Raw genomic sequence first — 454358 nt, forward strand, 5'->3', positions numbered from 1 at the left:
TCGGCTTCGCGGGAACGGCCGTGATGCTCTATATCTTCCGCGGTCTCGGCCCGCAGCCGCTCGCGTTGTTCGGCGTCCTGTTCGTCGCGTCGTTCTTCACGCTCGGGCTGGTGTCGCTGCTGTCCGGCCCGGTCGCGACCGAGGCTGCGCCCGTCGGTCTCGTGTCGACGTCGATCGGCGTGGTGGTCGGCGTCGGCGAGATCTTCGGCGGCGGCATCGCGCCGGCGATGGGCGGCTACGTCGCTGCACACTTCGGCATCCAGAACATTCTGTGGTTGCCGATGTGCGCGGTCATGCTGGGCATCGTGGTCAGCATGCTGTTGAAGGAAACCGCGCCCGCCGTGCTGCAGCGTCGCGTGATCGTTCAACCGGAGCTGGCGGCCGGAAAGCAGCCGAGGTAATGCCTGAGCGGGTGCACCGACGAACGCCGGTGGCGGTGCGCTCCGCTCCGCGATTGACATCGATTCGGCGACACAGTGACGCTTTTCGCATGACACAGCCCGTTGCCCGGCGCGGGTAGACTGCCGGTTTCGCTGTCGAAAAAAGGGCGCGGTATGGACCGGTTCCTGAGCATCGAGGCATTCGTAAGAGTCGCGGAGGCGAGCAGCTTCGCCGAGGCGGCGCGGCAGCTTGGTGTGACGAGTTCGGTCGTGACGAACCGCATCCAGCAACTGGAGAAGTTCGTCAATGCGCCGCTGTTCCATCGCAGCACGCGCCACGTGCGCCTGTCCGAAGTGGGCGAGGCGTTCTATCGCGAGTGCGCGGAGGTGGTGGGGCGCGTCAACGAGTTGACGGACCAGATGCGCGAGCTTCGCGCCACGCCGACCGGGCGGCTGCGCATCCAGATGCTGCCCGGTTTCGCGCTCGATCACTTCGGCGCGCCGCTGGTCGAATTCAATCGGCGCTACCCGGGCATCCAGCTCGACGTCATCGTCAATGATCGCGTCGTCGACCCCGTCGAAGAAGGGTTCGACATCGCGTTCCAGATCTTTCCGCCGATTTCCGAATCGCTGATCGAGCGGCGGCTGTTCACGGTCAGGCGTCTCTTTTGCGCGTCGCCCGCTTACCTCGAAGCGCATGGTGCGCCACAACATCCGCGCGATTTGCTGCAGCACACCACCGCGCTGTATTCGGGTTATCCGTCGCGCAATCGCTGGACGATGACGCGCGACGACGAGGTCGTCGAAATGGAGCTGCCGGGCATGATTCGCTCGAACTCCGTTCACCTGCTGCGCGAGTGCGCGCTGACAGGCGGCGGCGTCGTTTGCCTGCCGACGCTCGTGGCAAGCGACGCGCTCGTCGCGGGGCGGCTGGTGCCGATCCTGACCGACTACCAGCTCGCGCCGCTGAGCTTTGCCGCCGTCTATCCCGCAACGCAGCGACAGGCGTTGAAGGTGAAGGCGCTGGTCGAATTCCTCGCCGAATACATCGGCGACGAGCCCCCGTGGGATCTTCCGCTTCTGGAGCGTGGCTGGGTGCGGTGACCCGCGCGATTATTCGCGAAACGCAAATGCCGTAATCGCCATCCGTTGCCTTGTTGCCGCTGTCTCTTGCCCCTAGAGTTGAATCCAACAAGCAGTTCAACTCAGGAGACAGCAATGACCGACGCGGCATTCCACACCGTCTTTGGCTCGCTCGACAGCTACAGGAAGGGCGAGATCGAAATCACCAGCGGCAGCGCCCAGCACTATGCCTTCTCGAACGTCTTCGAGGTGGCATCGAAGTCGGCCCCTTACGAAAAGGTCGTCGCCGGCAAGAATCTCGAATACGTGATCGAAGTGTTGAGGACCGAGGGCCAGTCGCCCTGGTTCGCGTGCGCCCATGACGAGTTCACGATCCAGATGGACGGCGAAGTCCGGATCGAATTCATCAAGCTCGACACGCCGCCGACTTCGGGCCGCGGCACCGTCAGCGCCGGTGCACAGCCGGCCGGCCGCAAGATGGGGTACGTCGTCCTGCGCAAGGGACATCAAGCGCTGCTGCCGGCCGGCTGTGCGTATCGCTTCGTTGCCGGCAAGCCGGGCGTCGCGCTCGTACAGACCGTGCTCGGCGAGCTGTCCGTCGAGAAGTGGGCCGATATCTGCCTGCACTGACCGTTGCGACCGCACACATTCGACTATTCCAGGAGACACGTTATGGCCACCCTCGAGATCCTCGATCCCTCCGCCGGTTTTGCCGCCGATCTGGTGCGAGCCACGGAAGCCGATGCCGTTACCGGCTACCGCTGCTTCCAGCTCGGCGAGTTCGCGTTTCAGCGCGATGAGTATTTCGTGAAGATCAGCTGGCCCGCGAAAGGCCAGACGCGCACGCATGCGATGCCGGCCGACGCGTTCCTGCGCGCGATGATGCGCGACGTGGCGTGGGGCTTCTTCTACGGCTGGGTGAATTTCGATCACGTGTTCGGCACGCGCAATCACTACGGCAAGGTGGACATGTATGCGGGCACCTTCAACGGCATCCTGAAAGACGCCGGGGTCGACTACACCGAGACCTTCGAAACGCCGACGATCATGGCGACCTTCAAGGCGATGCTGCACGACTGGACGAACGAAGGATTCGACCCGTTCGCGGCGCCCGAGGAAACGGGCACGGCATTCGGGCGCAAGCACGGCGACAACGGCTCGGCAATCGAGCGCACGCGTATCGCGACGCGCCGCATGCCGGGCCTCGAAGGCGATTCGCCGCTGCGCGACGAGCTGCCGGTCAACCGCGCGTTTCTCGACGTCGCGCAGGACGAGCCGGAAGTGCATGTCGAGCCGGGCTTCGAAGGCGAGCTGCACGCGTTCAACCTGTTCAAGTACCTGTCGCGCTCGGACGTGACGTGGAATCCGTCGGTCACGTCGGTGTGCGGGCGCAGCCTGTTTTGCCCGACCACCGAGGAATTCATCCTGCCGGTCTTCCACGGCAACGACCGCGTCGAATGGTTCCTGCAACTATCCGACGAAATCGTGTGGGACATCGGCGACAAGAACACCGGCGCACCGCGGGCACGCGTCACGATGCGCGCAGGCGACATTTGCGCGATGCCCGCCGACATCCGGCACCAGGGCTACTCGACGAAGCGTTCGATGCTGCTGGTCTGGGAAAACGCGACGCCGGACCTGCCGCAACGCTACGAGAGCGGCGAGCTCGCGCCGTATCCGATCGCGTTCTGAGCGGCGCTTCAGATTTCGCTTCAGCAATACACCGAGGACGATTCATGCAAACCCAACTCTTCATCGACGGGCGCTTCGTTGACGCCGTCGACCGCGGCACGATCGACGTGCTGAATCCTCACGACGGCTCCGTCATCACGAAGATCGCCGCGGCCACCGCGGCGGACGTGGACCTGGCCGTCGAAGCGGCGACCCGCGCGTTCCCGAAATGGTCGGCCATGCCGGCAGCCGAACGCGGCCGGCTGCTGCTGCGCCTCGCCGATGCGATCGAGGCCCATGCGGAGGAGCTGGCGCAGCTCGAATCGCTGGACACCGGCCACCCGATTCGCGATTCGCGCGCGCTCGACGTGCCGCGCACGGCGGCGTGCTTCCGCTACTTCGGCGGCATGGCCGACAAGCTGCAGGGTTCGGTGATTCCCGTCGAAACCGGCTTCCTGAACTATGTGCAGCGCGCGCCGATCGGCGTCGTCGGCCAGATCGTGCCGTGGAATTTCCCGCTGATGTTCACGAGCTGGAAGATGGGCCCGGCGCTGGCCGTCGGCAACACGGTGGTGCTCAAGCCGTCCGAAATCACGCCGCTGTCGACGTTGCGCATCGTCGAACTGATGGCCGAGGTCGGGTTCCCCGCTGGCGTCGTCAATATCGTTCCCGGCTACGGGCATACGGCCGGCCAGCGTCTTGCCGAACACCCGGGCGTCGGCAAGATCGCGTTCACGGGTTCGACGGCAACCGGCCGCCGGATCGTCGACGCGTCGCAGGGCAACCTGAAGCGCGTTCAACTGGAGCTGGGCGGCAAGGGCGCCAACATCGTCTTCGACGATGCCGACCTCGACGCGGCCATCAACGGCGCCGCCTGGGCGATCTTTCACAACCAGGGGCAAGCGTGTATCGCGGGTTCGCGTCTCGTGCTGCACGAACGCATCGCGGACGCGTTCCTCGAGCGATTCGTTGCGCTCGCATCGTCGATCCGGATCGGCAACCCGCTGGACGCCGATACCGAGATGGGCCCGCTGACGTCGAAGCAGCACCTCGAGCGCGTGCTGTCGTTCGTCGACGTCGCGCGCGAGCAAGGCGGCCGCGTGCTCGCCGGCGGCAGCGCGCCGCAAGATCCGGCGCTCGCCGGCGGCTACTATGTGCGCCCGACGGTCATCGAAGCGAAGAGCGCGACCGACCGCATCGCGCAGGAGGAAGTGTTCGGCCCGTTCGTCACCGTGCTGCGCTTCGGCAGCGACGACGAAGCGCTTGCCATCGCCAACGCGACGGAATACGGGCTGGGCAGCGGCCTCTGGACCCAGAACCTTTCGCGCGCCCACAAGATGGCGTCGCAGATCAATGCGGGCATGTGCTGGATCAACTGCTACAAGCGGGTCAACCCGGGCAGCCCGTTCGGTGGCGTGGGCAAGTCGGGCTATGGCCGCGAGATGGGCTTCGAGGCCATGCACGACTACACTGAAGCTCGGTCAGTTTGGGTCAATGTCGACGGCAACGTGCCGCCGCACTTCAAGCGCTGAGGCTTTCATGGAACGTTTCGTCTATCAAGGCACGCCTTCCCGCGTGGTGTTCGAATGGGGCGCGCTCGCCAGGCTGCCGGATGAGCTGTCGGCGCTCGGCGCGCAGCGCGCGCTCATCCTGTCCACGCCCGAGCAGCGGCCGCTCGCCGACCGCGTGAAGGCGGTACTGGGCGAGCGTGCGGCCGGCGTGTGCGCACAGGCGGTGATGCACGTTCCAGTCGAAGTCGCGCGTGCCGCGCGCGAGATGGCTGCCGAACTGGGCGCGGACTGTTGCATCGCGATCGGCGGCGGCTCGACGATCGGGCTGGGCAAGGCCATTGCGCTCGAATCGTCGCTGCCGATCCTGGCCGTGCCGACGACTTACGCCGGCTCGGAGATGACGCCGATCTACGGGCTCACCGAAGGCCGGCTGAAGCGCACCGGGCGCGACGCACGCGTGCTGCCGCGTACCGTGCTCTACGACCCGTCGTTGACGTTGTCGCTGCCGCCGGGCATTTCGGCGGCGTCGGGTATCAATGCGATGGCGCACGCCGTCGAGGCGCTCTATGCGGAAGACGCGAACCCGGTGATCAGTTTGATGGCCGAAGAATCGATTCGCGCGCTCGGCGAAGCGTTGCCTGTCGTGGTGCGTGATCCGGAAGACCGGGAGATGCGCAGCCGCGCGTTGTATGGCGCGTGGCTCGCGGGAACCTGCCTGGGCGCGGTCGGCATGGCGTTGCACCACAAGCTTTGTCATACGCTCGGCGGCACCTTCAACCTGCCGCACGCGCAGACGCATGCGGCCATGTTGCCGCATACCGCGCACTACAACCATGCCGCCGCGCCCGACGCGCTGCGCCGCGTCGCGCGAGCGCTGGGCGGGAACGATGCGGCCGAAGCCGGCCCGCTGCTGTTCGGGCTGAATGAGCAGCTCGGCATCGCGCCGGCGCTCGCCGACATCGGGATGCCGCAGGAAGGCCTCGACGAAGCGGCCGACCTCGCATGCCGGAATCCGTATGCGAATCCGCGGCCGATCGAACGCGCGGCGATTCGTGCACTGCTTCAGGACGCGTGGGAAGGGCGCGCGCCGCATTGAACGGCTGGAAGCAAAAAGGGAGGCAGACATGACGAATGACCACCATGACAGCGACACGAGGCTGACCGAGCAGGTCGTCGCCAGCTTCGACGGCACGCCGAACCCGCGCTTGCGCGTGCTGATGCAGAGCCTCGTGCGGCATCTTCATGCGTTCGTGTGCGAGACGGAACTGACGGAAGCCGAGTGGATGGCGGCGATCCGCTTCCTGACCGAGACGGGGCAGATGTGCGACGACGTGGTGCGCCAGGAGTTCATCCTGTTGTCGGACACGCTCGGCGTCTCGATGCTCGTCGATGCGATCAACCATCGCTTCGCAACCGGCGCAACGGAGACGACGGTATTCGGCCCGTTCTACATCAAGGGGATGCCCGAGCGTGCGCATGGCGAGAACATGGCGCTCACGCCGGGCGCACCGGTCGTCGTGCATGGGCGCGTGCTGACCACCGACGGTGTTCCGGTGAAGGACGCCGTGCTCGACGTGTGGCAGACCGCGGAAAACGGCATGTATTCCGGGCAGGACACGGCGCAGCCGCACGGCAACCTGCGCGGCCGCTACCGGACCGATGCCGAAGGCCGTTACGCGATCACGACGATTCTGCCGGTCAGCTATCCCATTCCGACCGACGGCCCGGTCGGGAAGATGCTCGACGCCACCGGCCGCCATCCGTGGCGACCCGCGCATCTGCACTTCATGATCGACGCGCCGGGCTTCCGTACGCTCGTCACGCATCTTTTCGACGAGGATGACCCGTACCTGAAGTCGGATGCCGTCTTCGGCGTGAAGCCGTCGCTGATGGTCGCGTATCGCCCGCGCGCCGCGGATGACGAGCTCGCCCGTCAGTTCGGACTGAACGGCCCCTACCGCGAAGCGACGTACGACTTCGTCCTTGACCGGAGCTGATCGAATGGCTCGATTTTTCGCGGTGTTTGCGACGGACCAGCCCGGTATGCGCGACGTGCGCGACCGCGTGCGGCCCAGTCATCGGAGCTACCTGCGCGCGGCTTCGCAGCACGGCGTGTATGTGCGGCTCGGCGGCCCGACGCTGGACCCGCAGGGGGACGCGATGAACGGAACGCTGCTCGTCGTGGAGGCCGACGACATCCATGCGGTGATGCAGTTCGTCGGAAACGATCCGTACGTGAAGGAGGGGTTGTTCTCGCGCGTGGAAGTGCGTCCGTGGGACTGGAGCCTCGGAAACCCCGAGCAGAGAGTGTGAGCCATGGACGCAACGCAACTGTGCCGCTTTTCCGATGTGCCTGACGGCGGCGCGCGGGTCGTCGACGAAGCTTGCATCGGACGCCCCGTGATCGTCGTGCGACGCGGCGAGCAAGTGTGGGCGTATGTGAATCGGTGCCCGCATTTCTCGGTGCCGCTCGATTTTGTGCCGGGCAATGTTTCCTGCTACCGGTCGCAGGTGTTGATGTGTGCCCATCACAGTGCGCTGTTCCGGTTCGATGACGGTGTCTGTATCGACGGACCGTGTTCTGGCTCGGCGCTGGAAGCCGTGGCTGTCGAGGTGGATTCTGCCGCATGGGTTATCTGGCGAGGCGCTTGATTCGAGTGTTCTGATCGGTGTGGGTGGGGCAATCCATTTTTCATACAGCGATCTTCGAATTTATAAATCAGTAAAGCTAATCATATTGTCGGCGTCGTTATATCTGCCGGGATCAAGGCATTGTTGTGCGAAGTATTGAGCGAGAACCCGCCACGTAGCGGGTGGCAGGCTCGCATTTCCATAAAAAGACGGAGACGTGATGAAACTCGGGTTTGGAGCAGTGGCGATTCTTGCCGTAGCGCAGGGCGCATGGGCGCAGAGCAGCGTGACGATGTTCGGTCTTATCGACAGCGGCATCACGTATGTCAGCAACGAGGGTGGCGGAAAGAACGTCAAATTCGACGACGGGATATTCGCACCCAACCTCTTCGGCCTCCGCGGCACCGAAGACCTCGGCGGCGGATATCGCGCCACGTTCGCGCTCGTGAACCAGTTCTCGATGGCGAACGGCGCGATCATCGGGTCCGGAATTTTCGGGCGTAACGCTTACGTGGGCCTCGAGAGCGACCGGTTCGGCAGCATCACGCTGGGTAATCAGTACGACTTCATGGTGGATTCCCTCTTTTCCAAGGGGAATGCGATTGCGAGGGACATCTCGGGGCTGTACGGTTTCAGGAATGGTCCGTTCCAGCGTCTTGCGCTGCCGGGTAATCCGACCGGTGCGTTCGATTGGGATCGCACGGCAGGCAGCAAGCCGATCGCGAATTCGGTCAAATACAGATCGCCGGCGGTCGCGGGTTTGTCCGGCGGCGTGATGTATGCGTTCGGCGGGATGGCCGGTTCGATCGGCGCGGACAATGCGGTCAGCGCCGGGTTGAACTATGAAGTGGGCGCGTTTGGCGTGGGCGCGGCTTATACGAACGAGAAGTACGGTCCGGCGCCGGGCGTGCCGTCGACCAGCGTGCGCAACTGGGGCATCGGGATGCACTACGACTTTGGTGTCGTTACCGCGAGTGCGCTGGTGACTACCGTGCGGAATTCGTTCAACGATGCCGGAGTGTGGATGGCCGAAGGCGGCGGGGTGTGGCACGTCAGGTCGGACGTCGTGCTGGGTGCGAAATACATGTACATGAAGGGTAATGAAGCGGTGAACAACAACCATGCTCATCAGCTCAGCGTGGCGCTTCAATACTTGTTGTCGAAACGGACGATGGTTTATGTTTCGGCCGACTACCAGCGCGCGAACAGCGGCGCGAATGCGCAGGTCAATGGCGTGCTGGATCCCAATGGGGCTTCAAGTTCGGCGAGCCAGACGGTGGCGCGGGTGGGGTTGCATACGGTGTTTTGATGGGGGGCGGCGGGCGGAACTTGCGTCAAGGTCCGCCCGGCACCGGACTGGTCGCGCGGCGACATGCCGACATGTGCGCCGCCGCTCGCTTCCGGTCGGTTGTTGTCGCCCGGGCAACACGGCAGTGTGCCCGTTGACCTGCTGCCGGGCCGACAATGAGCTTACGATGAGATGAGCCGACCATCGGTGAATTCAAGCAGTGGATGCGTTGCCGATCATTCCACTCTATAGTGCTCGTCGTTGACCGCTCTGCGAGAAAATCAGGAGTTCGCCGTGTTTCACCGGAAATCCAAGTTGGGTCGTTCGAACTTCGTGTGCGTTGTCGCGTTGACGATGATGCTGGCGCCAGTCGCGGCGCATGCAGAGGCGGAGGCTGTCGACGGCACGACGCACATCGCGCCCGCTGTCAATCACGACACGTCACCCGCACGACCGATTGTCGGCGACGACCCGGTTGCAATTCGGGATGCGCTGAAGAAGCAGCACATCAGCACCATCCCACCTTCGTTGAGCAACCGGGTTCGCGGCCTGGTCCCCGGCGCTGCCGGCCGGCATGTCCCGAATCCCGACCTGGCGGCCGTCGATCTGGATCGTGACGTGACGTTCGTGGTGCCGGTGCGGTACGGGCTGAGGTACCAGTCACAGCGGCACCTATTGACGCTGGATGTCGATCTGTTCGACGTAGAGCGAGACGACCGGACGGACATCCTGCTCAGAAAGGTCACGACGGGGCCACGAGGGCGAGGGCTGGTGATTGCACCCGAAGCGAAGGCAAAAGGGTACATCCAGCAGATCGACATCATCGAACTCGAGTCCGGGAAAGGAAAAATGACCACGGTTCGTAGCCGCATGCGGCTTTCGCCCGCCGTGTACGCCCAAACGCATGGCGACTTCGCACTCGTTTTTTCCGGGCGCCTGGTTCGGCCTTACCTGACCGAACAAATCGAGCATGTCGATCCGAGCATTGACGAGCCGACGGACATTACGACCAGAATCTCCAGGTTGCACATGGATATCCATGCCATCTGGCTGGTGAGCCCGTCGAGCGGTGTCGTGCTGTCGAAGAAGCTGCGTCTGTCGAAGTAGCGTTTTTCTTTATGCTGAGGTACATTAATTCTGGTTACGCGCCACCGCTGGTTTCGGTTACGCCCGGAACTCTCTCGGCAAATCAATGACTTGAGTGACCGCCCCGATATCGTCGAATCCGACGGATGTTTGCGTGTCCATCATCAACATCCAAACACTCGCTTTTCCAACAGTTTCGGTTACGTACGTTGCCAGTGGGACCCGCACTGGCGCTTCCCTTACTGATGTGCAGGTGGAACGCTGTGCGCGTCTGATTTCTGAGTTATTGCTTCGGTTTCCGCTTTTGCGTTATCGCAGAGTGACGACTGGGAAGTCCGCTATCACTAACCCTGAAGCAATCTTCATGCGACGCGGCGGACACTCCCGCAAACGCTCGCTTGGCGAGCGCTCAACACGAACCCAGTCGGCTGAGGACAGCAGAAGGCGGACTCCTCGCGGCAGCGTTACGCGGACGCCCGAGCCTCGAGCAACCGTGCTCTCCAAGTCGACGAGCTGCGCGCCAGGGGCACGTGCAGGCAAACATGGACCTAGCGCAGCTGCTCGAGACCGAGCGCAACCCCGAGTGCATCGACGTCTTCGCCGAAGCCCACAACCTCGGCCAACCGGGTAGCCTGCTTGAGCTGTCGAAGACGTTTCCTCAAGGCCGACGACGTGGGCCAACGGCGTCTGTTGCTTCCCTGCCGTCAAACTACTTCAGGTCGCCGCCGCGACGAAATCGACGAGCAGTCGGAAAGAATCGGAAGTCGTCGTATTTCTGACCGTAGATGTAGGGAACGTGTGCCGCGCGGTCGGAGAGAACGTCGAACCACGGAACTGTCCACGAAGACTCGCCCTGCGAATAGTAGGCCTTGCCGACCTTGACCACGGGAATCGTATGGAGGGGGCCATTTCATTCCCATTGAATTTCAGGCTGACGTTACCTTCGCGACGCACCCGATACGCTTCCCGGTTCTTCATGCAGGTGAGCACTACGTCGTCCTGCAAACCAAAGCCGCTCACGTGCAGCGTGGCCTTCAGTTCAAAGTCGAGACCTTCCATCTCAACGGGCCCAAGGTCCGGTCCAAATTCGCCGTCGACTTCGATGAGACGCACCTCATTGCGTTCGCCGTAGCCATGCATCTGATGACCGTCGACGTAGAGTTGCGCGAAACCGGTCTTCTTCGGCTCTCCCCACATCTCGCGTCCAATGGAAACAGGCATGTCGCCGCTGACCTGGATGTAAAGCATCGTCGTGCCTTCATATTGCTTATCCCACATCTACAAGCGGCTGGTGGCGGTGCCTTCGTTGCGGTAAGCTCCGACGCAGGCGTGCGCGGTGCATCCGGCTACGGAAGTTTGATTCTGAACTGCGAGGTACTGGACAGTGCTTTCGATAGAACGACCAGAACTTTATCGAGAGGTCCTTGGCTATCCCGGGGGTATCCATTGTGTACGTGCGCCGGAAGAGGGCACGTTGCGGCTCGTCTTGAAGATGCCGGTGTCTTATCTCCTCCCGGCGAAGATGAATCGAGGATTCAAGATTTACGTCGTCCCTGTTGAACTGAACGGGCAGTCAACGGTAGGGCTGATGAGCGCATTTTTTGACGACGAGGATTGTCCGCTAACGTTATGGCGTCTCTTGACGGATGACGGCCCATCCCTCGACCTTCTGTATCTGTTGAGCAGGCGTGAGATTCTGGTTCACATATTTGATGAGCAGAATCGTGAGCTGTTAGGTTATAGAGCCGAGGTCGATGTTCCTCTGATGGCGCAGATGCGCTTGGAGCACGTGAGATTTACCTCGCTAAGTGACTCAAGCTTCGGTCAGGCACATGAGCAGGCGAACATGTGGTTTGGCCTCAGAACAGTGGCCGACGACGCTGACGCGATTTCCGTGCGATTCGAGGAGCCATTGTTTTCGGAGGACTTGACGATAACCGACACACGCCCACAGATGTACCAGTTTCACGGCGGCCAGGGATACGCAATCACGTCGCTGGAGCGGGAGGAGCCAGGAGCATTTCAGGAGCTTGACATCATTTTGATGCTCCAGCGGGTCTTCAAGCCCGAGCAGATTTATCACGCGCCGAGGCGTCACTACGACAAAGAAGAAATTGCGGACGTCATCGTCATAACCGACGACCTGTGTCTGATTGTGCAGGCGAAGGACTCACCGAATACAGAGAAAACGCTACAGCGCACCTTGAAAAGGAAGAAGCTGATGTCGGTGCATCAGGTAAACGATGCCCTGAAGCAGGTAGTAGGCGCAGTGGGTTACGCGGATGCCACGCGGCCGTTTCGCATGATGGTTGGTGAACGCGAGGTCCGTGTAGACATCAGCAAGCACCATCTTCTGTCGTTGGTTATTGTTCGAGAATTATTCACCGATACCTATGCCGAATACAGCAAGTCTTTGTTTAGTGCGTTCGACGAGACGAAGCTGCCGTGTATCGCGCTCGACTATGCCGAGTTGCATAAATATACGACTTTCTGCCCAAATCAAGGCAGTTTCCTTGGAGCCTATTTTCAGGTCTTCGATGCCGCGCGCGAACTCGGCGAGTTCCCGCGACTGCGCTTCGGCGCTCGTGACGTTCGTGGGTTATGGGAGCAGGGGGAAGGGTATTGATGCGCATTCGGCATGGCAAAGCCGTAGCTGTTGCGTAAAATTATGCTCCGACCGCTAGCTATTGCAATCCGACATGTCGCAGAAATTTGCCAACGAAACATTCAGAAACGCCGAACCGTCGTGGGCGAATGCTTGCGTAGGGGACAACGGCTCGCCTGACATCGTGGATTATGCAGAAGGCTTTGCAAACGCTGCGCAGGTGCTGCTCGAGCAGGTACTGCGCCACCGAGGCCTGAAGTATCCGACAGACACCTTTGTTTACCCTATCTGCTTTAACATGCGCCACGCGATAGAACTGTACATAAAGGCGGCTATCGAATCGTTGCGCCCACTGGTTCATCATGATTATCGCCTGCCGGACATAGATGTCCAGGCATCACACGATATCGGGAAATTATGGCGTTATTTTAAGGAGCACGCAGTCACGCTCGACTCGCGCTATAAGACAGTCATAGAGCCGTTAGACACGGCTATATCGGATTTTGCAAAAGTAGATGCCACGGGGCAAGTTTTTCGCTATCCGTTTGGACGGGAGAATCAAAAACACCTGACGGAGCTTGCGATAATCAACCTTGGAGTTCTCTGGGGAAAATTTCCCGCACTGATTGAGGGATTGAAAGCGTTGAACTACCAAGGAAATTTTCTTGGTGATGAGTATCGACACAGGACTTACACTGCGCGGCTCTCGCGATTCGACCTTGTATGCATCGCCTATCAACTACCTCCGAGAGCCGTATGGGGTACACGGGAGTTCGATGTAGCAAAGGCCGAGATTCGAAAGCGCTTTAATATCAGTTCCAACGAGTTTTCTCGAGCGGTGAAAGTCATCGAGGCGAACATCGAAATGGCTGCCATTATTGAGGCTCCTCGGGCGCTCGCTCATGTGAAGACAACGCAGCTTACTCTCTATTTCGATTCATGGTGCAAATTTATTGACCTTGACGATTTGAAGAAACGACATGCTCCCGCGCCTGACGGGAATGATGCCTTACTCGATGCAGAAGTCGGCAACGACGATTCAGGTTTGCTGGAGGAAATACGTGCGCACGCCGCGTTGCGAGCCGAAATTTGGCCGAGTCTCATGGCTAATATATCTTTAGAAGCGCTCGGTGAAATCAGGGCTTTGTACTACTTCTCAAGGAACAACTCTAGATATACCGAGGAATTTGAAAGAGAGCGAGAGCTATGTACTCGCGACCTCGTGGCCGACGGTGATGCTGGAGAAGCGAGATTGCGGCAATCCGCCTTCTACCTCATGGATAAGCCACTGGCGTTGGAGCACGTACTGAACTCATTGCTATTTTTTGGACATATCGACGTGGCGAATGAGATGCTGCAACGTTATGAACTGTCATCCTACGCGAGCGAAGTGCTCGAGCGTTCTCTTCGACGGTTCAGCTACCGTTATCGTCAAGCCTCTGAGGCAATGAATCGCGACTTAAGACATCCGGCAAACGAATTGTTCGTGCGCTGAGAACAGGTAGCCCGAGTAAAGTCTCCGCCTCTCCCGACCCCGGCCCGCCAGCGACTATAGACTCCGTATCAAACCAGTCACAGACACGCTGGCGCGGGAAAGGCGGCCGGAGCGCGAAAGCGTAAGCGCCCAGAACTTGCACCCGTTTGCCTCAACGCTCGGCCATGCCCCGACGCGCGAGTTTGCCGTCTCACACGTATATCCCCTTGCAGATACTTGATTATGAGCCTTCTTGAGGGCTGCTCCCCCGTTTTCTGGAGACTAGCACACGGCGATTATCATGTCCCGTGTTCAGCACAATTTTGTGACCCAAGTGGTGAAGCGTCTGCACCGTCGTCAAAAATCACCGTTCCAGAAGCCATCGGGTTCAATTTCGGGTTGGAAGTCGGGTGTTCCGAGCGGAATAACTTCGTCTGATTCGGGAGAGCTATAAAAAAGCTGTCGCTCATGGGTGTAGGAAACCGACCGGGTTTTGTAGACGTTCACTTTCCCGTCCGTGAGGGAAACCGGAAGGGCTTGAGGTTCACCAAAATCGTCGACCAGGGTATTCGGGAACAAGACGATGTTGGTTCCGCCGCGTCGTTGTGTCGATTGGAACATGATGCCGTCGAACGGCGGCGTCGCGAGGTGCGAGAGGAACTCGGCCATCGTTTGAGTGATGAGATAGTCCGACTCGCGTCCGGGCGTGACCGGTTGAGCAATCTGCTCATGCAATATGCGTAGAAACTGACGTCGAGCACGCTGTTTGCTGAAGTCTGGCTGGAAAAAACTGAGATTCTGGCTGGAACGAGCATTTTCGAGCCGGGCAGGCAAGGTAGTTCCTCAGCGATTCGCAGTGGTACAACGGTATGTGGTCAACGTGGCATGATACGAGCAGCCAGCGGACCGTGCCCGTAACGAGTCGCTCGCTGACTGTTTTCCGCCGAGTTCGAGTATGCAGATGACTTACGCAGAAGCAATTCGTCCTGTTCGCAACCAGCTGAGGAAATATGCTTACCCCAGCGTTCTAGGCGAACTCTCCCGCTTCATCGGAACCGAATCCACAGCAAAGGATGGGAAGATGCATGCGCCGTGGCTCGCCGAGCGCCTCGCCGTTTGGGTGCTGCGCGACGATGCACGAATGTATGGTCGCATGGCAATCTCGAAGCAAGATTTGCGACGTTGCATCGACAGTTCCTGGGACGTGATGAACCACGCGTTCCCTGGGTTTGGCCCTACGCGTTCATTTCATCTCACGCTTCGCTCTTTGATAATGCCGCAGATTCCGCACCAGCGTGAGCAGGAACTTGGCCCCTTCGCTAGGCAGATTGACCTTGTCAATCAGCTTCAACCAACCTCGCATCTTTATCGCTTGTTTGAGGACACCTTGGGTATGCCGCCGATGGACTTCCTCGGGATGGCCACCCTGTTTCGTCAGCACTCTCTCGAGAACATCTCTAGGGTCGTCGCTGCGGACTATCGCGTGGGCCTGTGGAAAATATTTGGCAAGGAGCCTGTCGAACGGTTCTATCGAACTATGCTTGTCCCGCGAGAAGTAACCGCGCAACAGATGCGTGAAGTCAGTCCGGACGAGTGGTTTCAGCCGAACCTTCTCTATCGTTCGCCTTTCACGGCGTTCAATAAGATGTGGTTTTTCTGGGGACGATGCGGCCTCGACCGCAACTTGGGGTACGCGTTAAGTGACATCGTAGGCCGAAGCGAAAGCAACGGAGTTCGCCAGGCCTTCGAGAAGTTGTTCGAGGCGTATGTCGGTCGCACCTTGGCCCTGACGGGTGTCGAGGTCCTGGGCGAAAACGAGGTTCGCGCACGTTTCCTTGTCGAAGGTCAATGTTGCGACTTCGCAGTTTTGGACGGAGCCGATGTTGTGTTGCTGGAGGTCAAGAATAAAGCGCTCACCCACACGCTTCCGGCTAATGGAACCGCCCGCGACTATGCTTCGAAGCTCAGTGCGACCGTCAGAAAGGCAGATGGGCAGCTCCGAAACGTCGAGGCCTTCGTGCGAAAAGCTCGCCCCGGAGCAACTGTGCACAAAGTTGTCATCACCTACGGTGACCTCTTTGCAGCTGAGACGGACCAACTGTTTACGACGAGCGCGGACCAATTCGCATCGGATAATCCCGTGTACATCCTCAGCGTCGACCACCGAGCTATCGTTGAAAGTGGTGTATGCGGCGTAGGGTTGAGGCAGGAGAAGGCGGTGGCGATTGAAGGAGAATGTTGCTTCTCACGGTAACACTTCCTCAATCGAACTCCACCACCATGGCGAAACTTACGCAGGATACGAGCGGCAGTCAAACAACAGAAGCAGACATCAAGGGTACGCCCGGCCTGGACGATCTGATCCAGCAAGGGGCGCGGCGGATCATCCAGCAGGCAATCGAGGCGGAACTGGCGGCAATGCTCGAACAGTATTCGAATGTGAAGACGATCGATGGCCGGCGCGCTGTCGTGCGCAACGGGTACCTGCCAGAGCGCGAGATCGTCACGGCAGTCGGTCCGGTGCCCGTTCAGGTGCCGAAGGTCCGCGATCGTTCGGGCTCCGGCATCAAGTTCAATTCGACGATCGTGCCGCCCTATGTGCGCAAGTCGCCGCGCGTGTCATCGTCGCTGCCGTGGCTGTACCTGCGAGGAGTCTCAACCGGCGACATGGGCGACGCACTGTCCGAGCTGCTCGGCGAACAGGCTAAAGGGCTGTCAGCGAGCGTCGTGAGCCGCCTGAAGGCCGCCTGGTCAGAAGAGTACGAGAAGTGGAACAAGCGCGACCTGTCCACCTCGCGCTGGGTCTACTGGTGGGCCGACGGCATCCATACGCAAGCCCGCGCAGAGGATTCGGACGGGCAGTGCCTGCTGGTGATCATCGGCGTGAAACCGGACGGCAGCAAGGAGCGCGTGGCGCTCAACGACGGCTATCGCGAATCGAAGGAATCCTGGAAAGAGCTGCTGCTCGATCTGAAGAAACGAGGTCTGCAGGCGCCGCCGCTGCTTGCCGTCGGCGATGGCGCGATGGGGCTGTGGGCGGCGCTTGAAGAGGTGTTCCCGCAGACACGGCACCAGCGCTGCTGGTTTCACAAGATCGGCAACATACTCAACGTCATGCCCAAATCGCAGCACGGCAAGGCCAAGGTTGCGCTCGCCGAGATCTGGAATGCCGCGACAAGAGCCGACGCAATCGCCGCGTTCAACCAGTTCGTCGACACGTACGCGGCCAAGTACCCAAAGGCCGTCGAGAAGCTCACGAAAGACCGCGACGCACTGCTCGCGTTCTACGACTTCCCGGCCGAACACTGGCAGCACGTGCGGACCACGAATCCGATTGAATCGACGTTCGCGACGGTGCGCCACCGCACGAGCCGCACGCGCAACTGTCTGTCGCGCTCGACCTTCCTCGCGATGGCGTTCAAGCTGATCGAAGCGGCCGAGCAGACCTGGAGGAAGATCCGCGGCGTCGACAGGATCGAACCGCTTCTGAAGGGCATTCCCTTCAAGGACGGCACCCCGGTGATGGAAAGCACACCGGCTCCTCAAGCGCTAGCCGCCTGATCATGCCGCCCGACCCGCGTACACCAGTCTTGACGATTGCTCTCGACCACCTTGACCGTCTCATTGAAGCCGTGCGTAGGGGGCAGTGCCGGTTCGCATCCTTCTTCGAAGACTACTCGCGGAGGCGACGCGAGCCCGAAAGGCGCCTTTTGTTGCTTTCGGAGCTCCTGAACGAGAAGCCGTATCTGGGCCCCGAACTGCCAGCGCACCTCTTTGAAATCTACGAGCCGTTTTACGAGAAATTTGCGGAGCGGGCCCAACCGAGGCAACAGGTCGTCGCCCATTGACGGGCAGGTGGGGGGGCGTCGGGTGGCTGAAAGGTCTGGAGGGTGGGCCGCTCAGGCCGACAATGAGGACGCGAACGTCCGCTCAGTGGGGCGTCGCTCCTGTGCAATCTGTGAAATCTGCAAGGCAATCGCAAAAAAGGGCGCCGAAAATAGCTCCGGCGCCCCTTTGACAACAGTTTCAGTTACGCCTTGTCAGGAAAGGCTTAGCGGCACAAAAGGCCCTCGTAACCAAACCTAAATCAAGCGCCCGTAACCGGAATTAATGCAACTTAGCATTTACGAGGCGAGTCGAGCGTGTCATCACTCCACCGTCACCGACTTAGCCAGATTCCGAGGCTTATCAATATCCGTCCCCCGCGCTAGCGCAGCGTGATAGGCGAGAAGCTGCATCGGCACCGTATGCAGAATCGGCGAAAGCGGCCCGTAGTATTCATTGAGCCGAATCACCTCGATCCCGTCGCTCGGCACCAGCCCACAGTCCACATCCGCGAACACAAAAAGCCGCCCGTTCCGCGCACTGACCTCATGCATGTTCGACCGAAGCTTCTCGAGCAGCATGTCATTCGGCGCCACAGCAATCACCGGCATCTCGTTGCTCACCAGCGCAAGCGGCCCATGCTTCAACTCGCCGGCCGGATACGCTTCGGCGTGAATATAAGAAATCTCCTTCATCTTCAACGCGCCCTCGAGCGCGATCGGGTAATGCATCCCGCGCCCGAGAAACAGCATGTTGTCGCGTCGCGCGAGCAGTTCCGACCACGCCATGATCTGCGGCTCCAGCGCGAGCACTTTCGACATCGCGTCGGGCAGATGCCGCAGCGCACGCAGATGTTCCTTCTCTTCTTCATCACTCAACCGCCCGCGCACCTGAGCAAGCGACAACGTCAGCAAGAACAACGCAACGAGCTGCGTCGTAAAAGCCTTCGTCGAAGCCACCCCGATCTCGATCCCCGCCCGCGTCACGAACTGCAGCGCACATTCGCGCATCAACGCACTCGTCGCGACGTTGCAGATCGCGAGCGTATGCATCATCCCGCGCTGCTTCGCGACATGCACCGCGCCGAGCACGTCAGCCGTCTCGCCGCTCTGCGACACCGCGACAACCAGCGTGCGCGGATTCGGCACGCTGTCGCGATAGCGAAACTCACTGGCAATTTCAACGCTCGCCGGCAGTTTCGCGATGCTCTCGATCCAGTACTTCGCGGTCAGCGCCGCGTGATAGCTGCCGCCGCACGCAAGCAGCAGCACCGAGTCGACATCGTTGAACACCCGCCACGCACCGTCGCCGAACAGCTCGGGCATGATCGACGCGACGTCGAGCAGCGTATCAGCCACCGCCTGCGGCTGCTCGAAGATCTCCTTCTGCATGTAGTAGCGGTACGACCCGAGATCGGCCGCGCCGCTATGCGCGGCGACCCGCTGCACCGTGCGCTCGACGCGCTGGCCGGCCGCATCGACGATCCAGTAGCGATGCAGCTGGATATCGGCGACGTCGCCGTTCTCCAGATACGCGATGCGATCGGTGATGCCCGACAGCGCAATCGCGTCGGACGCCAGGAAATTCTCGCCTTCGCCTACGCCGACCACGAGCGGCATCCCGTCGCGCGCGCCGACGATCCGATGCGGCTCGTCGCGGCACATCGCCGCGATCGCGTAGCTGCCGCGCAGTCGCGCGACCGCGCGCCGCACCGCATCGAACAAGTCGCCGTCGTACAGGTGGTCGATCAGGTGCGCGATCGCCTCGCTGTCGGTCTGGCTCGCGAACACGTAGCCCTGCGCCTGCAGTTCCGCACGCAACTGGTCGCAGTTCTCGATGATCCCGTTGTGCGACAGCGCGATGCGCGCGTTGGCGTCGCTCGGCGAGAAGTGCGGATGCGCGTTGAGCGTGACGGGTGCGCCATGCGTGGCCCAGCGCGTATGCGCGATGCCGGTGTAACCCGACAGCGCATGCTCGGCGATCTCGCGCTGCAGGTTGGCCACGCGATCGACGCTGCGGGCACGTGCCAGCGCACGGTCGCGGTAGACCACGACGCCGCACGAATCGTAGCCGCGGTATTCGAGCCGCTTCAGGCCGTCGACAAGGTTCGGCAGGATGTCCCGCTGGGCGACCGCCCCGACAATTCCACACATATCGCGCTCCGTAAATGTCCTGTCTGGATCAGTGAGAGCGATGGTAGAGGCGGTTGAATGGAATTAAATTTCAAAATATCGACATAAATGAAACGACGCGTAGATCGTCTATCATGCTGAAATTAAATTTCACGCCCTGACCGGAAGGAGCCGCCGATGGCCGGCATCACCCTCGACGATCTCGACCTGCGCATCCTCGCGATCCTGCAGGACGACGCGTCGGTGTCGAACCTGCAACTGGCCGAGCGCGCGCTGTCGTCGCCGCCGACCTGCATGCGTCGCGTGCGCCGGCTGACGGAAGCCGGCGTGATCCGCCGGCAGGTCGCGGTGCTCGATCCGGTCGCGATCGGCACGGCCGTCACGGCGCTGATCGAGATCAGCCTCGACCGGCAGACGGCCGAAGACTACGACGCGTTCGAAGCGTACGTCTGCGCGGAGCCGGCCGTCACGCAGTGCTACCGCGTGTCGCCGGGCCCCGATTTCGTCGTGGTGGCCGATCTTGCCGACGTCGCCGAATACGACGAATTCGCGCGGCGGCTGTTCACCGGCGCATCGAACGTCCGCAACGTGCGGACGTTCTTCTCGACGCATCGCGCGAAATTCGAGGCGAACGCGCGGGTCGCGCATGCGATGCGCAAGCGCGCGTGATCGCGTCGTGTCAGGCGGCGGCCGCGTCCGCCAGTTGCAGCGGCTTGCCATACCCGAAGCAATGCGCCGGTTCGGGAAACACGCGCTGCCGCACGTCGTGCGCGTACTGGCGGATCGCGTCGCGCATCACCGTATTCGCATCGGCGTAACGTTTCACGAAGCGCGGCGTGTATGCATCGAACGCACCGATCATGTCCTCGGTCACGAGCACTTGTCCGTCGCACGCGGGCGATGCGCCGATGCCGATCGTCGGGATCGTCAGCGTTTCAGTCAGATGGCGCGCGAGCGCTTCGGCGGTGCCTTCGATGACGACGCTGAACGCGCCGGCCCGCTCGGCCGCGCATGCGGCGTCGAACACTTGCGCGGCCGAACGCGGGTCCATGCCCTGCGCGCGGAAGCCGCCGGTCGCGTTGGCCTGCTGCGGCATCAGGCCGACATGCGCCATCACCGGTATGCCGCGCTCGGTCAGGAAGCGGATGGTGTCGGCCATCTCGCTGCCGCCTTCGAGCTTCACGGCCTGCGCGCCGGTTTCGGCGAGCAGCCGCGCGGCGGAGCGATAGGCCTGCGCGGGCGATTCCTGGTACGTCGAGAACGGCAGGTCGACGACGACGCACGCTTGCGCGGCGCCGCGCACGACGGCCGCACCGTGTGCAATCATCATGTCGAGCGTGACGCGCAGCGTATCGTGCATCCCGTACAACACCATGCCGACGGAATCGCCGACGATGATCACGTCGGCCACGTCGTCGACGAGCTTCGCCATCGGCGCGGAATACGCGGTCAGCGACACGAGGCTGCCGATGCCTTTGGTCGAACGGATCGCGGTGACGGTCTTGCGGGTGGTGCGGGTATGAGCGCTCATGTTCGGAAGCCGTGTGAAAGAAGAGCCGCCACGGTAGCATCGCGCTCGTTCGTGCAATGACCTTCGGAGGACGTCTTATGTTGCTGGCAGGACAATCGGGTGACCCTTACGCGGCGCCGCCGATGGCGCGCCTGCCGAGGCCGCTGTACGTGCGTGCGTTCGGGATTCCCGGCAACGTGAGCGTCGACGCGCACAGTCATCCGTGGGCCCAGCTGATGTATGCGACGAGCGGCGTGCTCGAGGTGTCGACGCCGTCGGGCCGGCTGCTGCTGCCGCCGCACTACGCGATGTGGATTCCGCCGCACGTGCCGCATGCGGTGTCGACGCGCGATTGCGTCGCGTTCCACAGCCTGTATCTCGACGAAGCGATCGCGCGCAGCGATGCGAACGACGATTGCACGATCCTCTGCATGACGCCGCTGCTGCGCGAGCTGGTGATTGCCACGGCCGAATTGCCGGTGAACTACGACGAAGCGGGGCCGGACGGCGCGCTCGTCTGCCTGATCGCCGACCGGATCGCGCGGATGCGGCCGGCGCCGCTGACGGTGCCGCTGCCGCGCGATCCGCGCCTGCTGAAAATCGCGCGCGCGTTGCATGCGCATCCGGGCGATACGCGCAGTCTCGACGAATGGGGCCATCAGGTCGGCGCGACGCGGCGCACGCTGTCGCGGCTGTTCCGGCAGGACACGGGGCTGTCGTTCACCGAATGGCGGCAGGCCGTACGGCTGCTCGCGTCGCTGCCGCTGCTCGACGCCGGCGAGCCGATCGGCGCGGTGGCCGCGCAACTGGGCTACGACTCGACGTCGTCGTTCATCGCGCTGTTCCAGGCGAAATTCCGCATGACGCCCGGTGCGTATGCGAAGCGTGAAGCGCGCCGGCCTGTATTGAACGCGTGATGCGGCCACGCGTGCCGCGTGCCGTCACTCAGAACGCGAGCGCTGTCTGCACCGGATGATGTGCGCCACGCTCGAACCCGGCACCTTCTAGCGACAGCAGCGCGCGCTTGCGGTCGATGCCGCCCGCATAACCGGTCAGGCTGCCCGACGCGCCGACCACGCGATGGCACGGCACCATGATCGACACCGGGTTCCGGCCGACCGCACCGCCCACGGCGCGCGCGGCGCTCATCGGCAACCCGACGCGTTCGGTGATGTCGCCGTACGACACGAGCTCGCCGAACGGAATCGCGAGCAGTTCCTTCCATACACGCCGTTGAAACGTCGTGCCGCGCAGGTGGATCGGCACCGAGAACGTCTCGCGCATGCCGGTGAAGTATTCCGCGATTTCTTCCGCGACCTTGCGCGCGATCGGCGAAGTGACGAGCGCGTTTGCTTCCTGCGCGATCGAAAGCGACGGGAAGTATTTCTGGCCGACGAAGAACAGGCCCGTCAGCGCATCGTCCTCGATGCGCACGGCGATGTCGCCGAGCGGGCTCGGAATCAGGTGAGCGGGAGTCATCGCAATACGTCTCCTTGAAGGCGCCACACATGCAATGCGGCATACGCGCGCCACGGCGCCCAGCGCGAGGCATGCGGCGCAGATGATGGCATGCGCGAGCGTTCGATGTGTTCGATGTGTTCGATGTGTTCGCCGCGGGCGGGAAGCAACGCATCGTCGGCCGGGAATGCATTCGGCCAGGCCATCGCACGCATCGCGACGTACTGCACCGCGCGCTCGTCGAAGCCGGGCATCGCGCGCAGCGCGGCGAGCGTCGCGTCGAGCGGCGCCATCGGTTCGAGTGCGAGCATGCCGTCGGTGACAGCGCGTGCGAGCGACAGGATCGCCCGTGCCGTTTCGCGCGTAATGCCGAGTTCTTCAAGCGCCGCCGGCGGCAGGGCGGCCAGCGTAACCGCGGAAGGCGGCGCGTGCGTCAGCCCCGGCGGCGCGCCTTCTACCTTAGTGCCGAAGCGTTCGGCGATGCGCGCGAGCACCGCACCCGCATGCGCGGCCGCGAGCCGTTCGCCCGCGATCGCGCGAAGTGCGATTTCGGGGCCGTCGAACGCGCCGGGCACGCGCAAGCCGGGCGAGCCGCTCGCGAGTGCGCCGAGATGCGCGTCGATCACGTCGGGGCGGCTGTCGAGATCGAACAGCCGCCGCACGCGCGCGAGCACGGCCGGCACGACCGGCGTCAGCGCGGGCGACACGGTGACGGCCAGCGCGAAGCGCTGCGGCACGTGCGCGACGGATAACCACCCGGTTAGGCGGCCACCATCGTTGCGATTCGGCAATTCGACGACGCGCGCATAGCCTTGCGCGTCGATCCGCTCGACGCCGTCGATCTGCCGCTGCGCGAGAAAGCGCATCAGGTCGGCCCACGCGAACGGCGGCCGGTATGGCAGCGGGAACGTCATGTCGCCATCGGCGGACGCGCCGGCACCTTTGCGAAGCCGTAGCGGATTGAGGCCGTAGCGCTGCCGGAACAGGTCGTTGAAGCGCCGCACGCTGCCGAACCCGGCCGTCGATGCGACGACGGCCACCGGCAGCGCGGTGTCGGTCAGCAGCCGCTTGGCCATCAGCAGCCGGTGCGTCTGCGCGAACTCGACCGGCGATACGCCGAACTGCGCGGCGAAGATCCGGCGCAGATGGCGTTCGGTCACGCCGACGCGCCGCGCGAGCGCGTCGACGGAATGCTCGTTCAGGAAACCGTCCTCGATCAGCGTGGCGGCCGCGTCAGCGAGATTGCCTGAGAGGTCGAGCAAGCCGTGGCCGGGCGCGAGTTCGGGGCGGCAGCGCATGCACGGCCGGAAGCCGGCTTTCTCGGCGGCCGCGGCGGTCGGGTAATAGCTGCAGTTCTGCGCTTTCGGCGGCTTCACCGGGCAGACGGGGCGGCAATACACGCCCGTCGTCGCGACGCCGACGAAGAACCAGCCGTCGAAGCGGCGGTTCCGCGAAAGCAGGGCGTCGTAGCAGGTGTCGGGATCGAGGCGCATGAAACGACTGTAAACCATCCCCGTCATCGATTCTGGCCGGAATCGGACATGTGTATCGGCGTCCGTGCCCCGATTCGCGCGCTGGAAAATCCGGGAAAAACGGTTAATACCACTCTTCGAAACAGTCGTCTCTTTTACCGCGACCAATTTGAGATGACTCATCGAAATCCCCGACTGACAGCGTGCCGGCCGACGCCCTATGCTTTGAAAAACGTTTTCCAGAAGGATTGGCGATCGGCCGTGCGCGACAGCGCGCCATGGCCGTCCGCCCCGGCGCCGGTCGCCGGTCAACGAATATCGTGCGGCGCGACGGGCGCGGCCGCGCATCGGAGACATTCATGCAATCTGCCGTCGTCGGCACGGTGCGCGCCGTCGCCAGCCGCTACCGCTGGACCGTCTGTGCGCTGCTGTTTTTCGCGACCGTCATCAACTACATGGATCGGCAGATCCTCGGCCTGCTCGCGCCGATGCTCCAGCACGACATCGGCTGGAGCCAGGTGCAGTACGGCCGCATCGTGATGGCGTTTTCCGCGTTCTATGCGCTCGGGCTGCTCGGCTTCGGGCGCATCGTCGACTGGCTCGGGACGCGCGTGTCGTATGCGGTGGCGATGCTGGTATGGAGCATCGCCGCGATGCTCCATGCGGCGGTCGGCTCGGTGACGGGCTTCGCGTTCGTGCGTGCGCTGCTCGGGATCGGCGAGGGCGGCAACTTCCCGGCCGCGATCAAGACGACGGCCGAATGGTTTCCGCGCCGCGAACGCGCGCTCGCCACCGGCATCTTCAACTCGGGAGCGAACATCGGCGCGGTGTTCGCGCCGGCGATCATCCCGGCGATCGCGGTGGCCTACGGCTGGCGCGCGGCGTTCGTGATCATCGGTGCAATCGGCATCATCTGGCTCGCGGTGTGGCTCGTGCTCTATCGGCAGGCCGACACGCGCGCGCTCGCCGCGGAATACGACGAACCGCGCGACGAAGCCGAAGCGCTGGACGCGGCGAACGCGAACGCCGGTGCGCCGCGCTGGGGCGAGCTGATCCGCAAACGCGAGACGTGGGCGTTCCTGGTCGGCAAGTTCCTGACCGACCCGGTGTGGTGGTTCTACCTGTTCTGGCTGCCGAAGTGGCTCAACGAGTCGCGCGGGATGGACATGCAGCACATCGGCCTGCCGCTCGTCTGCATCTACGCACTGACGACGGTCGGCAGCATCGGCGGCGGCTGGCTGTCGTCGATGCTGCTGCGCGCGGGCTGGAGCGTGAACCGCGCGCGCAAGACGGCGATGCTGATCTGCGCGTGCTGCGTGCTGCCGATCGCGTTCGTGTCGCAGGTGCAGAGCCTGTGGATCGCGGTGCTGATCGTCGGCCTCGCCGCCGCCGCGCACCAGGGCTGGTCGGCGAACCTGTTCACGACGGCGTCCGACCTGTTCCCGCGCCGCGCGGTCGCGTCGGTGGTCGGCATCGGCGGGATGGCCGGTTCGATCGGCGGCGTGCTGTTCTCGGAAGTGATCGGCCAGGTGCTGCAACGCACGGGCCACTACTGGGTGCTGTTCGCGATCGGCGCGCTCGCGTACCTGCTCGCGCTGGCGATCATGCACGTGCTCACGCCGAAGATGAAGCCCGCGAAACTCGACGCTTGATCGTAGTTCGGAAAACGAACGCGCCGCCATGGGCGGCGCGTTTTCGTTTTGAGGCGCTCGGCAGGCGACTCAACCGGCTGCTGCCGTCGACGCACGCATGATCAGCCGCGGCTCGAACGTCGAATAACTCGCATCGGTGCGCCCCGCGAGCGCGTCGATCAGCTTCTGCATCGCGAGCTCGCCCATGTTCTCGCTCTGGATGTCGACGGTGGTCAGCGCGGGCGCCGCGTATTCGCCGTACGGCACGTTGTCGATGCCCGCGACCGACACGTCCTGCGGCAGCCGGAAGCCGAGCGACGCGGCTTCCTTCATGAAGCCGAGCGCGATCAGGTCGTTGTAGCAGATCACGGCCTGCGGGCGCTGCGGCCCGAGCATCACGCGCGAGCACGCGCGTTCGCCGGCTTCGGCCGTCGGTGCGTGCGCGTCGTGCACGTCGAGCGTGAGCCCCGCTTCGGCGAGGCAGTCGCGCGCGCCCTGGATCCGTTCGTCGTTCACGCGTGCGGTGCCGAAGCCGAGATACGCGATGCGCGTGTGCCCGAGATTGAGCAGGTGGCGCGCGAGCATGTAGGTCGACAGCCGGTTGTCGATGCCGACGCTCGGAATCGGCAGGCCGGGGCTGCGGCGCAGCAGCACGAGCGGCTTGTTGAGATCGAGCATCCAGCCGGCCTCGTCGTCGGGCATCCGCGTGCTGACGATCAGCCCGTCGACGCGCTGCGCGAGCGCCTCGATCAGCGAGCGTTCGCGTGCCTGGTTCTCCTCGGTATCGACGAGCAGCAGCGTGTAGTCGTGCTGCAGCGCGATCCGGTTCGCGCCCTTGACCACGTTCGTGAAGTGCGGATTGCTGATGTCGAGGATCACGAGGCCGATCGTGCGCGTGCGCCCGGTGATCATCGAACGCGCGAGCGGGTTCGAACGGTAGCCGAGCCGGTCGATCGCCTCCTTGAGCCGCGCTTCGACCGCCGGCGAGAAGCGCTGCGTGCCGTTCACGTATTTCGATACCGTCGCGACCGACACGCCGGCTTCCGCGGCCACGTCGCGGATCGTCGGGGAAACTTTTTTCATCGGAAGGGTAACGTTTTCGTTCGATAACGCCGGATTGTGGCAGAAAAAGCCCGCGCGCGGCCACGGGGCGATATCGGGAAAGTGCGGATGGCTGCGAGCAGGTTCGACCATTGACGTTCGGTTGCGGTCCCGCGTATAGTTGGAAAACGTTTTCCGATTCGGGGTAAAAACCGGATCGGAGTCCAGGTCAGATTCAAGGAGAAGGAGATTCGATGAACGCCTCATCCACCGGTGCGCGCAAACCGTTCGGGCGCCTGCTGCTGACGGGCGCGGCCGGCAACCTCGGCCGCCAGTTGCGCGGCGCACTCGCGCAATGGGCCGACGTCGTGCGCGTCAGCGATATCGCGGCGCTCGGCGACGCGGCCGCGCATGAAGAAACCCGTGTCGTCGATCTGGCCGACCGGCCGGCGGTGATGCAGCTCGTCGACGGCGTGGACGCGATCGTCCATCTCGGCGGCATTTCGATCGATGCGCCGTTCGACGATCTCGTCGGCGCGAACATTTCCGGCACGTACAACCTGTATGAAGCCGCGCGCAAGCACGGCGTGAAGCGCGTCGTGTTCGCGAGCTCGAACCATGCGATCGGCTTCCATCCGGTCACGGAAGTGCTCGACGCCGATTCGCCGTTGCGCCCCGACAGCCTGTACGGCGTGACGAAGTGCTTCGGCGAATCGCTGTCGCGCTACTACTTCGACCGCTTCGGGATCGAGACCGTGTGCCTGCGGATCGGCTCGTCGTTCGAGGTGCCGAAGAACCCGCGCATGCTCGTGACGTTCCTCAGCTATCGCGACTTCATCGAGCTCGTGCGCTGCTCGCTGCTGACGAACCGCGTTGGCCACGCGATCGTCTACGGCGCGTCGGACAACCCGGTGAAGTGGTGGGACAACACGAAGGCCGGTTTCCTCGGCTTCCGTCCGCGCGACAGCTCCGAGCAGTTCGCGGGATTGTTCCCGGTCACGGCGCCGACCGCCGACTACGACGATCCCGCGCAGCGGTTCCAGGGCGGCGGCTTCGTCGTCGGCGAGCCGATGGAGCGCAACGCTTCGTAGGTATCGCAGGCGTCGGGTTTCACCGCAGGATGTCGGTCGCCTTGTGCCGTTCATCGACGCCGTCGATCAGGATCAGCGGCCCGCTCGCGTGCCGTGCGCGCAGCGGCTGGATCTGCCGGTACGCCTCCGACTCGTACCATGCGCGCGCCGTGTCGAGATCCGGGAATGCGATCGCGATCAGGTCGCCGCGCCACACGCCTTCGCGTACCTCCGGCCGCGCGCCGTGAATGACGAACCGGCCGTCGAACGGCGCGAGCGTGCCGTCGATGCGTTCGAGGTATTCGACGATGTCGTCGCACATGTCGACGTCGTGCAGGTGGGCGATGGCATAGGCGGTCATGGCGGGCTTCCTGGCGTGACGCGGTTCGTCGGTCGATGGAGCCATGATCGCGGCGCGGGCGGCGCGCGTCGATTACCTGAGACGTAAGCGAATCCGCACAGCCGCGCGCAAGCGCGCCGACCTGCCCACCGCTCGCGCGGTGCAACGGCTTTCACGCGCGCGAGCCTATTACCGTCAGAGCGACGCAGGCGTGTCGCCGCACTGCGTGGCGCATGCATTGCCGATACCGGATGTCAGCAGCGCAGCGATGAGGAATCCTCTGAAATGGGGGATCGTCATGCAGATAAGGTCAGGAGGTCGCGGTGCGGAAGCCGGCGCGTACGCGTCGGCTCGTCTCGCCGCCGCGCGGGTTGATGGATCGGTGGGTGCCGCCGTGCAATCGGTCACGCGCGCTTGCGCGTCGGCCGTGCGACGGGCGCCGGCGCCAGCGGTTCGCCGGCTTGCTCGCACAGCCGGTCGAGCATGCGTTGCGCGGCACCCGCGCAATCCTCGCCCGCCGGCTTGTTCTCGATCTCGTCGATCAGCGTCTCCAGATGGCGCCGGTTCTGCGCGAGACGCTGTTCGAGCAGCGCGATCTCGTCGACCTTGTGCCGCAGCGCGACCAGCAGCTCGTCGCGCGCCCATGCGCCGAGATCGGGCGGCAGCAGCGCGCGGATTTCGTCGAGCGCGAAACCCGCGCGCTGCGCGCGGTCGATGATCGCGAGCCGCGTGAGCGCTTCCGGCCCGTATTCCCGATAGCCGTTCGCCTGCCGGCGGGCCGGTTCGAGCAGGCCGCTCGCTTCGTAGAAGCGGATGCGCGACGCCGCGAGGCCGCTGGCCCGCGCCAGTTCGCCGATTTTCATGGGGTGCTCCAAAGGGGCTTGACCTTAAAGTTGACTTTAAAGTTATCGTTGGGCATCGTCAATCGAGGATGCGCTCCATGAACCTGTTTACGCCCCTGACACTGCCCAACGGCGCGGTGATCCCGAACCGGCTGGCCAAGGCCGCGATGGAAGAGAACATGGCCGATGCGGACCACGCGCCGTCCGACGCGTTGCTGCGCCTGTACCAGGCCTGGGCCGACGGCCAGGCCGGGCTGATCCTGACCGGAAACGTGATGGTGGACGGCCGCGCGATGACCGGGCCGAACGGTGTCGTGCTCGAGAGCGACACGCATCTCGACCGCTTCCGCCGCTGGGCGCAGATCGCGCGCTCGGGCGGCGGGCACGTGTGGATGCAGATCAACCACCCGGGGCGCCAGATGCAGGCGGCGCTTGGCCAGACGACGCTCGCGCCGTCGGCCGTGCCGCTCGCGCTCGGCGCGCTGTCGAAGCAGTTCCCGGTGCCGAAGGAAATGACGGAGGCCGATATCGCCGAGGTGCAGCAGCGTTTCGTGCGCGCGGCGCAGCTTGCGGAGCAAAGCGGCTTCACCGGCGTGCAGATTCACGCGGCGCACGGCTATCTGTTGAGCCAGTTCCTGTCGCCGCTGACGAACCGCCGGCAGGACCAGTGGGGCGGCAGCATCGAAAATCGCGCGCGCCTGCTGCTCGACATCGTGCGGGCCGTGCGCGCGACGGTATCGCCCGCGTTCGTCGTCGCGGTCAAGCTGAATTCGGCCGACTTCCAGCGCGGCGGCTTCAGCGCGGACGACGCGAAGCGCGTGGTCGAGCTGCTGAACCCGCTCGACGTCGATCTCGTCGAACTGTCGGGCGGCAGCTATGAAGTGCCGGCGATGCAGGGCGAGGCCCGCGACGGGCGCACGCTTGCGCGCGAAGCGTATTTCCTCGAATTCGCGCGCGACATCACGGCCGTCGCACGGATGCCGCTGATGGTCACGGGCGGCATCCGGCGCCGCGCGGTCGCCGAGCAGGTGGTCGAAAGCGGCGTGGCGATGGTCGGCATCGCGACCGCGCTGTCGATCGATCCGAACCTGCCGCGCGACTGGCGGGCCGGCAAGGACAGCGCGCCGGTGCTGCAGCCGATCCGGTGGAAGAACAAGGCGCTGGGTGCGCTGGCCAACATGGCCGTCGTCAAGTTCCAGCTCACGCGGCTCAGCGAAGGGCGCCGCACGAACCCGCAGGTGTCGCCGCTGCGCGCGCTGGTCCGGCAGCAACTCGCCGCCCAATGCCAGACGCGGCGCTATCGGAAGTGGATGGCGGGGCGCGCGGCGGGCCCGCGCGCGTGACGTCGCTTTCCCGTGCCTGCCGGGCAGGCACGAAAGCCGTGAGAACGGCAGCGGGTAGCATTAGTCTGAACTTCATGCTTCGGAATCCTTTGAATCGGTGGAATCGCTTCGCGGTCATGCTGCCGCGCGCGCCGCACGGCCGAACAGCAGGTGGTCGATCAACCAGACCGCGACGATCGTCATCCCCATCAGCGGGAATACGATCCCGAGCAGCACGAGCCCCGCGATCCAGCCGCGCATCGGCGGCGTGCCGCGTTCGCGCGACGGCGCGCCCAGCTTCCCGGCCGGGCGGCGCTTCCACCACATCACCGCGCCCGTGACGGCCATCGCGGCGAGCCCGAGCGACAGCACCGCGCAGACGATCTGGTTCGCGAGCCCGAAGTAGCGACCCATGTGCAGCGACGTGCCGTACGACACGGCTTGCGACACCGCGCCGTAGTCGTCGTAGCGGATGTCCTTCAGCACCGCGCCGCTGTACTGATCGATGTAGATCGTCCGCTCCGCCTTCGGGTCGGCCGGGAAGTACGACGCGGTGAACACGCCGTCCGCGCCCGACGGCAGCGCGAGCGTGTAGCCGCTCGTCACGCCGAGCCCCGCGACGATCGCGATCGCGCGTGCCAGCGGCAGCGGCGCCGGCGTCGGCGCGGACGGCGAATGCGGAACGGGCACGTTGCCGACCGCCCACGGCGTTTGCGGCAGCGGCAGGTCGTCCATCACCATTCCCGGCATCGACTCGCCCGATTCGTGGTGATGGCCGGACGGCGCGGCGGCCTGCGCGCGCGCTGGCTCCGCGGCAGCGCCCGGGCGAGCCGAACGCACCGACGCGCCGCCCCATGCGCCCTCCGGCGCGCCGAGGTTCACGGTCGCGGCGAGCGCCTTGAAGTTCTTGCCCCACGAGCCCGACCACGGCAGCCCCGACAGGATGAATGCCACCGTGCCGGCCGCGAGCCAGATGCCCGCGGTCGCGTGGATGCTTTTCCACAGCGGCCGGCCGCGCAGCGACAGGTCGGGCCGCAGCGCGCGCCCGACACGCGCCGCGCCTCGCGGCCACCACAGCGCGATGCCGGTGCCGATCATCACGAACGTCCAGCACGCGGCGAGTTCCATCAGCAACTCGCCCGTCTTGCCGAGCAGCAGCTTGCGATGCAGCATCCGGTCGACCTGCATGAAGCGTCGCTCGACGCTCAGCGTGCCGAGCACGCTGCCGTCGTACGGGTTCACGTAGACGCTCTCGCGGCTGCCGTCGCGCAGCCGGAACACATATTCGGCGCTGCGGTCCGGCGCGGTGGAGACCTGGACGGAAACCGGCGTCGCACCGGTCGGCATCGCGGTACGTGCACGGGCGAGCAGCGTGTCCGGGTCGAGCTTCGGCGTGGCGCGCGACTCGACGAGCAGCCGGTGCGGATACAGCAGCGGCTCGATCTGCGGCTGGAAGCAATAAAGCGTTCCCGTGATCGCGAGGATCACCAGGAAGGGCATGACGAACAGGCCGGCATAAAAATGCCAGCGCCAGAGCGTCCGGTAACCGGCGCTTGCGGAATGGGCGGGCGAGATCGCCCGCTCGATGGTGGTCGACATGATGTCAGCTCCTCATGATCGTCGATCGGCGAGGCCGGCGCAGGCCGGCCGCCGTCAACGCGCCGCACACCGGCATGCGAGCGTCGACGTAATGGGCAACGCGGCCTGATGCGCAGGCCATGCGCAAGGCGGCGCCGCCCGCGCGACGCGGACAGTCGGGTGAACGCTTGAATCGGGTTTAGTGAAACGAACGGCATGAAGGCTCATGCACATCGACGTGCACGAGCCGCTGGGCGGAACGTTCAGCAGAACAGAGGAGGGGCGCGGGAGGGCGGGCGATCGTCGAATATCGATCGCACGACGGGAAGGAAATCGGGAGGAATCCGGAAACGCCGCGGAATCGCGGCGGGAAACAGCAGCACCAGCAGGACGAACGACGCGAGTGCCGTGAACAGTGCGGCGCCGAATGCGCAGAGGCTGTCGCTGTTTCCGGAGGGTGCCGTCTTGTCGGCGTGCGCGTCGTGTTTGAGCGCATCGACGAGCGCCAGCGCATCGTTGGCCGGCGTGATCGGCGTGCTGGCGTCGAAGCGTGCGGCCAGTGCGGCCACGTCGACGATCAGCGGGCCACGGCCCGAACACAGCACCACCGAGCCCGCATCCGGACCGTCCGGATCGAGCATCACGGCACCCGACATCAGCGCGCGGGACAGCAGCGTCACGAGGAGGAAACCCCACAGAAGCTGTCGCGCGACGCCTTGCCGGAGCAGGAAGCGGCGAAGTGCGTTCATGGCGCGCGATTGTACATCCGTTTGCGGGGAGGGGCCGGCCACAGCGCTGATGATCGGGATAAGCCGGCGAGCGAGCGGGCGTGTGCGAGGGGTTACCGCGTCATGCATCGCCCGGCTTCGTGATCGCGGCGGCGATCGATGCGCGCATTCCGTCGTATCGGGAAGTGCCCTTGACGGAATCCGCCTCGCCAGGCCGCGTCACGCCGGATACGAATCGTCGACCTTCAGGTTCGCGAGCCGGAACAGCGTGCGCAGCGTCTGCGGATGAATGTCGCGGCGCGCGGCGAGCGACGTCAGCATGAAGTCGAGCACCTTCGCGTAGCGAAGCAGCACGAGGCAGCGCGGGAGGTCGGGCGCGCGGCCGCGCATCTCTTCGGCGATGTGGACCATTTCGGTCGACAGCGTGCGTGCCATCTCGAGTTCCATCTGCTGTTTTTCGGTCCAGTCGGGCAGCGGCTGTTCGAGCACCTTCGCGAGAAAGAGCTGGAACGCCGTGTCGGACGAATTGGGCAGCGCATCCATGAGGGGCCTCGTTGCTTGCGCGGATCGTTCGGGCGTATTCGTGGATGCGCCCGAGGTTGAATTTGTGTCCGCGCGGGTCGTCGGCGCGGCTTTTACCGGAACGGAATGCAGTTTCCGTACCAGCGCCGCGATCCGATTGTCGAGCGATGTCGAGCGGCGATCCGGCGCCGGCCGGCGAGTCCCGCCGGTAGTGGGTTGCGCAGGCGGTCGAGGAGGATGTCTACAGGCGGGGCGTGGTGGACGTCAGGCTCACGGAGGGGCTCGGCGACGCGAAATGCTTCACGGATGTAACGTAACGCGGGCGGAACGCGCGGTGCGTTTCTGTCGGCGAACGGCCGAAACGTGCCGATCCACGCGTTCCGCCCGCGTCTGCCGTGCGTTCGCTGGCGGGGACGTCGAAACGGGACGAGCTCCGTTGCATGGCGGAAACGGGCGGTGAATGTGCCGGGTGTTTCATATCCGAGACGGTTTCACGAACGGCGATTCGATTGGCGTGGCCGTCGAACTGGCCCAGCGATTGGCCGCGCAATTGTCCATGGGCAGACGGCCCGCGTTTGCCAACAATCCCGGAACCAACCCTGCGAGATTCGACATGAGCGTCCACGCCTTCTTCTCGGCCAACCTGCTGCTGGCCTACACGGCCTATTTCATCGGTACGGCCAGCCCGGGGCCAAGCAATCTCGCGATCATGTCGGTCGCCGCGAACCAGGGCCGCAAGGCGGCGCTCGCGTTCGCGCTCGGCGTCATTTCGGGGTCGATGTTCTGGGCGACCGTGGCGGCGCTCGGCGTGTCGGCTGCGCTACTCGCATGGTCGAAGCTGCTGGTCGCGATCAAGATCTTCGGCGGGCTGTACCTGCTGTGGCTCGCATTCAAGTCGGGGCGCACGGCGCTGTCGGGCACGGCGGCGGCATCGCCGAACGCGGCGCGCGAGCAGCGGCTGTCGCGCTTCTACATGCGCGGCGCGATGCTGCACCTGACCAATCCGAAAGCCATTCTCGTGTGGGTGTCGATCGTCGCGCTGTCGTCGAACGGCGCGGGCGCGTCGCACGGCGCCGTCGTGCCGGGCTGTGTCGTGATCGGGTGCCTGGTGTTCGGCGGTTATGCGCTCGTGTTCTCGATGGACGGCGCGCGCCGGCTGTATGTGCGCGGCCGTCGCGCGATGGAAGCGTGCCTCGCCGTCGTGTTCGGCGTGGCGGGGATCAGGCTGCTGGCGTCGAACGCATGACAAACAGCGCGTTGCTCGCTGAGTCCCTCCGCAGCATCGACGCGCGGCGGAGGGTTCCCGCTTCACGATGGCTTCAGAAAATAAAGCCCGTATTGATGAACTTCGACGTGTGATCCGACACGATCGAGTCGAGCAACTGCTTGCTGCTGTCGGTCTGCTTCGCCGCGACCATCGAGCGGATCGAGAACGCGCGCAGCGCATCGCTCACCGACAGCGTGCCTTCTGCCGAATCCTTGCGGCCCGCGAACGGGAACACGTCGGGCCCGCGCTGGCACTGGCAGTTGATGTTCACGCGGCACACCTGGTTCACGAGCGGATCGACGAGCGCGCCGATCTGCACCGGATCGGAACCGAAGATGCTGACCTGCTGGCCATGATCCGACGTCGTCACGTAGTCGAGCGCGGTGTCGACGTCGTCGAACGGCGCGACCGGAATGATCGGCCCGAACTGTTCCTCGCGGTACAGCTTCATTCCTTCTGATACCGGATACACGACGGCCGGATAGAACAGCGTCTTGCTGAATTCGCCGCCCGAGTGGTTGATGACCTGCGCGCCCTTGGCCTTCGCGTCGTCGATCGCGTCCGTCATGTAGGCCGTGCGATGCATGCCGGGCAGCGGCGTGATGCTGACGCCTTTCTCCCACGGCATGCCGATCTTCAGCTGTTCGAGCGCGGCGGTGAAGCGCTTCAGGAATTCGTCGACGATCGAGCGGTGCACGAGCAGCATCTTCAGCGCGGTGCAGCGCTGGCCGTTGAACGACAGCGCGCCGAGCAGGCATTCCTTCACGGTGAGGTCGAGATCGGCGTCGGGCAGCACGATCGCCGCGTTCTTCGCGTCGAGGCCGAGGATCGCGCGCAGCCGGTGCGACTTCGGGTGCTGCTTCTTCAGGTGATCGGCCACCTTGCTCGACCCGATCAGCGCGAGCACGTTGATCTTGCCCGACGCGAGCATGTGCGGCACGACCACCGCGCCCGGCGCGTAGATCGTGTTGATCACGCCGTGCGGGAACGCGTCGCGGAACGCTTCGAGCAGCGGCTCGAACAGCAGCGTGCCGTACTGAGGCGGCTTGAACACCACGGTGTTGCCCATCAGCAGCGCGGGGATCAGCGTCGCGAAGGTCTCGTTCAGCGGATAGTTGTACGGGCCCATGCACAGCACGACGCCGAGCGGCGTGCGGCGGATCTGGCCGATCGTGCCTTCCGCGATCACGAAGCGCGAGTTCGCGTTGTCGAGCTCCTTCAGCGCATCGATCGTCTGCGTCATGTACGTGACGGTACGGTCGAACTCCTTCTGCGAATCGGCGAGGCTCTTGCCGATCTCCCACATGATCAGGTTCACGACCAGCTCGCGCTGCGCGACCATCCGCTTGATGAAGTCCTGCATGCACGCGATGCGCTGCTCGACCTTCATCGTCGGCCACTCGCCGCGGCCCGAGTCGTACGCGCGCACCGCGGCGTCGAGCGCCGCGTCGCTTTCCGTTTCGCCCATTACCGGATAGCTGCCGATCTCGACCTGCTCGACGCTGCCGTCCGCCTGCCGCACGCACACGGGCGACAGCACGGTCTTGGTCGCACCGTTCCACGGTCGAAGTTCGCCGTCGACGAGCGACACGCGCTGGTGAATCGGCGAAGCGAGCCGGAACTCGGCGGGGATGTCTTGATACGCGGGAAACAGTTGCTGCAGGGAGGCGGAATCGGGCATGACGGTCTCGTTTGACTAGGTGTCCGGGAAGGACGGGCGATGCGAATCCTGAGCTGAATGATCCTCGATCCTGAATCGGCATGATGACGCGGGCACGACGGCACGTCACGCGGGAACATGGCCGAATCGGCGATTGGAACCAGTTCCATTAAAAAGGAACGCCGATGCGAATGCAAGAATTGCCGAATCTCGTCGCATGCATCGTAAGCATTCAGAAAGACTGTTACCGAATGGCCGGTATAACGCGTTTGTTGCAACCGCAAACGTTTCACTTCGGCTGGTTTGGGCGGATAATGGCGTAGCGCGACGAAGAAAAAAATGAAGCGAGCCTGAGAGAGCAGACGTAGTGAACAACAGAAGAAGGTCCGCCGCGCTGCCGATGCGAGGTCGGCTGCCCGGAGCGCCGGGTCGGGGTTGCCCGGTCCGGCGCGCACCGGACCGTTGAATACGTGCCGCCCGTGCTTCACCGGATCCTTCGTGATCCTCTCCAAGCTTTTCGTCGTCGTATCCCGAACCCCACCTTCTGCCTGACCGTTTCCGCGCAATCCATTCGATACGGCCGATCTATTTCTTTCGACGCGCTTACGTCGATATGCGGATCAGTGCCTCGAAATGAAAGGAATTCGTCAGGAATGCAGAACGCGATGCGCATGCACGTTGCGGGCAGGCGACACGTTAAAAATTAATCGAAAACACGAATCATTCTCGTTTATTATTCCGCACCATTACGAGCCGTGACGGGATGTCACGGCTTTTTTCGTGCCGGTCGTGCCGGCCGGCATCCACCCGCGCCGGCCGTTCGCCGCCGGCATGCGCGACGGGGCGATCCCCCGCGCGCCATCTAGTTCACGGAAAGCTTCGTCGGTCGCTGCGCGATTCGCGCGTCGACCGGACGCGTTTCCGTTCGCCGTTTTCCTTCACCCCCTACGCTTACGATGAAACTCAACACGAGCGCTTGCCATGCGCTTCTGATCGTCACGTCGCTGGCCGGCGCCCGCACTTCGTTCGCGCAGGCGAGCGACGCCGCGGCGACCTTGCCCGCGATTTCCGTCAATGCGGCCGCCGAGCATGCGTCGTACGACGCGGGCCGTTCGCGCGCGGCGACCAAGACCGACATGTCGCTGATGGACGTGCCGCAGACGGTGAACGTCGTCCCGCACGCGGTGATCGAGGACCAGAACGCGACGTCGATGCAGGACGCATTGCGCAACGTGCCGGGCGTCGGCTTCTCGGTCGGCGACGGCCAGCGCGACCAGATCACGATCCGCGGTTTCAACAGCATCACGGACCAGTACGTCGACGGCATTCGCGACGACGCGCTCTACTATCGCGACCTGTCGAACGTCGAGCGCGTCGAGGTGCTGAAGGGGCCGGCGGCCGTGCTGTATGGGCGCGGCTCGGCGGGCGGCATCGTGAATCGCGTGCTGAAGCGGCCGGACGCGAACCCGGTGCGCGACGTGGGCGTGACGCTCGGCACGCGCGGCGAGCGGCGCGGCGAATTCGATCTCGGCTGGAATGCGAACGACGCGGCGCGCTTCCGCATCACCGGCGCGGCCGAGAACTCGAACAGCTTTCGCGACCAGTTCCAGCTCAACCGCCAGGCGATCGCGCCGTCCGCGCAGTTCAAGCTGGACAGCAACACGGTGCTGAACGTCGAATTCGACTACCTGCACGATCGCCGCACGTCCGACCAGGGCCTGCCCGCGTATCGCGGCCGGCCGGTCGACGTGCCGATCAACACGTATTACGGCTCGGCCGACGCGGCGAACAGCTCGTACAACGACGTCTCAGCGAAGAGCGCGACGGTGTCGCTCGATCACCGCTTCAGCGATACGCTGTCGTTCCATGGCGCGATCCGCGCGTACGACTTCTCGCTCGAACGCAAGAACTACGTGACGTTCGAGCCGATCAAGACGGCCGCGCACCCGGTCGTGACGCTCGACCAGTCGACGCGCCAGCGCACCGACCACGGCATCGACGGCCTGTTCGAGCTCACGCAGAAGACGTCGCTGTTCGGCATGCGCCACGAGCTGCTGTACGGGCTGGAACTGTCGCAGCAGCAGAAGTTCGACACGATCTACAACGTGACGAAGGTCGCCACCTACGATCTCTTCAATCCGCAGCAGGTGATCCTGCCCGGCGTGCCGACCGGCGCGCGTGCGAAGACGAACGCGTCGACCGTCGTCGGGCTCGCGGGCGTCTATGCGCAGGACCTGATCTCGCTGACCGAGCACTGGAAGGTGCTCGCGGGCCTGCGCTTCGACTACCTGAACCAGATCCGCCACGACTACACGTCGTCGAACGTCAATCTCGACCGCACCGATCACGCGTGGAGCCCGCGCGTCGGCCTGATCTACGAACCACTCGACTGGCTGACGCTGTACGGCTCGTTCAGCCAGTCGTTCTCGCCGCTCGCCGATACGCTGATCAGTTCCGGCGCGTTCTCGAACGGCGCCGCGCTCGCGCCGCAGAAGACCACCGCGTATGAAGTCGGCTCGCGCTTCGACCTCGGCGGCAAGGCGACGGCCAGCGTCGCGCTGTTCGACATGCGCCAGACCAACCAGCAGATCGGCGACCCCGCGAATCCCGGTTATGCGCTGCCGATCGGCACGCAGCACGTGCGCGGGATGGAGCTGGGCTTCACCGGCGAGATCGCGCCGAAGTGGTCGGTGTACGCCGGTTACGCTTACATGAACGGCACCGTCGACGGTTCGCCGCAATCGACGGCGGCCGGCCTCGCGCTGTCGAGCAACACGCCGGGGCTGATGCCGCGCCACAGCGCGAACCTGTGGCTGAAGCGCGAACTGCCGTACGGCTTCTATGCGGCGGCCGGCATGCAGTTCCAGTCGGCGCGTTACACGTCGGCCAGCGATCTCGTCACGCTGCCGTCGTTCACGGTGTTCAACCTGGGCGCCGGCTATCGCAGCAAGAAGGTCGACGTGACGCTCACGCTCGACAATCTGTTCAATCGCCGTTACTTCATTGCCGCGCACGGCAACGCAGACCTGTACAACATGCCCGGCGATCCGCGTACGCTGACCGCGACGGTGAAGTGGCACATGTAACGCTCGCGCTGCGCGACAATGCGGGTCGTCGTCACGACGACCCGCACCTTGCTGCCAATGATCCGGAAAGCGTTTGATGTGTCGAACGTGAACGGCCGCGCCCGCGCGCTGTGACCTGAAGCGAGCGCGCTACTCGACGTCCTCGTCATCCTCCGCGTCGGCGCCGTCCAGATCCCCGTCCGGTGCCGCATACGCGCTCGCCTGCTCGAGCAGCCAGCCGCGAAACAGCTCCAGCGGCTTGCTGTGGCTGAATTCCGTCGGATACACGAGGTAGTACGCCGAATCGCCGACCGTCGCCGCGTCGCACGGCACGACCAGGCCGAGCTGCTGCAACTGTTCCTCGACGAAGAACTTCGGCACGAGTGCGATCCCGAGCCCGGCCGCGGCCGCGCTGATCAGCATCGTGTGCAGCTCGTAGCGCACGCCCTGCATCGTGCGGATATCTTCGACGCCATGCGTCTCGAACCACTGCGCCCACGCGCCGGGGCGCGTCGTCGAGTGCAGCAGCGGATACGCGAGCAGATCCTCGACGCGCTCGACCGGCCCGTCGAGCAGCGCGGGCGAGCAGATCGGCACGACTTCCTCGCCGAACAGGTAGTCGGACGACGTGCCGGGCCAGGTCGGCTTGCCGTAGTGGATCGCGGCCTCGAAATGGGTGTCCTCGAACGAGAACAGGTCGGTGCGGCTGCCCATGTTCACGCGCACGTCGGGCGTGCGGTCGTAGAAGCTCTTGATGCGCGGGATCAGCCAGTGCGACGCGAACGTCGGCAGCACCGCGAGCTCCAGGTAGCCGCCGCCGCTGCCGTGCGCGATGATCGACAGCGTGTCGCGGTCGAGCGCTTCCAGCGCGCGCCGCACCTGCGTGCCGTACAGCTTGCCGGCGCGCGTCAGCACGACGCGCTGCTTCACGCGCGCGAACAGCCGCACGCCGAGGCTCGCCTCGAGCGTCGCGATCTGCCGCGATACCGCGCTTTCGGTCAGGAACAGCTCCTTGGCCGCGTGCGTGAAGCTCTCGTGGCGCGCGGCGGCTTCGAAAGCCACCAGTGCGCCCATGTTGGGGATCTTGAATTTGCGCATGATGCTCGATTCGTCTGACGAACAGGGCCGCGCCACGCGGGGGCAAAGGGCGGGCGAAGGACGGCCAATAATTCCAAAAACTCATCACGTGTCAATTTAATCTCGCTTTACGCCCGGCTGCAACCCTTTGAATAATGCTCCCCACGCAAGGTCAGGCGCCCGACGGGCCGCCGGCCGACGAGTTGCCGGCACGATTGCCGGCGGTCCCCCGAGACGAGAATCCTGATGCGCAATCCGAATATCGAGAGCTTGCTGACGAAGCTGCTGGGACAGGCGAAGACCGACGCCCTGTTCTCGACCCTGAACATGCCGGCCATCCTCGAAGAATGGGAGGACGGCGTCGTGACGCGCGCGGAGATCGCGCAGGCGATGAACATGGCGCTGTTCGAAGGGCTGCTCGAGCGTTCGGCGAACGGCCGCGCGTACACGGCCGACGCGATCGAAAGCGGCGGCTCGGTCTACTTCGACCACGGCGCGCTGCGCACGGTGCGCTGGCCGCACACGGGCGCGCTGCCGCCGGGCGAGGCCGCGTTCACGCGCATCCTGCGTCCGCTCGGCTTCCGCCTGAACGGCCGTTATCCGCTCGACAAGCTCGGCATGACCGGCCGCGCGTATGCGCACGAGGATGCGCCGGACGAAATCGCGCAGTTCTTCGTCAGCGAACTGCATCCGGAACGTTTCTCGAAGGAATTCCAGCAGGCGGTGACGAACGTCGTGAGCTCGTCGCGCGATCCGCTGTCGCCGGCGGCCGTCGCGCTGCTGTGGGAAGTCGAACGCGAAGGCTGGCTGTCACTCGACGCCGCGCACGCGCTGCTGCCGGAGATCGTCGGCGCCTTCGCGCGCCAGCACGATCTGCCGAACGAACTCGACTACGAAACGCTGCTGATGGAATCGGCGGAAATGGCGTGGATCTCGACCGAAGGCAACGCGTTCAACCATGCGACCGACCGCGTCGCCGACGTGTTCAAGCTGTCCGACGACGAGAAGGCGAAAGGCCGGCCGATGAAGCCGGAAGTCGAGCGCTCGCGCTCGGGCCGCGTGTTCCAGACCGCGTATCGCGCGGATACCGTCGAGCGCGAGTTCCGCACGCGCGACGGCGGCACGGTGAAGCGCAACGTGCCGGGCTCGTTCTACGAGTTCATCACGCGCAAGCGCACGTTCGACCAGACGGCGCGCCGCTGGGTAACCGACCTGCGTTTCGATGCGGGCAACGCGCAGGGCATCTTCAAGATGACGGCGAACGCGGCGAAGTAATGGACGTAAAGCGGGGCGCTGCGCCCCGCTGCCGAAGCAACGAGCCGATCGGGCAGGGAGCGCATGCGCCCTGCCCGATTTGCGTTGGGTGGCCCGTGATACAGCGGGATGCGCGCGCACGTTCGATCGGCAGCGGCGGATTGCCGTGTCGCCGTCGATGTCCTCGCCGGGTGGGTAGCCTGAGGAGGCCGGCGGAGCATGCCGGGTGCCGCGCCGATGTCAGAGGATATGCGTGATCAGATAGAACAGCACCAGCAGCCCGACCGGTACGCCGAGCAGCCAGGCGATCAGATATTTGCCCATGTCGTTGTCCTGGTGGCCGCGACGCCGGCGGCGCCGCGGCGGGTTGAGGGTTGCGGTTTGCCGGTTGCGTTACAGCTCGCGATCGAATTCCTTCAACTGCGCTTCGGCCGCGTCGCGGGCGATCCCGTAACGTTCCTGGATCTTCCCGGCCAGATAGTCGCGATTGCCTTCCGCGACCGCGAGATCGTCGTCGGTCAGCTTGCCCCACCTGGCCTTCAGCTTGCCGGTGAGCTGCTTCCACTGGCCCTTGATCTTGTCCTCGTTCATCGTGTGCTCCTTGTCGGAATGGGATAAAAGCGCGGCAGCCGCCGCGCGGGAGGTCAGGCCTTTGCCTTCAGGCCGGATGCGTCGACGTGCTTCACGCCCTTGACCGCGCGCGACACGGCGATCGCCTTCTTCACGGCGATCTTCGAGGGCAGCACGCCCGTCAGCGTGACGACGCCGTCGACCGTCTTCACGCCGATGTCGAGACTCTTCACGCCGTCGGTGGAGGCCAGTTGGGTCTTCACCTTGGTCGTGATCCATGTGTCGGTGACGGGCTGGTTCGATTCGGCCTGCATGCCGTTACCGTTGCCGTTGTCGGCCGACGTGTCCTGCGCATAGGCGCTCGCGAGCGGCGCGGCACTCAGCAGGACGGCCGCGCCAACGGCGAGCAGGGTCGAAAAATGCCGGGTCTTGTTCATTGAAGTTCTCCGTCGATTGGCGTGTTGAATGGGTAAGCGCGAACGCCGTTGTCGATCACCGGGCGATCGGCGTGTCGTAGCCGGGCTCGCGCGGCGGGATGTCGGGGCGCGGCACGTCGGGCGGCAGCGGAACCGGCGGGTCCGTGCCGGGAGACGGTTCGGGCGGACTGTCCGGAGGCGGTTCGGGCCGCGTCGGATCGGGTGTCTGATGCAGCTTCATCGTGCTTCTCCTGTGCGGTTCGGAAGGCAGCGCATGAGCGCCGATGCAGTACCAGCGTACCGATGCGAACGGATGGGGACATCGCGCAAATTCACCTGTTCGACTAGTGCGTTTGCACGGGGGCGGTGACGGGGTTGGAGTGCGTCGGTTGCCCGAGATGCGGGGAGGGCGGGGCGGAAGCGGCGACGATCGGCGGGGTGCCGTACGGTAGCGGCGGGCCGTGCGAATGTACTATGGCGGGTAGTGCATTCGCGCCTGTCGCGCCGATGGGCGGCAAGCGATCATCGCCAAACGCGCCGGCCGGCGCGTGTCGACAGAGGCGCGGCCGGCCCGGCAGTCATGTTGATGACATGGACAACCATTCGATGAACGAACAGGTCAACGAACAGGCGCTCAAGTCGCATACCGACCGGCGCCAGCTGCACCAGATCATCGCGGGGCTCACCGAGGGCGTGATCCTGATCGAGCCCGACCAGCGGATCGTGTGGGCGAACGAGGCCGCCCTCGCGATGCACGGCGTGACCGAACTGACGGCGCTCGGCGCGACCGTCACCGAATATCGCGAGCGTTTCCGGCTGCGCTACCGGAACAACCATCCGGTGCGCGACGGCCACTATCCGATGGATCGCGTGATCGCCGGCGAGGAGTTCAGCGACGTGACGGTCGAAGTCGAATCGGCCGCCGATGAAACCGTGAGCTGGGTCCACCGGATCCGCAGCCTCGTGCTGACGAACGCGGCCGGCGAGCCCGACTGCCTCGCGCTCGTGCTGCACGACGCAACCGAATGGGCGAGCGCCGAGGAACGCTTCGAGCGCACCTTCAACGCGAACCCGGCGCCGGCCGTGATCTGCCGGCTCGACGATCTGCGCTACGTGAAGGTCAACCAGGGCTTTCTCGACCTGACGGGCCACGCGCGCGACGACGTGCTCGGCCGCTCGGTGTACGAGATCGACGTGCTCGAACAGGCTGAGCAGCGCGAGCTTGCGATCGAGCGGCTCGGCGAAGGCGCGACGATTCCGCAGATGGAAGCCGTGCTGAAAGTCGCCGACGGCGGCACGAAGGCGGTCGTCGTCGCCGGGCAGCCGATCGACATGAACGACGAAGCCTGCATGCTGTTCACGTTCATGGATCTCGAACCGCGCAAGCAGGCCGAGCGCGCGCTGCGGCAGAGCGAGGAGCGCTTCGCGACGGCATTCCGGATGGCGCCGGTCGCGACCGCGATCGTCACGGCCGACCGTTTCGAGCTGCTCGACGTCAACGATGCATTCGCCGCGATGACGGGCCATCCGCAGGACGACCTGCTCGGCAAATCCGCGGACGAGATCGGGCTGTGGGCCGAGCGCGGTGCGTGGCAGCGTATCGAGGCCCGGCTCGCGCGCGACGGCAATGTGCGCAACGCCGATGTGCAGATTTGCACGCGCGACGGCGACGTGCGCGATTGCGTCGTGTCGGCCGACCCCGTCGCGATTCACGGGCGGGATTGCCTGCTCGTCGCGCTGCTCGACATCAGCGATCGCAAGCGCACCGAGATGGAGCTCGTCTACGCGATCGAGACCGCGATGCAGGATGCGTCGTGGTTCAGCCGCACGCTGATCGAGAAGCTCGCGAACGTGCGGCGCGCGAATGCGCCGGACGCGGGCGCGCAACTGTCGGACCTGACCGCGCGCGAGCGCGACGTGTTCGATCTGCTGTGTCACGGTCTCGCCGACAAGGAGATCGCCGGCCGCCTCGGGCTCGCGCCGAACACCGTGCGCAATCACGTCGCGACGATCTACGCGAAGCTCGACGTGCACAGCCGCGGCGAGGCGATCGTGTGGGCGCGCGAGCGCGGGATCGTCGGAGCAGCCGAAGCGAACGGCGCGCGCGAGAAGGGTGGGGAGAGGGGCAAGGACTGACGCCGCCGGTGCGAATGCACCATGCGTGCTGGTGCATCCGCATCTGCCGCGCGCGGCGGATGCGTGCAAACCTGTCTACTCGGCGGTGCGGCGCAGGCCGTCACGCCGCCGGCTTTTCCCAACCGTCGCAGGAGACGACCATGGACAGGAATCGCATCGAAGGCAAGCTCAAGCAGGTCAAGGGGTCGGTCAAGGAAGCGCTCGGCAAGGTGACGGGCGACCGCAAGACGGAAGCGGAAGGCATCGCCGAACAGCAGGCCGGCAAGATCCAGGAGAAAGCCGGCGAGGCGGCCGACGCGGTGCGCAAGCATACGGGCGCGGATCGGCACTGACCGGATGACGCGACGCCGCGGGCGTCGCGATGGCGTGCCGGTGTCGCGGCGGTGATGCTTCATCGGCATGACCGCAGCCGGCCTTTCTGGACGGGCGCCGGCGCGTATCTCCACTGGCGCCTTCGGCTCACGGCCGGCCGTCGCGCGGGCCTGCCGCGCGGAACTTGATGAAAAATCCTCACAACGTAGTTCCGATAATTCGTTTGCTGCACGGGTATTGGCTACCCACAATCCGTTCACCTCTTTCGCGGTGAAAGGTTCTTCGGAGACGGAACCTCAGTGATCGGCCGACCGGTTTGACGCCTTCGTCGAATGGCGCCCTGGCGGCGGTCGACATCACCGGCACGCGAGAGGTCGCCGACGCGCGGCAGTCGCGCGTTGCATCCCGACCCACAGAAGAAGGATTGCCATGACGTTCCGCATTCGTTCGCTTTCCGGCGTTGCATTGACCGCCGCGATCCTCGCGTTCCAGACGGGCGCGGCCCATGCGCAGGAGACGGTCGTCAAGGTCGGCGTAGCTGGCCCGCTGACGGGCGGCGGCGCCGCGTACGGCAAGGACATCGAGAACGGCGTGCGCATGGCCGTCGACGAAGCGAATGCCGCGCGCACGACGGTGGGCGGCAAGCCCGTGAAGTTCGTCGTCGCGTCGCAGGACGACCAGAGCGATCCGCGCACCGGCGTGCAGGCCGCGCAGCAGCTTGCCGACGCGCAGGTGGCCGTCGTGATCGGCCATTTCAATTCGGGCACGACGCTGCCCGCGTCGAAGATCTACGCGAAGGCCGGCATTCCGATGATCACGCCGTCGGCGACCAATCCCGACATCACGCGCGCCGGGCTCGGCACCGTGTACCGCGTGATCGCGACCGACACGCAGAACGCCGGCAACGCAGGCGCGTATGCGGCGAGCGTGACCAAGGCGAAGCGCATCGCGATCATCGACGATCGCACCGCGTTCGGCCAGGGCGAAGCCGACGAATTCGAGAAGTCCGTGAAGGCGAACGGCGGCACGATCGTCGCGCGCGAATTCACGAACGACAAGGCCGTCGACTTCAGCGCGCAGCTCACGAAGATCAAGAGCACGAATGCCGATCTCGTGTTCTTCGGCGGCCTCGACGCGCAGGCCGCGATGCTCGTGAAGCGCATGCGGCAGCTCGGCATCCGCGCGCAGTTTCTCGCGGGCGGCGGCGTGATGAACGCGAACTTCATCAGGCTGGCCGGCAACGCGGCGGAAGGCGCGGCCGTGTGGGAATACGGGCAGCCGCTGTCGCGCCTCGCGAAGGGCAAGCTGTTCGAAACGAAATTCAGGCAGAAGTACGGCGTCGACATGCTCGCGTATGCGCCGTTCGCGTACGACGCGACGTGGATCGCGATCAACGCGATGCAGAAGGCCAATTCGACGAAGCCGGCCGATTTCAACGGCGCGTTGAAGGACACGCGCTACGACGGCATCACGGGCACGATCGCGTTCACGAACACGGGCGACCTGAAGAACCCGAGCTCGACGCTGTATGAAGTGAAGAACGCCGCGTGGCAGCCCGTCACGACGAAATCGGCGGATTGAACGCAAGCGCGCGGACTTTCGCGGCGATGCCGGACGTGCTGAAATACCGTGAGCGATCGGTTGCGATCGCGGCGCACGCCGAGGCGATCGCCCGGGAAGTCCGCGGACGCGACGCCGCGTGCGACGCGGCACGAACAACCAACGGGCGTGGCCGGCTGGCCGCGCCTTTCACGTGCAACTGGAGTCATTCGTGAGTTCTCAAGTCGTCATCGTCGGCGGTGGTGTGATCGGCAGCTCGATCGCCTATTTCCTGCGCGCCACCGATCCGACGGTCGCCGTGACCGTCATCGAGCGCGACCCCACCTATGCGCGATCGTCGTCGGCGCTGTCGGCCGCGTCGATTCGCCAGCAGTTCTCGACGCCGCTGTCGATCGAGATGTCGCTGTTCGGCATCGACTTCCTGCGCACGATCGGCGAACGGCTCGAAGTGGACGGCAACCGGCCGTCGATCGATTTGCACGAAGGCGGTTACCTGTTCCTCGCGACGGCGGCCGGCGATGCGACGCTGCGCGAGAACCATGCGCTGCAGACCAGCCTCGGCGCCGATATCCGGTTGATGGATTGCGATGCACTGCGCGCGAAGTTTCCGTGGCTGAACGTCGACGATCTCGTGTCGGGTGCGTACGGCGTGAGCGGCGAAGGCTGGTTCGACGGCTACGGGCTCGTGCAGGCGCTGCGCAAGAAAGCGCAGGCGCTCGGGGCGCGTTATGTGGCGGCCGACGTGAAGTCGGTCGAACGCGATGGACGGAAGATCACGCATGTCGTGACGGGCGACGGCGAGCGTTATGCGTGCGACACGCTGGTCAACGCGGCCGGTGCGTGGACGCGCACGCTGTCGTCGATGATGGGTATCGACATTCCCGTGTATGCGCGGCGCCGCAGCATCTTCAACGTGTCGTCGCCGGCGAAGCTCGCCGATTGCCCGCTGCTCATCGATCCGACGGGCGTGTATTTCCGGCCGGAAGGGCGCACGTATATTTGCGGCACGTCGCCGAGCCCGGATCGCGACCCGGACGATTTGCCGCTCGACGAAGTCGATCACGACCTGTTCGACGACGTGATCTGGCCGACGCTCGCGAATCGCGTGCCGGAGTTCGAGGCGCTGCGCGTGGAGAACTGCTGGTCCGGATACTACGAGTACAACGTGTTCGACCACAACGCGATCATCGGGTATCACCCGGAGCTTGATAACGTCGTGTTCGCGAACGGCTACAGCGGCCACGGGCTGCAGCAAGGGCCGGCGACGGGGCGCGGCGTCAGTGAACTCATTCTGGGCGGGCGTTACGAAACGCTCGACCTGTCGCCGCTCGGCTGGGCGCGAGTGCTGGAAAACCGGCCGATCGTCGAAAAGAACGTCGTGTAGCACGGCGTGACTGCCCGGTGTGGGGTGGGCGGTATTCTCCTTGTGTCTCAAACCCATTGGCCCGACTTTGTCGGGCTTTTTTTTGTTCTTCGCGGATTTGGGTGGTGGGCGCTCGGCGACCTGTTGCAGCCGGTCGACCGTTCGGACATTCGAGGGCCGCCTGGTGACCCAGTCGTCCGGACTGCCGATATGCATCGATTGCAGTGCCCGTCGGACCGGAATAACCGTGATGGTCGCTTCACTCTGTTACCCGCCCTTGGGATTATGATGACGCGATCGGCGGCCGTGGCTTCGGGCACGATTGCGCGGCCTGTTCTGTCAGTTGGCCGGCGCTCGCTTGCCGGCGCTTCCCGATGCATTTTCCGTAACACGAGGCGGCGATCTTTAAAGCCGCGAGTGGGGCGAACCATGGATCAAGGCGGTGACTTTATCGTGCGCACCATGTCGGCCGACGAGCTGGCCATGTCGGTCGAATGGGCGGCTGCTGAAGGGTGGAACCCAGGCTGGCATGATCCGCCCTGTTTCAGGGAAGCGGACCCGGCAGGGTTCTTCGTCGGTGTTTGGCGCGGCGAGCCGGTCGCGTGCCTTTCCGCCGTCGCCTATGACGAACACTTTGGTTTCATCGGCCTCTATATCGTGAAGCCCGGGTTTCGAGGCAAAGGCTTCGGTATGCGAATCTGGCAGCACGGCATGCGTTATCTTGGAGACCGCAACATCGGTCTCGATGGTGTCGTCGCCCAGCAGGCGAACTACAGGAAATCCGGGTTCCGGCTCGCGTACCGCAACATCCGCTATCAGGGGCGCGTGGACGGCATCGGGTGCGCGCATGTAGCGGGAGCGGCCGATGTGCCGTTCGAGCAGTTGCTTGCCTACGATCGCCAGTGTTTCCCTGCGGCGCGCGAGCGTTTCGTCTCCGCGTGGATCGCGCAACCGGATGCCGTTGCGCTCGCAACGGTCGACGCCGGCCGTGTCGCCGGATACGGTGTCGTGCGCCGTTGCAATGCAGGCTGCAAGATCGGCCCGCTCTTCGCCGATGATGCAGGCGTCGCTACTGGACTCTTTCGCGCGCTGGCGGCGAGCATGCCCGGCGAGGTCATCGTGCTCGACGTGCCGGAAACGAATCCTGCGGCCGTCGCGCTGGCGGAACGGCACGGCATGACGAGCGTGTTCGAAACCGCACGGATGTACACGAAAGACGCGCCCGCGATCGCGATCGATCGCGTGTTCGGGGTGACGTCGTTCGAGCTGGGGTGATGGGGCGGACGGGGCTGCCGTCGACGGCAGCATGTGGCAACATCGCGGTGATCCGCACTTCACGTCGGGGCGCGGGCGAGCCCAACTATCCGAGGGGGAACTGATGTTTGACCACGTCAAATTCGGAGTCAGCGATTTCGCAGCGAGCAAAGCGTTTTTCCTCAAGGCACTTGAACCGCTTGGTGTAGTAGTCGCGGGGGAGGGGGAGCCTTCGTACGGCGTCGAGCTTTGTCCGCCGGGGCCGTGGCAGCCTTCGTTGTGTCTGTTCCAGACGACGGAGAAGCCCGCGCATCTTCACATCGCGTTCAAGGCCGAGAATCGGCGGCAAGTCGACGAGTTCTATCGTGCGGCGCTCGAGGCGGGCGGGAAAGATAATGGCGCGCCGGGGTTGAGGCCGCGTTATAACGCGAATTACTACGCGGCGTTCGTCATCGGGCCGGATGGGCACAATATCGAAGTGGTTTGTCAGCGGGCGGAGGGGTGAATTTCTGTCGAGCCGCGTTGGGCGGCGGGACTGTCTCTCGCGTCACGCTTTTATCGATAGCGGTAGACGGATGTATTCGAACCCATGAGTGAACATTGGCGTGACTGAGAGCGTGCATGCGCGAATATGAGAAGCAGCCAGGATTGACCGCTCGCACTGCGAGTATGAATTGTTCGTAGCCGTGCGGCAGGTCCCTTGCCTGGGACAAGCCTTACCTCCGCGCTTCCCCATACGTCTCCTTACACACCTCCCGTAGCGCCTCGACGAGCAAATCCCGCGCCGGCGAGTGCGAATCAGCGGAGCGGGTAAACAGCGCAATGGGCGGAAGCGTCCACACCAGCGAGTAAGGCACGATCGCCACGCCGGCAATCCGTACCAGTTCCTCCGCGATATCGGCCGGTACGATCGAGACGGCCTCGTCGCTCGACGCGATCATTTCGCCGATCAGCTTGGACGAGTAGCTTTCGACGATCGGAACGGGCGGCGGGATGCCGGCCGACAGAAACAGGTCGGTCACCTGTTCCCGCATCGGCGTATGCGGCGCGCCGAGAATCCAGTCGAGCGCGTGCAGCTTGTTCCAGTCCAGCGTCGTGCGGGCCAGTTTCGCGGCAAGGCGCCGGCTCGCGATCATGCGCGGCTGCTGCTGGTACAGCACCTCGAACGAAACCCGGCCCAGATCGATCGCCGACGAAGCGCGCCCGATCACGATGTCGACGCTGTGATCCTTGAGCTGCAGCAGCAGCTGATCGCTGGTGCCTTCGTGAATCGTTACGGTCAGGCGCCGTTCCATGCGCGCTTGCAGCCGCTTCAGCGCCGCCGACAGCATCTGGCCGGAGATGAACGGAATCACGCCGATGTGCAGGTGGGCCGCATGCCCGGCGGCGACGGCCTCCATCTCGCGGGCGAGGTGGTCGAGATCCTTGATCATCGCTTTCGCCCGTTCGAGCACGACCGCGCCGAGCGCGGTCGGCCGCATGCCGCGCGACGAGCGCTCGAACAGCGGCGTGCCGAACATGCTCTCCAGCTCGGACAGCGCGTTCGTCACCGCGGGCTGGCTGCTGGCCATGTGCTCGGCGACGCGCGTCAGCGACCCGTGCTGCTGGATCTGCAGCAACAGCACCAGATGCCGAATCTTCAGACGTGCGCCAAGCCGCCTGACCACGTCGTTTGCGTCAAAAGTCATTGACTGGTCACGCATCCATCATGAAAAAGTGATGGGCCGATATTAAAACAGAATCATCTCCTTATGGCGGATCCCTAGAATCACCTCCATGGATCGCGCCGGGACTGGCCTGGCGCCCGTGCCCGGACCGAAAAACATGAAACAGACAGAGACACAGCAGCAGGCAGCGTTCGACTATCACGAGTTTCCGACCCCGGGGAAGATCTCGGTCGTCGCCAGCAAGCCGCTCGTGACCCAGCGCGATCTCGCGCTGGCTTACACCCCGGGCGTGGCGGGTGTGTGCGAGTCGATCGCGGCCGATCCGCTGCAGGCGCACCGCTTCACGAGCCGCGGCAACCTGGTGGGCGTGATCACCAACGGCACCGCGGTGCTCGGTCTGGGCAACATCGGCCCGCTCGCATCCAAGCCGGTGATGGAAGGCAAGGCCGTCCTGTTCAAGAAGTTCGCCGGGATCGACGTCTTCGACATCGAGATCAACGAGACCGATCCGGACAAGCTGGTCGACATCATCGCCGGCCTCGAACCCACGTTCGGCGGCATCAATCTCGAGGACATCAAGGCGCCGGAGTGCTTCACGGTCGAGCAGAAGCTGCGCGAACGCATGAAGATTCCCGTCTTCCACGACGATCAGCACGGCACCGCCATTACCGTATCGGCTGCTTTCATCAACGGGCTGAAGGTCGTCGGGAAGTCGATTTCGGAGGTGAAGGTCGTGACGTCGGGGGCCGGTGCGGCCGCGCTGGCCTGTCTGGACCTGCTGGTCGACCTCGGGCTGCCGGTCGAAAACATCTGGGTGACCGACATCGAAGGCGTCGTCTATCGCGGCCGTACCACGCTGATGGACCCGGCAAAGTCGCGCTTCGCGCAGGAAACCGATGCTCGCAAGCTGTCCGAAGTCATCGGCGGCGCGGACGTGTTCCTGGGCCTGTCGGTCGGCGGCATCCTGAGCGCGGAGATGCTGAAGGAGATGGCGGCGCGTCCGCTGATTCTCGCGCTGGCCAATCCGACGCCGGAGATCTTCCCGGAACTGGCGCATGCGACGCGCGACGATGTCGTCATCGCGACGGGCCGCTCGGACTACCCGAACCAGGTCAACAACGTTCTCTGCTTTCCGTACATTTTCCGCGGCGCACTGGACGTGGGCGCGACGACGATCACCCGCGAAATGGAAATCGCCGCCGTTCACGCGATCGCGGGGCTCGCCGAGGAAGAGCAGAACGAAGTGGTGGCGGCGGCCTATGGTGCGTACGACGTGGCCTTCGGCCCGCAATACCTGATTCCGAAGCCGTTCGATCCGCGCCTGATCGTGCGTATCGCACCGGCCGTGGCCAGGGCGGCGATGGAAGGCGGCGTGGCGACGCGCCCGCTGACGGATCTCGACGCGTATGTCGAGCAACTGCAGCAATTCGTCTACCACTCCGGCGCGTTCATGAAGCCGCTGTTCGCGACGGCGCGTCAGCTTGTGCGTGACGGCGGCAAGGCGCGGATCGTCTTCACCGAAGGCGAGGACGAGCGCGTGCTTCGCGCCGTGCAGGTGATCGTCGACGAGAAGCTGGCGCGTCCGATCCTGGTGGGGCGTCCGGAGGTGCTGCTGGCTCGGATCGAGCGGTTCGGCCTGCGTATTCGGCTCGGTCAGGATGTCGAAGTGACCAATCCCGAATATGACGAGCGGTTCCCGCAATACTGGACGACGTATTGGGAACTGCGGTGCCGGGACGGCATTTCGAAGGAGATGGCGCGCGTCGAAATGCGGCGTCGCCTGACCCTGATCGGCGCGATGATGGTGCGGCTCGGCGACGCGGACGGGATGATTTGCGGGACGGTCGGCGAGTATCACAATCACCTGCGGTTCGTCGACGAAGTGATCGGCAAGAAGCCCGGTGCGTCCACCTACGCGGCGATGAACATTCTGCTGCTCGACCAGCGGACGGTGGCGCTGGTGGATACGCACGTGAACGATAATCCCGATGCCGAGCAGATCGCGGAATTCACGATTGCTGCGGCCCGGCAGATGGAATGGCTGAACCTGACGCCGAAGGCTGCGTTGCTGTCGCGCTCGAACTTCGGTTCAGGCAGTGCGGCTTCGGGTGTGAAGATGCGCCGGGCGCTGGAGATCGTCCGGGAGCAGGCGCCTGATATCGAGGCGGATGGCGAGATGCACGGCGACTGTGCGCTCGACGAAGGGCTGCGGTCGCGGCTGCTGCCGATGTCGCCGCTCAAGGGCGCTGCCAATCTGCTCGTTTGTCCGAACGTCGATGCGGGGAACATTGCGTACAACCTGCTCAAGACCGAGGCGGGCAGCAATGTGGCGGTGGGGCCGTTCCTGCTCGGAGTCAACGCGCCGGTGAACATCCTCACGTCGAGCTCGACGGTGCGGCGGATCGTGAATATGGCGGCGTTGACGGTGATCGAGGCCAATCGGAGTGCTTCTGCCTGATCGATCGGCGCTCGAGGGGGAGGGCTACGGCCACCCCCCGCGTTTGTCGGTACTCGGCCGGTTGCTGCCGCTCGACACGCATCGACGAGCGGCCGCACCAACGCGCACATGAGACGCAATTCCACTTTGGCACGCCGATGCCGTTTCAAGCCGCCGGCAGCACGGCCGCCACGCCGTCCCCGCTACGCCTTTTTCGCATAGGCGCTGCACCAGCCTTTGGCATTGACCTGCTTGCCGCTGAAAATGGTGCACGGCGCCATCGCGACGCCGGCTTTGCCCTGGAAGAACTGGCAGCTCGCACAAGCCTGGCCCGCCTGAAAGTTCGGGAACTTCGCATGGTCGACCCGGCTTGCATCCGTCTTGTAACCGAGAGCCTGGGCATTTGCATCGGATTCCTGAACGGCGCCGGCATCTGCCGCCACCGCGCGGCGTCCAAATGCCAGCGCGGATGCCAGAACGGTGGTGGTTGCAATAAAACGTCGGCGTGAAAATTTCATGGCGTCCTCCTTCATGTGCGAAGCGCTCGTCGCGTGACGAACGGGCGGCGAAGGGATCAGTGGAAGAAGAGTTCCCGCATGCCGAAAGTGTGATGCGCTTCGGCAGCCATCAGCACCATCAGCACCAGCAGGCACAGGGGCGGGATCAGGATGGCGTATACCAGCGCCAGCCGCTCCCACATCATGTGCATGAAAATCGATACGATCAGCCCGGCCTTGGCGATCATGAGCAAGACGATCAGCACCCAGCGCAGCAGGCCCTGCACGTGGAAGTAATCCACCATGTACGACAACGTGCTCAGCACGAACAGCAGGCCCCAGATCTTCAGGTAAAGGCCGATCGGATGCTGCTGGCCGTGCGCGGCGTCGGGTTGATCGGCGGGATCGGTGTGGTCCATGGCCTGCCTCACCACAAATAGAACAGCGCGAAGATGAACACCCACACCAGGTCGACGAAGTGCCAGTACAAGCCGGCGATCTCGACGATCTGGAAGTTGCCGTGCTCGGTAAACCCCGGTTGCAGGATCTTGCGCGCGATCAGCAGCAGGTAGATCACGCCGCAGGTCACGTGAAAGCCGTGGAATCCGGTGATCATGAAGAAGCACGCGCCAAACTGCGCCGCGCCCAGCGGGTTGCTCCACGGGCGGATCCCTTCATGGACGATCAGCTTGGTCCATTCGAAGGCCTGCATCGACACGAAGGTCGCGCCCAGCAGCGCGGTGGCCAGCAACAGGGCGGCGGCGCGCCTGGCGTTGCGCCGGTAGCCGAAGTTGACGGCCATCGCCATGGTGCCGCTGCTGGTGATCAGCGTGAACGTCATGATGGCGATCAACAGCAACGGCACGTCCACGCCGCCCACCGTGAGCCCGAACACCTTGGAGGGATCGGGCCACGGCACCGTGGTCGACATGCGCACCGACATGTAGCCGATCAGGAAGCTGCTGAAGACGAAGGTGTCCGACAGCAGGAAGATCCACATCATCGCCTTGCCCCACGGCACCTTGAAGGCTTCGCGGTCGGCCGACCAGTCCGTGACGATGCCGCGCCAGCCGTCAGGCCCGGCGTCGGTGGGCGGGGTGTCGGCGGATTCGGTGGGAAGCGTGGGTGCGGTCATGGCGCGGCTCCATACAGCGGCCCGCAGATGGCCGCGACGAACGCAGGGGTGAGCCACCACATCGCCGCCAGCAGCACGAGCCAGACGGCCAGCAGGAAATGCCAGTAGAGGGCGCACAGCGCGATGGCGCGCTGGGCCCGGAACGGGTCCGTGCGCCGGAGACGCGCGATCGTCACGGCCCAGGCCGCCAGCCCGCCCAGCACATGCAATCCGTGCAGGCCGGTGAGCAGGTAGAGGAAGCTATTGGAAGGATTGACGGTGACGGTCTGCCCGGCCGCCGACAGCATGCGCCAGGCGATCAGTTGCCCGATCACGAACACGGCCGCCAGCACGCCGCCGCACGCGAGCCACGCCACGCGGTGCAAGGTCAGCTGCCGGGCACGCTGCATGGCAACGCTTGCCAGCACCAGCGCGCCGGTGTTCCACCACAGCAGCGCCGGATGCGGGATCGGCTGCCAGTCGGGCTCGCGCATGCGCATGCCATAGGCGAGCAGCAGCAGCGAAAACAAGGTCGTCGCCACCGCCATGAAGACCATCAGGCCGATGCGGCTCGCATTCGGCAGGACCGGTGGCGCGTCGGGAACGAAGGGGCGGGGCAGTGTGGTCATTCGCGAGCCTCGCCGGGTTGAAGCGTCGGGCGGGCCGCCGGCTCGGGCGCCGTCGCAGGCGGCTGGTTCTGCGGGACGAAGTCTTCCTCGTGCCCCGGCGGGCTGTATTCGTAAGCCCAGCGGTAGACGACGGGCAGCGCGGCGCCCCAGTTGCCGTGCACGGGCGGCGTTTGCGGCGTCTGCCATTCGAGCGTGGTGGCCCGCCACGGGTTGCCGTCGGCGCGCTTGCCGCGCGCGAGGCTCCACGCGAGGTTGTACAGGAACAGCAGCTGCGCCGCCGCAACGATCAGCGCAACGACGGTGATGAAGGTGTTGAGCGTCTGCGCCGAATGGGGAATGAAGCTGTAGCCCTCGTACGCGTAATACCGCCGCGGCATGCCCAGGATGCCGAGATAGTGCATCGGGAAGTAGATCGCATAGGTGCCGACGAAGGTGATCCAGAAGTGCGCGCGCCCGAGCGTATCGTTCAGCATGCGGCCCGTCACCTTCGGATACCAGTGGTAGATGCCGCCGAACACCACCAGGATCGGCGACACGGCCATCACCATATGGAAGTGCGCCACCACGAAGTACGTGTTCGACAACGGAATGTCCACGCTCACGTTGCCGAGATAGAGCCCGGTCAGCCCACCCAGCACGAAGGTGCTGATGAAGCCGATGGCAAACAGCATCGGCACGGTCAGGTGGATATCGCCGCGCCACAGCGTCAGCACCCAGTTGTAGACCTTGAGCGCGGTCGGGATGGCGATGATGAGCGTGGTCGTGGCAAAGAAGAAGCCGAAGTACGGATTCATGCCGGCGACGAACATGTGGTGCGCCCAGACCACGAAGCTCAGCGCGCCGATGACGACGATGGCCCACACCATCATCCTGTAGCCGAAGATGCTCTTGCGCGCGTGCGTGCTGATGAGGTCCGACGCGATGCCGAAGGCCGGCAGCGCGACGATGTAGACCTCCGGATGCCCGAAGAACCAGAACAGGTGCTGGAACAGCAGCGGGCTGCCGCCGGCATGCTTGAGCGTCTGCCCCATCGACACCACGGCCGGTATGAAGAAGCTGGTGCCGAGTATCCTGTCGAGCAGCATCATCACCGCCGACACGAACAGCGCCGGAAACGCCAGCAGCGCCATGATGGTCGCGATGAAGATGCCCCACACCGTGAGCGGCATGCGCATGAGCGTCATGCCGCGGGTGCGCGCCTGCAGCGTGGTGGTGACGTAATTCAGGCCGCCCATCGTTGCCGCGACGATGAAGATCGCCAGCGACACGAGCATCAGCACGATGCCCCATTCCACGCCAGGCGTGCCCGGCAGGATGGCCTGCGGCGGATACAGCGTCCAGCCCGCGCCGGTCGGCCCGCCCGGCACGAAGAAGCTCGCCACCAGCACCAGCACGGCCAGCAGGTAGACCCAGTAGCTCAGCATGTTGAGAAACGGGAACACCATGTCGCGCGCGCCCAGCATCAGCGGGATCAGGTAGTTGCCGAAGCCGCCCAGAAACAGCGCCGTCAGCAGGTAGATCACCATGATCATCCCGTGCATGGTGACGAACTGGTAGTAATGGTTGGCGTCGATGAAGCTGAACTTGCCCGGAAAGCCGAGCTGCAGCCGCATCAGGTCCGACAACACCATGCCGACCAGGCCGATGGCGATGGCCGTCAGCGCATATTGCACGGCGATGACCTTGTGGTCCTGGCTCCAGATATAGCGGGTCCAGAAGCTTTGCGGGACGTGGTCGGTGTGCGCGTAGGGCATTGCATGTGCTCCGCTGGGAATTCGCTAGGGATTCGTTGCGCTGCTGGCGGCCGGACCGCCTAGCGACTCGATGTAGGTCACCAGCGCGGTCAGTTCCTGCTCGCTCAGGTCGAAAGTCGGCATGACGGGCGAGAAGCCCTTCACGACGCGGGCCTTCGGGTCGCGGATGAAGGCGCGCAGATAGGCTTCGTCCACCTTCGCGGTGCTGCCGTCGGCCATCGTTTCGGTCTTGCCGTACAGGCCTTTCCAGGTGGGGCCCACGCGCGGACTGCCGTCCACGGTATGGCAGGCGACGCAGCCCTTGGCCGCCGCAAGCGTCTTGCCCTGGTCGGCAAGCGCCTGGGCGCTGCCGCCGGTAGCGGCTGCTGCTGCCTGCACCCTGGCCTGCTGCCGCTGCGCGAACGTGGTCTGCTGCGCGAGCCAGCGCGAGAACGATGCTTCGTCTTCCACCACCACCACGCCGCGCATGCCGGAGTGCCCGATACCGCAAAGCTGTGCGCACAGGATGTCGTAGCGCCCCGCCTTGGTCGGCGTGAACCAGAAGGTGGTCACCATGCCGGGCACCATGTTCATGCGCGCACGGAACGGCGGGACGTAGAAGTCGTGCAGCACGTCGCGCGAGCGTGCCAGGACCTGGATCGGCCGGTTGAGCGGCAGGTGTACCTCGGGCGCCTCGATCAGGTAGTTGTCACGGCCGTTGGGGTCGCCTGGGTTCAGGCCGAAGGGGTTGTCGTTGCCGATGTAGCGCACGTCCGTCGTGCCCAGCTTGCCGCCGGGGCCGGCGAAGCGGAAGCGCCATTGCCATTGCTGGCCGAGCACCTCCATCTGCAGCACGTTGCGCGGCGGCCGGATGTAGTCCGCGTAGACGAAGAGCCCCGGTGCCAGCAACGCCGCCACGCCGACAGCGGTCAGGCCGATCAGCCACCATTCCAGCCGCCTGTTGTGCGGCTCGTAGGCCGCGCGATGCCCGCTGCGGTGGCGGTAGCGCACCAGTGCGATCACGATGAACAGGTTGATCGCGATGAAGAGCGCGCCGGTAATGACGATCGTGATCGTCAGCATGTCGTCCATGCGCACCCAGTTCGACGCGATCGGCGTGATCCACCAGGGACTGGCAAAGTGAAACCCCACCGCCAATACGATGATCAGGATCAGGGCAATCGCAAGGGCCATGGGCCGCCTCGCTGCGTGTCACTCGCCGGAGCCGCCGACAAGCGCTCCTGGCGTCGTTGTGCCGCCTTGCCGTACTTCGTATCGTTGTTTTCGCCGGCAGTCTGCCAGGTCCGATTCGCCAAGCGTTGCAAGCGGCTTTAAAGCAAAGGTAGTCCTCTCCTTTGCATCGTGCAAGGCAGCGCAACGGGGCAGCGCGCGCCATAGGTGTATCGCGCGAATGGAGAAGCCGCATCGCTGCGATGCAATGCAAAATGGCCGCCTCCGGCATCGGTTGTCGAGGCGGCCGTCCCGCGAGGGCGCCGGGTCTTTAAGCACGGCAGAAAAAACGGCGCGTCAGTGCATCGCGTCCCGCTTGCGCCGTTCGAGCATGCCGTAGACGACGGCGGTGACCACGCCGAACAGCAGGTTTGCCAGCAAGGGCCCGGAACCCCGCTCGGAGACGAACCATGGGAACACGGCTGTCATCACATGGAAGTTCCACACATACGCGACGATCCCGAAGGCCAGCCCGATGACGGCCTCCATGCCCACGCTCGAATCGAAGCGGAACGGCGCAATGATCGCGGCGAGCATCATCCCCATGATGGCGCCGAGCACGTAGTGCAGTACCAGCGCCGTCCCCACGATGCTGAAGCTGAAGACCGACATCTGTTCGAGCGCGCTGCGGCCCATCACCATTGCCGCGATCTTGTGGGTCGGTTGCCACGGGCTTTCGTCGAGCACCATGGTCGACCAGAAGAATTCGAGCACGATCACCAGGGCGCCGCCCGCAAGACCGGCCACGGCAGCGGCGAGCCAGTCGGGCCTGCGCCGTTGCCAATGGTGCGATTGAATGTTCAGTTCCATACGACCTCCTTGCCGACGGTTCAGCTTCGGCACTCGGGTTCAGAAGGCGCCACTCGCGTCAAAAAGTACGCCCTTTATTCGATTCAGAATGGCAGATATGGGTGCCAACGCAAGGTACAAAAACCCTGCGCGATGGATGGCACGGCGGCGTTCCGCTCGAAGTTCGGCATCGTCGTGTCGGCAGGCAGGCAGTTGGCGCGCGGCAGCGTGCCGCCCGTGGTTGCGGTTATGCGATAGCGCGCTCGGCGATACGCATCGATGAATGCTGGCGAGGGCGCCGGCGCGTGTCGGGATATGGAGCGGAGATTGCGGCGCCGCGCGATTGCGGGCGTCTGATTTGATGCGACGCAAAGAGGCACGGGATGTCACGGAATAGCCCCTGTACCGGCGTGCCGGGGCAGCGGGAGCACCCCCGACAATTGTCCCGCGTGGACGTATGCCGATTTCACACTGGTGTGAAACCAGCATGCTCGATGCAGAGCAGGCCTCGGGTATTGCGTATGCCGGTTTTCGGGTTTCAGGGAAAGATCGGTGTCGTAGGCTCGCCGCCCTCCAGATCCGCCTTCGGAAAATGCTGGGCGACCATCTCCTCGATTTCCTGCTCTCGTAATCCCGGCACGTCGGCCATGATCAGAATCTGGCCTTCCCGTATGGCGTCGCGAAATCGCTGGAGTCGCGCGTTCGGCTCGGCGATGCCGATCATGGCGGCCGTCCACGCCCCGAAGCCCGCTCCCGCCAACGTCAATGCGACGACGGCGCCGCCCGCAATCACGAGCTCCGCAGGGGGGAACACAAGCGCGACGAGACCGATAAGCGCGCCCGTCGCGCCGCCGAATGCGACGCCGCGCTCGAGCGCGTGCACGACATCGCTGCTTTGCAGCAAAGATGCTTCGGGTAACTGATCGAGCGTGACACTGTGATTGGCGAGGACGTGGATATGGCGCCAGATGATGCGCGCGCGCAGCAAGTCGTCGACGATCGCCTTCGCCATCTGCGTATCGGGTACGAGGAAATAAAGGCGTCTCATGTTGGCACTCCTTTTTTTTGCCATCAGCTCATCTTCAACAGAGCATTTTCCATTTTATGTCAGCATCGGCCGCGCGGTAGGTGCGAGCGTAAGAGCGTCGGCGCCGCATACCCCAACTCGTTACCTGCCGCAGCGAGTGCGTTTCACGACCAGGCGACCCTGGGTCGCCCCTGCGGTGATCGTTGCTTCCATATCCGCCGTAAATCGCGGGTAGCCGGTCTCCACGCCATCGGAAAAATCACGCCGTTCTCGGGCATATGCGAGCGCAGCTTCGGCGGTCGATGTGTGTTGACCTTGCCAAGGACGAGCGCTGTCTTCGGGGCCCGGCTCGGGAACGGCTCGCGCACGGCAAAGGTCGACTGCGGGCTGTCCCGGGCTTCGCATGAACGCGACTGACCGCCGGGGCGCTGTCGCTCCGGCCCTTGCCGCGGGAGTCGCGATGTCCGTCGATACGCACATCGACAACTGTCACGCCCGCACGGATTCGTCTACGCAGTGATCGGCAAGAAGCCTGGTGTTTCCACCTACCCGGCAAGGAACACTCCGTTGCTCGATCTGCGGACGGCGGCGTTGGCGGATACGCATATCAACGATGATCCGAACGCGGAGCGGACTGAGGAATTCACGATTGCTGCGGTCGTGCTTTTTTCCGATGTCGCTGCTCGAGAGCGCTGTCAACCTGCCGGTCGGTCCGAACGTGGACGCCAGCCGCATCGCGTACAGCCGGCTCAAGACCGAAACGGGTAGTCACGCGGCGATGGGACCGTTCGTGCCGAGCGTCAGCGCATCCGTGAACACCCTCACTTCGAGTTCGCCGGTGCGGCGGATGGTGACTATGGCGGCGTTGATTGTGATTGAAGCCAACCGCATACGTTTGCGCGATCGAGCGTCGGAAGCAGGGCGGCGACGGGTTCGCAAGGCATCCATAGCCGAATCCCGCTGGTGACGGGTTTCACTATTCGGCCGCCTTGTGAACCAATGTTGTTGGGTATTCGTTTAGGGATGCTGGACATTTCTCTCGAAGGCATCGCGTCGCAACTTCTCCTGCGCGAGGCATCGCCCTGCGATGTTCCGGAGCCATTTCTGTCGATATCGTCCGATAATTAGCTTTTATTTTCGTCTAAAATCGCGCTTCTTCTTACTTTAGGACGGAAGGACGTTTTGAAAAGACTGACGAAAAACATCTCGCGCACGGCCGTTGCCGCGTGCATTGCTTATGCTGGGCTCTTGCCTTTATCCCAGTCCGCCCAAGCTCAGGTCGAACCCCTGAAGAATCCGGTCTACGGCGTCACGCTCGATGATCTGACGAAACTCGATGCGATCATCGCGTCGCTGCAGAACCTGCCGTATCGGCCGACGGTGCGTGTCGTGTTCGATCCGGGTACGCCGGCCTCGGACTACTACGCACCGCTGCTGCGCCTGCATTCGGTCGCGTATGTGATGGGCGAGATCTACGATTCTTACTATTTCCCGACGACGCTCTCGACGTATCAAGCGAGAACGCAGGAATTGGTGTCGCAACTGAAGAACACCGTCGACGTGTGGGAGATCGCCAACGAAATCAACGGCGAATGGCTGCGCAACGACCCGAGCGGTACGAACTCGGTGGTCAATTCGGAAGAGCAGCAGATCGGCCAGATGGTCGCCGCGGCCAACACGATCGTCAAATCGAACGGCGGCAAGACCGCGATCACGCTGTACTACAACGACGACAGCAAGGGTACCAACTGCTGGGAGAAACCCCAGGATTACTGGAAGACCTGGCCGACGAACTTCCTGTCCTCGACGGTTCGCCAGCAGGCCGACTACGCGTTGTTCAGCTACTACCCGTACCAGGATTGCCCGGGGCTGAGCCCGTCGTGGAAGAACGATTTCGCGGCGCTGGAAAGCATTTTCCCGAACGCGAAGGTCGGCTTCGGCGAAATCGGTACGTCGGATATCTCCGCGCCGGCGTCGGTACAGCAGAACCTGATCAAAACCTATTACCCGATGGTCAACAGCATGACCGACCCGCGTTTCATCGGCGGTTTCTTCTGGTGGAACTACGTCGAACAAATGCTCCCGTACTCGACGAGCTCCTACTTCCAGTTGCTGCGTCAAACGATCATCACGCTTAAGTCGCCCAGCTAATTGCGCCATCCGCGCGTAAGCGTCAGCGTCGCAGGTTAAAACCACAATGTTGCGCGTACCACGAGACCACGTGCGCGTACCGCTGACGTCAACGGAAACCTGTATTGCACCGTGACATCCAGATAGCTTGCCGGCGCGCTATACCTGCCTTCGCGAAACCAGTACCGGAACTGGATGCCGGGCCCTGCACCGATCGCCGTCTTGTCCGGCTGGCGGTTGTCGTGATCGCCGGCCACCGCGGCATGCGGATAGACGGTCAGCCGATCGCTGAGCGCCGTCAAACGCCAGGTGTGCCCGTAACGCAACTCCGAATAGATGATGTATCGGCCTGCCTTGATGAAGTACGCACCTTCGACATAGGCCTGCCAGCTACGCCAGCTCGGTTCGGTGACCCGCAGGTCGGTTCCCGCTTCCGACGAATAGCCCAGGCGCATCAGCCAGTCCGTCATCGACAGGCTGCCGACGTGGAAAAGCCGCTCGGCGGTCATCACCACGTTCTGGTCGGGTATCGGCTTGTAGCGAACCCCCACCGAACCCTGCACGGTCGGCATGCCGGTCACGTTGCCGCTTCCGTCGTATGCCGTGCCGTATCCGCGCACGAAGAACTGGAGAATGCGTCCGTTCTGGTAGCCGATCTTCGGTGGCTGCCAGTACGCTTCGATACCCGGCTGCAACACGCTGATGGTGCCTTGCGGGCCGAACGCGGCCGACTGGTAGGGCGCGCTCAGCACGAAGCCCCAGGTGCGCTGAAGTTGCTCGACTTCTCGCCGATAGCCGAACTTGTGCTGCGCATCGAACTTGTGTTCGTTTTCATCGGCGTCGAGACTGTGCTCGAACAGCTCGACGGACTGCTGGTTCAAGCCGATACGCTTGGCGGCATAACCTGCGTCCGCGTAGTTCATCGCGTTGCCGGCTCCGCCGTCGAAACCCTCCTGGAATGCGGCGAGCGCCTCGCGATCCTTGTGTTCGCGCAGGAGCTCATAGGCCTGCTGCAACTTCTGTGTCGCGGTATCGTCCACCGGTATCTGCGGCGCCTGCTCGGGTTGCTGGGCCTGCGTCACGATCGACGCGGCCATCTTCCGCTCGGCGTCCGTCGTCGCGTCGCGGGCGGCAAGATCCGCCACGCGGATCGCGCTTTCGCGATCGCCCGACATCAGGCTCAACTGCGCGATACGCAACTGAATCGCGGCCGATTTCTCATCTGCCAGCGGCGCCAGCGCAACGCCGGCTTCATGCGGGCGATGCGCCGCGAGCGCACTGTCCGACCATGCGAGACGCAGGTTGCGCTGCTGCTCCTTGCTCCATTTACCTGTCGCGACGGCGGCCGAGAAATCGCTGCATGCCACGTCGTAACGTTCCTGCCGCTGCGCCAGGTAGCCATGCTCGGCCCGTACCGCGGCGCTTTTCGGAAAACGAACGCTTAACGATTCCATCATGGCGTCCGCTTCGTCGATTTTTCCTTCACGTTTGAATACATCGAGGAGCAGCAACCCGAGCTGTTCGCTTCCGGGCTGAATCTTGAGGGCGCGCTGTGCATACTCTTCCGCGCGGGGCAGGTCGCCGGCACTGATTGCCTTGTATGCGCCGTCGGCGAGCCGATAAGCCTTGGGAGCGAGCGGCTGCGTGGCGTGTGCGGGGGCCTGCCAGGCCAGCGATACGGCGATCGCCAATGCACTCAATCGCGCGCAGCGCTTGAGGCCAACAGCGATCGGGAGTCTGGAGCGTTTCATGCCTGTTCTCCCGACGGCTTTTGCATTGGAGAAACCTGCGACGCTGCATCGTCGCCGTCACGCACTCGCGCGAGTTCGACGAAGCGCGAGTGTCGGGCGAGTTCGGCCGCAATCTCCGTATCGCAGGCAATGAAATACGCTATGTTCGCTTTGGCGCCGCGCCGCACGATATCCTGTTCGTCTTGCGTGAGCGGCCGCCCGACCGCCACGTTCAACGTTCCGTCGTCCGCGGTTGAAAACGGGATAGCCCGATACGTGTACTGCAGTTCGAATGCCAGCGAATCCGCGAAGTGGCCGACCGCCACATTGCCCAGGCTTACCCGCGGGAGTTCCGCTTGTTCCGCGATCGCATCCGCCAGCGATTCAGTGGAGATCGCACTACCTTCGATCAACAGTTCGCCCAGCCGCTTGCCGCATGTCAGCTGTCTCTCCAGGCCTGCCTGCAATTGTTCCAGTGAGACCACGCCCCAGCCGACGAGGATCTCGCCAACCTTGCGGCGTACTTTCCCGAGCTGTTCGTTCGACAGGTAGGTATGACTGGTCTTGTCCCATGCGATCGGCTTGCCGCTTGCGAGGTGGCCGAGATAGATGCGCCACGCCCGGCAAACCGCGTAGAAATTGATCAGGTTGTTGACGAACATCCGCGGGATCGAGAGCAGCCCCTGGACGGGACCGTTCAGCTTGCTGACAAAGTAGTAGCGCTGCCCGGCGCGGGCAAACAGCATGACGGTGTTCACCCAGAGCAGCGGAGCCATCCATTCGCTCGCCGTGACGAGAGGGGCGCTGACGGGGACGGCATGACCGAATTTCTGAAGGGCGGCAATCGCTACGAAATTGATCAGTACACCGTAAGCAATAACGGAAAAAAGAGATGTGAAGATACCCTTTCGGTCATGGAAGAACATGTAGCGGGTGAGGAAATCGCCCTTCCAGCCGAGTTGCTCCCACCCCTGAAAGGCGATGCCGAGGATCCAGCGCGCACGCTGTCGATATGCGGTGCGAAATGTCTTCGGAAAATATTCTCGGGTGGCCAGCAGGTTTCGATTGGCGGCTCCGCCCTTTGCGCGCTTGGCCCCTGCATCCTGCGGGATATCCGAAAGCGGAAAGCGGGCAAAGGTTTCCTTCATGCCCAGGTCTCTCAACCGAAAGCTGAAGTCGTAGTCCTCGGTCAGCGAGCTGGTGTTGAACGGACAGCCGCCGCTCTCCTTCATCGCCGCTTCGATGGCGCGCCTGCTGTAGCAGGATGCAACGCCCGCGCCGGGGACGACGCCGGTCAGACGGGCTCGCGCCGGTACGTCCTTCTGGTGCGTTTCGCTGAAGTCGTCCATGTAGCATCCGGCCACGAACTCGTTCCATTTCCGCGGCAATGACAGAACGGGGAGCTGGACCAGGTCGCTATCCGCAATCGCATGACTGAGGTATTTGAGTTCAATCGGGTGAATGACATCTTCGCAGTCGTGCATCACGACGCCCGCGAACTGAATATGATGCGTTTCTTCGTAGCGCAGGATCGCTTCGATGATCCAGTTCAGGCAGTCTGCCTTGCAGGTCGGCCCATCGTTCATGACCGTTGCGCGCGTCACCCTGCCCGGATAACGACGGACCATCCGTTCGACCTCCGCCGTGGTTTCGGCGTCGTTGTGATAGGTTCCAACGAAGATGACATATCGCTCGTACTCCATGGTCACCAATGTGTTTTCAATCATTTTGGCGATCACGTCATACTCTTTCCACGCCGGCACCATGAGCGCCAGATAGCGTTCTTCCTCGGCGCGCAGCATGCCGATATCGATAGTCTGTGTTTTTTCGTGACGCAGAAATCGCCCGATTTCGAATGACCAATAACAGGCGTCGAGCGTAAGGTCATCCAGTGTGCTTACCAGGATGACGATCGCGGTCAGAATGGTGATAATGTTAAGTGCATATAAATATGCAATCCATATTGTGTTATCCATCATTTCCCCGCGATTTTATCTTGTATGCAATTCTTCTCCCTTGCACCAACGAAGGACGAATATCTGCCCGTCCTCGTCGACCCCGTCACTCCCACTTCGCGGCTTGAGCCGCAAAAACTCCTGTCACTCGAAAGAGGCTCCGTCAGCCTGGAGCTTTCTCGATGCGACCACGTAATATCCTTAAAGATGAAACGTGTTCAGTGGGTGACTTTTGAAAGTTGGTATTTGCCTCGCTTACTTCCGTCTCCCGCCGGGATGGATCCTGCACCATTAATGTTTGCAGCCGCTCTCGATCCAGCTCCCCGCAGCGCTCCCTGCGCACCGTCGTTTCAGTCGTTTCAATACACAGGTCATAAAGCAAGTCGCGCGCCATTGCCGCGCCGCCCTTGACCGTCCGGGCGTCTGCGGGGCGTCGCACAAGATCGACCCACCGAATTCGAGCCAAACGTTTCAGTGCTGAAACACATGATCGATTGATCTGACGAAACATGATTTGCGGACCCGTTGCCGCGCCCCGGCTGCCGCCGTCGGGGGAATCGTCACGCGAATCCGGCGATCACCGGCCTCTCCAGTCGCCAAGACATGTTCGAGCCATACGAGTCGATTGCCGCGTCACCATGCGCAAAGCATTGAGGGAACTGGTTTTCCCTGAATCGTCCGAACAGGCTTCACTTGTTTGTCAGATGACAGCTTCGAATGCGGATACGTTGCACACCTGAAACGTTTTTTCTAAACAATTTTGGATTGCCATGGTGTGCCGATTTCGGCGCCCTGATCCCGTGCCCATTTGCGACCGATGGTACGTTTCTAGCTTGAAATAAAAACAATCCCGTCCTGTATTTTTGTCTGGCATCAAGTGCGCAGGAAAAAATAACGACATAACGCCCTGATTATTAAATGGCACCAGCCGTGCTCGTTTCGTTAACGAGATGAATTTATTTTGCATATCAAAGGATGAAAATCATGATTTCTCATCGCAATCGATATTTTCAGAACGGACTGAGCACCGTTGGATCACTCGTCACATTAATCTCCGCGCTCGCCTTCGCCGTCGCTGTTCAGGATGCGAATGCGCAGGAGAAGGGCAATTCGTCTGCGGTAAAGATCAAGCCGCCTCCGTTACCCAACGGTTCCGCCCAGGTCAAGGTGAAGCCGGGTATGTCCGACGAGGAATGGGAGAAGGCATACAAGGAGACGGGGCGCCCCAAGTTCAACTTGAAGTCCGTCAAGAAAGCCGGTGGCAACGTGCAACGCGACTAGGGAGAAACGGCCATGAAAAAGATCTTGCTTGTCATAGCCCTGCTTGCCGGACTCGCGCAAATGACGTTGCCGGGCACGGCGCACGCGCAGGTCACCACGGCACGTACGCTCGTGCTATACGATAACCCGGCCAACGACCCGTATTCGAAGCTTGGCCTGATGTACAGCATCATGTTGAGGAACCTGCTTGGCCATTTCAACGCGACGGTCGATCTGGTTCCGATACAGAACTACACGTCCGGCATGGTCACGAACCACGACGTCACGTTCTACATCGGCGATTACTACAACAACCCGATTCCGACGGCGTTCATGAGCGACGTGATGACCACCACGAAGACCGTGGTCTGGTTCAAATACAACTTGTGGCAGCTTGCATGGAACACGGCCTACACCTTCAACCAGACCTTCGGGTTCAGCTTTCTCGGCATTGCCGGGTTGAACGCGCCGCCCTCGTCGAGCAATCCGAATCCCGGCTTCTACGACACGGTCACGTACAAGAACCTGCCGATGGTCAAGTACTACGCGTATAACGCGTCAACCGGCGCCATCAGTGCGGACCCGGATATCGGGCTGACCCAGATCGTCGATGCCACCAAGGCGCAGGCACTCGTCACCATCAAGAACAGCAAGAGCGGGGCGACCACGCCATACGTCATGCGCTCGGGCAAGTTCTGGTATTTCGCGGATATGCCGTTTTCCTACATCGGCCCGACGGATCGGTACCTGGTGATATGCGACATCCTGCACGACATACTGCAGACCAATGCACCGGTGAATCACCGTGCTCTCGTACGTCTGGAGGATCTCGACGCATATACAACGACGAGTTCGATGAAAAAGCTCACGGACTACCTGTACTTCAAGAGGATTCCGTTCACGATGGCGACCATCCCCGTGTATACGGATCCGAACGGCTATTACACCGGCGGCGTCCCGGAGACGATCCATCTTGCTCAGGCAACGGGCCTCAGGAGTTCGCTGAACTACGCGGTCGCGCGCGGCGGTTCGATCGTGGTGCACGGCCTTACGCACCAGTACGATTCGACGCCGAATCTTCTCACCGCGGTCAGCGGCAGCGACTATGAGTTCTGGTATGCGGTCCAGAACCGTCCCGTCGATGAGGACTCCGTTCAATGGGCGGCAGGCAGGATGGCCGAGGGCATCCTCGAGTTCACGACCAACGGCTACAAGATCGTCGGCTGGGCTGCGCCGCAGTACCAGGTGTCGCCGTTGGCAGCGGCGGCCACCGCCCTCACGTTCCCGACGACGTTCCAGCGGGCCGTCTACTACACCGCGACCAATCCTCAAATCGGAACGGGGGCGCCCAACCAGGACTTTTCGGCCGGGCAGTTCTTCCCGTACATCATCAACGCCGATTACTACGGGGTACGGATCATCCCGGAGAACCTGGGCAGTGTCCAGTACAACATCTGCAATATCGACCCGTTCTCGTGTATCTCGTATCCATGGCAGCAACTCGTCACCAATGCTCAATATGGTTTGGCGGTGCGGGACGGTTTCGCGTCCTTCTTCTTCCATCCGTACTGGCTTGAACCCGATCTCGGATTGCCGGCGTACCAGGACTTCCAGAGCCTGATCACCGGCATTACGAATCTCGGCTACAAGTGGGTAGACGGCACGACTGCCAAGTGACGCGAGTGTGGTGGTAACCTCGTGCGACCCGCATCGGAAATGCGGGTCGCACGTTTGCGTTTGATCGGCTACGATGACGCGCGACAATGCTAGGGGAGCCAGCGATGACCACGTCCGCCATCCCGGCCGTGCGCAAAATTCAACAGCGTATGGGCCAGTTTCGACCGGCAGGCCGACCGCGTCGGCTTTCCGGCGCGCCGCGTTCGCACCGGGCGGCGACGCTCGCGGCAATCGGCGCATCGCTGGTCGTGGCCGCATGCAGCTGGACAGCGCACGACGTTCACGCCGACGGAATCGTCTGGCAGGTGGACAACACGACGACGAATCCCGTCGGAAACTGGCAGATGCTCGGCGTACACGATTTGTTGATCCAATGGACCGTCGTGGACGATACCGCGTTCGTTGCCAACACCCGCATCCATACCGCGGCACACCTTCCCGACTGGGAACGCATCGGTCGTGCGCCGTGGGCCAGAAACGTGATCCTGGGCCTGGCCGGCTACCAGGACGAAAAACGTGCGCGCACCCACCTGTCGACGCTCGCGGACCAGTCCGCGGAGGTGGCGCGCGTGCATCTGCCGCTGCATGTCACCGGCTACTACTTCCCGGTCGAAATCGATCCGACCTGGCAGGAGGCGCCCAAGCTTGCCGAGATCCTGCAGCGACTGCCTCGTCCGCTTTGGGTGAGCGTCTACGACCAGACCAACATCGGCGGAAAAGCACTGGCGGACTGGCTCGCAGCGTGGCTGCCCGCGGACGTCGGGGTGTTCTTCCAGGACGGCTGCGGCGTCTATGCCCGCGAGCCGCAGGTCGCGCGGACCTACCTCGACGAGCTGGCTTCACGCCTGGGCAAACGGCGCGTGCGGGTCATCGCCGAGGCCTTCCGGCCGGCCGAGCGTGGCGGATTCCGTTCAGCCAGCGCCGAGGAATTGAGCAAGCAGCTCGTGGTTTATCGCGGCTATCCGGTGTATCTGTTCGATGGTCCCCACTATGTGTCGGACGACCTCATGCGCGAACTCAACAACCGGGCGGCCAAGCCGCCCGCGGGCGAGCCCGCCGGGACGGGGCGCTGAGTCTGCTTCACCCCGGCAAACAGGGGCCGGCAAGGGCTGTGCGTGACGAAACAATCGGCCGGACTGGATCGCCGAGACAATCCCATTTGATGACCAAACCGCAAGACCTAGTGCATAGATATCGTTTGCCGCGGCCTTAATGACTATCGACAATCGTGGCTCGAATTCGCCGCCGTGGCGCCAGAAGCGCCCCCGGTGGCAGGCACCTGGCGGCTATCCCGGCCGTCCGCGCCATCCTGCTCACGACGACATGTACGCGTTCACGCCCTCATTCCAGAATCCCGCCGGCTCGCCGATCCGCGAGTTGTTCAAGTACCTGTCCGAACCGGGCATGATTTCGTTCGCGGGCGGTTATCCGGCCAGCGACCTGTTCGACGTCGACGGCCTGAACACGGCCGCCGAACGCGCATACGCGCAGCCCGTCCGCTGCCTGCAATACGGCCCGACCGACGGCCTCGCCGAACTGAAGCAGCAACTGATCGCCTTGATGGGGCGTCGCGGCGTCGCGTGCACGTCGGCCGAACTGCTCGTCACGACCGGCTCGCAGCAGGGTCTCGACCTGCTGCTGCGCGTGATGGTGTCGCCCGGCGACGTCGTGCTGACCGAACAGCCGGCTTACCCGGCGACGCTGCAGGCGCTGCGTCTGCAGCAGGCGCGCATCGTCACGATTCCGGTCGACGGCGACGGCCTCGATGTCGATCGTCTCGCAGCACAACTCGCGTCCGGCGCGATCGCACAGCCGAAGCTGCTCTATACCGTCCCGACCTTCGCGAACCCGACGGGCGCGACGCTCACGCGCGAACGCCGGCTGAAGCTGCTGCGTCTCGCGGCGCAATACCGTTTCCTGATCGTCGAGGACGATCCGTACGGCGACCTGCGCTTCGCGGGCGAAGCCGTGCCGTCGATGCTCGCGCTCGCCGATGAAGTGGACGGCGCACGCGACTGGATCGTGCATTTCGCGAGCCTGTCGAAGATCGTCGCACCGGGGCTGCGCGTGGGCTGGACGATCGCGCCGGCCGAAATCGCGCGACGCTGCGTGATCGCGAAGCAGACGGTCGATCTGTGCAGCTCGCCGTGGACGCAGGCGGCCGCCGCCGAATATCTGGCCGACGGCGCGCTCGAACGCCATCTGCCGCGCATCACGGCCGCGTACCAGCGCAAATGCGACGCGATGTGCGACGCGCTGCGCGACGGTTTCGGCGATGCGATCGAATTCCATCGCCCCGAAGGGGGGATGTTCGTGTGGGCGCGGATCGGCGCGGTGTCGTCGGACGTGCTGCTGCAACAGGCGATCGCAAACAAGATCGTGTTCGTACCCGGCAACGCGTTCTTCGCGGACAACGTCGACGCGGCATCGCTGCGCCTGTCGTTCGCCGCGCCGGACGTCGACGCGATCCGGGAAGGCGTCGCGCGCCTCGTGCGCGCGTATGGTGCGGCGCTGGCCGCGTGAGGAGACATGAACGTGACTATCACCGTCAACGAAACGGCATCGATGGACGCAGCGTCTGGCGCCGGCGATAGCCGGCCGGCAAAGCATCGCTCGTCGCAGATCAGCGCGGGGCCGCAGTATGTGGCCGACGTGCTCGGCCGGTTCGGCGCGGAGCCGGCGACCGATGCCGGCGATGCGGCGCCGGTCGTGCTCGGCTATAACTGAGCGGCACCAAGGCGGCGGCCGCATCGCACGCGAGCCGTGGCCGGAGCAAACGGTTAAGCTTGCGCGATCGAAACACGTCCGATCGCCGCCGCCCGTCATGTCCGACTCGACTTCCGAATCGCTCGCGCAAACGTACGACCGCCTGTGGTCCTGCCTCGAATCCGGCGTCGGCGTGCGGCGCTCGCCGTTCACGATGCTGCAGGCGGCAACGCTCGGCCTCGATGGCGCGCCGAAGGTGCGGACGATCGTGCTGCGCCAGGCGAGCCGTGCCGATCGCGTGCTGTCGTTTCATACCGATGCGCGTTCGCAGAAGGTCGCGGAGCTGCGGCGCGATCCGCGTATCGCGATTGTCGCGAGCGATCTCGATGCGCTCGTGCAGATTCGCGCGGAAGGCGTTGCGTCGATCTGCGACGACGAAGCGCAGCGGCGCGCGATCTGGCAATCGAGCCGCCCGCATACGCTGCTGTTGTATCGCGCACCGTTGCCGCCCGGCACGCCGGTCGAGTCGCCTGAAGCAGCGCATGTCTCGGCGAGGCAAGACACCGCGCCGTCCGGCGACGGCTACGAAAACTTTTGCGTGATCCACATGACGGTAACGCGGATCGATTGGCTCGAACTCGCGCGCGCGGGCCATCGCCGAGCGGTATTCGATCTGCAAGAAAGCGGCTACGAAGGCCGCTGGATCGCCCCCTGATCCGGGCGATGGCCGCTCAAGGCCACTCAAGGCCGCTCGTCCGCCACCGCCTGCCCGATCATCCAGTCGCGCATCATCGCGATCGCATCGTCGTCGCGGCGCTCGGCCGGATACACGAGATAGAACCCCACCGACAGCGGAAACGCGAAATCGAACGGCTTGCACAGCCGGCCTGCCGCGATATCGCGTTCGACCAAAGGATCGGTCGCGAGCGCGATGCCCTGGCCGGCGACGGCCGCATCGATCGCGAGCGACGTCTGGTTGAAGCGCAGCCCCTTGTGCGGATCGATATCGACCGGCTCGGGCATCGCTTCAATGAACTCGGGCCACAGGTCGTGCGCGTCGTGCAGCAGCACGTGGCCGGCGAGTGCGCGCGGCGACGCGGGCGCGGCCAGCAGCGCGGGGCTGCATACGGCGCACACATCGAGCGGGAACAGCGCATGCGCGGCGAGATGCTTGCCGAACGGCGGCTTGCCGTAGCGGATCGCGAGATCGACGCCGTCGTGGCGGAACGTCGCGAGCTGCTGGTCGGCGATCACGCGCACGTCGTAGTCGGGATGCGCGTCGGTGAACTGCGCGAGCCGCGGGATCAGCCACTTCGACGCGAACGACGGCGTCGTGCTGATCGTCAGCGCCGCGCGCCGCTTCACGAGCTTGTCGGTTGCATCGGCGATCGCGTTCAGCGCGCGCTGCACGTCGGAGAAATACGCGGCGCCGTCGTGCGTCAGCGCGAGGCCGCGCGGCAGGCGCTCGAACAGCTTCAGGCCGAGCACGTCCTCGAGGTGGCGCACCTGTTGCGCGACGGCGCCTTGCGTGACGCCGATCTCGTCGGCCGCGGCGCGGAAATTGAGGTGCCGCGCGGACACTTCGAACGCGCGAAGCGCATTCAGCGGCGGCAGGCGGGAAGGGCGGGGCAGCATTGTCAGGATGTAGAAAAACTATCGTCTGGAGGCAGAAATACTGGTTCGACAGTCGTCTGCGATGCGCCTACATTACCACCATGGCGTGCCGAATGGCGGCTGCGCGGCGGCAGGATTCAAGCGAGGGAGCAGATCGTGACTGTAGAAAAAGTGGCGTTGATCACGGCGGCGGGCAAGGGCATGGGCGCGGCGATCGCGCGTGAACTGGCAGCCACGGGTTACCGCGTCGCGCTGATGTCGCCGTCGGGCAGCGCGGTGGCGCTCGGCGAGGAACTGGGCGGGTTCGGCATCCAGGGCTCGGTGACGGAAGAAGCCGATATCGACCGGCTCGTGCAGGAGGCGGTCGCGCGCTACGGCCGGATCGACGCGGTCGTGAACAACACCGGGCATCCGCCGAAGGGCGAGCTGCTGGCGATCACCGACGACAACTGGCACGCAGGGCTCGACCTGATCCTGCTGAACGTCGTGCGCGTGATGCGCCGCGTGACGCCGATCTTCCAGAAACAGGGCGGCGGCGCGGTGGTCAACATCTCGAGCTTCGCGGCGGACGCGCCGGAGCAGCCGATGCCGGTGTCGTCGGCGCTGCGCGCGGCGCTGAGCGCATGGACGCGTCTCTACGCGGAACGCTATGCGGCCGAGAACATCCGGATGAACGCGGTGCTGCCGGGCTTCATCGACAGCTGGCCGGAAACGCCCGAGATCGTCGCGCGCATTCCGGCCGGCCGCTTCGGCAAGACCGGCGAGATCGCGAAGACGGTCGCGTTCCTGCTGTCGGACGGCGCGGGCTATATCACCGGGCAGAACATTCGCGTCGACGGCGCGATCGTCAACGCGCTCTGAGCATCGTACCGGCGAGCGGCGCGCGGGCCGCTCGCTCGGCGCGCAGCGGCTACAAACGCGTACAAATCAGACAAATCCCGGATACATCAGACCTTTCAAATGGGCGACGCCGCGTGACCAGGGCGCGCCGGATTGAAAGCCAGGGCGCGAGCGGGCGCGCGGCATGTTCACTTTCCACTTCACGAAAGGAGATGCCGAACGATGTCTTCCACACCGTTTTCCCCGATGCGTCGCCACCTGCTGGCCACTTCCGTGGCCGCCGGGGTATCGGCGATGCTACCCACCGCGCTGCATGCCGCGACCGGCGGCAGCGGCATACGCCCGTTCACCGCGCACATTCCCGATGAAGCCGTGGCCGACCTGCGCCGCCGCATTGCGGCGACGCGCTGGCCGGGCCGCGAGACCGTCGCCGACGAATCGCAGGGCGTGCGGCTCGCGCGCATGCAGGCGCTGCTGCGCTACTGGGGCAGCGACTACGACTGGCGCAAGGGCGAGGCGCGCCTGAACGGTTTCCCGATGTTCATCACGGAAATCGACGGGCTCGACATTCACTTCATCCACGTGCGCTCGCGGCACGCGAACGCGATGCCGATGATCATGACGCACGGCTGGCCCGGTTCGATCTTCGAGCTGCTGAAGGCGATCGGCCCGCTGACCGACCCGACCGCACACGGCGCGAGCGCGGACGATGCGTTTCACGTCGTCGTGCCGTCGTTGCCGGGCTTCGGGTTTTCGGGCCGGCCGACGCAGACGGGATGGGGTTCCGACCACATCGCGCGCGCGTGGGGCGAGCTGATGGCGCGGCTCGGCTATACGCGCTTCGTGTCGCAGGGCGGCGACTGCGGCTCGGTGATCTCGCACCGGATGGCGATGCAGCGCGTACAGGGCCTGGCCGGGATTCACGTGAACATGCCGGCGACGGTACCGCCGGACATCGCTGCGCTGCTCGCGACCGACTCGCCCGCGCCGGCTTCGCTGTCGCCGAAGGAGAGGGCCGCGTACGAGAAGCTCGCGACGTTCTATCGCGACAACTGCGGCTACTCGGCGATGATGGTCACGCGTCCGCAGACGGTCGGTTATGCGCTCGCCGATTCGCCGTCCGGTCAGGCCGCGTGGATGTACGACAAGATCTCGCAGTGGACGTACAGCGGCGGCGTGCCCGAACGCTCGATCCCGCGTGACGAGATTCTCGACGACATTTCGTTGTACTGGCTGACGAACACCGCGACGTCGGCCGCGCAGATCTACTGGGAGGATCATTCGAACAACTTCAATGCGGTGGATATCTCGCTGCCGGCGGCGATCACGGTGTTTCCGGGCGAGATCTACCAGGCGCCGCGCAGCTGGGCCGAGCGCAGTTATCGCAACCTGATCTACTTCAACGAAGTCGACAAGGGCGGGCATTTCGCGGCATGGGAGGAGCCGGAACTGTTTGCTCGCGAAGTGCGTGCCGGGTTCCGGCCGTTGCGGCGCGGGTAAGGGTGGGTTGAGCGGTGGGTGCGGGCTGGCTTGCTTGCGGCTCGCGCTTGTTTTCGTTCTGTCGACTGTGTCGAGCCGGGCCGATCAGCCGCGCGGCCTGCAGAAAACCGTCGTTTCCCCAACGTTTTTTGAATCGCTGTGTGTCGTGTTCGCACACAGATACGTTGCGATACAAAGCATCCCGATGGTTCGGATATAAAACCGGTGAAGCGTTTCACACGGCCGCGCGGTGCCATGCGCCGCCGCTGCGAACGGTGATACCGGAGCGCCTGCACGTGCCGCGGGCCCCTTCCTTGACGATCGACAATGGAGAACGAGTCATGCCTGATACCGTGAACACCCGCCGCCGCCTGATCCTGGGTACGGCGCTTGCGGGCCTGAGCCTCGCCGACCTCGGGTTCGGCAACCTTGCGCGCGCGCAGTCGGCGCCCGATGCATCGACGGCGAAGCGCGCGGCCGGCGTTGCGTCGCTGGGTACGATCCACCAGATCGACGCGGGCGTGCTCAACGTCGGGTATGCGGACCTCGGGCCGAAGAAGGGCCCGGTCGTGTTCCTGCTGCACGGCTGGCCGTACGACATCTACAGTTACGCGGAAGTCGCGCCGCTGCTGGTCGCGGCCGGCTATCGCGTGATCGTGCCGTACCTGCGCGGCTACGGGTCGACGACGTTCCGCTCGGCCGACACGGTGCGCAACGGCCAGCAGGCGGTGACGGCCGTCGACATCGTCGCGCTGATGGATGCGCTGAAGATCGACCGCGCGGTATTCGGCGGCTACGACTGGGGCGCGCGCACGGCCGACATCATCGCGGCGCTGTGGCCGCAGCGCGTGAAGGCGCTGGTGTCGGTGAGCGGCTACCTGATCGGCAGCCAGGAGGCGAACCGCAAGCCGCTGCCGCCGCAGGCCGAATTCCAGTGGTGGTATCAGTTCTATTTCACGACCGAGCGCGGCGAGCTCGGCTACGCGGCGAACCGCGACGCGTTCAACAAGCTGATCTGGCAGCTCGCGTCGCCGAAGTGGCAGTTCTCCGACGAAACCTATGCGCGCTCGGCCGCATCGTTCCAGAACCCCGACCACGTGGCCGTCGTGATCCACAACTATCGCTGGCGCCTCGGGCTCGCGAAGGGCGAAGCGCAATACGACGACATCGAGCGGCGTCTCGCCGCCGGGCCCGCGATTGCCGTGCCGACGATCACGATGGAAGGCGACGCGAACGGCGCGCCGCATCCGGATCCGGCCGCGTACGCGAAGAAATTCACGGGCAAGTACCAGCACCGGACGATCAACGGCGGCATCGGCCACAACCTGCCGCAGGAAGCGCCGCAGGCGTTTGCCGACGCGATCCTGCAAGTGGAGCATCTGTGATGCCGGCTCGCAGTGGCATCCGGCGTCGCGGCATGGGCCGCGCGCTCGTCGCGGGCGCGTTGCTGGCCGGCTCGCTGTCGGCGAGCGGTCCGGCCGCGTTCGCGGAACAGCCGAAACCGGCCGCGTCGCCGATCTACGGCGTGACGATCCCGCCCGGCTACCGGAAGTGGGAAATGGTCGCGCCGGCCGAAGAGGCCGCGCCGCTCGACGAGCTGCGCGTGGTGCTCGGCAACCCCGTCGCGATCCGCACGCTCGAACAGGCGACGCTGCCGTTTCCGGATGGCACGATCCTCGTGAAGCTCGCATACAAGCGCAAGCAGTCCGACGAGTTCGCGCCGGCGACGGTGCCGGGCCAGGCGACGACCGTGCAGGTGATGGTGAAGGATTCGCGTCGTTATGCGTCGACGGGCGGCTGGGGTTTCGGGCGCTTCATCAACGGTGTGCCGGCCGATATCGGCCAGCATCAGACGTGTTTCGCGTGTCACCAGGCGCTTGTGAAGAATCATGACTACGTGTTCACGCGGCTCGCGCCGTGACGTGACACGAAGCGACGGGTTTGACGGAAAGGCGTGCCGTGCGAGGCGCGCCTTTTTTTGTAGTGCGTGTGTGTCGGGGACCACTTCGGCAGGCGGGTTTGTATCGCACTGTATCTGCGAGCGTTCCGGAAAAAATGGCATGCAGAAAGCACCGGTTTCGGAAACATGCCGGATACGTGGGCGGGTTCTACTGTCGACATGCAGGAAACGTTCGATGCCCGACGTTCGCATCGGATGCCAAGTGATCGACACCCCAACTTCCGTCAAGGAGAACACTCATGAAAGCCGCCCGAATCCTCGCTGTTGTCGTCCTCGCCGCCGTCCCCGCCTTGTCGTTCGCCGATACCGGCCATGGCCTGTCGCGTGCCGACGTGCGCGCCGAACTCGTCCGGCTGGAACAGGCCGGCTACAACCCGGCACGCAGCGAACCGCATTACCCGGACGATGTCGCCGCCGCGCTGCAGGTCGCGCGTTCCGACCAGAACGGCCCGTCGAAGTCGCAGGGCGACAACGTGGCCGATGCGTCGATGCCCGCCAGCCATCGCGACGCGGCACCGGCGCGCGCCGCGCGGAACGCCGCCGACGACCTGTACGCGCATTCGTGATCCGTTGCCGCGCCTGCCGCATGCAGGCGCGGCCGCTACCGCGGCACTTCACTTCATGTAACAACACAACAGAGAAAGGAGCATGACGATGGCCGGTTCGATGAAACGGGTTCTGGTATCCGCCGCGGTGATCGGCGGACTGTTCGGTGCGGTCGCGGCGCAGGCCGCGCCGAAGGACGACCTGAAGGGCACGAATGTCGTGCTCGTGCACGGTGCGTTCGCCGACGGGTCGAGCTGGAACCGCGTGATTCCGCTGCTCGAGGCGCGCGGGCTGCACGTGGTGTCGGTGCAGAATCCGCTGAGCTCGCTCGCCGACGATGCGGCCGCAACGAAGCGTACGATCGACGAGCAGAAGGGGCCGGTCGTGCTGGTCGGTCATTCGTGGGCCGGCGTCGTGATCAGCGATGCGGGCAACGACGACAAGGTGAAGTCGCTCGTCTACGTCGCGGCATTCGCGCCCGACAACGGCCAGTCGATCGCCGACGTCACGCAAGGTCTGCCGGCACCGGCATGGGCCGGTGAACTGCGCAAGGACACGGGCGGCTTCGCGCGGCTGTCGGACAAGGCGATCGCGCAGGATTTCGCGCCGGACCTGCCGCCCGCGCAGCAGCGCATCGTTGCGGCGACGCAGGGGTCGTGGTACGGCGGTTGCATTTCGGAGAAGGTCGCGCAGGCCGCGTGGCATGCAAAGCCGTCGACGTTCGTCGTCGCGACGCAGGACCGGATGATCGATCCGAAGCTGCAGGAAGCGATGGCGAAGCGGATCGGCGCGACGGTCACGCGCGTGAACGGCAGCCATGTCGCGATGCTGAGCCAGCCGAAGGCCGTGGCCGACGCGATCATCGCGGCCGCGGAACGTGCGAAGCGGGACGCGCAGTAAGCGGATGAGGCGCCACGTTATCGTTGAAGCGTGGCGCCGCGAGTGATTGTGATGTCCTTCCACGAGGAGAAATCATGACGCAACTCTGGCAATTGTCGGCAACCGAACTCGCGAAACTTGTGCGGCAGCGCGAAGTGTCCGCGCGCGAAGTGGCGGACGCCGTGCTCGATCGTCTCGACGCGGTGAATCCGGCGATCAACGCGGTGATCGAACACCGGCCCGACGACGTGCGGCGGCAGGCCGACGAAGTCGATCGCGCGATTGCACGCGGCGACGATCCGGGCGCGCTCGCGGGCGTGCCCGTGACCGTGAAGATCAACATCGATCAGGCGGATTTCGCGACGACCAACGGCACGCGCGTGCAGGAGAACCTGATCGCGCGCATCGACAGCCCGGTGGTCGGCAACCTCAGAAAAGCCGGCGCGATCCTGCTCGGCCGCACCAATTCGCCGACGTTCGCGTTGCGCTGGTTCACGTCGAATCTTGTACACGGCCACACGCGCAATCCGCGCGATCCGGCGCTGACGCCGGGCGGGTCGAGCGGCGGCGCGGCAGCGGCCGTTGCCGCCGGGATCGGCCCGCTCGCACTCGGCACCGACATAGGCGGTTCGGTCCGTTATCCGGCCTATGCGTGCGGCGTGCACGGAATCCGGCCGTCGCTCGGGCGCGTGCCGGCGTTCAACGCATCGTCGCCCGAACGTGCGATCGGCGCGCAACTGATGTCATCGGCGGGGCCGATCGCACGCACGATCGACGATCTCGCGCTCGCGCTGCGTGCGTGCGCCGCGCCGGACCCGCGCGATCCGTGGCACGTACACGTGCCGTTCGACGGGCGCGACGTGCCGAAGCGTGCGGCGCTGTGCATGCATCCGGGCGACTTGCAGGTCGTGCCCGAAGTCGAGGCTGCGTTGCGCGATGCCGCGCGCCGGCTCGTCGATGCGGGCTGGACCGTCGACGAAATCGACGATACGCCGCCGATGCGCGAGGCCGCGCTGTTGCAGGAACAGCTTTGGCTCGGCGACGGTTTCGACGCATTGTCGAGCGCAGTCGCGAACGACGGCGATCCGGGCGCGGCGGCGGTGATCGCCGCGGTGCGCGGCAAGGTGCGCGACCTGCCGGCCGACGTGATCAGCCGCGCGCTGGTCCGGCGCACTACGCTGACGCGGCAGTGGCGGCAGTTTCTCGACGCGTATGCGGTCGTGCTGCTGCCCGTTTCGTCGGAACTGCCGTTCCCCGACGATCTCGACCGGCAGGGGCCGGACGGGTTCGAACGTGTGTGGGAGGCGCAGCTCACGCTGCGCGCGCTGCCCGCGATGGGGCTGCCGGGGCTGGCCGTGACGACGGCGCTCGTGAATGGCGTGCCGGTAGGCGTGCAGGTGGTCGCCGCGCATCATCGCGAGGATCTTTGTTTGCTCGCGGGGCGCGACATCGAAGCGCGCGGCGTACCGGTCGCGCCGGTCGATCCGGTGCAGTGATGGACTGACAGGCAAGCGAATGCATCGGCGATGCCGTTCGGCATCACGCCGATGCCTGTCGCCTGACGGTTGCATTTCTTCGAATCATCCACGCATGCGCGGCGACGCGTGCGCGCCATTTCGGATTCCATGACAACGCGCTCACGCCGCGTTGCTCGTCTCCCGCCGTTCCTTTCAAAGCCGTTCGATGCGTGACATCGAACGGTCGTCGTCCCGCATATCGTCCCGCATTTCCCGACCGCAAGCGAGCCCGAGCGCGATAGCGCGCGTCTGCTATTGCATTTCGCGCGCCGCTGATTAGGAAATGAATTTTTATTGGTTCTGCTTGCCCGGCCGCACTCGCATAGTGGCGCTGACGGCTATAGACAGCACGCAAGCTGCAACGGCCGCATTCCCGGTGTTTTTTGATCATACGAATCTGCGAAAACGAGGAAGTGTCATGACGGTTGCATTGGAAGAACGAACCGCTGCACAGCAGGCGCTCGAAGACGCACGTGCGGCGGCCGCGGCGGCCGGCACGCCCTACGCGGGCGGCGTCGCGCCGCAGGCCGCATGGGCGCTGTTCTCGGCCGGCGACGCGTTGCTGGTGGACGTGCGCACCGCCGAAGAACGGAAATTCGTCGGCCACGTGCCGGAGTCGCTGCATGTGCCGTGGGCGACCGGCACGAGCCTGACGCGCAACCCGCGCTTCGTGCGCGAACTGGAAGCGAAGACCGGCAAGGACGCGGTGGTGCTGCTCCTGTGCCGCAGCGGCAACCGGTCCGCGCAGGCGGCCGAGGCCGCGACGAAGGGCGGCTTCACGCAGGTATTCAACGTGCTCGAAGGGTTCGAAGGCGACCTCGACGAAGGGCGGCATCGCGGCGGCAGCAACGGCTGGCGCTTTCGCGGCCTGCCGTGGGCGCAGGACTGATTCACGGCCGACAAGGGGAGAAGTCAGCATGGCCGCATTCGACATCGACGATATCGTTCAATCGCTGCAGACCGTCCGCCGCGCGTGGCGCGAGAAACAGCGTCGCTCGCTCGAGCCGGGCGGGCGCGACCTGCCGGCGCGCGAGGCGCTCGCGCAGATCGTCGGCGCGCTGAAGGGCGTGCTGTTCCCTATGCGGCTCGGGCCGCCCGACCTGCGCCAGGAGAGCGAGAACTTCCATGTGGCCCATGCGCTCGACGCGGCGCTGAACGCGCTGCTCGCGCAGGTAACGCTCGAATTGCGCTACGCGGCGCGGCAGCGCAACGCCGACGGGCCGATCGACAACGTCGACGCGGTAGCGTCGACGGCCGTGCAGGCGTTCGCCGCGCGGCTGCCCGAGATTCGCCGGCTGCTCGACAGCGACGTGCTCGCTGCTTTTCACGGCGATCCGGCGGCCGGCAGCGTCGACGAAGTGCTGCTGTGCTACCCGGGCATCCTCGCGATGATTCACCACCGGCTCGCGCATGAGCTGTACGGGCTCGGCCTGCCGCTGCTCGCACGGATCATCGCCGAGCAGGCGCATGCGGAAACGGGCATCGACATTCATCCGGGCGCGCGCATCGGCGCGGGTTTCTTCATCGACCACGGCACGGGTGTCGTGATCGGCGAGACGGCAATCATCGGCGAGCGCGTACGCGTGTACCAGGCCGTCACGCTCGGTGCGAAGCGCTTTCCGCGCGATGCGGCCGGCCACCTGGAGAAAGGGCTTGCACGCCATCCGATCGTCGAGGACGACGTGGTGATCTACGCGGGCGCGACGATCCTCGGCCGCGTGACGATCGGGCGCGGCGCGGTGATCGGCGGCAACGTGTGGCTCACGCAGGACGTGCCGGCAGGCGCGAACGTCACGCAGGCCGTGCTGCGCAGCGAAGCGAACGCCGCGCCGCGCGCGGCGGCGCGTGTCGCCTAGGAGGCGCGATGAGCGACCTCATCCATCACTTCGGCGCCAACGTGCGCAGGCTGCGCGAAGCGCGCACGTGGTCGCAGGAGCAGCTTGCCGAGCATGCGGGGCTGAACCGCTCGTATGTCGGCGAGATCGAGCGCGGCGAGGCGATCGCGTCGATCGTCACGGCCGACAAGATCGCGCGCGCGTTCGACGTGTCGATCTCGATGCTGCTGCCGGGCGCGTACGTCACCTGAGGCTGCCCCGTTTCGTTTCCCTTTCGGTGCACGACATGACGGCTATAGCATGTTGAGCCGGCAGGTGCGTGCTTCCGATAATCCCCTCGCGTCATAAGCAATCCCGTTTTTCATCTTAAGAACCCGGAGCCACACATGTCGACCGTTGCAAGCGGCACGGCCGCGCTGAGCGATCACGCCGCCCGCCAACTAGCGAACGCTACCAAGACCGTCCCCCAGCTTTCCACGATCACGCCGCGCTGGCTGACCCATCTGCTGCAGTGGGTGCCGGTCGAGGCCGGCATCTACCGCTTGAACCAGGTGAAGAACCCGGAAGCCGTGCGTGCCGCATGCACGCAGCTCGAGGACGAAAGCGTGCTGCCGCAGACCTTCGTGCCGTACGAGGAACAACCGCGCGAATACTTCCTGAACGCGGTGAGCACGGTGCTCGACGTGCATACGCGGATCTCCGATCTTTACAGCAGTCCTCACGACCAGATCAAGGAACAGCTGCGCCTGACGATCGAGACGATCAAGGAGCTGCAGGAAAGCCAGCTGATCAACAACCCCGACTACGGGCTGCTGGCAAACGTGACCGACGAACAGCGGATTTTCCCGCTGACGGGCGCGCCGACGCCGGACGATCTCGACGAACTGCTGACGAAGGTGTGGAAGGAGCCCGCATTCTTCCTCACGCACCCGCTCGCGATTGCCGCGTTCGGCCGCGAATGCACGCGGCGCGGCGTGCCGCCGCCGACGGTCAGCCTGTTCGGCTCGCAGTTCCTCACGTGGCGCGGCATTCCGCTGATCCCGTCGGACAAGGTGCCGGTCGCGGACGGCAAGACCAAGATCCTGCTGCTGCGCGTCGGCGACAAGCGGCAGGGCGTCGTCGGCCTCTATCAGCCGGGCGTCGCGGGTGAGCAGGGGCCGGGCCTGTCGGTGCGCTTCATGGGGATCAACAACCAGGCGATCGCGTCGTACCTGATCTCGCTGTATTGCTCGCTCGCGGTCCATTCGCCGGATGCGCTGGCTGTCCTCGATGACGTCGAAATCGCCAAGTTCCATGACTATCCCGACACCTACCGTTAATCCCGGCCTGGCCGGCGGCGACGCGCACGCGCTGCCGCACGCGCCGCTGCCGGCCGGCTTGCCCGATCCCGCGACACTGGCGCGGCTTGCGTCCGAGTTCTTCTCGACACCGCCCGGGCAGGCCACCGCGCCCGGGCTGTCGGCGGGCAGCGGCGCGGTCGGCGGCGTGCCGTCGGCATTGCCGGCCGCCGCGCCGATCCTCGCGTCGGTGAGCAACCCGGCGCCGGCCGGCTCGCCGCTCGCGGGGCCCGGCGGCACCGGCACCGGCGTGCCGGGTTTCGCGTTGCCGCAGGGCAAGGCGCCCGGCACGAACCTCGCGCCGTCCGCGCCGACGCACGTGCTGTCGCTCGGCAACCGCGTGCCCGCGCTCGCGCCGCATGCGGCCGCGCAGAACGGGCTGCCGGACAACGTCGTGTCGATCGCGCCCGCGCTCGAGCCGCGCGTCGGCGGCGCGGCGCTCGGCGTGCCGCAGGGGAACGCAGCGGCATCGGAAGGCGCGGTGAAGGCAGCGCCGGCTGCGTCGCCGTACTACTTCACCGACGGTTCGCTGCAGGGCTGGCAGGCAACGCCGCAGGACATCGTCGTATCGTCGAGCGGCCTCGCGTCGCCGGAAGCGTTCGGGCTGCCGGGCGACGCTGCGCTGCGCGATCTGCTCGCCGTGCATCGCGACGTGCCTGTCTCGCGCGCATCGGGCACGGACGTGCCGCGCTACTTCATCGACGATACTCATGCGGTCGAGCCGCAAGGCAACCTGCATCGCGGCGCGCACCCGCCGTTCGACGTGAACGCGATTCGCCGCGATTTCCCGATCCTGCAGGAGCGCGTGAACGGCAAGCAGTTGATCTGGTTCGACAACGCGGCGACCACGCACAAGCCGCAGGCCGTGATCGACCGCCTCGCGCATTTCTACGCACACGAGAACTCGAACATCCACCGTGCCGCGCATGCGCTGGCCGGTCGCGCGACGGATGCTTACGAGCATGCGCGGGACACCGTGCGGCGCTTCATCGGTGCATCGTCGCCCGACGAGATCGTGTTCGTGCGCGGCACGACCGAGGCGATCAACCTGATCGCGAAGACGTGGGGCGTGCAGAACGTCGGCGAAGACGACGAGATCGTCGTGTCGCATCTCGAGCATCACGCGAACATCGTGCCGTGGCAGCAGCTTGCCGCGCAAAAGGGCGCGAAGCTGCGCGTGATTCCGGTCGACGATTCGGGGCAGGTGCTGCTCGACGAATACCGGAAGCTGCTCAACGACCGCACGAAGATCGTGTCCGTCACGCAGGTGTCGAACGCGCTCGGCACGGTCGTGCCGGTGAAGGAGATCGTCGAGCTCGCGCATCGCGCGGGTGCGAAGGCGCTCGTCGACGGCGCGCAGTCGATCTCGCACATGCGCGTCGACGTGCAGGCGCTCGATGCGGATTTCTTCGTGTTCTCCGGACACAAGATCTACGGGCCGACCGGGATCGGCGTCGTGTACGGCAAGCGCGCGATCCTCGACGACATGCCGCCGTGGCAGGGCGGCGGCAACATGATCGCGGACGTGACGTTCGAGCGTACGGTGTTCCAGCCGCCGCCGAACCGCTTCGAAGCCGGTACCGGCAACATCGCGGATGCGGTCGGGCTCGGCGCGGCGCTCGACTACGTGAACCGTGTCGGCATCGAGAACATCGCGCGCTATGAGCACGACCTGCTCGCGTATGCGACGAGCGTGCTCGCGCCGGTGCCGGGCGTGCGGCTCGTCGGCACCGCGCGCGACAAGGCGAGCGTGCTGTCGTTCGTGCTGAAGGGCTATGAGACCGAGGAAGTCGGGCAGGCGCTGAACGAAGAGGGCATCGCGGTGCGCTCGGGGCATCACTGCGCGCAGCCGATCCTGCGGCGTTTCGGGCTCGAGGCGACGGTGCGGCCGTCGCTCGCGTTCTACAACACGTGCGATGAGGTCGATGCGCTCGTCCGTGTGGTGCGGCGTCTCGCGACACGGCGCTGACCGCTGACGTCGTTCGCTTGCGGCGGCCCTCGTGGGTTGCCGCAAGCGATTTCCTGCTAGCCGATCAGAAACGCACGACCTGCTTCTGCTCGACGCTGAAGCCGTCGCGCAGCACGCACGCGGAATCGGCGAAGTAGCGGCGCGTTTCCGACAGCAGGTCGGTACTGCCGCGACGGCAGAACACCACGCCCGACCCTTCCTCGGTCAGCAGTTCGTCGATCAGCGATTCGGGTTGCCCGATATCGGCGAGATGGACGTTCTGCACGCCGTGCGCGAGCGCATCGAGTGCCTCCCGTACGCAGGGCGCCGCATCGGCTGCCGGATGCTCGGCGAGCCATTGCTCGAGTTCCGTGATGCCGTACAGCCCCGCGAGTTCGCCGAGTTCGCGCAGCAGCGCACTTTCGACCATCATCACCAGCGTGACGGCGCCCGTGCGCTGCGCGAAGAGGCTGCCGACCCGTTCCGGGCGCAGCAGGCGATCCTGGCCTGTGTCGTCCGGCGCGACGGGCATCACGACGGGCACCAGCCCGTTCCCGAGAAACGCGTTCAACGCGGTGCCGTCGAATTGCGCGACCGGGCTCGTGTTCGCGCGATCGGATTCGGCGCCGGCGACCAGCAGGCCGCCGTCGTGACCGTCGATGCCGATTGCCTTGACGCCGTGACTGCCGATCGCGCGCACCAGCTCGTGGTTGATGTCGGCCATCGCGGCGCGTGCGGCCTGGACGGACTGCGCGCCGGACGCGGCCGGCCCGCCCTGGACGACGACAGGACGAATGCCGGTGAGCGCGAGCAGCGCGACGTCCTGCGCGAACGCGTGGCGAAAGCGCGCATCGCGCGCGGCACCGCCATCGACGATGACGACGGTCTGCCCGTGCAGGGCCTGCATGAACGGCAGCGAGCGAGCCAAGCCGGCCACGCGCCGCGACGTAAGAGCGGGACTTTCAGGGTCTGGGAACATGGGAATCCGAAAGAATGAGGGAAGTGCCTGTCGCCGCACGACGCGGCGTCAGTGCGTGCGTTGCATGAGCCGGTGAATCTCGCCGGGCGTCAGCGCGTCGCGCGACGCCTGCCGGAACGGGCGTTCGCTGAAGCACCGCGCCGCGTCGGCGAGCAGTTCGAGGTGTGCGCGGTCGTCCTCTTTCGGCAGGACCAGCACGATGAATTCGCGCACGGGCTTGCGGTCCGGCGCATTGAACGTGAACGGGACCAGCGCGCGAACGAACAGCGCGACGGCCGAGCCGAGCCCGTCGACACGCGCATGCGGAATCGCGACGCCCTGGCCGAGGCCGGTCGAACCGAGCCGTTCGCGCCTCGCCAGTTCGGTCCGGATCCGTTCCGCGGAAACTCCGCTGCTGCGCGCGACGTATCGCGCGGCGAGGTCGAACAACTGGATCGCGCTTTCGACCGGCACGTCGAGCAGGATGTTGTCCGGCGGACAGGCATCCGCCAGCCGGGCCGCGAGCTGCAAGCCGCCGCGTCGATGGGGAAGGTCGGGTTGGCCGCCGACGGCGGCCTGCTGCGTTTGCATGCGGATCTCTCCGTGTCGTGATGACAGGGAAATCCTAGACACATCCGCGTAAAGACGGTGTCAGATACGCGGGGGCCCGGTATTAAAATTTCGTATCGATTGCGGCGCGGCTCTCGACGCGCGCCCGATGCGGACGTCTTCACGTGCCTGACAGGACGAACGGCAGCGTCGTCAGCAGAAAGACCGAAATACCGACGACCGGCGCGCCGAACGCGATCGCCGCGAACGCCACCGCGGCGCTGGTCAGCACGAGCGCTCTCGACCGGCGGCGGTGCCGGTCATGCGCAGTTGCCTTGTCTTCGCGGACGGCATCGGCCCGCGTGCCGATAACGTGTTTCCAGAACGTCAAGCCAAGCATGATTGCTCCTGTTTGAAAGACGACAGAGACGGGGCGCGCGATGCGCCGTAAAAACGTGTCAGCAGCGCCTGAGCTTCAGCACGCGCGAGATCTGCCCGGACGTGAAGCCGCTGTTGCGCACGTAAGGCGCGCAGTCGAGCGGCGCGGTGAGCGATTCGCTGACGACGTACTGGCCGACGAAGCGGAACGCATCCGTTTCCATCTTGATGAACACCGGAATCGCATCGCGCTGCGCGGCGAGCGTCCTGCCGGCCGCACGCGCGGACGCGCTGCCGTCGCAGAGGATCACGTCGGGTGCGTGCGGGTTGAGGTCCGTGCGCAGGCACGCGGCCACGACCTTGCCGTTCTTCGTCGGCAGGAATGCCTGTTTGCTGCCGCCGCATGCGGTGTGGATGAATTCGCGGGTGTACTGCTTGTCGATCTCGAACATGTCCGGGCTCCGGTATCGGAAATTTCCGTGAATGAACTCAGGTATGCAAAATTATTTGACCGGATCGGCATGCGGGACGCGGGCAAGCGATCGGTCATCGCTTTGGCGGCGGATCGATGGCGCGTCGTTGCAGGGGGATTCGTCGCGAGCACGCCTGAGCGTACGATGCGCGATTGCCGCATCGACGTCGTATTCAAGCGTGCGCGGATGTGACTACGGCGCGCACCGTCCGCCTGTCGGCAGGACGGTGGCTCGGGAAAGAGAGACACAGGCGCCCTGCCTGTCAGGCAGAAAAGCAACTCGGGGGACGAGGACTTCGGATGCGCATGTCGCGTGCTCGGTGGTGGATTGCCAACACATTCTAGTGAACGCAAACGCGGCCGCAAGTAAAAAGGTCGTAAAGGCGCCCTCTACGTGCAATGCCGGAGGTGCGCACGGGTGCGGCACGGCGCACCCCGGAACGTGTCGTTCGCGCCGCCGCCCCATGGCCATTCGCCGCCGTCCGCTTGCGTCAGGCTGGAATCGAGCTGCATCACGAAGCGCATCTTGCAGCCTCGATCCGGTGCGGACTCGACCGGTCGATGCAACACGATGGAAGCCGCGCGGCCGCGACCGCCATTGTTGACGACGTTGGAAAGGTCCAATCCAGAATCGGCAATAGGTTCCGGGAAAATGACCGATTATTCTCCCGATCGCAGTGCCGGGCCTCCGGGTGCGAGTGCCATCGGATTGCTTACAAAATCAATCGCTCAGGGAGACCTTTCATGAGACGCATCGTCGTTCCCGGTGGTATCGGCGTGGTGTTTGCCGTTGCAGCATCGTCCGCGTTCGCGCAGAGTTCCGTCACGTTGTATGGCCTCGTCGATACGGCGATCCGGTATCAGACCAATGCCGGCCCGGACGGCAAGGACCTGATCGGGATGACGGTCGGCCCGGAAACGCACAGCCGCTGGGGCTTGCGCGGCAGCGAGGATCTCGGCGGCGGGCTGTCGGCGATCTTCCGCCTCGAGAACGGCTTCGAGCTCGGCGACGGCAAGCTGCACGTCGCGAATACGCTGTTCAGTCGCCAGGCATACGTCGGCCTGTCGAGCGACCGCTACGGCTCGCTGACGTTCGGCAACCAGTACGCTCCGCTGTACGACACGATGGGCGATATCTTCGACCCGATGACCGTCGGCGACTACTGGCAGGACAGCTGGGCGTACAACGGCATCGGCAACTACCTGACGGTGCCGAACTCGGTGAAGTACAAGTTTTCCTACAGCGGCCTGAGCGTCGACGCGATCTACGGCTTCGGCAACCATGCCGGCGCGATGGGGCTCGACAGTACGTACGGCGTGGAACTGACCTATGCTCAGGGGCCCGCGTCGATCAACGCGGGCTATCAGCAGACTTCCGTGTCGTCCGTGAACGGCAGTTCGGTCAACGGCGCGAAGGTGAGCTTCGTGCACGTGAGCGGCGCGTATCAGGTCACGCCGTCCGTGCGGCTGCTGGCCGGCTGGCTGCACGGCCAGGACAAGACGGGCACGACGGACTTCAACATGCAGCAGGCCGGTGCGCCGGCGCTGAGCGGCGGCAGCCCGAACCGCATCGACGATACGTTCTACGTCGGCGCGAACTGGCAGGCCACCGCGCCGCTGCTGATCACGGTGGCAGGCTACTACGGCCACGCGCGCAACGCGGCGCGGCTCGACGGCACGCTCGGCTCGGGGATCAACTACTCGGCGACCGTGCTGGCCGAATATGCGCTGTCGAAGCACACCGAGGTTTACGGCACGGTGGACTTCGCGCGCGGCAACGGCGCGTTCGCCGCCGATTACCCGGGCGCCACCAACCGACTCACGGGCAAGGTCGACCAGATCGGCCGGACCAACAACGTTGGGGCGGCGATCGGTCTGCGCCAGATGTTCTGATGTTCTGAAGACGGTTCGCACGTTGCGGCGCGGCCGGAGGCGCCGTCGCGTCCGCAACTGCAGTGCGCATAAAAAACGCGTGGCGACCGAGGCCGCCACGCGTTGCATGCCCGAGCGTATCGCTGCCCGGTTCGGGCGGCACGCCGCGTCTATCGTCAGAAGTCGAACCCCGGCCCGCCCGCGCCCGGGCCGCCCGGCACCGCGGCCGGCGCCGCATCCTTCGGCGCTTCGAACACGGTCGCATCGGTCGTCAGCAGCAGCCCGGCGACCGACGCCGCGTTCTGCAACGCCGTGCGCGTGACCTTGGTCGGATCGAGCACGCCCGATTCGACGAGATCGCCGTACTCGCCCGTCTGCGCGTTGTAGCCGAAGTTGCCCGAGCCTTCCGCGACCTTCGCGACGACGACGCTCGCTTCCTCGCCCGCATTCGCGACGATCTGGCGCAGCGGTTCCTCGAGCGCGCGCAGCACGATCTTGATGCCCGCATCCTGGTCGGCGTTCACGCCCTTCAGCTCGCGGATCGCCTGACGCACGCGGATCAGCGCGACACCGCCGCCCGGCACGATGCCTTCCTCGACGGCCGCGCGCGTCGCGTGCAGCGCGTCGTCGACGCGATCCTTTTTCTCCTTCACCTCGATCTCGGTCGCACCGCCGACCTTGATCACCGCGACGCCGCCCGCGAGCTTCGCGACGCGTTCCTGCAGTTTTTCGCGGTCGTAGTCCGACGTCGCTTCGTCGATCTGCACGCGGATCTGCTTCACGCGCGCTTCGATGTTCTTTGCATCGCCCGCGCCGTCGATCACGGTCGTGTTTTCCTTGCCGACCTCGATGCGCTTCGCCTGGCCGAGTTCGGCGAGCGTCGCCTTCTCGAGCGTCAGGCCCGTTTCCTCGGCGACGACCTGCCCGCCGGTGAGGATCGCGATGTCCTCGAGCAGCGCCTTGCGGCGATCGCCGAAGCCCGGCGCCTTGACGGCAACGGTCTTCAGGATGCCGCGGATGTTGTTCACGACGAGCGTCGCGAGCGCTTCGCCTTCGACGTCCTCCGCGATGATCAGCAGCGGCCGGCCCGACTTCGCGACCTGTTCGAGCACCGGCAGCAGGTCGCGGATGTTCGAGATCTTCTTGTCGTGCAGCAGGATGTACGGGTTCTCGATCTCCGCGATCTGCTTGTCGGGATTGTTGATGAAGTACGGCGACAGGTAGCCGCGATCGAACTGCAGCCCCTCGACGACGTCGAGCTCGTCGGCGAGCGACTTGCCGTCCTCGACGGTGATCACGCCTTCCTTGCCGACGCGGTCGATCGCTTCGGCGATGCGCTGGCCGATCGATTCCTCGCCGTTCGCGGAGATCGTCGCGACCTGCGCGATTTCCTTGCTCGTGGTGGTCGGCCTGCTGATCTTCTTCAGCTCGTCGACGGCCGCTGCGACGGCCTTGTCGATACCGCGCTTCAGGTCGAGCGGGTTGAGCCCGGCCGCGACGTACTTCTGGCCTTCGCGCACGATCGCCTGCGCGAGCACGGTGGCCGTCGTCGTGCCGTCGCCGGCTGCGTCGCTGGTGCGCGACGCGACTTCCTTCACGAGCTGCGCGCCGATGTTCTGCAGCTTGTCCGCGAGTTCGATTTCCTTCGCGACCGATACGCCGTCCTTCGTGACGACCGGCGCGCCGAAGCTGCGTTCGAGCACCACGTTGCGGCCCTTCGGCCCGAGCGTGACCTTAACCGCGTTCGCGAGAATGTTCACGCCTTCGGTCAGCTTCGCACGTGCGACGTCGCTGAAAATGATTTCCTTCGCTGCCATGATTGCGCTCCGTTATTGATTGACGACCGCGACGATGTCTTCCTCGCGCAGGACGAGGAATTCATTGCCGTCCACCTTGACGGCCTGGCCCGCGTACTTGCCGAACAGCACGCGCTCGCCCACGTTCAGGTCGGGAACGATGCGCTGGCCGTCCGCGTCCTTGCGGCCCGGGCCGACGGCGATCACTTCGCCCTGGTCGGGCTTCTCTGCGGCGCTGTCGGGGATCACGATGCCCGACGCGGTGGTGGTTTCCTGGTCGAGTCGCTTCACGATGACGCGGTCGTGCAAGGGGCGTAGGCTCATCTTTTCGTCCTGTGCTGTTCTGTCGAAATTGGCTGGCACTCTTTGGAAGAGAGTGCTGACGAGTATAAAAACGCTCGGCGGCGCGATCCAATAACGGATTCGGAAAAGCATTCGCGCGGATGCGCTATGGACGGGAGACGGGCCGGGCGGCGGTCAGATCAGCAGCGATACCGTCCTGAACAGCGCGAGATCCTCCTTGCGCGCGGAGCGCGCATGCCTGCGGATCACGTGCAGCAGGCAGTCGATGAAGCAGCGAGCGGCGTCGCTCAGCGTGCTGCTGCGGCGCGTGACGATCCCGAGGTCGCGCGGCTCGAACGTCTCCTTCAGTTGCAACGGCAGCATCCGTTCGCCGAACGGCGGCACGGCCGCGAGTATCGTCGGGCACCACGTGCACATGTCGGCCTGCTCGAGCATCGTCTGCAGCATCGCGACCGACTGCGCGCGCACGATGCGCCGTTCGTCGATCCGTGCGCCGTGGCGCGTGAACAGGTAGTCGACGAGTGCGGCTTGCCCGTCGGCCGCGAAATTCAGCACCCAGTCGTTGTCGAGCAGGTCGTGGATCGATCGTGCGCGTTCGCGCGGATGGCCGGCGCGCACCATGACCGAGGTCTCGTAGCGCAGCATCGGCTCGAACGCGAATTCCTTCGTGCCGCCCGGTTGCACGTGCCCGAGCGCGAAGTCCATGCTGCCGTCGCGCAGCAGCGGCTGTGCGACGGCCATCAGCGCTTCGTAGAGTTCGAGGCGCACGTCGGGCATTCGCTCGCGAAAACGCAGCACGGCTTCCGCGAGGAACGTCATCGTGAGCCATGGCGTGACGCCGATGCTCAGCCGGCCCTCGACGCGGCCGCGCATGCGTTCGAGATCGCTCTGCGCGTGTTCGAGCTGCTTCAGCACGAGCTTCGCGTGCGTGAGCAGCGTCTTTCCGTATTCGGTGAAGCCGATGCCCTCCGGCGCACGCACGAGCAGCGGCAGGCGCTCGCTCGCCTCCAGCTCGCGCAGCGCGCGCGTGACGGCCGCCTGCGACAGCCCGAGCGTGCGTGCCGCGCCGCGGATGCTGCCGGCCTCCGCGCTCGCGACGAGCGCCTGCAACTGATGCAGCTTGATGTTGCTCATGGTGCGATACCCGACAACGAAAGGTTGTCATCATAACGAAACCGCGGCTGGTCGCCGGGATTTTCGCTGCATACGATTCGGCCACGGTCGGTCATCCGGGCGATCGACGACCGGAATGCATTCAGGAGAATCGGGGTTGGACCAGAAACATATTCATCCGGAAATAACGGCCATCGAGGCGGAGATGATCGCGCTGCGTCACCGGCTGCACGCGCATCCCGAACTTGGCTTCGAGGAGCACGCGACAAGCGATCTCGTTGCCGATTGCCTGACAACGTGGGGTTATCGGGTGACGCGCGGGCTCGGCGGCACGGGCGTGGTCGGCACGCTGACGCGCGGCGCCGGGAAACGGCTCGGATTGCGCGCGGACATGGACGCGCTGCCGATCCGCGAGACAACCGGGCTGCCGCATGCGAGCCGGCGCGACGGCGTGATGCACGCGTGCGGCCATGATGGCCACACGGCGATGCTGCTTGCGGCGGCCCGCTGTCTTGCGGGGCGCGCGCGCTTCGCGGGCACATTGAACCTGATTTTCCAGCCGGCCGAAGAAGGGCTCGGCGGCGCGAAGCGGATGATCGACGACGGACTGTTCACGCAATTTCCGTGCGATGCCGTGTTCGCGATGCATAACGTGCCGGGCCTGCCGGCCGGCGTGCTCGGCTTCTGCGACGGGGCGGCGATGGCGTCGGCCGACGAGGTGCGCGTGCGCGTGATCGGGCGCGGCGGGCATGGCGCCGCGCCGCACACGACGATCGATCCGGTGGTCGTGTGCGCGTCGATCGTGATGGCGTTGCAGACGGTCGTGTCGCGCAACGTGAATCCGCAGGAACTGGCGATCGTCACGGCCGGCTCGATCCATGCGGGCACCGCATCGAACGTGATCCCGCCGCATGCGGACCTTGAACTCAGCGTGCGTGCGCTGTCGCCGGACGTGCGCGCACTACTGGAGCGACGCATCCGCGAGATCGTGGATGGGCAGGCCGCGAGTTACGGCGCGACGGCCGAGATCGACTATCGATACGGCTATCCGGTGCTCGTCAATCACGCGGCGGAAACGGCATTCGCGCGCGATGTGGCCCGCGAATGGGGCGGCGACGCGGCGCTGATTCCGCATCTGCGGCCGATCGCGGCGAGCGAGGATTTTGCATTCATGCTCGAGAAGTGCCCGGGCAGCTACCTGTCGATCGGCAACGGCGACGGTGCGGCCGGATGCGGGTTGCACAACCCCGGCTACGACTTCAACGATGCTTGCCTCGCGACAGGTGCGAGCTACTGGACCGCGCTCGCGGAGCGATACCTCGGGTGATGCGGCCGCACGATTTCGGGTCACGATTCACGATTTACACAAGGAGACGGGCAATGAAACAGTGGATGGCGGCGCTCGCGGTGGCGCTGGCGGCAGGATCGGTGCATGCGGGCGACTGGACGGGCAAGGAGATCCGCCTCGCGGTCGATCCGACTTACCCGCCGCTCGAATACAAGCTGCCCGACGGCACGCTGACGGGCTTCGGGATCGATATCACGAATGCATTGTGCGCGGAGCTGCACGCGCGCTGCGTGTGGGTCGAGTCGAGCTTCGACGGGATGATCCCGGGGCTGCTCGCGCGCAAGTTCGACGTGATCGCGTCGTCGATGACGATCACGCCGAAGCGGATGCAGCAGATTGCGTTCACGAACCGCATCTCGAACGCACCCGCCCGGCTGATCGCGCGCAAGGGCACGCCGCTGCTGCCGACGGCCGAATCGCTGAAAGGCAAGCGCGTGGGCGTCGAGCAGGGTTCCGCGCAGGCCGACTACGCGGTCGCGAACTGGCAGCCGGCCGGCGTGCAGATCGTGTCGTACCAGAACCAGGATCAGGTGTACGCCGATCTCGTGACGGGGCGGCTCGACGCGGCGTTCCAGGCGTCGATCGCGGCCAGCGACGGTTTTCTGAAGAAGCCGCAGGGCAAGGACTTCATGTTCGCCGGCGCGCCGATCGACGACGCGAAGTACTTCGGGCAGGGCGACGGTCTTGGGTTGCGCAAGCAGGACAACGACCTGCGCGACGCGTTCAATCGCGCGCTCGCAACGATTCTCGCGAACGGCACGTACCAGCGGATCAACCGGAAGTATTTCGACTTCGATATCTACGGCACGAAGTAAGCAGCAGCGCACGAAACGTGCGCGATCGACCATAAATAAATAAGGATTACGGATGAACTGGAGATCGATTTTTGTCGCGCTTCCGGCGCTGTGCGCAGCGCCCGCGTTCGCGCAAGGCAGCGTCACGCTTTATGGCCTCGTCGATGCGGGAATCGACTATACGAACAACGTTGGCGGGCACAGTGCGTGGCAGATGGCGAGCGGCTTCGCGCAGGGCAGCCGCTGGGGGCTGAAGGGCACCGAGGACCTGGGCGGCGGCTACAGCGCGCTGTTCCAGATCGAGAATGGCTTCAACGTGAACAGCGGCACGCTTGCGCAGGGCGGCCGCATGTTCGGGCGTCAGGCCTACGTGGGGCTCGGCAGCACGCGCTTCGGCACGTTGACGCTCGGCCGGCAATACGATTCGGTCGTCGACTATCTCGCGCCGACGACCGCGAACGGGAGCTGGGGCGTCTATCCGTTCTCGCACCCGCTCGACAACGACAACACCGGCAACACGTTCCGCACGAACAATACCGTGAAGTATGCGAGTCCGGATTTCTCCGGCTTCTCGCTCGGCGGCACGTACAGCTTCAGCAACGACACGGGCTTCGCGAACAACCGGGTATGGAGCGTCGGCGCGCAGTACGAGCAGGGCGGCCTGCTCATCGGCGCCGCGTTCCTGAATTCGGACAACCCGGGCGCGACGTCGGGCGGCGCGATCGCGGGTTCCGGGTCGGTCGGCGCCGATGCGAATTTTGCGTCGGCACGGCTGCGGATCTTCGGAGCGGGCATCAACTACACCGCAGGGCCCGCGACGGTCGGGTTTGCGTACACCAACAGCAACGTCACGCGGCCGACCGCGAACGTCGGCTACCTGTTCGGCGACGAAACGATCGAACCCGTGACCGGGCCGCTTGCGGGCGGTACGGTGACGTCGATCAAGTATCAGAACTTCGAAGTGAACGGCAAGTATCAGTTCACGCCGGCGTTGTTCGTCGGCGCGCAATACGTGTACACGACGGCGCGCTACGACGCGACGACCGGCGCCGCAAAGCCGAAGATCCATTCGTTCGGCTTGATGGCCGACTACAACCTGTCGAAACGCACGGATGTGTATCTGATGGGCGCGTACCAGCGGATCGCCGGAGACGCGACCGGCTCGTCGCTCGATCAGGCATATATTCCCGGCGCGGCCGATCTGTCGTCGACGTCGAAGCAGTTGATGGTGCACGCGGGGATTCGGCACAAGTTCTGATGGAACCTGCCGGAAAGAAGGCGGCGGCCCGCCGCCTTCATCCATCACGAAGCGACGCGAATCACGACCTTGCCGAAATGCTGCCCCGACTGCAGGTACGCATACGCTTGCGGCGCTTCGTCGAAGCCGAACACGCGATCGACCACCGGCTTGATCCGCTTCGCATCGACGAACCGCACGACGTCGTCGAGCATCGCGCGGCTGCCGACCATGATCCCGTGCAATTGCCGAATGCCGCCGATCAGCGACAGCAGCCCGAGTTCGGGGCCGCCGAAGCCGCTGACGCCGCCGATCACCGACACGATGCCGCCCAGCTTCGTCGCGGCGACCGAGCGCGGCAGCGTGTCGTGTCCGCCGACTTCCAGGACGAGATCCGCGCCCGCGCCGCCGGTGAGCCGCAGCACTTCATGCTGCCACTCGGGCGTCGCCCGATAGTTGATCGTTGCGTCCGCACCGAGTGCGCGGGCGCGTTCGAGCTTCGCGTCGCTCGACGACGTGACGATCGTGCGCAACCCCGCCGCGTGCGCGAGCTGCAGCGCGACGATCGAGACGCCGCCCGTGCCGAGCAGCACGACGGTCGAGCCCGGCCCCGCGCCGCCGTCGGCGAACAGCGCGTTCCAGGCGGTGATGCCCGCGCACGACAGCGTCGCCGCTTCGTCGTAGTCGAGATGCGCGGGAATCGCGACCAGCGCCGCTTCGTCGGACACGAAGTGCTCGGCCAGCACGCCGTCGAATTGCGCGCCGGGCGAACCCGAGACCTTCTGCGGCGTGGGCGGCCCGTCGATCCAGCGCGGGAAGTACGTGTTGATCACGCGATCGCCCGGCTTGAAGCGCGTGACGTCGCGGCCGGTTTCGACGACTTCGCCGGCGCCGTCGGCAACAGGAATCAACGCGTCCTTGCCGATGCCGAGATAGTCGCCGCGCGCGAACATCAGGTCGCGGTAGTTCAGTCCTGCCGAGTGGATTTTCACGACGACGTCGGTCGGCCCGACCGGCCGGCGTGTCGCGTCGATGCGCCGGAGCCCGGCAGCGCCGTCGCCGGGTTTGATTTGCCATGCGTGCATGTCGACTCCTTTTCGAGATAGGTCGAACTATCATAGTGTTGCGCACGGGGACGCATTGGCGAGAATTCGGCCACTGACTGTCGCCGTCATGGACACAAACCTGTCATCCAACCGGAGCGGAATCGCATGGACGAGCGTTTGAGAGGCGTCGCCGAATTCGTCGACGTCGTGGAGTCGGGCAGCTTCGCGGCGGCGGCGCTGCGCATCGGCGTCACGCGTTCGGCCATCGCGAAGGTCGTCGCGCGGCTCGAACGCCGTCTCGGCGCGCGGCTGCTGCAGCGCACGACGCGCCAGCTCAGCCTGACCGACGAAGGGCTCGTCTATTACGAGCAGTGCCGGCGGCTGCTGGCCGATCTCGGCGAAACGGAGGCCGCGCTCGACGCGGGCCGGCGCGAGCCGTCGGGGCGGCTGCGCATCAGCGTGCCCGTGCTGTTCGGGCGGCAATGCGTTGCGCCCGTCATGCGGCGCCTCGTCGAGCGTCATCCGCGGCTCGAGATCGACGTGTCGTTCAGCGATCGCCTGGCCGACCTGATCAACGACGGTTTCGACGTCGCGGTGCGCATCGGCGAGCTTGCGGATACGAGCACGCTCGTCGGGCGGCGGCTTGGCGTACAGCGAATGGGCATTTGCGCATCGCCCGCGTATCTCGAACGTCACGGCCGACCGACGGGGCTCGACGAACTCGGGTCGCACGTCGGCATCGCATATTCGCGCGGCGGGCAGCCGGCACCATGGCGGATCATCGGTGCGGACGGCGCGGTGCACGACCACCGCGCGGCCGGCCGCCTGCGGTTCGACGACCTGCAGGCGATCGCCGATGCGGCCGCTGCCGGCGCGGGCCTCGCGTGGCTGCCGTGCTGGCTGATGGCGCCTTACCTGCGCGACGGCCGCCTCGTGCTCGTGATGGACAGCAACAGCGTGTCGGGCGCCGAGGTGTTCGCGGTGCGGCCGTCGTCGCGCCACGTGCCGTCGAAGGTGCGGGTCGTCATCGATGCGCTCGTCGACGAGATTCCGCGGATGCTGGCGTCGGAAGACTGAGGCGGGAAGGCGACCCGCACAAGCGCGCACCGCATCCGGGTGGAGCGGCTGAACGATGCGGGCGTGGCGACCGTACGCGTTTTTCCGATCCGATGCACAATCGTCCGGAACGCGGATGCGCCGCGTGGCTGCATACGCATCGCGACTTCTTCGATTCCTTCCACACAGGCACGAATCATGTCATCCCGCACCTACCTCGTCACAGGCGCGTCGCGCGGCATCGGCTTCGCGGTCAGCACATTTCTGGCGCAGCGCGGCCATCGCGTCATCGGCCTAGCGCGGCATGCGCAGGGCATCGATTTCCCCGGCGAATTGCTCGCGTGCGATCTTGCCGACATCGAACGGACGGCGGCAACGCTCGCGCGCATCAGCGAGCGGCACGACGTCGACGGCATCGTCAACAACGCCGGCATCGTGTTGCCGCAGCCGCTCGGGCAGATCGATTTCGGGTCGCTGCAGGCGGTGTTCGATCTGAACGTGCGGGCCGCGATCCAGGTCACTCAGCACTTTGCGGATGCGATGAAGGCGCGCGGTCACGGGCGCATCGTCAACATCTGCAGCCGCGCGATTTTCGGCAGCCTCGATCGCACCGCGTATTCGGCCGCGAAGAGCGCACTCGTCGGCTGCACGCGCACGTGGGCGCTCGAACTGGCCGAGCATGGCGTGACCGTCAACGCGGTCGCGCCGGGCCCGATCGAGACCGAACTGTTCCGACAGACGCGGCCGGTCGGCAGCGAAGCCGAACGCAAGGTGCTCGCGACGATTCCCGCGCGCCGGCTCGGCACGCCCGACGACGTGGCGGCCGCGATCGCGTTCTTCCTGTCCGACGAAGCCGGTTTCGTCACGGGGCAGGTGCTGGCCGTGGACGGCGGCGGCAGCCTCGGCGGGCGCAGCTGACGCATCGCGGCGCGGGCCGCGCCAAACGGCCTGCATCGGGCCCGCATCGCATATTCCCGTGCCCCGTTAGCATGTGACGAATCCGACTTTGGGCGCCGCGCGCGCGACGCTAAGATCGCCGATCCCGTAGATCGAGCGTTCACGATAATGAACAAGTCCGCGTCGCCGTTGCATGCTTTCCGTTTCCGTGTCGTCTGCGCCGCGATCGCCGGCGCGGTGTCGCTCGCATCGTGCGGCGGCGTCGACAGCGATTCGCCGCCTTCGCAGGTCGGCACGACACCGCCGCAGGCCGCGAAACGCCCGAACATCCTGTACATCATGGCCGACGATCTCGGCTATTCCGACATCCATGCATTCGGCGGCGAGATCAACACGCCGAACCTCGACGCGCTCGTCGCATCGGGCCGCATCCTGTCGAACCATCACACGGGCACCGTGTGCGCGATCACGCGTGCGATGCTGGTGTCCGGCACCGATCACCATCTCGTCGGCGAAGGCACGATGGGCGTGCCGACCGACGAGCGGCGCGGGCTGCCCGGCTACGAGGGCTACCTGAACGACCGCGCGCTGTCGTTCGCACAACTGCTGAAGGACGCCGGTTACCACACGTATATCGCGGGCAAGTGGCACATCGGCTCGGGGATCGTCGGCAGCGCGACGGGCAGCGGGCAGACGCCCGACCAGTGGGGCTTCGAGCGCAGCTACGTGCTGCTCGGCGGCGCGGCGACCAACCACTTCGCGCACGAGCCGGCCGGCTCGTCGAACTACACGGAGGACGGCCGGTACGTGCAACCTGGCCAGCCCGGGCAGCCGGGCGGCGCGGGCGGCAGCCCGGCCGTGTTCTATTCGACCGATTTCTATACGCAGAAGCTGATCTCGTACATCGATTCGAACCAGCGCGACGGCAAGCCGTTCTTCGCCTATGCGGCGTACACGTCGCCGCACTGGCCGCTACAGGTGCCCGAACCGTGGCTGCACAAGTACGCGGGCGTCTATGACGCCGGCTACGACGCGATCCGCAACGCGCGGATCGCGCGGCAGAAAGCGCTCGGCCTGATTCCCGCCGACTTCAAGCCGTTCGACGGCGTGCCCGAAACGACGGCGGCGTCGCCCGCGACCGCGAACAACGGCACCGCGAGCGCGAAATACATCAGCGCGGTGCATCCGGCCGCGGACGGCTACAGCGACTACGGCACCGGCAAGGTCGACAAGCTGTGGTCGAGCCTGTCGCCGGCCGAGCGCCGTGCGCAGGCGCGCTACATGGAGATCTACGCGGGGATGGTCGAGAATCTCGACTACAACATCGGCCTGCTGATCCAGCACCTGAAGGACATCGGCGAATACGACAACACGTTCATCATGTTCCAGTCGGACAACGGCGCGGAAGGCTGGCCGATCGATTCCGGCGCGGACCCGACGGCGACCGACACCGCGAATGCGCAGGAGCCGACCTATTCGGCGCTCGGCACCGACAACGGCAAGCAGAACGCGCAGCGCCTGCAGTACGGGCTGCGCTGGGCCGAAGTGAGCGCGTCGCCGTTCCGGCACACGAAGGGTTATTCGGCCGAAGGCGGCGTATCGACGCCGACGATCGTGCGCCTGCCGGGGCAGTCGCAGCAACTGCCGACGCTGCGCGCGTTCACGCACGTGACCGACAACACGGCGACCTTCCTCGCGGTCGCGGGCGTCACGCCGCCGTCGCAACCGGCGCCGCCGCTCGTCAACACGCTGACGGGCGTCGACCAGAACAAGGGCAAGGTGATCTACAACAACCGCTACGTGTACCCGGTCACGGGCCAGTCGCTGTTGCCGGTGCTCACCGGGACGGCGACGGGCGAGGTGCACACGGCGCCGTTCGGCGACGAAGCGTACGGCCGCGCGTACCTGCGCAGTGCCGACGGCCGCTGGAAGGCGCTGTGGACCGAGCCGCCGCTCGGGCCGCTCGACGGTCACTGGCAGCTTTACGACCTCGCGTCGGATCGCGGCGAGACGACCGACGTGTCGGCGCAGAACCCGTCGGTGATCGGCACGCTCGTCGACCAGTGGAAGACTTACATGAGCAACGTCGGCGGCGTCGAGCCGCTGCGTCCGCGCGGTTATTACTGAGCGCCCCCGGACCTGTCGCTTCGCTCCAGGGCCGCCCGGGGGACTTCCTTCGGGGCGGAAAACCTGGGGCGGCAAGGCGCTTTCTTGAAAGGACGACACGATGCGGTTCCGGTTCTGGACGATCGGCGCGGCGCTCGCCGCCACGCTGTTCGCCGCCGCGTTCGCGGTGGGCTATGCGAATCCGGCGGCGCCCGCGGGCGGCGCATTCGACGACGCGAATCGCGGCCGCGCGCTCGCGCCGCTCGGCTCCGAGCGGCAGTGCGAGCGCTATTCGGGGCTGCCGGCAAAGTGGCGCGACGACCCCAAGGCCGGGATGGTGCATCTGCGCGGCGGCGCGTTCGTGTTCGGCAGCACGCGCGGTTATGCGGACGAGCGTCCGGCCGGCGACGGCCGCACGCACGTCGGCGGCTTCTGGATCGACCAGACCGATGTGACGATCGCGCAGTTCGCCGCATTCGTGCAGGCGACCGGCTACGTGACCGAGGCCGAGCAGCAGGGCGGCGCGGCGGTGTTCCATGTGCCGACGCGCGACGAGATGAATGCGCGCGACCTCGCATGGTGGTCGTGGGTGAAGGGGGCATCGTGGCGTCATCCGCGCGGGCCCGGCAGCGGCGTCGACGGGCTCGGCAACCTGCCCGTCACGCTCGTCACGCAGCGCGATGCGCTCGCGTATGCGCGCTGGCTCGGCCGCGATCTGCCGACCGAGGCCGAATGGGAATACGCGGGCAAGGCCGGCCGCGACGACGCGTCGCTCGACGCGGCGCCGCGCGACGCGCAGGGCAAGCCGGCCGCGAACTACTGGCAGGGCGCGTTCCCGGTGCTCGATACGGCCGAGGACGGTCACGCGGGCCTCGCGCCCGTCGGCTGCTATGCGGCGAACGGCTTCCGCCTCTACGACATGATCGGCAATGCCTGGGAATGGACGAAGGACGCGTACACGGGCCCGCATCAGCCGCATGCCAACGGCGATACGGCGGCCGTCGCGCCGCCGACGCGCCGGCACGATACGCCGATGGTCATCAAGGGCGGCTCGTTCCTGTGCTCGCGCGACTACTGCGTGCGCTATCGCGCGTCGTCGCGCGAACAGCAGGAGGCCGATCTCGGCGCGTCGCACATCGGCTTTCGCACGATCCTGAGGGATGCATCGTGAGGAGCCGCATCGTGCGATCCGTCTCCGTATGGCTGCTGGCCGCGTGCGGTGTCGTCCATCAGGGATCGGCCGTTGCGGCCGAATCGGTTGCCCCGGCCGTGCGCGTCGGCGTGACGCGCGGCGTGCATGCGCAGATCCTGGACGAAGTGAAGCGGGTCGCTGCTGCACGCGGGTTGGGTGTCGACGTCGTCGAATTCGACGATGCGTCGCGCATCGACGCGGCGCTCGCCGACGGCCGGATCGACGCGGCCAGCTTCGAGGATGCGCAACAGCTTGCCGCGACGCGCGCGCGGAAACGTTACGCGCTGACCGAAGTCGCGCCGACCGTCACGCTGCCGATGGCGCTCTATTCGCGCAAGCTGAAAAACCTGAACGAATTGCCGCCCGGCGCGACGGTCGCGATTCCCGCCGATCGGCGCGGGATGGCGCGCGCGCTCGTGCTGCTGCAGAACGACACGCTGGTGACGCTGCGCGAGCAGGCCGGCCTGCATGCGACGCTGCGCGACGTGACCGGCAACCGGCTCGGGCTGAAGCTCGTCGCGCTGCGCCGCGATCGTCTTCACGCCGCGCTCGACACGGCTGCGTTCGTCGCGATCGACAGCGACGATGCCGCCCGCGTCGGGCTGCAGCCCGCGCGCGACAGCATCGGCATCGAGGACGCGCGTTCGCCGTACGCGAACGTGCTGACGGTGCGCAACGCCGATCGCGCGAAACCGTGGGTCGCGCAGCTCGTCGCCGCATATCACTCGGACGACGTCGCGCGCTTCATTCTCACGCGTTACCAGGATTCGGTGCGGCGGCCGTGGTAGACACGTACCTGCTCGCGTGCAATGCATGCGGACGCTGCTGCAACAGCGCGCCGACGCTGTCGCTGCGCGAACTGTTCCGGCATCGGCGCCGCTTCGTCGGCGCGCTGACGATCCGTCGCGTGCCTTACACTTGGCGCTCTTTCAATCGATTCCGACGGAGCGGGCATGTACGCGTCGACCTTCATTTTTCGTGCCGGGCAATACGATGACGAATTCCACCGGCTCGACCGGCAGATCGCCGACATGGCGCGCGCGACGCCCGGCTATCTCGGCGAGGAGACGTGGGAGAGCGCCGAAGCGGGGGGCTGATCCAGAACGTCTACTACTGGGAATCGGAGGCGGCGCTGCAGCAATTGATGCAGCATCCGGCGCATCTCGAAGCGAAGGCGAAGCAGGCGCGCTGGCTCGACGGCTATCGCGTCGTGATCTCGAAGGTGCTCCGCGAGTACGGCGACGGCAAGCTGACGCAGCCGCATGCGGGGCAATCTGCGTGACTGGCTGTCTGATTCATTCCTTTCGTATTACGGATAAATAACGGGAGACCGCGCGCGGCGGCCCGTATGCGCATGCGGGCTTCCGCGGCATCGCGTGCAATCAATTCTTCATCAAGCATGGCCGAGACGGCGGGGCTTCGCGTCGTCAGTCTGTCCGATGCTGTCCTATCCGTTCGGGATGTGGTTCGCTCGACGCGAACACGCTGTATGTCGCGGACGAAGGCGACGGCTACACGGGCGGCCCGGACCTGTACACGCATGCAGTCGCGCAGACGGGCGACGGCCTTCAGAAGCGGGTCTTTGACGCGAGCGCGAAGCAGTGGAAGCTCTCGTACACGCTGCAGAACGGGCTGAACCTCGGCCAGCCGTATTCGGTCGCCGGCTATCCGGTGGGCAACAATGCGGCGACGGCGCTACCGTGGGCGCCGGCGATTGCCGGCCTGCGCAACCTGACGGGCCGCGTCGAACGCGACGGCACGGTGACGATCTGGGCGATCACGTCGACGGTCAGCGGCAACGGCGATGTGGGCGCCGATCCGAATCGGCTGGTCGCGGTGCGCGACGTGCTCAAGAACACGAGCGTGACGACGGCCGCGCACGAGCAGTTCGCCGTGCTGCGGACGGCGAAATTTGCGGAAGTGCTGCGGGGGATCGAGTTCGCGCCGGGGACGGATACGGGGCGGTGGCATTGAGGTGACGGGCCTCGGTTGAGGCCGGGCTGAAGGCGAACGCGGCCGCCCGATGGCGGCGGCCGCGTTTAGTTGGGCTGCTGCGCCCGTTGCCCCGCGCGCTTCAGGTCAGAAAAGGGAAGGGGGCGGGGAGATTTCAATAGCTTGGGCACTTCTTCGCGCCAGTGCAACTCTCCCGTCGGCTTTTAGCGTTCCACCGGTATGGGCTCGCAAGTACGAACTCAATCGGATGCTTCTCACGATCGTTCCTGATATTCCTCGAACCACATCCACCGACCTGGCTCAAACAGGTTCGTGTACTGGTTCCGTTCCGCTTGCTCCCGAGGGGTGAGCTTGCGGACATCGGGAAATTTTTGCCCCTTCCAGATCAGATGAATATCCGAATTGGAAGTCTTGGTGTAGCCCTGCCATATCCCTGTTTCTGGGCACAGAATGCCCGTACACAGATTCATCAACTCGTATTTGTGGCGCTTGACCTGTTGCTCCTCTAAGCGGCGCTGCTTACGTTCTTCCGGTTTCAAGATTTTGTACGTGCGGCGTATATCGACTATCCACAATTGCTGCGGAAATGATCCATCTAACGGATTTATGTAACCTAGATCGACATCGATTGGAAATTTACTGCCAGGAATATCTTTCGAGCGGTAGCGAAAGGACTGCAAATTGGGAGCCTCGGGGGTACGCCCGCTCAATTCATTTCCATATTCACGGTTTCCGCGATAGTCAACCCAATAGTCCTCCAACTGGAGAAGCGATTTGATTTCCGTGTCAGGTAGGTTGGCAACCCTTGCATCAATGACAATTCTTACCCCAGCCGGAACAATTTTCACTTTGTCGCGATCATCGCTGTAGTCCTCCGGATCGTCGCCGGTGGAAAATTCAATCTTCGTTCCACGTAGCGCACGATTTTTGTATTTATAAAGAAATCCTGTTGCAGGGGGGTGTGTCCACGTTGTGTAGTTTGTCCCGAAGACAATATATTCAGGATTGTATGGTGCATCATCACGCAGGATCGCCATTGCCGTTTTTAGGATGCTTCGCAGCATGACGCGCTGCTCTTCGTCGGTCGCCTGCATTTCAAATCCCTCCCCCAATGGCTTGAAGTGAAGCATCGTATCCTCCTGTGCATGTACCGGGATTACGAACGAAAGCACGATCAGGATGGTCCCAATAGGCTTGCACCACTTCAGCGCACGCATAGGCATCTTCTTCATGTAACTGGCTCCGGTATCCTTCTTCGAAACTCACCATCTTGGCCGCTGTTTCTGGCGACACTCGCAACAGCTTGCACACTTCGGCCTGTGCAATTGGTACATCGGGCTTTACATAGGCTCCGCCCGTCTGATTTTGTATGTACGAAATCATCCAGTAATAGTGGAAAACCAAGATGCGATGAAGTCCCGTGGCAACTCGTACATCATCGGGTACTTTTACTTTCCCTGCGGCCTCGAAAATCGTTTGTGGCGAGCTGGCTTTATATACTTGCGTCGTCTGTGAGAGCATCGCATAGTCATTCGGGTGTTGCTGAAGAAAGGTCATCATCCAGAATGTCTGCTGGCAATGTCGTGCTTCGTGATAAAGCATATCCGCGAATGCCTTCAGGGTTCCGTCCAGGGTAGTCGGATTATGCGACGATGCAATGATTTTAGCGATTTCTGTCTCTTGGATGGCTATTATCCAGTACCTCCCGATAAATGACGCGCTGACATCCGAGCGCATGTTGTATTTGGTTGGGCCTTCCTTTGAATTAACAATATCTATCTTGGGAATTGCTCCATTTGACTTCATCGGGTCGCCTGGCGAACCTTTGGGTAATCCAAATGGTCCCGCAGAAAGGGCTGTGCTCAATGTTTTGTCAACTGAAAGCGCGATATTTTCCTTTAATTCTTCTGATATCGAGCCACTCAACGTATTGAACTTGCCCCACTCAATTCCATAGAGTGCTTTCTTGATCGCCGCCGTATAGGTTTTCGTAACCGGATACTCAACATCGCGGCGTACCGGCATGTCGGGAGGCGAGTCGTCCTGTTTAGTCCCGTCCACGAAGTGATGGAAACGCAGTCCGAAGTTGAGCGGGTCGCAGCTCGCGAACGCGGCCGGCTGGCTCTCGGAAGTTGCCCCCTGTTCCGGGGTGCTGACTTTCTTGCCTTTGATTGTTGCGGTACGCTTGTCGGCGTTCGGTGCCTTGGCGGTGTAGGGCGTCTTGTTATCGCGCACGACGACGGCGCGGTTGACCGCAATCACCTTGTCCGGATCGCTCGCCGCCAGAAGCTCCACCGTGGCGAACGAGATGTCGTGGCTCGTTACCACTTCCGTTTCGCCCAGCGCGTTACTCACCCCCTCAATTGTGCGACCGTTATCAAGCGTGACGCGGTACGGCTGGTTCGGTAGCGCAAACCCGCTGTCATGCTCCAGCAGCACAAAGTGCGCGGCAAACTGCCCCGGATGCTCGGGCGTGACCGGCACGCGCATCGGCCGTATCTGTGCGGCGTCTGTCTGATGACTGCCCGCGTGGATTGTGTGCTCGCCCGCCGTCTTTACGACATACCCCAGTTCGCTGATGCGAACCTCCGTACTGCCTGCATGCAGCACGATTTCCTCTGCCGCATGCAGGTGGATGCTGTCGGTCGTACTCGTGATGTTGATCGCCTTCTTCGCGGTGAGGTCAACACCATCGGTCTGCGCATCGATGCGCACTTTCCCGGCTGCGGCGACAAGCGTCATGCCAGCCTTGTGCACGAACAGCGAGAACGCGTTCGATACGCTCGCGAATAGCGACCGGCCGACCGCGAGCCCGACATGCCGGCCGCTCGTCACCGCCACATCCTCACCGCTCGCGATATGGGCGCCGCGCTCGGCCGCCAGACAGATCCCCGCCGGTCCGGCCAGCACGATATCGGCCTCCGTCAGCTCCGGGAAGTCGTCCGCCGTGCCAGACGGTATTCCCCGAATCGCATCGTTGCGCTCCTTGATCGCTCGGGTTACGTCGCTCTGATCCGCGCCACGTTGTTGTGCTTCGTGCTGTTGCGCTAAATCCGTGAGGCTTTCCTGTAGCTCGCGCGCCCGCGTCAGCCGTCCCACGGCCTCTTTGGCGTCCTTTGCATGGCCGGAGCCACCCGGTTGACCGTCCGTCAGCACGAACAAGCCCTTCAGTGCGCGCACCACACCCCAGTCGTCGGTGCGAAGATCGAAGCCCCTGCCGCGCGCATCGGCGCGCCCCTTTTTTCGGGTGATGCATCGGATATTGCCGAGACTCAGTTGCGATGTGCCCGCGTCGCTGGCAATCTGCGTCTGGATTTGCTCCCGCGTATCGTCAATCGCCACATGGCCGGATGCGGTACCGTGGAATTCCCGGCCGCGAATCACCGATACCGCGTGATTGTGAGGCTGGTCCAGTGCAGGCTGGCGGAACGCGTTGACCGCACTGCCAACGATCACGGGCAAGTCCGGGTCGCCGTAGTAGTGCGATACCGCCACTTCATGACCGATGCGCGGGATGAACGTCGCGCCCATGTCGACGCCTTGCCACGGCGACAGCACGCGCAACCAGATGCCCGCTTGCTCGTCGTGTTTGCCCTGGCGATCCCATTCGAACTGCACCTTCACGCGACCGTATTGGTCCGTCCAGACTTCCTGTCCGGCCGGCCCGACCACAATCGCCTTCTCTGGCCCGCTCAGGATAGGTTTGCGGACGCTGCGTTCCAGTCGGAACGACTCGTTCGTCGGCAGCAGCTCGAATCGCGCGTCGGCGCGATAGGTTTGTGCGCCACCGGTCCGCCCGACGAGGTCTTCGATGTCGAGCGTGCAAGACACGACGAGGTATTCACGGTTCGCCGCTAGCTGCGGATGGCCGGTGAGCGTAAAGGTGCGACCGACCGTGAGGCCGCGCAGATGCCCCTTACCGTTCGCGCGCCGCCCCGCGCAACGCTGCATCTCGAGCTGCACACGCGCGAAGTGCTGCGCCTCCCGCCCCGTATCGTTCGGTTGACCTGTCAGCCCCTGAGCGCCCGCCAGCGGTTGACTGTAGTCTCCCCAATCATAAATTTCGCCATCTGAGCTGGCCGTCGGGCGAGGATCTTCTACAGTAATGCCCAGCGTCGCACGTGGGCGTGTGTAGTCGTAGTCCGTCACGGTTACGCGTCCCGACGTCAGTCGGCTGGTCACGGACAACGTGTGAATGTGTTCCTCATCGATGCGCTGACCGCCGGGCGGCAGATAACGCAGCGTCTCATAGGCCGCGCCGTGCGGCCGGTGACCGCCCATCGCGTCGCACAAGACCAGACGATGATGGCCGCCGTCGTGCTCAATCCACCACCAGATTCCCCATTCCTCCCAGAGGCGTTGCAGAAACGTCCAATCCGATTCAAACGCCTGTCGCTGCACGTCGCGTTTGGGATAGGCGCCCCGGAATGCGCCTAGGCGTCTATCGACAGGGTAGGGATACTTCGAAAGCACCGCGTCGGTGATTTCAATGACGGTCATATCCTGAAACAGGCGGCAGTCCTGCGTCAGCGTCGCACGATGAAGCCACGGTCGGAGTTCCAGTTCGAATAGGATCGAATCGCGATCCTCACCCGCAAGCCGGGCTACTTCGACCAATCCGGTGATCTCGCGCGTGCCCGCGCCGATGTTGCCGAGCCCGGCGTTTCCCGCCAGCCCGGGAATGAATTGCCCTTTGCCCTCGAGCTGGATCGATACGGTTACTTCAGTGCCGACCAGTTTGTCCAGATCGAGATCGGCCGTGCGACTGGGCGAAACCGCATAGGCGTCGTCGGTACGCAGCATGACGAGGTAGCGGCATTCATCGAGACGGCCGATGGTCTCGGTGCCTTGCAGGCGCACTGGAACGAATACCGGTAGCCGGTCCATCCCATAGGTCGGCAACGATGCGCCCGCGATGGACAGTGTGCGAACCCGGGGGAAAATCGCCATTTACGCTGCCCCCGTTGTTCGCTGGCCAATGACGGTCGCACCGCAACCGGTCTTGTCGCCGCGATAGCCAACACGCCGGCCGCGATGCGTACGCGGGCCACTCGCCAGCAACGGAAAAATGCCACCGCATTTCGGACAACGAACGCCATGGCCGTCAAGCGCCACGCCGATCCCGAGATGTTTCAGGTCATTCGCGCATTCGATGACTTCGCCGCCGTGGTTGGTTGGGTCACCCAGGCGGACCATTTCGCGGCCTTGTGCATTTTTCATCAGCGATCTCGCATATCACGTGGATCGAGATTGATAACGTGAAAATGCGGCGTCGCCTATGGGATGAATACGATTTTTCCGACTTTGACTCTCGTTAAACAAAAGGTGGTTGTTTTTCGTGCGCTAATGTCGAATGCGGTGCGGGCACCATCTCAAAGCGCCTCGACCAACCGCCGCGTACTCTTCTCGCAATACTCGTGACACGCGGCCCGCGCGGCAATCGACGCGCCGTGCACGAACCGCGGCGCATCCGCGCGCCGCGACATCGACACGACGATCGACGGCGGCGACGGCTGCAGCGGCAGTTCGACGACTTCGCCGCTCTCGATCAGCGCATCGACGAACAGCACCGGAATCGCGGCGACGCCGAAGCCATCGCGCACGAGCTGCACGATCACCGAGATCGACGGCGATCCGGTAATGCGCGTGTCCGACAGCGGCACGCCGTGCGCGTGCGCAAGGGTACGGACGATGTCCTCGAGCGCGCGGTGGGGCGCGGTGCCGCGCCCGTAGGTCAGGATCGGCTGGCGCAGCACCTGCCGCGCAAGGCCCGTGCGCGTGTTCGGCAGCAGCCCCGCGCGCGCGATCCAGCGCACCGGATAGTTCGCGAGCGCGTCGCAGACGACCGACGCCTCGTCGCTGCCCTCGACGCGGATGATCAGGTCGAGCTCGCCGGCCATCAGCCGGCGCTGCAGCACGACGCTCACGTCGACGGTCAGGTCGATCTCGAGCTGCGGGTAGTCGGCCGCGAGGCGGCGCATATAGTGCGGCAGCCAGCTATGCACGACGGTCTCGATCACGCCGAGCCGCAGCTTGCCGCGCAGCGCGCTCTCGCCGGACGCGGCGGCCTGCAGCTCCTGCGTCGCCTCGACCACGGCTTTCGCATAGCCGAGCAGGTACTCGCCGTTCGGCGTGAGCCGGAATTCGCGGCTGTCGCGGTCGACGAGCACGGTCTGCAATTCGTCCTCGAGCGCCTTCAGGCGCTGCGAGATCGCGGCCGGCGTCGCGTGCAGCGCGGCGGCCGTCGTGCGGAAATTGCGCAGCTTCGCGAGCGTGACGAAGGTTTCGAGAAAACGCGTGTTCATGGCGGTCGGCAAGGCATTGGGCGCGCAGCTTGCCCCGCTGAAAAAATGAACGGGACCGGGGAAAACCCGAAGATACGTTAAGAAATTCTATACACGCAGCGCAAAAAAACTCGTTGGCGACAAAATTTTTTCTTTTCTATTCTTCGCCGTATCCGATGACGCGACGCCGTCATCCCGACCACATCCCGATCTGCCATTGAACCTCATGACGCCTTCCGAATTCCGCCAGTCGGTGCGCCGCGGCGCATTCCGCGGCCCGACCGCAGGCCACTGCGGCCCGTTCGCGCAAGCCAATCTCGCGATCCTGCCCGATGCGTACGCGCACGATTTCCTGCGCTTTTGTCAGGCGAATCCGAAAGCGTGCCCGCTGCTCGGCGTCGGCGAACCGGGCGCGTTCCGGATCGACGCGCTCGGCGAGGATCTCGACATCCGCACCGACGTGCCGAGCTACAACGTGTACCGCGACGGCCGCCTGACCGAGCGCGTCGAGTCGCTGGAAGCGCTGTGGCGCGACGATTTCGTCGTATTCGCGATCGGCTGCTCGTTCTCGTTCGAGGACATGCTCGCCCGCGAAGGGATCGGGCTGCGCCACGTCGAGGAGGGCCGCAACGTGCCGATGTACCGCACGTCGATTCCGAACCGGCGCGCAGGCATCTTCGGCGGCCGGCTCGTCGTGTCGATGCGGCCGATGCGCGGCGCCGATGCGATCCGCGCGGTGCAGATCACGAGCCGCTTTCCGGGCGTGCACGGCGCGCCGATCCATATCGGCCACCCGCGGGAACTGGGCATCGCGGATCTGAACGCGCCCGAATTCGGCGACGCGGTGACGATCCGCGACGGCGAGCTGCCGGTGTTCTGGGCGTGCGGCGTGACGCCGCAAACCGCGCTGATGGACGCGAAGCTGCCGATCGCGATCGCGCATACGCCAGGCCACATGCTGATGACCGACATCACGAACGCATCGCTGGCCATGTTCTGATCCGGCATCGCGGCGACGCACATACGACACACGCACACATTTGACGGCGCATAACGACAGGAGCACCACCATGGAAAGCAAGACCCTCGCGGCACCCGCCGCCGAGCCCGCGAGCCACGAGAGCCGCGGCCTGTTCTCGTGGTACGCGTACGCGCAGCCGCGCGAGCGCCGTGCTTTCTGGAGCTGCAAGGTCGGCTACATGCTCGACGGGATGGACACGCAGATGCTGTCGTTCGTGATCCCGACGCTCGTCGCGACCTGGGGCATCTCGCTCGCGGACGCCGGCTTCATCGGCACGGTCACGCTGCTCGCATCGGCGCTCGGAGGCTGGATCGCCGGCATTCTGTCCGACCGGATCGGCCGCGTACGCACGCTGCAGCTCACGGTGCTGTGGTTCGCGGTGTTCACCGCGCTGTGCGGGCTCGCGCAGAACTATCACCAGTTGCTCGCGGCACGCGCGCTGATGGGCTTCGGCTTCGGCGGCGAGTGGACGGCCGGCGCGGTGCTGATCGGCGAGGTGATCCGCGCGCGCGATCGCGGCAGGGCGGTCGGCCTCGTGCAATCGGGCTGGGCGATCGGCTGGGGGCTGTGCGCGCTGCTGTATGCGCTGCTGTTCTCGGTGCTGCCGGCCGAGCAGGCGTGGCGCGCGCTGTTCCTCGTCGGGCTGGCGCCCGCGCTGCTGGTCGTCGCGATCCGCCGCTACGTGAAGGAGCCGGACGTCTACGCAAAGGAGAAGGCCGCGCAGGCGAAGGTGGCCGACGCACCGCGCCTCACCGAGATCTTCGCGCCGAAGCTGATCACGACGACGCTGCGTGCGGCGCTGCTGACGACCGGCGCGCAGGGCGGCTACTACGCGATCACGACGTGGCTGCCGACCTTCCTGAAGACCGAGCGGCACCTGACCGTGATGGGCACCGGCGGTTATCTCGCGATGATCATCTTTGGCTCGTGGGTCGGCTACCTGACGAGCGCATACCTGACCGACCGCCTTGGCCGCAAGCCGAACTTCATCCTGTTCGCGGTCGGCTCGATGGCGATCGCGTTCGCGTACACGTCGCTGAACCTGACCAACGCGTCGATGCTGTGGCTCGGCTTTCCGCTTGGCTTCTTCGCGTCGGGCATCTTCTCGGGGATGGGCGCGTTCCTCACCGAACTGTTCCCGACCCGCGTGCGCGGCTCGGGCCAAGGCTTCTGCTACAACGTGGGCCGTGCGATCGGCGCATTGTTCCCGTTCCTGATCGGCGCGCTGTCGAAGCAATACGGGCTCGGCACGAGCATCGGGATCTTCGCCGTTGCCGCATACGGCGTGGTGATCGTCGCCGCGCTGACGCTGCCGGAGACGCGCGGCCGCGAACTCGACGCCGCGTAAGCGGCGGGGCGGCCCGCCCTTCGTTTTCTTCCCCTTTCATCGACACCGTGACACGGCGCGCGACGCGCGCCGTGCGGCGGCGCTCGTTCCGAGATTTCACGACGCATCGACCATCATGACCGACCGACACCTTTCTCCCGTTCCCTCCGACGCCGCACGCTGGCAATTCTGGATCGACCGCGGCGGCACGTTCACCGACATCGTCGCGCGCCGGCCCGACGGCACGCTCGTCACGCACAAGCTGCTGTCGGAGAACCCCGAGCAGTACCGCGACGCGGCGGTGGCCGGCATCCGCCACCTGCTCGGCCTCGCCGACGGCGAGCCGATCACGCCCGAGCGCGTCGACATGGTGAAGATGGGCACGACGGTCGCGACCAACGCGCTGCTCGAACGCAAGGGCGAACGCACCGCGCTCGCGACGACGCGCGGCTTTCGCGACGTGCTGCGCATCGCGTACCAGAACCGGCCGCGCCTGTTCGATCTCGACATCGTGCTGCCCGATGCGCTGTACGAGAGCGTCGTCGAGATCGATGAGCGCATCGGCGCGCATGGCGACGTCGTCGTGCCGCTCGATGTGCAGGATGCCGAAGCGTCGCTGCGCCGCGTGTTCGACACCGGCGTGCGTGCGCTCGCGATCGTGCTGATCCACGGCTACCGCTACACCGCGCATGAACGCGCGCTCGCGGAGCTCGCACGCCGCATCGGCTTCACGCAGGTTTCGGTGTCGCACGAAGTGTCGCCGCTGATGAAGATGGTGTCGCGCGGCGATACGACCGTCGTCGACGCGTACCTGTCGCCGATCCTGCGTCGTTATGTCGAGCAGGTCGCGCACGAGATGCCGGGCGTGAACCTGCAGTTCATGCAGAGCAGCGGCGGCCTGACGCGCGCCGATGCGTTCCAGGGCAAGGACGCGATCCTGTCGGGCCCGGCCGGCGGCATCGTCGGGATGGTGCGCGCCGCGCGCGCGGCCGGCTTCGGCCAGGTGATCGGCTTCGACATGGGCGGCACGTCGACCGACGTGTCGCACTACAACGGCGAATTCGAGCGCGTGTTCGAGACCCAGGTGGCCGGCGTGCGGATGCGTGCGCCGATGATGAGCATCCACACGGTCGCCGCGGGCGGCGGCTCGGTGCTGGGCTTCGACGGCGCGCGGCTGCGCGTCGGACCCGAATCGGCCGGCGCGAACCCGGGGCCGGCCGCGTACCGGCGCGGCGGCCCGCTGACGGTGACCGACTGCAACGTGATGCTCGGCAAGATTCAGCCCGATCATTTCCCGCGCGTGTTCGGCCCGCATGCAAACGAGCCGCTCGACCGCGACGGCGTGGCCGCGAAGTTCGCGGCGCTCGCCGATGAAATCCATGCGGCGACGGGGCGGCGCGAAACGCCCGAAGCACTCGCCGAAGGCTTCCTGGAAATCGCGATCGGCAGCATGGCGAATGCGATCAAGAAGATTTCCGTGCAGCGCGGGCACGACGTGTCGCGCTACGTGCTGACGACGTTCGGCGGCGCGGGCGGCCAGCACGCGTGCGGCGTGGCCGACGCGCTCGGGATGACGCAGGTGTTCGCGCATCCGCTCGCGGGCGTGCTGTCCGCATACGGGATGGGCCTGGCCGACCAGACCGCGATGCGCGAGCGCGCGGTCGAGGCCGTGCTGTCCGATGCATCGCTGCCGGCCTTGAACGCGGCGCTCGACCGGCTGGCCGACGAGGCCGTCGGCGCGCTGCTCGAACAGGGCGTGCCGCCGGAGCGGATCGCGACCGAGCGGCGCGTGCACCTGCGCTACCAGGGCACCGACTCGGCGCTCGACGTGCCGGCCGGCAGCGTCGACGCGATGCAGCAGGCGTTCGAGTCCGCGTACCGGCAGCGCTACGCATTCCTGATGCCCGGCACGCCGCTCGTCGCCGAGCTGGCGTCGGTCGAGGCAATCGGCCGCTCCGACGCGCCGGTGGACATCGCGCCGCTGGCCTCGCGCGGGGAATGCGCTGCGCCGCGCGCGGATTCCGCCGTGCGCTTCCATTCCGGCGGCCAGTGGCACGACGCGTCGCTCTATGTGCGCGACACGCTGCTCGCAGGCGACGCGATCGACGGCCCGGCGATCGTCGCGGAGAAGAACGGCACGACCGTCGTCGAGCCCGGCTGGCGCGCGCGGATGACCGCGCAGGGCAACCTCGTGCTGACGCGCACGACGCCGCTGCCGACGCGCCGCTCGCTCGGCACCGATGCCGATCCGGTGCGGCTCGAGATCTTCAACAACCTGTTCATGTCGATCGCCGAGCAGATGGGGCTGCGGCTGCAGAACACCGCGTACTCGGTGAACATCAAGGAGCGGCTCGACTTCTCGTGCGCGATCTTCGACGGCGACGGCAACCTGATCGCGAACGCGCCGCACATGCCCGTGCACCTCGGCTCGATGGGCGAGAGCATCCGCACGGTGATCGAGCGCAACCGCGGCCGCATGCGCGACGGCGACGTGTTCATGCTGAACGACCCGTATCACGGCGGCACGCACCTGCCGGACGTGACGGTCATCACGCCGGTGTTCGCGGACGGCTCGGACGCGCCGCTGTTCTACGTCGGCTCGCGCGGCCACCACGCCGACATCGGCGGCACGACACCGGGCTCGATGCCGCCCGATTCGACGCATATCGACGAGGAAGGCGTGCTGATCGACAACTGGCAGCTCGTGTCGGCCGGCGTGCTGCGCGACGCCGACACGCGCGCGCTGCTCGCATCGGGCCGCTACCCGGCGCGCAACGTCGAGCAGAACATGGCCGACCTGCGCGCGCAGGTCGCCGCGAACCAGAAGGGCGTCGACGAGTTGCGCCGGATGGTCGCGCAGTTCGGCCGCGACGTCGTGCTCGCGTTCATGGGGCACGTGCAGGACAACGCGGAAGAGGCGGTGCGGCGCGTGATCGGCGCGCTGCAGGACGGCGCGTACCGCTATCCGCTCGACAACGGCGCGGAGATTCGCGTCGCGATCCGCGTCGATCGCGCGGCCCGGCGCGCGGAGATCGATTTCACCGGCACGTCCGCGCAGCTCGACAACAACTTCAACGCGCCGAAGGCCGTCTGCATGGCCGCCGTGCTGTACGTGTTCCGCACGCTGGTCGGCGACGACATCCCGCTGAACGCCGGCTGCCTGAAGCCGCTCACGGTGATCGTGCCGGCGCGCTCGATGCTGAACCCCGAGTATCCGGCGGCGGTCGTGTCGGGCAACGTCGAGACGTCGTCGGCGATCACCAACGCGCTGTACGGCGCGCTCGGCTGCGTCGCGTCGAGCCAGGGGACGATGAATAACTTCACATTCGGCAACGATCGATATCAATACTACGAGACGATCGCGGGCGGCAGCGGCGCGGGCGACGGCTTCGCGGGCGTCGGCGCGGTGCAGACGCACATGACGAACTCGCGGCTCACCGATCCGGAGGTGCTCGAATGGCGCTACCCGGTGCGGCTCGATTCGCACCGGATCCGCGCCGGCTCGGGCGGCGGCGGGCGCTGGCGCGGCGGCGACGGCGCGGTGCGGCGGATCCGCTTCCTGGAGCCGATGACCGCGTCGATCCTGTCGAACAACCGGATCCATGCGCCGTTCGGCGCGGTGGGCGGCGCGGCCGGCGCGCTCGGCCGCAACACGATCGAGCGCGCGGACGGCACGGTCGAGGCGCTCGAGCATATCGGCCGCGCGCAGATGGCGCCGGGCGACGTGTTCGTCGTCGAAACGCCGGGCGGCGGCGGGTACGGCGCGGCGGGCTGAGCCGCGACCCACGCGCGGCAGCGGCGACGGCGGGCGTTCGTGCGGAACGGCGGACGCTCGCCGCGTGTCTCGCGCGCCGGTCGCGACGGCGGCCGTACCGGTTCCACCGGCGATGTCGACCCGCCGCCGGGATCCGATAAAACATGCCGCGTCGACAGTCGGCGCGATATTGCAACCGACTGTGGAATAAAGCGGCGCATTCACGCTCGAACAGAAACAAATTGGCCGGATTTCGCGTTGCCGGAACACGATCCGACCCTGCCGCCGTGGTCCTGAAGAATATCCGTCCCTACATTCTGCGATTTCCCGAAAACCCATACGGAGCAAGGCGCTCCGACTATCCGGCCAGCCCCGTTTCGCACTGCCTCGCCTGCTTTCGAGCATGCCGCCAATCATGAAAAATCCGGCTTGCCAATCGAGTCCTGATTCCTTGACACTCCGCTCTAAATGTGAGTGCCAATCCTCATCGTCATTTGATAAGATGGCTCTCATCATTCGTTAGGCAGAACCTGCGCGCTTCACGCGCGAACGCCGGGTCGCATTGGTTGGAAACAAGTACGAGACGAGGGCCGTTGTCACGGCAAGCACGGCTGCCCCTCCGGGAACGCGCGCTGCGCGGCCCGGGAAGACGGGCGGCCAACTCGCCTCCGTCTACACTGTGCGTTTTTTTTCTGGATCGGGGCGTGTCCATGGATGACGAAAACGATAGCGCGGTGCTCGAGGCGCATGTCGGTACGCGCAGCCCCTGCTGGCGTCTCGGCAGCGACAGCAATGCGCTCGAACTCGCCGCCGTCCGCGGCCTGACCAACGTCGCCGTTGCACTGACGGTCGAGCAGGCCGCGCGCATCCGTGCGCTGACGGGCGTCACGTCGCACCTCGTGCTCGACATCGCGCTGTTCGGCGAGTCGGTCAGCCTCCATCTCGTCGGCAGGAAGGTCAACACGACCGACTGGGCCGGCACGGCCTCCGCGTATTCCGATGCCGTGTCCGTCGCGGAAGATCTCTCGCACGGGCTCGCGTTCGCCGAGCAGGTCGTGTCCGAAGTGAATTCGCTGGTCGTGATCCTCGACCGCAACGGGATGGTGCAGCGTTTCAACCACCTGTGCGAGGAAGTGACGGGCAAGCGCGAGGTCGACGTGATCGGCCGCAGCGCGTTCGAACTGTTCATGAGCCCCGAGCAGGGCGCGCAGTCGCGCAGCAACATCACGGGCTTTTTCGCGAGCAACCGCTCGTTCGCGGTCGAGCGCTACATCAACACGGTCAACGGGCCGCGCCTGTTCCAGTTCCGCAACAAGTTCGTGCAGAGCGGCAGCGGCGTCGAAGAGCAGTTCCTGATCTGCTCGGGCATCGACATCACCGAGGAGCGCAACGCGCAGCAGCGGCTCACCGAACTCGCGAACACCGACGTGCTGACCGGGCTGCCGAACCGCCATGCAATCAGCGAGCGCATCCATGCGGCGATCGCCGCGGAGAGCGCCGTGTCGCGCGGCCAGGTCGGCATCCTGTTCCTCGATCTCGACAACTTCAAGCGCGTCAACGATCACTACGGCCACATCACCGGCGACCGCCTGCTGCAGGACGTGTCGAAGATCATCAGCGGCTGCTTGCCGTCCGGCGCGACGCTCGCGCGGCTCGGCGGCGACGAATTCCTCGTGCTGTTCGAGCACGGCACGCGGCCGCTGCTCGAAGCGACCGCGCAGATCATCCTCGAACGGATGCGCACGCCGATCCACCTCGGACTGATGGAGGTCTATACGAGCTGTTCGATCGGCATCGCGATGCATCCGCAGCACGGCGATTCGCTCGAGACGCTGATCCGCAGCGCGGACACCGCGATGTACGTCGCGAAGGAGGAGGGCAAGCATACGTACCGCGTGTTCTCGCTGGAGATGAACCAGAAGGTCGCGAAGTACATGTGGCTCGACACGAACCTGCGCAAGGCGCTCGAGGAAGAGCAGTTCGTGCTGCACTACCAGCCGGTCGTCGATATCGCGACCGGCGACGTGCGCGGCGTCGAGGCGCTGATCCGCTGGCAGTCGCCCGATCGCGGGCTCGTCGCGCCGATCGAGTTCATCCGCTTCGCGGAGGAGTCGGGGCTGATCGCGCCGCTCGGGCGCTGGGTGATGCGCACCGCGGCCGCGCAGGCCGCCGCGTGGAAGGCGAAGGGGCTCGGCATCCGGATCGCGGTGAACGTGTCCGCGCGGCAGTTGCAGGACACGAACATCGTGCATCAGTTCGCATCGATTCTCGACAGCGCGGGGCTCAAGCCCGGCCTGCTCGACATCGAACTGACCGAGAGCTGCTTCATCGAGGACGAGGATTCCGCCAACAGCCTGATGCGGCAGTTCCGCCAGCTCGGCGCGCAGATCCATCTCGACGATTTCGGCACCGGCTATTCGTCGCTGTCGCAGTTGTCGCGCCTGCCGCTCGACGCGATCAAGCTCGACCGCACCTTCATCACGGCCATCGACCGCAATCCGCGCTCGCAGGCGCTGGTGCGCTCGGTCGTGTCGCTCGCGAAGGCGCTGAATTTCGCGGTGGTCGCCGAAGGCGTCGAGACGCACGCGGAAGCCGATTTCCTCAAGCAGCTCGACGTCGATCACGCGCAGGGCTACTACTACGCGCGGCCGATGCCGGCGCAGGCATTCGAGGCGTGGCTCGCCGAGACGAGAAAGCTCAGGCTGATCGCCTGAGCTCCGTTCCGGAGAGCGGGGCGCCGCCGGCAACCGGCGGCGCCCCGCCGCATTACACCGTGCGCAGCTTCGACACGCGCCGGTTCTGCAGCATCACCAGGCGTTCCATGTACGCGAGGTCCTTCGGCTCGATCGTGAACGCCGCATGCACCCACGCTTCCGTGATGTCCATCAGCTCCGAGCGCGACAACTGGAACACGCGCTCGCGTGCGCGCAGCATCGCGCGCACGCCGTTCAGCTTCGGCTTCGTCACGTCGATGAAGGTGCGCGTCGCGAGATACGCGTCACCGGCGTCGAACGTCTCGTCGACCAGCCCGCGATCCTCGTACCACTCGGCCGCATGCGTTTCGCCGGTCGAGATCAGCGATTCCGCGATTCCGCGGTCCGCCTTGCGCGTAACGAGCGAATAGCCGCCCATGCCCGGGAACAGGTTGAACGCGATCTCGGGGAACCCGAGCTTCACGCCCTTCTGCGCGAGCACGTAGTGATGCGCGAGCGCCGCTTCGAAGCCGCCGCCGAGCGCGCTGCCCTCGACCATTGCGATCGAGATCGACCCGGTGCCGAAGCCCGTGTAGATCTCGTACACGCCGTCGATGCACGAGCGCGCATAGGCCATCAGCTGGTCGCGCCGGCCGCTGCGGATCGCGTCGACGAAGAAGCTCAGGTCGCCGCCGACGTTGAACAGCTCGGGGACGAGCGAGCCCGTCACCCAGAAGTCGAACGGCAGGCCCGAGTCGCGTGCGACGCGCGCGAGATGGATGATGTCGGTGACGAGTTGCTGGTTGAAGCACGGCCGCGGCTCCGATCGCAGCATCATCCACATGACGTTGCGGCCTTCTTCGTAAAAGGCAGTCAGTTGCGTGAGTTCGCCGGCTTCATAAAACGGGCGGCACGCCGGATGGGATTGGAGTTGCATGGTATGTCCTCGTGAGATGTGGTTTTCGAAGACCATCGCGCCCGGCGCCATGCGGGAATCGGGTTGCCCGCCTGGCGCCGGGCGCGAGGCATCGCCATTGTTGCGCGCGCACAAATGCCGAATTGCGGGGAACAACGCACGACTGGGACGCGGGCGCGGATCGCATGCGCGCGGACGAGACGGGGAGTGACGGGCGACGAGACGTATATCGGAGGCGGCGGACAGTGCGGCGGGCGCGGTCGATGAGGGCGGGAGAGCGGGAGAGCGGGAGAGCGGGAGAGCGGGCCGCAACGCGGCCGGGAGGCCGTTGTGCCGCGCCGGGCCAACACGTGCAGGCGGCCGCTCCTGCGCACGGGCGCCGGCGTCGGTCGCTTACGCGCTGAAAGCGGCGCCGGGCCGGCGGGCGACCCCTATGGAATATGCGGACTGGCGCCGCGAGCGTGCGTCGATTAGCTTTAAGGGATCGCGCCGCCGTGCCGGGTGTGCCGGGAGGGGACCATGACCGCATTCCGGAAGGTGTGGCAGTTGCTGGTCGGAAAACCGCTGGACCCGCTCGATCCGCGCACGCGCCATGCGATCGCCGTGACGCCGTTGTTGGCCTGGGTCGGGCTCGGCGCCGACGGGTTGTCGTCGTCGTGCTACGGCCCGGAAGAGGCGTTCCTCGCGCTGGCGCACCACACGCCGCTCGCGCTGTTTCTCGCGCTCGCGACCGCGGCGACCGTGTTCATCATCGCGCTCGGCTACAACCAGGTGATCGAGCTGTTCCCGACGGGCGGCGGCGGCTACCGCGTCGCGACCGCGCTGCTCGGGGCGAAGCCGGGGCTCGTGTCGGGTGCTGCGCTGCTGGTCGACTACGTGCTGACCGTCGCGACTTCGCTCGCGAGCGGCGTCGACGCGTTCTTCAGCCTGCTGCCGGTCGGCGCGCAGGCATTCAAGCTCACGACCGAGATCGTGCTGATCCTGCTGATGACCGGGCTCAACTTCCGCGGGATGCGCGAGTCGATCATGGTGCTGCTGCCGATCTTCATCGGCTTCGTCGTGCTGCACTTCGGGCTGATCGTGTATGGCGTCGCCGTACACGGCAGCAACCTCGCGATGATCGTGCCCGATGCCGTGCACGAGGCGCACGGGATGTCGCAGTCGCTCGGCGTGTTCGTGATGCTCGCGCTGCTGATGCGCGCGTTCTCGCTCGGCGGCGGCACCTATACGGGCCTCGAGGCGGTGTCGAACAACGTGAACATGCTCGCCGATCCGCGCGTGCCGAACGGCAAGGTGACGATGTGGTACATGTCGACGTCGCTCGCGTTCACGGCCGGCGGCATCATCCTGCTGTACATGCTGTGGCATGCGCGGCCCGTCGAAGGCGAGACGCTCAACGCGGTCGTGTTCGGCAGCGTGATCGACCATCTCGGGCTCGGCTCGGCGTTCGCGCGGCATGCGTTGCTCGCGGCCGTGCTCGCGTTCGAGGCCGGGCTGCTGATGGTCGGCGCGCAGACAGGCTTTCTCGACGGCCCGGCCGTGCTGTCGAACATGGCGTCGGATTCGTGGGTGCCGCGCCATTTCCGCGACCTGTCGACGCGCCTCGTGCGGCAGAACGGCATCATCGTCGTCGGCCTGTCGAGCCTGCTGATCCTGCTGTGGACGCACGGCAGCGTCGACGTGCTCGTCGTGCTGTACAGCATCAACGTGTTCCTTACGTTCAGCATGTCGCTGCTCGGGCTGTGCACGTACTGGTGGCGTCATCGCAGCGAGCGCGGCTGGTTCAAGCATTTCTTCCTGTCCGCGCTCGGGCTGAGCGTGACAGCGACCGTGCTCGTCATCACGCTGGTCGAGAAGTTCACGGCTGGCGGCTGGCTCACGGTGCTCGTGACGAGCGCGGTGATCGCGCTGTGCTTCATGATCAACCGCCACTACGCGTACACGCGCGCGCAGCTCGCGAAGGAAGATGCGCTGTTCTCCGGCAAGCCGCCCGAAGTCGACGAGGCGAGCGCGCCGGGCAAGCCCGATCCGTCGCAACCGACGGCCGTGCTGCTGGTCGGCAAGCATCGCGGCGCGAGCATGCATGCGCTGCTGTGGGTCAACCGGCTGTTTCCCGGGCACTTCCGCAACGTGATCTTCCTTGCGGTCGGCGAGGTCGATGCGAAGGCGTACGACGGGCACGAACATCTCGAACGGCTGCGTCACTCGATCACCGAAGCGCTCGACTACTATGTCGCGCATTGCCGCCGCAACGGCATCGCGGCCGACTACCGGATCGCGTTCGGCACGAATCCGGTCGTGGAATTCATGAACCTCGCGTCGTCGACGCTCGACGCGTATCCGAATGCCGTGTGCTTCGCGAGCAAGCTGATCTTCCGGCGCGTGAATTTCCTGACCGCGTGGCTGCACAACCAGACGCCCGTCGAGCTGCAGGCGCGCCTGCATGTCGAGGGCAAGCAGATGGTGCTGCTGCCGATGAACGTCGGCTAGCGGTGGCGCGGCAACGGCACCGTGACGGGCGCTGTCACGCCGACGAGCTACGACTCGAAGGGGCTATTGCGCGGGCAGCATGCGCAGGCCGGCGCGCACACGCGCGCGTGGACGTGGCGCGGCAAGCGCGTGGGCGACTGCCGGTAGCAGCCGTCAAGGCTGATGATGCCGATGCGGACGGTTGGGCCGCCGCAGCGGCGGATGATGGAATTTGGCCCTCAGCCGGTCGCGCCCCGGACGCTTGGCGAAGAACAGCACGGCGAGTGCGGCAAACGCCAGCAGCACGACGACTTCCACGATCCCGTTTTCCATGGTGCCTCCCGCTCGCGGACGGACGATCCTTCGCCGGCGTTCGGCGATCGAGCATATGCCGGCGGCCGCACGCGACGATGCTTCCATGCCTCATTGTAGGCCGGCGGGCACCGGCTTGACGCGTGCGTATGCGTCGCCCACACTGGCCGACACGAGCGTCGCGCGGTTGACCCTGTCCGCTGCGCGGCCGCGCTTTCCGTGAACCGCGACGAGGTGCGATGTGGTGCGCTTTTCTGTCGGCCTGGCCGGCTGGATGCTGGCATGCGCTGCCGCGTTCGTCGCATCGAACGCCGTCGGTGCGACGCCGGGCGCGGGCACGGCGGCGGACGGCGCGAACGGCGTTGCCGACGAAGCGCCCGTCACGCTCGTCAGTGATGTCCACGAATTCGTGATCCGGCACGACGGTTCGCTCGACGAGCACGACGATTCGACGCTGCGAGCGAACAACGCGAACGGCATCGACGCGGTCGCGCAGCGCTACGTGTGGTTCGACAAGAATCTCGAGCAGGTCGACCTGCTCGCGGCCGAGACGATCGACCGCGACGGCGTCGCGCATCCGGTCGGTGCGGACGGCATCCGCGACGTGCAGGAGCCGCGCTCGGCCGGCGCGCCGACGTTCCAGGACGGGCTGTTGCGCACCGTCGTGTTTCCCGGCGTCGAAGCCGGCTCGAGCACGCGCGTGGCGTTCCGCAAGACGCGCACGAAGCCCGTCAATCGCGGCTACTTCGGCTACTACGTGGAGCCGTCGCGCGAGCCCGTCGACAATCAGCGGCTGATCTTCGACGTGCCGGCCGACATGCCGCTGTACGCGGACGCGCGCGGCTATGTCGCGCTGCCGCCGGTCACGGCGAACGGCCGCACGCGCTACGAATTCGACTACCGGCACGGCCCGTACGACCGCATCGAGAACGGCGCGGTCGGCTACCCGACCTACGGCGACCGGCTCGTCGTGTCGACGCTGCCCGACTACGCGGCATTCGCCGCGCGCTACCGCAACGCGGCCGTCGACCCGAGCGTGGACGATCCGGCCGTCGTGCAGCTGGCGCGCGCGCTCACCGCGGCTGCCGCCGATCCGCGCGACAAGGCACGCATCCTGTACGACTGGGTGCAGGCGAACGTGCGCTACGTCGCGCTGTTTCTGGGCGAAACGGCCGCCGCGCCGCATCGCGCGACCGACATCCTGCGCAACCGCTACGGCGACTGCAAGGACCATGTCGCGCTGTTCGGCGCGCTGCTCGCGGCGGTCGGCATCCGCAGCGAACCGGTGCTGATCAATCTCGGTTCGGTGTACACGCTGCCGTCCGTGCCCGGTTACGGCGGCGGCGCGATCAATCACGCGATCACGTGGCTGCCCGATCTCGCGCTTTACGCCGATACGACGACGGCCGGCATCGCGTTCGGCTACCTGCCGCCGATCGTGATGGATCGCCCCGCGCTGCTGGTCGACACGGGCGTGCTGTCGCGCACGCCGGCCACGCAGCCGCGCGGCCGCATCGCCCGGCTCGCGATCGATGCCGCGCAGCCCGGCGCCGCGCGGTTTCATGCGTACATCGAGGACGACGGCTGGACCGCCGAACTCGAACGCAACCTGTTTCGCCGCGCGACGCACGACCGCATCGAGCAGCTCGCGACCGAACGCCTGCGGCAAAGCGGCTTGCGCGGCCGCGCGCAACTGTCGACCAGCGACCGGCGCGTGACCGACGGGCCGTTCGACGTGACGGTGTCGGGCACGCTCGATCATTTCGTGTGGCCCGACGGCACGACCGCGTTGCCCGCGCTGTCGAGCCTCACGGGCGGCATCGCGACGCAGGTCGAGAGCTGGCTGGCCGAACCCGTGCGCACGCAGCCGTGGGGCTGCATCGGCGGCGCGTTCGACGAAACCGGCCAGATCGCGCTGCCGGCCGACGTCGTCGTGACCGACCTGCCGGCCGACGCGGCCGTGCACGACCGCTTCGTCGATTTCACGTCGCATTACGTGTTCGACGCGGCCGCGCGTGTCGTGCAGGTCACGCGGCGGATGAAGGCTGATTTCGGCCGGCAGGTATGCACGCCCGACGAATTCACGGCGCTGCGCGCGTCGCTCGAACGCATCGAGCGCGATACGCAGGCGCAGATCGTCGTGCGTGCGAAAGGGCGTTGAACGGGCAGCGACAGTGAGCGCGTCGCCGTCATCGGTCGACGCGCAGGAGGGACATCATGACGGAACGGGACTACGAGATCGCCGATCTCTCGAAGGATTTGCTGGGCCGGATCGTGCAGGGCACCGTCGCGAACGGCGCGGCCGTGGATGCGGAGCAGTGCGCGGCGCTCGCCGTGCAATGCGCGACGGCGCTGGTCGACAAGCTCGAAGCGCTCAACGGCTGAACGCGGAAAGGCGTCACACGCGGCGGCGCCTTGCGCGACGCCGGCGAGCGTGCGACTGCGGAGCGCAGCAACGCGTGGCGGCCGGGTCGGCGTCGCACGTCAAGCGTCAGGCATTACGCTTCGACGCGCGCCTCGCCGTCCGCACGCACGGCGCCCGGCGGCTTTCCGATCACACGCTTGAACGCGCGGCTGAACGCCGCCAGCGAACCGTAGCCGAGCCGGTACGCGACGGCTTCGATCGCCTCGCGGTCGCGCGCGATCCACTGCGCGGCGAGCCGCATCCGCAGCTCGGTCAGGTAGCGCACGGGCGTCATCCCGGTCGCCGCGAGAAAGCGTTCGGCGAACACCGAGCGCGACACGCCCGCTTCGGCGGCCAGCTCCGCGACGCTCCAGTTGCGGCCCGGGTCGCGATGCAGCGCGACGATCGCGCGGCCAAGCTTCGGCTCGCGCAGCGCCTGCACCCAGCCCGACGCGTCGCCGCATCCGCACTCGACCCAGCCGCGCACGATGAATGCCGCGACCACGTCCGCGAGCCGCGCGAGGATGCCCGCGAAGCCCGCGCGCGCCGAGCAGGATTCGCGCTCCATCGCGTCGAGCATCGGACGGATTTCCGGGTAGCGCGCGAGCAGCGTGCCGACGTGCATGAACTCGGGCATCGTGCCGACCAGCGGCTGCATGCCGCCGAGATCGAGCTCCATGCATGCGCTGAAGATCAGCGCATCGCCGGCGCCCGGCTCCGTCGTCGCGCAGGCCGCGGGCGACGTGCCGGCCGACGCCACCGACGCGACCGTATCGCAGATCTTCGCGACTTCGAAGCCGTTGATCTCGCGGCACGGCGCATCCGGATCGGACACCAGCGCATGCATGCGGCCGTGCGGCAGCAGGATCGCGTCGCCGGCCTCGAGCCGCATCGTTTCGCCTGACACATCGCGCAGCAGCACGGGCCCGCGCCCGACGAAATGGAACTGCGCGCGGCCCGGCGCCTGACCGAAATTCAGCCCGAACGGCCGCGCGACCTGGATGCGGCGGTACTGGACGCCGCTCAGGCGCATCCCCAGCAGCAACTCGCTGACGAGGTCGTGCACGTCGGGGACGGGGGGAAGCAGCGGCTCGGACATGGCGAGATTCGGATGATCGATCAACAAGAGCGGATTGTATGTCATAGACCGTCCTGCTGCCGTTCCTTACGATACGTCGTCATCAGTACTTTCCCTAGACGAAAACGGAACGACGCATGAATCCCGGAATTTCCCCGGCCGCCTCGACGGCGGCCACCCGCGAACCGGCCTGGGGCGCGGTATTCGCGATGGCGCTCGGCGTCTTCGGGCTCGTCACGGCCGAATTTCTTCCCGCCAGCCTGCTCACGCCGATGGCCGACAGCCTCGGCGTGACCGAAGGCGTGGCCGGGCAGGCCGTCACGGCCACCGCGACGGTCGCGCTCGTCACGAGTCTGCTGATCTCCGCGCTGACGCGCACGATCGACCGGCGGCGCGTGCTGCTCGCGTTCTCGGTGCTGCTCGTCGCATCGAATCTGGCGGTCGCGTTCGCGCCCAACCTGACGACGCTGCTGATCGGCCGCGTCGTGCTCGGTGTCGCGCTCGGCGGCTTCTGGACGATGGCGACGGCCACCGCGATGCGGCTCGTGCCGACGGCGATGGTGCCGCGCGCGCTGTCGATCATCTTCAGCGGCGTGGCGGTCGCGACGATCGCGTCCGCGCCGATGGGCAGCTATTTCGGTCACCTGATCGGCTGGCGCAACGTGTTCCTGATCGCGGCCGGGCTCGGCGGCGTCGCGTTCGTGTCGCAGGTGATGACGCTGCCGTCGATGCCGCCGAGCGGCACGACGCGGCTGCGCACGTTGATCGACGTGCTGCGCCGGCCGACCGTCGGCCTCGGGATGTTCGCGACGATCCTCGTGTTCACCGGGCATTTCGCGTTCTTCACGTATCTGCGGCCGTTCCTCGAACAGGTCGCGGGCGTCGGCGTGAACGGGCTGTCGGCGATCCTGCTCGGCTACGGCATTGCGAACTTCGTCGGCACGTCGCTCGCGGGCCGCGTGCTCGAACACCGGCTGCGGCCGATGCTGATCGGGATGCCCGCGCTGATGGTCGTGCTCGGCATCGCGCTCGTCGCGCTCGGCCGCGCGCCGATGCTCGACGCGGTGCTCGTCGCGTTGTGGGGGATGGCGTTCGGCGGCGTGCCCGTCGCGTGGTCGACGTGGGTCACGCGCACCGTGCCCGACGAGGCCGAGAGCGCGGGCGGGCTGATCGTCGCGGCGATCCAGCTCGCGATCGCGACGGGCGCGGCGGTCGGCGGCGTCGTGTTCGATGCGAACGGCGCGGCCGGCGTGTTCGTCGGTGCGGCCGTCGTGCTGGCCGTCGCGGTCGCGACGATCGTGACCGGCGTGCCGAAGCGGGTGGGCGTGGTGGTGTCCTAGCCGGCCGGGCGGCCCGCGCTGCGCGGGGCCGCCGGCGGTCGTCCGTCCGTCAGACGGCGCCGGCGCCCGCGATGCGGTCGAGTTCCGCGAGCGCGTCCTCCGGCAGATCCAGATCGGCCGCCGCGAGATTCTCGCGCAGATGCGCGACCGACGACGTGCCCGGGATCAGCAGGATGTTCGGCGCACGGCGCAGCAGCCACGCCAGCGCGACCTGCATCGGCGTCGCGCCGACGCGGGCCGCCACGCCGGACAGCGTCGACGACTGCAGCGGCGAGAAGCCGCCGAGCGGAAAGTACGGCACGTACGCGATGCCGTCGCGTGCCAGCGCGTCGATCAGCGCGTCGTCGCCGCGATGCGCGATGTTGTAGTGGTTCTGCACGCAGACGATGTCGCAGATCCGCCGGCCTTGCGCGACCTGCGCGGGCGTCACGTTGCTCAGGCCGACGTGGCGGACGAGCCCGCGCCGCTGCAGTTCGGCGAGTACGCTCAGCGGTGCCTCGATCGATCCTTCGGCCGGCCCGTGCGTGTCGAACATGATGCGCAGGTTGACGACGTCGAGCACATCGAGCCCGAGGTTGCGCAGGTTGTCGTGCACGGCCCGTTCGAGTTCGTCGGGTGCGAACGCGGGCAGCCACGATGCGTCGTCGCCGCGTCGCGCGCCGATCTTGGTGACGATCACGAGATCGTCGCGATAAGGATGCAACGCATCGCGGATCAGCCGGTTGGTCACGTGCGGGCCGTAGAAGTCGCTGGTGTCGATATGGTCGACGCCGGACGCGACGGCCTCGCGCAAGACGTTCAATGCCGCGTCGCGGTCCTTCGGCGGGCCGAATACGCCGGGCCCCGCGAGCTGCATCGCGCCGTAGCCGATTCGTTTGACGTGGCGATCGCCGAGCCTGAAGGTGGCGGTGTGCCGAATGTCGGACATGATTGTGCTCCTGTGGATCTGTCGATGAATGCGCCCAGCATAGGCATTGGCCGTCTGCGCGATAAGCCGTCATAATCCGCACGGGTTGTACGAAAAGGCGAACAATGCAAACCGATCTGGGCGATCTGAATGCGTTCATGGCCGTGGCGCGCGCCGGCGGATTCCGCGACGCCGCACGCATGACGGGCCTCAGCGCGTCGGGGCTGAGCGAGGCCGTGCGCCGGCTGGAGGCGCAGCTTGGCGTGCGGCTGCTGCACCGCACGACGCGCAGCGTCGTGCCCACCGAAGCCGGCGAGCGCCTGCTCGCGCGTCTCGGGCCCGCGTTGACCGAAGTGGCGGCGGCGCTCGACGGTATCGGCGAATTCCGGGACAGACCGGCCGGCACGCTGAAGCTCAACGTGCCGCTCAGCGCGGCCCGGCTCGTGCTGCCCGCGATCGTGCCGCGCTTCCTCGATGCGTACCCGGAAATACGGCTGGAAGTGATCGCCGACGAAAGTTTCGTCGACGTGCTTGCGGCTGGATGCGACGCTGGCATCCGCTACGACGAACGGCTCGAACAGGACATGATCGCGGTGCCGATCGGCCCGCGCATTCAACGGTTTGCGACCGCGGCTGCCCCCGGCTATCTCGATCGTCACGGCCGGCCGCGGCATCCGCGCGAATTGCTCGACCATCGTTGCCTGCGCGGGCGCTTCGCGAGCGGCGCGATGCCGCCGTGGGAGTTCGAGCGCGACGGCGAGGTCATGCGGGTCGAGCCGGCCGCGGGGCCGCTGCTGGTGCAGATCGGCGGTGCGACGGACCTGCTGGTTGACGCGGCGATCGCCGGCACGGGCATCGTGCATCTCTTCGAAGAGTGGCTGCGCCCGCAATTCGACAGCGGCGCACTCGAACGCGTGCTCGAACCGTGGTGGCGGCCGTTTTCGGGGCCCTTCCTCTATTACCCCGGGCGCCGTCTCGTACCGCCGGCACTGCGCGCGTTCATCGATTTCATCAAGGCATCCTGAGCGTTGCGGGCGGGCGACGCGCAGGCCCGCCGCTCAACGCACCGGCGCGTGCGCGTCGAGCAACTGCCGGTGGCGCGCTTCGGTCGCGTCGTCGGCGGGAAACATGCACTCGATGCGCAGCTCCTGCGCGGCGGCGCTTTGCGGCGTGCCGACCGTCGTGATCAACGAGAAGTAACGCAGCACGACGCCTTCGTGCACGAAGCCGATCGGGATCACCGGCAGCGCGGGCGCGGCGGCCGGCACCGGCGGCGTTTTCCAGTCGTGCGGCGGATCGGGAAAGGCGAGCAGGTCGTCGAGCAATCGCTGCGTGTCGTCGTCGATCACGCGGCCGACCGATTCGCGATACACGCGCTGCAGCAGGCTGCGCGACACGCTGTCCCAGTCGGCCAGAAACGGCCGCATGCCGTGCGGATCGAACATCAGGCGCAACAGGTTGCGCGGGCCTTCGCGTGCCGCCATGTCGATGAAGCAGCCGAAAAAGCGCGGCGCCGCATCGTTGGTCATCAGCACGTTCCAGTGGCGGTCCATCACGATCGCCGGAAACGGATCGTGCTGCCGCACCACGCGTTCGAGCGCGCGGATCACGCCGTGCATCTCGTGCGCGTCCCACGGCGCTTCCGAGTACATCGGCGCATAGCCGGCCGCGAGCAGCAGCGCGTTGCGCTCGCGCAGCGGCACGTCGAGCGTCTGCGCGAGCGTCAGCAGCGTGTCGCGGCCCGGCACGCTGCGCCCGCTTTCGATGAAACTGATCTGGCGCTGCGAGATGCCCGCGTCGAGCGACAGGTCGAGCTGGCTCACGCCGCGCACGTCACGCCAGTAACGCAACAACTGCCCCAGTTCGCGTGGCGGCGCGTTCGGATCGCGGCGGCTGGCGTTCATCGGCTTTCCCTGGTCGTTCCGTGATCGACGCGCACGACTATAACGGACTCACGCGGCGCTCGCATGCCATGCGAACGCGTCGAACGGGGCTTCGAGTGTGGGATGCGTCACGCTGCCGACGTAGTTCGTGATCGTCGACGCGGCGACCACCGCGATGACTTCGAGCAACTGTTCGGCGCTGAATCCGGCATCGAGGAAGGTTTGCCGGTCGGTGTCGGCAAGGCGGCCACGCATTTCGATCAGCGTGCGCGCGATGGCCGACAGCGCAGCCAGTTTCGCGTCGCCGGGCAGGCCGCCGCGACGGATCGCGTCGACGTCGGCGCGGAGCACACCCTGTTTCAGCGCGAGCGCGGTATGGAACGCGACGGGCCATTCGCTCGCGTTCGTGACCGCGTTGGTGAGCAGCAGCGTCTGGATCTGCGGTTCCGTGAGGCTGCTGGCGTGCACGCGCTCGAACAGGCCGATGAAGCCGTTGATCAGCACCGGCGATGCGGCCATCGTCGCGGCGATGTTCGGGATCAGGCCGAAGGTTTGCTGAAGCTGCCGGAGTACGGGCTTCGATTCGGCAGGCGCCGAATCGATCGTATGAAGCGGATAGGCGGACATGATGTCTCCCGGGCGACGAGCGCCGCCGGAATGGCGGCGCGACACCCGAAGCGTAGGGACGGTCGTGTCGCGCGCCAATTACATCGCATGTAATCGTTCAGCGGGCGCCGCGATGCCCGGCCGTCCCGGGAATCCGCTAGCCGCCTTGCCTGACCATCGCCGCAAGCGCCTTCATCGCCTGCAGATACGGATACGGCCCGTGGCTGATGCGGGCCACGCCGTATTCGGCGAGGTCGGCGAGCGTCGGCGTTTCCGCGACGCGCATCACGTTCACCGGCAGCGGCGACGCGGCCGTCAGCTTGCGAATGAGCGCAGGCGACTGAAGGCCCGGCACGAAGAGACCGTCGGCACCGGCCGCCGCATATGCACGTGCGCGGGCCAGCGTTTCGTCGAGCAGGCGTTCGTCGTGCGTGTCGGCCGGCGCCTTGAAGAACACGTCGGTACGCGCATTGATGAAGTAGTCGGCGCCCGCGCGATCGGCCGCCTGCCGTGCCGCCGCGAGACGCGCTGCCGCTTCTTCGACGTCACGCAATTCGCCCGTCGCCGGAAAACTGTCTTCGAGGTTGCTGCCGACCGCGCCGGCTTCGATGCTGAGCGCGATCGTTTCGGCGACATCCTCGGGCCGCTCGCCGTACCCGCTTTCGAGATCGACGGTGACGGGCAAGTTCGTCGCACGCGTGATCCGCTCGAGCACTTCCATCAAGAGCGCGCGCGGCATCTGCTCGCCATCGACGAAACCATTGGCCGCGGCTACCGACCAGCTCCCGGTCGCCAGCGCGACCGCACCCGCGTCGGCCGCAGTGCGCGCACTGCCGGCGTCCCACACGTTGAACAGCGCCAGCGGCTGGCCTGCGCGGTGAAGCGACCGGAAATACGCGCCTTTCTCATTGCTCGTCATGCTTGTCTCTCCTTGTGAAAACCGGATCGGTGGTCGTGCCGAACGATATTGCCACCGTATCGAGCGCCGCGAGGAAATCGCGCGCGTCGAACAATTCGCCGAGGCTGCGCACGCCGCCTGAAACCGTGGCCTCGCCCGTCATCAGGCGCACGGCCGCCTCGACGATGATCGGTGCGCTGACCGCGTAGATGTCGCGTCCCGATGCCGTCACGCGATGCGTCGTGCCGCCCTGCACGACGATCGCGTCCATCGCGAACTGCTGCGCCGACCGGCCCAGCGCATCGGTCGGCTCGGGCGGCGGCGTGGCGGCATCGCGCACGTCGCGCAGCGCGAGCGTCGCGAGCCACGATTCGATCGTATCGATGCGCAGATGACGCGACAGTGTCATCACTTCCGAAAACGGCAGCAGCGTCACGTCGACGCTGCCGATCGGCGCCGGGAACGGCCACACGCGTTCGCGCGGCGTCGACGGCACCGGCGTCGGTTTGCCATCCTTATGGACGAGCCGCACCGCGCGATTGCGTTCGCCCGTCACGCGCGTGCCGCGCGTCGGGTGCCAGCTGTCGAGGCCGGTCGCGATATCGACGCGATCGATCGGCTTGCGTTGGTCGACGACGGCCGTGACGAGCAGGTCGGCCAGGCCGCCGTAGAACGCCGCGGCTGGAACGACGGTCACGCCTGTCGCGCGCGCACGGGCATCAACCTGTTCGGCCAGCGCCAGCACCGACGGCTGTTCGGCCGTCAGGTCGAGATAGGGGATGCCGGCCCGCAGCGCGGCATCGGCCAGCGGCAGCGCGGTATCGAGGTACGGGCCCGCGCAGTTGATCACCGCATCCGCGCCGCGCAACGCGGCATCGAGCGCGGCCGGATCGTCGATCGCCGCGACGCGCGAACGCGCGGCGTCGCTTGTGCCGCCTTCCGCGAGCCGCGCGGCATCGCGGCCGATGCGGATCGCGCCAACGCCGCGCCGGGCCAGTTCGGCGACGACGAACCGCCCGGTGTGACCCGTGGCGCCATAGACCGCAACCGTCTTTCGATCGTCCATGATCAACTCCGCTACAGAACGGTCTGTTTTATAGTACAGACCTGTAGCGTCGTCAACCTCACGGTGCTATGATCGGCCCACTGTTGCGGTACGGGCGGCCCTGGGCGGCCGGGCTTGGATGAAAAAGGGAACGGACACACAAGGTAGCGCGCTCGATACGCGCGAGCGCATTCTGCAAACGGCCAGCGAGCTGTTCTACCGGGAAGGCACGCGCGCGGTTGGCGTGGACCTGATCGTCGCGCAGGCGGGCGTCGCGAAGACGAGTCTCTATCGCCACTTCACGACGAAGGACGACCTGATCGAGGCGTTCCTGCTGCGCGAGGACGCGGATTTCTGGGCGCATTGGGATGCGGTGGCGCAGCAGTACAAGCGCACGCCGCGCGAGGAACTGGATGCGCAGCTTCAATGGATCGGCGAGCGCATTGCGCGGCCCGGCTATCGCGGCTGCCCGCAGATCAACATCGCCGCCGAATATGCGGACGACAACCATCCGGCCCGCAAGGTCGCCGTCGCGCACAAGCAGGAACTGCGGCGCCGGTTGATGGAGCTGGCGAGCGCGATGCGGATCGACGAACCGGAAATTTTCGCGCTGCGGCTCGCGACCGTCATCGACGGTGCGCTGAGCAGCGGGCGTGCGCTGCACGAGCGCGGCCCCGTGCATTTCCTGCAGGAATTCGCGCAACTGCTGCTGCCGAAGAAGGGCAGGAAATAGGCGGCACGCCGCGGCCGCGATCCGCGCGCCGGTTCAACCGCGCGCAGCCGGCTCCTGCGACAGTGCGTGCAACTGGCCGCGCAACAGGTCGACTTCTCCCGGCGCGAATTGCCGTTCGATGTCGGCATGCGTTTGTTGCCACAGCGGAAACGCTTCGGCCAATAGATCGTGGCCGGCCTGCGTCAGTTCGAGCAGGCGGCTGCGCCCGTCGTCCGGATCCTGCGCGATCGTGACGAGCCCGCGCCGCTCGAGCGGCTTGAGCGCGGCGGTCAGCGTGGTGCGGTCCATCGCGAGCAGTGACGCGACCGATTTCATCGGGGCCGGCTGAGGCCGGTTCAGCGACATCAGCAGCGAAAACTGGCCGTTGGTCAGATCCAGCGGACGCAGCACATCGTCGAAGATGCGCGCAAGATTGCGCGCCGCGCGCTGCATGTGCAGGCACAGGCAGCAATCGCGCACCATCAGCGTCGTTTCGAAAGGGAGCTTTTCTTTTCGTGCCATGTTGCAATTGTGTTGATATCAACCTATCGTGTCAAGGTCGAGGCGCGGCAGCCCGCCGCGCCCGTCATCGGAGGAGAAAGCATGAGTGCTCAACAGCAGTTGTATCTCGCCGTATTCCTCGGCAGCAAGGACAGCCCGCGGATGAAGGCGTGGGTCGCGCTTTCGGACCAGGAGCGGCGCGCGAAAGAGCAGGAGGGCATCGCCGCATGGAAGGCATGGGTCGACCGCCATCGCGACGCGATCGTCGAGCTGGGCGGGCCGCTCGGCAAGACCAAGACCATCGATGCGGGCGGCATCAAGGACACGGCCAACGCGCTGAGCGGCTTCACCGTCGTGCGGGCGGCTTCGCACGACGCGGCGGCCGCGATGTTCGAAGGCCATCCGCATTTCACGATTTTCCCGGGCGAGACGATCGACGTGATGCCGGTGCTGGCGATTCCCGGCGCGTGAACGATGCCGGCCGCTGCGCATCGCGTTGCGTCGATGTGCCGTGACCTGCATGCGGAGATTTCCCCGACATTCTGGATGGAGACTGGCGATGAAGCTTTACGGATTTGCCGGCACCCGCACGCAACGCGCGCTGTGGGGGCTGAAGGAACTGGATGCGGATTTCGAGTTCGTGTCGGTCAACCTGCTTACGGGCGAGCACAAGCAGCCCGAATTCGTGCGCCTCAATCCGGCCGGCAAGGTGCCGGTGCTGGTGGACGGCGATCTCGTGATTCCCGAGTCGGCCGCGATCGTGCTGTATCTCGCGGACAAGTATCCGGAGAAGGCGCTGCTGCCGGTCGATCCGGCGCTGCGTGCCCAGGCCTATCGGTGGGTCATGTTCGCGGTGACGGAGCTCGAGCAGCCGCTGTGGCGGATCGCGCGGCATTCGTTTATCTATCCGCCGGAGAAGCGTTCGCCGGCCGATATCGAGCTGGCGCGGGAGGATTTCGCGACGATGGCTTCGATCCTCGACAAGCATCTCGAAGGGCGCGAATTCATCGTCGGCGATTCGCTGACGGTGGCCGATTGCGTGACGGCCTACCTGATCGACTGGGCGAGCGAATGCAACCTGATCGAACCGTTTCCGCAACTGCGGGCGTATCTCGAACGCCTTTACTCGCGGCCGAAGGCGCCGCAGCGCATTGCGGAGGCGCGCAAGGCGGCGTGACGGGGCGGTGGTCGGTCATGCGCTGCATTGGCATGGCCGACCGCGATGTTTGCGCAACGGACAACCGACGGTCAGCCGCGTTTCACAGCGGTGCAGCACGCAGCGTGAGCGCGGCGCGCGCATGCGGTCACGACATGTTGTCGGGCCCGCCGAGCGCGCGACACAGCATCGACAGGTCGCGGAGAGTGAGGTGCGGCGTCGCGGCATGCTGCGGATCGCGTTCCACTTCCGGCTGATGGTCGCGCACCACCCATGCCGCCTGAAGCCCCGCGTTCAATGCACCGACGATATCGAGGTGGAAGTCGTCCCCGACGTGCAGCAATTCCGCCGGACGCACGTCGAGCGCCGCTGCCGCCGCATGGAATATTTCGGGTTCCGGCTTCGCGATCCCGAGCGCACGCGCGCTGAGCGTTTCCCGAAAGAATTCTCCGCCGCCGGTCAGCCGGAGGTCCGCGTTGCCGTTGGTCACCGCGATCAACGGAAACCGGGCGCTCAGCCATGCCAGCGCCGGCAACGCGTCTTCATAGAACTCGACGTTGTTGCGCGCGGCATAGAAGACTTCGTACGCACGCTCGGTCAGCGCGACATCTGCGTTCGCGCGCTCCAGCGCAAGCCTGATCGAGCCGATTCGCAACGCGCGATAGTCGCTGACGAGATCCGGACACAAACGTTCGTATTCCTCACGTAGCTCGCTCAGCGCCTGTTGCGTGGGCAGCACGCTCGCGGTATCGGGAGCGTGCTCGATCAGCCACGCGCGAAGTGCCGCTTCGGCCCGTTCGACGGCAGGTCCGAACGGCCACAGGGTGTCGTCCAGGTCGAACGAGAGGGCGGATACGTCAGGCAGGCGCATGGCGGATGACGGTGCGGGGTGGAGGGCGTTCACCACGGCCATGGTACTGAGGTTCCCGTGCCGTTTTCAAGGGCCTGCTCAAACAGGAAACGCGCAACGGTCAGATCCTGAAGCGCGAGCCCTGTCATGTCGAATACGGTGACGTCGCTCGGCGAGCGGTCGATCGACACCGTTCCGGCGAGCAGGTCACCGATTTCGGTGCGCGGCAGATCCGGCGCCCACTGGCACTCGCCGATGCTGCGCGCCTGATCGTGGTCATCGACGAAAATGCGCGCACGTTCCAGCACGCCTGCCGGAAGTTCGCGCTTGCCCGCGGTGTCGGCACCCACACAGGTCAGGTGGGTACCCGGCTGAACCGCATCCGCATCGAACAACGCACCGCCGCCCGGCGTTGCCGTGATGACCACATCGCTGTCGGCCACCGCGTCGTTCCGGTCGCGAGCGACGCGAATCTCGCATCGTTCATGGAAGGCCGATTCGAACACCGGGTCCGGCTCGTCGCTGCGGTTCACGTACCGCACCGCGCAACGTTGCGGCAGCAGCCCGAGCGCGTATTCGAGCTGGACGCGCGCCTGCACGCCCGTGCCGAACACGCAGATCCGCGTGCTGTCGCGGCGGGCCAGCAGTTGCAGCCCGAGGCCGCCGGCGGCACCGGTCCGCGCGGTGGTGATCGCGTTGCCGTCCATGATGCAGAGGGGGCGGCCCGTGGCCGGATCGAACAGCGCAACGGTTGCCTGATGCGGCTCGCCGCCGCGGGCCCGGTTGCCGGGCCAGAATCCGGCCGCCTTGAACCCGAGAAGATCCTGGCTCGCGACGTCGCCGGACTTGATGCCGAATACGCCGCCGGTGTGCAGCTTCTCGCGGACCACCGGGAACACGCGTCCGGCCCTTTGGCTGTGCAGCACGAAGGCTTCCCGCACCGCGGCAATCACTTGCTCGGCCTGAAGGGCGGGTTCGACGGCATCGCGGTCGAGAAGAAGGAGTCGGGCGTCTGTCGGCATGTCAGGTCAGGCTTTCCGGCCCAGGGGCGAATCGGGAAGGTTTAAATTGTGTCCAGATTTAGACAAATAGTCAAATCCTGGGCCGGACGGGGCGTGGAGGCCACGCTCCGCTCACCACCCGTAGAAGCGCGGCCACGTGTGTACGACCCCGTCTTCGCCGACGGCCTGATATTCGGGATGTTGCGCGCCGGTGGCGCATGCGTGATTCGGCAGGATGCGCAGGCGCGTTCCGATCGGAAACCGCTGCGCGATGCCCGTGTCGGGCGAGCCGATCCGCGACACGATGCCGTGCTCCTGGTTCGCGCCGCTCACGACGTAGTCGCCGAGCACTTCGCCGTTTTCGGTGCAGACCTGCCCGTAGCCGAAATCCCGCGCCTGCCGCTGCGTGCCGCGATCGCGGCTCATCGCCATCCAGCCCGCGTCGACGATCGCCCAGCCTTTCTCTTCCTGGTGGCCGATGACGGTGGTCAGCACCGACAGCGCGATGTCGGACAGCTCGCACACGCCGATGTTGTGCATCACGAGATCGAACAGCACATACACGCCGGCGCGGACCTCGGTGACACCGTCGAGGTTTTCCGCCGCGAGGGCGGTGGGCGTCGAACCGATACTGACGACCGGGCAGGGCAACCCGGCGGCCCTGAGGCGCTCCGCGGCCCGCACGGTGCGGCTGCGCTCCTGTTCGGCGATCGCCGCCAGCGCTTCGCGCGTGTTGTAGTCGTAGCTGGAGCCCGCGTGAGCGAGCACCCCGCCAAGCGCCATCCCGCCGTCGACCAGTGCGCGACCCACGTCGATCAGCAGGTCGCCTTCGGGCGGGACGCCCGAGCGATGGCCGTCGACGTCGACTTCGATCCAGACCTCGAAGCGTTCGCCATGCTCGCGCCCGAATGCGGCGATCGCGTGCGCGGCCTGCAGGCTGTCGGCGACGATCTTCAGGTCGCAGCCCTGCCGGCGCAGCGCAAGCGCCTGGCCCAGCTTCGCGGGCACCATGCCGACCGCATAGACGATGTCCCGGACGCCGCCCGCGAAGAACTGCTCGGCTTCCTTGAGCGTCGACACCGTGATGCCCTGCGCGCCCGCCGCGATTTGCACGTCGACGACTTGCCGGCATTTGGTGGTCTTGACGTGCGGCCGGAACCTGACGCCGAGTGCGTCCAGATGCGCCTGCATGCGGTCGATGTTGCGACGCATGCGGCCGACATCGATCAAGGCGGCCGGGGTGTTGAGGGTTTGAATGTCCACGATGCGTTGGGTTGCGATGTTGTCGACAGCGAACACTGTAGGGCGGCTGGCGGACACCGTGTTTAACGCATGGCTAATCCACCATTAAGCATGATTTAATCGACTGGATCGCGCGGGCCGCGGTGCGGCTCATGCCTTGCCGCGCCACGGCGGCGGATCGAGGAACTGCCGCGCAGCTTCGAGAAAAACGCGTTGGCGCGCGGACCGGCCCGTGCGCGACGGCAACAGCGCCGTGACAGGCGCGGGCGGCAGGCTCCAGTCGGGCAGCAGCCGGACGAGCTTGCCGCTCGCCAGCAGCGGGGCGACGTCCCATTCCGAGCGCTCCACGATCCCGAGCCCGGACAATGCCCAATCGGTGATGACGGTGCCGTCATTGGAGGACAGCGCGCCCGTGACGCGGATCACGGTTGGCCGTCCGGACTCGTGTTGACCGTCGCCACTTGGCGAGAAGCGCCATCGCGGAATGTCCTCGTCGTTCTCGCGCAGGCACAGGCAGTCGTATCGAGCGAGGTCGGACGGATGATTCAGTTCCTTGATGCGACGCGCGTAGCCGGGGCTTGCACACAGGAAACGCTCGTTGGGCGCGAGCGGATAGCCGATCCACGACGACGACTTGAGGCTGCCGACGTGCACGACCACGTCGGCCGCCGACGCGCTCGTCAACGGGCTCTCCGACAGGTGGAGCGAAATTTCCAGCTTCGGATGTGCGCGTTGCACGTCACGCACGATCCGCGCGACGTACTTGCGCCCGAAGCCGAACGGGGCGACGACGCGCAGCGTGCCTTGCACGTCGCCGTGGTCGCCCGAGATGCTGACCGGCAGCGCCTCCACACGCTCGAGAATATCGACGGCTTCCTGGTACAGCCGTTGCCCTTCGTCGGTCAACGCGATCCCTTTCGACTGCCGCACGGCGAGCCGTGCACTCAATCGCGCCTCCATCCGCTGCAGGCGAATCGTGACCGCGGGCGGCGTGAGATCGAGCAGGCGCGCGGCAGCGGCCAATGAGCGCGACGCGCCGATCGCGCGAACGAGTCGAAGGTCGTCGAGATCGAGCATTTCATGTCTCTTAATGCTGGTGTTGCCGAGCATTAAACCGCACATCACGCCGCGAATCCATCGATGCGGCTGCGGATCGCGGCAAATGCGTGCGATGACCGACCGTGTGCGAGCACGTGCCAGGCTCGACAGGTTGACCTTCGTCATGCGGCGAAAGCGACGCGCGTCGCGTCACGCCCGGCTGCACGCATTCCCGTCAAGCGTGCAGCCCGAAAATCAACGACCGGTGCGCACCGACCCCCGCCGCCACCCCCGACGCAGACGCGAACGTCGCGTTGGTCATCAGGCTCGACGCGTCGCCGGCCGCATACACGCCGGCGACGCTCGTCTGCTTCCATGTGTCGACGCGAATCGCGGAGCCAAGCGGCCCTTCGTCGAACTCACAGCCGAGCTGCTGCGCGAGATCGCTTGCCATTACCGTGCGCGCACCGACGAACAGCGCATCGATCGCGACGACCTGCCCGTCGGCGAGCCGCAGCGCTTCGATGCGCGGCGCATCGCCAAGAATTTCAACGACCGGCGACCGCTCGATGCGCACGCCGCGGGCGTCGAGCAACGCGGCTTCTTCCTTATTCGCCTCGACCACGCCCTGCGTGAACCACGTCGTCGGGCCCCAGTCCGGAATCAGGATTGCCTGGTGCACGGAAAGCGGATGCGTGGCGAGCACGCCGAGCCGTTGGCCACTCACCTCGTACCCATGGCAATACGGACAATGCAGCACGCTGATGCCCCAGCGTTCCGCAAGCCCCGGCAGCGGCGGCAGTTCATCGCGGATGCCGGTCGCGAGAATCAGCCGGTCGGCGCTCGCGCGGCGGCCGTCCGACAGCATCACGTGGAAACGGCCGTCGGCATCGCGCTCGGCCGTGCGCACTTCGCCGTCGATCCGCTGCACGGTCGGATACGCATCCAGTTGCGCGATGGCTTCGGCAACGATCTGCGCGGGCGGCTTGCCGTCCTGCCCGAAAAAGCCGTGCGCGTGCTCGGCAAAACGGTTGCGCGGCCGGCCCGCGTCGATCACGAGCACGCGGCGTCGTGCGCGCGTCAACTGCATCGCGGCCGACAGCCCCGCAAAGCTGCCGCCGACCACGATCACTTCATGATGGTTATGCATGCATCCGCTCCTTTCCTGAACCTGCATGAATGACGGACGTGTCCCGATGGCGGCCAACTCATGAAACACGTGAAGTTGCATGATAGGGCGATGGTATCATTCATGCAACTTTAGAAGTTTCGAGAGAGTGGAGCACCGCCCGTGAGAACCGACAGCCGTTTGTCGCGCATGCTGCATGCGCTGATCCACATGGACCAGGCCGACGGCCCGCTGACGTCTGAGGCGATCGCGACGATGCTGGCCACGAATCCGGTCGTCGTGCGGCGCCTGCTCGGCGGCTTGCGCGACTGCGGCTACGTGCAGTCGGAGAAAGGGCACGGCGGCGGCTGGGTGCTGAGCGTCGCGCTCGACGACATCACGCTGCTCGACGTCTATCGCGCGGTGGGCGAGCCGCCGCTGTTTTCCGATCTGGTGCCGGAGGACGAGCCCGAATGCCTGGTCGAACAGGCCGTCAACGCGCATCTGTCGGCGACGTTGAAGGACGCCGAAGCATCGTTGCTGGCGCGCTTCGGCGAAGTCACGCTCGGCATGCTGTCGCGCGATTTCGAAGCGAAGGCTGCGCTGCGCGGCTACACGCGCTGACGCGGCGCAGCATCACGATCGATCGCGCCTGACGTGCAATCCGGCGCGATCCGGCGCGGCCCAAACCGTCGCGTCGCAATGTTCTGTCCCCCAACTTCTGCCCGGTTCGCCCGCCACAGGGCAAAATACGGGTTTTCCGCACCCGCGAGGGCGCGTCCGAATCACGCGCCGGGCGGCGGCAGTGCGCATTTCGCACGCCGCCGCCGGGCGCCCAGGCAAGATTGCTCGCCGTGTCGCGAGCCCACAGGAGTCCAGACCCCATGCCCGAATCCAACCTGTCCTTCTTCGGCCGGCTGTCGCTTGCCGTCGGCACGTTCTTCTCCGTGCTCGGCAACCGTGAGTTCGCGGCCGGCGTGCTGCGCGTGCGCGACGGCGCCCCGGCACCGGTCGCACCGGCGCCCGCGGCCGCACCGACCCCGACCCCGGCCCCCGCACCTGCGCCCGTGAAGGCCGCGGCGCCCGAGTTGCGCGAAGCGAGCCCGCAGGCCGCGCTGCAACTGCTCGGCCTGCTGCAGCGCGATGCGCGCTTCATCGACTTCGTCGAGGAAGACATCGCCGGCTACGCGGACGCCGACATCGGCGCGGCTGCGCGTCTCGTGCACGACGGCTGCCGTGCCGCGCTGCGCGAACACTTCACGATCGTGCCGGTGCGCGACGAAGCCGAAGGCAGCCGCGTGACGCTGCCGGCCGGTTTCGACGCGACGGCCGTGCGCGTGACGGGCAACGTGGTCGGCTCGGCGCCGTTCACGGGCACCGTCAGCCATCGCGGCTGGCGCGTCGCCGACGTGCGCCTGCCGAAGCTGACGGGCAGCCACGACGCATCGGTGGTCGCACCGGCGGAGGTGGAACTGTGAGCGATCCGCGCTATTCGATCGGTATCGACCTCGGTACGACCCACTGCGCGCTGTCGTACGTCGACAGCGCCGCGAGCGACGGCGAAACAATCACGCAGCAGGTGCTGCCGATCGCGCAGCTCACCGCGCCCGGCGCGCTGGAGTCGCGCGACCTGCTGCCGTCGTTCCTCTATCTGCCGCATGAAAGCGAACTGACGCAGGGCGACCTGATGCTGCCGTGGACAGCCTCGCGCGGCTTCGCGGTCGGCGAGATGGCGCGCACGCGCGGCGCCGGTACGCCGATCCGCCTCGTGTCGAGCGCGAAGAGCTGGCTGTGCCACCCGGGCGTCGACCGCCGCGCGGCGATCCTGCCGAGCGATGCGCCGCCCGAAGTGTCGCGCGTGTCGCCGCTGGAAAGCTCGATCCGCTACCTGACGCACCTGCGCGAAGCGTGGGACCACACGCATCCGGATGCGCCGTTCGTCGATCAGGACGTGACGGTGACGATCCCCGCTTCGTTCGACCCGGCCGCGCGCGAACTGACGGCCGAGGCCGCGCGCGCCGCCGGCTACACGCGGATGACGCTGCTCGAGGAGCCGCAGGCCGCGCTGTACAGCTGGATCCAGAAGAGCGAAGGCGGCTGGCGCAAGCAGGTGCAGGTCGGCGACCTGATCCTGTGCGTCGACGTCGGCGGCGGCACGACCGACCTGTCGCTGATCGCGGTGGTCGAGCGCGACGGCAATCTCGAACTGCATCGCGTGGCGGTCGGCGAGCACATCCTGCTCGGCGGCGACAACATGGACCTCGCGCTCGCGCACGTGGTCGCGCGCAAGCTCGCGCAGCAGGGCACGCAGGCCGATCCGTGGCAACTGCGCGCGCTCACCTACGCATGCCGCGCCGCGAAGGAAACGCTGCTGTCCGACCCGACGACCGACGCGGTGCCGCTCGTCGTGCCGAGCCGCGGCTCGAAGCTGATCGGCGGTTCGATCCGCACGGAGCTCACGCGCGCGGAACTCACGCAGACGATTCTCGAAGGCTTCTTCCCGCAGGTCGATGCGGCCGCGCGCCCGGTGAGCCGCGCGCGCGTCGGCCTGACGCAGCTCGGCCTGCCGTATGCGCAGGACGCGGGCATCACGCGCCATCTCGCGGCGTTCCTCGGCCGCCAGGTCGCGGCGCTCGACACGCTCGAAGGCGTGCAGCGCACGCTGCCGCAGGGCGCGACGTTCCTGCATCCGACGGCCGTGCTGTTCAACGGCGGCGTGTTCAAGTCGGCGCTGCTCACGCAGCGTGTGCTCGATACGCTCAACAGCTGGCTGGCCGCCGAAGGCGCGCCGCCCGCGCGCCTGCTCGAAGGCGCCGATCTCGATCTCGCGGTCGCGCGCGGCGCGGCTTACTACGGCTACGTGAAGCGCGGCCGTGGCGTGCGCATTCGCGGCGGCACGGCGCGTGCGTACTACGTCGCGATCGAATCGGCGATGCCCGCGGTGCCGGGGCTCGAACCGCCGGTGCAGGCGCTGTGCGTCGCGCCGTTCGGGATGGAGGAAGGCTCGGACGCGGCGCTGCCGCCGCAGGAGTTCGGCCTCGTCGTCGGCGAACCGGTGCAGTTCCGCTTCTTCGGTTCGTCGGTGCGTCGCCAGGACCAGGTCGGCACGCTGCTCGACTACTGGTCGCCGGAAGAATTGCAGGAGCTCGAGGAAATCCAGGCGACGCTGCCTGCCGAAGGGCGCACGGTCGGCGAGATCGTGCCGGTGAAACTGCATGCGCGCGTGACCGAAGCCGGCACGCTCGAGCTCGAGGCGATCCCGAGCGGCACGAACGAGCGCTGGAAGGTCGAGTTCGACGTGCGCGGCGCCGCCTGAGCACGATGAAGCGCTATACGGTCGGCATCGACCTCGGCACAAGCAATACGGTCGTCGCATACGTCGAGGCCGGCTCCGACGCGATCCGCGTGTTCGACGTCGAGCAGCTGGTCGGCCCCGGCGCGGTGGCCGCGCAGCCGCTGCTGCCGTCGGTGCGCTATCACCCGGCGGCCGGCGAATTGCCGCCGGACGCGCTGCGCTTGCCGTGGGCGGCCGATGCGAAAGCGAAGGCCGCCGGTGCGACGCTGGCCGTGATCGGCCGCTATGCGCGCACGCTCGGCGCGCAGGTGCCGGGCCGGCTCGTGACGAGCGCGAAGAGCTGGCTGTCGCATGCATCGGTCGACCGGCTCGCGGCGATCCTGCCGTGGGGCGCGGCCGACGGCGTCGACAAGGTATCGCCGGTCGACGCGAGCGCGAGTTATCTCGCGCATGTGCGCAACGCGTGGGACGCACGTTTTCCCGATGCGCCGCTCGCGAAGCAGGACGTGATCCTGACGGTGCCCGCGTCGTTCGACGACGGCGCGCGCGCGTTGACGGTCGAGGCCGCGCGGCGCGCGCGGCTGCCCGCGCTGCGGCTGCTGGAAGAGCCGCAGGCCGCGTTCTACGACTGGCTGTACGGCCAGCGCGCGACGTTGCGCGACACGTTCGCCGACGCGCGGCGCGTGCTGATCTGCGACGTCGGCGGCGGCACGACCGACCTCACGCTCGTCGATGTCGCGCCGGGCGACGACGGCGAGCCGACCTTTACGCGCGTCGGCGTCGGCAACCACCTGATGCTCGGCGGCGACAACATGGACCTCGCGCTCGCGCGCCTGGTCGAGACGCGGCTGACGGAGCCCGGCACGCGGCTGTCGGCCGCGAGCCTGTCGCAGCTCGCCGAGCGCTGCCGTGCGGCGAAGGAGCGGCTGCTCGGCGACGATGCGCCGGCGTCCGTCACCGTCACGCTGCTCGGCGCGGGCAGCAAGCTCGTTGGCGGCGCGCGTTCGGCCGAGCTGACGCGGCAGGAAGTCGAACAGATCGTCGTCGACGGTTTCTTTCCGCGGGTCGAGGCCGGCGAACTGCCGCGCCGTGCGCGGGCCGCGATCGTCGAATTCGGGCTGCCGTATGCGAGCGACCCGGCCGTCACGCGGCACGTCGCCGCGTTTCTGAACCGTCATGCGGAAGGCCCGCTGCCCGACACGCTGCTGCTCAACGGCGGCGTGTTCCGCGCGAGCGCGCTCGCCGGCCGTCTCGCGCAGACGCTCGGCGCGTGGCGCGGCGCGCCGCTCGACGTGCTGCACAACGCGCATCCGGACGTGGCCGTCGCGCGCGGCGCGGTGGCCTACGGGCTCGCGCGCGCCGGGCATGCGCCGCGCATCGGCGGCGGTTCCGCGCGCAGCTATTTCCTCGTGCTCGACGATGGCGCCGGCGACGCAGCCGCGCGCGGCGTCTGCCTGCTGCCGCGCGGCGCGGAAGAGGGCCGCGAGATTCGGCTCGAGGATCGCACCTTCGCGCTGCAGCTCGGGCAGCCGGTGCGTTTTCACCTCGTGTCGACGGTGGCCGAGACTGCGTACCGCCCCGGCGATCTCGTCAAACTCGACAGCGGCGATTTCGTGCGGCTGCCGCCGATCGCGACGGTCGTCGAGCGGCAGGCGGTCAGCGATGCGCGCGAAACGCCGGTGAAGCTCACCGCATCGCTGACCGAGGTCGGCACGCTCGAAATGCATTGCACCGCGACCGACGACGCGGCACGCCGCTGGCGGCTCGAATTCCAGTTGCGCGGCGATGCGCCGGCGCACGGCGGCGACGATGCGCCGGCGCGGCATCCGCGTCTCGACCAGGCCATCGAACTGATCGAGCGCTCGTTCGGCAGCAAGGCCGCGGACGTCACGCCGAAGGATACGCGCCGGTTGCGCGCGCAGCTCGAACAGGTGCTCGGCGCGCGCGAAGAGTGGGACGTCGCGCTCGCTCGCGAACTGTTCGACGCGTTGCTTGCGCGGGCGCGGCGCCGCCGGCGCTCCGCTGATCACGAACGCGCGTGGCTGAATCTCGCCGGTTATTGCCTGCGTCCGGGCTTCGGCCATCCGCTCGATGCGTGGCGCATCGAGCAGCTGTGGCCGCTGTTCGACGACGGGATTCAATACGTGAACGACGCTCAGGTGTGGTCCGAGTGGTGGACGCTGTGGCGGCGCGTGGCCGGCGGTCTCGACGACGATGCGCAGACGCAGGTGCGCGACGCGATCGCGTTCCTCGAACCGTCCGACGACAAGCGGCGCAAGCTGCCGTTCGATCCGGGCAAGGTCGGCCCGGCCGACATGACGCGGCTGTCCGCTTCGCTCGAACGGTTGCCCGTCGAGCGCAAGATCGAGCTGGCCGAGCGCCTGATCGCGCAATTGCAGAAGCCGGCCGAGCGCGCGCTTTGCGCGTGGGCGCTCGGGCGCATCGGTGCGCGCCGGCCGTTCTACGGCAGCGCGCACAGTGTCGTGCCTGCGGAAGTCGCCAACGGCTGGCTCGATGCGCTGTTCGCGCTCGACTGGAAGCAGGTCGAGCCGGCCGCGTTCGCGGCCGCGCAGATCGCACGGATGACGGGCGACCGTTCGCGCGACCTGCCGGACGATACGCGCGACGCAGTGATCAAGCGTCTGTCGGCCGCGAATGCGTCGGCCGCATGGATCGACATGGTGCGCGAAGCGATCGCATTCGACGAAGCCGACACGGTGCGCGTGTTCGGCGAGACGCTGCCGGCCGGGTTGAAGCTGCTGGCCGGGTGAGCAGCGCGGCGGGCTCCGGTATCGTTCGGATGCCTGAGCATTCCGCGGCGTTGCCGATGCGGGCCGACGCCCGCCGATTCAATGCCCCGTCGAACAAGAAAACGGCTGCCGTTGCATCGCATCGGCAGCCGTTTGGTTTTTTGCGAGCCTGCCGCTCAGATCTGCTGCGTCGTCTTGCGTGGCGATGCGGCCGATGCCACGGCGACCGCATCCGGCGTGGTTGCCCGCCGCGCGAGATGAATCCCCGCGAGCATGCAGCGCACCGATCCGCCGGCCAGTTCGATCGTCGGCACGTCAAGCGGCAGCAGCCGCGCGGAGCGCTCGATCGTCGCGCGCTGGCCAGGTGTGAGGCAATCGAACGCACGCCGCGACAGCGTGAGCACGCGCCCGTTTCTTCCAGACAATTCCAGCGTATTGCCCGCGAAGTTCGCGATCTGCGACTGATCGAGCGCGATCACCGCGCGTCCCGTTTCGGTCAGGCGTTGCGCGATTTCGGTGCGGCGCCGGCGGTCGGCGATCAGGTCGAGGCCGACCATCGCGAACTCGGTTGCGACGCTCATCCTCACGTTCGTGTGATAGATCGGGCGCCCGCAGGCATCGGCCGTATCGAAGCAGATCGGCTCGAAATTGAAGTGCGTGCAGAAGCGTTCGAGCGCGACCGGATCCGCGCGCTGATGTCGATCGCGGTGCAGGGCAATCGCGGCGCGGAAGTGGTGAAGGTGCTGCGCGGGCATCCGAACGTCGCGTCGATCCACAGTACCAACGGGCGCTGGGATCTCGTCGCCGAATTGCATGCCGATTCGCTCGAGCATTTCGATCGCGTGCTCGGCGCGATCCGGTTGATCGACGGGATCGCGAGTACCGAGACGAGCATTTTGTTGTCGACGCACAAGGCGTGACGCGGGCAGGGCCCGCGACGGCTTGCGGGTGAGCAGGCGTGCTCGCAGGCGCGTCACGCGTTGGCTGCCGATTCCGGAAACACCGGCTCCCCCAGCGTCAGCATCAACCGGTTCGCCCACGCGAAGATCGCGACCGCGTGCGACAGGTCGAGGATTTCCTCCTGCGTCAGCCCTTCGGCTTCAAGCGCGGCGATGTCGTCCGCGTCGACCGTATCGGGTCGCTCGGTCAGCGCGATCGCATAACGCACGATCGCGCGTTCGCGTGCCGTCGTGCCGGCCGTCGCCGGATCGTCGAACACCTGCTCGATCGCATCGGTGCGTTTCGCTAGCTGCGCGAAGCGCTGCGCATGCACCGACGCGCAATACACGCACCCATTCACGCGCGACACGGCCGTGCTGGCGAGTTCGCGCTCGGCACGCGACAGCCCGCCGGGGCCGTACATGATCGCGTTGAACACGCCCGAGCGCTGCCGCAGGATGTCGGGCAGGTGGACGAGCAGCAGGTAGTAGTCGGACGTTTTCGCATGCGGGTGGCTCGCTTCGAGTACCGCAAGCTGATCGGGCGTCGCGGCATCGAGCGATACCGTGTCGAGCCAGGCGCGCCAGCCGAGCGTGTCGGACGTGAAGCCGTGGACGGACGTCGTCATGCAGCCTCCTTGGCGGCGCGTGCCTGAAGCGCTTGTGCGGCAGCCGCGACGCGCAACTGATACGCGACGAACGCAACGAGTTGCGACAGCGCGACGATCGCGGGCGTCGTGAGCCCGGCCGACTTCAGTGCATCGAGGTCGGCGGGGCGTGCATCGGCGGGCGCGTGTGTCAAAAGCCGCGCATGAGCGAGGATCGCGCCAACGCGCGGGGCCAGCGCGTCGAACGCATCGGCGTCGGCGAGCGCGATGTCCTCGGCGATGCCGCCCGCGTCGAGCAGCCGCGTGCGATACGTCGAGGCCAGTGCGTGCGCGTTCGATCGTCGCGCGACGTATCGTGCCGCATGCAGTCTTTCGATCAACGAAAGATCGGGCAACGCCGGATCGAACAGCGCGGCTTCGCTCAGCCGCGTATGGAGCAGCACCTTGTCGCGCGCGCGGCGCAGCGCAGTCACGGCATCGCCGTCGCGCAGGCCGGCCACCGCGTCGATCGTATCCGGCGCGGCGGCCGGCGTGATGGATTCAGTCATCGTTTCTGGTTCCCTTCGTCGTTCATGTGATCGATGAATGCGCGCTCATGCGTCGTCGTCGCGCCATTCGTCGCCTTGCAGTTCGGCGTTCGCATACGCGACGAGTGCATCGTAGTGCCGGTCGCGGTCGGCGTCGAACAGCCGGCTCGCGATGCCGCGCGCGAGCCGTTGGGCGCCCGCGCTGATGGCCGGGATATCGCCGGACAGCTTGCCGTGGCTCAGGCTCGCCGCATGATTGAAGCAATGAATCCGCGTGACGGCAGGGCACGCACCGCGCTCGCGTTCCTGGAACGCAAACGCGGGGCCGAGATCGGGCGATTCGGCGAGCTCGTCGAGCCATGCACCCGGTTCCGGTCGATAGCGATCCTTCCAGCGCCGCACGTGCCGCCCGAACGACGCGAATTCCGCGCGCGTCGTCCAGTCCGAATGAAAGCCCGTCGCGAAGATCAGGAAGTCGACGGTATAGCGCCCGCGCGGCGTTGTCACGTCGAGGCCGTCCGCACGTTCGGCGAGCGTCTCGATCGGGCTGCCCGCATGAAAATGCGCGTGCTCGTGGCGCGACACGCGCAGCACGCTGTCGCGCGGCGGTGGCGTCTGCGACGTCAACGCGTAGTGCATGAAGCGCCACTTCGTCTCATCGTCGAGATCGGCGTAGCCGTGCACGAGGCCCGGGCTGCCGATACCCGTCAGCTTGTTGATGCGCGGAATGTCCGCGCGGCGGAAGAACAGGTCGACGCGCGCGGCGCCGGCTTCGAGCGCGGTGCCCGCGTTGTCGAACGCGGAGGCGCCCGCGCCGACCACGCCGACACGCTTGCCCGCGAGCGCCGCGAAGTCGATCGGCTCGGACGAGTGGGCCCAGCGCGTGCGCGGTGCGCGTGGCGCGACGGGCGGCACGTACGGGCCGCCGAGACCGTCGCGGCCGGTCGCGAGCACGACGTGCCGCGCGAGCAGCGTCTGCGCTTCGCCGTTGCCGTGCACGTCGAGCGCGAGCAGCCCGTCGTCGCGCGGGCGCAGCGCGACGAGCGTCGTGTCGTTGCGCACCTGCAGGTCGAGCACGCGCCGATACCAGCGTAGGTAATCCATCCATTGCGTACGCGGAATCTTGTAGAGCGCGTCCCACGCGTCGCGGCCGTATTGCGCTTCGAACCACGCACGGAACGTCAGCGCGGGCAGGCCGAGCGCGGGGCCCGAGAGCTGCTTCGGCGAGCGCAGCGTGTCCATTCGCGCGAACGTGACCCACGGCCCTTCGTAGCCGGCCGGCGCGCGGTCGATCACGCACTGGTTGTCGATGCCGAGCAGGCGCAGTTCGGCGGAAGCTGCGAGCCCGGCCATGCCGCCGCCGACGATCGCGACGTCGAGCACGCGCGCGCCGTCGGCTTCGCGCGGCGGCACCCACGACGGCGCGGGCAGGTCGAGCCAGCGCAGGTCTTGCGCGAGCCGCGCTTCGAGCGCGTCGAGCGGCGTCGTCATGCGGCCTCCGGGCGGGTGCGGCGTGTACGTGTCGTGCGAGGCGGGCGCGGTGCGCTTTCGCTGCGCAGCCGGTCGCCGCGCAGCAGCGCGTCGTGCGCGGCGGCGTCGTGAAAAATCACGTCGTCGAGCAGCGCGCGCGTCGTGCGGTGCAGCGCGTCGAGCAGCGCATCGACGGCGGCCGTGCGCGCCTTGCCGGCCGGCGTCGCAACGCCGAACGCGAACGGAATGTCGACGTCGAGCGGGCGCGCGACGACGCCGTCCACCGGCAGCGCGACGCCCGTCGCCGGATCGACGATGCCGATCCCGATGCCCGCGCGCGCGGCCATCACCGCATTCAGCGACGCATTGGTTTCGATGAACACGCGCGCCTCGACGCGCGCGGCCGCGAATGCCGCGTCGATCCGCTGGCGCAGCCGGTGCCGGTTCGCGACCGTCACGATGCGGCGGCGCGCGAGATCGCGCAGCGCGATGCGCGGCTTCGCCGCGAGCGGATCGCCGGCGGGTAGCACGGCGACGCATGGCGTCTGCGCGATCCAGTGCACGTCGAGCCCCGCGTGCGCCATCGGCAGCGTGACGACGCCGACATCGGCCGTACCGGCCAGCACTTCGTGCACGACATGCTCGGCCGATTCGCTGCGCAACTGGTAGTGCGGGGCGTGTGCGCCGTCGGGCAGCGCGGCGAGCGCGGCCGGCACGAGCGTGGCCGCGAGCGACGGCGTCGCCGCGATGCGCACGGGTTCGGCCGTTTCGTTTCCGAGCGCGCGTGCCCGTGCCTCGATCGCGCGCAGGCCGACCAGCGAGCGCTCGACTTCCTCGTACAGCAGGAACGCGCGCCGCGTCGGCGTGACGCGCGGGCCGTGCCGGTCGAACAGCGCGTAGCCGAGATCGGCTTCGAGCTCCTGGATCTGCCGCGTGACGGCCGGCTGCGAGCGGCCGAGCAGTTCGCCCGCGCCGGTCACGCTGCCGGCCGACATGACCGCGGAAAAGGCTTCGAGTTGATGCAGCTCCATGACGCGTTCCGATGATGCGATTTGCGCATTGTAGGAGTGCGAGCATGCGTAATTCATATAATGATTTTTGCTATCGACAGCGCGAAAACTGCGAAGCGCGCGATCTTCACGATGGCCGGCGGCGCGTACGTGCGCGTCGGCTGAGAGGAGAGCCGCGCGGGAAACCGCAATCGAATCAACGCGATGCGATGCACGCAGACGCACTGCACGCATGCGCCGCATGCGGATGGCCATCCGCGCGCGTCATCCGCTTCGCGCCGCACGCGATATCGATATGCGCAAAACTTCGTTGGATCGCCCTGAACCGGATGGTTACATGCCCTCACTCTTTTCGACTGACTGAAGGTGGGGGCGGCATGAACGTTTCGGGGAACGACGCACGCGGCGCATGGCGGCGCGTGCTGGGCACGGTGGCGGCGCTCGCTGCCGCATGGGGCTTGTCGGCGGGCGGCGCGCTCGCGGCGGGCGTGTCGGGCGAGCCGGTGGTGGTCGGCGTGAGCGGGCCGCTCACGGGCCAGGACGCGCAATACGGCGAGCAATGGAAGCGCGGCTTCGATCTCGCGCTCGACGAGATCAACGGCAGCGGCGGCATTCACGGCCGGCCGCTCGCGATCGATTTCCAGGACAGCCGCAGCGACCCGCGCCAGGCGGTGGCGATCGCGCAGAAGTTCGTCGCCGATCCGCGCATCGCGATCGAGCTCGGCGATTTCTCCAGCGCGACGTCGATGGCAGCGTCGCCGATCTACCAGCGCGGGCAACTGATCCAGTTCGGCTTCACGAACTCGCACCCGGATTTCACGAAGGGCGGCGATTACCTGTGGAGCACCGCGCTGAGCCAGGCCGAGGAGCAGCCGTTGCTCGCGCGCTACGCGGTGAAGGAACTCGGCTTCAAGCGGATCGCGGTGCTGTACCTGAACACCGACTGGGGCCGCACCAGCAAGGACATTTTCGCGAAGGCGGCGGCCGGGCTCGGTGCGCAGGTCGTCGCGGCCGAAGGCTATCAGCCGGTGGAGAAGGATTTCCGCTCGACGCTCGTGCGGATCGGCGCGTCGAAGCCCGATTCGATCGTGCTGATCTCGTACTACGCGGACGGCGCGCAGATCGTGCGCCAGGCGCGCACGTCGGGCGTTGCGCTGCCGATCGCGGCGGTCGGCTCCGTGTATTCGCCGAAGTTCCTCGAACTGGGTGGCGCGGCCGTCGACGGCGTCTATACGGAATCGAACTTCTTCCCGGCCGAGCCGCGCCCCGAGGTGCAGGCGTTCGTGCAGCGCTATCGCGCGAAATTCCACGCCGATCCCGATTCGTTCGTTGCGCGCGCATACGACGCGCTGATCCTGTCGGCCGAGGTGCTGCGTCGCTACGGCACGACGCGCCAGGCCGCGCACGACGGTTTCGCGAAAGTGAGCGACGTGCCGAGCGTGATCTTCGGCAAGGTGCGCTTCGATCCGCAGACGCGCCGCGTTGCGGGCGCGCGCACCGTGTATCTGGTCGTGAAGCAGGGGCAGTGGGCGCTGTGGGACGGCGCGAAGCCGCAGCTCGCCGCGCGCTGATTCGAATCAACCGCATGCAAGTGACGGACGCATCGTGATGGCTTCCTGGCTCGACTACACGCTCAACGGCCTCATCGTCGGCAACATCTACGCGCTGCTCGCGGTCGGGCTCGCACTGATCTTCGGCGTGTCGCACCTGATCAACTTCGCGCACGGCTCGGTCTACATGGCCGGCGCGTTCATCGGCTGGCTGTGCCTGACGCGCTTCGGGCTGCCGCTGCCGGTCGCGCTCGCGGCGGTCGTCGTCGGCTGCGGCGCGCTCGGCATCGCGATCGAGCGGATCGGGCTGCGGCCCTTGCGCCATGCGGCGCGGATCGCGCCGCTGCTCGCGACGATCGGCATCAGCTTCATCCTCGACCAGCTCGCGCAGCTCGCATTCGGCGCGGACCCGCGCGCGGTGCCGACGCCGCTGCCCGACTGGCATCTGCGGATCGCCGGCGCGACGCTCGGCTCGCTCGACCTGCTGATCGCGGGCATCGGCATCGCGGCGGCCGCGCTGCTGTACGGCTTCCTGCGCTTCACGAGGCTTGGCTGGGCCGTGCGCGCGACCGCGCAGGATCGCGACGCGGCGCTGCAGATGGGCGTCGACGTCGATCGCGTGAACCAGACGGTGTTCGCGATCGCGTGCGCGCTCGGCGGCGTGAGCGGGCTGCTGGTCGGCATGTACTACAACAGCATCGATCCGGCGATGGGCTTCCAGGCGACGCTGAAGGGCGTCGTCGCGCTGCTGATCGGTGGGCTCGGCAACGTGCCGGGCGCGATCGCGGGCAGCCTGCTGCTCGGCCTCGTCGAAAGCTACGGCGTCGCGCTGTTCGGCACGAGCTATCGCGACCTGTTCGCGTTCGGGCTGCTGATCGTGTTCCTCGTCTGGCGTCCGAACGGCTTGTTCAGCGCGAACCGCGCGCTGCCGCCCGAACCGATGACGGGCACCTTCCTCGCGGCCGCGAAAGCCGTGCGCGTGCCGCGGCCGGTGCTCGTCGTATTGATAGCGCTGGCGGCCGTGCTGCCGTGGCTCGGCGCGTCGCCGTACGTGCTGCAGACGCTGACCAACGCCTGGTTGTACGGCCTGCTCGCGCTGAGCCTCACGCTCGTCGCAGGCACGGTCGGGCAGATTTCGCTTGGGGCTGCGGCGCTGCTGGTGATCGGCGCGTACGCGTCGGCGCTGCTGTCGTCGGATCTCGGCTGGTCGCCGGCCGTGACGATCCCGTGCGCGGGCGCGATCACGGCCGTGCTCGGCACGCTGCTCGTCTACCCGGCGTTCCGGCTGCGCGGGCACTACGTGTCGATCGCGACGCTCGGCATCGGCGAAGTGGTGAGCCTCGTGATCCTGAACTGGGACGGCCTCACGCGCGGCCCGCTCGGCATCACCGGCATCGCGCCGCTGCCGTGGGCGACGACCGCGCGCGCCGCGTACTGGTTTACGTTCGCGGTGCTCGTGGTGTTCGCGCTCGTGCAGGTTCGGCTGCTGCGCTCGCATCTCGGGCGCACGCTGCGCGCGGTGCGCGAGGACGACATTGCGGCACGCGCGCACGGCATCGCGCCGAATCGCTACAAGGCGATCGCGTTCGCGGTCGGCGGCGTGGCGGCCGGCGTGAGCGGCGGCATCGCCGCACACCTGTACAGCTACATCAATCACCAGACCTTCGATTCGCAGGTGTCGATCCTCGCGCTGACGATGGTGATCCTCGGCGGGCTCGGCAACGTGCTCGGCGGCATCGCCGGCGCGGTCGCGCTGATCGGGCTGCCCGAGCTGTTCCGCTGGGCGGCCGACTACCGGATGCTGATCTACGGTGTCGTGCTGCTGCTGCTCGTCCGGTTTCGGCCGCAGGGCCTGCTCGGCACGGTGTGAGGAGGAATGCGATGACCACCCCCCGACCCTTGCTCGACGTGCAGGGCCTGACGCGCCGCTTCGACGGCGTGACCGCGCTCGACGGCGCGAGCCTGACGCTCGCCGACGGCGAACTGTTGAGCGTGATCGGGCCGAACGGCGCCGGCAAGTCGACGCTGTTCAACCTGATCGCGGGCGCCGACCGGCCCGATGCCGGCCGCGTGACGTTCGACGGCTGCGACATCACGGGCACGGCGCCCGAACGGCTCGCGGCGCTCGGCATCGCGCGCACGTTCCAGCACGGCCGCGTGTTCGGCAACCTGAGCGTGCTCGACAACGTGCTGATCGGCGCGCATGCGCGGTTGCGTGCGGCACGGCCCGGCTGGCCAGCGCTCGGCGCGGCGGCCGAGGTGCTGCGCGCGCTCGTGCGGCCCGCGTCGGTGCGGCGCGAGGAAGCGGCGCTGCGCGACGAGGCGCGCGCGATCGTCGCCGGGTTCGGCGAACGGCTCACGCCGCGCATCGATCATCCGGCGCACAGCCTGTCGTACGCGAACCGGCGGCGCGTGGAGATCGGCCGCGCGCTCGCGCTGCATCCGCGCCTGCTGCTGCTCGACGAACCGACGGCCGGGATGAACGAGACGGAGACGGCCGAGATGCTGCAATTGATCCAGTCGCTGAAGGCGCGCGGCCTGACGATCCTGCTGATCGAGCACAAGCTCGAACTCGTGATGCGCGTGTCCGACCGCGTGATGGTGCTCGACAACGGCGTAAAGATCGCCGAAGGCGCGCCGCGCGACGTGCGGCACGATCCGCGCGTGATCGAGGCGTACCTCGGCCGGCGCCATGCGGGCGGTGCCGCCGCGGAGCGCACGACGCAGGCGGCCGCATGAACACGCTTTCCTCCGGACCCGACATGACCGTGACCGACGCGCTGCTGAAACTGGAACACCTCGATACGTTCTACGGGCCGGTGCAGGTGCATTTCGACGTGAACTTCGAAGTGGGCCGCGGGCAGATCGTGAGCCTGCTCGGCGGCAACGCGAGCGGCAAGTCGACGACGATGAAGCTGATTCTCGGGCTGATGCGGCCGCGCCGCGGCGTCGTGCGTTTCGACGGCGACGACGTAACGGCGCTCGCGACGCCGCAGCGCGTGCGACGCGGAATCGCGGCCGTGCCCGAGGCGCGGCGGCTGTTCGGCGACATGAGCGTGCGGGAGAACCTGCTGATGGGTGCGTATACGCGCAGCGACCGCACGGCAGTGGCGGAAGATTACGAACGCGTGCTCGACCTGTTTCCGCGCGTACGGGAGCGGCTCGCGCAGCGCGCGGGCACGCTGTCGGGCGGCGAGCAGCAGATGCTCGCGATGGCGCGCGCGCTGATGGCTCGGCCGAAGCTGATCTGCATGGACGAGCCGACGATGGGGTTGTCGCCGCTCTACGTCGACAAGGTGCTCGAACTGATCGATGCGATCAACAAGCAGGGCGTGACAGTGTTCATGGTCGAGCAGAATGCGAGCCTCGCGCTGGAGATCGCGCACTACGGGTACGTGCTGCAGACCGGGCGCGTCGTGCTCGAAGGGCCCGCGAAGGCGCTGCTCGACGATGAGCGCGTGCGCGATGCGTATCTGGGCGGGGAGGCGGTGGCGGCGTAGTTGGCGTGGCTCATCGGTGGCCGACACATGATCATCTGCGGCTCATGAGTCGAAGCAAGTACCCGATCGACCGTGAGCCGGGTTCCACCGGCCTATGCCTGCCTGGCGCCGATCCCCGCCGCCCGCGGAAACGTCATCACCACCGCGAACCCACCCGCATCCGGAAACGCAAACCCGACGCGCCCGCCGTGCGCCTTCATCACTTCCTGCACGATCGCGAGCCCGAGGCCCGACCCCGTGCGCCGTTCGCAGCCGTCCGGCGCGAGCCGCACGAACGGCTGCAATGCGGCGTCCCAGTGCTCGCGCGGAATCCCGCGGCCGTTGTCGGTGACGGTCAGCGTGACCGTGCCGTCGGCGTTGCCCGCGGTCGCGACCGAGACGACGATGTCGTCGGCATGACCGTGCAGCAGCGCGTTGTGCAGCACGTTCGACAGCGCTTCCTGCAAGCTGATCGCATCGCCGTCGATCCACGCAAGCGGCGCGTCGCTCGCGAACGCGACGGCGACGTCGCGCTCGTCCGCGAGCGGAATCGTGCGGCCGAGCACGTCCTTCGCGAGCGCGACGAGTTCGACCGGTTGCAGCGGCACGGCCTCGATGCGATGGATCACCATCGCATGATTGAGCAGCTGGCCGGTGAGGCGGCCGATGTCCGAGCAGGTCGCGCGCAGCGCGTCGAGGCGTGCCGCATGGCGCGCGGGATCGGATTCGCCGTCGAGCAGTTCGATCTGCGCGTCGAGCCGCGCGAGCGGCGTGCGCATCTGGTGCGCGGCGTCGGCGATGAAGCGTTGCATCGCGTTGATGCGTTCGGCCAGGCGGTGTATCAACCCGTTGATCGAGCCGATGATCGCGTCGATCTCGCTCGGCGTGTCGACGGCCACCGGCCGCAGGTCGGCCGGGTCGCGCGCGGCGATGATGGTGCCGATCTGCGCGAGCGGGCGCAGGCCGCGCCGGATCGCGAGGCCGCTCGCGCCGATCGCGAGCACGCTCATCAGCAGGATCAGCGTCCACACCTTGATGCTCATGTCGTTCGTGAGCTGCTGGCGCGCATTGGTTGTTTGCGCAACGGTCACGAGTGCCCAGCCCGGCGTGCTTTCCTCTGGCATGTAGCGCGCGATGGTCGCGGTGCGGATCCGGTGCCCCTGGTAGATGGCGTTCGCGAATGCAGGACCTTGTTTCGCGGCGGCGAGCGTCGCGGAGCTCGCGAGATCGTTGTAGCCGGCCACGACGATGCCGCGCGAATCGACGACCTTGTAGTAGACGAGGTCGTAGCGCGACAGCGTCGACAGCGCGGCCACCGGCGGATTCAGTGCGAGCACGCCGCCTTGCACGTAGAGGTTTTCCGCGACCTGGATCGACGCGCCGGCGAGCAGCTGGTCGTACGCGCGTTCGGCCGCGACGCCCGCGTAGTAGCGCGCGATCGCCGCGAGCGCGAGCGCGCCGGTCGCGACGACGAGCGCGATGAAGAGCAGCGTGCGTCCGAACAGCGTCTTCGGGAACCAGTCAGTGCGCGGCAATCTGATACCCCATCCCGCGCGCGGTGCGGATCTCGACCGAGCTGCCCTGCAGCTTCCTGCGCACGCGCGTCACGTACTGCTCGACCGCGTTCGCGGTCGGCTCGTTGCCGAAGCTGAACAACTGGTTCAGCAGCTCTTCCTTCGAGAAGATGCGCTGCGGTCGGCTCGCGAGGATTTCGAGCAGCGCGAATTCCTGGCGCGACAGCGACAGCGGCTGGCCGTCGAGTTCGGCGAGGCGGCTGCTGCGGTCGATCACGAGGCCGCCGAGCGTCAGCACGTCGTTCGCGTGGCCGCTGTTGCGGCGCAGGAGCGCCTGCACGCGCGCATCGAGCTCGCGGTAGTCGAACGGCTTCACCAGATAGTCGTCGGCGCCGAGGCCGAGGCCGCTCACGCGGTCGTCGATCGCCGAGCGCGCGGTGACGAGCAGCACGGGCGTCGTGCTGCCCGACACGCGCAGGTTGCGCAGCACCGCGAACCCGTCCATGCCGGGCAGGTTCGCGTCGAGCACGACGAGGTCGAAGCGCTCGACGCGCAGCAGCCCGTTCGCGGTCGCGCCGTCGGTTTCGAGATCGACCGCGTGGCCGAGCCGCGCCAGGCGGCTGCGGATCGCCGCGCCGATTTCGGCATCGTCCTCCACGACGAGAATGCGCATGGTGCCGTTTTTCAGGTGGGTGGATTAGGGGTTTTCCCGGGGCCGGGATGTCAGCATTTTCTCAGACTCGGTCGATAACCTGTGTCGAGCCGGAAGCAGCACGCAAGGACGGCATTAATACCAGAAATATTCAAGGAGACGGCAACATGCAGCAAGTCACGGGCACGACGCACGCGCGCCGCAGCGCGCCGCCGGCCTTCGCGTGGCCGTTTGCCGCCCGTCGCAAGGCGGCGCGCGCATGACGACGTCGCCGCGCCGCCGCGCATTGATCGCCGCCGGGCTCGGCGCGCTCGCCGCGCCGGCGCTGGTGCGCGCGAAGCCGCGCACGGTGCGGATCTCGAAGGGCTACGGCGTGCTGTACCTGCCGCTGCTCGTGATGGAGAAGCAGCGATTGTTCGAGCGGCACGCGGCGCGGCACGGCGTGCGCGACGTCGCGGTCGACTGGGTGCTGCTCGACGGCGGCAATTCCGTCAACGACGCGATGATGGCCGGCACGCTGGATTTCGCGGGCGCCGGCGCGCCGGGCTTCATCGAGCTGTGGGCGCGGGCGCGCGGCATTCCGAACGTCGAGGTGATCGGCATCAGCGGGCTGTCGACCACGTCGCTGTCGCTGAACGCGAACCGTCCGGGCCTCGCGTCGCTGCGCGACTTCACGCCGTCCGACCGGATCGCGGTGCCCGGCATCCGCACGTCGTTGTCGGCCGTCGTGCTGCAGATGGTCGCGAGCCGGCAGCTCGGTCCGAAGCATTTCGCGCAGCTCGATTCGATCACCGTGAACCTGCCGCATCCGCAGGCGATGCAGGCGCTGATCCGCCGCGAGAACGGCGTCACCGCGCACTTCACGTCGCCGCCGTTCTCGACGCTCGAGTTGCGGCAGCCGGGTATCCACCGCGTCGTGAGTTCGGTCGACGTGCTCGGCCCGCTGACGCTCGACGTCGTGTTCGCGCCGAAGCGGCTCGTCGATACGGAGCCCGCGCTGGCCGCCGCGTTTCTCGGCGCGCTCGACGAAGCGAACCGCCTGATCGCGCAGGATCCGCGCGCGGCGGCCGCGCTTTATGCGGCGTCGTCGGGCGTCGGCGTGTCGCACGACGACGTGATGCGGATGCTCGCCGCGCCCGACACGCGCTTTTCGGTGCGCCCGAACCAGCTGATGGACTACGTCGAATTCCTGTACCTGGCCGGCACGATCAAGGCGAAGCCGCGTGCATGGCACGAGATGTTCGCACCGATGCTCGACGACTACCGGTCGGGCTGAGCGCCGCCGGCCCGCTTGCAAACAATATTCATCGAAACATTCCGCGCCCGCGCCTTCGTCGCGCGCGGCGCCGATACAACCGACACGCAACCGATTCACGCAAGGAGCCCGTAGTGAACGCTACCGAAACCCTGGACCCCGCGTCCGCCGAAGAACAGCGCATCATGTCGAAGGTGGCGCGGCGCCTGCTGCCCATCCTCGTCGTGATGTTCCTGATCGCGTTCATCGACCGGCAGAACGTCGGCTTCGCGAAGCTGCAGATGGTGCACAGCCTCGGGATGACGGAGGCAGCGTTCGGGCTCGCGTCGTCGCTGTTCTTCATCGGCTACCTGCTGTTCGAGGTGCCGAGCACGCTCGCGCTGCATCGCTACGGCGCACGCGTATGGCTCGCGCGGATCATGCTGACGTGGGGCCTCATCACCGTGCTGATGGGCTTCACGACGTCGATGCCCGCGTTCTGCTCGCTGCGCTTCCTGCTCGGCATCGCCGAGGCCGGCTTCTATCCGGGCGTGATCTACTACCTGACGCTGTGGTTTCCGCAAAGCTACCGCGCGAAGGTGCTCGGCATCTTCACGCTCGGCAGCGCGCTCGCGAACATGCTCGGCTCGCTGGTCGGCGGCGTGCTGCTGAGCCTGAACGGCGTGTGGGGGCTGGCGGGCTGGCAGTGGGTGTTCATCGCAACCGGCATTCCGGCCGTGATCGTCGCGATCGTCGTGTTCCGCGTGCTGCCCGCGTCGTTTCGCGAGGCACCGTTCCTCGACGAGCGCGAGAAGCAGATCGTCGCGGCCGCGCTGGAGCGCGAGAAGCCCGCGCAGGCCGAGCATGGTCAGCCGTGGAAGGCGCTGCTCGATCCGCGCGTGATGCTGTTCGCGGGGACCTACATGCTGATGTCGACGTCGCTGTACGGCGTCACGTACTGGCTGCCGACGCTCGTGAAATCGTTCGGCGTGTCGAGCAGTACGAACGGTTTCCTGAGCATGCTGCCGTGGGCGCTCGCGGTGCTGCTGCTGCTGTGGCTGCCGGCGAAGCTGCGCCGCGCGAAGAGCATCCTGCGCACGATCGCGATCGTCGCGGCGCTCGGCGCGCTCGGCTTCCTGCTGAGCCTCGTGCTGCCGTCGACGCCGCTGCGCTTCGTCGCGCTCGTGCTCGGCGGCGCATGCATCCCGCTGCTGTATCCGTGCTTCTGGTCGATGCCGCCGCGCTATTTCACCGGCGCGCGCGCGGCGGCGAGCGTCGCGGCGATCAATTCGATCGGCAACCTCGGCGGTTTCTTCAGCCAGAACCTGATGCCGTTCGCGGGCAAGGTGACGGGCACCGCGTTCGGGCCGATGATCGTGCCGATCGTGTGCCTCGCGCTGCTCGGGATCGGCGCGCTGGTCGCGTGGACGCGCTCGGAGCGGGGGATGGTCGCGGCGCGGGTGTGACGCGCATGGATTCGTGGCTGCTCCAACCGGTTCACGCTCCTGGAGCGTGTCGGTGTGCTACCGTGCGATCCATTGACACACGTGGGGAATGCAATGAATTCTGCGACGAAGTCCGCGTTCCGGATCGATCCGCAATTGCTTGAAGCCGCTGAATCCGTTCTGGCGAAAAACGAGACGCTCTCCGCGTTCATCGAATCGGCGTTGCGCGCCGACGCGTGCAGCGCGAGTTTGTCGCGCGTGGTCTCGCATCACGCGACGAGGCGCGGCGGACCGGCGAATACATCGACGCTGTAAACGTCCAGGCTGAACTCGAGCGCATGCTGAAAGCGGCACGGGCGACAAGAGCGCTCGGGTAAGCCATTGGGATGGCGATCCGTGCATCGCGGACGCAAATCACGACCCTCGCCGTCCGGCATCAACGAGAAGACGATTACCGCTGACCGCGTCAGTGACGCAGCGCCACCGCGTCCGGCCGCCTACCCGTGCGAAACCCCATCCGCGCCATGCGCGATCGCCACCGGCGCGCGCGACAGCGGAATCTCCACCTCGACCGTCGTACCTTCGCCGAGCGTCGTCGTGATCCGCAGCGTGCCGCCGACGAGGTAGGCGCGCTCACGCAAACCGACCAGCCCGAACGAGTTCGACTTGCGTGGCACGCCGGGATCGAATCCCGCGCCGTCGTCGCGAATCGTCAGCGCGATCGCATCGTCGCCGTGCACGAGCTCGACATCCGCATGCGACGCGGCCGCGTGCCGCGCGACGTTCGCGAGCGCTTCCTGCGCGATGCGGAACACGGCCGTCGCATACGGCTCGTCGAGCTGCAACTCGGGCGGATCGACATGCAGCGCGCACGCGATCCCGTGACGGTGCCGAAAATCCTCCACGAGCCATTGCATCGCCGCCGCGAAGCCGAGATCGTCGAGCATCAGCGGGCGCAGGTCCGACGCGATGCGCCGCGTCGCAGCCACTGCGCCGCGTGCCATCGTGTGCATCGCCGCGATCTTGCGCGCCAGCGGCGCGTCGTCCTGCGGCACGCGGTCGATCAGCCATTCGAGATCGTTCTTCAGCGCCGCGAGCGTCTGCGCGAGTTCGTCATGCAGCTCGCGGGCGATGCGGCGCTGCTCGGCCTCGCGCGCGGTCGCGCTGATCGCGGCGATCTCGCGCAGTTCCTCGCGTGACGCCTGCAGCGCCCGCTCCGCGCGCACGCGCTCCTCGACTTCGCGCCGCAGGTCGCGGTTCGACGCGCTCAGTTGCGCGGTGCGCGCGGCGACGCGCTGTTCGAGCCGTTCGTTCGCCTCGTTCAGCTGCGCGCTCTTCTGCACGACGAGCAGATGCTGGTAGCGCGCGCCGGCCAGTGCGCGCACCGTCTGCGCATGCAGCCGGCCGTTCTCGAACAGCATCGCGAACAGTACGACGCCGGACGCGACGAGGCCGTACGTGCGGCCCGCGTAGAAGCCGAGATCGAAGCGCCCGTGATTGAGCATCGACGACAGCGCGATGTCGAACAGCCAGGCAACGAGCACGGTCATCACCCACAGGTCGAGCACGGAATGATGGCGACGCTGCCGCCACATCAGCACCAGCGCAACCAGGTTCAGCGCCCAGACGACCGTGATCGCGTTCGTCATCGTCGCGGCCATCCGGTTGCCGTGCATGATGCGCGGCAGCAGGTCGTGGCCGGCGGTCGCGAGCACCGCGAGCGCGGCCGTCGCGGCGGCCGCCGCGGCGATGCAGAGCACCACCGGAATCGCCGCGCGGCGCTGCGGGGCCGGGATCGGGCGCGTGCGCGACGCCGCGCGCAGCAGCGCATAGGCGGCGACCGCGAGCGGAAAGCCGCCGTGCCAGAACAGGTACAGCCAGGCCGTGGTCTGTTCGCCGGCGCCGAGCAGGCCCGTCGGCGCGAACAGCCCCGGGAAGGTCAGCATGTGCGTGCCGGCCATGAAGCCCGTGAACAGGTAGCCGCCCGCGAGCGCGAGCAGCGATTTCTCGCGCAGGATCGCGTACTGGCCGAGCAGGAGGCCGGCCGTCACCATGTCGTTGACGACGATCGCCGACTGGTACACGGGGATGAACGCCCAGCCCGGCGCGAGCGGCATGCCCGCGAACGGCGCGAGCATGGCGAAGATCGCGGCCGACACGAGCACGGTCGCGATCGCGAGCCGCCGCTCGCGCCGCCCTGGCGGCAGCGACGACATGAACAGGCGCGACGCGTCCGGATCGGCGTCGTCCGCGGGGGCAGGCGATAAGTGGAGGGTGGTCGTCATGCGTCGTCGACGCCGGGGTCGAGATCGTGGCGCATCGCGTAGCGGATCAGCGCGGCTTCGTGCGGCAGTTCCATCTTCTCGAGGATCCGTGTCTTGTATGTGCTGACCGTTTTCGCGCTCAGCGCGAGTTCGGACGCGATCTGCGTGACGGTCTGGCCCGCGACGATGCGGCGCATCACGTCGAGCTCGCGCGCGGACAGCCGTTCGTGCGGCAGCGTTTGGGCCGGCGCGCGCAGCGTGCGCGCGAGGCTTTCGGCCGCCGACGGGCTCACGTAGACGCCGCCCGCCGCGACCTTGCCCACGGCCTCGACGAGCTCGGCGGTCGCGCTGTCCTTCGTCAGGTAACCGACTGCGCCGGCCTTGAACGCGCGCGCCGCGTACTGCGCCTCGGCATGCATCGTCAGCACGAGCGTGCGCAGTGACGGCGCGTGGCTCTTGACCAGCCGGATCAGCTCGATGCCGGTCGGCGCGGGCATCGACAGGTCGAGCAGCAGCACGTCGGCGGCGCTGCGCTCGGCCAGCGCGAGCGTGGCCGGGCCGTCGCTCGCCTCGCCGACGATTTCGAAACCGCCGGCCCTCTCCAGGATATGACGCAGTCCGTCTCGCATGACTGCGTGATCGTCAGCCAGAATTACCCTGATCATCGAGCGACCCTCTTCGGGATGACGCCGCGGACCTGCCGTCCGGTTGCCGCCGCGATTGTTCTTCCGATCAATATATTCCGCCGAATCCCAAAACGGTACACATCCGGGAAATTTTCGAGATATCCGACCCCGGAATGTGTACTGAACCGAAGTAATCGACGGAAAGGAAGCGGCGTGGACCGCTTGTGGAATAGGGTATTCCCTGATGACTGATGCGCCCGGGGGGCGGACCTGCGCGGCGTCACGCGAAGCGCCCCGCGAACGGCCCCGATTCGGGACTAAACTGGTGCCCGATGCCGCCGCGCCAACCGAGGAGCCCCGCGATGATCGACCTTGCCGATATCCTTCCGTCCGCACTGCCTGCCGCCGTCGCATGGGCCGAAGCGGAGGCGGCGCGCGGGATCGCGCAGGGCGTGCCGCTGACGCCGGCGCAGGCCGACGACGCGCGCACCGTGGGCGTCGCGCAGCCGGAGCGGATCCGCGTCGTGATCGTCGACCGCATGCCGTTCCCCGACACGCCTTCGCTGGCCGCGATCGCACGCGACACGGGGCTGCTGTCGCCGGGGACGATCGGGCTCACGCTCGGCCATGCGGTGTTCGTGCTGCGCGGGCAAGACACGCGCCGCCTGCTGACCCACGAATTCCGTCACGTGCATCAATTCGAGGCCGCCGGGTCGATCGGCGCGTTTCTCGCGCGCTATCTGCACGAGATCGCGACGGTCGGATACCACGACGCGCCGCTCGAGGCCGATGCGCGGCAGTACGAGTTCGATTGACCTCCGACGCCGGCTCGACCGCGCGCACCTCGCGATGAACGTTCCCCACGCCACTGCCGGCCCGGTGTTCGCACACCGGGCCGCACCGCTTTGGAGCGCGCGATGAGCGACACGATCCACGCGTGGATCGGCGCGATCGGCGCGCATCCGCTGCTCGTGCTGGCGATCGTGTTCTTGACCGCCTGCGCCGAGGCGATCGCGCTGGTCGGCACGGTCGTGCCGGCCGGTGCCGTGATGTTCGCGGCCGGTGCGCTGATCGGCGCGGGCGCGCTCGACGGGTGGACGACGATCGGCGTCGCGGCCGTCGGCGCCGTGGTCGGCGACGGGATCAGCTACGAGCTCGGGCGGCACTATGGCGGGGTGATCCGCAACGCGTGGGCGCGCTTCGGCTACGCAGCCGCTTACGCGCGTGGTGAGGAGTTCGTGCTGCGTCACGGCATGAAGAGCATCGTGCTCGCGCGCTTCCTCGCGCCGGTGCGCGCGGTCGTGCCGGTCGTCGTCGGCTGCGCGATGCTGCCGCGCCGGTCGTTCTATCCGGTCAACGTGATATCGGCACTCGTGTGGGCGCCCGTTCATGTGGCGCCGGGCATCCTGTTCGGCGCATCGGCCGTCCTGGCCGCGGCGATCAGCGTGCGGGTCGCCGCGATCCTGGCGGTCGTCGCCGCGCTGGTCGCGCTGGTGTGGATCGGCGTGCGCGTCGCGTTGCGGCGCGGCTGGCCGCTGCTGCGTCGTGCGCTCGTCGAAGTCGCGCACGCCTGTGCACGCCGCTGGCCGCGGTTCGGCGCGCGGCTGCACGACACGATCGCGCGCGTGCGTCGCCTGCCGGGCGCGGTGCCGGTGCTCGCGCTGCTGTTCGTCGGCTGCGTGTGGCTGTTCGCGGGGCTCGTGCAGGATGTCGTCGCGAACGATCCGCTGATGCAGGCGGACATCGCGCTGTACGCGTTCCTGCAGAACCTGCGCACGCCGCCCGTCGATGCCGCGATGAGCGCGCTCGCGGTGCTGCACGGGCACGATACGGGGCTGATCGTCGCGGCCGCGTTTCTCGTCTGGCTGATGATTCATCGCTGCTGGCTGACGTCCGCGTGGTGGCTCGCGACGATCGGCATCGCCGTCGTGCTCGTGCCGGTGTTCGGCGCGGGCGTGCCCGGCGCGACGCCCGCGAGCCTGCCGCCCGGCGCACTGCACGTGCCGCTGCCCGATGCCGATGCCGCGTTCGCGATTCTCGCGAGCAGCGGCCTCGGCTGGGTGCTGGCGCACGACGGGCCCGCGCGGTGGCGCATCCCGGTCGTGACGGCGGTCGTGCTGTGGATCGTGCTCGGCGGCTTCGCGCGGTTGTATGTCGGCGATACGTGGCTGTCGGGTTTGCTCGGCGGCTGGAGCCTCGGGCTGGCGTGGTTCGCGGTGCTCGCCGGCGCTTATGCGTACTGGCGCGTGCGCGAGCATGTGCAGTCGAGGGGCGCGCTCGTCGCGGTGGTCGTGGTGCTCGCGACGGCCGGCGTATGGACGGTTCCCGCGCAATGGCAGCTCGACCGCGCGGCGCGCCCGCATGTCGGCGACGTGGTTGCGATGACCGTCGATCAGTGGATGCGCGGCGGGTGGCAGCGCGTGCCGACGCGGCGCACCGAGATCGGCGGCGATCGCGAGGAATATCTGCCGCTGCAATGGAGCGCGACGTCGGACACGCTCGATCGCCATCTCGCGCAGGCCGGCTGGCAGCGCGCGACGCCGTGGTCGCCCGCCACCGCGCTGCGCTGGCTGTTGCCGCAGGCGCCGGTCGACACGCTGCCGGTGCTGCCGCGCTACACGCACGGCGAGAGCACGCGCCGCGTGTTCGTCCGCGTCGATCCGGGCCACCCGGAAAGCCGTGTCGTGCTGCGGCTGTGGCGTTATCCGTACGTGCTGCAGGATGCGCTCGGCACGCGGCCGCTGTGGTACGGCGCACTGTATCGCGAGACGCTGCACCGGCCGGCGCGACTGATGACGATCGTGCGGACGACGCCGATCGACGATGCGGCGGCGATCGCGCTGGCGCTGGCGGTCGAGCCGACGATCGAGCATCCGCCGGCGGGGATGAATGCCGCGCCGGCCGGGATGCTGCTGGTGTGGATGGTCAGGCCGTGAGCGGGCACGCGGGCCGTGCGCTGCTTACGCGTGCGCCGGCTGCGCGGGGACGACGGACAGGCGCAGGCCGACCGTCTTGAGCACCGCGAGCAGGGTTTTCAGCGTCGGGTTGCCGTTGGGGGACAGCGTGCGATACAGCGATTCGCGGCTGATGCCGGCTTCGGCCGCGACGGCGCCGAGCCCGCCGTACGCTTCCGCGACCGTGCGCAGCGCGAGCAGGGCGGCCGCGCGGTTGTCGGGATCGTCGAGCGATTCCATTGCGACGCGCAGATAGGCCACCGCGAGGTCGCGATCGGCGCCGAGTTCGGCGACTTCCGCGTCGTGGTGCGATACCGCGCCTTTGAGCTTGCTCACATTTGCCTCCGTTTCCAGTTCGACCAGTGTTCCTTTGCACGCCTGATGTCGTCGGGTTGACTGCCCTTGTCGCCGCCGGACAGCAGCAGCACCAGTGCACCGCCGTGCCGGCCGAAGTACACGCGATAGCCGGCACCGACATGGATGCGCAGTTCGATCACGCCTTCGCCGACAGGCTCGCAATCGCCGAAGTTGCCTGTCTGCACACGGCGGAGGCGTTCTCGAATCCGCGCCTGGGCGAACTTGTCGCGCACGGCGTTCAGCCATTCGGTGAAAGGCTCGCGACCGTCGTCGCGCTGATAGCGAAGCAGTTCGAACTTGGATGGCATTGTAACTTATAAGCTACAAAAATGGTGAAGGGAACGAGGCGGCCATGCGGGCTGCCACAGGTGGTGTGAACGGGGTGCGATGCACGCGTTGCCGGTCGTCGGATCGAGACGGCATGCAACGCAACGGCGCTGCGGCCGGAGCGCATGCAGCGCCTTCATGGTTCGGGGTTTCAGGCAGCGAAGCCGGCTTCCCGGACGACGATCATTCTTTCATCCGGTGTGTACAGCGGCGATTCGGCTGAATGGCCGGTGTCGATGACGCGATGACGAGGCACGCGCCGAGTGTGGGGTGTCGGGAGGGAATGACGTGAACGGCAAACCTGCCGGCGACGCGGCGGCGAGCGCCTGCCAGGTTTCTCGCCGGCGCTCGAGCGCCGGTACGGCGTGCCGCAGGGCGTGTATCGCAGCGGCGTGCCGCGGGTCGGCGGCTATCGACGAATCGCGGTACGATCGATTGCCTTCAGGCCAACATCGCCTTCACGAGAGAACCCGCATGATCACGCTTCGCCCGATGACCGAGGACGATTTTCCGCGCTTCTGGCCGACCTACCGCGCCATCGTCGCTGCTCAGGAAACCTATGCATTCGATCCCGCGCCGACGCCCGAGGCAGCGCGCGCACTATGGCTCGACGCGCCGCTCTGCACATGGATCGCCGAAGAGGACGGCGTGCTGCTCGGTTCGTACTACCTGAAGGCGAACGCGGCCGGGCCCGGCAATCACGTGTGCAACTGCGGCTACATGGTGAGCGACGCGGCGCGCGGCCGCGGCGTCGCGCGCCTGATGTGCGAGCACTCGCAGCAGGTCGCACGCGAGCGCGGCTTTCTCGCGATGCAGTTCAACTCGGTGGTCGCGACGAACGAGGTTGCAGTCGCGCTGTGGCAGAAGCTGGGATTCGAGATCGTCGGCCGCCTGCCGCGCGCGTACCGTCACGCGCGGCTCGGGTTCGTCGATTGCTTCGTGATGTTCAAATGGCTCGGCGACGCGGCGGCCGCCGAAGCCTGAACACGCAGCCGCTTCGTCAGACGGCGAATGCGCCGTCGAACACGATCCGCTCGTCGAGCGCGAGCGTGCCGCGCGCGAAGATCAGGTCGAGGTGGTGGCTGCCGTTTTCGCCGCCGCCGAGCCCGAGATGCAGGCCCGGATGGCGTTCCTCGAATCCTGCATTGCGGCCGTATAGCCCGCGGATCCCGAGGTTGGTGCCGATGCCGAATTCCTCGATCCGCCGGTGATTCGCGTGCCGGTCGAGATAGGTCGAGAAGTCGCGCCGGAAGCCCGCGTCGTCGCTGTCGAAATCGACGATCGTGCTGCCTTCGACATGCAGCGTCGCGAGCCGCTCGACCACCTTGTACTTGATCGCGAACGGCACGGTGCCGAGAAACGTGCCGCTGAACACGACCGAGCCGTTCAGGTCGGTGATGTGCGTCGCGATCTCGCCGGGCACGACGTCGAGATTGCCCATTCCGTCCACGCTCGTCCATTTCTGGTCCGGCGCGAGCGAGCCCGTCAGCGTGTTGCCGGCTTCGTCGATGAAGCGGATCCGCGATGCGCGCGCGGCCGCTTCGATCAGCCGGCCGTTGCGTGCCGCGATGTCGTCGAGCGATTCGGCGAATGCCTCGTCCAGATGCGGGCCGTAATCCTTGAACAGTACCGACTTGCCCCAGTGCTCGACGATCGCGGGGCGGATCGCCGCGAGGAACGGCGGCCCGCTCGGCGACGGCGTCGGCAGGCAAGACGAGTCGTACAGCAGCACGAACAGGTCGGCGCGATCGAGCGCGGCGGCGATGTCGGCGGGCGGGGTGGTTTCGAGGCAGAGGGTGGTCGCGTCGAGCGAATCGGGCAGGGCGGAAAACGCGCGCAACGCGATGTCGCGGTTGCGGGTGTCGTGGCCGACCAGCAGTTTTCCCGACTCACCGCGCGCAAGCTTGTCGCGCAGCGCGGGGTGAAAGCCGAGTGCGCGGTGCAGGTTCAGCATGCGTGTCTCCGGAAACGGCGGAAGGGCCGCGGCCCTTCCGCGAGAACGGGTGGCCCGCTCAGACCGGCCAGAGCGCGGTGCCGAACGGCACCACGGCGTCCTCGACCATCATGTCGACGGCCTCGGGGTGCGTGTCTTCCTGCATCCAGTCAAGCAATTCGATCTGCTGGGTTTCCTGCATGTCAATTCTCCTGTGGTGAACATGAGTGATTCAACATGAAAGCGCACGGCTAAAAGATTGCCGCTCCCCGTCCGGTATTTCGTGAATGCCGGGCGAGTGGCGTCGATATTAGTCTGACGAATTGAGGAAGGCAATGCACTGCAAGGTTTTTAGCCGAGCGGTGCTAAACATCGAGCATGCGCGATCGGGCGCGGCGCAGGAAGCAGATCATGCGAATCGCGCGGGCGCCCAGCGAGGCTGTGACCCGCATCAACCGAGCAGCGCTTTCCCGAGCGGCTTGACCGGTTCAGACCGGAGTACCAGCGAAGTCGTGACTGCGCCAAAGCGGGCAATCGCGTCGACGATGGTTTCCAGATGCTCCGGTGTCGGCACCCGTACCTTCAGCAGGAAGCAATCCTCGCCGGTCATGCGGTGGACTTCGATCACATGCGGCATGTCGGCGAACGCGCTCAGGGCGGGCTTGATGTGTTCGTGCGTCGTTCTCAGCCGGATGATGGCCATCATCCCCAGCCCCAGTGCCGCCGGATCGATCCGCGCGCCGTAGCCCGTGATGATGCCCCGCTCTTCCAGGCGTTTGACGCGCTCCGAAGTCGCGGGCTGCGACAGTCCGATCTGCCGGCCCACTTCGGAGAGCGGCATTCGCGCGTTTTCCTGCAGGGCTTCGAGGATGGCGATATCCAGGCGATCGAGTTCTCCGTTCGACATTGCCGCCCTCCTGTTCCGTTAAGTCATCGGCATTTTGTCTCAATAACCGATGACTTGCCATTCCGCGCGTGTTTCCGGCCCGTCAGACTGCGAACTCCTGTGTTCATGGAGGCGGGGATGGAACAAGCGATTGTCATCGTGCCGGGTATCGGAAACTCGGGCGCGGATCACTGGCAGAGTCATTGGGAGGCGACGCTTCCCGGCGCCACGCGCATGACTCCGGCTTCGTGGGACGCGCCCGACCTGAGCGACTGGATTGCGGCGTTGGACGAGGCCGTCGCGAAAGCCGCGGCGGCGCCGCTGGTGATTTGTCATTCGCTCGGTTGCTTGTTGTTCGCGCATTGGCATGCCGCTTCGACGCGCAGCGTGCGCGGCGCGTTTCTCGTCGCGGTGCCCGACCCGGGCGGCCCGCGCTTTCCGGTCGCCGCAAAGGTGTTCGCGAAGCTGCCGACCGGCAATTTCGGCGGCCTGCCGGTGCTGGCGATCGCCAGTTCGGACGATCCGTACGACCCGTTGGGGCGCGGGATTGCGTGGGCAAGCACATATGGCGCGACGCCGCTGCTGCTCGGCGCGCGCGGCCATCTGAACGCGGCCGCGGGGCTGGGGGAATGGCGCGAAGGCGGCGCGCTGCTCACGGCCTTTACGGCCGGATTGGGCGCATAGCGCAGGCACGCGGCTCGCGCGCTCCCGTGCTCCCGTGCTCTTCGTCGCCGGATGGACGAACCGGCGGCGGCAGAGGTCGTCGTCGGATTCCGGGCGCGGCGGCAACGTCGGCGCGAGCGCTCGAGTATGATCGCTCGACGGCGCCGTCGGCCTCGGCAATCGGGATGGACGCATGCGCTGCGGCGGATTTCGCATCGACGATGCGGCGGCCGCCGTTCGCGACGCCACGTCGGCGTCGCGGGGGGCGCGCATCCCGACCTCGAACGACAACGGAGACAACCCGATGCCCATGGCACCGCAACCGGAGCGTGCCGGCTCGTCGCGACCGGATGCCGGCGCAACCGACCCCGACCGCATGGCCGCGTGGCGGCTGGCGATCTGCCTGTCGCTCGGCAGCGCGATCGCGCTCGGCCTCGCACGCTTTTCGTATGCACTGCTGCTGCCGCCGATGAAGGCCGATCTCGGCTGGACGTTCGCGCAGGCCGGCGCGTTGAACACGGCAAATGCGGCGGGCTACCTGATCGGTGCGCTCGTGTTTCCGATACTGTCGCGGCGCCGGCACGCGGGCGCGCTGCTCGCGGCCGGCTGTGCGCTGACCGCGTTGCTGATGGCCGCATGCGGGTTTACGTCGGACATGCACACGCTGCTCGTGCAGCGGCTCGCGACCGGCGTCGGCAGCGCGCTGATCTTCATCAGCGGCGGCGTGCTGGCTGCGCGGCTCGCATCGGCGTCGCCGCGTGATGCGGGGCTGCTGCTCGGTCTCTATTACGGCGGCACGGGGTGGGGCATCGTCGCGTCGTCGCTACTCGTGCCGGCCACGCTTACGCATGGCACGCACGGCTGGCAGCCCGCATGGTTCGCGCTCGCGTTCGCGTGCGTGCTGTTCTCGGCGGTGGCCGTGTCGGCCGCGCGTCGTATCGAGCGCGAGCATGCGGTACACGCCGCGCCGCGCGACAGCGCGCTGGAGGCCGTCACCGCGAGCCCCGCCCGCTTCGCGCTCGCGCTGGCCGGCTACGGCCTGTTCGGCGTCGGCTACATCGGCTACATGACGTTCATCGTCGCGCTGCTGCGCGGCGCGGGAATGAGCGGCACGGTGGTATCGGCGTTCTACGTGATGCTCGGCGTCGCGACCGTCGTCTCGGCGCGATTGTGGTCGCGCTTGCTCGACCGAATGCGCGGCGGCCAGGCGCTGGCCGTGCTCAACGCGCTGCTCGGCATCGCGACGCTGATGCCCGCGATGTTCGTGCATCCGGCCGCCGCGTTCGCATCGGGCGTGATGTTCGGCGCGACGTTCCTGTCGGCTGTTGCATCGACCACCGCGTTCGTGCGGCACAACCTGCGGCCCGACGGCTGGGCGAAAGGGATCAGCGCGTTCACGACGGTCTTCGCGTTCGGTCAGATTGCCGGGCCTGTCGCGATCGGCTGGGTGTCGGACAGCGCGGGGCTCGCGCGCGGGCTCGTGTATTCGGCGCTGACGTTGTTCGCGGGCGCCGCGCTCGCGGCCGGGCAGCGTGCGTTGCGGGCCGCCGCGTAGTCAGGCGAAGGTCACCGCTCGATCTGCCGGTTCCAGCGCGTATCCCACTGCGCGCGGCGCGCGTTGATCGCGGCCCAGTCGACCACCGTCACCTTGCGCACCAGGTCGTCGACATTGCCGAGGCTCTGCTGCATCCCGGCGGGCATTTTGGCGAGACGGTTTGTCGGAATCTGCTTGCCGGCCTCGGCGGCCTTCGTCTGCGCGGGCGCGGACAGCAGGAACTGCGCGAGCTTCTGCGCAAGCTGCGGATCGGGATTGTTCGCCACCACGCACAGGTCGACGAGCAGCAGCACCGGGCCTTCCTTCGGGTTCGCATATGCGACCGGAATGCCCTTGTCCTGCAGGTCGCCGACACCCGTCGGCGTGAGCGGGAACAGGCCGGCCTCGCCGGTCTGCACCATCTCGGAGATCTTCGCCGAGTTCGGGATGTACTCGACGACGTTCGGCCCGACCGTGCTCGCCCACTTGCTGAAGCCGGGCTCCACGTTCTGCTCGCTGCCGCCGAGCAGCCGGTTGATCGCGAGGAAGCCGTGCAGCCCGAACGTGCTGCTCGACGCCGACTGGAACACGACTTTGCCCTTGTATTTCGGATCGGCGAAATCCATCCACGACGTCGGCGGCGCCCAGCCCTTCTCCGCGAACAGCTTCTTGTTGTACGCGATACCGGTCATCCCGAGCTGCACGCCGGCGCCGACGTCGTCCTTCATCCGCGCGAACGGGTACAGCTCCTTCAGCACCGGCGAATCGTCGAGTTTCTGGCACACGCCGAGACTGACTGCACGCGCCATCACGCCGTCGTCGAGGAACGCGACGTGGATCTGCGGCTTGTTGCGGTTCGCAAGCAGCTTCGCGAGCACGTCCGACGACGTGCCGGGCACGACGACGACCTTCACGTTGTTTGCCTTCTCGAAGTCGGGCAGCACCTGGCTCGTATAGGCCTTTTCCATCGGCCCGCCATTCATGCCGATGTAGATCGTCTTCGTTTGCGCGAACGCGGGGGCGCTGGCGCCCGCGATGCAGAGTGCGGCGGCGGCCGCGATCGTACCGAGCAGTTTCATCGAGAGGTCTCCTCTTGGGGGAAAGGGGCGGTCGGCGCGGCTTGACGGAAGAAGCGGCCGATCGAGAATGCATCGAGTGGCGTGGCGGTTTCGCCGATCGTCACGAGATCGGCGAGCACGTCGCCGACACCGGGCGCGAGCAGGAATCCGCCGCCGGAAAAACCGAATGCGTGCAGCAGGTTCGGCGTCGTGCGGCTCGCGCCGACGATCGGGTTGTGGTCGGGCGTGCAGCCTTCGACGCCGCTCCACGTGCGGATCAGCAGCGCGTCGCGCAGCGCGGGCAGCAGCGCGCACGCGTCGCGCATCACCGCGCGCGTCGTGTCGACCGAAGGCTGGCCGAATTCGCCGTCGCCGCGGCCGCGCCCGCCGCCGATCACGCAATTGCCGCGCGCGACCTGCCGTGCGTACACGCCGCCGCCGTACACGCCGAGGTTGTGCGCGATGAACGGCGGCAGCGGTTCGGTCACCCACATGTTCGGGTAGATCGGCTCCATCGGCACGGCTTCGCCGAAGCGTTCGGCGATCGTGTTCGCCCATGCGCCGGCCGAATTGATCAGCCACGTCGCGGTGCATGCGCGGTCGCCCGCGTGAATGTGGAAGCGCGTGCCGTCGTGCCGGACGTCGTCGACCGGCGTGTGCTCGAACACGTCCGCGCCCGCCGCGCGGGCCGCGCGCGCGAACGCGGGCGACACGAGGCGCGGGTTCGCGTGGCCGTCGGTCTCGCACAGCGAGCCGCCGAGCGCCGCGCGGCCGAGCCACGGATAGCGGCGGTGGAAGGCGTCGCCGCGCATCACGTGCAGCGGCAGGCCGTGCTCGCCGGCGAGCGTCGCGTACGCGTCGAGCGCATCGAGATCGGCGTCGCTGCGCGCGAGCCGCAAGTGCCCCGACACGACGAATTCGCCGTCGATGCCGATCAGCTCGGGCAGGCGGTCCCAGATGCGCCGCGCGCGCAGCGCGAGCGGCAATTGCTCGGCGGGGCGGCCCTGGCAGCGCACGCCGCCGTAGTTCACGCCGCTCGCCTGCGCGCCGCAGTCGCGCCGCTCGAACAGCCCGACGCGCAGGCCGCGCCGCGTCAGTGCAAGCGCTGCCGATGCGCCGACGAGGCCGCCGCCGACGATCGCGACGTCGTAATGACGGGCATCACTCATCGCGCGCCTCGTCGGGAATCGCCGCGACGTCGTCACCGGCGAGCGCGGCCGAGATCGGGAACGGCTTCACCGGTGGTTGCGCGCGCAACCGGCCGACCTCGGCGAGCGGCCGGCCGGTTTCGGCGGCCAGCACGAGCGCGGCCGCGTCGCCGCACATGCGGCCCTGGCAGCGGCCCATCCCGACGCGCGTCAACGCTTTCAGCCGGTTGAGTTCGGTCGCCGCGCCGCCACGGATGCAGCGGCGCAGCGTGCCCGCATTGATCTCCTCGCAGCGGCACACGATCGTGTCGTCGGGGCAGCGCGCGGCCTGCTCGACGGGCGGCGCGAATGCCGCTTCGAGGCCCGCGCGGAATGTGCCAATGCGGGCGAGCGTGCGTTCGAGTGTCGCCGCGCCAGGCTTGCCGGACGGCGATGGCAACGCAATGTCGGCATCGTCGAGCAACGCAAGCGCCGCGCGCCGGCCCGACGCTTCGGCCGCGTCGGCGCCCGCGATGCCCGCACCGTCGCCCGCGACGTAAATGCCGCGCACCGACGTGCGGCCGGCCGCGTCGCGCTCGGGCAGCCATGCGCGGTTGACCGGATCGAACCCGAACCGGCAGCCGGCGAGATCGGCGAGCTGCGTTTCCGAACGCAGGCCGAAGCCGAGGCCGAGCGCGTCGCAATCGAGCACGCGCGGCTGCGCGTCGTCACCGGCCGCGCGCCGCGCGAGCCCGGTTACATGTTGTTCGCCGAGCACGCGTTCGAGCGTGATACCCGTTTCGATCGCGACGCCATGTGCGCGCAGCCAGCCGATGTAATAGAGCCCCTTCGCGAAGGTCGACGGCATGCGCAGCAGCGCGGGCGCGGCGGCGGCCTGGCGGCGCAGCGGGCTCGTGTCGAGCACGGCCGCGACCTGCGCGCCGGCCTTCGCATACTGGTACGCGACGAGATAAAGCAACGGCCCGGTGCCCGCGAACACGATGCGCCGGCCGATCGCGCAGCCCTGCGCTTTCAGCGCGACCTGCGCGCCGCCGAGCGTATAGACGCCCGCGAGCGTCCAGCCCGGCACGGGCAGCATGCGGTCGGTCGCGCCGCTCGCGACGATCAGGTGCGAGTACGGCACGGTGACTTCATGGCCGTCCTGCAGCGTATCGACGCGGCCCGCGCCGCATGCCCACGCGAGCGTGTTCGGCCGGTAGTCGACGTGCGGCAGCAGCGCGGCCATCGTCCGGTGCACGGCATCGGCTTTCCCGGCTTCGAATCCGTACAGCGCGCGCTTGCCGCGCGCGAAGCCGCCGTCGGCCGGCGGTTGACGATAGATCTGCCCGCCCCAGCGCGCGTTCTCGTCGATCACGACAGGGCGCAGCCCCGCGTCGACCAGTGCCTCGGCCGCACGCACGCCGGCCGGCCCCGCGCCGACAATGACCGGTTGCAGTGCGTCGCTCATTGCGTGTCTCCGGTCGCGGCCGATTGAACGGCGGTGAGAATTCGCATGCCTTCGGCGATCGGCGTCGAGCACGCGCGCATGCGCGCGCCGGCCTCGGTGCGCACCCAGCAGTCCTGGCATGCGCCGATCAGGCAGAAACCTGCGCGCGGCTGACCGCTGAATTCGCTGATGCGCACGCGGCGCTGCGCGACGAGGATCGCGGTGAGCACGGTGTCGCCGGCGAGCGCCTGCGCGGGGCGGCCGTCGAGCATGAACGCAACGGCGGCGCGCTCGCGTTCGGCGACGCGCACGAACTGCGCGCCGTCGGCCGGATCGTTTTTGGAGCGGGAAACGGGAGTCGACATCAGTGTTGGCCGATCAGGATGCGGTTCAGGCCGTACACGCGATCGAGCAGCAGCATCGCGCCGGCGGTGATGAAGATGACGAGCGCCGACACCGACGCCATCATCGGGTCGATCGATTCGGTCGCATACATGTACATGCGCACGGGCAGCGTGACCGTCTGCGGCGACGTGACGAAGATCGACATCGTTAGTTCGTCGAAACTGTTGATGAACGCGAGCAGCCAGCCGCCCGTGATGCCGGGCACGATCATCGGCAGCGTGATGCGGCGGAACGTCGTCCACGGGTCCGCGCCGAGCGAGCACGCGGCCTGCTCGATGCTGCGGTCGAGGCCTGCGACGGACGCGAGCACGAGCCGCATCACGAACGGCGTGATGACGATCATGTGCGCGAGCACGAGCCACGCGAACGAGCCGGTCGCACCGATCAGCGCGAAGAAGCGCAGCAGCGCGATGCCGAGCACGAGGCCGGGGATTACCAGCGGCGACAGCAGCAGCCCGTTCAGGAACGCGCGGCCGGGAAACGCCGCGCGGCCGATCGCAAGGCCCGCCGGCAAACCGATCGCGAGCGACAGCGTCGCCGACGCGAACGCGAGCTTCAGGCTGTTGAAGAACGCGGTGACGAAGTCGGGATAGTCGAGGATCGCACGGAACCAGCGCAGCGACAGCCCGTGGGTCGGCAGCGTCAGCGTCTCGTCGGGCGTGAACGCGACCAGCACGACGATCGCGAGCGGCGCGAGCACGAACAGCATCACGAGCGTGTGGAACGCGAGGGCGAAGGGGCCGTTCTTTCTCATCGGGATGCGCCTCCGAGGCTGCGCGCATAGCGGCGTTCGAGCACGCGGTAGTAGGTGAGCATCACGACGAGGTTCGCGACCAGCAGCAGCACCGCGATCGTCGCGCCGAGCGGCCAGTTCAGCGAGCCGAGGAACTCGTCGTAGACGGCCGTGGCCGCGACCTTCAGCCGGCGTCCGCCGAGCAGGCCGGGAATCGCGAATGCGCTGGCCGACAGCCCGAACACCATCAGGCTGCCCGACAGCACGCCCGGCATCAGCTGCGGCAGCACGATGCGGCGCAGCGTCGTGAACGGCGACGCGCCGAGCGACAGCGCCGCGTGCTCGGTCTGCGGATCGAGCCGCTGCAGCGCGGTCCACACCGGAATCACCATGAACGGCAGCATCACGTGCACCAGCGCGATCACGATCGCGAAGGTCGTGTATTCGAGCTTGTAAGGCCCGAGGCCGGCGAGCCCGAGCGCCTGGTTCACGAGCCCGCTCGTGTTCAGCAGCATGCTCCAGCCGAACGCGCGCACGACGACCGACACGAGCAGCGGCGCGAGGATCGCGAGCAGGAACAGCGAGCGCCACGGGTCGCGCATTTTCGACAGCACGTACGCTTCCGGCGTGCCGATCGCGACGCAGATCGCGGTCGTCAGCGCGGCGATGCCGAACGTGCGCATGAAGATCGTGTGGAAGTACGACGAGCCGAGCACTTCCGCGTAGTTGCCGAACTGGAGCGCGGCGATCGGCCCGGTGGCCGGGTCGTAGCGGTAGAACGTCAGCACGAACGTCATCGCGAGCGGCACGAGCACGAGCGCGGCGAACAGCACCAACGCGGGCGCGCACATCAGCCACAGCGGCGCATGCGCGCGCCACGTTGCGCGCACCGACGTACGCGGCGCACGGTGTGCGACCGCGAGGGCCGGCGCGGCGTCGGCGGGCAGCGGGCGGGAAGGCTGTCGCATTCAGGCCTCCCGGCGCATCACGCGCACCGCGTCGCTGTGCCAGTCGATGCCGACCGGCGCGCCTTCCGCGAGCGGCTCCGCGCCTTCGTTCTGGCAGCACACGAGCACTTCGCCGAGCGCGCTGTCGACGCGGTACAGCCACTGGCTGCCGAGGAAGAAGCGGCTCGTGACGGTCGCGGCGAAGCGGCCCGCATCGGGCGCGCACAGCCGCAGCTTCTCGGGACGGATGCAGACCGATACCGCATCGCCGACGCGCATGTCGCGCTCGCGCGGCGGCAGGTGCGCGGTGCGGCTCGTCTCGGCGAGATCGTGCCCGAGGTCGATGCGGATCGCGTCGCCGTCGTGCGCGACGACGGTGCCCGGCAGCAGGTTCGCCTTGCCGATGAACTGCGATACGAAGCGGTTCTCCGGGCGCTCGTAGGCCTGGTACGGCGTGTCGATCTGCGTGACGCGGCCGGCTTCCATCACGACCACGCGATCGCTGATCGACAGCGCTTCCGATTGATCGTGGGTGACCATGATCGTCGTCGTGCCGATCTTGCGCTGGATCGCGCGCAGTTCGAACTGCATGTCCTCGCGCAGCTTCGCGTCGAGGTTCGACATCGGTTCGTCGAGCAGCAGCACCGGCGGCTCGATCACGACCGCGCGCGCGATCGCGACGCGCTGCCGCTGGCCGCCCGACAGCTCGCGCGGAAAGCGGTGCGCGAGCGTATCGAGGCGCACGAGCGCGAGCGCCGCGCGGATGCGCTCCGCGCGCTCGGCCTTGTCGACGCCGCGCATGTCGAGGCCGAAGCCGACGTTCTCCGCGACGCTCATGTGCGGAAACAGCGCATAGCTCTGGAACACGATGCCGAGCCCGCGGCGGTTCGGCTTCAGGTGCGTGATGTCCTGCCCGTCGAGCGCGATGCGGCCGCGCGTGACGTCGACGAAGCCGGCGATCATCTGCAGCGTGGTGGTCTTGCCGCAGCCCGACGGCCCGAGCAGCGACACGAATTCGCCTTGTTCGACCGACAGGTTGACGTCGGCGACGGCGGTGAGCTCGCCGAAGGTTTTCGTCAGATCCGTAAGCGTGAGAAACGACATGGGGAGCTCCGGGTTTGCACACCGCGTAGCCAGTGCGCCGATGACGCGGACTCTAGCCAGCCATATTTCGGAGCGTCAATTTCGAATTCTGCTGAACGGGATGAATTTCGAAAAAATTCCGGTGAACGGAACGGATCGACGTATCGCGCGCAAATCGTTCCGATGGATGAAGGGTGGCCGGGCCGCGAAATGCGCGCGTCAATCCCGTGCACACCCGGATGCCCGTGGAATTTCGGCCGGACGACAATGGCGGATCCCATATTCCGTTCAATGAAATCGTCGAGGAGAGCCGGCATGCAGGAACCCCTTTCGTCCGGAATGCCCGGCACGCCCGCCGCGCGCGCGCCCGGCCCCGGCGACGAAGCCGACCCGGCCGGCGCGCCGGGCACCGGCATGCTGCAGCGCGCGTTCGCGATCCTGCGTGCGCTGGCCGGCATGCAGCAGGACGGCGTGCGCGTCACGCATCTCGCGAAGGCCGTCGGCCTTACGCAGGGCACCGCGCACCGGATCCTGCAATCGCTGATCGCCGAAGGGATGGTCGAGCAGGACGAGCAGTCGAAGCTGTACCGGCTGAGCGTCGATTTCTTCGCGCTCGCCGCGCTGGCCGGCAACCCGAGCAGCATGCGCACGCTGTGCCGTCCCGCGCTGCTGCGGCTGTGCGCGAGCCTCGGCGAGACGATCTTCCTGCTCGTGAAGAGCGGCTTCGACGCGGTGTGTCTCGACCTGTGCGAAGGGCCGTTCCCGATCCGCTCGTTTACCGGCGACATCGGCGGGCGCATCGCGCTCGGCGTCGGGCAGGGCAGCCTCGCGATCCTCGCGTTCCTGCCCGAAGCCGAGCGCGAGGAAGTGATCCGCTTCAACGTGCCGCGTATCCGCGGCTACGGCGTGCTCGACGAGGTGTACCTTCGCACCGAGATCGAACGCGTGCGGCAACTCGGCTACGCAGGCCGCAACAGCGGTGTGCTCGACGGGATGGCCGGCGTCGCGGTGCCGATCCTCGATCGCACCGGTTACCCGGTCGGCGCGCTGAGCGTCGGCACGCTCGCGTCGCGGCTCGGCGACGACCGGATGCCGATGGTCGTCGAACTGCTGCGGCGCCAGGCCGACGCGATCGGGCCGCGCACCAACCCGTTCGACGCCGCGCTGCGGCGGCCGATGCACGGGTTATCCGGGAAAACCGTATAGCCGCGTCACGTCGATCATCGGGCGCTGCCCGGTGCCCGGGCTGATCGATGCGGCGAAGGCGCTGTCGATCGATCGCGAAGTCGGTCCGCTCGAAGCCGGGAAGCGCCGGCCGACATCATCCTCGTCGACCGGTTCCGCCCGCACATGATGCCGATGAACATGCCGGCGTATCACGTGACGTGCTTCGCGAATGCGGCCGATGCGTGCATGACGATGGTCGGTGGAAGGGGCGACCTCGCGACCTTGCGCGTGAGGGTTTCGTCAGCGTCGGGCAACGCAACAATGCCGATGGTTGGCCGTCCGCGGACATGCTAGGATTTCTCTCAAACAACTCCGGAGACTGCTATGCCGTTCATCTGCGAAAACGTTGAATGTCGTGCCGTACTGGCTCGCGGGCAGGTCAGGTCCAAACACGAGGACGAAGGGTGGTGCTTCTACTGCCCGGACTGCAACGCCAGGAACGAGTTGAAGGATATTGGCGTGGCTGGCGGTCCTGTCGAGTTGGTACAACCTGAAAGATCCGATCTTCCGCACAAGGTCATTGCGACGGCCCGACCACTGGAGGACGGCAGATACGCCGCGCAATTGCGCGTTCAGCGGGCACTCGGCGTGAAAGGAACGTACGCGGCCGAAGAGCACTGGGAGCAGCTCGGTGTGTTCCCGGACCCGCAAGAGGCCGTAGCGCACGCGAAGTCTTTCGCAACGGATCTGCTGGAACGAACGGCCTAGTGGCGAGCGGCACGCTCGATTGCGCGATACCTGGCCATGCGCGGATCGGTACGGGAGGCCCACGACCGTGGGTCCGCGCGACAACCTGGTGCCGGGCGGCGTGCGCAACCGGGTAGCGAGTCACGCTGAATAACCCGCGAACCCCCAACGAGAGGTAACCCACCTCGTTTCACGCAGCGGCACTGACAGCGAGCTTGACGAATAGCCTGGCTGCTTCGTTGCCATGGGACAACGCACGCAGTGCGAGGGCGAGCGCCAGCTGTGCGTCGTGGGTGGCCGCGCTCCGATCCTGCTCGAAGAGTTTGACGGCGTGGCGCATGTGTTGCGCCGCTTGCGTGTGAAGCTCGACGGCCGCGGCATGAAGTTTTGCCACGTCCGCGGCACTTGCGCCCGAGCCGATCGACGATGGCGTCGTGGGTGGTGTATTGGCGCCGTGCGCGCCGGCATCGTGCGCCTGATCGATCGCATGCAACGTGTGACCATGGGCCATCATCGCCTGATGTGCGGCATGGGCAAAGTCCTTGCCTTCCTCGAAATGCCGCGACGCCTCGCGGTGATGTCGCGCGGCCTGCTCGTGGTGTGACGCCGCGGCTTCGAGATGCCCTTTCTTGCTGTGCTTCGTATTCATGCCGGCTCCTGTGCAACTTCAGGACTGATTCGGATGGCGACCGATGCGAAGACACGGTGGCGGGTCGCAGCGACGTTCCAATCTACACGCACTTGCGTCTTGTGTGGCATTTGCTTGTCGTGGGAAAGCGTTGGGCGAATCGGCCTGAATTCGAAATGTTCCGGCGACGCTCCCTAATCTCGTTGATCCGCAAAGGCTTGTCGGATTTCTTGGTCGCAAGCACCCATACGCTGCGGAGCGCAGGGTCAGAATCCCTTGGTCAGTTCGATGCCGCCATAAAAGGAACGCGGCTGGCCGCTCGTCTTCTTCACTCCGGCATAGAATCCAATGTCGAACTTATCGCCAATCTTGATGCCCGTTAGTACAAGGCCGCCTTGCGTGGCCCGATAGTCGGGGTCGCCGTGCTTGATTACTTCGACACCGGCCCACGCATCGCCAAACGTTCGATGCAGAAAACGGGCTCGGCCCCAATATGATGCCGGCCCGATCGTGTAAGAACCAATCCCGTTAAAAGCCCAATCCTCACCGAAACGCTGCTCGCCCTGCAAACCAAGCGCGAGCCCCCACTGGCTGCCGTCGGCACGTGCGTTAGCACCGGGCGGCGTCACACGGTTATGGCGAAACCGTGGGCCGGTCGAAGCTTCGACCCATCCGCGTTGCCAGGCCGCCTGCGCGCCCAGGGCTACCTCGGCTGCCTGCCCCCTGACCTTGACGGTCGTTCCGTTCGTGCCGTACTGATAGTAATAGTCGCTGATCGCGAGCCGCTGGGTCAGGAAGCGACTGGAAAAAAATGGGGCCGTGACGCCGATGTATTCGTTGCGTTCACCTTGCTCGGCGATCGATGCGCCGGCAAATATCAACGGCTGTCCTGCGAGCGCCGACGGGCTAAATGGCAGGGCGCAAGCGACGATTGCAAGCGCCAGCCGGCGAGGCATTGCTCGATTGATCGGCGAGATCTTCGTCATTTTCGTTCCCGAGATTATGCAGCGTCAGCGCATGACGCGACGTGACGTTGTATAGATGCATTTGCCCGGTAGGCGTATCCAGGCTTCCGCTCAAACTCAATGAGAGGCGCTGCGTCGTTTCGCTGCCCGCCCGGCGCTGGTGCAAAAACACATCGAGGCTCGTGTCGAGTTCGCCGTTGCTGAGGATCCACCCCATGTCGCCCGTATCGCGTACCGCCGACACGACGGTAACGGGTACCGGATGAGTGTCGCGGGACTGGTTCAAGAATCCCGGTGCCCAATGACTACCCGCACCCAGTACGCTCGTATTGATGGGGGTGCCGCGCGCAAGACGCGTCAACAGGGTTGTCCGCTGATCGGTCACGCTGCCCTGTTCGAATTGCAAACTGCTGCCAAACAGGAACGTCTCAAGCGGGCGACTCAGGTCCGCCGAGGCCCAGCTAAAGCGCAATCCGATCGTTCGATCGGAATGGGCGATGCCGCGATCGTCTCCGACGAACGTAACACTCGCCTTGGTACGTACGACGAGGTTCGGCAGGTGGATCTCGACCTCAGGGCAGCTTTCAGGCGACAACCGGGAGGGAACTTCTCCGTGGTAAAGCGCGCCGCTTGCCGAAAGATCCTCCGACAGGCCTAGAAACGACCTGCCGTCCAGCGTCAGCATCATCGGCATATGCAATGGGAAACGATATTCGGTGCGCCGGTTCTGCGCCCGGCGATGACTGAACCATGCAATGACACTCGCGGCTGCGATCGTGGCACACGCCCATACGGTGTTCGCGATGCCGGCGCCCACCGGTAACGTGCCGTGATACATCCGGTAGAGGCCGAACGGAATGCTCGACGCGGTCAGTCCTGCGACGATCAGCGACGGCAATAGCCAGAGCCAGGCGCGGCCTGCAAGCGATAATTCCTTGCTGGTGACCGAGAAACCGATCGTCCTGCGAAACAGGCCGACGGTCGTTAACATGAATGAGAAGAAGCGGACCATGCCGTACTGCTCACTCAGAAACAGCGCGCCGTAGCCCCGTGCCAGTTCCGTGTACATCAGCGACGAAAGCGCGTAGTACATCAAGAAATAGATCAGAAATTCGCTCACCGGCGCGCTGATTGGCAGGATTCCGAAGAAGAAGACCGCGGGCGAAGTAATGAAGAAGACGAGCTTTTGCCATCCTTCGAAGTAAACGAGCATCGACGCAAAGTAGTTCAGTCGCTGCGCCAACGTCAGCCCAGGGCTGGAAAGAATGCGTTCGCGCCGTAGTACCTGCATACCGCCCATGCCCCAACGAATCCGCTGTTGCAGGTAGGTTTCAATGCTGTGCGGGGCCAGGCCGAATGCAAGCGATTCCGGCTGATACACCGACCGATATCCCTGCTTGTGCAGCTTGATCGACGTGTGGATATCTTCGGTGACCGTCTCGGTCGCAAAGCCGCCGATCGCTTCCAGCGCGCTGCGGCGTAGCAGCGCGCAGCTACCGCAGAAGAAGGTCGAATTCCACGTATCCTTGCCGCGCTGGATGACCTTGAAGAAGAGCGACTGCTCGTTCCAGACGCGACGCCCTCCCATGCGATGGTTGAATGAATCGACGTTGTAGAAGTCCTGCGGTGTCTGTACGAACGCCACCATCGGATCTGCAAAGTAGCCCAGCGTCTTGTCGAGGAAGTCCTTGCGCGCTGCATGGTCCGCGTCGAAGATCGCGATGAATTCGCCATGGCTGTGTTTGAGGGCATTGTTCAGATTGCCGGCCTTCGCGTAACTGTTTTCACTTCGCGCAAGGTAGTCGCAGCCGAGTTCGCGTGCCAGCATCAGCATTTCCTCGCGATGGCCGTCGTCAAGCAACCAGGTCCGGTGCGGATATTCGATATTGAGTGCTGCCTGCAACGTGCGGCGAACCAGTTCGATCGACTCGTTATACGTCGGTACGAACACGTCGACGGTAGCATCGCGTAGCGGGGCTGGTACCGACCGTACGGCTAACCGGTAGGTCATCAAGAGGTACAGCAAGCCCGTGACGAAACCGAATAGTTCTGCGCCGTAGAGCGGGATCGAAAAAAACGGTAGATGCCAGTTGATGGCTGTCAGGCGCCAGCTGAAGTACCACAGTCCGCAGATCACGTAAGCAATCGCTATGACGGTGATATGGAGCGGCGGTTTTTCAAGGGTCAAATTATTCATGTAATGCCCCCCATCGTGTCGGGTTCAACATCATTCCCGGCAAGAGAGAAAACCAAGCGTCATATAGTGCAACGGGGGCTCCGCTGGATGACCGGTAATACGCCACGTCACATATGCCGCGAAACGGCCTCCAGCGCGGCTGCCACGATCGCCATTCCACGAAACGCGGAACTCTCGAATCTGAGGGCGGGATCTTGAAGGAAAAACGGACCGGTGAGGACCAGCGCCAAGGCCTCGAGGAGCAAGCAGACATGAGCCGTGGTCACGAGCCCGACGGCCCGGGGGCGCTCGTCGGCGACGATAACGCGCTCATGTGCTCCTCAAAATTCTCATTGATTTCGCGAAGACCGGCGGGGGAGGGTTCCAGGACCGCAGTCAGGCGATCGGCTGCTCACGCCAGCGCGCGTAGCCGGACGCTCTGGTATCGCTGGCATTCATCTATCGATATGAAGTATAGGCCGGCGTGCCGGCGTCGGCGAACATTCGGCCGACATTTTGGTATCAAGGATTCCAAAGCGTCGCGTTGTTGCCGCGGACCTGGTAGTCGACGAAGTTAAGGGCTCGAATGCTGGCCAGCGGCTGATCCGAGTGGGCGCAACCCGTTCCGCAACCTGACCATGCCGCGTCCGACCCTCGATTCGCCGTCAAGCGCGAATGAGATTCCCGGTCACTGAAGTTTGTCAGATCGATGCGCGCGACTATACTTCGATCGTCTGACGAAATTGGGCCAATCTTTGGGGCTGAGTTTGACCCAACACATACGCGGCTCGACATACAGGGTGCCGCGGTGAGTCGACGTTGACGCATTGAACCAAAGTTGCTGCAAGCGTGGAGCGGCCGGAATCGTCCAACTATCCCAAGCAATCGTGTATCTGCGGCCCGACCCGTCACCGTGGAGGCTTCGAGCGACCCCACGCCGCCGATCGGCTCGATACGAATGCGATCGCGCTGGGCGGGATCGATGCGTCCCTATACGTGTTCGGCGCACTTTTTGTCGGCGCAACACTTGAGATCCGATTCAGCGGCAACCGTTAGCGGGATTGCGGGGAGAACCTGGCATGCGTTTTCAATCTAGGCTTCACCACGGACAGGGGGAGGCACGGTCTGCGCCTCACGCCGGGGCTTACATGGAACCGCACTGGCTGCCCAGGGGCGTGCGTTCCGGCAGACACGGTGCGACGACGCCTGCAAAGGCGGGATCGTTGCCCTGGATCCACCACTGGCACCGTCAAGGGTCCTGCGTGAGCGCGCAGACCGATCCGGTCAATCGTCGCGTCCTCGTGATCAACGACAACGTTGCGGCGCACCAGAATTTCCGCAAGATTCTCGCTCGCCCACTGGACGGCGAAACTGCGCTGGCCGCAACCCAGGCGCCGTTGTTCGGCGAGGTTCCAGCCAGTCGCGCGGCGTTTCAGATCGATTCCGCCTATCAGGGCCGGGAAGCGCTGGAGCGGGTCGTGCATGCGCTGGCGGAGAACAAACCCTATGCGATGGCCTTTGTCGACACGCACATGCTGCACGGTTGGGACTGCTTTCAGACCATCGAGCGACTCTGGCAAGTGGATCCGAAGCTGCAGGTTGCCCTATGCAGCCCGCATTCCGATCCCCCTTGGGGCACCCTGGCCAGGCGCTTGGGCGCAGACGACCGGCTGCTCATTCTCAAGAAGCCATTGAACAACATCGAGGTCCGTCAGACGGCGAGCGTGCTGACCACGAAGTGGCAGATGACGAAAGAGGCGGCCTTCAAGACGAGCGACCTGGAAGAGGTCGTCGAGGAAAGAATCGATGCGCTTGCCGAAGCCAACATCATCGTCCAGAACAGTCCGGTCATCCTTTACCGTCTGCGCGGCGTGCCGTCGTTTCCGCTCATCTACATATCGCATGACATCGCCAGGTTCGGCCACGACCGCGCTGCCTTGCTCGCTTCGCCAGTCTGGGCCAACGAGCTTGTCGCGCCGGACGACCAGGCCAAAGTCGATGCGGCACTGGCGCGAGTATTGGACAAGGACACCGAAGGCGTCTCGATCGAGTTCCGCTTGCGCACTGGCGACGGCGCTTACCGTTGTGTCGAGAATCGCTATGTTCCGGTCCGCGACAAGGAGGGACGGCTGATCGAAGTCGAAGGGATCATCATCGACATTGCCGAGCGCAAGGCAGCGGAGGAAAAGATCGCGCGGCTCGCTCACACCGATGCGCTCACGGGATTGGCGAATCGGGCCGGCTTCCTCGCGCGGGTGCGCCAGGCTTTCGCTGCAGCCCGACACGGCACCATGCCGTTTGCGATCTTGTTTGTCGCTCTCGACCGCTTCAGGCTGGTCAACGACAGACTGGGTTATCCGATCGGCGACCTGTTGCTTCGGGAGGTGGCGGAGCGTCTCGGGAATTGTGCTCGGGAAAGCGACCTGGTTGCCCGGTTGGGCGGCGATGCGTTTGCCGTGCTGCAGGGCGAGATGGTCGAGCCGGCGGACGCCGGGGCACTGGCTGCGAAGCTCCAGGCGGCGCTGTCGGCTCCCTATCTGCTTGATGGCAACGATGTGCGGATTTCGGCGAGCATCGGCATCCGTGCGTACGTCCAGGGCGACAGTGGAGCGGACGCCATGCTGATGCAGGCCGATTTGGCGCTCCAGCGCGCGAAGCATCAGGGCGGCAACCGGTACCGCTTTCATTCCGACGAACTCGACCAGGAAGTACGCGAACGTGTCGCACTCGCCGACGACTTGAGAGGAGCGATGGATCGCGGCGAGCTGGAACTCCAGTACCAACCCGAGGTCGAGTTGTCCTCCGGAAACATTCTCGGAATGGAAGGGCTGGTTCGCTGGCATCACCCGACGCGGGGCCTCATTGCCCCCGGTGTGTTCATTCCGATCGCAGAGAGGGACGGCACCATGGCAGCGCTTGGTCGCTGGGTGCTGGATCAGGCGTGCCGGCAAATGAGAGCGTGGCGCGACGAGGGGGTGGCCCCGCTGATGATCGCGATCAATCTGTCTTTGTTCGAGCTCTGGAGTGCTCAAACGTTCGTGCGCGATGTCGCTGAAGCGGCCGCGAAATGGCGCCTCGCCCCCTCCGATCTGGAATTCGACGTGACCGAGGCGACTCTGGCCAGGCTGTCGTGGGCACAAAGCGACATACTCCCGCAGCTGCATGCGCTCGGCGCGAAGCTTGCCATTGATGATTTCGGTAGCAATTACGCGTCATTTGAGTATGTCAAGGCTTATCGCGTGAACCATCTCAAGATCGCGCGATCCCTCATCCACCGGTCGACCAGCGATCCCGAGAGCGCGGCGACGATACGTGCCATCGTCACCTTTGCGCACAGTATCGGGATCGGCGTCATTGCCCAAGGTGTGGAGACCGAGCAACAGCGTGCGCTGCTGGCTGCGACGAATCGGGCGACGAGTGCGCAAGGCTTCCGTTTCAGCGAAGCAGTGGGGGCCGCTCGCGCCAGCGAACTCCTGCGCCAAGGCCACATCGCGCCATGCGCGGCGCCGTGTCCGGAAGGGTAGGCGTTCGATTGTCGCGGCTGCACGTTCCGCACGGGTACCCGTTGACGAAAATCGAAAGCCGACACGCATAGCGCATCGATGGTGCCGGAGCCGACTGGCTGGTTCGGCCGATTCGGGTCGTCAAGCGACATCCGCGGCAATCCGCGAAGAATTTCTTGCATCGACGTCCCGATTGCCGGAAACGAAGCAGGGGCGTCGCGCGTTGATGCGCGACGCCCCCTCGCGTTTTCCGCCGGCCGCTACCGGCCACCGCAAGTGCGGATTGCGACGGGGCGCGGCGGGGTGGCGGGGCATCGTTACGCGGCCGATGCGTGTTCTGTGCCGGCTTGTTCGCGCGCCGCGACCAGCGTCCGGATGCGCGCGCGATCGGCGGCCGTTTCCGGCGTGAAAATCACGAGCGTCAGGTCGGGCCGGCCGTTTACCGCGAACGCCGAGTATTCGAGCGCGATCCGCCCGACGGCCGGATGGCGGATTTCCTTGGTACCTTCTTCGTGCGCGCGGATATCGTGGTCGCGCCACAGTGCATCGAACTCCGCACTCGTCGCACGCATTTCGTCGACGAAGGCCTGCACGGTTTGCGTTGCGCCGCCGCGCGCGACGTCGGCGCGAAACGCGCCCACGGCGAACCGCGCGACCTGTTTCCAGTTCGACTGCGCATCGCGCACGCGCTGATCGACGAAGATCAGCCGCAGGATGTTGCGTCGCTCCGGCGGCAGCGTCGCATAGTCGGTCAGCGTCGCTGCCGCCGCGTCGTTCCATGCGACGACGTCCCACGTCGCCGAGCGCACGATCGCCGGGCTCGCTTCGAGCGAATCGAGCACGTGCTGCAGTCGGGGTGTCACGCTGTCGGTCGCGTGGTAGCGCACTTCGGGCGGATGGCCGACGCCGATCAGGAACAGGTGCTCGCGTTCGGCGTCGTTCAGCATCAGCGCATTCGCGAGCCGGTCCAGCACGTCGGCCGACGGCGCGCCGCCGCGCCCCTGTTCGAGCCACGTGTACCACGCGGCGCTCACGTGCGCGCGCTGCGCGACTTCCTCGCGCCGCAAGCCCGGTGTGCGGCGGCGCGCGACGGGCAGGCCGAGCGCGGCCGGGTCGAGTTTCTCGCGGCGATCCCGAAGGTACGCGCCGAGCAGGTTGTCGGGTCCGTCTGCCATAGCCTGTTAGTTCGTTTACCGGTAAACCGTCACGTCTTCACCGCGAGCGGCCGTCGACAGATAGTAATCCTCCATTCCATCCGGAGGTGCTGAACATGCGTGTCTTTGTCACTGGAGCATCGGGATTCGTCGGCTCCGCCGTCGTTGCCGAACTCGTTGCCGCCGGCCATTCGGTGCTCGGGCTTGCACGGTCCGATGCGGCCGCCGCGTCGGTTGCGGCCGCAGGCGCCGACGTCCATCGCGGGTCGCTGGAGGATCTCGACAGCCTGGCGCGCGGTGCCGATGTCGCCGATGCGGTGATCCATACGGGATTCAATCACGACTTCTCGCGCTTTGCGGAGAACTGCGAACTCGACCGACGTGCGATCGAGACAATCGGTGCGGTGCTCGCGGGCTCGGCGCGGCCACTCGTCGTCACGTCGGGCCTGGCGCTCGTCGCGCCCGGCCGCGCAGCGACCGAGGACGATCCGCACGTGCCGGTTTCGGCGGCCTATCCGCGCGCATCCGAAGCCACTGCGGTCGCGCTCGAAGCGCGTGGCGTGCATGCGTCGGTCGTGCGCTTGCCGCCGTCCGTGCACGGCGACGGCGATCACGCGTTCGTGCCGCGCCTGATCGCAGTCGCGAGAGAGAAGGGTGCATCGGCCTATCTCGGCGATGGCGGCAATCGCTGGCCTGCCGTGCACCGGCTCGACGCGGCACGCGTTTATCGGCTCGCGATCGAACGCGGCGCGGCCGGCGCGCGTTATCACGCGGTCGACGATACGGGGGTGCCGTTCCGCGACATCGCGGCGGTGATCGGCCGGCGGCTGAACGTGCCGGTCGTCGCGAAATCAGCGGCGGAAGCGGGCGAGCACTTCGGCTGGTTCGCGATGTTCGCGGGAATGGATGCGCCCGCAACCAGCGAGCGCACGCGTGCATGGCTCGACTGGGCGCCGACGCAGCCGGGGCTGATTGCCGATATCGACCGGCCGCGGTATTTCGAAAGCTGAGCGGGCGGCGCGCACCGTTGTGGGCGGGCGATTCGCGGAGGCTGCCTGCCGCCTGCCGCCTGCCGCCTGCCGCCTGCCGCCTGCCGCCCGCCGCGCGTCATTCGACCGGATGCAGATCCTGCAGCAGCGTCGGCACGAGTTCCGACACGGTCGGATGGATGTGCATCGCGCGGCTGATCGTCGTGTACGGCGCGCCCGCGGCCATCACGTCGAGCATCCCGTGCACGACCTCGTCGCCCGTCACGCCGAGGATCGACGCGCCGAGGATCGCGTGGCTGTCCGCGTCGACGATCACTTTCATGAAACCCTGGCTTTCGCCTTTTTCGACCGCACGGCCGACGCGCGTCATCGGGCGCGTGCCGACGAGCAGCCTGCGGCCCGTCTGCTTCGCTTCCGCGAGCGTCATGCCGACGCGGCCGAGCGGCGGATCGATATACATCGCGTAAGCCGCGATGCGGTCGGACACCTTGCGCGGATCGCCGTCGAGCAGGTTGGCCGCGACGATCTCGTAGTCGTTGTACGCCGTGTGCGTGAACGCGCCGCGCCCGTTGCAATCGCCGAGCGCCCAGATGCCGGGCACGTTCGTGCGCAACTGCTCGTCGACGGTGATATAGCCGCGCGCGTCCGTCTCGACACCCGCACGGTCGAGCCCGAGATCGTCGGTGTTCGGCACGCGCCCGACCGCGAGCAGCAGGTGCGAGCCCTCGACCTCGCGGCCGCCGCCCGCGCAGTCGAGGCCGACCGCGATGCCGTCGCCGTCGCGCCGCGCGCTCAGGCAGTTCGCGTCGAGCTGCACGTCGATCCCTTCGTTTTCGAGGATCTCGCGCACGGCTTGCGACACGTCGTCGTCCTCGCGGCGGATCAGGCGCGAGCCCTTCTCGACGATCGTGACCTTCGACCCGAAGCGGCGGTACATCTGGCCGAATTCGAGCCCGACGTAGCTGCCGCCGACGATCACGAGATGCTCGGGCAGGAAGTCGACGTCCATCATCGTCGAGTTGGTGAGGTATGGCACCGAGTCGAGGCCCGGCATCGCCGGCACCTGCGCGCGTCCGCCGACGTTGATGAAGATGCGTTCCGCTTCGAGCAGTTCGTCGCCCACGCGCACCGCGTCGGCGCGCTCGAATCGGGCATGACCCTGACACACGGTCGTGTTCGCGAGGCCGCGCACCCATTGTTCGACGCCATGGTTCGAGCGGCCGGAGATCTGGTCCTTGCGCGCCTTCACGGCTTTCATGTCGACGGTGACGGCGCCGCCGACCGACACGCCGTATTCGGCGGCGCGCCGCGCGAGCTGCGCGGCGTATGCGCTCGCGATCAGCGTCTTGGTCGGAATGCAGCCGGTGTTCACGCAGGTGCCGCCGAAGCGGCCGCGTTCGACGATCGCGACTTTCATCCCGGCGGCGGACAGCCGCGCGGCGAGCGGCGGCCCGGCTTGCCCGGTGCCGATGACGATTGCATCGAAGTGTTGCGTCATGACGTCCTCCTGCGTGGGTGCAACGAGGGAAGGCGTGCGGGCGAGCCGCGTGCGGTGGCGGCGCACGGTCGCGCGACGGCGAGCGCCTTATGGTAGTCCTGTTGGCGTGCGCTCGCGAGCACCGGAAGGGCGGGCGACGCAGGGAGCGCGACAGACGGGCCACGCGCCGGTGCGGGTACGAGGCGGCCGGCGCGCGGCGCAACGGGTCGCAGCGCGTTGCGCCGGTCGCTTCAGTCCTTGCGTTTCCATTGACCGAACGTGATCGGCCGGTGCGAGTCGGCGCGCGTGACGGTGACGCGGTCGGGTTTGTCGTCGAGCGGAAACGATTCCGTGACGATCTGGTTCGAAAATACCCAGCCGTGCGTGCGCGGGTCGTAGCGAAACGTCACGTAGTCGCTCCAGTGCTGTCCGCACGCGACGACGTTCTGCACGGTGAAATAGCGGCCTTTTACGGAGAGGCCGTCGTCGGCGAACTCGAACGGATCGCACTGGCCGCCTTCGTTCGCGCGCAGGACGACCTGGTCGTTGCGCGTGGCGAGCCGGAACGTGTGGTCGGGCTGTTCCTCGTAGATCAGCAGCGGGCGCGGCGACGGCTGCTCGCGCGTGTCGGTCAAGCGATGCACGACGACCAGAAAGCTGTGCAGCCCGTTGCCGAGATCGGGCCCGGCTTGCGCGAGCAGCGGCTGGTAGCCGGGCGGCAGTTGCGTGGCGATCGACTTCGGCAGGTCGCCGGCCCATGCGTTGAACGAGAGTGCGGCGAGCAGCGGGACGAGGGCCCGGCGTGTTGTCGTGCCGATCGCGGATCCCGCCCGGAAAACCCGGTGTCCGGCACTGGATTGAAGGCGAACGACGACACGGGCATCGTCGGGATAACGGGCGGCGCGGATCTCGATCATGGGCGTCGGCGCGGGATGACAGGAAAGAGGGCCAGCATAGCAGCGCGCGGCCGCTTTCGGTCACGCGCGAAGCGTGCCAGAATCGGCGGCTCGACCGTCGGAAACGACATCGACCGTCGGAAACGACACGCAGGCGCCGGCGCATCGGCGTCGCTGACCAAGGAGACTTCGATGACCGCATCGGCTGCCGTACTTGCGATCCTGGCCGCGCTGTGGCTAGGCGCGATGATTCCGGGCCCGAGCTTCGTGCTGGTTGCCCGCAATTCGATCGGACTGTCGCGCCGCGACGGGCTCGCCACCGCGCTCGGCATGGGCATGGGCGGCATCGTGTTCGGCGGCGTCGCGCTGGCCGGGCTCTATACGCTGCTGCAGGCCGTCGAATGGCTGTATGTGGGCCTGAAGATCGCGGGCGGCGCGTACCTGATCTACATGGCGTCGAAGATCTGGCGCGGCGCCGACCGGCCGATCGCGATGGACGATCCGCAGGCCGTGGCCGGCGGCAGCGCGCGCAAGTCGTTCTGGACGGGCCTCACGACCCAGCTCAGCAACCCGAAGACGGCGATCTGGTACGGCAGCATCTTCGCGGCGCTGCTCCCCCAGCATCCGCCGCTGTGGTGCTACCTCGCGCTGCCGCCGCTCGTGTTCGGCGTCGAGTTCGGCTGGTACACGATCGTCGCGCTGTGCTTTTCCACGCGTCGGCCGCGCGAGCTCTACCTGCGCGCGAAGAAATGGGTCGACCGCATCGCGGCCGGCGCGATCACGCTGCTCGGGCTGCGGCTGATCCTGAATGCACCGAAAGCGGGGATCTGACTGCTTCGCCCCCCGGTCTGCATCGCATGGTGGCCGGCCATTCATTTGGTCGGCCGCCGGAGCGAACTGCTCGAACCGCGCACCACGCTTCCGGAAACGCGTTCTTCTTCCTCATGACACACCGGGCGATGCGCCCGGCGCTCCGATCCCGGCGGCTCGCCGAGCCGCCGACGACGGTGGTCCCGGCTACCCGCCACCGCCCGCGGAGCCTTGCGCGACGGGTGTTCGCGTGTGTCGCCCGGTGCGCCGGACGGCGCCGCTTCCCCGATTCTGGCGGTCGCCTCCCCGACGACGTGTAAACTGCTGCCTTTTTTGACGGTTTGCAGCATGGTGCAAGCTCCTCCGCGCCCGGCATTGAGCGGTCCGACCCTCGTCCGGCTGCTCGCGCGCCTGGCCGATGCCGACGTCGCGGAATCCCGGCAGACGCTGTCCGACCGGCTGAGCCAGTGGCTCGGCTGGACCGACGCGATCACGCTGTCGTCCGCGCTGAGCACGAGCCCGCCCGGCGTCGCGGCCGGCGTGCGCGGCTACGACGCGGAGCGCGACTGCGCGCGCGTGCGCCACGATCTCGCGCAGGCGATCACGGCCACCAACCGGCCGCGTACGCGGCGCCGGCCCGGCGACATGCCGCCGCCGGCCGCCGACACGGCCGATTTCGCGGACTTCCGCCAGCGCTATCTGTCCCTGCAGCAGGAGATGGAAACGGCGATCGGCCAGTTGCGCGGCCGCCTGCGGGTCGCGCTCGCCGCGCGTTCGTCCGGGATGGCGCGGCTCGCGACGCTCGACACGATCATGGAGCGCGTGCTCGGCGCGCGCGAGCGCAGCCTGCTGTCGGCCGTGCCCGTGCTGCTCGGCATGCGCTTCGGGCGGCTGCGCGAAGCGGAACGGCAAGCGCTGGCCGATGCCGAATCCGCTGCTGCAGCCGACCCGGCCGGTACGGCTGACGACGGCGCGGTTGCCGGCGGCACGGTTGCCGGCGGCACGGCCGTCGTGGCGATCGTGCCCGGCGCATGGCTCGACACGTTTCGAGACGAAATGCAGAGCATCCTGCTCGCCGAACTCGAAGTCCGGTTTCAAACGGTAGACGGGCTGCTCGCGGCCCTTCGCACCTGCTAATCAACACGCTCTATGTCCAGAATTCGCATTGATCTCGTTGTCTTCGTCGCCGGTCTGCTCGCAGTGGGCTGGATCGGCGCCGGCTATGTCGCGTCGAACCCGCTGGCGACGGCCGTCACGCTGCTGATCGGCGCGTGCTACGTCGCCGGCGCATGGGAACTGCTGCGCTACAAGCAGGCGACCGCCACGCTGTCGCACGCGGTCGCGGGCCTGGCCGAGCCGCCGGCGAAGCTCGACGCGTGGCTCGACACGCTGCACCCGGGCCTGCGCGGCGCCGTGCGTGCGCGTGTCGAAGGCGCGCGCGTCGCGCTGCCGGGCCCGGCGCTCACGCCGTATCTGGTCGGCCTGCTGGTGCTGCTCGGCATGCTCGGCACGCTGCTCGGGATGGTCGTGACGCTGAAGGGCACGGGCGCCGCGCTCGAAAGCGCGACCGATCTCGACGCGATCCGCGCATCGCTGATCGCGCCGGTGAAGGGGCTCGGCTTCGCGTTCGGCACGTCGATCGCCGGTGTCGCGACGTCCGCGATGCTCGGGCTGCTGTCCGCGCTCGTGCGCCGCGAGCGGATCGACGTAGCGCAGCAGCTCGACGCGAAGATCGCGACGACGCTGCGCGTGCATTCGTCCGCGCACCAGCGCGACGAATCGTTCCGGCTGCTGCAGCGCCAGGCCGACGTGATGCCGGCGCTCGTCGACCGGCTGCAGACGATGATGACGACGCTCGAGGCGCGCAGCGTCGCGCTGCACGACCGCCAGCTCGAAAGCCAGCAGGCGTTTTTCGACCGGACCGAGCGCGCGTATGCGGGCCTCGCGTCGAACGTCGGCGACGCGCTGAAGGAAAGCGCCGCCGAGAGCGCGCGCGTGGCCGGCGCCGCGCTGCAGCCGGTCGTCGCCGCGACGATGACGGGGCTCGCGCAGGAGATGGCCGCGCTGCGCGACACCGTGACGGGCGCCGTGCAGCGCCAGCTCGACGGGCTGACGGACGGCTTCGAGAAGACCACCGGCAACGTGACGGCCGTCTGGAACCGCGCGCTCGACGAACAGCGCCGCGCGGGCGATGCCGTCGCGCAGCAACTGCAGACGACGCTCGGCCAGTTCACCGACACGTTCGCGCAGCGTTCGACGGATCTGCTCGACGGCGTCGCGACGCGCCTCGAATCGACCGAAGGCCGCCTGTCGGACGTGTGGCGCGAAGCGCTGTCGCGCCAGGAGCAGGTCGGCGAGACGCTGGCCGGCCAGCACGCACGCGCGCTGGGCGAAGCGGCCGCGACGTTCGAGCGGCATTCGAGCGCGACGCTCGCCGCGATGCGCGAGTCGCACGCCGGGCTGCAGACCGAACTGGCCGCGCGTGACGAACAGCGCCTCGCCGCGTGGAAAGACTCGCTGGCCGCGATGGCCGCGAAGCTCGGCGACGAATGGCAGCGCGCGGGCGTGCATAGCGCGGGCCGTCAGCAGGAAATCTGCGACGCGCTTGCGCAGACGACGCGCGATCTCACCACGCAGGCCGCCACGTTCGAACAACGCTCGAACGAACTGCTGACGACGATCCGCGATTCGCACACGGGCCTGCAAACGCAACTCGCCGCACGCGACGAAGAACGCCTGTCTGCGTGGAACGATTCGCTGGCCGCGATGGCGACGAAGCTTGGCGACGAATGGCAGCGCGCAGGCGTGCACAGCGCAGGCCGTCAGCAGGAAATCTGCGACGCGCTTGCTCAAACGACACGCGACCTCACCACGCAGGCTTCGACCTTCGAGCAACGCTCGAACGAACTGTTGTCGACGATTCGTGATTCGCACACGGGCCTGCAATCGCAACTCGCCGCACGCGACGAAGAACGCCTGTCCGCGTGGAACGACTCGCTGGCCGCGATGGCGACGAAGCTTGGCGACGAATGGCAGCGCGCAGGCGTGCACAGCACAGGCCGTCAGCAGGAAATCTGCGACGCGCTTGCTCAAACGACACGCGACCTCACCACGCAGGCTTCGACCTTCGAGCAACGCTCGAACGAACTGTTGTCGACGATTCGCGATTCGCACACGGGCCTGCAGACGGAACTGGCTGCACGCGACGAAGAACGCCTGTCTGCGTGGAACGACTCGCTGGCCGCGATGGCCGCGAAGCTCGGCGACGAATGGCAGCGCGCAGGCGTGCACGGCGCAGGCCGTCAGCAGGAAATCTGCGATGCGCTCGCACAAACGACGCGCGATCTCACCACGCAGGCCGCCACGTTCGAACAACGCTCGAACGAACTGCTGACGACGATCCGCGATTCGCACACGGGCCTGCAAACGCAACTCGCGGCGCGCGACGAACAGCGCCTCGCCGCATGGAACGATTCGCTCGCCGCGATGGTGGCCGCGCTGCGCGACGAATGGGCGCAGACGAGCGCGCTGGCCGCGACGCGCCAGCAGGACATCTGCGACACGCTGGCCCGTACCGCGAACGACATCACCGCGCAGGCGCAGGTGCATGCGAGCGACACGATCAACGAGATCGCGCGCCTCGTGCAGGCCGCGTCGGAGGCGCCGAAGGCCGCGGCCGACGTCGTCGCCGAGCTGCGCCAGCGCCTGTCCGACAGCATGGTGCGCGATACCGCGACGCTCGAGGAACGCAGCCGCCTGCTCGCGACGCTCGAAACGCTGCTCGGCGCGGTCAACCACGCATCGACCGAACAGCGCACCGCGATCGACGCGCTCGTCAGCACGTCGGCCGACCTGCTCGACCGCGTCGGCGCTCGCTTCAACGACACCGTCGATGCCGAAACGCGCAAGCTCGATTCGGTGGCCGCGCAGGTCACTGCCGGCGCGGTTGAGGTCGCGAGCCTCGGCGATGCGTTCGGGATGGCCGTGCAGGTGTTCGGCGAATCGAACGACAAGCTGCTGTCTCATCTGCAGCGCATCGAGGCCGCGCTCGAGAAATCGCTCGCGCGTAGCGACGAGCAGCTCGAGTACTACGTCGCGCAGGCGCGCGAGGTGATCGACCTGAGCGTGATGTCGCAGAAGCAGATCGTCGAAGACTTGCAGCAGCTCGCCGGCCGGCGGGCGCCTGTCGGAGCGTAACGCATGCACGACGAAATCGACGGCGGCGCGCCATCCGCGCCGGTATGGCCCGCGTTCGCCGACCTGATGTCGGTGTTGCTCGGTGCGTTCGTGCTGATCCTCGTCGGCGTGATCGGCATGCAGCTTCAGCTCACGTCGAAGCTCGAGGAAGCCGTGCGTGCGCGCCAGCTCGAAGCGCAGCAGCGCAAGTCGCTCGAACAGGCGCTCGCCGGGCCGCTCGCGGCCGGCCGCGTGACGCTCGTGAACGGGCGCATCGGCATCAGCGGCAACGTACTGTTCGCGCTGAATTCCGACCAGTTGCAGCCCGCGGGCCGCGACCTGCTGAAGACGCTGGCCGCGCCGCTGGCCGCATATCTGAAGACGCGCGACGAGATCCTGATGATCAGCGGCTTTGCCGACGACCAGCAGGTGCATGCCGGCAACCGCCAGTTCGCGGACAACTGGGAACTGTCGGCGAAGCGCGCGCTGACGGTCACGCGTGCGCTGATCGACGCCGGCGTGCCGGCGCCATCGGTGTTCGCGGCCGCGTTCGGCTCCGAACAGCCGGTCAGCTCGAATGCGGACGATGAAGGCCGCGCGAAGAACCGCCGCGTGGAGATTGCGCCAGTGCCGCGCAAGAGCGCATCGAACGGAGGGAAGGCGAAGTGACGGACGACTCGACGCCCGCCCGCGCGACGCTCGACGCATGGCGCGAGCAGGGCGCCGACCGGCTCGATCCCGTGCGCTTTCACCGGATCGACGCGCTCGAACGGCGCGCGGCCGTGCTCGACGGCGACGCACGCGACCTGCTCGACGCGCGGCTGGCAGCCTTGATCGACGGCTTCGCGGAGGTCGTCGCGCGGGCCGATGAAGCGAAGGCCGCGCGCGACAATGCGCAAGCCACGGCCGGTGCGCCCGTACGCGGCGCGATTGCGGAACTCGTCGAACGGCTCGCGCGCGATGCGCAGGCCGACCGGCGCGGGCTCGATCCCGATCTGGTCGACTACTTCCGCACGATGTGGTCGAAAGTCCGCACGGAGCAGCAGTACCGGCAATCGCTCGACCAGGTGCCGCGCAATGCGGGGCCGCTCAATTCGAATAGCCTCGTGCACCGGTCGCTGTCGACGATGCGCGAGCTGTCGCCGGAATATCTGCAGCAGTTCCTGTCGTACGTCGATGCGCTCGCGTGGCTCGAGGATCTCGCCGGCGGCGGCGCGCAGCCCGAGAAGGAAGCGCCGCGCGCGAAGGCGGTGAAGAAGGGCACGCGGAGCAAGAGCCGGTAGCGCGCGACCGCGCGTCGTTGCAGCCGGGGCCTGTTACATCGACACCTTGCCCGACGTCGCTGCGCTTTGATACCGGGCCGCGCTCATGAATTTCGAAAAGCGTTCGCACCAGATCACGACCGACGTGTATTGCACGGGATTCACGTCGGCGGGAAGCGGCATGACGAAATTGCCGAATGTCTTCAGGTCGCCCACGCGCGCGGCACGCGCCTTGATCGCGAGGAACGACGCCTTGGTGTCGACGAATTCCGGCACGAGATAAATCTTGTAGTCGGGCCCCGGTGCGACGTCGCCTTCGAAGGCGATCGACGAATCGGTGATCGTCAGCTTGCCGTCTGCCCAGTGCAGCGGATCGCTTCCCGGCAGAGCGCGTTCGAAGCGACCGGTATGTCGCGTGTTTTCGGCGGCCACTTGCAGTTCGACGGCGCTTGCGCCCTCCGATGCCGTCAGGATCGGAAGCACGTAGATGCCCGCGGCGAATGCAACGAGACCCGTCGCGAGATGCGACGCGATCAGTATCCAGATTCTGGTTTTCATGTCGGACCCTTTGAACGAGAACAGGCGGTGGCGCATGGCCACATGCGTGTAGTCGCGCGAGCCGGCGAAATCTGACAGCCGATCGGTTTTCGTCCGATCATGCCGTTTACATCGGCCGCGACGCCGGGCCGTGGTACGGCGCGGCATGGCGACACGACGTCGAATAAATTCCGTCGGCGGGTGTCATCTTTGCGCTCGCGGATCGACTCACTCTCTGTCGACAACGTCGTCGATGCCAAGGAGAGTTCTCATGAACAAGCTTGCTCTGTATGTTCTCGCGACGGTTGCCGCGACCGCTTCCGTTTCCGCCTGGGCCGCGCCGCAGTCCACCGTGACGCGCGCGGAGGTCACGGCCGAACTGGCCGCACTGCACGCGGCCGGCTACCGTCAGACCGGCGAAGACCCGCACTATCCGGCGAAACTGGCGGAAGCGCTGACGAAGATCGGCTCGACGGGTACGTCGGTTGCCGATACGAGCGGATACGGGACGATGTCGCCAACCGCGAGCGAATCGGGCTCGATTGCCGCCGACAGGCCAATCTATCGCGGACGATGATCCGCGTAGGACATTGCGCCTGTCGACGGGCGCAATGTCCGATTCGTCTGGACTGCGATGCGTTTGCGGATGCGCAACATCAGCCCGGCGGCGCGCCTTCGGCAATTGCCGCGCCGAGCGCGTGCAACGCATCGGCCAGCGCCGACGCGAACGGCGGATGCGCGGCGATACCCGCCGCATCGAGCTGGCTCCCGAGGATCGGCAGCGCGATCGATGCGCGCTCGACGATGCGTGCGGACATCACCGACAGCGTTTCCCGCAGCGCCGCGTCCGCGTGCGTCGCGCGCGGCGACGCATTCAGCACCGCGACCGGCTTGTAGACGAGCGCTTCGCATCCGACGACCCAGTCCAGCGCGTTCTTCATCACGCTGGTCACCCCGTGCGCGTATTCCGGGCTCGCGATCAGCACGCCGTCGGCCGCGTTCAGGCGATCGATCAGGTCGCGCACGGCGGCCGGCGACGGGTATTCGGTATCGGGATTGAACAGCGGGAATTCGCCGAGGCGATCGAAGCGCGCGATGCGCATGCCGCGCGGCGCGACGTGCGCGGCTGCATCGAGCAGCGCGGCGTTGTACGACTGCGACCGGAGGCTGCCGCACAGGGCGACGATGTCGATGCGGCGGTCGGCGTCGGTTCGGGGATCGGTGGTCATCGATGAGCGTTTCGGTTGGCGTGGTGCGCTGCCGCGTCGCGCGGACCGGACGGATTATCGCATCGGCGTTCGGGCGGCGTGGTGCGCGGTGCGTGCCGCCGACGCTACGCGGTCCGCGCCGATGCGTTGAACATGGTCTCGGAATCGCAGCGAGCCGCTTCGGCGTCGCTCATCCCGGCCGCCCGCGCGAATTCCATCATCGCCCACCCGTTGCCGAGCAACAGCCGCCGCGTATGCAGCGCGCCGTGCACGTCGTCAGGAACGGTGTCGCCGAGATAACGCAGCGCGCGGCCCTCGACATCGACGAAGCCATGCCGGTAATGCTGCGCGAGCGTCGTCCACAACTGCGCGGCGCCGACCGACTGGCGCGCGCCGCTGATCAGGCACAAGCCCGCGTCGAGCCCCCACCGATACAGCGTCGTCGCGAGGCCCTTGCGTTGCGCCGAGCCGCGCAGCCGCGTATGCGGTGCGCGCAGGTAGCGGTCGGCGCGGCGCGGGATTTCGGGAAGGCGGTTGAACACCGTGTAGCCGGCGAGCTGGCGCGCGGCCGGATCTTCGACATACAGGAAGTATTCGCCGTCCGCTTCGCGGTGGCGGACGATCAGGCCCGAGCGGCCGAGCGCGACGGCCGGGAGGCCGTGCAGGCGATGGCCCGGCTGGTGGAGGCGTGCGTGGAGCGTGTCGAGTTCATCGTCGATGTCGTGCTGGGAATGCTGTACGTCGATGCGCATGGCAAAGGTCGCCCGTCCCGGGCGGTTCGAGAAAGTGGTTCATCGCAACAAGGGCAAGGGAATGGGGGCGGCCCCCGGGCTCGGCGAAGCGGGCCGGGGCCGCGAATCAGCTGGGGATGTGCTGGAAACCGGCGGCGATCGCGGCGAGGCCCGCGATGCAGAGTGCGAACAGGATCAGGACTTTGTGGATCACGCCTCTTTCCTCATCAATGCGCGGTGCCGGCGGGCGGCATCGCGGAGACGGTGAGCGGCGGGCACGGCCCGCACGGCCGTCGTGCGGGACGACGGTCGGGTGTCTGCGCGATGGTTCGAGCGCGGACGGCCAGCACCATACGCGAGGTGCCGGGGGCGGGCAATCGGACTGGCGGAGAAAAGCGACGAAAAGCGGGGAATCGCGGCGTTTCGCGACAATTGGCCGCAATGGATGCGTGAGCCGATGCCGCGCGACTCGCCGCGGATGTCCGCGATCGTGTCGCGAAATCGCATACACTTCACGGCAAACGAACCCCACAAGGATCTGACCATGGGAGCGGGCCCGTCCACGGATCGCTGAGCCGCAGCAACCTTCTTCACCCGGTTGTTGCGGCGATCTCCTCTCGTCGATGACTCAGCAGGCAGATTGCCGCCGGATTTCCTTTTCCGAGCGGAGGCTTTGTCATGCCCGATCAATCTGCGCCTGCATGGGCCTACTCGTTGCCGTCGGCATTGCTGCTGATGGTTCCTTTCGATCTTCTCGCATCGTTGGCGATGGATGTGTATCTGCCGGTGATCCCGGAGATGCCGTCGGCGTTGCATACGTCGCACGCCATGGTCCAGTTGACGCTAAGCGCCTACATGGTCTTTCTCGGCTTGGGCCAGTTGGTGTTCGGTCCGTTGTCGGATCGTTTCGGAAGGCGGCCGGTGCTGTTGGGCGGCGCGCTGCTTTTCTCGGCAGCCTCCCTGGCGCTCGCGATGGCGAGCAACGGTGTCGTGTTCGTCGTGCTGCGCATGTTGCAGGCGCTGGGCGCTTCCGCCGCCCTCGTGGCGACCTTTGCGACGGTTCGCGATGTCTATGCCGACCGTCCGGAAGGCAGCACCATCTACAGTCAGTTCGGCGCGATTCTCGCGGTCGTGCCGGCGCTCGGGCCGATGCTCGGCGTTGGCATTGCGCGCGCCGGCGGATGGCGCGCGATCTTCGTGACCCTCGGTCTGGCGGGGTGCGTGGCCTTCGGCCGCGCGTGGTCGCGATGGCACGAAACGCGGCCACCGGCGGCGGACAGGCCCCGGCGGCCCGTTGCGTCGATCGTGCGCAACTTGTCCTTCCAGGTCCATGCGTTCGGCTTCGGAGTCGCGATGGGCGCGTTTTTCGTGTTCTTCTCGATCGCGCCGCGTGTGCTCATCGGTCATGCCGGTTTTTCCCGCACCGAATTCAGTGCGGCTTTTGCCACCGTCGCGATCGTGATGATCATTGCCGCGCGCTTTGCGCGATGGTTCGTGTCGAATTGGGGCATTCGGGGCTGCTTTGTCCGGGGTGCCGGCGTCATGATGACGGGCGCAATCGTGCTGGCTGCCTGCACCATCCTGATGGCGCCTTCGTTCATCGCGTTCGTGATGCCGATGTGGATCGTCGCGGTCGGCATCGTCCTGATGTCGTCGGTGACCGCGAACGGGGCGCTGCGGGATTTCGACGATGCCGCGGGAACGGCGGTCGCGCTGTATTACTGCATTCAGAGTCTGATCGTCGGCGGTGTCGGTACGCTTGCCACTTTGGTGCTGCCGGGCGATACGCCGTGGCCGCTTGCGGCATTCTGCTTCGGCATGCCGGCGGCGTGCCTCGCGGCAATCGCCGTATTGAAGCGCAGGCGCGGATGAGCCGGGGCGGCGTGTGCATCGTCGGCCGGACCGACGCACCGCCGCCCCGACCGCCGGTCGACGCGTCACGCCGGCTGCTGCGCCTCGAACGCCTGCCTGATCCGTGCAAGCAACCCGTGCTGCGCGATCCATTCGGCGTACGCACGATAGTCCGGATCGCGCATCAGGTGGCGTTCTTCCGTTTTAGCGCGCAGGTAATAGATCAGGTTGACCGCGACGAGCGCGGCGCAGTGCATGAGCCCGACCTGCCAGCCGAGCGGCTCGACGAACGGCACCGACACCATCCAGTACGACAGGTTCTTCGTGATGTACGCCGGATGCTTCGTGAAGCGGTACGGGCCCGACGTGATGATTCCGCGGTTGGTGAGGTTCGAGAAGCGCAGCCCGAACGAGATCGTCGACAGCGCGTAGGTCATCAGCAGCAGGATGATCATGGCGCCCCAGATCACGCGCAGCGTCGGCGCGGACAGCAGCCAGTTGTCCCAGAACAGCGAGCCTTCGTAGCGGATGTAGTGGCTCGAGATCAGCGACCAGAACGGTTGATAGCAGATCAGCGCGGCGCCCCAGCCGAGCGCCGTCGGCTCGACCGTGCGCACGTGACTGTCGAGGATGCGGAACGTGCACAGGTAGCCGACGGTGCCGAACATCAGGTCCATCGTGAACGACAGGTCGTACAGGAACGAGAACGTCGCGAGCGACATCGGCGCATTCATCGCGTGCGCGAGCGACGCGGTCAGATGATCGGCGTCTTTCGACAGGTAGACGGTCATCAGCGGCAGGAAGAACGTCTTCACGCCCCAGCCGGCGAGCATCTCGCGCACCGGCTGCCAGCTTGCGGGCCGCTCGCGGCGGAACAGGAAGCGGCCCCACAGCAGGTACGCGTCATCGGTTTCGCGCTGATGGCGGTCCATCCACATGAAATAGAACGGCGCGGCGACGATCACGTACGGGGCGAGCGCGCGCAGCAGCGACCAGAACGGCCGGTAGAAATCGCCGTGATATTCGGGCAGCAGCCAGTACAGCATCCCGATGCCCGCATAGATCGACGTGAGCGCGCCGAGCCGCGTCGCGACGCGCGCGAGGCCGAGCGGCCGCACGGCCTGGCGTGACAGGCCGGCGCTCGGACGCAGGTAGACGCGCGAGATGAGGATTTCGTGCAGCGCGATCGTGCCGATGATCGCGAGGCTCGCGATGATTGCGCGCGTCGCGGCGTCGAGGGCCGGCTGGTCGCGCGTGAACCACAGCGCGAGGAGCCCGGCCGCGATGCCGAGCAGGCCGGCACGGAAGGGCGTGGCGGAACGGGGCGGGCGGTCCTGGACCGCGGCGATGCCGTCGAGCGTGGAATTCATGATCGGATCCTCGTCGGGATGACGGCCGGCGCCCCCGCTTGGCGGGTGACGCCGGCCGTCGGCCGGGCTTTGTATTGATGCGTGCCCGGCCATTGGCCTGTGGTTCTGGTCGGTAAAGCGTTACTTCTTGGTGCCGCCACCCAGCAGACCGCCGAGCAGGTTCGTCACCGGCGACAGCAGGCTGGCTGCACCGCCCGCGGTACCGCCGTTCGAGCTGCCGGTCAGGGCCGCCACAGTGCCGCTGCCGGCCGGTGTGGTCGCCGCGCCGGCTGCGACGCCGGGGCTGGCCGTGCCGATGGCACCCACCGAGCCGGCCGGCGTCGTCAGCGCGCCCGTCAGCGTGCCGACCGGGCCGCTCGTCAGCAGGCCGCCGACGGCGCCCGTCACGTTGCCTCCCGGCGTCGTGACCGTGCCGGTGAGGCTTGCGCCGAGCGGCGTCAGCGAGTTGACGAGGTTGGTGACCGGCGCCAGCAGGCCGCCGACGCCCGAGCCGCCGGTACCGCTCGTGCCGCTCGAACCGAGGCCGCCGAGCGCGCCGGTCACGGTGCCGAGCAGGCCGGTGACCGGTGCAAGCGGGCCGCCGCCGGTGCCGCTCGTGCCGCCGGTACCACCCGTACCGCTGGAGCTGCTGCCGCCGCCGAGCCCGCCCGTCAGCGTACCGAGCAGACCGGTAATCGGGGCGAGCGGGTTGGTGCCGCTGCTGGAGCTGCCGCTGGACAGCAGGCCGCCTGCCGACGCCACCGTGTTGCCGAGCTGGGACACGCCGTTGCCGGCGCTCGTGCCGACCGGGTTGCCGGTCGCGCTGCCGATCTGCGAACCGGCGAGGCCGAGGCCGCTGCCGAGCGTGCTCAGCAGTCCGCTGAGCGGGGCGCCGAGCATGGTTGCGCCGCCGAGCATCTGCGTGGCGCCAGGCGTCGTGACGCCGCCGGTCAGTGTGTTCGTGATCGGGTTGATCACGCTGCCGAGCTGCGTCTCGAGTTGCTGGACCGGCGCGCTGTTCAGCGCGGTATTCAGCGCCGATGCGGTCGAGTTGACCGCATTGCCGACCGTATTGACGAGATTGCCGACCAGGGTCGTCGCCGGCGCGAGCGGCGACAGCGGACCGGTGCCGAGGCTCGTCACTGCGTTGCCGAGGTTGTTGACCGCGCCGCCGGCGCCGGTCAGCAGGCCGGTGGTCGACGTGAGCGTCGGGCCGAGCGGGTTCGGCGACACGCCGATCGAGCCGAGGCCGGCCGCGACGCCGTTGCCGAGCGACTGCACGCCGTTGCCGAGGCTCGTGACCGCGTTGCCGACGCTGGTGGCCGTCGTCGGGTTCGTGCCGGGGATCTGCACGCCGCCGATCTGCGCGCCACCGTTCGCGACCGTCGTGCCGAGTGCCGTCACGAGGTTGCCGGATTGCTGGAGGACATTGCCGAGCGGGGTGACGCTGGTGCCGGAAGTACCCGAGGTACCGGAAGTACCCGACGTGCCCGACGTGCCGGAGGTGCCCGAAGTACCCGAGGTACCGGAAGTGCCCGACGTGCCGGAAGTACCCGAGGTACCGGAAGTACCCGACGTGCCGGAGGTGCCCGACGTGCCCGACGTGCCGGAGGTGCCCGAAGTACCCGAGGTACCGGAAGTGCCCGAGGTACCGGAAGTGCCCGAGGTACCGGAAGTGCCCGAGGTACCGGAAGTGCCCGACGTGCCGGAAGTGCCCGAGGTGCCGGAAGTACCCGACGTGCCGGAAGTACCCGACGTGCCGGAAGTACCCGACGTGCCGGAGGTGCCCGAAGTGCCGGAAGTACCCGAGGTACCGGAGGTGCCCGAAGTGCCGGAAGTACCCGAGGTGCCGGAGGTGCCCGAGGTGCCAGAAGTGCCCGAGGTGCCGGAAGTACCGGAAGTACCGGAAGTACCGGAAGTACCGGAAGTACCGGAAGTACCCGAAGTACCCGAAGTACCCGAAGTACCCGAACTCCCGCCACCCGAAGTCCCCGACGAACCGCCGCCCGACGTACCGGACGTCCCCGATGTACCGCCGCCCCCCGACGTGCTCGGCTTGATCGACGGCGGGGTCGTCGGTCCATCGACCGAGCCGCAACCGGACAGCGCGAGCAGCGACGAGACGGCCATCGTTACCGTCGTCCTTTTGAAGATACTGTGCATGTAGGCCTCGACATTGGAAGTGTGTCCAAGCCTCCTCTGCAAATTCCGCGCCATGACGGATTTATCGAAACGGCGTCGCGCTTTGTTGCAGAAATCGGGAATATCAACGCGATTTAAACGGAGGAATGGCGGTTTCGCGCGACGGGCACGCACCGTGCATGGATGCGGCGGTGGCGATGTTCCCGTAAGCCGCCGTAACGCGCGGCCGGATGTTACGTAGCGTTCGACCGCCCGACACGCGAACAGCCGCGAACGGCGGCGAACCGAGGGCCGCATCTTTGACGAAACGCGCCGGCCCCGTGAACATGGCGCGAAATCTCCCGGCCGCCGGCGACGCCGCCGCGACCACGACCACGACTTCACCCAGGACACCGACATGAGCGAACAGGACAGGGAATACGGCAAGGCGCGGCGGATCGACGTGATGGGCGAGGCGTTCGTCGAGCGCGCGATGCGCGACCTCGACGGATTTTCGCGTCCGTTGCAGGACTGGCTGAACGAACACGCGTGGGGCAGCACGTGGCACCGGGGCGGGATCGACCTGAAGACGCGCAGCCTGTGCACCTGCGCGATGCTGGCGGCGCTCGGCCGCGGCACGGAACTGAAGGGTCACATTCGCGGCGCGCTCAATAACGGCGCGAGCCTCGTCGAGATCCGCGAGGTGCTGCTGCACAGCGCGCTGTACGCGGGCGCGCCGGCCGCGGTCGAGGCATTCCGCAACGCGCGCGAGGTGATCGCGGATCTCGGGCTGTCGGTGCCCGACGACGAAGCCTGATTCCGTCGCAGCACCGGCTGCGCGGCACTGAATCAGGCCCCGTGTCGTTCCCGTTCAGGACTCGATACGCGCAGCTCGTGCGACGGCGTCGGCTGGCGCGGCGGCGACTTCGAGCAGCCAGTCGGCCGTCGCATCCGGAATCGTGACCGGCAGCATGTGCCCGCCCTCGACGACCTTCAGCCGCACGCGCGCCGATTTCTTCGCGAGCGCGTCGCCGTGCTCGCGCCAGTTCAGGATCGGATCGGCGTGGCCGTACAGCACGTCGACCGGCAGCGTGAGCTCCGCATAGCGGCGCACCATCGCGGGCAGGTCGACGGGCGCCGACAGCAGGTCGGTCGCGGTCGCGTAGAACACATGCGGCCGCATCCCGAGCAGCCCGCCGCCCTTGGTGGGGAAGTCGCGCGGCACGTCTTCCGGCGCGAACACCTGGCGCACGGCGTTGCGGCCGGTCAGGATCGTCAGCGGGATTGCGAAGGTCCACGACACGAAGCGGCGCACCAGCGGCGACGGCAGCATCAGCGGCCGGAACGGCGCCGGCGGCTCGGATTGCTCGTGCGACAGCGGCGCGATCAGCGCGAGCCGGCTCACGCGGTCCGGATGGTTGAGGCCGACCGCGAGCGCGATCGCGCCGCCGAGCGAATGGCCGACCAGCACGGGCTTGTCGAGCCGCAGCGCGTCGATGAACGCGGCGACCGTGCGCGCCTGCGCGAACACGTTCGCCTGCGAGCCCGCGCCGCGGGTCGAGCGGCCGGCGCCGGGCCGGTCGATGAGGATCACGCGATGCCGCTGCGCAAGCCGCGCGAGCGGCAGGTACGCGAAGTTGCGCAGTTGCCCCGCGAGCCCGTGAACGAACACGATCGGCGGGCCGTTGCCGTATTCGACGTAGTGGATGCGGTCGCCGCCGATGTCGACGAAGCGGCCTTCGGGCGGGAATGCGCGCGTCACGCGGCTGGCGACGTAGCCGGAAAACAGCGCGAGCGCGGCGAGCACCGCGACGACGCCGAGCAGCACGTTCTGGATCAGATGGAGCGTAGGGGTCATGTCGGCCTCAGCGGGTTTCGAGTGCGGGTTCGGCAACCGGCGCTGTCGCAGCCGGGCCGGTTTTCGCGCGGCGTTCGAAATGCATCGCCGAATCGGCGAGCGCGCTGAACTTCAGCGATGCGAGATCGAGCACGTAGTTCTGGTGGAATTTCCACGGCTTGCGATGGCCCTGCTTCGGCAGGATGCCGGCCGCGCGCTGGATGTAGCCCGAGCTCAGGTTGACGGCCGGCACGTCGCCGAGATCGCCGGCGCCGAGCCGCGGCACGCACGTGTCGTAGCCGTTCGCGCGCATGTGGTTGAGCAGCCGCCACACGTAGCGCGCGATCAGCTCGGCCTTCAGCGTCCACGATGCATTCGTGTAGCCGAACGACGACGCGAGGTTCGGCACGTCGCTGTACATCATTCCCTTGTACGACACGGTCTCCGGCAGGTCGACCGTGCGGCCGTCGACCGTGACGCGCGCGCCGCCGAGCAGCTTCACCTTCAGCCCGGTCGCGGTGACGATCACGTCCGCGTCGAGCTGCTGGCCGCTCTTCAGCGTGAGGCCGGTCGGCGTGAAGCGCTCGATCTCGTCGGTGACGATCGACGCGCGGCCCGCGCGGATCGACTTGAACAGGTCGCCGTTCGGCACGAGGCACACGCGCTGGTCCCACGGCATGTAGCGCGGCGTCAGGTGCTTCGCGACGTCGAAGCCGGGGCCGAGCTGCTTGCTGGCCGCGCGGATGATGAACTTCTTCGTCTGGTCGGGCTTGCGGCGCGACACGTTGTACAGGTACATCGTCAGCAGCACGTTCTTCACGCGCACGAGCCGGTGCGCGAGCCGCGACGGCAGCACGCGGCGCAGCGCGTTTGCGATCCTGTCGCGCGCGGGCAGCGACACGATGTAGGTCGGCGAGCGCTGCAGCATCGTCACGTGCCGCGCGTCGGCCGCCATCGACGGCACGAGCGTGACGGCCGTCGCGCCGCTGCCGATCACGACGACGCGCCGGTTCGCGTAGGTCAGATCCTTCGGCCAGTGCTGCGGATGCACGAGTTTGCCCTCGAACGTGTCCATGCCGGGCCAGTCGGGCAGGTAGCCGGCGTCGTAGTCGTAATAGCCGCTGCACATGAACAGGAAGCGGCAGGTGTAGACGAGCGTGTCGGTCGCGCCGTCGCGCGTGCGCTCGATGCGCACCGTCCAGCGCGCGCGGTTCGAGTCCCAGTCGGCTGCGACGACCTTCTGGCCGTAGCGGATCGTCTTGTCGATCCCGTACGTGCGCGCGGTGTCGCGGATGTAGTCGAGGATCGTCTGGCCGTCGGAGATCGCCTTGTCGCTGTGCCACGGGCGGAAGCTGTAGCCGAGCGTGAACATGTCGGAATCCGAACGGACGCCCGGATAGCGGAACAGATCCCAGGTGCCGCCGATCGCGTCGCGCGCCTCGACGATCGCGACGCTCGCATGCGGGCAGCGCTGCTTCAGGTGATACGCGGCGCCGATGCCGGACAGGCCGGCGCCGACGATCAGCACGTCGAGGTCGTTGCCGTCGCCACAATCATGGCGGGCGCCGGAGGCGGGCGGCGCGTCGCGCCGGTCGGTCGTCGTCGAGGTCATGCGGGGTCCTTGGTCGGCGTGGTCGGGCGTGCGGCCGGGGCGTGGGCGCGTTCTCCCACGGGGGCTTCCTTCGGGCGAAGGTTGCGTGCACGGGCGCGGCGCACATGGCGCAGCATCAGCCGCTGGTAACCGGCGCCGAGCAGGCGCGCGATCCGGTCGAGGCGACGCGCGTCGGCGCCGACGAGCACGCGGCGTGCATTGCGCTCGACGCCCGCGAGGATCTGCCGCGCGGCATCGTCGGCCGTCGTCGCGCTGATCAGGCGGTTCGCCTGCCGGCGGTGGGTCGCTTCGTCCTGGCCCGTGAGCGCGTGGATGCTGGTATCGACGCGGCCCGCATCGACGATGTTCGTCGCGACGCCGCCTGGATGCACGCAGGTCGCGCTCACCGGCGCGCCGTCGAGTTCGAGTTCCATCCGCAGCGCCTCGGTGAAGCCGCGCACCGCGAACTTGGTTGCGTTGTACGCGCTTTGCGTCGGCATCGCGACGAGCCCGAACAGGCTCGACGTGTTGACGACGTGGCCGTCGCCTGACGCACGCAGGTGCGGCAGGAACGCCTGCGTGCCGTGCACGACGCCCCAGAAATTGATGCCGACGATCCATTCGAGATCGGCGATGCGCGCGGTTTCGGCGCTGGCGGCCAGCGATACGCCAGCGTTGTTGAAGATCAGGTTGACCTTGCCGTGTTCGGCGCGGACGAAATCGGCCCACGCGAACACCGCATCGCGGTCGGCGACGTCGAGCCGCCGCGTGCTCACGCGCACGCCGCGCTGCGCGCACGCGGCCGCCGTACCGGCGAGCCCGGTTTCGCCGACGTCGGCGAGCGCGACCTCGCAGCCGCGCCGCGCGAGCTCGACCGCGAGGCTGCGACCCATGCCCGAACCGGCGCCCGTGATCGCGGCGACCTTGCCGGAAAACCCGTTCATCCGTTGCTCCTCCCGCTCCGCTTGTACTGCGCCGGCGGCGCGTCTATTGTGGTGTTGGTCGTCACCACTTTAGTTTTAGGGTGTCCTGATGTCAAATAGCGGAATGGAGAAAGCACTCGAAACGAAAAAACGGGGCCGGTCGTACGGCGGCGTAGCGCCCGAGGTGCGTGCCGCCGAGCGGCGCGACGCGCTGATCCGCGCGGCGACGCGCGTGTTCGGCACGGTCGGGTTCCGCAAGGCGACCGTGCGGTCGATCTGCCGGGAAGCGAAGCTGAACGATCGCTATTTCTATGCGGCGTTCGACAGCACCGAGGATTTGCTGCGCTGCACCTACCTGCATCACGCGGAGCAGCTGCATGACGCGGTCGCGCAGGCGGTCGCCGCGCGCGGCGGCGATCTGCGCGAGAGCGTCGACGCGGGGCTCGCCGCGTTCTTCGCATTCCTGCGCGACCCGTGCGCGGCGCGCGTGCTGCTGCTCGAGGTGATGGGCGTGAGCGCGGATACCGACATGACGTACCAGCGCATGCTGATCGACTTCGGCAAGCTGATCATGGCGATCGGCGCGCCGCGCGAGGCCGCGACGCCCGCGGAGCGCACCGAGCAGCGGCTGATCGGGCTCGCGCTCGTCGGCGCGATGACGAACGTCGGCGCGGCGTGGCTGCTCACCGACTATCGCGATCCGGAAGCGCAGATGGTCGCGAGCTGCAGGAAGGTGTTGCTGGGGACATTGCGGGAGATTGGATAACCGGATGGCATCGCATCGTTCGTGTTACCCCGGAAAATTGCAGTCTGAAAATGAAAAGAACGCAGCAATCACACGGCGCGCCGGACGTCGTGCCGATTTTTGCGTTTTAGTCGCCTTTTTAATAATTAAAAGGCGATCGGTTTTCGGGGGTTAATGATTGTCAAAAAGTCGTCATTGTTTTTGATTCCGGTTCGATGTGGCGATGAATGGATGAAAACAATGTGGAGCGAATTAAAAAGCGGCGCAATGCAAAGAGTCAGCTCGCATTGCGCCGATCGTGGCGCGAAATCCTTCGCGCCCCAGGCACGATCGATCAGGAACCCGTGTATCCGCCCCGGGTCCAGCCGTCACCATCCCAGCAATACTCGGTCGTCGTGCCGCCGCTCGTCGCGTACACGCGGATGTGAACGGCGCTCCCGACCAGCCAGCAGGTGGCGGACACGTTGTCGCCGGCCTGGTTGAACGCGCCCGTGTACCACTTCTGCCCGTCGTAGCAGCGTTCGGTGATCTTGTTGCCGTTGGCCGTGTAGACACGAATCGACGGCGTGGTTCCCCATGAAATCGCAGCGGTTTGCATTTCCAGACTCCTTGTTTGATTGAATAAAACGGGGAATTGAAAACGTTTCGGTAAACGCGAATTGGCGTATTACCGGGAATAAGGTTAGTAGAAAATTTGGAAAGCAATGCGCTATTTTTTGGGGGGGATAAAAGGGCGTATTTATTCGGGGCGGGAAAGCCGCGGGGAAAGCGGATTGGAGGCGGGGCAAAAACGCGTGGCGATCCGGATTCAGCCTGCGGCTCGTTTCGATCGTGTCGAGCGTACCGGCGCCGCCGGCGGCGTTTCGCCGATCCTTTGCTTCATCGCATCGATGAACGCCCGCACCTTCGGCGAAGGCAGCCGCGTCGACGGATACACCGCATGAATCCCGGCCGGCGCCGAGCACCACGCGGGCAGCAGCCGCACGAGCCGGCCGGCCGCGATGTCGTCGGCGGTCGAGAAATCCGTCAGCAGTCCGAAGCCGCCACCCGCGAGCACGATCGCGCGGCATGCCGTTGCGGTGTTCGACACGACCGGCGCGACGCAGCGCACCGACACGCTGCCGCCGCGCGCGTTGTCGAGTTCGAACGTGTGCGGGCGCGGCAGCGTCGACAGCATCACGAACGGCAGCGCGGCAAGCGCATCCGCATCGCGCGGCAGCCCGTAGCGCGCGACGAACGCGGGGCTCGCGACCAGCCATTTCTCGTACGTGCCGAGCTGCACCGCGCGATAGTTCGAATCGGCGAGGCGGCCGATGCGGATCGCGACGTCGAGGTTGTCCGCGATGAGATCGACGACGCGGTCGTTCGCGACCAGCTCGACGCCGAGCCCCGGATGCGCGTCGCGCAACGCGACGACGGCCGGCGCGACGACCTGCGCGCCGTAGTCGATCGGCACGCTCACGCGCAGCGTGCCGCGCAGCGGCCCCGCGTCGGACGACACCGCGTCGAGCGCGGCTTCGGTGGCGCGCACGATGGCGCGGCACGCGTCGTAGAACGTACGCCCAGCGTCGGTCACGCTCAGCCGCCGCGTCGTGCGCACCAGCAGGTTCGCGCCGACCTCGGATTCCAGGCGCTGCATGTGCGTGCTGACGACCGTCTTCGCGAGGCCGAGCCGCTCGGCCGCGGCCGTCAGCGAGCCGGCATCGACCACCGCGACGAAGATCGCCAGTCGGTTCAGGTTCACGTCGCGCAGATCGGCCATCGTCGATTGTCCTATGAAAGCGGATAATGTTTCAGTGATTATCCATCTTCTGGCCGCGAACCGCGAGCGCTACTCTGGGGCCGTTCGTCGCCGATTCCCGGCGACGCGAGATTCCGGAGTGTTTTCCATGTCCGTCGCCAGCAAGCCTGCCTCCGCAGCGCCCGTCGCCGGTAAGCCCGTCGCCCCGATTCGCGTCTATTCGTTCCCGCTGTCCGGGCACGCGCATCGCGTCCGGTTGTTCCTGTCGCTGCTCGGCCTGCCGTCCGAGACCATCGACGTCGACCTCGCGGCCGGCGCGCAACGCGAACCGGCGTTCCTCGCGCTCAATCCGCTCGGGCAGGTGCCGGTGATCGACGACGGCGGCACCGTGCTCGCCGATTCGAACGCGATCCTCGTGTATCTCGCGAAGCGCTACGGCGACGCGCACTGGCTGCCCGACGATCCGGCCGGCGCGGCGGTCGTGCAGCGCTGGCTGTCGTATGCGGCCGGGCCGATCGCGTCGGGGCCTGCCGCGGCACGGCTCGTGACCGTGTTCGGCGCGCCGCTCGACCAGGAAGCGGCCAAGCGCACGGCCGCGAAGCTGCTCGACGTGATCGACCGCGAACTGGCCGGCAAGCCGTTCGCCGCCGGCGCCGAGCCGACGATCGCGGACATCGCCGCCTACACGTACATCGCGCACGCGCCGGAAGGCGGCGTATCGCTCGAACCGTATCCGCACGTGCGCGCATGGCTGGCGCGCGTCGAGGCGCTGCCGGGTTTCGTCGGCATGCCGACGACGCGCGCGGGCCTGCTCGCCGCATAACGCCAACCGAAGCCGCGCCTGTTCAGGAGAACGCGATGAATGCTCCGACCGCCGCCGTACCGGGCTGGGAACTCGACGCCGCGCCGTTTCACGCGGGCGAACTCGCGGTGCAGCAGCGCGCGGGCGTAACGGAAGCCGCGGGTGCGGCCGGCCGGCGCGGAATCCGGCGCTTCATGCCGGACCAGCACCGGACGTTTTTCGCGCAGCTGCCGTTCTTCGTGCTCGGCGGCGTCGATGCGCACGGCCAGCCGTGGGCGACGCTGCGGGCCGGCGCGCCGGGGTTCGTCACGTCGCCGGATGCGCGCACGCTGCGCATCGCGGCGCCCGCGCTGCCTGGCGATCCGCTGGGCGGCGTGTGGCAGCCGGGCGCGCCGCTCGGCGGGCTCGGGATTGAATTCGATACGCGGCGGCGCAATCGCGTCAACGGCGTCGTGCGCGCCGTCGACGGCGATGCGCTGACGATCGCCGTCGAGCAGAGCTTCGGCAACTGCGCGAAGTACATCCAGGGTCGCACGCCGACGTTCGTCGCGCGCGACGGCGATGCACAGGTCAAGCCCGACGTGTCGGACCGGCTGAGCGATGCGGATCGCGCGCTGCTCGCGCAGGCCGATACGTTCTTCGTCGCGAGCGCGAACACGTCGGCGGACGCGGGCGCCGCGCGCGGCGCGGACGTGTCGCATCGCGGCGGGATGCCGGGCTTCGTGCGCGTCGACGATGCGCACACGCTGACGACGCCGGATTTCAGCGGCAACCGTTTCTTCAACACGCTCGGCAACCTGCAGCACGATCCGCGCGCGGGGCTGCTGTTCGTCGATTTCGACAGCGGCGACCTGCTGTACGTCGCCGCGCGCGCCGAGATCGTGTGGGACGGGCCGCTCGTCGCGTCGTTCGACGGCGCGCAGCGTGTCGTGCGGTTCCATGTGCGGGAGGTGCGGCGCATGCGCGCGGTGCTGCCGTTCCGGTGGTCGGCGGTCGAGCGCGCGCCGCAGTTCGCTGCGATGGCGGCGGCCGCGGGTGGAGCGGTGACGGCGGCGGTCGCGCCGGTGGCGTTCGCATCGGCACACCAATTAGCACCCGCATGGCGATCGCTGCGCATCGCGAAGATCGTCGACGAAGCGCGCGCGATCCGCTCGTTCCATTTCGAACCGGTGGACGGTGGCACGTTGCCCGCATATGACGCCGGGCAGCATCTGACGCTGCGTGTTGCGTTGCCGGGCAGCGATGCACCGTTGATTCGTAGCTACACGCTTTCCGAGGCACCGGGCGGCGCGCATTACCGGATCACGGTGAAGCGCGAAGGGCGTGTGTCGGCATGGCTGCACGATCACGCGCGGGCGGGCATGACGCTCGACGCGCAGATGCCGCGCGGCCGCTTCACGTTCGATCTCGCGAGCCCGCGCCCGGCCGTGCTCGTATCGGCCGGCATCGGCATCACGCCGATGATCGCGATACTGCGCCGCGCGCTGGCCGACGCCGCGCCGTCGCGCCGCGTGGTGTTCGTGCACGGCGCGCGCGAAGCGGCCGACCGGCCGTTCGCGGCGGAACTGGCGCGCATCGCGGCCGCCGATACGCGGCTGTCGCTGCACTGGTTCGACAGCCGTCCGCACGGCGACATGGCAGCGCGGGCCGGCCGCATCGACATCGCGCAACTGAAGCGGATCCTGTCGTTCGACGACTACGACTTCTACCTGTGCGGCCCGTCGGCGTTCATGCGCGATCTGTACGACGGGTTGCGCGCGCTGAACGTGCCGGACGAACGCATCCGCTTCGAGGCGTTCGGGCCGTCGAGCGTGGCGCGCAGCGTGACCCGAGCGGCAGGCACGGCAGGCTCGCCGGCGGCGAGCGTGCCGGTCGTGTTCCGGCGCACCGGGCGCGAAGCCGCATGGACGCCCGCCGACGGCACGCTGCTCGAATTCGCGGAAGGGCAGCGCGTCGCCGTGCCGTCAGAATGCCGCTCCGGTTCGTGCGGCACGTGCGCGACGCGCGTGCTGTCCGGCGCGGTCGACTACGAGCAAACGCCCGACGCGGCGGTCGAACCCGGCTGCGCGCTGCTGTGCGTCGCGCGGCCCGCGCAACGCGCCACGGAACCGCTCGTGCTCGACCGCTGATGCGCCTGCGACATGCGGCCGCAGACGGCCTGCTGCGCGAAAAGCGCGCGCAACTGCTTCTTTTTTCGGATGCCGGTTGGATCGACGATAGCGTCAACCGATTCGATGAAAGGAGCGCATCATGAAACTGCTCGGCATGATCAAGCTGGTCCTGTGGAGTTTCTTCGGCGTACGCAACAGCAAGGCGCACGCAGCCGATCTCGCGAACGTCAACTTCACGCTGCTGCCGTTCGTGGCGATCCTGCTCGCGCTGCTCGTCGGCGCGGTCATCTACGGCGTCGTGCATCTGGTCGTCGATCCGACCGTGACGATGCAGGGGTTCTGAGCGGCGCGTGAATTGCGAGCGGGAGATCATTCCCGCTTCGGTTTCCGCCCGCATGACCGGCGCATGATTGCGCCGGTCTTCGAGGTTGCCCTGCGCGCCGAGCATCGCTGCCACATTGCCGCCGTTGCCATGTGGCACGAATTGCGTTTCCCCATTCCCGTTCTTTCCCGCCTCCCGTTCCGCCAGATTCCACGGTCTTGATGCCCGCCCGGGGTAAAATGCGCGCCACGCCGCGATGTCGCGTGCGACGGGTTGGCCGCCGTTCCGACGAACGGCGCGCACAACTGCCCGACGCCCGCACCGCGGCGTTCGAAGCGTCCCCCGCATGACATGACCGCGCGAGGCCGCCGGCCGCCCGACAGGCACCCGACGAACCCGTCGACGGCTGCGTCGGCTCCCGGTGCGTCACCCGAATCCGATGTCCCATCCTGCGTCTTCCCGATCGATCGACCGGCACGCATGCGTGCCGTCTCGTCCGATTCGTCCGATGAATGTCGTGCCGGCCGGATGCGCCGCGGGTGAAGATTCGTCCGCGAGCGTGCGCTTCGCAGCTTCGTAACGTGTTTCGACAGGGTCGAGTGGCGAGTTTTCCATCCAGAACAATGACGGTGAATAAAACAACAGCGTCGCCCGTACGGCGGCGGCGCGCGAAGGTCGGGCTCGGAGTCGGTCTCGGCATCACGCTTTTCGCGGCGCAGGCTGCGGCAGCCCAGGGCGACGCGCCGGCACCGGACGCCGATGCGGCCGGCAGCGCGACGCTGCCGACGATTACGGTGAGCGGCGAGCGCGGCAATGCGTTTCGCGTGCGCAACGCGTCGGTCGCGGGGCTCGACGACACGCCGCTGCGCGATACGCCGGCGTCGGTGAGCGTCGTGACGCGCGCGCAGCTCGACGATCAGCAGGCGAAGCGGCTGAGCGACGTCGTGCGCAACGACGCGTCGGTCGTCAACGACTACGCGCCGGTCGGCTATTTCGAAGGCTTCGCGATCCGCGGCTTTCCGGTCGATCTCGCGAGCGCGATCCGGATCGACGGGCTGACGGTGTCCGGCGAGCAGAACGTGCCGCTCGAGAACAAGGAGCGCGTCGAGATCCTGAAGGGGCTTGCCGGCATCGACAGCGGTGTCGTCGCGCCCGGCGGCGTGATCAACTTCGTGACGAAGCGCTCCGCGAACGTCGCGAGCGTGACGGCCGGTGTCGATAGCCGTGGCTCGACGTCGGCGGCCGTCGATCTCGGCCGCCGCTTCGGCCCCGACCATCAGTTCGGCTTCCGGATCAATGCCGCGAAGGAGAACATGCACTCGTATATCGACGGCACGAACGGGCGGCGCACGTTCGGCTCGATCGCCGCCGACTGGGACATCAGCCCGCGTGCGAGCCTGCAGCTCAACGCTGAATTCCAGCAGTGGATCCAGCGTTCCGCGCCCGGCTACCAGTTGCTCGGCGGCACCGTCGTGCCGTCGGTCAAGACGACGTCGAAGGCGCTCGGCACGCAGCCGTGGGCGAAACCGGTGACGACCGACGCGCTGAACCTGAACGCGCGCTTCGACTATCGGTTCAACGACGACTGGAACGCGTACATCGCCGCGGGCCGCAGCCGCACGATGATCGACGACAACAGCGCGTTCGCGTACGGCTGTTCATACGCGGCAAGCTGCGCGGCCGGCGCGACGTCGCCGTTCTTCTTCGGCGCGAACGGCGACTACGACGTATACGATTTCCGCAGCCCCGGCGAATACCGGCGCAACGACGACCTGCGCGCGGTCACGACGGGCAAGTTCGCGACGGGGCCGCTGCGGCACGAGCTGACGCTCGGCGTGAGCGTGCAGCGCCGCGTTGTGCACATGGCCGACGCCGTGTACGACTACGTGGGCAGCGAGAACATCTACGGGCCCGACGTGGCGTTCGCGCCGTCGCCGAATTCGCCCGGGCCGTCGTATCCGCGCCTCGACGCGTGGCAGTACGGCGTGTTCGGGCTCGACCGCATCAGCATCGGCGAACACTGGCAGGTGCTCGCGGGCGGCAAGGAAGTGCTGCTGCGCCAGCGCAGCTGGAGCAGCCTTGACGGCGCGGATACGCGCACCGACCGCTCCGTGTTCCTGCCGCAGGTCGCGCTCGTCTACAAGCCGGTGAACGTGCTGTCGCTGTACGCGTCGTACAGCAAGGCGCTGTCGCTAGGCGATCAGGCGCCGGTGCGCGCGACCAACGCGTATGCGTTCCTGCCGCCCGTCGAATCGCACCAGATCGAGGTCGGCGCGAAATACGACTGGCTCGACCGGCTGAGCCTCACGGCCACCGTGTTCTCGATCAGCAAGCCGTTCCAGTTCGCCGACCCGGACGCATCGGGTGCGACCTACACGTTCGTGCAGCGCGGCACGCAGCGGCACCAGGGGATCGAGCTCGGCGCGGCCGGGCGCATGACCGAGCGCCTCGCGCTGACGGCCAGCGTCGCGGCGATCCGCGCCCGCGCGGTCGATTCGGGTTCGCCGGCGTACGAAGGACACCAGATCATCAACGTGCCCGCGCTGCGCGCGTCGCTGTATGCGGACTATGCGGTGCCGGGCGTCGCGGGCCTGAACGTGCTCGGCGGCGTCGAGTACAGTGCGGCTCGCAACGCGAACGAGGAAGGCACCGCGCGCGTGCCGTCGTGGTTCGTGTTCAATCTCGGCGCACGCTATACGACGAAGATCGGCGGCCATCGCACGGTGCTGCGCGTATCGGTGGACAATCTGTTCAACAAGTTCTACTGGCGCGACGCGGGCGAGCAGCAGGGCGATGCGTACCTGTTCCCGGGTGCGCCGCGCACCGCGCGCGTATCGTTGACCTATGATTTCTGATCGTCCGGAACCGGCCGTATGACGCGCGGCCCCGGCAGCTACCCAGGAGAGCACAGACGATGTCCCCACTCGAAATCGCCGGCGTGATCGTCAGCGCGCTCGCGATCTGGCTGACCGCGAAGCGGCGCATGCTGTGCTGGCCGGTCGGGCTCGCGTCGGTCGCGCTGTACGGCTGGATCTTCTTCGACGCGAAGCTGTACTCGGACATGCTGCTGCAGGGCGCGTTCGCGGTGCTGCAGGTGTACGGCTGGCAGCGCTGGCTCGCGCAGCGCGCGAGCGAAGCCGACGGCGGCGCGGCGCCGGCCGGCGACGTGGCGCCCGTCACGGGCGTGCGGCCGCGGCAGATGCTGCCCGACCTGATCGCGGCCGTCGTCGGCAGCGCGCTGCTCGGCGGCATGATGGCGCGCTGGACCGATGCGGCGCTGCCGTTCGTCGATGCGTCGCTGACCGCGTTCAGCCTCGTCGCGCAATACTGGACCGCGCGGCGCTACATCGCGTCGTGGGGGCTGTGGATCGTCGTGAACGTCGTGTACGTCGGGATGTTCGTGTTCAAGGAGCTGTATCTGACGGCCGGACTCTATGCGCTGTTCATCGGGCTCGCCGTCGTCGGCTGGCGCGACTGGAGCCGGACGGCCGCGGCGCTGCGCGCGGCGGCCGGCGGCGCGCTCGCGTCGGGCGGCGGCGCGCGCTGATTCACGCATCGATTCAACTACGGAGCAACGTCGTTCATGTCATTCCCACTCGAGCCGGACGGGCCAGTATCGCGTGACGTCGCGCCGCCGCAATTCGGCGTCGACGGCGAGCAGGCCGAACGCGACTGGCCGCTGATGACGCACGACGAGGTGGCGGCGGTGCTCGCGCGGATCGACGGTGCCGGCGAGCCGGCCCGGCTGACGTGGCACAGCCCGCGGCAGTTCGCGGCGGCCGTGCTCGTGCGGATGGCGGATGGGCGCGGGCTGTTCGTCAAGCGTCATCACGCGAGCCTGCGCGATGTCGCGGGGCTCGAGGAAGAGCATCGCTTCATCGCGCATCTGCGCGAACGCGGCATGCCCGTGGTCGACGTGCTCGCCGGTCGCGACGGCGCGACCGCGTTCGCATCCGGCGAATGGACGTACGAGGTGCATGTGCTCGCGCCCGGCGTCGACCCGTATCGCGGCGTGATGTCGTGGCAGCCGTTCACGCATCCGTCGCATGCGTACGCGGCCGGCCGCGCGTTGGCCGAGCTGCATCGTGCGTCGGCCGGCTACGACGCGCCCGCGCGGCCTGTCCGCACGCTGCTGTCGAGTTTCCGTGTGCTGTCGTCGGCCGATCTGGCGGGCGCGCTCGAACGCTGGGTCGATGCGCAGCCGCTGCTCGTGCGCGCGCTCGGCGCGCGCGACTGGCGCGGCGACGTCGCCGACGCGATCGGCCCGTATCACGCGCGCCTCGTGCCGCTGCTGCCCGCGTTGCCGCCGCTGTGGACGCATGGCGACTGGCATGCGTCGAACCTGCTGTGGACCGATGCGGGGCCCGGCGCGCAGGTGCGGACGGTGCTCGATTTCGGGTTGTCGGATCGCACCTGCGCGGTGATGGACCTCGCGCTCGCGATCGAGCGCAATACGGTCGACTGGATGGCGCCGGCCGACGCGCGACGCATCGAATACGAGCAGATCGACGCGCTGCTCGACGGCTACGAATCGCTCGAACCGCTGAGCGACGATGCCTATGCGGCACTGGTCGCACTGCTGCCGATCGTGCATACGGAGTTCGCGCTGTCGGAAGTCGCGTATTTCGGCTGCATCATCGATGCGCCGGCCATCGTCGACATCGCGTACGACGGTTACCTGATCGGGCACGCGCGGTGGTTCGGTGAACGCGATGGGCGGCAATTGCTCGACTGGCTCGAACGGCGCCGGCGCGCGAAGTCGAGCAACGTCTGAGCGTCGTGCCGCGCGCTTCCGTTCGTCCAGACGAAAACGCAGGCCTTCTGACCGGGCGCGGCGGTTCTCGCTGCGCTTCAGGTGTTTTCGCGGGCGCAGCGCATCATCCCCGCGCGCCACGGTTCCGCCGGATCGCTTCAACGAAGATGACGGAAATATCATCTTCGCCTCATGTTTGCACTGCGGTTGCTCCGTAGCATCGGTCGCGAAACCGTAACCGCAGGCTCGCACATGTTCACGCACATCCTGGTTGCGCTCGCCGTCCTTGCGACGGCGGCGACAGCCCATGCCCAATCGTCCCCGCCACCCGCCGCGCCAGGCGAGCCGGCCTCAACCGTTTCGCCTCAGCCCGATGCGGCCGGTGCCGCGCCGCTGACGCTCGCCGGCGCGCTCGACGCGGCCGCGCGCAACAACCCGGCTCTGCGCGGCGCGCGCGCCGACGTCGATGCATCCTCGGGCGCGCTGATGCAGGCCGGCACGCGCCCGAACCCGGAACTCTCGTTCCTGCAGGAAGGCTTTCGCCGCGCGGAGCGCACGTCGACCGTGCTGCTCAACCAGACGATCGAACTCGGCGGCAAGCGCAGCGCGCGGCTCGACGTCGCGTCGTACGGACGGCAGTCCGCCGATGCGTCGCTCGACGAGCAGGGCGCCGTCGTGCGCGCCGACGTGATCGCCGCGTTCTACGGTTTGCTCGCCGCGCAGCGGCAGCTTCAGGTCACCGAGGAATCGGCGGCGCTCGCCGCGCGCTCGGCGGATCTCGCCGGGCGGCGCGCACAGGCCGGCAAGGTGTCGCCGGTCGAGGCGACCAAGGCACAGGTGGCCGCGGCCGGCGTGCAGATCGAAGTCGTGACCGCGCGCGGCCGTGTCGTGGTCGCGCGCGAGAAGCTGAACTCAGTGATGGGCGAAGCGCGCGACGGCCGGCTTGCGGTGCTCGGCGATCTCGAAACCGTGCCGCCGGTCGACCCGCTGCCCGCGCTCGTCGAGCAGCTCGACGACGCGCCGCTCGCGCGCATCTCGCGCGCCGAGATGCTCCGCTCGAACGCGGCCGTGTCGCTCGAACGCGCGCGGCGCATTCCGGACGTAACGGTCAGCGCGGGCGTGAAACGCGTGACCACGGGCGGCGTGCCGGACAACCAGGCCGTCGTCGGCGTGTCGATCCCGATTCCGCTGTTCAACACGAACAAGGGCGCGCTGCTCGAAGCGACGCACAAGGCCGAGCGCGCGAATGCCGATCTCGATCGCGAACGCGCGCGGCTGCGGCTGGAGTTGACGCAGGCCTATGCGAACTTCGAGGCCGCCGCACAGGAGGCGCGGCGCCTGAAGACCGACATCCTGCCCGGCGCGCGCACCGCGCTCGACGCGATGTCGCGCGGCTACCAGCTCGGGAAGTTCGGCTTCCTCGACGTGCTCGATGCGCAGCGCACGCTGTTCCAGGGGCAATCGCAATACGTGCGCGCGCTCGCCGACGCCCATACAGCCCGCGCCGACATCGGCCGGCTCGTCGGTACGCCGCTCGCGGCCATCGCGCAATAAGCGCCCCTCTTACCTGAAGGATCGTCATGTCACGCAGCAGAATCTTCATCATTGCGGCGGCCGTGCTCGGCGGCGCCGGAATCGTGCTCGGCGCGCTCGCCGTCACGCGGGGCGGCGGCGCGCCAGCGCCATCGGCCGCCGAAGCCGCACCGCCGGCCGATGGCGCCGGCGCGCGGGGCGGTGTCGTGCTGAAGCGCGGCAGGCTGTCCGTCGAGATCGTCATGACGGAAAAGCCCGGCGACGCGCGGCTCGTCGTCTATCCGTTCGTCGACGGCAAGCCGGCCGACAAGGGCGTGACCGTGTCCGGCACGCTGGTCCGCTACGACCGCACGCATGAACCGTTGCGTTTCGACGCGGCCGGCCAGAAGTTCGTGTCCGCGCTGTCGATCGCCGAGCCGCACGTGTTCGATGCGACGATCGACGTCAAGGCGGGCGGCGACGCGGCGTCGTTCCCGTTCGCGCGCGCCGACGGCGCGATCGCGCTGACCGACGCGCAGTTGGCGACCTCGAAGATCGGGCTTGCGAAGGCCGGCCCCGCGCAGATCGCGACGCCGTTCCAGTTGCCGGGCGAGATCAAGTTCAACGAGGATCGCACCGCGCACGTCGTGCCGCGCGTGGCCGGCATCGTCGAGCAGGTATCGGTGTCGCTCGGGCAGAACGTTGCGAAGGGGCAGGTGCTGGCCGTGATCGCGAGCACCGATCTCGCGGACCGGCGCAGCGAACTGCTGACGGCCGAGCGCCGGCTGTCGGGTGCGCGCGCAACCTACGAGCGCGAACGCACGCTGTGGCAGGAGCGCATCTCGGCGGAACAGGACTACCAGCAGGCACAGGTGCAGTTGCGCGAGGCCGAGATCGCCGTGCAGAACGCGCGGCAGAAACTCGCCGCGCTGAACGCGCCGGCGGGCGCGGGCGCGCTGAACCGCTACGAGCTGCGCGCGCCGTTCGCGGGCACGATCGTCGAGAAGCATGCGACGCCCGGCGAGGCGATCGCCGCCGATGCAAGCATGTTCGTGATCTCCGACCTGTCGACCGTGTGGGCCGAGATGGCCGTGCCGGCGCAGCGGCTGAACGATGTGCGCGTGGGCCGCGACGCGACCGTCAGCGCGACCGCGTTCGAATCGCGTTCGAGCGGCCCGATCGCGTATGTGGGCTCGCTGCTCGGCGAACAGACGCGCACCGCGCCTGCGCGCGTCGTGTTGCCGAACCCGGACGGCGTGTGGCGGCCGGGCATGTTCGTGAACGTGTCGGTCGACGCAGGCAGGCAGGACGTGCCGCTCGCGGTCGCGAGCGACGCGCTGCAGGACGTTGACGGCGCGCCGTCGGTGTTCGTCCGCTCGCCGAAGGGGTTCGTCGCACAGGCGGTCGAGACGGGGCGGCGCGACGAGCGCGCGACCGAAGTGCTGAAGGGGCTCAAGCCCGGCCAGGAATATGCGGCGTCGAACAGCTTCGTGCTGAAGGCCGAACTCGGCAAGGGGAGCGCGGAACATGAATGAGCGTCACGCGCGTGCCGTTGCACGGTTTTCGACCCGATATGCGGCTCGATTTGCGACCCGTCGAGTGACCGGTCGCGCGGCCCGTCCGATGAGGGTGACCGTTCCCCGTTTCAAGGAATCCCGCCATGTTTGAGCGCCTGATCCGCTTTGTGATTGCGCACCGCTGGCTCGTGATGCTGGCGATCGCGGCCGTGGCCGCGCTGGGCGTCTTCAGCTACCAGAAGCTGCCGATCGACGCGGTGCCCGACATCACCAACGTGCAGGTTCAGATCAACACGGCCGTGCCCGGTTATTCGCCGCTCGAGGCCGAACAGCGGATCACCTACCCGATCGAGACCGTGATGGCCGGGCTGCCGGGCCTCGAGCAGACGCGCTCGATCTCGCGCTACGGGCTGTCGCAGGTCACCGTGATCTTCAAGGACGGCACCGACATCTACTTCGCGCGGCAACTCGTCAACGAGCGCATCCAGGAAGCGAAGGACAAGCTGCCGGCCGGCATCGCACCCGCGATGGGTCCGACGTCGACGGGCCTCGGCGAAATCTACCTGTGGACCGTCGAAGCCGACGCGGCCGCGCGCAAGCCCGACGGCACGCGCTATACGGCGGCCGACCTGCGCGAGCTGCAGGACTGGGTCGTGCGGCCGCAGCTCAGGAACGTGCGCGGCGTGACCGAGGTCAACTCGATCGGCGGCTACGTGAAGGAATACCGTGTCGCACCGAACCCGGCGAAGCTGATGTCGTACGGGCTGACGCTCGCCGACGTCGTGCGCGCGCTAGAACGCAACAACGACAACGTCGGCGCCGGCTACATCGAAAAGCGCGGCGAACAGTATCTCGTGCGCGTGCCGGGCCAGGCGCGCACCGTCGACGACATCGCGAACATCGTGCTGACCAACGTCGGCGGCGTGCCGGTGCGGATGAAGGACGTCGGGCTGGTCGACATCGGTCGCGAGCTGCGCACCGGCGCCGCGACGTCGGACGGCGAGGAGGTCGTGCTCGGCACGGTCTTCATGCTGATGGGCGAGAACAGCCGGACGGTTTCGAAGGCCGTCGCGGCAAAGATGGAGGACGTGAACCGCACGCTGCCTGCCGGCGTGAAGGCGATTCCCGTGTACGACCGCACCGTGCTCGTCGAGAAGGCCGTCGCGACGGTGAAGAAGAACCTGCTCGAAGGCGCGATCCTCGTGATCGCCGTGCTGTTCCTGTTCCTCGGCAACATCCGCGCGGCGCTGATCACCGCGCTCGTGATTCCGCTGTCGATGCTGATGACCTTCACCGGCATGGTCAACGCGAAGGTGAGCGCGAACCTGATGAGCCTCGGCGCGCTCGACTTCGGGATCATCGTCGACGGCGCGGTGGTGATCGTCGAGAACTGCGTGCGGCGGCTCGCGCATGCGCAGGCGGCGGCCGGGCGGCCGCTCACGCGCGACGAGCGCTTCGCCGAAGTGTTCGGCGCGTCGCAGGAAGCGCGCCGCGCGCTGATCTTCGGGCAACTGATCATCATGGTCGTGTACCTGCCGATCTTTGCGCTGACCGGCGTCGAAGGCAAGATGTTCCACCCGATGGCCATTACCGTCGTGATGGCGCTCGCGGCCGCGATGGTGTTGACCGTCACGTTCATTCCGGCGGCCGTCGCGCTGTTCATCGGCGAGCGGGTCGAGGAGAAGGAGAACCGGCTGATGGGCTGGGCGCGGCGCGCGTACGAACCGGTACTCGCCGCGTTCATGACGCGCCCGGTGCGCGTGATGCTCGGCGCGGGTGCGATCGTGCTCGTCACGCTCGGGCTCGCCACGCGACTCGGCAGCGAGTTCATCCCGAGCCTCGACGAAGGCGATCTGGCGGTCGCCGCGCTGCGGATTCCCGGCACGAGCCTGTCGCAGTCGGTCGAGATGCAGAAGTCGATCGAGAAGACGCTGAAGGCGCGTTTCCCCGAGATCGAGCGCGTGTTCGCGCGCACCGGCACGGCCGAGATCGCTGCCGACCCGATGCCGCCGAACCTGTCGGACGGCTACATCATGCTGAAGCCGGCCGACCAGTGGCCGAACCCGAAGAAGCCGCGCGACACGCTCGTGCGCGAGATCGAGGAAGCGCTCGCCGAGCTGCCGGGCAATGCGTACGAGTTCTCGCAGCCGATCCAGCTGCGCTTCAACGAGCTGATCTCGGGCGTGCGCAGCGACGTGGCCGTGAAGATCTTCGGCGACGACATGGTCATGCTGAACCAGACCGGCGAGCAGATCGCGGCGGCTTTGCAGAAGGTGCCGGGCGCGTCGGAAGTGAAGGTCGAGCAGACGACCGGACTGCCGGTGCTCACCGTCAACCTCGACCGCGACAAGCTCGCACGCTACGGCGTGAGCGTCGCCGACCTGCAGGACACGGTGGCCGCGGCCGTCGGCGGGCAGAAGGCCGGCACGCTGTTCCAGGGCGACCGCCGCTTCGATATCGTCGTGCGGCTGCCCGACGAGCTGCGCTCGGATATCGAGGCGATCAAGCGGCTGCCGATCGCGCTGCCCGCGCCGGCGGCCGGTGCCAGCGCGCCGCTGGCGGCAGCGCCGTACGTGCCGCTCGCTGAACTCGCGACGATCGACGTCGCGCCGGGCCCGAACCAGATCAGCCGCGAGGACGGCAAGCGGCGCGTGGTCGTCAGCGCGAACGTGCGCGGCCGCGACGTCGGCTCGTTCGTCGCCGATGCGCGCGAGCAGTTGCAGCAGGACGTGCGCGTGCCGGCCGGCTACTGGGTGTCGTGGGGCGGCCAGTTCGAGCAGCTGCAAAGCGCGAGCGAGCGCCTGAAGCTCGTCGTGCCGCTCGCGCTGTTCATGGTGTTCGTGCTGCTGTTCGTGATGTTCAACAACGTGAAGGACGGCTTGCTCGTATTCACCGGCATTCCGTTCGCGCTGAGCGGCGGCGTCGTGTCGCTGTGGCTGCGCGGGATCCCGCTGTCGATCACGGCGGCGGTCGGCTTCATCGCGCTGTCCGGCGTCGCCGTGCTCAACGGTCTCGTGATGATCTCGTTCATCCGCAACCTGCGCGACGAAGGGACGCCGCTCGACGCCGCCGTGCGCGAAGGCGCGCTCACGCGGCTGCGGCCCGTGCTGATGACCGCGCTGGTCGCGTCGCTCGGTTTCCTGCCGATGGCGTTCGCGACCGGCACCGGCGCCGAGGTGCAGCGCCCGCTTGCGACGGTCGTGATCGGCGGTATCCTGTCGTCCACGGCGCTGACGCTGCTGGTGCTGCCTGTGCTGTACCGCGTCAGCCATGCGGTGTCGTGGCGCGCCGCGCTTTTGGACAGCTTCGGCGGCGGGGTCGGCGCCGGTTTGCTGCGCCGGCTGGGTTTCTTCAAGGGTAATGCGTAATGCGAATTCTGATTGTCGAGGATGAACCGAAGACGGGTGCCTATCTGTGCAAGGGCCTGACGGAGGCCGGTTATGTCGTCGACTGGGTCGAGGACGGCATCACGGGCCAGCACCAGGCCGAGACCGAGGAATACGACCTGCTCGTGCTCGACGTGATGCTGCCGGGGCAGGACGGCTGGACGCTGCTGCAGAACCTGCGGCGCAGCAAGTCGACGCCCGTGCTGTTCCTCACCGCGCGCGACGACGTCGGCGATCGCGTGAAGGGGCTCGAACTCGGCGCCGACGACTATCTCGCGAAGCCGTTCGACTTTGTCGAGCTGACCGCGCGCATCAAGTCGATCCTGCGGCGCGGCCAGCCGCGCGATTCGAACACGCTGCGCGTGGCCGACCTCGAACTCGACCTGACGCGCCGCAAGGCCACGCGGCAGGGCGACACGATCCTGCTGACCGCGAAGGAATTCGCGCTGCTGTGGCTGCTGATGCGCCGCGAGGGCGAGATCCTGCCGCGCGCGACGATCGCTTCGCAGGTGTGGGACATGAACTTCAACAGCGACACGAACGTCGTCGATTCGGCGATCCGGCGGCTGCGCTCGAAGATCGACGACGCGTACGAGCCGAAGCTGATCCATACCGTGCGAGGGATGGGCTACGTGCTCGAGGCGCGCGGCGGCGCGACCGCATGATCGCGCGCCTGCTGCCGCGCACGCTGCGCGGACGCCTGACCGCGCTGATCATCCTGTCGACGTCGGTGATCCTCGCGTCGAGCGGCGTCGCGCTTTATGAAGCGCTGAGCAACCGCGTCGAAACGACGGCGGCCGAGCAGATGGCCGGCATTTCCGCCGCATTGGGCACGCATCTGGCCGAAGCGCGCACGACGGCCGACGTCGCGCGCAACACCGACATCTGGATCGACCAGCTGCACGGCCATCCGAACATGGATCTCGCGATCTACGATGCGACGGGCACGCGCCTCGTCGGCACGCCCGGTTTTCGCCCATACGCGCCGCTGCTGTCGCTGGACGCGGGGCGCGTGCCGGTCGGCGTCGCGCCGCCCGGCGCGCGGCACCAGTACCTGGTGACGACCGTGCCGCTCGCCGGCGCGGGCGCTCCGGTGGTACGCGTCGCGGTGCAGTACGATCGCAGCGCCGACGTGCTGCTGTTGCGTACGCATGCTTATACGATCGTCGTGATCGAGGTGTTCGGCGTGGTGCTCGCGGCCGCGATCGCGTATGGCATCGCGGCGCTCGGGCTGAGTCCGCTGCGGCGTTTCGCGGCGCGCGCCGAGCAGATGTCGTCGAGCCGGCTTGCGCATCCGCTGCCGGAGCTCGATACGTCAGGCGAGCTGAAGGAGCTCGAGCACGCATTCAACGGGATGCTCGCACGGCTGAACGAATCGTTCACGCGGCTGAGCCAGTTCTCGTCGAATCTCGCGCACGACATGCGCACGCCGCTCACGAACCTGCAGGCGGCCGCGCAGGTCGTGCTGTCGCAGCCGCGCAGTGCGGATGAATATCGCAACGTGATCGAGTCGAGCATCGACGAGTATCAGCGGCTGTCGCGAATGATCGAGGACATGCTGTTTCTCGCGCGTTCGGAACAGGCCGGCACGTCGATCGACGTGCGGCGCCTGAATGCGGCGGAAGAGGCCGGGCGTGTCGCCGGCTACTACGAGCCGCTCGCGGAGGATGCGGGCGTGTCGGTGAAGGTCGACGGCCATGCGTGGGTCGATGCGGATCTCACGCTGTACCAGCGCGCGTTGAGCAACCTGCTGTCGAATGCGCTGGCTTACGCGCCGCGCGGCAGCGTCGTGACGATCGACTGCGTGGAGCAGGGCGGCGCGACGACGATCGCCGTGTCGGATACGGGGCCGGGCATCGCGGCGGAACATGTCGGGCTGATCTTCGAACGCTTCTATCGCGTCGATCCGTCGCGGCACAATTCGGCGTCGGGGACGGGGCTCGGCCTCGCGATCGTCCGGTCGATCATGGACAACCACGGCGGCGAATGCGGCGTCGACAGCGATCCCGGCCAGCGCACGACGTTCTGGCTGCGCTTTCCGCGACGGCCGGCCGAGCCGACGCGGCCGGCCGTCATCCGCACCTGACATCGCGGGCGGGCACGCCCGCACGTTCGCCACAAGGCGTTTGCGAGCGGCACGTTGCCCGCGATCGTACGACCGAGGGGCATCAGCGTGTCGCCAGGTTGTCGTGGTTGTCGGCCTGCGGCGCCTTCTCGCCGCCATGCACCGAGATCCCGTGCAGTTCCTTGTTGCGCGCGACGAGCTCGCCGCTCGGCGGGTACTGCGTCTTGCCCGTCGGCACGACGCCGTCGTGCTGCGCCTGCTTCAGTTCGTTGACGACCTGCGTGCGCGTCTTGCCCTGCGTTTGCGTTTGCGCGAATGCAGCCTGCGTGGCCATGCCGAGCGATAGCGTGACGGTGACGAACAGTGCTGCGAGTTTTGCCGTTTTCATTGAGCTCTCTCCTTGATCAGGGTCGCCGGGTGGCGAACCATGGACCCAGTATGCGAAAGCAGCCATGCGCCACCGTGATCGGCAGATGAAAAAAAAGTCAGATTTGCGCGAGGCGGCGGCGCGCCGTACGCGCTCGATCGATGTGACGAAATCGTCATGTTCGCGTCATGAGCGCGATGAGCGGGAAGCGGAACATGAAGCCTGCCGATGGCCCGCGCGGCCGGCGGCGTTCGCGCCGTTCGCGACAGCAGAATCGAAAGCGGGCGGTCATGTTCAGGCTTTCATTTCGGACCGGAAATTGCATCGTCCCGCCATTCTCCTATCGTTGATCGCAGTCCTGATCGTCACGTTTCTCGCGGGCTGCGCATCGCCACGTTCCGACACCGGCACGACCGCGTCGTCCGCCGCGCGCAAGCCGGTGCCGGCCGACCTCATGCCCGGCGAGCAGATCGACTATGCGGGGCATCGTTGCGGCAATCCGAACCTGTACGTGAAGACGCATCCGTGTCTGTTCCCGCAACGCAATCCAGCACCCTGATCGTCTGCCTTGCGATCAAAAAAAGGCCCGGTACTCGATGAGCCCGGGCCTAACGCGTGATCGTGCCGTGCGACAGCGACCCGCTGCGTGGATGGGAACAGGCATGGCCCGTTACCGTTCCGATGGTAGCGAAACGACGCATCGTGAACCTGATCGGAACATGAATTTTTTGTCACGCAGGCGCGAGCGTGCCGTCGCCGCGATCAGAATCGATGGCGAAACCCGAGATTGACGATGCCTTGCGTGCGCGTTCCGCCGTAGCCATAGGAGCCGATCGATGCCTGCGCCGTTGTTCGAGACGAGTTTACTTCGTACTGCGACGCGGTGAATGCGCGAACCATGACGAATCCGTCATGCCGGGATCACGATGCCGCACCGCCGCCGGATCAAAGTGACGGCTCCTGTCACGGATTCCAGGCAAGGAGCGAACGACATGAACATTCCGCGACCGATGATCGCCATGACCGTTGCCGCTCTGTCGATCGCGGCCTTCTCGCAGACCGTGGCCGCGCGGGCGAAGACCCGGCAGGAAGTGCGTCGGGAACTGATGCGCGCGCGGCACGACGGCGTGATCCCGAGCCCGAATCACGACTACCCGGCGAGCCCGGCCGCCGTTGCGCGCAATCAGGAAATCCATCGATCGACGGTTCACGGCGGCGAGAACGCACCGACGGTCGATGCGCACGACAACCGCTTCGCGGTGCGTTGATCGTTCATTCGCGGCCGGCTGCGACGCCGCTGCTCGGCCGGTTTTCCATATGGAAAGGAGCGTGCCATGCGCACTATCGCAACAGGAATCATGCTGGCTGTCTGTTTGATGTCGACGGCCGCGATGGCGGCCGGCTGGCCGGAACGGGCGCTGTCGCATGCGTCGGCGCACGACGCCGGCCGCCGCGCGAACGAGCGGATGCGCTGCGAGTTCGCGGCCGTTCCGTCGGGCGAGTGGAGCGCGACGTTCACGCGCGGGCAATGCGAGCTCGACAACGGCCGGCTGACGTTCGTGCCGGCCGACACGGGCGGCGAGCCGAATGTCGCGGAGAAGCGGATCGTGCTGGGCGATGTCCGTACCGCGTCGTATCAGTCGCGCAAGTTGAAGGAACAACTGCAACTGACGACACGCGACGAAGTGATCGCACTGAACGTGCTGACCGACGACGGCAGCCGCAAGTCGCGCGAGCATGCGATCGACTTGTGGACCGCGTTGCGCAACGCGGGCGTCACGCCCGCCAACGGCTCACGCATCGTCGACACGTATCCGGCGGGCGCGACGACGTGGTAGCCGGCGCGCCTGTTCCGGTCAAAGCTGCGCGAGCGCCTGGTCGAGATCGGCGAGCAGGTCGTCGATATGCTCGATGCCGATCGACAGCCGCACCGTTTCCTCCTTCACGCCGGCCTTCGCGAGTTCGGCCGGCGACAGTTGCCGGTGCGTCGTCGATGCCGGGTGCGTCGCGAGCGACTTCGTATCGCCGATGTTGACGAGCCGCGTGAACAGCTTCAGCGCGTCCTGGAACTTCGCGCCGCCGTCGCGGCCGCCCTTCACGCCGAACGTCAGGATGCCCGGCGCGCGGCCCGACAGGTAGCGTGCGACGAGCGGATGGTCCGGGTGATCGGGCAGCCCCGCATAGTTCACCCATTCGACGTGCTCGTGGCGCGCGAGATGCTGCGCGATCTTCAGTGCGTTGTCGCTGATCCGTTCGACGCGCAACGCGAGCGTTTCGATGCCCTGCAGGATCTGGAACGCGTTGAACGGCGAGATTGCCGCGCCCATGTTGCGCAGCGGCACCACGCGCGCGCGGCCGATATAGGCGGCCGGCCCGAACGCCTCCGTATAGACGACGCCGTGATAGCTGACGTCCGGCTCGTTCAGCCGCTTGAAGCGGTCCGCGTGCTCGACCCACGGGAATTTGCCCGAATCGACGATCGCGCCGCCGAGGCTCGTGCCGTGCCCGCCGAGATACTTCGTCAGCGAGTGCACGACGATGTCCGCACCGTGCTCGAACGGGCGCAGCAGATACGGCGACGGCACGGTGTTGTCGACGATCAGCGGGATCCCGTGGCGATGCGCGATTTCCGCGAGCGCGGCGATATCGGTGATGTTGCCGAGCGGGTTGCCAACCGATTCCGCGAAGATCGCCTTCGTGCGCGCGTCGATCAGCGGCTCGAACGACGCGGGGGTCGCGTGGATCGGCGAAGCGCGTCGTGATCCCGTATTGCGGCAGCGTATGCGCGAACAGGTTGTAGGTGCCGCCGTACAGCGAACTCGCGGACACGATGTTGTCGCCGGCTTCGGCGATCGTCTGGATCGCATACGTGACCGCGGATTGTCCCGACGCGAGCGCAAGCGCGCCGATGCCGCCCTCTAGCGCGGCGATCCGCTTCTCGAGCACATCCGTCGTCGGGTTCATGATCCGCGTGTAGATGTTGCCCTGGACCTTCAGGTCGAACAGGTCGGCGCCGTGCTGCGTGTCGTCGAATGCGTACGCAACGGTCTGGTAGATCGGTACGGCGACCGCGCGCGTGGTCGGGTCGGGACGATAACCGCCGTGCACGGCGATGGTTTCGAGGCGCCAGTTCGAAGAGGCCTGATCGGTCATGGGTGCTCCGTCTGTTGTTGTGATGTCGAGCGATTATAGGAGCACGTGTGCTGCTGTCCTTAGAACGAATGGTGTGTTGCTTATGGGGATGCCGCGCATAGAATGCGGTTTTCCGCAGACAGGAGGCGTGCGATGGATCAGGACCAGTGGAACCAGGTGGATGCGTATTTTTCCGCAACGCTCGTGCCGTCCGACGATGCGCTCGACGCCGCGCTGGCGGCCAGCCACGCGGCCGGGCTGCCCGCGATCAACGTCGCGCCGAACCAGGGCAAGCTGCTGCAACTGCTCGCGACGATACGCGGCGCGCGGCGCATCCTCGAGGTCGGCACGCTCGGCGGCTACAGCACGATCTGGCTCGCGCGCGCGTTGCCGCCGGGCGGCACGCTCGTGACGCTCGAACTGCGCCCCGAGCACGCAAAGGTCGCGACGCAGAATATCGCGCGAGCCGGGTTCGCAGAGGTCGTGTCGGTGATCGTCGGCAGCGCGAAGGACAGTCTCGCGCGGCTCGTCGATGCGGGTGGCGCGCCGTTCGATTTCATCTTCATCGATGCGGACAAGGACAACAACCCGGTCTATCTCGACGCGGCGCTGAAGCTGTCGCGGCCCGGCACGGTGATCGTGGTCGACAACGTCGTGCGCGGCGGGCGCGTGGCCGATCCGGGCAATCGCGAGTCCGATGTGGTCGGCGTGCGGGAAGGCTTCGCGCGCCTCGCTGCCGAGCCGAAGCTCACGACGACGGCCGTGCAGACGGTCGGGCAGAAGGGCTGGGACGGATTCTCGATCTCGATCGTCGGCGAGTGACGTGACGGTGGCACGCCACGCGCGTCAGCGCTTTCCCGTCGCATCGGCCCGGCGATACAGGCGTGGCCATTGATCCTGGAACAGGCCGTTGCAGGTGCCGTGCGTCGCGATGTCGGCGAGCAGGAAGCGCCGGCCGTCGAAGACCCACGATGCGGTCGAGCCGCAATCGCCGGCACTGCGCAAGCGGACCTTGCTTGACAGCATCGCGCTGGCGGGATCGTAGCCGGCGTCGGTCAGTTCGTTCGCGAACGACGCCGAGTCGAGGCCGGCGTTCGCGTTCTCGCCGAAGTTCATCGCCGTCGGCGCATACGGCGCCGACCGCCGCACGCGGTACCACAGGTCGGTGTGGTTATACAGGCTGCTGGTCTGGCACGGGATCGCGACGAGCGCCTCGTCGGCCGAGATCGCCACGGCGCGCGACGCCTTCCTGCGATCGCCGGCCGACATTTCGTCTTCGACATCGGCCGCGCATTGCTTCACGTCGATGCCGAACTTCGCGAGCACGGCATCGACGAGCGGGCGCTGTTCGGCGGCCGACAGGCCGGCGACGAGCGGCGCCGGAACGACGGCGGGCGGCAGTGCCGGTGCGGCCGGCACCGACGAAGCGGGCCGGTTGCCGGGGCGCAGCAGCGCCGTGACCGTGCCGACGCGGCCCTGCGTGTCGTCGATCAGCAGCAGAGCGGCATTCAATCCCGACAGCGGCGTGCGCGGCGTTTGCGCCGACGCCGGATCGCCGAAGCTCAGCAGTTGCGCATTGCGCGACGCGGCGAGCCATGCGGCAACCGTTGCCGGATCGCTCGTCCGGATCCGGAACGGGTGCGCGTCGTCATTGTCCGGCTTGTCGCCGAACGCATGCCATTGGGCCGGCATCGCATCGAACGGGCGGCCATCGGTGCGTGCCGTGCGCAGATCCAGTGGCGCCGACGCGAAGATGTCGAGCGACGGTTGCGCGTCGGGGCCGGCATCGCGCGTCACGCGCAGGATGAGGTTGGTGCGCGCGTCGTCGATATCGTCGGCGTGGCTTTCGGCAATGCAGCGGTTGCCGTTATCGCAGACGACCGACCAGCTCTTGAAGTCGCGCTCGACCGGCGGCCGCGCGAGCGGGCGTGCCTGTGCGGCGAGCTGAGAAGCGGCGAGGAGGGCGGCGAGGGCAAGCGAAAGGCGGTGCGACATGACGGTTCGTATCGGCTGTGAACGGGCGGGCGGAAGACGTCGGCGCTGCAGGCGCATCGTCGGCAAGCGGTGCACGTGGAGTGCAGTGGCGTATGACGCGGTGGGCTTTGCAGAACGGGATCAAGTATACAGCCGCAACGGGCAGCGTTCGGCGCGACGACGCGTAGTGTGCGGGCACGCACGTTGCTCACCGGCAGCGTCCGGGCGCATGCAGATGCGGAAACGGCGCGATGCCCACAGGCATCGCGCCGTTCGTCTTTCATCGACCGTCGACCACGTCGCGCAGGAACGTATCGAGCATCGCCACATCGCCCCACGGCCGCTTGTATTCGCGATCGTGTTCGGCATCGGCGAGCATCGTCTCGACGAGCGAGTGGATCGCGGGCCGGCGCGGCCCGTATTCGCTTTCGTTCGCGCTCATCTTCAACGCGAGCAACGCATCGAGTTCCGCGCGCACCGCCGGCTCGCGCACGGTGCCTTCGACGAGATCCGCGAAGCGCATCGGCGGCATGCCGAGCCCCATGTCGATCCAGCGCACCGCGAGCAGCGGCCGCAGCACGTACAGGTACTTCTTGTAACGCACCGTGTCGCCTTGCAGGTAGCCGCGAAAGTTCTTCTTTGCCATCGCGAGGTAGTGATGGCGCCCGCGCACCGGCGAGAAGAACGCCGACGCCAGCGACCTGAGCCGCGGCGCCCAGCGCGTGTCTTCGCGATACACGACAGGCGAGTCGAGCCATTCGAGCAGCGTCGGGTTCGACCGGCGCAGCAGTTGCAGCGCCTTGCGCAGCTCCCAGCCGCTTACGTCGAGCTCGTCGTCGAGCGGCCGCTCGATCACGTCGCGTTGCGGTTCGACACGCAGGTACCAGTCGCGCCGGTGCACGTACACGAAACGCACGTCGTAGTCGCTGTCAGGCGATGCGAAGCCCCAGCCGCGGCTGCCCGATTCGCAGGCGAACAGCACGCTCACGTCGTGGCGGCGCTCGACTTCCGCGAGTTCCGTCATCACGCGCGCCCGCACGGCCGGATCGACCGGATGCGCGCTGCGCACGGTTGTCATTGCCTTTTCCGTTTTCATTTTTGTTGTTTCCCTTTCGTTGCGCGCGGCCGCCGGCCATCGGCCGCGCGCCGCGCTATCCTTTCACGCACACCACCTGGCGCAGCGTATGCACCACTTCCACGAGGCTGCGCTGGGCTGCCATCACCGCGTCGATGTCCTTATAGGCCATCGGAATCTCGTCGACGACACCGGCGTCCTTCCGGCATTCGACGCCTTGCGTCGCCTTCGCCTGGTCGTCGGCCGTGAAGCGGCGCTTCGCTTCGGTGCGGCTCATCGTCCGGCCCGCGCCGTGGCTGCACGAGCAGAAGCTTTCCGGGTTGCCGAGCCCTCGCACGATGAAGCTCTTCGCGCCCATCGAACCCGGAATGATCCCGAGCTGCCCCTTCTGAGCGGACACCGCGCCCTTGCGCGTCACGAGCACGTCTTCGCCGAAGTGGCGTTCGCGCTGCACGTAGTTGTGGTGGCAGTTCACCGCGTGCTCGTCGACCGCGAACGGCTTGCCGATCACGCCGCGCGCCGCGCCGATCACCGCTTCCATCATCGCCTGCCGGTTACGCCGCGCGTAGTCCTGCGCCCAGCCGACCGCTTCGACGTAATCGTCGAAGTGCCGGCTACCCTCGGTGAAATACGCGAGGTTGCGGTCCGGCAGGTTCGCGATGTGCTGGCGCATGTCGGCCTGCGCGAGTTCGATGAACAGGCTGCCGATCGCGTTGCCGACGCCGCGCGAGCCGCTGTGCAGCATGAACCACACGTGGTCCGCTTCATCGACGCACACCTCGATGAAGTGATTGCCGGTGCCGAGCGTGCCGAGATGCGCGTAGTGGTTCGTCTTTTCCAGCTTCGGATACTTGTCGACGATTCGCTGGAAACCCGGCAGCAGCGATTTCCACGATTCGGTCACGGCGGCCGGCGTGCGATCGCCCCACGCGCCCGGATCGCGGCGGCCCGGCGCACGGCCGTGCGGCACCGCGCGTTCGATCGCGCTGCGCAGCCCGCCAAGCGAGTCCGGCAGGTCGGACGCCGTCAGCGTCGTGCGCGCGGCCATCATCCCGCAGCCGATGTCGACGCCGACCGCGGCCGGAATGATCGCGCCCTTCGTCGGAATCACGCTGCCGATCGTCGAGCCCTTGCCGAGGTGCACGTCCGGCATCACCGCGACGTGGCGGAAGATGAACGGCATCTGCGCGGTGTTGCGCAGTTGCGCGCGCGCTTCGTCCTCGACGGCGACGCCTTGCGTCCACATCTTCACCGGCTTGCCGTTCGCCAGTTCCATCACCTGATAATCCATGTCAGTCATTTGCTTCACCATTCATTCATTTGCCCGGCGCGGTACACATGCACACATGCACACATGCGCCGCGCCGTTTCATACCCTAAGCGCCCTTGATGCTGACGAGTCCGTTCAGCACCTGGTCGAGGCCGCCGAACACCGAGATGCGGTCGATCCGTTCCGCGACGCGCTCGAGCGTTTCCAGCTCCTTGAGCCGCAGCGCGGTCGGGTTTTCTTCCATCACCTTCGCGGTGTTCAGCAGCGAACGCGTCGCCGCCGTTTCCTCGCGGCGGCGAATCACGTTCGCCTGCGCGGCTTTTTCGGCTTCGACCACCTGCGCGAGGATCGTCTTCATGTCGCCCGGCAGCACGATATCCTTCACGCCGACGCTGCGCACGTCCACGCCCGAGTTTTCGAGGCGCGCACGCACCTGTGCGATCACGACGTCGTCGATCGACTGCTTGTCTTCCAGCAGTTCGTCGAGCGAGCGCGTACCGACAGCCGCACGCAGTGCGAACTGCAACTCGCGATACAAGTGCTCGACCGGCTTCTGCAACTGGCCGAACGCATGCAGCACGTCCGCATAGCACCACGTCGCCGACAGGTTCAGCCGCAGCGCGACCTTGTCGCGCGTCAGGATTTCCTGTCCGCCGACTTCGAGCGCCTGCACGCGCAGGTCGACGAGTTCGACCGCGACGTCGCGGTTGAAGCGCCAGAACGCCGATACACCTGCTTCCAGCAGCCGCTCGATCTTGCCGTCGATCTTCAGCACGCCGACGTGATACGCCGGCACCTGCGCCAACAGCACGCCCGTCAGGCCCGCCACGCCGCGCGCACGCAGCGCCGGTTGCGCGATGCGCTTCACGAGCGCGGCCGGCAGCATGCTGTGCTGCGCGAGATCGACGCGTTCGAGACGATGCACGATCGGGCCGCGCCAGTACAGCCGGCGCGTGCCTGGCGCCAGGATCTCGACGAGCACGTCGTCTTCATAGCGCAGGCCCGCTTCGTCGTCGGCCAGATCCATCGCGACGAAATATTGCGCGAGCACGTCCTGCGCGTCGTGACGCAAGTAGTCGGCCAGCGCCTGGTCGGCGAGCGGCGTGTCGAGACGCGCGGTCTGCACCGACAGGCGATTGAACGGATCGAAGGCCTTGAACACGCCCGGTTCCAGCACCTTCACGAAATCGCCCTCGCTCATCAGCAGCGCGCGTTCGTTCTTTTTCACTACATGACGCTTCCACATATTCTTGTCCTTTTCTTTAACGACCGCCGGGTGACGCGCATCGTGCGGATCGCGGTGCGACGCAATCGGGCGGGCGGCGCGGGGGCCGGCGCGGGCGCGGCACGGCGACGCATCCTGCATCGCGTCGTCGTGCGCGTTCGCGCCGGCCGTCCGGCCGCCTGGCCGATCGCGCGGAACCATGACCGGTCCGACGCGCGGCGGGCCTCGCGGCCCGCACCGGCGGGTACTGCTTCCATCAAGAGACTGTCGTTGCGGACAGTGTTCGAGCGGGATTCGAACCCGCTACACACCGGCTTTCGCCGGCTGCTCTACCCGAATGAGCTACCGAACGGTGGGCGCCCCGGGATTCGAACCCGGACGTGGCATGCCTGAGCGCGCCCCTTTGCCTTCGTCTGTCCATGGCGGCATGCGCTGCCGCGACGAACGAGGTTCGGCGGCGGCGCACCAGCAGGGCTTTGTGAACCCTGGCTCGCGGGCCAGCGGGACATCCGGCGCCTTCTATTTAGCGAGGAGCGTGCCAGCGGGGAGTTCAGTGCTCGAAGAAATTTCCAGTTCGTTGAAATTAAAGGGGAATTGTCTGAGTCGAGTTGATTTGCGTCGGCCTTGCCTGCCAGGGTGAATCGAGAAAATCCGATACAATCGGATCGCTTCTTATCCGATGAGATAAACATGCGAAAGACAGTCGCAATCGGCTTTCTCGGCACGGTGCTCGACCAGGGCGGTCGCGCGCCGCGCCGCTACCGCAAATGGCGGCCGACGATCTCGTTGTGCGAGCAGCCCGACCTGCCGATCGACAGGCTCGAGTTGCTGCATCCGCTGAGCTACACACGCCTCGCCAACCAGGTGCGGGACGATCTCGCGCACCTGTCGCCGCGCACCGACGTGCGGCTCACGCCGCTAACGATCCACGACCCGTGGGATTTCGAGGAGGTCTATGCGACGCTGCACGACTACGCGCGCGCCTATCCGTTCGACCTCGAACACGAGGATTACCTGATCCACATCACGACCGGCACGCACGTCGCGCAGATCTGCTGGTTCCTGCTCGCGGAAGCACGCTACCTGCCCGCGCGCCTCGTGCAGACGGGGCCGCCGCAGCGGACCGACGAAGGGCCGAGCGGGCCGGGCACGGTGTCGGTGATCGATCTCGACCTGTCGCGCTACAACCGGATCGCGCAGCGCTTCACGCGCGAACGCGACGAAACGGTGTCGTTCCTGAAGGCCGGCATCGCGACGCGCAACGCGCGCTTCAATGCGCTGATCGAGCAACTGGAGCGCGTGGCCGTGCGTTCGCGCGCGCCGATGCTGCTCGTCGGGCCGACGGGCGCCGGCAAGTCGTTCCTTGCCAAGCGCGTGTACGAGCTGAAGCGCAGCCGCCATCGGCTCGCGGGGCCGTTCATCGAGATCAACTGCGCGACGCTGCGCGGCGACGCGGCGATGTCGACGCTGTTCGGTCATGTTAAGGGCGCGTTCACCGGCGCGCAGTCGGCACGCGCGGGGTTGCTGCGCGCGGCGGACGGCGGCCTGCTGTTTCTCGACGAGATCGGCGAACTCGGGCTCGACGAACAGGCGATGCTGCTGAAGGCGATCGAGGAAAAGCGCTTCCTGCCGGTTGGCGCGGACGTCGAGGTGGCCAGCGATTTCGAGCTGATCGCGGGCACGCACCGCGACCTGCGGCTGATGGTGGCGGCCGGCACGTTCCGTGAGGATCTCTATGCGCGGATCAATCTGTGGACGTACGAACTGCCGGGGCTCGCCGAGCGTCGCGAGGACATCGAGCCGAACCTCGAATTCGAGCTCGACCGTTTCGGCCGAGAGCAGGGCGAGCAGGTGCGGTTCAACGTCGAGGCGAAGCGGCGTTATCTCGCGTTTGCCGCGTCGCCGCGCGCGGCGTGGGCCGGTAACTTCCGCGAGTTGTCGGCGTCGGTCACGCGGATGGCGACGCTGGCCGATGCGGGACGGATTACCGAGGATCTGGCCGAACAGGAAGTCGAGCGGCTGACACGCACGTGGTCGCCGCCGGGCGGCGCGGGCGCGTCCGACACGTGGGTCGATGCGGTGTTCGGGGCGCGCGCGGAGGAACTCGACCTGTTCGACCGCGCGCAGCTCGAACGCGTGCTCGACGTGTGCCGCGTGTCGGCGAGCCTGTCGGAAGCCGGACGCACGCTGTTCGCGGTGTCGCGGCAGAGCAAGAAGCAGCCGAACGATGCGGATCGGCTGCGCAAGTATCTTGCGCGCTTCGGGCTGGATTGGGAGGGGGTGCGGCAGGCGCTCGAAGCGGCGCGGTGAGCGCGGCGGCGGCGCGGATGCCGCGCGGAGCCGAATGGCCCCGCGCGCACGCGGGCGGGTTCGGTCACGCCGCTGCCGCCGCCTCCCGGAACGGCGCGATGAACGCCCAATCCGGCTGTGCCGCCGCCACATCCGCCAACCCGCGCGCGAACGCCTGCACCGGCAGCCACGGATAGCCGAATGCCGTGTGCAGCGCATCGAGTTTCACCGACTGCGGGTCGTCGATCGTATCCATCCGCGCGATATGAATGTGCAGCGCGGCAACCCGCGCAACGCCTTCGCCATCGCACGCGAACTGCCAGCGATACGTGCCGTGCCCGATCCGCAGCGCGCCGTTGTCCTTCTGCCGCATCACGACGAGCCACGGCATTCCGCTAACGCCGTGTTCGTCGACTGCGGGTTCCGCGCAGACGTAATAGGTCCGGCACCGCTCGAACCGCTCGCCGAATTCCTCGACCAGCGTGCGCGCAATGGCCGCCGCGCCCGTCACGCGCGGCGGAAAATCGATGTCGTCGTTCGCGAGCGAAAAGCTCAGCTCGGCATCGGCCGCGAAGCAGTCGGCGATCAGTGCGGGCCGGGTCAAGTCCTTCGCGCGCAGATAGCATTCGAGCAGTGCGCGAACCTGCGCGGGATGAAGCGGGAAGGGCATGGTCGAGTCTCCAGTAGCGGGTTATCGGGCGGCACGCTCCGGCATGCGTATGCGGTGGCCGCGCTGCCGGTTGCGGGCTGACGTATTCGAACGCGCACTCACGCGCGGCAGATCGCGACGATCTCCGCGCTGGTTACGTCGTCGAACGGTGCGTGTTGCCAGTCGCCACACCAGTCGGCCGATGCGAATCCGGCCGCGGCTACGCGCGCCTGCAATTCGGGTTGCGCGATGAAGCGCAGCCGGCTCGTGTTCTTCAGCAACATGTCGTCGCGGCGGAAACGGTAGTACGTGTCGAACGTCACGATCGCGCCGTCTACCGCGCGCACCGCATGATGGAGATCGACGCCGCCGAATTCGCGCGATTCGACGCTGCATGCCGAATGCTCCGGCGTCCACGCGCGCCACGGCGCGACGCACGGGTTGCGGGTGTCGAACAGGAAACGGCCGCCGTCGGCGAGCACGTGCCGCACGCCGTGCAACGTCGCGTCGATTTCGTCGTCGGTCAGCAGGCACTGGAATGCGTGCCCGGTCATCACGACCGCATCGAACGGCGCGCCGGGCGGCAGGCCGACCAGATCGCAGGCGATCCAGCGTACCGCGCTGGCGCTCGGCTGGCGTCGTGCGTAATCGATCATCGCCGGCGCGGGATCGATCGCGACGACGTCGTGCCCGGCCGCCGCGAGCCGGCGCGCGAACGTGCCGGTGCCGCAACCGAGGTCGAGAATGCGTTGTCGCGCGGCGCCGATCACGGATGCGTAGAACGCGAAGTCGCGATCGCCCGCGTTGAACAGGTCGTAGATCGCGACGAGGCGCGGGTCGGTGTAGAGGGCTTCGCCGGTGGGCGCTGCGCGGGACGTCATGCGGCCGCGCGCGTCAGCGCTGCTGCACGGCCACGCGCAGCCCGAGCGCGATGAAGATCGAGCCGATGATCTTCCCCTGCCAGCGCGTGAGCCACGTGAGCCGCTTCACGATGCGGCCGAGCGGGCGGATCGAGCACGCGATCAGCGTCGTATAAAGCGAGCTGAGCACGACGAAGATCAGCCCGAGCACCGCGAACTGCACGAACGTCGAGCCGCGTTCCGGATGCACGAACTGCGGCATGAACGCGAGGAAGAACAGCGCGGTCTTCGGATTCAGCACTTCGGCGGGAATCGCCTGCAGGTACGCGTTGAGCGGCGTGACGGACGACACCGTCGGCAGCGACGGATCGGACGGTTTGTCGAGCAGTGCGCGCACGCCGAGATAGATCAGGTATGCGGCGCCGACCAGCTTCACGACGTTGAACGCGAGCGCCGACGTCATCAGCAGCGCGGACAGCCCGACCGCCGCGAACAGCGTATGCACGAAGTCGCCGCTCGCGACGCCGAGGCCGGTCAGGATGCCGGTCTTGCGTCCGCCCTGCACGGTGCGGCTCAGCACGAGCAGCACGGCGGGGCCGGGGATCAGGAACAGGCCCAGAACGACGGCCGTGAAGGTGGTCAGCGTGGTCAGGTCGAACATGGCGGCTCCGGCAGGTTGGCGCAGCGGCGGGGGATCGGGGCATTGTATTCGGTTCGGAGCGCGTCTGCCGACGCATCCCGCGAACCGCCCGGCTGCGTCGGTACCTTTCTGGTATAAGCACGAAAGGAGGGGCGCTGAACGAAGGGCGGTCAATCGTTCGCGAGATGGAACGCGTCGGCCATCCGCTCCTGCTCCCGCGCAGGCAGCACGAGTCGCGTCGCTAGCGTTCTCCATTGGCTGACGACACTGCGGAAGTCGTCGATGATCTCGTCGGCGTCCTGCAGCTTGAGCCGAAAGTATTCGCATACCTCACGGGCGAGGTCGAGGTCGAGTGTATTGTCTGCTTCCGTAATGTTGAGCTTGAGACCATCGGCGACGGCGACAGGATTCATGTCGTAGGCCGCCGAAAGTCTCCACCCCGATCCCGGTACCAGAATGAATCCGTGATTGCGCAGATGATCGTCGGTGTTCGAGACCAGAAGGTTGAAGACGATTCGCGCCCATAGCTCGCGCAAGTCGGCATTCGGTTGTGCGCCGTGCCGCATGAGGACTTCGGCCAATTCCAGGTAGCTGACGCCTGTCGACGCATCGTCGCCGTCGACGTGGCCGGTCATGGTCATCGCGGACGCGAAATGCAGGCGTTGGCCGTCGGCAGTCCGATCGAAACGCCGGACCAGGAAACAGTGATGGTCGCTGGCGAACTTTCGTGCCTCGGCGTGGGCGACGTTCAGGCCGCAACCGACCGCCAGCGCATTGACGACCATTTCCCAGCCACCCACGTCGTAGTCGTCCCGTGCGCTCGGAAACTTCGCGATATAGAGACGGCCTCGATCGTCGGCGACGCTTGCCTTGGGTCTTGCGCCACCGAGCGAGCCGCCGGGGGCGATGAGCATCGACAGCCAGTCGCGGCCATTCGGGGCGGTATTGTCGACGTCTTCCTCCAGCGCGCGACTTGCGTGTTCCAGTTCACGAATCTCTGCAAACGGCGGCGCAGCGAGATCATGGCGATCGTCGAGAAATTCTCCGGCGTCGTCGAGCCGGTAGCGCAGCGCGCCAACGCGGTAAAGGTCGTGAACGCCAAGCAGGTAGTCCGATTCGTGGAGTCGGGTGCCTTTCGGTCGCAGGCCGGCACGAATGTCTCGCTCCAGCCTGCGATCCATCAGCATGCGGCCCCACCGATCGGGGCTGGAATCGGCGAAGGCGCCGAACGCGTCCCGCGGCGGGGCCGGATATTGGGGGCCTTCAAAGAGACCGATTGCCGGATCGATCTGCACGCTTGCGAACTCGGGAGCCGCCAGTGCGGCAGAGGCGTACTGGAACTCGAACCGCTCGCTCGCCCGCGTCTTGCGGCTGTGCAGGAGTCCGAGCTTTCGCGGTTCAGGCAAGCCGTCCCAATCTGCGTAGACACCGATCGTCGTCATTTCCCGCGATGCTCCCCATGCCGTTTTCGTGCCGGCTTCAGCAATGCGACAAGATCGGCTGCCGTCGTGCCGCGGGTATCGCCGGGTTCGGTTGTTTCGGATGCCGCCGTGCCTGCTTCGGCCGCTTTCGTGGCGGAGGGAGCGCTTGCGCGCATGCGCCGATCGGGCGTGGGCGACGTGGCGGAGGAAAGAGACGGCGCGGTTCGTCGGGCGGATCGTGGTTTGACGAGGCGGGCGTCCTGAAGCTGGCGGCCGAATTCGTCCGTGGCGGCCAGCTTTTCCAGATCGTGCTGGAGCCCCAGCACCTGCATGACGGACAGATAGGCGCCGATGGTGACGCCCGACCCGCCGGCTTCCAGCGAACGAAGCGTCATCGGCGACATGCCGGCGCGTTCCGCAACCTGCTTGGCCGTCAGCTTCCGGCGCAGGCGCGCAAGCTTCAGCCGCTCGCCGAATTCGGCAAGCAGTTGGTTCGATACTGGCAGGAGCGGAGCCGTCTTTTGTGCCATAAGGCTAGTATTTCAATGTTTTGCTAACGAAGATGCCAAAATATTAGCACAATCGATGCAGCTCGCGATTGGCTTTGATGCTTGGTCGATATGCGGGAATGTAAATATTTTGGCGATTGACAGATGAATTCGCCAAAATAATTGGTTTTCGGGCATCCACTTCATGCGCGCGGAGCAGTCGTGCGCCCCATTCCGATTCCTACACCGCCCTCAACCGCCCCAACTCGTCCGCCAGAAAATCGACGAACGCGCGAATCCGCGCGGACATCTGGTGACGTTGCGCGTACACCGCATAGATATCGGCGCCCGGTGTTTCGTGGTCGGGCAGCACGACCACGAGGCGACCGTCGGCGAGATAGTCGCGGAGGTCCCATTCGGCGCGCATCAGGATTCCGTGCCCGTCGAGCGCCCACTTCACGGCGATCTCGCCGTCGTTCGTCGTCAGGTTGCCGTTGATCCGCACGGCTTCCGTGTTGCGTGCCGCGCCGCGCCCGCTGGTCAGGCGCCAGATCCCGTAACCTTCGTCGCCCTGCCGGATGCCGATGCAGTTGTGCCGCATCAGGTCGTGCGGCGTGCCGGGCGTCCCGTGCCGCGCGAGATACGCGGGCGCCGCGCACAGCAGCCGGCGGTTCGGCGCGAGCCGCCGCGCGACGACGCGCGTGTCGGGCGGCTCGCCGAAGCGGATGCACACGTCGAACGCGTCGTCGGTGAGCGGCGGCGGCATCACCGACAGCTGCAGCTGCACCGACACTTCCGGATAGCGCGCGACGAAGCGCGAGATCGCGGGGCCGACGTGGCTGCGCCCGAAACCGAGCGTCGCGTTCACGCGCAGCAGCCCCTTCGGGCGCTGCTTCGCGCTGCCGAGCAGCTCGCCGAGTTCGTCCATCTGGTCGAGGATCCGGCGCGCGTAGTCGAGATACACGTCGCCTTCGGGCGTCAGCATCATCCGCCGCGTCGTGCGGTTGACGAGCGTCACGCCCGCGCGCCGCTCCATCTGCGTGAGCCGCTTGCTGACGGCGGCCGCGGTCAGCCCGAGTTCGCGCGCGGCCGCGCTCAGGCTGCCCGACGCGGCCAGTGTCGAGAAGAAGCCGAGATCGGCCGGCTGGACAGTATCCGCCATGACGGGATTCGTGAATTCAAGTTAAAGATGCTTTGATTCTAGCGCCGGTTCCTGCACTTCTGGTTCGGTAAAGTGCGTTCACGCTCACGATCAATCGAGGATGTCCGCATGAAGACCTACCGTATCGCAACGATTCCCGGCGACGGCATCGGCAAGGAAGTGGTGCCGGCCGGCAAGCAGGTGCTGGAAGCGCTGGCCCGCGGCTGCGATCGTTTCGCGTTCGAGTTCGAGGATTTCGACTGGGGTGCCGATTACTACCGCCAGCACGGCGCGATGATGCCGGCCGACGGCCTCGACGCGTTGCGCGGCAAGGACGCGATCCTGTTCGGCTCGGCGGGCGACCCCGACGTGCCCGATCACGTGACGCTGTGGGGGCTGCGCCTGAAGATCTGCCAGGGCTTCGACCAGTACGCGAACGTGCGCCCGACGCGCATCCTGCCCGGCATCGACGCACCGCTGAAGCGCTGCGGGCCACACGACCTGAACTGGGTCATCGTCCGCGAGAACTCCGAAGGCGAATACGCGGGCGTCGGCGGCCGCGTGCATCAGGGGCATCCGATCGAGGCCGCGACCGACGTGTCGATCCTCACGCGCGCCGGCGTCGAACGCATCATGCGCTTCGCGTTCCGGCTCGCGCAGTCGCGTCCGCGCAAGCTGCTGACCGTGATCACGAAGAGCAACGCGCAGCGGCACGCGATGGTGATGTGGGACGAGATCGCGAAGCAAATCGCGCAGGAATTCCCCGACGTCACGTGGGACAAGGAACTCGTCGATGCGGCGACCGCGCGCATGGTCAACCGGCCGGCGTCGCTCGACACGATCGTCGCGACCAACCTGCACGCGGACATCCTCAGCGATCTCGCCGCCGCGCTCGCCGGCAGCCTCGGCATCGCGCCGACCGGCAACATCGATCCCGAGCGCCGTTATCCGTCGATGTTCGAGCCGATCCACGGCTCCGCGTTCGACATCATGGGCCAGGGGCTCGCGAATCCGGTCGGCACGTTCTGGTCGGTCGTGATGCTGCTCGAGCATCTCGGCGAAACGGAAGCCGCCGCGCGCGTGATGCAGGCGATCGAGGCCGTGACGGCCGACCCGTCGCTGCATACGCGCGACCTCGGCGGCAGCGCGACGACCGCGCAGGTGACCGCGGCCGTGTGCGAGCGCGTCGCGAACGCGGCGGTCGCGGCCTGACGATCGACGCGGCGCTGCACATGCGTGCTGCGATGTAGCCGCGGCGCGAGTGCGCAACCGGTAGCGGGCCGCTGCCCGTTCGTCATCCTACCGGTTTTTTATGCCCGCGACTCGCGCATCCGACGCGAGCCGGGCGCCGGCCCGCGCGCTTCGTCGCGGCGCCGGCGAGTATTCACAGACAGAGCACGGCTCGACCTCGAAGGAGGAGACACATGCAAGCGGATCTGGAAACCCGCGTCGCGCGGAAACTGATGTGGCGCATCATTCCGTTCGTGATGCTGCTTTATTTCGTCAGCTTTCTCGATCGCGTCAACGTCGGCTTTGCCGCGATGACGATGAACAAGGCGATCGGCCTGTCGCCGACCGCGTTCGGGTTCGGCGGCGGCCTGTTCTTCATCGGCTACTTCCTGTTCGAAGTGCCGTCCAACCTGATCCTCCATCGCGTCGGCGCGCGCATCTGGATCGCGCGCGTGATGATCACGTGGGGCCTCGTGTCGGCCGTGTCCGCGTTCGCGGCCGGGCCGACGAGCTTCTACGTGCTGCGCTTCCTGCTCGGCGTGGCCGAAGCCGGGTTCTTCCCCGGCATCATCCTGTATCTCAGCCTGTGGTTCCCCGCGAAGCAGCGCGCGGTGGCCGCCGCGTGGTTCATGGCGGCCGCGCCGATCTCGACCGCGATCGGCTCGCCGCTGTCGGGTGCGATCATGCAGATGCCGCCGATGTTCGGGCTCGCCGACTGGCAGATGCTGTACATCGTCGAAGCGCTGCCGGCGATCGCGCTCGGCTTCGTCGTGCTGAAGTGCCTGACCGATTCGCCGTCGAAGGCCGCGTGGCTGCGGCCGGACGAGCGCGACTGGCTGATCGCGAAGCTGAAGGCCGAAGCGGACGTGCGCCACACGCATGCCGGGCATATGGCCGGCGCGTGGCAGGCGCTGCGCGATCCGCGCGTGCTGGCGCTCGCGCTGATCTACTTCGGCACGTCGGCCGGGCTCTATACGCTCGGGCTGTGGGCGCCGCTGATGGTCAAGCAGTTCGGCTTCACCGCGCTGCAGACGGGCCTGCTGACCGGCATCCCCAGCATCGCCGCCGTCGTCGCGATGATCGTCTGGGCGCGGCATTCGGATCGCACCGGCGAGCGCATGTGGCACGTCGTGATTCCGTGCGTGCTGGCCTGCATCGGTTTCGTATTCGCGGGGCAGGCGAGCACGGCGCTCCTGACCGTGCTCGCGCTGGTCGTCGTCAACATCGGGATCAGTGCAGCGAAGGCGCCGCTGTGGGCGATGCCGAGCGCGTTCCTGTCGGGCGCGGGCGCGGCTGCGGGGATCGCGATGATCAACTCGATCGGCAACCTCGGCGGGTTCGTCGGGCCGTTCGCGATCGGCTGGCTCAAGCATGTGACGGGCGGGTATGCGGCGGGGCTTTATGTGGTGGCGGGCACGCTCGCGGTGTCGGCGGTGGTTACGCTGATGTTGAGCCGGAAGGGGGCGACGACGCAGGTCGTGACGGGGGCGCAGCAGCATCATTGAAGGCGGTCGCGATCATGCATCCGGACGCGCACGCTGCGCGGTCACGACGGTGAGCGCGTGCGGATTCCCCGGCCGGGTATTGCTTACGCATGGAACCAGAACCACAGGCCCGGGATGCAGAGCAGAAGGTGCAGCGGGAGCGCGACACGGAACGAGGTTCGCGGAGGCTGGGCCGGTTTCGACGCGTCGGACGCGAGACAGCCGATGCCGACGGCAAGCGCCAGGATGGAGACGGCGGCCATGCTCCGCAGACCGAAGCCGAGAACGCCGACGCCTGCATAGGGATCGGCCATCGAGCTGGCATAGCCGTAGCACATCACCATCGCAATGATTTCAATGACCGCGAGCCACGCGAGGAGAGAGCCGCATCGTGTCGTCATGTTGTCTCGGGTGTCGTTCCCGGTTGGCGAAAAGTCCAGAGGATACACGGGACTGCGGTGAGGTTCTTCGCGACGGTGCGTGTCCGAAGCGGCCGCGTCAATGTACGGGAAGCGCCGCACGGCGAGCAATCTCCGTCGCACACGCATCGGCCGATGCCTTCGACGTATCGATCACGCAATCGCTGAACGCGCGCGCCGCATACCCTTCCCGATACATCTCGGCGATACGCTGCCGCTCCCAATCCGTCAGTGCGCGCGTGCCGCGATTCGAAGCCGCGACCGCTTCGGGCGGCGCGAGCGTCACGACGAACAACCTTGCATCGCGCGCATCGCAAGCCGCGCGCAGCCGTTCGAATTCCGCGTCGCCGATCGGATAGGCGATCACCAGATGGCGCTCGCGCGCCTGCGTGATTTGCGTGACGAGACGCTCCAGCGCGATCGCCCACTGCACGTCGAACGGTGCGTCGTCGGGCGCATCGTGATCGTCGCCGTCGATGAAGCGCGCATCGGGCAGCATGCGTGCGAGTGCGAGGCCGATCGTCGTCTTGCCGCTGTTGATCGGGCCGTTCAGGTGGATGACGGTGAGAGGGCTCATGGGGACAGGCACGAATCGGACGACTCGCAGCTTGCCATGACTGGCGCGACGTTGCAGTGCCGTTGGTGCGTGGCGCGGCGTGGTGCGATTGCGGAGGGGAAAGCGGAAAGGCGGGGAGAGGCGGAAGGAACGGCAGGCTGCGTGCGTGATGATCGGCCCACGCGGCCTGCCCGGCCGTGCCGCATTCAGCGATGCGGCACGGCGTCGAACGACGCGACTTACTTGTCGTCGCCCTTGATCTGCGGCAACGCCGACGCCTCGCCCGGCGTCAGCAGCCCGACCTGCGCATACACGCGCAGCTTGTCGCGCGTATCGGTGATGTCGAGGTTGCGCATCGTCAGCTGGCCGATCCGGTCGCGCGGCGAGAACGTCGATGCCACCTTCTCCATCGACAGGCGTTCCGGCTGGTACGTGAGGTTCGGCGACTTCGTGCTCAGGATCGAGTAGTCGTTGCCGCGGCGCAGTTCGATCTTCACTTCGCCGGTGATCGCGCGTGCGACCCAGCGCTGCGCCGTTTCGCGCAGCATGATCGCCTGCGGGTCGAACCAGCGGCCCTGGTACAGCAGGCGGCCGAGACGGCGGCCGTTCTCGCGGTACTGCTCGATCGTGTCTTCGTTGTGGATGCCGGTGACGAGACGCTCGTACGCGATGTACAGCAGCGCGAGGCCCGGGGCTTCATAGATGCCGCGGCTCTTCGCCTCGATGATGCGGTTCTCGATCTGGTCGCTCATGCCGAGGCCGTGGCGGCCGCCGATGCGGTTCGCTTCGAGCAGCAGCTCGACCGGATCCTTGAACTCGACGCCGTTCAGCGCGACCGGCTGGCCGGCTTCGAAGCGCACCGTCACTTCTTCCGCGGCGATCTTCACGTCGTCGCGCCAGAACGCGACGCCCATGATCGGGTTCACGATCTTGATGCCGCTTTCGAGGCTTTCGAGATCCTTCGCCTCGTGCGTCGCGCCGAGCAGGTTCGAATCGGTCGAATAGGCCTTCTCGGCCGACATCTTGTACGCGAAACCGGCCTGGTTCATGAATTCGGACATTTCGGCGCGGCCGCCGAGCTCGTCGATGAACGTCTGGTCGAGCCACGGCTTGTAGATCTTCAGGTCCGGGTTCACGAGCAGGCCGTAGCGGTAGAAGCGCTCGATGTCGTTGCCCTTGTACGTGCTGCCGTCGCCCCAGATGTTGACGCCGTCTTCCTTCATCGCGGCGACGAGCATCGTGCCCGTCACGGCGCGGCCGATCGGCGTCGTGTTGAAGTACGTGACGCCGGCCGTCGTGATGTGGAACGCGCCGCTTTGCAGCGCCGCGATGCCTTCGGCGACGAGCTGCGCGCGGCAGTCGATCAGGCGGGCGCCGGCTGCGCCGTATTCGATCGCACGCTTCGGGATCGCGTCGTAATCGTCTTCGTCGGGCTGGCCGAGGTTCGCCGTGTATGCGTACGGGACGGCGCCCTTCAGTTTCATCCAGTGCAGCGCGGCGCTGGTGTCCAGGCCGCCGGAGAAGGCGATACCGACCTTCTGGCCGGTCGGGAGGCTTTCGAGAATCGTGCTCATAGGAATTACCGTGGATTGGGTCCGGTGGGATCGTATTTCGCGGAATATGCGAGTATCGGCTGTCCGGGAAGTTGGGGCAAGGGCTGATTTTCGCGCGGATACGTCGTCCGGCCTGTCGCGGCGGGCCCGGCGGGCGGTTAACCAGGCGGAGAACGCCGCGCGAATCGGCGCCGCTCGGCGGCGGAAACGGGCTCGGACGCGCGCCGTCGCGGGCCGTGCTTCCGGGGCCGGATCGGCCGAACGGCGTACCCGCCGCCGTCAGGATAGCGGTCCGCCAACCCGAAAGGAATATGAAAGTAAGGCGGGTGAAGCACGGAATCCCGCGAACCTCAGATATTCCACGACTGCGCGGTATCGAGCAGCTTCTCGCGCAACTGATCGACTTCGCCGGCCAGCTTCGCCGTGATCGACACATAGCCGGACAGTTGCGGCGGCGGTGCGTCGTGCGGCGGGTCGGCCGGCCGGCGGCGCGGCGCGAGCCGGCTCGGCTTGCCGAACTTGAGCGCGCGGCTCGCGCCGACCAGCGTGTCGCGGATGCGCCGGTTCACGGCCTTCATCTCGACGCGCATGTATTCGCGGGCCGCCACGTCGTCGCGGGCCGGCACCGCGCTCGACAGGATCTCCAGATAACCGATGCACAGGCGCAGGCTGCGCTGGATCGCCTCGAGCTGCGTCATCGACGTCTCGCATTCCTTCGACACCGACGGCATCAGCGAACGCAGCTGCACGAGCAGCGCGCTCAGCGCGGCCATTTCCTTCAGGTGGGCGTCGTCGCTCACGTGGCGGTCGCCGGCGAGCCGCGCGTGCACGGCCGCGCACGCGCGCAGCGCGTCGGCGAGCTTGTAGCGCCACGAGTAGGTTGCATAGAGCGGCAGCGCGAACGAAAACGCCAGCGCGATCGCGATGCCGATCAGCACGTTCACCGCGCGCCACAGGCCGTCGACGATCTCGTTGTCGCCGTGCCCGGCGACGATCACCATCGTGATCGCCGACAGCAGCGCGATATAGCCGGCCTTGCCGATCGCGTGATACGCGCAGATGCCGCACGCGAGCGCCATCAGCAGGTAGATCGCGATCGGTGCGTGAGCGGCGGAATACAGCAGGATCAGCCCGAGCCCCGCGAGCGCGCCGATCGACGTGCCGAGCGCGCGCTCGGCCGCCTTCTTGCGGATGTTGCCGTGATGCTGCAGCCCGCCGACGACGATCAGCACGGTGATCGTCGACCACTCGCCGTGCGGCACGCGCAGGCCGGTGGACAGGCCGATCGACACGAGAATCGCGAGCGCGACGCGCGCCGCATGGATCAGCTTCGCGTGCCGGTAGCGGCGGTACGGATCGAGCAGCGGACGGAGCGCGTGGCGCAGGAGTGGCGGCAGCCGGGTAGGGAGCGAGGCGGTCATGACGGAGCTGAGGTGGCCGGAACGCGCACGGCGGCTTGCGCGGGCCGGCGCCGCGCCGCATGCGCAGCAGACGTAACGCTAGCCGAACGCGCGCGGGCTGTCCACGGCGCGGCTGTCCGGCGTGGCCGGCTGCCGCATCGTGTCGCGACGACACGTCACGCCATGTCACGCCATGCGTCGGCCGCGCTCGGCTGCGCGTCCGACACGCGGTTGCGTCCGCCGGACTTCGCGCGGTACAGCGCCTCGTCGGCGCGCCGCAGCAGCGTTGCGGCGTTCGCGCGGCCGTCGGCGGCGGTCGCCGTGCCGATGCTCGCGGTGACGCGCCCGTACGGGCTCTTCACGTGCTCGATGCCGAGCTCCGCGATCGCGCGCCGGATGCCTTCGGCGACGGTTGCCGCGCCATGCGCGTCGGTGTCGGGCAGCGTGACGACGAATTCCTCGCCGCCGTAGCGCGCGACGTGGTCGCCGTCGCGGCGCAGGCAGCGCGACGCGGATTGCGCGACGCGGCGCAGCACGTCGTCGCCGGCCGGGTGGCCGTAGTAGTCGTTGAACGCCTTGAAGTGATCGACGTCGACGAACAGCACGGACAGCGGGCGGCCGCTGCGCGACGCACGCTGCGCCTCCTTCGCGAGCACCGTGTCGAACGTGCCGCGGTTGTCGAGGCCCGTCAGCGAATCGGTGTGCGCGAGCCGGTACAGCTTCGATTCGGCGATCTGCCGGCGTTTCAGTTCGCGCGACAGCGCCAGCGAGCCCCACGCGATGAACCCGGTGAACAGGAACATCAGTACGACGGTCCAGATCGCGCGGTGGTGCCACGGCGCGTAGACGTCGAGCTCGGCCGGCGCAACGTCGACGATCAGCGGCAGGCCGGGCAGATGCTTGTAAACATAGATGCGCCGCACGCCGTCGATGCTGCCCATGCCCGACAGCACGCCTTCGCGGCGGCGCAGCGCCTCGATGAACAGCGGCGAATCGTGCAGGTCGAGGCCGACCACGCGCGCGTCGTAAGGCAGGCGGCTCACGAGCATGCCGTTGAGCTCGGCGATTGCCGCGCTGCCGTGCTTGCCGACCGCGAGGCCGTCGAGCAGCGCGCGGAAGTAGTCGATGCTGAGCGTGCCGACGACCACGCCGCCGAACGTGCCGTCGGACAGCGTGATCCGGCGGCTGAGCGCGATCGTCAGTGCGCCGCCGCGCAGCCGGGACGCGTAGGGCCGGCTGATGTAGAGGCCCTGCGCGAGCCCGTTGCGGTGCACGGTGAAATAGTCGCGGTCCGCATAGTTGCCTTGCCGCGCGGGCGACACGCTCGAATCGATCACGATATTGCCGTGCGTATCCATCACGAAAAGCGACCCGAGATACGCGCCGGTAGCGGCGCGGTCGAACAGCAGCCGGTGGCGCTGGCGCGGTGGCAATGTCATCAGTTCCGGATCGGCCAAGCCGTCGACGACGTTTTGCAGCGACAAATCGTAGAGTTCGATATTGCGCGCGATATCGCGTTCGATCAGCAGCATCAGGTTGCGCGCATTTTCGACCGCGTGCTCATACGCGTCGCGTCGCGCCTCGATTAAAAGCGACGTCGAAAGTCCCCAACTGAACATCAGCAGGACGATGCCAGCGACGAGCACGCCGCGGGGCGACAGAATGCGTGCCACGATCGACGCGGTATGGCGGCGCAGCGTGGCGGGCAGCGGGAGTGACTTCATCCTCGGGGGGGCGGGGGCGGTGGATACTCGCGTTGTCGACGGTTCCGCGCGCTGATTATTTCGAATTAACCCGCATTATCTCGCGAATTCCTGCAACTCGTGTGCGCATGCAAAACATGCATGCGGAAACAGCGATTCGAAACGATTACGCATCATTACTGCATGGCGCGCGGGCGATTTGATTTGAATCAATTATCAGTATCGGTCGTTTTGTCTGATTAATGGTGCGACGCCCGGTCGATTTTTCGTATCGGCGCGGTATTTGGCGGATCAAGACAGGATTACCCGCTTATCGGGCGGAATGAAAAGCCGAATAACCCCGGGATACCCATGGTTTTCGCGACGGCAGGCGGCTGCGGTTGCGCCGGTGCAGCCAACTCCTTGATTCTGCGAAATCTCTGCGGCCGCGGCGGGCGTGTGCGCCTGAGCTCCCTCCATGGCGAATCAGGTAGAATCCGCGCTTCGCCGCAGGCGCCCGCCGCGCAACGCGTATCGGGGCCGCATCGAATGCATCGCAGGACGCGTACCGCGCTCCGATTCCGCATGCGCCGGCTACGGATGCCGGCCCGCTCAACGTTCGTCTCGTTTATGTCCGCAATTCCGAAATCCGACCAACCCGGTTCGTCCGCGAACCCACCCAAGCTTCATCGCGCCCTGAAGGCGCGCCACCTGACGATGATCGCCATCGGCGGCTCGATCGGCACGGGCCTGTTCGTCGCGTCCGGCGCGTCGATCTCGCAGGCCGGCCCCGGCGGCGCGATGGTCGCGTACATGCTGATCGGCCTGATGGTCTATTTCCTGATGACGAGCCTCGGCGAGATGGCCGCGTTCATGCCCGTGTCGGGTTCGTTCGCGACCTACGGCGCGAAATACGTGGACGAAGGCTTCGGCTTCGCGCTCGGCTGGAACTACTGGTACAACTGGGCCGTGACGATCGCGGTGGAGCTCGTCGCCGCGCAGCTCGTGATGCACTACTGGTTTCCGGACGTGCCGGGCGTGTGGTGGAGCGCGGCCTTCCTCGCCGTGATGTTCCTGCTCAACGCGCTCACCGTGCGCGGTTTCGGTGAGGCCGAATACTGGTTCGCGCTGATCAAGGTCGTCACCGTGGTCGCGTTCATCGGCGTCGGCCTGCTGATGATCTTCGGCATTCTGAAAGGCGCGCCGAGTAACGGTTGGGGCAACCTGACGATCGGCGACGCGCCGTTCGCGGGCGGCCTGCCGGCGCTGATGGGCGTCGCGATGATCGCGGGCTTCTCGTTCCAGGGCACCGAGCTGATCGGCGTCGCGGCCGGCGAATCGGAGCACCCGCGCACGACGATCCCGCGCGCGGTGAAGCAGATCTTCTGGCGGATCCTGCTGTTCTACGTGTTCGCGATCTTCGTGATCGGCGTGCTGATTCCGTACACCGACCCGAACCTGCTGAAGACGGACGTGACCGACATCGGCGTGAGCCCGTTTACGCTCGTGTTCCGCCACGCGGGCCTCGCGTTCGCGGCCGGCGTGATGAACGCGGTGATCCTGACGGCCGTGCTGTCGGCCGGCAACTCGGGCATGTACGCGTCGACGCGGATGCTCTACAACCTCGCGACCGAAGGCCGCGCGCCGAAGGTGTTCGCGAAGCTGTCGCCGGGCGGCGTGCCGCGCAATGCGCTGTATGCGACGACGGCCGTCGGCGCGCTGTGCTTCTTTACGTCGCTGTACGGCGACAAGACGGTGTACCTGTGGCTGCTGAACACGTCGGGGATGACGGGCTTCATCGCCTGGCTCGGCATCGCGGTCAGCCACTACCGGTTCCGCAAGGGCTACGTGAAGCAGGGTTATGCGCTCGACCAGCTGCCGTACCAGTCGAAGTGGTTCCCGTTCGGCCCGCTGTTCGCGTTCGTGCTGTGCCTCGTGATCGCGCTCGGGCAGGACTATCAGGCGTTCCTCGCGAACAAGATCGACTGGGCCGGCGTGATCGCAACCTATGTCGGCATTCCGCTGTTCGTCGTCGTGTGGCTCGGTTTCCGGCTCCTGAACAAGAGCCGCTTCGTGCGCTACGAAGACATGGAGATCGCGCCGTGGATCGCCGCGAGCCGCGGCGCGCAGCCGGTGGCGAATCGCGAAACCGCGGGCTGACGCGGGCGCGGCAGGCGGCCGCGCGACATGCGATGAAACGGGAAGCCTCGCGCTTCCCGTTTTTTTTGCCCGGCTTTTGCCTGCACGGGGTCAAAGCCGGTTATATTGCCCGACCCTACCGGGCCACGGCCTGGCCGGCGCGACACGCGCAGCGCGGATCGGCATCCGGCGCGCATGGCGCGCGGCGGCCGGCGGCGCCCGGCGTTTTCATCGTTCCATCCGGGCCGGCACGGCCCGCGGAGCGCGCAACCCAGAGGAATCCATGAGCGCATCACCCGCCGAGCGGAAGGCCGGACCCGTTTCCATCGTGCGAATCGAAGCCGCGATCAACGCGTGGCGCGAAGTGTACCCGCCGGCACCGGACGGCGAGGACGGCTACGCGCTCGACGCCGGCAGCAATTGTCTCGCCGAGCTGTACGGCACGATGATCTGCTATCGGCTGCCGGACGTGCCGCTCGACTCGCTGAGCAACGAGCAGCGCGACGCGCTCTACGCGACCGAGGTGTGACGGGCGGTCGCGACGCTGCCGCGACACGGCCGGCGTCGATCGGGAAACGGGAAGCCTGAAGGCTTCCCGTTTTGCTTTGGGCGGCGCGTGGCCGTGTGCGTGGAGGTTTGCGCCGCCTGCGGTATCGTGACGACATCGTCCGGCCATAGTTTGACGTCGGGGCGCTGTCCGGGAGGCATCGAAAATGGAGTTGAGACACCTCCGCTACTTCGTCGCGGTTGCCGAGGAGCGGAATTTCACGCGTGCGGCGGAACGGCTGCATATCGCGCAGCCGCCGCTGAGCCGGCAGATCCAGCAGCTCGAGGAGGCGCTCGGCGTGCCGCTGTTCGAGCGCAATGCACGGCCGCTGAAACTGACCGACGCGGGGCGCTTCTTCTATTCGCACGCGGTGCAGCTGCTCGCGCAGACGGCCGAGCTCGAATCGATGACGAAGCGGGTCGGCAAGATCGAGCGCAGCATGTCGGTCGGGTTCGTCGGCTCGACGCTGTACGGGATGCTGCCGAAGATCATCCGGCGCTTTCGCAGCGAGTATCCGGCCGTCGAGCTGAGCCTGCACGAGATGTCGACGATGGACCAGATCAAGGCGCTGAAGGAAGGGCGCATCGACGTCGGGTTCGGGCGCATCCGCCATGAAGATCCGAGCGTGCGGCGCGTCGTGCTGCGCGAGGAGCGGATGATCGTCGCGCTGCCGGTCGGCCACCCGCTCGACAGCGCGAAGCCCGTGCTGTCGCTGCACGATCTCGTGAACGACACGCTGATCATCTTCCCGAAGGCGCCGCGCCCGAGCTATGCGGACCAGGTGCTCGCGGCCTTTCACGATCGAGCGCTGCAGCCGCGGCGGATCTACGAGACGCGCGAACTGCAGATCGCGCTCGGCCTCGTCGCGATGGGCGAGGGCGTGTCGGTCGTGCCGCACAGCGTGTACGGGCTGAAGCGCGACGACATCAGCTACAAGCCGCTCGACGATCCGAACCTCGTGTCGCCGATCATCATGAGCATGCGGATGCTCGACGAATCGGAGGACATCCGCGCGATGCAGGCGCTGATCTACCGGCTGTACGACGAAGCGCAGATGGAGTATCTGCCGCCGCAGCCCGAATGAGCGCGCGGGCGGTGGGGGCTTGCTTGACGCTGCGCGCGCGGGCAGGCCAACATGCGGGGATCCGATGGGGCCGCCGACGTGCGGCCGTTTTTCTGCAGACGACCGACACATGACCGATAGCCTGATCGAGGAGACAATCGTCGAGACGCCGCAAGGGCGTCTTTTCGCGAAACGCTGGCGCGCTCGTCCGGTGCAAGATGAGACGGGCACGTCCGGGGCGGCCGCGCCTAAGCCGGCCGCACCTAAGCCGGCCGCGCCCATCGTGCTGCTGCACGATTCGCTCGGCTGTGTCGACCTGTGGCGCGACTTTCCCGCGCACCTCGCGAACGCCACGCAACGCGACGTGATCGCATACGACCGCCTCGGCTTCGGCCGTTCGGATCGTCATCCGGGGAAGCTCGGCACGACGTTCGTGCGCGACGAGGCCGATCGATCGTTCGATGCCGTGCTCGAGCAACTGCGTGTCGATGCGTTCGTCGCGTTCGGGCACAGCGTCGGCGGCGGGATGGCGGTCGGCTGCGCGGCCGCGCATCCGGATCGTTGCCGCGCGCTCGTGACGGTTGCCGCGCAGGCGTTCGTCGAGGATCGCACGCTGGCCGGCATTCGCGACGCGGCGCTGCAGTTCGACGAACCGGGCCAGCTCGACCGGCTCGCGCGCTATCACGGCGACAAGGCCGAGTGGGTGCTGCGCGCGTGGGTCGATACGTGGCTGTCGCCGGCGTTTCGCGACTGGAATCTCGACGACGACTTGCCGCGCGTGCAATGCGCGACGCTCGCGATTCACGGCGAAGACGACGAATACGGCTCCGACGTGCATCCGAAGCGGATCGCCGCGCGCGTCGCGGGGCCGTCGTCGTTCCTGTTGCTCGCCAAATGCGGGCACATGCCGCACCGCGAGCGCACGGACGACGTGCTGGCCGCGGTGGCGACGTTCCTGCGCGACGCGGGCGCTTGAGCGACCGGGCAACCGGCGGGCGTGTGCCCGCCGGCCGTCAGAACGCCAGCTGGATCGCGAGGTCGATCGCGAGCAGCGCGATCGAGCAGCCGATGCCGAGGATCACGTTCGGCAGCCGGTGCTCGAAGTCGCGATCGCGGCGCATCGCGGCGCCGAGCAGGAAGATCGCCTCGACGACGATCTGCAGCCCGACGAACAGCAGCATCAGCAGATACTCGTAACCCATCTGCTTGAACGCGGCGAATTGCATCCCGTGATCGCGGATCCACTGGCCGACGCGCAGCAGTTCGTAAATGAACAGCAAGGCGGGAAACAGGTAGCTGATGAAATAGGTCGGCGCGGTGGCGTGCCGTAGTTCGAGGTGGAAGTGCTGATGCGTGGTAGCCATCACGAATCCCTCCTTGCAACGCATGGTTGCGGTCGCGACGGCGGCGCGACAACGTGCGAACCACGGGATTACCCGATGCACCGTGCGCAGCCGTACGACATCAGCATACTGCTGCGCGGCAGATTTGGCATGTGGTGCGTGCATTCGTCGTGAAAAACCGTATGCGCCGCGCGACGCATTCAACGTGCGGCACTCGCCGGATGCGGCATGTCGACGGGTTGCGTGGCGCCCGATGCATTCGGCGGAAACCACTCCTGATGCTGTTCCGGATCGCGGGCCAATGCGCTCAGCTTTTCGCTTGCGCGCCTTCAATAAACAACTTCGCGACGGACTGAAACTCCCGTTTCAGCGACAGCCCCGGCACCGTCAGCCAGCGCAGCATCGCCGCGAGATACAGGTGATGGAACCACGTCGCGAGCTGGTCGGCCCGAAGCGTTGCGTTCAGTTCGCCGGATTGCTGCCCCGCGGCGATCAGTTGCCGCCACACCAGCGCGATATCGCCGTCGTTCTCCCCGCCGTTTTCCGGATCGACCGTACCGATGCTCAGGAAGCGGTGCCGCAGATACGCGAGCAGGTACACCGGATGCTGCTCGCACCACGCGGCCGATGCGTCGAGCACGCAGCCGATGCGCGACGCAAAGGTCTTGCGCCGCGCGACGTCGCGTTGCAGATGCGCGAGGTCACGCGCGAGCTCGCCTTCGAGCCAGTGCGCGAGCACGGCTTCCTTCGTCGGAAAGTGGTTGTACAGCGTGCGCTTCGCGACATCAGCCTGCGCGGCGATCTGTTCCATCGTGACGGCTTCGTAGCCGTGCGCATCGAACAGGCGCGCGCCGGTGGCGGCGAGATGCGCGAGCATCTGGATGCGCTTGCGCGCGCGGCGGCCCGGATCTTCGGTCGGAATCGGCATGATGGGGGATCTGTTGAAAGTGCACGAATTACATTAGTATACGACGTGCATTTTTTGAGATCCACCGGTTCCATTCGATGGAACGAGGAGTCACGCATGAAGCTTGTCATCGCCACCTACGGCACCGAAGGCGATACGCGCCCGCTCGCGGCGCTCGGCCGCGCGCTGATGGATGCCGGCCACGATGTCCGGCTGCTGGCCGATGCCGCGACGCTCGGTTCGGCCGACGCGCTCGGCGTGCCGTCGGCGCCGTTGTCCGGCGATATCCGCCGCGCGATTGCGCCGGACGGCGCGTTGTCGGACGCGGTGCGCGGGCGCGGCGGGTTCAACGACACGTCGAAGGCGCTCGCGGCGATCGCGAATGCGAACACGGCCGCATGGATGTGCGAAGTCGCGGACGCGTCGGCCGGTTGCGACGCGATCCTCGTGTCGGGGCTCGCTTCGTTCGTCGGGTTGTCGGTCGCCGAATATCGCCGCGTGCCGGCGATCGGCACCGGCATGATCCCGATCACGCCGACCGCCGAATTCGCGTCGCCGTTCCTGCCGTCGGGCAAGCTGCCGAGCTGGCTGAACCGCGCGAGCCACCGGTTCGTCAATGCGTTGCTTTGGCAGGCGTTCCGGAAGGCAACGAATGCGGCGCGCGCAAGCGTGTGCAGGCTGCCGCCGCGCAAGCAGGTATGGACCGATCATCCGATGCTGTACGGCGTATCGCCGGCGCTGCTGTCGGGCCCGGCGGATTGGCCGTCGAATGTGCGGGCATGCGGCCAGTGGCGGATCGACGCGCGCGCATGGGCGCCGCCGTCTGAACTATCGGCATTTCTCGAAGAGGGCGATCCGCCGGTGTACATCGGCTTCGGCAGCATGGCCGGTTTCGACCGGGCCGCGATGGCCGACGCGCTGGCGCGTGCGCTCGACGGCCGCCACGCGCTGTTCTATCCGGGCTGGAGCGGCATCGATGCGTCGCTGCTGCCGGCGCATGTACGCGTGATCGGCGATACGCCGCATGACTGGCTGCTCCCGCGCGTGTCGATGGCGATTCATCACGGCGGATCGGGCATCACGCATTCGGCCGCGCGGGCCGGCATTCCGTCGGTCGTCGTGCCGTTCGCGGGCGATCAGTTCTTTTGGGCGAACCGGTTGCAGCGGCTCGGCGTAGCGGCTGCACCGGTCGCGGGGCGGCGCTTGAGCGCGGCCGCGCTTGCGCGGGCGATCGCGTTTGCCGAACGCGGCGACACGAAGGCGCGAGCAACGGCACTCGGTGTGCGTATCGCTCAGGAGGGCGGCTTGAAGCTGGCGGTCGGCGCGATCGAGCGATGGGCGCACCCCGGCGCGCGGTGAGGCCGCGCGTCAGAAATGCCCGGTGAACCGGTAACGGCTGCCCGGGTGCCACAGATTGGCGACCGACGCGACCAACCCTTGCGACCACGTGCGCCGATGCAGCAGCAGGCACGGTTCGCGGTCGTCCATCGTCAGATGGCGGCGCGTTTCGGCGTCGGGCATCGCGGCCTCGATCCGGTATTCCACACGCTGCAACGGCGCGACGCGTGTCAGGTACTGGTTCGGCGTTGTCGTCGTGAAGTCCTGCAATGCGTATTCGGGCGCGCAGGCCGGATTGACCCAGCGCTCCTCGAGCTGCACGGGCGTGTCGTTCTCGAAGTGCAGCACGCGCGAATGGAAGATCGGGCTGCCGGTGTCGAGCTGGAGTTCGTCGGCGAGCTTCGCATCGGCGACGGCCGCGCCGACCTGCAGCACCTGCGCGCGATAGCCGTGGCCGCGCGCGGCGACTTCGTCCGAGATGCTGCGGATCGCGACGAGCGTCGATTCGTACTTCGGCGATGCGACATACGTGCCCGAGCCGCGCGTGCGCGTGAGCACCTGTTCGGCCGTCAGCTCGCGCAGCGCGCGGTTGACGGTCATCCGCGCGACGTTGAATTCGCGCGCGAGCTCGTTCTCCGACGGCACCTGGTCGCCTTCCGCCCATTCGCCGGCGTGAATGCGCGCGAGGATGAAGTCCTTGATTTCCTGATAGATCGGTGTGGTCATGGGATCGCGATTCGAGAGTCGGCAGCGGCCCGCCGCCGAATGCCGATCCGGCGCGCGCCCGCGCCGAGTGTACCGGTTTCGCGGGCGCGCGGGCCCGGATTCCCCGAATGATCCCTGTTCGGCCGGCGCGCGTCCATGCGGGATTGCACAGGGCGACCGGCCTTCGATGGCCTGCGCGCGGTCAGAACCGATGCCGGATGCCGACCGTCGCGACCACCTGCGTGTTCGTCGACGAAGCCGCGAGCCCGGTGACGTTCGCGAACCCGAGCGGCGCGCCCGACGGCACGCCGAACTGGTGCTGGTACACGGTTTCCGCATACACGTCGGTGCGCTTGCTCAGCGCGTAGTCGGCCATCAGCGTCACCTGGTGCCATTTCGGCCGGTGGCTGCCGGCCGCGTCGTCGTAGCGGCCTTCGGTGAACGTATAGGCCCCCGCGAACGAGACCGCCGGCGTCAGCGCATAGCGCGCATTGATCTCGTAGTTGTCGAAGCGCAGCGCGTTCAGCGCGCCGGGCAGCGACGACGCGGCCGTTTCGTCGAACATCGAATGCGTCCACAGCGCGCCGACCGTCAGCCGGTCGAACGCATAGCTGCCGCCGGCGCCCATCACGCGCTGGCGCACGGCGGGGAAGTTCGGGCCATCGTTCGTCGACAGCGCACCGCCGGCCGTCAGCCCGCCGCGGTTGAGCTGCAGGTACGCGGCGCCGAGACTGACCGGCCCGTTCGCATACGACACGCCCGCGCTGTACGCGCGATTGTTCGCGAAGCCGCCGGCCGCGTTGCTGAACCCGTACAGGCCGCCGAACTGAAAGCCGGCGAGCGTCGGGCTCGTGTATTTCACCGCGTTGTCGATGTAGAACGAATCGTCGATGTTGTCGTTGTCGAACGGATGCGACGCGAGGTTGTTGCCGTCGCCGTTGTTCGCCATTGCCAGCGGGCCCAGATAGTCGACCACGGAGTCGTATTGCCGGCCGAGCGTCAGCGCGCCGTATTGGTCGCTTTGCAGGCCGACGTATGCGCGGCGGCCGAACATCGTGTTCCGGTAGGACTGCGTGCCGTTGTTCAGGTTGAAGCCGCTCTCGAGGCGGAACAGCGCGTGCAGGCCGCCGCCGAGATCCTCGTTGCCGTTCAGCCCGAAGACCGTATTCGACAGCAGGCCGCTGCCTTGCTGCCACACGCTTTTGCCCGACTGGTTGTTCGTATAGGCGATACCGGCATCCAGCATCCCGTAAAGCGTGACGCTGCTTTGCGCATGCGCGGCGGCGCCGAATAACGCGAGGGAGAGGGTACCGACGACTGCTTTCTTCATTATTTTTGCTTCCTGGGAAAGGCCCGTAACGACGGGAACGGCGATTCGTCGCGCGCGCCGGCGCGAGCGCGTTCGGTTCGTGTAGAACCGCGCCCGTTCGTGCCGGATGCGTGCGTTCGAATCGATTAAAGGGAGGCGTCGCGCGGCCGAAACGGCTGCCGGCTAGTGCTGCAACAGGCGGATCGTGCCGAACTCGGCGGCCGGCAGCAGGCGGAGGATCGCCATGATCGCCGGCGATGCCTGCGACCGCGCGACTTCGAGCTCGATGCACGCGCGCCCGGTGCGCTTGTCGATCGCGGCTGTATAGAAATTGAGCGCGGCGCCGACAGCCTGATGCAGCAGGCGCCGTACGACGGCGAGATTGTCCGATTCGACGTGGATCGACAGCAGCACGAGTTCGTCCGCGGGGCACCGGCGCCGCGAACGAACGGGCGGCAGCTCGCGTGAAGCGGCGGATTCGGTTCTGGTCGGTTTCATGCGTTCATCCCCGGGTCGCATCGTTCTCCGCACCGCGGAGATCTCGTGTGGACATGGCTCTCATTCTAGGAATCGCCGTGACGATACGGTGTATAGACTCGCACCGGCGCTGAAAAGAACATATAAAAAAACATCGCGACCGGCGGCTTTCGTCTTTACAGCTTTTTTATTCCCCGTAAGGAAATTGAACACCGCTTTGATACGCGGATTTCTACACTGTCGCATCCCGTTCTCCAGATGAGCATGGGGGTGTCATCCGGGCCCGTGCCGACGCGGCAAGGCCCGATACGCCGACGATCGCGTGGATATTCCGCGCATACGAACAAAAGGGGAAAGCCATGTTGTGGATCACCGGCGCGTTATCGATCGCGCTCTTTATCTATCTGTTTCATGCATTGATCAAGCCCGAGCGGTATTGATCGGCGCGATTCAACAGGAATTCGAAAATATCGGTGAATGTCATGAGCGATCTGCTTTTCGTACTGTTCACGCTTGCGTTTTTTGCACTGACGGCCGGTTTCATCACCGGTCTCGACCGGATCTGAGCGAGCGTCGACATGTTCAACAATCTGATTCAATTCGCGATCGTTCTCGCGATCATGCTGGCGCTGGTGCCCGTCGTCGGGAAATGGCTTGCGCACGCTTTTACGAGCCCGCGTCACGCGTGGGTCGAACGCCGCACCTATGCGCTGCTCGGCGTGAATCCCGACGAAGCGATGTCGTGGCAGCGCTACGGGATGGTGCTGCTGCTCGGCAATGCGGGGATGATGCTGCTCGGCTATCTGCTGCTGCGCATCCAGGACGCGCTGCCGTTCGATGCGCTGCAGCGCGCCGCGCAAAGCCCCGACCTCGCGTTCAACACGGCCGCGTCGTTCATCACGAACACCAACTGGCAGGCGTATGCGGGCGAGAGCAGCCTGTCGAACTTCTCGCAGATGGCCGTCATCACGTTCCTGATGATGGTCAGCGCCGCGACCGGCATCGCGGCCGCGGGCGGCTTCATCCGCGGGCTGAGCCGCAAGAGCGCGGCCGACATCGGCAACTACTGGGTCGATTTCACGCGCGTGACCTACCGCGTGCTGCTGCCGCTCAGCTTCGCGATGGCGCTCGTGTACGTATGGCAGGGCATGCCGCAGACGCTCGCGTCCGACGCATGGGCGACCACGCTCGAAGGCACGCGCCAGCAGATCGTGATGGGGCCCGTTGCGAGCCTCGAATCGATCAAGCACATCGGCACGAACGGCGGCGGCTTCTTCAGCATGAACGCCGCGCATCCGTTCGAGAACCCGACGCCGCTCACCAACACGCTGCACATGTTGTCGATGCTGCTGATTCCGTCCGCGCTGACCTATACGCTCGGCGCGATGATCGGCCGGCGCCGCCAGGGCTGGGTGATCCTCGGTGCGTTCGTCGTGATGTTCGTCGGTTTCCTCGCCGTGATCTACCAGGCCGAGCAGCACGGCAATCCGCTGCTGACCGGGCTCGGCGTCGACCAGCAGATGAGCGCCGTGCAGCCGGGCGGCAACATGGAAGGCAAGGAGATGCGCTTCGGCATCGCGCAGACGAGCCTGTTCGCGACCGTCACGACGGCCGCGACCACCGGCTCGGTCGACGCGATGCATGACTCGCTGACGCCGCTCGGCGGGCTCGTGCCGATCGCGCAGATGATGCTGAACAACGTGTTCGGCGGCGACGGCGTCGGGCTGATCAACCTGTTCACGTTCGCGATCCTCACGGTGTTCCTCGTCGGGATGATGATCGGGCGCACGCCGGAGTTTCTCGGCAAGAAGATCGAGGCGCGCGAGATGAAGCTCGTGATGCTCGCGGTGCTCGCGCATCCGTTCAGCATCCTCGGCTTCACCGCGCTGGCCGCGATGCTGCATTCGACGCTGGACAGCCTCGCGAACCTCGGCCCGCACGGTTTCAGCGAGGTGCTGTACGCGTACACGTCGGGCACGGCGAACAACGGCTCCGCGTTCGCGGGCCTGAACGCGAACACGCCGTTCTTCAACACGACGATCGGCTTCGCGATGTTGATCGGCCGCTACCTGACGCTGCTGCCGATGCTTGCGGTCGCGGGCAGCCTCGCCGCGAAGAAAAGCGTGCCCGAAAGCGCCGGCACGCTGTCGACGTCGACGGGCCTGTTCGCCGGCCTGCTGATCTTCGTGATCCTCGTCGTCGGCGGTCTCACGTTCCTGCCCGCGCTCGCGCTCGGCCCGGTCGTCGAGCACCTGCTGATGTCGGGCGGCCAACTGTTCTGAAGGAAACATCATGATGCAACGCAATCGCCAGGCAGCGGCCGTCGCCGCACCGGCACCCGGTTCTTCGTTCGGCGCGGCGACGCGCGGCCTCGTGCGGCCCGTGATCGCATCGTCGGTGCTGTTCATGCTCGTCACGGGCATCGCGTATCCGCTGCTGACCACGGGCGTCGCGAACGCGCTGTTCCCGGCGCAGGCACGCGGCAGTCTCGTCCAGCGTGACGGCACGACGATCGGTTCGGCGGTGATCGGGCAACACTTCACGCGCGCCGGCTACTTCCATTCGCGGCCGAGCGCGACGGTCGGCACCGATCCGGCCGATCCGTCGAAGACGGTCGACCAGCCGTACAACGCGGCCGGCAGCGGCGCGAGCAACCAGGGCGCGACCAGCAAGAAGCTGCTCGCGGATATCGCGCAGCGCGTGCGTGCGTACCGGCAGCAGAACGCTCTCGCCGACGGCACGCTGGTGCCGGCGGACGCCGTCACCGCGTCCGCGTCGGGGCTCGATCCGGAGATCTCGGTCGCGAACGCGCGGCTGCAGGCGGTGCGGGTCGCCCATGCGCGCGGCATCGATGCCGCGAAGGTCACGGCGCTGGTCGATCGCATCGCCGCACCGCGCCAGCTCGGTGTGCTCGGCGAATCGCGCGTGCGCGTGCTCGACCTGAATCTCGCGCTCGACCGCGCATTCGGCCACGCAGCCGGCGCGCAGAAAGAGCAGGAATAACGGAGTCACTCATGTCCCATATCGAAACCCCGATCAACCCCGCGGCCATGCCGATCGGCGGCGTGCCGCCGATGCGCTGGACCGCCGTGCTGCGCGAGGCGTTCCGCAAGCTCGCGCCGCAGGTGCAGTTGAAGAACCCGGTGATGTTCGTCGTCTATCTCGGCAGCATCGTCACGACCGCGCTGTGGCTGCAGGCGCTGACCGGCACCGGCGATGCGCCGGCCGGCTTCATCTTCGCGGTCGCGTGCTGGCTGTGGTTCACCGTGCTGTTCGCGAACGCGGCCGAGGCGCTGGCCGAAGGGCGCGGCAAGGCACAGGCCGACGCGCTGCGCGCGGCGCGCAAGCGCGTGTACGCGAAGGTGCTCGACGAACCGAAGCAATACGGCAGTACCAGCCATCGCGTGCCGAGCGACGAGCTTGCCGCCGGCAGCATCGTGCTCGTCGAGGCCGGCGACACGATTCCGGCCGACGGCGAAGTGATCGACGGCGTCGCGTCGGTCGACGAATCGGCAATTACCGGCGAATCGGCGCCGGTGATCCGCGAGTCGGGCGGCGATTTCTCGTCGGTGACGGGCGGCACGCGCGTGCTGTCCGACTGGATCGTTGTGAAGATCACCGCGCAACCCGGCGAAGCGTTTCTCGACCGGATGATCGCGATGGTCGAAGGCGCGAAACGCGGCAAGACGCCGAACGAGATCGCGCTGACGATCCTGCTCGTCGCGCTGACGATCATCTTCCTGCTCGTGTGCGTGACGCTGCTGCCGTTCTCGCAATTCAGCGTGCTGCTGAACGCATCGGGCGCGGCCGTGAGCCTGACGGTGCTGATCGCGCTGCTGGTCTGCCTGATCCCGACGACGATCGGCGCGCTGCTGTCGGCGATCGGCATCGCCGGGATGAGCCGCATGATGCGCGCGAACGTGCTCGCGACGTCGGGCCGCGCGATCGAGGCGGCCGGCGACGTCGACGTGCTGCTGCTCGACAAGACCGGCACGATCACGCTCGGCAACCGCGAGGCCGTGCAGTTCCGGCCGGCGCCCGGCGTGGACGAGCGCGCGCTGGCCGAGGCCGCGCAACTGTCGTCGCTCGCCGACGAGACGCCCGAAGGGCGCTCGATCGTCGCGCTCGCGAAGCGGCGCTTCTCGCTGGAGGTGGCCGCGAGCGACGGCAGCATCGCGGTGCCGTTCAGCGCACGCACGCGGATGAGCGGCCTCGATATCGGCGAGCGGCAGGTGCGCAAGGGCGCGGCGTCCGCGATCCGCGCGCACGTCGATGCGCTCGGCGGCGCGTTTCCGCACGCGGTCGAGGCGGCCGTCAACGACATCGCGCGGCGCGGCGGCACGCCGCTCGTCGTCGCCGACGGCTTGCGCGTGCTCGGCACGATCGAGCTGAAGGACATCGTCAAGCACGGGATCGCCGCGCGCTTCGCCGAGCTGCGCAAGGTCGGCGTGAAGACCGTGATGATCACCGGCGACAACCGGCTGACCGCGGCCGCGATCGCGGCGGAGGCCGGCGTCGACGATTACCTTGCCGAAGCGACGCCCGAAGACAAGCTTCGGCTGATCCGCGAGCACCAGGCGAAGGGCCACCTCGTCGCGATGACGGGCGACGGCACCAACGACGCACCCGCGCTGGCGCAGGCCGACGTGGCCGTCGCGATGCACAGCGGCACGCAGGCGGCGAAGGAGGCGGCCAACATGGTCGACCTCGACAGCAACCCGACGAAGCTGATGCAGGTCGTCGAGGTCGGCAAGCAGATGATCATGACGCGCGGCGCGCTGACCACGTTCAGCGTCGCGAACGATCTCGCGAAGTATTTCGCGATCATCCCGGCCGCGTTCGTCGCGACGTATCCGGCGCTCGGCGCGCTGAACGTGATGGGGCTGCACAGCCCGACGTCGGCGATCCTGTCGGCGGTGATCTTCAATGCACTGATCATCGTCGCGCTGATTCCGCTCGCGCTGAGGGGCGTGAAGTATCGCGCGGAGCCGGCCGGGACGCTGCTGGGGCGCAACCTGCTGATCTACGGCGTGGGCGGCATCATCGCGCCGTTCATCGGCATCAAGCTGATCGACATGCTGCTGACGCCGTTTATCTGACCGAACGCGCCGTCGAGGCCCCGCTCACGCTGTCGCGGCGTGCGCGGGGCCGTTCGGCGTTTCAATTGCCGGAAGCGATCATGGATGTGAACGTGAACGAAGCGAATCGGCGGGAGAGGGTACTGCCGGAACCCGCGTCAGGCCGCGACCGCTGGCGGGTCGTGCTGCGTGCGTGCGCGGGCATCGCCGAGCGCATCGCGGGCGCCGGGCCCGACACGCGGCCGGGGCTCGCTGTGCGGGAAGCGCACCCGCGCACGCGCATCTGGGTGTCGCAGTACGCGGCGCCGCTGCTGTGGGCCACGCTCGTCTGCGCGCTGGCGACGCTCGCGGCGAGCGCGCTGCTGCGCGTGTTCGACCTGTCGAACGTCGTGATGCTGTTCCTGATGACCGTCGTGCTGATCGCGCTGCGGCTCGGCCGGCTGGCCGGCGCGTGGGCCGCGTTCGTCTGCGTCGGCTGCTTCGACTTCTTCTTCGTCGAGCCGCGGCTGTCGTTCGCGGTGTCCGATACGCAATACGTGTTCACGTTCGCGTTGATGCTGGCCGTCGCGCTCGCGATCGGCCAGCTCGCGGCGCGCCTGCGCGCGGAGGCCCGCGCCGCGCGCGCGAACGAGAAACGCTCGGCGGCGCTCGCGCGCGTCGCGCACGATTTGTCGGCCGCGATCGGGACCGAGCAGATCGCGTCGATCTGCACCGGCACGATCGCGTCGCTGCTCGGCGTGCGCGTCGCGCTCGTGCTGCCCGACGAGAATGACCGGCTGATGCCGACGCAACACGCAGGGTTCGTCGAAACGCCGATCGCGCGCTGGGCATACCAGCAGGCGCGCGGTGCCGGGTGCGGGATGGCGCTGTTCGAGCGCGCGGCCGCGCAGTACCTGCCACTGAAGGCGCCGATGCGCGTGCGCGGCGTGCTCGTGCTGTTCGGCGACGCGCAGCCGGTGCCGACGGACCCCGACGATTGCCGCCTGATCGACGCGTTGTGCTCGTCGATCGCGATGGCGCTCGAACGCGTGCACTACGTCGACGTCGCGCAGCACACGCTCGTCCGGATCGAAGGCGAGCGGTTGCGCAACGCGTTGCTGGCCGCCGTGTCGCACGACCTGAAGACGCCGCTCACCGCAATCCGCGGACTCGCCGAGACGCTGGAGCGGCCGGAACGTCTGGCGGACGGGCAGCCGGCCGCGCTCGCGCACGGCATCCGCAACCAGGCCGAGGCGCTGCACGGGCTCGTCGTGAACCTGCTCGATCTCGCGCGCATGCAGAGCGAAGGCGTGCGGCTCAATCGCGAGTGGCACATGCTCGACGAGATCGTCGGCAGCGCGCTCGCGCATTCGGCCGGCGTGCTGGCCGGCCGCGACGTGAGCGCAGACTTGCCCGTCGACCTGCCGCTGATCGACGTCGACGCGCTGCTGATCGAGCGCGTGCTGATGAACCTGCTCGACAACGCCGCGAAGTACGCGGGCGCGGATGCGGTCGTGTCGGTGCGCGCACGCGTGTTCGGCGAAACGCTGTACGTGTTCGTCGAGGACGACGGGCCCGGTTTCGTCGCACGCAACACCGAGCCGCTGTTCGAACCGTTCGAGCGCGAACGCAAGGAGTCGTCGATCAGCGGCGTGGGGCTCGGGCTCGCACTGTGCCGCAGCATCGTCAACGCGCACGGCGGTTCGATCCGCGCGGTGCCGCTCGATCCGCACGGCGCGCGGTTCGAGATTCGCCTGCCGTTGGGCGCGCCGCCCGACATCGAACACGAGAGCCGGACATGATCAGATCGCGCGTACTTATCGTCGAAGACGAATCCGATATCCGCCGCTTCGTCAGGATGGCGCTGGAACAGGAAGGGCTCGACGCCTGCGAGGCGTCGACGGCCCGTGAGGCGCGGATGTATGCGTCGAGCAGCAAGCCCGATCTCGTGATCGTCGATCTCGGGCTGCCGGACGGCGACGGCAAGGCGTTCATCCGCGAGCTGCGCGAGTGGTCGACGGTGCCCGTGATCGTGTTGTCGGCGCGGCAGCAGGAAGTGGAGAAGGTCGCGGCGCTCGACGCGGGCGCGGACGACTACCTCGCGAAGCCGTTCGGCGTGCCGGAACTGCTTGCGCGTGCGCGTGCGCTGTTGCGGCGCGCGGCGTTCGTGTCGGCGGACGGGCAAGCGTCGTCGATCGTGCGGTTCGGCGACGTGACCGTCGATCTCGGCCGGCATGAAGTCGTGCGCGGCGGCGAGCCCGTCCATCTGACGCGCCTCGAATTCCGGCTGCTCGCCGCGCTGATCCGCGCGCGCGGCGGCGTGATCGCCGCGCGGCAACTGCTGGCCGAGGTGTGGGGCATTCACGACGCGGACCGCGCGCACTACGTGCGCGTGTACATGACGAACCTGCGGCAGAAACTCGAACCGGTGCCGGCGAGGCCGCGGCACCTGCTGACGGAACTGCAGTTCGGCTACCGGCTGGTCGGACTGGAAACGGTCGGAGCGACCCGCGAGGTCTAGACAGGTGTTGCGTGCCTTCCAGCCGCTCCCTTACGCATCGAGAAAGCCGGAATTCAGCATCGCGCAATCCGTAATTAATTGAAATTTAAGGGAGTTATCGGTCGTCAATCTTAATGATCCGACAATTAGAGATAAACACGGATTGCTGGCGATGCCCTCGAAAAGGCAAAGTTGTATGTACAACTTGGAGCGTCGCTAGACATGGCGATTTCCGGGTTGGAAGGGGTTGCGGCGAAGCCGCCGTGCCGGCAGCGCCGGTGCGGGCTGTCCGCCGGGACCCCTGCCCAGTTCGCCTCTGACAGGAACGCCATGAAGAAACTCGCGCTCAGTATTGCCCTTGCCTGCATCGCGGTCGGTGCCCACGCCAAGGATTGGTCGACGATCCGGTTCGGCGTCGACGCCAGCTATCCGCCGTTCGAATCGAAGGACGCAAGCGGCAAGGTGGTCGGCTTCGACGTCGATCTCGGCAACGAGATTTGCGCCCGCCTGAAGGCGAAATGCGTGTGGATCGAGAACGACTTCGACGGGATGATTCCGGCGCTGAAGGCGAAGAAGTTCGACGGCGTGCTGTCGTCGATGTCGATGACGCCGGCGCGTGCCGAGCAGATCGCGTTCTCCGACAAGCTGTTCAACACGCCGACGCGCCTCGTCGCGAAGAAGGGCGCGAACCTGCAGCCGACGGCCGAATCGCTGAAGGGCAAGTCGGTCGGCGTCGAGCAGGGCACCATTCAGGAAACCTACGCAAAGGCCTACTGGGCACCGAAGGGCGTGCAGGTCGTGCCTTACCAGAACCAGGACGGCGTGTACCAGGATCTGATGTCCGGCCGCCTCGACGCGGCACTGCAGGACGCGGTGCAGGCCGAGATCGGCTTCCTGAAGACGCCGCGCGGCGCGAACTTCGATTTCGCCGGCAAGGATATCGACGATCCGAAGACGCTCGGCAACGGCGCGGGCATCGGCCTGCGCAAGGACGACGCCGACCTGAAGGCGAAGATCGACCACGCGATCGCCGACATCATCAAGGACGGCACGTACAAGAAGCTAGAGAAGAAGTACTTCGCGTTCGACGTCTACGGCGGCTGACCGTCCATGCGGCGCGCATCGGTTACGGTGCGCGCCGCCCGCGTTACGGGATGCGTCAGGCTTGATGAGCAGGTGGCATCAGGTAGTGCGTAGATATCGTTTGATGCGCGGTTAATGGCTATTGACAATCCAGCCACATCGTTCTGGACCCCTTATATGATCTTCCAAGGATTTGGCCCGCTGCTGTGGGCCGGCACGGTCGAGACCGTGAAGCTCGCGGTGCTGTCGCTCGCCGCGTCGCTCGTGCTGGGGCTCGCCGGCGCGGGCGCGAAACTGTCGACCAACCGCGTGCTCAAGTCGATCGGCACTTTCTATACGACGCTGATCCGCGCGGTGCCGGACCTCGTGCTGATGCTGCTGCTGTTCTACGGGATCCAGATCCTGCTGAACAACGCGACCGACCTGATCGGCTGGGACCAGATCGACATCGATCCGTTCGTGGCCGGTGTCGTGACGCTCGGCTTCATCTACGGCGCGTACTTCACCGAGACGTTCCGCGGCGCGTTCCTCGCGGTGCCGCGCGGCCAGCTCGAAGCCGGCTTCGCGTACGGAATGGGCGGCTGGCGCGTGTTTCGCCGCATCCTGTTCCCGCAGATGATGCGCTTCGCACTGCCCGGCATCGGCAACAACTGGCAGGTGCTCGTGAAAGCCACCGCGCTCGTGTCGATCATCGGCCTCGCCGACGTGGTCAAGGCGTCGCAGGACGCAGGCAAGAGCACGCTCGATTTCTTCTTCTTCACGCTGGCCGCGGGCGCGATCTACCTCGCGATCACGACGGTGTCCAACGTCGTGCTGCATCACCTCGAGAAGCGTTATTCCGTCGGCGTCCGGAGGCTCGCACTGTGATCGAACTCGTCAGCCAGTACTGGCAAAGCTATCTGTACACCGACGGCTACCGCTTCAGCGGCCTCGCGATCACGCTGTGGCTGCTGGTCGTGTCGATCGCGCTCGGTTTCGCGCTGGCCGTGCCGCTCGCGATCGCGCGCGCATCGTCGAACCGCTGGATCTCGGGCCCCGTGTGGCTCTATACGTACGTGTTCCGCGGCACGCCGCTCTACGTGCAGCTGCTGATGTGCTACACGGGCATCTATAGCCTGCAGGTCGTGCACGATCACGTGCTGCTCGACACGTTCTTCCGCAACGCGATGAACTGCACGCTGCTCGCGTTCGTGCTGAACGAATGCGCGTATGCGACGGAGATTTTCGCGGGCGCGATCAAGGCGACGTCGGCCGGCGAGATCGAGGCCGGGCTCGCGTACGGGATGTCGCGCTTCAAGCTCTATACGCGGATCATCCTGCCGTCCGCGCTGCGCCGCTCGCTGCCGAGCTACAGCAACGAGGTGATCCTGATGCTGCACGCGACCACGCTCGCGTTCACCGCGACCGTGCCCGACATCCTGAAGGTCACGCGCGACGTCAATTCGGCGACATACATGTCGTTCCAGGCCTACGGCATCGCAGCCGTGCTGTATGCCGCCGTCGTGTTCGCGCTCATCTGGGCGTTCCGCAAGCTCGAGACGCGCTGGCTCGCGTACCTCTCGCCGCGCGGCCATTAATGCATTCGCAACGAAGGACCAAGCATGTACAAGCTCACAGTCGATAACCTGCACAAGAAATTCGGCGACAACGAGGTGTTGAAGGGCGTGTCGATGAAGGCAAAGGCCGGCGACGTGATCAGCATCATCGGTTCGAGCGGCTCCGGCAAGAGCACGTTCCTGCGCTGCATCAACTTCCTCGAGCAGCCATGCTCGGGGCAGATCACGATCGGCAGCGAGCCGATCCAGACCACGCGCGACCGCAACGGGGCGCTGCGCGTGGCCGACCAGAAGCAACTGCAGCGGATGCGCACGAAGCTGGCGATGGTGTTCCAGCACTTCAACCTGTGGGCACACATGACGGTGCTGGAGAACGTGATCGAGGCGCCGATGGCGGTGCTCGGGATCGGCAAGGATGAAGCGATCGCGCGGGCGCGCAAGTATCTGGAGAAGGTCGGCCTCGCACCGCGCGTCGAGGGCATGTATCCGTCGCACCTGTCGGGCGGCCAGCAGCAGCGAGTTGCAATTGCACGCGCGCTGGCGATGGAGCCGGAAGTGATGCTGTTCGACGAGCCGACGTCGGCGCTCGATCCGGAACTGGTGGGCGAAGTGCTGAAGGTGATGCAGAAGCTCGCCGAGGAGGGCCGCACGATGGTCGTCGTCACGCACGAGATGGGCTTCGCGCGCAACGTGTCGAATCACGTGATCTTCCTGCACCAGGGGAAGATCGAGGAGGAAGGGAATCCGCAGGAGATTCTCGTGAATCCGAAGAGCGAACGGCTCGGGCAGTTTTTGTCGGGGCGGTTGAAGTAAGCAAGCAGGCAGCGTTGTGCATCGCCCGTGAAGCCGCAATGGCGTCCCGGGCGATGCGGAGATTGAAGTACGCTTGCAGTTGCGCGAGCGCGTCCGTCAAAGGCCGCCGCGCGGCCCGCACTCGGGCTCGACCCCGTCGATCCGCACACGCTGGAACGCTAAATGCTTGTCACGTGTGATCCTTTCGATGAGGGAGCGACGCGATGAGCACACCGACAACAACCCATTTTTCCCATGTGAAGCCGCAGGACACCGCGTATCAAGGAGAAGGCCTGCGCGACTTCTTCCTGTATCGCGATCTCGGCATCGCGGCCGCGACGAACGGCAAGGTCGTCGCGCAACTCGTCAGGGCGAATCATGCACCGACGGCGGGCACCGGCTGGCACCGTCACGAGGCCGAGTTCCATATCGTGTTCATGCTGAAGGGTTGGGCGCGCTTCATGTACGGCGAGCAGGAAACGCTGGTGTCCGCCGGCGACTGCGTGCACCAGGCACCGGGGATCGTCCACTACCTGTTCGATTACTCGCCGGACATGGAGTATCTGGAGATCGTCGGGCCCGCCGATTTCAAGTCGATCGACGTCGAAGGGCCGTGCGCCGTGCCTCCGCCGACGCCGTGGGGCGAGACGGGCGCGTAGTTGCCCGGTTTTCCGGCGCGCGCATGCGCCGACCGACGCGCATCGTGTGCACGTTTGCGACGGACCGCCTTCGGGCGGTTTTTTGTTGATCCTTCCCGGAAGCCGCCGCGTGCCTCGCTGACACCAACGACCTTCATCCCCCTTCGATCCGTTCATTCGAATTCCGAAGGGTCGGGAAGCTGAAGGTCCGGAAAGAAAGGAAAGAGATTCGTCAGCTTCGCGTGACGGATTGTTACGCGGTGTCAAAGATCGTCAATTGCGGGCTGCGCGGTGCACGGCCTGTCGGCGGCCGGCGTTAAGGAGGTACCGGCCGGATGACCGGCTGACTACCCGGGAGAGTTCCATGAAGCGCATCGCAAAGATCCTGACGGCCACCGCAGTGGCATGCGCCGTTCTCGCTCCGGCGCTTGCCGAAGCCCATTCGCACCGTGTGTGCCATTTCGATCATCACCACCATCGCATGTGCCGCTGGGTGCGGTAACCGTGGCTTTCACCGGGGATGCCCGGGACGCTTTCACCATTCAGGCAAATCAGGAGAGGACTATGAAAAAGACGATGTTGATCGCCGCGCTCGTCGCCGGCATGGGGGTGTCGATCGGTGCGTTCGCGCAGGTTCCGGCCAGCGCGCCGGCCGGAACGACCGGTTTGTGCAAGGACGGCTCGTTCTACTCGGGTGCATCGAAGAAGGGCGCATGTGCCGGCCACAAGGGTGTGAAGACCTGGTACGGCGCATCGTCGGCGGCAGCAGCCAGCGCGCCGGCCGCGATGGCGCCTGCGACGGCGGCTTCCGCTGCCGCCGCGTCCGGTGCCGCGCCCGCGAAGAGCGCCCCCGCGACGACCGCCGCTGCGGCGCCGGGCGGCGGCGCGGGCAAGGTGTGGGCCAACGACAGCACGAAGGTCTATCACTGCTCGACCGACAAGTACTACGGCAAGACGAAGCACGGCAGCTACATGTCGGAAACGGATGCGAAGGCGAAGGGCTTCCACGCGTCGCACGGCAAGGCCTGTTCGTAACGCGGGCAGGGCGCGCGAGTTCGTTCGCTTGCGCGTCGTCTGAACGCTGCAGGAAATCACGCCCCGCCACCCCGGCGGGGCGATTCATTTGCAACGCCGGCGGTTGCGTCGCAGCACCGGTTCAGTGCGCACGATGCGATTATGTTTCGGTTGCCGTATCGTGCTCGGTTGTGCGCGCATCGAGCAGCGCACGCAACGTGACGTAGTGCGCGCCGTTTGCGTTGCCTTCCACATCCGCGGTGCGATCGTACGGCTCGTTGTCATGGATCGTCGCGCGCACGATCGGATAGATCTGCGTTTCCCAGCGACTGCCGTTGAACACGCCGTAGTGGCCCGCACCCGTCTGCACGTGGTGCGTCTTCAGATACGACGGCAACCCCGAACACAGCTCCTGCGCGGCGACCGTCTGGCCCACCGCGCAGATGTCGTCCTTCTCGCCCTCAATCGTCAATAGCGCGGTGCGGTGAATCGCCGCCGGTTCGACGAGCCTGTCGCCCACCGTCAGTTCGCCGCGCGCGAGCGCGTATTGCTGGAATACCTTCTCGACCGTTTCCAGATAGAACTCCGCGGTGAGGTCGGCCGTCGCGAAGTATTCGTCGTAGAAATGCCGCAGCGTGTCGGCTTTCGCGGGGTCGCCTTTCGCGCGCTCGTAATACAGGTCGGCAAACGATGCCGCATGCCGGTCGGGGTTCATCGACATGAACGCGCCGACCTGCACGAAGCCCGGATACACGCGCCGCTGCGCACCGACGAAGCCGGTCGGCACGACGCTGATCAGGTTCTTCGCGAACCATTCGATCGGCTGGCTCGTGGCGAGCGCGTTGACCTTCGTCGGATTCACGCGGCAGTCGATCGGGCCGGCCATCAGCGTCAGGCTCGCGGGCTGCGCCGGATCGCCGCCGGCGGCCATCAGCGCGACCGCCGCGAGCGCGGCGACGGTCGGCTGGCAGATCGCGAGCACATGCGTGTCCGGGCCGACCTGGCGGATGAAGTCGATCACGTGCGTGACGTATTCGTCGAAACCGAAGCGCCCAGCCGTCAACGGGATGTCGCGCGGGTTGTGCCAGTCGGTGATGTACACGTCGTGGTCGGCCAGCATCGTGTGCACCGTGCCGCGCAATAGCGTCGCGAAATGCCCTGACATCGGCGCGACGATCAGCACGCGCGGCTGGCGCGCGACCGGCAGTGCCTTGCGGAAATGCAGCAGCGTGCCGAACGGCGTGGCCGCGGCCGCCTCCTCGACGATCGGCACCGTTTCTCCGTCGACGACGATCGACGCGATTCCGAACGGCGGACGCCGGTGCGAGAACGCGCAGCATTCGAGCAGCTCGCACAGCGCGTCGAGCATGCGGCCCGTCGGTATTGACGTAGTTGGGGGCCACAGCGACATCGTCGCGCGCGTGGTCGCAGCCCATGCGCGCGCCGGGCGCAGGCATTCGGCAGACCATTGGTATAACGGATAGGCAAACAGGTTCATGACCGTCGCTCGTTGCGCTGCGTTGTATTGAACGAGGCAAGCCGTGTGCCAGCGTGCGGCTGGCACGCGCGTTGCGAGTGGTTCGGGAACGCGGTGGCGCAGGTGGCACGCGACGACGGACGGCCGAAGGCGATGCATTGCCGGGCCGGTCCGGCGCGCGGCCCGTGCTGCAATACCGTGCGGCGTCGCGCCGGTTCGGCGAATATGCCGCACAGGCGTGGTGCGGGTGACGGGTGCGGCGTCCGCTTTCGGTGCAGGGGCACGAACGGCTTTCAGCAGGGGAGCGACATGGAATCAACCGGACAGACGACGCTGACCATCAGCAGCCGCAATTACTCGTCGTGGTCGATGCGCGGCTGGCTGCTCGCGAAGCTGAGCGGCCTGGCGTTCGACACCGTCAGCGTACCGATCGATGCCGCGTCGCGCGCGGAGCTGCTGCTGCTGTCGCCGTCGATTCTCGTGCCATGCCTGACGCACGACGGCAACAAGGTGTGGGATACGCTCGCGATCGCCGAATACCTGAACGAAATCCGGCCGCAGGCGCGGCTGCTGCCTGAAGACCGGCATGCGCGTGCGCATTGCCGGTCGATCTGCGGCGAGATGCATTCCGGGTTCAGCGCGTTGCGCTCCGCGCTGCCGATGAACCTGCGCGCGCATTTCCCCGGCTTCCGGATCTGGTCGCGCGCGCAGCACGACATCCAGCGGATCGTGACGATCTGGCGCGAGTGTCTGGCCGCGTATGGCGGCCCCTGGCTGTTCGGCGCGGAGATCGGTATCGCCGACGCGATGTATGCGCCGGTCGTCACGCGCTTCCTGACCTACGACGTGAAGCTGGAGCCGGATATCGCCGAGTACTGCATGCGCGTGCTCGCGCATCCGTTCGTCGCGGAGTGGATCGACGCGGCGAAAGCGGAGCAGGAAGACATCGACGAACTCGACATGGAGTTTTGATGCGCGCGATCGCGGCGCGCTTTCAATTGCACTACACGCGCAAGCAGCGAAATTGGATTCTCGATGCAGCTGCGCAATGCGCAAACGTTTTGCCTTGATTCCGGGTTAAACCGAGTGCGAATTCCCTAAAGGATGTTGAGCTCGATGACGTAAACGAGTCACGGGGACGACTCGCGACACGCATGCTTTCGATGTGCGGCGCGCAGTCTGCAACATTCAGCGCAGCAGGGGAATCGACGTGAATCGTCAGCAATCGTGGACGCGTACAGCGGCGCCCGGAGAAATCATTTACTCGGAGGGCTTCGCGGGCGAGCCCGTGATCTTTCTGATCACCGACGGCAAGGTCGAGCTGTCCACGCGGTGCGACGACAAGCGCGTCATCGTCGCGACGCTCGGCCGCGGCGAGTTCTTCGGCGAATCGGCGCTGCTCGCCGCCGAGCCGCGCGCCCATACCGCGAAGGCGCTTTCGTTCTGTCAGCTCACGGTCGTGCCGGCCGGCATGCTCGATGAAGAAATCGAGCGCGTGTCGGCGCTGCTGCGCCATATCGTGCGAACGATGATCCGGCGCGTGAAGCGCAAGGACGATCAGCTCGCGACCTACACGCATGCGGACTTCATGCCCGGCGTGCTGTCGTATGCGCATGTGCTGTCGCTGATGGCCGGCGCCGATGCGCGCGAATCCGGCGACGGGTGGGCGCGCCGGCCGATGCAGGCCCATGCGACCGAAACCTCGGTGCCGCTCGCCGAAGTGATCCGCAAATGCCGCGCGATTGCGGGCCACTCGCGACCGCACGTGCTCGCGATGCTGCGACGCATGGAGAAGCTCAATCTCGTCACGATCGAAGCCGCGCAGGCCGACCATGTCGGCGGTGCAGCCGACTATGCGGCTTCGTCGGATGCGCGCCAGGTCGTCACGTTCGATGCCGCGCGCGTGATCGATCGCGCGCAGCAGGTCGCGGACCACGATCTCGACTTGTCGATCAACAGCGAACTCGAGCTTATCGAACTGGCCGATCTCGAATCGTTGATCGGCGTCGAGAAGACGCTGTTGCTCAACAAGCTGTCGAACGGCGAGATCGCCGACGAAGTGTTCGCGTTCCGCAAATCGAAGGTGCTCAGTTACGTCGAGCAGAAGGGCGTTGCGTACTTCTCGCGGCGCAACGCGCGTCGCGGCGGCGACGTGCGCGCGCTGGAGGATCTCGTGTGGGTCGACCAGCGCACGCTGTTCGACGTGATCAGCACGTTCGATACGTACGATCTCGCGAAGCTGATCGCGAACCTCGACGATCGCGCGGTGGCCGACAAGCTGTTTTCCGTGATGACCGAGGCGCGGCGCAACGAGGTGTCGTGGGTGATGCGCCGCGAGCTCAAGCTCGATCCGATCGAGATCGAGGATATCGAGCAGCGCGTGCTGGATGCCGTGCGCGCGGCCAAGGCGCCGGCGACGGGCGCGGCGTCCGTGGCGTCGGATGCGTGACACGGGGAGGCGTATGGATCTGTTGACCTTGGCCGGTGTGGTGCTGGGCGGCGCGGCGATCGTGTTCGGTTTCGCGCTGGAAGGCGGGCATTTTTCGATGCTGTTCCAGTTCGAGGCGCTCGTCATCGTGCTCGGCGGCACGCTCGGCGCGGTGATGATCCAGAACACCTGGGCACGTTTTTTCGACGCGGTGAGGCAGTTGCGGCTCGCGTTCGTGCGTGCGAGAGAGGTCGATCGCAAGCACCTGTCCGACCTGCTCGAATGGGGCGATCGCGCGAAGCTCGACGGGCTGCTCGCGTTCGAATCGATGGACGTGAGCGGCATTCATCCGTTCGCGCGCCGCGGGCTCGAACTGCTGGCGAACGGCGTGTCGACCGCCGTGCTCGAGGATGCATTGCAGCGCGAACTCGATGCATACGAGCGCAGCCGCCTGGCCGCCGCGCGCGTGTGGCAGCAGGCTGGCGGTTATGCGCCGACGTTCGGCATTCTCGGATCGGTGCTCGGGCTCGTGCAGGTGACGAGCCATATTCTCGAACCCGCGCAACTCGGGCCGGGTATCGCGGTTGCGTTCATTGCGACGCTGTACGGGCTGGCGTTTGCGAACCTCGTGTTTCTGCCGCTTTACGGCAAGCTGCGCGCGCAGATCGATAGCGAGCTGCGGTTTCGCAAGCTGTATCTCGACGGATTGCTGGCGATCTCGCGCAAGGAGTCGCCGCATACGATCGAAACGCGGTTGACCGGCGATGTGCGCGGGCGTGCGGCCGAGTCGCTCGCGTGATGTGCTGCGTATGCGGTACGACGAACAGGGATCTTCGGCATGACAGCCCGAACTGATGGCACGACCGCCACCGATCGCGACCACGACGATCTCGAAGGCACGCAGTCCGGACGCTGGCTGATTTCGTACGCGGATCTCATCACGACGCTGATGGTGCTGTTTCTCGCGCTGTATGTGCTCCAACTCGCGAAATACAACGCACTCGATGCGCGATACCAGACGCTCGCTCGACATGTCGGTGGCGCTGCGAGTACCGCTGTGCCCGAACGTGCGCCGGCCTGGCTTGCATTGCTCGATAAGTTGAAGACGAACGGGCGGATTTCGCTGGTGAAGGCACCGCACAGCGTCGAGATCGGCATCGACGCGAAGATCCTGTTCAACGTCGGAGATGCACGCTTGCTGCCCGATTCGTCGCAGGTGCTGAACCAGATCGCGCAGGCACTGAGCGAGCATGCGACCGGCGACATTCTCGTCGAAGGGCATACGGACAACGTTCCGATCGCGAACGCCAAATACGAATCGAACTGGGAGCTTTCGTCGGCGCGCGCGGGAAGCGTCGTGCGCTACCTGACCGTGCGCGGCGTGGCGCCGCACCGGCTCGCGGCGATCGGGCGGGCCGATACGCAGCCGCTCGTGACGGGCGACGATACCGCTGCGCGGGCGCGGAATCGGCGCGTGACGATCTTCGTTGCGTATTGAGCGGATTGCTCACGCTCACCCAAGATTTGAACTTGAGGGAATTTGTAGATGTCGACCGAGAATAGTGCCGGGGCCGTTGCAGAGCGCACCGGGGAACGACGTGTTCGCGCTTTCGCCGCACTGTTGATGCGTGTGTCGACGGCCGATTTGTCGCTTAGAAATCTGGTCATTCAGACGATTGTCTTTACCTTGGCGATTACCTGGGCTTGGCATTTTTGGCCGGGGCAATGGATCGCAAGACATATCACTTTCACGTCGCTGAGCCAGTGGCGATGGATACCGCTTCCGTTGGCGTTGGGTTACTTAGCGTTGATCGGAGTCATGCGGCATCGGTCGCTGATGGCGGCGCAGTTGGAAGTCCGTGAACTGCCGGAGGAAGCACGAGACGAGCAGAAGAACCAGCTCAAGAACCGAGTCGAAAGAAAACGCAGCCTGTACAAGATGATCGGCGAAGTATTCGCAGCGATGTCGGTGCTGGGCGCCGTGCTTTCGCTGGTGGTTTCGTATACATCGTTCGACGCGCGATTCTTGCGGCCGACTCAAAGAGAGATCACAGCGAACTTGACGCGGATCCAAGAGTTGACCGAACGGACGTGCGTCATGGGGGTGCCAGCGGACATTTGCATGACTCCGCCGACGGTGAGCCAGATGATCGAAAAAATCGAGAAGGCAACCGATGCGATTGAGAAACGAACTGCGGTAACCGACATGTTGGTTCGCATGCGTCCGTTACTTGCCAAGATTCAAGACGGCGGGTACGACGAACTGGCGCGGTTGCTCGATAATATCGACGTTGCATACCCGGATGAAGCACAGTTCTCGTTGTTGCAGATGGCCATTGCCTCGTTTCTGATTCTGACTGTTACCATCGCGGTCGGCTTCAAGCTTGCCGTTGCCGTGTATGAATACCGGGTCACGCTCTTGCCCACTGGCGACGGTGCCAAGCCTGCCGATACGCCTGACGTCCAACATTGCGCGAACGCACCATGCGTGACCGGACAGCAGCGATCACCCGAATAAGCGGCGAGATTCCCATCGATACGGAGATATATCGAACTTAATATGATGGGCATCTGAAATCAGCGATGCGCTTCTGCGCGTGCATGCCGATAACTCAAACTGGCTCAGACCGAGCGGTTATCGAGGGTTCCCCATGCATTTCTGGCGCAAGCTTTCCATTCAGAACAAGCTGATTCTCAGCATGACGAGTTGCCTGCTCGTGTTCGTCGCGATTTCGAGCGGACTGAGCATCCGCCTGATCGGCAACGCGGTGCGTGACCGCGTCGTCCGCGAAGAGTTGCCGACGGCAGTGAGCGGCATTCGCGCCGACGTGCAGCGGCAGATGGCCGGGCCGATCGCCGCGTCGCGTATTCTCGCGCGCGATGCGTTCCTGCTGCAATGGGAAGCGGACGGCGAACCCAACGCCGGCACGCGCAACTGGATCCAGCTTGCGAAGAACGTGAAGGACGAGCAGAAGGCGGCGTCCGTGCAGTGGGTGTCGGTGAAGAGCGGCAACTACTACAACGAAGCCGGCCTGCAGCGGAAGGTTACCGACAAGGATCAGTGGCTGACCAGTTTCCTGTCGTCCGGCAAGGCGTTCGACGTGAACATGGATCACGAGGTGACCGTCGGCGGCTACATGATGTTCATCAACAGCCGCGTCGAACTCGACGGCGTGCCGGTCGGCGCGGCGAGCATGAGCCTGTCCGTCGATGCGCTCGCGAAGGGCATTGCCGCTTACCGGATCGGCGAGACTGGATTCGCGTATCTCGTGCGTCCCGACGGCGCGATCATGATGCATCGCGATACGTCGCTGATCGACGGCAAGCATTTCATGAAGGATCAGCCGGGGCTGCCTGACGATGCGTCGTCGACGCTGCTGGCCGGCAAGCCGTATGCGTACCTGAGCTACAACGGCGACGGCGGCGCGCGCTTCATCGCGACGTCATTCATTCCGGAGCTGAATGCGTATGTCGTCGTCGAGGTGCCGCAGGCGGAACTGCTCGGGCCGGTGACGCGTGCGATCCGCAGCGCGGCGCTGGTTGCGGCCGTGGTTGGGCTTGGTGTCGCGCTGCTCGTGATCTGGCTGGTCGGGCGCGCGATTGCCGCGCCGATCCGGCGTGCGGCGACGTTGCTGTCGGAGATTGCGAGCGGCCAGGGTGACCTGACGCGCCGGATGACGGTCGAGAGCCAGGACGAGATCGGGCAGTTGTCGGATGCGTTCAACCGGTTCGTGTCGTCGCTGTCGACGCTGGTTCACCGGATTCGGGCGGCTTCCGCGTCGATTGCGACCGGGTCGGCGCAGATTGCTTCGGGGAATGCGGATCTGAGCGAACGCACCGAAGGGCAGTCGAGCAACCTGGAGCGGACGGCTTCGTCGATGGAAGAGATCACGGCCGTGGTGCGGAACAACACGGAGACGGCGACGACGGCCGCGAAGATGATTAACGGCGCGTCGGATGCGGCGGCGCGCGGCGGGCAGGTGGTGGGTGAGGTGGTGAGCACGATGGAGCAGATCAGCGACGCGTCGCAGCGGATCTCCGAGATCATCGTGATGATCGACAGTATTTCGTTTCAGACGAATATTCTTGCGTTGAATGCGGCTGTGGAGGCGGCGCGAGCTGGGGAGCAGGGGCGCGGGTTTGCTGTCGTTGCTTCGGAGGTGCGGAATCTGGCGCAGCGTAGCGCGCAGGCGGCGAAGGAGATCAAGGCGCTGATCGAACATAGCGCGGGGACGGTGAATACCGGGTCGCGGTTGGTTAGTGAGGCGGGGAAGGTGATGAGGGATGTTGTGTCGCAGGTTCAAGGCGTGAGCGCGATGATGAGCGAGATTGCTGAGGCCAGCCTGGAGCAGAGTGCTGGGATCGATCAGATTGGGGATGCGGTGCAGTCGCTCGATCAGATGACGCAGCAGAATGCGGCTTTGGTAGAGGAGAGCGCGGTGGCGGCCGAGAGCTTGAAGCAGCAGGCGGCGGAATTGACTAAGCTTGTATCGGCTTTCAAGGTGGATGAATAAAGTCTGCTTCGCGTTTTAGAATGAGACGTTTCTGAGGGACGGCTGCCGTGGGTTCACGGCAGCCGTTTTACGTTCGGGCTTGGTTTCGGGACATCATAGAAGAATGAAAAGAATTTCCAAACTGAAAGTCGCGGTGGGGGCGGTTGTGCTTCTGGCTCTGGTCGCTGTTGTCGGGGCGAAGGCGGTTACGTCGCCGACCGATTCTTATCTCGCGGATCGGAAGAAGGCTGCCGAGGCAGTTAATGCCGCTCGGATCGAAGATCGGGCGGATCTGGACAGGAAATACACCGCCGAGTTGAATGCGAAGCTGGTAAAGCTTGTCGGGACGGTCAAGGCGAAAGGGTTTTCCGGGAAAGCGGGGAGTACCGTGCAAAGCGTTGTCGCCGATGACTGGATAACGCCTGGGCCGGATGGGCTGTTCTTCAAATCGGATTACGGGAAGGCGAGTCTTCTTGTGACGATTGTTTAACTTTTGAAGGCTTGGGTGGCGATGGCGGATGTGGGGCTCAAGTCGACGGATGATGTTGCCGTTATCTTCGATAACGAGACGCTTTATTCGGACGTGTTTGGTGATGACGCTGCGGCGTTCCGGTTTGCCGAGTTGCCGGTGAAGCAGAAGCCGGCTGAGCGATTTCATCAATTCGTTGCATCGACGGGTTGAATCCGCAGCCAAGAGCGGTCATAAAAGATAAAATCTGCGCGGCCGATATAGGCTGGGATGCAGTCGCTCGATTTTTGGCTTCGAATTTCCGCTGCGTTCAATAAAAGACGTTGAACTGTGGCGAGAGCCGCAACTGGTTCCGAGGTCTTGCTCCAGCTATCCGTATATCCATGGCTTCATGCTTCGGTTATCGTTACAAAAATTACATGCAAAGGGGGCGTGCGAAATGCACATCGAATTCGTCGAGATCGCGAATTTCAGGAAGCTCTTGTCGGCCCGCGTGGATCTGTCGCTCAAGACGACGCTGTTTGTCGGTGCGAACAACAGCGGCAAGACGTCAGCTATGTTGGCCCTACGGCGCTTCCTAACGCCTCGCCGCTGTCCGTTTGACATCCACGACTTCACGTTGTGCCACTTGCCGGTGCTTGTGGACATCGGCGAAGCGTGGCTTCAGGCGAACCAGGAGGGTGTCGTGGCTGACCTCACCCTGGATCCCTGGGTGCAAGCGCTGCCGGCCTTGGATCTGTGGCTGCAGGTCAAGGAGGACGAGGTCCACCGGGTCCGAGATTTGGTCCCGCTCATGGACTGGACCGGCGGGCGGCTGGGAGTGCGACTGCGCTACGAGCCCAAAGACCTCAATGCACTGTTCAAGGAGTTCATCACCGCGATCACCGAGGCCAACGCCATGCGTGCAGCAGCGGCGGCTGCCGTAGCCGCCAAGGCTGCCGGCGCGGCGCCCACACCCAAGTTGACGGTCTGGCCCGAAACCTTGGTCGACTTCCTCACCAAGCGGTTGACCTCGATGTTCATGATCCGGGCCTATCCGTTGGATCCAGCGCTACTTGCCAACCCTGAAAAGCTTCGGGCCTTGCCGCAGTCGCTTCCGGCATCGGCATTGCCGATCGAGGGCGATCCTCTCAGTGGCCTGATCAAGGTGCATGACATCCCGGCGCAACGCGGCTTTGGCGAGATTCCTAATGGGGGCGAAGATGAAGGCGAGCTTCAAACCTCGGCGGGCGGTACGCGGCTATCTGAACAACTCAGAAGCTACTACGCCAAGCATCTGGATCCAGCAAAGGGGCCGGAACCCACGGACCTGGAGGCTCTGCAAGCCATGGAGGCGGCTGAGGATGCATTTGACCTGAAGCTGATGGAAAGCTTCAATGAATGCTTTACCGAGGTGGCGGGCTTGGGCTATCCGGGTGTCAGCGACCCGCGTCCGCGCGTATCGACACGCTTGCGTGCGATCGATGGATTGAACCACAGCGCGGCGGTCAATTTCGAGGTCGACGTGGTTTCGGATGCGGGCGCGGTTACGCCCATCCTGCTGCTGCCGGAGGGCAGCAATGGGCTGGGTTACCAGAACCTCATTTCGATGATCTTCCGGCTGATGAGCTTTCGCGATGCCTGGATGCGCGTCGGCAAAGCGTCCAAGAGTTCCGAGGCTGCGAGCATTGAACCACTTCACCTGGTTCTCGTGGAGGAGCCTGAAGCTCACTTGCACGCGCAGGTTCAGCAAGTCTTTATCAAGAAGGCGTACGAGGTGCTGCGTAGGCGCCCAGAGCTGGGGGAAAGCGATGCACTGCGTACGCAACTGATCGTCAGTACGCATTCGAGTCACGTTGCGCATGAGACGCCCTTCGCGAGCCTGCGGTATTTCCGGAGACTGCCAGCTGGCATGGTGGCCAAGGTGCCGGTGTCGACGGTGGTCAACCTGTCGCAGGTCTTCGGGGAGGGCACGGAGACCGAGCGCTTCGTCACCCGGTATTTGCGTGCACAGCACGCCGACCTGTTCTTCGCCGACGCATCGATCCTCGTCGAGGGACCGGCTGAGCGCATGCTCATCCCCAACTTCATTCGGGCCCACTACAAGGTGCTGCATCAGAGCTACGTCACCTTGCTGGAGATTGGCGGTAGCCATGCCCATCGTCTGCGCCCGTTGATCGATCATCTAGGCTTGCTGACGCTGATCGTCACCGACCTGGACAGCCTGACAGCGACGGGGGGCTCATCAGTTCAACCCGCTTTGGGCGCAGGCCAGAAAACCAACAACGCCACCCTAAAGACCTGGGTGCCAGCCCTGGACGAGGTCGACGCCCTTATCGGCGCGACGCCGGCGGCCAAGACGATCACGGATGCCGGCGACACGCTGTTCGCAGTGCGCGCGGCGTACCAAACGCCCGTTGAGGTCACGATGCCGGGCTCCACCGCCAAGGAGACCGCCTACCCCTACACCTTTGAGGACGCTCTCGTGTTCGAGAACGTGGCCTTCTTCGCTGCGTTTGCCGGCCCGGGATTGAACGCCAAGTTCCGAGCAGCCATCGCTAAGGGTGGCGGTGCAACTGTGGTTGGTACCAGCATGTACACCGCGCTCAAAGACGGCAAGAAGGCCGAATTCGCTCTCGACGTCTTGATGGCGGACGACTTCAACAAACTGAAGGTGCCGCAGTACATCGCCGAGGGTCTGGAGTGGCTGCTGGAACAGATGAAGAAGAAGCAGGTGGAAATCTTAACGACGGCGCCGGCCACGGCCGTTTCAGTCCCCACCGCCGCGAGTCCGGGGCCGGGAGCGAAGCCATGACGGCCGCCGACGATCAATTCGATGCCGAGGCCGACGCAACGATCATCGCGTGTCTTGACCTGGGCAAGCCCAGAAGCTTTTTCCTGTACGCAGGTGCTGGATCAGGGAAGACGCGATCATTGGTCAGCGCTGTCAGAAAGACGATCGATGGCGAGCACGGCCGGCAACTTACCTTGACCGGCAAGAAGGTTGGCGTCATCACCTACACCAACGCCGCTTGCGACGAAATCAAGCAACGCCTTGAATTCGATCCTCGCGTCGAGGTCATGACGATCCATGCCTTCTCATGGTCGCTGATCGAGGGCTTCAACGCCGACATCCGTCAGTGGGTCGCCAAGAACCTTGAAGAGGAGATTGCAGAGCTCGAGGAGCAGCACAAGAAGGGTCGCCCCAACACGAAAGCGGGTGTTGAACGGCTTCGATCCATGGAGAGCAAACGTCGCCGCCTGGCGCGTCTGGATTCCATCGTTAAGTTTATCTACAGTCCGACCAGCGACAACCGAACACGCGACTCTCTGAACCACTCGGAGGTCATCGCCATGACGGCGGCCTTCCTGACCAGCAAACCTGGACTGCGGCGGATGTTGGTCAGCAGGTGTCCGGTGTTGCTCATTGATGAGAGCCAGGACACGAACAAGGCGCTCATGGACGCCTTCTTGCATCTGGAGGAAGAGTTCCATGGCCGGTTCAGCCTGGGACTTTTCGGCGACATGATGCAGCGCATCTACTCGGACGGAAAAGAGCGGTTGGACAAGGCCATCCCGGCCAGGTGGGCCATACCTCGCAAGCGGATGAACCACCGGTGCCCGTCCCGCGTCGTCGAGGTTATCAACAGCATCCGCCACGATGTCGATGGCGAGGAACAGGTCCCTCGCAGCGACGCTGAAATGGGTGTGGTCCGGGTCTTCATCGCGCCCCAAGCGGGCGCCGACCCCTTCGCCATTGAAGCGGCAGTACGCCAGCGTATGGCGACGATTGCTGGTGACCTGGACTGGCAGAACTCTGACACGGTGAAGACGCTCGCCCTTGAGCATCTGATGTCTGCCAGGCGATTCGGTTTCGCGGAATTCTTCGAGCCGCTTTGGGCGGTCGACAACCTCAGGACGAGCCTGCTTCAAGGCGCCGGAGCAGGTCTTGGATTCTTCATCAGGGACGTGTTGCCGCTGGCCAAGGCGCTTCGTGCCAACGACCGCTTCGGGGCTACTGCGATCATCAAGGCGTCGTCGCCCCTTCTGGATCGCGCAGCGCTTCAAGAGGCTGGATCGAATCAGGTCGCGCAGCTCGGCAAGGCTAAGGCGGCGTGCGACGGGCTTCTGGCTCTGATCACGGAACAGCCTGAGATCAATGCTCAGGTTGTACTCGAGTTTGTTGCGCAGACGGGTCTGTTTTCCATCCCGGATACGCTGGCTCCCTTCGTTTCCGGTGACGCCAAGGCTGTGGAAACCGAGGACAACGTAGGGCAGGGCGATCAGGTGGATCGCACCGAGGACGGAGAAGCCGAAGACACCAGTCCTGAGCTGAGCGCATGGAGCAAAGCGCTTGAGGCACCACTGAGCCAGATTGAGCGCTACGACTTGTACGCGCGAGGACAGTCGCAATTCGGAACGCATCAGGGCGTCAAGGGGCTTGAGTTCCCACGCGTACTGGTCGTGATCAATGACGACGAGGCGCGAGGTTTCCTTTTTGCCTACGACAAATTCTTCGGTACCAAGGAGAAGTCAAAGGCGGACCTTGAAAATGAAGCCGCCGGCCGAGAGACCGGTTCGGACCGCACCCGCCGCTTGTTCTACGTGACCTGCAGCCGGGCCGAGAAGAGCTTGGCCATCGTCTACTACTCGCCGGATCCAGCACTGGCTCGCAGTGCCATCCTCCAGTACGGATGGTTCGAACAAGACGAGGTCGAACTGATCAACTGAATCGACGCAGCCCATCCCGTGGCTACAGGTCTGCAAGTCGCTCGCACAAATTTGGCACTTGCTCGGCGAAAGGCAGCAATGCGTTTGGCAGCAGCCGGTGACGAGGCAGCCGAGAAGTTCCGCACTGCAAAGCAGACATTGCCCAACGAAACCCGAATGGCTGTAATGGGTTGCGCCAGTCGCGCGTCGCAGGGCATTGGCCGGCCGAGTTCGGCCACGAGCGGACCTTCGATCTTAAAGAGTTGCCGACATACCATGCGACAGATTTGGACAACCAGGATGACTTGAGATGACCCAATACAGTACCCACGAAGAATTCGCTCAGTCAGTACGTCGACAGGTCGTCTCAACAGCGCAGGCGATGCTCGACGGACAGTTGAGCTTTCTGATCGGTTCGCGACGACTGGCTGGCCTGCGCCATGAGGCTAATGCGGCTGCCGACGACACGGACTTCTTGGTTTTCGTTGCTATCGATTCAGAAACCGATGCGTTGCCACTTGGTGCGGTCCGAGAGCATTGGGAGCAAAATGCCCTTGCCAAACTTGAGCCGGAAATCAAAGAAGCTGAACTGTGGGCGTCTACTGTAGGAACCGATGCATGCAAGTCGTTGATTGCACGATTTGGTCAGTAGAGACCAACGTGAAGGTTCGCAACGTGTCGGCATTGACCGCTGCCGGCCAGGAAGAGACACCCCACCTCTCGCCTCGACAGTCTGGTTTGGTAGTGCTTCCTGCCGCTCCACCGTGACAGCCGCCTGCATGGGCATGCTTACCCAGGCCGATACACGTCGCATTCAAGAGTGCTCCGGGCATATAGGGCCTGGGCCAGCGATCGCTGCATGAATATTATTGATTCGAAACATTTGATCTTGAAATTGGAAAATAAGCCCTCACGTTTTGAGCATGGAAAAACGAGACATGAGATCGCTTCCACGCGAAGCGCGCGAAGAACGGCGTCGACAGGTGATCGCCCTCCGGGAAGGCGGGATGACCTACGACGAGATCGCCCAACTTACCGATCTGTCGCGAACGGGTGTGTTCGATATATGCAAGCGTTACGTGCAGGAAGGCACGGCAGCCTTGCGTGACAAGCCGAGCGGGCGTGCCGTCACCCAGAAGCGCGCCCTGACGGAGCAACAGGAGATCGAGGTGCGTGTGTTGATGCGCGATCAAATGCCGGATCAGTTGAAGATGCCGTTTGCGCTGTGGACCCGCCACGCCGTGCGGGAGTTGATTCGACAACGTACGGGTCGCACGCTCACGCTGCAGGGCGTCGGTCTGTACTTGGCACGCTGGGGCTTTACGCCGCAAAAGCCGCTGAAGCGGGCGTACGAACAAAAGCCGCAGGCGGTTCAGACGTGGTTGAACGAGACGTATCCGGAGATTGCGCGCCGTGCGCAGACCGAAGGTGCGGAAATCCAGTGGGGCGACGAGACGGGCTTGCGTTCCGACGATGTGCGCGGGCGCTCCTACGCGCCGATCGGCAAGACACCCGAGCGGCGTGTCATGAGCAAACGCGAAGGGCTGTCGATCATGTCGACCGTGACGAACCGCGGCCAGGTGCGCTGGAAAGTGTTCGAAGGCGCGATGAACGCCGACATCCTGATCGACTTCTTGAAGCGACTGATCAAAGACATGCGGAGCAAAAAGGTGTTTCTGATCCTCGACAACCTGAAGGTTCATCACGCCAAGCTGGTCAAGGCGTGGCTGGCTGAACATGCCGACAAGATCGAAGTGTTCTACCTGCCCTCGTACAGCCCGGAGCTCAATCCCGACGAGATGCTCAACGCCGATTTGAAGGCCAGCATCACACGCCAGGCTCCCGCTCGGACCAAGGGGCATCTGAAGAAAGCCGCTATCAGCCATTTGCGACGGCTTCAGAAGTCGCCGCAACGGGTTACTCGTTATTTCATGCATAAACCCATCCGCTATGCAGCTTGATTCAAGATCAAATATTTCTGATCAATAACGCTTATAAGAGAAACTAGACGATGGCTTCAATTGACGGTATTTCCCTAAATGGGCTTGGCTCCGAGAATAGGTACGAATCGGCTATTGCCCTCCATCTGGCAAAAGAAAGCACGGTTAGCAAGGTTGAACATCTAGACGATTGGGAACTCGAGCTGCGTCGAGGAAGCGGGTTCCTCGTCGCGCGAAAAAAGAAGTCGCTAGGCAGGGAGGACACACTCCGCGACGGATACGAACAGGCAGAACGCTTTCTTGATATTCTCTCATTCGAAAGCGCATCAACCATAGAGATCGGGGCACCGGGACGCTCTCACATTCTTTTGTTTGAGCGGGATGGTAAATCAGTGATTGAACGGATGGCTACGTCGGACAATCCGATGTCAATCCAACTAACGATTACCCACCGCGGCCGCGACGGTCAGACAATCCCCCAGCCCCCGTCTCCTCCAGCAAAGTGGATTTCAGCACTTCGGTTCTATCGTCTATCGCAGACGAGTCGAAGCCCACACGAAGCCTACCGCAACCTGTGGCTTGGGCTGGAGGTTTTGCTTTCGACGCAGGTGCCGAAAGGCCCGAAGGAAAAGGAAGGTATTTGGCTCCGCCGGGCGCTAAGTCAAATCACCAGTACTCTGGATCTATCCCACGAGGCCCCGAATGGCGTGAACATAGTGGATTACGTGATGGAGCGTCACTACACCGCAATGAGGTGCAATCTTTTTCACGCAAAGATCGGTACAACTTCGGCGGCGCCATCAATGCCAACGGTGGAGGAAGCGCTTGATGCTTACGCGGAGCTAGTACGAATTTGGAGAGCCATTGCTGTGCGGACAGGCAACCTTCGCTTTGTTGGAAGCGGGTTAATCACGTATGTAGGGTACGCAATGCAAATGGCGAGAATTTTTTCGCAAGTGATCTTCTGCGCAACGGAAGACAATGCTCTGCCTGCCGCAACCGATACAGCCGTGAGTCCGAACAATTGTCCGATCGTCGATTTCGACTCATCACGTCATATCGGAGTCGTTGCACCGGGTAAAGTGGAAAACCTAGGTATCATCGACCTTTCCGCTAGGGAAATGCTTTCCCCGTTTCGCAGAATCACAACGAGCGTTGCAGCTACCCTTTTCAGTGTGGACTACTTGACAGGTGGTCTTGACGTAAATGGCGTGGACTTCTTCGAGTACCGCCAAAGATGGCGATTGCTCAATACCGGTATGCCCCGAACATACTTCGACTAATTGAATTATGCGCTTGCGGTTGCAAGCGCGGAGATGATTTTGGGCGAGAAGCGACGGTCGGGTCCTGTTGCCGTCGGCGTTTCGGTTGAGTCCGCTTTGGGGAAGGCTCATCTATCGCGCTATAAACTACAGGAAAGTTCCTTTACCCGAAAACTTGCGGATCAAATCGGCGTCGCGAGCGTCCAACGCACTTTGGAAGCGGCCACTGCGATGCGAAAAGCCGAAGGGCGGTTGCGGGTCGACTACCGACGTTTGCACTTGAAGCAGCAGCACCCGACCGGCACTCGCGCGTCGTACTTCCTGGTTCGATCGCTATCGCTCGATCGACATCAACGCGTAGAGCGTTAGCGGTCGCGTACTATAGGGCTTGAGAGGGGCGGTGATCGAAGCCGTTTCCCACGATTGAAATGGCTCCGAGCCGGTCAGCCTTAGCGATTCAAAGGGCACAGAGGATGCCTCAATCCCGCATCCCGCCCATCCCTATACCTAACGGCCAATCCCCCCCAACTCCCCATTTCTGAGATGCCAGCGCGACTACACTGGTCATGAAGCCTTGCTTCTCGCCCATCGGAGTTGGTCGCAACACCCTTCGCACCGATGGTCGAAAAATCCGTCTTGCCCAACAAGACGCAGCGAAGGGGGAGAGAGAAGTAGAAATTCCACGGCAACAAAAAGCGCGGGCCGCATGGGCGGCAACCCATACGACCCGCTGACCACCACCAACTCGCTCTAGGAGTCGGAAATGGCTGACGCCAATAGTAAGACACGTCGCAGGAAGAACAAACCGGTCAACATGCAAAAAACGTTTGAGCTGGTCCTCCGCAACTACCCGGACCTTCCCAAGCGCGGCTGGCCGTACCTGCCGTGGATGAAGGCAATCGATCTGGATTTCAAGATCTTTGGATTCAAACCGGGCGATCGCGTCTACCTCGACGTCAACTACGTCACCCGGAAAATCACGATCTCGCCGGACTACAGCCAGCTAGCGCTGCGAGAGCAGCCTTACCACGACCCAGAACCGGAAGACTCGCCGGCATAACGAGCAAGGGCCGCTTGATGCGGCTCTTGCGAGTGGAATTGCAGGCTTTGCACGAACGCGACTGACCGCCGGGGCGATACTGCCCTGGCCATCGCTTCGGATATCGTGATTCGCGCCCGCAGCCACCTTCAACAACTGTCACGACCGCACTGCCGTGAGGCCGCTCCGTGCGTGCCGAAACAAGCGAATGGATTCGATTGACTCGGAGGTATCCGGATTCAAGCGACGGCCCGAATATTCCCGTGCATCCGTGAACGACGCATCAACGCCCGCCATCCCGCGCCTTCACGATCCGCCCGCGCTGCATCACATAGGCGACGTGCTCGCCTTCACCGGCCACGACACCGATATCGTCGAGCGGGTTTCCGTCGAGCACGACCATGTCGGCGATCGCACCGGCGGCTACGACGCCCAGTTGTCCCGTCATGTTGACAATCTCCGCCGCCACCGTCGTCGCCGACCTGAGCGCTTCCAGATTCCCCAGCACCTCGGCCCGAATCCGAAACTCGCCCGACTGAAACGCGTGCATCTCCCCAAGCAGATCCGACCCGAACCCCATCTTCACGCCGGCCTTTGCATAGATCTCCAGCGACTCGCGTCCTTTCTGCTGCACGGAAGCCACCTTTGCCACCGAGTCCGCCGGCATCCCGAACTCCGCCCCATGTTTGGCAAGCGCGTCATAGGTAACCAGCGTCGGCACCACAAACGCCCCATGCTCATGCATGAGTTTCGCGGCCGCTTCATCCACGAGGTTCCCGTGCTCGATCGTCCTCACGCCGCATCGCACAGCCCGCGCAATCGCCCGCCCCGTATACGCATGCGCCATCACATAAGTATTCGCCGCCTCGGCTTCATCGACGATCGCCCGAATCTCGTCCTCCGAATACTGCGTGTTGGCAATCGGATCAGTCGGCGACGCAACCCCACCGGAAGCCATGATCTTGATCTGCGTCGCGCCTTTCTGAATCTCTTCGCGCACGGCGAGCCGCACACCTTCGACGCCATCCACGACCCGCGCAATCGCCCCCGTCCGAAAACAGCACGAACAGGGCTCCAGCAAATCCCCCCGAGGCCGAAAATCCCCATGCCCTCCGGTCTGCGACAACGCTTTCCCCGACGGAAAAATCCGCGGCCCCGAAACCAACCCCGTCTCGACCGCTTGCATCAACCCCCAATCCGCCCCCCCGGCATCCCGCACACTGGTAAACCCACGCGACAACATCGCATCGAGAATCGGCAATGACCGGATCGCCGCGAGAATATTCGGCTGCACCGCATTGGCGCCGAGATTCGCATTCGAAGCCAGCACATGCACGTGGCAATCGATGAACCCCGGCATCACGGTTTTACCGCGCACATCGACCACCTGCGCATTCGGCAAATCCACTGGTCGATCGGTGACTTCGACAATCCGTTCGCCGTCGATCACGACATGATGATGTTCGAGCAACACGCCTCGTTCGAGGTCCAGAACGTTGCCGCCTTGAAGCACGGTAATGGTCATGAGGAAATATCCTTATCGAGTCGTGGAGACAGTCCGCTTCGCATCTTTCACGAAGCGCGTCCCGACGAAACTGACTGCCGCCGCGAGGATCACGTAGCAGGCGGGCGCCATGTTGCTGCCCGTGCGGGCGATGAGCCATGTGATCAGGAACGGCGCGAACCCGCCGAAGATCGTCACCGCGAAGTTGTACGCAACGGAAAGCCCCGTCGACAGCACCTTGGTCGGAAACAGTTCCGCAAACGCCGCGAGGATCGGCCCGGTATAAGTCGCGATCAGCACGCCGAACACGGCCTGGAACACGATCAGCGACGTGAACCCGGGCGCATGGTTGATCCACGCGAACATCGGCCACGCAAGCACGAGGATCGCGAGCGCCGAGCCGGACAGGAACACGCGTCGTCCCCACACGTCGGCGAGCCTGCCGACGATCGGCGAGCAGCACATGATCATCAGCCCGCCGACCATGCCGGCCGCGAAGCCGGTCGACTGCGGCAGATGCAGCGTGCGCACGGAATACGTCGGCATGTAGAAGAGCAGCACGTAGGTGCAGACGGTCCACAGGATGACCATCGAAAAGCTCGCGAACGTCTCGCGCGGGTAGGTGGACAGCACTTCCTTCAGCGGGGAGCTTTCCTTCGCCTGCGCTTCGACGGCACTGAACGCGGGCGTCTCGTCGATATGGCTGCGGATGAAGTAACCGACCGGCCCGACGATGATCCCGAGCAGGAACGGCAGACGCCAGCCCCAGCTATGCAGCGCCTGCGCGTCGAGCGACGTCGTGACGAACGTGCCGGTCGCCGCGCCGAGCAGCACCGCGAAGCCGATGCTCGACTGGATCCAGCTCGAGTAATACGCGCGTTTCTCCGGCGGCGCGTATTCGGTGAGGAACGCGGTGGCGCCGCCCATCTCGCCGCCGGCCGAGAAGCCTTGCAGCAGCCGCGCGACGACGATCAACAGCGGCGCGGCGATGCCGGCCTGTTCGTAGGTCGGTGCGATCCCGATGAGCGCGGTGCCGGCTGCCATCAGCAGGATGGTGAGCGACAGCGCTGCCTTGCGTCCGACCTTGTCCGCATAGACGCCGAGCACGATGCCGCCCACCGGCCGCATGAAGAAGCCGACGCCGAACGTCGCGACGGTCAGCAGCACGGACGTCAGTTCGTTGCCGGTCGGAAAGAACAGCTTCGCGATGATCACCGCGAAGAAGCTGTAGACGGTGAAGTCGAACCATTCGAGGCCGTTGCCGATCACGGTCGCGACGATGGCGCGGCGGCGCTGCTGCACCGCCGCATCGACGGAAGGTGCGGCGCGCGGGGAAAGCGTTCCTTGCATGGTCTCTTCCTTTGTCAGAAGACGGGACGGCTGCCCCGCGTGAATCCCATGCTAAGGACAGCCGGATTTTTTTCTGAAACGAAAGATTCGCATGCACGCATGCGCTGTACGCATGCATCGCGCTCAGGGCGCGGTTTGCCTCTCCGCCTGTTCGAACAGCCAGCGCGTGAACAGGCGGGCGGCCTGGTTCTGCGCGCGGTCGTTGGGCGAGATCACGTAATAGCCGCCGCCGTGGCTCGCGGACGCGTCCGTCACGCGCACGAGCAGGCCGGCCTCGATGCATGCGTCGATCATGTAGCGCCAGCCGAGCGACACGCCCTGGCCGAGAATGGTCATCTGCACGATCTGCGGATAGGAGTTGATCATGATGTCCTGCGGCTGCGCCTTCTGCCGGTCGACGTCGTTCATGTCGAACCATTCGGACCAGGACATCCATTGGCGCTGCCCGTCCTCGAGGCGCAACAGCGTCTCGTTTGCGAGATCGGCCGCGTCGAGCGTGCGGCCGGCCAGATAGCCCGGCGAACAGACGGGGAACACTTCCTCGTCGAACAGCCGGCGCGCGGTGTATTCGGCCGGCGCTTGCTGGCGCACGTAGTAGACGCCGACATCGAATTCGGCCGGTGACATCGACGCAAGGCCGTCGCGCACGATCAGGCGTAGCTTGATATTCGGATACGCGGCGCGAAAGTCCGGCAGCCGGGGCGTGAGCCACAGGAGCGCGACGCCGGACGAGCACGCGATCGTCAGTTCGAGGTCGCCGTACGGCTTCATCACGTCTTGCGTGGCTTCCGCGCATTGGGTGAGCAGGTGGTGGACCTGCGTCGCATATTGCTCGCCGGCGATCGTCAGCCGCAACGAACGATGTTCGCGGACAAATAGCGAGCGGCCGAGGAATTCCTCGAGCTGCTGGATCTGGCGGCTGATCGCGCTTTGGGTCAGGTGCAGTTCGGCGGCGGCTTTCGTGAAGCTCGCGTGCCGCACGGCGGCTTCGAACGCGACGAGGCACTGAAGGGGCGGCAGGGGCGTGATGCGCATGGCGGGCAGGGGAGTCGATGGCGCTGCCGACATGATACGGGTGGATTGAAAGGAAATCACAAGGCGGGAAGGGCATAGCCAGCCGACGCATTCATGAGAAGATTGAACGCAACGCGCGCTCGAAATGCGTCTGGACGTGAGACTGCTTTACGCATGACGGCGACAGTTCGGTGAGTTCAGATTATCCAAACAAGGCCGAAGAGCATCCATTTTATGCAGAGAGGTTCGAGGGGATTGCCAGGGAGGGAAAATGATTGCTAAGTTTGTTTTTGGGATGTTTCTTGTATTGTCATTGATGGAAAATTCAATGGCGGGTGATTACGCGGCTCCTGGTTTGGTAGTGTGTGATGGTAGCGTAAAAACAATTAATTGCCCGATCCGATTGGATGGAGATGGATTTTTCGTCGATAGTGTTAGTGGTGCGCGATTGTCTTCTGAGCCGAATTTGCGGCGGACTTTGAGTGATACGACGCTTTATGGAAGCATGACAAGTCTGATTCTGGAGTACGGCAACGTATCGTCGTCAAAGAATTGGACGATTTTGATTTTCTCTTACATTAATGGTGTAATGCGTGCAAGAAATTACATCTCACTGTCGAGAGCGACTCTGTCGAATGGCGAGCGTTGGGTCGGGCAAAGTTGTCGTGGCAATGTTGTGTTGAGCGAAGAGCGGGAAATTCTGGAGAATGCTTTCGAAGCCTTGTGTGCTGGGAAGATAAATAATAAGTCTCCAGCTTCGCCCGACACGGTGGCAACCAGAGTTGCAAATCAGGCTGGTCTTGTTGTAACGGTGCCGGCATACGACGCAGGAACTAAAAATTGGTCGGAAGCAACCTATGCATTTCCTTCCAGTAGCAGGCCTGATGCAAGGACGCTACTTTGTCTTGCTGGATGCAAGATCAATGTGGCATATCAGTTTTTGGGTGGGTGGATCGGTAATAATTTCTGGATTAGCGCGTCCTTTCCAGAAGATCGGGATGGAAGGGTCGATGGTAGTTATATGTATCTCAAGAATGAGACGCTGATCGCTGTTAAGGGTTCGATAAAAAATGGGAGAATGAATTTAACGGAGTATTTGGGGGCGGGGGATCAACCGGTTGCGACGTTCAAGGGCAAGAAAATTGACGATTCGTATATTGGTACATGGACGTCAAAGAATAGAAAATATAACTTCTTCTTGGCAATGAAGTTCTATTGATTGGAGCCTATCCGGAACTTTGTGTGTGAGGCATAAACTGATGGCCAAGGAGCCACTTTATGCCACGCAAACGCAAGGAAGAAGTGACGATTGAGCCGGGCAAGGGCTTGAACCTGGACCCGGAACTGATCAAGCAACTGGTGCCCGGGACGCTGGACCGCGCAACGATCAACGAGCAGCTCGCTGCGCTCAAGAAGGCGATCTTCGAGCGCGCGCTGGGCGGCGAGTTGACGCACCACCTGGGCTACGAGAAGGGCGAAGCCAAGCCGGTAGGCCGCACGAACCATCGCAATGGCACCAGCCGCAAGCGCATCGCGACCGACGACGACCTGCTCGACGTCGAGATTCCGCGCGACCGCGAAGGCACCTTCGATCCGGTGCTGATCGCCAAGGGCGAGCGACGCTTCACCGGCTTCGACGACAAGATCATCGCGATGTACGCACGCGGCATGAGCGTGCGGGAGATTCAGGGTTTCCTGCTGGAGATGTACGGCATCGAGGTGTCGCCGGACTTCATCAGCACGGTGACCGATGCCGTGATCGACGAAGTGCGCGAATGGCAGCAGCGGCCGCTCGAGCCGATGTACCCGGTCGTGTTCTTCGACGCCTTGCGAGTCAAGATCCGCGACGAAGGCGTCGTGCGCAACAAAGCGATCTACCTGGCACTGGGCGTGCGCCGCGACGGCACACGTGACGTGCTGGGCCTCTGGATCGAGCAGACCGAGGGGGCTAAGTTCTGGCTGCGGGTGGTGAACGACCTGAAGCTGCGCGGCGTGCAGGACATCCTGATCGCCGTGGTCGATGGCCTGAAGGGCTTCCCGGAAGCGATCAACACGGTGTTCCCGGAAACGACGGTCCAGACCTGCATCGTGCATCTGATCCGGAACTCGCTGGACTTCGCCAGCTGGAAAGACAGGAAATCGGTCGCAGCGGCGCTCAAGGAGGTCTACCGGGCACCGTCGGCCGAAGCAGCCGCCGTGGCGCTGGATGCGTTCGATACGAGCCCGTGGGGTACGAAATACCCCCCGATTGCCGCACTCTGGCGCCGGGCCTGGGATCAGGTGATTCCGTTCTATGCCTTCGCGCCCGACATCCGGAAAATTGTATATACGACCAACGCGATCGAGTCGCTGCACATGCAGCTTCGGAAGATCATCAAGGCGCGCGGCCACTTCCCGTCGGACGAGGCCGCGCTCAAACTGATCTGGCTGGCCCTGCGCAACGTCGTTGCCAAGTGGACCGGCTCCCGGCACGATTGGAAGAGCGCCATGACCCAGTTTGCGCTGCTTTACCCGGAACGATTCAACATTGGAGTCTGAATCTCAACCCGCCTCACACACGAAATTCCGGATACCTCCATTGATTGCCCTGTCATGATTGATCTCATTCGAGTCGGCGAGGGCACCGGCAACACTCGCCGCTATGTCGTATTCATGCGAAGATTGACCACAAATCACACTCGCCCAAGAACGACGTGACCCTATCCAACCCTGAGAGCAAACTCAAAGCCGGCCATCCGCCCTGGATGTCCGTCGCCTTGGCCGAACTCGGCATTCGCCGCCACCCACCCGGCAGCATCAACCCGCGCATCGTCGAATACAACAACCAGACGAACCTGGTCGGCTACGACGACAAGATTTCCTGGTGCTCGTCGTTCGTCAATTGGTGCATGACGCACGCCGGCATTCGCGGCACGGGCTCGGCACTCGCGCGCTCGTGGCTCGAATGGGGCCGCCCGCTGGAGCGCCCGGTCTACGGCTGCATTGCGATCCTTACGCGCGACGATCCCGCGAGCTGGAAAGGGCACGTCGGTTTCTACCTGCGTCACGACGACGAATACGTGCATCTGTTCGGCGGCAACCAACTGGAAGAAGTGCGCGAACTCGCGTACCCGTTGAACGAAGTGATCGGCTACCGCTGGCCCTACGCCGGATGACCACGCCGCCGCAACGCCAACAAAACTTAAAACACTGCCTTTCCCGTCGCTGCTAATCTGTCGCACACACCGCATTGACCCACGCGGAGTTCGTCGGCACGCAAGCCCACGGAACCTCCCCCCACAAGGAGCCAGCAGTGCAAACCGGTAATCTCCGTCTCTACGCGGATGCGCAATACACGAGCCCTTACGCGATGTCGGTTTTCGTCGCCCTTGAGGAAAAATCGCTGCCGTACGAACTGGTGACCGTCGATCTCGGTAACCGCGCGCATTTCGCGCCCGACTATGCGGCGACGTCGCTGACGCAACGCGTGCCGACGCTCGTGCACGACGATTTCGCGCTGTCGGAATCGTCGGCGATTACCGAGTATCTCGACGAGATATTCCCCGGCACGCGGCTCTATCCGGTCGAGCCGCGCCAGCGCGCGCGGGCGCGGCAGGTGCAGGCGTGGTTGCGCAGCGACCTGATGCCGATCCGCACGGAACGGTCGACCGAAGTGCTGTTCTATGGCCCGACGAGCGAGCCGCTGTCGAATCTGGCGCAGGCTGCCGCGCAGAAGCTGTTCGCGGCCGCCGACAAGCTGCTGGCGCCGGGCGCGGCAAACCTGTTCGGCGAATGGAGCATTGCTGATGTCGATCTGGCGGTGATGCTGAACCGTCTGGTGCTGAATGACGATCCGGTGCCGCAGCGCCTCGCCGACTATGCGCGTGCGCAGTGGGAGCGGGCGTCGGTGCAGCGCTGGGTGAAGCTGAAGCGGCCGCCGCTGTAATCGTGGCTGCGAGGGGCTTGTCAGCGGCTCGAAAGGTTATGCGATACGCCCGCATGTTGTACATCCTGCCGTCCCGCACCGACGGAAAATCGGCATGTTAGATTGGATCGCCTGTCGTCCTTCACCTTGAATCCATCCGAATCGCCATGAGCTATCTTCCCCAACTCGCCGCAGTCGGCGGCGTGATGTTGCTGGCGTGCGTCAGCCCCGGCCCCGACCTGATCGCTGTTTCGTCCCATGCGCTCGGCAATCGCCGTGCGGGCCTGCTGGCTGCATTGGGTATCGCGTCGTCGCATGCGGTCTGGGCCGCGATGGCGATTTTCGGGCTCGGGCTGATCGTCGCGAAGGTCGCGTGGCTGTATGAGGCGATTCGCATCGCCGGTGCTGCATATCTGATCTATCTCGGCATCAAGACGCTGTCGGGCCTGCGCCAGTCTGCACAACAGGCCGAATCCGCGAGCCAGCCGGTTATTCGTGGTGGCGTACACGCATATCGAAAAGGGCTGCTGGTCGGCCTGACCAATCCGAAAGCCGCTGCGTTTTTCGGCAGCTTGTTCGTCACGCTGCTGCCCGCGCATGCGCCGGCATGGGTGCATGGCGCGACGCTTGCGGTAGTCGTCGCCGTATCGCTGACGTGGTTCTGCACGGTCGCCGTGCTGTTCTCGACGAACCGGGTGCAGACGGGTTACGCGAAACTGCGCAAGCCGATCGATGCGGTGATGGGGACGATCCTGTTGGGGCTCGGCGCGAAGCTGGCGCTGGATCGATAAGCGGTCAGTCGTTGTTGACTATCACTGGGCTCATCTTCAACGATTCAGCACCGCTAACACACGTCCGGTGTCCGCGCATGTCGACTGCCGGCCCTCAGCGTAGAAACGGAATCGCAGCGGGTCGGATTGCGGGATTGGAAACGACTGCGGAATATCTTCACCGTCATTTCCCGAATATCCGGGCGTACGGAGATGCGGCATCGGGGTGCCGGCGTGCCCCCTGGATGCATCCTGGTAGCACGACCACATCAGATACCGGCGACGGTTCCGCACGAAGAAGTATGGCATTTGCGTCATCTGGATTCTGTATAGCGTTGTGCCGAGCAAGCCGCCTGCACCACCCATATCCCCCATCCCGGTTTCACTTCTTTTACTTGCGCCGTTGAACACGGCTATTGACCAAACGCCGTCCAGTCCGACTCGGGCAGTCGGTATACGCATGGGCGATGTCCAGATGGAATCGGCGATAGCGCCGATTTGCGCGAGGTCGTCAGCACCGAGTACGATGTCGCCGCGATCGATGACGGTTGTCCTCCGCTCGCCGTTCATTAAATCAACGTCAAACTCCACGAAAGACAGCGTGCCGGCATCCAGATCAACGAGCGAGATGGCCTCGGGGCCGAAGAGACCGCCAGTGAAGATTCCGATGCCGTGGCGAACCTGTTTGAGCGGGAACAATTCCGGATCCGGGCGCGCGGAACAGCGCGTGGCGCATGGTTGGTCGGTCATGCGGAATCGGGTGTCACCGACAGATACGCCGTTCCAGGCTGTTACAGGTGCGCAGGCGGCTGTGACGAATGCAGTGACTATTAGACTGATGGGCGCAAGGATGAGTCGAATAGTCATGGTTGAATTCTGGATTCCGGTAATGCCGAAGGGCGCTGCACATTATGCCGTATTGGCTTGCATCCCAAGGACGTCGGCTATTACCGCGTGATCTGTCTCCGAAGAAGATCTGTATCGAATGCATACTTAAGGGGGGCCAGGGGCGGAGCAGCCCTGGTGCCCCGTTAATCCGTAGACCTACTCATGATGACAGACCGACTTTCCCGTTACGGGCGACGTACGATCCAGACCATCGCCCTTGTTGCCGTGTTTGGCCTCGGCGCATGTGATAAGCATCCCGGCCCAGTGGCGCAACAACTCGACTTGTCGAACCTGCCGAAGCACTACGACACGCTCGGCGCGAGTTCCTTGACGCTGAACTACACCCCTTGGTACATCCATCAGTGGGGAGTCGAGGGACCCGATGGGTCAGGGGTGGCAGGTGGTGGCCCCAATGTGTCACCAGCGACGGCTGACGATAAGCCGTCTGGCGGCGGTGGTGAAATGTGCTGTAGCGACATTCCCTCTGTCTGGCAGCCGGATCTGAGATTGACGGTGCGTTGGCTGGTTGACAAGAAGCAGGACGGCAAGACGCGAGGCGACTGGTACAAGGCCGAAAATGTTCGGATACCGAAATATGGGAGAGTCATGGGCGGTTTGTGGGCCGTGTTCCTGCCGGGTGACCGCGTCCGCATCATGGTGGCCGATGGCCAGAGAGGCGACGCTAACGACCCAGGTATACGCCCCCCAGACAATGATCCGTACATCGCTCAAGGGGTGGTGGATCAGGAATGGAACCGGTTATACCGTGACGGAGGAAGCACACAATGAGTCTCAAATGGGTCGACCCGATGCCCCAGGGTGCGCGTGTGGCGGGCAGTGTCACGGCGTTGAGGAAGGGGCGCGCGCTGGTGTGCGATGCGTTGATGTCCTGCCCCCAGGCCTCACATGGCGGACGATTGATCTCGGATGCAACCGACACGGCATCGATGGCTTCGGTGGTCAAGGGACCGCTTCCGAATTGCTCAAGGAGGTCGGGTGGGATGGCCGGCAGGTCCGGCGGTGGTGACTTCGGTGCGTAAGTCAAGACCTGATCTCTCAGTCAGCGTCAGATCAGGTCTGAGACTGCTTCGCCGTCACTTCATCTGTATTAGCCGGGACTTGATCTGACAGGTAGTCGGGCCGACAAAGAACGAGTCATCAATGGGGGATGAGTTTCTCCTTGGCGAGATCGAGCGAATCGAGGAAAGTGCGCATCGGCGTCTTGCCGTAACACCAGCGCCCCTGATGCTCTCGTTCATTGTTGTACTGGTCGAGCCACGCATCAAGGTCCGTCTGCAAGGTGGTGATCGAGTCGTAGATCTTCTTGCGGAAGACGATGCGATAGAACTCGTTGAGCATGGTCTTGTGCAGCCGTTCGACGATCCCGTTGGTTTGCGGCGACTTGGCCTTTGTTCGGGTGTGGTCGATGTCCTCCAAGGCCAGATACAGCTCGTATTCGTGATGCTCGGGGTTGCCGCAGTATTCGGTGCCGCGGTCTGTCAGCACGCGTAGCAGCGGAATGCCGAAGCCGTCGAAGAACGGGACAACGCGATCGTTGAGCAGGTCCGCCGCCGGCAAGGGTGTCTTGCGATCGTAGAGCTTGGCGAACGCAACCTTCGAGTAGGTATCGACGAAAGTTTGCTGGTAGACACGGCCGACGCCCTTGAGGCTGCCGACATAGAACGTATCCTGCGCGCCGCAGTAGCCCGGACATTCGGACTCGAATTCGCCGTGCACTTCCTTCTCGTGCTTGGCTCGTTCGAGCGCGACGAGCTGCGCCTCGGTCAGCACCAACCCCTCCTGGGCGGACTTGGCTTCCAAGGCCTTCAGGCGCTTCGGCATGGTCTCCAGATCGTGGCGCAACCAGATGCTACGGACGCCTTGGGGCGAGACGGACAGCGCATGCCGTTTGAGGACCTCGTTGGCGATACGCACCTGACCGTAGGCTGGCAATTCGAGGGCCAGTTCGACAACGGCGGCCTCGACCTGCGGATCCACGCGGTTCTTGAGCAGTGGCCGGTGGTGGGAAATCTCCTGCAGCGCAGCTTCACCGCCTCGATCGTACAGTTCCTTAAATCGGTAGAAGCTGTCGCGCGAGTAACCCATCACGCGACAGGCCTGGCTGACGTTGCCGAGCTGTCGGGCCAACTCGAGTATGCCGACCTTGGCACGAATTACCTTCTGCTCCTGAGTCATGGTGGACTCCTTGCTGTTCGCGGCGCGCATTGCCGCTACGGGCTACGCCCTTCGCGCCAATGCGCGCCAGCATGAAAAACCAACCACTGTCAGATTTAGTCTAGTCCACCGCACTTCATCAAGGGCCGTGATCGACCCGAAGCGGGCATCCAGCTCTCTCCAAAGCAGTCGTTGAGTCACTGCAAACAGTGCGCGAGTGATATCAATATCGATGACCCGTGCAGTGCTACTTAGGCAGACGGCCGTAGACACGGCCTCCATTCCGGGCTCGTCTGCGGATGAAGTGCCGCATTCTGCTCGACGGGGCAAACGACGCCGAGCTCGTGCAGATCCTCAAGAATGTCAGCGATGTATTGCTTCGCGCTGCGGCCACCGACGATCAACCAGTCGTCGTAGTAGAAATCTTCTGATTTGGCGAGCCAATCAGCGATCGCATCAAGCGTCGTCCGGTGATTCTCAGCGTTCAGAATGTGAAGCGCCTTCATTACGCCGATTGCCACACTTCCTGAACGCGATTTACCTTCAATCATTGCTCACCTTCATTCAAAGAGTGCATGCGCGGTCGGGAGCATCAGACACAGCGACAGTTTCGTTGTGGCTCGGCCAGCGGTAGCCACTAGTCGGTTGGAGAGGTCCATATCCCGCTGCAGTCGACAAACTCCGCTCATCGTCACGAGATCAAGGTGAGCGGTATAGGGCTAGCGATGTGCGGTAGTTCCAGCCTCGTGCTTCTGTTAGTCGTTGGTCGTACATCCTCTGTCGATCAACCAATCCCATACTCAACGCGGCCATGGCCATATACTCTAGTACGCGCCAGTTCGCGCTGTCCCCCTTGCTGAAAGCAGCCTCGATGGCGTCCAGTGCTAATTCGAGTTCGTTGTGCTTCAGGAAATCTTCAAACTCGTAGATCTCATCCGCGCCCACACCTTCGGCAGTTTCCGAGATATGGGCTCGGGCCTCACGAAGATACTCCGAGGTCCTGATCCAGCTTGGGTGAAGCTCGGAATCAGCAGGCATATGATTTTCCCGTAGTTCTGACGTGCCCAATTGTCCACAATCTGGACTCAGCGGTCGAATGCCCGTTCGTGGTCGCCTAGCGACCGACGCCGGCCGCCCTGTATCTGTGGCCCCGCTTCCCGACGTAGCGTCTACGCCGGTGACTTCCACTCCCCCGCCCAGAGGTCGAAATAGTTAAAGGCAGAGATGCGGCCGAGCACAACTTGCTCCCCGATGTCATCGACGACCTTGAATGGGACGGATATCCCGAAATATCCTTCCGGCAGGGGAAAGATCTCGGCGAATGGAGCCGCACTGCCCAATTTCTCGACCACTTCCGCGTGGCTCGCAGCCACAACCACTACTTGAATGCCCATCAGCGCTTGAACTCCACCGTGGCCACATCACAGAGTTGCGTTCGGACTTGATCAATTGTCGGCTCGCTCACCGATTGCCCACGGACATCATAGACAAGTCTACATTTCCAAGACTCTGAAGGCAGGTGCGGCCGACCATTCAGAATTCGCGCACGGTTGTACTCGACGCTGAGCCGCGCGGCTTCAGTTGATTCCAAGCTGTGGTTGGCTACCAAAACGAACTCGCCCAGCTCTGGGCTTACCATTTCCGGTGTGAACATTTAAGTCCTCTCCGCCATAAAAATGCGATTCTACTGGGGCCATCCGTGCATGACGCGCGGGCGAGAAGCCGGGACTGTGATACGTGGCGTACCGGCCTGCTGAGGATGCGGCGGATTGCCAAGGGCGATTGTCGGCAATCTAGCCACACAAGTTGAGCGACCGCAAATGGCCGAACTGAGTTAGTCGATCTGACGCTGTTTGTTTGGTCTAGTCCAGACTCATACACGATATCCTATCGGCCCTCAATTCTTCGCCACAGCCTCTGTCTCGGCTTCCGCTCCGCCCGCCGCCTCATTCCTGCTCCACCCACCCCCAAGCGACCGATAAAGCGCGACCGCTGCCAGCGTATGTTCGCGCTTGACCTGATTAAGTGAATCCGAGTCCCTTAGATAAACCTCCTGCGCCGACAGCACATCCAGAAAATCCGTCGCGCCCCCCTTATAGAGCTGATTCGCCAACCCAAGCGCCTTGTCCGACGCAGAAAGCGCGCTATCGAGCCGCCGCGTAGCCTCATCGGAACTGACGAGATTCGCACGCGCATCCTCGACTTCCCTCAACGCTTGCAGCATCGTCTGCCTCAACCCGAGTTCCGACTCGCGCATCCGGCTTTCGCTCTGCGTGATATCGGCGGTAATACGCCCCGCATTGAAGATCGGGCTCGTCGCACTCAACGCAGCACTGAACAGGTTGTCGGTCAACGTAGGCAACCCGAGATACGATGCCGCCAGAATCCCGTCCGCCAAATTCAGCGAGAACTTCGGATACCGCTCGGCCTTGGCAACACCCACTTGCGCCGCACGCCGCTCCACCTGCGCATAAGCAGTCAACACATCGGGCCGCCGCAACAAAGCCTGCGAAGGCAACGTCCCCGGCGCGCCAACAGGCGGCGCGGGAATCTCGCCGGCCTGCGCCAACACGAGCCGATCGACCGATTCCGGCGTCCGCCCCGAATACACGGCAATCAGATTGAGCTGATGCGAGATCTGCGCCTGCGTCGGCGGAATCCGCGCTTCGAGCGCATCGAGCTGGTTCTGTGCGCGCGTGACGTCGAGTTCCGTCGACAGCCCGAACGCCTGCCGCTTGCGCGTGAGTTCGAGCGCGTGCTGCCGGATCTTCGCGTTGTCCTGCAGGATCTTCAGTTCCTGCTGCGCCCAGCGCAGATCGACATACGCGGATGCCGCATCGGCAGCGAGCGCGAGCCGCATCGCATCTTCCGCGTGCTTCTGCCCGACAAGTTCGGCCTGCGCGGCGAGCAGATCGAGCCGTTCGCCGCCGAACACATCGGGCGACCAGCTCAGCGCGAGCCCCGCGCCGGCCTGCCGCACATAGCCGAGCGGCGGCGGCGTGTTCTGCCGCGCGTCGGCCGCATGCGCGGTCGCGTCGAGTTCGGGCAGCAGCACCGCGCGCTTTTGAACGGTCAGCGCCTGCGCCTGCTTCACGCGTTCGGCGGCGGCCTGCAGATCGAGGTTGCCGTCGAGCACGGTCGCGATTAGCCGGTCGAGCACGGGATCGTGGAATTGCGCCCACCATGCGGCGGCGTCGATGTCCGCGCGCGGCACGTCGGTATCCCATGCGGTGGGCGCGAGCGTCTGCACGGATTCGGGCAGCGCGGGGTGCTGCGCAGGCTGCACCGCACACCCCGCGGCGAATGCGCTGACAGCCAGCGCGACGAGTAGCTTTTTCATGATGATGGCCTCAGCCTTAGTGCGCGTCCGGCGGCGGCGCGTTCAACGTAATGGGTTTGGAAAACACGACGGCAAGCAGCGCGACGACGAAACACAGCGACAGCGCGTAGTACGCATCCGCATAGGTGAGCGTCAGCGCTTCGCGATAAATCAGCCGATGCAGGTTCGCAAGCCCCGCCTGCGCGGTATTCAGCGTATCGCCGGCAACAGCCGTCCAGTACGCGGCCTGACGATCGAGCAGCGACGCGATCTGCGGCTCGCCGGCGCTCACGTGCTCGTTCAGGCGCAGGTAGTGGAAGTTCAGCCGGTCGTTGAGCATCGTCGCGCTCACCGCGATACCGATCGCACCGCCGAGATTGCGCATCAGGTTGAACAGCCCGCTCGCCGATTTAAGCCGCGACTGCGGCAGCGAACCGAGCGCCATCGTCACGATCGGCGGCACGCTGAACTGCTGGCCGATGCCGCGCAGCGCCTGCGGCAGCAGCAGTTCCCGCCAGCCCCAGTCGTGCGTGATCGGCGTGTACAGGTAGCAGCCGAGGCCGAAGCAGATCAGCCCGAACACGAGCAGCGCGCGCATGCTGAAGTAGCGCGCCGCGAACGCATACACGCAAAGCGCGACCAACTGGAACGCGCCGACCGACAGCAGCGCCAGGCCGATCTGCAGCGAGCTGAACGCGCGCACCTGCGCAAGAAACAGCGGCGTCAGGAACACGGTCACGAAGATCCCGATGCCGGTGACGAACGACAGCAGGCTGCCGATCCCGAAGTTGCGCACGGCGAGCGCGCGCAGGTCGACGATCGGATCTTCCGCGGTCAGCGCATGCACGATGAACAGGAAGCCGCAGATGCCGGAGATCCATGCGCAGATGACGATCGCATCGTCGCCGAACCAGTTCTTGCGCGGGCCTTCTTCCAGCACGTATTCGAGACAGCCGAGAAAGCCCGACATCAGCGCGATGCCGAGATAGTCGCCGCGCTTGATGAGGCTCAGGTCGGGTTCGTCGATATGCACGTAGCGCGGCACGAGTGCGGCCACGGCGATACCCGGCACGAGGTTCAGGTAGAACAGCCAGTGCCACGACCATTGGTCGGTGATCCAGCCGCCGATCACGGGGCCGATCGCCGGCGCGAGCGACGCGAGTGCGCCGATGGTCGTCGATGCGATCAGCCGCTGCTTGCCGGGGAACAGCACGAACGCGGTGGTGAACACGGTCGGGATCATCGCGGCGCCGAGCGCGCCCTGCAACCCGCGAAACAGGATCATCGAGTTGATGTCCCACGCGAGCCCGCACAGCATGCTGGTGATCGTGAAGCCGACGGCCGACGCGACGAACAGCCAGCGCGTCGACATCACCTTCGACAGCCAGCCCGACATCGGGATCACGATGATCTCGGCGATCAGGTAGGCCGTCTGCACCCACGACAGCTCGTCCTGGCTCGCGGATAATCCGCCGCCGATGTCGCGCAGCGACGACGCGACGATCTGGATGTCGAGCGTCGCCATGAAGAAGCCGACGCACATCAGCGCGAACGCGAATACGCGCTGCCTGGTCGGTTGCGACGCGGGGTCGCCGGAAAACGCGGTGGTCATGGTCGGCTCCCGCTCAGTTCGCGTGGTCGGTATGCACGGTCACGACCGCGGACAGGCCGGGGCGCAGCACGTGCTCGAGGCCCGGCTGCGGATCGAGATGCACGCGCACGGGCACGCGCTGGACGATCTTCGTGAAGTTGCCGGTCGCGTTCTCGGGCGGCAGCACGCTGAAGGTCGCGCCGGTCGCGGGCGCGACGCTGTCGACACGGCCGTGCAGGCGCGTGCTCGACGCATCGAGCGACACGTCGACGCGATCGCCCGCGCGCATCTTGCGAAGCTGGTCTTCCTTGAAGTTCGCGTCGATCCACAGCCCGGAAGCCGGCACGACCGTCAGCAGCGGCACGCCGACGTTCGCGAGCATGCCGACGCGGCCCGTGCGGTTGCCGACGTAACCGTCGACCGGCGAGCGGATCGTCGTGTATTCGACGTTGAGCGCCGCGACGCGTTGCGCGGCGAGCGCGGTGTTCACGCGGGCGCGCGCATCGGCGAGCTGCGCGCCGAGCACGTCGAGCTGCCGCTTCGAGGCGAGCAGCGCGGCGTCGCTGCGGTCGACGGCCGCGCCTGCCTTCGAATAGTCGGCGTCCGCGCGCTCGACGATCTGGTTCGACACGGCGTCGGATTTCACGAGCTCGCGGTAGCGCACGCGGTCCGATGCGGCGCGCGTCAATTCGGCCGACGATGCGTTCTTGTCTGCCGCGTGCTGGCCGATCACCGCGAATTGCAGTTGCTGCTTTGCTTCGAGTTCGGTCACGGCGGAGCGCGCGCTGTCGACTTCGGCGCTGGCCTGCGCGAGCTTCGCATCGTAGTCGCGCGCATCGAGCTGCACGAGCACGTCGCCGGCCTTCACGCGCTGGTTGTCGGTCACGAGAATCCGGTCGACGAAGCCGTTGACCTTCGGCGCGAGCACCGTTACGTCGCCGCCGACATACGCATCGTCGGTGCTTTCCTGGAAGCGCAGCACGAACAGCCAGTCGAGCGCGGCCGCGGCCACCACGACGACGACGGCGATCACCGCGATGCGCATCCACGGCACGCGGCGTCGCTGCTTCGCGGGCGGGTCGATTGTGGCTGCCTCGCGGGAGGCAGCGGCTTCTTGGGTCGTTTCCATCGATTCACCTATGTATATGCACTTATTGAAACGATCGACGACAAACGCGTCGATCGGGGAAGGGGGGTTAGCGCTCCGGCAGGTTGTGCGTGATCCGGAACAATTCGTCTCTCAGCCGGGCTGCCTGCGCCGGCCCGAATCGCCGTTCGAACGCTTCCTGTGCGGCGAGCCAGTGCACGTGTGCATCGGCGATCTTCGTTTCGCCGTGCGCGGTCAGCGCGAACGTCTGGCGGCGGTGCGGCGGCTCGATCCGGCCCGTCACCAGCGCCGCGCCGACGAGCGGCTTGAGCGCGCGCAGCAGCGCGGTGCGCTCGATCACCAATACGGACGACAGCGCAGCCATCGTCTGATGCGGCCGGTCGCGCAGCAACGCGAGAATGCTGTACTGCGACGGCGTGACGCCCGCCTGCGACAGGTAACGCTCGTAGAACTGCGAGATCCGGCGGGCGGCTTGCCGGACCGCGAAGCAATCGTCATCGATAAGCGTGGTCTTGTGCATGTGCACATGTTAGGGCGCGGGGCGCCACGAAGCGATGGGTGGAGCAGGATCAGATTGGTGTCGTGGCTGTACCAATCGGCGTCACGCCGGCGCGTTCGCGCGCCGGATCAGGCCGCCGCCGGAACAATCCCGCCTACGCGGTCGCAATAGGCGGCCGTGTAGTCGATGAATGCCTTCACCTTCGCGGGCAGCAGCGCGCGGTTCGCGTACGCGAGCTTGATCTCGACGAACGCGTCGACGAGATCGGCGCCCTCCAGCAACTGCACGAGCGCACCCGACGCGAGTTCGGCTTCGACGAGCGTTCTCGGCACGACGCCGATGCCGAAGTCGTGCATCACCATTTCGCGGTTGAAGACGGGGCTGTTCGACGAGATGTCGAAGCGGTACGGCACGGTCAGCGTGTCGCCGTCGACGCGGAACGACAGCGCGGGCCGGCGCAGCGACGGCGATATCGGCACGAACGGATGATCGGCCAGGTCCGCCGGCGTTTCGGGGCGCGAATGCGCGCCCAGATACGCGGGCGTCGCGACGATCACGACCGGAATGCGCTCGACCAGCCGTACGACGGTCGTCTCGCTCGTCAGCATGTAAGGCACGACGATGCCGATGTCGTAGCCTTCGCCGACGAGATCGACGGGGCGCTCGGTCAGCGTGACATCGAGGCGCACCTTCGGATGCGCGCGCTTGAAGCCGGCGATCAGCGGCACGAGCCGGTTCAGCGCGGCCGTCGTATGCGCGACGAGACGCAGCAGGCCCTCGGGCTCGCGCGTCTGCGTCTGCGCTTCCGCTTCGAGCGCGTCGAGTTCGTCGAGCACGGCCGCGCAGCGCTCGTAGATGCGTTCGGCGGTTTCGGTCAGTGACACCTGGCGCGTGGTCCGGTGCAACAGCCGGCTGCCGAAGCGCGCTTCCAGATCCGCGACCGCACGCGACACGACCGGCCGCGCGAGACCGTGGATGTCGGCGGCGCGCGTGAAGCTGCGCATCTCGACCACCGACCGGAAGATCCGCAGCTTGTCGATGTAGTCCATGTCCGTCTCCTTGACGCGATGGCGGGGCGCCGGACGCGTCCGGCCGGCCTCGTTACGGCGGAGTGTACATTGACTTTATGCATATGCACATATAAATTGCGGAGCATGAACGACAACCAGATTGCCCAAGCGTGCAACTGCCTCGCGCTGCGTCAGGCGGCGCGCTTCGTCACGCAACTGTACGAACGCCATCTGGCCCCGGTCGGCGTCACGCCCGCGCAGTTTTCGATCATGGCGAACCTGACGCGGCGGCCCGGCCTGCTGATGAGCGAACTCGCCGATACGCTCGTGATGGATCGCACGACGCTGCTGCGCGCGCTGAAGCCGCTGCAGCGCGACGGTTTGGTCGCGACGGCCGCGTCCGAGCACGATGCGCGCGCGCATGCGCTGAGCCTCACGAAGCTCGGCGAGCGCACGTTCGCGCGGGCGTTGGTCGCATGGCAGGCCGCGCAGGACGAATTCGAGACGCAGTTCGGCCAGGGGCGCGCGAAGGCGCTGCGCGATGAGCTGTTCAGCCTGACCGCGGAACGCTAGGTGGGCGGCAGGTGGCTCGCGCGTTGCGACGAACTGGAGCGGAATTCGAGCCATCGGTCGCTTCAGCGGAGTTCGAAGCGCGAAGTCATGGCATCCATGACCGAAAATTGGTTTTTAAATTATCCGGATTGGTGATGATCTGGACAGTTTTTATTTCCAGTTGTAGAGTCCTCTGACGGATTTCACGGGCCGGCGCCGCCGGCACGAGTCACGAGGAGCAACCGATGCTGCAGTTGAGCGACCGCGACGACGCGATGTTGCGCGGGGATTTCGGCGACGGCGTCGCGCGCGCGATGCGGATCGTCGCACGCACGGCGGAAGTGATGTCCGCGCCGCACCTGATCGACATCACGTCCGCGCATATCGACGGCTGTCTTTATCACGGCCAGACCAGTCTCGATTTCGTCGAGTATTTCGTCGATACGGGCGCGAAGGTCGCGGTGCCGACCACCTTGAACGTCGGGTCGCTCGACCTGATTCATCCCGAGCTGTATCACGGCGACCGCACGATCCAGCGCGATGCGCAGCGCCTGATGGACGCGCATCTGCAGCTCGGCTGCGAATCGAGCTTCACGTGTGCGCCGTATCAGTTGAAGAACCGTCCCGCGAAAGGCGAGCAGATCGCGTGGGCCGAATCGAATGCGATCGTGTTCGCGAACTCGGTGCTCGGCGCGCGCACGAGCCGGTACGGCGATTTTCTCGATCTGGCCGCCGCGATTACCGGGCGCGCGCCGTATGCGGGTTTGCATGTCGAAGCGAACCGGGCCGCGCGGATCGTGTTCAACGCGCCGGACTTCAGCCGCCTGCCATCGCGCGATATCTATTTCGCCGCGCTCGGCTTGGCTGTCGGCAAAATCGCGGGCGCGATCGTGCCGGCGATCGTCGGGCTGCCGGCGGACACTACCGAAGACGAACTCAAGGCGCTCGGCGCGGCTGCCGCATCGAGCGGGGCCGTCGCGCTGTTCCATGCGGTGGGCGTGACGCCCGAGGCGCCGACGCTCGATGCCGCCTTGCACGGCCGCGCGGCGCAACGCACGATCGACGTCGCGATGGCCGATCTCGACGAGATTCGCCGCACGCTGAACCACGGCGCGGCCGGCGACGCGCTCGTCGCGGTGGCGCTCGGCACGCCGCATTTTTCGCTGGCCGAATTCCGCACGCTCGATGCGTTGCTCGACGCGTTCGACGGCAAGCCGGCCTGCGATTTCTACGTGAACACGAGCCGCTTCATTTTGTGGGAGCTGGGCGAAGCCGGCCTCGCGGACAAGTTCGCCGCGCGCGGCATCCAGATCGTCGTCGATACCTGCACGTACATCACGCCGGTGATGAAGCAACTGTCGGGGTTGGTAATGACCAACTCGGGGAAATGGGCGTCGTATGCGCCCGCGAACATCGGCGTGACGGTCGCATACGGCAGCATGCGCGAATGCGTGCGTTCGGCGTACGAAGGAAAGGTGCGATTCGATGATTGAAGCGACGGGCAAAGGTCTGACGGGCGACACGCTCGTGCCGGGCAGCGCATGCGCGAGCGCGTTCGTGCTCGACAAGCCGCTCAGCTTCTGGGGCGGCTACGATTCGGGCGCCGGCAAGATCGTCGATCTCGGGCATCCGCAGGCTGGCGCGAGTCTCGCCGGCAAGGTGATGGTGATGCCGCACGCGAAGGGTTCGAGCTCGAGCAGCAGCGTGCTCGCGGAAGCCGTGCGCAACGGCACGGGGCCCGTCGCGATCGTGCTGAAGGAGCGCGACCTGATCATCTCGATCGGCGCGATCGTAGCCGCCGAGCTGTATGCGATCGCGGTGCCGGTGGTGTGCGTGACCGATGACGTGTATGACGCGATCGTCGCCGCAACGGGCGAGGTGCGGATCGACGCGGGCGACGGGGACGGCGGCGCGCGGATTTACGTCGGAGGTTGATGCGTCGCGTGTCAGCCAGCCGATTTACTCGTGTGACGGTCTGCCGGCCGCTTCCCGATACGCACTCGGCGTTTGCCCGGCCCAGCGCCGGAACGCGCGCGTGAAATTCGCCGGATCGGTAAACTGCAGCCGCTCGGCGATCGTCTTCAGGTCGAGATCCGATGCGGCGAGCAACTGCTTCGCGTCGCGAAACCGCGCTTCATCTAGCAATTGCCGATAGCTCGAACCGGCTTCCTCCAGGCGGCGCCGCAGCGTGCGCGTCGACACGAGCAGCGCGTCGGCGAGTGTTTCAGGCCCCGGATAAACGCCGGTTACTTTCGCCAGCTCGGCCCGCACGCGCTCGACCAGGTCGCCTTCCTCCTGCCGAACCTGCGCATACTCGCGCTCGACTTGCACGAGCGCCTGCCGGTGCGCGACTTCGTCGGCGAGCGGCAGCGGCCAGTCGAGCACGTCGCGTGCAATCCACAGCGCGTTTGCCGCACAGCCGAATTCGACCGGCGGCAACTGGTCGCGATAGCGCGCGAAATACGCGGGCTCCGGCCACATGAATTGCAGCGCGATCGGCGGCGACGCGCGCCCGGCCCATTGCGAGATGTTCTGCGCGAGTCCGGTCAGCACGAATTCGAACATCACGTGATGCTGCAGCACCGGGCTGGCCTGCACGCCGTGCAGTTCGAGCGTCGCGCCGCGTTCGTCTTCCGCATAGGTCAGCCGGTATTGGCGGTTGCGCATCCGGAAGTAGCGTTGCGTGACGGACAGCGCTTCGCGGATGTCCCGCGCGGTCAGCGTCGCATAGCCGAGAAAGCCGTGCACGGTCGGCTTCAGCAGCAGCCCGAACGCGAGCCCGATGCCCGGATCGCCGCCGATCTCGATCGCATTGAGCACGAGCCGCCCCCATTGCGACGGCGCGACGCGCGCGTCCGGTTCGGCCAGCACCGCGTCACGCAGGCCCGTGCCGGCACGCACGGCGGCCAGGTCGACGCCGCGCGCGGCCAGCGCCTGCAGTAGCAGGCGCGTATAGGCGACCGGAATCGTCGGCCGGCGCAGCCCGAGGCGGTCCTTGGCGAGTGGGGAGGTCATGTCATTTTGGCCGGAAATGACAAGCATTATGGCTGTTTGCCCCCTCACGTTCAAGGCGGCGCGCGCCTACGATGCAGGCATCGCTTACCGGCAGGATCACCATGACGACCACCTTTCCCCATCTGCTCGCGCCGCTCGATCTCGGCTTCACGACGCTGAAGAACCGCGTGCTGATGGGTTCGATGCACACGGGCCTCGAGGACAGCCGCAAGACGCTGCCGCGGCTCGCCGAATATTTCGCCGAACGCGCACGCGGCGGCGTCGGCCTGATCGTGACGGGCGGCTTCGCGCCGAACGTGGCCGGCTGGACCAAGCCGTTCGGCGGCACGCTGATGACGTCGGCCGCCGCGCGGCGGCATCGCGAGATCACCGGCGCCGTGCATGCGGAGGACGGCAAGATCGCACTGCAGATCCTGCATACAGGCCGCTACGGTTACCACCCGTTCGCGGTCGCGCCGTCGAAGATCAAGTCGCCGATTTCACCGTTCGCGCCGCACGAACTGAGCGCGGGCGGCGTCGAGCGGCAGATTCGCGCATTCGTCCGCTGTGCGAAGCTCGCGCGCGAAGCCGGCTACGACGGCGTCGAGATCATGGGCTCCGAGGGTTACCTGATCAACCAGTTCATCTCGATGCATACGAACAAGCGCACCGACCAGTGGGGCGGGTCGTACGAGAACCGCATCCGCTTGCCGATCGAGATCATCGAGCGCACGCGCGAAGCGGTCGGCCGCGATTTCATCCTGATCTACCGGCTGTCGATGCTCGACCTGATTCCGGACGGCAGCGACTGGAGCGAAACCGTGCAGCTCGCGAAGGCCGTCGAGCGCGCGGGTGCGACGATCATCAACACGGGGATCGGCTGGCACGAGGCGCGCGTGCCGACCATCGCGACGTCGGTGCCGCGCGGCGCGTTCGCGTGGGTGACGAAGAAAATGAAGGGCGAGGTCGGCATTCCGCTCGTGACGACCAACCGGATCAACCGGCCGGAAGTGGCCGAGCAGATCCTGGCAGATGGCTGCGCGGACATGGTGTCGATGGCGCGCCCGCTGCTCGCGGATGCCGAGTTCGTCGTCAAGGCCGCGCAGGGCCGCGCCGACGAGATCAACACCTGCATCGGCTGCAACCAGGCGTGCCTCGACCACGCGTTCAAGAACAAGATCGCGTCGTGCCTGCTGAATCCGCGTGCGTGCCACGAGACGGAGCTGAAATACACGCCCGCGCAGCAGCCGAAGCGCATCGCGGTGGTCGGCGCGGGGCCGGCCGGGCTCGCGTGCTCGACCGTGCTCGCACAGCGCGGCCATCAGGTCGACCTGTTCGACGGCGCGGCCGAGATCGGCGGCCAGTTCAACATGGCGAAGCAGGTTCCGGGCAAGGAGGAGTTTCATGAAGCGTTGCGCTACTTCGGCCGCCAGGTCGAGCTGACCGGCGTGAATTTGCACCTGAACCGCCGCGTCGATGCGAGCGACCTGATCGCGGGCGGTTACGACGAGATCGTGCTCGCGACCGGCGTCGCGCCGCGCGACCCGAAGATTCCCGGGCAGGACGGGCCGAACGTGCTCAGCTATATCGACGTGCTTGCCGGCAAGCAGCCGGTCGGCCGGCGCGTCGCGGTGGTCGGCGCGGGCGGGATCGGCTTCGATGTCGCCGAGTATCTGGTGCAGGCGGGCGAGTCGCCGGCGCTCGATCTGGGAGAGTGGAAGGCCGAGTGGGGCGTGACCGACCCGGCCGCGACGCGCGGCGGTGTGACCCGGGCGCAGGTCGCGGCGCCCGCGCGTGAAGTGACGCTGCTGCAGCGCAAGGCCGCGCCGCTCGGCAAGGGGCTCGGCAAGACGACCGGCTGGATTCACCGCGCGACGCTGAAGATGAAGCAGGTGAAGATGATCGGTGGTGTGAACTACGAGCTGATCGATGCGCGCGGGCTGCACGTGTCGTACGGCGAGCAGCGCACCGATCACGAAGTAATCGAAGCCGACACGATCGTGCTCTGCACGGGGCAGGAGCCGCAGCGCGCGTTGCTCGCGCCGCTGCAGGCGGCCGGGCGCTCGGTGCACCTGATCGGCGGCGCGGAACTGGCCGCCGAACTCGATGCGAAGCGCGCGATCGATCAGGGCGCGCGGCTCGCGGCGCGGCTCTGATTGCTCGGCGGCGCGTGGCCGCGATGGCGTGCGCTGCCCCGGGATTCGTCGCTTGCGCCGGCGTCAGTCCATCTCGACGCGCTGCGTCTCTGCCTCTTCCGCTTCGAGCATCGCCTTGACGATCAGATAGACGGCGGGTAGATCGTCGTCGTCGCGCTTCCAGTCGACGGCTTCCTCGATGTCCGCCGCGATCATTCGGCTGTCGCGCAGCCGGATGAACGCATCGATGACGGTCGGATCGTGGCGGTTCAGGAAGCCTGCGTTCGAGAACGCAAGCTCCTCGACATTCAACAGCGCCTGCCAGCTCATCGTGCGAACCGCTGCCGGATGGCTGCGCCGCCGCAGGCCGAGCGCCCGCTGCGCGGGGGCGCCGACGACGCGTTGAAGATCGACGACCGCCTGCCGCGCGGCGCGCTCGAAGTGGATCGGGTTGAAACCGGGTTGCTCGGGATCGAATGCGGATGACTGGAACATGGTCGCCTCACAAAAGTCCGTCCGTCTGTGGATGACGGAATTCGGGTCAAATGGTGCAAAAGCACTGTAAATATATACAGTGTTCGAGGCGGTTTCAAGTCCCGGATGAAGAATCTTGCCGGCGCGGGCAGGGGGCGGATGACGGGAAGCCGATAGAGGCCGGTGTGCGAGCGCTGCCCGCTCGTTGTCGCGCCGATTCCGTGGGCCGCATTCGGCTTATACCGATTCCGCGATGGTCTCCCGCAGCCACCGATGCGCGGGATCGCGATGCACGCGCTCGTGCCACAGCATCGACATTTCATAGCCGGGCACCTCGACCGGCGCTTCCACGACGCGCAGCGCGGGCACGTCGCGCACCAGCCGCTCGGGCAGCATCGCGACGAGATCGGTGCTGGCGACGGCCGACATCACGAACAGGAAATGCGGCACGGACAGCACGACGCGCCGCGTGGCACCGAGCTTCGCGAGCGCTTCGTCCGTCACGCCGAAGAAGCCGCCGCCGTCGGGCGACACGATCACGTGTTCGAGCGTGCCGAACTGCGCGAGCGTGGGGCGCCGCTTCAGCTTCGGATGCCCGGCTCGGCCGATGAGCACGTAACGCTCGACGAACAGCGGCAGGCGCCGCATGCCTGGCGGCGACCCCTCGGTCGTATGAAAGGCCAGGTCGATGCCGTTTCGCTCGGCATCCTGCTCGATGCGCGGCGGCACGAGCTCGACGACGGCGAGCCGCGTACCGGGCGCGGCCGCCCGCAGCGTGTTCAGCGCGGGCAGCACGATCGTCGATTCGCCGTAGTCGGTCGCGGCCACGCGCCACGTGTTCGTCGCGGTCGCGGGATCGAATGGCGTGGCCGGAACCACCGCGCGTTCGACGGCTTCGAGCGCATCCCGCAGCGGCTCGCGCAGCGCTTCCGCGCGCGCGGTCGGCCGCATTCCGCGCGGCCCCGGCAGCAGCAGCGGATCGCCGAACAGGTCGCGCAGTTTCTGCAACTGCACGCTCACTGACGGTTGCGACATGTTCAGCCTTTCGGCCGCGCGCGTGACGTTGTGCTCGGCGAGCAGCACGTCCAGCGTGACCAGCAGGTTCAGATCGAGTCGCCTGAGATTATTCATGGCTATACCTGGAATATCAGGAATTCATTTCAAATATACCTTCGGCGGGGGCATTCTGCAGTCATTCAATCAACGGAGTGACGAACATGAATGTGCTGATCGTTTATGCCCATCCCGAACCGCGTTCGCTGAACGGCGCGCTGCGCGACTTTGCCGTCGAGCATCTCGAAGCGGCCGGCCACACCGTGCAGGTGACCGACCTGTATGCGATGAACTGGAAGGCGGCGTTCGATGCGAGCGACGTGACCGATCGCGCGCCCGATGCGCGCTTCGATCCTGCGCTCGACTCGAAGCATGCATTCGAGACGGGCACGCAACGCGACGATATCGCGCGCGAACAGGACAAGCTGAAGTGGGCCGATGCGGTGATCCTGCAGTTTCCGCTGTGGTGGTTCTCGATGCCGGCGATCATGAAGGGCTGGGTCGAGCGCGTGTATGCGTACGGTTTCGCATACGGCGTCGGCGAGCATTCCGACAAGCACTGGGGCGACCGTTACGGCGAGGGCTCGCTGGCGGGCAAGCGGGCGATGGTGATCGTGACGACCGGCGGCTGGGAATCGCACTACAGCCCGCGCGGCATCAACGGGCCGATCGACGACGTGCTGTTCCCGATTCATCACGGGATTCTGTATTACCCGGGTTTCGATGTGCTGCCGCCGTTCGTGATCTACCGGACGGGAAAGATGAACGACGCGCGTTTCGAGGAAACGCGCGCGGCGCTCGGCAGGCGTCTCGACGATCTGTGGACTGCGCAGCCGATTCCGTTCCGGCGGCAGAATGCAGGCGATTATGAGATTCCGGCGTTGACGCTGAAGGAGGAGATCGCGCCGGGGAAGGCGGGGTTTGCGGCGCATCTCGCGCACGGGCATTGATTGGGCGTGGTCATGACCGATCGATGCGTCGTTCGACGCGCAGGCGGCCCGGCGGCTCGAAGTAGGTGCCGAAGCGCACGAGCCCGGCGCTCTTCACAACGAGCTGAATCCGCGCGGCAAGCAAGGAGCGGAACGAATTAGTGAAGGATGCCGTCGCCGACATCCTTCACGCTCGTTTACCGATCGTCTTCCCGCACCGAAGACGGATGTCGGCACAGCGCCCGCACTTCCATCTCCATATACGGAAACAGCGGCAACTGGCTGAGCAAATCATGCAGTTGCTGCACGCTCTCGACATCGAAAATACTGACGTTCGCGTACCGCCCCGCGATCCGCCACAGATGCCGCCAGATCCCTTCGTTCATCAGCCGCTGGCACATCGCCTTCTCTTCCGCCTTCAGCGTCGCCGCCTTGACCGGATCCATGTCCGCCGGCAGACGGACCGTCATTTCCACATGAAACAGCATCCTGCACTCCTTGCGTTATCGATTCGTCGAACGGGAAGGCCGCTCAGGCCTGCGCGCGGGCACGCTCGACTTCGCTCGCCGGCACGTCCTGCTTTTCCTTGAGCAGCGAGAAATCGAAGTCGATCAGCGCGAACTGCCCGTCGACACCGTACGGCTTGCCTTCCGCGCCTTCGGCCTGCTTGATCTTCGGGATCAGCCCTTCGCGGGTCGCGAATGCGAAGTCGTCCCAGATGTGCGGATCGCCTTCGATGTTGATCTGCGTCGTCAGCTTACGATAACCGTCCGCCGAAACGAAGAAGTGAATGTGCGCCGGGCGATGGCCGTGGCGACCGAGCTGGTCAAGCAGCTGCTCGGTCTTGCTGCCCGGCGGCACGCTGTAGCCGACCGGCAGCACGCTGCGGAAGCTGTAGCGGCCTTCGGCATCGGTGCGGATCGAGCGGCGCAGGTTGAATGCGGGCTGCGATTGATCGAAGTACGAATAGTTGCCGAGATGGTTCGCGTGCCATACCTCGACCAGTGCGTTCGCGATCGGCGCGCCATCGTTGCCGAGCACCTGGCCGCGCATGATGAGCGTCTGGCCCGGGTCGGTGCCGTCGTCGAGGCGCGCATGGCCGACCGATTCCGGCGCACCGGCGACATACAGCGGCCCTTCGATCGTGCGTGGCGTGCCGCCCTGGATGCCGGCCTTTTCCTCGGCCTCGTCCATCCGCACGTCGAGGAAGCGCTCGAGGCCGAGGCCCGCGGCGATCAGCCCGAATTCGCGGCCGGCTTCGTTCAGGTAGTTGAGGGCTGTCCAGAACTCGCTCGGCTGCACGTCGAAGTCCTCGATCGTGTAGCAGATGTCCTTCACGATCCGGTTGACGATCGCGCGCACGCGCGGGTTGCCGGGCTTCTCGGCGGCGTCGTCGAAGGTCTTCAGCAGGGCGTCGATGGCTTGCTTGTTCATCTGTGTCTCCGGTTTCGGTTGTCGTGTGGGGATCAGCGGGCGTCGCGTCGCATCCGTTCGATGCGGGCCCAGTCGAAGGTGATGCCGAGGCCGGGCGTCGCCGGCAGGTGCAGCTTGAAATCCTGGTAGCGCAGCGGCTCGACGAGGATTTCCTCGGTGAGCAGCAGCGGGCCGAACAGCTCGGTGCCCCATTTCAGCGAGTCGAACGTGCTGAACAACTGCGCGGACGCCATCGTGCCGGCCGCGCCCTCGAGCATCGTGCCGCCATACAGTTCGATGCCGGCGGCCGCCGCGATCGACGCGACGCTCGCCGCGCCCTGCAGGCCACCCGATTGCGCGATCTTCACCGCGAACACGTCGGCCGCGCGATCCTGCGCGAGCGCGAACGCATCGACGGGGCCATGCAGCGCCTCGTCGGCCATGATCGGAACCTGCGCGAGCTGCGTGAGGCGTTTCAGCCCCGCGCGGTTGGTCGCGGCGATCGGCTGCTCGACCAGGCTCACGCCGGCTTCCGCGAACCGTGCGCCGGCCCGGATCGCGTCGGTTTCGCTCCACGCCTGGTTCACGTCGACCCGCACGTCGCCGCGCTCGCCGAGCGCGCGTTTGATCGCGACCACGTGCGCGACGTCGTCATCGACCGCGTTCGAGCCGATCTTCAGCTTGAATGCACGATGGCGGCGCGCTTCGAGCATTGCTTCGGCTTCCGCGATGTCGCGCTGCGTGTCGCCGCTCGCGAGCGTCCATGCGACGTCCACCGCATCGGTCCTGCGGCCGCCGAACAGTTCGGACAGCGGCACGCCGAGACGCCGCGCCTGCGCGTCGAACAGCGCGGTTTCGATCGCGCACTTCGCGAAGCGGTTGCCCTGGAACAGCTTGCGCGCCCGTGCCATCGCGGCGCCCGGGCGCGTCGCGTCCATGCCCTGCAGCAGCGGCGCGAAGTAGGTGTCGATGTTGACCTTGATGCTTTCGGGGCTCTCCTCGCCGTACGCGAGGCCGCCGATGGTCGTCGCCTCGCCGACGCCTTCGATACCGTCCGTGCATCGAACTCGGACCAATACGAGGGTCTGGCAATTCATCGTGGCGACCGACAATTTGTGGGGCCTGATCGTCGGCACGTCGACGAGCAGCGTCTCGATGCGTTCGATGGTGGCGGCAGTTGCTATCATGCGATTCCTCTTGTTGGTGCACATGGTAGGAATTCCCGCCCCGCGTCGTCCAACACTCTTTCCGACTACTTCCATACCTTTGAGGCATGAAATGGAATTGCGCCAGCTCCGCTACTTCATCGCCGTCGCCGAGGAAATGAACATCACGCGGGCTGCCGAGCGGCTGCACATGACGCAGCCGCCGCTGAGCCGCCAGCTTCAGGCGATCGAGGACGAGATCGGATTACCGTTGTTCGAACGCGGCGCGCGGCCGCTGAAGCTGACGGACGCCGGGCGCGTGTTCTATACGCAGGCGAAGCGCCTCGTCGATCAGGCCGACGAGCTCGGCCCGCTGACGCGGCGGCTCGCGCAACTGTCGGAGCGGATCGTGATCGGCTTCGTGCCGTCGACGCTGTACGGCGCGCTGCCGGACGTGATCCGCGCGTTTCGCGAGGCGCAACCGGACGTCGAACTGTCGCTGATCGAAATGTTCACGCTGGAGCAGCTCGGCGCGCTGAAGGGCGGGCGGATCGACGTGGGGTTCGGCCGACTGCGTTTCGACGACGACCAACTCGTGCGCGAGGCGCTGATCGAGGAAAAGCTGATCGCGGCGCTGCCGGCCGGGCATCCGCTTGCCGACCCCGACCGGCCGCTCGCGCTCGCTGATATCGCGAACGAGACGCTGATCGTCTATCCGAGCACGCCGCGCCCGAGCTTCGCCGATCAGCAGTTGTCCGCATTGCGCGACGGCGGGCTGGTGCCGGCGGCCGTCCATGAGGTGCGCGAATTGCAGACGGCGCTCGGGCTCGTCGCCGCGCAGGTCGGCGTGTCGCTGGTGCCGGAGAGCGTGGAAGGTGTGCGCGTGAGAGGTGTCGTCTACCGGCGGCTGCCGGAGCCGGCGGCGACGTCGCCGATCATCATGAGCCGCCGGCTGCACGGCGAAAGCGCGGCGACGGCCGCGTTCTGCGCGATCGCGCGGGAGATGTTCGCGCCGGCGGGGTAACGGTCGTCGCTGGTTTTATAAACCGCAACTAACGGTCTGTTTCGACGTGCGCAGGCAAATGCGGAGAGGGCATCGCGGTGCCGCGCCGTCCCGCGTGAAGCCGTTGCCGGTTGCAAGCTGCCGGGTGCGGCGGCGGATACGTCGTCACCGTTTCCCGTCGAGCGTCTCCGACGGCGATTCTCCGAACTTCTCCCGGTACGCGATCGCGAACCGCCCGAGGTGGGTAAACCCGCAATCGAGCGCGACATCGGCAATCCGCCGGCCGGACGCCGCACCGCGCAGCAGCTCGCGCGCATGGCCGAGCCGCGTCGCGCGCAGGTATTGCATCGGGCTCATCCCGCGGAACTGCAGGAACGCGTCGCGCAGCGTCCGTTCCGGCACGTTGGCGGCGCGGACGATATCGGCGAGCTGCAGCGGCTGCGCGTAATGCGCGTTCACGAAGTCCTGCGCGCGCCGCACGAAGCCCGGCGCCGGATCGCGGTGCGACGCGTGCAGCACGGACGGCGGGTGGCCTTCGATCAGCAGGTCGATCAGCAGGTGCTCGAGCTGCGACGCGACGCGCGGGCTCGCGTTCGCGCGTTCGAGCAGTTCGGGCGAACGCGCGACGAGCATCAGTTGCTGGCGCCACGCGGCGAGCGCGGCGTCGCTGATGTGCAGCACGGGGTCGAGCGTTGCGCGCGGGTTGCCGGTCAGCGAGCCGACGGTCGCCGCGTCGATGCGCAGCACGAACTGCTCGCAATCGGCGGACAGCACCGCGTCGAAGCGTTCGCCGGGCGCGCACAGTACGCCGGTCTGGCCGTCGACGCCGAGCTGCCGCCCCATCGCGCGCACCTCGGCCTGGCCGGACAGGCAGAACATCAGCAGGTAATAGCCGTCGACCGCGTCCACCTGCACGCGCATCGCGTCGCCGAACGCGATCGTGCCGATCCCGAGCCCGCCGAGCTTGACGAAATCCATGTGCGACGCGCCGTGCACGCGGCCGTTCGGCAGCAGCGCGTGCGGCTGCATCACGCGCGAGATCCGCTCGCGCGTCTCGTCGAGATCGCGGGATTCGAACAGCCGGTGCGCGCGCAGCGCGAGCGGCTCGAACGACGTTGGGGACATGGGCATCAGCCTGATTGTGGACGGCGCGCTTCGATCCGACGAATGGGTCTCGATCAAGTGCCGCATCGTGTGTGCCGCCATGCTAGCTCAGAAATCCGCCGAAAGTGGATATTGCATCGCCGCAATCGCACTTTCCGGATAGACGGCGAATATTAGCTTTTCAAAAATGGACTCCATCTTATTAATGAAACGGAACGACCAGGAGTCCGACATGGAGCAGACAGAATCGCCCGTCGTGTTCGCCGCGCGCGACGACGCATCCGACGTGAGCTTTCCGCACGACGACGGCTCGCGCGTGCCGTACAAGGTGTTCAGCTCGCGTGCCGTCTACGACCGCGAGCAGGAACGCATCTTCCGCGGGCCGACGTGGAACTTCGTCGCGCTGGAAGCGGAAATCCCGAACGCCGGCGACTTCAAGAGCACGTTCGTCGGCGACACGCCGGTGGTCGTCACACGCGCCGAGGACGGCACGCTCGCCGCATGGGTGAACCGCTGCGCGCACCGCGGCGCGCAGGTGTGCCGCAAGTCGCGCGGCAACGCGACCTCGCACACGTGCGTGTATCACCAGTGGAGCTTCGACAACACGGGCAACCTGCTCGGCGTGCCGTTCCGGCGCGGCCAGAAGGGGATGACCGGGATGCCGGCGGATTTCGATCCGAAGCAGCACGGGCTGCGCAAGCTGCGCGTCGACAGCTATCGCGGGCTGGTGTTCGCGACCTTCAGCGATGACGTGATGCCGCTGCCCGACTACCTCGGCGAGCAGATGCGCCCGTGGATCGACCGGATCTTCCACAAGCCGATCGAGTATCTCGGCTGCACGCGCCAGTATTCGAAGTCGAACTGGAAGCTGTACATGGAGAACGTGAAGGACCCGTATCACGCGAGCATGCTGCACCTGTTCCATACGACCTTCAACATCTTCCGCGTCGGGATGAAGGCGCGTTCGATTCCGGACGCGAACCACGGGCTGCACAGCATCATCACGGTGACGAAGACGAACGACGACACGTCGGCCGCGTACAAGCAGCAGAACATCCGTTCGTTCGACGAGGGCTTCCACCTCGAAGACGAATCGATCCTCGATCTCGTATCGGAATTCGACGAGGACTGCACGAACCATATCCAGCCGATCTTCCCGCAGCTCGTGATCCAGCAGATCCACAACACGCTGGTCGCGCGACAGATCCTGCCGAAGGGCCCCGACAACTTCGAGCTGATCTTCCATTTCTTCGGCTATGCGGACGACACGCCCGAGCTGCGCGCGCTGCGCATCAAGCAGGCGAACCTCGTCGGGCCGGCCGGCTATATCTCGATGGAGGATACGGAGGCGACCGAGCTCGTGCAGCGCGGCACGGTGCGCGATGGCGATGCGACGTCGGTGATCGAGATGTCGCGCGGCAATCCGGACCAGCAGGACACGGTGATCACCGAAAGCCTGATCCGCAAGTTCTGGGTCGGCTACCAGAAGCTGATGGGCTATTGAAGCGGGAGCGAGAAATGACGGAAGACATGAAGACGTGGTTCGAGATTTACATGCTCCAGAACCGCTACATCGGGCACCTCGACAACGACCGGCTCGAACACTGGCCGGAAATGTTCACCGAGGACTGCACATACGAAATCGTGCCGAAGGAGAACGCGGATCTCGGGCTGCCGGTCGGGATCGTCCACTGCACGAACCAGCGGATGCTGCGCGACCGCGTGGTGTCGCTGCGGCACGCGAACATCTTTGAAGAGCACACGTACCGGCACATGACGTCGGGCCTGACGATCGTCGCCGAACGCGACGGCGAGATCGACACCGAGAGCAACTACGTCGTCGTGCAGACGCGCAGCAACGGCGAGTCGAACGTGTACCAGGCCGGCAAGTACTACGACACGGTCGTGCGCACGCCCGACGGGCTGCGCTACAAGACCAAGCGCGTGATCTACGACACGTCGCGCGTGCAGACGCTGCTCGCAACCCCGATCTGACGAAGCAAGGAACCGACATGACCGAAGCAACGCTCGCCGAGTGGCATCCGCTCGGCGCTTTCGACGAATTCTCCGAAGACGAACCGGCAGCACGTGTCGCCGGCCAGAAGCCGATCGCCGTGTTCCGGATCGGCGACGAACTGTTCGCGATGCACGACCTCTGCACGCACGGCCATGCGCGGCTGTCCGAAGGTTATGTGGAGGACGGTTGCGTCGAATGCCCGCTGCACCAGGGGCTGATCGACATCCGCACCGGTGCGCCGAAATGCGCGCCGATCACGGAGCCGGTGCGGACCTATCCGCTCCGGATCGTCGACGGGCAGGTGGAAGTCAATGTCGGCTGATCCGTTCGTGATCGTCGGCGCGGGCCACGCGGCCCGGCGCACGGCCGAAGCGCTGCGCGAACGCGATGCCGCCGCGCGCATCGTGATGATCGGCGCGGAGCGCGAGCTGCCGTACGACCGGCCCGCGCTGTCGAAGGATGCGCTGATGAGCGACGGCGGCGAGCAGCGCGCGTTCGTGCGCGATGCTGCGTGGTACGACACGCAGCGTATCGAGCTGCGGCTCGGCACGCGCGTCGATGCGATCGAGCGCGACGCGCAGCGCGTGCGGCTCGATGACGGCACGACGCTGCCGTACGCGCGGCTCGTGCTCGCGACGGGTTCGCGGGTGCGCACGTTCGGCGGCGCGATCGACGCAGGCGTCGCGCCGCATTACGTCCGCACCGTTGACGATGCGCGTGCGTTGCGCGCGAAGCTTGCGCCGGGCTGCCGCGTCGCGGTGCTCGGCGGCGGGTTCATCGGCCTTGAGGTCGCGGCCGCGGCGCGCCAGCTCGGGTGCGACGTGACGGTGATCGATCCGGCTCCCCGATTGCTGCAGCGTGCGTTGCCGGAAGTCGTCGGTGCGTATGCGCGTCAGTTGCACGACGCGCGCGGCGTGGTGTTTCAGATGGCGACGCTGCCGCGTGCGATTCGTCGTGCGCCGTCCGGCGGTGCGATCGTCGAGACCGATCGCGGCGACGTGCAGGCCGATATCGTCGTGGTCGGCATCGGCGTGGTGCCCAATGTCGAGCTCGCACAGGCGGCCGGGCTCGACGTCGACAACGGGATACGCGTCGACGCGGGCTGCCGCACCGCCGATCCCGCGATTTTCGCGACGGGCGAGGTGACGATGCACTTCAATCCGCTGCTCGGGCGTCACGTGCGGATCGAATCGTGGCAGGTCGCCGAAAACCAGCCGGCCGTCGCGGCCGCGAACCTGCTCGGTGCCGACGAGACCTATGCCGAGCTGCCGTGGTTATGGTCCGATCAGTACGACTGCAATCTGCAGATGCTCGGGCTGTTCGGCAGCGAACGCACGACCGTCATGCGCGGCGATCCGGCGAGCGGGCCGTTCACGGTGTTCGGGCTGGGCGACGATGGCAGGATCGTCGCGGTGGCCGCGGCGAACCTGGGGCGCGACATCGGCGCATCGCGCCGGCTGATCGCGGCGGGGGCGGTGCCCGATCCGGTGAAACTCGCCGATCCGGCGGTGAACCTGAAGACGTTCCTGTAACGGCTGGGCGCGCGGGCCGGCTCGGCCCGCGCGTTTGTCGGTTGACGCGAAATCGGGGATATTAGCGGCATCGCCGATCCGCCCGTCCTCCATGCCGCCAGACAAAGCCCTCGAACTGAAACGAAGCAAGCGCCGCGCGCTGTGGCTGCTGCTGGCCGCGGTTGCGGTGTTCGTCACGACGATCCTGCTGCCGCGCGGCCCGTGGGTGGACGGCGTCAAGGCCGTGGCCGAGGCTGCGATGGTCGGCGCGCTCGCCGACTGGTTTGCGGTCGTCGCGCTGTTCCGCCGCGTGCCGATCCCGTTCGTGTCGCGCCACACCGAGATCATCCCGAAGAACAAGGACAAGATCGCCGACAACCTCGCGGTGTTCGTGCGCGAGAAGTTCCTCGGCCCCGATGCGCTTGCCGCGCAGATCCGCCAGCACGATCCCGCGCAGAAACTCGGCGCGTGGCTCGGCGAGCCCGCGAACACCGACGCGCTCGGCGGTTATGTGACGAAACTGATGAGCTTCGCACTCGACATGACCGACGACGCGCGGATCCAGTCGTTCGTCCACGACGCGTTTCGCGCGGTGATCGACCGGGTCGACCTGTCGCAATCGGCCGGCGTGATCCTCGATACGCTGACGAAGGACGGCCGCCACCAGGCGCTGCTCGACGATGCGATCGAACAGGTCGTCGACGTGCTCGACAAGGAGGAGAACCGCGAGGTGATCGCGGGCTTCATCGTCGAATGGCTGAAGACGCAGTACCCGAAGGTCGAGAAGATCATGCCGACGCAGTGGTTCGGCGAAAACGGCGCGCGGATGCTCGCGAGCGCGGTGAGCCGCGTGCTCGAAGGCGTGGCGGCGGACCCCGAGCACGAGTTGCGGCAGCGCTTCGACCGGACGGTCGCGCGGCTGACCGAGCGGCTGAAGCACGATCCCGCGTTCATCGAAAAGGGCGAGGAGATCAAGCGCTATATCCGCGACGGCGATGCGTTCAACGAGTATGCGCGCGACTTGTGGGACCAGTTGCGCGCATGGCTGAAGGCCGATCTCGCACACCCCGATTCGACGCTGCACCGGCAGGCCGCGACGCTCGGCGGCTGGCTCGGCGCACGGCTCGCCGAGAGCCCGGCACTGCGCGCGTCGCTGAACGAGCATATCGAGAAGGCCGTGCACGAGATGGCGCCGGATTTCGCCGATTTCCTGATGCGTCACATTCGCGACACGGTGCGCAACTGGGATGCGCGCGAGATGTCTCGGCAGATCGAGCTGAACATCGGCAAGGATCTGCAGTACATTCGCATCAACGGCACGCTGGTCGGCGGGTTGATCGGGCTCGGGTTGTATCTGGTGTCGCTGGTGCCGCGCTGGGCGGCCGGGTGGCTGCACTGACGCGGCGACGGGCATCGCGGACAGGGCGCGATGGCGCGCGCCCGCGCGTCACGCGTGCGCTTTCGAGCCGTGCAGTTGCAGGCCGAGTGCCTTGATGACCTTCAGGATCGTGCCGAAGCTCGGATTGCCGTCGTGCGACAGCGCCTTGTACAGCCCTTCGCGCGACAGGCCCGCATCGCGCGCGACCTGCGACATGCCGCGTGCGCGTGCGATCACGCCGAGCGCGTGCGCGATGAAGGCCGGATCGTCGCCGGCCTCTTGCAGGCAGGCTTCGAAGTAGTCGGCCATGTCGTCTTCGGTTTGCAGATGGTCGGCCGAATCCCACGGGCGGGTGCTGATCTTGTTCATCGATCACTCCATGTCGAGATGCGCGAGCATCGCGTGCGCGGCGCGTATGTCGGCCTGTTGCGTCGATTTATCGCCGCCGCAGAGCAGGATGACCCAGATCGTTCCGCGCCGGACGTAGTAGACGCGATAGCCGGGGCCATGGTCGATACGCATTTCGACGACCGGCGAGCCGGCGGATTTCCAGTCGCCCGGATTGCCCATCGACAGGCGGTCGATGCGTGCCTGGATGCGGCGCTTCGCGACGCGATCCTGCAGGCCGGCAAACCATGCGTCGAAGACGTCGGTGGTCCGGATGCTGAACGTAGGCGCACTGTAGGGCATTGATTGCAGTATGTCAACCATGGTTCACAGGTGTATCGGGCTATTCCGTAGTCGCTACATTAGGGCCCCCTGCTCCGTTTGCGCGCCGAATGGCCATTCGGCCGAAGTCGAAATCTTCCGAATCCGTCTACAATCAAAAACGTCTTTTCCGCCCGTGCGCGCCCGCCGCGCGCGGGCGGGTCCGTTCGTCCTCCGGTATCCGGAGGCGCCGCCGCGCATCGCTCGTTGCGCGGCGGGCAGTGCCGTGGCTTGTGTCCAGTAGGTAAAGCGTCCGCGTGCCGTAGGCCGGCGCGCGTCATGTACGCCGCGTGTCCGTAGGCCGGGCAGGCGGCATCAACCGAGAGTCCCCATGAAAGCATCGGATCTGTTCGTGAAGGCGCTGGAAGCCGAAGGCGTCGAGTACGTATTCGGCATTCCCGGCGAGGAAAACCTCGATCTGCTCGAATCGCTGCGGCGGTCGAAAATCAAGCTCGTGTTGACCCGGCACGAACAGGCGGCCGGGTTCATGGCCGCCACCTACGGCCGCCTGACGGGCCGCACCGGCGTGTGTCTCGCGACGCTCGGGCCCGGCGCCACGAACTTCGTGACGGCCGCCGCGTATGCGCAGCTCGGCGGGATGCCGATGCTGATGATCACCGGGCAGAAGCCGATCAAATCCAGCAAGCAGGGCCACTTCCAGATCGTCGACGTGGTCGACATGATGCAGCCGCTCACGAAGCTCACGCGGCAGATCGTGTCGATCGGCCACATCCCGTCGGCCGTGCGCGAGGCGTTCCGGCGCGCGGAGGAAGAGCGGCCCGGCGCGACCCACCTCGAATTGCCGGAGGACATCGCGCACGAAGAAGGGGACGGCAAGCCGATTCCCGCGAGCTACAGCCGGCGGCCCGTGGCCGAGGAGAAAGCGGTCGCGCACGCGGTCGACGCGATCCAGTCCGCGCGCCATCCGCTGCTGATGATCGGCGCGGGCGGCAACCGCAAGACCAGCTGCAAGATGCTGCTCGAATTCGTCGACAAGACGGGCATCCCGTTCTTCACGACGCAGATGGGCAAGGGCGTGATCGACGAGACGCATCCGCTGTGGCTCGGCAACGCGACGCTGTCCGACGGCGACTTCGTGCACCGCGCGATCGAGCATGCGGACTGCATCATCAACGTCGGCCACGACGTGATCGAGAAGCCGCCGTTCTTCATGCACGCGGACGACAAGACGGTCATCCACGTGAACTTCCTCGGCGCGCAGGTCGATCCGGTCTATTTTCCGCAGATCGAGGTGGTGGGCGACATCGCGAACGCGGTATGGCAGATGAAGGAGGCGCTCACGCCGCAGCCGCACTGGGATTTCGTGCGCTTCGCGATGATCAAGGAGCATTTCGACGCGCACCTGCAGAAGGGCCAGCACGACCCGCGCTTCCCGATGTACCCGGTGCGCATCGTCAACGACCTGTACAGCGCGCTGCCGGCCGACGGGATCGTCTGTCTCGACAACGGGATGTACAAGATCTGGTTCGCGCGCTACTGGCGTGCGCACGAACCGAACTCGCTGTTGCTCGACAACGCGCTCGCATCGATGGGCGCGGGCCTGCCGTCGGCGATTGCGACGAAGATCGTGCATCCGCAGCGCAAGGTGATCGCCGTGTGCGGCGACGGCGGCTTCATGATGAATTCGCAGGAGCTCGAAACGGCCGTGCGGCTGAAGCTCGACATCGTCGTGATGATCCTGCGCGACGACGCATTCGGGATGATCCGCTGGAAGCAGGAGAACATGAATTTCCCCGATTTCGCGATGACACTGCAGAACCCCGATTTCGTATCGTATGCGCAAAGCTACGGCGCGCACGGGCATCGCGTCGAATCGGCCGACGATCTCGAACCGCTGCTGCGCGAGTGCTTTTCGTCGCCGGGCGTGCACGTGATCGACGTGCCGATCGACTACTCGGACAACGAGCGCGTGCTGAACCGCGAGATCAAGCGGCTGTCGGCGCAACTCTGAATTCCCCGTTCACAGGAAGGAGTCGTTCCATGTTGAAGGAAACCTATCCGTACTACCTCGCCAACGAGGCTGTCTACGCGAACACCGATCTGGAAGTGACGGACAAGTTCAGCGGCGAGGTCGCGACGCGCGTCGCGCTGGCCGACGCGAAGGCGATCGATGCGGCGATCGGCGCGGCGGTCGACGCCGCGAAGCCGATGCGCGAGCTGCCGGCCTTCAAGCGGCAGGCCGTGCTTGACCATTGCGTCGCGCGCTTTCGCGAGCGCTTCGACGAGCTGGCCGAAGCGCTGTGCATCGAGGCCGGCAAGCCGATCAACGATTCGAAGGGCGAGGTGACGCGGCTGATCGACACGTTCCGCGTCGCGTCCGAGGAATCGGTGCGTATCGACGGCGAGATCATCAACCTCGAGATCTCCGCGCGTGCGCAGGGCTATACGGGCTACACGAAGCGCGTGCCGGTCGGCCCGTGCTCGTTCATCTCGCCGTTCAACTTCCCGCTGAACCTCGCCGCGCACAAGGTCGCGCCCGCGCTCGCGGCCGGCTGTCCGTTCGTGCTGAAGCCCGCGAGCCGCACGCCGATCGGCGCGCTGATCATCGGCGAGGTGCTCGCGGAAACCGACCTGCCGAAGGGCGCGTTCTCGGTGCTGCCCGCGCATCGCGACGGCGCCGATCTGTTCACGACCGACGAGCGCTTCAAGCTGCTGTCGTTCACGGGCTCGCCGGCCGTCGGCTGGGCGCTGAAGGAGAAAGCCGGCAAGAAGAAAGTCGTGCTGGAACTCGGCGGCAACGCGGCCGCGATCGTCGATGCGGACCAGCGCGACCGGCTCGACTACGTGGTCGAGCGTCTCGCGTTCGGCGCGTACTACCAGTCGGGCCAGAGCTGCATCGGCGTGCAGCGGATCCTCGTGCATGCCGATCTTTACGATGCGCTGCGCGAGAAGCTGATCGCGAAGACGCGTTCGCTGAAGATGGGCGATCCGAAGGATCCGTCGACGTTCGTCGGCCCGATGATTTCCGAATCCGAATCGCGCCGGCTGTCGGGCTGGATGGACGCGGCCGTCGCGGCGGGCGCGAAGATCGTCGCGGGCGGCAAGGTCGACGGCGCGATGTTCGAGGCGACGCTGCTGGAAAACGTCGGGCACGAGCAGGACCTGTACCGCAAGGAGGCGTTCGGCCCCGTCGCGATCCTCGAGAAATTCGACCGGTTCGACGACGCGCTCGCGCGCGTGAACGACAGCGATTTCGGGCTGCAGGCCGGCGTGTTCACCGATTCGCTCACGCATGCGCAGCGCGCGTGGGACGAGCTGGAGGTCGGCGGTGTCGTGATCAACGACGTGCCGTCGTTCCGCGTCGACAACATGCCGTACGGCGGCGTGAAGGATTCGGGCCTTGGCCGCGAAGGGATCCGCTACGCGATCGAAGACATGACCGAGCCGCGGCTGATGGTCGTGCGGCGCCGGTAACGCGGGGCGGGCAGCGCGGTGCCGCGACGGCACGCGGGCGGGCGATCGTGCCGGCCCGCGTGCCGTTTTTCATCGCGGCACGCGTACCGGGCCGCGTCGGGCCCGTGCCGCGTGGCGGGCCTCCCGAACACGCTCGACTGCGGGCATCGCATCGTGATGTAATCGCGCCAAACTGCCGACCGGGGTACGACGCCGGAAAGCGCGAATTCATTCTTCACGAGGTCGATTCATGTCTCCCGTCTCGGCATTCAAGCTGGTTCTGTTGTCATTCCTGGCGATCGTCGCGCTCGAATGCATCGCCAAGCGGCTGCGGCTGCCGCCCGCGGCCGCGCTGCTGATCGGCGGCATCGGCATCGCGTTCATCCCCGGCCTGCCGCCGATCAACCTCGATCCCGAACTGGTGCTGCTGGTGTTCCTGCCGCCGCTGCTGATGGACGGCGCGTACTTCTCCGTGTGGGAGGAGTTCAAGCGCAACGTCGGCGGCATCCTGCTGCTCGCGATCGGCGCGGTCGTGTTCACGACGTTCGCGGTCGGCTTTGCCGTGCACTGGGTCGCGCCGGCGCTGCCGTGGGCTGCCTGCTTCGCGCTCGGCGCGATCGTGTCGCCGCCCGACGCGGTCGCCGCGAAGGCCGTGCTCGAACGTGTCGCGCTGCCGCGCCGGCTGATGGTGCTGCTCGAAGGCGAGAGCCTGCTGAACGACGCGGCCGGCCTCGTGCTGTTCCGCTTTGCGGTCGCTGCCGCGCTGACCGGCGCGTTCAGCCTCGAGCACGCGGTCGTGCGCTTCGCGGAGCTCGGGCTCGGCGGCGTGGTGGTCGGCTTCGTGGTCGGCAGGCTCGTCGTGTGGTTCCTGAAGCTGCTCGACGACGACTATCTCGCGATCACCGTCGCGGTGATCGCCGGCTGGATCGCGTACATCGCGGGCGAAATGGTCGAGGTATCGGGCGTGATCGCGACCGTCACGGCCGGCATGATCATCGGCTGGCATCAGCACGAGGTGTTCTCGGCGGCGGTGCGCACGCGCGGCACCGCGTTCTGGCAGGTCATCGTGTTCCTGCTCGAGGCGATGGTGTTCGTGCTGATCGGGCTGTCGCTGCGCGGCGCGATGCACCGGCTCGGCGGCTTCGAGCAGGTGCTCGCCACGATGGTGCCGCCCGTGCTCGCGGTACTGGCGGTGGTGATCGTGTCGCGCTTCGTGTGGATCTACGCGGTCGAGGCGCTGAAGTGGCCGGTGCGCGGCATCGCGCGGCGCGGCGACGCGCCCGACTGGAAGGCCGCGACGATCATGAGCTGGGCCGGGATGCGCGGTGTCGTCACGCTGGCGATCGCGCTGTCGCTGCCCGAGGCGATGCCCGGCCGCGACGTGATCCTGGTCGCGTCGTTCGCGGTGATCCTCGTCACCGTGCTGCTGCAGGGTACGACGATCGGGCCGCTGATCCGGCTGCTGCGCCTGCCGCAACGCGAAGAGCGCGCCGCGCATCACCTGACCGAGCCGCAGACGTGGGCGTACGTCGAGGCCGCGCAACTCGCGGCGATCCAGCCGCTCGTACGCGACGAGAACGGCGCGGTGATCCATCCGCGCCTGCTCGAGCAATACACGTATCGCGCGGAACTGACCGAGCGGACGAAGAACGAACCCGCGTATCCGGCGGAAGTGCGCACCGCGCACTACGACGTGGTGCTGGCCGCGATCAAGGCCGGGCGCGCGGAACTGTTGCGCCTGCATCGTTCGGGCCGCATCCACGACGAGATGCTGCACATGCTCGAACGCGATCTCGACCTGCAGGAAGTGTCCGCGCAGCACGCGCGCGGGTAGGCGGGCCGCACCGCCATCACGCGGGCCGGCTCCCTGCCGGCCCGATGCGCGTACGGGATGATCCCCGCCCGGCGCGCCGCTTTTTTTCTCCCTTCCTCAAGCCAATTCGATGCATTTGCATCAGGCCCCAATACGTGCCGCGATCGAGCCTTGCAGCGCATGCAAACCTCGCTTCTCCGGGCTCGCAAACGTTATCGTCTTTCGAATCCGGAAATGATCAGATTTATCTGATTGCGGCTCTTTCCGCATATTTGGCAAAACTAAACCGGAAGGAGATAGATGCTGTGTTCTAATTTCATTTAGAATCAGCCGGTTATGTTTATTGAGAGAAAGAATGCGGAGGTAATGCGGTCGTCGACGGGGAAAAATCGATGCCCGAAGCCCCGCAAGGCAGTGCCGACAGGCCAAATCGGCAGAATCAGGCGGGTTTATCAACCGCCAATATAAGATAGTGTCCAAGTCGGATAAACAACTCCTATGAATGAATCGATTGGAGATTCGGCGTTTGAAACTGTATTTATGAAAGAATCGAGCAGTGATAATGCCCCGGATTGTCTTGAATCGGGGCTTTCGGTCCTTCTGGTCGACGATCAACCGTTCGTCGGCGAGGTGATCCGCCGCGCGCTGCGCAGCGAACACGACATCGACCTGCACGTGTGCACTGACGCGCACCGGGCGCTGTCGGTCGCGCGAGACGTGAAGCCGACCGTCATCCTGCAGGATCTCGTGATGCCGGAGATCGACGGCCTCGATCTCGTTCGCGCGTGGCGCGCGGACGCCGGCACCGCACGGGTGCCGATCATCGTGCTGTCCGCGAAGGAGGAGCCGATCGTCAAGCGCGAGGCGTTCATCGCCGGCGCGAACGACTATCTGGTGAAGCTCCCCGACGCGATGGAACTGACCGCGCGCATCCGCTATCACTCGAATTCGTATCTGATGTCGCGGCAGCGCGACGAGGCGCTCGATTTCCTGTCGCACGACATGCGTTCGCCGCAGACGTCGATCCTCGCGCTGCTCGACGTCTACCGGACCGAACACGGCGACATGCCGGCGATCATGGAGCGCATCGCCGGCCATGCGCGGCGCGCGCTCGCGCTCGCCGACGGTTTCATCCACCTGACCCGCGCACAGTCCGAGCGCCGCGCGCACGAGGTCGTGAGTCTCAACGAGATCGTGCTCGATGCCGTCGACCAGCTTTGGGAGAAGGCGGCCGGGTGCGGCAGCCGGGTCGTCGCGCACGTGCCCGATACCGAGTGCGTGACGATGGGCGACCGCATGATGCTCACGCGCGCCGTCGCGAACCTGATCGACAACGGGCTGAAGTACGGCCCGGCCGGCACGGACGTGCACTGCACGCTGAGCGGCGAGGACGGCGCCTGGCTGATCGGCGTCGAGGATACCGGCGCCGGCATCGCACCGGGGCAGCGCACGGCCGCGACCGAGTCGTTCGTGCAGCTCGAATCCGCGCATGGCGCGGCGCGCAGCGGCTTCGGCCTCGGGCTCGCGTTCGTCCGTGCGACGGCGGCGCGGCATCGCGGCCAGATTTTGATGCGCAATACGGCGCGCGGCTTCATGGTCGCGCTTCGACTGCCGGCGCAAGCGGAGCGGTGATTTCGCGGCGCGGCCCGCCGGTGCCGCGTCGTCCGCCTCCGACCACGAGGCGCTCGTGGCGCGCCGTCCGGCGCGCAGGCGGGCGTGGATTTTTTCAACGCTGATTTTAGAAAGCCCATAACGAACATGGCCACCGTGACGCCCCGCGCGACCAATGAAAGCCTGCATCCGACGATCGGCGCTGCCCGGCTGACGCTCGGCAATCGCATCCTGCTCAGCTTCGGCGTGCTGTTCGTGCTGATGCTGGTGACAGCCGGCGTGTCGTACGAGCGCCTGCGCGCGATCAACAGCGAAGCCGTCAGCATCGAGCGCGACTCGCTGCCCGGCGTCTACCTCGCGTCGTCGCTGCGCGGCGCGGTGAACGAATCGTTCATGCTGCTGCAGCAGGCAACGTTCGTCGACACCGATCCCGAAGCCGTGCAGCGCGATCTCGCGAAAATTTCCGACGCGCAGAAGGAAGTCGAGTCGCTGTCGGTCGAATACCAGAACACGACGTTCCGCGACGACGACCGTCAGCGCTTCGCGACGTTTCGCGGCTCCTACGACCGCTACCTGCCGCTGCTGAACGAAGCCGTGCAGAAACACCGCATGTCGCGCGACGAGGCCGTTGCCGCGTACGCGAAGTTGCAGCCCGTGTGGGGCGAGGTCGTGCGCAATGCGAATACGCTGGTACAGGAGAACCGCAAGTTCGCCGACCAGTCCGCGAAGCTGATCCGCGAATCCGTGCAGGATACCGAGGTCGTGCTCGCGACCGCGCTGGCGATCATGCTGCTGTCCGCGCTCGGGCTCGGCTACGTGCTGTACCGTTCGGTCACCGTGCCGATGGCGCGGCTCGTCGAGGTGCACGACGTGATGCGCACCGGCAACCTGACGCGCCGCCTCGACCTGCGCCGCCGCGACGAATTCGGCACGCTCGAGACGGGCTTCAACCGGATGGCCGACGAGCTGACCGAGCTCGTCTCGCGCGCGCAGCAGTCGTCGCTGCAGGTGACGACGTCGGTTGCCGAGATCGCGGCGACGTCGCGCGAGCAGCAGGCGACCGCGAACGAAACCGCGGCGACGACGACCGAGATCGGCGCGACCTCGCGCGAAATCTTCGCGACGTCGCGCGACCTGCTGCGCACGATGAACGAGGTGGCCGGCGTGGCCGAGCAGTCGGCGACGCTCGCGGGCGTGAGCCAGAGCGGGCTCACGCGGATGGGCGAGACGATGCGCAGCGTGATGGACGCGGCCGGTTCGGTGAACGCGAAGCTCGCGATCCTCAACGAGAAGGCGCTGAACATCAACCAGGTGGTCGCGACGATCACCAAGGTGGCCGACCAGACCAACCTGCTGTCGCTGAACGCGGCGATCGAGGCCGAGAAGGCCGGCGAATACGGCCGCGGCTTCGCGGTCGTCGCGACCGAGATCCGCCGCCTCGCCGACCAGACGGCCGTCGCGACCTACGACATCGAGCAGACGGTGAAGGAAATCCAGTCGGCCGTGTCGGCGGGCGTGATGGGGATGGACAAGTTCTCCGAGGAAGTGCGTCGCGGGATGCTCGACGTGCAGCAGGTCGGCGGGCAGCTGTCGCAGATCATTGCCGAGGTGCAGACGCTCGCGCCGCGCTTCCAGATGGTCAACGAAGGGATGCAGACGCAGGCGAACGGCGCCGAGCAGATCACGCAGGCGCTGTCGCAGCTGTCGGAAGCCGCGCAGCAGACCGCCGAGTCGCTGCGCCAGTCGTCGCAGGCGATCGACGACCTGACGCTCGTCGCGAACCAGTTGCGCACCAGCGTGTCGCGCTTCAAGGTCGACGCGTGACGCGCGCCGACCTGCAGAGCGGCGCACACGCGCTGTTCCTGATGTTCGAGCTCGATGGCGAGCGCTATGCGCTCGACGCGGCCGGCATCGAAGAGGTGCTGCCGCTCGCGATCACGAATGCCGTGCCCGGCGCACCGGAATGGATCGCCGGGCTGCTGATGCGCGGCGGCCAGCCGGTGCCGGTGATCGACGTGCCGATGCTCGCGCTCGGGCGGCGTGCGCATGCGCTGCGCTCGACGCGGCTCGTGATGGTGCGCTATCGCGCGGGCCACGCGGACGGCGAGCGCGTGATCGGCCTGATCGTCGAGCGCGCGACGCAGACGATGCGGATCGATCGCGCGGCGTTCCGCGCGAGCGGCATCTCGACCGCGCGTACGCGCTGGCTCGGGCTCGTCGCGAACACACCCGACGGCGTCGTGCAGCAGGTGTCGGTAGCCGACCTGATCGACGACGTTGCGCGCCTGTATCTGTTCGACGGCCTGCCGGGCCACGGGAAGGAGTCCGCATGAAAGAGTCCGAATCGCGATTTCGCGGCTGGCTGCTGCGCGAGACCGGCATCGACCCCGATTCGCTCGGCAACGATTTTCTGATCCGTGCGCTGACGGAGCGCGTGCACGCGTTGCAGGCGGACGGCGAGCGCCTGCCGTCGGCGGCGCGGCCGCCCGTGACGCAGGACGCGCTCGATGCGTACTGGCAGCAGCTCAACGCGTCGGCCGACGAGCGGCGTGCGCTGATCGAGCTGTTCGTCGTGCCCGAGACGTGGTTCTTCCGCGACCGCGAGGCCTTCGCGACGCTTGCGCGGCTCGCGGCCGAACGGCGCGCCGCGACGCCCGGGCGCGTGATCCGCGTGCTGAGCGCGCCGTGCTCGACGGGCGAGGAGCCGTATTCGGCGGCGATGGCGCTGCTCGACGCGGGGCTCGGACCGGCCAGCTTCACGATCGACGCGATCGACCTCAGCGCGCGCGCGATCGAGCAGGCGCGGCTCGGCTGTTACGGGCGCAACGCGTTTCGCGGCACCGCGACGGAATTTCGCGCGCGCTACTTCACGCCGGCCGCCGACGGCTGGTTGCTCGACGAGCGCGTGCGCGCGTGTGTGCAGTTCCGTCACGCGAACCTCGTGGAACCGATCGCCGATACGGGCTTTCGCTACGATTTCGTGTTCTGCCGCAACGTGCTGATCTACTTCGACCGCGACGCGCAGGATCGCGTGATCCGTTCGCTCGACGCGTGTCTCGCCGACGACGGCATGCTGTTCGTCGGGCCGGCCGAAACGGGCGTCGCGATGCGGCACGGGATGCGCTCGGCGCGCGTGCCGCTGGCGTTCGCATTTCATCGCGAGTCTGCCGGTGCGGCGCCGCTGTCCGCGGTGGCGGCGGTCCGGCGCACGGAGCGCTTTACCGTTGCGCCGCTCGTGGCGACGCGCCCGGTGCTGGCCGTCGCGCCGCCGGCCTGGCTCGGCGGCAGGCTGCAGCCGTTCGCGGCGCCGGCGCCCGCCGTGCGCACGGTCGCGCTCGATGCACGGGCCGACCGGCGGGTGGCGACGGTCGAAGCGGCCGCGCCGGTCGCCGACGGCGTCGCGCCGACGCTCGAGGAGGCGCAGGCGCTCGCGAACGCCGGCGCGTTCGACGAGGCCGAACGCGTGCTCGCGCAGTTCTCGGCGCGCGTCGGGCCGCATGCCGACGCGTTCTACCTGAACGGGCTGATCGCGGATGCGCGCGGGCGCGCGGCGGAAGCCGGCGACTTCTACCGGAAGGCGCTGTACCTGCGGCCCACGCACCACGAGGCGCTGACCCATCTCGCGACGCTGCTCGACGTCGGCGGCGATCGCGCGGGCGCGCAATGGCTGCTCGAGCGCGCACGGCGCTCGGCCGGCTGACACGAATACGCGATCGGGACCGACACCGCGATGACCAGAGGAATCCATGAACCGCGACGCCGCTGCCACTGACGACACGACGATCGACGTCGACGATTGCTGGAACCGGATCGGCACGCACGGCGACCGCTCGTGCGAGCGGCTGGCCGACTGCCAGCGCTGCCTGAACTGCCCGGTCTACGCGTATCACGCGGCGAAGCTGCTCGAGCGTCCGCTCGGCGACGCCGAGATGGCCGACGCGACACGCCGGATGAGCGCGTTCCGCGCGACGAGCGTGCGAGACGACGACGGCGATACGCGCCACGCGGCGCTGGCGTTTCGCGTGGCCGACGAATGGCTCGCGCTGCCGATCGGCGTGCTGCGCGAGATCGCCGGCACGCGCCCGATCCATTCGCTGCCGCATCGCCGCAATTCGGCCGTGCGCGGCGTGGTCAACATCCGCGGCACGCTGCGCATCGCGATCTCGATCGGCGCGCTGCTCGGCCTCGACGCAGGCAAGGGCGGCAACGGCGGTGGCGACGGCCGTTTCACGCGGCTGCTGGTGGCCGCGCACCAGGGCGAACCGGTCGTGTTTCCGGTGGACGAAGTCGAAGGCGTGCTGCGCTTCGGCGCATCCGACTGGGTGCCCGTGCCGGCAACGGTCGGGCGCGCGAGCGCCGGCCTGTCGCGCGGCGTGCTGTCGTGGCGCGGCAAGTCGGTGGGCCTGCTCGACGACGATCGCCTGTTCGACGCCGTGACACGGAGCATGCGATGAGCGGCGACGACGACCTGAGCCACCTGTCGCTCCTCGAGCTGTATCGCGAGGAGACGCGTACGCAGACCCAGGCGCTGTCCGAGCGGCTGCTCGCGCTCGAATCGGGCGAACCCGATTCCGTCGCGCTCGAGGCGTGCATGCGTGCCGCGCATTCGCTGAAGGGCGCCGCGCGCATCGTCGGCGTGCCGCTCGGCGTCGACATCGCGGGGCGGATGGAAGAATGCTTCGTCGCCGCGCAGGCCGGCACGATCGCGCTGACGGCCACGCACGTCGACGTGCTGCTCGCCGGCGTCGACCTGCTGGTGCGCGTCGGCGATCCGCAGGGGCCGCCCGTGTCGCCGACCGAGATCGACGTGTTCGCGGCGGCGCTGACGGGCGTCGATGCCGCGCAGACGATACAGGCGGCCGTCGTGCCGCCGTCGGCCGTGCCGTATCGCGAGCACGACGGCGCCGCGAACGAGTCCGTCGGGGCCGGCGCCACGGTGCCGCCGCTCGCGGTGTCGGGCACGGTGCCCGATCCGGTCCAGGCCGGCCGCGTGGCCGGCGCCGGCGCGATGCGCCGCGTGCGCGCCGATACGCTGAACCGGCTGCTGAGCCTGTCCGGCGAATCGCTGGTCGAATCGCGCTGGCTCAAGCCGTTCGCCGAATCGATGCTGCGCGTGAAGCGTGCGCAGCGCGACGCCGCCCGTTCGCTCGATCTGATGTACGAACAGTTCGCCGACGATCTCGACTCGGGCATGCTCGCGTCGATGAACGAAGTGCGGCACATGCTCAATGACCTGCAGCGTTCGCTCGCCGAGCGCATGGACGAATTCGACCGCTTCGAGCGGCGCAGCACGCATATCGCCGAGCAGCTCTACGACGAGGCGCTGCAATGCCGGATGCGGCCGTTCGGCGATGCGACGCGCGCGTATCCGCGCATCGTCCGCGATCTCGCGCGCTCGCTCGGCAAGCAGGTGCGCTTCTCGATCGTCGGCGAGGGCACGCAGGTCGACCGCGACATCCTCGACCTGCTCGACGCGCCGCTCGGCCACCTGCTGCGCAACGCGATCGACCATGGCGTCGAGTCGCCCGACGCGCGGCTCGCGCGCGGCAAGCCGGCCGAGGCGAGCGTGACGCTGGAGGCGCGCCACAGCGCCGGCTCGCTGCTCGTCAGCGTGATCGACGACGGGCCGGGCGTCGACATGGACGCGCTGCGCGCGGCCGTCGTGCGCCAGCGCCTGACCGACGACGAGACGGCCGCGCGGCTGTCCGATCCCGAACTGCTCGAATTCCTGCTGCTGCCGGGCTTCTCGATGCGCGATGCGGTGACCGACGTATCGGGTCGCGGCGTCGGCCTCGACGCGGTGCAGGAGATGGTGCGCGGCGTGCGCGGCGCGGTGCGGATCTTCAACGAGCCGGGCGCGGGCATGCGCTTCGTGCTGCAGTTGCCGCTCACGCTGTCGGTGATCCGCAGCCTGCTCGTCGAAGTCGGCGGCGAACCGTATGCATTCCCGCTTGCGCACGTGCGCCGCACGCTCGAACTCGCGCACGACGACATCGACGTGCTCGAAGGGCAGCCGCATTTCCCGTTCGACGGCCGGCGCGCGGGCCTCGTCGCCGCGCACCAGTTGCTCGATGCGGGCGAACCCGACGGGGCGCGCGGGAGCACGGCGGTCGTGGTCGTCGGTGGCGAGCCCGAGCTGTACGGCGTCGCCGTCGACCGTTTCCTCGGCGAACGGATGCTCGTCGTGCAGCCGCTCGACAGCCGCCTGCACAAGATCCAGAACATCGCGGCCGGCGCGCTGCTCGAGAACGGCGACCCCGTGCTGATCGTCGACGTCGAGGACCTGATCCGCTCGGTCGACAAGCTCGTGCGCGGCGGGCAGCTCGCGCGGCTCAAGCGCGGCCCGCAGTTCGCGCTCGTCGACCGGCGCCGCCGCGTGCTCGTCGTCGACGATTCGCTGACGGTGCGCGAGCTCGAACGCAAGCTGCTGGAAAAGCGCGGCTACGACGTGACCGTTGCGGTCGACGGGATGGACGGCTGGAACGCGGTGCGCAGCGATGCATTCGATCTCGTCGTCACGGATGTCGACATGCCGCGCATGGACGGCATCGAGCTCGTCACGCTGATCAAGGGCGATCCGATGCTCAAGCGCGTGCCGGTGATGATCGTGTCGTACAAGGATCGCGACGAGGATCGCCGCCGCGGGCTCGATGCCGGCGCCGACTACTACCTCGCGAAGAGCAGCTTCCACGACGAGGCGCTGCTCGATGCCGTGCACGACCTGATCGGGGGCGCGCGCGGATGAACATCGGCATCGTCAACGACCTTCCGCTGGCCGTGGAGGCGCTGCGCCGCGTGCTCGCGCTGCGGCCGGACCACCGCGTGCTGTGGGTGGCGACCGACGGCGACGAGGCCGTGGATTTCTGCATCGCCCATCCGCCCGATCTCGTGCTGATGGATCTCGTGATGCCGAAGGTCGACGGCGTGGCGGCGACGCGGCAGATCATGGCGCGCGCGCCGTGCGCGATCCTGATCGTGACGGTCAGCGTCAGCGCGAACACGTCGTCGGTCTACGAGGCGATGGGCGCGGGCGCGCTCGACGCGGTCGACACGCCGACGCTTGCGCTGGGGCTGTCGACCGACGCATCGCCGCAGGCGCTGCTCGGGAAGATCGACCAGATCGGCCGGCTGCTCGAAAGCCGCACCGCGGCGCTCGTGCCGCCGGGGCCGACGCCCGCGCGCGGCCAGCCGACGCTCGTCGCGATCGGCGCGTCGGCGGGCGGGCCGACCGCGCTCACCGCGCTGCTGCGCGCGCTGCCGGCCGATTTCCCGGCTGCGATCGTGATCGTCCAGCACGTCGACCAGGCGTTCGCGCTCGGGATGGCGGAATGGCTCGACGGCTATACGCGGCTGCCCGTGCGCGTCGCGCGGCAGGGCAGCGTGCCGCAGGCGGGCGAGGTGCTGCTCGCGGCGACCGACGATCACCTGACCCTGTCGCCGCGCGGGGTGCTCGGCTATACGCGGCATCCGGTGGAGACGCCGTACCGGCCGTCGATCGACGTGTTCTTCAACAGCGTTGCCGACGGCTGGCAGGGAGAGGCGCTCGGCGTGCTGCTGACGGGCATGGGGCGCGATGGCGCGCTCGGCCTGAAGGCGATGCGCGCGAAAGGCTGCTACACGATCGCGCAGGACGAGGCGACCAGCGCCGTCTACGGAATGCCGAAGGCGGCCGCGGCGATCGGCGCGGCATCGGCGATCCTGCCGCTCGAGCGGATCGCGCCGCAACTGATCTCGCGCATCGCGCGCGCGCCGCGCGACTGACGGCGCGCCGGGGGGCGCGACACCGTTTTGGCCCGGTGCGCTGGCGCTGCATTGCGTGCGATGCGCGGCGTCGCGTACAATTGCGGCCTGCGGAGATGGCATGCCTCCCTGCGGTCGTTGCGGCGCGTTGCGCGCGGCGCGGCCCTCAACCGCCGGTTTGCCCGGCTGATGATGCCTGCGTGTTCCTGGGTTGTCAGGAGGTCGCAGGCCGTCCATGCGGTATTCTGCCGCCCAGGTTTTGATGTTCTGTCGAATCTGGAAATCATGTTTTTCACGACTTCTGCCGATCTTTTCGCGACCGTGCGCTACGTGTGCCGCTGGCTTGCGCTTTCGGCCCTGCTCGGCGCGCTGGCCGGCACGGCTTCCGCGCTGTTCCTGATCGCGCTCGATTGGGCGACCGGCACGCGCGTCGCGCATCCGTGGCTGCTGTGGGGGCTGCCGGCCGCCGGTTTCGCGACCGGGTGGATCTATCATCGTTTCGGCCAGTCCGTCGCGCGCGGCAACAACCTGCTGATCGACGAGATTCACGACCCGAAGGCGCTCGTGCCGAAGCGGATGGCGCCGCTGGTGCTCGTCGCGACCGTCGTTACTCACCTGTTCGGCGGCTCGGCCGGCCGCGAGGGCACGGCCGTGCAGATGGGCGGCGCGCTCGCCGATCGCGTCACGCACATGTTCCGCCTCGACCGCGAGCATCGCCGCGTGCTGCTGATGGGCGGCATCGCGGCCGGTTTCGCGTCGGTGTTCGGCACGCCGCTCGCGGGCGCCGTGTTCGGGCTCGAGGTGCTCGCGATCGGGCGCGTGCGGTACGACGCGCTGCTGACCTGCGTCGCGTCGGCGATCGTCGCGGACGTCGTGTGCCGTGCGTGGGGCGTGCATCACACGGCCTATGCGATTCCGTTCGTGCCGGCCGTGTCGGCGACGGGGCTGGCCGTGACGGTCGTCGCGGGCATCGCGTTCGGCGTCGTCGGGCGGCTGTTCGCGTTTGCGACGCATGCGCTGACCGCGTGGTTCCGGCGCGTTGTCCGCTATGCGCCGCTGCAGCCGGTGCTCGGCGGCTTGCTGGTCGCGGCGGCGGCCACCGTGCTGAACGTGCCGCAGTATCTCGGCCTCGGCATTCCGACGATCGAGGCCGCGTTTCACGGGCCGCTGCCGCTCTACGATTTCGCGGGCAAGTTCGCGTTTACCGTCGCCACGCTGGCGTCGGGGTTCAAGGGCGGCGAGGTGACGCCGCTGTTCTACATCGGCGCGACGCTCGGCAACGCGCTCGGCCAGGTGCTGGCGCTGCCGGTGCCCGTGCTCGCGGGGCTCGGCTTCGTCGCGGTGTTCGCGGGTGCGGCCAACACGCCGATCGCGTCGACGATCATGGCGATCGAACTGTTCGGCGCGGATATCGGCGTGTATGCGATCGTCGCGTGCGTCGTCGCGTATCTGTTTTCGGGGCACGCGGGGATTTATCGCGCGCAGCGCGTGGCGGTGGGGAAGGGGGCGCAGGCCGAGGCGGAGTGAGGCGGAACCGTGGATCGAGGTGTTCACCGACGAAAGCCGGTACTCGGTGATCCTGCGGATCACCTGGCACGCTGGATTACGTTACTTCTTCGGCAGCTTCGCGACATTGCGGGCCAGCAACTCCTCGATATCGACGCCTTTTTCCGCCAGCAGCGTCGTGACGATGCCGGTCAATTCGCCGAGCGTTTCCTTGACCGATTCGCGGATCGTATCGACGACGACCTGGGTGCTGCGCTCGATCTCGATGTTGACCTTGTCGTTGACGCCCTTCGCATCGAAGGTCGTCGCGCGTCGCGTTTCCGGAATCAGCCAGATTTCAAACCAGCCTTCGTCTCGATTGACGTCCGAAACCGTGAGGCTGCAGCCGTTGATCGCGATATAGCCCTTCGCGAAAACATATCGTTTGAATTCGGCAGGCACGCCGATGCGAATCATCCGGTTGTGCTCGGACGACGCGATGTGCAGGATGGTCCCCGGGAAATCGACATGGCCGGACAGCGGATGCCCGCCGATTTCCGCGCCGTCCTTCGCGGCCCGCTCCACGTTGATCCGCGCGCCGGTCGCCAGGTCGGCCAGCGTGGTGATCTTCAGGCTCGGCAACATCACGTCGAAGTCGATCAGCTCCGGCGAATGGATGGTCGTCACCGTCAGGCACACGCCGTCGACGGAGACGCTGGCGCCGATCTCGATGTCGTCGGTAAACCGCTCGGGGAATTCGATGCTGAAGGTTCTCAGCTCTCCGTGATCCTTGATGGCCTTGATGACGCCAACGCCCTGGACAATTCCTGTAAACATGATCGATCCCTCGTCGCAAATTTCCTGGTCAACATGATAAGTGATCCCGGAAAAAGCGACGCGGCGGCGCGCGGCTCAGGGCCGGCCGGCGATATTCGCGGACGCGATGCAAAAAAGGCCGTGCACGTGGCACGGCCTCGATCCGCTTCCGGTCGGGTCAACACGGGCCGGCGGTGATCATCCCGCCGCCGGGCCGTATCGCGACACGCTTGCGTCAAGCCTCCGCCGGCTCGCCCAGCGGGCCGGCATTATCGTCCGCCATGCGCCGCGGCGAATCGGCAAGCCCCTTCGCGAGCTCCAGCGCCTGCCGCTCGAACAGCCGGCGGTAGATGCCGCCGTCGATGCGGATCAGCGCGTCGTGGCTGCCTTCCTCGATCACCTTGCCGCGATCGAGCACGAGCAGCCGGTCGAGCGCGCGCACGGTCGACAGCCGGTGCGCGACGACGAGCGTCGTGCGGCCGACCATCAGCCGCTCCATCGCCTGCTGGATCAGCAGCTCGCTTTCGCTGTCGAGGCTCGACGTCGCTTCGTCGAGGATCAGGATCGGCGCATCGGCGAGGAACGCGCGCGCGATCGCGACGCGCTGGCGCTCGCCGCCCGACAGCTTGATCCCGCGTTCGCCGACGAGCGTGTCATAGCCGTCCGGCAGCGCGACGATGAAGTCGTGCGCACTGGCGAGACGCGCGGCGCGTTCGATGTCCGCGCGGCTCGCGTCGGGGCGCGCATACGCGATGTTCTCCGCGAGCGTGCGGTGGAACAGCACGGGCTCCTGCTGGACGATCGCGATCTGGCTGCGCAGCGAATCCTGCCGCACGCGCGCGATATCCTGCCCGTCGATCGTGATGCGGCCGCCCGACACGTCGTACAGGCGCTGGATCAGCTTGATGAACGTCGTCTTGCCCGACCCCGAGTGGCCGACGAGGCCCACGCGCTCGCCGGGCGCGATCCGCATCGAGAAATCGTCGTACAGCGGCACCGGATGGTTGCCGTAGCGGAACGTCACGTGCTCGAAGCGGATCTCGCCCTGCCCGATCCGGATGGCAGGCGCGCCGGGGCGATCGTCGATGCCGAGCGGCTGGCGTTCGAGCGCGACGAGTTCTTCCATGTCGTTCACCGAGCGCTGCAGGTTGCGGATGTGCATGCCGACGTCGCGCAGGTAACCCTGCAGCATGAAGAACATCGTCAGCGCGAACGCGATGTCGCCGACGCTCGCCTCGTCGTTCGCCCACAGCCGCAGCGCGACGCCGATCATCGCGGCCTGCATCGCGACGAGCATCGCGCCCTGCAGCCCGCCGTTGAACGTGCCGCGCACCCACGTGCGGCGCGTGCGCTGCCGCCACTTGCCGATCACGCGCGCGAGCCGCGCTTCCTCGCGCGTTTCCGCGCCGAACGCCTTGACGACCGCGTTGCAGCTCACCGCGTCGGCGAGCGCGCCGCCCATGCGCGTATCCCACAGGTTGCCGAGCCGCGCGGCCGGCGCGACGATGCCGAGCGACACGGCGACCGTCACCGCGATGTACAGCAGCGAGCCCGCGCCGACGACGAGCCCCATCACGGGCCAGTGCGTGCCGAGCAGCACGGTTGCGCCGACTAGCATCGCGACCGACGGAAGCAGCGCGATCAGCACGGTGTCGTTCAGCAGGTCGAGCGCCCAGATGCCGCGCGTGATCTTGCGCACGGTCGAACCCGCGAAGCTGTTCGCGTGCCAGTCGGTCGAGAAGCGCTGCACGCGGTGGAACGATGCGGCGGCGATCTCGCTCATCATCTTCAGCGTGAGCGTGATGATGTACAGGTAGACGCCTTGCCGCAGCACCGTCGCGCCGATGCCGAGCGCGGCGAGCGTGCCGAACGCGACGACGGCGGAATGCCACGCGGCGGCGCGGTCGGTCAGGCCGGTCGACAGCGCGTCGACGAGACGGCCGGCGAACAGCGGCGTGAGCACGTCGGCGAGCGCGGCGAGCAGTGCGAAGGTCGCGACCGTGGCGATGTGTGCCGGCTGCTTGCGCCAGTAGCGGATGGTGAAGCCGAAGACGGCCTTGAATGCGTGGCCGCCCAGATGGGAGGTTTTTCTGGTCATTTATCATTGCCCGGCGCATCGCGCGACGGGACTTTCCGGTTCGGAGAACGTCGAAAACGCAACAGCCGGAGCCGCGTGGAAAACGCGGGCGGAACGAAACGGGCTGTCGGGAAAAGCGCGGCTGACGGGTTAGCGAAAAACTCGGGAGCCGGCGCGGACGGCGGGCTGGATCAGCTGCGCCGTGGGACCACGTTCGGGAAGGTTGCTGGCATTCGGAACATCTGCACCTCCCCTGAAGTGAACGGTTGAAAGGACGCCGAAAAGACGTTTAAAGATTCTATCAGCAGTGTTCTGCACGCTGCAACGTCTGACGAATGCGGCGTTGCGGCGTCGATACGGTTAGTATTCAGGGTTCCGGCCCTTTCTTTTTAGGGCTTTCCGCGAAGCGGTGGTGCAGGGTGGCCGTCGGGCGCATCGATTACACTTCGGCGTTCGCGGCACGCCACGGTGCGTGCGTCCCGGCGCGGCCCGGCACGACGAGCGGCCGCCCGTTGCGGCCCTCGCAGAATCACCCCCGATACACTCCTGAGGAAACGATGAGCGACGTTCAGCAAGGCATCCTGGCTCCGATCGACACGGCGGCCCGATACCTCACTTTCACGATTTCGAATGACGGCAATGTAGCGGCGGCGCTGGCCGCGCTGCGCGAGATCGTCGATGGACGCGACACGGTCGTCGGTTTCGGACAGGCGCTGGCGGCGCACCTCGGGCGCCCGGTTCCGGGCCTGACCGACTACCCGGCGTTCGCGGTGAAGGACCGCACGCTGCCGGCGACGCCGGCCGACGTGTGGGTCTGGCTGCGCGCCGGCGATCGTGGCGAGATCGTGCTGCGCGCGCGGGCGATCGAACGCGTGCTGGCGCCGGCGTTCGCGCTGCAGGACGCCGTCGACGGCTTCCGCTATTCGAACGATCGCGACCTGTCCGGCTACGAGGACGGCACCGAGAACCCGACCGGCGACGACGCGCTCGACGCGGCGATCGTGGCGGGGCAGGGCGCGGGGCTCGACGGTTCGAGCTTCGTCGCGGTCCAGCAGTGGCTGCACGACTTCGACCAGATGGAGCGCATTCCGTCGGGCGACATGGACAACATCATCGGGCGCCGCCGCTCGGACAACGAGGAACTCGACGACGCGCCCGAGTTCGCGCACGTGAAGCGCACCGCGCAGGAAAGCTTCGAGCCGGAGGCGTTCATGCTGCGCCGTTCGTCGCCGTGGTCGGACGCGCGCCGCGCGGGCCTCTACTTCGTTGCGTTCGGCTGCTCGTTCCGCGCGTTCGACGTGCAGATGCGCCGCATGAGCGGCGCGGACGACGGGATCGTCGACGGCCTGTTCCGCTTCACGCGGCCGCTGACAGGCGCGTATTTCTGGTGCCCGCCGATGAAGGACGGCAAGCTGGACCTGTCCGCGCTCGGACTGTAAGCGCCTGGTTGTATCGATGGACGGGCGGGCCGCGCATCGTGCGCGGCCCGCCCGTTTTGTTTTTCAGGCGTTGATGGTGTGCCGCGCGCCGCTCGCCGCGCACGTCACTTCAACGTCGTCTCGATCCGCGTGCCGCGCTTGATGAACTGCGTCACCGGCGTCTTCTCGCAGATCTCGGCGAGGCGCTGGCGTTGCGCGTCGTCGAGCGGGCCGTCGAGCGTCACGACGCGGCGCACGTATTGCACGCCTTCTCGATCGGCATGCAACTCGGTGCGCACGTCGATGCGTGCGGCCGGCCACGACTTGCGCTGCATGACCATGCGCAGCGTCGCGGCCGTGCATTGTGCGAGACCGGCAAGCACGAACTCGTACGGTGCCGGCCCGCGATCCTGGCCGCCTTCGCGCGGCGCCTCGTCGCCGGTCAGCGCGTGCGTGCCGGCCTGCAGCTGGACGACGTAGTCGGGCGCGTCGGCATCGAGGACGGCGGCGGCATGGATGAGCGACATGGCAAGTCTCCGGTAAGCGGGAAAAAGGAAGCGGGCGCCGCATGTCGGCGCGAATCCGTCAGCATACCGTTTCGATCGTAACGGCGTACGCAGCGTGGTTACGCGCCGGCGCTGCCCGCGCTGCTGCGCACGAGCGCGGCGATGCGCTCGCGCACCCACTGGTGCGCGCGATCGGTGTCGCGCGATTCGTGCCAGTACGCGAGCAGCGGGAACGGCTTGAGCCGCAGCGGCAGCGGCCGCACGACGATCGGCAGCAGTGCGGCCATCCGCAGCGCATAGGTGTGCGGCAGCGTGACCAGCAGGTCGCCGGTCGCGGCGATCTGGCATGCGGCGAAATAGTGCTGGCAGGTGAGCCGGATATCGCGGAAGCGCCCGTCGCTGCCGAGCAATACGTCGAGCGATTGCGGTTCGCCGAACGACGACACCGCGATATGCCGCGCCGCGAAATAGTCGCCGCGCCGCAGCGGATCGCGCGCGAGCGGATGATCGCGGCGCAGCGCGACGACGAGCGAATCGTCGAGCAGGTGTTCGGTGGCGATGCGCGGGCCCGTCTGCACGCGACGCTCGACCGCGAGATCGAGATTGCCCGATGCGAGTTCGCGCTCGATGTCGGGCACCGCGATGCGACGGCTCACGAGCCGCAGGCCCGGCGCTTCGTCGGCGAACGCGGCGACGATCCGCGGCAGCGCGATCGATTCGAGCACGTCGCGAATGCCGACCGCGATGCTCAGGTCGAGCGTTGCGGGATCGAATGCCGATGGATCGCGCACGGTGCCTTGCAGGCCCTTCAAGTGCAACTGCACGTCCGCGATGATCGACCGCGTGCGCTCGGTCGGCACGACGCGGTTACCCTGGCGCGCGAACAGCGGATCGTCGAAATGCGCGCGCAGCCGGTTGAGCGCATGCGTGACCGCGGGCTGCGTGAGATGCAGCGCGCGGGCGGCCGCGCCGATGCCGCCGTGCACGTAGACGGCGTCGAGCACGCGAAACAGGTTCAGGTCGAGACGGTGATCGGCGGGCACGGGGCGCAGGCGGCGTGGTGAACGGTGGATCGATTCTAAAGGATGCGCAGGCAACGGATGCGCGGGCTTTCGTGTGCGGCGATCGATGACGTTCGATGCATGTCGGGGCCGTTCGGACCGGTACGCGACCGCAGCCGTCCGATGCGCAACGCAACGCAACACAACGAAACGAAATGCGCACATCGTGACGCATGACGACCGCACCGATCGGCTGTATCGACAGGTGCGATTCCGTGCGGGCATACCATCGACTCGCGACAGCCTGTAGTAATCCGCCATCATGCTGTCCACGTCGGCCATTTCGCGCCAAAGGCGCTACCCGTTCGGCTAAGATGCCGTCGCTTCATATTTCGGGATAGCCGTCCTGTCGCACGCATTCAAACCAAATATAAGCCTGACAGTTCGACGGTATTAGAAGAAGTCGAAACAAGTCGGGGGCTTGGCCAGTGAATGCAGCAGATCAGAGGTGGGTCGTTATCTATTTGAGTACGGGGTTTTCGTTGGCCCAGGCCGCGCGTCTCGCCGAGGCTTTCAACCTGGCGAATCGCCTGCATGCGTTCAGTGCGGATTACCAGTTGAAGTACGTATCCGAAAGCGGGGGACTGTTGCAGTCGTCGTCCGGCGTGAGCATCGCGGCCGATCCGCTCGGCGACGAGCACGGCCGCCGTGCGCTCGCGTTCTTTCATCTTCACGGCGACCGCGCGGCCGTCAACTGGAACGCTGCGTTGCAGCGGCGTCTGACCGACATTCGCCGGCACGCGCGCTGGATCGTCGATGCGATGGACCTGCCCGCGCTTGCGGCCACGCAGCAGCCGTCGGCGGCGATCCACGTGTCGCCCGGCAAAGCCGGGCGCCGTGCCGACGCGACGGTGGAACTGCAGGCCGGCGAGACCGACGTGTTCGCGGCAGCGCTCGACATGTTTCGCGCCGATCTCGGCGACAGCGCCGCGCAGGAGATCGCCAGCAACATGCTGCGGCCGGTCGAGCAGCGCTATGCACAGTCGATGTGGGCGTTTCGCGAACTGAGCGCGAGCCCGTCGATCCGGATGTCGGCGCAGCGGCTGCGCGCGCTGAGCGTGAACCGCATCTCGATCGCGAACGCCGCACAGGCCGCCGCGATGAGCGAGCGCAATTTCCTGCGGCGCTTCAAGAAGGAGATCGGCGTGACGCCGACCGCGTTCGTCCAGCAGGTGCGGCTCGAGCGCGCGTGCCACATGCTGATCCATACGACGCTGCCGGCCGACAAGGTCGCGCGCCGGACGGGGTTCGGCAGTGGCGAGCGGCTCGCGAAGCTGTTTCGCCAGCGCCTGCTGATGTCGCCGACCGAATTTCGCGTCGCCGAGCGGGAAAAGATTCTCAGCCGTGGCGCTGGGTCGCCCGATGCGAACGACGGGTCCGCAGCCGCGTTGGGCGACGGCGGCGGCGCGAGTTGCGCCGCGTATGCCGGCGTGCAGGAGAAAACGGGGCGGATACCCGTAGAATCGTCCTGTCGCGATCTCGATTCCCGGTTTACATGCCCTTCCTCCCCACTACCGCCACTGCCCCTTTCTGCCCGTCGGAAGTAAAGGGCAGCATCACGATCGACGCCGGCGCGCCGCGCTGGCAGAAGCTCAAGCGCTTTTTCGGCCCCGGCCTGCTCGTCGCGATCGGCTACATGGATCCCGGCAACTGGGCGACCGACATCCAGGCCGGCTCGCAGTTCGGCTATTCGCTGCTGTGGGTCGTCGCGTTCTCGAGCCTCGCGGCGATCTTCCTGCAGATGCTCGCGGCGCGGCTCGGCCTCGTCGCGGGCAGGGATCTCGCGCAGGCCAGCTACGAACGCTACGGCCGGTTCGGCCGCATCGTGCAGTGGGTCACCGCCGAGGTGTCGATCATCGCGTGCGACATCGCGGAAGTCCTCGGCTGCGCGCTTGCGTTCAAGCTGCTGCTCGGCGTGCCGCTCGCGTGGGGGATCGTGCTGACCGCGCTCGACACGATGATCGTGCTCGGCCTGCAGGGCAAGGGGTTCCGGCAGATCGAGGCGATCGTGCTCGGGCTGATCGCGACGATGGCGTTCTGCTTCGTCGCGCAGGTCGCGATCACGCCGCCCGACTGGCACGCGGTGGTCGGTGGGCTCGTGCCCGGCGATCCGGGCCACGACCGCAAGGACGCGATCGTGCTCGCGCTCGGCATCGTCGGCGCGACGATCATGCCGCACAACCTGTATCTGCATTCGTCGGTCGTGCAGACGCGGCATGTCGTCGGCGGCGCGCGCGGCGTGGTCCGCGACACGCTCGCGCTGGTGCGCATCGATACCTGCGTGTCGCTGTTCGTCGCGATGCTCGTCAATGCGGCGATCCTGATCGTCGCGGGCGCGGCATTCCATGCGACGGGCCAGCACAACGTGACCGACATCGAGCAGGCCTACAAGCTGATTACGCCGATCGCGGGCGGCGCTGCCGCACTGCTGTTCGGCATCGCGCTGCTCGCGTCGGGGCAAAGCTCGACGCTGACCGGCACGATCGCCGGCCAGGTGATCATGGACGGCTTCCTGCATACGAAGATCCCGTGCTACCAGCGCAGGCTGATCACGCGCGGGCTCGCGCTCGTGCCGGCGCTGATCGGCGTGCTGTGGCTCGGCGACGGGTCGGTCGGGCAACTGCTCGTCTGGAGCCAGGTGCTGCTGAGCTTGCAACTGCCGTTCGCGATGTGGCCGCTGATCCGGTCGGTCAGCGATCGCAACGTGATGGGCGAGCACACGATCGGCCGCGGGATGCAGGTCGCCGCGTGGGCGCTGTTCGTCGTCATCACCGGCACGAACCTGCTGCTGATCACCGGTGTCGCGGGCTGATACAGCCTGTCACAGGCTGACACAGACGCGCTGCGCGCATGCGGTAAACTGCGGCCTTTCGATCGTGGTCCGAAGTCCGTTATGTGGAGTGAAATCAGCAACATCGGCGATGCCGCGCTGACCTTGCCGATCGCGCTGGCCTGCGCGGCGTGGCTGGCGCTGACCGACCGGCGCGTCGCCGTGCGCTGGGTCGTACTGCTGGCCGCCGGCATGGGCCTCGTCGGCGCAACCAAGATCCTGTATGCCGGGTGCGGCATCGAGATTCCCCAATTCGATTTCCGCGTGATCAGCGGCCATACGATGCTGTCGACGTCGGTATGGACGGTCGCGCTGTCGATGCTGTGGCAGGCGTTCCGGCCGGGCAAGGCGCCCGGCATCGCGGCCGGGCTGGCCGTCGGCGCGGTTACGGCCGTCGCGCGCGTGTTCGATCACTCGCACACGATTCCGGAAGTCGTCGTCGGCTGGATGCTCGGCGCGCTGGTCGCGCTGATGTTCCTGCGCGGCTACGACGGCGCGCGGCAGCGCGCGTTCTCGCCGCGCATCGCGGCCGTCTGCCTGCTGCTCGTGTCGGGCATCGCTTACGGGAACCGTGCGCCGTTCCAGCAGATGATCGATACGCATTCGCCGCAACTCTGCGCGTTCGTGCGCGCGCCGTCGGGCGACGGATTCTGACGGTTGCCGGTTGCGGCGGCCCGGTGTTTCGGTGTTCCGGTGCCCCGAGGTTGCCGCCGGCGATCGCCCGGTGATTGCGCGATTCCTCTTCCCGATCGTTCCCTGTCTGTCGCGGTACGCATCGTCCGTCATTCCCGGAATCAACGAACCGGCTGGTCCACGGGATCGGCCGTGCCGCTTTGCGCATTGGCCCAGCCGCACGACGGTCATGAACGGAATCTATGACCGGGCATAACGATTATTCATTTCATCGATTGGCGTCATTCGCGTACGCTGGCTGTCGTTCGACCGCGGCCGGCTGCCCGGCGCGCGTCACGCTCGTCTCGATATACTCGCGGAAACCGTGCGGCACCTTATGAAGCCGACGCGCCGTCGACCGGCATGCGTCGGCCGCGACACGCACGGAAAACCCGTCGCGGCAGCATGCCGCGACGACGATTCACGACAGGAGCAGCTCACATGACAGTCGTTTCTTCGCGCCTCGCCGGCAAGTGCGCATACATCACGGGCGCCGCGGGCGGCCTCGGCCGCGCGATCGCGCGCCGGATGGTCGAGCAGGGCGCGCGCGTGTTCTTGACCGACATCGCCGAAGCGGCGGTGCTCGACGCGTTCGCGCAGGAACTCAACGCGGGCCACGCGACGCCGGTCGCGTTCGCCGCGACGCAGGACGTGCGCGACGAAGCGCGCTGGCAGGCGCTGCTCGCGCAGGCGAACGATGCGATGGGCGGGCTGTCGGTGCTCGTCAACAATGCGGGCGTCGGCTCGATCGGCTCGCCCGCGCAAATCGAACTGGACGAATGGCGGCGCGTGATGGCGATCAACGTCGAGAGCATCGTGCTCGGCTGCAAGCATGCGCTGTCGTACCTGGGCGCGAGCCATCCCGCATCGATCATCAACATCTCGTCGGTCGCCGCGTTCAAGGTCGAGCCGGATTTCACCGCGTACAACGCGTCGAAGGCGGCGGTCGCGTCGCTGACGAAATCGGTCGCGATCGATTGCGCACGCCGCGAGCTCGACGTGCGCTGCAACTCGATTCACCCGGCGTTCATCCGCACGGGGATCGTCGAACCGCTGTTCCAGACACTCGGCGAACGCGATGCGACGCGCAAGCTCGCGCGCGGCATTCCGCTGCGCCGGCTCGGCGAGCCGGACGACGTCGCGCATGCGGCCGTGTATCTCGCATCCGACGAAAGCCGCTTCGTGACGGCCGCCGAACTCGTGATCGACGGCGGCGTGTGCGCGGTCTGACGCGCATCCCGCATCCCGTACCGCAATTACCGGAGGAGAACATCGTGTCGACACCCGTGAATCGCCAACTGCTGTTGAAGACGCGCCCGGAAGGGCGGGTCGGCCGCGAACACTTCTCGCTCGTCGAGACGCCGGTGCCGGCGCTCGCGGACGGCGAGGTGCTCGTGCGCGTGCTGTACCTGTCGATGGACCCGACCAACCGCGTGTGGATGAGCGACGTACCGCAGTACCTGCCGCCCGTCGCGATCGGCGAGGTGATGCGCGCGCTCGGCATCGGGCGCGTGGTCGCGTCGCGCCATGCCGGTTTCGCGGAAGGCGATCTCGTGCAGGGGCTCGTCGGCTGGCAGGACTATGCGGTCGTGCCGGCCGACCAGGCCGCGCAGCTCGTGAAGCTGCCCGCGCAGTCGGGCCTGCCGCTGCCGACGCTGCTCGGCGCGTGCGGGATGAGCGGGCTGACCGCGTATTACGGGCTGACCGACATCGCGCCGGTGCAGCCCGGCGAGACGCTCGTCGTGTCGGCGGCGGCGGGGTCGGTCGGCTCGATCGCCGGGCAGATCGGCAAGATCCACGGCGCGCGCGTGGTCGGCATTGCGGGCGGCGCGGACAAGTGCCGCTACCTGACCGAGACGCTCGGCTTCGACGCGGCCGTCGACTACAAGGCCGACGATTTCCGTCAGCAACTGAAGGCGGCGACGCCGGACGGCGTGCACGTGAACTTCGAGAACGTCGGCGGCGAGGTGATGCGCGCGGTGTTGTCGCGGATGGTGATCGGCGGGCGCGTCGCGCTGTGCGGCGTGATCTCGAACTACAACAGCGGCCGCGCGGCCGACGACGTCGGCGTGCTGATCTCGAAGCGGCTGACGATGCGCGGCTTCCTGATCCTCGACTACCGCAAGAGCCGCGAAGCCGTGCAGACGCTCGCGGGCTGGTTGCGCGACGGTCGGCTCAAGGCCGAGGAAACTGTTGCCGACGGTCTCGAAAACGCGCCCGACGTGCTGAATCGCCTGTTCGACGGCGATCATCGAGGCAAGCTCGTGCTGCGTGTCGATCCGGACGCGTGACCGGCTTGCGGCGCGGCGCGCGATATCGGTCGCGCGTTGCCGTCAGGTGTTGTCGAGCGCGATGAGTTCGATCAAACGGCTCTCAGTTTCGGACTTGTCCCATATATTGTCCCGGCCTCTCTCCCTAAAGTGATCGCCAGTGAACAGGCGGCGTGACCGACGCGTCACGCCGCCTTTTTTCTGGTCACGCGGCAGAGGAGAGGGAACATGCGGAACAACGCGAAGCGGGCGGCATCGGCAGCGATGCGCAATCGAACGGTGCGGTGCGTCGGCGCCGTGCGGATGATGGCGATCGGGCTGGGCGTCGTGCTGGCGATGTCGAATGCGGCGGCGGCGGGGCAGGCCACGTCGGACGGCACCGTACGGTTTACCGGCGCGCTCGTCGATCTCTACGACGTGACGTTCGACGCGCCGTCGGGCGCGGTTGTCGAAGGACGGGAAGCGGCGGGCGGCGGGGCCGCGGCGACGCTCCGGTTCGATGCGCATGGCCGGCGTTTGCCGGGTGCTCATGTGGCACTGGTCGGGCCCGACGGTGCGCCGTTCGCGCTGGACGCCGATTCCGGCGTGCGCGCAACGTGGCGCGATGCGCGCGACGATCGAAGCGTGCCGCTGGTGTCGGGCCGCGTTCATCGCGTGGGCCCGTATGGCGGCGTGATGACCGTCGCGGCGGATGAAGCGACGGGCGCCGTGGCGCCCGTCGTGATCAGGATTCGCCATCCGTGACGGAGGGCTTGTGCGTGCGGATGGAGCGGTGGCGGCCGGGCGTATGGCACGCGGCCACGCGCCGCGTCATTCGCCCTGTTCGGCGCGCGCGTAGATGTCCCAGCTCGCCATGAACAGCGCGGCGACGAGCGGCCCGATCACGAAGCCGTTGATGCCGAACAGCGCCATCCCGCCGAGCGTCGAGATCAGCACGACCCAGTCGGGCATCTTCGTGTCCTTGCCGACGAGGATCGGGCGCAGCAGGTTGTCGACGAGACCGATCACGCCGACGCAGAACGCGACGAGGATCACGCATTTCCAGATCTCGCCGATCGCCAGGAAATAGAGCGCGGCCGGTATCCACACGAGGCTCGCGCCGATCGCGGGCAGCAGCGACAGGAACGCCATCAGCGCGCCCCACAGCACGACGCCCTGGATGCCGAGGATCCAGAAGATCAGCCCGCCGAGCGCGCCCTGCACGAGCGCGACCGCGACGTTGCCTTTCACGGTCGCGCGCACGACCGTCGTGAACTTCGCGAGCAGCAGATTCTTGTGCTCCTCGTCGAGCGGCAGCGCGCGGCGTACGCGGCGGCCGATCTCGCCGCCGTCGCGCAGCAGGAAGAACACCATGTACAGCATCACGCCGAAGCTGACGATGAACTGGAACGTGTTCTGGCCGATGCTGAACGCCTGGGCCGCGGCGAACTGGCTGATCTGCGCGGCGCCGTCGGTCAGTTTCTTCTGGATGCCGGGGATGTTGGTCAGCCCGTATTTCGCGAGCACGCGCTGGATCGAGGTCGGCAGCGCGTGGATGATGTCCTGGAAGTACTGCGAATAGTTCGGCTGCGCGGTCTTGATTTCCTGGTACACGTATGCGATTTCCTGCACGAGCGTCGCGGTGACGAACACGAGCGGCAGGATCACGATCAGGATGATCAGCGTCATCGTCACGAGCGCGGCCAGGTTGCGCCGCTTGCCGAAGCGCGCCGCGAGCCAGCGCTGCACCGGCTGGAACAGGATCGCGAGAATGGCGCCCCAGAACACGGCCCCGGAGAACGGCGCGAGAATCCCGCACATGCCGACGGTGACCGCGAACAGCAGGAAATAGAAGAATTTTTGGTGATCGTGTCCGCTATCCATGGGTGGCATTCGCGCAGATTGATGCTTGGTTTGATTGAATCTCGTTGCCCCGGGCGCGATCGGCTCGCGAACGTCACGGGTTCGCTGCGGAACACGCGGCGGGGCGGCCCATCGGGAGTATGCCCGCAAAGGTGCCGCCATCATAACCGCTGCGCGCGACCCATGCGAAAACGCCGCGGCCGGGGCCGCGGCGCTGCCGGGAAGCGAACGCGGCGCAAGGCCGCGTGCGGTACCGTCAGATATTGAGCTTCGTGACCTTGGTGCCGTTCACCGACAGGTCGCCCATCAGGCCTGCGTTGGTCAGGACCAGCACCTCGACAGGCGCGGTGGCCGTGGTGGTGTCGACCGCGCCGTTCGCGCCGACCTTCACGACCGCGACCGATGCGTCGGCGCCGGCAGCCCAGCCGTCCGACTTGCGGAACGAGTCGAGCGCATCCTGCGTCATGAACAGGAACACGATCGCCTTCGACTGCGCGCCGGCCTGCAGGCCGACCGACAGCGACGACGTGTTGTAGTAGCCGACGGTGCTGCCGCCGACGCGCAGCGCGCCGTTGCCGGACTGGCCGCCGATGATGAGACCGGCCTGCAGCACGTTCGGGAACACGAGTACGCCGCGCGATTTCGCGACGAGTTCACGCGAACCCGGCACCGTCGAATAGAGGCGCGACAGCGTCGCGTTCACGCTCGCGTCGATCGACTGGCGCTTCGACGCGCTGGCCGATGCGGTTTCGGGTTTGTCGGGCGTGGTCGTGCAGCCGGCGAGTGCAAGGCTGCCGAGCATCACGGCGGCGGCGGCTTTCATGGCGAGGGACTTCTGCATGGCGGTTCTCCTTCGTTGTCTGATTGAGGACGAGCGGTGCGGGCAGCCCCGTTCAACGGCGGGCAAGGAGCAGGCCCGCAACGAACGCGAGGCCAGCGACGACGCCGGCGGTCTGCCACGGGTTGTCGTGCACGACCTGCGACACGCGTTCGGCCGAATCGCGCAGCCGGGCGGCTGCGCTGCCCGACGCGTAGTCGAGCGCGCTGCGCGCTTCGTCGAGCCTCGACTGCACGCGCTTGCGCAGCGCGGCGATATCGCCGTCGCCATCGTTTTTCAACAGGTCTTCCAGTTCGTCGACCAGCCCGCGCAGATCGTCGGTCACGTCGGCATGCAGATCACGGGCGGCGGAGCGCGTCGTGCGTCCCACGCGCCGGCCGGTGCGACGGATGTCGGCCAGGCCGCGGTCCAGTTTGTGTTCGATCGAGTCGGTGAGCGCCATGGTGTTTATCCTCCTTCGATTCCAGGCCAATTTGAAGATAAGACGAATCCCAGCAATTGATGTGATTCACTTGCCCCAATTGAGTTTCGAGACAAATTTTCAATTCGTTGGCAGGATCGCCGCGAAGCCCCGTCGCGCGGGGCGGGGCGACGGTTGAAAAAATTTCGCAATCGGGCGAATCGGCGTGTGGAGCAGCGGTACGAAGCGAATGTCAGGTAAATATGGCATCGCCAGGGTCGTCAGGTAAATAGTGCCGTTGCAGGCCTTGTGTTGATGCAAATGCACTAGTCCACGCTGTGTCGGTGAGCACGGTTCGTGCCCGAGGCCGGCACGGCGCCGCTGTCGCCAAGCGCGACATCGATGATGACGGGATCGTGGTCCGACGAGCGGTATGCGTCGGATGCGTAATAAGACGACCGGTGCACACGCGTTTTGTAATCGGGCACGGGTTGCAGGGCGACCGGTTCGTCGGCGTTGATGTGCCATATGTGCACGGCCTTCACGCGTGCGGCGAGTGTCGATGTGGCCAGCGCGTGGTCGAGGTAACCGGCTTCGCCGCGAAATACGTAGCTGTACGCAGCATCGCCGACGAAGCGGGCAACCAGGTTCGCATAGCCGCGCGATTCGAGCGCACGGACCGGATCTTCCTTCGCATAGCTGTTCAGGTCGCCGATCAGCAGCATGCCGTCGGCCGCGGCGCCCGTCGGCGAAGCGGCGAGCCAGTCGGCGATGCGCGTGGCCGCTCGCGTGCGCGCCGCATTCCAGCAGCCCTGGCCGTCGGACTGGTCGAGGTCGGAGCCGGTCGCGTTCGGGCAGTTCTTCGACTTCAGGTGATTGACCGCGACAGTGAACGCGCGCGTGCCGCCGATGCGCCGGAAGGTCTGCGCAAGCGGCGGGCGGTGCCGGCCGCCGAGCGCGACGGTCGCGGCGTGCCCGACCGGCTCGACCGTGCGACTGTCGTACAGCAGCGCGACCGCGATCACGTCGCGGCCGAGCCGCGCCGTGCCGGGGTCGACAGCGCGCCAGCCGTCGCCAAGTTGCGCAGCGAGACGCCGCACCGCGCTCGCGTCGCCGTGGCCGTTGTTCGCGATTTCCATCAGCCCGATCACGTCGGCGCGCAGCGCGCGCAACGCCGTGACGATCTTCGCTTCCTGCCTCGCGAAGACGGCGTGCGTTTTTGCGCCACGGTTGGCCGGCGCGTCGAATCCGCCGCCATGGCCGTCGCCGTTGAAATAGTTGAAAACGTTGAACGACGCGATGCGCACGTCTGCAGCGGAGTGCCGGTCCGGCGCATCGGTACGCGGATTCGCGGCGGCGTCGAACACGGGCGCCGTGCCGGTTGTCGGTTGCAGCCGCCACGTGCCGTAGCGCAGTTCGAGCACGCCTTCGACGCCGCGCACCGTGTAGCCCGCGCGCAGCGTATTGGCGGCGCTCAGCGCGGGCGGCGGATAGCGGACGGTCGCGGGATCGCGGCGGCTCGAGCCGTCGTCGAGCACGATGCGGTTGCGCGCGTTGGCCGCCGCGAGCGCGGCGGCTTCGGCTGGCGGCGCGACGTGGGTCGGGATGCGCAGCCGGCCGTTGCTGAGAACGAGGCTGCCGTAGCGGCCGAGTTCGTGCGTATCGCTGACCGTCAGCGTTTGCGGCAGGCGCACCCGCATGCCTTCGTGCGCGGCCAGCACGGCCGGCGCGGCGACCGGCAGCGCGAGCGTCGCCGGCGTGACCGTCTGCCCGCGTGCGCAGACGGCGATGCCGCCCGACAGCACGAACTGTGTGCGGCCGTATTTATCGTCGACCCGGCCCGTGAGATGCACGAGATCGCCGGGGCTCGCGCGTGCGTTCGGTGCGTACACGAACAGGCCTTCCGGGACGCCCGGCCGCCGCCGCCGCTGCGCGTCGGCCTGCTGGACGAAGAAGCCGCCGAAGCCGTCGGCGCCGTCGAACGCCGCGGTGACGACGGCTTCGATCGAGGTCGTTTGCCCGGCCAGCGGCGACGGGCCGCCAGCGCTGCGGAGGTCGGCAATCGCCGAGGTCGCGCCGCCGCAGCCGGCGCTGACCGGTAGCGCGGCGGGGGCCGGCCGGACGGAGAGGGCGAGCGATAGCGCAACGGCAAGCGGCGGAAGCAAGCGTGACATGGGACGGTCCACTGGAAGAAAATCCGACAGTTCGGGAGCGCATCTTGACGGCAAAATGCCAGGAAGCGGCCGAATTGGCCGTCCGGCCAGTGCCGGATGGCTAACGATGCAGGCAGACCCTGCCGCGGCTGTTACGCTTTCGCATCGGGTGTCGCACGCCGATCGCGCAGCGAACGCCGCCGCACCCCGTCCCTACAGGAGAAGTCCATGTCTTACATGCTGTTGATCGTCGAACCGACCGACCAGCGCGCGGAACGCACGCTCGACGAAGGCCAGGCGCTTTACGCGCGGATGGTCGATTTCGCCGAGACGCTGAAGGCGCGCGGCGTGCTGCGCGGCGTCGAGTCGCTGGAGCGCTCCGAGCGCGGCACGCGCGTGCAGGTGCGCGACGGCGAGACGCGTCTGCTCGACGGTCCGTTCGCGGAGGCGAAGGAGATGGTCGGCGGCTTTTTCCTCGTCGATGTCGACACGCGCGAGGAAGCGATCGAGATCGCACGCCAGTGCCCGGCCGCGCAATGGTGCACGGTCGAGGTACGCGCGGTCGGCCCGTGCTTCCTGTGAAGGCCGGAGATAGGTATTTACCCTGGTTCAGCGTGGCGCACGTCGATCCGGCTGTATCCCGCCCGTCGTCCGGATAAGGCGCCGATGAACGGGCGTCTCCTTTCACCGACGACAAGGAGTGAACGATGCGATTCATGATCATGATCCGGGCGAACGCCGTCAGCGAATCCGACGCGTTGCCGGACAACCGGCTGGTCGAGGCCATGACCGTCTATCACGAGGAACTGGCCAACGCAGGCGTGCTGCTCGACGCGAATGGCCTGCGGCCGAGCGCGCTCGGCTGGCGCGTGCGCTATACGGGCGGCAAGGGCACGGTGGTCGACGGCCCGTTTGCCGAAACGAAGGAACTGATCGCCGGCTATACGCTGATCCAGGTGCGTTCGCGCGACGAGGCGCTCGAATGGACACGCCGATTCCCCGCGCCGTTCGGCGCCGAGATGGATTGCGAGATCGAGGTGCGGCCGCTGTTCGAACTCGACGACCTCACGCCGAGCGACGCGGTCGAGCGGTTTCGCGAACTCCACGTCGGCCGTACCAGCGCCTGATTGACTGCCCACCTGAATCCAACCTCACCGGGAGCACCCGACATGCACAAGATGGTCTTCATCAACCTGCCCGTGGCCGACCTGCCGCGCTCGAAGGCGTTCTACCAGGCGCTCGGCTTCGAAGTCGTGCCGGCCTATACCAACGACCAGGCCGCCTGCATCAAGATCAGCGACACGATCTTCGCGATGCTGCTCGTGCGTCCGTTTTTCCAGACGTTCACCGGCAAAACCATCATCGATCCGGCAACGCAGGTGCAGGTCCTGTCGTGCCTGTCGTGCGAAAGCCGCGCCGAAGTCGACGCGATCGTCGCAAAGGCGCTGGCGGCCGGCGGGTCCGCGCCGCAAGCGCCGCGCGAGTACCCGAACATGTACGGCCACGGGTTCGACGATCCGGACGGCCATGCATGGGAACTGATGGCCATGCCGCTGGACGCGTCCGCCGAGGGGCAGGCGTCGTGACGCATGAGGCGACGCATCGTGCGATCGAAGCGGTCTGGCGGATCGAGGCGCCGAAGATCATCGCACGCGCCGCGCGCGTGGTGCGCGACGTCGGCGTGGCCGAGGAACTGGCGCAGGACACGCTCGTCGCGGCGCTCGAGCACTGGCCCGTCGACGGCGTGCCCGACAATCCGGCCGCCTGGCTGATGACGGCCGTGAAGCGTCGCGCGCTCGACCGCGTCCGGCAGGAGTCGCTTCATGCGGCGAAGCGCGACCAGCTCGGCCACGAGATGGACGCGCTCGAAGCGCATGTCGTCCCCGACATCGCCGATGCGCTCGCCGACGCGAGCGACGACGACATCGGCGACGACCTGCTGCGGCTGATCTTCACGTCGTGCCACCCGGTGCTGTCGACCGACGCGCGCGTCGCGCTGACGCTGCGGCTGCTCGGCGGGCTGACGACGGGCGAGATCGCACGTGCGTTCCTGACGCCCGAGCCGACGATCGCGCAGCGGATCGTACGCGCGAAGCGCACGCTCGCGGCGGCGCACGTGCCGTTCGAGGTGCCGGCCGCCGATGCGCGGCCCGCGCGGCTCGCGTCGGTGCTCGAGGTGATCTACCTGGTGTTCAACGAAGGCCATGCGGCGACCGCGGGCGACGACTGGATGCGCCCCGCGTTGTGCGACGAAGCGCTACGGCTCGGCCGCGTGCTCGCGGGGCTGGCGCCGGACGAGAGCGAAGTGCTCGGCCTCGTCGCGCTGATGGAGTTGCAGGCATCGCGCATGCATGCGCGCACCGATGCGCAGGGCCGGCCGGTGCTGCTGCTGGATCAGGATCGCAGCCGCTGGGATCAACTGCTGATCCGGCGCGGTCTCGCGGCGCTCGAACGGGCGACGAAGCTCGGCGGCGTGCGCGGGCCGTATGCGCTGCAGGCCGCGCTGGCCGCCTGCCACGCACGTGCGCGGCACGCGTCGGAAACGGACTGGGCGCAGATCGTCGCGCTGTACGACGCGCTCGCCGAAGTCGCACCGTCGCCGGTCGTCGAACTGAACCGCGCAGTGGCGGTGGGGATGGCGTTCGGGCCGGCGGCGGCGCTCGAACTCGTCGACGTGCTGCGCGACGATCCCGCGCTCGCGCGCTATCACTGGCTGCCGAGCGTGCGCGGCGATCTGCTGGCGAAGCTCGGGCGTGCCGACGAGGCGAAGCTCGAGTTCCGCCGCGCGGCGGAACTGACGCGCAACGAGCGCGAGCGCGAATTGCTGCTCAAGCGTGCGATGGATGCGTGACGCATGAAGCGTGCGTCGTAAGCGCGGCATACGCGCACTGACCCCTCCCTCCCGACGATCCCCGGATGTACGCCCGGCACTATCACCCGGATTGAAAAAGCCTATTGGGGGATGCGAACGCCAGCGCCTAGATTAAAAGGCACGATGCGTACGCCCCAGGCAAACGCATCGTTCCCCACATATCTGATCGGCCCGGCTTCGCATGCGGCCGCGCCGACTCGAACGGAGGCGCACATGGCTCACCTCAAGGGCAGCAAAACCGAAGAGAACCTGAAGGCCGCATTCGCGGGCGAATCGCAGGCGAATCGACGCTATCTGTATTTCGCTTCGAAGGCTGACGTCGAAGGCCAGAACGACCTCGCCGCGCTGTTCCGCTCGACCGCCGAAGGCGAAACCGGCCATGCGCACGGCCACCTCGAATACCTGGAAGCCGTCGGCGATCCGGCAACGGGCTTGCCGTTCGGCTCGTCGCGGCTGAATCTCGAATCGGCGATCGCCGGCGAAACGCACGAATACACCGACATGTATCCGGGCATGGCGAAGACGGCGCGCGACGAAGGCTTCGACGAAATCGCGAACTGGTTCGAGACGCTCGCGAAGGCCGAACGCAGCCACGCGAACCGCTATACGAAGGCGCTGGACAGTCTCGTCGACTGACGGGCCGCCGCAGGCCGCACGGCACGACCGTGTAACCGGCAAGCGGCCGGCCGTTCGTTCATCGCTGCCCGCAGCGCGCGGGCGGCGCGCTCGCGCGCATGCGCGCCACGCTGGAGCGCCTCATGCCCCACAAGGAAGGCAGTCTCGAAGCCCCGACCCGGCATCCGCTCGACTGGCAGTCCGATGCGTTCTACGACCAGGCCGCGATCGATGCGGAAATGACGCGCGTGTTCGACATCTGCGCCGGGTGCCGGCGCTGCGTGTCGCTGTGCGGTGCGTTTCCCGCGCTGTTCGATCTGGTCGACGACACGCCGATGGGCGATATCGACGAAGTGCCGAAGGCAGCGTTCGGCAAGGTGGTCGACCAGTGCTATCTGTGCGACCTCTGCTACATGACGAAATGCCCGTACGTGCCGCCGCATGCATGGAACGTCGACTTCCCGCACCTGATGCTGCGCGGCAAGGCGGCGCGCTACAAGCGCGGCGAAGCGACGCTGCGCGACAAGGTGCTGTCGAACACCGATGCGCTCGGCCATTTCGCGGGCATCCCGATCGTCACGCAGACGGTGAACGCGGTGAACCGCACGCCGCCCGCGCGCCATGCGCTCGAAGCGGCGCTCGGCGTCGATCGCAACGCGTGGCTGCCGGAGTTCGCGCCGCGCAAGTTCCGGCGCGCCGCGAAGCGCTCCGGCAACCCGCCCGCGCGCGACGGCGAACGCACGCCCGGCAAGGTCGCGATCTACGCGACGTGCTACGTGAATTTCAACGAGCCGGGCATCGGCCACGACCTGCTCGCGATCCTCGCGCACAACGACATTCCGTACGAGCTCGTCACGCGCGAAGCATGCTGCGGAATGCCGCTGCTGGAGCAGGGCAACCTTGCCGGTGTCGCCGCGAAGAAGGCGGTGAACCTGCCCGTGCTCGAACGCTATGCGCGCGAAGGCTATGCGCTGATCGGCGCGATCCCGAGCTGCGTGCTGATGTACAAGAGCGAGCTGCCGCTGATGTTCCCCGGCGACGAAGCGGTGCGCGCGGTGGCCGACGCATTCTGGGATCCGTTCGAATACGTGATCGCGCGGCATCGCGACGGGCTGCTGAAAACCGATTTCACGACCGGTCTCGGCACCGTGTCGTATCACGTGCCGTGCCATGCGCGCGTGCAGAACATCGGCCGCAAGACGGCCGACGTGCTGTCGCTCGTGCCCGATACGCGCGTGAACGTCGTCGAGCGCTGCTCGGGCCATGCGGGCACGTTCGGCGTGAAGAAGGAATTCCATGCGGACGCGATGCGGATCGGCGCGCCCGTGTTCAAGGCGATGGCCGAGCCGCAGCCGGATTTCGTGTCGTCGGATTGCGCGCTGGCCGGCCATCACATCGTGCAGGGCATCGACGAGAAGGGGCTGCCGTCCGCGCCGCTCGCGCATCCGCTCACGCTGCTGCGCCGCGCATATGGCATCTGAGCCGCTGCCGGCCGACTCACGAGGACATCCCATGACGCTGACCCGCGACTCCCTGCTGACGCTCGAAGCGTACGCGAAGATCCGCAGGACCGAACACGCGCGGCTCGTCGCGTACAAGCGCCGCCGGGCGGTCGCACTCGGCAACCACCTGCGCTTTTTGTTCGAGGACGAGACGACGATCCGCTATCAGATCCAGGAGATGCTGCACATCGAGAAGATCTTCGACGAGGCGGGCATCGACGGCGAACTGGACGCGTATCTGCCGCTCGTGCCCGACGGCACCAACCTGAAGGCGACGATGCAGATCGAATACGAACACGAGATCGAGCGGCGCGCGGCGCTCGCGCGGCTGATCGGTATCGAGGATCGCGTGTACCTGCAGGTCGACGGGCACGCGCGCGTCTACGCGATCGCTGACGAGGATCTCGAGCGCGACAACGACGAGAAGACGTCGGCCGTGCATTTCGTGCGTTTCGAACTCGACGTGCCGATGCGCGCGGCGCTCAAGGACGGGGCGGCGCTGTCGATCGGCTGCGATCACCCGGCTTACACGATGCCGCCGCAGCGCGTGGATCCGGACGTGACCGCGTCGCTGGCCGGCGACCTGCGCTGACATGACCGCCGCGCGTCCTGCGCGGCGTATTCCGCTTTTCCGTTCGACCCGAGACAGGCTTTCCGCGAGTAGCGCGGCGAGCGCTCGCCTGTTGCCGCGAAAATGTAACAGGCGTCCCGCGCTTGCGTGCGGAGAAACAATGTGCATTCCGCGTCACCGTGCTTTCATCACTCGCAGAGAAACAATAAAGAGATTGTGCACGGAGAAAATTCAATTGAACGGGAATTGAATGATTTACCGATTCGTGAATATCTTGTTACGAAATTTTCCCTGATTTACCGATTTTAGTCGGCAATTCCGGGGATTGTTGCAGGCAAGGGTCGGAACAGCCCGGAAAGGCCCATTGGCGGCCATTCTTCATACCCTGAAGCGCCCCGCCAGACGGGCCTTTGCAGCGCCGGGCATAAAGATCGCGCAAAAAAATTCAAGCATAAATGGATTGCGTACCCGTGGCAGGTTGTTTCAGTGCGTAACATTAAGTCATTGTCATATTGAGATAAACCCTGAGGATGGTATGCTTCGTGCACAAAAATTCCCACATTGGAGTGAGACCGTGATTTGTGCGCTGTTGCCGGGAATTCCGGCACCGTGAAAGTGCGGTGTCGGCCGGCATGCACAACATCGGATAAACATAATGTGCAAACCTGGCCGCCCCGCGACGCGATGTGTCGCGACGGCGCCGCCAATCGCAGCCCGGCCTGGCTGCGTGGAGAGATCTACTATGTTCTTCGATGAGCTTAACGATGAAGAGTGGTTTCGTCTTTCAACGCTGATCGCCGATGAACCCATCCGGCTGAATCGTCGTGGGCGTCCACGAGCCGAACCGCGCGTCGTTGCCAACGCGGTGCTCTGGATCCTGACGACCGGTGAAGCCTGGTCCAAGCTGCCCGGTCGTTATCCGTCCGGGCCGACGTGCCGTCGTCGCTACGAGGAGTGGCTCGCGAGCGGCACGCTGCTGCAGATGATCGACGTGCTGACCCAGTTCAGCGGGCGCACGTTCGCGTATATTCCGCCGCCGCCGGTGCCGGTCGTGCCTGCGCGTCGCGCGGAGCCCGCACCCGACAACGATCGCTTGCGCGGCGTGTTCTGGCAAAACCCCGAGTCGTGGCAATTGCCGGTCGCGCAGGCAAACGTTTGGGAGGGCGAAGGCGCGTCGCTGAGCGCGATGCCGGACGACGCAGTGGCCGATCCGGCCCGCACGTCGTTCGTGGTGCCCGGTACGCCGGCGGCGGAACTGCGCCATGCGCGTGCGTCGTCGGCGAGCTTCGCCGCGGCCGAACCGCAAGTCGACGAGTATCGCGGCTATATGATCTGCGGCATCGCGCAGCCCGTGCAGAACCTGATGTATCGCGCGTGGGCCGAGATCTCGCAGGACGACCGGCGCGTCGAGCGCTCGGGCCTCATCGGTCCGCGTTTCACCGATGCCGAGGAAGCCGAGCAGTTCGCGCTCGACTGGGCGCGCCAGTGGATCGATCGCCACGGTGCGAGCCACGAGCCGGCGCGCGCGCCGCAAAGCGAGGTGCTGGCCGGTTTGTCCGCGCTGGCGCGCGCGGAGTCGGACATCAAGCGCTTCATCGCCGAGCGTCACGCGGGTGCGTTGTCGGAAAGCCGCAACGATCCCGTGCAGTCGGAGCGCCGCGAATACGCGTACCGCGTAGGTTGAGCGCCGTTCCAATGCAACGCGCGGGCCGTCGTGTGCCACGACGCCCGCGCGGAAGCCTCGTCTTTCCATGCTTGCCACGCCGGGGCTCCGCTGTCGAAGCGGAGCCCCGGCGCTTGCTGCGTCACTGCCGGCCGTAGGTATCGTCGAAGCGGACGATGTCGTCCTCGCCGAGATACGCGCCCGACTGCACTTCGATCAGTTCGAGCGGCATCTTGCCCGGGTTCTCCAGGCGGTGCGAGACGCCGAGCGGGATGTACGTCGATTCGTTTTCGGACAGCAGGAACGTTTCGTCGCCGCGCGTGATGCGCGCGGTGCCGCGCACGACGATCCAGTGTTCGGCGCGATGGTGGTGCATCTGCAGCGACAGTCGCGCACCCGGTTTCACGACGATGCGTTTTACCTGGAAGCGCTCGCCCATGTCGACCGAGTCGTAGTGGCCCCACGGGCGATGCACCTTGCGGTGATCGGTGGCTTCCGCGCCCTGTTGCGCCTTGATGCGGCCGACGATCTTCTTCACGTCCTGCACGCGCGACTTGTCCGCGACGAGCACGGCGTCGGGCGTTTCGACGACGACGAGGTTCTGCGTGCCGACGCACGCGACGAGCCGGCTTTCCGAATGCGCGAAGGTCGATTCGGCGCCTTCGAACAGCACGTGGCCGCGGCCGACGTTCCTGGCCTCGTCCTTCTGCGAGATCTGCCAGATCGCGTCCCACGAGCCGACGTCCGACCAGCCCGCGTCGAGCGGCACGACGACGCTCTCGCACAGCTGCGGCAGGCTCGCGAGCGGCTCCATCACCGCGTAGTCGATCGAGTTCGACGGCGATGCGGCGAACGCGTCGCGATCGACGCGGAAGAAGTCGCCATCGGCCTTGCCCAGTGCGACGGCCTGTTCGCAGGCCTCGTAGATCGCCGGTTCGAGCTGGCGGATCGCCTTCAGCCACACCGACGCGCGAACGATGAAGATCCCGCTGTTCCACCAGTACTCGCCGGATGCGACGTACTGCTGCGCGAGTTCGAGGTGCGGCTTCTCGACGAAACGGTCGAGGCGGCGCACGTCGAGGTTGCCCGTCGCGGCGTCGCCGAGCGGCGCGCCGACGCGGATATAGCCGTAGCCGGTTTCCGCGTGCGTGGGCACGATGCCCATCGTCGCGATCCTGCCTTGCGCCGCGCAGTGCACGCCGGCCGCGACGGCGGCGTGAAAGCGCGGCAGGTCGGCGACCGCATGGTCGGCCGGCATCACGGTCATCACCGCATCGTTGCCGTCGGCGACGAGCCGCAGCGCGGCGAGCGTCAGCGCGGGCGCGGTGTCGCGGCCGAGCGGCTCGAGCATGATCGTCGCGGGCTTGGCCGTCAGGCGCAATTGTTCGGCGGTCGTGAAGCGGTGATCCTCGCCGCACACGATCAGCACGTCGTCGTTCAGCGGGTGGTCGGCCGCGAGGCCGTCGAGGCGCAGCGCGGTCGACTGCAGCAGCGAATGATCGCCGAGCAGGCCGATCAGCTGTTTGGGAAAGCGTTCGCGCGACATCGGCCACAGGCGCGTGCCGGAACCGCCCGCAAGAATCACCGGCTGCACGGCGAGGCGCGTGCCGGCGGCGGGAGCGGCGGAAGAAGATTGGCGCGTTTCGGCTGCCACTGCCGGAGCATTCATGGTGACACTCTCCACGGTTGAAGTCAGTGCCTGTCGTTGTAGCATGAAGTAAATCGACAATAAAACCGGGACCATTGACTGATATTCGCCATGCATGCATCTGGAAAAATTTTCCGCGATCGCATCGGACGTAAATAAAAAAATAAAAAATAATTCCGGGCATTGTTGGTCATCCCGTGCCTGCAAAGGGCTCGCGGCGAAGGGAAAATTTCCGAAAATTTCTCGATTCCCGATCGATTCGGGAAAACCTGCCGAATTAAATCAAAAACTTCGCGGCAATAATTTCCGATTATTTTTCGAAATACTTGTGCGCTTGAGGGGCGATTTTCTTGTCGCTTCAATAGCGTCATGCAACGTTTGAATCGAATGTGCGGCACGGGCTGCACGAGGAGCTGTTCGGCAAACGCCTGTTCAAAGAGGAAGCAGACATGTTGAGCGTGCTGGCGAGAGTCATCGATATCGCGATGGTCGTGGCAGGGGCGCTGATCGCCGCTGCGCTGCACGACGGCAGCATCTGGCTCAACGACCTGCAGCGCACGACGGTGCTGTTCGACTGCCTGCTGGTCGTGGTGTTCTTTCCGGCCATCGGCATCTACCAGTCGTGGCGAGGCAAGCGTCTCGTCGGGCTGATGGGCCGCGTCGCGTTCGCGTGGCTCGTGGTCGAGCTCGCGGGCATCCTGATGAGCTTCAGTTTTCACCAGTCGGGCGACCTGTCGCGGCTGTGGCTCGGTTACTGGGCGCTCGTGACGATGGCGCTGCTCGCCGGCTCGAAGGCCTGCGTGCACGTCGTGCTGCGGCAACTGCGCCGCGGCGGCTACAACCTGAAGGCGGTCGCGATCGTCGGCGGTACGCCGGCGGCGCGGCGGCTGATCGCGCAGATGCGGGCGCGGCCGGAAGCGGGTTTCAATCCGGTGTGCGTGTACGACGAAAGCGAAGTGCCGGGCGATGTCGCGCTCGACGACGTGCGCATCGAGCGGCAGTTCGAATCGCTGGTGTGGCTCGTGCGCAGCCGCGCGATCCGCGAGCTGTGGCTCACGCTGCCGATCTCGGAGGAACCGAGGATTCACCAGATCGTGACGGTGTTCCGCCATGATTTCGTGAACATCCGTTTCATTCCGGACGTGCGCACGTTGTCGTTCTTCAACCAGGAAGTGGTCGAGGTGCTCGGCGTGCCGGCGATCAACCTCGCGGCGTCGCCGATCACCGACGTGCGGATCCTGCCGAAGTTCGTGTTCGACCGGCTGTTCGCGCTGGCGGCGCTCACGGCACTCGCGCCGGTGATGCTGCTGATCGCGGGCCTGATCAAGCTGACGTCGCGCGGGCCGGTGTTCTTCCGCCAGAAACGCAAGGGCATCGACGGGCACGAGTTCGAGATCTACAAGTTCCGCTCGATGAAGGTGCACCAGGAAGCGGCGGGCACGGTGACGCAGGCGACCAAGAACGACACGCGCGTGACGCCGGTCGGCCGGTTCCTGCGCCGCACCAGCCTCGACGAGCTGCCGCAGTTCATCAACGTGCTGAAGGGCGAGATGTCGGTCGTCGGCCCGCGCCCGCATGCGCTCGCGCACGACGACATCTACAAGGATCTGGTCAAGGGCTACATGTTCCGCTACCGGATCAAGCCCGGCATCACCGGGTGGGCGCAGATCAACGGCTTTCGCGGCGAGACCGACCAGATCGAGAAGATGATGGGACGCGTGAAGCTCGATCTGTACTACATGCAGAACTGGTCGTTCTGGCTCGACATCAAGATCGTCGCGCTGACGCTGTGGAAAGGCTTCACCGGCAGCAACGCGTACTGACACAGTGCCCTGCGGGCATTCCGGTTTTACGAATTTCGAATCATTGGTCAAGAGGTCGACACATCATGAATCTGACTATCATCGGCAGCGGTTACGTAGGTCTTGTCACCGGCGCATGCCTCGCCGACATCGGGCACGACGTGTTCTGTCTCGACGTCGACCAGGCGAAGATCGACATCCTGAACAACGGCGGCGTGCCGATCCACGAGCCGGGCCTCAAGGAAGTCATCGCGCGCAACCGCTCGGCCGGCCGCCTGCGTTTCTCGACCGACATCGAGGCCGCGGTCGCGCACGGCGACGTGCAGTTCATCGCGGTCGGCACGCCGCCCGACGAGGACGGCTCGGCCGACCTGCAATACGTGCTCGCGGCGGCGCGCAACATCGGCCGCTACATGACGGGCTTCAAGGTGATCGTCGACAAGTCGACGGTGCCGGTCGGCACGGCCGAGCGCGTGCGCGCGGCGGTCGCCGAGGAGCTCGCGAAGCGCGGCGGCGACCAGATGTTCTCGGTCGTGTCGAATCCGGAATTCCTGAAGGAGGGCGCGGCGGTCGACGATTTCACGCGGCCGGACCGCATCGTGATCGGCTGCGACGACGACGTGCCGGGCGAGCGCGCCCGCGAGCTGATGAAGAAGCTGTACGCGCCGTTCAACCGCAACCACGAACGCACGCTGTACATGGACGTGCGCTCGGCCGAGTTCACGAAATACGCGGCGAACGCGATGCTCGCGACGCGCATCTCGTTCATGAACGAGCTGGCGAACCTCGCCGACCGCTTCGGCGCGGACATCGAAGCCGTGCGCCGCGGGATCGGCTCCGATCCGCGCATCGGCTATCACTTCCTGTATGCCGGCTGCGGCTACGGCGGCTCGTGCTTCCCGAAGGACGTCGAGGCGCTGATCCGCACGGCCGACGAGCACGGGCAATCGCTGCAGATCCTGAAGGCCGTGTCGTCGGTCAACGCGACGCAAAAGCGCGTGCTCGCCGACAAGATCGTCGCGCGCTTCGGCGAGGACCTGACGGGCCGTACGTTCGCGATCTGGGGCCTGGCATTCAAGCCGAACACCGACGACATGCGCGAGGCGCCGAGCCGCGAGTTGATCGCCGAGCTGCTGTCGCGCGGCGCGCGCATCGCCGCGTACGACCCGGTCGCGCAGCAGGAGGCGCGCCGCGTGATCGCGCTCGATCTCGCCGATCACCCGAGCTGGCTCGAGCGCCTGAGCTTCGTCGACGACGAAGCTCAGGCCGCGCGCGACGCCGATGCGCTCGTGATCGTCACCGAATGGAAGGCGTTCAAGAGCCCCGATTTCGTCGCGCTCGGCCGCCTGTGGAAGACGCCGGTGATCTTCGACGGCCGCAACCTGTACGAGCCGGAGACGATGAGCGAGCAGGGCATCGAATACCACCCGATCGGCCGGCCGGGCTCGCGCCAGGCCGTCGCCGCCCGCGTGCCGGGCGCCGCGCGAGCGAGCGCGTAACCCTGTTTCCCGTCACCCGCTACGAGACGCCATGTTCCGGAACATCCTGATCGTCTGCCACGCGAACGTCTGCCGCAGCCCGGCGGCGGAAATGCTGTTCAAGTCGCACGCCGCGTCGCGCGGCGGCCCGCGCGCGACGTTTCATTCGGCCGGCGTTCATGCGAACGACGGCGACGGCATCGATCCGGTGATGCGGCAGTTGCTCGCGGAGCGCGGCGTCGATGCGACAACCCACCGCTCGCGGCGGCTGTCGCGCCGGATCGTGCGCGACGCCGACCTGATTCTCGTCAGCGAGCGCGGACAGATCGCGGCCGTCGAATCGGTCGATCCGTTCGCGCGCGGCAAGGTCCACCTGCTCGGCAAGTGGGAAGGGGCCGAGATTGCCGATCCGCACGGCGGCCCCGAGGCCGAATACCGCGAGAGCTACTCACAGATCGAACGTCTGGTTCAAGGATGGCTACAGAAACTATGCTGAAACGCCCGATGCGCCCGGTGGCGCTTGCCGTCGCGCTGACGACTTTCCTGTCAGCCTGTGCAACCGCGCCCGGCAACTACCTCGACTCGTCGAACCTGAAGGACGAAGGCCGCCAGCAAGCGGCCGAGACCTATCCGGTTCATTACATCGACGCCAAAGTGGTGATGGACCAGTTGCAGAAGCAGCAGGTCGACCATCCGCTGCCGCCGGGACGTTATACCGATGCATCGCAGTACGTGTACCGCATCGGCGCGCAGGACATCCTCGGCGTCACCGTCTGGGACCACCCCGAGCTGACGACGCCGCAGGGCCAGTCGTTCTCCAGCGGCGGCAACACGACGCAGACGATCGCGGGCGCGCTGCAGCAGCCCTATTCGTCGTCGCTGCCGGGCCAGGCCGATCCTTACGGCCAGACGGTGGCCGCCGACGGTACGATCTTCTTCCCGTTCGTCGGCCGCATCCACGTGGCGGGCAAGACGATCGCGCAGACCCGCGACGAGCTGGCCACGCGTCTCGCGCGCTATGTGAAGAACCCGCAGCTCGACGTGCGCGTGCTGTCGTACCGCAGCCAGAAGGTGCAGGTGACGGGCGAGGTGAAGACGCCGGGCCCGCTCGCGATGAGCGACGTGCCGCTGACGCTGGTCGATGCGATCTCGCGCTCGGGCGGCTCGACCAACGAGGCCGACCTGCAGCGCGTGCGCCTGACGCGCGACGGCAAGCTGTACACGCTCGACGCGAACGGCGTGCTCGATCGCGGCGAAGTGCGGCAGAACGTGATGCTGCAGCAGGGCGACATCGTCAACGTGCCGGATCGCAGCGACAGCCGCGTGTTCATCATGGGCGAGGTCAAGACGCCGGTCACGGTGCCGATGCTCAAGGGCAGGCTGACCATCGCCGACGCGCTGACGGCGGGCGGCGGCATCCTCGACACCGATGCGAACCCGCGCAAGATCTACGTGATGCGCGGCATGCGCGACAACCCGACGAAGCCTGAAGTGTTCCGCCTCGACATGACGCAGCCCGATGCGTTGATGCTGTCGAGCCGCTTCCCGCTTCAGCCGCTCGACGTGGTCTACGTCAGCACGGCCAGCTCGGTGCAGTTCAACCGGGTGCTGCAGCAGGTGCTGCCGACGATCCAGACGATCTTCTACATGCGGCAAATCACGCGCTGATAGCCCGCCGGGGCGGCGCCTGCCCCCCGGCACCACTCAAGCGGGAACGAATGGTGAACACGCAAGCGAAACACTCCTACGCGGATCTGTCCGTGAAAACCGAGGAAGAGGACGTCGTCCTCGGCCAGTTGCTCCAGGTGATCATGGACGACATCTGGCTGCTGCTCGGCATCGCGGCGACGGTCATCGCGCTCGCCGGCCTTTACTGCTACATCGCGAAGCCGGTGTATCAGGCCGACGTGCACGTGCGGGTCGAGAGCAACGACAACACGTCGCAGGCGCTCACGCAGACGCAGACCGGCGCGACCATCAACACCGGTCCGCAGCAGGCGCAGACCGATGCGGAAATCGAGATCATCAAGAGCCGCGGCGTCGTCGCGCCGGTCGTCGAGCAGTTCAAGCTGAACTTCTCGGTCGTGCCGAAGACGCTGCCCGTGATCGGCAGCCTCGCCGCGCGCGTCGCGACGCCGGGCACGCCGGCGCGGCCGTGGCTCGGCCTGAAGTCGTACGCGTGGGGCGGTGAAGTCGCCGACGTCGATTCGATCAGCGTCGTGCCCGCGCTCGAAGGCAAGAAGCTGACGCTGACGGCCGGTCCGAACGACACGTATTCGCTCGTCGACCAGAACGGCACCCGGCTGCTGTCGGGCCAGGTCGGCGAATCGGCGCAAGGCGGCGGCGTGACGCTGCTCGTGAAGAAGCTCGTCGCGCGCCCCGGCACGCAGTTCACGGTGGTCCGCTACAACGATCTCGACGCGATCGGCGGCTTCCAGGCCGGCATCCAGGTGAGCGAGCAGGGCAAGCAGACGGGCGTCGTGCAGATCTCGCTCGAAGGCAAGGACCCGGATCAGACCGCCGCGATCGCGAACGCGCTCGCGCAGTCGTACCTGAACCAGCACGTGGTCGCGAAGCAGGCAGAAGCGACCAAGATGCTCGACTTCCTGAAGGGCGAGGAACCGCGCCTGAAGGCCGACCTCGAACGCGCGGAAGCCGCGCTGACGCAATACCAGCGCACGTCGGGCTCGATCAACGCGAGCGAAGAGGCGAAGGTCTACCTCGAGGGCAGCGTGCAGTACGAGCAGCAGATCGCCGCGCAGCGCCTGCAGCTCGCGTCGCTCGCGCAGCGCTTCACCGATTCGCACCCGATGGTGATCGCCGCGAAGCAGCAGCTCTCGGAGCTTCAGGGCGAGAAGGACAAGTTCAGCAACCGCTTCCGCAGCCTGCCGGCGACCGAAGTGAAGGCCGTCCAGCTCCAGCGCGACGCCAAGGTCGCCGAGGACATCTACGTGCTGCTGCTGAACCGCGTGCAGGAGCTGTCGGTGCAGAAGGCCGGCACGGGCGGCAACATCCACCTCGTCGATTCGGCGCTGCGCCCGGGCGATCCGGTGAAGCCGAAGAAGGTGCTGATCCTGTCGGCCGCCGTGTTCCTGGGGCTGATCCTCGGCACGGGCATCGTGTTCCTGCGCCGCAACCTGTTCCAGGGCATCGAGGATCCCGATCGCATCGAGCGCGCGTTCAACCTGCCGCTGTACGGGCTGGTGCCGCAAAGCGCCGAGCAGGTGAAGCTCGACGCCGCGGCCGAGAAGGGCGGCGGCCGCGCGCGGCCGATCCTCGCGAGCCTGCGTCCGAAGGATCTCAGCGTCGAGAGCCTGCGCAGCCTGCGCACCGCGATGCAGTTCGCGATGATGGACGCGAAGAACCGCGTGATCGTGCTGACGGGCCCGACGCCCGGCATCGGCAAGAGTTTCCTGACGGTCAACCTCGCGGTGCTGCTCGCGCATTCGGGCAAGCGCGTGCTGCTGATCGACGCCGACATGCGTCGCGGCCTGCTCGATCGCTACTTCGGCCTCACCGCGCAGCCGGGCTTGTCGGAACTGCTGAGCGACCAGTCGCCGCTCGAGGATGCCGTGCGCGAAACGCCGGTGCAGGGCCTGTCGTTCATCGCGGCCGGCACGCGTCCGCCGAACCCGTCGGAACTGCTGATGTCGACGCGCCTGCCGCAATACCTCGAAGGGCTCAGCAAGCGCTACGACGTCGTGCTGATCGATTCGCCGCCGGTGCTGGCGGTGACCGACGCGACCATCATCGGCCGCATGGCCGGCTCGACGTTCCTCGTGCTGCGCTCGGGCATGCACACCGAAGGCGAGATCGCCGACGCGATCAAGCGCCTGCGCACCGCGGGCGTCGATCTGGAAGGCGGGATCTTCAACGGCGTGCCGCCGAAGGCGCGCGGCTACGGCCGCGGCTACGCGGCCGTGCACGAATACCTGAGCGCCTGAGTGCAGTGTGCGAAACCGGGCCGGCGCGCAGCGCGCCAGCCCGGCCGACTGGAGAACCATCGATGAAAATTTCCGTGCTCGTCCCGACCTACCGGCGCCCGGCCGACCTCGCGCGCTGCCTGCTGGCGCTGCAGCGGCAGCAGCGGCTGCCCGACGAGGTGATCGTCGTCGCGCGCCCGGAGGACGACGCCACGCACGAACGGCTCGCCGATCCGGCGGTCGGCGGCGCGCTGCCGCTGCGCATCGTGCCGGTCGACGTGCCGGGGCAGGTCGCCGCGCTGAACAAGGGGCTCGACTCGGCGAACGGCGACATCGTCGCGATCACCGACGACGATGCGGCGCCGCACCCCGACTGGCTGGCGCGCGTCGAGTCGGCATTCCAGGCCGATCCGCGCGTGGGCGCGGTCGGCGGGCGCGACTGGGTGCACGAGAAAGGCCGCGTGCTCGACGAATCGCGCGAACGCGTCGGCCTGCTCACGCTGTCCGGCAAGATCGTCGGCAATCATCACCTCGGCGTCGGCGGCGCGCGCGAAGTCGCCATGCTGAAGGGCGCCAACATGAGCTACCGCCGCACCGCGATCGAACGGCTGCGTTTCGATACGCGGCTGCGCGGCGCCGGTGCGCAGGTGCACAACGACATGGCGTTCAGCATGCGCGTGCAGCGCGACGGCTGGAAGCTCGTCTACGACCCGGCGATCGCGGTCGATCATTTCCCGGCCGAGCGCTTCGACGACGACCGGCGCGACGCCGCTTCGCTGAATGCGATCAGCAACGGCGCGTACAACCTGCATCTGATCCTGCGCGAGCATCTGCCGCCGGTCCGGCGCGAGATCGCGTGGTGGTGGTGGACGCTGGTCGGTACGCGCGTCTATCCGGGTTTCGCGCACGTGCTGCTGTCGCTGCATACGGCGCAGCGCAGCCGGATCCGCGAGCACTGGCGCGCGGTGCGCCGCGGCGCGCGCGACGCACGCCGCGCGAACCTTGCCCCCCACCGTGCGGCGATGCCGCCGGTGACGTCTTGAACGGGCTGCGCGCATCGCGCGCGGCCACTCCCGGAGGGCTCGAAATGAAACAACCCCCACGCGCGCTTTGCGCGCTGCCCCCCGAGGGGGCGGTCAGCCTCATTGGGGCGGCCCGGCGGAGGCTGACATGACCACAACGAAAGTCCACGTCCACCTGTTTTACGGCGCCGATCCGCGTACCTATCGGAAAGGCGAGAACATCGGCTGCCTGTACGGCTATCACCATGCCGAATCCGACGAATTCCGGCTGACGTATTCGCAGGACGGCGGCGAGAGCCGGGTCGCCAGCCTCGCGCGCCGCGCGCTGAAGGCGGCGCTCGGCTTCGACGTCGTGCATGCATGGCGCAACCGCGCCGCGCTGCTGAACACCGACGTGATCTGGACGCACACCGAGCAGGAGCATCTCGCCGCTTCGCTGATCCTGAAACTCGCCGGCGCGCAGGGCAAGCGCCCGCTGCTGCTCGCGCAGAGCGTGTGGCTGTTCGACAAGTGGGGCAGCTTCGGCGGCGCGCGCCGCTGGCTGTACCGCAAGCTGCTCGCGCGCGCCGACGCACTGACCACGCTCGCCCGCGACAACGCCGAGCTGTGCCGCCGCTACCTCGGGCGCGATGCCGAGTTCGTCTATTACGGGCTGAACACGCAGGATTTCCCGCTCACCGAGCCGCAGCAATGGCAACCGAACCGGCCGCTGCGGATCGCGGCGATCGGCAACGACCGCGACCGCGACTGGCGCACGTTCCTCGCCGCGTTCGGCGGCGACGAGCGCTACGACGTACGGCTCGCGACGCGGCGCCGCGTGCCGCGCGAGTGGCATGCGCCGAACGTGAAGATCGGCTCGGCGTCGGGGCTCGCGAAGCAGCACGAGCTGTACGCGTGGGCCGACGTGATCGTCGTGCCGCTGCGGCCGAACTTCCACGCGTCGGGCATCACCGTGATGCTCGAGGCGGCGGCCGTCGGCAAGCCGATGATCGTGTCCGACGTCGGCGGCCTCAGCGACTACTTCCCGCACGATACGGCCGCCTATGTGCCGGCGTTCGACGCGCAGGCGATGCGCCAGGCCGCCGATCGCTTCGTCGCCGATCCGGTCGCGGCGCTCGGCTGCGCGCGGGCCGCCGCCGCGTGCCTGCGCGAGCGCGACCTGACCACGCAGGCGTTCGCCGAGCAGCACGTGCGGATCACGCGCGACCTGCTGCGACGGCGCCGCACGCCGGCCGCCGCGGGCCTGGCGATGCCGCTTGCGGATTCGCGTCCGTCGTCGCGGTGAGAGCGGATCGATGAGTACGATTGCCGCCGAACGCGCACCGTCGCGCAACCGCAGCTGGTTTGCCGAACCGAAGCACTGGGCCGGGCAGGCCGGGCTGTGGTCGTTCACCGCCGTGCTGATCGCCGCGCACCAGGGCAAGGTACTGACGCTCGCGTTTCCGGTGCTGGCGATCGCGGTGGGCATCTGGCTGTATTTCAAGAGCCCGGCGCGCTATGTCGGCTTCATGTGGTGGGTGTGGTTCCTGAGCCCGGAAGTGCGGCGTCTCGCCGACTGGTCGAAGGGCGCGTTCACGCCGACCAGCCTGATCCAGGTCGCGCCGCTCGCGGTGACGATGATCGCCGGCTTCGGGCTGATCCGGCATTACCGCGTGCTCGCGCAGCGGCGCGGGATTCCGGTGCTGCTGATGCTGTTCGGGCTCGCGTACGCCTATCTCGTCGGGATCGTGTCGAGCGGCGTGATGGCCGCGACCTACGACCTCGCGAACTGGGTGTACCCGGTGCTGATCGGCTTTCACATCATGGTCAACGCGCGCGACTATCCCGAGTACCGCGACGTGCTGTTGTCCACGTTCATGTGGGGCATGCTCGTGATGGGCGTGTACGGCGTCGTGCAGTACTTCGTGATGCCGCAGTGGGACGTGTTGTGGATGATCGGTTCGGACATGGGTTCGCAGGGCGAGCCGGTGCCGTACGGCGTGCGGGTATTCAGCACGATGAACTCGTCGGGGCCGTTCGCGTTCGCGATGATGGGCGCGCTGGTGTTCGTGCTCGCGGCGCCGCAGAAGATCCGCTGGTTCGCGGGGGCGGCCGGGTTCGTGTCGTTCGCGCTGTGTCTCGTGCGTTCGACGTGGGGCGGCTGGGTGATCGCGCTCGCGATCCAGCTCGCGCAGTCGAACAACCGCGTGCGGATGCGGATCCTCATCAGCGGCGTCGTGCTGGTCGGGTTATGCGTGCCGCTGCTGACCGTCGGGCCGGTGGCCGATCGTCTCGGCCAGCGTCTGCAGTCGATCGTGAACCTGAAGGACGACCGCAGCTACGACGACCGCAACAAGTTCTACGCAACCTTCGCGCAGACGGCGTTTACCGACGTCGCCGGTGAGGGGATGGGCGCGACGGGCGCATCGACGAAGCTGTCGAGCGACAGCGGCGAGCTCGGCAAGTACGGCAGCTTCGACAGCGGCGTGATGAACGTGCCGTTCGTGCTCGGCTGGCCCGGCACGCTGCTGTATCTCGCCGGCGTCGTGATGCTGTTCGGCCGCACGCTGCGCGCGGCGTTCAAGCTGCGCAAGGACAAGTTCGTCGGCGCGTGCCTGAGCCTGTGCCTGTCGACGTTCGCGATGCTCGTGTTCACGAACTCGCTGATCGGTACGGGCGGCCTGCTGATGTTTACAGCCATTTTTTCGATACTTTCCGCGGCGCACTGGCAGAAGGCGCAACGCCTGCTGGCCGCCGCGCGTTCACGGGGAGGCGACCTTTGAGAATCGCGATCGTCACGCATGTCGTGCGACATAACGACGGGCAGGGCCGCGTCAATTACGAAATCGCGCGCGCGGCGCTGGCCGAGAACTACGAAGTCACGCTGGTCGCATCGCACGTCGCGCCCGAGCTACTGGCCGACCCGCGCGTGCGCTGGGTGCCGGTGAAGGTCGGGCGCTTCTGGCCGTCGAATCTCGTCAAGCAGCAGGTGTTCGCGCTGAAGAGCGCGTGGTGGCTGCGCGCGCATCGCGGCGAGTACGACGTGCTGCACGTGAACGGCTTCATCTCGTGGATCAAGGCCGACGTGAACACCGCGCACTTCGTGCACGGCGGCTGGTTCAGGAGCCCGTACTATCCGTTCGGGCTCACGAAGGGGATGTGGTCGGCTTACCAGTACGTCTATACGCGCGTGAACACCGCGCTCGAGCGCTGGGCATACCGGCGTTCGCGTGCGATCACCGCGGTGTCGCAGAAGGTGGCCGACGAGATCGCCGCGCTCGGCATCGACAGCCGCAAGATCAGCGTGATCTACAACGGCGTCGACGGCAGTGCGTTCGCGGGTGCGCAGGCCGACCGCGCGGCGTTCAAGCTGCCGGACGACGCGTTCCTGCTGCTGTTCGTCGGCGACCTGCGCACGCCGCGCAAGAACCTCGGCACCGTGCTGAAGGCGCTGACGAAGCTGCCGGCGAACGTCCATCTGGCGGTGGCCGGCTATCTGCCCGGCAGCCCGTATCCGGACGAGGCGCGCGCGCTCGGCATCGATTCGCGCGTGCATTTCCTCGGCCTCGTGAAAAACATGCCGACGCTGATGCGCTCGGTCGATGCGTATGTATTCCCGTCGCGCTACGAAGCGATGAGCCTGTCGCTGCTCGAGGCGATGGCGGCCGGACTGCCGGTCGTCACCGCGCGCACCGCGGGCGGCGCGGAAATCATCACGCGCGAATGCGGGATCGTGCTGGAGGATCCGGACGATCCCGCCGCGCTCGCGCAGGCGATCGGTTCGCTCGCGGCGTCGCGCGACACCTGCCGCGCGATGGGCGGCGCGGCTCGCGAACTGATGACCCGTTTCGGCTGGGCGCACATGGGTGCCCAGTACGTCGCGCTCTACCGGCGCATCGGCCAACCCACGCAGCCGTCCGCGTTCGAGCGGGTCGAGCATGCAGTCACGCAGGAGCAATCGTGATGTCCCAATCTTCCCGGCCGATCAAATCGTTGCAGATCGGCATGCACTGGTTCCCCGAACGTGCGGGCGGCCTCGACCGGATGTACTACTCGCTCGTCGGCGCGCTGCCGGGCGCGGGCGTGGAGGTGCGCGGGCTCGTCGCGGGCTCGCCGAAGGTCGCCGACGACACGGGCGGCGCGATCCAGGGCTTCGGTCCCGCGTCGCAGACGCTCGCGCGCCGGATGCTCGCCGCGCGGCGCGCGCTGCGCGAGGAGATCCGCAGCGAGCGGCCGGACGTGATTTCTTCGCACTTCGCGCTGTACACGTTCCCGGGCCTCGACGTGACGCGCGGGATTCCGCAGGTGTCGCACTTCCAGGGGCCGTGGGCCGACGAAAGCCAGGTCGAGGGCGCCGCGTCGCTCGGGCAGCGCGCGAAGCGCTATCTCGAGCAGGCCGTCTATACGCGCTCGTCGCGGCTGATCGTGCTGTCGCAGGCATTCGGCCAGATCCTGACGAACCGCTACGGGATCGAGCCGTCGCGCGTGCGCGTGATTCCCGGCTGCGTCGATACCGCGCAGTTCGACACGCCGCTCACGCCCGCCGAGGCGCGGCACAAGCTGCAACTGCCGCAGGATCGGCCGATCGTGCTGGCCGTGCGCCGGCTCGTGCGGCGCATGGGGCTGGAGGACCTGATCGACGCGATCGGCCTCGTCAAGCACCGTCACCCGGACGTGTTGCTGCTGATCGCCGGCAAGGGCAAGATCGGCGAGGAATTGCAGCAGCGTATCGACGCGGCGGGGCTGCAGGACAACGTGAAGCTGCTCGGCTTCGTGCCCGACCATCATCTCGCGGCGCTGTACCGCGCGGCGACGGTCAGTGTCGTGCCGACGGTCGCGCTCGAAGGCTTCGGGCTGATCACCGTCGAATCGCTCGCGTCCGGCACGCCCGTGCTGGTCACGCCGGTCGGCGGGCTGCCGGAGGCGGTGGCCGGGCTGTCCAACGATCTCGTGCTGCCGTCGACCGGCGCGGACGCGATCGCGGAAGGGCTCGGCGGCGCGCTGTCTGGTGCGATCGCGCTGCCCGACGAGGCCGCGTGCAAGCGTTATGCGCGCGATCATTTCGACAACGCGGTGATCGCGCGGCGCGTCGCCGGCGTGTACGAAGAGGCGATCCAGGCGGCAGGTTGAGCGCCCGCGGCGCGCACCGTGCGTGCCGTACCGAAGGTCGAACCGGTGCGCGTGCGCGGCCGGTTCGCGCACCGGCCGCCCGCGACGGGCGCGCCGACTTTCCCCTCCCGATCCGCGTCTCCGGCACGCGTCACGCGCGCCTGAGCGTCGCGGCCCACACGCCGAGCGCGGCCACGCTGACGACCGCGCCGAGCGCGCAGACGCCCGGCCATCCGGCGCGCGCATACATCATCGTCGACGCAATCGCGCCGAGCCCGCTGCCGGCCGAGTAGAACAGCATGTAGCAGCCGACGAGTCGTGCATGCGCGTCGGGCCGCGTGCCGAGAATCATGCTCTGGTTGACGACGTGGACGGCCTGTCCGCCGACGTCGAGCAGCACGATGCCGACGATCAGCAGCGCAATCGACGTATTGCCGAACGCGAGCGGCAGCCATGAGCACGCGAGCAGCGCGAGCGCGGCGCCGGTCGTCGCTTCGCCGCGCCCGCGATCGGCAAGCCGGCCCGCGCGCGTGGCCGCCGCCGCGCCCAGTGCGCCGACGAGGCCGAACGCGCCGATCTGCGTATGCGACATCGAATGCGGCGGTGCGCTCAGCGGCAGCACCAGCGCGCTCCAGAAGATGCTGAACGCCGCGAACATCAGCAACGCGATCGCGCCGCGCACGCGCAGCACGCGGTCGTCACGCAGCAGCGACACCATCGATCGCAGCAGCGCCGCGTAACCGATGCGTTCGCGCGGCCCGTTCGTGTCGGGCAACAGCCGCGACAGCACGGCGAGCATCGCGATCGCGAGCGCACCCGAGACGAGATAGACCGCGCGCCAGCCGGCAATATCGGTGACGACGCCGGCCACCGAGCGCGCGGCCAGCAGCCCGATCACGACGCCGCCCTGCGCGGCGCCCACCACGCGCCCGCGTTCGCCGGCGCCCGCGAGCGCGGCCGAGCACGCGATCAGCCCTTGTGTCATCGCGGTGCCGAGCAGCCCGACCGCGACCATCCCCGCCAGCAGCGCGATGCGCGTCGATGCCGCCGCCACGCCGATGCAGGCCGCCGTCAGCAGCAGAAGCTGCGCGGCGATCAGGCGTTTGCGGTTCAGCAGATCGCCGAGCGGCACGACGAACAGCAGCGCGAGCGCGCAGCCGAGCTGCGTGGCGGTGATGACGCCGCCGACCGCGGCTTGCGACACGCCGAAATCCCGCGCGATCGAATCGAGCAGCGGCTGCGCGTAGTAGACGTTCGCGACGCTCGCCGCGCAGCAGACGGCCAGCAGCGAGACGCGGGCCGCGGACAGGCGGCCGTCGCCGGCCGGATGCGCCGTGTTCGATGCATTCGCTGCATTCGACGCGACGGTGCTTGAATGACAGGAAGGCGCCATCGGTTTCCTTACGCAAAGTAGTTGCAATTTGAAACTGGTGTGAGTGTAGGTAAAGTAGTTTTAAAATGCAACCTGTTGTGCGGCGGGCGAGGGGCCCGCGCACGGACGGCCGGCACTGCCGTGAGGGCGGCCGGCTAGACTGCGGAGAGGAACATGGCCAGGCAGAAAAGTCTTGCGGATTCGCCGTGCCCGGTGGCGCGGGCGACCGATATCGTCGGTGATCGCTGGGCGCTGCTGATCGTGCGCGATGCGTTCGACGGCGTGCGCCGCTTCGGCGATTTCCGCGCGAGCCTCGGCGTCGCGAGCAACATCCTGTCCGACCGGCTCAGGATGCTGGTGGACGCCGGCGTGTTCGACGTCGTGCCGGCGTCGGACGGTACCGCGTATCAGGAGTACGCGCTGACCAAAAAGGGCGAGGGGCTGTTTCCGGTCATCGTGATGCTGCGGCAGTGGGGCGAGGCGAACCTGTTCGCGCGTGGCGAGCCGCATTCGGTGCTGGTCGACCGCAATACGGGGCGCGCGATCCGCAAGCTCGCGCTGCGGCACGACGATGGCCGGCCCGTGAAGGCGGCCGAGACGGTCGTGAGGAAGGTCGGCGACGAAGCGGGCGCGACGCGGCGGTGAGCACCACGCGCTATGGCGCGGATTGCGAGCGGAAACGAAGCGGGGGCGACGAAGGTTGCGGCCGGACCGGCTCGAACGCGGTTTGCCGAACCGTGCGGCTACGTGGGTTGACGCGTGTTCAGGGCGACGGATTCGCGCTCAATGCCGCTCGCCGCGCCAGCGTCCCGGCGCAACGCCGAAGCGCTTCGTGAACGCATGCGTGAACGTGCTTTGATCCGCAAAGCCGACCATGCCCGCGATGTCGACGAGCGGATGCCGGCCATCTGCGAGCAGTACGACCGCCGCGTCGAGCCGCAGCCGCTGCAAATAGCGATGCGGCGTTTCGCCGAATGCGTCGACGAACAGTTGATGAAACCGGCGCATCCCGTAGCCGCAGTGCGCGGCGAGATCGGCGATGCGCAGCGGCTCGGCGAGCCGCGCGCGCAGCCAGCGGTCGATGCGCGCGAAATCGAGGCCCGACGCGGGCGCGGCGATGCCGGCATCGTCGATGAGCGCGCCGCACAGGCGTGCCGCGGCCTGCCACTGGAAACGGTGCGCGGCTGCCTGCCGTGCGTCGCCGGCCGGCGCATCGAGTTGCGCGGCGGCCGCTGCGACCTGCGCGACGAGCGACGTCAGGGTCGGATCGATCGACACGGCGCGTGCGCGGTCGAACAACCGCTGCGGCACCGCGAGCGATGCCGCGGGCAGGTCGATCACGAGCTGGCGATTGTCGCCGAGGCCCGCATAGTCATGGCGCGCGCCGGCCGGAATCAGCCACGCCGCGTGCCGGTCGATGCGCCGGCCGATCCCGTCCACCGCCATCACCATCGCGCCATCGACGCCGAGCACGACCTGGTGGAAGTCGTGCACGTCCGACGCTTCGCACGTGTCGTAGCGGCGCAGCGCGATGGCGGGGGAGGCGATGCGTTCCATCGGAAGGAAACGGCCGGGTGCGTCGTCAGACGTCGAGCAGTTCGACTTCGAACACGAGCGTCGCATTCGGCGGAATCACGCCGCCTGCGCCGCGCGGGCCGTAGCCGAGTTGCGGCGGGATCGTCAGGCGGCGCACGCCGCCGACCTTCATGCCCTGCACGCCTTCGTCCCAGCCCTTGATGACCATGCCGCCGCCGAGCACGAACGCGAACGGGTCGTTGCGGTCCTTGCTCGAATCGAATTTCTGACCGTCGGTCAGCCAGCCCGTGTAGTGAACGCTGACGGTCTTGCCGGCTTGCGCTTCCGCGCCGGTGCCTTCGGTCAGGTCTTCGTATTTGAGGCCCGATTCGGTCGTGATGACAGACATGACTACTCCTGAAAGAGGGTTGCGTAAGACCGCTATTGTAGGCGAGCCCGCAGCGGGCCGTCGCACGTGGCTTTCACCCGCCGGTACGCGTGTCGCGGACGGCTGCGAGGCGCCGCGCCCGCGGTCGCCGAAAATGCAAATGGAACGCGCGTTTGAATTTTTCTCGGGCCGCGCGACCGAGGTTGCATCGTGCGAGTGGGCCGCGCGTATGAATCGGTGCTACCGGGGCGGTATGCCATATGCCGCGCGCCGCCGCCGGATTCGTCGAAACGCCCGTCGCGCGGGGCGTTCGGGCAGATGGCGAGTCGCGGCGCCGAGCGCCTCGCGTCGCTTGCAGGCCGTTCGAATCGCGGCCCGCCCGGGCGCTGTTCGAACGTCGTTTTTCCCGCCTTTCCGACCGTGCCCTGTTTGGAAGCGGGCATCTACCGCGTGGCTTGCGCGCGTCGGCGCGGGCGGCCTATCTTTACATCTGTCGATGTCAAGATTTTGGCGGTGCGCGATGCGCCGCCGGGGCCTGCGCCGGCCGCGTCGGACGACGCGCCGGGCCGCTCCGGAACAGGAGAACGATGAACATGAAGTCAGCCGCTTCCGCTACCGCAGCCGGAATCATGCCGGTGCGCCGCGACCTGCGCTTCGATCTGCCGGTCGAGCGCGCGAAGGACTGGCATGGCCTCGGGTCGCACGTGACCCATTTCTTCAACGCGCTGTCGCTGCTGTTCCCGGCCGGCGAGCGCTTTTTCATGGACTCGGTGCGCAATTACCGCGACCGGATCGACGATCCCGTGCTGAAGCAGCAGGTGCTCGGCTTCATCGGCCAGGAGGCGATGCATACGCGCGAGCACGTCGAATACAACGAGCTGATGCAGGCGAACCGTTTGCCCGCGCGCAAGCTCGACAAGCGCGTGTGGGCGGTGCTCGGCTACATGAAGCGCAAGCTGCCGCATTCGGTGCAGCTCGCGCATACGGTCGCGGCGGAGCACTATACGGCGATGCTCGCCGAATGGCTGCTGCGCGACCCGACGCGCCTCGAAGGCTCGGTCGAAGGCTACCGGCAGATGTGGATATGGCACGCGCTCGAGGAAACCGAGCACAAGGCCGTGTCGTTCGACGTGTGGAATGCCGTGATGAAGCCGGGGCTGCGGCGTTACCTGATCCGCATCGGCGTGTATCTGCTGACGACGCTGACGTTCTGGCCGGCCGTGTTCCTGATGCACGCGACGCTGCTGTGGCGCGATCGCGGCGCCGGACATCACGTGCGCGGGATGCTGCGGACGATCGCGTTCCTGTACGGGCCGCGCCGCGGGCTGTTCCCGCGCATCGCGGGCGAATGGCTGAGCTTTTTCCGGCCGGGCTTCCATCCGTGGGATCACGACAACCATCACCATCTCGCGCGGGTCGACGCGCTCGTCGCCACCTACGGCGAACACGGCGGCACGCCGGTCGGCCGCGGCAGCGCGAACGCGCTGGCGCCGGTCGCATCGGGCCGCTGACACAATCCGTTTCTGACACAAGCCGTCTCGCTGCCATGGACGGCGTCGGGCCGCGCATGTTGCGTTCCTGCATCATGCCGGCTTCCTCCGACGATTAACCGAAATCAACCGGAACCGGTTGCGCGGGCATCCGGCTGTCCGGTCGACCGGCCGCGCACCTCCTCGCCGGCGTGCCGATTCTGCGTGCGCCGCATCGCACCCTAACGCCGCGCGCCAGCACCGGCGCGGCTTTGCGCACAGCGCGCCCGCCCGCTCCGGGTTCGCGCCGCGCCCGCCACCGGGATAACACCCATCTAGCCGCAGGCCGGCCGCGTCGATATACCGTTCATGACAACCTCAAGCTCATGCACGATTCATGCGCAGGGGGATTTTATTCGGACGGAAATGCGGCCAATATGTCAGTTCGATCGTGGTCCGTCGTATGCGTCGGCGAGCCGGCGCACGATACCAACGCCAAGCGGGGAACAACGATGGTTGCAAGGTCACCCGACGCAAACGGGAATGCGGCGCCCGAGACGACGCCCGTGTCCGTCACCGCTCCAGAGGCCGGCCGCAAGCTGTTCGTGATCATGCGTACGCCCGACGAGCCGCTGCTTGCGCAACTGCGGGGGCTCGGCTGGGAGATCACGGTCGCGAAGACAGCCGGCGCCGCGCAGAACATGACATCCGGCGTAATCGTCGCCGCCGGGCTGGTCGATTTCACGGGGTTCACGTCGCGCGACTATCCGGCGCTGAAAGCGTGCCTGAGCCAGCCCGCTATCGGCTGGATTTCGATCGCGCAGGCCGGCATCACGATCGGTCCCGCCGTGCGCGAACTGATTCGCAGCTATTGTTTCGATTACGTGACGCTGCCGCTGCCCTACGAATGGATTTCGCATGTGCTCGGCCATGCGCGCGGGATGGCCGCGCTCGACCGCGTCGACGGCGCAGCCTATGCGGCGTCGATCGGCGAGCACGGCATGATCGGCAACTGCGAGGCGATGCAGCAGCTGTTCAGCACGATCCGCAAGGTCGCGAAGACCGACGCGAGCGTATTCATCTCCGGCGAGTCGGGCACCGGCAAGGAACTGACGGCGCTCGCGATTCACGAGCGTTCCGGCCGCGGCAAGGGGCCGTTCGTCGCGATCAACTGCGGGGCGATTCCGCATCACCTGCTGCAGTCGGAGCTGTTCGGCTATGAGCGCGGCGCGTTCACCGGCGCGAACCAGCGGCGCGTGGGCCGGATCGAATCGGCGAACGGCGGCACGCTGTTTCTCGACGAGATCGGCGACATGCCGGTCGAGAGCCAGGCGAGCCTGCTGCGCTTCCTGCAGGGAGGGAAGATCGAGCGGCTCGGCGGACAGGAATCGATCGCGGTCGACGTGCGGATCATCTCGGCGACGCACGTGGATCTCGACGGCGCGGTCGAGACCGGGCGCTTCCGCGCGGATCTCTATCACCGCCTGTGTGTGCTGCGCATTCACGAGCCGCCGCTGCGTGCGCGCGGCAAGGACATCGACATCCTCGCGCATTACGTGCTGCAGAAGTTCAAGGCCGACAGCGGCCGCAAGATCAGCGGCTTCACGTCGGCCGCGCTCGACGCGATGCGCCGCTACGAGTGGCCCGGCAATGTGCGCGAGCTGATCAACCGCGTGCGGCGCGCGATCGTGATGGCCGAGAGCCGTTTGCTGACGCCGCACGATCTCGGGCTCGAGACGCCGGGCGAAACCGAACCCGTGACGCTCGAACAGGCGAGGGCGCTCGCCGAGCGCACCGCGATCGAGAATGCGCTGCTGCGCAACGATCACCGGATCAACAAGGCTGCCGCCGAACTCGGCATCTCGCGCGTGACGCTCTACCGGATGATGATCGAGCACGGGCTGAACGATCACGACAACAACGGCGGGCACGACGGCGCGCCGTCCGGGGACGCGGGGCATCAGCGCGTCGGCTGAGCGGCGCGTCAAGCGCGTGAACGGTTCGGTGTCGGGGTTCAGCGATACGTCCAGAGCCGATGCCGCACGAACGTGACGGCCGGCACGCACAGCACGACCGCGACGACGCTCCATGCGCGCGCAAGCCCGAGCATCGCGGTGCCGTGCGCGAGCAGCATCGTGACGACAAGGCCGGCCGCGCACGACCGGCGGCTCCGATGCCGCCGACGGCATGTAAAGCGCATGAAACATTTCGCGTCGGCAACCGGGCGAATTTCCGCGGCGAATCGGGCCGATCGGAACGGTGCCGGCCGGTAAAAATTCCATGTCGATTGTTCAGCCTTATCCCGCAAGGCTCGGCCGCCACGCGCCGGCGCATGCCGCGCGCCGCATGTTTCAGATTCGCAACTTCCGGCATTGCGCACCCGTTCCGGCCGTCGTCCCGCGCGCCGAACCCCTTGTGCGGATGGGCTCGCGCGAAGCTGGCCCGCTCCTTGCGGATATGAACGTACGAAAGTCGACGACGCGAGGTCCGGCCGGTTCTGCAGCAAACCCTGTCAATACCGGCCAGGACGCAGTCCGCGGGGATGCGGCGGCGGAGCGCGGCGCAGCAGCCGCGTTCCGGCGAGCATGGAACGTTGTCGCCTGATCGTCGGGGCACCGGCATCGTCCGGTTGCCGGAACAAGCATCAGACTGAAAACGGGGTAGAAAAATGATCGATCGCCACACGCCGCGGCTCGCAGGCCGCGATCGCAGTGATGCGGGGCATCGCCGGTCGAGCGTCGTTCTCGCAGCCGGCCGGCATGCATCGACAGGCCATCTCTCCGCGCCCGGTGCGAGGCGGATCCGGCTGATTGCCGGTCATCCGCGCCGGGTCGGCACTTTCCTGCACCCAGACCCGATTCGAAAGGGCATGTGCACACGGGCGCCGGTATCGCGACGCCCGATCTTCGGCTACTGAATTCGCACGATATCCGGTCGCGTTACCCATCGTTCGCGTGAACCGGTGCAATTGATCTGCAATCCGAATCAGGTTCGACACGTTGCGCAGTGCACGCGACGGAGGATGAATTCGATGCGGCGGCGAACGGCGCAATGCCGTCGCCGCCCGGTGGTGAGGGGAGGGCGGTCGGACGCGCGCGACGGGAGAGTCGCCCGTACGCGCGCGACGCCGTTTCAGCCGCCGTAGATGTCGAAGTCGAAGTACTTCGACGCGAGCCGCTTGTAGGTGCCGTCCTTGACCATGTCGACGATCGCGCGGTCGATCTTCGCCTTCAGGTCGGTGTCTTCCTTGCGCAGCCCGATGCCGGCGCCGATGCCGAGCACCTTCTCGTCGACGAGTTCGGGCCCGACGAACTGGTAGTTCGCACCGCGCGGCGATTTCAGGAACCCGATCGCGGCCTGCACTTCATCCTGGAGTGCCCCGTCGAGGCGGCCCGAGGTCAGGTCCGCATACACGCCGTCCTGGTTCTGGTACGACACGACGTTCGCGCCTTGCTTGCCCCAGTACGCTTTCGCATAGGTTTCCTGCGTCGTGCCCTGCTCGACGCCGATCGACTTGCCCTTCAGCGATTCGGCCGTCGGCAGCAGCGGCGAGCCCTTCTTCACGACGAGCCGCGTCGGCTGGTTGTAGATCTTCGTCGTGAAGCCGATCTGCTCCGCGCGCTGCGGCGTGATCGACATCGACGACAGCACCGCGTCGAACTTCTTCGCCTTCAGCGCCGGAATCATCCCGTCGAAATCGTTCTCGAGCCACACGCACTTCGCCTTCAGGCGCGCGCAGATCTCGTTGCCGAGGTCGATGTCGAAGCCGACGAGCTTGCCGTCGGGCGCCTTCGACTCGAACGGCGCGTAGCTGGCGTCGGTGCCGAAGCGGATCGTGGTCCAGTCCTTCGCGGCGGCGGGGCCTGCGGATACCGCGAGCAGGGCGATCGAAACAGCGGCAATCAGTCTCTTCATGGTGCGTTCCTTGGCGGGGTGCTTCCGGTTCTGTGCGACACGGTTCCGCGGACACGAACCGCGTCTGCACGCGGTGTCCGCATGGCCATTAACGCAGAAAATAAAATTTGAGTCCAGAATGGACAAAAAATATCGTTTTGCCGGAAGAAATGGCCGATCGCCGGGTGTCGACCCTTGCAAAAATACGAAAATGGACTAGTCTTGTTAGTGAATTCATTTCGAGACTAACGATCATGTCACAGCCTGCCTACGATTCGCATTCCGCCCCGCCGCAGGCTTCGTTTGCGCAGATGTCGGCGGCCGGCCTGCGTGCGTTTTTCAACATCGCGCGCGACTGGGAACTGACGATCGACGAGCAGATCGTGCTGCTCGGGTCGCCCGGCCGTTCGACGTTCTTCAAGTGGAAGGCGGCGCCGGAGTCGGCGCGGCTGCCGCGCGACACGCTCGAGCGGCTATCGCTGCTGCTCGGCATCTACAAGGCGCTGCAGATCCTGCTGCCGCAACCGGCCGCGGCCGATGCATGGGTCAAGCGGCCCAACGATGCGGCGCCGTTCGGCGGCAAGCGTGCGCTCGACCGGATGCTGGCCGGCAACGTCGGCGATCTGGTCGCCGTCCGGCAATATCTCGACGCGATGCGAGGTGGCTGGGCGTGACGATGCCGATCGAAGCAAAACAATGGCCCACGACCGCCGTCGACTGGGCGCCTGCCTATCGTGTGATCCCCACCCGTTTTCCTGCGATCAACCTGTTCGACCGCGTCGCGTCGGCGGACGATTTCGACGCGCTGTACGCGCTCGAATCGCTGACCAACGACCGCGTCCGCAACGAAGTCGGCACGCTCGACCTCGTGCCGCCCGCCGAACGCCGCTACGGGCTGGGCTGGGGGCCGATCATGGCCGCGTTCACGCACCTGAATCCGCAGGGCAGCCGTTTTTCCGACGGCAGCTACGGCGTGTTCTACTGCGCCCGCTCGCGCGACACGGCGATCGCTGAAACGCGCTATCACGGCGCGCTGTTCCTGGCCGCGACGAAGGAGCCGCCGATGCGCCAGCAGATGCGGCTCTATACGGTGTTCGCGCAGGGCGACGTGGTCGACGTGCGCACGTGGCCGCAGCGCGATCCCGCGTTGCTGCATCCGCTCGATTACAGCGCGGGGAAGGCGCTCGGCCGCGCGGTGCGCAACGCGGGCGGCGCGGGGATCGTCTATCCGTCGGTGCGCGACCCGGGCGGCGAGTGTCTGGCGGCATTCCGCACCACGCTGCTGCGCGACTGCCGTCACGCGGCCTACCTCGAATACAACTGGAACGGCTCGGCCGTCGACGCGGTGTTCGAACTGAACCAGGTTGGCTAGGGCTCGCTCGCGGGCCGATGCGGGCGCGAGGGCATCACGGCAGCGGCCAGTCGCCCGCGTGGCGTTCGCGCGCCTCGGCCTGCGTCATCGACCACGTGCTGCCGGTGCGCGGCTCGGCGAGCGTGAGCCGCCCGGACGGCGCGAACGCGCCGGTGTCGATGAACCACTGCGCGCCGATCCGCTGCGGTGCGCGCACGGGCGTGTGCCCGGTGCAGGTCAGCGACAGTCCGGCCTGCCGCGCCGGATCGGCGAGCCCCTGGACCAGATCGCGGCCCCAGATCAGTCGCTCGCGCACGTCGTGCGAATAGCTGCCCGTATCGAGGTCGGCGTCCGACCCGAAAAATTCCGCATGCAGCACGTTGAAGCGCTCGGGGCCGTCGCCGATCACGCGCACCAGCGGCAGCGCGTCGACGCGTGCCGCATGCGCGTGCAGCCGCTCCGGCGGCAGGTCGGCGCCCCAGTCGCCGCCGATCCCGCGCCACGCGTCGGGCGACAGCTTGCCGCGCGACACGAGGCTCAGCACTTCCTCGTGATTGCCGCGCACGACGTGGCACCACGGGCGGTCGAGCAGGTCGAGCGCGGTTTCGGACGCGGGGCCGCGGTCGACGAGGTCGCCGACCGAGAACAGGCGGTCGCGGGCCGGATCGAAGCGGATGTCGTGCAGCAGCGCGCGCAGCACGTCCACGCAGCCGTGCAGGTCGCCGACGACGAAGTCGCGGCCGGCCGTGTTCGCGGGGTGGCGGCAGAGGGAGGCGGTGGCAGTCATCCCAGTATCTTAGGCGCTCGTGCCCATCGCCACGTCGCGATGGAATGGCGATAATCGGGGCGCGGTACCCGCCGGCGCGGCGCAGCGGGCCGCCCCGCGTACCGTTCGAACCCTTTCCATCCGCTTTCGGAATCACACGATGACGTTTTATCCGCAGGTATTACGCAACCGGCCGCGCATGGTCGCGGCGTTCGTCGCGGGCTTGCTGTGCGCGGTGCTGCTGCCGTTTCAGCTGCGTCTGACCGCGCGTACGCTGATCGGCTGGGATTGCGCGGTCTGGCTGTATCTCGTGCTGATGTGGGTGCGCATGGTCACCGCGCATCATCACAAGGTGCGCGAAGTCGCGATCCGCGAGGACGAAAGCGCGACGACCGTGCTGACCGTCATATGCCTCGCGACCGTCGCGAGCGTGGCCGCGATCGCGATCGAGCTCGCGACCGCCAAGAGCGTCGGCTTCCGTGCGGGGCTCAGCCATTACGCGATCACGGGCGCGACGCTGTTCGGCGCGTGGTTCCTGATTCCGACGATCTTCACGCTGCACTATGCGCGGCTCTATTACGGCTCGCCGAGCAGCGACCGCGCGCTGCGTTTCCCGGACCGGAACCCCGAACCCGATTACTGGGATTTCCTGTATTTCGCGTTCACGCTCGCGGTCGCATCGCAGACCGCCGACATATCGCTGGCGAACCGCTCCGCGCGGCGCGCGGTGCTCGCGCAGTCGATCCTGTCGTTCTACTTCAACATGGCCGTGCTCGGGCTGTCGATCAACGTCGCGGCGGGGTTGCTGAGTTGACGCCGGCTACTTGAGCAGGTCGTACGGACCGCCGCGTTCCAGTGCCCGCCGGTACGCCGGCCGCGCGTGGATCGTGTCGAGAAAGCGCGCGATCGCGGAATACTGGCTGCCGCCGCCGCGCGCGGTCGCGGCTTCGAGCGGAAAGCTCATCTGGATGTCGGCCGCGCTGAAGCCGTCGCCGACGAACCAGCCGGTGCGATTCAGCGCGCCGTCGATATGGCCGAGATGCAGCGCGATCTGCGGATCGACGAAGCCCGACTGCAGCGTGTCGGCGATCTTGCGCGCGATCGGCCGCGCGAAGAACGGCATCGGCGCATGCGCGATCCGCAGCGCGACGAGCTTGAGCAGCAGCGGCGGCATCGCCGACCCTTCCGCGTAGTGGAGCCAGTACGTGAAGTCGTGCCGCTCGGGCGTGCCGGGCGGCGGCGCGAGACGCCCGTTGCCGTAGCGTTCGACCAGGTACTCGATGATCGCGCCCGATTCGGCGAACGTGCGGCCGTCATCGGTGACGACGGGCGACTTGCCGAGCGGATGGATCGCGCGCAGCGCGGGCGGCGCGAGCATCGTTTTCGGATCGCGCTCGTAGCGCACGATCTCGTACGGCACATCCAGTTCTTCGAGCAGCCAGAGCACGCGCTGCGAGCGCGAGTTGTTCAGGTGATGGACGGTGAGCATATCGAGGCCGGAAGGGAGCGGGAGCGACATCATACCCAGCGCGCGCGGCGTGTACGCGAATCGCGCCGCCCGCCGTTTCGAACCGCTTCGATCCGTTATGCGCGCCGCACCGCGATCCACGCACCCCAGAACAGGCTCGCGAAAAAGCGCAGCGGCGCATCGAAGCCCGCATCGCGCAGCAGGCTGAACACGGCTTCCTCGGATGCGGGCGGATCGGCGCCTTGCAGGATCTTCGCGAGTTGCGCGCGCACGGCATCGGGCGTGGCGCCCTTCATGCGCCAGCGCTGCTGCCACGCGTCGAGCAGGCGAGGGTGGTCCGCGTAGCGGCGATGATTGCCGGCGAGCACGAGCGGCGCGCCGGGCTTGAGGCGGCGCGCGATCGCGTGCAGCAGCGCCGCCTTCGCATCGTCGCCCGGGACGTGATGCAGCACGCCGATCAGCGTTGCGCCGTCGAACTCGGGGGCGTCGGGCAGCGCATCGACGTCGTTCTCGACGAACGCCGTGCGCGCACCGAAGCCGGCGGTTTCGACGTTCGTGCGCGCGAGCGCGAGCATCGGCGCGGACGGGTCGACGGCCGTGAATTGCCAGCCCGGCTCGAGCGCGGCCGCCACGCAGATTTCCTGCCCCGTGCCGCCCGCGCCCGCGACGAGTATCCGCGCATCGGGCACGCCGATCGCCGACGCGAGCATGCACGCGGCGAGTTCGTGGCAGGCATCGTAGCCGGCGAGCGCGATGCGCGATTGCTCGGCGTATTCGTGTGCGCGTGCCGGATCGAATTTCGCGGCGCTGGCGGGAAGCGACATGGCGGGTTCCTCGGGTCGGGCGCGGACGACGTGTCCGCGAGCATGGCGCAGAGCGTAAGCGTGCGTGGTCGACGCAACAAGGCGAGCGGTCATTCCGGTATGCCGACTACCCGATTCGGCAAGCGTCGGGCTGCCGATTTTCCGGGGGTCGATTCGCATTTAAAAATGTCTGAACATGATGCATCGCGGTGGCGAATCCGGCGCATACTCGATTCTCTCCCCCCCGCCTGGCCGTCGCATGCCGGGCCCCGATGCGCCGCGCCAGTGGCGCGGCCATGCCGCTCGGCACGCACGAGGAGCGCATGATGTCCGATTGTCCGCACGATCCGTACGCGCAGCACTACATTCATTGTTTGCCGTTTGGCGCGCAGCCCTGTGGCGCGCTCGGCACGACACCGCGCACGCATTTTCGTGTGTGGGCGCCGGGCAGCACGCAGGTCCAGCTCGAACTCGATACCGGCTACGGCCCGACGCTCGTCCCGATGAAGGCCGCCGGCCCGAACTGGTTCGAAGTGTTCGCCGATTGCGGCGCGGGTGCGCGTTACCGCTATCGCCTCGACGATGCCGTGTCGATTCCCGATCCCGCGTCGCGCTCGCAACCCGAAGGGCTCAACGGCCCGAGCGAGGTCGTCGATCCGCGCGCGTTCACGTGGCGCAACACGTTCTGGCGCGGGCGCGCGTGGGAAGACATGGCGCTCTACGCGATTCGCCCGCACGCGGTGGGCGGCTTCGCCGGCGTGCGTCGCCGCCTGCCGCAGCTCGCGCGCCTCGGCGTGACCGCGCTGGAACTGCTCGCATCGCCGCACGACAGCCTGCCGTTCGCGCCGCTTGCGGCCGAAGGCGGCCCCGATGCGCTGAAGGCGCTGATCGACGACGCGCATGGCTACGGCTTCGCGGTGCTGCTGGAACTCGACTACGCGCGCTTCGGCAGCGGCACCGACGCGCTGCGCCACTTCGCGGAGCCGTTCTTCCATATGCGCGACGATCCGCTGCAGGCGCCGCCGCTGGCGCTCGATCATCCGGACGTCTGCGATTTCTTCTGCGACAACGCGCTGTACTGGATCGACGAATACCGTTGCGACGGGCTGCGCCTGCGCGAGGCCGACCGGATCGACGTGTCGTGGCTGCGCGAGATCGCGGATCGCGTGCGCGCGGCCGTGCCGGCCGACCGGTTCATCCATCTCGTGCTCGGCAGCGAGCGGCATCCGGCGCATCTCGCCGATACTCATTTCGATGCGCAATGGAACGGTTGCGGCGAACGCGCGCTGCACCGGCTGACGGGGCGCGACACATCGGGCCATGAAGGCATTTCCACGCACCAGTCGATCCATACGCTCGCCCGTGCGCTGACCGCGGCCGGCGCGGCGTTTCAGCCGGCCGCGCCGGCAGAAGGCATGGCCGCCGAAACCGGGCTGTCGTTGACGTCGCTGGTGCTGTCCGATGGCGCGTGGCGCGACTGCGGTCAGGGCGAGCGAGGGCAAGCGGCCGGCCTGGCCGGGCTCGCGCTGTCGCTGCTCACGCCGCAGATTCCGCTGATCTTCGACGAAACCGCGCGCGACGCCGATCGCGCGCATTTCGTGCAGTCGGCGCTCGCCGTGCGCGCGAAGCTGATCGCGCCGCGGCTGTCCGATTGCCGGCCGCAGGACGCGCATGCGCTGAAGGCGGACGGCGACGGGGATGCCGACGCGCTGCTCGCGTCATGGCGTCTTGCCGACGACGAGACGCTGACGATCGCATTGAACCTGTCGCCCGATGCGGTGCCGTTCGATGCGCCGCGAGGGCAGGTCGTGTTCGAGACGCCGGCGCGCGCGCGCGACCGGGTCGATGAAGGGGAATTGCCGCCGTATTCGCTCGTTGCGTGGCTGACGGGCGACGTCAACCGGTACGCGCTCACGCACGACGTGCGTCGCATCGATGACGGCTCGTGGCGTGGAGCGCGACCGAACCTGAACGCCTGAAGCGCGCCTGCGTGCGCGAGCAGGTGACTGTCCGAACGGCCGGGCGCAACCGCGCCCGGCGGCTGCACCGCCGGCCCCCCCCCCCCCCGAGTTACCAGAACCCGCGAATACCCGCGATGCCGTACGCGCCATGACGGCGCGCGTTGTCGAGATGCGCGCGCGTCATCCCGCCGAGCGCGTAGACGGGCATCGCGGCCTGCGCGGCCAGCGCGTCGAATCGGTTCCAGCCGAGCGCCGGCGCACCGGGGTGGCTGAGCGTCGGCAACACGGGCGACAGCGTGACGAAATCCGCGCCGGTGCGCGCGGCCAGCAGCAGGTCGTCTTGCGTGTGGCAGGCTGCGGACACCCATCGTCCGGCCGGCAATGGCCGCTGCGCGGCGGCGCGCAACGCGGTGCCGTCGAGATGCCAGCCGGCGCCGTCGAGCCGCATCACGCCGGCCGCGTCGATCGGGCCGTTCAGCATCAGGTGCGCGCCGGCCGCATTGCAGCGCGCGAGCGCCGCGGCGGCGAGCCGCGCGAACGCGGCCGTATCGAGCGATTTCACGCGCAGTTGCACGAGCGTCTCGCCGCGCGCGAGCACGGCCGACAGCCGGTCGAGGAACGCATCGCAATCGGCCGCCGACGCGGACGCCGGTTCCGGCGTGATCACGCAGCAGCGCGGCAGCGTTGCGTTCATCGCACGCGGCGACAACAACGAGAGGCCGTCATTCGTCGGCCTCCTTCGCGATCTTCGGATAGACGCGCACGAGCACGATGCGCGGCCCGTTCATCTTCTTCACGACGACGTCGAAGCGGTCGAACGACACGCGCTGCCCTTCGCTCGGCAGGTCGCTGAGCGCCTGGATCACGAGGCCGCCGACCGATTCCGCACGGCCTTCGTCGATGTCGATGCCGAGCGCCTGCTCGAGCGACACGACGGGCAGGCTGCCCTTGCCCATCAGCGTGCCGTCGTCGAGGCGGCTCCAGTCGGCATCGCCCTGGCGGAACTCGTCGTGGATCTGGCCGACCAGCGCGCCGAGCAGGTTGTCGAGCGTCAGGAAGCCGATCGGCTTCTCGCCCTTGTTGCCGACCAGCGCGAAGTGCGGCGCGCCCTTGCGGAAGCGGCGGAACAGTTCGAGCGCCGGGGTGTCGGGCTTCACGTACTGCACGGGGCGCACGTAGTCGGACAGGTCTTCGAGCGCCGCGCCCGCGTGACGCGCGAGCAGCAGGTCCTTCAGGTGGATCAGCCCGCTCACCTGTTCGCGCGACGCATCCTCGAACAGCGGATAGCGGCTGAAGCGGTGCCGCGCGACGATCTCCATGTTGTCGGGCAGCGGCAGGTCGCGCCGCAGGCCGATCATTTCATGGGCCGGCCGCATCAGGTCCGACACGGTCATCGATGAAAAATCGAGCGAATGAGCGAGCGTGTTCCACTCGTCGTTGCTGTACGTGCCGCGCGCCGGCTGTGCCGCGTTGCCGGCCGTGCTGCGGCGGCTGCGCAGGATCAGCTTCAGCTCGTCGGTCGAGTAGTGCGCGTCGCCGCCGTGGTCGGTCGACAGCCCCGCGAGCCGCAGCACCGCGTTGGCGCTGTTGTTGAGCACCCAGATCGCCGGATACATCGCCCAGTAGAACGCATAGAGCGGTAGCGCGACCCACAGGCCGATCTTCTCGGGCTGGCGGATCGCCATCGATTTCGGCGCAAGCTCGCCGACGACGATGTGCAGGAACGAGATCAGCGAGAACGCGAACACGAGCGAGATCAGGTGCACGACGCGTTCGGACTGCACGCCGATCAGGTCGAGCAGCGGGCCGATCAGTTCCGCGAAGGCCGGCTCGCCGACCCAGCCGAGGCCGAGCGACGCGAGCGTGATGCCGAGCTGGCACGCGGAAAGATACGCGTCGAGCCTGCCGTGCACGATGCCGAGGATGCGCCCGCGCAGGCCGTGCTTGCGGGCAAGGGTCTTGACGCGCGTCGCGCGCAGTTTGACGAGGCCGAATTCGGCCGCCACGAAGAACCCGTTCAGGGCCACCAGGAACAACGCGCCGATGAGCGCGAAGATCTGTAACAAAGAATCGCTCCGGTTATGACAGGCCCATCAGTATAGAGCCGGAAAGGAATTTGTAATGTTCTGGACGACCGATTGCTTACACCGGCGCCTCGCGGGGGATGGCGAGCGTCATGGTGGCGGTCGCGCCGTCGGCGAACGCGGTATGAGAGAACGTGCCGCCGTGCGCGAGCGCGACGCGCTGGCACAGCGCGAGCGCCCATGCGATTCGCTTCGCGTCGCGCTCGCGCAGCATTTCGCGTCGCGCGAACGATTCGAACGCATGCGGCTGTGCAGGGTCGGCGAGTGCGTCGGCGCTTACGGTGCAAGTGGTGCACGCGACGAACTGCGCGCCGTCGCGCGTGCATGCGAACGTCACGCGGCTGCCGGCAGCGCTGGCCTCGATGGCCGCCGTCAGCATCGTCCAGAGCGCCTGCGCGATGCGTTCGCGGTCGGCCGACAGCAACGGTTCGTCGTCCGGCAGCGTCGCGTCGAGCGCGACCTGGCGTGCGTCGGCCAGCGCAAAACGGACGAGCGCGAGCGTGTCGTCGAGCAGCGCGCGCAGCGCGAACGGCCGCGTCGCGATCGCAAGCGTGCGCGTTTCCGCGCGCGGCGCATCGAGCACGTCGTCGATCAGCGTCACCTGCTGGTCGATGCCCGTGCGGATGCCCGCGAGCGCGCGCTGCAGGTTCGGATCGGCATTGGCGAGCTGGCGCTCGAGCACGTACGCCCAGCTATGCATCGCGTTCAGCGGGCTGCGCAGATCGTGCGACGCGGTGGAGAGCGCCTGGTCGCGCAGGAACAGCGCCGCCTGGGCGGCGTAGTGCGCTGCGCGTTCGCGCAGCAGGTCGGCGGCGGGATCGACGGAAGTGGACGTCACGGAGCAGGCCTGTCGGAAGCGGTTGGCGTGGAAGTCACGCGAACCGTCATTATAGGGACGGTGCGTGTCACGCCGGCAGCGCGTCCTCGTCCTTTTTCCGCGCGTCGCCGTTCGGCAGCAACTGGCACGCGAGCAGGCCGGCCAGCATCAGCGCGCAGCCGACGAGCGCGCGCAGCGTCAGCGTTTCGTTGAGCGCGGCCCAGCCGGCGACCGCCGCGAACACGCCTTCCATGCTGAAGATCACGGCCGCGTGCGCGGGCGCAGCGTCGCGCTGCGCGACGACCTGCAGCGTATAGCCGACGCCGACCGACAGCAGCCCGCCGTACAGCAGCGTCGGCAGCGCGCCGCGCAGCATCGCGACGCTGACCGGCTCGACGGCCAGGCCGACCGCGAGGCACGCCACGCCGCAGACGACGAACTGCAGGAACGCGAGCACGAGCGGATCGTGACGCTTCGCGAGATGGCCGACCGCCATCACGTGCGCGGCGATGATGACGGCGCCCGCGAGCTGGAACCAGTCGCCGTAGAGCACCGAGAAGTGCTCGTCGATGCTGAGGAAATACAGGCCGATCGCCGCGAGCAGCGCGCCGAACCACGTGCCTGCGCCGATCCTGTGGCGTGCGAACATACCCATCAGCGGCACGATCACGACGTACAGCGAGCTGATGAAACCCGCGTTCGCGACCCGCGTGTACTGCAGGCCGAACTGCTGCAGCGAGATCGACACCGCGAGCAGCCCGCCGAGCGCGAGGCCGGGCAGCAGCAGTGCCGGCTCGCGGCGGATCGCCGCGAGCTGCGCGCGCGACGTCGCGTTGAGCATCAGCAGAGGAACCAGCACGAGCGCGCCGAGCAGGAAGCGCAGCCCCGTGAACAGGAACGGCCCGATCACGTCGAGGCTCAGTCGCTGCGCGACAAACGCAGAGCCCCAGATCGCGGCGGCGGCGAGCATCAGCAGGTTGGCGCGGAGGTGCTTGCGGGCTTCGGGCTTCATCGGATTCTTCTGAAGATTGCGGGCGGCGAAACCCCACAGCTTACGCCGAGATTGCAAGGCTGTCGGCAAACCTGCGCAGCGCGGCGGCCGCACGTGCGTCGCGCACGCGCGAATACAGCACGACCTGCGACTGCGGCAGCGGCGGCAGCCCGAATTTCGCGCCGACGTCGACCAGTGTGCGCGGCGCGACCCGCCGCGCGAGCGGGCAGACGGCGAGCCCCGCCGCGGCGGCGGCCGTGACCGCCGCGACACCGCCGCCCGTGAAGCGTTCGCGCCACGGCCGCCCCGCATGGTCGAGCGCGCGCAGCGCGGCGGCCCGCACGCCGCATGGGCCGGCCAGCACCGCGAGCGGCAGCGGCTCGCCCGCGCGCGGCGCCCAGTCCGGCGCGGCGAGCCAGGCCAGCGGTTCGGCAAACAGCAGCGTGCCGTCGTCGCGCGGCGGGTCTTCGCCGGGCTCGTGCCGCACGATCGCCGCGTCGAGCCGGCGTTCGTCGTATTGCGCGAGCAGGCCCGCCGACATCCCGAGATGCATTTCCAGCGACAGCCCCGGATCCTGCCGATGCAGGCTCGTGAGCACGGCCGGCAGGTCGGGTACCGCGACGTGCTCGCTGACGCCGAGCGACAGGCGGTGCGTGCCGGCCGAGATCGCGCCGAGCGCGTGGTCGTGCGCGTCGAGCAGCGCACGGGCGGCCGGCAGGAAGTTTTCGCCGTCGGCGGCCAGCTTGACCACGCGCGGCGTGCGCGCGAGCAGCGGCTTGCCGAGGTGTGCCTCCAGCCGCTTCAGTTTCAGGCTGACGGCCGATTGCGTGGTGCCGAGCGCGTCGGCGGCGCGCGTGAAGCTGGCGAGATCGGCGACCAGCACGAACGCGCGCACGGCATCGAGGTCGAGTACTTTCATTTCAAATGAAAATGAATGAAATATTCATTGATGACTGTTTATTATAGTTCGGCGGGGCTAACCTGATGCCGTGTTTCCGTTCTTCAACGTCACCGACAGGAGCAGGACCATGCCATTCACCCGTATCGCAGTGCGCGAAGGCAAACCGGCCGCATACCGTGCGGCGCTCGTCGACGGCGTGCATCGCGCGCTGATGCACACGTTCAACGTGCCCGAGGACGACATCTTCATGGTCGTCACCGAGCATGCGGCCGAGAACTTCGTGTACGGCCGCCATTACCTCGACATCGAACGCAGCGACGATCTCGTGATGATCCAGATCACCGCGAACAACACGCGCACGCTCGAGCAGAAGCGGGCGCTGTACCGGACGATCGCGGAGAACCTCGCGCAGCAGCCCGGCGTGCGGCAGCAGGACGTATTCATCAGTCTTGTCGAGGTGCTGAAGGAGGACTGGTCGTTCGGCAACGGCATCGCGCAATACGCCGTTTGATGTGCGACAGCGCGACAGGGCCGGATCGTCGCCCGCGCGTTTTGACGGCGTGTACTATGGAAGTTGCTTCACGGACGACGCCGGCGCGGACGATGCGCCGGCGATTCTTCATGTGCAGGAGCTTCCATGTCGCGCGTGCTGGAAATCGTGTTGTCGTTGTCGCTGGAAGGCTGGCCGGTCAAGGCTGGGAGTCGCGCTCGCGGCACGCAGCGCGATTTCGGCGCCGAGCTCGTGCGCGCATGGCGGATCTGCCCGCAGGTCCGGATGCGGCGCGGCCATGAGCGCGTGACGATCGAGCCGTGCCAGGTCGAGGAGGCCGAGCCGAGCCCCGGCGCGAGCTGGTGGACCTGGGTCGAGTCGAACGCGCATGGCAGGCGGGTCGTCGCGTCCCGCACGAAAGCGTTCGCGCCCGGCGTCACGCAGCGCGAACTGTTCGACGCGGATCATGCGGGCATCGTCGTCGCGATGCCGCTGCCCGTGCCCGCAACAGGCGCCGCGGTTGATGCCGATGCGCCGACGGGCGACGTCGACGAAGTCGACGGTGTCGCGCCGGACGCCACCGAGCGCTCCGCCGCCGGCGCGCCGCCGGAATCGACGGCGATGCGCCTCGTCAGCGAACGGCGGCGCGGGCGGTGGGCCGACGACAGCGGCGTCGTGGTCGAGATGACGCTCGACGACGTCACGCTGCACGGCGGTGGCGAGCCGCCGCGCCGCTACGTCGAACTGCGTCTCGCCGCGCCCGACTGGGAAACCTCTGCCGCGCGCGCGGCCGCGCTGCACGCGCTGTTTGCCGCGGCGCGCGAACTGAGCGGCGCGTGGCCCGCATTCGTGCAACTGACGAGCGTGATCGACCGCGCCTGTGCGGGCGAGCCGGCCGCCGCCGGGCCGGTCAAGGCGCGGCTCGTCGACCTGACCGGCATCCGCACGCAGCGCGCCGCGCTGTTCGCGCTGTCCGGCGACATCGCCGCACAATGGCTCGGCAACGAGGGCGGCGTGCTCGATCGCGACGATCCCGAATTCGTGCATCAGATGCGCGTCGCGCTGCGCCGCCTGCGCACGCTGATGCGCTTCTTTCCGAGCTTTGCCGACCGCCAATGGAAGGACGCGTTCGGCGCCGACCTGCACTGGCTCGCCGCACTGCTCGGCACGGTACGCGACTGGGACGTGTTCTCGACCGAAACCCTGCCCGCGCTGATCGCGGCCGACGGCGGCGGCGCCGACTGGGACGGCACGCTCGACGCCGCGCGTGCGCAGTCCATGGCCGCGCGCGTCGAACTGCGGCAGGCGCTGCATTCGGCCCGCTATGCGCGGCTGACGCTCGGCTGGCTCGAATGGCTGAGCACGCTCGCGCTGCCGCCTGCCGAAGGCGACGACGCGCCGTCGCTGCGGCGTCACGCGACGAAGCGCGTGCGGCGGCTGTTCGGCCATCTTTACGCATCGCCGTCGCTCACGTCGCTCGATACGGCTGCGCGCCACCGGTTGCGGATCGACGCGAAGCGGCTGCGCTATGCGCTCGAATTCTTCGCGTCGCTGGCGTCGCGCCGCACGCGCAACGAGACGGTCAAGACGCTCGCGCGCGTGCAGACCGTGCTCGGCGAATCGAACGACACGATGGTCGCGCTGCAACATCTCGAGCAACTGACGGCGCCGCCGTACCAGCTCGGTTTCGTGCGCGGCTACGGCGCGGCGCTCGAGCAGCGCGCGGCGCGCGACGCCGAGACGCTGCTGGCCAGCCTGCGCCCGCCGAAGCTCGACGGCAAGCCGGGCTGAGCGGCGCGCGCTGAATATAATGGCCGCCCGTTTCCCGCACCCATGCCGATGACCGACGCACCGCATTCTTCCCTGTCTTCCGAGCCGCTCGAACTGGGCGGCGAGCTGTGGCTGCGCGCGGGCGAGCAGACGCTCGGCGGCGCCACGCGCATCGCGCTGCTCGCGGCGATCGGCGACACCGGTTCGATCACGCGCGCGGCGAAGGCCGTCGGCCTCAGCTACAAGGCTGCATGGGATGCGGTCGACACGATGAACAATCTCGCCGGCGAACCGCTCGTCGCGCGGTCGACGGGCGGCAAGGGCGGCGGCGGCACGACGCTGACGCCGCGCGCGATGTCGCTGATCGCCGCGTTCCGCACGATCGAGCGCGAGCATCGCCGTTTCATCGACGCGGCGAGCGCGGCCGTTGCCGGGTTCGACGTCGACTGGGCGCTGATCGGCCGGATCGGCATGAAGACCAGCGCGCGCAACCAGTTGTTCGGCAAGATCGCATCGATCGTGCGCGGCACGGTCAACGACGAAGTGACGCTCACGCTGCCGGGCGGGCAGCCGATCGTCGCTGTGCTGACGCACGAAAGCGTCGACGCGCTCGGCCTGCGGGAGGGTGCGGACGCCTGCGCGCTGGTGAAGGCGTCGTGGGTCGTGCTGGCGGTCGACGATGGCGGGCCCGAGCTGAAGGTGTCCGCGCGGAACCGGCTGCGCGGCAGCGTCGAATCCGTCGCGGCGGGCGCGGTGAACAGCGAAGTGACGCTGGCGCTCCACGGCGGCGGGACGCTGACGGCCGTCGTCACCAACGAAAGCGTCGATGCGCTGCAGCTCGACGCCGGCCGGCCGGCGATCGCGCTGTTCAAGGCATCGAGCGTGATTCTCGCGGTGACGGGCTGACGGCGCAGGCACGGCAGCGCGTGCGTGCTGCGGCGATCGTGTGACGGACGGGGGCGAAGCCGGCGCCGGACGTCGTCCGCATGGCGCCGGCTTCGTTTCCGTTTCCAGCTTATGCCGCAGCGTGCGGCTTCTCTCAGGCTCCAGCGTGGCTGCCAGCGCCACGGCCCCGGCCTCGCGCGCTCACGCGACGCGCGTCGGCCACTCGGCGTGCGGCGGTGCCGCCTGCACGCGTCCTTCGCTCAATTGCACGACCTGGTCTCCGAACGCGGCGACGTCGTCGGGGTCGTGCGAGATCAGCACCATCGGGATGTCGAGCCGCGCCTGCAGTTCGGCGAGCTCGTGGCGCATGCGCTGGCGCATCGCGGCGTCCAGTGCCGCGAACGGTTCGTCGAGCAGCAGGATCCGCGGTTGCGCGACCAGTGCGCGCGCAAGCGCGACGCGCTGCTTCTGCCCGCCCGACAGTTGCGACGGATACTGCCCCGCGAGCGCTTCGAGGTCGAACGCGTGCAGCCAATACGCGACTTCGGGCGGCACCATCTTCGCGCGCGGGTTGCGCAGGCCCGACGTGAGCCCGAACGCGATGTTCTGGCGCACGTTCAGATGCGGAAACAGCGCGTAGTCCTGGAACAGGTACGCGACGCGCCGTTCCCGGGTCGGCACGTCGATGCGGCGCGCGGCGTCGAACAGCGGCTCGCCGTTCAGCGTGATCGTGCCTGCGTCGGGCGACAGCAGGCCGGCGATTGCCTGCAGCGTCATGCTCTTGCCCGCGCCGGACGGCCCGAACAGCACGACGCGCTGCGTCGCCGCCGTGAACGACACGTCGAGCGTGAAACGGCGCTCGGCGTTCGCGTAGGTCTTGCGGATATCGACGACGAGGCTCATGCGGGCCTCCGCCGAAGCAAGCCGGCCGCCGCACGAGACAGGCGATACGGACGAGGCAGGCGCTTCATGTCAACTGGCTCCGCCGGGCGCGCGACGGCACGAGCCAGCCGGTCGCGAGCAGCACGAGCACGCAGGTGATCGACGTCACCAGCACGAGGAAGTTGGCCGTGTTGTCGTCGCCGGCCTGCACGGCCGCATAGATCGCAACCGACAGCGTCTGCGTACGGCCGGGCAGGTTGCCCGCGATCATCAGCGTCGCGCCGAACTCGCCGAGCGCGCGCGCGAACGCGAGCAGCGCACCCGCGAGGATCCCGCGCGTGGCGAGCGGCAGCGTCACGCGGAAGAACACCGCGGCTTCGCCGAGCCCGAGCGTGCGCGCGGCGCGCTCGAGATGCGGATCGACGCCCTCGAACGCGGCACGCGCCGACTTCAGGATCAGCGGAAACGCGACGACCATCGATGCGATCACCGCGCCTTGCCACGTGAAGACGAGCTCGATGCCGAGCTTGTCGAGCCACGCGCCGAACACGCCGCGCCGGCCGAGCAGCACGAGCAGGTAATAGCCGAGCACCGTCGGCGGCAGCACGAGCGGCAGCGTCAGCAGCGAATCGACGACGTCGCGCAGCGGCGAGCGCCAGCGCGCGAGCACGAACGCGGCCGCGACGCCGAGCACGATGTCGAGCGCGGTCGCCCAGCCGGCGACCTTCAGCGACAGCAGCAGCGGTACCCAGGCGTCTTGCATCGCGATACGCTCACTTGCCCGCGGGCTTGAAGCCGAACGTCGACAGCACGGCCTGGCCCTGCGGCGACGAGACGAAGTCGACGAACGACTGCGCCTGCGCGGTGTGGCGGCTGTCCTTGACCACGGCGATCGGATAGGTGATGGCCGTCTTCGTCGGCACCGTCAGCGCGACCTTCACGCGGCCGGGCATGATCGCGGCGTCGGTGCCGAACACGAAGCCCGCGTCGACCTCGCCGCGCGCGACGTAGTCGAGGCTCTGGCGCACGTTGGCGGCCAGCACGCCCTTCGCGCTGACGGCATCCCACACGCCGGCCGCGCGCAGCGCGCCTTCGGTGTAGCGGCCGACCGGCACCGATGCCGGGTCGCCGTACGCGATGCGCTTCACGCCGGGCGCCGTCAGGTCGTTCAGCGACGTCGGCGCGGCCGCGTGGCTGTCCGCCGGCACGATCAGCACGAGCGAGTTCGCCGCGAAATCGCGGCGCGTGCCGGGCACGATCACCTTTTCGTCGGCCGCGCGATCCATCGCCTTCTGGTCGGCCGACGCGAACACGTCGGCCGGCGCGCCCTTGGCGATCTGCTGCATCAGTACGTCCGACGCGCCGAAGTTGAACAGCACCTTGGTATCGGGATGCTGTTTCTGGTACGCGTCACCGACGGCCTTGAACGCGTTCGTCAGGCTGGCGGCCGCCGACACGACCAGTTCGTCGGCGGAAGCGGGCGCGCTGAACGCGACACCGGCGGCGGCAAGCGCGGCGATCGGCAACAGGCGGAGCAGGGTGCGGCGAAGCGGACGGACGATTGAGCGCATGACGGATTCGTTGGAATGGGTGGAAACCGTAATCGTAATATAGGGCGGGTTATAACGCTTGGCATACCGCTCATGCGAGGGGGCGCATGAAATGGTCAGACCTGAAGAACGGCGGGCGTGACGGCAGGACGCCCCGTCACGCGTGCAGCGTGTGCGTCGACGATTCGGTGCGCTGCAGCGACGACGGCTGCGACGCGGGGCGGTAGTTCGGGTTGGCCTTCCAGCGCGCGCGGACGAACGGGCGCTCGTGGCCCGACAGTTGCAGCGCAACCTTCGTGACCCAGCGATGCGACGGCACCGTGATGCCGTGTAGCGCGACGGTGACGAGTGCGAGGCTCACGATGACCGCGGGTGCCGACCAGCGGTGCGGCACCGCGCGCCATGAGCCGGCGATGAACGCGAGCGCAGCGATCGCGCCGACGATGCAGCCGGTGATCGATTCGGACGGCGAATGCGCATCGAGCGCGACGCGCGACACGCCGACCGCGATGCCGGCCGCGAGCCCGAGCGCGATGCCGGCGATCCGCGCCGGCGTGCGCATGTGGATCAACATCAGGAAGATCGCGACCGGATAGACCGACGTCGACAGCATCGCGTGGCCGCTGAAGCCCGTGAAATCCCACGCACGGATGCCGATGCCCCAGCCGAGGAACGCGATCTTCGTGAGCGCGACCACGCCGATCGCGGCTGCGAGCACGCCGAGCCACGCGGCCGCACGCTGCCACGAGTAGCCGAGCGCGAGCCAGACGGCGATCGTGATCGCGAGCGGCAAGGTCAGGCCGGCGCCGCCGAACGCGGTGATCATGATCCACAGGTGAGACGGCAGGTCGAACATCGGGAGGGGACGAACGGAGGCGGGAAGGATGCTTAAATCAACGCGCGAGCCGGGAAGAACGACTACAACGGATACAAGCGGCGAAACCCCAGTATAGCGCCGCGTGCGCACGAGCCCCGTTTTTTGCGCCGTCGGGAACTTACCGCGCGCAGGAAAAATCCCAGAAACAATGTTATGGTGCATTGCACAAAGTCGAACGATGCATCCGTTGCGGCGCCCTTGTTGCGCCCCTATTTTTCCTGACTGCGAGCCCGATCGATGACCAAAAGTCTGACCAAGGTGTGGCTGGGCGGCATGAAACGCATGCTGTCTCCGGCCGCCAAACGCGCGGCGCGCGATGCGCAGCGCATCACACGCGACGCACTCGAGGCCGCCGCCTCTCCCGCCGTATCCGATCTGTCCCCGCCGCGCGAATCGCGGGTGCGGCCGCGCGCGGCCGCGTGGGCGGCGGGCGAGTGGACGCGCGGCGAACATCCGATGGCGCCCGCGCTCGGGCGTCTCGTCCAGAATCTCGCATACGGCCTCTACGTGCCGCCCGGCCGCCGGCGCGGCGCGATGCCGCTCGTCGTGATGCTGCACGGCTGCCAGCAGTCCGTCGACGAATTCGTGCAGGGCACGCGGATGAACCTGCTGGCCGACAAGCACGGTTTCGCGGTGCTGTATCCGGAACAGTCGCTGCGCGCGCACGCGCACGGCTGCTGGCACTGGTATGAAGACACCGACCGCGCGGGCCGCGGCGAGGCGAACGCGGTTGCGTCGCTGGTCGACGCGCTTGTCGACGAACGCGGCTTCGACGCGTCGCGCGTCTATGTCGCGGGGCTGTCGGCCGGTGCGGGCCTCGCGTCGCTTCTTGCACTGCACCATCCGGACCGCTTCGCCGCGGTCGCGCTGCACTCGGGCCCCGCGCTCGGCGAGGCGAACTCCGGCATCACCGCGATGGACGTGATGCGGCGCGGCGTGCGGCAGAACCCGGCCGCAGCCGTCGATGCGCTGGTCGACGCCAGCGGGTATCCAGGCATGCCGGCGCTGATCGTCCAGGGCGACGGCGACCACGTCGTCGCGCCGAAGAACGCCGACCAGCTGACGGTGCAGTTCATGCGGCTGAACGGGCTCGCCGACAGCCGCGGCGCGCTGCGCGGCGGCGAACGTGTCGAGACGCGCGGCGCGGGCGCACAGATCACCGATGTCTGCCGCGACGGCGAACCGGTCGTGCGGCTCTGCCATGTGAAAGGGCTCGATCACGCGTGGGCCGGCGGCGACGAAGCCGTGCCGTTTCATGCGGCCGTCGGCCCCGATGCGAGCGCGATGATCTGGGCCTTTTTCGAAGCATATCGGCGCACTGTGGCGACCGAACGACGCATCGTCTGATCGACGCTGGCCAAAGACTAGGGTTTTCCCTATAATTCGGGAAAACCCTAGTCAAAGACCCTTTGGATTGCGAGATCGAACATGTACCTGCTGAGCCACCTCTTCCTGATGCTGACCAAGAACGCTGAAACGGCCCGTAAAGAGCGCGCCGAGGCGTACCTGTCCGAAGCGACCGACATCTACGATCTCGAATTCCGTATGCGCAAGATCGATCGCGAAGCGTCGATGAACCGCCCGTATTCGTTCGGCGCGCGTTAAGCAGCGCAAGGCGGGTCGGCCGGCCCGCCGTTTCGGCGAGTCACGCAAAAGGGCGCGTGCGGCTTGATGCCGCACGCGCCCTTTTTGCATTCGTCGTCCTGCGTCGCGTCAGACGACCGTCAGGCGCACCGGCACGTTGTTGCGCGTTGCATTCGAATACGGGCATACGTGGTGCGCCTTTTCGACCAGCGCCTGCGCGTCGGCCTTGTCGAGCCCCGGCAGCGACACGCGCAGCTCGATGTCGAGCCCGAAGCCGCCTGCGTCGTTCGGGCCGATGCCCACTTCCGCAGTAACCTGCGTATCGGCCGGCAGCGCCTGCTTGTTCTGGCCGGCGACGAATTTCATCGCGCTCAGGAAGCACGCCGAGTAACCTGCGGCAAACAGCTGCTCCGGATTCGTGCCTTCCGCGCCCGTGCCGCCGAGTTCGCGCGGCGCGGCCAGCTTCACTTCCAGCTTGTTGTCGGCGGATACCGCGCGGCCGTCGCGGCCGCCCGTGCTCGTGGCGCTCGTCTTGTACAGAATGTTCATCGTGCAGCTCCTGTCGGGAAAAGGGGAGAAAGGCGGCCCGGTCGAATGGAATGTCGCCGGCCACGAAGAAAATATAGAACACAAATCATTAGTGTGCAAATGAAATTTTGAAGAAAAACCCGGCGGTGCCGGGCCGGTCGGCCGACGCTCGGTTCGTCAGCGTTCGTTGGCGGCCGACAGCGCGTCGCGCAACTGCTGGAGATCGGCGCGCAGCCTGATCAGGAACTCGGGCGTTTGCTGCATCGCGCAGAAGAGATCGGCGGGCACGGAGCGCGCGCGGTTCTTCAGCGCCCGGCCTTCCGGCGTCACGCGCACGTTCACGACGCGTTCGTCGGCCGCGCTGCGCACGCGCTCGACGTAGCCGAGCGCTTCCAGCCGCTTGAGCAGCGGCGTGACCGTGGCCGGGTCGAGGTCGAGCCGCGCAGCGATGTCCTTTACCGCGATGTCGTCGCGCTCCCACAGCACGAGCATCGCGAGATATTGGGGATAGGTCAGCGACAGCTTGTCGAGCAGCGGCTTGTACGCTTTCGTCATCGCGTGCGAAGTCGAGTAGAGCGCGAAGCACAGTTGCTCGTCGAGCGTCTGGGGGAGCGGGGGTGGGCGGTCCATGATTCGGGAGGCGCGGTGGACGCGCGAACAATTTGTACGCAAATTATTTTGCGCGCAAAAGATCGGGTTGAACAGGGGCGCCCGGCTAGGGGCGCCCGGCCAGGGGCGGCGGGCGAAGGATGCGCGGAGCGGCGCAAGACAGGGAGGGGCGCCGGGACGCAACCCGGCGCGGAGAATAGCGTGACGGCCGGCGACGCGCGCCGGCCGGGGGGCTTCAGCGGCCCGACGTGGTCGTCGGCGCGCCCGGCTCCTGCACGCCGAAGCAGCCGCGATAGGTCGCGTAGAACGAGCAGTACAGCATCGTGACGATGATGATCGTCACCGGCATCATGATCGTCAGCGCATAGGCGCCGGCGCCGAGCGCCTGCAGCAGCAGCGACAGCGCGAGCGACGTGCCGAGTGCGACGCCGAACCACAGCACGCCGTACACGGCGAATGCGCCGCGATTGCGCCAGCAGCTGACGATGCTGAAGAACAGCGCCTTCGCCGGCGGGACGTCATGCCATGCGACGAGCACCGGCGCGAACCAGAACAGCATCGCGATCGGCAGATACAGCAGTGTCGCGAACATCAGCGCGCCGAACGTGCCTTGCGCGGCGAGCGTTTCCGGCGTCGTGCTCGCTTCGTCGGCCGCGCCCATCATCACGTGGAACAGCGCGCCGCCGTCCACGAACGACGAAGCGGCGAACACGAGCACCATCGACGCGACGTAGATCACGCCGAGCACGAGCAGCCGCTGGGTCGTGACGGTGCCGTACGAGCGGAAGCCGTCGATCAGGATCGTCGGCATCACCGGCTTGCCGGCCACCGTGTCGCGGCACGCGGCCATGAAGCCGACCGCGATGCCGGGAATGAGCACCAGCGGCAGCGCCGAGCCGATCACGGGCACCATCGACACCAGCGTGATCGCCAGCAGGTACGTGAAGAACAGCGTGATGAACGCGAGCGGGTTCCGGCGGAACAGCCAGACGCCTTGACGGAACCAGACATAGCCCGTTTTCGCGGGCACTTCGATCAGTTGCATGCGGTTTGGATCTCGGGAAGCGCGGGTGTATGCGCGATACGCTCACGCAGGATGCGTTCGAAATGACCGGGGTCGTGCGGCTTGAGCATCTCGGCCGCGCGCGGCAGGTAGAAGTCGTACAGGCGCGACACCCAGAAGCGGTACGCGCCCGCGCGCAGCATGTCGCTCCAGTGGCGGCGTTCCTCGGCCGTGAACGGCCGCACGGTCTGGTACGCGCGCAGCAGCGCATCGGCGCGCGCGACGTCGAGCACGCCGGTCGCGAGGTCGACGCACCAGTCGTTGACGGTCACCGCGACGTCGAACAGCCACTTGTCGCAGCCGGCGAAATAGAAGTCGAAGAAGCCGCCGAGCCGCACGTCGTGGCCGGTGCCGGGCGCCGCGTGCGCGAACAGCACGTTGTCGCGGAACAGGTCGCAATGGCACGGCCCGGCCGGCAGCGCCGCGTAGTCGTCCGACGCGAAGAACGCGGCCTGGTGCGCGAGCTCGCCTTCGAGGAGCGCGCGTTGCGCGTCCGTGATGAACGGCACGATTGCCGGTACGTTCTCTTGCCACCACGGCAGGCTGCGCAGGTTCGGCTGGTTGCGCGGATAGTCGCGCCCCGCGAGGTGCAGGCGCGCGAGCATCTGCCCGACCTCGATGCAGTGTTCGACCCCCGGCGCGAGTTCGGCCGCGCCGTCGAGCTTCGTGACGATCGCGGCCGGCTTGCCGTGCAGCTCGCCGAACAGCGCGCCGTCGTCGCGCGGAATTGGATCCGGCACCGGCACGCCGTGGCCGGCCAGGTGGCGCATCAGGTCGAGGTAGAACGGCAGCTGTTGCGCGGTCAGCTTTTCGAAGATCGTGAGGACGTATTCGCCGCGCGTCGTCGTCAGGAAGAAATTGCTGTTTTCGATACCGGACGGAATGCCGCGAAACGCAAGCACGTCGCCCAGTTCGTAGTGGCGCATCCATTGCGCGAGATCGGAGTCGGAAACAGCAGTGAAAACGGCCATGCGGGATGCGTCAGGTCAGGGTGTCGGCACGCGGGCGGCATGCGTCGCGACAGCAGGTGAAGGGAGGCGGCGCGCCGCAATCGATGCGGCGCGCGACGGAATCAGTAGCGCAGGTTCAGCGACGGCAGGCGCGTGATCGGGATGCCCGCGTCGTGCGGCTTCGGCGACGTGTCGGGCGTCGAGCTCATCTGGTAGCGCGTGCCGAAGTTCGACTTCACGTCGATCTCGACCGGCTTGCCGCGGTCGCGGTACTCGGTGACCTCGGTGCCGTTCTTGCTCTTTTCATGGAAGCTCGGCGTGCGTCGAATGTCGGCGAAGTCGACTTTCGACGTGACTTCGGCGCCGGGCCGGTTGATCTTGCGGAGATCGGGCAGGCCGGCGGCTTCGTTGGCCTCGGCCCGCGCCTGCGCGTCGGCGTCAGGCGAGGCGCCGGCGGCGTAAGCGACGCTGGCGGCGGCAAACGCGGCGGCAGCGGCGACGAGAATGAGCGGCTTCATGATGAGTCTCCAGTGAACCTACTGATTTTAGCAAATACTGCGCGTCATCCGGCCCTGGCGTGCGTATGGGCGGCCACGAGGGTGACCGGGTTCCGTGGTAATGTCGTCGGATCAGACGAGGTGATACAAATGAAGAACGACCTGAGCCGCCGGCACCGTGTGCTGACGCCCGAAAGCCCGCCGGTCGAGGCTTTCGACGATCCGATCGCCGCCGTCGCGCGGCTGTCCGCCATTTACGACACGAATACGGGCTTCCTGCGCGACGCATTCGCGCGCTATCGCCGCCACGAACCGATTATCGAGCACGTGCGCGCGTGCTACCCGTTCGTGCGGATCCGCACCGACGTCAACACGCACGTCGATTCGCGCCGCTCGTACGGTTTCGTCGCCGGCCCCGGCGTGTTCGAGACGACGGTCACGCGCCCCGATCTCTTCGCGAACTACTATCGCGAGCAATTGCGCCTGCTGGCGAAGAACCACCATGTCAAGATCGAGATCGGCGTGTCGTCGCAGCCGATTCCGGTCCATTTCGCGTTTCCGGAAGGCATCCATCTCGAAGGCGAGCTCGACCGCGACCGCCTGCTCGCGATGCGCGACATCTTCGATACGCCCGACCTGTCGTATCTCGACGACCGCATCGTCAACGGCACGTTCGAGCCGGCGCCGGGCGAACCGCATCCGCTCGCGCTGTTCACGGCCGCGCGCGTCGACTTCTCGCTGCACCGGCTGCGTCACTACACGGCGACGTCGCCCACGCATTTCCAGAACTACGTGCTCTACACGAACTACCAGTTCTACATCGACGAGTTCGTGAAGCTCGGCCGCGAACTGATGACGGAGAGCGACGATCCCGAGGTGCGTGCGTACCGCAGCCAGTACAGTTCGTTCGTCGAGCCGGGCGATGTCGTCACGTACAACGCGAACCTCGGCAGCGAGCCGGCCGAGGGCGCCGCGCCGCCGCGCCTGCCGCAGATGCCCGCGTATCACCTGAAGCGCGCGGACGGCAGCGGGATCACGATGGTCAACATCGGCGTCGGTCCGTCGAACGCGAAGACGATCACCGATCACATCGCGGTGCTGCGTCCGCACGCATGGGTGATGCTCGGTCACTGCGCGGGGCTGCGCAACACGCAGCGTCTCGGCGACTACGTGCTCGCGCACGGTTACGTGCGCGAGGATCACGTGCTCGACGCCGACCTGCCGCTGTGGGTGCCGATCCCGGCGCTCGCCGAAGTGCAACTCGCGCTCGAGCGTGCGGTGGCCGACGTCACGCGGCTCGAGGGCGTCGAACTGAAGCGCGTGATGCGCACGGGCACCGTCGCGAGCGTCGACAACCGCAACTGGGAACTGCGCGATCATCGCGAGCCCGTGCAGCGGCTGTCGCAGAGCCGCGCGATCGCGCTGGACATGGAAAGCGCGACGATCGCCGCGAACGGCTTCCGCTTCCGCGTGCCGTACGGCACGCTGCTGTGCGTATCGGACAAGCCGCTGCACGGCGAGCTGAAGTTGCCGGGCATGGCCGACACGTTCTATCGCGGGCAGGTCGATCAGCATTTGCAGATCGGCGTGAGGGCGATGGAGATCCTGCGCACGAACGGGCTCGACAAGCTGCATAGCCGCAAGCTGCGGAGCTTTGCGGAAGTGGCGTTTCAGTAACAAGCCCTTGTGGTGTAAGGCTCCCCGGCTGGTCCGGGAAGCCTTCGTGTCTAATATGAGCGTCAGTGTCTAACTTGCACGCGTCAATGGAACTGGTTGGACGCGTTCTACTTCGCGTGATTTCGTGTAGTGCGCCGTCATGCTTTCGGTCGTGTGGCCGGCCTGTGATTGCGCTGCCGCTTCAGATCGGTCAGCGCCTTCACCCGCAGATCGCGGAAATGCATGCCGATCAGGTATTTCGGGGGCGGGCTGATTCCCTCCTTTTTGCCGTCTTTCTCGTACGCCGATCGTGCGCGTTCGCAAGCACGTTTCCATCCCGAGTACGCACCGATATAGGTGAAGCGGCCGCCGGCACCATGGTGGTATTCGGCAGACATGCAATCTCCCGGAAATGAGCGTCCTGAAAAGTTGCCTTTCGCGCGTGCGGAGATTGCGCGCGGGAGGTTGTGCGGCGGCTTGCTACAACCCATTCCGCAGCTGGTGTACCGCGGCACCGGGCGACTGTGGCGGATATGCGCCCAGCAGAACATGGGAGATGGGCGTTTGCCGAAGTAGAGCAACCGGCGAGGATGACGAATCCGGGAGATTACACGGAAATCGTGCAATCCCTGCTCGCCTGCGTTGAATATTCGATCTGTCTCGATTTTTTGGGGATGTGTAATCGAGTGTAATTGAGTATGAGAGGTCGTCCTTGTAATTTTATTTTCAAGTGAGTGCCGATACAGGTAACTCACCAATACCTTTGGGTTGCAGGTCGATATGGGCTTGCAATTTAAGGGGGTGTTTCAGGTGGGGTGATTATTTCGCAACTATCTTGAAGGAAATATCATGAGCGACGTGGTAATTGAATTCACTGCGGACTCGAGCCGCTGTATCGGTGTTCCGACCGACAGTACGCCGACCGGCTTGGTAGGCGAAAACGCACCGGCACAGCTGCGCTATCTGACCGACCCGTTGGTGCAAATCGTGTGGGATTTCAAGTCTGGTCTAGGGTGCTTTGTCCTGGACTTCAGTGAACTTCCAGGCGAGTCGAAGCTGGCGCTCGATTTTAAGGACGGAAGGGTCGCAGCCGAGACGCCTCTCGTCTTGAGAAAATATACCGGTGCGGCTTCGCAGCGGTGGAGTCTTACTATCCGCCCGGGATATATCACATCGATGGCAAACCCGAATCTCGTGATTGACGACCATTACGACAGCACGCAAGCCAACAACGTTATTTGGGCGTATCCCTTTAACGGGACACAGGCGCAGCGATGGACGCTGCGTCGGGTATTGGAATCGGTAGCCGCCAAAGTGCCGCGATACGCGTAATTGTTTCTTTTGGCCGCGGTCGCTGCCGCTCCGGCCAGAATCGCCGTTGCGTCACATCAAGGGGACCCTCGGGTCCCTTTGTATATGAGCGAATTACTCGGCATTGCGCTGTCATTCAAGCGCGGCTTTACACCGCCATCAACACGCAGCACCCGGCAGTGCGTCGAACTCGATCAGGCGTGCGCTCGCGTGTCGGCAATGGTCGACGCGCAATCGAAACCCCGGTTCGATCCGATTGCTGCGGCCTCGGTCACCATTGCAACTGGTTCGACCGTTCGGTCGAATGCGGTCTCGAGCAGCTCGGTTTCGCGATCGTCGAGCGTCAGGTCGAGTGCCGCGAGCGCATCGATCAGGTGATGCGGCTTCGACAACCCGACGATCGGCGCGGTAATGCTTGGTCGGCGCAGCACCCATGCGAGGGCGATCCGCGCGGGCGACAGCCCGCGCGCCTGCGCCATCTGCCGGACGGCATCGACGGTCGCCGCGATCGCGTCGCGCCCGTCGTACCAGGACACCATTTGCTGGTCGGTTGCAGATACCGGCATTACCTGAAGCCGGGTTCGGGCGTTGGGAGGCGGCATGCGCTCGCCGAGCATCAGTCCGCGGGCTCGGCGTCGCGAACGTGCGACAGTCCTTGATGCGTCTCGCGCATCGCGACGAGTACGGCTTCGAGCACTGCGATCGCATCCGTGCGCCGCTTGATCGCCGACCGCTGTTCCCCGAGCGCCCGCAGCGTCGCGCCACCGAAATATTCCATGATGTACGGCAGGCGCCGCGCCACACCGCGGCTACCCCATCAGCCGTCGTCGATTTCCGTTGGAAAGACCCATACGCGCGTCGCGACGGCGTCGACCGGCACACCTTCCGCGCGAGCCACAGCGGCGGTCACGTCCGCGATCAGCCCGGCGCGGGCGGCGTCCGTGTACTGACCTTCCGGCACGGTCGGCACGATCCGGTAGATCGGCGCAGGGGCGACAACCCCGGCGCGATACACGGCAGCCGGCCGATGGACGAAGATCCAGGTCACGTCCCGCACGAGCGGATTGTCGGGGTCGAGTCCTTCGTGACGGATCAGTGTTCCGGTCAGTTCTTCCATCAGTTGTGCTTCGGCCTGCGGTGCGAGCGCACCTTCGGGGATGGTGACGTCGATCATCGGCATGACAGTGTCCTGGTTCGGCGGAGAGGGCGTCGCTCCGAGGCGGGACGACGTGAACCCAGTGTATGAACCTCATGCTGATACGCGCAGAGGCGAAACTGCCATTCGACGATGCCAATACCGACACCGTGCCCAACGCCAGTTGCGCGCGACTATTGCGTGAAGCGACGGCGATACTCGCCGGGGGAGATCCCGGTCTCGCGCTTGAACAGTTGCCGAAAGCCGCTGATGTCCGCGTAGCCGACGCGTTCGCAGACGGTGTCGATCGCGAGCTTCGTTTCTGCGAGCAGCCGCTTCGCGACTTCGATCCTGAGCGTCTGCAGATACCTGAGCGGCGGCGCGCCCACCGCGTCCCTGAAGCGGCGATGGAGCGTGCGTTCGCTCATTGCGACATGATCGCTCAGCCGGGCGAGGCTGAAGGGTTCGCGCAGGTGCTTTTCCATCCAGCGTTGGGCGCGCGCAATCGCGGCATCGTCGTGCCCGCGATGGTCCATCCGGTCGAGGTCGATGAACGAATCCTGCGAGACGCGGTTCATGTCGATCAGCATGAGCCTGGCGACCGACGCGGCAAGGCGCGCATTCGCCAGTTTGTCGACAACTCGCAGCGCGAGATTCTGGTACGAGGTGATGGCGCCGCCGCACAGTATGCCGTCCTGCTCGGTCAGGATGTCCGACGCACGCAGCGCCACGTCCGGGTAGCGCGCGGAAGCTCGACGCCTTCGACCAGTGCGTCGTGGCAACGCGACCGTCGAGAAAAAGCTGGCCTCCGCGAGCAGGAATGCGCCGGTACAGTACGTCGCGATCAGCGTGCCGCGCGCGTGTTGCCGGCGCAGCGCGTTGGACAGCGGCGCGAGCGCTGCGGGCCGGTCGAGCAGCCGCTCGAAATCCGCGACGAACGGGCTTGTCAGCCAGATCGCGTCAGCGGGACTGCTGCCGTCGATCGCACCATCGACCGGGATGACCTGGCCGGAGGCCGCGCGCACCGGCCGCCCGCCGATCGATTCGACGCGCCAGCGAAACGATGCGCTCGCGCGGCCGTGCGATGTCGTCGCAGCTAGATGGTTGGCCGCCGTGAGGATGTCGGTCGGCGCGGCGACGCCGGATGCAATGGCATGTTCGACAGCCCAGATTCGGATGAGCGGCATGAGTGGCCTCGGGCAAGGGCAATGCTACCACCGGGTGCCGAGCGATTTTGTCAGCCGCGAACGCCGCCGATTCATGTCGGCAGCGGTCGAAAATCAAAAGGCCGCCCGGCGCAGAAGCGCGCGGGCGGCCTTGCGTACGTCGAGCGGCCGCGCGGTGTCGCTTAGCACTCACCCTTCTTCGCGTGTCCCGGCGGGCAGTGGTAGCCGCGACGATCGTCGTAACCATGATGACGTTCCCACTCGCGGCGTTCCCAATAACGGCGGCCGTCCCAGTAGCGGTCGCCATGCCAGCCGATGATGACCGCGGGCGCCGGAGCGACCACGACGGGCGCGGGCGCGACGACGACCGGCGCGGGCGTGCCGATGTTGACGTCGACGTTGACGGCATGAGCGAGGCCGGACAGCGAAAGGCCGAGGCCGGCGAAGGCGAGGGCGAGGGCGATCAGCGAACGTTGCATGTTCTTTTCCGTGAGGTCGTTATGAATAGGCCGGCGCGACGCGATGGAAGCGAGGGGGGATCGTTCCACCGGGGGAATGCCGCGCCGACACAAAGCAGTGTGCTGGCACGCGACGGAAAAGGCGAGGCCTGTTTATTACCGCGGGTTGGCGGCTCGCAGGCGCGGGATGCGGGCATTGGGCCGCACATTTGACAATGGCGGGCCGCGGGTGCGGGCGATCATGCCGCATCGCGCAGCGCCGGCCGCGCGAATTTGACATTCGACGACGCGCGGCCGTGAAGCGGGATTAACAGCGCGTTACAAAGTAGCGCGCGGCAGGTGGCCTGATCGCCATGCCTGCCGCGCGGGAAGCGGTACGCCGGCCGTCGGGCCGGCGGTCGTCACGGACGGGTTACAGATAGAACATGCGGTCTTCTTCCGGCCGCGGCGGTTGCCCTTCCGAACCTTCGCCTTCTTCCTCGCCGCTGTCCTCGTAGAACGCGAGCACTGCGTCGAGCACCTGGTCGGGATCGTCGATCACCTGCATCAGATCCATGTCTTCCGGATTGATGAGGCCCATCGGAATCAGCTGGTCGCGGAACCACTGCAGCAAGCCTTGCCAGAACGTGCTGCCGACGAGGATGATCGGCACGAGGCGCGACTTCTTCGTCTGGATCAGCGTGAGCACTTCGGACAGTTCGTCGAGCGTGCCGAAACCGCCCGGCATCACGATCACCGCATCCGAATTCTTCACGAACGTGACCTTGCGCGTGAAGAAGTGGCGGAAGCGCAGCGAGATGTCCTGGTAGTGGTTGCCGGCCTGCTCGTGCGGCAGCTCGATGTTCAGGCCGACCGACGGCGCCTTGCCGGCGTGCGCGCCCTTGTTCGCGGCTTCCATGATGCCGGGGCCGCCGCCGGAGATCACGGCGAAGCCGGCGTCGGACAGCTTGCGCGCGATCTGCGCGGCCAGCTTGTAGTGCGGCGTGTCGGGTTTGAGGCGGGCAGAACCGTAGATGCTGACAGCCGGGCGGATCTCCGACAGGTACTCGGTCGCCTCGATAAACTCTGCCATAATCGTGAACATCTGCCACGATGCGCGGGCCTTCTTGGCCGTCGCGCGTTCTTGATCTGCGAGCGAACGCAGACTCGGAATCACTTTTCTCTTGTTCATAATGCCTGAAGAACGAAATCTGGAAGGTAAGACCCTGCTATTGGTTGACGGTTCGAGCTATCTGTATCGGGCTTACCATGCGATGCCTGATTTGCGTGGCCCTGGCGGGGAGCCGACCGGAGCGCTCTACGGAATCATCAACATGCTGCGCCGTATGCGCAAGGAAGTCAGTGCAGAGTATAGCGCTTGCGTGTTCGATGCAAAGGGCAAGACGTTCCGCGACGACCTTTATGCCGACTATAAGGCAAACCGCCCGTCGATGCCGCCCGACCTCGCATTGCAGGTCGAGCCGATCCACGGCGCGGTGCGTGCACTCGGCTGGCCGCTGCTGATGGTCGAAGGCGTCGAGGCCGACGACGTGATCGGTACGCTCGCGCGCGAAGCCGAACGGCACGGGATGAACGTGATCGTGTCGACGGGCGACAAGGATCTCGCGCAGCTCGTGACCGGCCACGTCACGCTCGTCAACACGATGACCAACGAGACGCTCGACCGCGACGGCGTGATCGCGAAGTTCGGCGTGCCGCCCGAGCGGATCATCGACTACCTGGCATTGATCGGCGACACCGTCGACAACGTGCCGGGCGTCGAGAAGTGCGGGCCGAAGACGGCCGTGAAATGGCTGTCGCAATACGACAGCCTCGACGGCGTCATCGCGCACGCGGGCGACATCAAGGGCGTGGTCGGCGACAACCTGCGCCGCGCGCTCGATTTCCTGCCGCTCGGCCGCACGCTCGTGACGGTCGACACGGCCTGCGATCTCGCGCCGCATCTCGAATCGATCGAGGCATCGCTGAAGACCGACGGCGAGGCGCGCGATTTGCTGCGCGACATCTTCGCGCGCTACGGCTTCAAGACGTGGCTGCGCGAAGTCGACAGCGCACCGGCGGAAGGCGGCGACGCCGATGCGCCGGATGGCGAGCCGGCACCGGTGGTGGCGGCCGACATCGTTCGCGAATACGACACGATCCAGACCTGGGAGCAGTTCGACGCGTGGTTCGCGAAGATCGACGCGGCCGCGCTGACCGCGTTCGACACCGAGACGACCGCACTCGACCCGATGCTCGCGCGGCTCGTCGGCCTGTCGTTCTCGGTCGAGCCGGGCAAGGCCGCGTACCTGCCTGTCGCGCACCGCGGCCCCGACATGCCCGAACAGCTTCCGATCGACGAAGTGCTCGCACGCTTGAAGCCGTGGCTCGAATCGGCCGATCGCAAGAAGGTCGGCCAGCACCTGAAGTACGACGCGCAGGTGCTCGCGAACTACGACATCGCGCTGAACGGCATCGAGCACGACACGCTGCTCGAATCGTACGTGCTCGAATCGCACCGCACGCACGACATGGACAGCCTCGCGCTACGTCATCTGGGCGTCAAGACGATCAAGTACGAAGACGTGGCCGGCAAGGGCGCGAAGCAGATCGGCTTCGACGAAGTGGCGCTCGCGCAGGCCGCCGAATACGCGGCCGAGGATGCCGACATCACGCTGCAGCTTCATCACGCGCTGTATCCGCAGGTCGCGCGCGAACCGGGCCTCGAGCGCGTGTACCGCGAGATCGAGATGCCCGTATCGCTCGTGCTGCGCAAGATGGAACGCACGGGCGTGCTGATCGACGACGCGCTCCTGCACGCGCAGAGCACCGAAATCGCAACGCGTCTGATCGAGCTCGAGGCGCAGGCGTACGAACTGGCGGGCGGCGAATTCAATCTTGGCTCACCTAAGCAGATCGGGCAGATCTTCTTCGAGAAGCTGCAGTTGCCGGTCGTGAAGAAGACGCCGAGCGGCGCGCCGTCGACCGACGAAGAAGTGCTGCAGAAGCTGGCCGAGGATTACCCGCTACCGAAGCTGCTGCTCGAGCATCGCGGGCTGTCGAAGCTGAAGTCGACCTATACCGACAAGCTGCCGCGCATGGTGAACCCCGCCACGGGCCGCGTGCACACGAACTATGCGCAGGCCGTCGCGGTGACGGGCCGCCTCGCGTCGAATGACCCGAATCTTCAGAACATTCCGGTGCGCACGGCCGAAGGCCGGCGGATCCGCGAGGCGTTCATCGCGTCGCCGGGCCACCGGATCGTGTCGGCCGACTATTCGCAGATCGAACTGCGGATCATGGCGCACATCTCGGGCGACGCGTCGCTGCTGCGCGCGTTCTCGCAGGGCGAGGACATCCACCGCGCGACGGCCGCCGAGGTGTTCGGCGTGACGCCGCTGGAGGTCAATTCCGACCAGCGCCGGATCGCGAAGGTGATCAACTTCGGGCTGATCTACGGGATGAGCGCGTTCGGGCTCGCGTCGAACCTCGGCATCACGCGCGACGCGGCGAAGCTCTATATCGACCGCTATTTCGCCCGCTATCCGGGCGTCGCGCAGTACATGGAAGACACGCGCGCGGCCGCGAAGGAGAAGGGCTACGTCGAAACCGTTTTCGGCCGCCGCCTGTGGCTGCCGGAGATCAACGGCGGCAACGGCCCGCGCCGCCAGGCGGCCGAGCGCGCGGCCATCAATGCGCCGATGCAGGGCACCGCGGCCGATCTGATCAAGCTGTCGATGATCGCGGTGGACGATTGGCTCACGCGCGACAGGCTTGCATCGCGGATGATCATGCAGGTGCACGATGAACTGGTGCTCGAGGTGCCCGACGGCGAACTGTCGCTCGTGCGCGAGAAACTGCCGGAAATGATGTGCGGCGTCGCGAAGCTGAAGGTGCCCCTCGTCGCCGAAGTGGGCGCCGGCGCGAACTGGGAAGAGGCACACTGACGCACCGCTGCGCGGTTCCCGATTCCTGCGGCATATTGTTGCAGGGATGCTGAATATCGAGATGGTTTGCTTGTGGTCAACGCGCAAGCTCCCGGACAATGCATGTCAGTCATGTCATTGACGCGGGGCGGCGCGCCCCGCGTTCCGGGGCCGGCGCATCGAAGTGCTTCGAACTGCACATCGATGATGTCCGAACCGGTTAATCCACCGGGCGGCGCGAATGCATCGTGCTCGCTTCGCCCGGCGGCAGCAGTTTCGAATCGCAAAGGGGGAATCGGATGCATCGGATCATCATCGTAGGCGGAGGCGCGGGCGGCCTGGAACTGGCGACGCGGCTCGGCGACCGTTACGGCGCGCGCGGCAATCGTCCCGCGCGTGCGCTCGTCACGCTCGTCGACCGCAATCCGACGCACATATGGAAACCGCTGCTGCACGAGGTTGCGGCTGGCAGCATGGACCCGTTCACGCAGGAGCTCGAATATGCAGCGCAGGCGCGCTGGCACGGCTTCGAGTTCCAGCAGGGCGGACTGACCGGCCTCGACCGCGCGGCGAAGCGCATCACGCTGTCACCCATCAACGACAGCGACGGCGCGGAACTGCTGCCGGAGCGCGAACTGGAATACGACACGCTCGTGATCGCGATCGGCAGCACGACCCACTTCTTCGGCGTGCAGGGCGCGCCGGAAAACGCGATCGCGCTCGATACGGTCGGCGAGGCCGAGCGCTTCCGCAAGCGGCTGATCGCCGCGTGCATGCGTGCCGAGCACCAGGCACCGGCGCCGACCGCGCCCGGCGATGCGGCCGAACCGCGCATCCAGGTCGTGATCGTCGGCGGCGGCGCGACGGGCGTCGAGTTGTCCGCGGAGCTGCGCAACACGGCGCAGGTGCTGTCCGCGTATGGGCTGCACAAGCTCGACCCGCGCCACGACGTCGGCATCGTGCTGATCGAATCGGGGCCGCGGATTCTGCCGGCGCTGCAGGAGCGCGTGTCGACGGCGACGGCCGAACTGCTCGAAAAGCTCGGCGTGCGGTTGATGCTCAGCGAGCGCGTGACCGAGGTCGCGCCGGGGCTCGTGCATACCGCGAGCGGGAAGACGGTGCGCGCGGACCTGACGGTCTGGGCGGCCGGCATCAAGGCGCCGTCCGTGCTCTCGCATCTCGACGGCCTCCAGGTCAACAAGCTTGGCCAGCTCGACGTGCGTCGCACGCTGCAGACCTTCACCGACGACAACGTGTTCGCGCTCGGCGATTGTGCGGCATGCGCGTGGCCCGGCAACGAACGCAACGTGCCGCCGCGCGCGCAGGCTGCGCACCAGCAGGCGAGCTTCCTGCTGAAGGCGATCGGCTGCCGGCTCGAAGGGCGTCCGCTGCCCGAATTCACGTATCGCGATTTCGGTTCGCTCGTGTCGCTCGGCCATTTCAGCGCGGTCGGCAACCTGATGGGCGGGCTGATCGGCGGCAACATGCTGATCGAAGGGCTGTTTGCGCGCTTCATGTACATGTCGCTGTACCGGCTGCACATCGCGGCGCTGCACGGCTATCCGCGGATGATGCTCGACACGGTCGCGCACTGGCTGCGGCGCACGACGTTGCCGCGCGTCAAGCTGCACTGACAGCTCGCGTTCGCGCGGGGAGCGGGCGGGGAGTGCGTACGTCGTGCGTGTTCTCCGCCCGTTGTGTTTGCGGGCAGCGAGGCGGCTGCGCGTGTTCTGGCCGGGCGATGTCGCACACGCGTTTTTTTCAATCCGCAAGCATCCGGTCGTGCAACGGCGATCGATACACGCAGGCCGCGCCGCGATTCGGCGGGGCCGTCAGCGGGCTTCGACGCCACAATCGATGCGCTTTGGATCGATGAGTCGTAATCGAGTCTTACACATCTGACAGTTGACGCGACAACGGATTATTGGGCATCTTGTCCGGGTTTCCGTTTGCGGCGGGGTGCCAACCGCCGCGACATCCGCGCCATGCGCCGGCGCGATGCCCCGTCATGCCGCATCCACGATCGTGACGGCGGCGCCCTATCGAGGAGTGCATTCATGTTGAAACCCGAAGTAGACAGCCTGGTCCCCCACGTCCCGTTCTCGCGCCGCAAGTTCATGCAGGCCGCGCTGGGCGGCACCTTCGCTGCGGCCGTGCTGCCCGTTTCGGCGCAGACGGTCACGACCGACAGCGCCGGGCTGGACGTCGACACCGTCGAGATCCGCTCCGGCGACGCGAGCGTGCCGGCCTATCGCGCGCAGCCGGCCGGCAAGACGAACCTGCCGGTCATCATCGTGATCCACGAGATCTTCGGCGTGCACGCGCATATCGCCGACGTCTGCCGCCGCTTCGCGAAGCTCGGCTACCTCGCGATCGCGCCCGACCTGTTCGCGCGGCAGGGCAACGCGGCGAAGTATCCGACGATGAAGGATCTTTTCGACAACATCATCAGCAAGGTGCCGGACCGGCAGGTCACCGAGGATCTCGATGCGACGGTCGCATGGGCCGGCAAGAACGGCGGCGACCCGGCGCGTCTCGGCGTGACGGGGTTCTGCTGGGGCGGCCGCCAGGCGTGGTTGTATGCGGAGCACAACCCGCACGTGCGTGCGGCCGTTGCGTGGTACGGGTTCGTCGAAGGCAAGACCGACGAGATGACGCCGTTCAATCCGGTCGATCATGCGGCGTCGCTGAAGGTGCCCGTGCTCGGGCTGTATGGCGAGAAGGATGCGAACATCACGCAGGCCTCGCTCGCGGACATGCGCAAGGCGATCCAGACGAGCGACTCGAAGCTCGCGCGCGAATCGGAGATCGTCGTGTATCCGGATGCCGGCCACGCGTTCTTCGCTGACTACCGGCCGAGCTATGTAAAGGCTGATGCCGAAGACGGCTGGAAGCGCGCGATCGCGTGGTTCCACAAGTACGGCGTGATGTAAACGAAACGCGGCGGCCGAATGGCCGCCGCTTCGTTTCACCGGTGCGCCGCGCACTGGATTACGGGTTCGGGCCGGTCGCGATCGGCCGCGACGGATCGGCGCTCCATTCGCTCCACGAGCCCGGATACAGCGATGCGCCGTGCAGCCCTGCGATCTCCAGCGCAAGCGCGTTGTGGCAGGCGGTGACGCCGGAGCCGCACTGCAGGATCGCGAGATTCGGTTCGGTGCCCGCCAGCAGCGTGGAAAACGTCTCGCGCAGTTCGTGACCAGTCTTGAAGCGGCCGTCGGCGTTGAGGTTGTCCTTGAAGAACCGGTTGCGCGCGCCGGGGATGTGGCCGCCCACGCGATCGATCGTTTCGTTTTCGCCGCGATAGCGGTCCGGTGCGCGTGCGTCGATCACGACGCGCGTGTGCGACGTCACGTTCGCAAGCACGGCTGCTGCGTCGACCGTCGATTCAAGAGGCGCTCCCGCGCGGAAATCGCCGGCGGCCGGTTGCGGCACATCGGCCGTCAGCGGCTGGCCGGCCGCTTCCCATGCCTGCAGGCCGCCGTCGAGCACGGCGACCGAATCGTGGCCGAGCCAGCGCAGCAGCCACCACAGGCGCGCCGCATAGGCGCCGCCTTGCGCGTCGTATGCGACGACCTGCTGGCCCTGCTTGAGACCGCGGCTCGCGAGCAGCGTGGCGAATGCATCGCGGGTCGGCAGCGGATGGCGGCCGTTGGTGCCCGTCTTGCGGCCCGACAGGTCGCGGTCGAGATGAAGATACTGTGCGCCGGGGATGTGGCCGGCTGCATACGCGGCTTCGCCCGCGCCCGGATCGGCGAGGTCGAAGCGGCAGTCGAACAGCGCGACGCTGCCGGGCGCCGCGGCCAGGCGCTCGGCGAGATTGGCGGCGGAGATGAGCGTGGTGTAATGAGTGTGCGGCATGACGGCTCCCTGGAGTGCGAATGGCCTGATATTCCAAGTCTAAACAAAAAAAGACGGGCCGAAGCCCGTCTTTTCGTCTGCCGGATGCGGTGCGGCGTCAAGGCGCCGCACCGGCCATCAGATGTCGCCGAGGTGGCGGCGCAGGAACTCGTGGAAGTGCTGCATGCCGTCTTCCATCGGGCTCTGGTACGGGCCGACCTGCGACTCGCCGCGTGCCATCAGCGCATGGCGGCCTGCGTCCATCCGCATCGCGATTTCGTCGTCCTCGACGGCCGTTTCCATATAGGCGGCGCGCTCGGCCTCGACGAATTCGCGTTCGAACAGCGCGATTTCCTCGGGGTAATAGAACTCGACGATGTTGGTCGTCTTCTGCGGGCCGCGCGGGATCAGCCACGACACGACGAGCACGTGCGGATACCACTCGATCATCAGGCCCGGGTAGTAGACCATCCAGATCGCGCCGAACTCCGGCGGCACGCCGTTGCGGAACTTCAGCACCTGCTCGTGCCATTTCTGGTAAGTCGCGCTGCCCGGTTTCGCGAGTGCGTTGTGCACGCCGACCGTCTGCACGCTGTACCAGTCGCCGAATTCCCACTTGAGGTCGTCGCACGACACGAAGCTGCCGAGGCCCGGGTGGAACGGGACGACGTGGTAATCCTCGAGGTAGACCTCGATGAAGGTCTTCCAGTTGTAATCGCACTCGTGCACTTCGACATGATCGAAGTGGTACTCGGAGAAGTCGAAGTGATGTTTCGTGCCGAGATTGGCGAGGTCGCGCGCGACATTCCGGCCTTCGGCCTCGAACAGCAGCCCCTGCCAGTTCTGCAGCGGGCTCTTGCCGAGGTTCAGGCACGGCTTGTCGGGGAAGTGCGGCGCGCCGAGCAGCTCGCCTTCCAGGTCGTACGTCCAGCGGTGCAGCGGGCACACGATGTTCTGCGCGTGGCCGCGCCCGTTGAGCATGATCGCCTGCCGGTGGCGGCAGACGTTCGACAGCAGTTCGATCCGGTTCGTCTGGTTGCGGACCAGCACGCGGCCTTCCTTCTCGGACGGCAGCGCAAAATAATCCCCCGCCTCGGGCACCATCAACTCATGCCCGACGTAACGAGGTCCTTTCTTGAAGAGGGTTTCGATCTCGCGCTCGAGTAGCGCCTCATCGAAATATGCAGTGACTGGAAGCTGGCTGTGAGCCGACTTCAACTGAAGCGCATCGCTCAGATTGGACATTCCCACTCCCGGTGTTAGCGTGAAAGCAGTGAACAACCCAACCATCGAAAAATCGATTTAGGGAAACGGGGAATTATACCCGGTTCGCCTCGCAAGGCCAGGATTAAGTGCCTGATTTGTGTCAATTTTTTGTCGGGAGACAATCGCCAGGCGCACACTGTGTGCCGGAGATGGGGCCGGAATATGTGCCAGGTGCCCAAGTCGGCAGATCGGAGAATTCTCTTTTGCCGTAGAATGTCCGACTTGTTTTGAAATTTGACACCCTCGTCCATGGCGAAAACCGCATCCCCAGGCGCCACGCCGCCCGGCAATGGCACCGAACCGTTGCCGGACAATTATGAGATGGCGCTCGCGGAACTCGAGACGCTGGTTGCCCGGATGGAAGGCGGCGCGTTGAGCCTCGAGGATTCACTGGCGGCGTACCGCCGCGGTGCGACCCTCGTTGCATTTTGCCAACAGCAGCTCGAGAAAGTGGAGCAGCAGGTTCGCGTGCTCGACGGCGCGACGCTGAAGCCGCTTTCGTCCGGAACGGCCGCCACGGACGGCGAAGACGACGATCTATGACATTCGAACAATGGATGCGGTCCGTGCTTGACCGTGTCGAGGACGCACTCGGTCACTATCTGCCCGCTGAAACCGCGATGCCCGCGCAACTCCACGAGGCGATGCGCTATGCGGTCCTCGGCGGCGGCAAGCGCGTTCGCCCGCTGCTGTGCCATGCAGCAGGCGAGCTGACCGGCGCGACGGAAGCGGCGCGCAATGCGGCGGCGGCGGCGCTGGAGATGATCCACGTCTACTCGCTCGTGCACGACGATATGCCGTGCATGGACGACGACGCGCTGCGACGCGGCAAGCCGACCGTGCACGTGCAGTACGACGAGCCGACGGCACTGCTCGTCGGCGATGCGCTGCAGTCGCAGGCGTTTGTCGCGCTGACCGACGCCGCTGCGCTGTCGCCGGTGCAGCAGGCCGCGCTCGTGCGCGAGCTTGCGCTTGCGAGCGGCTCGCTCGGCATGGCGGGCGGGCAGGCGATCGACCTGGCGAGCGTCGGCCTCAAGCTGACGCGCGAGCAGCTCGAGACGATGCACCGGATGAAGACTGGCGCACTGCTGCGCGCGGCCGTGCGGATGGGCGCACTGGCCGGCGAGACGCCGTCGGCGGAAACGATGGCCGCGCTCGACGTCTATGCGGGAGCCGTGGGCCTGGCTTTCCAGGTCGTCGACGATATTCTCGACGTCACGACCGATTCGGCGACGCTTGGCAAGACGGCTGGCAAGGACGCGGCGAACGACAAGCCGACCTACGTTTCGATCCTCGGCCTCGAGGCGTCGCGTGAGCTCGCAGCGCAACTGCGCGCCGAAGCGCACGACGCGCTGAAACCGTTCGGCGCACGCGCACAGCGTCTCGCCGAACTTGCCGACCTGGTAGTGAACCGGGTCAGCTGACGCGAAAGCCCGCCGCCGCGCACACGCTACGGTGCGTGCAATAGAATGCGGGCGCGTTTGATTTCCTACAATGGAACGACGATGTACGACTTGCTGAAAACCATCGACGACCCGGCGGATCTGCGCCGCCTCGATCGTCGCCAACTGCAACCGCTCGCGGATGAACTGCGCGCGTTCGTGCTCGACAGCGTGTCGAAGACGGGCGGCCATTTGTCGTCCAACCTCGGGACGGTCGAGCTGACGATCGCGTTGCACTACGTGTTCAACACGCCGAACGATCGCATCGTCTGGGACGTGGGCCACCAGACCTACCCGCACAAGATCCTCACGGGCCGCCGCGACCAGATGCATTCGCTGCGCCAGTACGACGGCATCTCGGGCTTCCCGCGCCGCAGCGAATCCGAATACGACACGTTCGGCACCGCGCACTCGAGCACGTCGATCTCGGCCGCGCTCGGCATGGCGATCGGCAGCCAGCTGAACGGCGACGACCGCTTCTCGATCGCCGTGATCGGCGACGGCGCGATGACGGCCGGCATGGCGTTCGAGGCGATGAACAACGCGGGCGTGTCGGAAGATGCGAAGCTGCTCGTGATCCTGAACGACAACGACATGTCGATCTCGCCGCCGGTCGGCGCGCTGAATCGCCATCTCGCCCGGCTGATGTCGGGCCGCTTCTACGCGGCTGCGCGCGCGGGCGTCGAGCGCGTGCTGAGCGTTGCGCCGCCGGTGCTCGAGCTCGCACGCAAGCTCGAGGAGCATGCGAAGGGCATGGTCGTGCCGGCCACGCTGTTCGAGGAGTTCGGCTTCAACTACATCGGCCCGATCGACGGTCACGATCTCGATTCGCTGATCCCGACGCTGCAGAACATCCGCGAACTGCGCGGCCCGCAGTTCCTGCACGTGGTGACGAAGAAAGGCCAGGGCTACAAGCTCGCCGAAGCCGATCCCGTGCTCTATCACGGCCCCGGCAAGTTCAACCCGGCCGAAGGCATCAAGCCGTCGACCACGCCCGCGAAGAAGACGTACACGCAGGTGTTCGGCGAGTGGCTGTGTGATGAAGCCGAGCGCGATACGCGCGTCGTCGGCATCACGCCCGCGATGCGCGAAGGCTCGGGCATGGTCGAGTTCGAGAAGCGTTTCAAGGATCGCTACTACGACGTCGGCATCGCCGAGCAGCACGCGGTGACGTTCGCGGGCGGCCTCGCGACCGAAGGGCTGAAGCCGGTCGTCGCGATCTACTCGACGTTCCTGCAGCGTGCTTACGATCAGCTGATCCACGACGTCGCGCTGCAGAACCTGCCGGTCGTGTTCGCGATCGACCGCGCGGGCCTCGTCGGCGCGGACGGCGCGACGCACGCGGGCGCGTACGATCTCGCGTTCATGCGCTGCATCCCGAACATGACGATCATGGCCGCATCCGACGAGAACGAATGCCGCCAGATGCTGCACACCGCGCTGCAGCAGCCGAACCCGACCGCTGTGCGCTATCCGCGCGGCGCGGGCACGGGCGTGCCGACGGTGAAGGAATTCACCGAGATCCCGCTCGGCAAGGGTGAAGTGCGTCGTCGCACGGCGCAGCCGGAAGGCAAGCGTGTCGCGATCCTCGCATTCGGCACGATGGTCGCACCGTCGCTCGCCGCGGCCGAGGAGCTCGACGCAACCGTCGCGAACATGCGCTTCGTGAAGCCGGTCGACGCCGCGCTCGTGCGCGAACTCGCCGAGACGCACGACTACCTCGTTACGATCGAGGAAGGCTGCGTGATGGGCGGCGCGGGCTCGGCCTGCGTGGAAGCCCTGATGGAGAGTGGGGTTATCCGACCCGTACTACAATTGGGCCTCCCTGACCAGTTCGTCGATCACGGCGACCACGCAAAGCTGCTGTCGCTATGCGGCCTCGACGGCGCGGGCATCGCGAAATCGATTCGCGAACGCTTCCTGAACCCGGCGGCCGATGTCGCCGGTCAGGCGAAGCGCGTCGCATAAGCTGGCGCCGCCCGCGGGCGGCGCTGGTGCGACTGGCGCAACCGGCCTTCATTGATGCGGAAAACATGGGCCTGCGGGCCCATGTTGCTTTTCCGGCTGCCGCATGATGCGGCGTGCGCGTCGTCGAACGCGCGGCTTACAAGGATTGAACAAGATGAACCAGATGAATCCCGCCTTCGTGATGCCCGACGTGCAGAGCACGGTGGATACCCGTCAGATCCCGATTCAGCGCGTGGGCGTGAAGGCGGTCCGGCATCCGTTGACGGTGCGTACCGAAAGCGGCGACGTGCAGCCGAGCGTCGGTGTCTGGAATCTCGACGTGCGCCTGCCGGCCGACCAGAAGGGCACGCATATGTCGCGCTTCGTCGCGCTGCTCGAAGAGAACCGCGCGCCGCTGACGGTCGAGCGTTTCCGCGCGATGCTCGCGTCGATGCTCGAGAAGCTCGAAGCCGAGGCCGGCCGCATCGAGGTCACGTTCCCGTACTTCGTGAACAAGACGGCGCCGGTGTCCGGCGTGCAGAGCCTGCTCGACTACGAAGTGACGCTTGCAGGCGAAAGCCGCAACGGCGACACGCGCCTGTTCCTGAAGGTGCTCGTGCCCGTGACGAGCCTGTGCCCGTGCTCGAAGAAGATCTCGCAGTACGGCGCGCACAACCAGCGCTCGCACGTGACGATCGATGCCGAACTCGCGGCCGACCTGCCGGTCGAGGCGCTGATCCGCATCGCCGAGGAAGAGGCGTCGTGCGAACTGTGGGGTCTGCTGAAGCGCCCGGACGAGAAGTTCGTCACCGAGCGCGCGTACGAGAACCCGAAGTTCGTCGAGGATCTCGTGCGCGACGTCGCGCAGCGTCTCGATGCGGACGAGCGTGTGATCGCGTATGTGCTCGAAGCCGAGAACTTCGAGTCGATCCACAATCACAGCGCGTATGCGCTGATCGAGCGCGACAAGCGGCAGGCGGCATAACACTGCGTCGTTTTGCCGCGTCGATGAAAAAGGCCGCTCGTTTTTGAGCGGCCTTTTCGTTTTCTTGTCCGGGACGTCGTGGTTCAGCGTGCGAGCGACGCGAGATCCCAGCGCGGCTTCACCGTGAAAGCGTAGTCGGCGTTCGCCTGCTCGGGCCAGCGGCCGAGCCGCAGCGCGCCCGCGAGCGCGATCATCGCGCCGTTGTCGGTGCAGAGCGCGAGATCGGGGTAGTGCACGTCGAAGCCGCGCTTGGCCGCGGCGGCCGACAGCGCCTCGCGCAACTGGCGGTTCGCGCCGACGCCGCCCGCGACCACGAGGCGCTTGAGCTTCGTCTTCTTCAGCGCGGCGAGCGACTTCGCGACGAGCACGTCGACGGCTGCATCGACGAAACCGCGCGCGAGGTCGGCTTTCGCGCGTTCGAGCGCGTCGCCCGTCAGCTTCGCCGCCTCGAACTTCTTCATCTGCGTGAGCACGGCCGTCTTCAGGCCGCTGAAGCTGAAATCGAGGTCGCCCGAATGCAGCATCGGGCGCGGCAGCACGACCGCGCCCGGCGTGCCCGTTTCGGCGAGCTTCGACACTTCCGGGCCGCCCGGGTAGCCGAGGCCGATCAGTTTTGCCGTCTTGTCGAACGCTTCGCCGGCCGCGTCGTCGAGCGTTTCGCCGAGCGTCTCGTACACGCCGACGTCGGTCACGCGCATCAGTTGCGTGTGGCCGCCGGAAACCAGCAGCGCGACGAAGGGGAACGGCGGCGGCTCGGCGACGAGCAGCGGCGACAGCAGGTGGCCTTCGAGGTGATGGATGCCGACGGTCGGCTTGTTCCATGCAAGTGCGAGCGCATTCGCGATGCTCGCACCGACCAGCAGCGCGCCGGCGAGGCCGGGGCCTTGCGTGAACGCAATCGCGTCGATGTCGTCGCGGCGCGTGCCGCTTTGCGCCATCACTTCCTCGAGCAGCGGCAGCGCGCGGCGGATATGGTCGCGCGACGCGAGCTCGGGCACGACGCCGCCGTATTCGCGGTGCATCGCGATCTGCGAATGGAGCGCGTGCGCGAGCAGGCCGCGCTGCGTGTCGTAGAGCGCGAGGCCGGTTTCGTCACAGGAGCTTTCGATGCCGAGAACGAGCATGGGTGCGGGCGGGGCGCGCCGTATCGGGCGCGCCGAAGGAAGGTAAACGTAACCCGAAAGTATAGCAGGCGAGGGCCGGCCGCCGCTGGCGGCGGCCCGGGCCCGATGCCGGGCAGGTACAATCCGCGCCATGGAAACTTTTGACATCGCCGACACCATTGATTTTAAAGGGTATTTTTTGGTGTTATGAGTGCGCGTGTACTAGCAATGTGTCCCAATACGGAGACTAGCGAACCGTCCCCGTTTTCCACGCTCGGAGCGCGGCCTTATCTCGCCAATCGCAAGCCTCCAACACCGCCCGTTCGTCAATTAGGGCCTGAGCCAAGTCCGCTACCGTCTTACCGGCCGGTCTCGGCGCATGGGCGCAGTCCTCTAAGTACGCGTCCGGAATCCCTCCCGAACTCCTCGCAGCACACCCCGCCAATAGGGCCGCGATCAACACGGCCGCTCCCGCCTTAATTCCCCTCATTCGAATCCCCGTAGATTGCGTCCCAAATCGCATCAGGAACGGCCGTATCCGCCGCTGCCGGGTTGCCCTTGATAGCTGCTGCCAGCCGGTCAGAGGCCGCCGTATGGCGTTCCTGCGCCTTCTTTTCGGCGACCTTCTGGGCGTCGAGCGCGCGGATATACCCATCTCGTTCCCGCTCGACTTTCTGCACCTTGTCTTGTAGCTCGCCTGCCCGCGCGTGTTCGTGCTTCGCGTAGAGTCCGGCCCCGGCCGCCGATATAGCCGCGACCAGGAACAGAGCCGCGAGAACCTGATCAATCCCTCGCATTAGTCGTCTTTCTTCGGTGTTGGTTGGTCGCCCAGCTTTCGCCACAGGGACCAGTCCTTGTCGATCAAACCGCGCTTGAGAGCTACGGCAGTACGCGCCACGCGGGGCAGAGCGCCCCAGATATAGCAGACCGACAACACAATCGAGAGTGCCGCCGCGTAGCTGCTGAGGGGTAGGGTTGTGATGCCGTATAGGGCAGTACCGGTTGTCACTGTGACCTTACCGGCCGATGCGGCGGCGCTGTCGGCCGCCTCTTGAAAAATTCCCATCTTCTCCTTGTGCGAACTTGCTACAGAACGCCTGTCATATCGAGCACCATGAATCGGTAGTGCATGCACTCGCGGTAGCACGTAATGTTTGGAGGATTTCCCCCGTTATAGCGGTGCAGTTCCCAGGTGACGACATCGCCGGACACGCCAACGGCACTCATCTCCGCAATGTCCCAAATCCGCTGGTTGCTGTTGGTTGACCCGCTGATGTAGTGAGCCGGCCACATACATGCGATAGCTACGGGTCGGCCATAGCTTCGCGACTGCGTACCGACTCCAGGGAAGCCCGTTACAGTCCAACCGTAGCCGTCGAGGTATTGCCCGGCCACCACGTCCAGCACCTTGCAAAATGGTTGCGCAACGTCTGCGATGAGGGTTCCGCCGGCATCGAACACTTGGAACCCGAAGTTTGATGAGGCAGGGGATACGCGCGAGTACACAAACAGCCTCACGGTCGTTTGCGACGTTGTAATCACTCTAACCGTGTAGATGCTGCCGTTTCTTGTGAAATCCCACGGCGTAACCATTACTCCGCCGTCTGCGACAAACGCCCAAAGCGGCGGCTGGTCGGATCGGAATGTAAAGCTACACAGCCAGAATGTTCCGGTGAATTGAATGCTCGCGTTGTTGTAGACGGTGCTGATAGTTGTCTGCTGCGATACCGCTGCGAGGCTGGCGGTTAGCTGGTAATTCGGTGTTGATCCGTCGATCTGGAAAAGGCCAGAATCTGTAAACGCTTGGAACCCTACGGACATTAGTACACGCCGTAAACTAGCCAGCCTTGAACCGGAGTCCGGTAGCCGTCGCTAGTAGTGCTATAACGCCAGCGGACGCCGTTTGCATCAATGTCAATGATCGGGACGGGGGCGTTCATGCTGATGTGCTTAAACAAGAACTCCGGCATGAACGACCACCACGGGGTACCGTCCGACAGATTCGCACCTACTGCTCCATCGTTCCCGTTCACATACACCATGTCTTTGATGCGCCCGCATCGAGTGGTGCCGTCGAGTACGAGACGCCCAGAGGCGTCCCAAAGTTGAAGCCCTACGCCAGACATTAATAGAACCCCAAGCGATACCGGAGGGTTCCGTTAGCGTCGTATCCTCGTACACCGTTGCTGTCAATGTTCAATCGGTTTCCTTGTCCGTCAGTGTTGTTGATTTCGAACCAGCCGCTCTTATCAAGCCGCCATCCTTGCCGTCCGGCCACGAAGTTATCGGACTGGATGTAACTGCCGATCATGGCGTTCTTGATGAAGCCGTTCCCGATGAATGCCTCGTTGAGGAACACTTGGCCGCCCTGAATAACGAACGGCGACGTTACGACAGAGCCGTTAGGATCGAGGACAGCGAATCGAGAAGCCGCGACTAGAACTTGGGACTCTACGTCGCCACCACTGCCATTGACGCCCATAGAGATACCAGCCATGTACGTGCGGCCATCCTTCGTGATTTGCGTCTTGACCGTGTACGAGGCCGACAGTTGGCCGTTGAGGTCCGCGTAGGATTTCGCGACTGTCTGCACTGCGGCCGTATTGTCGTTGGCTTTGGCTTCAACGGTTGTGATCCGCTGTGCCTGCGCGCTAATCGCATCTGCACGTGCCTGCGACTCATCGCGCACAGCAGCGATAAGCGAAGCGTTTGCAGACGTGAACTGCGCCGTAGTTGTGTCGATTCGTTGCGACAGCGCAAGGTCTGCCTCTGCACGCGCGGACTGTTCCGACCACACCCCGGCGTAGACCTCTGTGCTACCAGCGTAGTCGCCAGTGCTGCCCGCCATCTCAGGAATTACTACCTGGGCTTCGACCTTATCGATACGCCCAGCAAGTGCATTGTCTCCATCCAAGCGGGCCTGTTGCTCGCTTGTGATCCGTGCGTCGTTTTCCTCTACCTTCTGCTTGAGGTCGGGAATCTCTTGGATCGGACCAAGGAGTTCCTTCGATAGCTCCGTGGATGTGATCTTTCCTACGAGGTAGCCGAGAATTAGATCGGTGTCGGCTGTGGCCGCGCCGCGAACACCCGGTGACGCAATATCCGGATACCACGGACCGATATTCCCGGAAGTATCTACGAGCCGCGCCCAGAAGTAGAGCGCGTGGCCGGCAGCGAGATTAAGCAGGTTCGCAGAGCTTGTCGGATACCCGTATCGGGATAGCTGGGATGCTCTCTCGAAACTGGGCGTGTCGCTGTAGTAGACCTCTGTATAAGCGGTGTCCGACGCATCGGCAGAGAACGCCCACGTAAGGCGGATCGACATGACCTGTTCCGTGGATGCGCTGAACGCGAGCGGCTTAGGAGGACTGCCGGTCTTACCTTGAAGAACAGTCTCGGCCGAGTACGCAAAGGGCGATACGATGTCCACAGCGTTGACCGCGCGAACACGCGCCGCATATCGACCGGTGTAGATGTTCGAAACATCGATAGACAGGCCGCCAGTCCGACCGGCAGTGATCCAATCCCCGTTGTCCTTCCGGAACTCTGCGATGTATGCGATTGCATTGGGTGCGGAATCCCAAGCAATCGTCATGTTGGTTCGCGTGATGCCTTGATCGACTACGACGAACTGCGAAACGCGGACATTTCCCGGTGCTTGTTGAGTATTGATCGGTAGGCCGATGATCGGGGCGGGGTCGACTGCCGCGCCGCTATCCACAGCCGCGTACTTGCCCGATTCGTGTTGGGTTGCCGAGATTTCGAAGGTGATGCCTTCTTTCTCGGAGACACTGGTAACTCGGAAAAGCTGCGCCTGTATTTTGCTGCTCTCAACCATCCACACCGCGCCAGCCAGGGGTACGGTAGAGAACGGTTCAGCAGTTTGGACGATGCCGTTTGATACAGCGGTGATTGCACGTTTCTGCGCAATGCCGGTTGGCATGATGACCGTGAGCGAGTCGCCGGCCGTAATGTCGGGCGGGGCCTGATCCAGCGCTACGTGCGATGCGTCCTGCACGCTGAGGAGACGGCCGCCGATTCGCCGCCGAGCGCGCGCCGGGTCTGCTACCGCGATGACCTGTCCGGGTTGCGCAAGCGTCCCGTCCATGCCTACGCTAAACGTCACTGCATTGGTCTCATACCGCGATGTCAGGAGTGACCATTGACCGACACGTTGAGCCTGGGAGCGGCTTGTGCATCCAAACGCAGTTATCTCAGCCTTGTTGATCCCGTAGCGGTTGATCCCGTCCGCGTCCTCAACATACTCCACGGTTTGCTTGTAGGCATTACCCGGATCGTTGTACGTGACAAGGGCGGTCGTGTACCGGGTTCGGAGCGAACTGCCGACGTACTTGAACTCGCCTTTGATGACGTTCGCGGCCGTGTAGACGTAGACCGGATCGGATGGCATATCCGCAGAGGCGATGACGCTACCAGCCGACCAATACGCGATCCCACGGAAAACGCTGGCGAGGTCTTGGATAACCTTGATAGCGTCTGCACGGGATGCGATGTAGCAATTACAAGTGAAGCGAGGTTCTTGACCGCCTTTCCCATCTGACACCGAGACATCGCAGTACCGGCCGATTTGGTACAGCGCATAACGGTCGAGCATGGTTGCATCGACGTATCGGCCAAGCCCGTAGCGTTTGTTGAGAACTAGGTCATAGAAAATCCACGCCGGGTTATCAGTCCAACCGAACGAGAACGTGCCGTCCCATGTCCCTGTATATACGCGGGTCTTTGGGTTGTAGTTCGACGGGTACTTAACGAGGAGGCCAAGCACGTCATAGGCCCGCGTCGGCATGCTGGAGAACTGCTCCGCGTCGATCTGGATAGCAACAAGCGCACTGTACGGGTACGACAGCTTCGCGTCGATGACCTCTGCGTAGCTAACAACGCTTGTCTTGTCTTGGATGTACTGTGTAGTGCCATCCGGCGTAAGTCGAACGACGCGGACGGTGTATTGCGATTTCGCGCCCGACAGGTCGATACGGTGCGAACGTGTGTAGGTCGAGCTAGCTTTCCCGTCGAACGCGGTATCGATGACCGTCGAGAACGAGCCGCCATCCTTGGAAACTTGAATCTGATACGCGATTCGGTATCCGTAAATGTTCCCGGTGTTCGTGTCGGTCTTTGACAGGCCGCTAACGCTCAGGGTGATCCGAGCGGCACTTAGGTCCACGTTCGTGAACGTGTGCGACCACGGCTGCTGAGTCGTAAGCGCGACGCCTACTTGCGTTTCCGCTACTGAACTTTCGAAGCCTGCGATATGCGTCTGGTCTACATAGCCGAGGCGGTAATCGAGTTGCTTGACGTTGAAGTTATACGAACCGTCCGCGTTCTGTAGCGGGGTGTCATTGAAGTAGACACACTGGGCGGGCGTGAGGTTATCCGGAAACCCTGCAATCGGGCCTTCGCCTAGGAGGTCGAGAATCTGCGCGTATGCGGTACTGCTTAGGGTGTCGTCGGCTTCCACGGGCGAAGAACCGCCGCCACCTCCTTTACTACCGTGAATCAAGGTCATTTATCGGTCGCTGTGATTCCTTGGCTAATAACAGTGGTACCGATGCGCAACCGCCCGTAAGCCAGACCAACAGGTCCGCCTTGCTCGGTCACGTTCTCCGCACCGTTGAAGTAGTACGATTGCTTTCGATTGCTGCTGCCGTTCGCTGCTGTAGCGTGCGGCGAGAGCATTTGAGCGACGCCGCCCAGTGCCATAGATGCACCGAGCAACATCATTTGTGTTCCGAACGGGTTCCCGAAGTACGACGTAACGGCCCCAACTACGGCTAGCGCGACGCCTGCAATCGTTTGGAAAAGGCCGCCTCGTTTGCTGCCGCGAATGATTGGCGCGATGCGTACTGAGTTATCGCCCACGGGCGCGGGAATGTCGTCCTCACCGATGTTGCGACGCCCGACGAACACGGCGTACTCAATGCCGCGATCCCTGCTTGTCATGAGTTCCCGCTCAAACCCCGGAACCATCGCGCATAGCGCTTTCAGTGCGTCTCGCGTGCTGCGAATTACAAAGCGATGCTCACGGCCGAACATCGCCCCTAGTCGCCCATACAGGCGAACAATCCGGGGTCTATCCAATAAGTCAGTCCTTGTAGCGGAGTACGTCGGTTAAGAACGGGAGATAGCGGGGGAGGGTGTCGTGTCGCGACGCCTCGCCCCAAAGGTGATGGAGGATTTCGTCGTCCCCGGTGTAGACAGCCGCATGATTCGGCACGTCGTTGGGGCTGCGGATTTTCATCAGAAGCACGTCGCCTACCTGCAAATTTTCGGCGCGGCCTACCGAATAGAATCCGGCATCTTTGTAGTGCTGCGTGTACAGGTCAGACACTCCATCTTTCCACCACTCGCCAGAGCGGGGGAAGTCCGGCAGAGTCACGCCGCGAACCTGTTTGTAGTAACGGCGAATGAGGCCGTAGCAATCGTTCGTACCGTGAGAAAACTCACAGCCGACTAGCGGAGCTTCGTAGCCGCTCGGGGAGAACTCGCACCAATCATCTACTGCGATTCGGCCATCGGCCTGTACGCCAAGGCTCACGATGATCCATTGCGGAACGCAGCCATCTTCACAGGCGGTTAGGTCTGCTTGGCTTGGTCGAGCGCTTGCGCCAGGATGGGAATGTACGATCGCCTGTATCGGGCCGATGTCCTCCGCCGACGCGTAGTCGTCGGGAGCAATCTCGAACGCATCACGGGGCGTAGGCGATGTGTTGCGGCATGGAATGTATTGTCCGGAAACGATAAGGCCGCAGCACTCGTCCGGATATTGCGCTAGGGCATGTTTGGCGATGTCCTCACGCAACCCTGATTCAATCATAGTCCTCCGTTTCTTCCTGCCGATGGGTAGCCGCCCCAAGGCAATACGGCGTTCTGCCCGAATCGGCATTTACAGCTTGTGAGGCGTTTCCCGCACACGTCAAGCGATGGGTCTGATACCGAATTGTTGTTCTTGTCGAAGAACGTGATTCCGGCCCAACTACATCCGGAAACGGGGTCTCTGTAGTTGAACGTGCATAGCGTTGCGGTAACTTGGCGGCCGGGTAGCTGCACGCCGGAGAAGTCGAGAGCGGACGCCAGCCGGAACGAGACACTTACGGGTGTTTCTTCCGTACGCTGCTCAATGCGCCACACTTCGACGGCGCTGTATTCGGAAGCGTTGGCGGATACCGCGCCGTCGAGATACTGCTCCAGTGTCCAAAGCCTCCGGACCACCGCGCCGACCATATCGGAAAATGCGATACAGAGCGCGGAGATTGATCCGTCAACGTTGGACACCGTTAGAGTGGGCGACGGCTGGCTCTGGGAACCGGTGCGGGCGAAGCCGGACGCAGTGATAGGCCACGGCGTGTAGTCGTGACCTCCCCACTTGATCGGTCCGGATTGTAGGTGTGCGTGGAACCGCATCACGTCGCCGCCGAGCGGGGTTAGGTCAACCTCATAGAGTTCGACGCGCGCGCCGGGGCTGTTCGATTGTACCTCCGCGTTAATGCTCACGCTGAGGTCTGCTCCAATGCAGATACGCGCGAAGCCAACTCTTTCACCGCTTCGATAATTGGCCCAATCAATGACGTGTAGTTGACGCCCAGGTATCCAGATTTGTCGAAAGAGTCTGGTAGTTCGGTGACAGCGTAAGGGAAAGCTTGCTGTACCTCTTGGGCAATAACACCGTATTGCCTCTGATCGGTGTCCCTATACCTGTACTCTACCCCTCGCACTTCGCACAGCCGATGCAATGCGTTATTGATGGTCTCCACATCGGCCTTGAATCGCGCGTCTGAGCCTTGAGTTAAAGTCCCGCCGATTGTGACGTTCCCGTTGTCGTCGCAAGAGAACAACTCGCGGTTATACGCACGGTTAACGATACGCATGTGCGTGCCGAAGGGGTTATACAGCGTAGGGAAGTTGTCGGGGCTGATTGATATGAGCGGCTGCGCTACGCCGTTGCTGTCCTTTGCATAGTACGGAATTCCGTTATTGACGATGACCGCTGGACAATAGAGGTTGCCGTTTAGCGCCCCGCCACTCAGGGGCAGGTAGCCAGCCGGGTTAAAGTTTCCCGAATCCCACGCAACATAACCACTGAACGTCGGGCGCTTCGAAAATGCGGCTGCGCCGGTTGCTCGCGATATTTGAAGGGGGGCATCGATCCACGTCCCGTTATCCGAATAACGGCTAATGAAAAAGTCCGACCCGGCGTTAGACCCGTTTTCGCTGGCGCTTGTGACGCCGTTGGCCCATCGCAGCGACGTTCCGGAGTTGTAAAGTACTTGTCGATAATTTCCCGCCGCTGCACCAATCGATAAATTTACACCGCCTGTCGCAGCCGATACGGACGCCGCCGAACATGATACGGAACCGCTTACTGCAAGGTTGCCAGAGACCTGCTCATTAGGGCCGGCAGAGCGACCCCGCATAAGGACCGACCATGAATTGGCCCCGTCAGTGGCGGCGAGCAACGTTTCATATGCGCCCAGAGCAACCGGGTTCGCGAACGAATCGCCGGGCGATGGAGAATGCGTGATTGCGAAGCCGCTTGCGTTAATGACGAGAAGCACGCCGTCCGCTACACACGTACTAGCTTTCGGCCATGTGAGAGTCGCAGCGGCCGAAGGGCGAAGTACTACGCGTTTGCCTACGTAGGTACTATCCAAGACGACGGTATTGTTAGTTACCGGCGCAGATGAAACAAGCGCCGCTTGCGTAGTCAGTATATCGACGTTCGCATTTACCTTGACGTTGCCTGATCGGACAGTATCTCCGTCCTTTCCTTCCGGGGCTGTGCCGAGGTTGATCTTCTGTAATACAGGCAAGTGTTAGAAAACCTCCTGAAATGTCGCGGTTAGAGTCCATACGTTCCCGCCTTCGGGATGCCGCGAGATGCCTTGCGGATCACAGACAAATACGCCTTTCGTACGGCGAGGCGGGGTCCATTCGAAGCGCTGCGCACCGCGAGTTGCTTTGAGGAACGTATAGATTGCATCGATGGTCACTGCATCGTTCCGGAAAGTGACGGGCCACACATCGGCGGCGTTGTTGATACCGTTCGGCGCGCGCTGGCTGTAGCCGTCCCCGAACTGGGCGACAAGCACGTCGAATTTCGTTGTGCCTGTTACATCCAGCAACGGTGACCATGTGAATACCGGATAAGCCAACGTCAGATTTGCCCGTACTTCATTTGATAGGCGAAGCCCCCTTGTTCTCGCATGCGTTGTTCCATTCGAATATCAATCCAAGACTGGACGTACTGCTGTAGGTCTTTCGCGTCCTGCTCGGACAAACCTCCGCCGCCGTGGTTGTTCACTTGGACAGAGACCGGAGAGGAACCGCTAGAAGCGGCAGGCGAGGGCGCGAGTGTTGCGGCGATACCGCCTGTCGCGAAGTGCGCCATGTGGCCGGAGTTGATCGACTCAAGCAGGCTGCGGTACTTCTTTGTCGACGCCGCGTTGACTACGAATTCACCGTTCGACAACATCGCGGGGATACTGTCGCTAGTCCCCGTGCCGGGGCCGCTGATAGCGCCGCCAGACGCAAAGTGACCAACGGGGCCGCCATCGCTGAAAAAGCCGAATGAGCTAGCCATCGCCTTGAATACCCCAATCTCGGCTTGCCGCAACGCGATCTTTGCTAAGTCAGCAAGAACGGACGTAGCGAAGGAACTAAAACTAGCCTTGCCCGTTGTGATGAACGTATCCAGAGCGTTACTGACCGAATCGAATGCGCCCCGGAATCCGCTTGCGACCGCCTCTGCGGTTGTCTGCGAGGAACCTACGAGGTCCGCGTAACCTTTCTTGAATTGTTCCCCGAACGATTCCCGGATTGCTTTCTGACGCTGTAGGTTCTCCTCGAACGCTTCCGTTTGCTTTCGGTAGCTGTCGCCCGCGAGGAGTAACTTTTCCTGGTACTCTTTCTGGTCAGCGTTCGGGCTGCTGTATTGCTCGTTGAGCGATGTAACTTTGCGTTCGAACTGATCGCGCAGAGCGGCGCGAGCGTCGTACACGGCCTTCTCATCCGCCAGCATGTTCCGCGTGTTGAACGTGTCCGCATACTGGTTGAGTTGCGCGCCAAGTGCCGTAGCCTCCTGCATCGAGAACTTAGCGACGTTCGCTGCACGCTGCGCCTGATACTTCGCTAGCGCGTCCGTCAGGTCCGCATCGATCTTCTGCCGCTCCTCTGCGAGTCGGAGGTATTCGGCGTTGGCCGTCTCGTAGGTGGACTTCTCTTTCTTTGCTGACGCGATGTCCGCTCGCTGCTTGGCGTTTGCGATCTGCTGATCGAGTGCCTTTGCCTGGATGTCGTGCAGGCGTTGAAAGTACGTTTCCGAGTCAATCAGCCCCGCGTCGCGTTGAGCTTTGAGGGATGCCTCCGAGCGCTTCGCCTCCGCCTCAATCAGCCGGTTCATGCCGGCGAGGCGAGCAAGTTCCGCATTGAGTCCGCCCTCACTGGCGTGCTTGCGGTTCTTGTTCGCGTATGACTCGTTGATTTGCGCGACGTTATCCTGATGTCGCTTGAGTGCTTCCTCGTACTTCGCGGAGTTTTTGTCCAGGTCACGCGTTGCATTCGCGAACGCCTCGTTTTCCTGCTGTAGTTCGAGGCTATGCTTCTGCTTGGGCGTCGCGTACTTGTCCGAGCGGAGGTATTCACCGACCCGTACAGCAGCGTCTCCGCCTTTCGCTGCACCCTCGCGCGATTGCCGCATCTTTTCTTCGGCGTCTAACTGACCCCGGAGTGCGTTGAGCTTCGCCAGTTCAACCGCGAGTTCACGCTTATTCGCGTCGATGACGGAAGCCGACACGGCAGCTTTATTTCCATGCGTTGTCGCTTGGTCCTGAATGGTCTTTTGCAGGTTGGCGACTACTTCCGTCTGCGCGCGGAGTTTCTCCATAGTGCCGGCCGGCGTGCCGACGTTCATAACAGCAGCGGAGTAGTGCTTGACGGTCGCAATTAGCGAGTTCCACCAACGCTGCACGACGCCGATGTTCTGCGTTGCGTTCGATGCGAAAGCGTCGTGCGACCCTGCTAGGTCACGAAGGATTGCCTTGTACGCCGCCGCCTTGTCGCCAGCCTTGACATAGTTCTCAATTTCTTCGATCTGGGCGGCGTTGAACGTGTGGTGCGCCTTCTGATACTCGGACACCCACTTAAGCACGTCGTCCTGAATCTTGGCGATCGACTCTGCGGCTTTGTCGAAACCGATACCGATATCCGACGACATCGCAAGCGCCGCTTTCGTCGCGAGCGCGAGACTATCGCCCGTAACTGCGCCAGTAGACGCGACAGCAGCCATTGCTTCCCGCACGTCACTTAGGGATGTGTGCGTGTCGCGGAGGCGGTTCGACATGAGCACCATTTGCTCCGTCGTCATGCCGAGGTATCCGCCCGTGGCCGTGATCGCCTTGTTGAACTGTTGTGCCGATTCGTAGCCCGCGTAGACCTGCTTGGCAAACAGGAAAGCCGCGCCGGCTGCCGCAGTAAGCCCCATGCCGAGCGGCGACATAATCAGGCTCAGTGCGTCGGATGCCTCCGCCATCACCAGCATGGACCCGGCAAATCGTTTCCACTGACCTTGAGACGCTTCGTGCGCGAGAACGAGCATTTCGCGGCGCGCTGCGGAGTTGTTGATACTGAATGAGTGCGCCGCATGCGCAGCTTGTTGGATCGCGGCGGCCTGGGCGGAGAAAGCTTGCGTAACGCCTCGCGCTGCGGCTTGCTGATTGAGCATTTCCAAGCGGGTCTTACCGGCTGTCGCTTGGAGGCGGTCGTACTGGTCTACGAGTTTCTTTGCTTCGCGTGCGGTGAGGTTGTAGCCGTTGCTGGCGGCTTCCTGCATCGCGCGTTGTACGGCTTCTTGTTTGCGCCGTACTTCTTCCTGTGACGCGTTTAACTGCGCATTTGCCGCACGGAGTTGGCCGATACCCGCCTGTGCGCCGGATGCATCAACGGAATAGCGTACGGTTACGTTATTGTTGCTACCGCTCACGGACCTCCTTTCTTGTTCAGTGCCGCAAGGATCGTGTCGCGTGTCCGATCTACGGCACGCTGCTTAACAGCTTCGAAGGCGGGCCGTACGAACGGATGTGCTGGCATGCGCGAGTTGCCACCCTCCAGCATTGCCGCGAGGGTTTTACGTGCCAACTTGCCGCCAGTTTTCCAGCGTGATTTCGTGTCGCCTACGAACAGCGCAAGGTAGGTAGCGTTCATACCTGCCGTGCTGTTCTCGCGGTCGTAGGTAACTGTCAACCCGGACGCTAAGTCACCTGACTCGCGCGGAACGCGAACCGCGATTTCGTTCTTGATTTCCGTGACGCCTGCCGCTGCGGCTTGGCGTAGAACAGATTCCGAAACGGTCGCATCAAGCGCGGCGATTTCGTTAGCCAGTGCGTCTGGGTTGTCTACGGAGTACGATTTTCCGCGTGCCATTCTTCTTTAGCTCCGCAAGGTTGACCCCGAAAACGGATGCCGCGATGTCCTCTGCGCTGCGAATCGGCTCCGCCGCCTTCGGCGTGCTGATCCACGGCATGAATTGACTAGGCAAGAGCGGGGGTGTGTTAGCTGTTCTGTTGACGTTGGCGATAACGCTAGCGATGGTTCCCGCGCGAAGGTCTGCGATGCGGTCTCCGAATGGTTCAATGGAGAAGTACGCTATCCATTCACCAAACTCCGCGCTGGATACTTCCGCCTGAGCGCGCTTCACAGACATCCCGAGTTCTTTTGCCAGCCGGAACCACATCAAGCGTTCCGGGCTGGCCCTTAGTTTTTTGCGGCTTCTGCCTCTGCTGCTGCACCGATGTTGTTGATTCGCATGGACACGGCGGCAATTTCTGCAACAGCCGTTGCGCGCGATTCCTTGAGGGCCGCAACGTCATCGAGGGAGAACATCGGAGAATCTTGGTCGTCAACAACCGTCGAGACCACGATAAGCGCCTCAAAGCGTGCGTTGCTAAAGTCATCGCCCATGTTCCGGGTCAGCGATTCGCGGGCGTCGCCCGAGAGTTCCTTGAAACGCAGTTTTGCGCCGCTGAGGGCTTTGATCGGCTCCTCATGGATGGCGGGGGCGATTGCTGCGAAGATTTGTTCTTTGTTCATGCGTTATTGGCAGCTTTCGCAGCCATCATCAAAATTGCAGACAATAGGGACAGGCGCGGATTGCGCCTCGCGAATAAGTCGGTTGATTACCGGCACTGCATTCGCTTGGACTTCCGCCATAGCGAGCCGCACTAGTTCGTCTACGCGATCACGCACCGACAGTGACCGTGATGTCGCCGGTAATTTCCAAGTTGACCGCGCCGGTAACAACCTGATCGACCTTGGCCGAGATGGGGAAATCCTTCACGAATGCGCTGAATTCCAGAGTGGAACCGTCCGAGAGAGTCGCGCGGAAGTCGATGGACGTACCGGCTTTCTTCGCGGCCAGAAGTGCGGAGTGCGAAGGTTCTTTAAGGTTTGTGTTGATGGTGAGCGTTACTTGGCCCCAGTCTTGGAGGCCGAGCCGCTTCTCTTTCGCTTTGCTGTCCAGGTCGGTAACGTCGATGACGTTTGCCGCGCCGTTGAAGCCGGAAAGATCGGTAAGGTTTTTGACTTTCGCCCAAGTGGGCGCACCGGTCGTTGCGGTGTTGTATTCGAGCTTAGTACCTTGGGCGTTGACTGCCGTAGATACGGTGTTTTCTGCCATTAAACCTCAGTGTTGTAGGTGATGGAGAAGTCCAGAGACGA

At 66.1% G+C, this 454358-nt stretch carries 418 protein-coding genes, 1 tRNA gene, 9 pseudogenes and 1 riboswitch (2 of these 429 running past the window's edge); of the genes and pseudogenes, 231 read left to right on the forward strand and 197 right to left on the reverse strand.

The window, feature by feature from the left end:
- The 11 genes from FPJ27_RS05970 to FPJ27_RS06020 form a co-directional block, all read left to right on the forward strand.
- A protein-coding gene (locus tag FPJ27_RS05970; RefSeq protein WP_204422319.1) for an MFS transporter crosses the window boundary here: on the forward strand, positions 1–401 show its final stretch. 853 nt of this gene lie to the left of the window's left edge; the window shows 401 of its 1254 coding nt (coding positions 854–1254); its start codon lies beyond the left edge, outside the window; its stop codon occupies positions 399–401.
- A gap of 153 nt (positions 402–554) precedes the next feature.
- A complete protein-coding gene (locus FPJ27_RS05975; protein WP_072438373.1) occupies positions 555–1484 on the forward strand; it encodes a LysR family transcriptional regulator in 930 nt (309 codons plus the stop codon).
- Positions 1485–1598: 114 nt separating this feature from the next.
- Positions 1599–2093: a hydroxyquinol 1,2-dioxygenase gene (locus tag FPJ27_RS05980; protein WP_072438375.1), complete on the forward strand. Its 495-nt coding sequence runs from the start codon at positions 1599–1601 to the stop codon at positions 2091–2093.
- Positions 2094–2135: 42 nt separating this feature from the next.
- Entirely contained in the window at positions 2136–3155 is a 1020-nt protein-coding gene (locus tag FPJ27_RS05985) for a hydroxyquinol 1,2-dioxygenase (protein WP_204422320.1), read from the forward strand.
- A gap of 44 nt (positions 3156–3199) precedes the next feature.
- Positions 3200–4666, forward strand: a complete 1467-nt coding sequence (locus FPJ27_RS05990; RefSeq protein ID WP_204422321.1) for an aldehyde dehydrogenase family protein — start codon at positions 3200–3202, stop codon at positions 4664–4666.
- Between the two features lie 7 nt (positions 4667–4673).
- Positions 4674–5741, forward strand: coding sequence for a maleylacetate reductase (locus FPJ27_RS05995; RefSeq protein WP_072438382.1), 1068 nt, complete (start codon positions 4674–4676; stop codon positions 5739–5741).
- Between the two features lie 28 nt (positions 5742–5769).
- Complete coding sequence (locus tag FPJ27_RS06000; protein WP_072438383.1) at positions 5770–6642, forward strand: intradiol ring-cleavage dioxygenase; 873 nt, start codon at positions 5770–5772, stop codon at positions 6640–6642.
- A 4-nt stretch (positions 6643–6646) separates the two neighbouring features.
- Positions 6647–6958, forward strand: a complete 312-nt coding sequence (locus tag FPJ27_RS06005) for a YciI family protein (protein WP_072438385.1) — start codon at positions 6647–6649, stop codon at positions 6956–6958.
- A gap of 3 nt (positions 6959–6961) precedes the next feature.
- Complete coding sequence (locus FPJ27_RS06010) at positions 6962–7297, forward strand: Rieske 2Fe-2S domain-containing protein (RefSeq protein ID WP_072438387.1); 336 nt, start codon at positions 6962–6964, stop codon at positions 7295–7297.
- Between the two features lie 199 nt (positions 7298–7496).
- Positions 7497–8585, forward strand: a complete 1089-nt coding sequence (locus FPJ27_RS06015; RefSeq protein ID WP_072438389.1) for a porin — start codon at positions 7497–7499, stop codon at positions 8583–8585.
- 273 nt (positions 8586–8858) lie between these two features.
- Entirely contained in the window at positions 8859–9671 is an 813-nt protein-coding gene (locus FPJ27_RS06020) for a hypothetical protein (RefSeq protein WP_072438537.1), read from the forward strand.
- A gap of 693 nt (positions 9672–10364) precedes the next feature.
- Here the strand turns inward: FPJ27_RS06020 and FPJ27_RS06025 are convergent.
- Positions 10365–10928 carry an acetoacetate decarboxylase family protein gene (locus tag FPJ27_RS06025; RefSeq protein WP_204422322.1) on the reverse strand — a complete coding sequence of 188 codons (564 nt, stop codon included), beginning with the start codon at positions 10926–10928 and terminating at the stop codon, positions 10365–10367.
- Positions 10929–11148: 220 nt separating this feature from the next.
- Between FPJ27_RS06025 and FPJ27_RS06030 the strand changes: the two genes are divergently transcribed.
- Together FPJ27_RS06030 and FPJ27_RS06035 are read left to right on the forward strand one after the other, a co-directional pair.
- Positions 11149–12276, forward strand: coding sequence for a hypothetical protein (locus FPJ27_RS06030; protein ID WP_204422323.1), 1128 nt, complete (start codon positions 11149–11151; stop codon positions 12274–12276).
- 73 nt (positions 12277–12349) lie between these two features.
- Entirely contained in the window at positions 12350–13750 is a 1401-nt protein-coding gene (locus tag FPJ27_RS06035) for a hypothetical protein (RefSeq protein WP_204422324.1), read from the forward strand.
- A gap of 336 nt (positions 13751–14086) precedes the next feature.
- On the opposite strand, the gene FPJ27_RS06040 is transcribed toward FPJ27_RS06035, so the two are convergent.
- On the reverse strand, positions 14087–14563 hold the full coding sequence (locus tag FPJ27_RS06040) for an RES family NAD+ phosphorylase (protein WP_204422325.1): 477 nt from the start codon (positions 14561–14563) through the stop codon (positions 14087–14089).
- 127 nt (positions 14564–14690) lie between these two features.
- Here FPJ27_RS06040 and FPJ27_RS06045 point away from each other — a divergent pair, with 127 nt between their 5' ends.
- Complete coding sequence (locus FPJ27_RS06045; RefSeq protein ID WP_204422326.1) at positions 14691–15983, forward strand: hypothetical protein; 1293 nt, start codon at positions 14691–14693, stop codon at positions 15981–15983.
- On the forward strand, positions 15965–17290 hold the full coding sequence (locus tag FPJ27_RS06050) for an IS256 family transposase (protein WP_239483157.1): 1326 nt from the start codon (positions 15965–15967) through the stop codon (positions 17288–17290). The genes FPJ27_RS06045 and FPJ27_RS06050 overlap by 19 nt, the downstream gene beginning before the upstream one ends.
- A gap of 587 nt (positions 17291–17877) precedes the next feature.
- On the opposite strand, the gene glmS is transcribed toward FPJ27_RS06050, so the two are convergent.
- A complete protein-coding gene (gene glmS / locus FPJ27_RS06055) occupies positions 17878–19707 on the reverse strand; it encodes a glutamine--fructose-6-phosphate transaminase (isomerizing) (RefSeq protein WP_204422327.1) in 1830 nt (609 codons plus the stop codon).
- A 156-nt stretch (positions 19708–19863) separates the two neighbouring features.
- On the opposite strand from glmS, the gene FPJ27_RS06060 reads away from it, so the two are divergent.
- On the forward strand, positions 19864–20355 hold the full coding sequence (locus tag FPJ27_RS06060; RefSeq protein WP_034181959.1) for an Lrp/AsnC family transcriptional regulator: 492 nt from the start codon (positions 19864–19866) through the stop codon (positions 20353–20355).
- 10 nt (positions 20356–20365) lie between these two features.
- Here the strand turns inward: FPJ27_RS06060 and panB are convergent, their stop codons facing one another.
- Positions 20366–21217: a 3-methyl-2-oxobutanoate hydroxymethyltransferase gene (panB, locus tag FPJ27_RS06065; RefSeq protein WP_204422328.1), complete on the reverse strand. Its 852-nt coding sequence runs from the start codon at positions 21215–21217 to the stop codon at positions 20366–20368.
- 77 nt (positions 21218–21294) lie between these two features.
- Between panB and FPJ27_RS06070 the strand changes: the two genes are divergently transcribed.
- Positions 21295–22113, forward strand: coding sequence for a helix-turn-helix transcriptional regulator (locus FPJ27_RS06070; protein ID WP_204422329.1), 819 nt, complete (start codon positions 21295–21297; stop codon positions 22111–22113).
- 28 nt (positions 22114–22141) lie between these two features.
- Here FPJ27_RS06070 and FPJ27_RS06075 read toward each other — a convergent pair whose 3' ends face one another.
- Entirely contained in the window at positions 22142–22675 is a 534-nt protein-coding gene (locus FPJ27_RS06075; RefSeq protein ID WP_072438421.1) for a methylated-DNA--[protein]-cysteine S-methyltransferase, read from the reverse strand.
- On the reverse strand, positions 22672–24165 hold the full coding sequence (locus FPJ27_RS06080; RefSeq protein WP_204422330.1) for a DNA-3-methyladenine glycosylase 2 family protein: 1494 nt from the start codon (positions 24163–24165) through the stop codon (positions 22672–22674). Before FPJ27_RS06080 ends, FPJ27_RS06075 begins: the two co-directional genes overlap by 4 nt.
- Positions 24166–24485: 320 nt before the next feature.
- On the opposite strand from FPJ27_RS06080, the gene FPJ27_RS06085 reads away from it, so the two are divergent.
- Positions 24486–25778 carry an MFS transporter gene (locus FPJ27_RS06085; RefSeq protein WP_204422331.1) on the forward strand — a complete coding sequence of 431 codons (1293 nt, stop codon included), beginning with the start codon at positions 24486–24488 and terminating at the stop codon, positions 25776–25778.
- A gap of 69 nt (positions 25779–25847) precedes the next feature.
- Here FPJ27_RS06085 and FPJ27_RS06090 read toward each other — a convergent pair whose 3' ends face one another.
- Positions 25848–26951: a LacI family DNA-binding transcriptional regulator gene (locus FPJ27_RS06090; RefSeq protein WP_204422332.1), complete on the reverse strand. Its 1104-nt coding sequence runs from the start codon at positions 26949–26951 to the stop codon at positions 25848–25850.
- Between the two features lie 101 nt (positions 26952–27052).
- Here FPJ27_RS06090 and FPJ27_RS06095 point away from each other — a divergent pair, with 101 nt between their 5' ends.
- On the forward strand, positions 27053–27889 hold the full coding sequence (locus FPJ27_RS06095) for an NAD(P)-dependent oxidoreductase (RefSeq protein WP_204422333.1): 837 nt from the start codon (positions 27053–27055) through the stop codon (positions 27887–27889).
- 19 nt (positions 27890–27908) lie between these two features.
- Here FPJ27_RS06095 and FPJ27_RS06100 read toward each other — a convergent pair whose 3' ends face one another.
- Together FPJ27_RS06100 and FPJ27_RS06105 are read right to left on the reverse strand one after the other, a co-directional pair.
- Entirely contained in the window at positions 27909–28229 is a 321-nt protein-coding gene (locus tag FPJ27_RS06100; RefSeq protein WP_204422334.1) for a DUF1330 domain-containing protein, read from the reverse strand.
- A gap of 383 nt (positions 28230–28612) precedes the next feature.
- Positions 28613–29071 (reverse strand): MerR family transcriptional regulator, encoded by a 459-nt coding sequence (locus tag FPJ27_RS06105; RefSeq protein WP_072438431.1) that lies wholly within the window; start codon positions 29069–29071, stop codon positions 28613–28615.
- Between the two features lie 77 nt (positions 29072–29148).
- Here FPJ27_RS06105 and FPJ27_RS06110 point away from each other — a divergent pair, with 77 nt between their 5' ends.
- Entirely contained in the window at positions 29149–30393 is a 1245-nt protein-coding gene (locus FPJ27_RS06110) for an NADH:flavin oxidoreductase/NADH oxidase family protein (protein ID WP_204422335.1), read from the forward strand.
- A gap of 114 nt (positions 30394–30507) precedes the next feature.
- On the opposite strand, the gene FPJ27_RS06115 is transcribed toward FPJ27_RS06110, so the two are convergent.
- The 3 genes from FPJ27_RS06115 to FPJ27_RS06125 form a co-directional block, all read right to left on the reverse strand.
- Positions 30508–31971 (reverse strand): PepSY domain-containing protein, encoded by a 1464-nt coding sequence (locus tag FPJ27_RS06115; protein ID WP_204422336.1) that lies wholly within the window; start codon positions 31969–31971, stop codon positions 30508–30510.
- A gap of 242 nt (positions 31972–32213) precedes the next feature.
- On the reverse strand, positions 32214–32699 hold the full coding sequence (locus FPJ27_RS06120; RefSeq protein ID WP_204423074.1) for a hypothetical protein: 486 nt from the start codon (positions 32697–32699) through the stop codon (positions 32214–32216).
- 198 nt (positions 32700–32897) lie between these two features.
- Positions 32898–33221 (reverse strand): hypothetical protein, encoded by a 324-nt coding sequence (locus FPJ27_RS06125; RefSeq protein WP_034181973.1) that lies wholly within the window; start codon positions 33219–33221, stop codon positions 32898–32900.
- Positions 33222–33813: 592 nt separating this feature from the next.
- Between FPJ27_RS06125 and FPJ27_RS06130 the strand changes: the two genes are divergently transcribed.
- Positions 33814–34446: a LysE family translocator gene (locus FPJ27_RS06130; protein WP_072438441.1), complete on the forward strand. Its 633-nt coding sequence runs from the start codon at positions 33814–33816 to the stop codon at positions 34444–34446.
- 73 nt (positions 34447–34519) lie between these two features.
- Here FPJ27_RS06130 and FPJ27_RS06135 read toward each other — a convergent pair whose 3' ends face one another.
- Complete coding sequence (locus FPJ27_RS06135; RefSeq protein WP_072438443.1) at positions 34520–36148, reverse strand: NADP-dependent glyceraldehyde-3-phosphate dehydrogenase; 1629 nt, start codon at positions 36146–36148, stop codon at positions 34520–34522.
- Positions 36149–37083: 935 nt separating this feature from the next.
- Between FPJ27_RS06135 and FPJ27_RS06140 the strand changes: the two genes are divergently transcribed.
- Complete coding sequence (locus tag FPJ27_RS06140; RefSeq protein WP_072438445.1) at positions 37084–39213, forward strand: TonB-dependent siderophore receptor; 2130 nt, start codon at positions 37084–37086, stop codon at positions 39211–39213.
- Between the two features lie 129 nt (positions 39214–39342).
- Here the strand turns inward: FPJ27_RS06140 and FPJ27_RS06145 are convergent, their stop codons facing one another.
- The gene (locus tag FPJ27_RS06145) at positions 39343–40290 is read right to left on the reverse strand and encodes a LysR family transcriptional regulator (RefSeq protein WP_204422337.1); all 948 of its coding nucleotides are present in this window, start codon (positions 40288–40290) and stop codon (positions 39343–39345) included.
- Between the two features lie 225 nt (positions 40291–40515).
- Here FPJ27_RS06145 and FPJ27_RS06150 point away from each other — a divergent pair, with 225 nt between their 5' ends.
- Entirely contained in the window at positions 40516–41544 is a 1029-nt protein-coding gene (locus FPJ27_RS06150) for a DUF1338 domain-containing protein (RefSeq protein WP_072438449.1), read from the forward strand.
- Positions 41545–41916: 372 nt separating this feature from the next.
- On the opposite strand, the gene FPJ27_RS06155 is transcribed toward FPJ27_RS06150, so the two are convergent.
- The 3 genes from FPJ27_RS06155 to FPJ27_RS06165 are packed head-to-tail and all read right to left on the reverse strand — an operon-like array spanning position 41917 to position 42750.
- Entirely contained in the window at positions 41917–42114 is a 198-nt protein-coding gene (locus FPJ27_RS06155; protein ID WP_072438451.1) for a CsbD family protein, read from the reverse strand.
- Between the two features lie 53 nt (positions 42115–42167).
- Positions 42168–42530: a BON domain-containing protein gene (locus FPJ27_RS06160; RefSeq protein WP_204422338.1), complete on the reverse strand. Its 363-nt coding sequence runs from the start codon at positions 42528–42530 to the stop codon at positions 42168–42170.
- 55 nt (positions 42531–42585) lie between these two features.
- On the reverse strand, positions 42586–42750 hold the full coding sequence (locus tag FPJ27_RS06165) for a hypothetical protein (RefSeq protein WP_175964246.1): 165 nt from the start codon (positions 42748–42750) through the stop codon (positions 42586–42588).
- A 365-nt stretch (positions 42751–43115) separates the two neighbouring features.
- Here FPJ27_RS06165 and FPJ27_RS06170 point away from each other — a divergent pair, with 365 nt between their 5' ends.
- The 7 genes from FPJ27_RS06170 (at position 43116) to FPJ27_RS06200 (ending at position 49639) form a co-directional block, all read left to right on the forward strand.
- Positions 43116–44645 (forward strand): helix-turn-helix transcriptional regulator, encoded by a 1530-nt coding sequence (locus FPJ27_RS06170; RefSeq protein ID WP_204422339.1) that lies wholly within the window; start codon positions 43116–43118, stop codon positions 44643–44645.
- A 140-nt stretch (positions 44646–44785) separates the two neighbouring features.
- Positions 44786–44977: a CsbD family protein gene (locus tag FPJ27_RS06175; RefSeq protein ID WP_072438455.1), complete on the forward strand. Its 192-nt coding sequence runs from the start codon at positions 44786–44788 to the stop codon at positions 44975–44977.
- 409 nt (positions 44978–45386) lie between these two features.
- The gene (locus FPJ27_RS06180) at positions 45387–46538 is read left to right on the forward strand and encodes a branched-chain amino acid ABC transporter substrate-binding protein (RefSeq protein WP_175746688.1); all 1152 of its coding nucleotides are present in this window, start codon (positions 45387–45389) and stop codon (positions 46536–46538) included.
- Complete coding sequence (locus FPJ27_RS06185) at positions 46535–46732, forward strand: hypothetical protein (RefSeq protein ID WP_239483242.1); 198 nt, start codon at positions 46535–46537, stop codon at positions 46730–46732. The genes FPJ27_RS06180 and FPJ27_RS06185 overlap by 4 nt, the downstream gene beginning before the upstream one ends.
- On the forward strand, positions 46729–47901 hold the full coding sequence (locus tag FPJ27_RS06190) for an FAD-binding oxidoreductase (RefSeq protein WP_072438461.1): 1173 nt from the start codon (positions 46729–46731) through the stop codon (positions 47899–47901). Before FPJ27_RS06185 ends, FPJ27_RS06190 begins: the two co-directional genes overlap by 4 nt.
- Positions 47902–48309: 408 nt before the next feature.
- The gene (locus FPJ27_RS06195) at positions 48310–49155 is read left to right on the forward strand and encodes a GNAT family N-acetyltransferase (RefSeq protein WP_204422341.1); all 846 of its coding nucleotides are present in this window, start codon (positions 48310–48312) and stop codon (positions 49153–49155) included.
- A 103-nt stretch (positions 49156–49258) separates the two neighbouring features.
- Positions 49259–49639, forward strand: coding sequence for a VOC family protein (locus FPJ27_RS06200; protein ID WP_072438466.1), 381 nt, complete (start codon positions 49259–49261; stop codon positions 49637–49639).
- A gap of 211 nt (positions 49640–49850) precedes the next feature.
- On the opposite strand, the gene FPJ27_RS06205 is transcribed toward FPJ27_RS06200, so the two are convergent.
- Positions 49851–50822: a LysR substrate-binding domain-containing protein gene (locus FPJ27_RS06205; RefSeq protein WP_072438468.1), complete on the reverse strand. Its 972-nt coding sequence runs from the start codon at positions 50820–50822 to the stop codon at positions 49851–49853.
- 136 nt (positions 50823–50958) lie between these two features.
- On the opposite strand from FPJ27_RS06205, the gene FPJ27_RS06210 reads away from it, so the two are divergent.
- Positions 50959–53259, forward strand: a complete 2301-nt coding sequence (locus FPJ27_RS06210; RefSeq protein ID WP_072438470.1) for an NADP-dependent malic enzyme — start codon at positions 50959–50961, stop codon at positions 53257–53259.
- Positions 53260–53441: 182 nt separating this feature from the next.
- On the opposite strand, the gene FPJ27_RS06215 is transcribed toward FPJ27_RS06210, so the two are convergent.
- The 8 genes from FPJ27_RS06215 to FPJ27_RS06250 form a co-directional block, all read right to left on the reverse strand.
- A complete protein-coding gene (locus FPJ27_RS06215; protein WP_204423076.1) occupies positions 53442–53756 on the reverse strand; it encodes a high-potential iron-sulfur protein in 315 nt (104 codons plus the stop codon).
- Between the two features lie 56 nt (positions 53757–53812).
- On the reverse strand, positions 53813–54154 hold the full coding sequence (locus FPJ27_RS06220; RefSeq protein WP_204422342.1) for a cytochrome C oxidase subunit IV family protein: 342 nt from the start codon (positions 54152–54154) through the stop codon (positions 53813–53815).
- Between the two features lie 8 nt (positions 54155–54162).
- The gene (locus FPJ27_RS06225; protein WP_072438472.1) at positions 54163–54870 is read right to left on the reverse strand and encodes a heme-copper oxidase subunit III family protein; all 708 of its coding nucleotides are present in this window, start codon (positions 54868–54870) and stop codon (positions 54163–54165) included.
- The gene (locus FPJ27_RS06230) at positions 54867–55478 is read right to left on the reverse strand and encodes a cytochrome c oxidase subunit 3 (RefSeq protein WP_072438474.1); all 612 of its coding nucleotides are present in this window, start codon (positions 55476–55478) and stop codon (positions 54867–54869) included. Before FPJ27_RS06230 ends, FPJ27_RS06225 begins: the two co-directional genes overlap by 4 nt.
- Complete coding sequence (gene ctaD / locus FPJ27_RS06235) at positions 55475–57232, reverse strand: cytochrome c oxidase subunit I (protein ID WP_204422343.1); 1758 nt, start codon at positions 57230–57232, stop codon at positions 55475–55477. The genes FPJ27_RS06230 and ctaD overlap by 4 nt, the downstream gene beginning before the upstream one ends.
- A gap of 24 nt (positions 57233–57256) precedes the next feature.
- The gene (locus FPJ27_RS06240) at positions 57257–58405 is read right to left on the reverse strand and encodes a c-type cytochrome (RefSeq protein ID WP_072438478.1); all 1149 of its coding nucleotides are present in this window, start codon (positions 58403–58405) and stop codon (positions 57257–57259) included.
- A gap of 333 nt (positions 58406–58738) precedes the next feature.
- Positions 58739–59251: a hypothetical protein gene (locus FPJ27_RS06245; RefSeq protein ID WP_204422344.1), complete on the reverse strand. Its 513-nt coding sequence runs from the start codon at positions 59249–59251 to the stop codon at positions 58739–58741.
- Positions 59252–59768: 517 nt separating this feature from the next.
- The gene (locus FPJ27_RS06250; RefSeq protein ID WP_072438484.1) at positions 59769–60278 is read right to left on the reverse strand and encodes a DUF1269 domain-containing protein; all 510 of its coding nucleotides are present in this window, start codon (positions 60276–60278) and stop codon (positions 59769–59771) included.
- Between the two features lie 483 nt (positions 60279–60761).
- On the opposite strand from FPJ27_RS06250, the pseudogene FPJ27_RS06255 reads away from it, so the two are divergent.
- Together FPJ27_RS06255 and FPJ27_RS06260 are read left to right on the forward strand one after the other, a co-directional pair.
- Positions 60762–61146, forward strand: a pseudogene (locus FPJ27_RS06255) (phosphate acyltransferase); the annotation flags it as partial.
- Between the two features lie 341 nt (positions 61147–61487).
- Positions 61488–62408 (forward strand): hypothetical protein, encoded by a 921-nt coding sequence (locus FPJ27_RS06260; RefSeq protein WP_239483295.1) that lies wholly within the window; start codon positions 61488–61490, stop codon positions 62406–62408.
- 35 nt (positions 62409–62443) lie between these two features.
- On the opposite strand, the gene FPJ27_RS06265 is transcribed toward FPJ27_RS06260, so the two are convergent.
- From FPJ27_RS06265 to FPJ27_RS06275, 3 genes are all read right to left on the reverse strand, one after another.
- On the reverse strand, positions 62444–64138 hold the full coding sequence (locus FPJ27_RS06265; protein WP_204422346.1) for a bacteriophage N4 adsorption protein A: 1695 nt from the start codon (positions 64136–64138) through the stop codon (positions 62444–62446).
- On the reverse strand, positions 64135–66096 hold the full coding sequence (locus FPJ27_RS06270; protein ID WP_204422347.1) for a glycosyl transferase family protein: 1962 nt from the start codon (positions 66094–66096) through the stop codon (positions 64135–64137). Before FPJ27_RS06270 ends, FPJ27_RS06265 begins: the two co-directional genes overlap by 4 nt.
- A 139-nt stretch (positions 66097–66235) precedes the next feature.
- Complete coding sequence (locus FPJ27_RS06275) at positions 66236–66583, reverse strand: hypothetical protein (protein ID WP_204422348.1); 348 nt, start codon at positions 66581–66583, stop codon at positions 66236–66238.
- 464 nt (positions 66584–67047) lie between these two features.
- On the opposite strand from FPJ27_RS06275, the gene FPJ27_RS06280 reads away from it, so the two are divergent.
- The 6 genes from FPJ27_RS06280 (at position 67048) to FPJ27_RS06305 (ending at position 72430) form a co-directional block, all read left to right on the forward strand.
- Positions 67048–67353 (forward strand): hypothetical protein, encoded by a 306-nt coding sequence (locus FPJ27_RS06280; protein ID WP_239483243.1) that lies wholly within the window; start codon positions 67048–67050, stop codon positions 67351–67353.
- A 12-nt stretch (positions 67354–67365) separates the two neighbouring features.
- On the forward strand, positions 67366–69009 hold the full coding sequence (locus tag FPJ27_RS06285) for a DUF2334 domain-containing protein (protein ID WP_204422349.1): 1644 nt from the start codon (positions 67366–67368) through the stop codon (positions 69007–69009).
- 104 nt (positions 69010–69113) lie between these two features.
- Positions 69114–70082, forward strand: a complete 969-nt coding sequence (locus FPJ27_RS06290) for a hypothetical protein (protein ID WP_204422350.1) — start codon at positions 69114–69116, stop codon at positions 70080–70082.
- Positions 70083–70332: 250 nt separating this feature from the next.
- On the forward strand, positions 70333–71532 hold the full coding sequence (locus FPJ27_RS06295) for a PLP-dependent aminotransferase family protein (protein ID WP_204423080.1): 1200 nt from the start codon (positions 70333–70335) through the stop codon (positions 71530–71532).
- A 12-nt stretch (positions 71533–71544) separates the two neighbouring features.
- Positions 71545–71736: a hypothetical protein gene (locus FPJ27_RS06300; RefSeq protein ID WP_204422351.1), complete on the forward strand. Its 192-nt coding sequence runs from the start codon at positions 71545–71547 to the stop codon at positions 71734–71736.
- Between the two features lie 97 nt (positions 71737–71833).
- Entirely contained in the window at positions 71834–72430 is a 597-nt protein-coding gene (locus FPJ27_RS06305; RefSeq protein WP_204422352.1) for a pyridoxamine 5'-phosphate oxidase family protein, read from the forward strand.
- 26 nt (positions 72431–72456) lie between these two features.
- On the opposite strand, the gene gcvA is transcribed toward FPJ27_RS06305, so the two are convergent.
- Positions 72457–73350, reverse strand: a complete 894-nt coding sequence (gcvA, locus tag FPJ27_RS06310) for a transcriptional regulator GcvA (RefSeq protein ID WP_204422353.1) — start codon at positions 73348–73350, stop codon at positions 72457–72459.
- Between the two features lie 135 nt (positions 73351–73485).
- Between gcvA and FPJ27_RS06315 the strand changes: the two genes are divergently transcribed.
- From FPJ27_RS06315 to FPJ27_RS06370, 12 genes are all read left to right on the forward strand, one after another.
- On the forward strand, positions 73486–74190 hold the full coding sequence (locus FPJ27_RS06315) for an SDR family oxidoreductase (protein ID WP_072442285.1): 705 nt from the start codon (positions 73486–73488) through the stop codon (positions 74188–74190).
- Positions 74191–74391: 201 nt separating this feature from the next.
- Positions 74392–75669, forward strand: a complete 1278-nt coding sequence (locus tag FPJ27_RS06320) for an epoxide hydrolase family protein (protein WP_204422354.1) — start codon at positions 74392–74394, stop codon at positions 75667–75669.
- A 320-nt stretch (positions 75670–75989) separates the two neighbouring features.
- Positions 75990–77033, forward strand: a complete 1044-nt coding sequence (locus FPJ27_RS06325; RefSeq protein ID WP_072442282.1) for an alpha/beta hydrolase — start codon at positions 75990–75992, stop codon at positions 77031–77033.
- Entirely contained in the window at positions 77033–77569 is a 537-nt protein-coding gene (locus FPJ27_RS06330; protein ID WP_204422355.1) for a cytochrome P460 family protein, read from the forward strand. Before FPJ27_RS06325 ends, FPJ27_RS06330 begins: the two co-directional genes overlap by 1 nt.
- A 278-nt stretch (positions 77570–77847) precedes the next feature.
- Entirely contained in the window at positions 77848–78174 is a 327-nt protein-coding gene (locus FPJ27_RS06335) for a DUF4148 domain-containing protein (protein ID WP_204422356.1), read from the forward strand.
- An 88-nt stretch (positions 78175–78262) separates the two neighbouring features.
- The gene (locus tag FPJ27_RS06340) at positions 78263–79054 is read left to right on the forward strand and encodes an alpha/beta hydrolase (protein ID WP_204422357.1); all 792 of its coding nucleotides are present in this window, start codon (positions 78263–78265) and stop codon (positions 79052–79054) included.
- Positions 79055–79128: 74 nt separating this feature from the next.
- Complete coding sequence (locus FPJ27_RS06345; protein ID WP_204422358.1) at positions 79129–80529, forward strand: amidase family protein; 1401 nt, start codon at positions 79129–79131, stop codon at positions 80527–80529.
- Between the two features lie 439 nt (positions 80530–80968).
- Positions 80969–81439 carry a rhodanese-like domain-containing protein gene (locus tag FPJ27_RS06350; protein WP_204422359.1) on the forward strand — a complete coding sequence of 157 codons (471 nt, stop codon included), beginning with the start codon at positions 80969–80971 and terminating at the stop codon, positions 81437–81439.
- A gap of 28 nt (positions 81440–81467) precedes the next feature.
- A complete protein-coding gene (gene epsC / locus FPJ27_RS06355; protein ID WP_072442277.1) occupies positions 81468–82406 on the forward strand; it encodes a serine O-acetyltransferase EpsC in 939 nt (312 codons plus the stop codon).
- An 8-nt stretch (positions 82407–82414) separates the two neighbouring features.
- A complete protein-coding gene (locus FPJ27_RS06360) occupies positions 82415–82636 on the forward strand; it encodes a helix-turn-helix transcriptional regulator (RefSeq protein WP_034182019.1) in 222 nt (73 codons plus the stop codon).
- A gap of 135 nt (positions 82637–82771) precedes the next feature.
- Complete coding sequence (locus tag FPJ27_RS06365) at positions 82772–83704, forward strand: family 2A encapsulin nanocompartment shell protein (RefSeq protein WP_006479760.1); 933 nt, start codon at positions 82772–82774, stop codon at positions 83702–83704.
- A complete protein-coding gene (locus tag FPJ27_RS06370; protein WP_204422360.1) occupies positions 83679–85691 on the forward strand; it encodes a family 2A encapsulin nanocompartment cargo protein cysteine desulfurase in 2013 nt (670 codons plus the stop codon). Before FPJ27_RS06365 ends, FPJ27_RS06370 begins: the two co-directional genes overlap by 26 nt.
- 64 nt (positions 85692–85755) lie before the next feature.
- On the opposite strand, the gene FPJ27_RS06375 is transcribed toward FPJ27_RS06370, so the two are convergent.
- From FPJ27_RS06375 to FPJ27_RS06390, 4 genes are all read right to left on the reverse strand, one after another.
- Entirely contained in the window at positions 85756–86649 is an 894-nt protein-coding gene (locus FPJ27_RS06375; RefSeq protein ID WP_204422361.1) for an acetylglutamate kinase, read from the reverse strand.
- 48 nt (positions 86650–86697) lie between these two features.
- Positions 86698–87219, reverse strand: coding sequence for a PTS sugar transporter subunit IIA (locus FPJ27_RS06380; RefSeq protein ID WP_204422362.1), 522 nt, complete (start codon positions 87217–87219; stop codon positions 86698–86700).
- Positions 87220–87358: 139 nt separating this feature from the next.
- Positions 87359–87577 carry a hypothetical protein gene (locus tag FPJ27_RS06385; RefSeq protein WP_239483244.1) on the reverse strand — a complete coding sequence of 73 codons (219 nt, stop codon included), beginning with the start codon at positions 87575–87577 and terminating at the stop codon, positions 87359–87361.
- A 58-nt stretch (positions 87578–87635) separates the two neighbouring features.
- Positions 87636–88007 (reverse strand): DUF6697 family protein, encoded by a 372-nt coding sequence (locus FPJ27_RS06390; protein ID WP_072442273.1) that lies wholly within the window; start codon positions 88005–88007, stop codon positions 87636–87638.
- Between the two features lie 764 nt (positions 88008–88771).
- On the opposite strand from FPJ27_RS06390, the gene FPJ27_RS06395 reads away from it, so the two are divergent.
- Positions 88772–89920 carry a porin gene (locus FPJ27_RS06395; RefSeq protein WP_204422363.1) on the forward strand — a complete coding sequence of 383 codons (1149 nt, stop codon included), beginning with the start codon at positions 88772–88774 and terminating at the stop codon, positions 89918–89920.
- 155 nt (positions 89921–90075) lie between these two features.
- On the opposite strand, the gene groL is transcribed toward FPJ27_RS06395, so the two are convergent.
- The 3 genes from groL to FPJ27_RS06410 all read right to left on the reverse strand — a co-directional run bounded on the left by groL (position 90076) and on the right by FPJ27_RS06410 (position 93132).
- Positions 90076–91716: a chaperonin GroEL gene (gene groL / locus FPJ27_RS06400; protein WP_204422364.1), complete on the reverse strand. Its 1641-nt coding sequence runs from the start codon at positions 91714–91716 to the stop codon at positions 90076–90078.
- A 12-nt stretch (positions 91717–91728) separates the two neighbouring features.
- Entirely contained in the window at positions 91729–92019 is a 291-nt protein-coding gene (locus tag FPJ27_RS06405; protein ID WP_072442269.1) for a co-chaperone GroES, read from the reverse strand.
- A gap of 153 nt (positions 92020–92172) precedes the next feature.
- Entirely contained in the window at positions 92173–93132 is a 960-nt protein-coding gene (locus tag FPJ27_RS06410; RefSeq protein WP_072442268.1) for a LysR substrate-binding domain-containing protein, read from the reverse strand.
- Positions 93133–93247: 115 nt separating this feature from the next.
- Here FPJ27_RS06410 and FPJ27_RS06415 point away from each other — a divergent pair, with 115 nt between their 5' ends.
- Genes FPJ27_RS06415 through FPJ27_RS06425 form a run of 3 tightly spaced genes read left to right on the forward strand, consistent with a single transcriptional unit; the run spans position 93248 to position 96511 of the window.
- A complete protein-coding gene (locus tag FPJ27_RS06415) occupies positions 93248–94438 on the forward strand; it encodes a M20 aminoacylase family protein (protein ID WP_204422365.1) in 1191 nt (396 codons plus the stop codon).
- A 53-nt stretch (positions 94439–94491) separates the two neighbouring features.
- Positions 94492–95274, forward strand: a complete 783-nt coding sequence (locus tag FPJ27_RS06420) for an ABC transporter substrate-binding protein (protein ID WP_175960771.1) — start codon at positions 94492–94494, stop codon at positions 95272–95274.
- A 52-nt stretch (positions 95275–95326) separates the two neighbouring features.
- A complete protein-coding gene (locus tag FPJ27_RS06425; RefSeq protein WP_204422366.1) occupies positions 95327–96511 on the forward strand; it encodes a porin in 1185 nt (394 codons plus the stop codon).
- A 44-nt stretch (positions 96512–96555) separates the two neighbouring features.
- On the opposite strand, the gene FPJ27_RS06430 is transcribed toward FPJ27_RS06425, so the two are convergent.
- Positions 96556–97575 carry an NAD(P)-dependent alcohol dehydrogenase gene (locus tag FPJ27_RS06430; protein ID WP_204422367.1) on the reverse strand — a complete coding sequence of 340 codons (1020 nt, stop codon included), beginning with the start codon at positions 97573–97575 and terminating at the stop codon, positions 96556–96558.
- 126 nt (positions 97576–97701) lie between these two features.
- On the opposite strand from FPJ27_RS06430, the gene FPJ27_RS06435 reads away from it, so the two are divergent.
- The 8 genes and pseudogenes from FPJ27_RS06435 to FPJ27_RS36315 all read left to right on the forward strand — a co-directional run bounded on the left by FPJ27_RS06435 (position 97702) and on the right by FPJ27_RS36315 (position 104761).
- Entirely contained in the window at positions 97702–98613 is a 912-nt protein-coding gene (locus tag FPJ27_RS06435) for a LysR substrate-binding domain-containing protein (RefSeq protein WP_072442260.1), read from the forward strand.
- A 177-nt stretch (positions 98614–98790) separates the two neighbouring features.
- A complete protein-coding gene (locus tag FPJ27_RS06440; protein WP_072442258.1) occupies positions 98791–99510 on the forward strand; it encodes an SDR family oxidoreductase in 720 nt (239 codons plus the stop codon).
- Positions 99511–99657: 147 nt separating this feature from the next.
- Positions 99658–101616: an arylsulfatase gene (locus tag FPJ27_RS06445; protein ID WP_204422368.1), complete on the forward strand. Its 1959-nt coding sequence runs from the start codon at positions 99658–99660 to the stop codon at positions 101614–101616.
- Positions 101617–101716: 100 nt separating this feature from the next.
- Complete coding sequence (locus FPJ27_RS06450) at positions 101717–102766, forward strand: formylglycine-generating enzyme family protein (RefSeq protein WP_204422369.1); 1050 nt, start codon at positions 101717–101719, stop codon at positions 102764–102766.
- Positions 102763–103575, forward strand: coding sequence for a MetQ/NlpA family lipoprotein (locus FPJ27_RS06455; protein WP_204422370.1), 813 nt, complete (start codon positions 102763–102765; stop codon positions 103573–103575). The genes FPJ27_RS06450 and FPJ27_RS06455 overlap by 4 nt, the downstream gene beginning before the upstream one ends.
- Positions 103482–103700 (forward strand): annotated as a pseudogene (locus FPJ27_RS36310) (flagellin N-methylase); the annotation flags it as partial. The gene FPJ27_RS06455 and the pseudogene FPJ27_RS36310, both read left to right, overlap by 94 nt.
- Positions 103701–103740: 40 nt before the next feature.
- A pseudogene (locus FPJ27_RS06460) lies at positions 103741–104069 on the forward strand (antibiotic biosynthesis monooxygenase).
- A 389-nt stretch (positions 104070–104458) separates the two neighbouring features.
- Positions 104459–104761 (forward strand): hypothetical protein, encoded by a 303-nt coding sequence (locus FPJ27_RS36315; RefSeq protein WP_239483245.1) that lies wholly within the window; start codon positions 104459–104461, stop codon positions 104759–104761.
- Positions 104762–104994: 233 nt separating this feature from the next.
- Here the strand turns inward: FPJ27_RS36315 and FPJ27_RS06470 are convergent, their stop codons facing one another.
- The 4 genes from FPJ27_RS06470 to FPJ27_RS06485 all read right to left on the reverse strand — a co-directional run bounded on the left by FPJ27_RS06470 (position 104995) and on the right by FPJ27_RS06485 (position 111045).
- Positions 104995–105870 (reverse strand): hypothetical protein, encoded by an 876-nt coding sequence (locus FPJ27_RS06470; protein WP_239483246.1) that lies wholly within the window; start codon positions 105868–105870, stop codon positions 104995–104997.
- Positions 105836–109690: a type VI secretion system Vgr family protein gene (gene tssI, locus FPJ27_RS06475; protein ID WP_204422371.1), complete on the reverse strand. Its 3855-nt coding sequence runs from the start codon at positions 109688–109690 to the stop codon at positions 105836–105838. The genes FPJ27_RS06470 and tssI overlap by 35 nt, the downstream gene beginning before the upstream one ends.
- Positions 109691–109960, reverse strand: coding sequence for a PAAR domain-containing protein (locus FPJ27_RS06480; protein WP_204422372.1), 270 nt, complete (start codon positions 109958–109960; stop codon positions 109691–109693).
- 152 nt (positions 109961–110112) lie between these two features.
- A complete protein-coding gene (locus FPJ27_RS06485) occupies positions 110113–111045 on the reverse strand; it encodes a LysR family transcriptional regulator (RefSeq protein WP_065502871.1) in 933 nt (310 codons plus the stop codon).
- Between the two features lie 205 nt (positions 111046–111250).
- Between FPJ27_RS06485 and FPJ27_RS06490 the strand changes: the two genes are divergently transcribed.
- The 4 genes from FPJ27_RS06490 (at position 111251) to pdeR (ending at position 119840) form a co-directional block, all read left to right on the forward strand.
- On the forward strand, positions 111251–112024 hold the full coding sequence (locus FPJ27_RS06490) for a putative hydro-lyase (RefSeq protein ID WP_204422373.1): 774 nt from the start codon (positions 111251–111253) through the stop codon (positions 112022–112024).
- A 70-nt stretch (positions 112025–112094) separates the two neighbouring features.
- Positions 112095–113393 carry an MFS transporter gene (locus tag FPJ27_RS06495; protein WP_204422374.1) on the forward strand — a complete coding sequence of 433 codons (1299 nt, stop codon included), beginning with the start codon at positions 112095–112097 and terminating at the stop codon, positions 113391–113393.
- Positions 113394–113508: 115 nt separating this feature from the next.
- The gene (locus FPJ27_RS06500; protein ID WP_204422375.1) at positions 113509–117147 is read left to right on the forward strand and encodes a hydantoinase B/oxoprolinase family protein; all 3639 of its coding nucleotides are present in this window, start codon (positions 113509–113511) and stop codon (positions 117145–117147) included.
- Between the two features lie 689 nt (positions 117148–117836).
- On the forward strand, positions 117837–119840 hold the full coding sequence (pdeR, locus tag FPJ27_RS06505) for a cyclic di-GMP phosphodiesterase (RefSeq protein ID WP_175960759.1): 2004 nt from the start codon (positions 117837–117839) through the stop codon (positions 119838–119840).
- A 52-nt stretch (positions 119841–119892) separates the two neighbouring features.
- On the opposite strand, the gene FPJ27_RS06510 is transcribed toward pdeR, so the two are convergent.
- Positions 119893–120756: a crotonase/enoyl-CoA hydratase family protein gene (locus tag FPJ27_RS06510; RefSeq protein WP_204422376.1), complete on the reverse strand. Its 864-nt coding sequence runs from the start codon at positions 120754–120756 to the stop codon at positions 119893–119895.
- A 498-nt stretch (positions 120757–121254) separates the two neighbouring features.
- Between FPJ27_RS06510 and FPJ27_RS06515 the strand changes: the two genes are divergently transcribed.
- Together FPJ27_RS06515 and FPJ27_RS36800 are read left to right on the forward strand one after the other, a co-directional pair.
- Positions 121255–123225, forward strand: coding sequence for an APC family permease (locus tag FPJ27_RS06515; RefSeq protein WP_204422377.1), 1971 nt, complete (start codon positions 121255–121257; stop codon positions 123223–123225).
- Positions 123226–123246: 21 nt separating this feature from the next.
- Positions 123247–123372 (forward strand): hypothetical protein, encoded by a 126-nt coding sequence (locus FPJ27_RS36800; protein ID WP_275557390.1) that lies wholly within the window; start codon positions 123247–123249, stop codon positions 123370–123372.
- A 6-nt stretch (positions 123373–123378) separates the two neighbouring features.
- Here FPJ27_RS36800 and FPJ27_RS06520 read toward each other — a convergent pair whose 3' ends face one another.
- Complete coding sequence (locus FPJ27_RS06520) at positions 123379–123537, reverse strand: hypothetical protein (RefSeq protein ID WP_175960757.1); 159 nt, start codon at positions 123535–123537, stop codon at positions 123379–123381.
- A gap of 253 nt (positions 123538–123790) precedes the next feature.
- Here FPJ27_RS06520 and FPJ27_RS06525 point away from each other — a divergent pair, with 253 nt between their 5' ends.
- On the forward strand, positions 123791–125677 hold the full coding sequence (locus FPJ27_RS06525) for a DUF3857 domain-containing protein (RefSeq protein WP_239483297.1): 1887 nt from the start codon (positions 123791–123793) through the stop codon (positions 125675–125677).
- Positions 125678–125733: 56 nt separating this feature from the next.
- Positions 125734–125901 carry a hypothetical protein gene (locus tag FPJ27_RS06530; RefSeq protein WP_204422378.1) on the forward strand — a complete coding sequence of 56 codons (168 nt, stop codon included), beginning with the start codon at positions 125734–125736 and terminating at the stop codon, positions 125899–125901.
- A gap of 113 nt (positions 125902–126014) precedes the next feature.
- Here the strand turns inward: FPJ27_RS06530 and FPJ27_RS06535 are convergent, their stop codons facing one another.
- Positions 126015–127064 carry an AraC family transcriptional regulator gene (locus FPJ27_RS06535; RefSeq protein ID WP_204422379.1) on the reverse strand — a complete coding sequence of 350 codons (1050 nt, stop codon included), beginning with the start codon at positions 127062–127064 and terminating at the stop codon, positions 126015–126017.
- A gap of 71 nt (positions 127065–127135) precedes the next feature.
- Here FPJ27_RS06535 and FPJ27_RS06540 point away from each other — a divergent pair, with 71 nt between their 5' ends.
- Entirely contained in the window at positions 127136–128338 is a 1203-nt protein-coding gene (locus tag FPJ27_RS06540; RefSeq protein WP_204422380.1) for an MFS transporter, read from the forward strand.
- 49 nt (positions 128339–128387) lie between these two features.
- On the opposite strand, the gene FPJ27_RS06545 is transcribed toward FPJ27_RS06540, so the two are convergent.
- The gene (locus FPJ27_RS06545; RefSeq protein ID WP_204422381.1) at positions 128388–129266 is read right to left on the reverse strand and encodes an aldo/keto reductase family oxidoreductase; all 879 of its coding nucleotides are present in this window, start codon (positions 129264–129266) and stop codon (positions 128388–128390) included.
- Positions 129267–129370: 104 nt separating this feature from the next.
- Here FPJ27_RS06545 and FPJ27_RS06550 point away from each other — a divergent pair, with 104 nt between their 5' ends.
- Positions 129371–130270: a LysR family transcriptional regulator gene (locus tag FPJ27_RS06550; RefSeq protein ID WP_204422382.1), complete on the forward strand. Its 900-nt coding sequence runs from the start codon at positions 129371–129373 to the stop codon at positions 130268–130270.
- 33 nt (positions 130271–130303) lie between these two features.
- Here the strand turns inward: FPJ27_RS06550 and FPJ27_RS06555 are convergent, their stop codons facing one another.
- From FPJ27_RS06555 to FPJ27_RS06570, 4 genes are all read right to left on the reverse strand, one after another.
- On the reverse strand, positions 130304–131149 hold the full coding sequence (locus FPJ27_RS06555; RefSeq protein WP_204422383.1) for a helix-turn-helix transcriptional regulator: 846 nt from the start codon (positions 131147–131149) through the stop codon (positions 130304–130306).
- Positions 131150–131197: 48 nt separating this feature from the next.
- Positions 131198–131755, reverse strand: a complete 558-nt coding sequence (locus FPJ27_RS06560; RefSeq protein ID WP_204422384.1) for a carboxymuconolactone decarboxylase family protein — start codon at positions 131753–131755, stop codon at positions 131198–131200.
- A 136-nt stretch (positions 131756–131891) separates the two neighbouring features.
- On the reverse strand, positions 131892–132653 hold the full coding sequence (locus FPJ27_RS06565) for an isocitrate lyase/phosphoenolpyruvate mutase family protein (protein ID WP_204422385.1): 762 nt from the start codon (positions 132651–132653) through the stop codon (positions 131892–131894).
- Positions 132640–133698 (reverse strand): saccharopine dehydrogenase NADP-binding domain-containing protein, encoded by a 1059-nt coding sequence (locus tag FPJ27_RS06570; RefSeq protein WP_204422386.1) that lies wholly within the window; start codon positions 133696–133698, stop codon positions 132640–132642. The genes FPJ27_RS06565 and FPJ27_RS06570 overlap by 14 nt, the downstream gene beginning before the upstream one ends.
- Positions 133699–133816: 118 nt before the next feature.
- On the opposite strand from FPJ27_RS06570, the gene FPJ27_RS06575 reads away from it, so the two are divergent.
- Positions 133817–134410 (forward strand): TetR/AcrR family transcriptional regulator, encoded by a 594-nt coding sequence (locus tag FPJ27_RS06575; protein WP_204422387.1) that lies wholly within the window; start codon positions 133817–133819, stop codon positions 134408–134410.
- A gap of 33 nt (positions 134411–134443) precedes the next feature.
- Here FPJ27_RS06575 and FPJ27_RS06580 read toward each other — a convergent pair whose 3' ends face one another.
- Positions 134444–134911, reverse strand: a complete 468-nt coding sequence (locus FPJ27_RS06580) for a MarR family transcriptional regulator (RefSeq protein ID WP_072442220.1) — start codon at positions 134909–134911, stop codon at positions 134444–134446.
- An 81-nt stretch (positions 134912–134992) separates the two neighbouring features.
- On the opposite strand from FPJ27_RS06580, the gene FPJ27_RS06585 reads away from it, so the two are divergent.
- Together FPJ27_RS06585 and FPJ27_RS06590 are read left to right on the forward strand one after the other, a co-directional pair.
- Positions 134993–135361: a YciI family protein gene (locus FPJ27_RS06585; RefSeq protein WP_072442218.1), complete on the forward strand. Its 369-nt coding sequence runs from the start codon at positions 134993–134995 to the stop codon at positions 135359–135361.
- An 88-nt stretch (positions 135362–135449) separates the two neighbouring features.
- A complete protein-coding gene (locus FPJ27_RS06590) occupies positions 135450–136067 on the forward strand; it encodes a glutathione S-transferase family protein (protein ID WP_204422388.1) in 618 nt (205 codons plus the stop codon).
- 127 nt (positions 136068–136194) lie between these two features.
- Here FPJ27_RS06590 and FPJ27_RS06595 read toward each other — a convergent pair whose 3' ends face one another.
- The 5 genes from FPJ27_RS06595 to FPJ27_RS06615 form a co-directional block, all read right to left on the reverse strand.
- Positions 136195–136917: an HAD family hydrolase gene (locus tag FPJ27_RS06595; RefSeq protein WP_204422389.1), complete on the reverse strand. Its 723-nt coding sequence runs from the start codon at positions 136915–136917 to the stop codon at positions 136195–136197.
- A 29-nt stretch (positions 136918–136946) separates the two neighbouring features.
- Positions 136947–137918, reverse strand: a complete 972-nt coding sequence (locus FPJ27_RS06600) for an ornithine cyclodeaminase family protein (RefSeq protein ID WP_204422390.1) — start codon at positions 137916–137918, stop codon at positions 136947–136949.
- A gap of 111 nt (positions 137919–138029) precedes the next feature.
- Complete coding sequence (locus FPJ27_RS06605) at positions 138030–139160, reverse strand: DSD1 family PLP-dependent enzyme (RefSeq protein ID WP_204423085.1); 1131 nt, start codon at positions 139158–139160, stop codon at positions 138030–138032.
- 129 nt (positions 139161–139289) lie between these two features.
- A complete protein-coding gene (locus FPJ27_RS06610) occupies positions 139290–140249 on the reverse strand; it encodes a LysR substrate-binding domain-containing protein (protein ID WP_204423087.1) in 960 nt (319 codons plus the stop codon).
- Positions 140250–140412: 163 nt separating this feature from the next.
- A complete protein-coding gene (locus FPJ27_RS06615; protein WP_204422391.1) occupies positions 140413–141327 on the reverse strand; it encodes an NAD(P)/FAD-dependent oxidoreductase in 915 nt (304 codons plus the stop codon).
- Positions 141328–141468: 141 nt separating this feature from the next.
- Between FPJ27_RS06615 and FPJ27_RS06620 the strand changes: the two genes are divergently transcribed.
- From FPJ27_RS06620 to FPJ27_RS06635, 4 genes are all read left to right on the forward strand, one after another.
- A complete protein-coding gene (locus FPJ27_RS06620; protein WP_072442206.1) occupies positions 141469–141909 on the forward strand; it encodes an Rrf2 family transcriptional regulator in 441 nt (146 codons plus the stop codon).
- Positions 141910–142169: 260 nt separating this feature from the next.
- Complete coding sequence (locus FPJ27_RS06625) at positions 142170–142763, forward strand: DUF2760 domain-containing protein (protein WP_072442204.1); 594 nt, start codon at positions 142170–142172, stop codon at positions 142761–142763.
- Positions 142760–144601 carry an Hsp70 family protein gene (locus tag FPJ27_RS06630; protein ID WP_204422392.1) on the forward strand — a complete coding sequence of 614 codons (1842 nt, stop codon included), beginning with the start codon at positions 142760–142762 and terminating at the stop codon, positions 144599–144601. Before FPJ27_RS06625 ends, FPJ27_RS06630 begins: the two co-directional genes overlap by 4 nt.
- Positions 144602–144606: 5 nt before the next feature.
- Positions 144607–147351: an Hsp70 family protein gene (locus FPJ27_RS06635; protein WP_204422393.1), complete on the forward strand. Its 2745-nt coding sequence runs from the start codon at positions 144607–144609 to the stop codon at positions 147349–147351.
- Positions 147352–147506: 155 nt separating this feature from the next.
- Here FPJ27_RS06635 and FPJ27_RS06640 read toward each other — a convergent pair.
- A pseudogene (locus FPJ27_RS06640) lies at positions 147507–148025 on the reverse strand (arginine deiminase-related protein); the annotation flags it as partial.
- On the opposite strand from FPJ27_RS06640, the pseudogene FPJ27_RS06645 reads away from it, so the two are divergent.
- A pseudogene (locus tag FPJ27_RS06645) lies at positions 147948–148250 on the forward strand (Lrp/AsnC ligand binding domain-containing protein); the annotation flags it as partial. The pseudogenes FPJ27_RS06640 and FPJ27_RS06645 sit on opposite strands and share 78 nt — an antisense overlap.
- 53 nt (positions 148251–148303) lie before the next feature.
- Here FPJ27_RS06645 and FPJ27_RS06650 read toward each other — a convergent pair.
- Genes FPJ27_RS06650 through FPJ27_RS06665 form a run of 4 tightly spaced genes read right to left on the reverse strand, consistent with a single transcriptional unit; the run spans position 148304 to position 151904 of the window.
- Positions 148304–148897, reverse strand: a complete 594-nt coding sequence (locus FPJ27_RS06650) for a peroxidase-related enzyme (protein WP_204422394.1) — start codon at positions 148895–148897, stop codon at positions 148304–148306.
- On the reverse strand, positions 148894–149424 hold the full coding sequence (locus FPJ27_RS06655) for a hypothetical protein (protein WP_204422395.1): 531 nt from the start codon (positions 149422–149424) through the stop codon (positions 148894–148896). The genes FPJ27_RS06650 and FPJ27_RS06655 overlap by 4 nt, the downstream gene beginning before the upstream one ends.
- Before the next feature lie 45 nt (positions 149425–149469).
- Positions 149470–150894, reverse strand: a complete 1425-nt coding sequence (locus tag FPJ27_RS06660; RefSeq protein WP_204422396.1) for an NAD(P)/FAD-dependent oxidoreductase — start codon at positions 150892–150894, stop codon at positions 149470–149472.
- Positions 150891–151904 carry a LysR family transcriptional regulator gene (locus FPJ27_RS06665; protein WP_204422397.1) on the reverse strand — a complete coding sequence of 338 codons (1014 nt, stop codon included), beginning with the start codon at positions 151902–151904 and terminating at the stop codon, positions 150891–150893. The genes FPJ27_RS06660 and FPJ27_RS06665 overlap by 4 nt, the downstream gene beginning before the upstream one ends.
- 356 nt (positions 151905–152260) lie before the next feature.
- Between FPJ27_RS06665 and FPJ27_RS06670 the strand changes: the two genes are divergently transcribed.
- From FPJ27_RS06670 to FPJ27_RS06685, 4 genes are read left to right on the forward strand one after another with little or no spacing between them, the layout of a single operon-like run.
- Positions 152261–153454: an ABC transporter substrate-binding protein gene (locus tag FPJ27_RS06670; protein WP_204422398.1), complete on the forward strand. Its 1194-nt coding sequence runs from the start codon at positions 152261–152263 to the stop codon at positions 153452–153454.
- Positions 153455–153491: 37 nt separating this feature from the next.
- On the forward strand, positions 153492–155303 hold the full coding sequence (locus FPJ27_RS06675; RefSeq protein ID WP_204423090.1) for an ABC transporter permease: 1812 nt from the start codon (positions 153492–153494) through the stop codon (positions 155301–155303).
- Positions 155304–155314: 11 nt separating this feature from the next.
- Entirely contained in the window at positions 155315–156172 is an 858-nt protein-coding gene (locus FPJ27_RS06680; RefSeq protein WP_204422399.1) for an ABC transporter ATP-binding protein, read from the forward strand.
- The gene (locus FPJ27_RS06685; protein WP_204422400.1) at positions 156169–156933 is read left to right on the forward strand and encodes an ABC transporter ATP-binding protein; all 765 of its coding nucleotides are present in this window, start codon (positions 156169–156171) and stop codon (positions 156931–156933) included. Before FPJ27_RS06680 ends, FPJ27_RS06685 begins: the two co-directional genes overlap by 4 nt.
- A gap of 92 nt (positions 156934–157025) precedes the next feature.
- Here the strand turns inward: FPJ27_RS06685 and FPJ27_RS06690 are convergent, their stop codons facing one another.
- On the reverse strand, positions 157026–158447 hold the full coding sequence (locus FPJ27_RS06690; RefSeq protein ID WP_204422401.1) for a sensor histidine kinase: 1422 nt from the start codon (positions 158445–158447) through the stop codon (positions 157026–157028).
- The gene (locus FPJ27_RS06695; protein ID WP_204422402.1) at positions 158434–159099 is read right to left on the reverse strand and encodes a response regulator transcription factor; all 666 of its coding nucleotides are present in this window, start codon (positions 159097–159099) and stop codon (positions 158434–158436) included. Before FPJ27_RS06695 ends, FPJ27_RS06690 begins: the two co-directional genes overlap by 14 nt.
- A 238-nt stretch (positions 159100–159337) precedes the next feature.
- On the opposite strand from FPJ27_RS06695, the gene FPJ27_RS06700 reads away from it, so the two are divergent.
- The 3 genes and pseudogenes from FPJ27_RS06700 to FPJ27_RS36320 all read left to right on the forward strand — a co-directional run bounded on the left by FPJ27_RS06700 (position 159338) and on the right by FPJ27_RS36320 (position 162134).
- Positions 159338–160354, forward strand: coding sequence for an ABC transporter substrate-binding protein (locus tag FPJ27_RS06700; RefSeq protein WP_072442175.1), 1017 nt, complete (start codon positions 159338–159340; stop codon positions 160352–160354).
- A 113-nt stretch (positions 160355–160467) separates the two neighbouring features.
- Complete coding sequence (locus FPJ27_RS06705; RefSeq protein ID WP_204422403.1) at positions 160468–161778, forward strand: MFS transporter; 1311 nt, start codon at positions 160468–160470, stop codon at positions 161776–161778.
- Positions 161779–161871: 93 nt separating this feature from the next.
- Positions 161872–162134 (forward strand): annotated as a pseudogene (locus tag FPJ27_RS36320) (YlcI/YnfO family protein).
- A 120-nt stretch (positions 162135–162254) separates the two neighbouring features.
- On the opposite strand, the gene FPJ27_RS06710 reads toward FPJ27_RS36320, so the two are convergent.
- Positions 162255–164042, reverse strand: coding sequence for a sensor histidine kinase (locus tag FPJ27_RS06710; protein WP_204422404.1), 1788 nt, complete (start codon positions 164040–164042; stop codon positions 162255–162257).
- Positions 164039–164686 carry a response regulator transcription factor gene (locus FPJ27_RS06715; protein ID WP_204422405.1) on the reverse strand — a complete coding sequence of 216 codons (648 nt, stop codon included), beginning with the start codon at positions 164684–164686 and terminating at the stop codon, positions 164039–164041. Before FPJ27_RS06715 ends, FPJ27_RS06710 begins: the two co-directional genes overlap by 4 nt.
- A 323-nt stretch (positions 164687–165009) precedes the next feature.
- Here FPJ27_RS06715 and FPJ27_RS06720 point away from each other — a divergent pair, with 323 nt between their 5' ends.
- A complete protein-coding gene (locus FPJ27_RS06720) occupies positions 165010–165462 on the forward strand; it encodes a hypothetical protein (protein ID WP_204422406.1) in 453 nt (150 codons plus the stop codon).
- A 102-nt stretch (positions 165463–165564) separates the two neighbouring features.
- Complete coding sequence (locus FPJ27_RS06725; RefSeq protein ID WP_204422407.1) at positions 165565–167583, forward strand: LssY C-terminal domain-containing protein; 2019 nt, start codon at positions 165565–165567, stop codon at positions 167581–167583.
- Between the two features lie 24 nt (positions 167584–167607).
- Here the strand turns inward: FPJ27_RS06725 and FPJ27_RS06730 are convergent, their stop codons facing one another.
- Entirely contained in the window at positions 167608–167937 is a 330-nt protein-coding gene (locus FPJ27_RS06730; RefSeq protein ID WP_072442165.1) for an addiction module antidote protein, read from the reverse strand.
- On the reverse strand, positions 167934–168266 hold the full coding sequence (locus FPJ27_RS06735) for a type II toxin-antitoxin system RelE/ParE family toxin (protein WP_072442163.1): 333 nt from the start codon (positions 168264–168266) through the stop codon (positions 167934–167936). The genes FPJ27_RS06730 and FPJ27_RS06735 overlap by 4 nt, the downstream gene beginning before the upstream one ends.
- Before the next feature lie 493 nt (positions 168267–168759).
- Here FPJ27_RS06735 and FPJ27_RS06740 point away from each other — a divergent pair, with 493 nt between their 5' ends.
- Positions 168760–169269 carry an N-acetyltransferase gene (locus FPJ27_RS06740; RefSeq protein ID WP_175960678.1) on the forward strand — a complete coding sequence of 170 codons (510 nt, stop codon included), beginning with the start codon at positions 168760–168762 and terminating at the stop codon, positions 169267–169269.
- A gap of 16 nt (positions 169270–169285) precedes the next feature.
- Here FPJ27_RS06740 and FPJ27_RS06745 read toward each other — a convergent pair whose 3' ends face one another.
- From FPJ27_RS06745 to FPJ27_RS06750, 3 genes are all read right to left on the reverse strand, one after another.
- Positions 169286–170239, reverse strand: a complete 954-nt coding sequence (locus tag FPJ27_RS06745; protein ID WP_204422408.1) for a leucyl aminopeptidase — start codon at positions 170237–170239, stop codon at positions 169286–169288.
- 58 nt (positions 170240–170297) lie between these two features.
- A complete protein-coding gene (locus FPJ27_RS36805) occupies positions 170298–170420 on the reverse strand; it encodes a hypothetical protein (RefSeq protein WP_006479692.1) in 123 nt (40 codons plus the stop codon).
- Between the two features lie 249 nt (positions 170421–170669).
- On the reverse strand, positions 170670–171125 hold the full coding sequence (locus tag FPJ27_RS06750) for an Lrp/AsnC family transcriptional regulator (RefSeq protein WP_204422409.1): 456 nt from the start codon (positions 171123–171125) through the stop codon (positions 170670–170672).
- Positions 171126–171242: 117 nt separating this feature from the next.
- Here FPJ27_RS06750 and FPJ27_RS06755 point away from each other — a divergent pair, with 117 nt between their 5' ends.
- Together FPJ27_RS06755 and FPJ27_RS06760 are read left to right on the forward strand one after the other, a co-directional pair.
- The gene (locus FPJ27_RS06755; protein ID WP_204422410.1) at positions 171243–171788 is read left to right on the forward strand and encodes an alpha/beta hydrolase; all 546 of its coding nucleotides are present in this window, start codon (positions 171243–171245) and stop codon (positions 171786–171788) included.
- 283 nt (positions 171789–172071) lie between these two features.
- Positions 172072–173322, forward strand: coding sequence for a YbfB/YjiJ family MFS transporter (locus FPJ27_RS06760; RefSeq protein ID WP_204422411.1), 1251 nt, complete (start codon positions 172072–172074; stop codon positions 173320–173322).
- 11 nt (positions 173323–173333) lie between these two features.
- On the opposite strand, the gene FPJ27_RS06765 is transcribed toward FPJ27_RS06760, so the two are convergent.
- Genes FPJ27_RS06765 through FPJ27_RS06795 form a run of 7 tightly spaced genes read right to left on the reverse strand, consistent with a single transcriptional unit; the run spans position 173334 to position 180122 of the window.
- A complete protein-coding gene (locus FPJ27_RS06765) occupies positions 173334–174380 on the reverse strand; it encodes an ABC transporter substrate-binding protein (RefSeq protein ID WP_034182079.1) in 1047 nt (348 codons plus the stop codon).
- Complete coding sequence (locus tag FPJ27_RS06770; RefSeq protein ID WP_204422412.1) at positions 174377–175528, reverse strand: FAD-binding oxidoreductase; 1152 nt, start codon at positions 175526–175528, stop codon at positions 174377–174379. Before FPJ27_RS06770 ends, FPJ27_RS06765 begins: the two co-directional genes overlap by 4 nt.
- A complete protein-coding gene (locus FPJ27_RS06775) occupies positions 175521–176954 on the reverse strand; it encodes an NAD(P)/FAD-dependent oxidoreductase (protein ID WP_204422413.1) in 1434 nt (477 codons plus the stop codon). The genes FPJ27_RS06770 and FPJ27_RS06775 overlap by 8 nt, the downstream gene beginning before the upstream one ends.
- Positions 176951–177298 (reverse strand): (2Fe-2S)-binding protein, encoded by a 348-nt coding sequence (locus FPJ27_RS06780; RefSeq protein WP_204422414.1) that lies wholly within the window; start codon positions 177296–177298, stop codon positions 176951–176953. The genes FPJ27_RS06775 and FPJ27_RS06780 overlap by 4 nt, the downstream gene beginning before the upstream one ends.
- On the reverse strand, positions 177298–178092 hold the full coding sequence (locus FPJ27_RS06785; protein WP_072442145.1) for an ABC transporter permease: 795 nt from the start codon (positions 178090–178092) through the stop codon (positions 177298–177300). The genes FPJ27_RS06780 and FPJ27_RS06785 overlap by 1 nt, the downstream gene beginning before the upstream one ends.
- The gene (locus FPJ27_RS06790; RefSeq protein WP_204422415.1) at positions 178089–179039 is read right to left on the reverse strand and encodes an ABC transporter permease; all 951 of its coding nucleotides are present in this window, start codon (positions 179037–179039) and stop codon (positions 178089–178091) included. The genes FPJ27_RS06785 and FPJ27_RS06790 overlap by 4 nt, the downstream gene beginning before the upstream one ends.
- Positions 179040–180122 (reverse strand): ABC transporter ATP-binding protein, encoded by a 1083-nt coding sequence (locus tag FPJ27_RS06795; protein ID WP_204422416.1) that lies wholly within the window; start codon positions 180120–180122, stop codon positions 179040–179042.
- 294 nt (positions 180123–180416) lie between these two features.
- Between FPJ27_RS06795 and FPJ27_RS06800 the strand changes: the two genes are divergently transcribed.
- Complete coding sequence (locus tag FPJ27_RS06800; protein WP_204422417.1) at positions 180417–181307, forward strand: IclR family transcriptional regulator; 891 nt, start codon at positions 180417–180419, stop codon at positions 181305–181307.
- 345 nt (positions 181308–181652) lie between these two features.
- On the forward strand, positions 181653–182036 hold the full coding sequence (locus FPJ27_RS06805; RefSeq protein ID WP_072442138.1) for a hypothetical protein: 384 nt from the start codon (positions 181653–181655) through the stop codon (positions 182034–182036).
- Positions 182037–182205: 169 nt separating this feature from the next.
- Here FPJ27_RS06805 and FPJ27_RS06810 read toward each other — a convergent pair whose 3' ends face one another.
- The 3 genes from FPJ27_RS06810 to FPJ27_RS06820 form a co-directional block, all read right to left on the reverse strand.
- On the reverse strand, positions 182206–182664 hold the full coding sequence (locus tag FPJ27_RS06810; RefSeq protein ID WP_177318405.1) for a hypothetical protein: 459 nt from the start codon (positions 182662–182664) through the stop codon (positions 182206–182208).
- Between the two features lie 245 nt (positions 182665–182909).
- On the reverse strand, positions 182910–183629 hold the full coding sequence (gene bcsS, locus FPJ27_RS06815; RefSeq protein WP_204422418.1) for a cellulose biosynthesis protein BcsS: 720 nt from the start codon (positions 183627–183629) through the stop codon (positions 182910–182912).
- On the reverse strand, positions 183550–185805 hold the full coding sequence (locus FPJ27_RS06820) for a glycosyltransferase (protein ID WP_204422419.1): 2256 nt from the start codon (positions 185803–185805) through the stop codon (positions 183550–183552). The genes bcsS and FPJ27_RS06820 overlap by 80 nt, the downstream gene beginning before the upstream one ends.
- 1241 nt (positions 185806–187046) lie before the next feature.
- Here FPJ27_RS06820 and FPJ27_RS06825 point away from each other — a divergent pair.
- The gene (locus tag FPJ27_RS06825) at positions 187047–189308 is read left to right on the forward strand and encodes a GGDEF domain-containing phosphodiesterase (RefSeq protein ID WP_239483247.1); all 2262 of its coding nucleotides are present in this window, start codon (positions 187047–187049) and stop codon (positions 189306–189308) included.
- Positions 189309–189604: 296 nt separating this feature from the next.
- Here the strand turns inward: FPJ27_RS06825 and FPJ27_RS06830 are convergent, their stop codons facing one another.
- Positions 189605–190462, reverse strand: a complete 858-nt coding sequence (locus tag FPJ27_RS06830) for a helix-turn-helix transcriptional regulator (RefSeq protein WP_204422421.1) — start codon at positions 190460–190462, stop codon at positions 189605–189607.
- A 95-nt stretch (positions 190463–190557) separates the two neighbouring features.
- Between FPJ27_RS06830 and FPJ27_RS06835 the strand changes: the two genes are divergently transcribed.
- Positions 190558–191451 carry an SDR family oxidoreductase gene (locus FPJ27_RS06835; protein ID WP_204422422.1) on the forward strand — a complete coding sequence of 298 codons (894 nt, stop codon included), beginning with the start codon at positions 190558–190560 and terminating at the stop codon, positions 191449–191451.
- Positions 191452–191548: 97 nt separating this feature from the next.
- Here FPJ27_RS06835 and FPJ27_RS06840 read toward each other — a convergent pair whose 3' ends face one another.
- Positions 191549–192928 (reverse strand): FAD-containing oxidoreductase, encoded by a 1380-nt coding sequence (locus tag FPJ27_RS06840; protein ID WP_204422423.1) that lies wholly within the window; start codon positions 192926–192928, stop codon positions 191549–191551.
- A gap of 230 nt (positions 192929–193158) precedes the next feature.
- A complete protein-coding gene (locus FPJ27_RS06845) occupies positions 193159–193824 on the reverse strand; it encodes a hypothetical protein (RefSeq protein ID WP_239483248.1) in 666 nt (221 codons plus the stop codon).
- A 171-nt stretch (positions 193825–193995) separates the two neighbouring features.
- On the opposite strand from FPJ27_RS06845, the gene FPJ27_RS06850 reads away from it, so the two are divergent.
- The gene (locus tag FPJ27_RS06850; RefSeq protein WP_072442127.1) at positions 193996–194634 is read left to right on the forward strand and encodes a LysE family translocator; all 639 of its coding nucleotides are present in this window, start codon (positions 193996–193998) and stop codon (positions 194632–194634) included.
- Positions 194635–194675: 41 nt separating this feature from the next.
- Here the strand turns inward: FPJ27_RS06850 and FPJ27_RS06855 are convergent, their stop codons facing one another.
- Positions 194676–194963 (reverse strand): hypothetical protein, encoded by a 288-nt coding sequence (locus FPJ27_RS06855; protein ID WP_204422424.1) that lies wholly within the window; start codon positions 194961–194963, stop codon positions 194676–194678.
- Between FPJ27_RS06855 and FPJ27_RS06860 the strand changes: the two genes are divergently transcribed.
- From FPJ27_RS06860 to FPJ27_RS06875, 4 genes are read left to right on the forward strand one after another with little or no spacing between them, the layout of a single operon-like run.
- Positions 194962–195750, forward strand: a complete 789-nt coding sequence (locus FPJ27_RS06860) for a DUF3348 domain-containing protein (protein ID WP_204422425.1) — start codon at positions 194962–194964, stop codon at positions 195748–195750. The two genes, FPJ27_RS06855 and FPJ27_RS06860, sit on opposite strands and share 2 nt — an antisense overlap.
- Positions 195751–195762: 12 nt before the next feature.
- Complete coding sequence (locus FPJ27_RS06865; protein ID WP_204422426.1) at positions 195763–198810, forward strand: DUF802 domain-containing protein; 3048 nt, start codon at positions 195763–195765, stop codon at positions 198808–198810.
- Positions 198811–198813: 3 nt separating this feature from the next.
- Positions 198814–199458 (forward strand): OmpA family protein, encoded by a 645-nt coding sequence (locus FPJ27_RS06870; RefSeq protein WP_204422427.1) that lies wholly within the window; start codon positions 198814–198816, stop codon positions 199456–199458.
- Complete coding sequence (locus tag FPJ27_RS06875) at positions 199455–200072, forward strand: DUF2894 domain-containing protein (protein WP_072442119.1); 618 nt, start codon at positions 199455–199457, stop codon at positions 200070–200072. The genes FPJ27_RS06870 and FPJ27_RS06875 overlap by 4 nt, the downstream gene beginning before the upstream one ends.
- 33 nt (positions 200073–200105) lie before the next feature.
- Here FPJ27_RS06875 and FPJ27_RS06880 read toward each other — a convergent pair whose 3' ends face one another.
- Positions 200106–200609: a DM13 domain-containing protein gene (locus tag FPJ27_RS06880; protein WP_204423092.1), complete on the reverse strand. Its 504-nt coding sequence runs from the start codon at positions 200607–200609 to the stop codon at positions 200106–200108.
- Between the two features lie 250 nt (positions 200610–200859).
- Between FPJ27_RS06880 and FPJ27_RS06885 the strand changes: the two genes are divergently transcribed.
- Complete coding sequence (locus FPJ27_RS06885; RefSeq protein WP_072442117.1) at positions 200860–201165, forward strand: DUF4148 domain-containing protein; 306 nt, start codon at positions 200860–200862, stop codon at positions 201163–201165.
- A gap of 79 nt (positions 201166–201244) precedes the next feature.
- On the opposite strand, the gene FPJ27_RS06890 is transcribed toward FPJ27_RS06885, so the two are convergent.
- Both FPJ27_RS06890 and FPJ27_RS06895 read right to left on the reverse strand, forming a co-directional pair.
- Complete coding sequence (locus FPJ27_RS06890; protein WP_204422428.1) at positions 201245–201817, reverse strand: NADPH-dependent FMN reductase; 573 nt, start codon at positions 201815–201817, stop codon at positions 201245–201247.
- A 104-nt stretch (positions 201818–201921) separates the two neighbouring features.
- The gene (locus tag FPJ27_RS06895; protein WP_204422429.1) at positions 201922–202548 is read right to left on the reverse strand and encodes a histone acetyltransferase; all 627 of its coding nucleotides are present in this window, start codon (positions 202546–202548) and stop codon (positions 201922–201924) included.
- On the opposite strand from FPJ27_RS06895, the gene FPJ27_RS06900 reads away from it, so the two are divergent.
- Both FPJ27_RS06900 and cml read left to right on the forward strand, forming a co-directional pair.
- Positions 202547–202795: a hypothetical protein gene (locus tag FPJ27_RS06900; protein ID WP_204422430.1), complete on the forward strand. Its 249-nt coding sequence runs from the start codon at positions 202547–202549 to the stop codon at positions 202793–202795. The genes FPJ27_RS06895 and FPJ27_RS06900 overlap by 2 nt on opposite strands.
- Before the next feature lie 410 nt (positions 202796–203205).
- Positions 203206–204399 carry a CmlA/FloR family chloramphenicol efflux MFS transporter gene (gene cml, locus FPJ27_RS06905; RefSeq protein WP_204422431.1) on the forward strand — a complete coding sequence of 398 codons (1194 nt, stop codon included), beginning with the start codon at positions 203206–203208 and terminating at the stop codon, positions 204397–204399.
- A 65-nt stretch (positions 204400–204464) separates the two neighbouring features.
- On the opposite strand, the gene FPJ27_RS06910 is transcribed toward cml, so the two are convergent.
- Together FPJ27_RS06910 and FPJ27_RS06915 are read right to left on the reverse strand one after the other, a co-directional pair.
- A complete protein-coding gene (locus FPJ27_RS06910) occupies positions 204465–205748 on the reverse strand; it encodes an isoprenylcysteine carboxylmethyltransferase family protein (RefSeq protein ID WP_204422432.1) in 1284 nt (427 codons plus the stop codon).
- A 120-nt stretch (positions 205749–205868) separates the two neighbouring features.
- Complete coding sequence (locus tag FPJ27_RS06915; RefSeq protein WP_204422433.1) at positions 205869–207890, reverse strand: collagen-like triple helix repeat-containing protein; 2022 nt, start codon at positions 207888–207890, stop codon at positions 205869–205871.
- Positions 207891–208266: 376 nt separating this feature from the next.
- Here FPJ27_RS06915 and FPJ27_RS06920 point away from each other — a divergent pair, with 376 nt between their 5' ends.
- Complete coding sequence (locus FPJ27_RS06920; protein ID WP_072442106.1) at positions 208267–208665, forward strand: carboxymuconolactone decarboxylase family protein; 399 nt, start codon at positions 208267–208269, stop codon at positions 208663–208665.
- 54 nt (positions 208666–208719) lie between these two features.
- On the opposite strand, the gene FPJ27_RS06925 is transcribed toward FPJ27_RS06920, so the two are convergent.
- Genes FPJ27_RS06925 through FPJ27_RS06935 form a run of 3 tightly spaced genes read right to left on the reverse strand, consistent with a single transcriptional unit; the run spans position 208720 to position 212220 of the window.
- Positions 208720–209706 (reverse strand): alpha/beta fold hydrolase, encoded by a 987-nt coding sequence (locus tag FPJ27_RS06925; protein ID WP_204422434.1) that lies wholly within the window; start codon positions 209704–209706, stop codon positions 208720–208722.
- Between the two features lie 7 nt (positions 209707–209713).
- A complete protein-coding gene (locus FPJ27_RS06930) occupies positions 209714–211297 on the reverse strand; it encodes an NAD(P)/FAD-dependent oxidoreductase (protein ID WP_204422435.1) in 1584 nt (527 codons plus the stop codon).
- A complete protein-coding gene (locus FPJ27_RS06935; protein ID WP_204422436.1) occupies positions 211294–212220 on the reverse strand; it encodes an SDR family NAD(P)-dependent oxidoreductase in 927 nt (308 codons plus the stop codon). The genes FPJ27_RS06930 and FPJ27_RS06935 overlap by 4 nt, the downstream gene beginning before the upstream one ends.
- Positions 212221–212308: 88 nt before the next feature.
- On the opposite strand from FPJ27_RS06935, the gene FPJ27_RS06940 reads away from it, so the two are divergent.
- Complete coding sequence (locus FPJ27_RS06940; protein ID WP_204422437.1) at positions 212309–212965, forward strand: TetR/AcrR family transcriptional regulator; 657 nt, start codon at positions 212309–212311, stop codon at positions 212963–212965.
- 313 nt (positions 212966–213278) lie between these two features.
- Here the strand turns inward: FPJ27_RS06940 and FPJ27_RS06945 are convergent, their stop codons facing one another.
- Positions 213279–213542: a fucose-binding lectin protein gene (locus FPJ27_RS06945; protein ID WP_072442095.1), complete on the reverse strand. Its 264-nt coding sequence runs from the start codon at positions 213540–213542 to the stop codon at positions 213279–213281.
- A gap of 210 nt (positions 213543–213752) precedes the next feature.
- Positions 213753–214706 carry a LysR family transcriptional regulator gene (locus FPJ27_RS06950; protein WP_204422438.1) on the reverse strand — a complete coding sequence of 318 codons (954 nt, stop codon included), beginning with the start codon at positions 214704–214706 and terminating at the stop codon, positions 213753–213755.
- A 127-nt stretch (positions 214707–214833) separates the two neighbouring features.
- Between FPJ27_RS06950 and FPJ27_RS06955 the strand changes: the two genes are divergently transcribed.
- The 11 genes from FPJ27_RS06955 (at position 214834) to FPJ27_RS07005 (ending at position 231174) form a co-directional block, all read left to right on the forward strand.
- Entirely contained in the window at positions 214834–215508 is a 675-nt protein-coding gene (locus tag FPJ27_RS06955; RefSeq protein WP_072442091.1) for a glutathione S-transferase, read from the forward strand.
- A gap of 35 nt (positions 215509–215543) precedes the next feature.
- Positions 215544–217616, forward strand: coding sequence for a pyridoxamine 5'-phosphate oxidase family protein (locus FPJ27_RS06960; RefSeq protein ID WP_204422439.1), 2073 nt, complete (start codon positions 215544–215546; stop codon positions 217614–217616).
- A gap of 121 nt (positions 217617–217737) precedes the next feature.
- Complete coding sequence (locus FPJ27_RS06965) at positions 217738–217941, forward strand: DUF2970 domain-containing protein (RefSeq protein ID WP_034182111.1); 204 nt, start codon at positions 217738–217740, stop codon at positions 217939–217941.
- A 602-nt stretch (positions 217942–218543) separates the two neighbouring features.
- Entirely contained in the window at positions 218544–220775 is a 2232-nt protein-coding gene (locus FPJ27_RS06970) for a TonB-dependent siderophore receptor (RefSeq protein WP_204422440.1), read from the forward strand.
- A gap of 59 nt (positions 220776–220834) precedes the next feature.
- Positions 220835–221467, forward strand: a complete 633-nt coding sequence (gene pnuC, locus FPJ27_RS06975; protein ID WP_072442086.1) for a nicotinamide riboside transporter PnuC — start codon at positions 220835–220837, stop codon at positions 221465–221467.
- 36 nt (positions 221468–221503) lie between these two features.
- A complete protein-coding gene (locus FPJ27_RS06980; RefSeq protein ID WP_204422441.1) occupies positions 221504–222694 on the forward strand; it encodes a phosphotransferase in 1191 nt (396 codons plus the stop codon).
- A 231-nt stretch (positions 222695–222925) separates the two neighbouring features.
- Entirely contained in the window at positions 222926–224227 is a 1302-nt protein-coding gene (locus FPJ27_RS06985) for a TolC family protein (protein WP_204422442.1), read from the forward strand.
- Between the two features lie 26 nt (positions 224228–224253).
- On the forward strand, positions 224254–225720 hold the full coding sequence (locus FPJ27_RS06990) for an efflux RND transporter periplasmic adaptor subunit (protein WP_204422443.1): 1467 nt from the start codon (positions 224254–224256) through the stop codon (positions 225718–225720).
- Positions 225721–225845: 125 nt separating this feature from the next.
- Positions 225846–229070, forward strand: a complete 3225-nt coding sequence (locus tag FPJ27_RS06995; protein WP_204422444.1) for a CusA/CzcA family heavy metal efflux RND transporter — start codon at positions 225846–225848, stop codon at positions 229068–229070.
- A complete protein-coding gene (gene irlR, locus FPJ27_RS07000; RefSeq protein ID WP_204422445.1) occupies positions 229070–229753 on the forward strand; it encodes a heavy metal response regulator transcription factor IrlR in 684 nt (227 codons plus the stop codon). The genes FPJ27_RS06995 and irlR overlap by 1 nt, the downstream gene beginning before the upstream one ends.
- On the forward strand, positions 229750–231174 hold the full coding sequence (locus tag FPJ27_RS07005) for a heavy metal sensor histidine kinase (protein WP_204422446.1): 1425 nt from the start codon (positions 229750–229752) through the stop codon (positions 231172–231174). Before irlR ends, FPJ27_RS07005 begins: the two co-directional genes overlap by 4 nt.
- 82 nt (positions 231175–231256) lie before the next feature.
- Here the strand turns inward: FPJ27_RS07005 and FPJ27_RS07010 are convergent, their stop codons facing one another.
- Positions 231257–231541: a DUF4148 domain-containing protein gene (locus tag FPJ27_RS07010; RefSeq protein WP_204422447.1), complete on the reverse strand. Its 285-nt coding sequence runs from the start codon at positions 231539–231541 to the stop codon at positions 231257–231259.
- 64 nt (positions 231542–231605) lie between these two features.
- On the opposite strand from FPJ27_RS07010, the gene FPJ27_RS36325 reads away from it, so the two are divergent.
- The 3 genes from FPJ27_RS36325 (at position 231606) to FPJ27_RS07025 (ending at position 233358) form a co-directional block, all read left to right on the forward strand.
- Entirely contained in the window at positions 231606–232079 is a 474-nt protein-coding gene (locus FPJ27_RS36325) for a hypothetical protein (protein ID WP_239483249.1), read from the forward strand.
- A 433-nt stretch (positions 232080–232512) separates the two neighbouring features.
- Positions 232513–232788: a DUF4148 domain-containing protein gene (locus FPJ27_RS07020; protein ID WP_204422448.1), complete on the forward strand. Its 276-nt coding sequence runs from the start codon at positions 232513–232515 to the stop codon at positions 232786–232788.
- Positions 232789–232854: 66 nt separating this feature from the next.
- The gene (locus FPJ27_RS07025; RefSeq protein ID WP_204422449.1) at positions 232855–233358 is read left to right on the forward strand and encodes a hypothetical protein; all 504 of its coding nucleotides are present in this window, start codon (positions 232855–232857) and stop codon (positions 233356–233358) included.
- Between the two features lie 18 nt (positions 233359–233376).
- Here the strand turns inward: FPJ27_RS07025 and FPJ27_RS07030 are convergent.
- Positions 233377–234673: pseudogene (locus FPJ27_RS07030) on the reverse strand (aminotransferase class I/II-fold pyridoxal phosphate-dependent enzyme).
- A 132-nt stretch (positions 234674–234805) separates the two neighbouring features.
- Between FPJ27_RS07030 and FPJ27_RS07035 the strand changes: the two are divergent.
- On the forward strand, positions 234806–235474 hold the full coding sequence (locus tag FPJ27_RS07035) for an O-methyltransferase (protein WP_204422450.1): 669 nt from the start codon (positions 234806–234808) through the stop codon (positions 235472–235474).
- Between the two features lie 24 nt (positions 235475–235498).
- Here FPJ27_RS07035 and FPJ27_RS07040 read toward each other — a convergent pair whose 3' ends face one another.
- The 5 genes from FPJ27_RS07040 to FPJ27_RS07060 all read right to left on the reverse strand — a co-directional run bounded on the left by FPJ27_RS07040 (position 235499) and on the right by FPJ27_RS07060 (position 240548).
- Positions 235499–236647, reverse strand: a complete 1149-nt coding sequence (locus tag FPJ27_RS07040; RefSeq protein ID WP_204422451.1) for a DUF1176 domain-containing protein — start codon at positions 236645–236647, stop codon at positions 235499–235501.
- Positions 236648–236906: 259 nt separating this feature from the next.
- Positions 236907–237722 (reverse strand): nucleotidyltransferase domain-containing protein, encoded by an 816-nt coding sequence (locus FPJ27_RS07045; RefSeq protein WP_204422452.1) that lies wholly within the window; start codon positions 237720–237722, stop codon positions 236907–236909.
- Positions 237723–237777: 55 nt separating this feature from the next.
- Positions 237778–239001 (reverse strand): RtcB family protein, encoded by a 1224-nt coding sequence (locus FPJ27_RS07050; RefSeq protein ID WP_275557391.1) that lies wholly within the window; start codon positions 238999–239001, stop codon positions 237778–237780.
- 76 nt (positions 239002–239077) lie between these two features.
- Positions 239078–240217 (reverse strand): slipin family protein, encoded by a 1140-nt coding sequence (locus tag FPJ27_RS07055; protein ID WP_204422453.1) that lies wholly within the window; start codon positions 240215–240217, stop codon positions 239078–239080.
- 258 nt (positions 240218–240475) lie between these two features.
- Positions 240476–240548, reverse strand: a tRNA-Phe gene (locus tag FPJ27_RS07060).
- 338 nt (positions 240549–240886) lie between these two features.
- Between FPJ27_RS07060 and rtcR the strand changes: the two genes are divergently transcribed.
- Positions 240887–242506: an RNA repair transcriptional activator RtcR gene (gene rtcR, locus FPJ27_RS07065; protein WP_204422454.1), complete on the forward strand. Its 1620-nt coding sequence runs from the start codon at positions 240887–240889 to the stop codon at positions 242504–242506.
- 64 nt (positions 242507–242570) lie between these two features.
- Here the strand turns inward: rtcR and FPJ27_RS07070 are convergent, their stop codons facing one another.
- From FPJ27_RS07070 to FPJ27_RS07095, 6 genes are all read right to left on the reverse strand, one after another.
- Complete coding sequence (locus FPJ27_RS07070; RefSeq protein ID WP_204422455.1) at positions 242571–243155, reverse strand: nuclear transport factor 2 family protein; 585 nt, start codon at positions 243153–243155, stop codon at positions 242571–242573.
- 98 nt (positions 243156–243253) lie between these two features.
- Positions 243254–244015, reverse strand: coding sequence for a class I SAM-dependent methyltransferase (locus tag FPJ27_RS07075; protein WP_204422456.1), 762 nt, complete (start codon positions 244013–244015; stop codon positions 243254–243256).
- A 13-nt stretch (positions 244016–244028) separates the two neighbouring features.
- Positions 244029–244655, reverse strand: coding sequence for a LysE family translocator (locus FPJ27_RS07080; protein ID WP_204422457.1), 627 nt, complete (start codon positions 244653–244655; stop codon positions 244029–244031).
- Between the two features lie 149 nt (positions 244656–244804).
- On the reverse strand, positions 244805–246076 hold the full coding sequence (locus FPJ27_RS07085; protein ID WP_204422458.1) for a HipA domain-containing protein: 1272 nt from the start codon (positions 246074–246076) through the stop codon (positions 244805–244807).
- On the reverse strand, positions 246073–246585 hold the full coding sequence (locus tag FPJ27_RS07090) for a helix-turn-helix transcriptional regulator (RefSeq protein WP_072439119.1): 513 nt from the start codon (positions 246583–246585) through the stop codon (positions 246073–246075). Before FPJ27_RS07090 ends, FPJ27_RS07085 begins: the two co-directional genes overlap by 4 nt.
- Positions 246586–246784: 199 nt before the next feature.
- Entirely contained in the window at positions 246785–247705 is a 921-nt protein-coding gene (locus FPJ27_RS07095; protein ID WP_204422459.1) for a LysR substrate-binding domain-containing protein, read from the reverse strand.
- Between the two features lie 108 nt (positions 247706–247813).
- Between FPJ27_RS07095 and FPJ27_RS07100 the strand changes: the two genes are divergently transcribed.
- Both FPJ27_RS07100 and FPJ27_RS07105 read left to right on the forward strand, forming a co-directional pair.
- The gene (locus FPJ27_RS07100; protein ID WP_204422460.1) at positions 247814–248896 is read left to right on the forward strand and encodes a tartrate dehydrogenase; all 1083 of its coding nucleotides are present in this window, start codon (positions 247814–247816) and stop codon (positions 248894–248896) included.
- A gap of 212 nt (positions 248897–249108) precedes the next feature.
- The gene (locus tag FPJ27_RS07105; RefSeq protein WP_204422461.1) at positions 249109–250419 is read left to right on the forward strand and encodes an MFS transporter; all 1311 of its coding nucleotides are present in this window, start codon (positions 249109–249111) and stop codon (positions 250417–250419) included.
- An 83-nt stretch (positions 250420–250502) separates the two neighbouring features.
- Here the strand turns inward: FPJ27_RS07105 and FPJ27_RS07110 are convergent, their stop codons facing one another.
- From FPJ27_RS07110 to FPJ27_RS07130, 5 genes are all read right to left on the reverse strand, one after another.
- Entirely contained in the window at positions 250503–250799 is a 297-nt protein-coding gene (locus FPJ27_RS07110) for a hypothetical protein (RefSeq protein ID WP_204422462.1), read from the reverse strand.
- A gap of 97 nt (positions 250800–250896) precedes the next feature.
- Positions 250897–251394 carry a shikimate kinase gene (locus FPJ27_RS07115; RefSeq protein ID WP_204422463.1) on the reverse strand — a complete coding sequence of 166 codons (498 nt, stop codon included), beginning with the start codon at positions 251392–251394 and terminating at the stop codon, positions 250897–250899.
- Positions 251395–251612: 218 nt separating this feature from the next.
- Entirely contained in the window at positions 251613–252947 is a 1335-nt protein-coding gene (gene argG, locus FPJ27_RS07120; protein ID WP_072439129.1) for an argininosuccinate synthase, read from the reverse strand.
- A 329-nt stretch (positions 252948–253276) separates the two neighbouring features.
- A complete protein-coding gene (locus FPJ27_RS07125) occupies positions 253277–254347 on the reverse strand; it encodes an FUSC family protein (RefSeq protein WP_072439130.1) in 1071 nt (356 codons plus the stop codon).
- A gap of 155 nt (positions 254348–254502) precedes the next feature.
- Entirely contained in the window at positions 254503–256050 is a 1548-nt protein-coding gene (locus FPJ27_RS07130; protein WP_204422464.1) for a sensor domain-containing diguanylate cyclase, read from the reverse strand.
- Positions 256051–256638: 588 nt separating this feature from the next.
- On the opposite strand from FPJ27_RS07130, the gene FPJ27_RS07135 reads away from it, so the two are divergent.
- The 4 genes from FPJ27_RS07135 (at position 256639) to FPJ27_RS07150 (ending at position 260733) form a co-directional block, all read left to right on the forward strand.
- Positions 256639–258168 (forward strand): amino acid permease, encoded by a 1530-nt coding sequence (locus FPJ27_RS07135; protein WP_204422465.1) that lies wholly within the window; start codon positions 256639–256641, stop codon positions 258166–258168.
- 262 nt (positions 258169–258430) lie between these two features.
- Positions 258431–258676: a DUF3717 domain-containing protein gene (locus FPJ27_RS07140; RefSeq protein ID WP_034182147.1), complete on the forward strand. Its 246-nt coding sequence runs from the start codon at positions 258431–258433 to the stop codon at positions 258674–258676.
- 184 nt (positions 258677–258860) lie between these two features.
- On the forward strand, positions 258861–259778 hold the full coding sequence (locus FPJ27_RS07145) for a LysR family transcriptional regulator (RefSeq protein WP_034182148.1): 918 nt from the start codon (positions 258861–258863) through the stop codon (positions 259776–259778).
- 109 nt (positions 259779–259887) lie between these two features.
- Positions 259888–260733, forward strand: coding sequence for an alpha/beta hydrolase (locus tag FPJ27_RS07150; protein WP_072439136.1), 846 nt, complete (start codon positions 259888–259890; stop codon positions 260731–260733).
- A gap of 37 nt (positions 260734–260770) precedes the next feature.
- On the opposite strand, the gene FPJ27_RS07155 is transcribed toward FPJ27_RS07150, so the two are convergent.
- The gene (locus FPJ27_RS07155; protein ID WP_034182150.1) at positions 260771–261121 is read right to left on the reverse strand and encodes a hypothetical protein; all 351 of its coding nucleotides are present in this window, start codon (positions 261119–261121) and stop codon (positions 260771–260773) included.
- Between the two features lie 286 nt (positions 261122–261407).
- Complete coding sequence (locus tag FPJ27_RS07160) at positions 261408–262028, reverse strand: TetR/AcrR family transcriptional regulator (RefSeq protein ID WP_204422466.1); 621 nt, start codon at positions 262026–262028, stop codon at positions 261408–261410.
- Positions 262029–262124: 96 nt separating this feature from the next.
- On the opposite strand from FPJ27_RS07160, the gene FPJ27_RS07165 reads away from it, so the two are divergent.
- Positions 262125–263366, forward strand: a complete 1242-nt coding sequence (locus tag FPJ27_RS07165; protein WP_204422467.1) for a glycosyltransferase — start codon at positions 262125–262127, stop codon at positions 263364–263366.
- Between the two features lie 9 nt (positions 263367–263375).
- Here the strand turns inward: FPJ27_RS07165 and hutC are convergent, their stop codons facing one another.
- The 3 genes from hutC to FPJ27_RS07180 form a co-directional block, all read right to left on the reverse strand.
- Positions 263376–264071 (reverse strand): histidine utilization repressor, encoded by a 696-nt coding sequence (gene hutC, locus FPJ27_RS07170; protein WP_011548284.1) that lies wholly within the window; start codon positions 264069–264071, stop codon positions 263376–263378.
- Between the two features lie 181 nt (positions 264072–264252).
- On the reverse strand, positions 264253–265380 hold the full coding sequence (locus tag FPJ27_RS07175) for a porin (RefSeq protein ID WP_072439141.1): 1128 nt from the start codon (positions 265378–265380) through the stop codon (positions 264253–264255).
- A gap of 162 nt (positions 265381–265542) precedes the next feature.
- Positions 265543–265857, reverse strand: coding sequence for a hypothetical protein (locus FPJ27_RS07180; RefSeq protein WP_072439143.1), 315 nt, complete (start codon positions 265855–265857; stop codon positions 265543–265545).
- Positions 265858–266414: 557 nt separating this feature from the next.
- Between FPJ27_RS07180 and kdpA the strand changes: the two genes are divergently transcribed.
- The 12 genes from kdpA to FPJ27_RS07245 all read left to right on the forward strand — a co-directional run bounded on the left by kdpA (position 266415) and on the right by FPJ27_RS07245 (position 278497).
- Complete coding sequence (gene kdpA, locus FPJ27_RS07190; RefSeq protein WP_204422468.1) at positions 266415–268118, forward strand: potassium-transporting ATPase subunit KdpA; 1704 nt, start codon at positions 266415–266417, stop codon at positions 268116–268118.
- A 10-nt stretch (positions 268119–268128) separates the two neighbouring features.
- Positions 268129–268839, forward strand: a complete 711-nt coding sequence (kdpC, locus tag FPJ27_RS07195) for a potassium-transporting ATPase subunit KdpC (protein ID WP_204422469.1) — start codon at positions 268129–268131, stop codon at positions 268837–268839.
- 71 nt (positions 268840–268910) lie between these two features.
- Positions 268911–270935 carry a potassium-transporting ATPase subunit KdpB gene (kdpB, locus tag FPJ27_RS07200; protein ID WP_204423095.1) on the forward strand — a complete coding sequence of 675 codons (2025 nt, stop codon included), beginning with the start codon at positions 268911–268913 and terminating at the stop codon, positions 270933–270935.
- A gap of 80 nt (positions 270936–271015) precedes the next feature.
- A complete protein-coding gene (locus FPJ27_RS07205) occupies positions 271016–272695 on the forward strand; it encodes a DUF4118 domain-containing protein (protein WP_204422470.1) in 1680 nt (559 codons plus the stop codon).
- Positions 272692–273414 (forward strand): response regulator, encoded by a 723-nt coding sequence (locus FPJ27_RS07210; protein WP_034182158.1) that lies wholly within the window; start codon positions 272692–272694, stop codon positions 273412–273414. Before FPJ27_RS07205 ends, FPJ27_RS07210 begins: the two co-directional genes overlap by 4 nt.
- A 309-nt stretch (positions 273415–273723) precedes the next feature.
- Positions 273724–274497 carry an ABC transporter substrate-binding protein gene (locus FPJ27_RS07215; RefSeq protein WP_105389655.1) on the forward strand — a complete coding sequence of 258 codons (774 nt, stop codon included), beginning with the start codon at positions 273724–273726 and terminating at the stop codon, positions 274495–274497.
- Between the two features lie 156 nt (positions 274498–274653).
- Positions 274654–275343 (forward strand): ABC transporter permease, encoded by a 690-nt coding sequence (locus FPJ27_RS07220; RefSeq protein WP_174420146.1) that lies wholly within the window; start codon positions 274654–274656, stop codon positions 275341–275343.
- The gene (locus FPJ27_RS07225; protein ID WP_204422471.1) at positions 275340–276053 is read left to right on the forward strand and encodes an ABC transporter permease; all 714 of its coding nucleotides are present in this window, start codon (positions 275340–275342) and stop codon (positions 276051–276053) included. The genes FPJ27_RS07220 and FPJ27_RS07225 overlap by 4 nt, the downstream gene beginning before the upstream one ends.
- Before the next feature lie 24 nt (positions 276054–276077).
- Positions 276078–276845 carry an ATP-binding cassette domain-containing protein gene (locus tag FPJ27_RS07230; protein WP_034182162.1) on the forward strand — a complete coding sequence of 256 codons (768 nt, stop codon included), beginning with the start codon at positions 276078–276080 and terminating at the stop codon, positions 276843–276845.
- Between the two features lie 203 nt (positions 276846–277048).
- The gene (locus FPJ27_RS07235; RefSeq protein WP_072439159.1) at positions 277049–277483 is read left to right on the forward strand and encodes a cupin domain-containing protein; all 435 of its coding nucleotides are present in this window, start codon (positions 277049–277051) and stop codon (positions 277481–277483) included.
- 343 nt (positions 277484–277826) lie between these two features.
- The gene (locus FPJ27_RS07240; RefSeq protein WP_177318382.1) at positions 277827–277964 is read left to right on the forward strand and encodes an HHHH-motif protein; all 138 of its coding nucleotides are present in this window, start codon (positions 277827–277829) and stop codon (positions 277962–277964) included.
- Positions 277965–278026: 62 nt separating this feature from the next.
- On the forward strand, positions 278027–278497 hold the full coding sequence (locus FPJ27_RS07245) for a hypothetical protein (RefSeq protein WP_204422472.1): 471 nt from the start codon (positions 278027–278029) through the stop codon (positions 278495–278497).
- 139 nt (positions 278498–278636) lie between these two features.
- Here FPJ27_RS07245 and phaZ read toward each other — a convergent pair whose 3' ends face one another.
- Entirely contained in the window at positions 278637–279974 is a 1338-nt protein-coding gene (phaZ, locus tag FPJ27_RS07250; protein WP_204422473.1) for a polyhydroxyalkanoate depolymerase, read from the reverse strand.
- Between the two features lie 288 nt (positions 279975–280262).
- On the opposite strand from phaZ, the gene FPJ27_RS07255 reads away from it, so the two are divergent.
- The 14 genes from FPJ27_RS07255 (at position 280263) to FPJ27_RS07320 (ending at position 296294) form a co-directional block, all read left to right on the forward strand.
- Positions 280263–280925, forward strand: a complete 663-nt coding sequence (locus FPJ27_RS07255) for a glutathione S-transferase family protein (protein ID WP_204422474.1) — start codon at positions 280263–280265, stop codon at positions 280923–280925.
- Between the two features lie 238 nt (positions 280926–281163).
- A complete protein-coding gene (locus tag FPJ27_RS07260; protein WP_204422475.1) occupies positions 281164–282402 on the forward strand; it encodes a cyclic nucleotide-binding domain-containing protein in 1239 nt (412 codons plus the stop codon).
- Between the two features lie 13 nt (positions 282403–282415).
- On the forward strand, positions 282416–283180 hold the full coding sequence (locus FPJ27_RS07265) for a flagellar motor protein (protein ID WP_204422476.1): 765 nt from the start codon (positions 282416–282418) through the stop codon (positions 283178–283180).
- A 39-nt stretch (positions 283181–283219) separates the two neighbouring features.
- Entirely contained in the window at positions 283220–283879 is a 660-nt protein-coding gene (locus FPJ27_RS07270) for an OmpA family protein (protein ID WP_204422477.1), read from the forward strand.
- A gap of 48 nt (positions 283880–283927) precedes the next feature.
- Positions 283928–284899, forward strand: a complete 972-nt coding sequence (locus FPJ27_RS07275; RefSeq protein WP_204422478.1) for a hypothetical protein — start codon at positions 283928–283930, stop codon at positions 284897–284899.
- A 133-nt stretch (positions 284900–285032) separates the two neighbouring features.
- Positions 285033–286895 carry a methyl-accepting chemotaxis protein gene (locus FPJ27_RS07280; protein ID WP_204422479.1) on the forward strand — a complete coding sequence of 621 codons (1863 nt, stop codon included), beginning with the start codon at positions 285033–285035 and terminating at the stop codon, positions 286893–286895.
- Between the two features lie 103 nt (positions 286896–286998).
- Positions 286999–287364, forward strand: coding sequence for a hypothetical protein (locus FPJ27_RS07285; protein WP_204422480.1), 366 nt, complete (start codon positions 286999–287001; stop codon positions 287362–287364).
- 3 nt (positions 287365–287367) lie between these two features.
- Positions 287368–287556, forward strand: a complete 189-nt coding sequence (locus tag FPJ27_RS07290) for a hypothetical protein (RefSeq protein ID WP_204422481.1) — start codon at positions 287368–287370, stop codon at positions 287554–287556.
- 226 nt (positions 287557–287782) lie between these two features.
- Positions 287783–290137: an AAA family ATPase gene (locus FPJ27_RS07295; RefSeq protein ID WP_204422482.1), complete on the forward strand. Its 2355-nt coding sequence runs from the start codon at positions 287783–287785 to the stop codon at positions 290135–290137.
- Entirely contained in the window at positions 290134–292053 is a 1920-nt protein-coding gene (locus tag FPJ27_RS07300; RefSeq protein ID WP_204422483.1) for a UvrD-helicase domain-containing protein, read from the forward strand. Before FPJ27_RS07295 ends, FPJ27_RS07300 begins: the two co-directional genes overlap by 4 nt.
- 289 nt (positions 292054–292342) lie before the next feature.
- A complete protein-coding gene (locus FPJ27_RS07305; RefSeq protein WP_204422484.1) occupies positions 292343–292684 on the forward strand; it encodes a DUF2489 domain-containing protein in 342 nt (113 codons plus the stop codon).
- 271 nt (positions 292685–292955) lie between these two features.
- Positions 292956–293993 carry an IS630 family transposase gene (locus tag FPJ27_RS07310; protein ID WP_204421199.1) on the forward strand — a complete coding sequence of 346 codons (1038 nt, stop codon included), beginning with the start codon at positions 292956–292958 and terminating at the stop codon, positions 293991–293993.
- A 50-nt stretch (positions 293994–294043) separates the two neighbouring features.
- Positions 294044–295255, forward strand: coding sequence for a hypothetical protein (locus tag FPJ27_RS07315; RefSeq protein ID WP_204422485.1), 1212 nt, complete (start codon positions 294044–294046; stop codon positions 295253–295255).
- Positions 295256–295997: 742 nt separating this feature from the next.
- Positions 295998–296294 carry a hypothetical protein gene (locus tag FPJ27_RS07320; protein WP_204422486.1) on the forward strand — a complete coding sequence of 99 codons (297 nt, stop codon included), beginning with the start codon at positions 295998–296000 and terminating at the stop codon, positions 296292–296294.
- A gap of 262 nt (positions 296295–296556) precedes the next feature.
- On the opposite strand, the gene FPJ27_RS07325 is transcribed toward FPJ27_RS07320, so the two are convergent.
- From FPJ27_RS07325 to FPJ27_RS07335, 3 genes are all read right to left on the reverse strand, one after another.
- Positions 296557–297798, reverse strand: a complete 1242-nt coding sequence (locus FPJ27_RS07325) for an amidohydrolase family protein (RefSeq protein ID WP_204422487.1) — start codon at positions 297796–297798, stop codon at positions 296557–296559.
- Positions 297799–297810: 12 nt separating this feature from the next.
- Positions 297811–299127 carry an MFS transporter gene (locus FPJ27_RS07330; RefSeq protein ID WP_204422488.1) on the reverse strand — a complete coding sequence of 439 codons (1317 nt, stop codon included), beginning with the start codon at positions 299125–299127 and terminating at the stop codon, positions 297811–297813.
- Between the two features lie 123 nt (positions 299128–299250).
- The gene (locus FPJ27_RS07335) at positions 299251–300162 is read right to left on the reverse strand and encodes a LysR substrate-binding domain-containing protein (RefSeq protein ID WP_204422489.1); all 912 of its coding nucleotides are present in this window, start codon (positions 300160–300162) and stop codon (positions 299251–299253) included.
- Between the two features lie 250 nt (positions 300163–300412).
- Between FPJ27_RS07335 and FPJ27_RS07340 the strand changes: the two genes are divergently transcribed.
- From FPJ27_RS07340 to FPJ27_RS07360, 5 genes are all read left to right on the forward strand, one after another.
- On the forward strand, positions 300413–301360 hold the full coding sequence (locus FPJ27_RS07340) for a hypothetical protein (protein ID WP_204422490.1): 948 nt from the start codon (positions 300413–300415) through the stop codon (positions 301358–301360).
- A gap of 59 nt (positions 301361–301419) precedes the next feature.
- Positions 301420–302679, forward strand: coding sequence for an IS256 family transposase (locus tag FPJ27_RS07345; protein WP_204421550.1), 1260 nt, complete (start codon positions 301420–301422; stop codon positions 302677–302679).
- 206 nt (positions 302680–302885) lie between these two features.
- Positions 302886–303296: a TIGR02594 family protein gene (locus FPJ27_RS07350; RefSeq protein WP_204422491.1), complete on the forward strand. Its 411-nt coding sequence runs from the start codon at positions 302886–302888 to the stop codon at positions 303294–303296.
- A 137-nt stretch (positions 303297–303433) separates the two neighbouring features.
- Positions 303434–304066: a glutathione transferase gene (yfcF, locus tag FPJ27_RS07355; RefSeq protein ID WP_175917589.1), complete on the forward strand. Its 633-nt coding sequence runs from the start codon at positions 303434–303436 to the stop codon at positions 304064–304066.
- Between the two features lie 146 nt (positions 304067–304212).
- The gene (locus tag FPJ27_RS07360) at positions 304213–304836 is read left to right on the forward strand and encodes a LysE family transporter (protein ID WP_204422492.1); all 624 of its coding nucleotides are present in this window, start codon (positions 304213–304215) and stop codon (positions 304834–304836) included.
- A gap of 36 nt (positions 304837–304872) precedes the next feature.
- Here FPJ27_RS07360 and FPJ27_RS07365 read toward each other — a convergent pair whose 3' ends face one another.
- On the reverse strand, positions 304873–305565 hold the full coding sequence (locus FPJ27_RS07365) for a hypothetical protein (protein ID WP_204422493.1): 693 nt from the start codon (positions 305563–305565) through the stop codon (positions 304873–304875).
- 300 nt (positions 305566–305865) lie between these two features.
- Between FPJ27_RS07365 and FPJ27_RS07370 the strand changes: the two genes are divergently transcribed.
- The gene (locus FPJ27_RS07370; protein ID WP_204422494.1) at positions 305866–306492 is read left to right on the forward strand and encodes a DUF3304 domain-containing protein; all 627 of its coding nucleotides are present in this window, start codon (positions 305866–305868) and stop codon (positions 306490–306492) included.
- A gap of 369 nt (positions 306493–306861) precedes the next feature.
- On the opposite strand, the gene FPJ27_RS07375 is transcribed toward FPJ27_RS07370, so the two are convergent.
- The 10 genes from FPJ27_RS07375 to FPJ27_RS07420 form a co-directional block, all read right to left on the reverse strand.
- The gene (locus FPJ27_RS07375; RefSeq protein WP_048985688.1) at positions 306862–307899 is read right to left on the reverse strand and encodes an IS481 family transposase; all 1038 of its coding nucleotides are present in this window, start codon (positions 307897–307899) and stop codon (positions 306862–306864) included.
- Positions 307900–308129: 230 nt separating this feature from the next.
- The gene (locus FPJ27_RS07380; RefSeq protein ID WP_072439205.1) at positions 308130–308429 is read right to left on the reverse strand and encodes a hypothetical protein; all 300 of its coding nucleotides are present in this window, start codon (positions 308427–308429) and stop codon (positions 308130–308132) included.
- Positions 308430–308577: 148 nt separating this feature from the next.
- Complete coding sequence (locus FPJ27_RS07385) at positions 308578–308916, reverse strand: hypothetical protein (RefSeq protein WP_072439207.1); 339 nt, start codon at positions 308914–308916, stop codon at positions 308578–308580.
- A gap of 131 nt (positions 308917–309047) precedes the next feature.
- Entirely contained in the window at positions 309048–309272 is a 225-nt protein-coding gene (locus FPJ27_RS07390; protein ID WP_072439209.1) for a hypothetical protein, read from the reverse strand.
- Positions 309272–309532 carry a hypothetical protein gene (locus tag FPJ27_RS07395; protein ID WP_072439211.1) on the reverse strand — a complete coding sequence of 87 codons (261 nt, stop codon included), beginning with the start codon at positions 309530–309532 and terminating at the stop codon, positions 309272–309274. The genes FPJ27_RS07390 and FPJ27_RS07395 overlap by 1 nt, the downstream gene beginning before the upstream one ends.
- Before the next feature lie 243 nt (positions 309533–309775).
- On the reverse strand, positions 309776–311218 hold the full coding sequence (locus FPJ27_RS07400; protein WP_204422495.1) for an efflux transporter outer membrane subunit: 1443 nt from the start codon (positions 311216–311218) through the stop codon (positions 309776–309778).
- A 16-nt stretch (positions 311219–311234) separates the two neighbouring features.
- Complete coding sequence (locus tag FPJ27_RS07405; protein ID WP_204422496.1) at positions 311235–312809, reverse strand: DHA2 family efflux MFS transporter permease subunit; 1575 nt, start codon at positions 312807–312809, stop codon at positions 311235–311237.
- Positions 312810–312822: 13 nt separating this feature from the next.
- Positions 312823–313917 carry an HlyD family secretion protein gene (locus FPJ27_RS07410; protein ID WP_204422497.1) on the reverse strand — a complete coding sequence of 365 codons (1095 nt, stop codon included), beginning with the start codon at positions 313915–313917 and terminating at the stop codon, positions 312823–312825.
- 67 nt (positions 313918–313984) lie between these two features.
- A complete protein-coding gene (locus tag FPJ27_RS07415; protein ID WP_204422498.1) occupies positions 313985–314416 on the reverse strand; it encodes a MarR family winged helix-turn-helix transcriptional regulator in 432 nt (143 codons plus the stop codon).
- 107 nt (positions 314417–314523) lie between these two features.
- Positions 314524–315444 carry a LysR family transcriptional regulator gene (locus FPJ27_RS07420; protein WP_072439220.1) on the reverse strand — a complete coding sequence of 307 codons (921 nt, stop codon included), beginning with the start codon at positions 315442–315444 and terminating at the stop codon, positions 314524–314526.
- Between the two features lie 105 nt (positions 315445–315549).
- On the opposite strand from FPJ27_RS07420, the gene FPJ27_RS07425 reads away from it, so the two are divergent.
- The 3 genes from FPJ27_RS07425 to FPJ27_RS07435 all read left to right on the forward strand — a co-directional run bounded on the left by FPJ27_RS07425 (position 315550) and on the right by FPJ27_RS07435 (position 317892).
- Entirely contained in the window at positions 315550–315978 is a 429-nt protein-coding gene (locus FPJ27_RS07425) for a MarR family winged helix-turn-helix transcriptional regulator (RefSeq protein ID WP_204422499.1), read from the forward strand.
- A 224-nt stretch (positions 315979–316202) separates the two neighbouring features.
- Positions 316203–317450: an aconitase X gene (locus FPJ27_RS07430; RefSeq protein ID WP_204422500.1), complete on the forward strand. Its 1248-nt coding sequence runs from the start codon at positions 316203–316205 to the stop codon at positions 317448–317450.
- Positions 317443–317892, forward strand: a complete 450-nt coding sequence (locus FPJ27_RS07435) for a DUF126 domain-containing protein (RefSeq protein ID WP_204422501.1) — start codon at positions 317443–317445, stop codon at positions 317890–317892. Before FPJ27_RS07430 ends, FPJ27_RS07435 begins: the two co-directional genes overlap by 8 nt.
- Before the next feature lie 24 nt (positions 317893–317916).
- On the opposite strand, the gene FPJ27_RS07440 is transcribed toward FPJ27_RS07435, so the two are convergent.
- Positions 317917–318999 (reverse strand): AraC family transcriptional regulator, encoded by a 1083-nt coding sequence (locus FPJ27_RS07440; protein WP_204422502.1) that lies wholly within the window; start codon positions 318997–318999, stop codon positions 317917–317919.
- A gap of 74 nt (positions 319000–319073) precedes the next feature.
- Here FPJ27_RS07440 and FPJ27_RS07445 point away from each other — a divergent pair, with 74 nt between their 5' ends.
- Positions 319074–321107 carry an NADPH-dependent 2,4-dienoyl-CoA reductase gene (locus FPJ27_RS07445; RefSeq protein ID WP_204422503.1) on the forward strand — a complete coding sequence of 678 codons (2034 nt, stop codon included), beginning with the start codon at positions 319074–319076 and terminating at the stop codon, positions 321105–321107.
- 63 nt (positions 321108–321170) lie between these two features.
- On the opposite strand, the gene FPJ27_RS07450 is transcribed toward FPJ27_RS07445, so the two are convergent.
- Both FPJ27_RS07450 and FPJ27_RS07455 read right to left on the reverse strand, forming a co-directional pair.
- Positions 321171–321581 (reverse strand): DUF2471 family protein, encoded by a 411-nt coding sequence (locus tag FPJ27_RS07450; protein ID WP_204422504.1) that lies wholly within the window; start codon positions 321579–321581, stop codon positions 321171–321173.
- 216 nt (positions 321582–321797) lie between these two features.
- A complete protein-coding gene (locus FPJ27_RS07455) occupies positions 321798–322691 on the reverse strand; it encodes a LysR family transcriptional regulator (RefSeq protein WP_204422505.1) in 894 nt (297 codons plus the stop codon).
- Between the two features lie 86 nt (positions 322692–322777).
- On the opposite strand from FPJ27_RS07455, the gene FPJ27_RS07460 reads away from it, so the two are divergent.
- Positions 322778–323563 carry an NAD(P)H-dependent oxidoreductase gene (locus tag FPJ27_RS07460; protein WP_204422506.1) on the forward strand — a complete coding sequence of 262 codons (786 nt, stop codon included), beginning with the start codon at positions 322778–322780 and terminating at the stop codon, positions 323561–323563.
- Between the two features lie 10 nt (positions 323564–323573).
- Here FPJ27_RS07460 and FPJ27_RS07465 read toward each other — a convergent pair.
- The 4 genes and pseudogenes from FPJ27_RS07465 to FPJ27_RS07480 form a co-directional block, all read right to left on the reverse strand.
- Positions 323574–323660: pseudogene (locus FPJ27_RS07465) on the reverse strand (type VI secretion system baseplate subunit TssE); the annotation flags it as partial.
- 79 nt (positions 323661–323739) lie between these two features.
- Positions 323740–324030, reverse strand: coding sequence for a muconolactone Delta-isomerase (catC, locus tag FPJ27_RS07470; protein WP_072439273.1), 291 nt, complete (start codon positions 324028–324030; stop codon positions 323740–323742).
- 43 nt (positions 324031–324073) lie between these two features.
- Positions 324074–324976, reverse strand: a complete 903-nt coding sequence (gene catA, locus FPJ27_RS07475) for a catechol 1,2-dioxygenase (protein ID WP_175917621.1) — start codon at positions 324974–324976, stop codon at positions 324074–324076.
- Between the two features lie 32 nt (positions 324977–325008).
- A complete protein-coding gene (locus tag FPJ27_RS07480; protein WP_072439277.1) occupies positions 325009–326142 on the reverse strand; it encodes a muconate/chloromuconate family cycloisomerase in 1134 nt (377 codons plus the stop codon).
- 91 nt (positions 326143–326233) lie between these two features.
- On the opposite strand from FPJ27_RS07480, the gene FPJ27_RS07485 reads away from it, so the two are divergent.
- Positions 326234–327124, forward strand: coding sequence for a LysR family transcriptional regulator (locus tag FPJ27_RS07485; protein ID WP_175958600.1), 891 nt, complete (start codon positions 326234–326236; stop codon positions 327122–327124).
- Between the two features lie 144 nt (positions 327125–327268).
- On the opposite strand, the gene andR is transcribed toward FPJ27_RS07485, so the two are convergent.
- Positions 327269–328228, reverse strand: a complete 960-nt coding sequence (gene andR, locus FPJ27_RS07490) for an anthranilate 1,2-dioxygenase regulatory protein AndR (protein ID WP_204422507.1) — start codon at positions 328226–328228, stop codon at positions 327269–327271.
- Between andR and FPJ27_RS07495 the strand changes: the two genes are divergently transcribed.
- The 6 genes from FPJ27_RS07495 (at position 328227) to FPJ27_RS07520 (ending at position 333134) form a co-directional block, all read left to right on the forward strand.
- Complete coding sequence (locus tag FPJ27_RS07495; protein WP_175958602.1) at positions 328227–328370, forward strand: hypothetical protein; 144 nt, start codon at positions 328227–328229, stop codon at positions 328368–328370. The genes andR and FPJ27_RS07495 overlap by 2 nt on opposite strands.
- A gap of 69 nt (positions 328371–328439) precedes the next feature.
- Positions 328440–329711 carry an anthranilate 1,2-dioxygenase large subunit AndAc gene (andAc, locus tag FPJ27_RS07500; RefSeq protein ID WP_204422508.1) on the forward strand — a complete coding sequence of 424 codons (1272 nt, stop codon included), beginning with the start codon at positions 328440–328442 and terminating at the stop codon, positions 329709–329711.
- Between the two features lie 14 nt (positions 329712–329725).
- Positions 329726–330202, forward strand: a complete 477-nt coding sequence (gene andAd, locus FPJ27_RS07505; RefSeq protein WP_014900133.1) for an anthranilate 1,2-dioxygenase small subunit AndAd — start codon at positions 329726–329728, stop codon at positions 330200–330202.
- Positions 330203–330219: 17 nt separating this feature from the next.
- Complete coding sequence (gene andAb, locus FPJ27_RS07510; RefSeq protein ID WP_034185113.1) at positions 330220–330546, forward strand: anthranilate 1,2-dioxygenase ferredoxin subunit AndAb; 327 nt, start codon at positions 330220–330222, stop codon at positions 330544–330546.
- The gene (andAa, locus tag FPJ27_RS07515; RefSeq protein WP_204422509.1) at positions 330536–331756 is read left to right on the forward strand and encodes an anthranilate 1,2-dioxygenase system ferredoxin--NAD(+) reductase; all 1221 of its coding nucleotides are present in this window, start codon (positions 330536–330538) and stop codon (positions 331754–331756) included. The genes andAb and andAa overlap by 11 nt, the downstream gene beginning before the upstream one ends.
- A 91-nt stretch (positions 331757–331847) precedes the next feature.
- Positions 331848–333134, forward strand: coding sequence for a DUF445 domain-containing protein (locus tag FPJ27_RS07520; RefSeq protein WP_072439283.1), 1287 nt, complete (start codon positions 331848–331850; stop codon positions 333132–333134).
- Between the two features lie 48 nt (positions 333135–333182).
- Here FPJ27_RS07520 and FPJ27_RS07525 read toward each other — a convergent pair whose 3' ends face one another.
- Positions 333183–333482: an addiction module antidote protein gene (locus tag FPJ27_RS07525; protein WP_204422510.1), complete on the reverse strand. Its 300-nt coding sequence runs from the start codon at positions 333480–333482 to the stop codon at positions 333183–333185.
- 3 nt (positions 333483–333485) lie between these two features.
- Positions 333486–333803: a type II toxin-antitoxin system RelE/ParE family toxin gene (locus tag FPJ27_RS07530; RefSeq protein WP_096474909.1), complete on the reverse strand. Its 318-nt coding sequence runs from the start codon at positions 333801–333803 to the stop codon at positions 333486–333488.
- Positions 333804–334152: 349 nt separating this feature from the next.
- Between FPJ27_RS07530 and FPJ27_RS07535 the strand changes: the two genes are divergently transcribed.
- The 11 genes from FPJ27_RS07535 to FPJ27_RS07585 all read left to right on the forward strand — a co-directional run bounded on the left by FPJ27_RS07535 (position 334153) and on the right by FPJ27_RS07585 (position 349926).
- A complete protein-coding gene (locus tag FPJ27_RS07535) occupies positions 334153–335793 on the forward strand; it encodes an acetolactate synthase large subunit (protein ID WP_204422511.1) in 1641 nt (546 codons plus the stop codon).
- A gap of 29 nt (positions 335794–335822) precedes the next feature.
- The gene (locus FPJ27_RS07540) at positions 335823–337256 is read left to right on the forward strand and encodes an aldehyde dehydrogenase family protein (RefSeq protein WP_175958610.1); all 1434 of its coding nucleotides are present in this window, start codon (positions 335823–335825) and stop codon (positions 337254–337256) included.
- Between the two features lie 229 nt (positions 337257–337485).
- The gene (locus FPJ27_RS07545; protein ID WP_204422512.1) at positions 337486–339069 is read left to right on the forward strand and encodes a Na+/H+ antiporter; all 1584 of its coding nucleotides are present in this window, start codon (positions 337486–337488) and stop codon (positions 339067–339069) included.
- 477 nt (positions 339070–339546) lie between these two features.
- The gene (locus FPJ27_RS07550) at positions 339547–340680 is read left to right on the forward strand and encodes a hybrid sensor histidine kinase/response regulator (RefSeq protein ID WP_204422513.1); all 1134 of its coding nucleotides are present in this window, start codon (positions 339547–339549) and stop codon (positions 340678–340680) included.
- 126 nt (positions 340681–340806) lie between these two features.
- Positions 340807–342483, forward strand: a complete 1677-nt coding sequence (locus tag FPJ27_RS07555) for a methyl-accepting chemotaxis protein (protein WP_204422514.1) — start codon at positions 340807–340809, stop codon at positions 342481–342483.
- Positions 342480–342992, forward strand: a complete 513-nt coding sequence (locus FPJ27_RS07560) for a chemotaxis protein CheW (protein WP_072439293.1) — start codon at positions 342480–342482, stop codon at positions 342990–342992. The genes FPJ27_RS07555 and FPJ27_RS07560 overlap by 4 nt, the downstream gene beginning before the upstream one ends.
- Complete coding sequence (locus tag FPJ27_RS07565; protein WP_204422515.1) at positions 342989–344359, forward strand: CheR family methyltransferase; 1371 nt, start codon at positions 342989–342991, stop codon at positions 344357–344359. The genes FPJ27_RS07560 and FPJ27_RS07565 overlap by 4 nt, the downstream gene beginning before the upstream one ends.
- Before the next feature lie 46 nt (positions 344360–344405).
- Positions 344406–345113 carry a chemotaxis protein CheW gene (locus FPJ27_RS07570; protein ID WP_034185127.1) on the forward strand — a complete coding sequence of 236 codons (708 nt, stop codon included), beginning with the start codon at positions 344406–344408 and terminating at the stop codon, positions 345111–345113.
- Positions 345110–347404, forward strand: a complete 2295-nt coding sequence (locus FPJ27_RS07575; RefSeq protein ID WP_204422516.1) for a hybrid sensor histidine kinase/response regulator — start codon at positions 345110–345112, stop codon at positions 347402–347404. The genes FPJ27_RS07570 and FPJ27_RS07575 overlap by 4 nt, the downstream gene beginning before the upstream one ends.
- The gene (locus tag FPJ27_RS07580; RefSeq protein WP_204422517.1) at positions 347401–348420 is read left to right on the forward strand and encodes a chemotaxis response regulator protein-glutamate methylesterase; all 1020 of its coding nucleotides are present in this window, start codon (positions 347401–347403) and stop codon (positions 348418–348420) included. The genes FPJ27_RS07575 and FPJ27_RS07580 overlap by 4 nt, the downstream gene beginning before the upstream one ends.
- Before the next feature lie 82 nt (positions 348421–348502).
- A riboswitch (Fluoride riboswitch) is annotated at positions 348503–348605 on the forward strand.
- A 79-nt stretch (positions 348606–348684) separates the two neighbouring features.
- A complete protein-coding gene (locus FPJ27_RS07585; protein ID WP_204422518.1) occupies positions 348685–349926 on the forward strand; it encodes a voltage-gated chloride channel family protein in 1242 nt (413 codons plus the stop codon).
- A gap of 81 nt (positions 349927–350007) precedes the next feature.
- Here FPJ27_RS07585 and FPJ27_RS07590 read toward each other — a convergent pair whose 3' ends face one another.
- Both FPJ27_RS07590 and FPJ27_RS07595 read right to left on the reverse strand, forming a co-directional pair.
- Positions 350008–350721: a riboflavin synthase subunit alpha gene (locus FPJ27_RS07590; RefSeq protein ID WP_204422519.1), complete on the reverse strand. Its 714-nt coding sequence runs from the start codon at positions 350719–350721 to the stop codon at positions 350008–350010.
- A 214-nt stretch (positions 350722–350935) separates the two neighbouring features.
- Complete coding sequence (locus FPJ27_RS07595; protein WP_204422520.1) at positions 350936–352798, reverse strand: ABC transporter ATP-binding protein; 1863 nt, start codon at positions 352796–352798, stop codon at positions 350936–350938.
- Between the two features lie 536 nt (positions 352799–353334).
- Here FPJ27_RS07595 and FPJ27_RS07600 point away from each other — a divergent pair.
- Positions 353335–354216, forward strand: coding sequence for a Dyp-type peroxidase (locus FPJ27_RS07600; protein WP_204422521.1), 882 nt, complete (start codon positions 353335–353337; stop codon positions 354214–354216).
- A gap of 104 nt (positions 354217–354320) precedes the next feature.
- Here FPJ27_RS07600 and FPJ27_RS07605 read toward each other — a convergent pair whose 3' ends face one another.
- Both FPJ27_RS07605 and FPJ27_RS07610 read right to left on the reverse strand, forming a co-directional pair.
- Complete coding sequence (locus FPJ27_RS07605) at positions 354321–354722, reverse strand: OsmC family protein (RefSeq protein WP_072439310.1); 402 nt, start codon at positions 354720–354722, stop codon at positions 354321–354323.
- A 98-nt stretch (positions 354723–354820) separates the two neighbouring features.
- The gene (locus FPJ27_RS07610) at positions 354821–355744 is read right to left on the reverse strand and encodes a LysR family transcriptional regulator (RefSeq protein WP_204422522.1); all 924 of its coding nucleotides are present in this window, start codon (positions 355742–355744) and stop codon (positions 354821–354823) included.
- A gap of 500 nt (positions 355745–356244) precedes the next feature.
- Between FPJ27_RS07610 and FPJ27_RS07615 the strand changes: the two genes are divergently transcribed.
- The 6 genes from FPJ27_RS07615 to FPJ27_RS07640 all read left to right on the forward strand — a co-directional run bounded on the left by FPJ27_RS07615 (position 356245) and on the right by FPJ27_RS07640 (position 362278).
- Positions 356245–357309 (forward strand): helix-turn-helix domain-containing protein, encoded by a 1065-nt coding sequence (locus FPJ27_RS07615; RefSeq protein ID WP_204422523.1) that lies wholly within the window; start codon positions 356245–356247, stop codon positions 357307–357309.
- The gene (locus FPJ27_RS07620) at positions 357258–358574 is read left to right on the forward strand and encodes an Nramp family divalent metal transporter (protein WP_204422524.1); all 1317 of its coding nucleotides are present in this window, start codon (positions 357258–357260) and stop codon (positions 358572–358574) included. The genes FPJ27_RS07615 and FPJ27_RS07620 overlap by 52 nt, the downstream gene beginning before the upstream one ends.
- A gap of 81 nt (positions 358575–358655) precedes the next feature.
- Positions 358656–359246, forward strand: a complete 591-nt coding sequence (locus FPJ27_RS07625; RefSeq protein ID WP_072439318.1) for a phosphatase PAP2 family protein — start codon at positions 358656–358658, stop codon at positions 359244–359246.
- A gap of 459 nt (positions 359247–359705) precedes the next feature.
- Positions 359706–360494: an SDR family oxidoreductase gene (locus tag FPJ27_RS07630; protein ID WP_204422525.1), complete on the forward strand. Its 789-nt coding sequence runs from the start codon at positions 359706–359708 to the stop codon at positions 360492–360494.
- Between the two features lie 44 nt (positions 360495–360538).
- Positions 360539–361555: an NADP-dependent oxidoreductase gene (locus FPJ27_RS07635; protein ID WP_096474887.1), complete on the forward strand. Its 1017-nt coding sequence runs from the start codon at positions 360539–360541 to the stop codon at positions 361553–361555.
- Between the two features lie 207 nt (positions 361556–361762).
- Positions 361763–362278 (forward strand): thioesterase, encoded by a 516-nt coding sequence (locus FPJ27_RS07640; RefSeq protein ID WP_072439322.1) that lies wholly within the window; start codon positions 361763–361765, stop codon positions 362276–362278.
- A 66-nt stretch (positions 362279–362344) separates the two neighbouring features.
- Here the strand turns inward: FPJ27_RS07640 and FPJ27_RS07645 are convergent, their stop codons facing one another.
- From FPJ27_RS07645 to FPJ27_RS07660, 4 genes are all read right to left on the reverse strand, one after another.
- The gene (locus FPJ27_RS07645; RefSeq protein WP_072439324.1) at positions 362345–363397 is read right to left on the reverse strand and encodes an AI-2E family transporter; all 1053 of its coding nucleotides are present in this window, start codon (positions 363395–363397) and stop codon (positions 362345–362347) included.
- Positions 363398–363632: 235 nt separating this feature from the next.
- Positions 363633–364217 (reverse strand): YSC84-related protein, encoded by a 585-nt coding sequence (locus FPJ27_RS07650; protein ID WP_072439326.1) that lies wholly within the window; start codon positions 364215–364217, stop codon positions 363633–363635.
- Between the two features lie 52 nt (positions 364218–364269).
- Entirely contained in the window at positions 364270–364656 is a 387-nt protein-coding gene (locus FPJ27_RS07655; protein WP_072439328.1) for a DUF883 family protein, read from the reverse strand.
- Positions 364657–364940: 284 nt separating this feature from the next.
- Positions 364941–366788 carry an ExeM/NucH family extracellular endonuclease gene (locus FPJ27_RS07660; RefSeq protein ID WP_204422526.1) on the reverse strand — a complete coding sequence of 616 codons (1848 nt, stop codon included), beginning with the start codon at positions 366786–366788 and terminating at the stop codon, positions 364941–364943.
- Positions 366789–366995: 207 nt separating this feature from the next.
- Between FPJ27_RS07660 and FPJ27_RS07665 the strand changes: the two genes are divergently transcribed.
- The 8 genes from FPJ27_RS07665 (at position 366996) to FPJ27_RS07700 (ending at position 374011) form a co-directional block, all read left to right on the forward strand.
- Positions 366996–367349 (forward strand): YciI family protein, encoded by a 354-nt coding sequence (locus FPJ27_RS07665; protein ID WP_034185206.1) that lies wholly within the window; start codon positions 366996–366998, stop codon positions 367347–367349.
- A 125-nt stretch (positions 367350–367474) separates the two neighbouring features.
- Positions 367475–367894 (forward strand): YciI family protein, encoded by a 420-nt coding sequence (locus tag FPJ27_RS07670; protein ID WP_204422527.1) that lies wholly within the window; start codon positions 367475–367477, stop codon positions 367892–367894.
- 42 nt (positions 367895–367936) lie between these two features.
- Positions 367937–368353, forward strand: coding sequence for a glyoxalase/bleomycin resistance/extradiol dioxygenase family protein (locus tag FPJ27_RS07675; RefSeq protein WP_072439335.1), 417 nt, complete (start codon positions 367937–367939; stop codon positions 368351–368353).
- Positions 368350–369618, forward strand: coding sequence for an RNA polymerase sigma factor (locus FPJ27_RS07680; protein WP_072439337.1), 1269 nt, complete (start codon positions 368350–368352; stop codon positions 369616–369618). The genes FPJ27_RS07675 and FPJ27_RS07680 overlap by 4 nt, the downstream gene beginning before the upstream one ends.
- 234 nt (positions 369619–369852) lie before the next feature.
- Complete coding sequence (locus FPJ27_RS07685; RefSeq protein WP_034185149.1) at positions 369853–370275, forward strand: rubrerythrin family protein; 423 nt, start codon at positions 369853–369855, stop codon at positions 370273–370275.
- Positions 370276–370397: 122 nt separating this feature from the next.
- Positions 370398–371735, forward strand: coding sequence for a heterodisulfide reductase-related iron-sulfur binding cluster (locus FPJ27_RS07690; protein WP_204422528.1), 1338 nt, complete (start codon positions 370398–370400; stop codon positions 371733–371735).
- A gap of 31 nt (positions 371736–371766) precedes the next feature.
- Positions 371767–372348, forward strand: a complete 582-nt coding sequence (locus FPJ27_RS07695) for a DUF3501 family protein (RefSeq protein WP_072439339.1) — start codon at positions 371767–371769, stop codon at positions 372346–372348.
- Between the two features lie 721 nt (positions 372349–373069).
- On the forward strand, positions 373070–374011 hold the full coding sequence (locus FPJ27_RS07700; protein ID WP_204423097.1) for a transposase: 942 nt from the start codon (positions 373070–373072) through the stop codon (positions 374009–374011).
- 121 nt (positions 374012–374132) lie between these two features.
- Here the strand turns inward: FPJ27_RS07700 and FPJ27_RS07705 are convergent, their stop codons facing one another.
- Positions 374133–375659 (reverse strand): mannose-1-phosphate guanylyltransferase/mannose-6-phosphate isomerase, encoded by a 1527-nt coding sequence (locus FPJ27_RS07705; RefSeq protein ID WP_204422529.1) that lies wholly within the window; start codon positions 375657–375659, stop codon positions 374133–374135.
- 428 nt (positions 375660–376087) lie between these two features.
- Here FPJ27_RS07705 and FPJ27_RS07710 point away from each other — a divergent pair, with 428 nt between their 5' ends.
- The 10 genes from FPJ27_RS07710 to FPJ27_RS07755 all read left to right on the forward strand — a co-directional run bounded on the left by FPJ27_RS07710 (position 376088) and on the right by FPJ27_RS07755 (position 388972).
- Entirely contained in the window at positions 376088–377461 is a 1374-nt protein-coding gene (locus FPJ27_RS07710; RefSeq protein ID WP_072439503.1) for an undecaprenyl-phosphate glucose phosphotransferase, read from the forward strand.
- Between the two features lie 65 nt (positions 377462–377526).
- On the forward strand, positions 377527–378939 hold the full coding sequence (locus FPJ27_RS07715) for a UDP-glucose/GDP-mannose dehydrogenase family protein (RefSeq protein ID WP_034185153.1): 1413 nt from the start codon (positions 377527–377529) through the stop codon (positions 378937–378939).
- Positions 378940–378970: 31 nt separating this feature from the next.
- Positions 378971–379414, forward strand: coding sequence for a low molecular weight protein-tyrosine-phosphatase (locus FPJ27_RS07720; protein ID WP_072439345.1), 444 nt, complete (start codon positions 378971–378973; stop codon positions 379412–379414).
- On the forward strand, positions 379408–380586 hold the full coding sequence (locus FPJ27_RS07725; RefSeq protein WP_034185155.1) for a polysaccharide biosynthesis/export family protein: 1179 nt from the start codon (positions 379408–379410) through the stop codon (positions 380584–380586). Before FPJ27_RS07720 ends, FPJ27_RS07725 begins: the two co-directional genes overlap by 7 nt.
- A gap of 50 nt (positions 380587–380636) precedes the next feature.
- Positions 380637–382862, forward strand: a complete 2226-nt coding sequence (locus FPJ27_RS07730; protein ID WP_072439349.1) for a polysaccharide biosynthesis tyrosine autokinase — start codon at positions 380637–380639, stop codon at positions 382860–382862.
- Between the two features lie 62 nt (positions 382863–382924).
- The gene (locus FPJ27_RS07735; protein ID WP_204422530.1) at positions 382925–383884 is read left to right on the forward strand and encodes a glycosyltransferase family 2 protein; all 960 of its coding nucleotides are present in this window, start codon (positions 382925–382927) and stop codon (positions 383882–383884) included.
- A 127-nt stretch (positions 383885–384011) separates the two neighbouring features.
- Positions 384012–385148: a glycosyltransferase family 4 protein gene (locus FPJ27_RS07740; RefSeq protein ID WP_204422531.1), complete on the forward strand. Its 1137-nt coding sequence runs from the start codon at positions 384012–384014 to the stop codon at positions 385146–385148.
- 10 nt (positions 385149–385158) lie between these two features.
- Positions 385159–386625, forward strand: coding sequence for a glucose-6-phosphate isomerase (locus tag FPJ27_RS07745; protein WP_204422532.1), 1467 nt, complete (start codon positions 385159–385161; stop codon positions 386623–386625).
- Entirely contained in the window at positions 386622–387806 is a 1185-nt protein-coding gene (locus tag FPJ27_RS07750; RefSeq protein WP_072439358.1) for a glycosyltransferase family 4 protein, read from the forward strand. Before FPJ27_RS07745 ends, FPJ27_RS07750 begins: the two co-directional genes overlap by 4 nt.
- Positions 387806–388972, forward strand: coding sequence for a glycosyltransferase family 4 protein (locus FPJ27_RS07755; protein WP_175958641.1), 1167 nt, complete (start codon positions 387806–387808; stop codon positions 388970–388972). Before FPJ27_RS07750 ends, FPJ27_RS07755 begins: the two co-directional genes overlap by 1 nt.
- A 130-nt stretch (positions 388973–389102) precedes the next feature.
- Here the strand turns inward: FPJ27_RS07755 and FPJ27_RS07760 are convergent, their stop codons facing one another.
- Positions 389103–390344, reverse strand: a complete 1242-nt coding sequence (locus FPJ27_RS07760; RefSeq protein WP_072439362.1) for an MFS transporter — start codon at positions 390342–390344, stop codon at positions 389103–389105.
- A gap of 153 nt (positions 390345–390497) precedes the next feature.
- On the opposite strand from FPJ27_RS07760, the gene FPJ27_RS07765 reads away from it, so the two are divergent.
- Positions 390498–390968, forward strand: coding sequence for a helix-turn-helix domain-containing protein (locus FPJ27_RS07765; protein WP_072439364.1), 471 nt, complete (start codon positions 390498–390500; stop codon positions 390966–390968).
- Positions 390969–391106: 138 nt separating this feature from the next.
- Here FPJ27_RS07765 and FPJ27_RS07770 read toward each other — a convergent pair whose 3' ends face one another.
- Both FPJ27_RS07770 and FPJ27_RS07775 read right to left on the reverse strand, forming a co-directional pair.
- Positions 391107–391880 (reverse strand): AraC family transcriptional regulator, encoded by a 774-nt coding sequence (locus tag FPJ27_RS07770; protein WP_204422533.1) that lies wholly within the window; start codon positions 391878–391880, stop codon positions 391107–391109.
- A gap of 25 nt (positions 391881–391905) precedes the next feature.
- Positions 391906–392247 carry an FKBP-type peptidyl-prolyl cis-trans isomerase gene (locus tag FPJ27_RS07775; RefSeq protein ID WP_006479474.1) on the reverse strand — a complete coding sequence of 114 codons (342 nt, stop codon included), beginning with the start codon at positions 392245–392247 and terminating at the stop codon, positions 391906–391908.
- 572 nt (positions 392248–392819) lie between these two features.
- On the opposite strand from FPJ27_RS07775, the gene FPJ27_RS07780 reads away from it, so the two are divergent.
- Positions 392820–393737, forward strand: coding sequence for a metal-dependent hydrolase (locus tag FPJ27_RS07780; protein WP_204422534.1), 918 nt, complete (start codon positions 392820–392822; stop codon positions 393735–393737).
- Between the two features lie 470 nt (positions 393738–394207).
- Positions 394208–395671 carry a sigma-54 dependent transcriptional regulator gene (locus FPJ27_RS07785; protein WP_204422535.1) on the forward strand — a complete coding sequence of 488 codons (1464 nt, stop codon included), beginning with the start codon at positions 394208–394210 and terminating at the stop codon, positions 395669–395671.
- A gap of 38 nt (positions 395672–395709) precedes the next feature.
- Here FPJ27_RS07785 and FPJ27_RS07790 read toward each other — a convergent pair.
- A pseudogene (locus tag FPJ27_RS07790) lies at positions 395710–395847 on the reverse strand (GtrA family protein); the annotation flags it as partial.
- 980 nt (positions 395848–396827) lie between these two features.
- Positions 396828–397610 carry an ABC transporter substrate-binding protein gene (locus tag FPJ27_RS07795; protein WP_072439373.1) on the reverse strand — a complete coding sequence of 261 codons (783 nt, stop codon included), beginning with the start codon at positions 397608–397610 and terminating at the stop codon, positions 396828–396830.
- Between the two features lie 233 nt (positions 397611–397843).
- On the opposite strand from FPJ27_RS07795, the gene FPJ27_RS07800 reads away from it, so the two are divergent.
- Both FPJ27_RS07800 and FPJ27_RS07805 read left to right on the forward strand, forming a co-directional pair.
- A complete protein-coding gene (locus FPJ27_RS07800; RefSeq protein WP_034185167.1) occupies positions 397844–398263 on the forward strand; it encodes an MbcA/ParS/Xre antitoxin family protein in 420 nt (139 codons plus the stop codon).
- A 2-nt stretch (positions 398264–398265) separates the two neighbouring features.
- Positions 398266–398961 carry an RES family NAD+ phosphorylase gene (locus FPJ27_RS07805; RefSeq protein ID WP_204423099.1) on the forward strand — a complete coding sequence of 232 codons (696 nt, stop codon included), beginning with the start codon at positions 398266–398268 and terminating at the stop codon, positions 398959–398961.
- 34 nt (positions 398962–398995) lie between these two features.
- Here FPJ27_RS07805 and FPJ27_RS07810 read toward each other — a convergent pair whose 3' ends face one another.
- Positions 398996–399727: a metallophosphoesterase gene (locus FPJ27_RS07810; RefSeq protein ID WP_175958648.1), complete on the reverse strand. Its 732-nt coding sequence runs from the start codon at positions 399725–399727 to the stop codon at positions 398996–398998.
- 139 nt (positions 399728–399866) lie between these two features.
- On the opposite strand from FPJ27_RS07810, the gene FPJ27_RS07815 reads away from it, so the two are divergent.
- Complete coding sequence (locus FPJ27_RS07815; RefSeq protein ID WP_072439379.1) at positions 399867–400520, forward strand: DUF1345 domain-containing protein; 654 nt, start codon at positions 399867–399869, stop codon at positions 400518–400520.
- A 6-nt stretch (positions 400521–400526) separates the two neighbouring features.
- On the opposite strand, the gene FPJ27_RS07820 is transcribed toward FPJ27_RS07815, so the two are convergent.
- Positions 400527–401195, reverse strand: coding sequence for a glutathione S-transferase (locus FPJ27_RS07820; protein ID WP_204423100.1), 669 nt, complete (start codon positions 401193–401195; stop codon positions 400527–400529).
- Positions 401196–401290: 95 nt separating this feature from the next.
- On the reverse strand, positions 401291–401998 hold the full coding sequence (locus FPJ27_RS07825) for a class I SAM-dependent methyltransferase (protein WP_204422536.1): 708 nt from the start codon (positions 401996–401998) through the stop codon (positions 401291–401293).
- A gap of 305 nt (positions 401999–402303) precedes the next feature.
- Here FPJ27_RS07825 and FPJ27_RS07830 point away from each other — a divergent pair, with 305 nt between their 5' ends.
- Complete coding sequence (locus FPJ27_RS07830) at positions 402304–403956, forward strand: DUF3459 domain-containing protein (protein WP_204423101.1); 1653 nt, start codon at positions 402304–402306, stop codon at positions 403954–403956.
- A 91-nt stretch (positions 403957–404047) separates the two neighbouring features.
- Here FPJ27_RS07830 and FPJ27_RS07835 read toward each other — a convergent pair whose 3' ends face one another.
- The 5 genes from FPJ27_RS07835 to FPJ27_RS07855 all read right to left on the reverse strand — a co-directional run bounded on the left by FPJ27_RS07835 (position 404048) and on the right by FPJ27_RS07855 (position 408749).
- Entirely contained in the window at positions 404048–404632 is a 585-nt protein-coding gene (locus tag FPJ27_RS07835) for a thiamine phosphate synthase (protein ID WP_204422537.1), read from the reverse strand.
- A 28-nt stretch (positions 404633–404660) separates the two neighbouring features.
- Positions 404661–406004 (reverse strand): hemolysin family protein, encoded by a 1344-nt coding sequence (locus tag FPJ27_RS07840; protein WP_072439383.1) that lies wholly within the window; start codon positions 406002–406004, stop codon positions 404661–404663.
- 76 nt (positions 406005–406080) lie between these two features.
- Complete coding sequence (locus FPJ27_RS07845) at positions 406081–406860, reverse strand: HAMP domain-containing sensor histidine kinase (protein ID WP_204422538.1); 780 nt, start codon at positions 406858–406860, stop codon at positions 406081–406083.
- 67 nt (positions 406861–406927) lie between these two features.
- On the reverse strand, positions 406928–407851 hold the full coding sequence (locus tag FPJ27_RS07850) for a DMT family transporter (protein ID WP_204422539.1): 924 nt from the start codon (positions 407849–407851) through the stop codon (positions 406928–406930).
- A 40-nt stretch (positions 407852–407891) separates the two neighbouring features.
- On the reverse strand, positions 407892–408749 hold the full coding sequence (locus tag FPJ27_RS07855) for a LysR substrate-binding domain-containing protein (RefSeq protein ID WP_034185176.1): 858 nt from the start codon (positions 408747–408749) through the stop codon (positions 407892–407894).
- A 109-nt stretch (positions 408750–408858) separates the two neighbouring features.
- On the opposite strand from FPJ27_RS07855, the gene FPJ27_RS07860 reads away from it, so the two are divergent.
- The 3 genes from FPJ27_RS07860 (at position 408859) to FPJ27_RS07870 (ending at position 411897) form a co-directional block, all read left to right on the forward strand.
- Complete coding sequence (locus FPJ27_RS07860) at positions 408859–409242, forward strand: tautomerase family protein (protein ID WP_204422540.1); 384 nt, start codon at positions 408859–408861, stop codon at positions 409240–409242.
- A gap of 126 nt (positions 409243–409368) precedes the next feature.
- The gene (locus tag FPJ27_RS07865) at positions 409369–411012 is read left to right on the forward strand and encodes a CHAD domain-containing protein (protein ID WP_204422541.1); all 1644 of its coding nucleotides are present in this window, start codon (positions 409369–409371) and stop codon (positions 411010–411012) included.
- Positions 411013–411060: 48 nt separating this feature from the next.
- Positions 411061–411897, forward strand: a complete 837-nt coding sequence (locus tag FPJ27_RS07870; protein WP_204422542.1) for a TOBE domain-containing protein — start codon at positions 411061–411063, stop codon at positions 411895–411897.
- A 180-nt stretch (positions 411898–412077) separates the two neighbouring features.
- On the opposite strand, the gene FPJ27_RS07875 is transcribed toward FPJ27_RS07870, so the two are convergent.
- The 4 genes from FPJ27_RS07875 to FPJ27_RS07890 all read right to left on the reverse strand — a co-directional run bounded on the left by FPJ27_RS07875 (position 412078) and on the right by FPJ27_RS07890 (position 415164).
- The gene (locus FPJ27_RS07875) at positions 412078–412779 is read right to left on the reverse strand and encodes an ATP-binding cassette domain-containing protein (protein WP_204422543.1); all 702 of its coding nucleotides are present in this window, start codon (positions 412777–412779) and stop codon (positions 412078–412080) included.
- 64 nt (positions 412780–412843) lie between these two features.
- Positions 412844–413521 (reverse strand): molybdate ABC transporter permease subunit, encoded by a 678-nt coding sequence (modB, locus tag FPJ27_RS07880; protein WP_072439394.1) that lies wholly within the window; start codon positions 413519–413521, stop codon positions 412844–412846.
- A gap of 10 nt (positions 413522–413531) precedes the next feature.
- Entirely contained in the window at positions 413532–414329 is a 798-nt protein-coding gene (modA, locus tag FPJ27_RS07885; protein ID WP_072439396.1) for a molybdate ABC transporter substrate-binding protein, read from the reverse strand.
- A gap of 136 nt (positions 414330–414465) precedes the next feature.
- Positions 414466–415164 carry a phosphatase PAP2 family protein gene (locus FPJ27_RS07890; RefSeq protein ID WP_204422544.1) on the reverse strand — a complete coding sequence of 233 codons (699 nt, stop codon included), beginning with the start codon at positions 415162–415164 and terminating at the stop codon, positions 414466–414468.
- 258 nt (positions 415165–415422) lie between these two features.
- On the opposite strand from FPJ27_RS07890, the gene FPJ27_RS07895 reads away from it, so the two are divergent.
- Both FPJ27_RS07895 and FPJ27_RS07900 read left to right on the forward strand, forming a co-directional pair.
- Positions 415423–416532: a PHB depolymerase family esterase gene (locus FPJ27_RS07895; protein ID WP_072439400.1), complete on the forward strand. Its 1110-nt coding sequence runs from the start codon at positions 415423–415425 to the stop codon at positions 416530–416532.
- A gap of 81 nt (positions 416533–416613) precedes the next feature.
- Complete coding sequence (locus tag FPJ27_RS07900; RefSeq protein ID WP_065502568.1) at positions 416614–416790, forward strand: DUF3563 family protein; 177 nt, start codon at positions 416614–416616, stop codon at positions 416788–416790.
- 108 nt (positions 416791–416898) lie between these two features.
- Here the strand turns inward: FPJ27_RS07900 and FPJ27_RS07905 are convergent, their stop codons facing one another.
- From FPJ27_RS07905 to FPJ27_RS07925, 5 genes are all read right to left on the reverse strand, one after another.
- On the reverse strand, positions 416899–417318 hold the full coding sequence (locus FPJ27_RS07905) for an organic hydroperoxide resistance protein (protein ID WP_034185184.1): 420 nt from the start codon (positions 417316–417318) through the stop codon (positions 416899–416901).
- Positions 417319–417474: 156 nt separating this feature from the next.
- Entirely contained in the window at positions 417475–417927 is a 453-nt protein-coding gene (locus FPJ27_RS07910) for a MarR family transcriptional regulator (RefSeq protein WP_072439402.1), read from the reverse strand.
- A 214-nt stretch (positions 417928–418141) separates the two neighbouring features.
- On the reverse strand, positions 418142–418951 hold the full coding sequence (locus FPJ27_RS07915) for a BPSS1780 family membrane protein (RefSeq protein ID WP_072439404.1): 810 nt from the start codon (positions 418949–418951) through the stop codon (positions 418142–418144).
- Positions 418942–419940, reverse strand: a complete 999-nt coding sequence (locus tag FPJ27_RS07920; protein ID WP_204422545.1) for a homoserine kinase — start codon at positions 419938–419940, stop codon at positions 418942–418944. Before FPJ27_RS07920 ends, FPJ27_RS07915 begins: the two co-directional genes overlap by 10 nt.
- A gap of 101 nt (positions 419941–420041) precedes the next feature.
- The gene (locus tag FPJ27_RS07925) at positions 420042–420437 is read right to left on the reverse strand and encodes a hypothetical protein (RefSeq protein ID WP_204422546.1); all 396 of its coding nucleotides are present in this window, start codon (positions 420435–420437) and stop codon (positions 420042–420044) included.
- Positions 420438–420566: 129 nt separating this feature from the next.
- Here FPJ27_RS07925 and FPJ27_RS07930 point away from each other — a divergent pair, with 129 nt between their 5' ends.
- Positions 420567–422093 (forward strand): AMP nucleosidase, encoded by a 1527-nt coding sequence (locus tag FPJ27_RS07930; protein WP_204422547.1) that lies wholly within the window; start codon positions 420567–420569, stop codon positions 422091–422093.
- A 137-nt stretch (positions 422094–422230) separates the two neighbouring features.
- Here the strand turns inward: FPJ27_RS07930 and FPJ27_RS07935 are convergent, their stop codons facing one another.
- Positions 422231–422470, reverse strand: coding sequence for a hypothetical protein (locus tag FPJ27_RS07935; protein WP_239483251.1), 240 nt, complete (start codon positions 422468–422470; stop codon positions 422231–422233).
- Between the two features lie 451 nt (positions 422471–422921).
- On the opposite strand from FPJ27_RS07935, the gene FPJ27_RS07940 reads away from it, so the two are divergent.
- The gene (locus FPJ27_RS07940) at positions 422922–423404 is read left to right on the forward strand and encodes an RICIN domain-containing protein (RefSeq protein ID WP_204422548.1); all 483 of its coding nucleotides are present in this window, start codon (positions 422922–422924) and stop codon (positions 423402–423404) included.
- 173 nt (positions 423405–423577) lie between these two features.
- Here FPJ27_RS07940 and FPJ27_RS07945 read toward each other — a convergent pair whose 3' ends face one another.
- From FPJ27_RS07945 to FPJ27_RS07965, 6 genes are all read right to left on the reverse strand, one after another.
- Complete coding sequence (locus FPJ27_RS07945; protein WP_239483252.1) at positions 423578–424000, reverse strand: aldo/keto reductase; 423 nt, start codon at positions 423998–424000, stop codon at positions 423578–423580.
- Positions 424000–424161, reverse strand: coding sequence for a hypothetical protein (locus tag FPJ27_RS36330; RefSeq protein WP_239483253.1), 162 nt, complete (start codon positions 424159–424161; stop codon positions 424000–424002). Before FPJ27_RS36330 ends, FPJ27_RS07945 begins: the two co-directional genes overlap by 1 nt.
- A 39-nt stretch (positions 424162–424200) precedes the next feature.
- Positions 424201–424563 carry a hypothetical protein gene (locus tag FPJ27_RS36335; RefSeq protein ID WP_239483254.1) on the reverse strand — a complete coding sequence of 121 codons (363 nt, stop codon included), beginning with the start codon at positions 424561–424563 and terminating at the stop codon, positions 424201–424203.
- A gap of 149 nt (positions 424564–424712) precedes the next feature.
- A complete protein-coding gene (locus FPJ27_RS07955; protein WP_239483255.1) occupies positions 424713–425705 on the reverse strand; it encodes a helix-turn-helix domain-containing protein in 993 nt (330 codons plus the stop codon).
- Between the two features lie 161 nt (positions 425706–425866).
- Positions 425867–426163 carry a hypothetical protein gene (locus tag FPJ27_RS07960; protein WP_204422549.1) on the reverse strand — a complete coding sequence of 99 codons (297 nt, stop codon included), beginning with the start codon at positions 426161–426163 and terminating at the stop codon, positions 425867–425869.
- 391 nt (positions 426164–426554) lie between these two features.
- Positions 426555–427313, reverse strand: a complete 759-nt coding sequence (locus FPJ27_RS07965; RefSeq protein WP_034185191.1) for a TIGR00730 family Rossman fold protein — start codon at positions 427311–427313, stop codon at positions 426555–426557.
- Between the two features lies 1 nt (position 427314).
- Between FPJ27_RS07965 and polA the strand changes: the two genes are divergently transcribed.
- From polA to FPJ27_RS07980, 3 genes are all read left to right on the forward strand, one after another.
- Entirely contained in the window at positions 427315–430068 is a 2754-nt protein-coding gene (polA, locus tag FPJ27_RS07970) for a DNA polymerase I (protein WP_204422550.1), read from the forward strand.
- A 278-nt stretch (positions 430069–430346) separates the two neighbouring features.
- A complete protein-coding gene (locus tag FPJ27_RS07975) occupies positions 430347–431681 on the forward strand; it encodes an NAD(P)/FAD-dependent oxidoreductase (RefSeq protein WP_111019845.1) in 1335 nt (444 codons plus the stop codon).
- A 423-nt stretch (positions 431682–432104) separates the two neighbouring features.
- On the forward strand, positions 432105–432980 hold the full coding sequence (locus tag FPJ27_RS07980) for a dienelactone hydrolase family protein (RefSeq protein ID WP_204422551.1): 876 nt from the start codon (positions 432105–432107) through the stop codon (positions 432978–432980).
- A 58-nt stretch (positions 432981–433038) separates the two neighbouring features.
- Here the strand turns inward: FPJ27_RS07980 and FPJ27_RS07985 are convergent, their stop codons facing one another.
- Positions 433039–433908 carry a sulfurtransferase gene (locus FPJ27_RS07985; protein ID WP_204422552.1) on the reverse strand — a complete coding sequence of 290 codons (870 nt, stop codon included), beginning with the start codon at positions 433906–433908 and terminating at the stop codon, positions 433039–433041.
- 117 nt (positions 433909–434025) lie between these two features.
- Positions 434026–435132, reverse strand: a complete 1107-nt coding sequence (locus FPJ27_RS07990) for an aromatic ring-hydroxylating dioxygenase subunit alpha (RefSeq protein WP_072439419.1) — start codon at positions 435130–435132, stop codon at positions 434026–434028.
- A gap of 270 nt (positions 435133–435402) precedes the next feature.
- Between FPJ27_RS07990 and FPJ27_RS07995 the strand changes: the two genes are divergently transcribed.
- The 4 genes from FPJ27_RS07995 (at position 435403) to folE2 (ending at position 439527) form a co-directional block, all read left to right on the forward strand.
- Complete coding sequence (locus tag FPJ27_RS07995; RefSeq protein WP_006479428.1) at positions 435403–435696, forward strand: exodeoxyribonuclease VII small subunit; 294 nt, start codon at positions 435403–435405, stop codon at positions 435694–435696.
- On the forward strand, positions 435693–436577 hold the full coding sequence (locus FPJ27_RS08000) for a polyprenyl synthetase family protein (protein ID WP_034185197.1): 885 nt from the start codon (positions 435693–435695) through the stop codon (positions 436575–436577). Before FPJ27_RS07995 ends, FPJ27_RS08000 begins: the two co-directional genes overlap by 4 nt.
- A gap of 81 nt (positions 436578–436658) precedes the next feature.
- A complete protein-coding gene (gene dxs, locus FPJ27_RS08005) occupies positions 436659–438563 on the forward strand; it encodes a 1-deoxy-D-xylulose-5-phosphate synthase (protein WP_204422553.1) in 1905 nt (634 codons plus the stop codon).
- 154 nt (positions 438564–438717) lie between these two features.
- Positions 438718–439527, forward strand: coding sequence for a GTP cyclohydrolase FolE2 (gene folE2, locus FPJ27_RS08010; RefSeq protein ID WP_072439515.1), 810 nt, complete (start codon positions 438718–438720; stop codon positions 439525–439527).
- Between the two features lie 83 nt (positions 439528–439610).
- Here the strand turns inward: folE2 and tsaD are convergent, their stop codons facing one another.
- The 15 genes from tsaD to FPJ27_RS08085 form a co-directional block, all read right to left on the reverse strand.
- Positions 439611–440651: a tRNA (adenosine(37)-N6)-threonylcarbamoyltransferase complex transferase subunit TsaD gene (gene tsaD / locus FPJ27_RS08015; RefSeq protein WP_072439421.1), complete on the reverse strand. Its 1041-nt coding sequence runs from the start codon at positions 440649–440651 to the stop codon at positions 439611–439613.
- A 455-nt stretch (positions 440652–441106) separates the two neighbouring features.
- Positions 441107–441427 carry a hypothetical protein gene (locus FPJ27_RS08020; protein ID WP_204422554.1) on the reverse strand — a complete coding sequence of 107 codons (321 nt, stop codon included), beginning with the start codon at positions 441425–441427 and terminating at the stop codon, positions 441107–441109.
- Positions 441427–441696 (reverse strand): hypothetical protein, encoded by a 270-nt coding sequence (locus FPJ27_RS08025; protein ID WP_060050907.1) that lies wholly within the window; start codon positions 441694–441696, stop codon positions 441427–441429. Before FPJ27_RS08025 ends, FPJ27_RS08020 begins: the two co-directional genes overlap by 1 nt.
- Before the next feature lie 20 nt (positions 441697–441716).
- Positions 441717–442451: a hypothetical protein gene (locus FPJ27_RS08030; RefSeq protein WP_204422555.1), complete on the reverse strand. Its 735-nt coding sequence runs from the start codon at positions 442449–442451 to the stop codon at positions 441717–441719.
- 304 nt (positions 442452–442755) lie between these two features.
- Positions 442756–446157 carry a phage tail protein gene (locus tag FPJ27_RS08035; protein ID WP_204422556.1) on the reverse strand — a complete coding sequence of 1134 codons (3402 nt, stop codon included), beginning with the start codon at positions 446155–446157 and terminating at the stop codon, positions 442756–442758.
- Positions 446154–446684, reverse strand: a complete 531-nt coding sequence (locus FPJ27_RS08040) for a tail assembly protein (protein WP_175960136.1) — start codon at positions 446682–446684, stop codon at positions 446154–446156. Before FPJ27_RS08040 ends, FPJ27_RS08035 begins: the two co-directional genes overlap by 4 nt.
- A gap of 49 nt (positions 446685–446733) precedes the next feature.
- The gene (locus FPJ27_RS08045; protein WP_239483256.1) at positions 446734–447465 is read right to left on the reverse strand and encodes a Mov34/MPN/PAD-1 family protein; all 732 of its coding nucleotides are present in this window, start codon (positions 447463–447465) and stop codon (positions 446734–446736) included.
- Positions 447462–448142: a phage minor tail protein L gene (locus FPJ27_RS08050; protein WP_204422557.1), complete on the reverse strand. Its 681-nt coding sequence runs from the start codon at positions 448140–448142 to the stop codon at positions 447462–447464. Before FPJ27_RS08050 ends, FPJ27_RS08045 begins: the two co-directional genes overlap by 4 nt.
- A complete protein-coding gene (locus FPJ27_RS08055) occupies positions 448139–449203 on the reverse strand; it encodes a tail fiber domain-containing protein (RefSeq protein ID WP_204422558.1) in 1065 nt (354 codons plus the stop codon). The genes FPJ27_RS08050 and FPJ27_RS08055 overlap by 4 nt, the downstream gene beginning before the upstream one ends.
- 258 nt (positions 449204–449461) lie before the next feature.
- Positions 449462–449737 (reverse strand): phage tail protein, encoded by a 276-nt coding sequence (locus FPJ27_RS08060; protein ID WP_239483257.1) that lies wholly within the window; start codon positions 449735–449737, stop codon positions 449462–449464.
- A gap of 65 nt (positions 449738–449802) precedes the next feature.
- Positions 449803–452625, reverse strand: a complete 2823-nt coding sequence (locus FPJ27_RS08065) for a phage tail length tape measure family protein (protein ID WP_239483258.1) — start codon at positions 452623–452625, stop codon at positions 449803–449805.
- Entirely contained in the window at positions 452622–453065 is a 444-nt protein-coding gene (locus FPJ27_RS08070) for a hypothetical protein (RefSeq protein WP_175960139.1), read from the reverse strand. Before FPJ27_RS08070 ends, FPJ27_RS08065 begins: the two co-directional genes overlap by 4 nt.
- 330 nt (positions 453066–453395) lie before the next feature.
- A complete protein-coding gene (locus FPJ27_RS08075) occupies positions 453396–453731 on the reverse strand; it encodes a hypothetical protein (protein WP_204422559.1) in 336 nt (111 codons plus the stop codon).
- Between the two features lie 148 nt (positions 453732–453879).
- Complete coding sequence (locus tag FPJ27_RS08080; protein ID WP_204422560.1) at positions 453880–454317, reverse strand: phage tail tube protein; 438 nt, start codon at positions 454315–454317, stop codon at positions 453880–453882.
- On the reverse strand, positions 454317–454358 hold the 3' portion of the coding sequence (locus FPJ27_RS08085; RefSeq protein ID WP_204422561.1) for a DUF3168 domain-containing protein. Its footprint extends 315 nt past the window's final position; 42 of the gene's 357 nt are visible here — the last part of the coding sequence; its start codon lies beyond the right edge, outside the window; its stop codon occupies positions 454317–454319. The genes FPJ27_RS08080 and FPJ27_RS08085 overlap by 1 nt, the downstream gene beginning before the upstream one ends.

Source organism: Burkholderia sp. MS455, from assembly GCF_016899445.1.
GTDB classification, from domain to species: domain Bacteria; phylum Pseudomonadota; class Gammaproteobacteria; order Burkholderiales; family Burkholderiaceae; genus Burkholderia; species Burkholderia pyrrocinia_C.

Bases quoted from the DNA above. Each gene is read 5' to 3' on its own strand.
- FPJ27_RS06520 (WP_175960757.1), bottom strand. From the start codon at position 123,537: ATGGAAAACGGGATCGTGGAAGTCGTCGTGCTGCTGGCGTTTGCCGCA.
- FPJ27_RS07705 (WP_204422529.1), bottom strand. From the start codon at position 375,659: ATGAATGCTCCGGCAGTGGCAGCCGAAACGCGCCAATCTTCTTCCGCC.
- FPJ27_RS06725 (WP_204422407.1), top strand. From the start codon at position 165,565: ATGAGCGACACGATCCACGCGTGGATCGGCGCGATCGGCGCGCATCCG.
- FPJ27_RS07625 (WP_072439318.1), top strand. From the start codon at position 358,656: ATGTGGAGTGAAATCAGCAACATCGGCGATGCCGCGCTGACCTTGCCG.
- FPJ27_RS06380 (WP_204422362.1), bottom strand. From the start codon at position 87,219: ATGCAAACGCAGCAGGCCGCCGTCGGCGGCCAACCCGACCTTCCCCAT.
- FPJ27_RS07995 (WP_006479428.1), top strand. From the start codon at position 435,403: ATGGCGAAAACCGCATCCCCAGGCGCCACGCCGCCCGGCAATGGCACC.
- FPJ27_RS08000 (WP_034185197.1), top strand. From the start codon at position 435,693: ATGACATTCGAACAATGGATGCGGTCCGTGCTTGACCGTGTCGAGGAC.
- FPJ27_RS07930 (WP_204422547.1), top strand. From the start codon at position 420,567: ATGAAGAACGACCTGAGCCGCCGGCACCGTGTGCTGACGCCCGAAAGC.
- FPJ27_RS08080 (WP_204422560.1), bottom strand. From the start codon at position 454,317: ATGGCAGAAAACACCGTATCTACGGCAGTCAACGCCCAAGGTACTAAG.
- FPJ27_RS06570 (WP_204422386.1), bottom strand. From the start codon at position 133,698: ATGGACGATCGAAAGACGGTTGCGGTCTATGGCGCCACGGGTCACACC.
- FPJ27_RS06820 (WP_204422419.1), bottom strand. From the start codon at position 185,805: ATGAATAATTTGACCCTTGAAAAACCGCCGCTCCATATCACCGTCATA.
- FPJ27_RS07040 (WP_204422451.1), bottom strand. From the start codon at position 236,647: ATGTCGCACCGCCTTTCGCTTGCCCTCGCCGCCCTCCTCGCCGCTTCT.
- FPJ27_RS07100 (WP_204422460.1), top strand. From the start codon at position 247,814: ATGAAGACCTACCGTATCGCAACGATTCCCGGCGACGGCATCGGCAAG.
- FPJ27_RS07310 (WP_204421199.1), top strand. From the start codon at position 292,956: ATGGAAAAACGAGACATGAGATCGCTTCCACGCGAAGCGCGCGAAGAA.
- FPJ27_RS06895 (WP_204422429.1), bottom strand. From the start codon at position 202,548: ATGCGCATCGACGTACAGCATTCCCAGCACGACATCGACGATGAACTC.
- FPJ27_RS06060 (WP_034181959.1), top strand. From the start codon at position 19,864: ATGGCCGGCATCACCCTCGACGATCTCGACCTGCGCATCCTCGCGATC.
- FPJ27_RS07850 (WP_204422539.1), bottom strand. From the start codon at position 407,851: ATGAAGCCCGAAGCCCGCAAGCACCTCCGCGCCAACCTGCTGATGCTC.
- FPJ27_RS06535 (WP_204422379.1), bottom strand. From the start codon at position 127,064: ATGACATACAATCCGCTCTTGTTGATCGATCATCCGAATCTCGCCATG.
- FPJ27_RS07390 (WP_072439209.1), bottom strand. From the start codon at position 309,272: ATGGGCATTCAAGTAGTGGTTGTGGCTGCGAGCCACGCGGAAGTGGTC.
- FPJ27_RS06265 (WP_204422346.1), bottom strand. From the start codon at position 64,138: ATGAAACGCTCCAGACTCCCGATCGCTGTTGGCCTCAAGCGCTGCGCG.
- FPJ27_RS06830 (WP_204422421.1), bottom strand. From the start codon at position 190,462: ATGGCAGACGGACCCGACAACCTGCTCGGCGCGTACCTTCGGGATCGC.
- FPJ27_RS06195 (WP_204422341.1), top strand. From the start codon at position 48,310: ATGGATCAAGGCGGTGACTTTATCGTGCGCACCATGTCGGCCGACGAG.
- FPJ27_RS07985 (WP_204422552.1), bottom strand. From the start codon at position 433,908: ATGCCGCACACTCATTACACCACGCTCATCTCCGCCGCCAATCTCGCC.
- FPJ27_RS05990 (WP_204422321.1), top strand. From the start codon at position 3,200: ATGCAAACCCAACTCTTCATCGACGGGCGCTTCGTTGACGCCGTCGAC.
- FPJ27_RS07070 (WP_204422455.1), bottom strand. From the start codon at position 243,155: ATGCCCTTCCCGCTTCATCCCGCGCAGGTTCGCGCACTGCTCGAATGC.
- FPJ27_RS06120 (WP_204423074.1), bottom strand. From the start codon at position 32,699: ATGAACGCACTTCGCCGCTTCCTGCTCCGGCAAGGCGTCGCGCGACAG.
- FPJ27_RS05995 (WP_072438382.1), top strand. From the start codon at position 4,674: ATGGAACGTTTCGTCTATCAAGGCACGCCTTCCCGCGTGGTGTTCGAA.
- FPJ27_RS06090 (WP_204422332.1), bottom strand. From the start codon at position 26,951: ATGGTCGAACCTGCTCGCAGCCATCCGCACTTTCCCGATATCGCCCCG.
- FPJ27_RS07955 (WP_239483255.1), bottom strand. From the start codon at position 425,705: ATGCCGCTCATCCGAATCTGGGCTGTCGAACATGCCATTGCATCCGGC.
- FPJ27_RS07300 (WP_204422483.1), top strand. From the start codon at position 290,134: ATGACGGCCGCCGACGATCAATTCGATGCCGAGGCCGACGCAACGATC.
- phaZ (WP_204422473.1), bottom strand. From the start codon at position 279,974: ATGAACCTGTTTGCCTATCCGTTATACCAATGGTCTGCCGAATGCCTG.
- FPJ27_RS07315 (WP_204422485.1), top strand. From the start codon at position 294,044: ATGGCTTCAATTGACGGTATTTCCCTAAATGGGCTTGGCTCCGAGAAT.
- FPJ27_RS07375 (WP_048985688.1), bottom strand. From the start codon at position 307,899: ATGACTCAGGAGCAGAAGGTAATTCGTGCCAAGGTCGGCATACTCGAG.
- FPJ27_RS06850 (WP_072442127.1), top strand. From the start codon at position 193,996: ATGACCGCATCGGCTGCCGTACTTGCGATCCTGGCCGCGCTGTGGCTA.
- FPJ27_RS06500 (WP_204422375.1), top strand. From the start codon at position 113,509: ATGACCGACCGACACCTTTCTCCCGTTCCCTCCGACGCCGCACGCTGG.
- groL (WP_204422364.1), bottom strand. From the start codon at position 91,716: ATGGCAGCGAAGGAAATCATTTTCAGCGACGTCGCACGTGCGAAGCTG.
- FPJ27_RS06450 (WP_204422369.1), top strand. From the start codon at position 101,717: ATGCGGTTCCGGTTCTGGACGATCGGCGCGGCGCTCGCCGCCACGCTG.
- FPJ27_RS07910 (WP_072439402.1), bottom strand. From the start codon at position 417,927: ATGGACCGCCCACCCCCGCTCCCCCAGACGCTCGACGAGCAACTGTGC.
- FPJ27_RS07640 (WP_072439322.1), top strand. From the start codon at position 361,763: ATGCGGAACAACGCGAAGCGGGCGGCATCGGCAGCGATGCGCAATCGA.
- FPJ27_RS07240 (WP_177318382.1), top strand. From the start codon at position 277,827: ATGAAGCGCATCGCAAAGATCCTGACGGCCACCGCAGTGGCATGCGCC.
- FPJ27_RS07740 (WP_204422531.1), top strand. From the start codon at position 384,012: ATGACCACAACGAAAGTCCACGTCCACCTGTTTTACGGCGCCGATCCG.
- FPJ27_RS06870 (WP_204422427.1), top strand. From the start codon at position 198,814: ATGCACGACGAAATCGACGGCGGCGCGCCATCCGCGCCGGTATGGCCC.
- FPJ27_RS06510 (WP_204422376.1), bottom strand. From the start codon at position 120,756: ATGCAACTCCAATCCCATCCGGCGTGCCGCCCGTTTTATGAAGCCGGC.
- FPJ27_RS06515 (WP_204422377.1), top strand. From the start codon at position 121,255: ATGACCGCATTCCGGAAGGTGTGGCAGTTGCTGGTCGGAAAACCGCTG.
- FPJ27_RS07380 (WP_072439205.1), bottom strand. From the start codon at position 308,429: ATGATTGAAGGTAAATCGCGTTCAGGAAGTGTGGCAATCGGCGTAATG.
- FPJ27_RS06010 (WP_072438387.1), top strand. From the start codon at position 6,962: ATGGACGCAACGCAACTGTGCCGCTTTTCCGATGTGCCTGACGGCGGC.
- FPJ27_RS06780 (WP_204422414.1), bottom strand. From the start codon at position 177,298: ATGTCGACTCCCGTTTCCCGCTCCAAAAACGATCCGGCCGACGGCGCG.
- FPJ27_RS06565 (WP_204422385.1), bottom strand. From the start codon at position 132,653: ATGACGAGCAATGAGAAAGGCGCGTATTTCCGGTCGCTTCACCGCGCA.
- FPJ27_RS07915 (WP_072439404.1), bottom strand. From the start codon at position 418,951: ATGCAACTGATCGAAGTGCCCGCGAAAACGGGCTATGTCTGGTTCCGT.
- FPJ27_RS07405 (WP_204422496.1), bottom strand. From the start codon at position 312,809: ATGACCACCGCGTTTTCCGGCGACCCCGCGTCGCAACCGACCAGGCAG.
- FPJ27_RS06285 (WP_204422349.1), top strand. From the start codon at position 67,366: ATGAAAAAGATCTTGCTTGTCATAGCCCTGCTTGCCGGACTCGCGCAA.
- FPJ27_RS07890 (WP_204422544.1), bottom strand. From the start codon at position 415,164: ATGTTCGACCTGCCGTCTCACCTGTGGATCATGATCACCGCGTTCGGC.
- FPJ27_RS06495 (WP_204422374.1), top strand. From the start codon at position 112,095: ATGGAAAGCAAGACCCTCGCGGCACCCGCCGCCGAGCCCGCGAGCCAC.
- FPJ27_RS06025 (WP_204422322.1), bottom strand. From the start codon at position 10,928: ATGTGGGATAAGCAATATGAAGGCACGACGATGCTTTACATCCAGGTC.
- FPJ27_RS07165 (WP_204422467.1), top strand. From the start codon at position 262,125: ATGAAGCTTGTCATCGCCACCTACGGCACCGAAGGCGATACGCGCCCG.
- FPJ27_RS07420 (WP_072439220.1), bottom strand. From the start codon at position 315,444: ATGGACTACATCGACAAGCTGCGGATCTTCCGGTCGGTGGTCGAGATG.
- FPJ27_RS06480 (WP_204422372.1), bottom strand. From the start codon at position 109,960: ATGAAAAATGCACAAGGCCGCGAAATGGTCCGCCTGGGTGACCCAACC.
- FPJ27_RS07255 (WP_204422474.1), top strand. From the start codon at position 280,263: ATGGAATCAACCGGACAGACGACGCTGACCATCAGCAGCCGCAATTAC.
- FPJ27_RS07095 (WP_204422459.1), bottom strand. From the start codon at position 247,705: ATGGCGGATACTGTCCAGCCGGCCGATCTCGGCTTCTTCTCGACACTG.
- FPJ27_RS08035 (WP_204422556.1), bottom strand. From the start codon at position 446,157: ATGACCTTGATTCACGGTAGTAAAGGAGGTGGCGGCGGTTCTTCGCCC.
- FPJ27_RS07925 (WP_204422546.1), bottom strand. From the start codon at position 420,437: ATGAAGCCGCTCATTCTCGTCGCCGCTGCCGCCGCGTTTGCCGCCGCC.
- FPJ27_RS06740 (WP_175960678.1), top strand. From the start codon at position 168,760: ATGATCACGCTTCGCCCGATGACCGAGGACGATTTTCCGCGCTTCTGG.
- FPJ27_RS07595 (WP_204422520.1), bottom strand. From the start codon at position 352,798: ATGACCAGAAAAACCTCCCATCTGGGCGGCCACGCATTCAAGGCCGTC.
- FPJ27_RS06710 (WP_204422404.1), bottom strand. From the start codon at position 164,042: ATGACGACCACCCTCCACTTATCGCCTGCCCCCGCGGACGACGCCGAT.
- FPJ27_RS07975 (WP_111019845.1), top strand. From the start codon at position 430,347: ATGCATCGGATCATCATCGTAGGCGGAGGCGCGGGCGGCCTGGAACTG.
- FPJ27_RS07425 (WP_204422499.1), top strand. From the start codon at position 315,550: ATGAACGACAACCAGATTGCCCAAGCGTGCAACTGCCTCGCGCTGCGT.
- folE2 (WP_072439515.1), top strand. From the start codon at position 438,718: ATGAACCAGATGAATCCCGCCTTCGTGATGCCCGACGTGCAGAGCACG.
- FPJ27_RS06320 (WP_204422354.1), top strand. From the start codon at position 74,392: ATGTCTTCCACACCGTTTTCCCCGATGCGTCGCCACCTGCTGGCCACT.
- FPJ27_RS06615 (WP_204422391.1), bottom strand. From the start codon at position 141,327: ATGCATAACCATCATGAAGTGATCGTGGTCGGCGGCAGCTTTGCGGGG.
- FPJ27_RS07150 (WP_072439136.1), top strand. From the start codon at position 259,888: ATGACCGATAGCCTGATCGAGGAGACAATCGTCGAGACGCCGCAAGGG.
- FPJ27_RS06115 (WP_204422336.1), bottom strand. From the start codon at position 31,971: ATGTCGACCACCATCGAGCGGGCGATCTCGCCCGCCCATTCCGCAAGC.
- FPJ27_RS06625 (WP_072442204.1), top strand. From the start codon at position 142,170: ATGCCCGAATCCAACCTGTCCTTCTTCGGCCGGCTGTCGCTTGCCGTC.
- FPJ27_RS07395 (WP_072439211.1), bottom strand. From the start codon at position 309,532: ATGTTCACACCGGAAATGGTAAGCCCAGAGCTGGGCGAGTTCGTTTTG.
- FPJ27_RS07785 (WP_204422535.1), top strand. From the start codon at position 394,208: ATGGTTGCAAGGTCACCCGACGCAAACGGGAATGCGGCGCCCGAGACG.
- FPJ27_RS06170 (WP_204422339.1), top strand. From the start codon at position 43,116: ATGAACGAACAGGTCAACGAACAGGCGCTCAAGTCGCATACCGACCGG.
- FPJ27_RS05985 (WP_204422320.1), top strand. From the start codon at position 2,136: ATGGCCACCCTCGAGATCCTCGATCCCTCCGCCGGTTTTGCCGCCGAT.
- FPJ27_RS08075 (WP_204422559.1), bottom strand. From the start codon at position 453,731: ATGAACAAAGAACAAATCTTCGCAGCAATCGCCCCCGCCATCCATGAG.
- FPJ27_RS06220 (WP_204422342.1), bottom strand. From the start codon at position 54,154: ATGGACCACACCGATCCCGCCGATCAACCCGACGCCGCGCACGGCCAG.
- FPJ27_RS06575 (WP_204422387.1), top strand. From the start codon at position 133,817: ATGAAAAAGGGAACGGACACACAAGGTAGCGCGCTCGATACGCGCGAG.
- FPJ27_RS06335 (WP_204422356.1), top strand. From the start codon at position 77,848: ATGAAAGCCGCCCGAATCCTCGCTGTTGTCGTCCTCGCCGCCGTCCCC.
- FPJ27_RS07760 (WP_072439362.1), bottom strand. From the start codon at position 390,344: ATGGCGCCTTCCTGTCATTCAAGCACCGTCGCGTCGAATGCAGCGAAT.
- andAb (WP_034185113.1), top strand. From the start codon at position 330,220: ATGACCGAAGCAACGCTCGCCGAGTGGCATCCGCTCGGCGCTTTCGAC.
- FPJ27_RS07160 (WP_204422466.1), bottom strand. From the start codon at position 262,028: ATGCCGATTCCGACCGAAGATCCGGGCCGCCGCGCGCGCAAGCGCATC.
- FPJ27_RS07820 (WP_204423100.1), bottom strand. From the start codon at position 401,195: ATGCTCACCGTCCATCACCTGAACAACTCGCGCTCGCAGCGCGTGCTC.
- FPJ27_RS36325 (WP_239483249.1), top strand. From the start codon at position 231,606: ATGCGCCACCGTGATCGGCAGATGAAAAAAAAGTCAGATTTGCGCGAG.
- epsC (WP_072442277.1), top strand. From the start codon at position 81,468: ATGGCCGCATTCGACATCGACGATATCGTTCAATCGCTGCAGACCGTC.
- FPJ27_RS07795 (WP_072439373.1), bottom strand. From the start codon at position 397,610: ATGAAGAGACTGATTGCCGCTGTTTCGATCGCCCTGCTCGCGGTATCC.
- FPJ27_RS06980 (WP_204422441.1), top strand. From the start codon at position 221,504: ATGTCATTCCCACTCGAGCCGGACGGGCCAGTATCGCGTGACGTCGCG.
- FPJ27_RS08020 (WP_204422554.1), bottom strand. From the start codon at position 441,427: ATGCGAGGGATTGATCAGGTTCTCGCGGCTCTGTTCCTGGTCGCGGCT.
- FPJ27_RS07620 (WP_204422524.1), top strand. From the start codon at position 357,258: ATGCCCTTCCTCCCCACTACCGCCACTGCCCCTTTCTGCCCGTCGGAA.
- FPJ27_RS08045 (WP_239483256.1), bottom strand. From the start codon at position 447,465: ATGATTGAATCAGGGTTGCGTGAGGACATCGCCAAACATGCCCTAGCG.
- FPJ27_RS06695 (WP_204422402.1), bottom strand. From the start codon at position 159,099: ATGCGCATTCTCGTCGTGGAGGACGATGCCGAAATCGGCGCGGCGATC.
- FPJ27_RS06760 (WP_204422411.1), top strand. From the start codon at position 172,072: ATGCCCATGGCACCGCAACCGGAGCGTGCCGGCTCGTCGCGACCGGAT.
- FPJ27_RS07645 (WP_072439324.1), bottom strand. From the start codon at position 363,397: ATGGATAGCGGACACGATCACCAAAAATTCTTCTATTTCCTGCTGTTC.
- andR (WP_204422507.1), bottom strand. From the start codon at position 328,228: ATGTCCCCAACGTCGTTCGAGCCGCTCGCGCTGCGCGCGCACCGGCTG.
- FPJ27_RS07580 (WP_204422517.1), top strand. From the start codon at position 347,401: ATGAACATCGGCATCGTCAACGACCTTCCGCTGGCCGTGGAGGCGCTG.
- FPJ27_RS08025 (WP_060050907.1), bottom strand. From the start codon at position 441,696: ATGGGAATTTTTCAAGAGGCGGCCGACAGCGCCGCCGCATCGGCCGGT.
- FPJ27_RS07630 (WP_204422525.1), top strand. From the start codon at position 359,706: ATGACAGTCGTTTCTTCGCGCCTCGCCGGCAAGTGCGCATACATCACG.
- FPJ27_RS06900 (WP_204422430.1), top strand. From the start codon at position 202,547: ATGGCAAAGGTCGCCCGTCCCGGGCGGTTCGAGAAAGTGGTTCATCGC.
- modA (WP_072439396.1), bottom strand. From the start codon at position 414,329: ATGCGCTCAATCGTCCGTCCGCTTCGCCGCACCCTGCTCCGCCTGTTG.
- FPJ27_RS07085 (WP_204422458.1), bottom strand. From the start codon at position 246,076: ATGACGACGATCGGTGTCTACGCAGATTGGGACGGCTTGCCTGAACCG.
- FPJ27_RS06395 (WP_204422363.1), top strand. From the start codon at position 88,772: ATGAGACGCATCGTCGTTCCCGGTGGTATCGGCGTGGTGTTTGCCGTT.
- FPJ27_RS06070 (WP_204422329.1), top strand. From the start codon at position 21,295: ATGTTGCTGGCAGGACAATCGGGTGACCCTTACGCGGCGCCGCCGATG.
- FPJ27_RS06940 (WP_204422437.1), top strand. From the start codon at position 212,309: ATGTCAAATAGCGGAATGGAGAAAGCACTCGAAACGAAAAAACGGGGC.
- FPJ27_RS06485 (WP_065502871.1), bottom strand. From the start codon at position 111,045: ATGAACACGCGTTTTCTCGAAACCTTCGTCACGCTCGCGAAGCTGCGC.
- FPJ27_RS06045 (WP_204422326.1), top strand. From the start codon at position 14,691: ATGACTTACGCAGAAGCAATTCGTCCTGTTCGCAACCAGCTGAGGAAA.
- FPJ27_RS05975 (WP_072438373.1), top strand. From the start codon at position 555: ATGGACCGGTTCCTGAGCATCGAGGCATTCGTAAGAGTCGCGGAGGCG.
- FPJ27_RS07105 (WP_204422461.1), top strand. From the start codon at position 249,109: ATGCAAGCGGATCTGGAAACCCGCGTCGCGCGGAAACTGATGTGGCGC.
- FPJ27_RS06860 (WP_204422425.1), top strand. From the start codon at position 194,962: ATGGTGCAAGCTCCTCCGCGCCCGGCATTGAGCGGTCCGACCCTCGTC.
- FPJ27_RS07980 (WP_204422551.1), top strand. From the start codon at position 432,105: ATGTTGAAACCCGAAGTAGACAGCCTGGTCCCCCACGTCCCGTTCTCG.
- FPJ27_RS06445 (WP_204422368.1), top strand. From the start codon at position 99,658: ATGAACAAGTCCGCGTCGCCGTTGCATGCTTTCCGTTTCCGTGTCGTC.
- FPJ27_RS06635 (WP_204422393.1), top strand. From the start codon at position 144,607: ATGAAGCGCTATACGGTCGGCATCGACCTCGGCACAAGCAATACGGTC.
- tsaD (WP_072439421.1), bottom strand. From the start codon at position 440,651: ATGCTCGTTCTCGGCATCGAAAGCTCCTGTGACGAAACCGGCCTCGCG.
- FPJ27_RS06410 (WP_072442268.1), bottom strand. From the start codon at position 93,132: ATGAGCAACATCAAGCTGCATCAGTTGCAGGCGCTCGTCGCGAGCGCG.
- FPJ27_RS06125 (WP_034181973.1), bottom strand. From the start codon at position 33,221: ATGGATGCGCTGCCCAATTCGTCCGACACGGCGTTCCAGCTCTTTCTC.
- FPJ27_RS06390 (WP_072442273.1), bottom strand. From the start codon at position 88,007: ATGTTCGAGATCGACAAGCAGTACACCCGCGAATTCATCCACACCGCA.
- FPJ27_RS06990 (WP_204422443.1), top strand. From the start codon at position 224,254: ATGTCACGCAGCAGAATCTTCATCATTGCGGCGGCCGTGCTCGGCGGC.
- FPJ27_RS07520 (WP_072439283.1), top strand. From the start codon at position 331,848: ATGCCGCCAGACAAAGCCCTCGAACTGAAACGAAGCAAGCGCCGCGCG.
- FPJ27_RS06215 (WP_204423076.1), bottom strand. From the start codon at position 53,756: ATGAAATTTTCACGCCGACGTTTTATTGCAACCACCACCGTTCTGGCA.
- FPJ27_RS06770 (WP_204422412.1), bottom strand. From the start codon at position 175,528: ATGAGTGATGCCCGTCATTACGACGTCGCGATCGTCGGCGGCGGCCTC.
- dxs (WP_204422553.1), top strand. From the start codon at position 436,659: ATGTACGACTTGCTGAAAACCATCGACGACCCGGCGGATCTGCGCCGC.
- glmS (WP_204422327.1), bottom strand. From the start codon at position 19,707: ATGTGTGGAATTGTCGGGGCGGTCGCCCAGCGGGACATCCTGCCGAAC.
- FPJ27_RS06240 (WP_072438478.1), bottom strand. From the start codon at position 58,405: ATGGCCCTTGCGATTGCCCTGATCCTGATCATCGTATTGGCGGTGGGG.
- FPJ27_RS06700 (WP_072442175.1), top strand. From the start codon at position 159,338: ATGACGACGTCGCCGCGCCGCCGCGCATTGATCGCCGCCGGGCTCGGC.
- bcsS (WP_204422418.1), bottom strand. From the start codon at position 183,629: ATGACGAAGATCTCGCCGATCAATCGAGCAATGCCTCGCCGGCTGGCG.
- FPJ27_RS06110 (WP_204422335.1), top strand. From the start codon at position 29,149: ATGAACCTGTTTACGCCCCTGACACTGCCCAACGGCGCGGTGATCCCG.
- FPJ27_RS07825 (WP_204422536.1), bottom strand. From the start codon at position 401,998: ATGTCGCTTCCCGCCAGCGCCGCGAAATTCGATCCGGCACGCGCACAC.
- FPJ27_RS07675 (WP_072439335.1), top strand. From the start codon at position 367,937: ATGCACAAGATGGTCTTCATCAACCTGCCCGTGGCCGACCTGCCGCGC.
- FPJ27_RS06810 (WP_177318405.1), bottom strand. From the start codon at position 182,664: ATGAATACGAAGCACAGCAAGAAAGGGCATCTCGAAGCCGCGGCGTCA.
- FPJ27_RS06365 (WP_006479760.1), top strand. From the start codon at position 82,772: ATGTCGACCGTTGCAAGCGGCACGGCCGCGCTGAGCGATCACGCCGCC.
- FPJ27_RS06160 (WP_204422338.1), bottom strand. From the start codon at position 42,530: ATGAACAAGACCCGGCATTTTTCGACCCTGCTCGCCGTTGGCGCGGCC.
- FPJ27_RS07340 (WP_204422490.1), top strand. From the start codon at position 300,413: ATGATTGCTAAGTTTGTTTTTGGGATGTTTCTTGTATTGTCATTGATG.
- FPJ27_RS06550 (WP_204422382.1), top strand. From the start codon at position 129,371: ATGCAAACCGATCTGGGCGATCTGAATGCGTTCATGGCCGTGGCGCGC.
- FPJ27_RS07590 (WP_204422519.1), bottom strand. From the start codon at position 350,721: ATGTTTACAGGAATTGTCCAGGGCGTTGGCGTCATCAAGGCCATCAAG.
- FPJ27_RS06275 (WP_204422348.1), bottom strand. From the start codon at position 66,583: ATGTTTCGTCAGATCAATCGATCATGTGTTTCAGCACTGAAACGTTTG.
- FPJ27_RS07285 (WP_204422480.1), top strand. From the start codon at position 286,999: ATGAAAAGAATTTCCAAACTGAAAGTCGCGGTGGGGGCGGTTGTGCTT.
- FPJ27_RS06385 (WP_239483244.1), bottom strand. From the start codon at position 87,577: ATGCTTGGCTTGACGTTCTGGAAACACGTTATCGGCACGCGGGCCGAT.
- FPJ27_RS07090 (WP_072439119.1), bottom strand. From the start codon at position 246,585: ATGGCACAAAAGACGGCTCCGCTCCTGCCAGTATCGAACCAACTGCTT.
- gcvA (WP_204422353.1), bottom strand. From the start codon at position 73,350: ATGCTGCCCCGCCCTTCCCGCCTGCCGCCGCTGAATGCGCTTCGCGCG.
- FPJ27_RS07570 (WP_034185127.1), top strand. From the start codon at position 344,406: ATGAACCGCGACGCCGCTGCCACTGACGACACGACGATCGACGTCGAC.
- FPJ27_RS06345 (WP_204422358.1), top strand. From the start codon at position 79,129: ATGACGCAACTCTGGCAATTGTCGGCAACCGAACTCGCGAAACTTGTG.
- FPJ27_RS07960 (WP_204422549.1), bottom strand. From the start codon at position 426,163: ATGCAACGTTCGCTGATCGCCCTCGCCCTCGCCTTCGCCGGCCTCGGC.
- FPJ27_RS07920 (WP_204422545.1), bottom strand. From the start codon at position 419,940: ATGGCCGTTTTCACTGCTGTTTCCGACTCCGATCTCGCGCAATGGATG.
- FPJ27_RS07360 (WP_204422492.1), top strand. From the start codon at position 304,213: ATGAGCTATCTTCCCCAACTCGCCGCAGTCGGCGGCGTGATGTTGCTG.
- FPJ27_RS07485 (WP_175958600.1), top strand. From the start codon at position 326,234: ATGGAATTGCGCCAGCTCCGCTACTTCATCGCCGTCGCCGAGGAAATG.
- FPJ27_RS06130 (WP_072438441.1), top strand. From the start codon at position 33,814: ATGAGCGTCCACGCCTTCTTCTCGGCCAACCTGCTGCTGGCCTACACG.
- FPJ27_RS07690 (WP_204422528.1), top strand. From the start codon at position 370,398: ATGCCCCACAAGGAAGGCAGTCTCGAAGCCCCGACCCGGCATCCGCTC.
- FPJ27_RS06660 (WP_204422396.1), bottom strand. From the start codon at position 150,894: ATGACGACGCCGCTCGACGCGCTCGAAGCGCGGCTCGCGCAAGACCTG.
- FPJ27_RS07800 (WP_034185167.1), top strand. From the start codon at position 397,844: ATGTCACAGCCTGCCTACGATTCGCATTCCGCCCCGCCGCAGGCTTCG.
- FPJ27_RS07365 (WP_204422493.1), bottom strand. From the start codon at position 305,565: ATGACCGACCAACCATGCGCCACGCGCTGTTCCGCGCGCCCGGATCCG.
- FPJ27_RS06675 (WP_204423090.1), top strand. From the start codon at position 153,492: ATGGCTTCCTGGCTCGACTACACGCTCAACGGCCTCATCGTCGGCAAC.
- FPJ27_RS07110 (WP_204422462.1), bottom strand. From the start codon at position 250,799: ATGACGACACGATGCGGCTCTCTCCTCGCGTGGCTCGCGGTCATTGAA.
- FPJ27_RS07990 (WP_072439419.1), bottom strand. From the start codon at position 435,132: ATGTCCAATCTGAGCGATGCGCTTCAGTTGAAGTCGGCTCACAGCCAG.
- FPJ27_RS07660 (WP_204422526.1), bottom strand. From the start codon at position 366,788: ATGTCACGCTTGCTTCCGCCGCTTGCCGTTGCGCTATCGCTCGCCCTC.
- FPJ27_RS07700 (WP_204423097.1), top strand. From the start codon at position 373,070: ATGTTCTTCGATGAGCTTAACGATGAAGAGTGGTTTCGTCTTTCAACG.
- FPJ27_RS07865 (WP_204422541.1), top strand. From the start codon at position 409,369: ATGTCGCGCGTGCTGGAAATCGTGTTGTCGTTGTCGCTGGAAGGCTGG.
- FPJ27_RS06665 (WP_204422397.1), bottom strand. From the start codon at position 151,904: ATGGAGCTGCATCAACTCGAAGCCTTTTCCGCGGTCATGTCGGCCGGC.
- FPJ27_RS06720 (WP_204422406.1), top strand. From the start codon at position 165,010: ATGATCGACCTTGCCGATATCCTTCCGTCCGCACTGCCTGCCGCCGTC.
- FPJ27_RS06795 (WP_204422416.1), bottom strand. From the start codon at position 180,122: ATGTCGTTTCTCACGCTTACGGATCTGACGAAAACCTTCGGCGAGCTC.
- FPJ27_RS06150 (WP_072438449.1), top strand. From the start codon at position 40,516: ATGCGCAATCCGAATATCGAGAGCTTGCTGACGAAGCTGCTGGGACAG.
- FPJ27_RS07895 (WP_072439400.1), top strand. From the start codon at position 415,423: ATGACCAAAAGTCTGACCAAGGTGTGGCTGGGCGGCATGAAACGCATG.
- FPJ27_RS06175 (WP_072438455.1), top strand. From the start codon at position 44,786: ATGGACAGGAATCGCATCGAAGGCAAGCTCAAGCAGGTCAAGGGGTCG.
- FPJ27_RS06230 (WP_072438474.1), bottom strand. From the start codon at position 55,478: ATGACCACACTGCCCCGCCCCTTCGTTCCCGACGCGCCACCGGTCCTG.
- FPJ27_RS07220 (WP_174420146.1), top strand. From the start codon at position 274,654: ATGATCTTCCAAGGATTTGGCCCGCTGCTGTGGGCCGGCACGGTCGAG.
- FPJ27_RS07020 (WP_204422448.1), top strand. From the start codon at position 232,513: ATGAACATTCCGCGACCGATGATCGCCATGACCGTTGCCGCTCTGTCG.
- FPJ27_RS06985 (WP_204422442.1), top strand. From the start codon at position 222,926: ATGTTCACGCACATCCTGGTTGCGCTCGCCGTCCTTGCGACGGCGGCG.
- FPJ27_RS06440 (WP_072442258.1), top strand. From the start codon at position 98,791: ATGTCATCCCGCACCTACCTCGTCACAGGCGCGTCGCGCGGCATCGGC.
- FPJ27_RS06585 (WP_072442218.1), top strand. From the start codon at position 134,993: ATGAGTGCTCAACAGCAGTTGTATCTCGCCGTATTCCTCGGCAGCAAG.
- FPJ27_RS06775 (WP_204422413.1), bottom strand. From the start codon at position 176,954: ATGAGCGACGCACTGCAACCGGTCATTGTCGGCGCGGGGCCGGCCGGC.
- FPJ27_RS07135 (WP_204422465.1), top strand. From the start codon at position 256,639: ATGTCCGCAATTCCGAAATCCGACCAACCCGGTTCGTCCGCGAACCCA.
- FPJ27_RS06490 (WP_204422373.1), top strand. From the start codon at position 111,251: ATGACGCCTTCCGAATTCCGCCAGTCGGTGCGCCGCGGCGCATTCCGC.
- FPJ27_RS07965 (WP_034185191.1), bottom strand. From the start codon at position 427,313: ATGAACAAGAGAAAAGTGATTCCGAGTCTGCGTTCGCTCGCAGATCAA.
- FPJ27_RS07525 (WP_204422510.1), bottom strand. From the start codon at position 333,482: ATGAACAAGATCAGCACCCGCCCGTGGGATTCGGCCGACCATCTGCAA.
- argG (WP_072439129.1), bottom strand. From the start codon at position 252,947: ATGAGCACGATTCTCGAAAGCCTCCCGACCGGCCAGAAGGTCGGTATC.
- FPJ27_RS07875 (WP_204422543.1), bottom strand. From the start codon at position 412,779: ATGAGCCTCGTCGTCGATATCCGCAAGACCTACGCGAACGCCGAGCGC.
- FPJ27_RS07480 (WP_072439277.1), bottom strand. From the start codon at position 326,142: ATGATAGCAACTGCCGCCACCATCGAACGCATCGAGACGCTGCTCGTC.
- FPJ27_RS06785 (WP_072442145.1), bottom strand. From the start codon at position 178,092: ATGAGAAAGAACGGCCCCTTCGCCCTCGCGTTCCACACGCTCGTGATG.
- pdeR (WP_175960759.1), top strand. From the start codon at position 117,837: ATGGATGACGAAAACGATAGCGCGGTGCTCGAGGCGCATGTCGGTACG.
- FPJ27_RS07140 (WP_034182147.1), top strand. From the start codon at position 258,431: ATGAGCGCATCACCCGCCGAGCGGAAGGCCGGACCCGTTTCCATCGTG.
- FPJ27_RS06960 (WP_204422439.1), top strand. From the start codon at position 215,544: ATGAATGCTCCGACCGCCGCCGTACCGGGCTGGGAACTCGACGCCGCG.
- FPJ27_RS07535 (WP_204422511.1), top strand. From the start codon at position 334,153: ATGAAAGCATCGGATCTGTTCGTGAAGGCGCTGGAAGCCGAAGGCGTC.
- FPJ27_RS06750 (WP_204422409.1), bottom strand. From the start codon at position 171,125: ATGTCGAACGGAGAACTCGATCGCCTGGATATCGCCATCCTCGAAGCC.
- FPJ27_RS07050 (WP_275557391.1), bottom strand. From the start codon at position 239,001: ATGACTGACATGGATTATCAGGTGATGGAACTGGCGAACGGCAAGCCG.
- FPJ27_RS07035 (WP_204422450.1), top strand. From the start codon at position 234,806: ATGGATCAGGACCAGTGGAACCAGGTGGATGCGTATTTTTCCGCAACG.
- FPJ27_RS06935 (WP_204422436.1), bottom strand. From the start codon at position 212,220: ATGAACGGGTTTTCCGGCAAGGTCGCCGCGATCACGGGCGCCGGTTCG.
- FPJ27_RS06015 (WP_072438389.1), top strand. From the start codon at position 7,497: ATGAAACTCGGGTTTGGAGCAGTGGCGATTCTTGCCGTAGCGCAGGGC.
- FPJ27_RS06865 (WP_204422426.1), top strand. From the start codon at position 195,763: ATGTCCAGAATTCGCATTGATCTCGTTGTCTTCGTCGCCGGTCTGCTC.
- FPJ27_RS06965 (WP_034182111.1), top strand. From the start codon at position 217,738: ATGAAACTGCTCGGCATGATCAAGCTGGTCCTGTGGAGTTTCTTCGGC.
- FPJ27_RS07210 (WP_034182158.1), top strand. From the start codon at position 272,692: ATGATCAGATCGCGCGTACTTATCGTCGAAGACGAATCCGATATCCGC.
- FPJ27_RS36805 (WP_006479692.1), bottom strand. From the start codon at position 170,420: ATGCAGGAAACCCAGCAGATCGAATTGCTTGACTGGATGCAGGAAGAC.
- FPJ27_RS06580 (WP_072442220.1), bottom strand. From the start codon at position 134,911: ATGGCACGAAAAGAAAAGCTCCCTTTCGAAACGACGCTGATGGTGCGC.
- FPJ27_RS08030 (WP_204422555.1), bottom strand. From the start codon at position 442,451: ATGTCCGTAGGGTTCCAAGCGTTTACAGATTCTGGCCTTTTCCAGATC.
- FPJ27_RS06925 (WP_204422434.1), bottom strand. From the start codon at position 209,706: ATGACCCCTACGCTCCATCTGATCCAGAACGTGCTGCTCGGCGTCGTC.
- FPJ27_RS06950 (WP_204422438.1), bottom strand. From the start codon at position 214,706: ATGGCCGATCTGCGCGACGTGAACCTGAACCGACTGGCGATCTTCGTC.
- FPJ27_RS06910 (WP_204422432.1), bottom strand. From the start codon at position 205,748: ATGAATTCCACGCTCGACGGCATCGCCGCGGTCCAGGACCGCCCGCCC.
- FPJ27_RS07450 (WP_204422504.1), bottom strand. From the start codon at position 321,581: ATGTTCCAGTCATCCGCATTCGATCCCGAGCAACCCGGTTTCAACCCG.
- FPJ27_RS06685 (WP_204422400.1), top strand. From the start codon at position 156,169: ATGAACACGCTTTCCTCCGGACCCGACATGACCGTGACCGACGCGCTG.
- FPJ27_RS06560 (WP_204422384.1), bottom strand. From the start codon at position 131,755: ATGTCCGCCTATCCGCTTCATACGATCGATTCGGCGCCTGCCGAATCG.
- FPJ27_RS07370 (WP_204422494.1), top strand. From the start codon at position 305,866: ATGATGACAGACCGACTTTCCCGTTACGGGCGACGTACGATCCAGACC.
- FPJ27_RS07385 (WP_072439207.1), bottom strand. From the start codon at position 308,916: ATGCCTGCTGATTCCGAGCTTCACCCAAGCTGGATCAGGACCTCGGAG.
- tssI (WP_204422371.1), bottom strand. From the start codon at position 109,690: ATGGCGATTTTCCCCCGGGTTCGCACACTGTCCATCGCGGGCGCATCG.
- ctaD (WP_204422343.1), bottom strand. From the start codon at position 57,232: ATGCCCTACGCGCACACCGACCACGTCCCGCAAAGCTTCTGGACCCGC.
- FPJ27_RS07415 (WP_204422498.1), bottom strand. From the start codon at position 314,416: ATGCACAAGACCACGCTTATCGATGACGATTGCTTCGCGGTCCGGCAA.
- catC (WP_072439273.1), bottom strand. From the start codon at position 324,030: ATGCTGTTTCATGTGGAAATGACGGTCCGTCTGCCGGCGGACATGGAT.
- FPJ27_RS36330 (WP_239483253.1), bottom strand. From the start codon at position 424,161: ATGGAATATTTCGGTGGCGCGACGCTGCGGGCGCTCGGGGAACAGCGG.
- FPJ27_RS07805 (WP_204423099.1), top strand. From the start codon at position 398,266: ATGCCGATCGAAGCAAAACAATGGCCCACGACCGCCGTCGACTGGGCG.
- FPJ27_RS06765 (WP_034182079.1), bottom strand. From the start codon at position 174,380: ATGAAACTGCTCGGTACGATCGCGGCCGCCGCCGCACTCTGCATCGCG.
- FPJ27_RS07550 (WP_204422513.1), top strand. From the start codon at position 339,547: ATGAATGAATCGATTGGAGATTCGGCGTTTGAAACTGTATTTATGAAA.
- FPJ27_RS08070 (WP_175960139.1), bottom strand. From the start codon at position 453,065: ATGGCACGCGGAAAATCGTACTCCGTAGACAACCCAGACGCACTGGCT.
- FPJ27_RS07745 (WP_204422532.1), top strand. From the start codon at position 385,159: ATGAGTACGATTGCCGCCGAACGCGCACCGTCGCGCAACCGCAGCTGG.
- FPJ27_RS07855 (WP_034185176.1), bottom strand. From the start codon at position 408,749: ATGAAAGTACTCGACCTCGATGCCGTGCGCGCGTTCGTGCTGGTCGCC.
- FPJ27_RS06650 (WP_204422394.1), bottom strand. From the start codon at position 148,897: ATGACGACGTCCGTCCACGGCTTCACGTCCGACACGCTCGGCTGGCGC.
- FPJ27_RS07860 (WP_204422540.1), top strand. From the start codon at position 408,859: ATGCCATTCACCCGTATCGCAGTGCGCGAAGGCAAACCGGCCGCATAC.
- FPJ27_RS07205 (WP_204422470.1), top strand. From the start codon at position 271,016: ATGGATGTGAACGTGAACGAAGCGAATCGGCGGGAGAGGGTACTGCCG.
- FPJ27_RS07215 (WP_105389655.1), top strand. From the start codon at position 273,724: ATGAAGAAACTCGCGCTCAGTATTGCCCTTGCCTGCATCGCGGTCGGT.
- FPJ27_RS06415 (WP_204422365.1), top strand. From the start codon at position 93,248: ATGCATTCAGGAGAATCGGGGTTGGACCAGAAACATATTCATCCGGAA.
- FPJ27_RS06840 (WP_204422423.1), bottom strand. From the start codon at position 192,928: ATGACGCAACACTTCGATGCAATCGTCATCGGCACCGGGCAAGCCGGG.
- FPJ27_RS07115 (WP_204422463.1), bottom strand. From the start codon at position 251,394: ATGAGCCCTCTCACCGTCATCCACCTGAACGGCCCGATCAACAGCGGC.
- FPJ27_RS06915 (WP_204422433.1), bottom strand. From the start codon at position 207,890: ATGCACAGTATCTTCAAAAGGACGACGGTAACGATGGCCGTCTCGTCG.
- FPJ27_RS06080 (WP_204422330.1), bottom strand. From the start codon at position 24,165: ATGGTTTACAGTCGTTTCATGCGCCTCGATCCCGACACCTGCTACGAC.
- FPJ27_RS07335 (WP_204422489.1), bottom strand. From the start codon at position 300,162: ATGCGCATCACGCCCCTGCCGCCCCTTCAGTGCCTCGTCGCGTTCGAA.
- FPJ27_RS06155 (WP_072438451.1), bottom strand. From the start codon at position 42,114: ATGAACGAGGACAAGATCAAGGGCCAGTGGAAGCAGCTCACCGGCAAG.
- FPJ27_RS07435 (WP_204422501.1), top strand. From the start codon at position 317,443: ATGATTGAAGCGACGGGCAAAGGTCTGACGGGCGACACGCTCGTGCCG.
- FPJ27_RS07400 (WP_204422495.1), bottom strand. From the start codon at position 311,218: ATGAAAAAGCTACTCGTCGCGCTGGCTGTCAGCGCATTCGCCGCGGGG.
- FPJ27_RS06655 (WP_204422395.1), bottom strand. From the start codon at position 149,424: ATGACTGAATCCATCACGCCGGCCGCCGCGCCGGATACGATCGACGCG.
- FPJ27_RS06790 (WP_204422415.1), bottom strand. From the start codon at position 179,039: ATGCGACAGCCTTCCCGCCCGCTGCCCGCCGACGCCGCGCCGGCCCTC.
- FPJ27_RS07265 (WP_204422476.1), top strand. From the start codon at position 282,416: ATGGATCTGTTGACCTTGGCCGGTGTGGTGCTGGGCGGCGCGGCGATC.
- FPJ27_RS06350 (WP_204422359.1), top strand. From the start codon at position 80,969: ATGACGGTTGCATTGGAAGAACGAACCGCTGCACAGCAGGCGCTCGAA.
- FPJ27_RS06530 (WP_204422378.1), top strand. From the start codon at position 125,734: ATGACGGAACGGGACTACGAGATCGCCGATCTCTCGAAGGATTTGCTG.
- FPJ27_RS06845 (WP_239483248.1), bottom strand. From the start codon at position 193,824: ATGATCGAGATCCGCGCCGCCCGTTATCCCGACGATGCCCGTGTCGTC.
- FPJ27_RS07530 (WP_096474909.1), bottom strand. From the start codon at position 333,803: ATGCCCTACAGTGCGCCTACGTTCAGCATCCGGACCACCGACGTCTTC.
- FPJ27_RS06555 (WP_204422383.1), bottom strand. From the start codon at position 131,149: ATGAACGCCAGCCGCCGCGATCCGAACGCGCCGCCACGCGAACTGGGG.
- FPJ27_RS06880 (WP_204423092.1), bottom strand. From the start codon at position 200,609: ATGAAAACCAGAATCTGGATACTGATCGCGTCGCATCTCGCGACGGGT.
- FPJ27_RS06970 (WP_204422440.1), top strand. From the start codon at position 218,544: ATGACGGTGAATAAAACAACAGCGTCGCCCGTACGGCGGCGGCGCGCG.
- FPJ27_RS06430 (WP_204422367.1), bottom strand. From the start codon at position 97,575: ATGCACGCATGGCAAATCAAACCCGGCGACGGCGCTGCCGGGCTCCGG.
- FPJ27_RS07765 (WP_072439364.1), top strand. From the start codon at position 390,498: ATGGCCAGGCAGAAAAGTCTTGCGGATTCGCCGTGCCCGGTGGCGCGG.
- FPJ27_RS06800 (WP_204422417.1), top strand. From the start codon at position 180,417: ATGCAGGAACCCCTTTCGTCCGGAATGCCCGGCACGCCCGCCGCGCGC.
- FPJ27_RS06890 (WP_204422428.1), bottom strand. From the start codon at position 201,817: ATGACCACCGATCCCCGAACCGACGCCGACCGCCGCATCGACATCGTC.
- FPJ27_RS07495 (WP_175958602.1), top strand. From the start codon at position 328,227: ATGGGCATCAGCCTGATTGTGGACGGCGCGCTTCGATCCGACGAATGG.
- rtcR (WP_204422454.1), top strand. From the start codon at position 240,887: ATGCGAAAGACAGTCGCAATCGGCTTTCTCGGCACGGTGCTCGACCAG.
- modB (WP_072439394.1), bottom strand. From the start codon at position 413,521: ATGCAAGACGCCTGGGTACCGCTGCTGCTGTCGCTGAAGGTCGCCGGC.
- FPJ27_RS06180 (WP_175746688.1), top strand. From the start codon at position 45,387: ATGACGTTCCGCATTCGTTCGCTTTCCGGCGTTGCATTGACCGCCGCG.
- FPJ27_RS06680 (WP_204422399.1), top strand. From the start codon at position 155,315: ATGACCACCCCCCGACCCTTGCTCGACGTGCAGGGCCTGACGCGCCGC.
- FPJ27_RS06855 (WP_204422424.1), bottom strand. From the start codon at position 194,963: ATGCTGCAAACCGTCAAAAAAGGCAGCAGTTTACACGTCGTCGGGGAG.
- FPJ27_RS08040 (WP_175960136.1), bottom strand. From the start codon at position 446,684: ATGTTCGGCCGTGAGCATCGCTTTGTAATTCGCAGCACGCGAGACGCA.
- FPJ27_RS07900 (WP_065502568.1), top strand. From the start codon at position 416,614: ATGTACCTGCTGAGCCACCTCTTCCTGATGCTGACCAAGAACGCTGAA.
- FPJ27_RS07005 (WP_204422446.1), top strand. From the start codon at position 229,750: ATGATCGCGCGCCTGCTGCCGCGCACGCTGCGCGGACGCCTGACCGCG.
- FPJ27_RS07835 (WP_204422537.1), bottom strand. From the start codon at position 404,632: ATGAACGCAACGCTGCCGCGCTGCTGCGTGATCACGCCGGAACCGGCG.
- FPJ27_RS06225 (WP_072438472.1), bottom strand. From the start codon at position 54,870: ATGACCGCACCCACGCTTCCCACCGAATCCGCCGACACCCCGCCCACC.
- FPJ27_RS06280 (WP_239483243.1), top strand. From the start codon at position 67,048: ATGAAAATCATGATTTCTCATCGCAATCGATATTTTCAGAACGGACTG.
- andAa (WP_204422509.1), top strand. From the start codon at position 330,536: ATGTCGGCTGATCCGTTCGTGATCGTCGGCGCGGGCCACGCGGCCCGG.
- FPJ27_RS07650 (WP_072439326.1), bottom strand. From the start codon at position 364,217: ATGCAGAAGTCCCTCGCCATGAAAGCCGCCGCCGCCGTGATGCTCGGC.
- FPJ27_RS07430 (WP_204422500.1), top strand. From the start codon at position 316,203: ATGCTGCAGTTGAGCGACCGCGACGACGCGATGTTGCGCGGGGATTTC.
- FPJ27_RS06330 (WP_204422355.1), top strand. From the start codon at position 77,033: ATGCCGGCTCGCAGTGGCATCCGGCGTCGCGGCATGGGCCGCGCGCTC.
- FPJ27_RS06325 (WP_072442282.1), top strand. From the start codon at position 75,990: ATGCCTGATACCGTGAACACCCGCCGCCGCCTGATCCTGGGTACGGCG.
- FPJ27_RS06715 (WP_204422405.1), bottom strand. From the start codon at position 164,686: ATGATCAGGGTAATTCTGGCTGACGATCACGCAGTCATGCGAGACGGA.
- FPJ27_RS07280 (WP_204422479.1), top strand. From the start codon at position 285,033: ATGCATTTCTGGCGCAAGCTTTCCATTCAGAACAAGCTGATTCTCAGC.
- FPJ27_RS07755 (WP_175958641.1), top strand. From the start codon at position 387,806: ATGTCCCAATCTTCCCGGCCGATCAAATCGTTGCAGATCGGCATGCAC.
- FPJ27_RS06745 (WP_204422408.1), bottom strand. From the start codon at position 170,239: ATGCTGAACCTGCACCGCGCACTCGGCTTTCACCCCGCGCTGCGCGAC.
- FPJ27_RS06245 (WP_204422344.1), bottom strand. From the start codon at position 59,251: ATGGAACTGAACATTCAATCGCACCATTGGCAACGGCGCAGGCCCGAC.
- FPJ27_RS06945 (WP_072442095.1), bottom strand. From the start codon at position 213,542: ATGCAAACCGCTGCGATTTCATGGGGAACCACGCCGTCGATTCGTGTC.
- FPJ27_RS06995 (WP_204422444.1), top strand. From the start codon at position 225,846: ATGTTTGAGCGCCTGATCCGCTTTGTGATTGCGCACCGCTGGCTCGTG.
- FPJ27_RS06835 (WP_204422422.1), top strand. From the start codon at position 190,558: ATGCGTGTCTTTGTCACTGGAGCATCGGGATTCGTCGGCTCCGCCGTC.
- FPJ27_RS07830 (WP_204423101.1), top strand. From the start codon at position 402,304: ATGTCCGATTGTCCGCACGATCCGTACGCGCAGCACTACATTCATTGT.
- FPJ27_RS06670 (WP_204422398.1), top strand. From the start codon at position 152,261: ATGAACGTTTCGGGGAACGACGCACGCGGCGCATGGCGGCGCGTGCTG.
- FPJ27_RS06270 (WP_204422347.1), bottom strand. From the start codon at position 66,096: ATGATGGATAACACAATATGGATTGCATATTTATATGCACTTAACATT.
- FPJ27_RS07175 (WP_072439141.1), bottom strand. From the start codon at position 265,380: ATGAAGAAAGCAGTCGTCGGTACCCTCTCCCTCGCGTTATTCGGCGCC.
- FPJ27_RS07025 (WP_204422449.1), top strand. From the start codon at position 232,855: ATGCGCACTATCGCAACAGGAATCATGCTGGCTGTCTGTTTGATGTCG.
- cml (WP_204422431.1), top strand. From the start codon at position 203,206: ATGCCCGATCAATCTGCGCCTGCATGGGCCTACTCGTTGCCGTCGGCA.
- FPJ27_RS07770 (WP_204422533.1), bottom strand. From the start codon at position 391,880: ATGGAACGCATCGCCTCCCCCGCCATCGCGCTGCGCCGCTACGACACG.
- FPJ27_RS07325 (WP_204422487.1), bottom strand. From the start codon at position 297,798: ATGACCATTACCGTGCTTCAAGGCGGCAACGTTCTGGACCTCGAACGA.
- FPJ27_RS07945 (WP_239483252.1), bottom strand. From the start codon at position 424,000: ATGCTCGGCGAGCGCATGCCGCCTCCCAACGCCCGAACCCGGCTTCAG.
- FPJ27_RS06005 (WP_072438385.1), top strand. From the start codon at position 6,647: ATGGCTCGATTTTTCGCGGTGTTTGCGACGGACCAGCCCGGTATGCGC.
- FPJ27_RS07730 (WP_072439349.1), top strand. From the start codon at position 380,637: ATGGTGAACACGCAAGCGAAACACTCCTACGCGGATCTGTCCGTGAAA.
- FPJ27_RS07080 (WP_204422457.1), bottom strand. From the start codon at position 244,655: ATGTTCGACCTGACCACGCTGACCACCTTCACGGCCGTCGTTCTGGGC.
- pnuC (WP_072442086.1), top strand. From the start codon at position 220,835: ATGTCCCCACTCGAAATCGCCGGCGTGATCGTCAGCGCGCTCGCGATC.
- FPJ27_RS07575 (WP_204422516.1), top strand. From the start codon at position 345,110: ATGAGCGGCGACGACGACCTGAGCCACCTGTCGCTCCTCGAGCTGTAT.
- irlR (WP_204422445.1), top strand. From the start codon at position 229,070: ATGCGAATTCTGATTGTCGAGGATGAACCGAAGACGGGTGCCTATCTG.
- FPJ27_RS07460 (WP_204422506.1), top strand. From the start codon at position 322,778: ATGAATGTGCTGATCGTTTATGCCCATCCCGAACCGCGTTCGCTGAAC.
- kdpC (WP_204422469.1), top strand. From the start codon at position 268,129: ATGATGCAACGCAATCGCCAGGCAGCGGCCGTCGCCGCACCGGCACCC.
- FPJ27_RS06095 (WP_204422333.1), top strand. From the start codon at position 27,053: ATGAACGCCTCATCCACCGGTGCGCGCAAACCGTTCGGGCGCCTGCTG.
- FPJ27_RS07275 (WP_204422478.1), top strand. From the start codon at position 283,928: ATGTCGACCGAGAATAGTGCCGGGGCCGTTGCAGAGCGCACCGGGGAA.
- FPJ27_RS07670 (WP_204422527.1), top strand. From the start codon at position 367,475: ATGCGATTCATGATCATGATCCGGGCGAACGCCGTCAGCGAATCCGAC.
- FPJ27_RS06590 (WP_204422388.1), top strand. From the start codon at position 135,450: ATGAAGCTTTACGGATTTGCCGGCACCCGCACGCAACGCGCGCTGTGG.
- FPJ27_RS07735 (WP_204422530.1), top strand. From the start codon at position 382,925: ATGAAAATTTCCGTGCTCGTCCCGACCTACCGGCGCCCGGCCGACCTC.
- FPJ27_RS06210 (WP_072438470.1), top strand. From the start codon at position 50,959: ATGAAACAGACAGAGACACAGCAGCAGGCAGCGTTCGACTATCACGAG.
- FPJ27_RS06370 (WP_204422360.1), top strand. From the start codon at position 83,679: ATGACTATCCCGACACCTACCGTTAATCCCGGCCTGGCCGGCGGCGAC.
- FPJ27_RS06085 (WP_204422331.1), top strand. From the start codon at position 24,486: ATGCAATCTGCCGTCGTCGGCACGGTGCGCGCCGTCGCCAGCCGCTAC.
- FPJ27_RS07935 (WP_239483251.1), bottom strand. From the start codon at position 422,470: ATGTCTGCCGAATACCACCATGGTGCCGGCGGCCGCTTCACCTATATC.
- FPJ27_RS06955 (WP_072442091.1), top strand. From the start codon at position 214,834: ATGTCCGTCGCCAGCAAGCCTGCCTCCGCAGCGCCCGTCGCCGGTAAG.
- FPJ27_RS07710 (WP_072439503.1), top strand. From the start codon at position 376,088: ATGTTGAGCGTGCTGGCGAGAGTCATCGATATCGCGATGGTCGTGGCA.
- FPJ27_RS07180 (WP_072439143.1), bottom strand. From the start codon at position 265,857: ATGAAACCGACCAGAACCGAATCCGCCGCTTCACGCGAGCTGCCGCCC.
- FPJ27_RS06885 (WP_072442117.1), top strand. From the start codon at position 200,860: ATGAACAAGCTTGCTCTGTATGTTCTCGCGACGGTTGCCGCGACCGCT.
- FPJ27_RS06375 (WP_204422361.1), bottom strand. From the start codon at position 86,649: ATGTTCCCAGACCCTGAAAGTCCCGCTCTTACGTCGCGGCGCGTGGCC.
- FPJ27_RS07320 (WP_204422486.1), top strand. From the start codon at position 295,998: ATGGCTGACGCCAATAGTAAGACACGTCGCAGGAAGAACAAACCGGTC.
- FPJ27_RS07125 (WP_072439130.1), bottom strand. From the start codon at position 254,347: ATGACCGCCTCGCTCCCTACCCGGCTGCCGCCACTCCTGCGCCACGCG.
- andAd (WP_014900133.1), top strand. From the start codon at position 329,726: ATGACGGAAGACATGAAGACGTGGTTCGAGATTTACATGCTCCAGAAC.
- FPJ27_RS07685 (WP_034185149.1), top strand. From the start codon at position 369,853: ATGGCTCACCTCAAGGGCAGCAAAACCGAAGAGAACCTGAAGGCCGCA.
- FPJ27_RS06360 (WP_034182019.1), top strand. From the start codon at position 82,415: ATGAGCGACCTCATCCATCACTTCGGCGCCAACGTGCGCAGGCTGCGC.
- FPJ27_RS07780 (WP_204422534.1), top strand. From the start codon at position 392,820: ATGAAGTCAGCCGCTTCCGCTACCGCAGCCGGAATCATGCCGGTGCGC.
- FPJ27_RS06930 (WP_204422435.1), bottom strand. From the start codon at position 211,297: ATGACCTCGACGACGACCGACCGGCGCGACGCGCCGCCCGCCTCCGGC.
- FPJ27_RS06540 (WP_204422380.1), top strand. From the start codon at position 127,136: ATGAATCCCGGAATTTCCCCGGCCGCCTCGACGGCGGCCACCCGCGAA.
- FPJ27_RS06545 (WP_204422381.1), bottom strand. From the start codon at position 129,266: ATGTCCGACATTCGGCACACCGCCACCTTCAGGCTCGGCGATCGCCAC.
- andAc (WP_204422508.1), top strand. From the start codon at position 328,440: ATGGAGCAGACAGAATCGCCCGTCGTGTTCGCCGCGCGCGACGACGCA.
- FPJ27_RS07445 (WP_204422503.1), top strand. From the start codon at position 319,074: ATGACGACCACCTTTCCCCATCTGCTCGCGCCGCTCGATCTCGGCTTC.
- FPJ27_RS06035 (WP_204422324.1), top strand. From the start codon at position 12,350: ATGTCGCAGAAATTTGCCAACGAAACATTCAGAAACGCCGAACCGTCG.
- FPJ27_RS06290 (WP_204422350.1), top strand. From the start codon at position 69,114: ATGACCACGTCCGCCATCCCGGCCGTGCGCAAAATTCAACAGCGTATG.
- FPJ27_RS07905 (WP_034185184.1), bottom strand. From the start codon at position 417,318: ATGAACATTCTGTACAAGACGAGCGCCACGAGCACGGGCGGCCGCGAC.
- polA (WP_204422550.1), top strand. From the start codon at position 427,315: ATGCCTGAAGAACGAAATCTGGAAGGTAAGACCCTGCTATTGGTTGAC.
- FPJ27_RS07775 (WP_006479474.1), bottom strand. From the start codon at position 392,247: ATGTCTGTCATCACGACCGAATCGGGCCTCAAATACGAAGACCTGACC.
- panB (WP_204422328.1), bottom strand. From the start codon at position 21,217: ATGAGCGCTCATACCCGCACCACCCGCAAGACCGTCACCGCGATCCGT.
- FPJ27_RS06600 (WP_204422390.1), bottom strand. From the start codon at position 137,918: ATGCCGACAGACGCCCGACTCCTTCTTCTCGACCGCGATGCCGTCGAA.
- FPJ27_RS07410 (WP_204422497.1), bottom strand. From the start codon at position 313,917: ATGGAAACGACCCAAGAAGCCGCTGCCTCCCGCGAGGCAGCCACAATC.
- FPJ27_RS07295 (WP_204422482.1), top strand. From the start codon at position 287,783: ATGCACATCGAATTCGTCGAGATCGCGAATTTCAGGAAGCTCTTGTCG.
- FPJ27_RS07155 (WP_034182150.1), bottom strand. From the start codon at position 261,121: ATGGCTACCACGCATCAGCACTTCCACCTCGAACTACGGCACGCCACC.
- FPJ27_RS06525 (WP_239483297.1), top strand. From the start codon at position 123,791: ATGCTGGCATGCGCTGCCGCGTTCGTCGCATCGAACGCCGTCGGTGCG.
- FPJ27_RS07230 (WP_034182162.1), top strand. From the start codon at position 276,078: ATGTACAAGCTCACAGTCGATAACCTGCACAAGAAATTCGGCGACAAC.
- FPJ27_RS06200 (WP_072438466.1), top strand. From the start codon at position 49,259: ATGTTTGACCACGTCAAATTCGGAGTCAGCGATTTCGCAGCGAGCAAA.
- FPJ27_RS06145 (WP_204422337.1), bottom strand. From the start codon at position 40,290: ATGCGCAAATTCAAGATCCCCAACATGGGCGCACTGGTGGCTTTCGAA.
- FPJ27_RS07940 (WP_204422548.1), top strand. From the start codon at position 422,922: ATGAGCGACGTGGTAATTGAATTCACTGCGGACTCGAGCCGCTGTATC.
- FPJ27_RS07270 (WP_204422477.1), top strand. From the start codon at position 283,220: ATGACAGCCCGAACTGATGGCACGACCGCCACCGATCGCGACCACGAC.
- FPJ27_RS06105 (WP_072438431.1), bottom strand. From the start codon at position 29,071: ATGAAAATCGGCGAACTGGCGCGGGCCAGCGGCCTCGCGGCGTCGCGC.
- FPJ27_RS07010 (WP_204422447.1), bottom strand. From the start codon at position 231,541: ATGAAAACGGCAAAACTCGCAGCACTGTTCGTCACCGTCACGCTATCG.
- FPJ27_RS06610 (WP_204423087.1), bottom strand. From the start codon at position 140,249: ATGCTCGGCAACACCAGCATTAAGAGACATGAAATGCTCGATCTCGAC.
- FPJ27_RS07565 (WP_204422515.1), top strand. From the start codon at position 342,989: ATGAAAGAGTCCGAATCGCGATTTCGCGGCTGGCTGCTGCGCGAGACC.
- FPJ27_RS06075 (WP_072438421.1), bottom strand. From the start codon at position 22,675: ATGACTCCCGCTCACCTGATTCCGAGCCCGCTCGGCGACATCGCCGTG.
- FPJ27_RS07665 (WP_034185206.1), top strand. From the start codon at position 366,996: ATGTCTTACATGCTGTTGATCGTCGAACCGACCGACCAGCGCGCGGAA.
- FPJ27_RS07350 (WP_204422491.1), top strand. From the start codon at position 302,886: ATGTCCGTCGCCTTGGCCGAACTCGGCATTCGCCGCCACCCACCCGGC.
- FPJ27_RS07815 (WP_072439379.1), top strand. From the start codon at position 399,867: ATGACGTTTTATCCGCAGGTATTACGCAACCGGCCGCGCATGGTCGCG.
- FPJ27_RS07545 (WP_204422512.1), top strand. From the start codon at position 337,486: ATGTCTCCCGTCTCGGCATTCAAGCTGGTTCTGTTGTCATTCCTGGCG.
- FPJ27_RS06305 (WP_204422352.1), top strand. From the start codon at position 71,834: ATGTCCGACTCGACTTCCGAATCGCTCGCGCAAACGTACGACCGCCTG.
- FPJ27_RS06805 (WP_072442138.1), top strand. From the start codon at position 181,653: ATGCCGTTCATCTGCGAAAACGTTGAATGTCGTGCCGTACTGGCTCGC.
- FPJ27_RS07655 (WP_072439328.1), bottom strand. From the start codon at position 364,656: ATGGCGCTCACCGACTCGATCGAACACAAACTGGACCGCGGCCTGGCC.
- FPJ27_RS36335 (WP_239483254.1), bottom strand. From the start codon at position 424,563: ATGCCGATGATCGACGTCACCATCCCCGAAGGTGCGCTCGCACCGCAG.
- FPJ27_RS07055 (WP_204422453.1), bottom strand. From the start codon at position 240,217: ATGTGGAAGCGTCATGTAGTGAAAAAGAACGAACGCGCGCTGCTGATG.
- FPJ27_RS06340 (WP_204422357.1), top strand. From the start codon at position 78,263: ATGGCCGGTTCGATGAAACGGGTTCTGGTATCCGCCGCGGTGATCGGC.
- FPJ27_RS07605 (WP_072439310.1), bottom strand. From the start codon at position 354,722: ATGTCGCTCATCCATGCCGCCGCCGTCCTCGATGCCGACGCGCCCGAC.
- FPJ27_RS06755 (WP_204422410.1), top strand. From the start codon at position 171,243: ATGGAACAAGCGATTGTCATCGTGCCGGGTATCGGAAACTCGGGCGCG.
- FPJ27_RS07600 (WP_204422521.1), top strand. From the start codon at position 353,335: ATGAGCGACGTTCAGCAAGGCATCCTGGCTCCGATCGACACGGCGGCC.
- FPJ27_RS07715 (WP_034185153.1), top strand. From the start codon at position 377,527: ATGAATCTGACTATCATCGGCAGCGGTTACGTAGGTCTTGTCACCGGC.
- FPJ27_RS05980 (WP_072438375.1), top strand. From the start codon at position 1,599: ATGACCGACGCGGCATTCCACACCGTCTTTGGCTCGCTCGACAGCTAC.
- FPJ27_RS06735 (WP_072442163.1), bottom strand. From the start codon at position 168,266: ATGCCATCCAAGTTCGAACTGCTTCGCTATCAGCGCGACGACGGTCGC.
- FPJ27_RS06165 (WP_175964246.1), bottom strand. From the start codon at position 42,750: ATGAAGCTGCATCAGACACCCGATCCGACGCGGCCCGAACCGCCTCCG.
- FPJ27_RS07720 (WP_072439345.1), top strand. From the start codon at position 378,971: ATGTTCCGGAACATCCTGATCGTCTGCCACGCGAACGTCTGCCGCAGC.
- FPJ27_RS06470 (WP_239483246.1), bottom strand. From the start codon at position 105,870: ATGCTTCACTTCAAGCCATTGGGGGAGGGATTTGAAATGCAGGCGACC.
- FPJ27_RS06250 (WP_072438484.1), bottom strand. From the start codon at position 60,278: ATGAGACGCCTTTATTTCCTCGTACCCGATACGCAGATGGCGAAGGCG.
- FPJ27_RS06140 (WP_072438445.1), top strand. From the start codon at position 37,084: ATGAAACTCAACACGAGCGCTTGCCATGCGCTTCTGATCGTCACGTCG.
- FPJ27_RS07305 (WP_204422484.1), top strand. From the start codon at position 292,343: ATGACCCAATACAGTACCCACGAAGAATTCGCTCAGTCAGTACGTCGA.
- FPJ27_RS07235 (WP_072439159.1), top strand. From the start codon at position 277,049: ATGAGCACACCGACAACAACCCATTTTTCCCATGTGAAGCCGCAGGAC.
- FPJ27_RS06000 (WP_072438383.1), top strand. From the start codon at position 5,770: ATGACGAATGACCACCATGACAGCGACACGAGGCTGACCGAGCAGGTC.
- FPJ27_RS07130 (WP_204422464.1), bottom strand. From the start codon at position 256,050: ATGAAGTCACTCCCGCTGCCCGCCACGCTGCGCCGCCATACCGCGTCG.
- FPJ27_RS07330 (WP_204422488.1), bottom strand. From the start codon at position 299,127: ATGCAAGGAACGCTTTCCCCGCGCGCCGCACCTTCCGTCGATGCGGCG.
- FPJ27_RS07540 (WP_175958610.1), top strand. From the start codon at position 335,823: ATGTTGAAGGAAACCTATCCGTACTACCTCGCCAACGAGGCTGTCTAC.
- FPJ27_RS06100 (WP_204422334.1), bottom strand. From the start codon at position 28,229: ATGACCGCCTATGCCATCGCCCACCTGCACGACGTCGACATGTGCGAC.
- FPJ27_RS07695 (WP_072439339.1), top strand. From the start codon at position 371,767: ATGACGCTGACCCGCGACTCCCTGCTGACGCTCGAAGCGTACGCGAAG.
- FPJ27_RS07145 (WP_034182148.1), top strand. From the start codon at position 258,861: ATGGAGTTGAGACACCTCCGCTACTTCGTCGCGGTTGCCGAGGAGCGG.
- FPJ27_RS07075 (WP_204422456.1), bottom strand. From the start codon at position 244,015: ATGACGTCCCGCGCAGCGCCCACCGGCGAAGCCCTCTACACCGACCCG.
- kdpB (WP_204423095.1), top strand. From the start codon at position 268,911: ATGCGCTGGACCGCCGTGCTGCGCGAGGCGTTCCGCAAGCTCGCGCCG.
- hutC (WP_011548284.1), bottom strand. From the start codon at position 264,071: ATGACCACACCGATCTATCAGGAAATCAAGGACTTCATCCTCGCGCGC.
- kdpA (WP_204422468.1), top strand. From the start codon at position 266,415: ATGTTCAACAATCTGATTCAATTCGCGATCGTTCTCGCGATCATGCTG.
- FPJ27_RS06425 (WP_204422366.1), top strand. From the start codon at position 95,327: ATGAACTGGAGATCGATTTTTGTCGCGCTTCCGGCGCTGTGCGCAGCG.
- FPJ27_RS07245 (WP_204422472.1), top strand. From the start codon at position 278,027: ATGAAAAAGACGATGTTGATCGCCGCGCTCGTCGCCGGCATGGGGGTG.
- FPJ27_RS06920 (WP_072442106.1), top strand. From the start codon at position 208,267: ATGAGCGAACAGGACAGGGAATACGGCAAGGCGCGGCGGATCGACGTG.
- FPJ27_RS06435 (WP_072442260.1), top strand. From the start codon at position 97,702: ATGGACGAGCGTTTGAGAGGCGTCGCCGAATTCGTCGACGTCGTGGAG.
- FPJ27_RS07455 (WP_204422505.1), bottom strand. From the start codon at position 322,691: ATGAATAATCTCAGGCGACTCGATCTGAACCTGCTGGTCACGCTGGAC.
- FPJ27_RS07555 (WP_204422514.1), top strand. From the start codon at position 340,807: ATGGCCACCGTGACGCCCCGCGCGACCAATGAAAGCCTGCATCCGACG.
- FPJ27_RS07345 (WP_204421550.1), top strand. From the start codon at position 301,420: ATGCCACGCAAACGCAAGGAAGAAGTGACGATTGAGCCGGGCAAGGGC.
- FPJ27_RS06420 (WP_175960771.1), top strand. From the start codon at position 94,492: ATGAAACAGTGGATGGCGGCGCTCGCGGTGGCGCTGGCGGCAGGATCG.
- FPJ27_RS06595 (WP_204422389.1), bottom strand. From the start codon at position 136,917: ATGCGCCTGCCTGACGTATCCGCCCTCTCGTTCGACCTGGACGACACC.
- FPJ27_RS07585 (WP_204422518.1), top strand. From the start codon at position 348,685: ATGTTTTTCACGACTTCTGCCGATCTTTTCGCGACCGTGCGCTACGTG.
- catA (WP_175917621.1), bottom strand. From the start codon at position 324,976: ATGAACAAGCAAGCCATCGACGCCCTGCTGAAGACCTTCGACGACGCC.
- FPJ27_RS06135 (WP_072438443.1), bottom strand. From the start codon at position 36,148: ATGCCCGATTCCGCCTCCCTGCAGCAACTGTTTCCCGCGTATCAAGAC.
- FPJ27_RS06295 (WP_204423080.1), top strand. From the start codon at position 70,333: ATGTACGCGTTCACGCCCTCATTCCAGAATCCCGCCGGCTCGCCGATC.
- FPJ27_RS06405 (WP_072442269.1), bottom strand. From the start codon at position 92,019: ATGAGCCTACGCCCCTTGCACGACCGCGTCATCGTGAAGCGACTCGAC.
- FPJ27_RS06050 (WP_239483157.1), top strand. From the start codon at position 15,965: ATGTTGCTTCTCACGGTAACACTTCCTCAATCGAACTCCACCACCATG.
- FPJ27_RS07725 (WP_034185155.1), top strand. From the start codon at position 379,408: ATGCTGAAACGCCCGATGCGCCCGGTGGCGCTTGCCGTCGCGCTGACG.
- FPJ27_RS07870 (WP_204422542.1), top strand. From the start codon at position 411,061: ATGACCGACGCACCGCATTCTTCCCTGTCTTCCGAGCCGCTCGAACTG.
- FPJ27_RS06205 (WP_072438468.1), bottom strand. From the start codon at position 50,822: ATGACTTTTGACGCAAACGACGTGGTCAGGCGGCTTGGCGCACGTCTG.
- FPJ27_RS07045 (WP_204422452.1), bottom strand. From the start codon at position 237,722: ATGAAAACGGAAAAGGCAATGACAACCGTGCGCAGCGCGCATCCGGTC.
- FPJ27_RS07440 (WP_204422502.1), bottom strand. From the start codon at position 318,999: ATGCTTGTCATTTCCGGCCAAAATGACATGACCTCCCCACTCGCCAAG.
- FPJ27_RS07810 (WP_175958648.1), bottom strand. From the start codon at position 399,727: ATGACTGCCACCGCCTCCCTCTGCCGCCACCCCGCGAACACGGCCGGC.